The sequence below is a fragment of the Planomicrobium soli genome, assembly GCF_003014655.1.
Classification (GTDB): Bacteria; Bacillota; Bacilli; order Bacillales_A; family Planococcaceae; genus Planococcus; species Planococcus soli_B.
Map to the genome: position 1 here is coordinate 1 of NZ_PYAT01000001.1, position 459,826 is coordinate 459,826.

467 protein-coding genes, 1 other RNA gene, 1 pseudogene, 3 riboswitches and 2 other annotated features are annotated in these 459,826 nt (G+C 43.3%); of the genes and pseudogenes, 78 read left to right on the forward strand and 391 right to left on the reverse strand.

Annotated features, from left to right (window positions below; translation table 11 throughout):
• Nucleotides 1–198: 198 nt before the first annotated feature.
• Together B0H99_RS00010 and B0H99_RS00015 are read right to left on the reverse strand one after the other, a co-directional pair.
• On the reverse strand, nt 199–828 hold the full coding sequence (locus B0H99_RS00010) for an HAD family hydrolase (RefSeq protein WP_106531572.1): 630 nt from the start codon (nt 826–828) through the stop codon (nt 199–201).
• Nucleotides 829–902: 74 nt separating this feature from the next.
• Complete coding sequence (locus B0H99_RS00015; RefSeq protein ID WP_106531573.1) at nt 903–1,844, reverse strand: MBL fold metallo-hydrolase; 942 nt, start codon at nt 1,842–1,844, stop codon at nt 903–905.
• A 205-nt stretch (nt 1,845–2,049) separates the two neighbouring features.
• On the opposite strand from B0H99_RS00015, the gene B0H99_RS00020 reads away from it, so the two are divergent.
• A complete protein-coding gene (locus tag B0H99_RS00020) occupies nt 2,050–2,898 on the forward strand; it encodes an NAD(P)H-hydrate dehydratase (RefSeq protein ID WP_106531574.1) in 849 nt (282 codons plus the stop codon).
• Between the two features lie 226 nt (nt 2,899–3,124).
• Here the strand turns inward: B0H99_RS00020 and B0H99_RS00025 are convergent, their stop codons facing one another.
• From B0H99_RS00025 to B0H99_RS00050, 6 genes are all read right to left on the reverse strand, one after another.
• Nucleotides 3,125–3,607: a DUF2306 domain-containing protein gene (locus B0H99_RS00025; protein WP_106531575.1), complete on the reverse strand. Its 483-nt coding sequence runs from the start codon at nt 3,605–3,607 to the stop codon at nt 3,125–3,127.
• 604 nt (nt 3,608–4,211) lie between these two features.
• The gene (locus B0H99_RS00030; protein WP_106531576.1) at nt 4,212–5,129 is read right to left on the reverse strand and encodes an aldo/keto reductase; all 918 of its coding nucleotides are present in this window, start codon (nt 5,127–5,129) and stop codon (nt 4,212–4,214) included.
• Nucleotides 5,130–5,210: 81 nt separating this feature from the next.
• Entirely contained in the window at nt 5,211–5,771 is a 561-nt protein-coding gene (locus tag B0H99_RS00035) for an MFS transporter (protein ID WP_106531577.1), read from the reverse strand.
• Nucleotides 5,761–7,200 carry an FAD-binding oxidoreductase gene (locus B0H99_RS00040; RefSeq protein WP_245894316.1) on the reverse strand — a complete coding sequence of 480 codons (1,440 nt, stop codon included), beginning with the start codon at nt 7,198–7,200 and terminating at the stop codon, nt 5,761–5,763. Before B0H99_RS00040 ends, B0H99_RS00035 begins: the two co-directional genes overlap by 11 nt.
• A 230-nt stretch (nt 7,201–7,430) precedes the next feature.
• Nucleotides 7,431–8,420 (reverse strand): bile acid:sodium symporter family protein, encoded by a 990-nt coding sequence (locus B0H99_RS00045; protein ID WP_106531578.1) that lies wholly within the window; start codon nt 8,418–8,420, stop codon nt 7,431–7,433.
• Nucleotides 8,417–9,820 (reverse strand): FAD-binding oxidoreductase, encoded by a 1,404-nt coding sequence (locus B0H99_RS00050; RefSeq protein WP_106531579.1) that lies wholly within the window; start codon nt 9,818–9,820, stop codon nt 8,417–8,419. Before B0H99_RS00050 ends, B0H99_RS00045 begins: the two co-directional genes overlap by 4 nt.
• 394 nt (nt 9,821–10,214) lie before the next feature.
• Between B0H99_RS00050 and B0H99_RS00055 the strand changes: the two genes are divergently transcribed.
• Nucleotides 10,215–10,415, forward strand: coding sequence for a hypothetical protein (locus B0H99_RS00055; protein ID WP_106531580.1), 201 nt, complete (start codon nt 10,215–10,217; stop codon nt 10,413–10,415).
• A 288-nt stretch (nt 10,416–10,703) separates the two neighbouring features.
• Here B0H99_RS00055 and B0H99_RS00060 read toward each other — a convergent pair whose 3' ends face one another.
• On the reverse strand, nt 10,704–11,954 hold the full coding sequence (locus B0H99_RS00060) for an MDR family MFS transporter (RefSeq protein ID WP_106531581.1): 1,251 nt from the start codon (nt 11,952–11,954) through the stop codon (nt 10,704–10,706).
• A gap of 95 nt (nt 11,955–12,049) precedes the next feature.
• Here B0H99_RS00060 and B0H99_RS00065 point away from each other — a divergent pair, with 95 nt between their 5' ends.
• The 3 genes from B0H99_RS00065 to B0H99_RS00075 all read left to right on the forward strand — a co-directional run bounded on the left by B0H99_RS00065 (nt 12,050) and on the right by B0H99_RS00075 (nt 16,016).
• Nucleotides 12,050–13,699: an ABC transporter substrate-binding protein gene (locus tag B0H99_RS00065; protein WP_106531582.1), complete on the forward strand. Its 1,650-nt coding sequence runs from the start codon at nt 12,050–12,052 to the stop codon at nt 13,697–13,699.
• Nucleotides 13,700–14,072: 373 nt separating this feature from the next.
• Nucleotides 14,073–15,227: an endo-1,4-beta-xylanase gene (locus B0H99_RS00070; RefSeq protein ID WP_106531583.1), complete on the forward strand. Its 1,155-nt coding sequence runs from the start codon at nt 14,073–14,075 to the stop codon at nt 15,225–15,227.
• Nucleotides 15,228–15,377: 150 nt separating this feature from the next.
• Complete coding sequence (locus tag B0H99_RS00075) at nt 15,378–16,016, forward strand: hypothetical protein (RefSeq protein WP_106531584.1); 639 nt, start codon at nt 15,378–15,380, stop codon at nt 16,014–16,016.
• A gap of 485 nt (nt 16,017–16,501) precedes the next feature.
• Here the strand turns inward: B0H99_RS00075 and B0H99_RS00080 are convergent, their stop codons facing one another.
• The 4 genes from B0H99_RS00080 to B0H99_RS00095 form a co-directional block, all read right to left on the reverse strand.
• On the reverse strand, nt 16,502–18,136 hold the full coding sequence (locus B0H99_RS00080) for a thiamine pyrophosphate-binding protein (protein ID WP_106531585.1): 1,635 nt from the start codon (nt 18,134–18,136) through the stop codon (nt 16,502–16,504).
• Between the two features lie 21 nt (nt 18,137–18,157).
• A complete protein-coding gene (locus B0H99_RS00085; protein WP_106531586.1) occupies nt 18,158–20,923 on the reverse strand; it encodes a bifunctional diguanylate cyclase/phosphodiesterase in 2,766 nt (921 codons plus the stop codon).
• Nucleotides 20,924–21,173: 250 nt separating this feature from the next.
• Nucleotides 21,174–21,545, reverse strand: coding sequence for a hypothetical protein (locus B0H99_RS00090; RefSeq protein WP_106531587.1), 372 nt, complete (start codon nt 21,543–21,545; stop codon nt 21,174–21,176).
• A gap of 24 nt (nt 21,546–21,569) precedes the next feature.
• A complete protein-coding gene (locus tag B0H99_RS00095; protein WP_106531588.1) occupies nt 21,570–22,034 on the reverse strand; it encodes an NUDIX hydrolase in 465 nt (154 codons plus the stop codon).
• A gap of 251 nt (nt 22,035–22,285) precedes the next feature.
• Between B0H99_RS00095 and B0H99_RS00100 the strand changes: the two genes are divergently transcribed.
• The gene (locus B0H99_RS00100; protein ID WP_106531589.1) at nt 22,286–22,903 is read left to right on the forward strand and encodes an NUDIX hydrolase; all 618 of its coding nucleotides are present in this window, start codon (nt 22,286–22,288) and stop codon (nt 22,901–22,903) included.
• 187 nt (nt 22,904–23,090) lie between these two features.
• On the opposite strand, the gene B0H99_RS00105 is transcribed toward B0H99_RS00100, so the two are convergent.
• The 5 genes from B0H99_RS00105 to B0H99_RS00125 all read right to left on the reverse strand — a co-directional run bounded on the left by B0H99_RS00105 (nt 23,091) and on the right by B0H99_RS00125 (nt 28,626).
• Entirely contained in the window at nt 23,091–24,155 is a 1,065-nt protein-coding gene (locus B0H99_RS00105; RefSeq protein ID WP_106532001.1) for a DmpA family aminopeptidase, read from the reverse strand.
• A 138-nt stretch (nt 24,156–24,293) separates the two neighbouring features.
• Nucleotides 24,294–25,316 (reverse strand): zinc-binding alcohol dehydrogenase family protein, encoded by a 1,023-nt coding sequence (locus tag B0H99_RS00110; RefSeq protein ID WP_106532002.1) that lies wholly within the window; start codon nt 25,314–25,316, stop codon nt 24,294–24,296.
• A gap of 45 nt (nt 25,317–25,361) precedes the next feature.
• A complete protein-coding gene (locus tag B0H99_RS00115) occupies nt 25,362–26,963 on the reverse strand; it encodes a pyruvate oxidase (protein ID WP_106531590.1) in 1,602 nt (533 codons plus the stop codon).
• A gap of 204 nt (nt 26,964–27,167) precedes the next feature.
• Nucleotides 27,168–27,935, reverse strand: coding sequence for a sporulation protein (locus B0H99_RS00120; RefSeq protein WP_106531591.1), 768 nt, complete (start codon nt 27,933–27,935; stop codon nt 27,168–27,170).
• Nucleotides 27,936–28,074: 139 nt separating this feature from the next.
• On the reverse strand, nt 28,075–28,626 hold the full coding sequence (locus tag B0H99_RS00125) for a hypothetical protein (protein ID WP_106531592.1): 552 nt from the start codon (nt 28,624–28,626) through the stop codon (nt 28,075–28,077).
• Nucleotides 28,627–28,945: 319 nt separating this feature from the next.
• Between B0H99_RS00125 and B0H99_RS00130 the strand changes: the two genes are divergently transcribed.
• Nucleotides 28,946–29,320, forward strand: coding sequence for a hypothetical protein (locus B0H99_RS00130; RefSeq protein ID WP_106531593.1), 375 nt, complete (start codon nt 28,946–28,948; stop codon nt 29,318–29,320).
• Nucleotides 29,321–29,663: 343 nt separating this feature from the next.
• On the opposite strand, the gene B0H99_RS00135 is transcribed toward B0H99_RS00130, so the two are convergent.
• The 7 genes from B0H99_RS00135 to guaC all read right to left on the reverse strand — a co-directional run bounded on the left by B0H99_RS00135 (nt 29,664) and on the right by guaC (nt 35,293).
• Nucleotides 29,664–29,843: a hypothetical protein gene (locus B0H99_RS00135; RefSeq protein ID WP_106531594.1), complete on the reverse strand. Its 180-nt coding sequence runs from the start codon at nt 29,841–29,843 to the stop codon at nt 29,664–29,666.
• Between the two features lie 34 nt (nt 29,844–29,877).
• The gene (locus B0H99_RS00140; RefSeq protein WP_106531595.1) at nt 29,878–30,702 is read right to left on the reverse strand and encodes an MBL fold metallo-hydrolase; all 825 of its coding nucleotides are present in this window, start codon (nt 30,700–30,702) and stop codon (nt 29,878–29,880) included.
• Between the two features lie 43 nt (nt 30,703–30,745).
• Entirely contained in the window at nt 30,746–31,243 is a 498-nt protein-coding gene (locus B0H99_RS00145; protein ID WP_106531596.1) for a hypothetical protein, read from the reverse strand.
• An 11-nt stretch (nt 31,244–31,254) separates the two neighbouring features.
• A complete protein-coding gene (locus B0H99_RS00150; RefSeq protein ID WP_106531597.1) occupies nt 31,255–31,614 on the reverse strand; it encodes a hypothetical protein in 360 nt (119 codons plus the stop codon).
• A 47-nt stretch (nt 31,615–31,661) separates the two neighbouring features.
• Complete coding sequence (locus tag B0H99_RS00155; protein WP_181313524.1) at nt 31,662–32,099, reverse strand: DUF4279 domain-containing protein; 438 nt, start codon at nt 32,097–32,099, stop codon at nt 31,662–31,664.
• A 129-nt stretch (nt 32,100–32,228) separates the two neighbouring features.
• On the reverse strand, nt 32,229–33,863 hold the full coding sequence (gene metG / locus B0H99_RS00160) for a methionine--tRNA ligase (protein WP_106531599.1): 1,635 nt from the start codon (nt 33,861–33,863) through the stop codon (nt 32,229–32,231).
• 50 nt (nt 33,864–33,913) lie between these two features.
• Nucleotides 33,914–34,175: a binding site (T-box leader), on the reverse strand.
• A 134-nt stretch (nt 34,176–34,309) separates the two neighbouring features.
• Complete coding sequence (gene guaC / locus B0H99_RS00165) at nt 34,310–35,293, reverse strand: GMP reductase (RefSeq protein ID WP_106531600.1); 984 nt, start codon at nt 35,291–35,293, stop codon at nt 34,310–34,312.
• Between the two features lie 259 nt (nt 35,294–35,552).
• Here guaC and B0H99_RS00170 point away from each other — a divergent pair, with 259 nt between their 5' ends.
• Nucleotides 35,553–36,380 (forward strand): alpha/beta fold hydrolase, encoded by an 828-nt coding sequence (locus tag B0H99_RS00170; protein ID WP_106531601.1) that lies wholly within the window; start codon nt 35,553–35,555, stop codon nt 36,378–36,380.
• Between the two features lie 247 nt (nt 36,381–36,627).
• On the opposite strand, the gene B0H99_RS00175 is transcribed toward B0H99_RS00170, so the two are convergent.
• The 3 genes from B0H99_RS00175 to B0H99_RS00185 form a co-directional block, all read right to left on the reverse strand.
• Nucleotides 36,628–38,058: a carbon starvation CstA family protein gene (locus B0H99_RS00175; protein WP_106531602.1), complete on the reverse strand. Its 1,431-nt coding sequence runs from the start codon at nt 38,056–38,058 to the stop codon at nt 36,628–36,630.
• A gap of 224 nt (nt 38,059–38,282) precedes the next feature.
• Complete coding sequence (locus tag B0H99_RS00180; protein ID WP_106532003.1) at nt 38,283–38,813, reverse strand: divergent PAP2 family protein; 531 nt, start codon at nt 38,811–38,813, stop codon at nt 38,283–38,285.
• A gap of 175 nt (nt 38,814–38,988) precedes the next feature.
• Nucleotides 38,989–39,699 (reverse strand): GDSL-type esterase/lipase family protein, encoded by a 711-nt coding sequence (locus B0H99_RS00185; RefSeq protein ID WP_181313525.1) that lies wholly within the window; start codon nt 39,697–39,699, stop codon nt 38,989–38,991.
• Nucleotides 39,700–40,006: 307 nt separating this feature from the next.
• Between B0H99_RS00185 and B0H99_RS00190 the strand changes: the two genes are divergently transcribed.
• Together B0H99_RS00190 and B0H99_RS00195 are read left to right on the forward strand one after the other, a co-directional pair.
• Nucleotides 40,007–40,996 carry an ion channel gene (locus B0H99_RS00190; RefSeq protein WP_106531604.1) on the forward strand — a complete coding sequence of 330 codons (990 nt, stop codon included), beginning with the start codon at nt 40,007–40,009 and terminating at the stop codon, nt 40,994–40,996.
• Between the two features lie 97 nt (nt 40,997–41,093).
• Nucleotides 41,094–42,767, forward strand: a complete 1,674-nt coding sequence (locus B0H99_RS00195; protein ID WP_106531605.1) for a DUF2207 domain-containing protein — start codon at nt 41,094–41,096, stop codon at nt 42,765–42,767.
• Between the two features lie 43 nt (nt 42,768–42,810).
• On the opposite strand, the gene B0H99_RS00200 is transcribed toward B0H99_RS00195, so the two are convergent.
• Nucleotides 42,811–44,601: a S9 family peptidase gene (locus B0H99_RS00200; protein ID WP_106531606.1), complete on the reverse strand. Its 1,791-nt coding sequence runs from the start codon at nt 44,599–44,601 to the stop codon at nt 42,811–42,813.
• Nucleotides 44,602–44,746: 145 nt separating this feature from the next.
• On the opposite strand from B0H99_RS00200, the gene B0H99_RS00205 reads away from it, so the two are divergent.
• Nucleotides 44,747–45,682 carry an acetamidase/formamidase family protein gene (locus tag B0H99_RS00205; RefSeq protein WP_106531607.1) on the forward strand — a complete coding sequence of 312 codons (936 nt, stop codon included), beginning with the start codon at nt 44,747–44,749 and terminating at the stop codon, nt 45,680–45,682.
• 65 nt (nt 45,683–45,747) lie between these two features.
• Here the strand turns inward: B0H99_RS00205 and B0H99_RS00210 are convergent, their stop codons facing one another.
• From B0H99_RS00210 to B0H99_RS00305, 21 genes are all read right to left on the reverse strand, one after another.
• Complete coding sequence (locus B0H99_RS00210; protein ID WP_106531608.1) at nt 45,748–49,239, reverse strand: DUF6359 domain-containing protein; 3,492 nt, start codon at nt 49,237–49,239, stop codon at nt 45,748–45,750.
• 280 nt (nt 49,240–49,519) lie between these two features.
• Nucleotides 49,520–51,205, reverse strand: coding sequence for a bifunctional metallophosphatase/5'-nucleotidase (locus B0H99_RS00215; RefSeq protein ID WP_106531609.1), 1,686 nt, complete (start codon nt 51,203–51,205; stop codon nt 49,520–49,522).
• Between the two features lie 313 nt (nt 51,206–51,518).
• A complete protein-coding gene (locus tag B0H99_RS17685) occupies nt 51,519–51,674 on the reverse strand; it encodes a hypothetical protein (protein WP_181313526.1) in 156 nt (51 codons plus the stop codon).
• 28 nt (nt 51,675–51,702) lie between these two features.
• Nucleotides 51,703–53,736 (reverse strand): Na+/H+ antiporter, encoded by a 2,034-nt coding sequence (locus tag B0H99_RS00220; protein ID WP_106531610.1) that lies wholly within the window; start codon nt 53,734–53,736, stop codon nt 51,703–51,705.
• Between the two features lie 250 nt (nt 53,737–53,986).
• Nucleotides 53,987–54,937, reverse strand: coding sequence for an HNH endonuclease (locus B0H99_RS00225; RefSeq protein ID WP_106531611.1), 951 nt, complete (start codon nt 54,935–54,937; stop codon nt 53,987–53,989).
• A gap of 170 nt (nt 54,938–55,107) precedes the next feature.
• Nucleotides 55,108–55,938, reverse strand: coding sequence for a carbohydrate ABC transporter permease (locus B0H99_RS00230; protein ID WP_106531612.1), 831 nt, complete (start codon nt 55,936–55,938; stop codon nt 55,108–55,110).
• Between the two features lie 11 nt (nt 55,939–55,949).
• On the reverse strand, nt 55,950–56,828 hold the full coding sequence (locus B0H99_RS00235) for a carbohydrate ABC transporter permease (protein ID WP_106532004.1): 879 nt from the start codon (nt 56,826–56,828) through the stop codon (nt 55,950–55,952).
• 79 nt (nt 56,829–56,907) lie between these two features.
• Nucleotides 56,908–58,179, reverse strand: coding sequence for an extracellular solute-binding protein (locus B0H99_RS00240; protein ID WP_106531613.1), 1,272 nt, complete (start codon nt 58,177–58,179; stop codon nt 56,908–56,910).
• 579 nt (nt 58,180–58,758) lie between these two features.
• Entirely contained in the window at nt 58,759–60,480 is a 1,722-nt protein-coding gene (gene ade / locus B0H99_RS00245) for an adenine deaminase (RefSeq protein ID WP_106531614.1), read from the reverse strand.
• 337 nt (nt 60,481–60,817) lie between these two features.
• Nucleotides 60,818–61,969, reverse strand: a complete 1,152-nt coding sequence (locus B0H99_RS00250) for a mannitol-1-phosphate 5-dehydrogenase (protein ID WP_106531615.1) — start codon at nt 61,967–61,969, stop codon at nt 60,818–60,820.
• Nucleotides 61,970–62,407 (reverse strand): PTS mannitol transporter subunit IIA, encoded by a 438-nt coding sequence (locus tag B0H99_RS00255; protein ID WP_106531616.1) that lies wholly within the window; start codon nt 62,405–62,407, stop codon nt 61,970–61,972. It abuts the gene before it with no gap.
• A gap of 110 nt (nt 62,408–62,517) precedes the next feature.
• Entirely contained in the window at nt 62,518–64,005 is a 1,488-nt protein-coding gene (locus B0H99_RS00260) for a PTS mannitol transporter subunit IIBC (protein ID WP_106531617.1), read from the reverse strand.
• A 417-nt stretch (nt 64,006–64,422) separates the two neighbouring features.
• The gene (locus B0H99_RS00265; RefSeq protein WP_106531618.1) at nt 64,423–64,620 is read right to left on the reverse strand and encodes a hypothetical protein; all 198 of its coding nucleotides are present in this window, start codon (nt 64,618–64,620) and stop codon (nt 64,423–64,425) included.
• A 205-nt stretch (nt 64,621–64,825) separates the two neighbouring features.
• The gene (locus B0H99_RS00270) at nt 64,826–65,422 is read right to left on the reverse strand and encodes a TetR/AcrR family transcriptional regulator (RefSeq protein WP_106531619.1); all 597 of its coding nucleotides are present in this window, start codon (nt 65,420–65,422) and stop codon (nt 64,826–64,828) included.
• Nucleotides 65,423–65,581: 159 nt separating this feature from the next.
• Complete coding sequence (locus B0H99_RS00275; protein WP_106531620.1) at nt 65,582–66,073, reverse strand: DUF1648 domain-containing protein; 492 nt, start codon at nt 66,071–66,073, stop codon at nt 65,582–65,584.
• A 234-nt stretch (nt 66,074–66,307) separates the two neighbouring features.
• Nucleotides 66,308–67,327, reverse strand: a complete 1,020-nt coding sequence (locus tag B0H99_RS00280; protein ID WP_106531621.1) for a M28 family metallopeptidase — start codon at nt 67,325–67,327, stop codon at nt 66,308–66,310.
• 113 nt (nt 67,328–67,440) lie between these two features.
• Entirely contained in the window at nt 67,441–68,388 is a 948-nt protein-coding gene (locus B0H99_RS00285) for an L-lactate dehydrogenase (RefSeq protein ID WP_106531622.1), read from the reverse strand.
• A 93-nt stretch (nt 68,389–68,481) separates the two neighbouring features.
• Nucleotides 68,482–69,468: an aldo/keto reductase gene (locus tag B0H99_RS00290; protein WP_106531623.1), complete on the reverse strand. Its 987-nt coding sequence runs from the start codon at nt 69,466–69,468 to the stop codon at nt 68,482–68,484.
• A 225-nt stretch (nt 69,469–69,693) separates the two neighbouring features.
• A complete protein-coding gene (locus B0H99_RS00295; RefSeq protein ID WP_106531624.1) occupies nt 69,694–70,341 on the reverse strand; it encodes a vWA domain-containing protein in 648 nt (215 codons plus the stop codon).
• An 83-nt stretch (nt 70,342–70,424) separates the two neighbouring features.
• Nucleotides 70,425–71,417: a macro domain-containing protein gene (locus tag B0H99_RS00300; protein WP_106531625.1), complete on the reverse strand. Its 993-nt coding sequence runs from the start codon at nt 71,415–71,417 to the stop codon at nt 70,425–70,427.
• Between the two features lie 96 nt (nt 71,418–71,513).
• Nucleotides 71,514–72,383: an HD domain-containing protein gene (locus B0H99_RS00305; RefSeq protein ID WP_106531626.1), complete on the reverse strand. Its 870-nt coding sequence runs from the start codon at nt 72,381–72,383 to the stop codon at nt 71,514–71,516.
• A 254-nt stretch (nt 72,384–72,637) separates the two neighbouring features.
• Between B0H99_RS00305 and B0H99_RS00310 the strand changes: the two genes are divergently transcribed.
• From B0H99_RS00310 to B0H99_RS00320, 3 genes are read left to right on the forward strand one after another with little or no spacing between them, the layout of a single operon-like run.
• Nucleotides 72,638–73,840, forward strand: coding sequence for a M20 family metallopeptidase (locus B0H99_RS00310; RefSeq protein WP_106531627.1), 1,203 nt, complete (start codon nt 72,638–72,640; stop codon nt 73,838–73,840).
• A 35-nt stretch (nt 73,841–73,875) separates the two neighbouring features.
• Nucleotides 73,876–74,700, forward strand: coding sequence for a DUF3100 domain-containing protein (locus tag B0H99_RS00315; RefSeq protein WP_106531628.1), 825 nt, complete (start codon nt 73,876–73,878; stop codon nt 74,698–74,700).
• On the forward strand, nt 74,684–75,136 hold the full coding sequence (locus B0H99_RS00320; RefSeq protein WP_106531629.1) for a hypothetical protein: 453 nt from the start codon (nt 74,684–74,686) through the stop codon (nt 75,134–75,136). The genes B0H99_RS00315 and B0H99_RS00320 overlap by 17 nt, the downstream gene beginning before the upstream one ends.
• A 407-nt stretch (nt 75,137–75,543) precedes the next feature.
• Here B0H99_RS00320 and B0H99_RS00325 read toward each other — a convergent pair whose 3' ends face one another.
• Nucleotides 75,544–76,527, reverse strand: coding sequence for a ketoacyl-ACP synthase III (locus B0H99_RS00325; RefSeq protein WP_106531630.1), 984 nt, complete (start codon nt 76,525–76,527; stop codon nt 75,544–75,546).
• Between the two features lie 240 nt (nt 76,528–76,767).
• Nucleotides 76,768–78,129, reverse strand: coding sequence for a S8 family peptidase (locus B0H99_RS00330; RefSeq protein WP_106531631.1), 1,362 nt, complete (start codon nt 78,127–78,129; stop codon nt 76,768–76,770).
• Nucleotides 78,130–78,529: 400 nt separating this feature from the next.
• Here B0H99_RS00330 and B0H99_RS00335 point away from each other — a divergent pair, with 400 nt between their 5' ends.
• The 3 genes from B0H99_RS00335 to B0H99_RS00345 are packed head-to-tail and all read left to right on the forward strand — an operon-like array spanning nt 78,530 to nt 81,588.
• Nucleotides 78,530–79,690 carry a Gfo/Idh/MocA family protein gene (locus B0H99_RS00335; protein ID WP_106531632.1) on the forward strand — a complete coding sequence of 387 codons (1,161 nt, stop codon included), beginning with the start codon at nt 78,530–78,532 and terminating at the stop codon, nt 79,688–79,690.
• Nucleotides 79,691–79,726: 36 nt separating this feature from the next.
• Entirely contained in the window at nt 79,727–80,467 is a 741-nt protein-coding gene (locus B0H99_RS00340) for a ThuA domain-containing protein (protein WP_106532005.1), read from the forward strand.
• 14 nt (nt 80,468–80,481) lie between these two features.
• Complete coding sequence (locus B0H99_RS00345; protein ID WP_106531633.1) at nt 80,482–81,588, forward strand: Gfo/Idh/MocA family protein; 1,107 nt, start codon at nt 80,482–80,484, stop codon at nt 81,586–81,588.
• Nucleotides 81,589–81,717: 129 nt separating this feature from the next.
• Here the strand turns inward: B0H99_RS00345 and B0H99_RS00350 are convergent, their stop codons facing one another.
• A complete protein-coding gene (locus B0H99_RS00350) occupies nt 81,718–82,560 on the reverse strand; it encodes an ABC transporter permease (RefSeq protein ID WP_106531634.1) in 843 nt (280 codons plus the stop codon).
• Nucleotides 82,557–83,564: an ATP-binding cassette domain-containing protein gene (locus B0H99_RS00355; RefSeq protein ID WP_425440371.1), complete on the reverse strand. Its 1,008-nt coding sequence runs from the start codon at nt 83,562–83,564 to the stop codon at nt 82,557–82,559. Before B0H99_RS00355 ends, B0H99_RS00350 begins: the two co-directional genes overlap by 4 nt.
• Before the next feature lie 253 nt (nt 83,565–83,817).
• Between B0H99_RS00355 and B0H99_RS00360 the strand changes: the two genes are divergently transcribed.
• The gene (locus B0H99_RS00360) at nt 83,818–84,567 is read left to right on the forward strand and encodes an alpha/beta hydrolase (protein WP_106531636.1); all 750 of its coding nucleotides are present in this window, start codon (nt 83,818–83,820) and stop codon (nt 84,565–84,567) included.
• Nucleotides 84,568–84,654: 87 nt separating this feature from the next.
• Here B0H99_RS00360 and B0H99_RS00365 read toward each other — a convergent pair whose 3' ends face one another.
• The 4 genes from B0H99_RS00365 to B0H99_RS00380 form a co-directional block, all read right to left on the reverse strand.
• Entirely contained in the window at nt 84,655–85,386 is a 732-nt protein-coding gene (locus B0H99_RS00365; RefSeq protein WP_106531637.1) for a class I SAM-dependent methyltransferase, read from the reverse strand.
• Between the two features lie 110 nt (nt 85,387–85,496).
• Complete coding sequence (locus B0H99_RS00370) at nt 85,497–86,906, reverse strand: sensor histidine kinase (RefSeq protein WP_181313527.1); 1,410 nt, start codon at nt 86,904–86,906, stop codon at nt 85,497–85,499.
• The gene (locus B0H99_RS00375; RefSeq protein WP_106532006.1) at nt 86,863–87,540 is read right to left on the reverse strand and encodes a response regulator transcription factor; all 678 of its coding nucleotides are present in this window, start codon (nt 87,538–87,540) and stop codon (nt 86,863–86,865) included. Before B0H99_RS00375 ends, B0H99_RS00370 begins: the two co-directional genes overlap by 44 nt.
• 223 nt (nt 87,541–87,763) lie before the next feature.
• A complete protein-coding gene (locus B0H99_RS00380; RefSeq protein ID WP_181313528.1) occupies nt 87,764–89,017 on the reverse strand; it encodes an ATP-grasp domain-containing protein in 1,254 nt (417 codons plus the stop codon).
• A 399-nt stretch (nt 89,018–89,416) separates the two neighbouring features.
• Here B0H99_RS00380 and B0H99_RS00385 point away from each other — a divergent pair, with 399 nt between their 5' ends.
• Nucleotides 89,417–90,208 (forward strand): SGNH/GDSL hydrolase family protein, encoded by a 792-nt coding sequence (locus B0H99_RS00385; RefSeq protein ID WP_106531640.1) that lies wholly within the window; start codon nt 89,417–89,419, stop codon nt 90,206–90,208.
• A 145-nt stretch (nt 90,209–90,353) separates the two neighbouring features.
• Here the strand turns inward: B0H99_RS00385 and B0H99_RS00390 are convergent, their stop codons facing one another.
• Both B0H99_RS00390 and B0H99_RS00395 read right to left on the reverse strand, forming a co-directional pair.
• Nucleotides 90,354–91,133 carry a DUF4240 domain-containing protein gene (locus B0H99_RS00390; protein ID WP_106531641.1) on the reverse strand — a complete coding sequence of 260 codons (780 nt, stop codon included), beginning with the start codon at nt 91,131–91,133 and terminating at the stop codon, nt 90,354–90,356.
• A 187-nt stretch (nt 91,134–91,320) separates the two neighbouring features.
• The gene (locus tag B0H99_RS00395; protein ID WP_181313529.1) at nt 91,321–91,590 is read right to left on the reverse strand and encodes an excalibur calcium-binding domain-containing protein; all 270 of its coding nucleotides are present in this window, start codon (nt 91,588–91,590) and stop codon (nt 91,321–91,323) included.
• Nucleotides 91,591–92,037: 447 nt separating this feature from the next.
• On the opposite strand from B0H99_RS00395, the gene B0H99_RS00400 reads away from it, so the two are divergent.
• The 3 genes from B0H99_RS00400 to B0H99_RS00410 all read left to right on the forward strand — a co-directional run bounded on the left by B0H99_RS00400 (nt 92,038) and on the right by B0H99_RS00410 (nt 95,239).
• On the forward strand, nt 92,038–92,823 hold the full coding sequence (locus B0H99_RS00400; RefSeq protein ID WP_181313530.1) for a DUF4240 domain-containing protein: 786 nt from the start codon (nt 92,038–92,040) through the stop codon (nt 92,821–92,823).
• Nucleotides 92,824–93,096: 273 nt separating this feature from the next.
• A complete protein-coding gene (locus B0H99_RS00405; RefSeq protein ID WP_425440372.1) occupies nt 93,097–93,828 on the forward strand; it encodes a Bax inhibitor-1/YccA family protein in 732 nt (243 codons plus the stop codon).
• A gap of 193 nt (nt 93,829–94,021) precedes the next feature.
• Entirely contained in the window at nt 94,022–95,239 is a 1,218-nt protein-coding gene (locus B0H99_RS00410) for an aminotransferase-like domain-containing protein (protein WP_106531645.1), read from the forward strand.
• Nucleotides 95,240–95,441: 202 nt separating this feature from the next.
• On the opposite strand, the gene B0H99_RS00415 is transcribed toward B0H99_RS00410, so the two are convergent.
• On the reverse strand, nt 95,442–95,765 hold the full coding sequence (locus tag B0H99_RS00415) for an IDEAL domain-containing protein (RefSeq protein WP_106531646.1): 324 nt from the start codon (nt 95,763–95,765) through the stop codon (nt 95,442–95,444).
• Nucleotides 95,766–95,795: 30 nt separating this feature from the next.
• The gene (locus B0H99_RS00420; RefSeq protein WP_106531647.1) at nt 95,796–96,446 is read right to left on the reverse strand and encodes a DsbA family oxidoreductase; all 651 of its coding nucleotides are present in this window, start codon (nt 96,444–96,446) and stop codon (nt 95,796–95,798) included.
• A gap of 710 nt (nt 96,447–97,156) precedes the next feature.
• On the opposite strand from B0H99_RS00420, the gene ahpC reads away from it, so the two are divergent.
• Together ahpC and ahpF are read left to right on the forward strand one after the other, a co-directional pair.
• Nucleotides 97,157–97,720, forward strand: coding sequence for an alkyl hydroperoxide reductase subunit C (ahpC, locus tag B0H99_RS00425; protein WP_106531648.1), 564 nt, complete (start codon nt 97,157–97,159; stop codon nt 97,718–97,720).
• Nucleotides 97,721–97,735: 15 nt separating this feature from the next.
• Nucleotides 97,736–99,316, forward strand: coding sequence for an alkyl hydroperoxide reductase subunit F (gene ahpF / locus B0H99_RS00430; protein WP_106531649.1), 1,581 nt, complete (start codon nt 97,736–97,738; stop codon nt 99,314–99,316).
• Between the two features lie 158 nt (nt 99,317–99,474).
• Here ahpF and B0H99_RS00435 read toward each other — a convergent pair whose 3' ends face one another.
• The 9 genes from B0H99_RS00435 to B0H99_RS17975 all read right to left on the reverse strand — a co-directional run bounded on the left by B0H99_RS00435 (nt 99,475) and on the right by B0H99_RS17975 (nt 107,111).
• Nucleotides 99,475–99,783 carry a hypothetical protein gene (locus B0H99_RS00435; protein WP_106531650.1) on the reverse strand — a complete coding sequence of 103 codons (309 nt, stop codon included), beginning with the start codon at nt 99,781–99,783 and terminating at the stop codon, nt 99,475–99,477.
• Between the two features lie 41 nt (nt 99,784–99,824).
• Nucleotides 99,825–100,541 (reverse strand): DUF4386 domain-containing protein, encoded by a 717-nt coding sequence (locus B0H99_RS00440; RefSeq protein ID WP_106531651.1) that lies wholly within the window; start codon nt 100,539–100,541, stop codon nt 99,825–99,827.
• A 120-nt stretch (nt 100,542–100,661) separates the two neighbouring features.
• Nucleotides 100,662–101,375, reverse strand: coding sequence for a hypothetical protein (locus B0H99_RS00445; RefSeq protein ID WP_245894318.1), 714 nt, complete (start codon nt 101,373–101,375; stop codon nt 100,662–100,664).
• 13 nt (nt 101,376–101,388) lie between these two features.
• Nucleotides 101,389–101,670, reverse strand: a complete 282-nt coding sequence (locus B0H99_RS00450) for a hypothetical protein (protein WP_106531652.1) — start codon at nt 101,668–101,670, stop codon at nt 101,389–101,391.
• A 232-nt stretch (nt 101,671–101,902) separates the two neighbouring features.
• Complete coding sequence (locus B0H99_RS00455) at nt 101,903–104,617, reverse strand: winged helix-turn-helix domain-containing protein (RefSeq protein WP_106531653.1); 2,715 nt, start codon at nt 104,615–104,617, stop codon at nt 101,903–101,905.
• 212 nt (nt 104,618–104,829) lie between these two features.
• Nucleotides 104,830–105,030, reverse strand: a complete 201-nt coding sequence (locus B0H99_RS00460) for a cold-shock protein (protein ID WP_106531654.1) — start codon at nt 105,028–105,030, stop codon at nt 104,830–104,832.
• A gap of 486 nt (nt 105,031–105,516) precedes the next feature.
• Nucleotides 105,517–105,771, reverse strand: a complete 255-nt coding sequence (locus tag B0H99_RS00465) for a hypothetical protein (RefSeq protein ID WP_106531655.1) — start codon at nt 105,769–105,771, stop codon at nt 105,517–105,519.
• A 23-nt stretch (nt 105,772–105,794) separates the two neighbouring features.
• Entirely contained in the window at nt 105,795–106,691 is an 897-nt protein-coding gene (locus tag B0H99_RS00470) for an acyl-ACP desaturase (protein ID WP_106531656.1), read from the reverse strand.
• 330 nt (nt 106,692–107,021) lie between these two features.
• Nucleotides 107,022–107,111, reverse strand: coding sequence for an ATP-binding protein (locus tag B0H99_RS17975; protein WP_245894320.1), 90 nt, complete (start codon nt 107,109–107,111; stop codon nt 107,022–107,024).
• A 529-nt stretch (nt 107,112–107,640) separates the two neighbouring features.
• Between B0H99_RS17975 and B0H99_RS00480 the strand changes: the two genes are divergently transcribed.
• The 3 genes from B0H99_RS00480 to B0H99_RS00490 all read left to right on the forward strand — a co-directional run bounded on the left by B0H99_RS00480 (nt 107,641) and on the right by B0H99_RS00490 (nt 111,497).
• Complete coding sequence (locus B0H99_RS00480; RefSeq protein ID WP_106531657.1) at nt 107,641–109,290, forward strand: ATP-binding protein; 1,650 nt, start codon at nt 107,641–107,643, stop codon at nt 109,288–109,290.
• The gene (locus tag B0H99_RS00485) at nt 109,287–109,997 is read left to right on the forward strand and encodes a response regulator (protein WP_106531658.1); all 711 of its coding nucleotides are present in this window, start codon (nt 109,287–109,289) and stop codon (nt 109,995–109,997) included. Before B0H99_RS00480 ends, B0H99_RS00485 begins: the two co-directional genes overlap by 4 nt.
• 177 nt (nt 109,998–110,174) lie before the next feature.
• Nucleotides 110,175–111,497 (forward strand): CitMHS family transporter, encoded by a 1,323-nt coding sequence (locus B0H99_RS00490; protein ID WP_106531659.1) that lies wholly within the window; start codon nt 110,175–110,177, stop codon nt 111,495–111,497.
• 118 nt (nt 111,498–111,615) lie between these two features.
• Here the strand turns inward: B0H99_RS00490 and B0H99_RS00495 are convergent, their stop codons facing one another.
• The 4 genes from B0H99_RS00495 to B0H99_RS00510 are packed head-to-tail and all read right to left on the reverse strand — an operon-like array spanning nt 111,616 to nt 115,225.
• Nucleotides 111,616–112,698 (reverse strand): iron-containing alcohol dehydrogenase family protein, encoded by a 1,083-nt coding sequence (locus B0H99_RS00495; protein ID WP_106531660.1) that lies wholly within the window; start codon nt 112,696–112,698, stop codon nt 111,616–111,618.
• Between the two features lie 15 nt (nt 112,699–112,713).
• The gene (locus tag B0H99_RS00500; RefSeq protein WP_106531661.1) at nt 112,714–113,532 is read right to left on the reverse strand and encodes a MetQ/NlpA family ABC transporter substrate-binding protein; all 819 of its coding nucleotides are present in this window, start codon (nt 113,530–113,532) and stop codon (nt 112,714–112,716) included.
• Between the two features lie 18 nt (nt 113,533–113,550).
• Nucleotides 113,551–114,222: a methionine ABC transporter permease gene (locus B0H99_RS00505; RefSeq protein WP_106531662.1), complete on the reverse strand. Its 672-nt coding sequence runs from the start codon at nt 114,220–114,222 to the stop codon at nt 113,551–113,553.
• Nucleotides 114,212–115,225 (reverse strand): methionine ABC transporter ATP-binding protein, encoded by a 1,014-nt coding sequence (locus B0H99_RS00510; protein ID WP_106531663.1) that lies wholly within the window; start codon nt 115,223–115,225, stop codon nt 114,212–114,214. The genes B0H99_RS00505 and B0H99_RS00510 overlap by 11 nt, the downstream gene beginning before the upstream one ends.
• 67 nt (nt 115,226–115,292) lie before the next feature.
• A riboswitch (SAM riboswitch) is annotated at nt 115,293–115,401 on the reverse strand.
• A gap of 296 nt (nt 115,402–115,697) precedes the next feature.
• Between B0H99_RS00510 and B0H99_RS00515 the strand changes: the two genes are divergently transcribed.
• Nucleotides 115,698–116,543, forward strand: coding sequence for an SDR family oxidoreductase (locus B0H99_RS00515; RefSeq protein WP_106531664.1), 846 nt, complete (start codon nt 115,698–115,700; stop codon nt 116,541–116,543).
• A 185-nt stretch (nt 116,544–116,728) separates the two neighbouring features.
• Here B0H99_RS00515 and B0H99_RS00520 read toward each other — a convergent pair whose 3' ends face one another.
• The gene (locus tag B0H99_RS00520) at nt 116,729–117,487 is read right to left on the reverse strand and encodes a TerC family protein (RefSeq protein ID WP_106531665.1); all 759 of its coding nucleotides are present in this window, start codon (nt 117,485–117,487) and stop codon (nt 116,729–116,731) included.
• Between the two features lie 424 nt (nt 117,488–117,911).
• Nucleotides 117,912–118,019: riboswitch (TPP riboswitch) on the forward strand.
• 97 nt (nt 118,020–118,116) lie between these two features.
• Between B0H99_RS00520 and B0H99_RS00525 the strand changes: the two genes are divergently transcribed.
• From B0H99_RS00525 to B0H99_RS00540, 4 genes are read left to right on the forward strand one after another with little or no spacing between them, the layout of a single operon-like run.
• Nucleotides 118,117–118,707, forward strand: coding sequence for a YkoF family thiamine/hydroxymethylpyrimidine-binding protein (locus B0H99_RS00525; protein ID WP_106531666.1), 591 nt, complete (start codon nt 118,117–118,119; stop codon nt 118,705–118,707).
• 1 nt (nt 118,708) lies between these two features.
• Nucleotides 118,709–119,290, forward strand: coding sequence for an ECF transporter S component (locus tag B0H99_RS00530; RefSeq protein ID WP_106531667.1), 582 nt, complete (start codon nt 118,709–118,711; stop codon nt 119,288–119,290).
• Nucleotides 119,277–120,713 (forward strand): ABC transporter ATP-binding protein, encoded by a 1,437-nt coding sequence (locus B0H99_RS00535; RefSeq protein ID WP_245894345.1) that lies wholly within the window; start codon nt 119,277–119,279, stop codon nt 120,711–120,713. Before B0H99_RS00530 ends, B0H99_RS00535 begins: the two co-directional genes overlap by 14 nt.
• Nucleotides 120,694–121,452 (forward strand): energy-coupling factor transporter transmembrane component T family protein, encoded by a 759-nt coding sequence (locus B0H99_RS00540; RefSeq protein ID WP_106531669.1) that lies wholly within the window; start codon nt 120,694–120,696, stop codon nt 121,450–121,452. Before B0H99_RS00535 ends, B0H99_RS00540 begins: the two co-directional genes overlap by 20 nt.
• A gap of 410 nt (nt 121,453–121,862) precedes the next feature.
• Here the strand turns inward: B0H99_RS00540 and B0H99_RS00545 are convergent, their stop codons facing one another.
• The 3 genes from B0H99_RS00545 to B0H99_RS00555 form a co-directional block, all read right to left on the reverse strand.
• Nucleotides 121,863–122,282, reverse strand: a complete 420-nt coding sequence (locus tag B0H99_RS00545; RefSeq protein WP_106531670.1) for a sporulation protein — start codon at nt 122,280–122,282, stop codon at nt 121,863–121,865.
• A 62-nt stretch (nt 122,283–122,344) separates the two neighbouring features.
• On the reverse strand, nt 122,345–123,535 hold the full coding sequence (locus B0H99_RS00550; protein WP_106531671.1) for an AI-2E family transporter: 1,191 nt from the start codon (nt 123,533–123,535) through the stop codon (nt 122,345–122,347).
• A 63-nt stretch (nt 123,536–123,598) separates the two neighbouring features.
• Complete coding sequence (locus B0H99_RS00555) at nt 123,599–124,570, reverse strand: LCP family protein (protein WP_106531672.1); 972 nt, start codon at nt 124,568–124,570, stop codon at nt 123,599–123,601.
• 150 nt (nt 124,571–124,720) lie between these two features.
• Between B0H99_RS00555 and msrA (B0H99_RS00560) the strand changes: the two genes are divergently transcribed.
• Nucleotides 124,721–125,251: a peptide-methionine (S)-S-oxide reductase MsrA gene (msrA, locus tag B0H99_RS00560; RefSeq protein WP_106531673.1), complete on the forward strand. Its 531-nt coding sequence runs from the start codon at nt 124,721–124,723 to the stop codon at nt 125,249–125,251.
• Between the two features lie 359 nt (nt 125,252–125,610).
• On the forward strand, nt 125,611–125,940 hold the full coding sequence (locus tag B0H99_RS00565) for a hypothetical protein (RefSeq protein ID WP_181313531.1): 330 nt from the start codon (nt 125,611–125,613) through the stop codon (nt 125,938–125,940).
• Between the two features lie 25 nt (nt 125,941–125,965).
• Here B0H99_RS00565 and B0H99_RS00570 read toward each other — a convergent pair whose 3' ends face one another.
• Nucleotides 125,966–127,141 (reverse strand): MFS transporter, encoded by a 1,176-nt coding sequence (locus tag B0H99_RS00570; protein WP_106531674.1) that lies wholly within the window; start codon nt 127,139–127,141, stop codon nt 125,966–125,968.
• An 88-nt stretch (nt 127,142–127,229) separates the two neighbouring features.
• Between B0H99_RS00570 and B0H99_RS00575 the strand changes: the two genes are divergently transcribed.
• Nucleotides 127,230–127,466, forward strand: coding sequence for a hypothetical protein (locus B0H99_RS00575; RefSeq protein ID WP_106531675.1), 237 nt, complete (start codon nt 127,230–127,232; stop codon nt 127,464–127,466).
• Between the two features lie 200 nt (nt 127,467–127,666).
• On the forward strand, nt 127,667–129,274 hold the full coding sequence (locus B0H99_RS00580; protein ID WP_106531676.1) for an ABC-F family ATP-binding cassette domain-containing protein: 1,608 nt from the start codon (nt 127,667–127,669) through the stop codon (nt 129,272–129,274).
• Between the two features lie 195 nt (nt 129,275–129,469).
• On the opposite strand, the gene B0H99_RS00585 is transcribed toward B0H99_RS00580, so the two are convergent.
• The 3 genes from B0H99_RS00585 to B0H99_RS00600 all read right to left on the reverse strand — a co-directional run bounded on the left by B0H99_RS00585 (nt 129,470) and on the right by B0H99_RS00600 (nt 132,450).
• The gene (locus B0H99_RS00585) at nt 129,470–129,946 is read right to left on the reverse strand and encodes a YkvA family protein (RefSeq protein WP_106531677.1); all 477 of its coding nucleotides are present in this window, start codon (nt 129,944–129,946) and stop codon (nt 129,470–129,472) included.
• 438 nt (nt 129,947–130,384) lie between these two features.
• Nucleotides 130,385–132,016, reverse strand: coding sequence for a M4 family metallopeptidase (locus B0H99_RS00595; protein WP_106531679.1), 1,632 nt, complete (start codon nt 132,014–132,016; stop codon nt 130,385–130,387).
• A 233-nt stretch (nt 132,017–132,249) separates the two neighbouring features.
• The gene (locus B0H99_RS00600; RefSeq protein WP_106531680.1) at nt 132,250–132,450 is read right to left on the reverse strand and encodes a cold-shock protein; all 201 of its coding nucleotides are present in this window, start codon (nt 132,448–132,450) and stop codon (nt 132,250–132,252) included.
• 475 nt (nt 132,451–132,925) lie between these two features.
• On the opposite strand from B0H99_RS00600, the gene B0H99_RS00605 reads away from it, so the two are divergent.
• Both B0H99_RS00605 and B0H99_RS00610 read left to right on the forward strand, forming a co-directional pair.
• Nucleotides 132,926–133,624, forward strand: coding sequence for a 5-bromo-4-chloroindolyl phosphate hydrolysis family protein (locus B0H99_RS00605; RefSeq protein ID WP_106531681.1), 699 nt, complete (start codon nt 132,926–132,928; stop codon nt 133,622–133,624).
• Nucleotides 133,596–134,780, forward strand: a complete 1,185-nt coding sequence (locus B0H99_RS00610) for a toxic anion resistance protein (protein ID WP_106531682.1) — start codon at nt 133,596–133,598, stop codon at nt 134,778–134,780. The genes B0H99_RS00605 and B0H99_RS00610 overlap by 29 nt, the downstream gene beginning before the upstream one ends.
• A 130-nt stretch (nt 134,781–134,910) precedes the next feature.
• Here the strand turns inward: B0H99_RS00610 and B0H99_RS00615 are convergent, their stop codons facing one another.
• From B0H99_RS00615 to B0H99_RS00650, 8 genes are all read right to left on the reverse strand, one after another.
• Entirely contained in the window at nt 134,911–136,764 is a 1,854-nt protein-coding gene (locus B0H99_RS00615) for a vWA domain-containing protein (protein ID WP_106531683.1), read from the reverse strand.
• Between the two features lie 9 nt (nt 136,765–136,773).
• Complete coding sequence (locus B0H99_RS00620; protein WP_106531684.1) at nt 136,774–137,631, reverse strand: ATP-binding protein; 858 nt, start codon at nt 137,629–137,631, stop codon at nt 136,774–136,776.
• A gap of 166 nt (nt 137,632–137,797) precedes the next feature.
• Complete coding sequence (locus B0H99_RS00625; RefSeq protein WP_106531685.1) at nt 137,798–137,995, reverse strand: DUF6501 family protein; 198 nt, start codon at nt 137,993–137,995, stop codon at nt 137,798–137,800.
• Between the two features lie 67 nt (nt 137,996–138,062).
• Entirely contained in the window at nt 138,063–138,653 is a 591-nt protein-coding gene (locus tag B0H99_RS00630; RefSeq protein WP_106531686.1) for a DedA family protein, read from the reverse strand.
• A gap of 91 nt (nt 138,654–138,744) precedes the next feature.
• Nucleotides 138,745–140,016, reverse strand: a complete 1,272-nt coding sequence (odhB, locus tag B0H99_RS00635; protein WP_106531687.1) for a 2-oxoglutarate dehydrogenase complex dihydrolipoyllysine-residue succinyltransferase — start codon at nt 140,014–140,016, stop codon at nt 138,745–138,747.
• A 158-nt stretch (nt 140,017–140,174) separates the two neighbouring features.
• Entirely contained in the window at nt 140,175–142,985 is a 2,811-nt protein-coding gene (locus tag B0H99_RS00640; RefSeq protein WP_106531688.1) for a 2-oxoglutarate dehydrogenase E1 component, read from the reverse strand.
• A 429-nt stretch (nt 142,986–143,414) separates the two neighbouring features.
• The gene (gene dapF, locus B0H99_RS00645; RefSeq protein WP_106531689.1) at nt 143,415–144,371 is read right to left on the reverse strand and encodes a diaminopimelate epimerase; all 957 of its coding nucleotides are present in this window, start codon (nt 144,369–144,371) and stop codon (nt 143,415–143,417) included.
• Nucleotides 144,372–144,395: 24 nt separating this feature from the next.
• Nucleotides 144,396–145,478, reverse strand: a complete 1,083-nt coding sequence (locus tag B0H99_RS00650; RefSeq protein WP_106531690.1) for an undecaprenyldiphospho-muramoylpentapeptide beta-N-acetylglucosaminyltransferase — start codon at nt 145,476–145,478, stop codon at nt 144,396–144,398.
• A 109-nt stretch (nt 145,479–145,587) separates the two neighbouring features.
• Here B0H99_RS00650 and B0H99_RS00655 point away from each other — a divergent pair, with 109 nt between their 5' ends.
• Nucleotides 145,588–146,937, forward strand: coding sequence for an MATE family efflux transporter (locus B0H99_RS00655; protein ID WP_106531691.1), 1,350 nt, complete (start codon nt 145,588–145,590; stop codon nt 146,935–146,937).
• A 411-nt stretch (nt 146,938–147,348) separates the two neighbouring features.
• On the opposite strand, the gene B0H99_RS00660 is transcribed toward B0H99_RS00655, so the two are convergent.
• The 18 genes from B0H99_RS00660 to B0H99_RS00745 all read right to left on the reverse strand — a co-directional run bounded on the left by B0H99_RS00660 (nt 147,349) and on the right by B0H99_RS00745 (nt 159,651).
• The gene (locus B0H99_RS00660; RefSeq protein ID WP_106531692.1) at nt 147,349–147,588 is read right to left on the reverse strand and encodes a hypothetical protein; all 240 of its coding nucleotides are present in this window, start codon (nt 147,586–147,588) and stop codon (nt 147,349–147,351) included.
• The gene (locus B0H99_RS00665) at nt 147,585–148,466 is read right to left on the reverse strand and encodes a CobW family GTP-binding protein (RefSeq protein WP_106531693.1); all 882 of its coding nucleotides are present in this window, start codon (nt 148,464–148,466) and stop codon (nt 147,585–147,587) included. The genes B0H99_RS00660 and B0H99_RS00665 overlap by 4 nt, the downstream gene beginning before the upstream one ends.
• A gap of 84 nt (nt 148,467–148,550) precedes the next feature.
• Entirely contained in the window at nt 148,551–150,032 is a 1,482-nt protein-coding gene (locus B0H99_RS00670; protein WP_106531694.1) for a lmo1851 family serine protease, read from the reverse strand.
• 94 nt (nt 150,033–150,126) lie between these two features.
• On the reverse strand, nt 150,127–150,831 hold the full coding sequence (gene deoD / locus B0H99_RS00675) for a purine-nucleoside phosphorylase (protein ID WP_106531695.1): 705 nt from the start codon (nt 150,829–150,831) through the stop codon (nt 150,127–150,129).
• 73 nt (nt 150,832–150,904) lie between these two features.
• A complete protein-coding gene (locus tag B0H99_RS00680) occupies nt 150,905–151,117 on the reverse strand; it encodes a YozE family protein (RefSeq protein ID WP_106531696.1) in 213 nt (70 codons plus the stop codon).
• A gap of 178 nt (nt 151,118–151,295) precedes the next feature.
• Complete coding sequence (msrB, locus tag B0H99_RS00685; RefSeq protein WP_106531697.1) at nt 151,296–151,721, reverse strand: peptide-methionine (R)-S-oxide reductase MsrB; 426 nt, start codon at nt 151,719–151,721, stop codon at nt 151,296–151,298.
• Entirely contained in the window at nt 151,718–152,248 is a 531-nt protein-coding gene (msrA, locus tag B0H99_RS00690; protein WP_106531698.1) for a peptide-methionine (S)-S-oxide reductase MsrA, read from the reverse strand. Before msrA (B0H99_RS00690) ends, msrB begins: the two co-directional genes overlap by 4 nt.
• Before the next feature lie 16 nt (nt 152,249–152,264).
• On the reverse strand, nt 152,265–152,840 hold the full coding sequence (locus tag B0H99_RS00695) for a YpmS family protein (protein WP_106531699.1): 576 nt from the start codon (nt 152,838–152,840) through the stop codon (nt 152,265–152,267).
• Between the two features lie 13 nt (nt 152,841–152,853).
• Entirely contained in the window at nt 152,854–153,657 is an 804-nt protein-coding gene (locus tag B0H99_RS00700) for a GDSL-type esterase/lipase family protein (RefSeq protein ID WP_106531700.1), read from the reverse strand.
• Between the two features lie 18 nt (nt 153,658–153,675).
• A complete protein-coding gene (locus B0H99_RS00705) occupies nt 153,676–154,518 on the reverse strand; it encodes a DegV family protein (RefSeq protein ID WP_106531701.1) in 843 nt (280 codons plus the stop codon).
• A gap of 117 nt (nt 154,519–154,635) precedes the next feature.
• Nucleotides 154,636–155,130 carry a dihydrofolate reductase gene (locus B0H99_RS00710; protein WP_106531702.1) on the reverse strand — a complete coding sequence of 165 codons (495 nt, stop codon included), beginning with the start codon at nt 155,128–155,130 and terminating at the stop codon, nt 154,636–154,638.
• A 12-nt stretch (nt 155,131–155,142) separates the two neighbouring features.
• A complete protein-coding gene (locus B0H99_RS00715; protein WP_106531703.1) occupies nt 155,143–156,087 on the reverse strand; it encodes a thymidylate synthase in 945 nt (314 codons plus the stop codon).
• Nucleotides 156,088–156,160: 73 nt separating this feature from the next.
• Nucleotides 156,161–156,754, reverse strand: coding sequence for a YpjP family protein (locus B0H99_RS00720; RefSeq protein WP_106531704.1), 594 nt, complete (start codon nt 156,752–156,754; stop codon nt 156,161–156,163).
• A gap of 406 nt (nt 156,755–157,160) precedes the next feature.
• Nucleotides 157,161–157,952 carry a class I SAM-dependent methyltransferase gene (locus tag B0H99_RS00725; protein WP_106531705.1) on the reverse strand — a complete coding sequence of 264 codons (792 nt, stop codon included), beginning with the start codon at nt 157,950–157,952 and terminating at the stop codon, nt 157,161–157,163.
• The gene (locus tag B0H99_RS00730; protein ID WP_106531706.1) at nt 157,949–158,386 is read right to left on the reverse strand and encodes a BrxA/BrxB family bacilliredoxin; all 438 of its coding nucleotides are present in this window, start codon (nt 158,384–158,386) and stop codon (nt 157,949–157,951) included. Before B0H99_RS00730 ends, B0H99_RS00725 begins: the two co-directional genes overlap by 4 nt.
• Nucleotides 158,387–158,512: 126 nt before the next feature.
• Complete coding sequence (locus tag B0H99_RS00735) at nt 158,513–158,722, reverse strand: hypothetical protein (RefSeq protein WP_106531707.1); 210 nt, start codon at nt 158,720–158,722, stop codon at nt 158,513–158,515.
• Nucleotides 158,723–159,118 carry a hypothetical protein gene (locus B0H99_RS00740; protein ID WP_106531708.1) on the reverse strand — a complete coding sequence of 132 codons (396 nt, stop codon included), beginning with the start codon at nt 159,116–159,118 and terminating at the stop codon, nt 158,723–158,725.
• A gap of 323 nt (nt 159,119–159,441) precedes the next feature.
• Nucleotides 159,442–159,651: a hypothetical protein gene (locus B0H99_RS00745; RefSeq protein ID WP_106531709.1), complete on the reverse strand. Its 210-nt coding sequence runs from the start codon at nt 159,649–159,651 to the stop codon at nt 159,442–159,444.
• A 271-nt stretch (nt 159,652–159,922) separates the two neighbouring features.
• On the opposite strand from B0H99_RS00745, the gene B0H99_RS00750 reads away from it, so the two are divergent.
• The gene (locus B0H99_RS00750) at nt 159,923–160,318 is read left to right on the forward strand and encodes a hypothetical protein (protein WP_106531710.1); all 396 of its coding nucleotides are present in this window, start codon (nt 159,923–159,925) and stop codon (nt 160,316–160,318) included.
• A 119-nt stretch (nt 160,319–160,437) separates the two neighbouring features.
• On the opposite strand, the gene B0H99_RS00755 is transcribed toward B0H99_RS00750, so the two are convergent.
• The 5 genes from B0H99_RS00755 to B0H99_RS00775 form a co-directional block, all read right to left on the reverse strand.
• Nucleotides 160,438–160,647, reverse strand: coding sequence for a hypothetical protein (locus B0H99_RS00755; protein WP_106531711.1), 210 nt, complete (start codon nt 160,645–160,647; stop codon nt 160,438–160,440).
• Nucleotides 160,648–160,724: 77 nt separating this feature from the next.
• Nucleotides 160,725–161,036: a hypothetical protein gene (locus B0H99_RS00760; RefSeq protein ID WP_106531712.1), complete on the reverse strand. Its 312-nt coding sequence runs from the start codon at nt 161,034–161,036 to the stop codon at nt 160,725–160,727.
• A 174-nt stretch (nt 161,037–161,210) separates the two neighbouring features.
• On the reverse strand, nt 161,211–162,341 hold the full coding sequence (locus tag B0H99_RS00765) for a conserved virulence factor C family protein (protein WP_106531713.1): 1,131 nt from the start codon (nt 162,339–162,341) through the stop codon (nt 161,211–161,213).
• 20 nt (nt 162,342–162,361) lie between these two features.
• Nucleotides 162,362–164,242 carry an ABC-F family ATP-binding cassette domain-containing protein gene (locus tag B0H99_RS00770; protein ID WP_106531714.1) on the reverse strand — a complete coding sequence of 627 codons (1,881 nt, stop codon included), beginning with the start codon at nt 164,240–164,242 and terminating at the stop codon, nt 162,362–162,364.
• Nucleotides 164,239–164,874: an HD domain-containing protein gene (locus B0H99_RS00775; RefSeq protein ID WP_106531715.1), complete on the reverse strand. Its 636-nt coding sequence runs from the start codon at nt 164,872–164,874 to the stop codon at nt 164,239–164,241. Before B0H99_RS00775 ends, B0H99_RS00770 begins: the two co-directional genes overlap by 4 nt.
• Nucleotides 164,875–165,079: 205 nt before the next feature.
• On the opposite strand from B0H99_RS00775, the gene B0H99_RS00785 reads away from it, so the two are divergent.
• Entirely contained in the window at nt 165,080–165,286 is a 207-nt protein-coding gene (locus tag B0H99_RS00785) for a cold-shock protein (RefSeq protein WP_106531716.1), read from the forward strand.
• Between the two features lie 64 nt (nt 165,287–165,350).
• Here B0H99_RS00785 and B0H99_RS00790 read toward each other — a convergent pair whose 3' ends face one another.
• Complete coding sequence (locus B0H99_RS00790; protein WP_106531717.1) at nt 165,351–167,315, reverse strand: hypothetical protein; 1,965 nt, start codon at nt 167,313–167,315, stop codon at nt 165,351–165,353.
• A gap of 18 nt (nt 167,316–167,333) precedes the next feature.
• Complete coding sequence (locus tag B0H99_RS00795; protein WP_106531718.1) at nt 167,334–168,560, reverse strand: ATP-grasp domain-containing protein; 1,227 nt, start codon at nt 168,558–168,560, stop codon at nt 167,334–167,336.
• A gap of 222 nt (nt 168,561–168,782) precedes the next feature.
• On the opposite strand from B0H99_RS00795, the gene B0H99_RS00800 reads away from it, so the two are divergent.
• Nucleotides 168,783–169,286, forward strand: coding sequence for a GNAT family N-acetyltransferase (locus B0H99_RS00800; protein ID WP_245894322.1), 504 nt, complete (start codon nt 168,783–168,785; stop codon nt 169,284–169,286).
• Between the two features lie 47 nt (nt 169,287–169,333).
• On the opposite strand, the gene B0H99_RS00805 is transcribed toward B0H99_RS00800, so the two are convergent.
• The gene (locus B0H99_RS00805; RefSeq protein ID WP_106531720.1) at nt 169,334–169,531 is read right to left on the reverse strand and encodes a zinc-finger domain-containing protein; all 198 of its coding nucleotides are present in this window, start codon (nt 169,529–169,531) and stop codon (nt 169,334–169,336) included.
• 147 nt (nt 169,532–169,678) lie between these two features.
• Between B0H99_RS00805 and B0H99_RS00810 the strand changes: the two genes are divergently transcribed.
• The 4 genes from B0H99_RS00810 to B0H99_RS00825 all read left to right on the forward strand — a co-directional run bounded on the left by B0H99_RS00810 (nt 169,679) and on the right by B0H99_RS00825 (nt 171,405).
• A complete protein-coding gene (locus B0H99_RS00810; RefSeq protein ID WP_106531721.1) occupies nt 169,679–170,362 on the forward strand; it encodes a queuosine precursor transporter in 684 nt (227 codons plus the stop codon).
• An 8-nt stretch (nt 170,363–170,370) separates the two neighbouring features.
• Nucleotides 170,371–170,760: a ribonuclease HI family protein gene (locus B0H99_RS00815; protein WP_106531722.1), complete on the forward strand. Its 390-nt coding sequence runs from the start codon at nt 170,371–170,373 to the stop codon at nt 170,758–170,760.
• 109 nt (nt 170,761–170,869) lie between these two features.
• The gene (locus tag B0H99_RS00820) at nt 170,870–171,070 is read left to right on the forward strand and encodes a hypothetical protein (RefSeq protein WP_106531723.1); all 201 of its coding nucleotides are present in this window, start codon (nt 170,870–170,872) and stop codon (nt 171,068–171,070) included.
• 14 nt (nt 171,071–171,084) lie between these two features.
• On the forward strand, nt 171,085–171,405 hold the full coding sequence (locus B0H99_RS00825; RefSeq protein WP_106531724.1) for a hypothetical protein: 321 nt from the start codon (nt 171,085–171,087) through the stop codon (nt 171,403–171,405).
• A gap of 8 nt (nt 171,406–171,413) precedes the next feature.
• Here the strand turns inward: B0H99_RS00825 and B0H99_RS18110 are convergent, their stop codons facing one another.
• Complete coding sequence (locus B0H99_RS18110; RefSeq protein WP_281258850.1) at nt 171,414–171,536, reverse strand: hypothetical protein; 123 nt, start codon at nt 171,534–171,536, stop codon at nt 171,414–171,416.
• A gap of 86 nt (nt 171,537–171,622) precedes the next feature.
• On the opposite strand from B0H99_RS18110, the gene B0H99_RS00830 reads away from it, so the two are divergent.
• A complete protein-coding gene (locus B0H99_RS00830) occupies nt 171,623–171,988 on the forward strand; it encodes a PQQ-dependent sugar dehydrogenase family protein (RefSeq protein ID WP_146137229.1) in 366 nt (121 codons plus the stop codon).
• 34 nt (nt 171,989–172,022) lie between these two features.
• Complete coding sequence (locus B0H99_RS17690) at nt 172,023–172,178, forward strand: hypothetical protein (protein ID WP_181313532.1); 156 nt, start codon at nt 172,023–172,025, stop codon at nt 172,176–172,178.
• A gap of 82 nt (nt 172,179–172,260) precedes the next feature.
• Here B0H99_RS17690 and B0H99_RS00835 read toward each other — a convergent pair whose 3' ends face one another.
• From B0H99_RS00835 to B0H99_RS00845, 3 genes are read right to left on the reverse strand one after another with little or no spacing between them, the layout of a single operon-like run.
• Complete coding sequence (locus tag B0H99_RS00835) at nt 172,261–172,758, reverse strand: GNAT family N-acetyltransferase (RefSeq protein WP_106531726.1); 498 nt, start codon at nt 172,756–172,758, stop codon at nt 172,261–172,263.
• Between the two features lie 18 nt (nt 172,759–172,776).
• Complete coding sequence (locus tag B0H99_RS00840; RefSeq protein ID WP_106531727.1) at nt 172,777–173,787, reverse strand: S66 family peptidase; 1,011 nt, start codon at nt 173,785–173,787, stop codon at nt 172,777–172,779.
• Nucleotides 173,788–173,833: 46 nt separating this feature from the next.
• Nucleotides 173,834–174,040, reverse strand: a complete 207-nt coding sequence (locus tag B0H99_RS00845; RefSeq protein ID WP_106531728.1) for a hypothetical protein — start codon at nt 174,038–174,040, stop codon at nt 173,834–173,836.
• Nucleotides 174,041–174,232: 192 nt separating this feature from the next.
• On the opposite strand from B0H99_RS00845, the gene B0H99_RS00850 reads away from it, so the two are divergent.
• A complete protein-coding gene (locus tag B0H99_RS00850) occupies nt 174,233–174,877 on the forward strand; it encodes an SDR family oxidoreductase (protein WP_106531729.1) in 645 nt (214 codons plus the stop codon).
• 33 nt (nt 174,878–174,910) lie between these two features.
• Here B0H99_RS00850 and B0H99_RS00855 read toward each other — a convergent pair whose 3' ends face one another.
• From B0H99_RS00855 to B0H99_RS00880, 6 genes are all read right to left on the reverse strand, one after another.
• Entirely contained in the window at nt 174,911–175,156 is a 246-nt protein-coding gene (locus B0H99_RS00855; protein WP_106531730.1) for a hypothetical protein, read from the reverse strand.
• A gap of 65 nt (nt 175,157–175,221) precedes the next feature.
• The gene (locus tag B0H99_RS00860; RefSeq protein ID WP_106531731.1) at nt 175,222–175,719 is read right to left on the reverse strand and encodes a cupin domain-containing protein; all 498 of its coding nucleotides are present in this window, start codon (nt 175,717–175,719) and stop codon (nt 175,222–175,224) included.
• Nucleotides 175,716–176,462, reverse strand: coding sequence for a nucleotidyltransferase domain-containing protein (locus B0H99_RS00865; RefSeq protein ID WP_106532008.1), 747 nt, complete (start codon nt 176,460–176,462; stop codon nt 175,716–175,718). Before B0H99_RS00865 ends, B0H99_RS00860 begins: the two co-directional genes overlap by 4 nt.
• Nucleotides 176,463–176,617: 155 nt before the next feature.
• Complete coding sequence (locus tag B0H99_RS00870) at nt 176,618–176,830, reverse strand: hypothetical protein (RefSeq protein ID WP_106531732.1); 213 nt, start codon at nt 176,828–176,830, stop codon at nt 176,618–176,620.
• Nucleotides 176,827–177,576 (reverse strand): SDR family NAD(P)-dependent oxidoreductase, encoded by a 750-nt coding sequence (locus B0H99_RS00875; RefSeq protein WP_106531733.1) that lies wholly within the window; start codon nt 177,574–177,576, stop codon nt 176,827–176,829. Before B0H99_RS00875 ends, B0H99_RS00870 begins: the two co-directional genes overlap by 4 nt.
• A complete protein-coding gene (locus B0H99_RS00880; protein ID WP_106531734.1) occupies nt 177,576–179,159 on the reverse strand; it encodes an amidohydrolase in 1,584 nt (527 codons plus the stop codon). Before B0H99_RS00880 ends, B0H99_RS00875 begins: the two co-directional genes overlap by 1 nt.
• Before the next feature lie 180 nt (nt 179,160–179,339).
• Between B0H99_RS00880 and B0H99_RS00885 the strand changes: the two genes are divergently transcribed.
• Entirely contained in the window at nt 179,340–180,671 is a 1,332-nt protein-coding gene (locus tag B0H99_RS00885) for a hemolysin family protein (protein ID WP_106531735.1), read from the forward strand.
• Between the two features lie 48 nt (nt 180,672–180,719).
• Here the strand turns inward: B0H99_RS00885 and B0H99_RS00890 are convergent, their stop codons facing one another.
• From B0H99_RS00890 to B0H99_RS00900, 3 genes are all read right to left on the reverse strand, one after another.
• Nucleotides 180,720–181,649, reverse strand: coding sequence for a sulfurtransferase (locus tag B0H99_RS00890; RefSeq protein ID WP_106531736.1), 930 nt, complete (start codon nt 181,647–181,649; stop codon nt 180,720–180,722).
• Between the two features lie 3 nt (nt 181,650–181,652).
• Complete coding sequence (locus B0H99_RS00895) at nt 181,653–185,234, reverse strand: dynamin family protein (protein ID WP_106531737.1); 3,582 nt, start codon at nt 185,232–185,234, stop codon at nt 181,653–181,655.
• Nucleotides 185,235–185,328: 94 nt separating this feature from the next.
• Nucleotides 185,329–186,087 (reverse strand): SDR family NAD(P)-dependent oxidoreductase, encoded by a 759-nt coding sequence (locus B0H99_RS00900; RefSeq protein WP_106531738.1) that lies wholly within the window; start codon nt 186,085–186,087, stop codon nt 185,329–185,331.
• A 124-nt stretch (nt 186,088–186,211) separates the two neighbouring features.
• Here B0H99_RS00900 and B0H99_RS00905 point away from each other — a divergent pair, with 124 nt between their 5' ends.
• Nucleotides 186,212–186,613, forward strand: coding sequence for a YdcF family protein (locus B0H99_RS00905; protein WP_342750479.1), 402 nt, complete (start codon nt 186,212–186,214; stop codon nt 186,611–186,613).
• A 208-nt stretch (nt 186,614–186,821) separates the two neighbouring features.
• On the opposite strand, the gene B0H99_RS00910 is transcribed toward B0H99_RS00905, so the two are convergent.
• The 8 genes from B0H99_RS00910 to B0H99_RS00945 form a co-directional block, all read right to left on the reverse strand.
• Nucleotides 186,822–188,315, reverse strand: a complete 1,494-nt coding sequence (locus tag B0H99_RS00910; protein WP_146137238.1) for a carboxypeptidase M32 — start codon at nt 188,313–188,315, stop codon at nt 186,822–186,824.
• Nucleotides 188,316–188,375: 60 nt separating this feature from the next.
• On the reverse strand, nt 188,376–190,283 hold the full coding sequence (locus B0H99_RS00915) for an ATP-dependent DNA helicase (RefSeq protein ID WP_106531739.1): 1,908 nt from the start codon (nt 190,281–190,283) through the stop codon (nt 188,376–188,378).
• Nucleotides 190,284–190,334: 51 nt separating this feature from the next.
• Nucleotides 190,335–191,474, reverse strand: a complete 1,140-nt coding sequence (locus B0H99_RS00920) for a THUMP domain-containing class I SAM-dependent RNA methyltransferase (protein ID WP_106531740.1) — start codon at nt 191,472–191,474, stop codon at nt 190,335–190,337.
• 129 nt (nt 191,475–191,603) lie between these two features.
• Nucleotides 191,604–191,985, reverse strand: an RNA gene (gene rnpB / locus B0H99_RS00925) — RNase P RNA component class B.
• A gap of 47 nt (nt 191,986–192,032) precedes the next feature.
• A complete protein-coding gene (gpsB, locus tag B0H99_RS00930) occupies nt 192,033–192,326 on the reverse strand; it encodes a cell division regulator GpsB (protein WP_106531741.1) in 294 nt (97 codons plus the stop codon).
• A gap of 152 nt (nt 192,327–192,478) precedes the next feature.
• Nucleotides 192,479–193,726: a ribonuclease H-like domain-containing protein gene (locus B0H99_RS00935; RefSeq protein WP_106531742.1), complete on the reverse strand. Its 1,248-nt coding sequence runs from the start codon at nt 193,724–193,726 to the stop codon at nt 192,479–192,481.
• A gap of 6 nt (nt 193,727–193,732) precedes the next feature.
• Nucleotides 193,733–196,003 (reverse strand): DEAD/DEAH box helicase, encoded by a 2,271-nt coding sequence (locus B0H99_RS00940; RefSeq protein ID WP_106531743.1) that lies wholly within the window; start codon nt 196,001–196,003, stop codon nt 193,733–193,735.
• The gene (locus B0H99_RS00945) at nt 195,996–196,364 is read right to left on the reverse strand and encodes a YppE family protein (RefSeq protein ID WP_106531744.1); all 369 of its coding nucleotides are present in this window, start codon (nt 196,362–196,364) and stop codon (nt 195,996–195,998) included. The genes B0H99_RS00940 and B0H99_RS00945 overlap by 8 nt, the downstream gene beginning before the upstream one ends.
• Nucleotides 196,365–196,553: 189 nt before the next feature.
• Between B0H99_RS00945 and recU the strand changes: the two genes are divergently transcribed.
• A complete protein-coding gene (gene recU, locus B0H99_RS00950; protein WP_106531745.1) occupies nt 196,554–197,150 on the forward strand; it encodes a Holliday junction resolvase RecU in 597 nt (198 codons plus the stop codon).
• Nucleotides 197,151–197,183: 33 nt separating this feature from the next.
• A complete protein-coding gene (locus B0H99_RS00955) occupies nt 197,184–200,042 on the forward strand; it encodes a penicillin-binding protein 1A (RefSeq protein ID WP_106531746.1) in 2,859 nt (952 codons plus the stop codon).
• A 75-nt stretch (nt 200,043–200,117) separates the two neighbouring features.
• Here B0H99_RS00955 and B0H99_RS00960 read toward each other — a convergent pair whose 3' ends face one another.
• The 16 genes from B0H99_RS00960 to B0H99_RS01035 all read right to left on the reverse strand — a co-directional run bounded on the left by B0H99_RS00960 (nt 200,118) and on the right by B0H99_RS01035 (nt 214,425).
• Nucleotides 200,118–200,468, reverse strand: coding sequence for a YpoC family protein (locus tag B0H99_RS00960; RefSeq protein ID WP_106531747.1), 351 nt, complete (start codon nt 200,466–200,468; stop codon nt 200,118–200,120).
• Nucleotides 200,443–201,123 carry an endonuclease III gene (nth, locus tag B0H99_RS00965; protein ID WP_106531748.1) on the reverse strand — a complete coding sequence of 227 codons (681 nt, stop codon included), beginning with the start codon at nt 201,121–201,123 and terminating at the stop codon, nt 200,443–200,445. Before nth ends, B0H99_RS00960 begins: the two co-directional genes overlap by 26 nt.
• Before the next feature lie 12 nt (nt 201,124–201,135).
• Nucleotides 201,136–201,837 carry a DnaD domain-containing protein gene (locus tag B0H99_RS00970; RefSeq protein WP_106531749.1) on the reverse strand — a complete coding sequence of 234 codons (702 nt, stop codon included), beginning with the start codon at nt 201,835–201,837 and terminating at the stop codon, nt 201,136–201,138.
• A gap of 125 nt (nt 201,838–201,962) precedes the next feature.
• Nucleotides 201,963–203,258, reverse strand: coding sequence for an asparagine--tRNA ligase (gene asnS / locus B0H99_RS00975; protein WP_106531750.1), 1,296 nt, complete (start codon nt 203,256–203,258; stop codon nt 201,963–201,965).
• A gap of 24 nt (nt 203,259–203,282) precedes the next feature.
• Complete coding sequence (locus B0H99_RS00980) at nt 203,283–204,473, reverse strand: pyridoxal phosphate-dependent aminotransferase (protein ID WP_106531751.1); 1,191 nt, start codon at nt 204,471–204,473, stop codon at nt 203,283–203,285.
• Between the two features lie 15 nt (nt 204,474–204,488).
• Nucleotides 204,489–204,965, reverse strand: coding sequence for a cell wall elongation regulator TseB-like domain-containing protein (locus B0H99_RS00985; RefSeq protein WP_106531752.1), 477 nt, complete (start codon nt 204,963–204,965; stop codon nt 204,489–204,491).
• An 8-nt stretch (nt 204,966–204,973) separates the two neighbouring features.
• A complete protein-coding gene (locus B0H99_RS00990; RefSeq protein ID WP_106531753.1) occupies nt 204,974–205,144 on the reverse strand; it encodes a YpmA family protein in 171 nt (56 codons plus the stop codon).
• A 102-nt stretch (nt 205,145–205,246) separates the two neighbouring features.
• Entirely contained in the window at nt 205,247–208,006 is a 2,760-nt protein-coding gene (gene dinG, locus B0H99_RS00995) for an ATP-dependent DNA helicase DinG (RefSeq protein WP_106531754.1), read from the reverse strand.
• Between the two features lie 168 nt (nt 208,007–208,174).
• Nucleotides 208,175–208,558, reverse strand: coding sequence for an aspartate 1-decarboxylase (gene panD / locus B0H99_RS01000; protein ID WP_106531755.1), 384 nt, complete (start codon nt 208,556–208,558; stop codon nt 208,175–208,177).
• Between the two features lie 2 nt (nt 208,559–208,560).
• Nucleotides 208,561–209,397: a pantoate--beta-alanine ligase gene (gene panC / locus B0H99_RS01005; protein ID WP_146137230.1), complete on the reverse strand. Its 837-nt coding sequence runs from the start codon at nt 209,395–209,397 to the stop codon at nt 208,561–208,563.
• Nucleotides 209,398–209,624: 227 nt separating this feature from the next.
• Nucleotides 209,625–210,608: a biotin--[acetyl-CoA-carboxylase] ligase gene (locus B0H99_RS01010; RefSeq protein ID WP_106531757.1), complete on the reverse strand. Its 984-nt coding sequence runs from the start codon at nt 210,606–210,608 to the stop codon at nt 209,625–209,627.
• Complete coding sequence (locus B0H99_RS01015; protein WP_106531758.1) at nt 210,586–211,719, reverse strand: CCA tRNA nucleotidyltransferase; 1,134 nt, start codon at nt 211,717–211,719, stop codon at nt 210,586–210,588. Before B0H99_RS01015 ends, B0H99_RS01010 begins: the two co-directional genes overlap by 23 nt.
• Nucleotides 211,716–212,858: an N-acetyl-alpha-D-glucosaminyl L-malate synthase BshA gene (bshA, locus tag B0H99_RS01020; protein WP_106531759.1), complete on the reverse strand. Its 1,143-nt coding sequence runs from the start codon at nt 212,856–212,858 to the stop codon at nt 211,716–211,718. The genes B0H99_RS01015 and bshA overlap by 4 nt, the downstream gene beginning before the upstream one ends.
• Before the next feature lie 11 nt (nt 212,859–212,869).
• Nucleotides 212,870–213,274, reverse strand: a complete 405-nt coding sequence (gene mgsA / locus B0H99_RS01025; protein ID WP_106531760.1) for a methylglyoxal synthase — start codon at nt 213,272–213,274, stop codon at nt 212,870–212,872.
• 15 nt (nt 213,275–213,289) lie between these two features.
• Nucleotides 213,290–214,090 (reverse strand): 4-hydroxy-tetrahydrodipicolinate reductase, encoded by an 801-nt coding sequence (gene dapB / locus B0H99_RS01030; protein WP_106531761.1) that lies wholly within the window; start codon nt 214,088–214,090, stop codon nt 213,290–213,292.
• Nucleotides 214,087–214,425 (reverse strand): nucleotide pyrophosphohydrolase, encoded by a 339-nt coding sequence (locus B0H99_RS01035; RefSeq protein ID WP_106531762.1) that lies wholly within the window; start codon nt 214,423–214,425, stop codon nt 214,087–214,089. The genes dapB and B0H99_RS01035 overlap by 4 nt, the downstream gene beginning before the upstream one ends.
• An 86-nt stretch (nt 214,426–214,511) precedes the next feature.
• Here B0H99_RS01035 and B0H99_RS01040 point away from each other — a divergent pair, with 86 nt between their 5' ends.
• Nucleotides 214,512–215,399, forward strand: coding sequence for a YitT family protein (locus B0H99_RS01040; RefSeq protein ID WP_425440373.1), 888 nt, complete (start codon nt 214,512–214,514; stop codon nt 215,397–215,399).
• A 64-nt stretch (nt 215,400–215,463) separates the two neighbouring features.
• On the opposite strand, the gene B0H99_RS01045 is transcribed toward B0H99_RS01040, so the two are convergent.
• The 36 genes from B0H99_RS01045 to B0H99_RS01220 form a co-directional block, all read right to left on the reverse strand.
• The gene (locus B0H99_RS01045; protein ID WP_106531763.1) at nt 215,464–216,138 is read right to left on the reverse strand and encodes a zinc metallopeptidase; all 675 of its coding nucleotides are present in this window, start codon (nt 216,136–216,138) and stop codon (nt 215,464–215,466) included.
• A 46-nt stretch (nt 216,139–216,184) separates the two neighbouring features.
• Entirely contained in the window at nt 216,185–216,805 is a 621-nt protein-coding gene (gene lhaT / locus B0H99_RS01050) for a lipoprotein heptaprenylglyceryl N-acetyltransferase LhaT (protein ID WP_106531764.1), read from the reverse strand.
• Between the two features lie 60 nt (nt 216,806–216,865).
• A complete protein-coding gene (locus B0H99_RS01055) occupies nt 216,866–217,645 on the reverse strand; it encodes a menaquinol-cytochrome c reductase cytochrome b/c subunit (RefSeq protein ID WP_106531765.1) in 780 nt (259 codons plus the stop codon).
• 39 nt (nt 217,646–217,684) lie between these two features.
• Entirely contained in the window at nt 217,685–218,359 is a 675-nt protein-coding gene (qcrB, locus tag B0H99_RS01060; RefSeq protein WP_106531766.1) for a menaquinol-cytochrome c reductase cytochrome b subunit, read from the reverse strand.
• Nucleotides 218,360–218,382: 23 nt separating this feature from the next.
• The gene (locus B0H99_RS01065) at nt 218,383–218,886 is read right to left on the reverse strand and encodes a QcrA and Rieske domain-containing protein (RefSeq protein WP_106531767.1); all 504 of its coding nucleotides are present in this window, start codon (nt 218,884–218,886) and stop codon (nt 218,383–218,385) included.
• A gap of 151 nt (nt 218,887–219,037) precedes the next feature.
• Nucleotides 219,038–219,490: a YpiF family protein gene (locus B0H99_RS01070; RefSeq protein ID WP_106531768.1), complete on the reverse strand. Its 453-nt coding sequence runs from the start codon at nt 219,488–219,490 to the stop codon at nt 219,038–219,040.
• Nucleotides 219,491–219,499: 9 nt separating this feature from the next.
• Complete coding sequence (locus B0H99_RS01075; protein WP_106531769.1) at nt 219,500–220,060, reverse strand: ReoY family proteolytic degradation factor; 561 nt, start codon at nt 220,058–220,060, stop codon at nt 219,500–219,502.
• A gap of 14 nt (nt 220,061–220,074) precedes the next feature.
• The gene (locus B0H99_RS01080) at nt 220,075–221,328 is read right to left on the reverse strand and encodes a tetratricopeptide repeat protein (protein ID WP_106531770.1); all 1,254 of its coding nucleotides are present in this window, start codon (nt 221,326–221,328) and stop codon (nt 220,075–220,077) included.
• Between the two features lie 86 nt (nt 221,329–221,414).
• Complete coding sequence (gene aroA / locus B0H99_RS01085) at nt 221,415–222,698, reverse strand: 3-phosphoshikimate 1-carboxyvinyltransferase (RefSeq protein WP_106531771.1); 1,284 nt, start codon at nt 222,696–222,698, stop codon at nt 221,415–221,417.
• A 15-nt stretch (nt 222,699–222,713) separates the two neighbouring features.
• Complete coding sequence (locus B0H99_RS01090) at nt 222,714–223,805, reverse strand: prephenate dehydrogenase (protein ID WP_106531772.1); 1,092 nt, start codon at nt 223,803–223,805, stop codon at nt 222,714–222,716.
• Nucleotides 223,802–224,185, reverse strand: coding sequence for a chorismate mutase (gene aroH, locus B0H99_RS01095; protein WP_106531773.1), 384 nt, complete (start codon nt 224,183–224,185; stop codon nt 223,802–223,804). Before aroH ends, B0H99_RS01090 begins: the two co-directional genes overlap by 4 nt.
• Nucleotides 224,186–225,256, reverse strand: coding sequence for a 3-dehydroquinate synthase (gene aroB / locus B0H99_RS01100; protein ID WP_106531774.1), 1,071 nt, complete (start codon nt 225,254–225,256; stop codon nt 224,186–224,188).
• A gap of 2 nt (nt 225,257–225,258) precedes the next feature.
• Nucleotides 225,259–226,431, reverse strand: a complete 1,173-nt coding sequence (gene aroC / locus B0H99_RS01105; protein ID WP_106531775.1) for a chorismate synthase — start codon at nt 226,429–226,431, stop codon at nt 225,259–225,261.
• A gap of 192 nt (nt 226,432–226,623) precedes the next feature.
• The gene (gene ndk / locus B0H99_RS01110) at nt 226,624–227,070 is read right to left on the reverse strand and encodes a nucleoside-diphosphate kinase (RefSeq protein WP_106531776.1); all 447 of its coding nucleotides are present in this window, start codon (nt 227,068–227,070) and stop codon (nt 226,624–226,626) included.
• A gap of 85 nt (nt 227,071–227,155) precedes the next feature.
• A complete protein-coding gene (gene hepT / locus B0H99_RS01115) occupies nt 227,156–228,130 on the reverse strand; it encodes a heptaprenyl diphosphate synthase component II (protein WP_106531777.1) in 975 nt (324 codons plus the stop codon).
• A 17-nt stretch (nt 228,131–228,147) separates the two neighbouring features.
• Nucleotides 228,148–228,852, reverse strand: coding sequence for a demethylmenaquinone methyltransferase (locus B0H99_RS01120; RefSeq protein WP_106531778.1), 705 nt, complete (start codon nt 228,850–228,852; stop codon nt 228,148–228,150).
• Nucleotides 228,853–228,857: 5 nt separating this feature from the next.
• Nucleotides 228,858–229,634 carry a heptaprenyl diphosphate synthase component 1 gene (locus B0H99_RS01125; RefSeq protein ID WP_106531779.1) on the reverse strand — a complete coding sequence of 259 codons (777 nt, stop codon included), beginning with the start codon at nt 229,632–229,634 and terminating at the stop codon, nt 228,858–228,860.
• 77 nt (nt 229,635–229,711) lie between these two features.
• On the reverse strand, nt 229,712–229,933 hold the full coding sequence (gene mtrB / locus B0H99_RS01130; RefSeq protein ID WP_106531780.1) for a trp RNA-binding attenuation protein MtrB: 222 nt from the start codon (nt 229,931–229,933) through the stop codon (nt 229,712–229,714).
• 30 nt (nt 229,934–229,963) lie between these two features.
• Nucleotides 229,964–230,539: a GTP cyclohydrolase I FolE gene (gene folE, locus B0H99_RS01135; protein ID WP_106532011.1), complete on the reverse strand. Its 576-nt coding sequence runs from the start codon at nt 230,537–230,539 to the stop codon at nt 229,964–229,966.
• A 236-nt stretch (nt 230,540–230,775) separates the two neighbouring features.
• On the reverse strand, nt 230,776–231,048 hold the full coding sequence (locus B0H99_RS01140) for an HU family DNA-binding protein (RefSeq protein WP_106531781.1): 273 nt from the start codon (nt 231,046–231,048) through the stop codon (nt 230,776–230,778).
• 171 nt (nt 231,049–231,219) lie between these two features.
• Nucleotides 231,220–231,930 carry a hypothetical protein gene (locus tag B0H99_RS01145; protein ID WP_106531782.1) on the reverse strand — a complete coding sequence of 237 codons (711 nt, stop codon included), beginning with the start codon at nt 231,928–231,930 and terminating at the stop codon, nt 231,220–231,222.
• Nucleotides 231,931–231,940: 10 nt separating this feature from the next.
• Nucleotides 231,941–232,144, reverse strand: coding sequence for a DUF2768 domain-containing protein (locus B0H99_RS01150; protein ID WP_106531783.1), 204 nt, complete (start codon nt 232,142–232,144; stop codon nt 231,941–231,943).
• 87 nt (nt 232,145–232,231) lie between these two features.
• Nucleotides 232,232–233,251, reverse strand: a complete 1,020-nt coding sequence (locus tag B0H99_RS01155) for an NAD(P)H-dependent glycerol-3-phosphate dehydrogenase (RefSeq protein ID WP_106531784.1) — start codon at nt 233,249–233,251, stop codon at nt 232,232–232,234.
• A gap of 28 nt (nt 233,252–233,279) precedes the next feature.
• The gene (der, locus tag B0H99_RS01160; protein ID WP_106531785.1) at nt 233,280–234,590 is read right to left on the reverse strand and encodes a ribosome biogenesis GTPase Der; all 1,311 of its coding nucleotides are present in this window, start codon (nt 234,588–234,590) and stop codon (nt 233,280–233,282) included.
• A gap of 93 nt (nt 234,591–234,683) precedes the next feature.
• The gene (fni, locus tag B0H99_RS01165; protein ID WP_281258852.1) at nt 234,684–235,718 is read right to left on the reverse strand and encodes a type 2 isopentenyl-diphosphate Delta-isomerase; all 1,035 of its coding nucleotides are present in this window, start codon (nt 235,716–235,718) and stop codon (nt 234,684–234,686) included.
• Nucleotides 235,719–235,739: 21 nt separating this feature from the next.
• Nucleotides 235,740–236,885, reverse strand: a complete 1,146-nt coding sequence (gene rpsA / locus B0H99_RS01170) for a 30S ribosomal protein S1 (RefSeq protein ID WP_106531787.1) — start codon at nt 236,883–236,885, stop codon at nt 235,740–235,742.
• Nucleotides 236,886–236,953: 68 nt separating this feature from the next.
• Entirely contained in the window at nt 236,954–237,544 is a 591-nt protein-coding gene (locus B0H99_RS01175) for a lysophospholipid acyltransferase family protein (protein ID WP_106531788.1), read from the reverse strand.
• A gap of 1 nt (nt 237,545) precedes the next feature.
• Nucleotides 237,546–238,220 carry a (d)CMP kinase gene (gene cmk, locus B0H99_RS01180; RefSeq protein WP_106531789.1) on the reverse strand — a complete coding sequence of 225 codons (675 nt, stop codon included), beginning with the start codon at nt 238,218–238,220 and terminating at the stop codon, nt 237,546–237,548.
• Between the two features lie 125 nt (nt 238,221–238,345).
• The gene (gene prsW / locus B0H99_RS01185) at nt 238,346–239,023 is read right to left on the reverse strand and encodes a glutamic-type intramembrane protease PrsW (protein ID WP_106531790.1); all 678 of its coding nucleotides are present in this window, start codon (nt 239,021–239,023) and stop codon (nt 238,346–238,348) included.
• A 77-nt stretch (nt 239,024–239,100) separates the two neighbouring features.
• Nucleotides 239,101–240,069, reverse strand: a complete 969-nt coding sequence (locus B0H99_RS01190) for an asparaginase (protein WP_106531791.1) — start codon at nt 240,067–240,069, stop codon at nt 239,101–239,103.
• Between the two features lie 78 nt (nt 240,070–240,147).
• Entirely contained in the window at nt 240,148–241,116 is a 969-nt protein-coding gene (locus B0H99_RS01195) for a YpdA family putative bacillithiol disulfide reductase (protein WP_106531792.1), read from the reverse strand.
• Between the two features lie 46 nt (nt 241,117–241,162).
• On the reverse strand, nt 241,163–241,930 hold the full coding sequence (locus B0H99_RS01200) for a metallophosphoesterase (RefSeq protein ID WP_106531793.1): 768 nt from the start codon (nt 241,928–241,930) through the stop codon (nt 241,163–241,165).
• A gap of 72 nt (nt 241,931–242,002) precedes the next feature.
• Nucleotides 242,003–242,632, reverse strand: a complete 630-nt coding sequence (locus tag B0H99_RS01205) for a CBS domain-containing protein (RefSeq protein ID WP_106531794.1) — start codon at nt 242,630–242,632, stop codon at nt 242,003–242,005.
• A 63-nt stretch (nt 242,633–242,695) separates the two neighbouring features.
• Nucleotides 242,696–243,445, reverse strand: a complete 750-nt coding sequence (locus tag B0H99_RS01210) for a LysM peptidoglycan-binding domain-containing protein (RefSeq protein WP_106531795.1) — start codon at nt 243,443–243,445, stop codon at nt 242,696–242,698.
• A gap of 80 nt (nt 243,446–243,525) precedes the next feature.
• On the reverse strand, nt 243,526–244,953 hold the full coding sequence (locus B0H99_RS01215; RefSeq protein ID WP_106531796.1) for a RecQ family ATP-dependent DNA helicase: 1,428 nt from the start codon (nt 244,951–244,953) through the stop codon (nt 243,526–243,528).
• A 45-nt stretch (nt 244,954–244,998) separates the two neighbouring features.
• On the reverse strand, nt 244,999–246,021 hold the full coding sequence (locus B0H99_RS01220) for a YpbB family protein (protein ID WP_245894325.1): 1,023 nt from the start codon (nt 246,019–246,021) through the stop codon (nt 244,999–245,001).
• Nucleotides 246,022–246,120: 99 nt separating this feature from the next.
• On the opposite strand from B0H99_RS01220, the gene B0H99_RS01225 reads away from it, so the two are divergent.
• A complete protein-coding gene (locus B0H99_RS01225) occupies nt 246,121–246,372 on the forward strand; it encodes a ferredoxin (protein WP_106531798.1) in 252 nt (83 codons plus the stop codon).
• Between the two features lie 96 nt (nt 246,373–246,468).
• Here the strand turns inward: B0H99_RS01225 and B0H99_RS01230 are convergent, their stop codons facing one another.
• From B0H99_RS01230 to B0H99_RS01280, 11 genes are all read right to left on the reverse strand, one after another.
• Entirely contained in the window at nt 246,469–247,047 is a 579-nt protein-coding gene (locus B0H99_RS01230; protein ID WP_106531799.1) for an ECF transporter S component, read from the reverse strand.
• Nucleotides 247,048–247,197: 150 nt separating this feature from the next.
• Nucleotides 247,198–247,330: riboswitch (FMN riboswitch) on the reverse strand.
• A 98-nt stretch (nt 247,331–247,428) separates the two neighbouring features.
• Nucleotides 247,429–248,637, reverse strand: a complete 1,209-nt coding sequence (locus B0H99_RS01235) for a hypothetical protein (protein WP_106531800.1) — start codon at nt 248,635–248,637, stop codon at nt 247,429–247,431.
• Nucleotides 248,627–249,160, reverse strand: a complete 534-nt coding sequence (gene sigX / locus B0H99_RS01240) for an RNA polymerase sigma factor SigX (protein ID WP_106531801.1) — start codon at nt 249,158–249,160, stop codon at nt 248,627–248,629. The genes B0H99_RS01235 and sigX overlap by 11 nt, the downstream gene beginning before the upstream one ends.
• Nucleotides 249,161–249,205: 45 nt before the next feature.
• A complete protein-coding gene (locus B0H99_RS01245; protein ID WP_106531802.1) occupies nt 249,206–250,987 on the reverse strand; it encodes an ATP-binding protein in 1,782 nt (593 codons plus the stop codon).
• Nucleotides 250,980–251,696, reverse strand: a complete 717-nt coding sequence (locus B0H99_RS01250) for a response regulator transcription factor (protein ID WP_106531803.1) — start codon at nt 251,694–251,696, stop codon at nt 250,980–250,982. The genes B0H99_RS01245 and B0H99_RS01250 overlap by 8 nt, the downstream gene beginning before the upstream one ends.
• A gap of 100 nt (nt 251,697–251,796) precedes the next feature.
• A complete protein-coding gene (gene ccsB, locus B0H99_RS01255) occupies nt 251,797–252,981 on the reverse strand; it encodes a c-type cytochrome biogenesis protein CcsB (RefSeq protein ID WP_106531804.1) in 1,185 nt (394 codons plus the stop codon).
• Nucleotides 252,978–254,636, reverse strand: a complete 1,659-nt coding sequence (locus tag B0H99_RS01260; RefSeq protein WP_106531805.1) for a cytochrome c biogenesis ResB family protein — start codon at nt 254,634–254,636, stop codon at nt 252,978–252,980. Before B0H99_RS01260 ends, ccsB begins: the two co-directional genes overlap by 4 nt.
• 13 nt (nt 254,637–254,649) lie before the next feature.
• A complete protein-coding gene (gene resA, locus B0H99_RS01265; protein WP_106531806.1) occupies nt 254,650–255,198 on the reverse strand; it encodes a thiol-disulfide oxidoreductase ResA in 549 nt (182 codons plus the stop codon).
• Nucleotides 255,199–255,287: 89 nt separating this feature from the next.
• Nucleotides 255,288–256,019, reverse strand: a complete 732-nt coding sequence (locus B0H99_RS01270) for a pseudouridine synthase (protein ID WP_106531807.1) — start codon at nt 256,017–256,019, stop codon at nt 255,288–255,290.
• Between the two features lie 131 nt (nt 256,020–256,150).
• On the reverse strand, nt 256,151–256,741 hold the full coding sequence (gene scpB, locus B0H99_RS01275; protein WP_106531808.1) for an SMC-Scp complex subunit ScpB: 591 nt from the start codon (nt 256,739–256,741) through the stop codon (nt 256,151–256,153).
• The gene (locus tag B0H99_RS01280) at nt 256,719–257,492 is read right to left on the reverse strand and encodes a segregation/condensation protein A (protein WP_106531809.1); all 774 of its coding nucleotides are present in this window, start codon (nt 257,490–257,492) and stop codon (nt 256,719–256,721) included. Before B0H99_RS01280 ends, scpB begins: the two co-directional genes overlap by 23 nt.
• A 57-nt stretch (nt 257,493–257,549) precedes the next feature.
• Here B0H99_RS01280 and B0H99_RS01285 point away from each other — a divergent pair, with 57 nt between their 5' ends.
• Nucleotides 257,550–258,050: a DUF309 domain-containing protein gene (locus tag B0H99_RS01285; RefSeq protein ID WP_106531810.1), complete on the forward strand. Its 501-nt coding sequence runs from the start codon at nt 257,550–257,552 to the stop codon at nt 258,048–258,050.
• Here the strand turns inward: B0H99_RS01285 and B0H99_RS01290 are convergent, their stop codons facing one another.
• The 7 genes from B0H99_RS01290 to B0H99_RS01320 form a co-directional block, all read right to left on the reverse strand.
• Nucleotides 258,051–258,410, reverse strand: a complete 360-nt coding sequence (locus tag B0H99_RS01290) for a GNAT family N-acetyltransferase (protein WP_106532012.1) — start codon at nt 258,408–258,410, stop codon at nt 258,051–258,053.
• Between the two features lie 180 nt (nt 258,411–258,590).
• A complete protein-coding gene (lysA, locus tag B0H99_RS01295; protein ID WP_106531811.1) occupies nt 258,591–259,913 on the reverse strand; it encodes a diaminopimelate decarboxylase in 1,323 nt (440 codons plus the stop codon).
• Between the two features lie 68 nt (nt 259,914–259,981).
• A complete protein-coding gene (locus B0H99_RS01300) occupies nt 259,982–261,286 on the reverse strand; it encodes a pyrimidine-nucleoside phosphorylase (RefSeq protein ID WP_106531812.1) in 1,305 nt (434 codons plus the stop codon).
• 134 nt (nt 261,287–261,420) lie between these two features.
• Nucleotides 261,421–262,605 carry a phosphopentomutase gene (gene deoB, locus B0H99_RS01305; RefSeq protein ID WP_181313533.1) on the reverse strand — a complete coding sequence of 395 codons (1,185 nt, stop codon included), beginning with the start codon at nt 262,603–262,605 and terminating at the stop codon, nt 261,421–261,423.
• Between the two features lie 70 nt (nt 262,606–262,675).
• Nucleotides 262,676–263,578: a site-specific tyrosine recombinase XerD gene (gene xerD, locus B0H99_RS01310; RefSeq protein WP_106531813.1), complete on the reverse strand. Its 903-nt coding sequence runs from the start codon at nt 263,576–263,578 to the stop codon at nt 262,676–262,678.
• Nucleotides 263,579–263,649: 71 nt separating this feature from the next.
• Nucleotides 263,650–264,111 carry a ferric iron uptake transcriptional regulator gene (fur, locus tag B0H99_RS01315; protein WP_106531814.1) on the reverse strand — a complete coding sequence of 154 codons (462 nt, stop codon included), beginning with the start codon at nt 264,109–264,111 and terminating at the stop codon, nt 263,650–263,652.
• A 101-nt stretch (nt 264,112–264,212) separates the two neighbouring features.
• Nucleotides 264,213–264,764: an NUDIX hydrolase gene (locus tag B0H99_RS01320; protein WP_106531815.1), complete on the reverse strand. Its 552-nt coding sequence runs from the start codon at nt 264,762–264,764 to the stop codon at nt 264,213–264,215.
• An 80-nt stretch (nt 264,765–264,844) separates the two neighbouring features.
• Here B0H99_RS01320 and B0H99_RS01325 point away from each other — a divergent pair, with 80 nt between their 5' ends.
• Nucleotides 264,845–265,747 (forward strand): aldo/keto reductase, encoded by a 903-nt coding sequence (locus B0H99_RS01325; protein WP_106531816.1) that lies wholly within the window; start codon nt 264,845–264,847, stop codon nt 265,745–265,747.
• Between the two features lie 31 nt (nt 265,748–265,778).
• Here the strand turns inward: B0H99_RS01325 and B0H99_RS01330 are convergent, their stop codons facing one another.
• The 14 genes from B0H99_RS01330 to B0H99_RS01395 all read right to left on the reverse strand — a co-directional run bounded on the left by B0H99_RS01330 (nt 265,779) and on the right by B0H99_RS01395 (nt 278,888).
• Nucleotides 265,779–266,600, reverse strand: a complete 822-nt coding sequence (locus tag B0H99_RS01330; protein WP_106531817.1) for a nucleotidyltransferase domain-containing protein — start codon at nt 266,598–266,600, stop codon at nt 265,779–265,781.
• Between the two features lie 319 nt (nt 266,601–266,919).
• Nucleotides 266,920–267,858 carry a sugar-binding transcriptional regulator gene (locus tag B0H99_RS01335; protein ID WP_106531818.1) on the reverse strand — a complete coding sequence of 313 codons (939 nt, stop codon included), beginning with the start codon at nt 267,856–267,858 and terminating at the stop codon, nt 266,920–266,922.
• Nucleotides 267,859–267,995: 137 nt separating this feature from the next.
• On the reverse strand, nt 267,996–269,378 hold the full coding sequence (gene lpdA, locus B0H99_RS01340; RefSeq protein WP_106531819.1) for a dihydrolipoyl dehydrogenase: 1,383 nt from the start codon (nt 269,376–269,378) through the stop codon (nt 267,996–267,998).
• A gap of 13 nt (nt 269,379–269,391) precedes the next feature.
• On the reverse strand, nt 269,392–270,789 hold the full coding sequence (locus B0H99_RS01345) for a dihydrolipoamide acetyltransferase family protein (RefSeq protein WP_106531820.1): 1,398 nt from the start codon (nt 270,787–270,789) through the stop codon (nt 269,392–269,394).
• A gap of 17 nt (nt 270,790–270,806) precedes the next feature.
• Nucleotides 270,807–271,790, reverse strand: a complete 984-nt coding sequence (locus B0H99_RS01350) for an alpha-ketoacid dehydrogenase subunit beta (RefSeq protein WP_106531821.1) — start codon at nt 271,788–271,790, stop codon at nt 270,807–270,809.
• 24 nt (nt 271,791–271,814) lie between these two features.
• The gene (locus B0H99_RS01355; RefSeq protein WP_106531822.1) at nt 271,815–272,798 is read right to left on the reverse strand and encodes a thiamine pyrophosphate-dependent dehydrogenase E1 component subunit alpha; all 984 of its coding nucleotides are present in this window, start codon (nt 272,796–272,798) and stop codon (nt 271,815–271,817) included.
• A 150-nt stretch (nt 272,799–272,948) separates the two neighbouring features.
• A complete protein-coding gene (locus tag B0H99_RS01360) occupies nt 272,949–273,287 on the reverse strand; it encodes a bh protein (RefSeq protein ID WP_245894327.1) in 339 nt (112 codons plus the stop codon).
• A gap of 74 nt (nt 273,288–273,361) precedes the next feature.
• Nucleotides 273,362–274,687 (reverse strand): NAD(P)H-dependent oxidoreductase, encoded by a 1,326-nt coding sequence (locus B0H99_RS01365; RefSeq protein ID WP_106531823.1) that lies wholly within the window; start codon nt 274,685–274,687, stop codon nt 273,362–273,364.
• Between the two features lie 16 nt (nt 274,688–274,703).
• Nucleotides 274,704–275,081 carry a PTS glucitol/sorbitol transporter subunit IIA gene (locus B0H99_RS01370; RefSeq protein WP_245894329.1) on the reverse strand — a complete coding sequence of 126 codons (378 nt, stop codon included), beginning with the start codon at nt 275,079–275,081 and terminating at the stop codon, nt 274,704–274,706.
• A gap of 15 nt (nt 275,082–275,096) precedes the next feature.
• Nucleotides 275,097–276,155, reverse strand: coding sequence for a PTS glucitol/sorbitol transporter subunit IIB (gene srlE / locus B0H99_RS01375; protein ID WP_106531824.1), 1,059 nt, complete (start codon nt 276,153–276,155; stop codon nt 275,097–275,099).
• A 38-nt stretch (nt 276,156–276,193) separates the two neighbouring features.
• Complete coding sequence (gene srlA / locus B0H99_RS01380) at nt 276,194–276,721, reverse strand: PTS glucitol/sorbitol transporter subunit IIC (RefSeq protein ID WP_106531825.1); 528 nt, start codon at nt 276,719–276,721, stop codon at nt 276,194–276,196.
• Nucleotides 276,722–276,733: 12 nt separating this feature from the next.
• On the reverse strand, nt 276,734–277,120 hold the full coding sequence (locus B0H99_RS01385; protein WP_106531826.1) for a transcriptional regulator GutM: 387 nt from the start codon (nt 277,118–277,120) through the stop codon (nt 276,734–276,736).
• 359 nt (nt 277,121–277,479) lie between these two features.
• On the reverse strand, nt 277,480–277,689 hold the full coding sequence (locus tag B0H99_RS01390; RefSeq protein ID WP_106531827.1) for a YqkE family protein: 210 nt from the start codon (nt 277,687–277,689) through the stop codon (nt 277,480–277,482).
• Nucleotides 277,690–277,703: 14 nt separating this feature from the next.
• Nucleotides 277,704–278,888, reverse strand: a complete 1,185-nt coding sequence (locus tag B0H99_RS01395; protein WP_106531828.1) for an acetyl-CoA C-acetyltransferase — start codon at nt 278,886–278,888, stop codon at nt 277,704–277,706.
• Nucleotides 278,889–278,969: 81 nt separating this feature from the next.
• Between B0H99_RS01395 and B0H99_RS01400 the strand changes: the two genes are divergently transcribed.
• A complete protein-coding gene (locus B0H99_RS01400) occupies nt 278,970–279,869 on the forward strand; it encodes a hydroxymethylglutaryl-CoA lyase (protein ID WP_106531829.1) in 900 nt (299 codons plus the stop codon).
• 11 nt (nt 279,870–279,880) lie between these two features.
• Complete coding sequence (locus B0H99_RS01405; RefSeq protein WP_106531830.1) at nt 279,881–280,798, forward strand: alpha/beta hydrolase; 918 nt, start codon at nt 279,881–279,883, stop codon at nt 280,796–280,798.
• Nucleotides 280,799–280,974: 176 nt separating this feature from the next.
• On the opposite strand, the gene B0H99_RS01410 is transcribed toward B0H99_RS01405, so the two are convergent.
• Nucleotides 280,975–281,220, reverse strand: a complete 246-nt coding sequence (locus B0H99_RS01410) for a hypothetical protein (protein WP_245894331.1) — start codon at nt 281,218–281,220, stop codon at nt 280,975–280,977.
• Nucleotides 281,221–281,461: 241 nt separating this feature from the next.
• Between B0H99_RS01410 and B0H99_RS01415 the strand changes: the two genes are divergently transcribed.
• Nucleotides 281,462–281,743 carry a hypothetical protein gene (locus tag B0H99_RS01415; RefSeq protein WP_106531831.1) on the forward strand — a complete coding sequence of 94 codons (282 nt, stop codon included), beginning with the start codon at nt 281,462–281,464 and terminating at the stop codon, nt 281,741–281,743.
• Between the two features lie 97 nt (nt 281,744–281,840).
• On the opposite strand, the gene B0H99_RS01420 is transcribed toward B0H99_RS01415, so the two are convergent.
• The 5 genes from B0H99_RS01420 to yneA form a co-directional block, all read right to left on the reverse strand.
• Complete coding sequence (locus tag B0H99_RS01420) at nt 281,841–282,074, reverse strand: YneF family protein (RefSeq protein WP_106531832.1); 234 nt, start codon at nt 282,072–282,074, stop codon at nt 281,841–281,843.
• A gap of 213 nt (nt 282,075–282,287) precedes the next feature.
• Nucleotides 282,288–284,288, reverse strand: coding sequence for a transketolase (tkt, locus tag B0H99_RS01425; protein WP_106531833.1), 2,001 nt, complete (start codon nt 284,286–284,288; stop codon nt 282,288–282,290).
• An 87-nt stretch (nt 284,289–284,375) separates the two neighbouring features.
• Nucleotides 284,376–284,609 carry a DUF896 domain-containing protein gene (locus B0H99_RS01430; protein ID WP_106531834.1) on the reverse strand — a complete coding sequence of 78 codons (234 nt, stop codon included), beginning with the start codon at nt 284,607–284,609 and terminating at the stop codon, nt 284,376–284,378.
• A 58-nt stretch (nt 284,610–284,667) separates the two neighbouring features.
• A complete protein-coding gene (locus B0H99_RS01435; protein WP_106531835.1) occupies nt 284,668–285,321 on the reverse strand; it encodes a YneB family resolvase-like protein in 654 nt (217 codons plus the stop codon).
• Nucleotides 285,318–285,635, reverse strand: a complete 318-nt coding sequence (yneA, locus tag B0H99_RS01440) for a cell division suppressor protein YneA (RefSeq protein ID WP_106531836.1) — start codon at nt 285,633–285,635, stop codon at nt 285,318–285,320. Before yneA ends, B0H99_RS01435 begins: the two co-directional genes overlap by 4 nt.
• Before the next feature lie 165 nt (nt 285,636–285,800).
• Between yneA and lexA the strand changes: the two genes are divergently transcribed.
• A complete protein-coding gene (gene lexA / locus B0H99_RS01445; RefSeq protein ID WP_106531837.1) occupies nt 285,801–286,421 on the forward strand; it encodes a transcriptional repressor LexA in 621 nt (206 codons plus the stop codon).
• A 285-nt stretch (nt 286,422–286,706) separates the two neighbouring features.
• Here the strand turns inward: lexA and B0H99_RS01450 are convergent, their stop codons facing one another.
• The 4 genes from B0H99_RS01450 to B0H99_RS17695 all read right to left on the reverse strand — a co-directional run bounded on the left by B0H99_RS01450 (nt 286,707) and on the right by B0H99_RS17695 (nt 289,225).
• Entirely contained in the window at nt 286,707–286,901 is a 195-nt protein-coding gene (locus B0H99_RS01450) for a hypothetical protein (RefSeq protein WP_106531838.1), read from the reverse strand.
• 377 nt (nt 286,902–287,278) lie between these two features.
• A complete protein-coding gene (locus B0H99_RS01455) occupies nt 287,279–287,479 on the reverse strand; it encodes a hypothetical protein (protein WP_106531839.1) in 201 nt (66 codons plus the stop codon).
• Between the two features lie 406 nt (nt 287,480–287,885).
• Nucleotides 287,886–288,683, reverse strand: a complete 798-nt coding sequence (locus tag B0H99_RS01460) for a glycerophosphodiester phosphodiesterase family protein (protein ID WP_106531840.1) — start codon at nt 288,681–288,683, stop codon at nt 287,886–287,888.
• 368 nt (nt 288,684–289,051) lie between these two features.
• Nucleotides 289,052–289,225 carry a hypothetical protein gene (locus B0H99_RS17695; RefSeq protein ID WP_181313534.1) on the reverse strand — a complete coding sequence of 58 codons (174 nt, stop codon included), beginning with the start codon at nt 289,223–289,225 and terminating at the stop codon, nt 289,052–289,054.
• 297 nt (nt 289,226–289,522) lie between these two features.
• Between B0H99_RS17695 and B0H99_RS01465 the strand changes: the two genes are divergently transcribed.
• The gene (locus tag B0H99_RS01465; protein ID WP_106531841.1) at nt 289,523–289,759 is read left to right on the forward strand and encodes a hypothetical protein; all 237 of its coding nucleotides are present in this window, start codon (nt 289,523–289,525) and stop codon (nt 289,757–289,759) included.
• Nucleotides 289,760–289,802: 43 nt separating this feature from the next.
• On the opposite strand, the gene B0H99_RS01470 is transcribed toward B0H99_RS01465, so the two are convergent.
• The 3 genes from B0H99_RS01470 to B0H99_RS01480 form a co-directional block, all read right to left on the reverse strand.
• A complete protein-coding gene (locus B0H99_RS01470) occupies nt 289,803–290,486 on the reverse strand; it encodes a serine/threonine protein kinase (protein WP_106531842.1) in 684 nt (227 codons plus the stop codon).
• 86 nt (nt 290,487–290,572) lie between these two features.
• Nucleotides 290,573–290,797 (reverse strand): hypothetical protein, encoded by a 225-nt coding sequence (locus B0H99_RS17655; protein WP_146137232.1) that lies wholly within the window; start codon nt 290,795–290,797, stop codon nt 290,573–290,575.
• Nucleotides 290,798–291,424: 627 nt separating this feature from the next.
• The gene (locus B0H99_RS01480; RefSeq protein WP_106531844.1) at nt 291,425–292,264 is read right to left on the reverse strand and encodes an STAS domain-containing protein; all 840 of its coding nucleotides are present in this window, start codon (nt 292,262–292,264) and stop codon (nt 291,425–291,427) included.
• A 690-nt stretch (nt 292,265–292,954) separates the two neighbouring features.
• On the opposite strand from B0H99_RS01480, the gene B0H99_RS17700 reads away from it, so the two are divergent.
• A complete protein-coding gene (locus B0H99_RS17700; RefSeq protein ID WP_181313535.1) occupies nt 292,955–293,122 on the forward strand; it encodes a hypothetical protein in 168 nt (55 codons plus the stop codon).
• 110 nt (nt 293,123–293,232) lie between these two features.
• Here B0H99_RS17700 and glnA read toward each other — a convergent pair whose 3' ends face one another.
• From glnA to B0H99_RS01495, 3 genes are all read right to left on the reverse strand, one after another.
• Nucleotides 293,233–294,567, reverse strand: a complete 1,335-nt coding sequence (gene glnA, locus B0H99_RS01485) for a type I glutamate--ammonia ligase (protein ID WP_106531845.1) — start codon at nt 294,565–294,567, stop codon at nt 293,233–293,235.
• A gap of 39 nt (nt 294,568–294,606) precedes the next feature.
• Nucleotides 294,607–294,990 carry a MerR family transcriptional regulator gene (locus tag B0H99_RS01490; protein WP_106531846.1) on the reverse strand — a complete coding sequence of 128 codons (384 nt, stop codon included), beginning with the start codon at nt 294,988–294,990 and terminating at the stop codon, nt 294,607–294,609.
• Nucleotides 294,991–295,108: 118 nt separating this feature from the next.
• Nucleotides 295,109–296,341: a methionine gamma-lyase family protein gene (locus B0H99_RS01495; RefSeq protein ID WP_106531847.1), complete on the reverse strand. Its 1,233-nt coding sequence runs from the start codon at nt 296,339–296,341 to the stop codon at nt 295,109–295,111.
• 109 nt (nt 296,342–296,450) lie between these two features.
• On the opposite strand from B0H99_RS01495, the gene B0H99_RS01500 reads away from it, so the two are divergent.
• Nucleotides 296,451–297,056, forward strand: a complete 606-nt coding sequence (locus B0H99_RS01500) for a trimeric intracellular cation channel family protein (RefSeq protein ID WP_106531848.1) — start codon at nt 296,451–296,453, stop codon at nt 297,054–297,056.
• 61 nt (nt 297,057–297,117) lie between these two features.
• Here the strand turns inward: B0H99_RS01500 and B0H99_RS01505 are convergent, their stop codons facing one another.
• The 57 genes from B0H99_RS01505 to dprA all read right to left on the reverse strand — a co-directional run bounded on the left by B0H99_RS01505 (nt 297,118) and on the right by dprA (nt 365,681).
• Nucleotides 297,118–297,417 carry a rhodanese-like domain-containing protein gene (locus B0H99_RS01505; protein ID WP_106531849.1) on the reverse strand — a complete coding sequence of 100 codons (300 nt, stop codon included), beginning with the start codon at nt 297,415–297,417 and terminating at the stop codon, nt 297,118–297,120.
• 107 nt (nt 297,418–297,524) lie between these two features.
• A complete protein-coding gene (gene hfq, locus B0H99_RS01510; RefSeq protein ID WP_106531850.1) occupies nt 297,525–297,749 on the reverse strand; it encodes an RNA chaperone Hfq in 225 nt (74 codons plus the stop codon).
• A gap of 11 nt (nt 297,750–297,760) precedes the next feature.
• The gene (gene miaA / locus B0H99_RS01515) at nt 297,761–298,717 is read right to left on the reverse strand and encodes a tRNA (adenosine(37)-N6)-dimethylallyltransferase MiaA (protein WP_106531851.1); all 957 of its coding nucleotides are present in this window, start codon (nt 298,715–298,717) and stop codon (nt 297,761–297,763) included.
• Nucleotides 298,710–299,630 (reverse strand): alpha/beta hydrolase, encoded by a 921-nt coding sequence (locus B0H99_RS01520; protein WP_106531852.1) that lies wholly within the window; start codon nt 299,628–299,630, stop codon nt 298,710–298,712. Before B0H99_RS01520 ends, miaA begins: the two co-directional genes overlap by 8 nt.
• Nucleotides 299,627–301,288 (reverse strand): glycerol-3-phosphate dehydrogenase/oxidase, encoded by a 1,662-nt coding sequence (locus B0H99_RS01525; protein WP_106531853.1) that lies wholly within the window; start codon nt 301,286–301,288, stop codon nt 299,627–299,629. The genes B0H99_RS01520 and B0H99_RS01525 overlap by 4 nt, the downstream gene beginning before the upstream one ends.
• A 231-nt stretch (nt 301,289–301,519) precedes the next feature.
• On the reverse strand, nt 301,520–303,367 hold the full coding sequence (gene mutL, locus B0H99_RS01530) for a DNA mismatch repair endonuclease MutL (protein WP_106531854.1): 1,848 nt from the start codon (nt 303,365–303,367) through the stop codon (nt 301,520–301,522).
• Nucleotides 303,368–303,371: 4 nt separating this feature from the next.
• Nucleotides 303,372–305,897, reverse strand: a complete 2,526-nt coding sequence (gene mutS / locus B0H99_RS01535) for a DNA mismatch repair protein MutS (RefSeq protein ID WP_106531855.1) — start codon at nt 305,895–305,897, stop codon at nt 303,372–303,374.
• Between the two features lie 242 nt (nt 305,898–306,139).
• Nucleotides 306,140–306,568, reverse strand: a complete 429-nt coding sequence (locus tag B0H99_RS01540) for a YlbF/YmcA family competence regulator (RefSeq protein WP_106531856.1) — start codon at nt 306,566–306,568, stop codon at nt 306,140–306,142.
• A gap of 4 nt (nt 306,569–306,572) precedes the next feature.
• Nucleotides 306,573–308,111 carry a tRNA (N6-isopentenyl adenosine(37)-C2)-methylthiotransferase MiaB gene (miaB, locus tag B0H99_RS01545; protein WP_106531857.1) on the reverse strand — a complete coding sequence of 513 codons (1,539 nt, stop codon included), beginning with the start codon at nt 308,109–308,111 and terminating at the stop codon, nt 306,573–306,575.
• Between the two features lie 99 nt (nt 308,112–308,210).
• On the reverse strand, nt 308,211–309,008 hold the full coding sequence (locus tag B0H99_RS01550) for a TIGR00282 family metallophosphoesterase (protein WP_106532016.1): 798 nt from the start codon (nt 309,006–309,008) through the stop codon (nt 308,211–308,213).
• A gap of 65 nt (nt 309,009–309,073) precedes the next feature.
• Complete coding sequence (rny, locus tag B0H99_RS01555; protein ID WP_106531858.1) at nt 309,074–310,633, reverse strand: ribonuclease Y; 1,560 nt, start codon at nt 310,631–310,633, stop codon at nt 309,074–309,076.
• 668 nt (nt 310,634–311,301) lie between these two features.
• A complete protein-coding gene (gene recA, locus B0H99_RS01560; RefSeq protein WP_106531859.1) occupies nt 311,302–312,363 on the reverse strand; it encodes a recombinase RecA in 1,062 nt (353 codons plus the stop codon).
• A 174-nt stretch (nt 312,364–312,537) separates the two neighbouring features.
• Nucleotides 312,538–313,791 (reverse strand): competence/damage-inducible protein A, encoded by a 1,254-nt coding sequence (locus B0H99_RS01565; RefSeq protein ID WP_106531860.1) that lies wholly within the window; start codon nt 313,789–313,791, stop codon nt 312,538–312,540.
• Nucleotides 313,792–313,848: 57 nt separating this feature from the next.
• Nucleotides 313,849–314,427, reverse strand: a complete 579-nt coding sequence (gene pgsA / locus B0H99_RS01570; RefSeq protein ID WP_106531861.1) for a CDP-diacylglycerol--glycerol-3-phosphate 3-phosphatidyltransferase — start codon at nt 314,425–314,427, stop codon at nt 313,849–313,851.
• A gap of 49 nt (nt 314,428–314,476) precedes the next feature.
• On the reverse strand, nt 314,477–315,352 hold the full coding sequence (locus B0H99_RS01575) for a helix-turn-helix domain-containing protein (protein WP_106531862.1): 876 nt from the start codon (nt 315,350–315,352) through the stop codon (nt 314,477–314,479).
• A 17-nt stretch (nt 315,353–315,369) separates the two neighbouring features.
• Nucleotides 315,370–316,167, reverse strand: a complete 798-nt coding sequence (locus B0H99_RS01580; protein ID WP_106531863.1) for a YmfK family protein — start codon at nt 316,165–316,167, stop codon at nt 315,370–315,372.
• Nucleotides 316,168–316,279: 112 nt separating this feature from the next.
• On the reverse strand, nt 316,280–316,999 hold the full coding sequence (gene ymfI / locus B0H99_RS01585; protein ID WP_106531864.1) for an elongation factor P 5-aminopentanone reductase: 720 nt from the start codon (nt 316,997–316,999) through the stop codon (nt 316,280–316,282).
• A complete protein-coding gene (gene yfmH / locus B0H99_RS01590; RefSeq protein WP_106531865.1) occupies nt 316,996–318,297 on the reverse strand; it encodes an EF-P 5-aminopentanol modification-associated protein YfmH in 1,302 nt (433 codons plus the stop codon). Before yfmH ends, ymfI begins: the two co-directional genes overlap by 4 nt.
• Nucleotides 318,290–319,564 carry an EF-P 5-aminopentanol modification-associated protein YfmF gene (yfmF, locus tag B0H99_RS01595; protein WP_106531866.1) on the reverse strand — a complete coding sequence of 425 codons (1,275 nt, stop codon included), beginning with the start codon at nt 319,562–319,564 and terminating at the stop codon, nt 318,290–318,292. Before yfmF ends, yfmH begins: the two co-directional genes overlap by 8 nt.
• A 271-nt stretch (nt 319,565–319,835) precedes the next feature.
• Nucleotides 319,836–320,795, reverse strand: a complete 960-nt coding sequence (locus tag B0H99_RS01600; protein WP_106531867.1) for an ABC transporter permease — start codon at nt 320,793–320,795, stop codon at nt 319,836–319,838.
• A gap of 1 nt (nt 320,796) precedes the next feature.
• Nucleotides 320,797–321,843 carry an ABC transporter permease gene (locus B0H99_RS01605; protein WP_106531868.1) on the reverse strand — a complete coding sequence of 349 codons (1,047 nt, stop codon included), beginning with the start codon at nt 321,841–321,843 and terminating at the stop codon, nt 320,797–320,799.
• Nucleotides 321,833–323,404, reverse strand: a complete 1,572-nt coding sequence (locus B0H99_RS01610; protein ID WP_106531869.1) for an ABC transporter ATP-binding protein — start codon at nt 323,402–323,404, stop codon at nt 321,833–321,835. The genes B0H99_RS01605 and B0H99_RS01610 overlap by 11 nt, the downstream gene beginning before the upstream one ends.
• Nucleotides 323,405–323,566: 162 nt before the next feature.
• Nucleotides 323,567–324,637, reverse strand: a complete 1,071-nt coding sequence (locus B0H99_RS01615; protein WP_106531870.1) for a BMP family lipoprotein — start codon at nt 324,635–324,637, stop codon at nt 323,567–323,569.
• A gap of 49 nt (nt 324,638–324,686) precedes the next feature.
• Nucleotides 324,687–325,415 (reverse strand): GntR family transcriptional regulator, encoded by a 729-nt coding sequence (locus B0H99_RS01620; RefSeq protein WP_106531871.1) that lies wholly within the window; start codon nt 325,413–325,415, stop codon nt 324,687–324,689.
• A gap of 199 nt (nt 325,416–325,614) precedes the next feature.
• The gene (locus B0H99_RS01625) at nt 325,615–327,879 is read right to left on the reverse strand and encodes an FtsK/SpoIIIE family DNA translocase (protein ID WP_106532017.1); all 2,265 of its coding nucleotides are present in this window, start codon (nt 327,877–327,879) and stop codon (nt 325,615–325,617) included.
• 143 nt (nt 327,880–328,022) lie between these two features.
• Complete coding sequence (locus B0H99_RS01630; RefSeq protein WP_106531872.1) at nt 328,023–329,690, reverse strand: ribonuclease J; 1,668 nt, start codon at nt 329,688–329,690, stop codon at nt 328,023–328,025.
• A gap of 139 nt (nt 329,691–329,829) precedes the next feature.
• On the reverse strand, nt 329,830–330,867 hold the full coding sequence (locus tag B0H99_RS01635; RefSeq protein ID WP_425440374.1) for an aspartate-semialdehyde dehydrogenase: 1,038 nt from the start codon (nt 330,865–330,867) through the stop codon (nt 329,830–329,832).
• An 85-nt stretch (nt 330,868–330,952) separates the two neighbouring features.
• A complete protein-coding gene (locus B0H99_RS01640; protein WP_106531874.1) occupies nt 330,953–332,176 on the reverse strand; it encodes a M16 family metallopeptidase in 1,224 nt (407 codons plus the stop codon).
• A gap of 66 nt (nt 332,177–332,242) precedes the next feature.
• Nucleotides 332,243–334,357 (reverse strand): polyribonucleotide nucleotidyltransferase, encoded by a 2,115-nt coding sequence (gene pnp / locus B0H99_RS01645; protein ID WP_106531875.1) that lies wholly within the window; start codon nt 334,355–334,357, stop codon nt 332,243–332,245.
• A gap of 148 nt (nt 334,358–334,505) precedes the next feature.
• Nucleotides 334,506–334,775, reverse strand: a complete 270-nt coding sequence (gene rpsO / locus B0H99_RS01650) for a 30S ribosomal protein S15 (protein ID WP_106531876.1) — start codon at nt 334,773–334,775, stop codon at nt 334,506–334,508.
• 135 nt (nt 334,776–334,910) lie between these two features.
• Nucleotides 334,911–335,861 (reverse strand): bifunctional riboflavin kinase/FAD synthetase, encoded by a 951-nt coding sequence (locus B0H99_RS01655; RefSeq protein ID WP_106531877.1) that lies wholly within the window; start codon nt 335,859–335,861, stop codon nt 334,911–334,913.
• Between the two features lies 1 nt (nt 335,862).
• Complete coding sequence (truB, locus tag B0H99_RS01660; RefSeq protein ID WP_106531878.1) at nt 335,863–336,792, reverse strand: tRNA pseudouridine(55) synthase TruB; 930 nt, start codon at nt 336,790–336,792, stop codon at nt 335,863–335,865.
• A 71-nt stretch (nt 336,793–336,863) separates the two neighbouring features.
• On the reverse strand, nt 336,864–337,220 hold the full coding sequence (gene rbfA / locus B0H99_RS01665; RefSeq protein WP_106531879.1) for a 30S ribosome-binding factor RbfA: 357 nt from the start codon (nt 337,218–337,220) through the stop codon (nt 336,864–336,866).
• Nucleotides 337,221–337,237: 17 nt separating this feature from the next.
• Complete coding sequence (locus tag B0H99_RS01670; protein ID WP_106531880.1) at nt 337,238–337,516, reverse strand: DUF503 domain-containing protein; 279 nt, start codon at nt 337,514–337,516, stop codon at nt 337,238–337,240.
• Nucleotides 337,513–339,897: a translation initiation factor IF-2 gene (gene infB / locus B0H99_RS01675; RefSeq protein WP_106531881.1), complete on the reverse strand. Its 2,385-nt coding sequence runs from the start codon at nt 339,895–339,897 to the stop codon at nt 337,513–337,515. Before infB ends, B0H99_RS01670 begins: the two co-directional genes overlap by 4 nt.
• A gap of 4 nt (nt 339,898–339,901) precedes the next feature.
• Nucleotides 339,902–340,219, reverse strand: a complete 318-nt coding sequence (locus B0H99_RS01680) for a YlxQ family RNA-binding protein (protein ID WP_106531882.1) — start codon at nt 340,217–340,219, stop codon at nt 339,902–339,904.
• Nucleotides 340,219–340,497: an RNase P modulator RnpM gene (gene rnpM / locus B0H99_RS01685; protein ID WP_106531883.1), complete on the reverse strand. Its 279-nt coding sequence runs from the start codon at nt 340,495–340,497 to the stop codon at nt 340,219–340,221. Before rnpM ends, B0H99_RS01680 begins: the two co-directional genes overlap by 1 nt.
• 20 nt (nt 340,498–340,517) lie before the next feature.
• The gene (gene nusA, locus B0H99_RS01690) at nt 340,518–341,645 is read right to left on the reverse strand and encodes a transcription termination factor NusA (RefSeq protein ID WP_106531884.1); all 1,128 of its coding nucleotides are present in this window, start codon (nt 341,643–341,645) and stop codon (nt 340,518–340,520) included.
• 7 nt (nt 341,646–341,652) lie between these two features.
• On the reverse strand, nt 341,653–342,153 hold the full coding sequence (rimP, locus tag B0H99_RS01695) for a ribosome maturation factor RimP (protein ID WP_106531885.1): 501 nt from the start codon (nt 342,151–342,153) through the stop codon (nt 341,653–341,655).
• A 254-nt stretch (nt 342,154–342,407) separates the two neighbouring features.
• Nucleotides 342,408–346,715, reverse strand: coding sequence for a PolC-type DNA polymerase III (locus B0H99_RS01700; RefSeq protein WP_106531886.1), 4,308 nt, complete (start codon nt 346,713–346,715; stop codon nt 342,408–342,410).
• 397 nt (nt 346,716–347,112) lie between these two features.
• Nucleotides 347,113–348,816: a proline--tRNA ligase gene (locus B0H99_RS01705; protein ID WP_106531887.1), complete on the reverse strand. Its 1,704-nt coding sequence runs from the start codon at nt 348,814–348,816 to the stop codon at nt 347,113–347,115.
• A gap of 298 nt (nt 348,817–349,114) precedes the next feature.
• On the reverse strand, nt 349,115–350,374 hold the full coding sequence (gene rseP, locus B0H99_RS01710; RefSeq protein ID WP_106531888.1) for an RIP metalloprotease RseP: 1,260 nt from the start codon (nt 350,372–350,374) through the stop codon (nt 349,115–349,117).
• Nucleotides 350,375–350,417: 43 nt separating this feature from the next.
• Entirely contained in the window at nt 350,418–351,563 is a 1,146-nt protein-coding gene (gene dxr / locus B0H99_RS01715) for a 1-deoxy-D-xylulose-5-phosphate reductoisomerase (protein ID WP_106531889.1), read from the reverse strand.
• A 16-nt stretch (nt 351,564–351,579) separates the two neighbouring features.
• On the reverse strand, nt 351,580–352,371 hold the full coding sequence (locus B0H99_RS01720) for a phosphatidate cytidylyltransferase (RefSeq protein WP_106531890.1): 792 nt from the start codon (nt 352,369–352,371) through the stop codon (nt 351,580–351,582).
• Entirely contained in the window at nt 352,368–353,159 is a 792-nt protein-coding gene (locus B0H99_RS01725) for an undecaprenyl pyrophosphate synthase (RefSeq protein ID WP_106531891.1), read from the reverse strand. The genes B0H99_RS01720 and B0H99_RS01725 overlap by 4 nt, the downstream gene beginning before the upstream one ends.
• A 151-nt stretch (nt 353,160–353,310) precedes the next feature.
• Complete coding sequence (gene frr, locus B0H99_RS01730; protein ID WP_106531892.1) at nt 353,311–353,868, reverse strand: ribosome recycling factor; 558 nt, start codon at nt 353,866–353,868, stop codon at nt 353,311–353,313.
• Nucleotides 353,868–354,593, reverse strand: coding sequence for a UMP kinase (gene pyrH / locus B0H99_RS01735; protein ID WP_106531893.1), 726 nt, complete (start codon nt 354,591–354,593; stop codon nt 353,868–353,870). Before pyrH ends, frr begins: the two co-directional genes overlap by 1 nt.
• Nucleotides 354,594–354,669: 76 nt before the next feature.
• Nucleotides 354,670–355,557: a translation elongation factor Ts gene (gene tsf, locus B0H99_RS01740; RefSeq protein ID WP_106531894.1), complete on the reverse strand. Its 888-nt coding sequence runs from the start codon at nt 355,555–355,557 to the stop codon at nt 354,670–354,672.
• Nucleotides 355,558–355,644: 87 nt separating this feature from the next.
• Entirely contained in the window at nt 355,645–356,361 is a 717-nt protein-coding gene (rpsB, locus tag B0H99_RS01745; RefSeq protein WP_106531895.1) for a 30S ribosomal protein S2, read from the reverse strand.
• 353 nt (nt 356,362–356,714) lie between these two features.
• Nucleotides 356,715–357,494: a GTP-sensing pleiotropic transcriptional regulator CodY gene (gene codY / locus B0H99_RS01750; RefSeq protein WP_106531896.1), complete on the reverse strand. Its 780-nt coding sequence runs from the start codon at nt 357,492–357,494 to the stop codon at nt 356,715–356,717.
• Nucleotides 357,495–357,579: 85 nt separating this feature from the next.
• Nucleotides 357,580–358,980, reverse strand: a complete 1,401-nt coding sequence (gene hslU / locus B0H99_RS01755; RefSeq protein ID WP_106531897.1) for an ATP-dependent protease ATPase subunit HslU — start codon at nt 358,978–358,980, stop codon at nt 357,580–357,582.
• The gene (gene hslV, locus B0H99_RS01760; protein ID WP_106531898.1) at nt 358,977–359,525 is read right to left on the reverse strand and encodes an ATP-dependent protease subunit HslV; all 549 of its coding nucleotides are present in this window, start codon (nt 359,523–359,525) and stop codon (nt 358,977–358,979) included. The genes hslU and hslV overlap by 4 nt, the downstream gene beginning before the upstream one ends.
• A gap of 15 nt (nt 359,526–359,540) precedes the next feature.
• Nucleotides 359,541–360,434, reverse strand: a complete 894-nt coding sequence (gene xerC, locus B0H99_RS01765) for a tyrosine recombinase XerC (RefSeq protein ID WP_106532018.1) — start codon at nt 360,432–360,434, stop codon at nt 359,541–359,543.
• A gap of 216 nt (nt 360,435–360,650) precedes the next feature.
• Nucleotides 360,651–360,908: a hypothetical protein gene (locus B0H99_RS01770; protein ID WP_106531899.1), complete on the reverse strand. Its 258-nt coding sequence runs from the start codon at nt 360,906–360,908 to the stop codon at nt 360,651–360,653.
• Between the two features lie 367 nt (nt 360,909–361,275).
• A complete protein-coding gene (gene trmFO, locus B0H99_RS01775) occupies nt 361,276–362,586 on the reverse strand; it encodes an FADH(2)-oxidizing methylenetetrahydrofolate--tRNA-(uracil(54)-C(5))-methyltransferase TrmFO (protein WP_106531900.1) in 1,311 nt (436 codons plus the stop codon).
• Between the two features lie 19 nt (nt 362,587–362,605).
• Nucleotides 362,606–364,675, reverse strand: a complete 2,070-nt coding sequence (topA, locus tag B0H99_RS01780; protein WP_106531901.1) for a type I DNA topoisomerase — start codon at nt 364,673–364,675, stop codon at nt 362,606–362,608.
• A gap of 112 nt (nt 364,676–364,787) precedes the next feature.
• The gene (gene dprA / locus B0H99_RS01785; protein WP_106531902.1) at nt 364,788–365,681 is read right to left on the reverse strand and encodes a DNA-processing protein DprA; all 894 of its coding nucleotides are present in this window, start codon (nt 365,679–365,681) and stop codon (nt 364,788–364,790) included.
• Between the two features lie 400 nt (nt 365,682–366,081).
• Here dprA and B0H99_RS01790 point away from each other — a divergent pair, with 400 nt between their 5' ends.
• Nucleotides 366,082–366,414 carry a hypothetical protein gene (locus B0H99_RS01790; RefSeq protein WP_106531903.1) on the forward strand — a complete coding sequence of 111 codons (333 nt, stop codon included), beginning with the start codon at nt 366,082–366,084 and terminating at the stop codon, nt 366,412–366,414.
• A gap of 109 nt (nt 366,415–366,523) precedes the next feature.
• Here the strand turns inward: B0H99_RS01790 and B0H99_RS01795 are convergent, their stop codons facing one another.
• From B0H99_RS01795 to B0H99_RS02025, 51 genes and pseudogenes are all read right to left on the reverse strand, one after another.
• Nucleotides 366,524–367,162 (reverse strand): hypothetical protein, encoded by a 639-nt coding sequence (locus tag B0H99_RS01795; RefSeq protein WP_106531904.1) that lies wholly within the window; start codon nt 367,160–367,162, stop codon nt 366,524–366,526.
• 148 nt (nt 367,163–367,310) lie between these two features.
• Entirely contained in the window at nt 367,311–368,300 is a 990-nt protein-coding gene (locus B0H99_RS01800) for a peptidoglycan recognition protein family protein (RefSeq protein WP_106531905.1), read from the reverse strand.
• Complete coding sequence (locus tag B0H99_RS01805) at nt 368,300–368,569, reverse strand: holin (protein ID WP_106531906.1); 270 nt, start codon at nt 368,567–368,569, stop codon at nt 368,300–368,302. The genes B0H99_RS01800 and B0H99_RS01805 overlap by 1 nt, the downstream gene beginning before the upstream one ends.
• A gap of 2 nt (nt 368,570–368,571) precedes the next feature.
• On the reverse strand, nt 368,572–369,111 hold the full coding sequence (locus B0H99_RS01810) for a phage holin family protein (protein WP_106531907.1): 540 nt from the start codon (nt 369,109–369,111) through the stop codon (nt 368,572–368,574).
• A 65-nt stretch (nt 369,112–369,176) separates the two neighbouring features.
• A complete protein-coding gene (locus B0H99_RS01815) occupies nt 369,177–369,401 on the reverse strand; it encodes a hypothetical protein (RefSeq protein WP_106531908.1) in 225 nt (74 codons plus the stop codon).
• 1 nt (nt 369,402) lies between these two features.
• The gene (locus tag B0H99_RS01820) at nt 369,403–372,126 is read right to left on the reverse strand and encodes a phage tail protein (RefSeq protein WP_106531909.1); all 2,724 of its coding nucleotides are present in this window, start codon (nt 372,124–372,126) and stop codon (nt 369,403–369,405) included.
• A 64-nt stretch (nt 372,127–372,190) separates the two neighbouring features.
• A complete protein-coding gene (locus B0H99_RS01825; protein ID WP_106531910.1) occupies nt 372,191–373,792 on the reverse strand; it encodes an SGNH/GDSL hydrolase family protein in 1,602 nt (533 codons plus the stop codon).
• A gap of 15 nt (nt 373,793–373,807) precedes the next feature.
• Nucleotides 373,808–374,623: a phage tail domain-containing protein gene (locus tag B0H99_RS01830; protein WP_106531911.1), complete on the reverse strand. Its 816-nt coding sequence runs from the start codon at nt 374,621–374,623 to the stop codon at nt 373,808–373,810.
• On the reverse strand, nt 374,623–376,764 hold the full coding sequence (locus B0H99_RS01835) for a phage tail tape measure protein (RefSeq protein WP_146137234.1): 2,142 nt from the start codon (nt 376,762–376,764) through the stop codon (nt 374,623–374,625). The genes B0H99_RS01830 and B0H99_RS01835 overlap by 1 nt, the downstream gene beginning before the upstream one ends.
• A 33-nt stretch (nt 376,765–376,797) precedes the next feature.
• Nucleotides 376,798–377,037: a hypothetical protein gene (locus tag B0H99_RS01840; protein WP_106531913.1), complete on the reverse strand. Its 240-nt coding sequence runs from the start codon at nt 377,035–377,037 to the stop codon at nt 376,798–376,800.
• A gap of 38 nt (nt 377,038–377,075) precedes the next feature.
• Nucleotides 377,076–377,390 carry a hypothetical protein gene (locus B0H99_RS01845; protein ID WP_106531914.1) on the reverse strand — a complete coding sequence of 105 codons (315 nt, stop codon included), beginning with the start codon at nt 377,388–377,390 and terminating at the stop codon, nt 377,076–377,078.
• Between the two features lie 51 nt (nt 377,391–377,441).
• On the reverse strand, nt 377,442–378,026 hold the full coding sequence (locus B0H99_RS01850) for a hypothetical protein (RefSeq protein ID WP_106531915.1): 585 nt from the start codon (nt 378,024–378,026) through the stop codon (nt 377,442–377,444).
• Nucleotides 378,026–378,400, reverse strand: coding sequence for a hypothetical protein (locus B0H99_RS01855; protein ID WP_106531916.1), 375 nt, complete (start codon nt 378,398–378,400; stop codon nt 378,026–378,028). Before B0H99_RS01855 ends, B0H99_RS01850 begins: the two co-directional genes overlap by 1 nt.
• Nucleotides 378,397–378,714 carry an HK97-gp10 family putative phage morphogenesis protein gene (locus tag B0H99_RS01860; protein WP_181313536.1) on the reverse strand — a complete coding sequence of 106 codons (318 nt, stop codon included), beginning with the start codon at nt 378,712–378,714 and terminating at the stop codon, nt 378,397–378,399. Before B0H99_RS01860 ends, B0H99_RS01855 begins: the two co-directional genes overlap by 4 nt.
• Nucleotides 378,714–379,010 (reverse strand): phage head closure protein, encoded by a 297-nt coding sequence (locus B0H99_RS01865; RefSeq protein ID WP_181313537.1) that lies wholly within the window; start codon nt 379,008–379,010, stop codon nt 378,714–378,716. The genes B0H99_RS01860 and B0H99_RS01865 overlap by 1 nt, the downstream gene beginning before the upstream one ends.
• Nucleotides 379,010–379,318, reverse strand: coding sequence for a head-tail connector protein (locus B0H99_RS01870; protein ID WP_106531919.1), 309 nt, complete (start codon nt 379,316–379,318; stop codon nt 379,010–379,012). The genes B0H99_RS01865 and B0H99_RS01870 overlap by 1 nt, the downstream gene beginning before the upstream one ends.
• 2 nt (nt 379,319–379,320) lie before the next feature.
• A complete protein-coding gene (locus B0H99_RS01875; RefSeq protein ID WP_106531920.1) occupies nt 379,321–379,566 on the reverse strand; it encodes a Rho termination factor N-terminal domain-containing protein in 246 nt (81 codons plus the stop codon).
• 45 nt (nt 379,567–379,611) lie between these two features.
• Nucleotides 379,612–380,421 (reverse strand): N4-gp56 family major capsid protein, encoded by an 810-nt coding sequence (locus B0H99_RS01880; RefSeq protein ID WP_106531921.1) that lies wholly within the window; start codon nt 380,419–380,421, stop codon nt 379,612–379,614.
• A gap of 16 nt (nt 380,422–380,437) precedes the next feature.
• Nucleotides 380,438–381,052, reverse strand: coding sequence for a phage scaffolding protein (locus B0H99_RS01885; protein WP_106531922.1), 615 nt, complete (start codon nt 381,050–381,052; stop codon nt 380,438–380,440).
• Between the two features lie 165 nt (nt 381,053–381,217).
• Complete coding sequence (locus B0H99_RS17705) at nt 381,218–381,373, reverse strand: hypothetical protein (protein WP_181313538.1); 156 nt, start codon at nt 381,371–381,373, stop codon at nt 381,218–381,220.
• Entirely contained in the window at nt 381,370–382,278 is a 909-nt protein-coding gene (locus B0H99_RS01890; protein ID WP_181313539.1) for a phage minor head protein, read from the reverse strand. The genes B0H99_RS17705 and B0H99_RS01890 overlap by 4 nt, the downstream gene beginning before the upstream one ends.
• The gene (locus B0H99_RS01895) at nt 382,271–383,662 is read right to left on the reverse strand and encodes a phage portal protein (RefSeq protein WP_106531924.1); all 1,392 of its coding nucleotides are present in this window, start codon (nt 383,660–383,662) and stop codon (nt 382,271–382,273) included. The genes B0H99_RS01890 and B0H99_RS01895 overlap by 8 nt, the downstream gene beginning before the upstream one ends.
• A 12-nt stretch (nt 383,663–383,674) precedes the next feature.
• On the reverse strand, nt 383,675–384,940 hold the full coding sequence (locus B0H99_RS01900) for a PBSX family phage terminase large subunit (protein WP_106531925.1): 1,266 nt from the start codon (nt 384,938–384,940) through the stop codon (nt 383,675–383,677).
• On the reverse strand, nt 384,930–385,379 hold the full coding sequence (locus tag B0H99_RS01905) for a terminase small subunit (protein WP_106531926.1): 450 nt from the start codon (nt 385,377–385,379) through the stop codon (nt 384,930–384,932). The genes B0H99_RS01900 and B0H99_RS01905 overlap by 11 nt, the downstream gene beginning before the upstream one ends.
• Nucleotides 385,380–385,431: 52 nt before the next feature.
• The gene (locus B0H99_RS01910) at nt 385,432–385,704 is read right to left on the reverse strand and encodes a hypothetical protein (RefSeq protein WP_106531927.1); all 273 of its coding nucleotides are present in this window, start codon (nt 385,702–385,704) and stop codon (nt 385,432–385,434) included.
• Between the two features lie 168 nt (nt 385,705–385,872).
• Nucleotides 385,873–386,298 (reverse strand): helix-turn-helix domain-containing protein, encoded by a 426-nt coding sequence (locus B0H99_RS01915; protein WP_106531928.1) that lies wholly within the window; start codon nt 386,296–386,298, stop codon nt 385,873–385,875.
• A 296-nt stretch (nt 386,299–386,594) separates the two neighbouring features.
• On the reverse strand, nt 386,595–387,350 hold the full coding sequence (locus B0H99_RS01920) for a hypothetical protein (RefSeq protein ID WP_106531929.1): 756 nt from the start codon (nt 387,348–387,350) through the stop codon (nt 386,595–386,597).
• A 240-nt stretch (nt 387,351–387,590) separates the two neighbouring features.
• The gene (locus tag B0H99_RS01925; protein WP_106531930.1) at nt 387,591–388,808 is read right to left on the reverse strand and encodes a hypothetical protein; all 1,218 of its coding nucleotides are present in this window, start codon (nt 388,806–388,808) and stop codon (nt 387,591–387,593) included.
• A gap of 111 nt (nt 388,809–388,919) precedes the next feature.
• The gene (locus B0H99_RS01930) at nt 388,920–389,420 is read right to left on the reverse strand and encodes a hypothetical protein (protein ID WP_106531931.1); all 501 of its coding nucleotides are present in this window, start codon (nt 389,418–389,420) and stop codon (nt 388,920–388,922) included.
• A 153-nt stretch (nt 389,421–389,573) separates the two neighbouring features.
• Complete coding sequence (locus B0H99_RS01935) at nt 389,574–390,443, reverse strand: DUF4435 domain-containing protein (protein ID WP_106531932.1); 870 nt, start codon at nt 390,441–390,443, stop codon at nt 389,574–389,576.
• Nucleotides 390,440–391,816 (reverse strand): AAA family ATPase, encoded by a 1,377-nt coding sequence (locus tag B0H99_RS01940; protein ID WP_106531933.1) that lies wholly within the window; start codon nt 391,814–391,816, stop codon nt 390,440–390,442. The genes B0H99_RS01935 and B0H99_RS01940 overlap by 4 nt, the downstream gene beginning before the upstream one ends.
• A gap of 541 nt (nt 391,817–392,357) precedes the next feature.
• Nucleotides 392,358–392,876 (reverse strand): hypothetical protein, encoded by a 519-nt coding sequence (locus tag B0H99_RS01945; protein WP_106531934.1) that lies wholly within the window; start codon nt 392,874–392,876, stop codon nt 392,358–392,360.
• Between the two features lie 139 nt (nt 392,877–393,015).
• Nucleotides 393,016–393,756: a hypothetical protein gene (locus tag B0H99_RS01950; RefSeq protein ID WP_106531935.1), complete on the reverse strand. Its 741-nt coding sequence runs from the start codon at nt 393,754–393,756 to the stop codon at nt 393,016–393,018.
• Complete coding sequence (locus B0H99_RS01955) at nt 393,753–393,950, reverse strand: XtrA/YqaO family protein (RefSeq protein WP_106531936.1); 198 nt, start codon at nt 393,948–393,950, stop codon at nt 393,753–393,755. Before B0H99_RS01955 ends, B0H99_RS01950 begins: the two co-directional genes overlap by 4 nt.
• Nucleotides 393,947–394,405, reverse strand: a pseudogene (locus tag B0H99_RS01960) (RusA family crossover junction endodeoxyribonuclease). Before B0H99_RS01960 ends, B0H99_RS01955 begins: the two are co-directional and overlap by 4 nt.
• 290 nt (nt 394,406–394,695) lie before the next feature.
• Nucleotides 394,696–394,836 (reverse strand): hypothetical protein, encoded by a 141-nt coding sequence (locus tag B0H99_RS17710; protein ID WP_181313540.1) that lies wholly within the window; start codon nt 394,834–394,836, stop codon nt 394,696–394,698.
• 182 nt (nt 394,837–395,018) lie between these two features.
• Complete coding sequence (locus B0H99_RS01965; RefSeq protein ID WP_106531937.1) at nt 395,019–395,198, reverse strand: hypothetical protein; 180 nt, start codon at nt 395,196–395,198, stop codon at nt 395,019–395,021.
• Nucleotides 395,195–395,491, reverse strand: a complete 297-nt coding sequence (locus B0H99_RS01970) for a hypothetical protein (protein WP_106531938.1) — start codon at nt 395,489–395,491, stop codon at nt 395,195–395,197. Before B0H99_RS01970 ends, B0H99_RS01965 begins: the two co-directional genes overlap by 4 nt.
• Nucleotides 395,492–395,612: 121 nt before the next feature.
• Entirely contained in the window at nt 395,613–395,789 is a 177-nt protein-coding gene (locus tag B0H99_RS17715; RefSeq protein ID WP_181313541.1) for a hypothetical protein, read from the reverse strand.
• 146 nt (nt 395,790–395,935) lie between these two features.
• Nucleotides 395,936–396,133, reverse strand: a complete 198-nt coding sequence (locus B0H99_RS01975; protein ID WP_106531939.1) for a hypothetical protein — start codon at nt 396,131–396,133, stop codon at nt 395,936–395,938.
• An 11-nt stretch (nt 396,134–396,144) separates the two neighbouring features.
• A complete protein-coding gene (locus tag B0H99_RS01980) occupies nt 396,145–396,879 on the reverse strand; it encodes a P-loop NTPase family protein (protein ID WP_181313542.1) in 735 nt (244 codons plus the stop codon).
• A gap of 28 nt (nt 396,880–396,907) precedes the next feature.
• Nucleotides 396,908–397,723 (reverse strand): phage replisome organizer N-terminal domain-containing protein, encoded by an 816-nt coding sequence (locus tag B0H99_RS01985; protein WP_106531941.1) that lies wholly within the window; start codon nt 397,721–397,723, stop codon nt 396,908–396,910.
• Between the two features lie 64 nt (nt 397,724–397,787).
• Nucleotides 397,788–398,651 carry a recombinase RecT gene (locus B0H99_RS01990; protein WP_106531942.1) on the reverse strand — a complete coding sequence of 288 codons (864 nt, stop codon included), beginning with the start codon at nt 398,649–398,651 and terminating at the stop codon, nt 397,788–397,790.
• A gap of 13 nt (nt 398,652–398,664) precedes the next feature.
• A complete protein-coding gene (locus B0H99_RS01995) occupies nt 398,665–399,600 on the reverse strand; it encodes a YqaJ viral recombinase family nuclease (RefSeq protein WP_106531943.1) in 936 nt (311 codons plus the stop codon).
• A gap of 93 nt (nt 399,601–399,693) precedes the next feature.
• Complete coding sequence (locus B0H99_RS02000) at nt 399,694–399,942, reverse strand: YqaI family protein (RefSeq protein ID WP_245894335.1); 249 nt, start codon at nt 399,940–399,942, stop codon at nt 399,694–399,696.
• Nucleotides 399,943–400,215: 273 nt separating this feature from the next.
• Nucleotides 400,216–400,338 carry a hypothetical protein gene (locus B0H99_RS18115; protein WP_281258855.1) on the reverse strand — a complete coding sequence of 41 codons (123 nt, stop codon included), beginning with the start codon at nt 400,336–400,338 and terminating at the stop codon, nt 400,216–400,218.
• Entirely contained in the window at nt 400,335–400,847 is a 513-nt protein-coding gene (locus tag B0H99_RS02005) for a helix-turn-helix transcriptional regulator (RefSeq protein ID WP_106531944.1), read from the reverse strand. The genes B0H99_RS18115 and B0H99_RS02005 overlap by 4 nt, the downstream gene beginning before the upstream one ends.
• Nucleotides 400,848–400,932: 85 nt before the next feature.
• On the reverse strand, nt 400,933–401,244 hold the full coding sequence (locus B0H99_RS02010; protein ID WP_245894337.1) for a DNA-binding protein: 312 nt from the start codon (nt 401,242–401,244) through the stop codon (nt 400,933–400,935).
• A gap of 64 nt (nt 401,245–401,308) precedes the next feature.
• The gene (locus B0H99_RS02015; protein ID WP_106531945.1) at nt 401,309–401,764 is read right to left on the reverse strand and encodes an SAM-dependent methyltransferase; all 456 of its coding nucleotides are present in this window, start codon (nt 401,762–401,764) and stop codon (nt 401,309–401,311) included.
• 26 nt (nt 401,765–401,790) lie between these two features.
• Nucleotides 401,791–402,645, reverse strand: coding sequence for a phage antirepressor (locus B0H99_RS02020; protein WP_342750482.1), 855 nt, complete (start codon nt 402,643–402,645; stop codon nt 401,791–401,793).
• 10 nt (nt 402,646–402,655) lie between these two features.
• The gene (locus B0H99_RS02025) at nt 402,656–402,883 is read right to left on the reverse strand and encodes a helix-turn-helix transcriptional regulator (protein WP_106531946.1); all 228 of its coding nucleotides are present in this window, start codon (nt 402,881–402,883) and stop codon (nt 402,656–402,658) included.
• Nucleotides 402,884–403,047: 164 nt separating this feature from the next.
• On the opposite strand from B0H99_RS02025, the gene B0H99_RS02030 reads away from it, so the two are divergent.
• The 5 genes from B0H99_RS02030 (at nt 403,048) to B0H99_RS02045 (ending at nt 406,237) form a co-directional block, all read left to right on the forward strand.
• Nucleotides 403,048–403,455, forward strand: a complete 408-nt coding sequence (locus B0H99_RS02030) for a helix-turn-helix domain-containing protein (protein ID WP_106531947.1) — start codon at nt 403,048–403,050, stop codon at nt 403,453–403,455.
• Nucleotides 403,456–403,545: 90 nt separating this feature from the next.
• Nucleotides 403,546–404,205 (forward strand): hypothetical protein, encoded by a 660-nt coding sequence (locus B0H99_RS02035; RefSeq protein WP_106531948.1) that lies wholly within the window; start codon nt 403,546–403,548, stop codon nt 404,203–404,205.
• 78 nt (nt 404,206–404,283) lie between these two features.
• Nucleotides 404,284–404,745 carry an ImmA/IrrE family metallo-endopeptidase gene (locus B0H99_RS02040; protein ID WP_106531949.1) on the forward strand — a complete coding sequence of 154 codons (462 nt, stop codon included), beginning with the start codon at nt 404,284–404,286 and terminating at the stop codon, nt 404,743–404,745.
• Nucleotides 404,746–404,762: 17 nt separating this feature from the next.
• Nucleotides 404,763–404,939: a hypothetical protein gene (locus B0H99_RS17720; RefSeq protein ID WP_181313543.1), complete on the forward strand. Its 177-nt coding sequence runs from the start codon at nt 404,763–404,765 to the stop codon at nt 404,937–404,939.
• Nucleotides 404,940–405,043: 104 nt separating this feature from the next.
• Complete coding sequence (locus B0H99_RS02045) at nt 405,044–406,237, forward strand: tyrosine-type recombinase/integrase (protein WP_106531950.1); 1,194 nt, start codon at nt 405,044–405,046, stop codon at nt 406,235–406,237.
• A gap of 89 nt (nt 406,238–406,326) precedes the next feature.
• On the opposite strand, the gene sucD is transcribed toward B0H99_RS02045, so the two are convergent.
• From sucD to B0H99_RS02165, 25 genes are all read right to left on the reverse strand, one after another.
• Nucleotides 406,327–407,229 (reverse strand): succinate--CoA ligase subunit alpha, encoded by a 903-nt coding sequence (sucD, locus tag B0H99_RS02050; RefSeq protein WP_106531951.1) that lies wholly within the window; start codon nt 407,227–407,229, stop codon nt 406,327–406,329.
• Nucleotides 407,230–407,246: 17 nt separating this feature from the next.
• Nucleotides 407,247–408,407, reverse strand: a complete 1,161-nt coding sequence (sucC, locus tag B0H99_RS02055) for an ADP-forming succinate--CoA ligase subunit beta (RefSeq protein ID WP_106531952.1) — start codon at nt 408,405–408,407, stop codon at nt 407,247–407,249.
• Nucleotides 408,408–408,519: 112 nt separating this feature from the next.
• Nucleotides 408,520–409,302: a ribonuclease HII gene (locus B0H99_RS02060; protein WP_106531953.1), complete on the reverse strand. Its 783-nt coding sequence runs from the start codon at nt 409,300–409,302 to the stop codon at nt 408,520–408,522.
• Nucleotides 409,303–409,377: 75 nt separating this feature from the next.
• Nucleotides 409,378–410,250, reverse strand: a complete 873-nt coding sequence (gene ylqF, locus B0H99_RS02065; protein WP_106531954.1) for a ribosome biogenesis GTPase YlqF — start codon at nt 410,248–410,250, stop codon at nt 409,378–409,380.
• Between the two features lie 11 nt (nt 410,251–410,261).
• Complete coding sequence (lepB, locus tag B0H99_RS02070; protein WP_106531955.1) at nt 410,262–410,819, reverse strand: signal peptidase I; 558 nt, start codon at nt 410,817–410,819, stop codon at nt 410,262–410,264.
• Between the two features lie 133 nt (nt 410,820–410,952).
• The gene (gene rplS, locus B0H99_RS02075) at nt 410,953–411,297 is read right to left on the reverse strand and encodes a 50S ribosomal protein L19 (protein ID WP_106531956.1); all 345 of its coding nucleotides are present in this window, start codon (nt 411,295–411,297) and stop codon (nt 410,953–410,955) included.
• Nucleotides 411,298–411,435: 138 nt separating this feature from the next.
• Nucleotides 411,436–412,158: a tRNA (guanosine(37)-N1)-methyltransferase TrmD gene (trmD, locus tag B0H99_RS02080; RefSeq protein ID WP_106531957.1), complete on the reverse strand. Its 723-nt coding sequence runs from the start codon at nt 412,156–412,158 to the stop codon at nt 411,436–411,438.
• Nucleotides 412,155–412,673, reverse strand: coding sequence for a ribosome maturation factor RimM (gene rimM / locus B0H99_RS02085; protein WP_106531958.1), 519 nt, complete (start codon nt 412,671–412,673; stop codon nt 412,155–412,157). Before rimM ends, trmD begins: the two co-directional genes overlap by 4 nt.
• A gap of 71 nt (nt 412,674–412,744) precedes the next feature.
• On the reverse strand, nt 412,745–412,978 hold the full coding sequence (locus tag B0H99_RS02090) for a KH domain-containing protein (RefSeq protein WP_106531959.1): 234 nt from the start codon (nt 412,976–412,978) through the stop codon (nt 412,745–412,747).
• 13 nt (nt 412,979–412,991) lie between these two features.
• A complete protein-coding gene (rpsP, locus tag B0H99_RS02095) occupies nt 412,992–413,264 on the reverse strand; it encodes a 30S ribosomal protein S16 (protein ID WP_106531960.1) in 273 nt (90 codons plus the stop codon).
• A 329-nt stretch (nt 413,265–413,593) separates the two neighbouring features.
• Nucleotides 413,594–414,955 (reverse strand): signal recognition particle protein, encoded by a 1,362-nt coding sequence (ffh, locus tag B0H99_RS02100; protein WP_106531961.1) that lies wholly within the window; start codon nt 414,953–414,955, stop codon nt 413,594–413,596.
• 12 nt (nt 414,956–414,967) lie between these two features.
• Nucleotides 414,968–415,291, reverse strand: a complete 324-nt coding sequence (locus B0H99_RS02105; RefSeq protein ID WP_106531962.1) for a putative DNA-binding protein — start codon at nt 415,289–415,291, stop codon at nt 414,968–414,970.
• Nucleotides 415,292–415,358: 67 nt separating this feature from the next.
• Nucleotides 415,359–416,375: a signal recognition particle-docking protein FtsY gene (gene ftsY / locus B0H99_RS17725; protein WP_181313544.1), complete on the reverse strand. Its 1,017-nt coding sequence runs from the start codon at nt 416,373–416,375 to the stop codon at nt 415,359–415,361.
• A gap of 15 nt (nt 416,376–416,390) precedes the next feature.
• Nucleotides 416,391–419,939, reverse strand: a complete 3,549-nt coding sequence (gene smc / locus B0H99_RS02110) for a chromosome segregation protein SMC (protein ID WP_181313545.1) — start codon at nt 419,937–419,939, stop codon at nt 416,391–416,393.
• Nucleotides 419,940–419,943: 4 nt separating this feature from the next.
• Nucleotides 419,944–420,699 carry a ribonuclease III gene (gene rnc, locus B0H99_RS02115; RefSeq protein WP_106531963.1) on the reverse strand — a complete coding sequence of 252 codons (756 nt, stop codon included), beginning with the start codon at nt 420,697–420,699 and terminating at the stop codon, nt 419,944–419,946.
• Between the two features lie 135 nt (nt 420,700–420,834).
• A complete protein-coding gene (gene acpP, locus B0H99_RS02120; RefSeq protein ID WP_106531964.1) occupies nt 420,835–421,068 on the reverse strand; it encodes an acyl carrier protein in 234 nt (77 codons plus the stop codon).
• 40 nt (nt 421,069–421,108) lie between these two features.
• Nucleotides 421,109–421,855 (reverse strand): 3-oxoacyl-[acyl-carrier-protein] reductase, encoded by a 747-nt coding sequence (fabG, locus tag B0H99_RS02125; protein WP_106531965.1) that lies wholly within the window; start codon nt 421,853–421,855, stop codon nt 421,109–421,111.
• The gene (gene fabD, locus B0H99_RS02130; RefSeq protein WP_106531966.1) at nt 421,852–422,787 is read right to left on the reverse strand and encodes an ACP S-malonyltransferase; all 936 of its coding nucleotides are present in this window, start codon (nt 422,785–422,787) and stop codon (nt 421,852–421,854) included. The genes fabG and fabD overlap by 4 nt, the downstream gene beginning before the upstream one ends.
• A complete protein-coding gene (gene plsX, locus B0H99_RS02135; RefSeq protein ID WP_106531967.1) occupies nt 422,780–423,775 on the reverse strand; it encodes a phosphate acyltransferase PlsX in 996 nt (331 codons plus the stop codon). Before plsX ends, fabD begins: the two co-directional genes overlap by 8 nt.
• The gene (fapR, locus tag B0H99_RS02140; RefSeq protein WP_106531968.1) at nt 423,772–424,356 is read right to left on the reverse strand and encodes a transcription factor FapR; all 585 of its coding nucleotides are present in this window, start codon (nt 424,354–424,356) and stop codon (nt 423,772–423,774) included. The genes plsX and fapR overlap by 4 nt, the downstream gene beginning before the upstream one ends.
• A 91-nt stretch (nt 424,357–424,447) precedes the next feature.
• Entirely contained in the window at nt 424,448–426,511 is a 2,064-nt protein-coding gene (gene recG, locus B0H99_RS02145; RefSeq protein ID WP_245894339.1) for an ATP-dependent DNA helicase RecG, read from the reverse strand.
• Nucleotides 426,480–427,379, reverse strand: coding sequence for an L-serine ammonia-lyase, iron-sulfur-dependent, subunit alpha (gene sdaAA, locus B0H99_RS02150; protein ID WP_106531969.1), 900 nt, complete (start codon nt 427,377–427,379; stop codon nt 426,480–426,482). The genes recG and sdaAA overlap by 32 nt, the downstream gene beginning before the upstream one ends.
• A gap of 15 nt (nt 427,380–427,394) precedes the next feature.
• On the reverse strand, nt 427,395–428,057 hold the full coding sequence (gene sdaAB, locus B0H99_RS02155) for an L-serine ammonia-lyase, iron-sulfur-dependent subunit beta (protein WP_106531970.1): 663 nt from the start codon (nt 428,055–428,057) through the stop codon (nt 427,395–427,397).
• A gap of 159 nt (nt 428,058–428,216) precedes the next feature.
• Nucleotides 428,217–429,869 (reverse strand): DAK2 domain-containing protein, encoded by a 1,653-nt coding sequence (locus tag B0H99_RS02160; protein WP_106531971.1) that lies wholly within the window; start codon nt 429,867–429,869, stop codon nt 428,217–428,219.
• Nucleotides 429,870–429,887: 18 nt separating this feature from the next.
• Nucleotides 429,888–430,250 carry an Asp23/Gls24 family envelope stress response protein gene (locus B0H99_RS02165; RefSeq protein ID WP_106531972.1) on the reverse strand — a complete coding sequence of 121 codons (363 nt, stop codon included), beginning with the start codon at nt 430,248–430,250 and terminating at the stop codon, nt 429,888–429,890.
• Nucleotides 430,251–430,470: 220 nt separating this feature from the next.
• Between B0H99_RS02165 and rpmB the strand changes: the two genes are divergently transcribed.
• Complete coding sequence (rpmB, locus tag B0H99_RS02170; protein ID WP_106531973.1) at nt 430,471–430,659, forward strand: 50S ribosomal protein L28; 189 nt, start codon at nt 430,471–430,473, stop codon at nt 430,657–430,659.
• Between the two features lie 278 nt (nt 430,660–430,937).
• On the opposite strand, the gene B0H99_RS02175 is transcribed toward rpmB, so the two are convergent.
• The 12 genes from B0H99_RS02175 to gmk all read right to left on the reverse strand — a co-directional run bounded on the left by B0H99_RS02175 (nt 430,938) and on the right by gmk (nt 443,240).
• Entirely contained in the window at nt 430,938–431,576 is a 639-nt protein-coding gene (locus B0H99_RS02175; RefSeq protein ID WP_106531974.1) for a thiamine diphosphokinase, read from the reverse strand.
• The gene (gene rpe, locus B0H99_RS02180; protein WP_106531975.1) at nt 431,573–432,238 is read right to left on the reverse strand and encodes a ribulose-phosphate 3-epimerase; all 666 of its coding nucleotides are present in this window, start codon (nt 432,236–432,238) and stop codon (nt 431,573–431,575) included. Before rpe ends, B0H99_RS02175 begins: the two co-directional genes overlap by 4 nt.
• Complete coding sequence (rsgA, locus tag B0H99_RS02185; RefSeq protein WP_106531976.1) at nt 432,231–433,127, reverse strand: ribosome small subunit-dependent GTPase A; 897 nt, start codon at nt 433,125–433,127, stop codon at nt 432,231–432,233. The genes rpe and rsgA overlap by 8 nt, the downstream gene beginning before the upstream one ends.
• 37 nt (nt 433,128–433,164) lie before the next feature.
• Complete coding sequence (gene pknB, locus B0H99_RS02190; protein WP_106531977.1) at nt 433,165–435,123, reverse strand: Stk1 family PASTA domain-containing Ser/Thr kinase; 1,959 nt, start codon at nt 435,121–435,123, stop codon at nt 433,165–433,167.
• A gap of 2 nt (nt 435,124–435,125) precedes the next feature.
• Nucleotides 435,126–435,875 (reverse strand): Stp1/IreP family PP2C-type Ser/Thr phosphatase, encoded by a 750-nt coding sequence (locus B0H99_RS02195; protein WP_245894341.1) that lies wholly within the window; start codon nt 435,873–435,875, stop codon nt 435,126–435,128.
• Nucleotides 435,876–435,922: 47 nt separating this feature from the next.
• On the reverse strand, nt 435,923–437,260 hold the full coding sequence (rsmB, locus tag B0H99_RS02200) for a 16S rRNA (cytosine(967)-C(5))-methyltransferase RsmB (protein ID WP_106531979.1): 1,338 nt from the start codon (nt 437,258–437,260) through the stop codon (nt 435,923–435,925).
• A complete protein-coding gene (fmt, locus tag B0H99_RS02205; RefSeq protein ID WP_106531980.1) occupies nt 437,257–438,189 on the reverse strand; it encodes a methionyl-tRNA formyltransferase in 933 nt (310 codons plus the stop codon). The genes rsmB and fmt overlap by 4 nt, the downstream gene beginning before the upstream one ends.
• Complete coding sequence (gene def / locus B0H99_RS02210; RefSeq protein ID WP_106531981.1) at nt 438,186–438,710, reverse strand: peptide deformylase; 525 nt, start codon at nt 438,708–438,710, stop codon at nt 438,186–438,188. Before def ends, fmt begins: the two co-directional genes overlap by 4 nt.
• 19 nt (nt 438,711–438,729) lie before the next feature.
• Entirely contained in the window at nt 438,730–441,126 is a 2,397-nt protein-coding gene (priA, locus tag B0H99_RS02215) for a primosomal protein N' (RefSeq protein WP_106531982.1), read from the reverse strand.
• Nucleotides 441,116–442,321 carry a bifunctional phosphopantothenoylcysteine decarboxylase/phosphopantothenate--cysteine ligase CoaBC gene (gene coaBC / locus B0H99_RS02220; RefSeq protein WP_106531983.1) on the reverse strand — a complete coding sequence of 402 codons (1,206 nt, stop codon included), beginning with the start codon at nt 442,319–442,321 and terminating at the stop codon, nt 441,116–441,118. Before coaBC ends, priA begins: the two co-directional genes overlap by 11 nt.
• A gap of 74 nt (nt 442,322–442,395) precedes the next feature.
• Entirely contained in the window at nt 442,396–442,620 is a 225-nt protein-coding gene (rpoZ, locus tag B0H99_RS02225; RefSeq protein WP_106531984.1) for a DNA-directed RNA polymerase subunit omega, read from the reverse strand.
• Nucleotides 442,620–443,240 (reverse strand): guanylate kinase, encoded by a 621-nt coding sequence (gene gmk / locus B0H99_RS02230; RefSeq protein ID WP_106531985.1) that lies wholly within the window; start codon nt 443,238–443,240, stop codon nt 442,620–442,622. The genes rpoZ and gmk overlap by 1 nt, the downstream gene beginning before the upstream one ends.
• Nucleotides 443,241–443,319: 79 nt before the next feature.
• On the opposite strand from gmk, the gene B0H99_RS17660 reads away from it, so the two are divergent.
• The 4 genes from B0H99_RS17660 to B0H99_RS02245 all read left to right on the forward strand — a co-directional run bounded on the left by B0H99_RS17660 (nt 443,320) and on the right by B0H99_RS02245 (nt 447,026).
• The gene (locus B0H99_RS17660; RefSeq protein WP_146137235.1) at nt 443,320–443,511 is read left to right on the forward strand and encodes a hypothetical protein; all 192 of its coding nucleotides are present in this window, start codon (nt 443,320–443,322) and stop codon (nt 443,509–443,511) included.
• A gap of 120 nt (nt 443,512–443,631) precedes the next feature.
• Nucleotides 443,632–445,296 (forward strand): Rqc2 family fibronectin-binding protein, encoded by a 1,665-nt coding sequence (locus B0H99_RS02235; protein WP_106531986.1) that lies wholly within the window; start codon nt 443,632–443,634, stop codon nt 445,294–445,296.
• A 182-nt stretch (nt 445,297–445,478) separates the two neighbouring features.
• A complete protein-coding gene (locus B0H99_RS02240; protein WP_106531987.1) occupies nt 445,479–446,327 on the forward strand; it encodes a transporter substrate-binding domain-containing protein in 849 nt (282 codons plus the stop codon).
• Nucleotides 446,328–446,348: 21 nt separating this feature from the next.
• Nucleotides 446,349–447,026, forward strand: coding sequence for an amino acid ABC transporter permease (locus B0H99_RS02245; protein WP_106531988.1), 678 nt, complete (start codon nt 446,349–446,351; stop codon nt 447,024–447,026).
• A 39-nt stretch (nt 447,027–447,065) separates the two neighbouring features.
• Here B0H99_RS02245 and B0H99_RS02250 read toward each other — a convergent pair whose 3' ends face one another.
• The 6 genes from B0H99_RS02250 to B0H99_RS02275 form a co-directional block, all read right to left on the reverse strand.
• The gene (locus tag B0H99_RS02250) at nt 447,066–447,500 is read right to left on the reverse strand and encodes a VOC family protein (RefSeq protein ID WP_106531989.1); all 435 of its coding nucleotides are present in this window, start codon (nt 447,498–447,500) and stop codon (nt 447,066–447,068) included.
• An 84-nt stretch (nt 447,501–447,584) separates the two neighbouring features.
• On the reverse strand, nt 447,585–449,273 hold the full coding sequence (gene argS / locus B0H99_RS02255) for an arginine--tRNA ligase (RefSeq protein ID WP_106531990.1): 1,689 nt from the start codon (nt 449,271–449,273) through the stop codon (nt 447,585–447,587).
• Between the two features lie 46 nt (nt 449,274–449,319).
• Nucleotides 449,320–449,528, reverse strand: a binding site (T-box leader).
• 218 nt (nt 449,529–449,746) lie between these two features.
• Nucleotides 449,747–450,541, reverse strand: a complete 795-nt coding sequence (locus B0H99_RS02260) for a PAS domain S-box protein (protein ID WP_106531991.1) — start codon at nt 450,539–450,541, stop codon at nt 449,747–449,749.
• A gap of 309 nt (nt 450,542–450,850) precedes the next feature.
• The gene (locus B0H99_RS02265) at nt 450,851–452,044 is read right to left on the reverse strand and encodes a chromate transporter (RefSeq protein ID WP_106531992.1); all 1,194 of its coding nucleotides are present in this window, start codon (nt 452,042–452,044) and stop codon (nt 450,851–450,853) included.
• A gap of 16 nt (nt 452,045–452,060) precedes the next feature.
• On the reverse strand, nt 452,061–452,369 hold the full coding sequence (locus tag B0H99_RS02270; protein ID WP_106531993.1) for a PadR family transcriptional regulator: 309 nt from the start codon (nt 452,367–452,369) through the stop codon (nt 452,061–452,063).
• A gap of 316 nt (nt 452,370–452,685) precedes the next feature.
• Complete coding sequence (locus tag B0H99_RS02275; protein ID WP_106531994.1) at nt 452,686–453,726, reverse strand: NAD(P)-dependent alcohol dehydrogenase; 1,041 nt, start codon at nt 453,724–453,726, stop codon at nt 452,686–452,688.
• Between the two features lie 350 nt (nt 453,727–454,076).
• On the opposite strand from B0H99_RS02275, the gene B0H99_RS02280 reads away from it, so the two are divergent.
• Nucleotides 454,077–454,493 (forward strand): MerR family transcriptional regulator, encoded by a 417-nt coding sequence (locus B0H99_RS02280; protein WP_106531995.1) that lies wholly within the window; start codon nt 454,077–454,079, stop codon nt 454,491–454,493.
• 305 nt (nt 454,494–454,798) lie between these two features.
• Here the strand turns inward: B0H99_RS02280 and B0H99_RS02285 are convergent, their stop codons facing one another.
• Nucleotides 454,799–456,127 (reverse strand): D-serine ammonia-lyase, encoded by a 1,329-nt coding sequence (locus B0H99_RS02285; protein ID WP_106531996.1) that lies wholly within the window; start codon nt 456,125–456,127, stop codon nt 454,799–454,801.
• A gap of 286 nt (nt 456,128–456,413) precedes the next feature.
• On the reverse strand, nt 456,414–457,121 hold the full coding sequence (locus B0H99_RS02290) for a hypothetical protein (RefSeq protein ID WP_146137236.1): 708 nt from the start codon (nt 457,119–457,121) through the stop codon (nt 456,414–456,416).
• Nucleotides 457,122–457,362: 241 nt separating this feature from the next.
• On the opposite strand from B0H99_RS02290, the gene B0H99_RS02295 reads away from it, so the two are divergent.
• Nucleotides 457,363–457,977 (forward strand): anthranilate synthase component II, encoded by a 615-nt coding sequence (locus B0H99_RS02295; protein WP_106531998.1) that lies wholly within the window; start codon nt 457,363–457,365, stop codon nt 457,975–457,977.
• Nucleotides 457,952–459,700, forward strand: a complete 1,749-nt coding sequence (gene pabB, locus B0H99_RS02300; RefSeq protein WP_106531999.1) for an aminodeoxychorismate synthase component I — start codon at nt 457,952–457,954, stop codon at nt 459,698–459,700. Before B0H99_RS02295 ends, pabB begins: the two co-directional genes overlap by 26 nt.
• Nucleotides 459,701–459,826 lie beyond the last annotated feature (126 nt).

Sequence of the window (459,826 nt, forward strand, 5' to 3'; positions counted from 1 at the left end):
TGGTCGTGGGGGATGACAAGATCATAAAGGGCGGCATAAGGACTGGGTTTCATGGACGGTCTGTCTGGCATCATGGTTATCCCTCCTTGAAGTTAGAACCAGTATACAACAAAAAAAGCACCAAATTTCTAAAATCAGAAATTCGATGCTTTTTCTTAGGGTTTTTCAGTGGCCTCGATATTGTCGGGAACACCTTTTTTAAGTTTTTCTTTGAAACAAATTAGTGAGATCGCTAAAACTTTTAATTGTATAATCAGCATTCTGCACTTTTCCGAAACCATACTCCGCATATACAAACGGGATTTCCGCAAGTTCTGCAGCCTCCCGGTCTTTTTCCGTATCCCCTACATAAACCGGAGCCGCCAAATTATTTCTGTCCATCACCAATTTGATGTTTTCTCCTTTTAAAAGCCCCGTTCGTCCAGGATTTTCAAAGTCTTGAATGTATTTTTGGAGCCCGTAATATTTCAAAAACGCTTCGATATACCCTTCCTGGCAATTGCTGACAATGAAAAGCTTGTACCTTTCAGCCAAGCTTGCAAGCACGTTCTCCACCTCAGGATATAATATGCCGCCATTCTCGACCAGGTACTCATTCTCAACCTGGCTGCATTGGTCCAGCAATTCTTTTCTTTTGGCAGCCGGCAACTGCGGCAGCAGCTTCTCCCCTATCTCATCGATCTGTAATCCCATCATGGCTGTCAAATCTTCTTTTGTAATGGAAAAGCTGCCTTCTTCCAACCCTTCAAATACCTGGTTCCATGAAATGGCAATCGCTTCTCTGGAATCCCATAACGTGCCATCGAGATCGAATATGATGCTGTCCATTAAATCCGCTCCTTTAATTCTGTATCGGTTCTTTTTTTTCCTTGCACCGTTCATATAGGCGGAAGAGCACTGTTTCACTGTTTTGACAAAAAATCCATCAAACCCATAGCACTGACTTGCATATCCAATTCAATTATAGGATATACTTCATGCTCTTCCCTTACACCTTGTTTAAGCAGTTTTTCAGCGACCAAGTCATATAGCCGTTTCGCTAGTTCATCCGGCCCTTTTCCTTCAGCTGCAGCCATGCGAGCCTGTTCCACAAAAATCGGAAGCCATGCACTGACCTGATTCAGGGCCGCATTAGGCTTTGTAGTCATACCGAAATGGCCAAAGTATATTGCTCCAAGTTCCATAGCCCGGAGGCGCTCGATTGTTTTGCCCATCGCTTTCGGATCAAATTGATTTGGCGATGTGGAGGGCAAAAACAAATCAATTCCTTCATCGGCCAATTGCTCGTAGCGAATCCCCACCGCATCCCCGGCAAAGACACCATGGGAAACAGGATCATAAATGCTGAAATGATGGTTCGCATGTCCCGGAGTATCTAAAAACTCAAGCGTACAGAGCGGCCCGATTTTCAACTGGTCGGATTCCCCAAAGGCAAGAAGCCGGTCTTCAGGAATTGGCACAACAGGTTCAAACAAGCCGGAAAAACGGTGTGCGTAAACCGCCTTTGCTCCTGCGATCAACCTTTTCGGATCTGACAGATGCCGTGCCCCTTTGGTATGTACGACAACTTTTGCGTTAGGGCAGTCCCTCAACAACAGACCGGCACCTCCCGCATGGTCAAGATGGACATGGGTTACGATAATGTATCGGATCTCTTCGAGCGATATTCCCAGTTTCTCCAACCCTTTTTTAACATGCTCGACCGATGGACTCGGTCCCGTTTCGACAATTGTTACTTGTTCTTCTTTAATAACATATGTCCCTGTGCGTTCAGGGATGCTTAGATCATAACCGTCAATCAGATGAATTCGCTCATTTAAGCGCAGCGGATATCGTTTGAACATAGTGAACCCTCCTAAGATAAAATGGTGGAACGCCAATTGTTAACTTATGTACCCAGCAAGTGCCTTATAGATTGAAGAAACAATTACAAGAATATTCTACCAGTTTATTTTGAATATGGCTGCACTGATCCAACATTTTCTGTTGCCGGTTTAGATATCCATATATATAGGAAAACAAGTATTAGATGAATGGGGGTGGCCACTGATGGCCAATCTGGAAGAACATGCTGGAATATGGAATAAAGAAAATGTGAGATCGACTCTACCATTGAGAGAAGTTGATAGCCATAAGGGAACTTATGGAACAGGACTTTTAATTGCCGGCAGCCCTGACATGCCTGGAGCAACAATGCTTGCTGGTCTAGGCGCTATGCGGAGCGGCGCCGGAAAACTGGTGATTGGCACGGAACCGGAAGTAATTTCAATTATCGTACAGCGACTGCCGGAAGCCACTTATGAATCTAAAGCACTTGAGCGAATCGCCAAGGGATTTTTGGAACTGGACAGTTTTCGGGCTATTGCAATAGGACCTGGCATCATTCCAAACGATCTCACCGAAAAAGCGATACAAAAAATCTTGGCTGGCAAGGTTCCGGTAATCCTGGATGCCGGCGCATTGTCAAAAAGAGACTATGAAGGACGCCAAGCCCCAACAATTTTAACCCCGCATCCTTTGGAATTTTCAAGGGTTACAGGTATCAAAGTGAAGGAACTGCAGCAAAACCGTATGCATTACGCCCGTCTATGCTCAAAAAAACTTGGTGCCGCCATCGTCCTGAAAGGGAAAGAGACGGTTGTCGCATTTCCTGATGGCGATACATGGATTAATCCAACAGGAAATAGTGCACTCGCCAAAGGCGGCACCGGCGATACTTTGACGGGGATGCTCCTTGGCATGCTGTGCATCCACGAAGATTGGAAGCACGCTGTCTTGAATTCGGTTTATCTCCACGGGGCATGCGCTGATGCATGGGTTGAAAAAAATTCTGCCCATACGCTGCTTGCCCATGAACTGACAGAACTGCTTCCGCAAGTATGGAAAGAATTTGAATAATACTGACCACAAAGGAGCGTGCACATGAATTTAAAAATGCAAGGTGGCGATTGCTTATGGAGAAGCAATCGGAATATACGAAAGCGATACAAGACAAATTGAGAGTTTGATATTTGTTTACGTGACGATGATTGAGTTTGGGAACCGAAGAGTTGTAAAAACCAAGTATACAGGTTTTATTCAAAAGCAAAACTGCTTCAGTTGATATTGAGAGCGGTTTGTCTGCTTATAATACAGCAGTCTTCGGTTTTTTCGATCGTCTGAAACGGTGGTTGACATAGATAATCATTGGCGTACCGATAATGGTCGGTAAAATCCAAAGCGTCCATAATGGCAGTGTTTTCAAAAAAGGAATGTCTGATCCATTGGTAATGAGAACCGCTGTCACGAGGCCGATATATGATCCGAGCATTCCTCTAATGTGAAGAAAGATCCAATTTCTCCAACGCCTTTTCCTGGCCAAATAACCGATTAACGCAAAAGAATACGAAAAAAGCGCCACATAAAATAATGCGGCGCTTTCATCCCAATGAAGAATCGCCATGATTATAGCGGTAACGAATATTACTATATAGCTGGCATGATAGACCTCACCAAATTTTGTATGGTTCCCTTTCGTTTTTCGGACAGAAAAAGCAACCACTCCTAACAGAAGACAGACACTTCCCGCAACAATATGCAGCACCAGCATCGCAGTGAAAAAATCCATTTTTCGCCTCCTATCGATTTCTATGTCGGATGAAAGGAATTATTGTAAATCACAATAAATACGCTAATTACACTGTTATTTTTTTGCTGATGCCATTAAGCTGTGGAAGTTCCGGCATGGGAAATACGTTAGATCTATGATTTCTTCATCTGTTTTATTTCTTCATCTGTTTTTAAATCATTTTAGACATTATTAGAGCGCACTATCTGTAACTGCTCCTATTCAAAATCAGTAATATAGTTCTGAACCAGAAGCAAAAAGCGGAGTTATAACAACCTAAATTCTGAGTTTTTTTATATAGCTCGCCTTGTTCTTCTTTTTCTATTACTTTCACAAGTCTTATTCTATAAGAACCCTTATTTCCCTCTTTATTTTAACTATAAAAACGTTATTTCTAAATTGCAGAACATATCTATCGAAATTAGTATAACGATCAAGGCCCTCTAATTGCGTCCAGCAATAAAGCTCATCCATATCTTTCGTCCTTTTCCAACCGCTACTTCCTTAAATTCCTTCCACTTTTTTTTTTCGATAAGCTGCTTCTATAAAAAGCCGCAGCCCCGAAATAGAAAACTTTCGAGGCTGCGGCTTTAGTTTATATATTTTAAGGAACTTGGTTTCCGGCTGCCCGGTAAATTTCATACCACTCTTTGCGCGTGATGACAATATCAGAAGCTTCGGCAATATCGGTCAACCGTTCTGGTGTCATGGTTCCAACAATCGCTTGGATATTGGCAGGATGGCGAAGAATCCAAGCAATAGCAAGTGCCGATTTCGTCACGCCGTATTTGTCAGCGATCTCCTGCAGTTTCGCATTGATTTCAGGCATTTCATCATTATCGACAAAAAACCCTTCAAAATTCCCATAGCGTAAAGGCGACCAGGCTTGTACCGTCATATTATTCAACCGGGTGTAGTCAAGGGTACTGCCGTCTCTGTTCAGGCCGTTTTCATGGCGCGTGTTCATTTGGATGCCGGCATCTATCATCCCCGTATGCATGACGCCAAACTGCAGCTGATTGACGATAAAATCCTGCTCAACATACTTGTTCAACAGTTCAATTTGCATCGGGTTGTGATTGCTGACGCCGAAATAACGGACTTTTCCGCTTTCATGCAACTGATTGAACGCTTCCGCCACTTCTTCCGGTTCTACAAGTGCATCCGGCCGGTGAAGAAGGAGACTGTCCAAATAATCGGTTTTCAGCCGCTGCAAACTTTCGTCCACAGTCCTTAAAATATGCTCTTTAGAAAAATCGTAATACCCGTTGCGGATACCGACTTTTGATTGGATGGTGATTTGATCGCGCACGGACGGCTTCATGCCGATTGCTTCGGCAAAAACTTCTTCCGATCTGCCTTCGGCGTAAACATCTGCATGGTCAAAAAAGTCCACGCCAAGTTCTAATGCATTCTCTATGACGGCTTTCGCTTTATCGATTGACAGTCTGCCTATGTTACCGCAGCCAAGCGCAATATTTGAAACGGACAAATCGCTGGTTCCGAGCGTCAACTTCTTCACACAATCACTCCCATCATTTGTTAAAGCCTGTTTACCACTAATCATGCCGATGAAAACAAATAGAGAAATCCAGTTGAGTCTTTAAAGGTTTCCAGCTTTAATTGATTCGGTGCTCCCCGCTTTCATGATAAAGAATCCACTCCAAGCAAAAACTAGCGACGCCAAATAAAAAATGCTCCCTATGGTTAAAAAGTCGACCAAATAGCCCGTTCCAATTACTGCAATGGCTGCCGCAACGGAAGTCCATATATGGTAGTTGCCAATTTCTCTTCCGGCTCTTTCTTTACTGACGGCGCGTGCCAGCACTGTTTTTTCCGAGTTTTTTTGTATGGCTCCGAACAACCCCATCGCTATCTGCAAACAGTATACATGCCAGATTTCGTAAGCCAGTGGGAAAAGAATCAGGAGCACAGCCATACCCCATGAGTAAACAAGCAACAGTTGTTTATCCCCTATTCTATCGGCAAATTTACCTATAAAAGGAAAACTTAACGCTGATGTCAGCGCAAACAATCCATATGCCCATCCAAATTGGGAAAAGCTGCTTCCTACGTCTCTCAAGAGCAGAATATAAAAAGGAAAAATCATGCTGGCAGCCATACCTACCGCTCCTTGATATAAAACAAATTGTTTAATGTTCATCCCCGTACTCCTCAAAAAATAAATTCTGGAATCGATGATCCGGATCGTAAATGTTCTTCAGCTTGAAAAATTCTTCTGATCGTGGATAAGCTGCTTTCATCTGTTCTTTCGTAGCATAGCCGTAATAAGGCAAGTAGTAACTGCCGTTATGGGCAAGGGTCACATCGATCATGTTTTGGACAGTTTTTCTTGTTTGTTCAATGCTATTTTGATCTTTGCCCTGGTTGATCAGCAGCACGAGGGAAAACATGTCTTTTGTAGCATAAGCTAACAGGGGTTCTTCGTTTTTCTCGACGTATCGGACTGTAATATTCAATAAATTAAATGTTTCATCGTCTTCTAATACAGATCTCAAATCGTCCAGATAATGTTCAAATTCATCAATCGGAACAAAATATTCCTGCAGTACTTCTGTCTTATCAGGGTTTGTATATTCCATGAATACTGAATCGGAACGCATCGCATTATTTCTGGATATTAGTTTGCCTTGAACCTTTTTGGCGTAATTTTTTTGTGTTTCCCAGAACGTCCGTTTTCCAAAGTCATTGATACGAGACATGCCGAGAAAAAATTTAGGTATAGCGACAATCGGTTCACGTTTTAATGGCAGGAAATCAACTAACTTGCTTTGGTGGGGTGCCAAGGCATAATTTATCACATACATTTCCTTTAAAAACGTATCAGGTGATATAGACAGCCGTGCCAGATGCATCTTATAGTTTTTATCAGACAGAACGGTTTCTTTAAAATATGCTGGATAGTCTTCATATTGCAGCGTGTGTGAGGACATCTCATACAATTCATTATCGGTTAAATTCAATGTTACATCCAATATCACTCCGAATAAGCCGTATCCTCCAATAGCTAAAGGAAACATTTCCTGGTTCTCTTCCCGGCTAACTGTCAGAACTTCTCCTTTAGCGGTCAGGAGGCGGAATGAGTCGACAGTATCAATGAGTGAATGGTTACGAATACTCAGTCCATGGGCGTTGACGCTAAGCGAACCTCCTACTGTAAAAATACTTTGCGACTGGCTGATTTGAAGTGCCAATCCAGAAGGGTTTATGTATTCTTGTATAGCCGCCCAACTTGTGCCGCTTTGTACAGTAATCTTTTTTCCTTGCCTATCCAGCGATAAGATTTTGTTGTAAGGCTTCATATCGAGCAGAATTCCCTTTGGGTATAATGTATGCCCACCTTGGCTATGCTGCATGCCGGCAATAGCAATAACATCATCCTTTTTGTTGGCATCCAGTACAATCTTTTTAAGTTCTTCTGTGGTAGTTCCCGCTTTGACCGCTTTCATTTTTACAGCCATAAGGCGGCTTTGGTCACCGACCGTCGGCTCATCGAATGATGAAGAAAATAAGTGCAGAGAAAAACTAAATATTATTATGAAGCCGATTGCTATTGAATAACGGGCAACCACTTTATCTTACCTCCTCCTATTCATGCTATAGGACTAGTTTATACGAAAAACTCTTTATTAACTGGAGTATTTTGTAATTTTTTTAAACAACTACAAATTTATCGTATAAATGCACAATTTACTTTTACTAAATCTGAAAATATTTTTTTGTGTGATTTTTTTAGACATTAAAACAGCCGCAACTGAAATTCCAGTTGCGGCTGTTCTCGTATAGCTTGAGCCAGTATCAATTAATATTTTCCGGAAGCAGGAACAACTTTCGGTTTACTTGCGCCTGCATCAGAACTTTCTTCTTTAACCGGCCGCTTCGACCAGATTGTCGCAATGATCGGACCGCTGATATTGTGCCAAATCGCTCCCCATACACTTGGAAGCGCAGCTAACGGACTAAAATGCGCTGTCGCCAATGCTACTCCCAGGCCGGAATTTTGCATTCCGACTTCAATAGCTATTGCGCGGCGATCATTTTCTTTAAGGCCAAGCAGGACTGCTGTAAAATAGCCAAGCAACAAACCGATTCCGTTATGAAGGAAAACGGCTACAAAGACAATCAGTCCAGCGCTTACTACATTACCAGCATTTGCCGCGGTTACAGCTGATACGATGATCAAAATGGCAAGTACTGAAATCAGCGGTACTACTGAAATGCTTTTTTCCACGGCTTTCGGGAAAAACTTGCTGATGAGGACTCCAAGCGTAATAGGAATGATAATCACTTGGATGATAGATGTGAACATTGCGACCGGGTCAACCGGCAACCATTGTCCTGCCAACAAAAGCAACAGGAGCGGTGTGGCAATCGGCGCCAACAAAGTTGAAAATGAAGTCATTGCTACCGATAATGCCACATTCCCTTTAGCCAAATAGACCATGACATTCGAAGCCGTCCCCCCCGGCACACAGCCTAATAGGATAAGCCCTGCTGCAAGTTCAGCAGGAAGCTGAAGCGTATAAGCTATTGCAAAAGCGACAAGCGGCATGATTATAAACTGCGCGCAAACCCCGGCTATAACCGGCAACGGCTTGGAGGCTACAAGTTTAAAGTCGACCGGTTTCAGCGTTAATCCCATTCCGAACATAACCACACCCAAGAGGATCGTTATGTAACTTCTAAGCCCCAAAAATGGTTCTGGAATTAAAAATGCAATAATAGCGATGCCAATAACAAAAAAAGCAAAATACCTTCCTGCAAACGAGCTTAATGATTCAACGAATTTCATATTATTGCCCCTTTCTTATCTGTTCTTACAATTTTCCCTGGATTCAACAGATTATTTGGATCGAGTGCTCGTTTGATTTTTTCCATGACAAGTAGTGCGTCGCCATGTTCTTGCTGCTGGTATTTTTGCTTTCCGAAGCCCACGCCATGTTCCCCTGTGCAAGTGCCGCCGCGTTCGAGTGCATACAGCACAATTTGTTCATTCAGCTTATTTGCTTTATCCAGTTCTTCTGCGTTGTCCATATCCAGCATCAGCAATACATGGAAATTCCCGTCGCCGACATGGCCGACAATACCGCCCGTCAACCCCAAGTCTTCAACGTTTTTTCTTGCATGGGCAACTGCCCCCGCAAGTTCGGATATTGGCAGGCAGACGTCCGTCACCATCATTTTCCTGCCAGGGTTTCCATGTATATAAGCATAAGCCAAATTATGCCGGGCTTCCCATAAGGCGTTGCGGCTTGCAGTGTCTGTTTCGAATTGGATTGCTTCACAGTCATGGCCATTGACCAGTTCTTGTGTAAATTCCACATCTTGCTTCAACCCGGCTTCATTTCCATGGAATTCAAGGAATAAAGTCGGCTTTTCCAAGTAGTGGGTATCGCTGAAGCGATTTACTTGCCGAATGGACGGTTCATCTACCAGTTCCACTCGGGCAATCGGTATTCCCGCCTGCAAAATGGATACGACCGCCTCTACTGCATGCTGGACAGTCGGGAAAGATGCTCTGCCCGCAGCCACATGCTCTGGAATTCCGTAGACGCGAAGCGTAAGTTCTGTAAAGCATCCAAGAGTCCCTTCCGATCCTGTAAAGAGGCCGTTCAAATGAAAGCCGGAAGATGATTTAGCTGCCAAATTTCCGGTGTGGATGACCATGCCGTCCGATAAAACCACTTCCAAATCACGGACCTGATCCCGCATAACACCGTATTTTACCGATGTCGTGCCACTTGCATTTGTTGCGACCATGCCGCCAAGCGTGGCATCTGCGCCAGGATCGACCGAGAAAAAGAGGCCATACTTTTTAAGTTCCTTATTAAGCTGGCTTCTCGTTACGCCTGGTTGAACTTTCACTAAGAAGTCGTTTTCCAGCACTTCTAGGACTTTATTCATTAAAGAAAAATCAATGGTAATTCCGCCTTCTACGGGAATCACATGTCCTTCTAAACTGGATCCTAAGCCAAATGGAACGACCGGAACACGGAGCTGAGAAGAAATTTTCAAAATTCTGCTGACATCTTGTGTGTTTTTCGGGAATACGACGATGTCGGGCAAACGCGGTGAATGGTACGATTCATCTTTGCTGTGAAGTTCCCGGACTGTTTTGTTGACGGTTACTTGCTCTTCCGATAACTCCTTCTTTAATAATTCGACAAGTTCATATGTTGTGTGCTGTGGCATGTGTCCCTCTCCTTACCGAATGCTATTGAAAATTGAAAATAAAAAATAATTCGTCTTCTAAAGGTAATAGACTTTATTATACAGAATTGTTTAAGCAATTCAATTGTTATTTCAGAAAATTTCTTCTTTAGCTTTTTGAATTTAAATAGCCAAATTCCGATGTTAGTGCATAATAAATTAGTTCTTCTTATAAAAATGCTATTGCTAAAGTTAAAAAATTCAGATAAAGTAAAAACATTAGATTTTCCATTGCTTTTTCTTACATAACATTTCACTTTATTCTTTAAAATTTAAATAATCGTCAAATTTCCTAAATCCCCTCCTGCTTCACAACCTTTCTTTTCATTACTACATTTACATGCTTTGATCAAAACATTTAGAGAAGGTGTAATATATGAACTTCGAAAACAGAAAAAAAATTCAGATGAGCTATCGGGAAAAAAAACAAGAACTTGCAGAAGACCAAAAAAATACGTTAGAGGCTGTGGTCATCTTAGGTTTGTTGGTTCTGATATTGTTATTATGCAATCTAAATCTTCTATCGCTGCCGTTCGATCCGGTCCTTTCCATTGAAAAAGCCAAGTTAAATATTTAAGAAAAAAGCAGAACGGATCCCCGTTCTGCTTTTATTAGGGATTTCTTTTCACCAAGCAATAAAAACTCTTTGATGGTGTTGTCAAGAGCTTCCAAGGCTGTGTGCCAAAATCCAGGTTCCGTCCACAGCAGAAAACCGTTTAGTTTCCTTTGCTCATAAAAGCCAATTTAAACGAAAACAGAATTGCAATCGCCGAAACATATTCCTTAACGAAAATTTTAAGAAACTGGCCGTCCATTAATGAACTAAAAAACTCCTGCCTATCTGCCGTAATAGGAGGAGTTTTTATCATAGCGCTTTTGTCAAAACTGCTTTTTTGTTCGGCTGCTTTTTGTAGAACAAGCCTGCGTATACCAATGCTGTACCTGCCATGAGCAGGACGCCCATGTAGACACTCATCATCATTGGCGCTAAATAAGCGCCAATGATGATTGTCGACCTTGCCACCAAATCAGCTCCGCTGAATGACAGATTGGAAAATGCAGAATAAGATCCGCGCTTATCCTCCGGCATCATATTTGCTTGTTCCGCATTCCGTACTGGTGAATAGATGAGTTCACCTATAGTTGCGACCGCCATAAATGCTATCAGCACATACCACGTATTCGCTGACGTAATGACGACATAGCCTACTCCGTATATTGCAAGGCCAATCAATAATACATTTTGTTTTCTGAATCGGTTCGTAAACCGATTGATCCAGAACGTCAGACAAACCACTAGCAGCATATTAAGGATATTAAGGAAACTCAACATCCGGACACCGCCTACCTCAAAGGCACCGAACGATAACGGTGTAAACGATTCGGCAAGCCGCACCCCGATATAGCTGTTCAAAGAAAATTCCGCTGCAAAGATGAATATCGAACCTGCTACAACCTTAACGAACGGCGCATCCTGAAATGCCACTTTATAATTTTGAAGCAAATCGTAAAAAACGTTTTGGTGCCGTTTTTCCAGAAGACGGGTGCGTTCATCCTTCAACCAAATATTATATGCGACCGGCAGCATGGCACTGGTAATTGACAACAACAAAAACAATTCTACTTTATGGCTAACGTACATCAAGCCGCCGATAGCCGTTCCGATTGCCATAGACAAGTTGATCAACCAATAATCGATGGCATAAACCGCTTTGCGGTTTTCAGGTGTTGTCGAGTCGATTATGATGGCATGCATTGCCGGCCTCCCTAAACTGCTTGTCACGATAAAGGCCGTATAAGCTGCAGCAAACAACCAGATACCGTTCTGTTCCGGAAGCAAACTGAGTGTCATAATAAGGAACAATAGCGCGTTCAAAGAGGAGGTGACCAACAACACTTTTTTTCGTTGAAAACGGTCTGAAATATAGCCGCCGATCAAGTTCACGATAAAACTGATGACAACAGTTCCGACTAAGAAAAGCCCTGCCCATACTTTACCAAGTTCCTCCGCAAAAAATAATGCCATGAACGGCATGACTGCCATAGAAACCATGCGGTTAAAAAATGAAGTTATCAGACGTACTCGAATGTTTTGTGGATATTCTTTCCATTTCATATTGTTTCGCCTCCCTGTTATATGTATATTAAACTAGACTACATATCAGAAAAATAGACATTTTTACTGGTCACGTCTACTTTTAGGAGGCATCCATGGATAAGAATCTATTGGTATTATGGCAATCTGTTTTTTCGGGCAACGTAAAACAGGAAGAAATAGCGGAACTTTTACAGTTGAGCCCGAGACAAACTTCCCGATCAATTAAAAAATGGGCTGAACAAGGATGGTTCACTTATTCTTCCGGTCAAGGGAGAGGAAATTCTTCAAAGCTGCAATGGCTACGAAATGTGGAGCAGGTGTACGAAGAGCAACTTATGAAGATGATTGGCGAGGATGCCATCGAAAAAAGCAGCAAGTACTTATTGTATGATTGGTCGAACGAGGCAAAAGATCGGTTGATGAATTTATTTCAATCAAAATTCGGCTATGTACAAAGTCCCGATGAACAAGACAAATTAATTATTCCAAGAAGGTATCCCCTTCTGACCATGCATCCATTGGAGACTGCAGAAGTCCAAGGGGCCCATATTGTTACAAACGTCTTTAATCGGCTGGTTGCAGTGGACAGCAATGGCAACGTGTTTCCGGAACTGGCGCATAGTTGGGACATTGAACCGGGTAAGCTGCGCTTTTATTTGAAGAAAGATGTCAAGTTCCACGATGGCTCCATACTTACAGCGCATGACGTTGCAGAATGTTTGGAAAAGCTGCGTTCCCATGCTCAATTTAAGGATTTATGGAGACCGATTACCGAAATCAGTTCTGTGGCTCCTTTAGTAGTCGATATTTTGTTCCCGGGCGGATGCAGCTATTGTTTGCAAATGCTTGGCATGATGAATGCCAGCATTTATAAGGAACAGAATGGAAAGCTTATAGGGACTGGCAGTTTTTACGTAGAAGGAGAAATAAAACCCAGACTTACACTGATGGCTTTTAAGGAGCATTTTCAAGAGAGGCCGCTGCTCGATGCAGTGGAATTTGTTGTAGTTCCTGCAGACTTCGATTTCGCTTATCGATCCGCAACAGAAGAACAAGCACAAAAGACATTTCAAGTCGAAAGCGATTCTGGATTCGGCATTGTTATTATGAACGCATTTCGTGATTCGGATATAAGGCGAAAAGAGGTTCGCGACTTCATCCATTCTATTATCGCTAAATACCGGCATGAACTTGGAGCGGTTGAACAACGTATCACACCAAATTCCAGAAGCTGCCTTGCCGGACAAGATCAACAATACATTCCACCTGAAATTCCTCTTCCTGTTTTCACTAAACCGCTCGTTTTAAAGACGACTAATTACGTAGCCAATACATCCGCTTGGCTAAAGGACATATTAGAAAAAGAAGGAGTTCCTGTCGAAATGTTAGAGCTCCCGTTTGAGGAATATACATTTAATAGAGAGAAAAACCAACACGCGGACTTATTCATCCACGGAGAAATCTTTGAGATGAATCAAAACTTTTCTTTTTTCCAGTTTCTAATTTACGGCTATTCCCCTCTTGCTCCATTGGTTAATACAGATAAGAAATTAGATAGATATATCAACGATTACAAACACACACCTTTTGCAGAATGGACCGCTTTAAATTTAAAAGTTGAAAAAGCATTGATAGAGTCATCAGTTTTGATTCCTCTTTATTACGTGAAGCGGCAAATTCCTTTCTCCACAGATTTGATTCACATTAATATTAGCCATTTCGGCTACGTGGATTTTTCAAAACTATGGATTCGGCCGCAATAAAAATTGTAGCAGCTAAAAGCCAAAGAACAGAAAATTTCTTCGGCTTTTTCCAATTGACACATTTCTTCTCCCAAATTTGCTCAAAATCTTATTAATAGCACTTAAGGCCTTACGCAAAGCTTTAGCTTGATTTTCATCAGAACGAGCCTCCTACTTTATTACCGTTTTTGGAATTTTCAAGAAAAACTTAGTTCGGACACTAGATAAATTAACTTTTTATTGTTAAACTCGGAATTGTTAGGAAACCTAATGAAAAAACACCGTTGCAGTAAAATGTAACCGCTTTCTCTTTATGTTCCTAAAACTACATAAAGGAGGATATATTAGAGATTTTTAGAATGCCTTTAAAACTCATTAAAAAGGAGACTAAAAAATGCTGAAAGTTCTGCGTAAACCACTTATGACTGGATTGGCTTTATCTCTTCTATTACCTGCCGGAATAGGCGCTGCCGCTTTTCCTGATACTGGCGCAAGCGCGTTTGATGTTCCTGAACTAGACAAAAGATACGAAAATTCGTTTGATATTGGCGCAGCTGTCGAACCCAGCCAATTAGAAGGCAAAGATGCAGCAATGTTGAAGCACCATTACAACAGCATTGTGGCGGAAAATGCGATGAAACCGATCAACATCCAGCCGGAAGAAGGCAGATTCAACTTTGAAGAAGCAGATAAAATCGTGAAATTTGCGAAAGAAAACAATATGGAGCTTCGATTCCATACATTGATTTGGCACAGCCAAGTTCCTGACTGGTTTTTCCTCGATAAGGACGGCAACAAAATGATCGATGAAAAGGATCCGAAACAACGAGAGAAAAACAAAAAGCTCCTGTTAAAACGTGTCGAAACACATGTTAAAACAGTTGTTAAGCGCTATAAAAACGATGTTGCGTCGTGGGATGTTGTCAATGAAACTATTGACGATAATCCGCAAAACTCCCGAGGCCTCCGGGAATCTCCGTGGTACCAAATCACTGGCACCGACTATATTAAAGTAGCATTTGAAACAGCCAATCGTCATGCTGGAAAAAATGCAAAATTGTATATAAATGATTACAACACTGAAGTAGAACCGAAAAGAACTCACTTGTATAATCTGATAAAAGACCTATTGGCTCAAGGCGTACCGATTGACGGGGTTGGCCATCAGGCACATATTCAGATCGGATGGCCATCCATCCAAGAAACACGCGATTCCATTAATATGTTCGCGGGACTTGGCTTAGACAATCAAATCACTGAACTTGATGTCAGCCTGTACGGCTGGCCGCCGCGTCCGGCTTTCAAAACTTACGAGGAAATTCCTGACGAGGTGTTCAAAGCTCAAGCGGACCGGTATAACGAACTGTTCGAGTTGTATGAAGAGCTGGATGATAAAATCAGCAGTGTAACTTTCTGGGGCATTACAGACAACCATACGTGGTTGGACGACCGTGCGAGAGAATACAATGATGGGGTCGGCAAAGATGCACCGTTTGTTTTTGGGCCAGACTATAAAGTGAAACCCGCTTTCTGGGCAATTATTGATTAGGCAGAAATGAAAGGAGCTCCAGTATTCTGGAGCTCTTTAAGTTTCTTTTTTTTTGACTAACTAAAATACTTATTTATTTAGACGCTCATCTTGCGGTTTTTGTTATATAATTGGAAACAAGTACCGAAACATGACTAAAGGAGTGTTTTAATGTCAATCGATAATACTATTTTTTCTAATCGAGACAGAGATGAAAGTCTTATAATCTACCCTACTGCAGAAGCTTTAGATGCTTATTTTTCTTCGATTTCATGTGGAATCGAAAGTTCTGAAATCTGCAATGCCATCAACCGTATTTTTGGAATTGATATTGATTTGGCGCCGGTTCTTCATCCTGACTATGCTTTTCTAGACTCAAGAACAGCAATTGACAGCTATCTAAAAAAGCATGGCAACAAACAAGGAGGACCCGAAATCCGCCAGATAATCCAACAGCTTTTCGGCATGAATTTAGCAGGAATTGCTGAACTGTATAAAGACCGGATTGATTTGTATTCCAAGGATCAATGGATGGTTCAAAATGATTTGGCACTATTTCTTGTCCATACTGGAAAAAAAGATATCGACGTAAGAATCATTCCTACTGATTATTTTATTAAAAAAACCGGTATGGAAGTGGTGCCACCGAGTTTGCAGGAGGCACTTGCGCCGCTTGGCTACTCTTACATCGAAAGTGAACAGCATCTATACTACAAAGATCCTGACGGCCAGCCGGTTTCGGGTGAATTCAAAATAAAAACGATGAAAGCTATTGCAAAAATCGTTCATGCTGACTTTGTTGGCTTTTAGACTGTAGACTAAGTCTATTATTGATGAATAGCGGAGCTTTAAACCAACCGGTCCGGCCACTTCGCTTTCCGTGGGCTCGGCTTCAGCCGCTTCCTTCGCGTGCGCTCAGTCCAGGGTCTTCAGCTCGTGCTGGCCCCACAGGAGTCTCCGAGTCCGGACCGGTTAAGTAACACCTTAAATCAAGCCACTTCTTCCATTCAATTTTTGGGATTTAGCAAAAGCAGACGCAAGCTGCTCTGTCATGCCTTTTCACTTTAGGTACCGAAGTGCAAGACGGCGACTCCAGCGGGACAGCGAAGGGCCAAACTAACTCGGGCTTGCCCGAGTTAGTTTGGCGCGAGCCCGCGGAAAGCGTCCGCCTGGAGCGGAGGTGCCGATACGGCTCTAATTAGATGTATATGTTTGTTCCTTTAAATAAATGACTTTTCTTTTGTCTACAAGCTAAAAGCCCTTTTCACTTTTGTGAAAAGGGCTTTTGTTATAGGTTATTTATTGAAAGAAGATAAAAACTTAACTCGGTCACCCATTGGCGGGATATTGTTATCTACAAGAGCCACTTCAAGCAAAGCAGGTCCGTTCAACGATGCAAGCTTTTGAATAGACTCCTCATTCAAATCATCCATTGAATCAACTCTGAAGCTTGGGATTTCCATTGCCGCTGCCATAGCGGAGATGTTGATCGGCTGCTGCTCAAAAGTTGAATGGCTGCGTTTATATTGAAGAGTATGGCCGTGATACACCATTCCTAATCGTGCATTGTTCAGGACAACAAACAAGATTGGCAGATTGTTTTCTTTTGCAGCCAGGATTTCCATTCCGTGCATAAAGAAACTGCCGTCCCCTGTAATTGCTACGACCGGACGTTCCGGTTCTGCAAGTTTGGATCCAATAGCAGATCCGATTCCGCTTCCCATTGCACCGAAATGGACGTTTATATCGAATGTATGTGGCTCATGCACTTTCATATTGTGGATGACGTAAGCCATAAATTCCCCAATATCGATAGTATAGCGAGTAGACGGAGGCAGAAATTCCTGCAGTTTGGCGAGAACATTTTTCGTATTGTATTCTTCCCCACCTGCAAAATTCATGTCTTTTTCAACTGGTTCTGCTGTTTTGCGTGTTAAGCCGAGGCTTTTCAGTTCCTCAACCAAATACATCAAACTCAAATTGATATCTCCAAGTACAGGAAGATCGATTTCGTATTTCCGGTTGAAGACGGAAGCGTCAAAATCAAGCTGGACAGTATAACGGTTTTTCGTTAGGTTTGTATTGTAATTGTTCGTTGCCGTCTCACCCAAGCTAGAACCGATGATAAGCAGTGTATTCACTTCGCCGTCATTTATCAGGGCTGAAGCTTTTTCCGTTCCCGCAAAACCGAAAACACCTGCGAATAACGGATGGTCGTTTTGCATAAGGCCTTTTGCTTGCGGAGTAACAACCATCGGCCATTGAAGCAATTCGGCAAGCTCCACCAATAAGTCCACTGAGTTTCTGGCACCCTGGCCTACAAAGATATATCCGCTTTTTCTTTCCACCAATTCTTTTGCTGTCTGCTGGATCACTTTAAGATCTGGCGCAATAACCGTTTTCTGAACAACATCCGGTATTTCAGCATCAATCATGCCTTGCTGCACATCGATTGGCATCGCGATATGGACAGGTCCCGGGACACCAGAAATTGCAATCGTGGTAGCTTTCACAACTTCATCCAATAAGTTTTTGGAATCTGTAACGGTTACGCTATATTTTGTTACCGTTTTGAAGATCGGATCGGCATCTAGTTCTTGAGAAGCATTCAAGCCCATTGTGCTAACAGGAACAGCTCCGGTTATGAATAATACCGGTAAATGTTCACGCATGGCATTGGCCGCACCCGTTACCAGGTTTGTGCCCCCTGGACCGCTGCTGCCGATGCAGACGCTCAGCCCATTGATGTACTTGGCATAAGCTGCAGCCATGTAGCCTGCTGCACCTTCGTGTTTAGTTACAATTGGTGTAATCTCCGGCACATCATAAAGGCCATCAAAAAATGCGTTCACGGAACCGGCGGGAATGCCGAATACATGCTTAACCCCCATGTTTTTCAAATACTCGATTGATGCATGAACTGCTTTCATCTCTCTTCTCCTTTATAGGCTTTATAAGCCTCGTAAATATTTTTTTTCCAGCTCTTCAGCTTTGATCGGTCTGCTGAAGAAAAACCCTTGCATAATGGAACAATTCCTTGACAGGAGAAATTCCAATTGCTCTTCAGTTTCTACCCCTTCGGCAATTACATTCAAATTCAAGTTTTGTGCCAATGTAATAATCGTATTTGTAATTGCAGCATTGTCACTGTCTTCAACTACATCTTGAATAAACGATTTATCGATTTTCAATGCATCTATCGGGAAGTTCTTTAAATAACCGAGCGACGAATATCCTGTACCAAAATCATCGATTGCAATTTTCACGCCTAAATCCTTTAATTGTTTCATCTTGCGCATCGTAATTTCGGTATTTTTTATAATCTGATTTTCCGTCAGTTCTATATGCAAAAACTCCGGAGCAAGATTTACATCTTCTAAAATCCCTTTTACCATGATGACCAGATCGTCTTCTTCAAATTGGAGACCGGATAAGTTAACGGACATGCACAGTGAGGTATTGCCCTGATCTTGCCATTCTTTCAACTGTTTGCAGGCATTTTTCAAAACCCATTCACCGATTGGAATGATCAGGCCCGTTTCCTCTGCTATCGGTATGAAATCAGCAGGTGAAATCATTCCTTCTGTCGGATGGATCCAGCGCAGCAACGCTTCCACACCAATGATGGTTTCGGATCTGCTGTCGATTTGCGGCTGGTAGTATATGACCAATTCTTCATTATCCAACGCTTTATACAGCGCGTTTTCCAACTTGATGCTTTCCATATTCCGGTCGCTCATTTCAGTTTCAAAGAAATGATAATGGGTGCCGGATTTTTCTTTTGACTTATACATCGCAGCATCTGCATTCTTAATCAGCGCTTCTGCAGTGTCGCCATCTTCAGGATAAACGCTGATGCCAATGCTCGTTTTAACGTAGACTTCATTGCCTTTAAGAGAAAACGGCTGAGCAAAGGATTTTATTACTTGTTCCACAACATTTAGGACATCAAGTTTACGATCGATGCCCGGTAAAACGATTGTAAACTCGTCTCCTCCTTGGCGTGAAACGATTGCTTCAGGGGGAACGCTCTTGCTTAAGCGTTTGGCGACTTCCCGCAAAAGCACATCTCCAAAGCTATGGCCTAAACTATCATTGACCAATTTAAAGCGGTCCAAATCCAAGTAAAGAAGCGCAAGTTTTTGGCCGTTTGCTTTAAGTTCAGCCAATTCTTGATTTATTTTATCGTTTAGCAAAACCCGATTAGGAAGCTCGGTCAAGCTATCGTAATAAGCAAGGTGCTTAATTTCTTCTTCTAATCGCTTTCGTTCTGTAATATCTCTAAAAGTTACAACTTCACCAAGGACTGTGTCTTCTTCTTTTATTAAAGAAATTACATATTCCACTGAAAAGCTGGTTTGATCTTTTTTGAAAAATTTCTGATTTACTTCCGGGTAAACTGCTGTTGAAACAGAATCTTTACTTCGATCAAAAATGATTTGAGAAGGTTTTCCGATCAGCTCGCCTTTGCCGTATCCAAGCATTGCTTCGCTCGCTGGATTGCAAAAAGTAATTTTCCCATCTAAATCCAATCCGAAAATCCCTTCTCCAGCAGAATTCAGGATCAACTCTTTTTCCCTGCTCAAATTTTTCAGCTCGCAAACCACTCGTTCAAGTTCGATGTTCTTAATCCGAATCTCAGATGTCCGTTCTTCAATAATTACTTCCTGCTTTTCCATATACAATAAATTGGACAAAGTAGAAGCTGTGGCATCTGCAATAGACTGAGCCAATTGAATATCAGCTTCCGAAAACGACATTATGTTTTTTTCAAGCTCCGGAACTGCCAAGGCCCCCAACACTTCCCCAGTTGCTACTAACGGAAGCATCAACATGCCTTTTATGCCGAATTTTCTGCAGACGTCCTGATTTGGCCTGCCATCCGCAAATACATCCGGAATAAGCAGCGGCCTTTTTGTCTTCACTACCTCTTGCAGAACGGCATCATTCGTTTGATCGATATGGTCATCGCCATGAGTTTTGATCCATTCTTCTTCCGTCCAATCGCTTTCCCGGCTTAAATTGGCGGGTTTTATTTTCATCCCCGCCATCGGATCAAGCAAATGAACTGCAGTATTATAATTGTTCAAGACCCTTCCGACATAATAGAAACATTTATCAAGAACTTCCTGCATGGTCGAACACATCGATAAATCACGTGTCAGATCAAGCAATAACTGTTTTTCCGCAATCAAATTCTCTTTGCGTTTTAAATTGGTTGCGTTCCTTACAGCGACGCCTGCCATATTTACATACGCTTCCACTGTCTGGATTTCATCTTCCGTTAAATCCATCGTAATCCCGTAATCAAATAAATAAACCAAACCAAACAACTCATCTTCATAAGTGATCGGCAGCACAAGCAATGATTTGATTTTAAATCCTTCAACCGCCCGCGAGTCGGGGCGCTGGTCTTTTGAAGTATCCGGAATATAAATTGTTTTTTTTGTTTCAATCACTTCTTTTGCCAATAGATCATAGTCCATGTCAATTACATGCATATCGAGTGTCATGCCATTAATGACTTCCGGTTTTCCTACATATCCTCTAAATTGTCCGTCCGCTTCTGGTAAATAAATGCCTACAGAGTCGCATTGCACAATTTCTTCCGAAATGGCTAACGTAACTTGTTCAAGCACTTCCCGCAATTGAAGCTTGGAATTTATGAGTTTTGTAATATGTGCAAGACGAGAGTATCTTGTTTGTTCTTCGAGCATTTACCCACTCTCCAGTTCTCTTCTATATATAATTTTTTAGTTATATGGTTTATTAAGGCCTTTGGTTATATTTATCCAGCAAAAAACAGACAATCGAACCGTATGCTATGTGTATATAATACTGTATCACAGCAACATTTAATATAAGGAAACTTAAATAAAGTTTATGTAAATTTTATACATTATTTTTTAAGTGAACCTTTCTACAGGCCGCCTGAATACAGTACCAACTAAATTTCTATAGAACTTTTCACTGGATTCTTAAATTGGTTTTCGTTACAGATATAACTTCTATCTCAGAACAGTAAAAGCCCAATGTGTTGTTTTCGAAATCTTCAACTTCATATTTGATATTTTCCCAGCCTTTTCTGCTTAAATCCACGATAACAAGATCGACTGGCTGAAAATACCCCAAGCTTTCAAACCTTATATTTTGAGGATCCCTAAAACGCAATTGAACAAGAAATGGACCATCTTCCGACTCCACTAAAAAATCGATATCCAGCAAGGAACTATAAATATCAAAATCTTTCAAAAAGCTTAAATTAAAGTTTGTTAGGCATTTAATGTTGGCATAAGAAAAGTCTTTTAGGTATTTAGAAAGCAGTTCGCTATTTTTCATCAATGCTATCCACTTCACATTCCATTATTTTTTTGGCACTTCAAAATTTTTCTCAATAAAAGAACTTAAATAAACTTTATATTCTTTTGTTAATCCCGACGGCAGAAATTCCTTCTTGAAAAACTGAAGATCTAGGGATTCGTTTAGATCCGGTCTAAGTTCTCCAGCGAAATGAGTGGTTTGAAAAACAGCTGTTACCGAATAAAGTTCATCTTTATTGGACAACTTAAAATAGTATTCAGACCCAGAGTATATTCCTTGAAGCGTTAACTCCCCGATTATTAAACCGGTTTCTTCAGTCACTTCTCTCCGAGCAGTATCTTCCATGCTTTCACCTAATTCCATCAATCCTCCGGGCAGTCCCCAGCTGCCGTCTTCTCGTTGCTGCAGCAAAACTTCATTTTCACTAGTTAAAACGATAACTACGGCTCCTGGAAGGATTAGCGGACGATGTCCAACTTTCTTCCGCAATTCTGTTACATAATCCACTTAGGCACGCTCCTGAAATTACTAAACTAATCCCAATGAATAGAAGGGATTTTCTTTTTAGTGATATTATCCTATTATATATGATATAGAACAAATCTAACAATTCAAACATTTTTTAGGAGATATTTATGAATAAGACAGATATTATTGATTTGACACGTGTATAGACCAAGGATTTCCATGTATATAAACCCTCTGTTAAATTAGGTAGTCTCCAAACTTGTTGTAATCAATAGAAAGAGGTGGATCTTTTGAGCGTAAAATGGCTTGAATGGGCGCAGCGTATACAATCACTGGCACAGGCAGGGCTTACTTATACCAATAATGTATATGATATAGAAAGGTTTGAGGAGTTAAGAACCATCAGTACTGAAATAATGAATGAATACACTGGCCATGAAATGGAGAAACTGAGAAACTTATTCGCTTATGAGACTGGTTACCAAACTCCGAAAGTCGATATACGGGGAGCAGTCTTCCAAAACGGCAAAATCCTTTTGGTCAGAGAAATAATTGATGATAAATGGTCGCTGCCAGGCGGTTTTTGCGATGTCGGCCTATCGCCTGCTGAAAATATTGTTAAAGAAATAAAAGAAGAATCCGGTTTTGACGTGGTTCCCACCAAACTCTTGGCACTGCTCGACATGAAGAAGCATGAGCATCCGCCGCAGCCTTTCCACTATTATAAAGTGTTTATTCAGTGCAATATTGTGGCTGGAAAAGCTGAAATAGGAATAGAAACAAAAGATGTGCAATTTTTCAGCGAAAACAACTTGCCTGAATTGTCGCTGGCGCGCAATACGGAAGCCCAGATCCAATTGCTTTTCGAATTTTCAAGAGATCCTCAAAAAGAAACGGTATTCGATTGACAAGAGCTGCAATTACCGATGCTAAACTTGTCATGCTTGTTGACATTCCCCTTGCACAATTTACCTTTTGACCGGAACAAAAGATCGCTTAGTTACTAAATTTATCGGCTAAAAAATACCTGCCCATCACCTGAAGATGGGCAGGTATATTCCTTTTTATGAAAACGAGAATATATGAATTTTGCTGTTAAAGTAAAGCAACACCAAATTCTTCAATCAAATCTTTGAAAGCTGGCCGTTCGTTGCCTCCGCGCCCTACAACAGCCTCTGCAGTAACAAGCGAATTCAATACAGCTTCTTCTGTTGCTTCTCCTACCGCTCTAAAAGCCAAGTCAAGATCTTCCTCATGGACTCGGATCAGACTCAGGGCCACTTTAGGTTTTTGATGCGGAATTTTTACCGCCGTCGAGAATCCGATGACTATTTCACCGCTGCCATGCGTTATGATTGATCCAGTTCGTGACAGACCAGCAACCGAACGTTTGATAATCCGGTTCAATTGCCTCTCTGATACCGGAAGATCCGTCGAAACAATAACCATAACAGAACCTTTGTCTTTTTCTTCTTGCTTTTGCAATATGAATTGCTTTAGTTCCTGGCCGACCGCTTTTCCGTTGATGCGAAGGTCGCTCAGCATTCCGAAATTCGACAGGACTAAAACTCCCATCGTATATGTATGGCCATCAAGTTCCATTAATCTTGAAGCGGAACCAATGCCGCCCTTCAGCGAATAGCAGAGCATTCCTCTTCCTGCTCCAACAGCGCCTTCTTGGAATTCCGCCGAAGCAGCATCCAGCGCTTGCCGGACGTGTTCCGGTTTTAACGCCTTCGCGCGTATATCGTTTAAGAACATGTCGTTGCACTCGCCGATGACCGGATTAACAGTGCCTGTTGTCAAACCGATTTCGGGATTTTTTTCTAGCACATAATCGATCAAGGTATCTGCCGCCATGCCGATACTTAATGTATTTGTCAGCAAAATAGGCGTCTCCAGTGTACCTAATTCCTGCATTTGTATTGTGCCCATCGTTTTTCCGAAGCCGTTGATCACATGGCTGGAGGCTATCAGTTTTTCTTTGAAAACGTTTCCGGAATGAGGCAAAATGGCTGTCACTCCGGTTTGGATAGCACCATCATCCAGCGTTGCGTGGCCCACTTTCACACCTGGAACATCCGTAATGGCATTTAAAGTGCCTGTCTCTAAACTCCCTATTTTGAGGCCGTAATCACGAATTCGTTTTTGTTTCAGCAAAAGCAACACCTGCTTCATATAAGATTCAACTGCTTATTTGAATTGTATTTCCTTTCTCCTTACTATATCAAAAGGAGAAAAAAACAAGCAATGATTCCCTAAAACAAATAGGAGAACATTGCTTGCATCAAATACATCTCAGGATTCGATAGGGCCTTCCAACACAATTTTCCCGATGGTACGCCCTGACATCAACTTGCCGTAAGCTTGTTCGAGATTTGATGAATTGATCGGCGACATGCGTTCAGTCATAGTCGTTTTGACTTTTCCGGCGTCTACCCAATCTGCCAGTTCATTCAGCAACTCGTGCTGTGCAATCATATCTTCTGTATGGAACATTGACCGGGTGTACATCAATTCATATGCAAATGTTACGCTTTTCGAGAAAAGTGCAATATCCAGCGGTTTTTGAGCAGGTAAGATCGAACAGATCTTGCCTTGCGGCAAAATGACTTTCGCCATATTTGACATATGGTCGTCAACGTTGGTCAAACAGAATATATAGTGAACGCCGGACAGGCCGAGCGTCTTCAGTTGTGCGTCGAACTGCTCCATATGATTGATTGTGTAGTCAGCGCCGTGTTGCATCGCCCATTCTTTTGTTTCCGGCCTTGAAGCTGTTCCAATTACTGTCAACCCCACTCTTTTCGCAATTTGTGTTGCAATTGATCCGACTCCGCCGGCCGCACCAATTATCAGGATGCTTTTCCCAGCGTTTCCTTCCACAAGATGTGAAATGCCCAAACGGTCAAAATACGCTTCCCATGCAGTGATGCTAGTGAGCGGAAGCGCCGCTGCTTCCGCAAAGTCCAAGCTTTTGGGTTTTTTGCCAACTAAGCGTTCATCGACGAGATGGACTTCACTATGGCCGCCTTGCGCAATTGTCGTTCCGGCGTAATACACCTCATCTCCTTCTTTGAATAAGGTGCATTCTTCTCCTGCTTCCACAACTACTCCTGCGACATCGCGTCCCACAATAGTCAACGAATCGTCGTTTTCGTCTTTTGCATCTCGTGTCCGAAAATCGGTCGGATTTACCGATACGGCTCGAACTTCCACAAGCAGATTTCTTCCTGTCGGCACAGGGCGTTCAACTTCAATAAATTCAAATCGCGGCGGCTGGGATTTCGGGCCTGGCTTGTAAAAACCCAGGGCTTTCATTGTATTTGCGCTCAATAGGATTCGCCTCTCTTTTCTATATTAAATTTAACTGATTGGAGAAATATCCTCAACGTATGCATCAATTACCACTGGTTTCCGGCTTTGTTTTGCCTGCGCAAGAGCATCACTTAATTCGGTCCGGTTTCTGCATGTATAACCTTCTCCTCCGCAAGCGGCAGCAAACGCCGCATAATCGATGTTGGCAATTTCTACATTTGTTGGTTCATTTCCTTTTTCTTTTTGTTCGTGTTCGATCAGCTGTATTTTTTGGTTATTGAAAATAACGACCGTCATCGGCAGGTCGTATTTTACAGCTGTAACAAAATCCTGCATGCCCATGGAAAAACCGCCGTCTCCTGTCAAAGCGATCACTTGCTTGTTCGGATAGGCAATTTTTGCAGCAATAGCGCCTGGCAAACCGCAGCCCATTGTCGCTAGCCATGCAGATAGCACAAATTTTTGCTGAGAAAGCTTTAAATATTTCGCCGTCCAAATGGTGACGCTCCCTACATCCAGCGATACAACAGCATCGGGATCCAACACTTTTTGCACTTCAGCCAAGACGTGCTGCGGTTGCATCAGTTCCGTTTCTTTGTCCATGTCCGCTTGCAAATCCGCTTGCCAAGCAGACTTCTGCTCTAAAAGTCTAGATAGAAAATCGGAATCTTTCGGCTCTGCCCTCGCCGTCAGCTCTGAAATGGCAGGTTTTAATTCGCTGGCAACCCCAACTGTTGCCGGATAATACTTGCCGATAACTTTCGGATCAATATCAATCTGGATAGCCGGTGCATTTTCCGGCAAAAATTGGCGGTATGGATAAGCTGTGCCTGCCAAAATGACAAGGTCCGCTTGTTTCATCGCCTCTTCTGCGGGTTTTGTCCCCAACTGTCCAAGATGGCCGAGGTTATGGGGATGTTCATCCGGTATAATCCCTTTTGATGGAAAAGAAGCGATCAGCGGTGCCTGGATTTTCTCGGCGAATGCGAGTACTTCTGCAACAGCATCTTTGGAACCTTTACCGGCGAGAATGACCGGCTTTTTTGAAGCCTTTATCAAGCGGGCAGCATCGGCTAAATCCTCTTCGTCAGGCCGTAATTTCGGCGCAGCATAGATAGCGGAAGTTTGCGGTTCATTCCGCTTGATCTTCTCTGAGAACAAATCATCTGACACGATCAACACCGCCGGCCCTTTTTCTGCATAAGCAGTCCGGATCGCTTGGTTCAGCATATCGGGCAGCTGGTCCGCCGATTGGACACGCCGGTTGTAGACCGTGGCATCTTCAAACATCGCTTCTAACTTCAATTCCTGAAAATTGTCAGTCCCGACTTTTGTACTTTCTATTTGTCCGACTATCGCCAATACCGGTGTCTTGTCTTTTTTGGCATCAAAGAGCCCGTTCTGCAAATGGACGGCCCCTGGGCCAGCGATGGAAAGGCAGACACCTATTTTGCCTGTCAGCTTTGAGAAAGCGGCGGCGGCAAGCGCGCCCGTTTCTTCGTGCCGTACTTGAATAAAACGGATGGCTTGTTCTTTCCGCATTTCCTCCATGAATTCATTTATGGAATCCCCTGGCATTCCATAAATGTGATCGACGTTCCATTCTTTTAATAGGCCAATAATGTAGCTGCCTGCGGTGCGCTCGAACATGTACATTCCTCCTTCATCGTTTGGTAGCATTAAAATTTCAATTAGCTTATCTGGAAAATTCTCTTCATCCCATAAAATTACCTCTAACGCTGCTTATTTAAACCATGGAAGGTAAGTTCAACTAGAACAATGGCCACTGCTTAGGGGATTTATAAATAAAAAAACCACAAGAGACATCTCCCCTGCGGTTTTACGAACATACTATTAACGTACATTATCGAGAAGAACAGTACGAAGTTCACGGGAAATTTCGGTTACGCCTAATGGATCTCGTTTCTCAAAACGAAGGGAAATCCGAGATTCGTCCATATCCAAGGCTTGTGCCAGCAATCCCCCAAGCCCTTTTGCTTTATGGTCCATTTCAACATAGACAGTCGTTCCCGCAATGTCAGAGATAAAAATGATTTCCAGCTCCGTGAAATGCCTTCTAAAATCGGCTCCTGGAAAAAATTCGAATTCCTGGACCAAACCACTTTTCGTTTGCCGGCTCTTAAGATTGGTCGAGGATTTTAATGTAAACCCTAACTGATTTATGGCTTCCAAAACTTTTTCAGCCACTTCTGTTCCACTCACTTCGATGAAATCTTTGTCCTTTGGATCGATTGCAAAAGAGACATCCCCTGCAGTATCAAGCCAAACTTCTTTTCTTCCGCTGGTTATAGGGGCTTCGTGCGATAAAGTAAATGAAAACGGCAAGGCTTTTTCTTCTTTTGCAGCAATAATGACAGCATCGCTCACTTTAACACGTTGGATTTGCAAGTTCTGACGGTACTTCCGGTCATCGTTTTCCACCAATACCGATGTCTCTACAGACAGAAAGATAGAGTTAATCTTTTGCTCGACTGACCCTCCGACTATCAAGACTTCACCGGTCAACAGACCGCCTTGCCTTACTTTTGTTTCGTTCAAACGCGTATCCACTTTTGCATGGCCAATTCCCGCACTTGCCTTAACTTTGTCAAAAAACGACATATTTCTTCCCCCTCTAGCTGTTTTATTTGTTGCATTTCATACGTATTTAAAAGGAGAAGGTTTCAACTATCCCATTTACCTGAAAAATTCTTTTAGTCTTAGCACCAAATGAAGAAAACCATCTTATTAAAACCTGCTTTTACAGACGGATTTCGATATCTTTTTTGTATTTTTTCCACAGGCTGGAAACAAAATCGTTAAGTTCTTTGTCACGGGCTTCTGACGGAACCTCTTCCACATTTTCCATGTCGAATTGGTCTTCCATTAAACGGTTTATATAGGCATCCCGCTCCATGCGCTCTTTAAAATAAACTTCATAATATTCTTCGGCTGTAATGCCTAAATATTCGGCTTGAGTCTCGAAGTAATCCTCATTTCCGGTGCTTCCAAAGGGAAATATCGTTTCTATGCTTTCGATGTCATCTGACACATCAATCCCCCTAGTTTTTGCTTCCAGAACCATAATTTCATCTTGTATATACATATCGACAAGTAACGGGATATTTTTTTCTTCTACAGAGTGGAGAGCGCGAACCTTTTTCAATGTAATCTCTTTGCCTTTAACGATAGCAACCACGTCCGAATCTTTTGCTTCTGAAGCAGCTTCCACATCCGTCTCAGCATTTTCTGGGTTGGTGCTTGAACAAGCAACTAACACGACTGAAACAATAAATAATAGTATATATTTCATAATGTCCTCCTTTAAAACACAGCTATTTTTCTTTATTTTAACATAAAATCCCATTATTATTTATCTAGAGATAGAAAACCTCCCTCCTTCCACTGCTTCCCTTTTTTACCGTATGTTACTGAAATTTTTTACGCATAATGATTTTTATGAAACCCATAGTTCAGTAGAAACGTATCAACATTTAACATAGTTTTATCAGCTAACGAGGCAGTTAATCGAAAGAAGCTGCAACAGGAGGTGAATTGTCATAGAATACAAAATTAATCCGCATAGTTATCCTATTTTTATATCCATCTTTATTGCCCTGTTAGGGAATGTAATGGCGGATTACTTTAAATGGTCTTTTAATCCCTATCTATTATTTTTGTTGATAGTTGCTGTATTTTCTCTTGTTCGATTCAAGTTAACCATTTACGCTGAGAAAATGGTTTATGAGATTTTATTAGTCAATAAATCGATCATAAAAAAGAAGATTTTACCCATACATATTAATCAAATGAAATTCATACGAGTCGGTTGGGCTCAAAAAGCTGCCATAATAAAAGTGAAAAAGGGAATCAATGTTAGATTGGTTGTTCTCGAACCGCCTAAAGCATATGATCACTTAATAGAGTTTGCGACGATACACGATATACCGATAGCAAAAACAAAAGACTATTTAATTTTGGAAAGAATGAAAAAATTTTCTGATTAATTTTAAGGTTACTTGGGTTAAAGAAGAATATAAAAAGGACTTTTACCTTGGGTTTTTTTCATTATTGAACCGTTAATATAATTGCCGTATATATAAGGAAGGCTGTTCCTCATGGGAACAGCCTCCCTTTCTACTGCTTTATCAATTTTAGCGAACGAATTTTTTTCACTTTGATCCGGTGTATATCTTTGATGTTTTCAATGAGTTCTCGATAGGGGATGTCAGACACTTATATTTCTTCCCCTAAAAAGTAATAGTACGTGACATTGTTGAATTCTTTCCCATTCTTGAGCTCCACTGAAATAAGCCGGCCACTTTCCAAGCTTGTTAAATACGGAAATTTTTAAAAAAGCTCCCGTTCTTTGATCTTATCCAGTTTTTTGTTTAGTTTTCCGTCTATAGTTAACCAAACTAACATGCCTGCCACTACCGGCCACCAGCCATAAAAGTTGAATAAGTATTGTGCAGGAAAATAAAAGGAATAAAAAATTCCGGCTTTTAAAAACCAGTAAATATATTTCACAAGCCCTCCTTTCTTTAAGCCCGACAATATCTCATTATGTATTGAACCACTTTCCATTTAGCGCGTCGATGTACCTGCCGGATGATTTTCGGACCCGGGAAGCGGCATCTTCTTCCATGATGCGATGAAATGCATCGTACAGCCGATTAAACTGGATTCCTTCCAGCCGTTCTGCCATTCTCTTTACGGTACTAGCCGGAAGCGGGATAAAATTTGGATAACTGTACATGAATGAAGCCCAATGCCGATCCGCTGCAACACGTATGATGTCCCCCGTAAACAATATTCCACTTTGCGGATTGCCTCTCGCCCACTCCAAAATCGAAGCACCTTTGAAATGGCCGCCTAAACGATGCACTATAAAATCTTCATCAATTTGATGCGTCTCTCCTGACCAGTAAATAATTTTTGCACTTGGCCTTGTTACCCATTTCCGATCATCTTCGTGGATATAAATTGGTGCATCAAATACTTCCGCCCATTCTACTTGTGTCGAATAATAGTGAGGATGCGACAAGGCAATCGCCTGTATCCCTCCAAGCCCTTTGATTTCATCTATTGTGGAAGAATCGATAAGCGTGATGCAATCCCATAAAATATTCAAGCCTTTTCCTCGGATTAAATACGCAGTTTGCCCAATCGCAAAATTGGGCATTGTCTGTATGCTATGGATTCCTTGCTCGTCATTGTGGAAGTGATTGTGAAATCTGCCTTCTTGGACTATCGCTTTTAAGGTAGTCCATGATTGGCCGTTCGGATTGACATATTGCCGCTCTTCATCACAAATCAAGCATCCCTCTGGCATGCCATTGGTTTTATCATATTGAACTCCACATGTTTCACAAATAAAGTTCTCCAAACAAATCCCCCTTTCTTCAACAATAAGGAGAGAGTTCTCTTTATCAATAATGTTCCGGCAGGCTAATCAAAAAATTAAGATCAAATCCATCCGACACTAATATACGCAAATCGGAAACTGTCAGTACTAATAATATTGATGACCCGAAATCCTGCGCTGTGCAGAGAGAGTTTCCCTTTTCATCCAAGACGTCAAAATAAAAAAAAGGCGACAGGCATCTCTCGCTTTCATGAATACTCTGCAGCACGTAATTTTTTACGTCGGCATTCAAATCTACTTGCAACAGGCTTAGCCCATCAAGATCAATTGTAAGATTTGCTTGGTGGGCCAGCTTCTTGATTTTTTTAATTCCATAACTGGAGTGGCCATTTCTTACAGATAAATCTCCGGACCAGTATTTGAAAGTAAGCGACGTTCCTTTTTCAAAAAATAAAAAGGCAAGCTGGCACCACAATATTTTAATTTTCCCAAGTCTCAATTCGCTGCTTTCATCTATATGAATCGGTATACTCGTGTTTAGCCGATAAGTATATGTCAACATGGGCTTCCCGCCTATCTATACTGTTCCTCGAACATCATTTTAAAACGGGGATTGAAAGTAAATTCCAACACATTTTGATAAATATCGGATTCTCCGTGAAGTAAGCGGATTTTGTTATAATCTTGTCCATTTACAATTTCAAGTTTTTGGACAGAGCGCAGCTCGATATGGGACACTATTTCCTGAGATGCATGGTCCTTTACTGTCAAAATAAATTTATCGTAGAACGGAGAGATAGTTAGCTTAAAATCTTCTACTCTATTGCTGAAAGCAAAAGCAGCTGTATCGTAAAACAGGCTATCTTCTTCACTTTCTCTTTGAGGTCTTGACCCCAAAAATTCAATCAGTTCTTTTTCCTCTGGTATATTCATAAGTCGATCACTCCATTTACCATTCATAAAAAATTTATACAGCATTTTTAGAAATCGCTGACATATGGATTAGCATACAAATCCCACTGGATCTCCGCGCCGATAAGAGAGACGAAATCAATGTATTCCTTCTCCAGATACATCGCCGGCGCCTCACCTTTTTCGATGATCACGAAAATTAGAATCCGGCATTCGATGCCGTATTTCTTTTTTATTCCGATGATTTCTTCCTTTTTATTTAGCAACGGCTTTAATACTTTGTCCAATTGCTCTTTAACATCATAGGACTTTTCATAGCCAGTGCCCATATTCCAAACGGTTTCTTTATGATATTTTGGTTCTTCAGCAATTTTGTCAGAAATCACGTCCCCAGTTTGATATGTTTCGGTCGGTTTTATCCCGAGTGCTTTCGGTATTTCCTCTAAAGGAAAATCTTCACCGAACATGCTGAAAAGAACTTTGACTTCTGAAACAGGGTTGAACATCAAATCCATCTCCCATCCAAAAGAAAATCACCAGAAATTTCTGTCTTTATTTTATCATTTTACTGCTAATAAAAAATAGAAGAATTAAAAGTTTTGGTGATGAAAAACCGTAAAATAATCTTTCCTTAGTTATTTGGATTGGTTTATAAGCTTTTCCAGTTCGACTTCGATTTGTTTGACGTCATAGCGTTCAAATAAAGGCACAACGCCTGTTAGATCATGCGCAACATTTTCCACCAGTATCCACTTCAAATCATCCATTTTTAACAGCTCTTTCACTTTTTGGGACGAAAACGGCAAAAACGGTTCCAGAAGCTGAGCCAAGTTCCTGATAATCAGCACACAAGTCGCTAAAGTTTTTTCACATGATGCAGGGTCGCTTTTTATTTCGTTCCACGGCTCTTTCTCATCAAAATACTTATTGGCTAAACGAACAAAGTTGAATACTTCCTCCAAAGCTTGTTTTGTCCGCCCCCTTTCAATAAGAGAGCCAACTGTATCGTATAAAACTTTCAATTTATCTTTTATAATTCCATCCGGTTCCGCTGCAGGAATAGAACCTCCATAGCTCTTTTCAATAAACTTCAATGAGCGGTTGATAAAGTTACCATATGCCCCTAAAAGTTCGCTGTTGTGGCTGTAGATAAATTCTCGCCATGAAAAATCACTGTCGCGATTTTCCGGTGCATTGATGCATAAGAAATAACGGATTGTGTCGGGATCATAGCGCTCTAATATGTCCGGAACCCAAACCGCCCAGTTTTTGCTTGTCGACAATTTCTTTTTTTCAAGCGTCAAATACTCATTTGAAATAATATGCGTTGGCAATCCCGGTACACGGATTCCTTTTAATATGGCGGGCCAGATCAAAGTGTGAAACGGTATATTGTCTTTGCCGTGGACATAGTAAGCTTTTGTATCTTCACGCCAAAATTCCCGATCATCTTGCTGATGGCGCTCTGCCCATTCTTTGCTGGCTGAATAATACCCGGAGACTGCCTCGATCCACACATATATTTTTTTGTCTTCATATCCTTTTACAGGCAAACTGACGCCGTTTGGCAAGTCACGCGATGCCGCCCGGTCCACTAAGCCTTCTTGCAGATACCTGTTGCTCATGTGAATGGCGTTCTCACGCCACCTTTTGTCGTCATCAGCGGTTTTAACAAAAAGCTCCAGTTCCTTTTGAAAAGCGCTAAGCCTAAAATAAAAATGCTCCGTTTTCTTTACTGTCGGTGAGTTGCCGCAAATTTTGCATTCCGGTTCCAATAAATCCAATGCATCCAAAATCGTCGAACAATTATCGCACTGATCTCCGCGAGATCGCGCACCGCATACCGGACAAATGCCTTCAACAAAACGGTCTGGCAAAAACTGCTTGTCAATTTCACAATACATTTGTTCCGTTTCCTTTTTGTAGATATAGCCATTCTTCTGCAATTCCAGAAAAATAGATTGGACAGCCTGATGATGGAAAGCTCCATCCGTCCGGGTATATAAATCATACGTAAAACCAAGATCTTGAAAATTCTTTAGAAACTCAGCATGATAGCGATCGGCTATTTCTTTGACCGATATACCTTCTTGGCTAGCCCTTATGGAAATTGGTGTTCCGTTGCAGTCGCTGCCTGACACGTATAGAACTTTTTCCCCTTTTAGCCGGTAATACCTGGCCAATATATCGCCCGGCAATAAAGCGGCAATATGCCCCAGATGCAACGAGCCGTTAGCATATGGCCATGCCCCTCCGATCAATACGCCCATTTTCTCCACTCCTTTGAAATAAAATAAAAACCCCGTCTTTATCCTTAAACGATAAAGACGGGGTTCGCCCGCGGTTCCACTTTACTTTACGGCCTATTCACATAGGCTGCCTCTTTCAGTACAGAAAAAATCCATACTGGGGTTTTGATAACAAGTGCCCGCACTTGTCGCATCCTACTGGTTCCGGGTGCCGGAATGTTCAGTGCGAAGCTCAGAGGCCATTGTTCAAATGGGCATTTTCGCTTCTTTTCAGCTGCTGAAGCTCTCTATAGAAAATGCAGTCATTTTACTTTTCCTCATCATCGCTAATGTATTTTCCATATTATAACCAGAAAATGAAAAGGAGACAATCTAAAATTTCAACAATTCAAATTCTTGTAGAATAAGTACAAAGAAAAAAGCAGCCGATTTTACGGCTGCTCCATCTAATTTATCGTTTATTTTCCTTAGTATACTTTATCACCATTGAAAATCGAGTTTTTCACGATAACGTAATCCACATTACGGATTGCCATCAGTTTGTCTCCTCCAGCGTATGATATAGAAGACTGCAAATCTTGCTCCATCTCGACTAAAGTATCTTTCATCGAACCTTTGAACTCGACATACATTTTTTTGCCTTCAACGTTTTTCTTTTCGCCTTTTTGAAACTCAGAAGCAGAACCGAAATACTCTTTCAAAAGTTTTCCGTCTTGCTCTACAGTTTGTCCTGGAGACTCTTCGTGTCCGGCGAAAAGCGAGCCAATCATGACCATTGAAGCGCCGAACCGTACAGACTTCGCGATATCGCCATGAGTACGGATGCCTCCATCCGCGATGATCGGTTTGCTTGCAGCTTTTGCACACCAGCGCAGCGCTGCCAATTGCCAACCGCCTGTGCCAAAGCCTGTTTTAATTTTTGTGATGCAAACTTTTCCTGGCCCGATACCGACCTTAGTGGCATCCGCCCCTGCATTCTCAAGCTCGCGTACAGCTTCTGGTGTGCCGACGTTGCCAGCAATTACAAAACTTCCGGGAACATTTTTCTTTATAAACTTAATCATGTCGATTACGGAATTTGAATGGCCGTGTGCCACATCAATTGTGATATATTCCGGTGTAACATTTTCTTCAACCAATTGCTGGACAAAATCATATTCTTCAGGCTTTACCCCTACGCTGATCGAAGCGTAAAGTCCTCGCTCCTGCATTTCTTTTGCAAATGCCAAACGTTTTTCAGGTTCAAACCGGTGCATAATGTAAAAGTAATTGTTTTCCGCTAGAAAAGTTGCTATTTTCTCATCTACGATTGTCTGCATGTTTGCAGGCACTACAGGCAATTTGAACTTGCGGCCGCCAAACTCCACTGATGTGTCACATTCCGTACGGCTGTTTACCACTGCTTTTGCAGGAATTAGTTGAATATCTTCGTAATCAAATGCATTATCCATATTTAACACTCCTAAATCCGAATGATTTTATGTTTTATCTTATTATTGTTCGTCCATATGATAATGTACTCTATTTCACAAGTAATGTCAAAACATCTTCGGATAATAGTTGTCACTAAACCGAAAAATCATAAAGCCAAAAGTTCCTTGGACCAATTCACTTCGTGCAGCTCTTTTTTTTTACCCGAGACTTCTTTTTAAATTTGTTTATTTAAAAATGTTGAAGGAAATAAAGAATTAAACGGAAGGAGGCAAAGCTGTGAGCCATTTTATTGAAGTAGAACCCGGTATAAAGGTACATGTTGAAGACATTGGCCAAGGACAGCCTGTGGTATTCGTTCACGCATGGCCTCTCAACAGCAGAATTTTCGAGCAGCAAGCCGTCATTTTAGCCCAGAATGGGTTTCGCTTTATCGGGATTGATCTGCGCGGCTATGGCAAGTCAGACAAACCTTGGAGCGGATATGATTTTAACCGGATGGCACATGATATCAAAGCTGTCATCGATTTTTTGCAACTGAAAAACATTATTCTGGCGGGATATTCAATTGGCGGACCTATAACCATCCGCTATTTAAATTTATTTGGAGAAGAAGGCGTCGAAAAATTGCTTTTGATGGCTGCCGCTGCTCCTTCTTATACGAAGCGGAAAAATTTTAAATACGGCAAGAACCGCAGTGAAGTCGATCTGTTGATCAGCCACATCACTCAGGATCGCCCACGGCAAATGGCGCTTTATGCCAAAATGTATTTCAACAAAAGAAAATCATCCGAATTTCTTGCCTGGTTTCAATCTCTTGGACTCCAGGCAGGTGCCCATTCAATGATCCACTCTATGATTGCTTTAAGAGACGATGATGTTCTCGGCGAGCTTGGCGCTGTAACTTTACCCACTGCTATTTTTCATGGAAAGAAGGACCGTTCCTGCCCCTTTGACTTGGCGCGAGAATTGAATAAAAGGCTTTCCAATTCTGTTCTTGTACCGTTCCATGCGAGCGGGCATGGATTGTACTGGGATGAACCACAAAAGTTTAACAAAGAAATGATGCGCTTTTTCAAAAGTTCTGGCATAAAACCTAAAAATTAATTAAAAGCTAAAATATTGAACCTAAGCCTATACTGAAAACCGCCAAACACTTTACTTCTTTACAATTTTGGAACGGCGCATTCGTAAAGAACAGAAGAATTTACTCCATTTTTTAAGGAAGAGTAAATGAAGTTTGCCAGCTGATTAGAGTTCTAACTGTTATAAAATTAAATTTAACCGAAGCGTATACTTTTTCTTGCTTACTATCCATTAAAATAAAAAGCGGACTCCTTGGAGTCCGCTTTCTTTATTCCACTGCAACAGAAGTTTCGACTTCTTCATCTTTGTTTTTTCTGGCCTTAAGATAAAACAAGGCGACTATAATGGCGGTCAAGCCTAAGCCAATAACAAACGATGTATTCAAATCCATACTGAAGCCGATTTTCTGGTTCAAGATATAAACGAAAACCATATACGTGATAAATAGTGCAGGAGCCATAGCAACTAAATAATTTTTTCCTTGTATATAGAGGTACATTGCGCCAATCCATAAAGCAATGGCAGCAGTTGCCTGATTTGCCCAAGAAAAGTATCTCCACAGCAAATTAAAATCAATCTGCGTCAATAACGCCGATACACCGAACAACGGAACTGCAATCATCAAACGCTTAACCAGTTTCTGCTGATCTATTTTAATGTAGTCTGCAATAATAGATCGTGCTGCACGAAAAGCCGTGTCCCCGGATGTGATTGGCAGTACAATAGCTCCAAGCACTGCAAGCGTGCCTCCGATTGCTCCAAGCAACGTCATGGATACTTCATTAACTACAGCTGAAGGCGTACCGGAACTTATCATGCCGCTCAGTGTTTGGCCATCGAAGATACTCATTGCAGCCGCTGCCCAGATCATGGCGATGATTCCTTCTGCAACCATCATGCCATAAAAGATGTAACGTCCTTGTGATTCTTTTTCGACAGTTCTGGAAATGATTGGCGACTGGGTTGCATGAAAGCCGGATAAGGCGCCGCAAGTGATAGTGAAAAACAGCATCGGAAAAATCGGTAAGTTCGCCGGATGCATGTTTGTTAAGGATAATTCCGGTATAGTGTAATCCGAAAATATCAAGGCTCCTCCAACTCCCATGGTTCCTAACAACAATATTGCGCCAAAATACGGATAGAATCGGCCAATGATTTTGTCGATCGGCAGAATAGTCGACAAGAAATAATAAATGAATATAGCGGTGATGATCAATCCTACGGCTATCTTTCCATCCAATAAGAGCGCAAGCAAAGACGCAGGCGTTGTAACGAACACAGTTCCCACTAAAAGAAGCAACAATAACGCAAAGAAATTCACTATATGTTTTGAAGCTTCCCCGAGAAATTTGCCAGCCAATTCCGGTATATGGGCACCTTTATTGCGAATTGAAATCATACCAGTCAAATAATCATGGACCGCTCCCGCAAAAATCGAACCTATAACAATCCATAAAAAAGCGACCGGTCCATAAAGAGCACCCATAATCGGTCCGAAAATCGGCCCTGTCCCTGCAATGTTAAGAAGTTGAATAAGCGCATTTTTCTGCTTATGCATCGGCACAAAATCAATGCCATCCGTGTTTGAATAGGCTGGTGTCTTACGCGATTCTGCAGGATCGAATATTTTTTCAATAAATTTACCATATGTAAAATAGGCAACAATTAACAGGACTATTGCAATAAAAAAAGTAACCATAATATTAACCTCTACTCCTTTATAAGAAAGCGTTTTCAATAAACTGTAAAATTTCTTGCGACAAATTACATCAGCAGTGCCTCCTTCCAAGCTTCCGTACGTTAGTCTGATAAAGACTAAATTATTTTACCATAACTTTTCAAATATGTCTTATTATTTTAAATTATTCCAATAAAAAAAGCCGTTGCTGAACGCAACGGCTAACTGTCATAAATTATCAGAGGTTAATCTGAATTTGGGCGATATACAGTCGTTAACTTTTTTTGTTCGCGTCTTCTTTTTCTTCTCTCATCATTTTCAATTTTAGCAGAAACGACTCCGAGAAGAACTCCGAAAAGTGCGCCGCCCAGCACTTCAATCGGCTGGTGGCCCAAAAGTTCTTTCAATTCTTTTTCGCGTCTTACAAAATTCAAACTTGGAAAATCTCCTGATATGGAAACGAAACTTTCTTCCAGATCGTTAACAAGCTGAGCGATTTCTCCGGTATGCCTGCGGATTCCTTGTGCATCGTACATAACAATTGTTCCAAATACTACAGCCAAGGCGGTTTCTGTATGGCCCGCCCCTTTGTTCGCTGCTACGTACGAAGCCAAAGCAGCTACGCCGGCTGAGTGGGAACTTGGCATTCCTCCAGTCGTGAACGCCTGTTTCCAATCCCATACACCGGTTAATTTTTTATGTGTCACTATTTTCAAAGCTTGTGCGATGCCAATTGCTGATAAAGAAGTGACTATACCTCGGTTCATTTTCTCCATTTTTACGATATTCTCGATATTCTCCATTTTCCTCGACCTCCGCTCTATGTATAACTGCTAAAAATTTTAACTGTCCGTTTTCAATACCCAAACTACAGGTTTTTTAAGCAAATTACTGTTAAAAACTCTTTTCGGCAGACATAAAAAAGGAACAGCGCAAGTTTCGCGCCATTCCTCAGTTATGGAAAGATTCTTTTGCCGTGTCCTGTTTGTTGAAGTTGATGCCTGTCGAATCTAATGTTTTCATCAGCAATTCATGCATCAGCTTGTAGCCTTCCTCATTCGGATGAATCGAGTCAAGCCAGATGGAAGGATTCTTCCCCATCATATCTGTGCGGGAAATGATGACTCCTTCTTCCCCAATTGCTGTATTCCACAGACGGAACAACAGATTAGTAAAACCGAAATACTGGAATTCCTTTTTCATGGAATTGTATAAATTGTTTTGGACAATCAAGACATCTTCATTCAAATTTCGGATATGCTGGTAAGTTCCCAACAGATTTTTCCGATATTGCCGCTTTAATTGGGAAAATTGACGGATGAGCCCTTTTGCTCCACTATTGCGGAACCCGCGAAGGAGGTCATTGCCGCCTATATTCAATAGAACCATGTCTGCAGCGGCAATATAGCGGTCCCAGGCACCAGAATGCAACCGGTCTATCAATCCATTGCTCGTTAATCCGTTGATTCCGAGATTGGTTACCTTACTTCCTGCAAAAGTTTCTTTTAGATGTTTTGCAATGCCGCCTTTAGTTCCATACCCATAGGCGACAGAATCTCCCAATATGACGATGTTATTTATATGAAAATGTTTTTTTTGTTTTGATAAAGAAGAAAATGACGCTCCTTTGAAAAGGGCGCCAGGTCGAATATTCTTTTTCAAACGGCTTCCTCCCTTTCTTATTGCTTCTCTTTTTATTTTAACATCTTTTGGACATTTCAGCGATTAGGACGTATTTTAATGCAAAACAAGTTATTGACTAATTTCCCTGTTTCAAATGCAAATCTAATTAGCGCCGACTTGATCTTATCTATCTTTTGTTAATCAAGTTGTTATTTGGGTATATAAATTTCAGTAGTTTTACTTTCTTTGTTTATATAAAATAGTTGTTTGACAATAAAGTGAACTTCGAGTCAGCCCTCTTCAGTCTCTTATTTAGATGAAAGTATGATTTTTGGAAGGAGAAATTATGGAATTTATTTTTTTGATATTGGGCATATTGGTACTTTTTTCTGTAATGCTGGACTTTTTCTGGACCGCACTTTGGGTGGACAGCGGCGCTGGTCCGATAACCCGGAGATTAGCGAACATAACATGGAAAACACTGAGAAAAATAAGCGGCGACCACCCTCAAATACTAAGCCTTTCTGGTCCTATCATTTTAGCGATGACGCTTTTATCATGGATTTTCTTTTTGTGGATAGGATGGACTTTCATTTTCTTGAGTGACCCTAATTCTGTCGCCGGATCTCAATTCAATGAGTACGCCACCTGGGCAGATAAATTTTATTTTACAGGCTATTTGGTGTTCACGCTCGGAAACGGAGACTTCAAACCAACTAATGGAATTTGGCAGACCGTTACAATTTTGGCGACCGGATCTGGAATGCTCTTTATTACGTTGGCTGTTACTTATTTGCTTTCGGTGTTGAACGCGGTGACCGTCAAAAGAGCTTTTGCAGAAAGCGTAACCGGCATTGGAAGGACCGGCAGCGAAGTAGTGAAAAACACATGGAACGGGAAGGATTTCCATAATATTGATTTGACCTTAAATTCCTACTCTACTCAAATCAGCACTTTGACTGCCCAGCATAAAGCTTACCCTATCCTTCATTATTATCAGACCAGCCACACACAAGAATCATTAGCTATTGGATTAGTCATCTTCGATGAAGCATTAACTATTTTTCTGTTGGGAATTCCTGAAGACCTTAGACCGAACAGCCTGCTTCTGAAAGATTCCCGATCGAGCATAGATGCATTTTTGGATACAACAGATTTGACTAACGTCCGGCCTTCCAAATACTTGCCGCCTGATATAGAAATCGACAATTTAAGAGAAAGCGGTTTGCCGACTGTTACAAACGACGAGTTCAGTTTTGCAGTAAACGGATTGAAGAATCGGCGACAAAAGTTGCTTGGCCTGCTTGAAGCGAACGCAAGACAGTGGCCAAATTAAAAAAGCCTCTAAACACGGTTAGTGTCGATCTCAAAAAAACGGTGCTGATTGAAACTTTTCCCACCTCTTTTCGTATACAAGGAAAGAGGTGATCGATATGGAATGGAAACATTTGATTTCTGTTTTATTGGCCGGAATCCTTGTGCTTCTTCCAACCCAAGCGCTTGCGGTCGATTATGAAATCTCAAAAACTACTATTGAGGCGCGGCTCACAAAAGATGGAAATGTTAATGTGACAGAATGGCATACGTACGATTTTGATGGGGAATTTAATGGGATCACGAGAGAATTGCAGCCAAAACAAAACGCATCCATCTACGGATTTACCGCTTTTGAAAGTGGTAATCGGTTGAATGTAGAACAAGAAGGCAATCTTTACAAAGTTTATCGAAACGGTAAAGACGAAACCCTGATACTTGAACTGCAGTACAAAATCAAAGACGGAGTAGAAAAATTCCAAGACGGAACCGAATTTTATTGGCCATTTTTTGATGACCGGAACGAAAGCGATTACGGGAATATGACGATTACTGTCTTTCCTCCTGCACTTGCTGAAGATGTAACATATATAGGATATGACTCTGCTTATAAGAAAGGTTCGCTTCAAGATGGCGGAGCGGTAACGTTCAAAATGGGAAAAGTTCCGGCTGAAGAAAATGGCGATATCCGGGTTGTTTTTGACTCTCATTTGTTTCCAAACATCACGGCCCAAACTGGAACCATACGCGACAAAGTGGAAAACGAAAAGCAGAGGTTGGCTGTTGAGGATGCCACTTTCATGGCAAACCGGCAAACAGCTACTGATGCAGGCTCTATTGCCATGGCAATCTTGGGTGCTATTATTGCGGCTTTAATTGGAGGTACCTGGCTGCAAGCACGCCAGGTCAAGAAAGCCAACATTGCAAGCTCCGAAGGATTTGTGGTTCCGCAAGAAAAGATGAGTCTCCCAGCACTCCTTTTCTTTACAAAACCTTCGAATCATCCTGCAAATGTATTGGCTGCGGCTTTAATGGACTTGGTAAGAAAAGGAAAAGTAGCCCAGATTGCTGATGACCGATTTGAACTTGTAGATCGGCATACTGATTTTTTGCATGAAAACATATTAATCAATTTGCTTTTTGATAAAGTAGGGGGAGGAAACTTCTTTCAAACCGAAGACCTTTTTGCGTATACAAAAAATGAAGTAACAGCTGATACGTATCAAGAAGCCTTAGCTTCCTGGAACCAGGCAGTTGCAAATGAACTGAAACAGCAAGTTTTTTATCGCCAGAAAAAAACTTTGCGCTGGTTCACGGCATTCCTTGGGACCGCCTCAATAGCAGCAACCATCGTTTTCGGTTATTATGGATTGATTTTGTTGATGATAATCTCCATACTTTTCGGCCTTGCCTTTTTCAGCTTTGCGTTCTTTTACAAGCCGCTCACTCCCGAAGGACATAAGGTCCGGGAACAATGGAGAAAGCTGGAAAACGATTTGGAAAACTTTCCGAAAGAAGAATGGGATCGATTAACGAAAGATGAAAAATTTCGAGCTTATTCGTATTTGCTTGGTGCTGAGCCAATAAAATCCGATAAAAAGGCGCAAGCGTTCGCACGTGCCGAAACTCACTTTCAGCAGACAGCAGGCAATGCATCTACATTTAACCCGGTTTTGCTGTCTGCGGCTTTTGTTGTAGCCCATTCCAACTCTGCCGCTCACGCAAGCAGCAGTTCCTCAGCTTCTTTTGGTGGCGGAGTTGGCGGAGGCGGAGGCGGTTCAGGAGCGTTCTAATTGAAAAAGCGAGAGAAGTAAAAACTTCTCTCGCCTTTTTATTTCATACTTGATGTTTTTCCAGAAAATCCAGCATTGCGCTATAAACTTTTATTTCATTTTCTTTTTTCGAGAAGCCATGCCCTTCATCGTCTAATACTAAGTACTCCACTTCCCTTCCTTTTTCTTTTAGCTTGGCCACAATCTGATCCGATTCTTCTTTGACGACGCGCGGATCTTTGGCCCCTTGGATTACTAGCATCGGTTTTTCCATCCCATCCAAGTAAGTGACTGGAGAATCTTTAGTGAAACGGTCTTTGTCCCTTACCGGATCGCCTAGCCAGCGCTCCATAATGGGTTTCCAATGTGGAGGAACCGATTCTACAAAAGTGAATAGATTCGATACGCCAAAAATGTCAACGACAGCTTTGAAATATTCCGGATGGCGGCCGTGCAGCAGCAGCGCCATATATCCCCCGTAACTCCCTCCGATCAAAAATAACTTTTCGGGATCAGCCAACTTATTATCAAACAACCAGTTAATGGCCGCTAAACAGTCGAGCCGCGGCCCTTCTCCCCAATCCTGTTCAACAAGCTTTACAAATGAAGACCCATAGCCCGTGCTTCCGCGAAAATTCGGTGCAAAAATTGTATATCCTCGATTTAGGAAACATTGGAACATTGAACGAAATTGCTTCCGCTCTGCGTGTTGGGGACCGCCGTGCGGCCAAAAAATGGCATGGCCGTTGTCATTTTCCGGTTTCGGCTTGAAAAGAAGCGCTTCAATTTCCAGCCCGTCATACGACTGAAAGCTGACTTCTTCCGGATCGACCAGATCTTCTTCTGATAAGCCAAGTACCCGATTATCCGTCAACGGTTTCCATTCGGAATCTCCCATCCATTGAAAGATATTATGCGGTTTCGTAGCACTTGTACCAAGCAAATATAGATTTCCGGACTTTGTTATTTGAATTTTATCAATAATATCCACAGGTGTTGAAACCTGTTCCAATTTAGTGGAATCGGGATCAAAGCGATATAGAAGATCCGTTACTCCTTTTTCGGTGGAAAAGTAAAGCATGTTTTGTTCTTTATTCCACTTTAAATTTTGCAGACTTTCGTTTTCAATCTTCAGCACTTCAGAAAACAGCTTATCCTCCAAATCAAAGTGTGCCAAATAAACAAAGTCGCTGTCATAGTCTGTAAGAAAATAGATGGATGAATCATTTACAAAAGCGGATTCAAAAGCGACATGAACTTTTTCCGGATCGGGTGTCAGGTAATGGGTTTCATCTCCATGCTTTACAAAGGCCCGGACGTAAGTATTTGCTAGTGATTGTGTGTAGACAAACGCTTGTTCATTTTCAGAAACGGATTCCAAGTAAGTGGTGGATTCCGATCCTTCGTGCAATAAAGTATCTGATTGGTCTTCAAGGTTTTTTACATAGGCATTTAAAAATGAAGGATTCCCCTCGGAAGTCATGTAATACAAACGGTTGCCATCTTCACTTAAATGAGCATAATAATACTTTTCCTCCGGATTTCCTGTAACAAGAGGCTCAGGAAGACCACCTTCTGCAGGCAAGGCATATATCTGGTGGTTTTCATCTCCATCTTTATCAAAACCAGCTAAAACATAGCGGTTTTTCGGGTCAAACTTGATGAAACTGACAGACTCATCACGGTGCGCAAATAGATAAGGAAAAAGGTTAGGCAAGTCCATAGCCCAGAGGTTCACCTTGCCGTTCAAGTTTGAACTGAAAATCAATCGTTCCTCATCTCCACTCAGGGCAAAGTCCGTAATCGAGTATGTACGGAAAAATTGTTCTACTTTAGGTTTCGGAAACTCAATCATGATCATCCTCCTCTAAGAAAATTCAGAATTGATAAATTATAACTCTGTTCAGTATAATCTATTTTCCCGAATGAACATAGACTAAAAGGATTTTTAATACGAATAGCGAAGTAATATAAAGTACAGATTTTGAAAGGAGACATTTATGATTCATAACATCAAACTAGATTCGCATAATATGCATTCATCGTTCAGCCGGAATTATGAACCGATACTGACCATCGATTCCGGTGACTCTATTCAATTAAAAACTCCTGATATCCAATGGGGATATTCTGAATCTGAAGGACAAGAACGAACAATTTTCTCGTCCAGAGAAAAGGAAGAACAGCCCGGCCATCCACTTGTTGGCCCTATTGCCATTAAAGGAGCCAAACCTGGAATGGTGCTGGAAGTCAGAACCAATAATGTAATTCCCGGCTGGTATGGCAGAAACTGGGCCGGCGGCTTGCCAAGCTGGCAAAATGAGAAATTGGGGCTGACTGAAAGCGAACGTCTCGAACTGGATTGGAAACTGGATGCTACTACTTCCACAGGCAGCTGCAAAATCGGAAATAGAGAATTCCGTGTCAGCCTTTCCCCGTTCCTCGGCCTTATGGGAGTGGCACCTTCTGAGCCGGGTGTCCACCGGACAACTCCTCCCCGTTATTGCGGCGGCAACATCGATTGCAAAGAACTGACAAAAGGCAGCAGTTTATTTTTGCCCATAGCTGTCGAAGATGCCTTATTTTCCTTAGGAGATGGCCACGCACTGCAGGGAGACGGTGAAAGTTCTGGCACGGCGATCGAATGCCCTATGGATCTGGTTGACTTGACGCTGATTGTCCATGAAGACATGACCCTCAATATGCCGCGAGCCAATACGGCTGCCGGTTGGATTACGTTTGGTTTTAATGAAGATTTGAATGAAGCGGCAGCAGTTGCGCTAGATGACATGGTCAAGTTTATGCAGTCGCTTTATAACATCTCAAAAACGGAAGCGACAGCACTTTCAAGTGCAGCAGTTGACCTACACATCACACAAGTTGTAAATGGTGTAAAAGGTGTCCATGCCATCTTGCCTCACGGTGCTATCCGATAAAGTTAATAAAAAAGCAGCAGTAGGGTTCCTATGAAGGACTCCCACTGCTGCTTTTATATCTTAATCTAATTTTTTTTTGCTTGCCCTTTATTTGTTACGACAGTGTAATTACCGAATTCATTGATGTTGACCGTAAAGGTATTCCCATTCAAACTGCCTTGGAAAATCTTCCATTTACCCTTCAAGTCTTCGCGTGCACCAAACTGAACCTTGACAGCACCGTCTACTTCGAAACTGAGTGATGCAGCGGTTTTGAAATTCAAATGGATTCTTTTTCCGCTGGTGTCTTCAACTTCAATTCTGATTTGTTCTGCAATTGCAGGACGGCCGTCTACCGCTTGTGCATCATCGAACATAAGGTTCAATATGAATCCATCGCCAGTTGCTGCGGCCAGTTCTTTTACGTTTTCAGCTGAAAGGGCCAAATCGGCTTTTGGCATATCAATTACTAACGCTTTGCCACTCTCTAAAAGCTGGGCTATTGTTTGAGCATGAAAATGGATTGCCAATTCGCCGTCTGCATCTGGCTCTCCGGCTTCAACAACTGCTTTTTCTCCAGAGAAATCCGGTTTTGCTTCTTGTTGGCCAGGAACGACCGGTTCTTTGAAATCGATTTGGGCAAGAAGTGGATCATGGTCGGAAGCATGTCCGTGTTCATACATGAACATCGAGTTGATATGAACCATATCAAGTTCTGTTTTCTCAGCCAAATTGTTTGTTACAAGAAGGTGATCCAGAACTTGCGAATTGCCTTGATAGTAATAAGAGTAACGGTCTTCTAACGGCACGTCTTCGACTTTGTTCGCCAAGTTGTCGCCTTTCAATGCCTGAAGTGCCGGAGTGAATTCAAAATCATTCATGTCACCTGTTACCACAACGTTCAAATTGGGATCCTGTTCTTGTCCTTGTTTGATAAAATCGTTGATTGCTGTCGCAAGTTTAATGCGTTGATCCACCGATTTGAGGATTGGTGGCTGTGTTTTGCCAAATAGTCCTTGATCGCCGCCTTTTGAATTCAGGTGAGCTGCAATCACAATCACTTTTTCACCTTGGAAGCTGAACTGAGCTGCCAAAGGTTTACGTGTATTTAGCATTTCAAACGGCTGGATGCGACCCGGGTTAGAAGCAAGTTCGCCATCTATCCATTTTGTATGAGCCGTAGCGCTGCCTTTAGGTGCTTCAGCAAGCGTTACCCGTTCCGGATTGTAAAGGAAACCTACACGGATGTTTCCGCCCGGCTCCCCGCCGTCTTTATTGTATTCCGGTGCAATGTCCGTAAATTTATAAGTTGGACCGCCTGCAGCTTCTATTGCTGCAACCAAACGTTCGTAGCTTTGGGTTGCGTCTGTGTTGCCTGAGGCAATCGGGCCATCATTGTCTTGGACTTCTACCAATGAGACAATATCTGGCGATTTCAAGTTTTTAACAAACGATTCGCCAAGTCTCGCCGCTTTTTCATCTGACGTATGTTTCGGATCTGCCGAGAAGTTTTCCATATTGTATGCGGCAACCGTCAATTTTTCTTCATCTTTTTCTATCCAAGTAATTTCCGGAGCAGAATCTCCTTCAACAAGTTCCGGCAATCCGGCTCTTTCTGTCCATAACCGGTAATTGCCGAATCCATAACCCAGTACTCCGACTACATCACCTTTAAAGGAATCGCCTGCTTTTGCAACAAAAGTGGTGTCATCAAAATCGACGATGATCCGTTCAGGGTTATAGTCGTTTTCGGATAAAAGAATTCCGCCTTGTTTGTGGAAATACGTGTTTGGGGAATTCTCAGCGACAACAACAACCTCGCCGTATGCCTGTGGCCCCAAGATTTTTGCGTTAGGTACAGCTAAACGCATCAGTTCAACAGATTCCCAGAAATCGATGCCATCTTCTTCCGGGTCAAACGAAGCCATGTTATCGTTATCGATAATTTCTGATGGCGGGAAGATATCACGTCCGACAACTAGCGGTTCAGGCAATGGAGCTGTGCCTGTTTTAGTCGTAGTCGTTGCGCGGATCCGCGTAATCGGCAGATCATTGTCTTTCATGTCAGAGTAACCTTCTTGAAAATGTTCTTCGACCGTTCCGCTGACAGTGACCAAATCGCCAACAGCCAAACCGTTTGATGCTTTATTGACCATCAATGCTTCAGAAGTTGTAAGGTCGTCATCAGGATTTGTATCCTGGATCACAAAATTGGCAGAGTTGTAGATATGCGTTACAACGCCTACGATATCATTTACAACAACACCCGTGTAATCCGAAAAATGGCTAGCGCCTTGGATGTCGCGAATTTTCAAATCAGCGGTTTTTAAAACGGTATATTCAAAAGTAAAAACTTTTGATGTTTCATTGCTGATCGCAATTGCTTTGATCTCTGTATCTTTAGTTAATAGGATAGGTGCAGAGTACTTAGTGCTTGAAAGGGTTGGTTCAGAGCCGTCTAACGTATAAAAAATCGATGCATTTTCCCAACCGGATCGAAGGTTGATCTCAGTCCCTTCAGATACTATCCCCGGAAAAACGTCCGTGTAGACTGCAGGCTTATTTACAAGGTCAAAGCTTTCCTGGCCAAGCGTTTTCACTTGGTAGGTCGAGTTGAACTTAGACGCAATCCCCGTCACATGAACAAGATCGCCTTCTTTGTATTGTCTAGTAAACATTTCATACGTTAAGCCATTCCGGTTATCGTTTCGGACGATGACCGATTCGCCGTTTTCAGCAGTTGCGGTGAATTCGAATGTGCCAAAATTGTTAATCGATTTTAAACCGGTGATCGCAACATTTCGCAATTCGATGATTTCGCCTTGAGTGTCTTCAGCAATCCCTTTAGGCGAAACCGTTTGCACTTTCGGCAAATCATTGTTTGAAGAAATTACTTCAACGGCTGTTGGCTGCAATTGCAGTTCGCCTGAGAAAACTGAAGTTTTTCCGGTTAAGCGGACCTTGTCTCCTGGCGAGACATTGGCAGCGCTAACAAAAACATACAGCCCGGCGGTATTATCCTGGATATAGAATGCTTTTCCGCCCCAAAATCCCATTCCCGTAGTGACGATACCTTCCACTTGAATCAGTTCGCCATTCGAGTTGCGTGCTTCTGCAATGGAATCCAGCACTTTTGCTGATGGCGGTGTTTCGCCTTTAGCAATTATTGAATAAGCAGTTGGAGATCTTAATCCCGGGACACTAAAGTACGCGCTAAGTGAACCGGTAATCGTTACTTCTGCTTTGAAATTATCTGGGTTGTCTACTAAATTTAATGCTGAGCGGATAGAACCACTCGGCAATTGGACCGGTATGATTTTCGCAGGGTCTTTTTCATCCGGAGAATCCGCCAATCCAACATTAGTAGCTACTGTGAACGGCCTTTCTTGATTATAATTGGTTCCACTTGTTGCAGTGCCTACAATAAATCCTTTCACTGTTGCAGTTCCCGTATTGTTGGCAATTGCTTCTCCAACCGAAATTGGGTCTGCAGCTTCTGCCTTTAATGAATAAGGCAAGATGACCGATAAAATTAAAAGAAGACTTAACAAAATTTTGCTGATCGAGCTTTTTGTCACATTGTTCACTCCTCAAGTTTAGTGGGCCTTACGTGAGTATTATACAAAATAAGTATTAAGCACATATTAAAAAGTTATAATCTTTCAATTTAATTGCCCAAAGGTCCTGAAAATGAAAAGTTGTCTAGAGAGGTCCTGATTTATTGTTCCTACATTTTTTCTTCTTGCTTCATTCCAGTAGAAACAGTAGAAAACGGAAGAAAAGCCATTCCCATGGTTTGTTCTTAGAACAGTCTGGAAATGGCTCTTATCTTATTCTTCTCTTTTAAGTTACAAAGGTTTAGTTGCTTACAGCACAATCAGGTGCCGGTGTCGATGCTCGTTTTTGGCATGCTTTGCTTAAAGCTGGAGTTTGCGCCACAATGCGGTTTTCCATTTGCGGATTTACTTCTTTCAAAGTCTTGATATAATCGATAAACATTTCATAATCCACATTGCCCGGTTCGCTGACGCGGCCGTCGGCATAAGCGGCAGCAAATGGCGCATAACCGTCGCCGCCTTTAGCGGTGAACGTGTTTGTCGCTACTTTATATTTGTCTTTTTCTTTTAATTTTTTGTATTTGCCGTTTTTCTCGACTTGAATATCCGTTACACGCGAACCGACTGGAGCAGCAGGATTGAAGGTGAATTTAAGTCCTGCTACATGAAGGAAACCACCGAACTCATTCGGGTAATCCTTAACGGAATGTTCAAGGGCCGCTTTTAATTCCGTGCCAGTCAGATTCATGATCGCCAACGCGTTCCCGAAAGGCATGACTGTCAATACTTCACCCACGGTAATGTCTCCAACATCGATTGACGCGCGGATTCCGCCGCCATTTTGGAGTGCAATCGTTGTTTCAGGATCGATGGTTTTCGCAGTTGCCAGCATGCCATCGGTGATCAGATTGCCTAGATTAGTTTCGGATGCACGTACACCTGTAGCTCCACGGCCCCCGTTCAATACGACTTTCGAAACCGCTCCGGTGGATTGGTTTTTGAGGGCTGCAATCTCATCTGCATACGGTTTTAACTTTTCCGTAGCTTCTGCGTTAGCAGCCGCTTTCGCAACCTCGTGCAACTGACCGGCATAGTTCGTGATTACGCCTGCTTCATTGAACGTTACGTCCAATTGGCCGAGGAAGTTATTGTATTGTTCCGCTTGGACAATTACAGTCGGCTCGCCGTGCTTATTATTTACAACAGGTGTTGCCAGCTTAGAGTGCGTATGTCCGCCCACAATTACGTCGATCCCCGCTACTGCATCCGCAAGCAGTTGGTCGTTGTCATATTGAGCCGAATCGTCGAAACCAAGGTGCGTAAGCGCAATGATTTTATTGACGCCTGCAGCTTGGAATGCTGCCACTGCTTCTTTTGCAGCCGCAATATAGTTAGTGAATTCTACAGAACCCGGGCTTGAGATGGCACGAGTCTCTTCGGTTGTAAGACCGAAAATACCGACTTCTTCCCCGTCGATTTCTTTGATGATGCCGTTATAGATTTCACCGTTTTTAAATTCTTTTGTATACGTATTATTATCTAATGGTGCTAGAATTGGATCTTTCGAAACATTGACGTTTGCAGAAACAATTGGAAAATCGGCTCCGCCGACAAATTCGCCCAAAGCTGCATGGCCTTCAGCGCTTGCACCTAAATCAAACTCATGATTGCCAAATGTCATCGCGTCATATTTCATCAAATTCATAAAATCAAGATCTGCCTGGCCTTGAAACGCATTAAAGTAAAGCGTGCCTGAAAAAACGTCTCCCGCATCGAGCAATAGATTATTCGGATGCTTTTCGCGAATTTGGTTCACCAACGTTACACGGTTTGCAACTCTGTCTAAGTTCGCATGCGTATCATTCGTATGCATGATCGTCAGATTAAAATCTCCTTCTGCCGCGTTTGCCGGAAATGCAGTCTGGAATCCTAGTGCACTAGCCGCTAAAACCGAAGCTATTGCCGTCTTCATGAATTTACCTTTCATTTGACACCATCCTTATCGTTTTTGATAGTTGGCCCAATCCACTGCTGTGTAAGCGCAACCATACATCATCAGTTTATCATGGACGTTTATTTACAACAATAAGCAAAATTCCATCTATTGGTCCCGTTAACAGTTTGTTTACATAAAGGCAGCTCCTTTAATCTTCTTAAACCACATAACAACAGCCCTATCTTTTGATTTAAAAAAGATAAGGCTGTTGTTATAGGCACTGTGTAAAGTTTATATTAAGTGCATTTTCTTACAGAGAAACAAAAGTTGTTGAAAAAAACAGATCGTTTTTTCTGTATACAAGCTATATTTTAAAGATTTTTCCGGTCATCCGGTTGACTACCCGTCTGACAGCTCGGCGGGCTAATCGTTCATGGAACGTCCCATTCTTTATCGCATTTAAATCACCAAGAACCCGGCCAGTCTTGTACAAAATCGACTCAACTTTTCTAATGTTCATTTTTCTTTACCCCTTTCTAAGCTTTGGACTATTCAATTTGCTCATGGAGCGTAACGCTTTCCAAATAATTCACGTATCGTCTAAGTTCTTTCGCCTGCTCTCTGCTAATTTGCCCTGCATTGTACATTTGGTAAATTTCAGAACGGGCCATATCCATGATGATTATGCGAAGTTCTTCTTTTTGGATATCGTAATTCTCATTAAAAAGCGCTTCCGGTCTTTTCAATCCGCTGATCATTCGGTTATACTCCATCGCTACTGTTTCGGCCGTCTTATCCTGCTGCTCTTCTTCTAGGCGGCTTTCCAATTTTCTATAGGCCGCTTGCAACGCTTCCAATTGGATTTCCTTCCCTATTTGTATTCTTACTAAGCGAGTTTCTTCCTCTTTTAAATAATGTCCTCGGAATCGCTTCCAGGCTCTTATCAGCTTTCCTTGCAGATAGATAGTGAAAGCCCTAAAATTCTTTTCAATTGCTTGCTCTCTTCTTCTTAAAGACTTGTCCAGTGCATCATATATCTCTTGTTCTAGGCCTCTTGTTTTTCTAACTTCTTCAATATATTTCCTCTCTTCCATCAATGTCCATAATCGAGTTTTCTTTAAATTCTGTACGTATTTTCTGCTTTTTTGTTCCAACAGTTTATCATTCGGCTCTAACTGATTGAGCCTTAGCTGATATTCATCCATCAATTCATAAGCGGCCGGTTCATTCTCTTCGGACATTTCATCCTTTATTTTATTAATGGAAGCCAACAGAACCCGTCTTCTAGCTTCTTCCAAACTCATTTCAGATTCACTTTCTCCGTCGTCCATTATTCCTCTGCTCAAAAGCGGAAGGATTATGGTCGCTACTATCAAAGTGAAAAGAATGGTCCCTGCAGCTAAAAAGAGGATGAGCGACCGGTTCGGGAAATCTTCTCCGCTTTCCAGAACAAAAGGGATCGATAAAACCCCAACCATGGTAACGGTCCCACGCACGCCTGTTAAACTGACAAAAAGTGTTGTTTTCAAATTCGGTTCGGCAAGGTCGTCCGCTTTACTATAGCGATATTCATACAAAGCGAATAAATAAGCCCAAATAAACCGAATTCCTAAAATAAAGGTGCCGATCATGACAACATATAAAAGAAGCGGCCAAAGTTCGGCATTCGGATTTTCCAATATTCCGCTCATAGATACCGGAATACTTAACCCTAACAGCAGAAATACCACACCATTTAAACTGAATAAAATAATCTTCCATATGTTTTCGGTTAATATTTGCTCTTCGGCGATAAAACTTTCCGTTCGCTCCCGAACCAACGAGTGAACGATTCCTGCGATAACCACCGCAATAACCCCGGAAGCATGCAATAAATCCTCTGTTACAATGAAAATTAAAAACGGTGTCATGATATGAAGCAAGGTGAAAAACGTTACATCGTTGATCCCCTGTTTCCTTAAAAGATAGCGGACGCCAATGAAAAGCAATCCTAGTCCCAGTCCCAATAATGCGCCTGCTATGAATTTATAAGAAAAATCGAGCACCGCCTCTTGCAGAGAGAAATAACCGGTTACCACTGCTGCGACGGCATAGTTGAAAGCGACTAGACCAGAAGCATCGTTGATCAAAGATTCGCCTCTAACGAGATTCAATACTTTTTCCGGTATATGGATACGTTTGGCGATTCCATTGACAGCAACTGGATCGGTCGGAGATAAAATGGCAGCTAAAGCAAACGCTGCAGCTAAAGGTATTGACGGTATTAGCCAATGGATAAAATACCCTCCTGCAACTGTGGTCACTAAAACCAGAACAATGGCATTCCCCAAAATCGGGCCCCTCATTCTCCATAATTCCTCACGGGGAAAATGCCTGCCGTCGTTGTACAGAAGTGGTGCGATAAACAACAATAGAAACCATTCAGTTTCAATATCAATGGAGATATCTTTGAATATCAAAATGAGAATAACACCCAACACTACCTGGATCAACGCTGTCGGTAAATAAGGGGTATAGTGGCTGACAACATTGGAGATTAATAAGCAAAAAAGCAGCAGTAAGACGGTTAGCAATAAATCCATAGACGTTCCCCATTCTGAACAGAATTAAGTTTTACTATTTGGTTTGTTTTTGTATACCCGATTTTTCAGGTTTCCCTCTCTTGGTACGACTGCTCTGAAAGAAAAAATTGAATTTATTTACGTTTTTTAATCCAGTGCCCTATTTTGATATGACTTTAATAAAATCGGCCGCCTTATCTGTATTCGTGCCCAAATAATTGCAACCCAAAAGCCGTCCATCGCTATACGAGCGATGGACGGCTTTTTTTAGTTATTCAGCTGGCGGTCTGCTTAATACCCTTTTTCGCTTATCAAGAAAAACATTTCTTTTGTGCCATCTAAAGTAAAGTTCATTTTCCGGATAGGCTTCAACTTTCATTTTTTTTGCTAATCCGTATAGCGGATAATCCTCTTCAGCAATTTTTCTGGAAACCTGTACATTGCCGCTAGGGTTAATGGCAAAAAAACCGTTCCGGTAGAGCGCATCATGGTTTCTGCATAAGACAATGCCGTTATGTGGATCTACTCTTTCCAGATCTCCACTGTCTTTCCAAGGTTTCGCGTAACTGGCTATCAATAACGCATCCATCTGAATGCTGCAAACTTGGCATTGCTGATTCCACATCGGCATGAGGAGCTTGCGGAACTGCTCTTCACTTTTTTCTAATTTCGTTTTTGCCTCCAGAACCGTTTCGGCAATCAACATGACGAGCGGGTGATGTTCTGTTCTGCGCACCACTTCTATTGCCAGTTCCAACTGTTCCTCTTCTTTTACATGCACATTGAGCAGGCTGATGATTTCCAGCAGCTTCAACAGCAACTCCTCATTACAGGTATACAAATAACCGGGATTCCCGCTGCCATCCTGTTGGAAAGCAGAGTATTTTTTCGGCAGTAAAGGGGCTATGTCTGCTATATGCTCATGTATGACGACCGGTGTTTCAAGTTCCTGGTATTCTGTCACTACCAGATAGCCGTTGAGATTGTTGATGCCATCCAGTAAATTGGGGCGGATTGCTTCTTTGCAATCTTCAGCTGCCCTGCTGATCGCCACGATGGCTCCTCTTACATAATGTAAGATCCGGTCGCCTTTACTGACTTCTGTCATTCGTTTGTATGAATGCGGGACCATTCCGGATTTATCTTGCTGGGGTGACCAAATGATCCCCAATTTTTTTTCTTGCTGATAGGTCTCTCCTTGCATAACGATAAAACTGTTCACTTTATTGCCTCCTAGACACACCGTCTTATTCCTTTTAACTTTTGCTATTTTTTATTTTACCTTATTTTCTTCTGTACGTACGTTTATCAGCCAGTTTCTTCTCTATTGACAGTCAAAATAAAAAGTTAAGCTCCTGAATTGGCAGCCTAACTTTTCTGTTTTTCCTGGTATTATTTGATGCCAGAACTCACAACACTTCTTACGAAATACCTATTGGCTGCAACAAAAATGATCAAAGCGGGCAAAGTGGCAACCAAGGTAGCCGCCATCATTCTCCCAGGATTGACAAAGTTCGCCCCTTGAACAAGATTCGCTACACCTACGGTCACTGTTTTCATTTCATCCGAACTCGTAACGACCGATGGCCACAAAAAATCATTGTAAATTGTCAGGAATGTCAGCACAGACAAAGTCGCGACCACAGGCCGGATTGCTGGGAATATCACATAACGCAATATCTGAAGCACAGAAGCGCCATCGATAAATGCCGCTTCTTCCAAATCTTTCGGAAACCCTCTTAAAAAGCTGTAAATCAGAAAAACGCCCATTGTATTTGCCGAATAGATCAATACCAAAGGTGCATACGTATCGATCAGCTGAAACTGCCGGAAAAGATAGAAAGCAGGGAATAACGTGACTATGCCTGGCACTGTCAACGCGGCAACTACGATGCTTAGAAAAAACTTTTTCCCCGGCAAATTCAACCGTGCTAAAGAGTATGCTGCAAGAACATCCACAAATACGACCAATGCAGTTCCGGCTAGCGTCACCAATCCGGTATTGAATAACCAGCGCAATACGGGGACTTCAGCCCCGATGCCCAATATGCTTCCGTAATTTTCTGCTGTCCATGATTTTGGAAATAACGCTGATGATGACATGGCTTCGCCCAGAGCCTTGAAGGAAGTGAAAAGCATAAAGATTAAAGGAAGCAGAAATAATAAGGCAATGATTGACGCAACTATAACTACGATTGCGGTTTGTGTTTTTGATTTCTTCATGTTTCTCCTCCTTATTCTTTACGGAACGAATAAAAATATTGAGTTGCAACTATCGCCATCATAATCATCCCCATAATGATTGCCATGGCAGAACCGATCCCTAAATTATTCTGGTTAAAGACCATCTGCTGAATTATCATGATCAAAGACTGCGTACTTTGCGCCGGTCCTCCTGCTGTAATCAGCAATGTCTGTCCATATAAATTAAAAGATGCAATAACAGATATGATGGTCAAGAACACAAAAACTCCTTTAATGGAAGGAAACGTAATGTAACTGAATTTTTCCCACCAATTTGCCCCATCCAAACTGGAAGCTTCATACATGGTTTGATCGACTTCATCTAATGCATTGATAAACAAAATCATATTAAATCCGATTGTCCACCAGACAGTGGCGACTAGTATAGCTATCCATGCATAAGGCTGCTCATTCAGCCAGTTGATTGAACTTAGCCCCATCGTATTCATTACGTTGTTTACGTATCCTCCATTTCCGGTAAAGAGCCATTTGAAAATGGCCGACACGGCGGTCACAGAAACAGCGTAGGAAATGAAGAAAATGGTACGGAAATAAACTTTCAATTTATTTGGGATGCTATCCACCAATAAAGCGAGCGCCAAACTGATCATTACTAGCGGAATAACGCTGATTGCAACAAAAATAAGGGTATTTTTCAAACCTAAGTAAAATGCAGTGCTATAGATATTCCCTGGTGTGAGGATGGCTATATAATTATCAAGGCCGACAAAGCCCCCATTACCGCCAAATACGCTCCAGTTATGAAGGCTAATGTAAAGGCCATACACTAAAGGGACAATTAAAAACAACACAAAACAAATTAAAAAAGGCAAATACATGATCAAGGACCAGGTTCTCGAAATCTTCATAGTTCCATTTACACCCCCGTCAGTTAAATAGAACGGCATTCCATTTCTCGTATAATGAAATGCCGTTCCCAATTTGTAATTATTGTTGAGGTGCTGTGTCTGCGATCTGCTTAGCTTGTTCTGCAGCTTTTTCTAATTCTGACATCAGCTTCTCTTTCGTCATGCCTTCTTTTATGACTTGCGGGTAAACATTTTCAACCATATAACGCATCTGTTCGCGGTATTGATAAAGCTTTGGAGCTCCTAGGAACGTATCAAACTGCTTTATATTCTGCGCTGCCAAAGGATATTTTTCAGCATCTTGTTCAACCAACTCCATAGTTTCCAAATGAGTAGGAGCCTGGCCGCTGTCTGCCCAGTTGATTAAATTTTCAGGTGTATACATATATTTCAAGAACTCCGCAATCCCTGCTTTTTTCTCGTCATCTTGTACTGATGCCGGCAGCGCCAATGTATGGCCTCCGCCGTAAACACCCGGCTCCTTACCTAAAGTCGGAGCAGATGCAATTCCTAAATCATCATTATAGGCTTCCTTGACTGCTCCGTAATACCATGGTCCAGTTAAAGCAGTAGCCGTCTGCACCGAACTGCCGCCCTCATCCACCTGTTTCATGAACGCCTGGAATTCGCCATCCAAACCAAGTCCAGACGGGGAAATTTTGTCTTTGAAAATCATATCGTTATAGTTCATTAACGCATCTGCCAGGTCTGCCTGTGCAAAGTTCACATGGTTGCCATCGATCATATCAATGCCATTTTGCGCTGCCATCGTCATGATAAACCATTCCCCCAAGCCAGCGCTTGGAATTCCTGTAGCGAAAAGATTCGGATCTTGCGCTTGCAGCTCGTCTGTCAAAGTTTTCATTTCTTCATAAGTGGTTGGAGCTACTGGAGAGAGTTTTTTATTATAGAACATCGTCATAGGGTGGATATCGAGAGGCACTGCAAAAGTTCCGTTTTCAAATGTTACCTGCTCTTTTGCAACAGGATGAAAATCGTTAGGGCTGATGCCCGCAGTCTCTATAACACTGCTGATATCTTGGATCATGTTATCTTGCCGATAAGTTTCCAAGTTGTCAGAATGAATCAAGACTAGATCATAATTGCCTGTCTTGAATTTTGTATAATGGTCTTTTTCCTGAGATTCTTCGACCACGTATTTGTCTTGCGATTCATTAAAGCCGTTAGTAATTTTTTTCATAAATTCACCATCGCCGCCGGTAAATCCGTTAATATACTTGATAACTATTTTGCCATCCGCATTTTCGCCGCTTGAACCAGAACCCCCACCGCACGCGCTAACTATCATTGCCAAGATTAAAAGAATAGAAAATAACAATTTTCTTTTCATCAATGATGCCCCCTTTTAGAATAATGGCGCTTACAATCAATACTAGCCAAGGCAATTTTCAAAGCTTCAACTCCTCTCGATTAGGCTTTAGTTACAGAGAAATAAGTTGTTATTTTCTCAATATTATAATAATTCGGAACACAAAGCAAATAGGCAATCAAATCCTGTCAGTTATCTAGGACCTATTAAGCAGGCAGGCTGTATTTCATCCTGCCGTTGAATTCCAATAAACTCCTTAAGAAGCCGAATAACAGAAAGTCTCATCCTTTAAGATTTCAAAAACAAATACCTCATCATTTTTAATCACGAATGATGCGATTTATTGTTAAAATTTCAAGTGTGGTCTTTTACATCAACCTATTTTAAAGCATCTCTCTTCCTTCAAATTATTCCTGTCGTAAATTGAATAGCCTGAGAGGACAGAATTAAACGTTCCAATTGAATATCATTTTTTTATCTTCAAGTTATTAGTCATTCCTTTAATGGCCCTTTACGATTTTCACAATAAAAACCCTTGCAGCAGAAACGCTCGAGACGTTCCACTGCAAGGGTTTTGAGTTAAGATGAAAATTGCTTTTCCTAGCTGACAGAAATACCGATATGCTGAAATTTGGCCATATTAAAAAGTCCGCAATCCGTAAGTTTAAGATGAGGAATCACCGGCAATGACAAAAAAGATAATGTTAAAAAAGCATTAAAGTGTGTTGGAGCACCTAACTTCATTAGACCCGCATCAACCGCTTTAATCTGTTGGTATACCGATTGGAAATTCTCCTCGGACATCAGCCCTGCGACCGACAGCGGCAATTCCGCCAATATTTTGCCAGCGTCTACAACCACAAGCCCTCCTTGCATCTTTTTAAGAGTTTCTACTGCAGTTAACATGTCTTCATCATTTGTTCCAGTCACAATAATGTTATGTGAATCGTGGGCGACTGTTGTAGCAATTGCCCCTTTTTCCAACCCAATCCCCTTGACTATGCCTAATCCAATATTGCCGCTTGCATGATGGCGCTCAATAACCGCTATCTTAAGAAGATCCTTTTTCACACTAGCTACAAATTGGCCATTTACCACTTCTACCTCTTCAATCAAGTGTTCGGTCACCAAATTGTTCGGATTGATGCCGATAACATTTGCTTTTGTGCTTTTCTCCATCTGGATGTTGAAGTTTTTTGTTGTATAAGATGCAATATGGACAGAATCCTTCACTTCTTCTATTAAAACCCTTGGACTTACTGGTCCAGTATATATACCATCTTTTCCTACTAAAATCCCTTTTTTGTATACCTCCGAAATTGAAAACGACTCGAGATCATCAAGCAAGATCAAATCCGCATCATATCCCGGCGCAACTGCGCCTTTTGTCTGCAGCCCATAGCATTGTGCTGCATTAAGACTTGCCATTGAAATGGCAGTGATCGGATGCAAGCCACGACGGATAGCGGTCCGGACATTGTGATCGATGCTTCCTTCGTCGATCAGATCATCCAGATGCTTATCGTCCGTACAAAATAGACACCGGTGGGCATTCGCTTCAGTAACGGCTGCCAAAAGTGAATCCAAATTTTTTGCGACCGAACCTTCCCGCAGCATCACATACATGCCTCGGCGCAGCCTCTCAACTACTTCTTCTTTCGTCACGCATTCATGGTCGGTAGCAATGCCGGCAGTCCGGTATACGTTCAAGTCGTTTTCCTTCAAGCCTGCAGCATGTCCATCCCGCTTAGGGCTTAGCAGTAATTTATCGAGCATTTCGCTGTCTGCACGGAGTACAGCCGGAAAATCCATCACTTCCGCGATTCCAAGGACCCTTTCATGATTGATGAAGCGCTTTAGCTCTTCAGCCGAAAGCGAAGCTCCGGAATTTTCAAAAGCGGTAGCCGGCACACAAGAAGGCAACATGACAAAAACGTCAAGCATGACAGATTCCGAATCGCTAAGCATATAATCGATTCCTTTTATTCCTGCTACATTCGCAATTTCATGTGGATCTGTAATAACTGTAGTTATACCGTGCGGGAGAACAATCTGAGAAAACTGATGGGGCGTAACCATCGAAGACTCGATATGGACATGGGCATCGATCAAGCCAGGGGAAACAAAACGCCCTTTAGCATCAATTTCTTGTAAGCCCTCATAATCCCCTATGCCAACAATAACCCCGTCCGCAATCGCTATATCTCCCGAAGTTAATTCTTTAGTAAAAACGTTGACAATGCGTCCGTTGCGGATGACTATATCCGCTGGCTTTTGCTTGTTTGATACTTGAATGAGGGAAGTTAGTCGCTCTTTCTTCATGGCTTCATCTCTCCTTTGTTCCTTTTAGCTTTTGTTTGGTTTTTGAATCATCTGCTCGCAAGGTAAAGAAGAAACCGTCTGCCAACTGCCTTTACTTAGACTCATCTTAACGAAAAGAGGGAAGGTTGAACATACCTTAACTATTCTTTTTATGATATCAAAAGATGCGAAATGTTCATAAGGAAGGATGATAAGAGGAGTTTTTAATGGGGTAGAAATAATACGCGATTACGATTATCCGTTTTTTTGTTTGCATGCATAAAGCCTTGGGAGAGGCTAAGCCTCTAGCAACAGCAGAAAAAGGGTTCAGGCACATCCAGCGCCCAAACCCTTCCGACTATCGTTTCATCACATTTACATGCTTCATAACGGCCGCAATCAACGGATCGCCAGCCGCTAAGCCCGAGACACTTTGCAAGGTTGCCTCGTAGCCTTTTTCCGCAATTTGATCCTGCAGGCGCCTTGCCTCATCGTCTTGTTCGTTATCGTACAGCAAAACACCCGCAATGACCGTTGCTAAATTTACGGGTTCTTTTCCGGTCAATTGAATATATAGGCTGGCTGGCCGGATCAAGCGGTCATTCTGCCCAAGTTTACGGATCGGCCCTCTTGCTACACGAGTCACATAATCCGAAATATATGGGTTACTGAAACGCTCAATAATTTTTCGGATATATTCGCCGTGTTCTGATTGGTCGAATTTGTGCTGGCGGACAACCACTTCACCGGTTTCTGATAAGGCACCATATAAGACCTTTTTTATCTCCTCATCGCCCATTGCTTCGTTGATGGTTGAATACTTCTTATAATGCCCTAAATAAGCCGGAACCGCATGTCCTGTATTGACTGTAAATAATTTGCGCTCAATGTAAGGATTCAAATCGTCAACATACGTAATGCCTTTGACTTCCGGCCGCTCTCCTTTAATCGACGTTTGTTCTACAACCCATTCATAATAAGGTTCAACCGCGACACCAAGAATGTTCCCTGGCCTTTGGTCGGGCACAATCCGATCGACCGCAGCGTTAGGAAAACCGATGGACTGTTCCGCTGCTTGCCTTTCTTCTTCATTCAAATACTCAAAGACGTGTTTTTTCAATATTGAACTGCCGTTTATCATATTTTCACATGCAATTACATTTAAAGGTTCCTTGCTAACTCGCATCCGAACTTTAAGACCTTCTGCAATCAGCTCCGCAATATGTGCCAAGACATTCGGACCGACTGCTGCTGTAACCAAGTCGGCTTTACTGATAGCCTCTATCGCCTCATCGGGATGTGAACTGCTGTTAAGGCCGCTGACGTTTTTGACGGAAATGATTTCTTGTTCAGTTCCGACCAACGTCACTTCGTATTCACGTTTTTGGTTCAGTTCCTGAATCACTGTATCGTTAACATCCAAAAAAAGAGTTTGATAGCCTGACTGGTGCAAAAGTGCTCCGATAAATCCCCGGCCAATGTTCCCCGCCCCAAAATGAACTGCCTGCATTTACTGCACCTCGCTAAAAAGTTCCATGATTTCTTCTTCTGAGGTTGCATTGAGAATTTTATCAATGTTTTCTTCTTCAGAACACACGATGGCTATATTTGAGAGAATCCCTAAATGTTCATCTCCTTTTCCTGCAATGCCGATTAAAATTTTCGCGATATTGCCATCTCCAAAGTCAACGCCATTTGGAACAGTAACAACCGAAATTCCGGTTTCTAATACATTTTGTTTTGCGTCTTCAGTGCCATGTGGAATTGCTAAATAATTTCCCATATAAGTAGTCGCCATTTGTTCACGCTCATACATCTTCTCAATATAACCTGCATCCACATAGCCGCCCTGCACAAGAATATCACCGGTGTAACGAATCGCTTCGTTTTTGTTCGGTATAGCCACATTCAATTTGATATTTTCTTTGCTTAATACGGGTTTTGCCATTTGTATCACTCCTATTAAAAGTATAGTTGACTATTCGAGGGGGGTGATTTCTATAAGATCCTTCAATTAACAATCAGTGGAGAAGAGCTCCCCACTGATCGAAAACTTCTTTATTCGCCCTGATCTTTCAAACGTTGTGCTAACTTGTCGTATTCCGGACTATTCATAAAGTTTTCCACCGAAATATGTTCAGCTTGCGGAAGTTTCGCTTTTGCTCGGTCCGTCAAGTCTTTATGAGTTACGACTACATCCGCATCTTCAGGTATTTGGTTTATCGCTGTATTCGATACCGGAATATCGATTTGTGCTTTTTTGAATTTATTTCTGAGCAATGAAGCACCCATCGCACTAGAGCCCATTCCTGCATCACAAGCGAAAACGACTTTTTTGATTTCGTGCGCAGATCTTACGGGAGCCGATTGCACCGCTTGTGTGTTATCGGAAGCAAGATTTTTTTCACTTGTGTCCCCTATTACACCAGCAGCTGGCTGTGGAGTTAAATAACCGGTCGCATCGCTTTTCTTACCTTTCATTTCTTGCATTCTGTTAGCTGCAGCAGTTAGATCTTCTTCCTCTTCTGCTTTGCTCGTTTTTAAAACAACAGAAGCAATAGCAAAAGAAACAGCTGCCGCAATGACGACCCCTAAAATGACACCCGGATAATTTCCTGGAGGAGTCAAAGCCATCAAAGCAAAGATACTGCCCGGCGACGGAGTAGCTACTAGTCCGGCATTAAATAGCGTAAACGTGAAAACTCCACTGATACCGCCAGCGATAACTGCAAGAAGCAACATTGGTCTCATCAATACATACGGGAAGTAAATTTCATGGATGCCGCCCAAAAACTGAATGATAGCAGCTCCTGGCGCCGAACTTTTTGATATACCCTTTCCAAAAACCGAAAAAGCAAGCAGGATCCCTAGGCCTGGCCCAGGATTACTTTCAAGCAGGAACAAGACGGATTTCCCAGCACTTGCTGCTTGTTCCACACCAAGCGGGCTTAGAATTCCGTGGTTAATGGCGTTGTTCAGGAACAAAATTTTTGCCGGCTCGATGATTATGCTCGCTAATGGGAGCAATCCCATGCTGACAATCACTTCAACTCCAGATGCTAAAGCATTTGTTAAAGCATTAACCAATGGCCCGACAAAATAAACCGAGATCCCCGCAAGAAATGCGCCTAAAATACCTGCGGAGAAATTATTATAGAGCATTTCAAAACCTGGGCGTATTCGATGCTGAAACCCGCCGTCAACCAATTTCATCGCAAAACCGGCTAACGGCCCCATAATCATAGCACCAAGGAACATTGGTATTTCCGCTCCAACAATAACCCCCATTGTAGCGATCGCACCAAGTACACCGCCCCGGAAATCATAAACCAGCCGGCCACCCGTAAAACCGATTAACAATGGCAATAGATATGTGATCATCGGGCCAACAAGCGTGGCTAGTTTTTCGTTGGGAAACCATCCGTCTGGAATAAATAAAGCTGTAATAAGACCCCATGCGATAAAAGCACCGATGTTCGGCATAATCATTCCGCTCAAGTAACTCCCAAAACGCTGGATCTTGGCGCGAGTTGTTGCTTCTGCCATATTTTTCCCCTCGTTTCTATAAAATGATTGCAAATGCCATTTTTAAAAGCGGATCGCTTTTCACAAGTAAATAAAGTACAAAGTTATGTGTACTTCATCAGCAACCGGTTTGCTCCCCTCCTTTCTCCGTAACTGCTCTCACATTAAGAAACCGATTTTCAATACCAAAAATGCCGTTCAATCAATTTGGTTTCTTTGTATAGATAGTATCATAGAGATAGTAAAATGTGTTCAAAGTTATCTGAATTATCAATTACAAAAAAGAAGCATTTATGGAGGGCCGCTAAACTGTTGGATACGTTAATTTTAGCGACTAATATTTATTTCATGAAAATTAGGGGAAGAAATATAAAAACCGTCTCTTCATAATCGAAAAGACGGTTTTATTCGGTATTAATATTTATGAGGCAGTACATTTCAATAACTCAACGCCTTTTCATACATCCACTTTTTCAAATTTCCGATTGAAGGAAAAGAGATTTCCTCACCAGTAACTTTATTCTCGGCTTTTACAATTACATCAAATTCATCCGGAACAAAAGACCAACCTTCACTCATTAATGTACGCGCCATTTTAACAATCATGCTTGAACCTTTAATCGTCTCCATATTCATTTGACCCCATCCTCTCTTATTATAAGGTTTATCTTAATATAACCTAAAAGATTATTTAAGATTACTGCTCATTTCCACTTTTTGATGCTTTTCAAACCTTTGTATAACTATTTTAAGTTAACATAACATAAATATTTATTCAATATTTTTCTATGAATAAATATACAAAAATCTCGTATAATAAAAGCCGCTGGTCATTCGGCGGCTATTTAACGCTTTCTTTGCATATAGAATTTAAATGCACGAGAATGATCTCTTCTACTCTTTGAGCTGACAATTCGTCCGGATTCAAAAGGCTATTTAATGCAAGTCCATTGATGAGAGCGTATAGCCGCTCGGTTTCAATGCCAATATCCAGATTTTTTTTAATAAAATTTAGCAATAATAAATTCGACATAACATTTTTCACTGCCAAATACACCCCATCTTGATCTACCGCAGCAGTCTTTTCAGGCTGAACCGCTAAGGTCTTGAAAAACAGTCTCACTTTTGGTTCCCGGCCTAATTTGCTTGTTTGCGGCAATAGCTCTAATAGCACCTCCAAAATTTTTTCATTCGGATTTTTGTCGCTGGCGAAGATTTTATCTACTCTTTGTGTTATTCTTTCCGAGACCAACTCTCTTGCATACTTCATCAGCTCTTCTTGTGAATGAAAATAATAACGCAGCGATCCTAACGATAATCCCGCCTCCTTCGCTATATTTCGCACAGACGCACCTTCGATGCCTTGTTCCAACATAATTCTCCATAAAGTTTCTGCAATCATTGCTTTACGTTCATCGTAATCAATTAGTTTAGGCATAACTTTATTCTATCACAATAATAGGAATTTTCAGAGTATTTAATACAAGCGTATTAAATATTTTTTAGTGATTTTTCTTTATTAACACAGTTGTACTATAAAAAAGTTGATAACTTTTTGACATTGTGGATAACAATGATAACTGTGGATTACCGCATCTTATAAACGCACCATACGGATAAAGAACAAAGCCATACTCCCGAATATAAAGAATAATAACAACGGCATAAATATGCTGCCTAAACCCGCCGCTTCTCCATTTGCGACTTTTATTGATTGGTAAGTAAGGAGACTAAACAGCAAGACGCATTCATTTTTTAAGACGTTGACCATTAAACGTCCATTTCTGTATTGAGCTGACCTGTTTTTTTCAGTCAAGTTTATATAATTGTAGACATGAGGAAACCTTTCAAGAGTGCTCATCAAAATCCATACTCCTACTGCTATTGCAGGCAAAATAAACAGTTCCTCTTTTCCTCCCCAGCGATCTACTTTGCCGAGCGCATTATAATGCCCTGGAACACGGTCCGGCAAAGCATTAAAATTGCTGATTAAATAACTTATGACAAAAACAAAGATGATTAGGGCTGCAGCATCTAACATCCATTCCAAACGTGATTTCGGTATGTCTATTTTCGGCTGTTTCTTCATGGCTCCCCTCCCCTTTCTCACTTTTATACGAAATACCTGGAAAGAAAGTTTCTCCTTGCAAAGCTAACAGAAAACTTTTTTAATGCCCTTTTTTCGATTGCTTGTTTTATCCTGTCCTGAGCTTAATGATGCAAAAGCATAATTTACTATAACAGCGAGTCTTAAACGTATAAAAAAGCCTTTGTTGTATCTAAACAAAGGCTTTTATTAATTACTTGCTTCTTTCTCTATTGCTCACCGCATCCCTTGCAGCATTACCTTCAAAATAAAGCGAACTGTGCGGAGGGAACTTTTTTTCTCTCTGGAAATAATATGCATTAAAACACCTAATAAGGGATCTATTGACCGAATCGGCGGAATCTCCATGCCGACCAAACGGCTGATTTCTCTCAGCTCATCTTCTTTTGAGAACCTATTTAACACCTGAGGATCCTTGATGTTATTCTCATCCACTTTTTTAACAAAATGTTGCAGAAAAGAAGCGATTCGGGCAACTTTCGTCAAGTTGAGCCTGTCAAACGTATCCTTCGGTGTATGGTAATGCGGCCAGTGGCCACAAGACAGAAAAATATTGGGCATGTGATTGATATCAAATATATAATGGTCCGAAAGATACAAACGCTCCCTGCCTTGTATCCGGTAAACCAAGAGGCCATCGGTTTCATCTGCCGCTTCGCTTATACTCGCTGACATCAAAGCACTCGAATCAGCGCCTATAGCAAAGAGTGATTCTTCCCGCCCTTTGATGGCTATATCGTGGCCGCATAGATCGAGGACTATCGCACCTTTAAAATTTTTTCTGTCAAGAGAAGGCGGCATATGATTATAGAAGTAGACGCTGCCCATCCGATCCGTCAAAAAATAAGGAGGTTCTTCCAAGTCGAAAATAGCCAGGACAATTGATAAACCAAGGTTTTGCTCGAGCAGCTCCTCAACCGCATCCAATACCATGCCCACCGAAGCAGCATTGTCATCAGCGCCCGGTATGCCAGAAAAGTGGTCATAATGCGCGGCCAGTAAGATCCAATCTTCACTTTCCCCTTTTTTTATAGCCAACAAGTTTTCTCCTCTTATCCTTTCCGACACAGGAAATTCTTGTATCCAGCCGGTTGGCATTAAAGGATCCAACTTAAGAGCATCAAAATGCCGAATAATCAGATCTCTTGCTTTGTCATGCCCCCTAGTTCCAGGTGCTCGTCCATCAAACTCCTGGCTTGATAAGACTTTGATCAGGTCGATGTATTTGCTTTTCATTGGAGTTCCTCCTTGGAGATTCACTGAAAAACTTTTTTTCCATCGAAGGGCCCATTTGCTTTTATGCCATTAACGATTTAGTTTGCATTCGGCTACCAACATACGTTCATCTATCAGACTATAGAAGTCATTGTTTCCCGCAGCATTTTCACCGAGTGGTCAAATTGATCTTTCTCTACACGGTTAAGCTCGATTTCCATCACTTCCCTGATACCTGACCGGTTGATGATAGCCGGTGCACCGATAAAAACGTCGCTATGCCCGTAATGGCCATCCAAATAAACCGATACGGGCAAGATGCTGTTTTCATTTCTTAAAATGGCATTGGTAATCCGAACTAGCGACATGCCGATTCCGTAGTAAGTGGCTCCTTTGCGTTCAATAACATGATAAGCTGCATCCCGCACATTAACAAAAATCTCATCTAAATCCTTTTGGTTGTAGTCTTTGTTTCTAGCAAGCAGGGAATCAATGCTATCGAGCCCGATATTTGTGCGGCTCCATACGGGCAATTCTGTATCTCCATGTTCTCCAATAATCGCTGCATGGACATTCCGGGGATCGACGTGAAAATATTGCCCCAATAAATAGCGGAAACGAGCCGAGTCAAGCGTTGTTCCTGAACCTATAACACGCTCTGCCGGGAGCCCTGATTCTTTCCATGTCACATATGTTAAAATATCAACTGGATTGGTCGCAATGAGAAATATGCCGTCAAAGCCGCTGTCCATCACACTTCTAATGATATCTTTGAAAATTGCCGCGTTTTTAGCCAGCAAGTCTAAGCGGGTTTCTCCGGGCTTTTGCGCTACTCCAGCTGTGATAACGACTAGATCAGCTTTATCACAATCAGCGTAAGTTCCACTCCAGACATTGACAGGAGATGGCGCAAAAGGAATGCCATGGTTCAAGTCCATCGCCTCCCCTTCCGCCCTTTTTTCATTCACATCGATCAATACCAGCTCTTCGGCAACTCCTTGATTGATACAAGAATAGGCGTAACTGCACCCTACTGCCCCGGTACCGATTAATACGACACGATTGACACTTTGTTTTTCCATACAGAATTCGCTCCCTTCCTTAAACACATCTGCTATTTCTTCTTATAAAAAAGCATCGCCAAAGACGATGCTTTTCAATTCTTCTGCAACCATTTATAAGTTGACCCCTTTCATTCCGGCTTCGGGGTATCGGGTTCCAGCGGCTATGTTCTTAGGCGCAATGTTATTGATACGGTCCAAATCGTCTTGCGTCAATTCAACATGGAGCGCATCCAGGTTCTCCTCCAAATAGGAAATTCGCTTAGTTCCGGGGATCGGGACAATGTCTTCGTCTTGTGCAAGCAGCCAGGCAAGCGCAAGCTGGGATGGCTGGCAATTTTTCCCACTGGCCAGTTCTTCCACTTTCTTCACTAGATCCAAGTTCTTTTGAAAGTTTTCGCCTTGAAAACGCGGCGAGAAGCGGCGGTAATCGTCTGCAGCCAAATCATCGAACGATTTGATTTGGCCAGTTAAAAATCCTCTGCCGAGCGGGCTGTAGGGCACGAACCCAATGCCGAGTTCACGGACAGCCGGCAGAATTTCGTCTTCCACGTCACGGCTCCAAAGAGAATATTCAGTCTGAAGTGCGGTAATCGGATGAATCGATGCCGCTTTCCGGATGGTTTCAACGCCAGCTTCCGATAAACCAAGAAAGCGGACTTTCCCTTCTTTCACAAGATCACTCATGGCACCGACCGTTTCCTCAATGGGCACGTTTGGATCAACCCGATGCTGATAATACAAATCGATGTGATTCACCCCCAGGCGGCGAAGACTGGCTTCGCATGCTTGCTTGACGTAATCCGGGTGCCCGTTAATGCCCAGAAACGAGCCGTCTTCCGCCCGGACATTGCCGAACTTTGTTGCGACGATGACGTTATTGCGGCGATCCTTGATGGCGCGTCCAATTAGCTCTTCATTTGCGCCAACACCATACATATCCGCGGTATCCAAAAACGTTATCCCATGGTCCAACGCGTAGTGGATGGTTTTGATCGATTCGTTGTCGTCCCTGCCGCTGTAAAAATCAGACATGCCCATGCAACCAAGGCCCATCGCTGATACTTCAAGTCCTTGAGATCCTAGTTTTCTTGTCAGCATTATTTATCACTCTCTTTTCTTGAAAGTTAATGGGTAATTAAAAACCGCTAGCTTATAGCTGTTAAGAAAATTCATGAAGACTTCCGAATTTGCGCTTTCCTTCACCTTAAAATCTGGTAATTTCCGGGCCATAAAATTCATTCCTTACTATACCCCGTTTCCTTCTATTGAACCTGCTTGAAAAAAAAACCACATCTTTTATCGATGTGGTTTTCGTTGTATGGCCTATTTTTTTCGCTCCTCAAAATCTGCTTCGATATCTTTCTTCCAATGGCGATCCAGCTTCTCGCCTTTTCGGAACGAACTGATCGTTTCACTCATGACTTTATAGTTCAATTCCGTGCCTTTTTCATCGGCATGATAATTGACCGCAAATTCCTCATTGATTCCAAACTGTTCGGCTGTAGAAACAGCATCGATATTCGCACCCATAAAAATGAATTCCCAGTTGTACTTTTCCTTTTGGTTAGCGATCATCGATTTAATTTTATTGTGGTTGTATTCGCTGCTGGCATTTTCCATGCCATCCGTCGTAATGACGAACATCACCTTGTCAGCGCGGTCTTCTTCACGTGTCCGTTTTTGGGCATTGGCGATTTTTTGGATCGTCGAACCAATTGCGTCAAGCAGTGCCGTCGTGCCGCCCACTTCGTATTCCTTATCAGAGATCGGCGATACACTGCTTACAGGAATACGGTCGTGGAGAAGCTCGTAATTGTTATTGAACAACACAGTAGTCACTGTTGCATCTCCTGCTTCACGCTTTTGTTTGGAAAGAAGCGCGTTGAAGCCTCCAATTGTGTCCGCCTCCAGACCCGCCATCGATCCGCTTTTATCCAGGATAAAAACCAATTCTGTTTTGCTGTTTGCCATTTTGTATTCCTCCTTAAGTGGTTTCTTGCTGCCTTAAGGATAACTTTTCGGGCTATGCCGGTGGTCGCCTGGAAAGCGACAATTTACGCACCTAAAAGCATTTGGTCAAATGCAAACAACGCTTCGTTTATTTCAAAAATATTGTAATTTTCCCTCTCGATAAAGTAGGTAATAATAACATCAAATTTATTGCTGTTGGACAACACATAGCCTGCAGTATTGAGCAGCTCATTCGTTTCATCAAGATTCAGTTCAAGCGCGATGGCAAAAGCAACAATGGTCTTTTTCAGCGGCGTGTAGTGGGATGAATTTTTGATTTTATGGAAAAGTTTGCGGTCGATATTCGCTTTTTTGTAGGTTGACACATCCGTCATTCCCTTTTCATCGATAAAACGGAACAGGCGCTCAGAGAACGATTCCTCGATTTGTCCTAAAAGGTCTTCCAGACTCCGATCCTCCAGGGCTTCAAGCTGGCTTTGAGGCATCAATTCCGCCTGCATCTCAGCCATGCGCCGTTCTCCATAGGAAAATTTCAGATTCTGTTCTTCCACGTAATGCTCATCGATATATTGATGGATTGAATGGAACAGTTTCCCACTCAAGCCAAACGCTTTTTGATCAAACACAACAATGTAAACGAGTATTTCGTGTTCCATTAAAAAGGCGCTGATTTCGGATATGGCGACGTGAAGTGCCTGTTCTTTCGGGTAACCGTAAATGCCGGAAGAAATGAGCGGGAAGGCAATCGAATCGCACCCATTTTCCAAAGCGAGCCTTAAGGAGTTTCCATAGCACGCCCGCAAAAGCTCTTCTTCGTTTTGGCTGCCTCCGCGCCAAACAGGTCCAACCGTATGGATGATGAATCTCGCGTCCAAGCGGTAAGCATCCGTGATCACTGCACCGCCAACCGGACAATGGCCAATTTTATCGCATGCAGCCTGAAGTTCTTTCGCGCCTGCCGCTTGAAAAATGGCGCCGCACACTCCCCCGCCCATTTGAAGTCCAGAATTCGCAGCATTTACAATTACATCCACTTTCATCTTTGTGATATCGTTGCGGATAATTTCTATTGGCATGGTTTTCCGCCTCCTTCGGCTTACTATTACAATAACATTGGAATTACTTCCGCTTTCCTATGAATACTTTCTTGCTTGCTAAGTGACTTTGCTTGTCTATAGTTTTTTATGGTGTTTCAGATAATATTTGTAAAAAACCTCATCTGACCAGCCAAGCCGATATTTCAACTCACTTAAAAATGCCAGCACCCGAAATGGCCCTTCCGCATTCCATTCGAATTCGATTCCTTTTTTATGCAGGAAATTCCATAAAGGCCTGATTGCTTGGTAATCTTCATTTCGGACTATAGACTGGCTTCTTGCGACAACTTCTCCAGTGAACATCTCAATTCCTCGGTTTTTCAAATCATCTTTTTCAATCTCATCTATTAAATAGGCACATTTGAATAAGAGTTCTATTTCTGAATTCGCCATTCTTTCGACTCCAACGAACAACTTGAACACTTCCTTTTCAAACTCCTGTATAAATGGAATTTCTTCTTTCAGATTCTTCAGCGCATGAACAAGGCTCATATAATACCAGGACTGCTCGCGCTTCCCACGGTTGAAGCGATTCCAGACAGCTTCGCCTGTTTGTTCGGCTTCTTCTTGGATAGAACGCAAATTATGCAATTTATCGGCTACGGTCAGCGCAAGTTCTTCTTTCGAACGGACTGAAAGAGAATCGATTGTGTGCTGTTTCCTGTCTTCCCATGGCAAGGATTTATTTGGTTCTGAAGCAGCCTTGACCAAGTCTAAAATCTCTTCTCCAAATAACGTTTTCACTTCCTCTGCATTCGTATCGGTGTCTTCTAAAGTATCATGAAGCAATCCCGCAATTATCACTTCATCGCGCTGTTTTGCATCTTTCAGCATCATCGCTACTGCAAATGGATGAGAGATGTACGGAATGTTTGTCGATTTCCGCGTTTGTCCTGCATGCTTGAGTGCAGCGAACTGAATCGCCTTTTCAATTAATCGGTTCATGGTCAAGGCCTCTTGAGGACATTTTATTGTAAATAATTGTAGCATATAGATGGTTAAGTCCGTAAAAAGACAGAGGGTTCGCAAACCTTTTACGCTATAAAAATTATGAAATTCTTATATATTAGTTTTCCTTACGCACCGGCAGTTTAAAGTTCTATAACAATTTACTTTATTACCAAACCTATATGTACACGTCTGAATATTTATGCTAATGTGAAAATTATATTTTAGTCTACTAAAGGGAGTGTTCGAGCGTGAACCAATTATTCAACGGATTAGATGATGTTTATGAAGAGATTGTTGAAATTCGGCGTTATCTCCACCAGCATCCTGAACTGAGTTTCCAAGAAGTACATACCGCAAAATATATTTCGGATTTCCACAGAAAATTAGGGCATGAAGTCCGTTCGGATGTCGGCGGCCATGGCGTCCTTGCGTATTTGAAAGGAGATAAGCCAGGACCTACCGTAGCGCTTCGCGCAGATTTTGACGCGTTGCCTATACAAGAACAAACCGACTTGCCCTTCAAATCACAAAACGATGGAGTTATGCATGCATGCGGGCATGATGGCCATACCGCTACTTTACTCGGCCTTGCCAAAGTATTGAACAGCATGAAATCGGAAATTGAGGGAACGGTTTTGTTTCTGCATCAGCATGCGGAAGAATTGCCGCCAGGAGGTGCAGTTGCAATGATTGAAGACGGTTGCCTTGAAGGTGTCGATGTAATTTTCGGCACGCATTTGCAAGCTCAGATGCCGCTTGGTGAAATTGGCTATCGCTCAGGTCCGCTTCAAGCCGCTCCAGACCGCTTTGATATCAAGATTTTAGGGAAAGGCGGCCATGGCGCCAACCCGCATGAAACGAAAGACAGCATCGTCATTGGCGGTCAACTGATCGGTGCCTTGCAGCAAATTGTCAGCCGCCGGGTTGATCCGCTTGAGTCAGCCGTAGTGTCTGTCTGCAATTTTGAAGCTAAAAATCCGTATAACGTTATTGCTGATTCCGCTTCTATGACAGGGACGGTCCGGACGTTCAAAGAGGAAGTCCGAACGTTTATCGAAAAGGAAATTGAACGCATTATTGAAGGAACGTGCTATGCTTCTGGCGCAAATTATGAATACTCGTATATGCGCGGCTATCCAACGACGGTAAATCATAAAGAAGAGACGGATTTTGTAGCGGAGCTTGCTAAGAGCATTCCTGGTGTTGAAACGGTAAAAGAAACCGAACCGATCATGGGCGGAGAAGATTTTTCCTATTACCTCCAAAGGGTCAAAGGGACGTTTTTCTTCACTGGGGCAAAAAATCCGGATGCAGAAGACTCATATCCTCATCACCATCCAAAATTCGATATCGACGAACGCGCACTTTTAGTGGCAGCGAAAGTGTTGGGTTCAGCTGCTTTGAACTATATGAAAACGGCAGAAAAAACACCAGAAAATGCCGCTCGATAATACGGAAGAATTTCACTAAAAGGGGTAGATGAAAAGTGGCTGAACAAACTCAAAAGCTTTGGAAGGATTGGCGCCTCCATCTAGTGGTGCTTGCTATAGTTATTGTTACAGAATCTATCGGAGTCCATTCGATTCCTTTAGGGCCAGGAGTTATTCTCCTATTGCCTATGCTGTACGCTGTCATTATCGGACTAGCTCTTTACTTTACGCCGCTCGTCAAGGAAAAGCAGTCCATCAATGCAGAACCGCTGGTCTTTTTGTCGGTATCTGTCTTAATCGCTAAATTCGGTGTAAACGCAGGTCCGGCGATATCGCAAATTATTGAAGCGGGTCCAGCCCTATTGCTTCAGGAGCTTGGAAATCTAGGCACTATCTTTTTGGCCCTTCCAATCGCTGTCTTTTTAGGAATTAAACGTGAAAGCATTGGAATGACCCACTCCATCGGACGTGAAGCCAATCTTGCATTGATTACCGACAAATTTGGTTTGTCTTCGCCTGAAGGCCGTGGTGTCATGGCAATGTACATCTTCGGTACAGTATTCGGATCGATTTTCATCGGTTTGATTTCAGGATTTCTGGCTACTGTCACACCACTTCATCCATTATCGTTTGCGATGGCCACAGGCGTCGGCAGCGGAAGTATGGCAGCGGCGGCGCTCGGCCCTCTTGTTGCCGCATATCCCGATATGAGTGAACAACTGACCGCTTTTTCAGGCGTCAGCAACTTGATTTCATCAGTAACAGGGTTGTACATGAGTATCTTTGTCGGCTTGCCGGTAACAATAAAACTATATGAAATCTTATCTAGAAGAAAAGAAGCTAAAGTCAAAGGGAGCGTAGGATATGTTAAAAAACCTTAAAGAGTGGATACTTGTTTTTCTTATCATTGGCGCTATCATGATGGTGGGCAATTGGGTTGGCTATGATGTAATGCCGCTTGACTCCATACCCGGTCTAGCGGCTTTGATCGGAATCAGTTTGGCCGGGTTGATTATCCATAGGCTTCTGCCGTTCCAGATTCCAAGCATCGCCTATATCGGGATTATCGGCCTTGTTTTGACGCTCCCGGGAGTACCGGGTTCTGAACAAATTGTTGCATGGACAGCACAGGTCAACCTTTTAGCAATCGCGACGCCAATTTTGGCTTATGCAGGTGTGTCGATCGGCCGTTCTTGGTATGACTTTGTCCAACTGGGCTGGAAAACGATTGTGGTAGGCATGTTTGTTCTGCTCGGCACTTTTCTCGGTTCTGCCCTTATTGCAGAAGTGGTCTTGCGCATGCAAGGCATCATTTAAATAGATTTTCGCTCACTTTCAAAAAGTTCCATAAAAAAAGACCTTCTATATAGAAGGTCTTTTTTTATGGAACTTTTTCAGGCTGTCGAGAAACTCTCGGCAGCTTTTTTCATTTCGCTCCAGGCGGACGCTTTCCGCGGGCACGGCCTAAGCCGCTTCCTTCGCTTCGCTCTGTCCAGGGTCTTCGGCTCGTGCCGGTCCTTTACTCATAGACGAACTCGTTCCGCCAGACTAATTTCTTCGGACCGTTGACGCATTGAACGATTTTTCGTTCACCGAACAACTTGCTCCTCCATACTACTTTTTAGATAATGGGCGACTGGCCATCCCGCTCATATAAAACGAATTTGATTTTTTAATATGAATGCTGTCCTATACTCAAAAACCGCAATCCATATAGTATATGCTTAAAGGGACCAATTGATAAGTAGTCCAGCCTGGGTCAATCCCCCGCCGAATCCGTACAGCAACAGCTTATCGCCTGTCTGGATCTTACCTTCCTCCACTCCTTTATCCAACGATAATGGGATGGTTGCCGCAGACGTGTTACCGAAATATTCGAGGCTATATATAGCCTGTTCAAGCGATATTTTACTTCTGCTGCAGATTGATTCGATAATACGCAGATTTGCGCTGTGCGGGACGAACCAATTTACATCCTGCATCTCAAAATCGGTTTTTCCCATTAAGGCTGCCATTCCTTTTGGCACAGTATTGACAGCCCATTTGTATACTTCACGCCCATTTTGGGCAATAAATCCATTAACAGGAAGTTCTTCCCCAAACATCATCTTGGAAAGATCCGTACAATATAAATTTTTCCCTAGCATTCCATCAGTAGCCATATGGGAAGCGATAAAGCTTGGCTGCTGTTCGTCGAATTCCACCAGGACTGCTCCTCCACCGTCACCAAATAATATACATGTAGAACGGTCGCTATAATCAATGATTTTAGAAAAAGTTTCCGCTCCAATCACCAATACTTTTTTATTTAAACCGGCAGTTACCATTCCATTTGCTACATGAAGTCCATAGGTAAAACCAGCACAGGCCGCATTCAAATCGATTGCGCCTGTATTTTTTATCCCAAGCTTCGCTTGTACTAACGCAGCTACACTCGGTGTCTTGAAGTCTGGAGTCATGGTACAGACGATAATCATATCGACATCCTCAACCGATTTTTGGTAACGTTCCATTAAATTCTCTACAGCTTTCACACTAATGTCACTTGTATGTTCATGATCCTCCGCAATCCGGCGCTCTTTTATTCCGGTCCGCTGAACAATCCATTCGTCATTTGTATCCACTAATTCTTCTAAGCGGTGATTTGTTAACCTTTTTTCCGGCACGTACGAACCAATGGCTGTAATCTTTGCTTTTGAAGTGTTCATAACTATCGCCCCTTTAAACATACTCACTCTATTCTACCACCAACTATTAGCATTAGGTACTAAAAACTTTAGTTTAGTCACCAGTTGGATTGGGTTTGAACCTTATATAATAGAAGAAACTTATTTTCTGCCTTCACATTCAATAGTTAAAAAATAAAAAAGAGACCTTAACCATTATCTAAAAAAGCACAAAAAAACACTTCCATACAGCCGGTAGGCCATTGAAAGTGTTTAAAAATATTACTGACGCTTTTCTAATGCATCAAAAGCGTTGATCAATCCAAAACCTGATTGTGCATCATAGCCAGGTTTGAAAATGTCCTCTGAAGAAGATTGGATGATGTGTTTTACTTGTGCAGGGTTTAATTTATCTTTCCCGTGCTGGGCAATAATAACGCCTGCCAGTCCTGCCACTTTCGGGGCTGCCATAGACGTTCCGCCTTTATAGCCGTAGCCGCCGCCCGGAACAGTTGCATACGCCAAGTAGGAATTATCTCGGCCCGCTCCGGTTGCAGAGTTATAGTTCGGCCCTAAGTCTCCGCCTGGTGCCATAACATCAATTTTTCCTACTCCATAATTCGAGTAGAAAGCTAGATTTTTATTCGCGCCGCCAGCAGAAACTCGGATTAGCGTCTGGCTGCTCGGGCTTCGATGAGTAGCCCCTTTGTCGTCTCCGGAAATTCTGCCTGGGCTAGTGATATCGATTCCATTATTGCCGGCAGATCCGACAACAGTTACGCCTTTTTGAATAGCATATTGGATTGCCCGGTTGAACAGACGCATGTCAGCAGCCACATCTTTTGTTTCCTGTTCTGGATCTTGCAGCCAGTCATAGCCGCCCAAAGACATGTTCACAACATCCACATTGTCATCTGCTGCAGTTCTCAAGGCTTCTGCAATATGTGCAGTTGATGCACCGCCAGTCGGTCCGAACACACGATATGCGGCTACTTTCAGATCTGGTCCAACTCCCATTGTCCGGCCGTTTGCAGCTATCGCGCCAGCCACGTGTGTACCGTGGCTATTTTGGTCCATCGCATCCGGATATCCTGGCACAAATGATTTGCCATATGCATAATTGTCTTTTAGGTCGGGGTGGTTATAGTCAATTCCTGTATCAACTACCGCTACTACAATGTCCTTGCCATCGACCGACTTACCTGTTCCGCCAGGAAGTTCCCAAGATGCGCCGTTGTTAGTCACTTGTTTTATATCCCACTGGTAAGCATTGTACAAATCCGCCCCAGCTGCGATAGCTTCTAATGGAGCATCGGCTGCTACCGCAGGAGTTTCAGGGTAAACCACTTTCTCCACATCAACATCGAGGACGACTGGAGATTTTTTGACCTCTTCAAGAAAGTTTGGGTTCACAGAAGAGACTTCAACTGCCCCCAACTTAGCCAACTTGGTTTTGACTTCTCCGCCTGCATTTGCGAGAACATTTTCATAGCCACTCGGCAAACTGTTCTGATTTTTGAACACAACTACATAATCTTCTTTTTTAGCTTCCGTCTCTGCTGCGCTCACCGTACTGCCTAAAAGTGATGCTGCACCAAATGCTAAAGCAAATGTTCCTGCTGCTAATTTCTTTTTAATCGGCATTGGAATCCCCCTTAAAATAGTTTCATTTTTCATTCTATTTAAAATTTTCCATTTGTCAATTCTGTCATTCCATTTATTGTAAACGCTTTTGCTATTCCCAAAAATTTTATTTAGTAATATTCTATCTATTTACACATTTTTTTATCCACCATATCATTATTAACGGCATTTGTTGCTGATAATGAAACTAGCTGCCTATTTCAAGCAGGGAAATAAATAAGAAATTTCTCCTGGTGTAATTATTATGTATTCTAGATTTTTTCCTCTTAGAATTATGATATGAAGCAATATATTATTACTCTATAACAGTAATAACAGGGTTAATTTTTGACAAAATTATTAACATTCGAGAAAATGAAAACAGTTAGTTTATTCAATAAACAAAGAGAGGATTGAAACTATGAACACAGTAAATATTGGAATGGTCGGTTATAAGTTTATGGGCAAAGCACACAGCAACGCGTATCGTGCATTGCCTATGTTTTTTCCTCACAGTTTAAAGCCAAGCATGAATGTAATTTGTGGCCGAAATTTGGAAGCGGTTGCAGCAGCCGGCAAGCAGTTCGGATGGAAAGAGCACACTTCAGATTGGAGAGATTTATTGGATCGAGATGATATTGACTTGATTGATATTAATGCACCGAGCAATGCCCATAAAGAAATAGCCATTGCGGCAGCAAAAGCAGGCAAACATTTATATTGTGAAAAACCTCTCGCTCTTTCTTTGGCGGATTCCCGTGAAATGCTCGAAGCCGCGGAAAAGGCAGGCGTCAAGCACATGGTCGGTTTCAACTACCGGTTCACTCCCGCTATTATGCTGGCGAAGCAACTTATTGAAGAAGGACGTTTAGGAGACATTTATCATTTTCGTGCATGGTTTTTGCAGGACTGGATTGTTGATCCCAGTTTTCCACTTGTCTGGCGTCTCCAACAAGAGATTGCGGGTTCTGGGGCTCTTGGCGATTTAGGCGCTCACTTAATCGACTTATCGCATTATCTTATCGGTGATATATCCGAAGTGATCGGGATGAGCGAGACCTTCATCAAAGAACGGCCGCTTCCTGATGAAAGCGGCGGACTGTCTGCCATTACTGGAGATACGGCTGCCACAGGGCCGGTAACAGTTGATGACGCAACTTTATTTTTGGCTCGTTTTGCAAACGGGGCGCTCGGCACCTTTGAGGCGACCCGTTTTGCGACCGGGCACCGAAGCACAAATTCATTTGAAATCAACGGCAGCAAAGGCAGTGTCATTTTTGATTTTGAACGCATGAACGAACTGCAGGTCCATTTCAGCGAAGACGAAGCGGATGTTCAAGGATTCCGCCGGGTGTTGGCTACCGATCCACCTCACGCTTACTCCGATGCCTGGTGGCCAGCTGGTCATCCTATCGGCTATGAACACACGTTTACGCACGCTTTCCTAGAGTTGCTGGACGCGATTCAAAAAGACCGCCAACCCTCCCCTAGTTTTAGTGAAGGCGTGAAATGCCAACAAGTGCTGGAGGCTGTAGAATTATCGATCAAAGACAGAAAATGGATTCAAGTTTCTAGCCTTTGAATCCTACTTTTCTCCGAAAGGAATGGTTTGCTGATGATGAAAAAAGCACTGATCGTCCAAGGCGGCTGGGACGGACATGAACCCGCACAGGTCGCAAGCATTTATAAAAGGTTGCTTCAAGAAGAGAACTTTGAAGTTGAAGTATCCGATACATTGGAATCCTATGCTGATGCAGAAAAGCTAAAGGCACTTGATTTGATCGTTCCGCATTGGACGATGGGAGAAATCGAACCGCAGTATGTCCGCAATATTTCAGAAGCTGTTATCAGCGGCGTCGGGCTTGCAGGTTGCCACGGCGGCATGTGCGACAGTTTCCGGAAAAACGTGGACTGGCAGTTTATGACCGGCGGCAATTGGGTCGCGCATCCCGGAAATGATGGGATCCCGTATACCGTCAATATCAAACATTCCTCGAGCCCTCTATTAGAAGGAATAAACGATTTTGAAGTGGTCAGTGAGCAATATTATCTGCACGTCGATCCAGCAGTGGAAGTGCTTGCGACAACCCGCTTTCCAGTTGCCGAAGGTCCGCATATTTTGAACAAGGCAGTAGATATGCCGGTGGTCTGGACAAAGCGCTGGGGTGTCGGACGTGTGTTTTACAATTCTTTGGGCCATACCGCAAGTATTGTCGCAATGCCCGAAGTATCTTTTATTATGAAAAAAGGCCTGTTATGGGCTGCAGAAGGCAAAAAACTTTACGGCACTGCAGCCAATTCGGGCTCTGCATTAACGTGGGTCGGCCAAAGATATACCGGCATGGGCGATAGCCAATAAAAAGGAGGAAGAAAATGAGCACTTTGAAAATCGGCATTATCGGCTGCGGTTACATAAGTTCCATATACATGGAAAACATTCCGGCATTTACTCATCTATCACTTTCCGCTTGCGCAGACCTGGATTTGCAGCGGGCACAATTTCAAGCTGAAAAATTTGGAGTTCCAAAAGCTTGCACGGTACAAGAACTGCTTGCGGATCCGGAAATAGGTCTGGTTATTAACTTGACGCTACCGCAAGTCCATGCCGAAATATGTCTCCAAGTGCTGGAAGCCGGAAAGCATGTGTATGTTGAAAAGCCGCTAGCTGTAAGCCTAGCCGATGCCAAGCTTATATTGGAAAAAGCAAAAGAAAAAGGGCTGATAGTCGGCAGTGCTCCGGACACTTTTTTGGGGGCCGGAATCCAAACGGCTCTGCATATAATTGAAAGCGGTAAAATCGGCGTACCCATTGGCGCTTCTGCATTTATGATAAACCGCGGCCATGAACACTGGCATCCGAATCCTGCTTTTTACTACGAAAAAGGCGGAGGTCCTATGTTTGATATGGGTCCTTATTATTTGACCGCACTCGTTGCCCTTCTTGGGCCTATCAAGCGTCTAGCCGGTTCCGCCCGTATCAGCTATCCTGAACGGACGATTCTAAGTGAACCAAATGCCGGTGAAAAAATTAACGTTTCAACAGAAACCCATATTTCCGGCACCATCGATTTTGCGGCAGGTGCTATCGCTACTATTACGACCAGTTTTGACGCTTTCGGCGGTTCTTCCCTGCCCCCTATTGAAATTTACGGAAGCAAAGGCACTTTGCTTGTACCAGATCCGAATACTTTCGGTGGTCCTGTACGGATGCGCACGACAGGCGAAGAAGAGTTCTCTGATATTCCGTTGCTTTCAGATTTGCAGGACAACGGCCGCGGCATTGGTGTTGCAGAAATGGCGCATGCCATCATGCATGGCCAAACCCATCGCGCAAATGGCGATCTCGCTTATCATGTATTAGAAGCGATGCACGGCTTCCATGAATCATCGCAAACCGGCATATACTACCAAATGGAAAGTACGTGTGCCAAGCCGGAACCGTTTCCGGTTTCAGCTCGAGTTTTCGATGGAATCCTTTAATATAAGGCAGTTGTTTTTAGAGAAGCCACTCTAACAAAGGCAGAAACAGCGTGAGCTTCAACTAAAAGAAGGAGGCAACCGGAACATTCCGGTTGCCTCCTTCTTTTAGTGCTATTCCCCTTCCTTTAGCTATTTTTTATTGCGATACAAATAGATTGTCAACGGAGCAAATATTGCCGTCATAATAACCGATACCACAAGGACCCATACCACTTGTTCTATTGTTGAAGTGCCGTGCATCGCACCTCGGACAGCCGTGGCAAGAATCGAGATCGGATTGACTTCAACAAAGCTTTGGAGCCAAGAGGGCAAAGTTCTCGGATCGACAAAAACGTTACTGACAAAAGTTAATGGAAACAATACCATAAAACTGATCATCATTAGGGATTTTTCGGAGCGCACAACTAGACCGACTGCCGTCCATATCCACGAAAAACTGAAAGAGAATACTAAAATCAACATGATCGCACCGAATATTCCCGTTACTCCACCTTCCGGACGGAAACCGAGCACAAATCCAAGGCCGATCATAATGGCCGACGCCATAGAATAGCGGACAACATCAACAAGCAGCGCCCCGACTAATGCGGATGGCAGCCAGATCGGCAAGGTCCGGAACCGGTCAAAAATTCCTTTACGGATGTCGTTGTTCAAATCAATGCCGGTGTACATTGTAATCTGGGACACGGTCATAACAAGGATCCCCGGGAGCAGAAACTGAAGGTATTCAGCGGTAGACCCTGCAATCGCGCCACCAAACAAGTACGTAAACATCAGCAGAAAGATAATCGGAAATACAGTTACATCAAACATCTGCTCGGGCACATGTTTGATTCGCAGTAGCGCCCGTGTGGCAAACGTAAGCGTTGAAGCAAGGGCACCTGGCGGTTTTGGTCTTTCGCTTGATGCAATAGAATCCTGCAATTGAATCTCTTGAGTCCTGCTGCTGTTTTGTCCAATGAAATCGGTCATGCTGTTCCCTCCTCAGGCTTCGATTCTTCCCCGGCTGTATGTCCAGTCAATGTAAGGAACACCTCATCCAGGCTTGGCCGGCCGAAGGAAAAGTCGCTGATCACGATCCCTTCTTTTGATAAATCGCTCAGAGCTTCCGCAACAAGCCCTGAGTTGTCGACCTGTGCAGATAATAAGGTTGCATCTCCTGAAACGTGGACTGGTGCGGAAAGCTTCTTCTCCAGTAAATCTACTGCCATTTTATGATCTGCAGCATCAACAAGCTGAACATTCAGCGTCCCGCTGCCGACCGATGCCTTTAACTCACTACTCGTCCCTTCCGCAATAATTTTCCCGTGATTGATCACTGCTATCCGGTCTGCCAACTGGTCTGCTTCATCCAAATATTGCGTTGTCAGTAAAACTGTCGTGCCAGAATTTACGAGCGCGCGAATGATATCCCAAACTTGGTTGCGGCTCCTCGGATCGAGTCCGGTTGTCGGTTCATCTAAAAATAGCAGATCCGGAGTCACCACGATGCTTGCAGCAATATCAATGCGTCTGCGCATTCCTCCTGAATAATTTTTTACCTGGCGTTTCGCCGCCTCTTCCAAACCAAAGGCCATTAGCAATTCAGCGGCCCGCACTTTTGCCGCTTTTCGTTTGTAGCCCATCAATCTAGCCATCATGACGAGATTTTCCATGCCGGTCAAATCTTCATCAATTGATGCATATTGCCCGGTCATACTGATGCGGCTTCTGATGGCATCGCCTTCCTTGCTAAGATCATGCCCAAAGATCCGTGCGCTTCCTCCGTCTGGTTTTGTCAGTGTAGCGAGCATTCGGATCGTGGTTGTTTTGCCGGCTCCATTCGGCCCTAAAAAACCATAAACAGTCCCTTTTCGGATCGCTAAATCTACTCCGTCTACTGCTCGGTGCTTGCCGTATATTTTCACAAGTCCTTTTGCCTCAATCGCCCATCCAACTGTGTTCTGCTGTTCTCTCACATCACGCACGTTTTTCACCCTTTCCATCCCAATTGATTAGCGGCTTGAGCATCGGTATGTAAGATCTGAAAATAAAGAATGAGTGTATGTATGTTAAAGACCACCTTTACAGAACATGTGTTCTATACTTTTTAAGTTCCCTTGATTCGATAAGTTAAACCTCATGTGCAGTCGTATTCGAGTAATTTTTTATAATTCAGCATTCGAGTTGTCAAAGGACTTTTAAAATTCTATATCGAATTCAATACTAACAACTAAAGGAGGATGGATAATGACGAAAAACTTTGACGTTTTGACAGGCGCGGAACCTTTTACAGTTGAGGGCGGCCGTATCGGAATCTTGGTTTCCCACGGATTTACAGGAACAACACAAAGCATGCGGCCGCTTGGAGAGGCATTCGCCAAAGAAGGCTACACCGTTTCGGTTCCGAGGCTAAAAGGACATGGAACGCATCACGAGGAAATGGAGCAGACAAGCTATCACGATTGGATCACTTCCATTGAAGAAGCATTCACCTGGCTGAACGAGCGCTGTGATCAGGTTTTCATGGCCGGCTTGTCGATGGGTGGTACACTTGCGCTTTACATAGCTGAAAATTATCCTGACATTCGTGCAATTTCCTTAATCAATGCTGCAGTTGATGTGCCTTCAATGATCGCTGTGAACGATTTGCAGGATGTGCGATTCTTGGATGCGATCGGATCTGATATCAAAAAGGCCGGAGCTAAGGAACTTGCTTATGAAATGACACCTGTCGCTTCTGTGAAACAACTGCTGACATTTATGGCTGAAGTACGCGCCAATCTTCATAAAGTTCGCTGTCCGACAATTCTTTTTGTTTCACCGGAAGACCATGTGGTGCCAGCCAATAATGCTCAAATCATCTATGATGAAATAACTTCCGAAGAGAAAACCATCATTGAGATGCCAGACAGCTACCACGTCGCTACACTCGATAACGATCAGCAGCGAATCATCGATGAGACGCTGGCTTTTTTCAAGAAATACGAAGCACAATAACAGTTGCAGGAAAACCATCCCTCAACAAAAAAGCGAGATCCTGAAGCGGATGATTAACTTCATCCATCCTTTAGGTCTCGCTTTCTCTTATACACGTTTGCTTCCAATTGAACACTGCGGCTTCGCTTTAATGATCAGAAACTGTGGTCTTTTCATCAGGCGGCTATAGCTCCCCGGAGACTGTTCCTTGAATTTTAAAGTCGGAAGCGGTTCGATTACTTTCTCGATCGAGAAACAGGAGAGCGTTTGGTTCATGATTTCGCTAAGCGGCCTTCTGTAGTATGGAACATCAAAGATTTTCCCTTCTTTGTTCCATTGATCAATGATCAGTTCTGTAGAAAAATAATGTGCTTTTTCTAACCTATTGATTTCAGTCAAGGGGTGATGGACCGAGAACAGGAACATGCCATCTGGTTTAAGAATCCGATGAAACTCCCGGAATGTCTCCTCCCATTTTTCGAGGTAATGAAGGGTCAAAGAACTAACGATAACATCAAATGAAGCTGTTTGAAAAGGAAGTTCCTTTTCTAAATCCATACAAAGTATTTCCGCATTGTCTCCAATCCGCCGCTTTGCAGACAGAACCATTTCAATGCTAATGTCGGCAGCAATCACGTCCGCTCCCCTATCGATCAATTGCTCTGTATACCATCCGGCAGCGCAGCCGGCATCAAACACCTTTTTGCCGGACATAACGTTTGGAATATGCGCAAGCATAGCTGGCCTCTCATATTCGCTATTAAAAAGGCTGGTTGTATCTACCGAGTTCTCGTAGATAGATGCCAGCTGGTTGAAAGTATCTGCTACTTTTTCTTTCATTGGCCACCTTCTTTTCCAGGAGTTAACTATTTTCATATTATATCAAATCTGCTGCCAGTTAAAAAAGTTTGGTATAGATTGAAATCATATGGATTTATTTTGGCATACTTTCAGATGGAAGTTGTATCCGGCTCCAAAGGAATTTTTGCACAGAAAACGGACCCTTTACCGCTTTCACTCTCTACCGTTATTTCTCCTTTATGGGCCGACGCAATCGTTTTCGCGATAGACAAGCCAAGGCCAAACCCGCCTTCTTTTCTGGAGCGGACTTTATCTGTCCGGTAAAAACGTTCAAAGATTTTCAGTTGTTCTTCGGGCAGAATGCCGATTCCGGTATCTTTTACAGACAAGATAAACTCATCAAGCTTATTGCTGCTGTGCTTCTCCAAAGCAATTTCCACATGCCCGCCAGGTTGTGTATACTTTAAGGCATTATCTGTCAGTATATACATCAATTGAGCAAGTTTGTCGCGATCCCCGTAGACTACCATTTTTTCCGGCGCCACTAGTTTTAACGCAATTTGCTTTTCACTTCCAATTTTACTGAACGATTCAATCATCTGTTCTGCAATCGGACGAACATCGAAAAGCTGTTTTTTAAGCCCTGCCGCATCTTGTTCGGCATCAGATCGGGCAAGGGCCAGCAATTCCGTGATCAGTCCCGACATCCGTTTAACTTCATGCTTCATGGTACCAAGCGTTTTCATCATGAACTGATTTTCTTTATCCGCTTCCATGCCCAACACTTCTACTCCGGATAAGATGACACTAAGCGGAGTACGGAGCTCGTGGGAAGCGTTTGAAACAAAGTCCTTTTGCGAATTATAGGCTATTTCGATAGGTTTCAATGTGCGTCTTGCCATCCACCGGCTTAACAGGACACCCATGACGGAAAATGCAAGAGCAAAACTGACAAAAACGACCACGATCCATTTGATGATGCTGCTGTAGAACGCGTTATCAACCGCCATATACAACATAGCAATCCGCTGGCCTTCATGGATGATCGGCCGTGCCAGGACCAAAACATCCATATCGATATTTTTGTATTTTTCATAGAGTGGATCATTTTTCGATATGTTGATCGCCATTCGCCTTACTTCTATCCCGTCGGTTACCCAGCCTTTAATAAGTGCCACATAATGGCCGTGGAGCTCATCATTTTTATCCTGGTTGATGATAAGGTGCCCATCATTTTCCGTAAGGTAATAAAACACTTGATTTCCCATCAAAGAGCGGTGTTCCTGTTCTCTCCATGCCCCGCCGCTGCCAATGAGCGCCCTTTCAGCCATGCTGACTTCACGGTCTGAAAGCAAACGAAGCGCCTGCTCTTGGTCATTTGTGATAACCATATAAAAAACAAAAAGGGTCAGGGTAACAAAAACTGCCAGGAATGATGTTAGAATGATGCTGTAGAAAAGGGTCAAGCGTTTTCGCGTTTGAACAAACACAGTTTTTTCATTTTGCCCCAAAAGGTTAAGTTTTCTCAATCTTGTACCCAACACCTCGGACAGTCTCAATCAAACTCACTCCTTCTTTCGTATCAATTTTTTTCCGCAGCAATTTTATCGTTGCATCAATGGTCTTCATTTCCACTTCAGTATCAAATCCCCAGATCCGGTCGAAAATCATTTCCCTTGTCAGGACTGTGCCACGATTTTGAATCAGCAGGTCTAATAGCTGAAACTCCCGAGGAGTCAAGTTGATCCGCTCATTAGCGCGGAATACCGAGCGTGCCGTGCGATTCATCTCGATTCCGCTTACTTTCAGAACTTCTTCCTGCAATGGAGAATAAGTACGCCGCGCTAAAGCTCGGAGACGTGCCCATAACTCTTCTATTTCGAATGGTTTTGCCAAATAATCATCAGCACCCGCTTCAAGCCCTTCAACCCGGTCCATTAATGCGTCTTTGGCTGTAAGCATTAACACTGCTCCCCCGTACCCTTTTTTCCTCAGATTTTTGCATATGGAAATCCCATCGCCGTTTGGCATCATCCAGTCCAGAATGACAACATCATAAAAGGATGCCATGGCAAAGTGAAAAGCGTCTTCCCCTTCTGTCACCCAATCGACCGTCTTCGCACCTTTTTTTTCCAACAAGTGAACGACTAGTCCGCCAAGCATCTCGTCATCTTCTGCCAATAAAATTTTCACAGCGAACATCCTCTCCTCAAGAAAATTGGTTTACTGTTAGTTCATCATATGAATGTTAAAAAGAGATTAAAAACTTCTTCAAATAAATAATTTTAAAGTTAGGGTTTTGTTGGAGCAACATAAACAAGCTGCACCAGGTCGAAATTGGGTGCAGCTTGACCATTTTGTATTTTAATCCAGTGCACCGAAACAGCGCTTCAGTTATATCAATTGATCCTTGCTATCAAGCCGGAAGCAAGAAAGATTCCTGTCCTGACGCAATCAAATTGCGCCCATCTGTTGAAATAACTTTTAGCGTATTGTTGATGGTTTCAAGTGTCTGGTGCAAATTTTCAGAAACAATATTAAACCTTCCCAGCATCTGGCCATAATTTCCAGAAGCCTCCACGTTATCTCCTCGCTCTTTCAACTGAATGAACGACAGAACTTCAGGCATTGCTAAGATGCGCTCGAGACCGATAATATCTTTTACTGTTCCTTCATTAAGTAGTATGGCCAAATTGCACGCAGGAATTTTTGAATAACCGTTATCAAATTGCGCTATCGAATAGGCATTAAGCTCACCCCCTATCGTGAAGTCCAGCATCATTTTCAGTAAATTAATGCCAGTCTGTTTTTCTATGATTTGGTAGTGCTGTTCACCGCTAAGGCGAAAGCCCATTTCATACAGATAAAAGCGTTCTTTTTCAATGAGAGATTGGATAAAAAGAACGCCGTTCTCTATTCCCATACCGCGGATCATATTTCTTACTTTCGCATCAAGCACCGCCAGATAATGATCAAGATGCTGAGATGGAAAAATTGTCGCTGTCGGCAGCGGCGGATGTTCATCGGATAATTTCTGTACATAGCGGTCGGTAACGGCAGTCAATACCACTTTTCCGCCTTTCACTGTATAATACATTTCCACCCCATGGGAATTATCGATAAATCGCTCGACAATGACTTTTCCGGTTTTCGAGCGCTGCCGGGCTTTCTCGTATGCTTTTTCCAGTTCTTCCTTTCCATAACAGACTGTAATGCCTTGGCTCGCGTAGCTGTCAACCGGCTTGACGATCACTGGAAATTCGATTGTCCGGCCATCAGAGGCATATACAAGTTCATCGATATTATATTCTTCAATCACAGGAACGCCGAAGCTTCTGCAAAAGTCTTTGAAACGGTCTTTGTTCGAACAAATTTCAAGCTGCTCTTTTGTAGCATAATGCGGTAAACCAAGCCGTTCGCATAGTGCCTGTGCCTGCCATGTATTAAAGTCATCAAAAGCATTGAACACACCATCAATTTTTTCTTTTTCCGCCATGTTCACTAGCGATTCGATGTCATCTGTGCTGATATTATAGGATTTATCCGCGAATGATTTTGCAGGAGCATCCGGTTCCCTGTCTGTGACAATTGTATACAGCCCCATCCGGTTCGCTGTTTTCACTACATCATTCATATGGGTATAACCGCCAAGAATCAATATCTTCTTCATTGGGCATCGCCTCTTCTTCATCGAATTAGATTCTATTTGATACTCCTTACTATAATGAGCTTTGGTGAAAATTGAGTGAAAATTCATTTAGATTCGAAACTTTCTAAAAAGTTTTAGTTGATTACACAAATTAATGGATATATAAAATTACCTTGATGTAAATTGCTGAACCTTTTCCGAAGACAAAAAACTTTGGCAAGTATAGCTCCATGTTTATTCTTAAAGACAGTCTATATCACTTAATCCAACAGCTTTCGAAACTTCCTTATTTGGAATTCTTATAACGATAATAACAAAAAAATGCGTTTATGATAAAAAATAGTCTTTTTTATTCACAGACAATTTTGACTTTTTAACATATACTTTTTGTATAAAATTATAGGAAAGGAGGTGCCCTTTATGAGTAAACTGTTCAGAGTGTTGATCGTTTTCTTGATGGCTCTTTCATTGCCTATGACAAGCGCTTTTGCTCATAACAACTACGGAAAAGACTATGACAGGCATCATGGCAAAGACACACTTGTAGCTCTAGGAGATTCCGCTCCATTCGGTTATAGTCCGCACCGCAATAACGATCGTCCGGCCAAATATGCTTTTCCTTATTTGATTGGAGCGAAAGCCGATTTGAAGGTACAAAATTTGGCAGTTCCCGGCTGGAAGACTGATGACCTTCTCGATGCTTTGGATACAGACAAAAGATTCCGTCATGCTGTGAAAAAGGCCGATTACGTGATACTCAACATAGGCGGTATCGATTTTATTGAACTATTGAAAGCCGCCCATGCCGAGAGCCGCGGAGATAACAAGCTTTTCCACAAACTACTGGCACAAAAGCTGGCCAACACTGATGTTTTCGATAACCTTAATGAAATCATTAAAGAAATACGTTCTCTGACAGATGCGCCGATCGTCTTGTATAACCTTTACAACCCGTTCCAAGTTAAAGATCCGTTCCACCAAGTAGTTGACCGCTATCTTCCACAGATCAACGAAGGATACAAAAAGCTGGCGGATTCCAACAAAAAAGTAAAATTAGCCAACGCTGACAAAGCTTTCGGTGACAATCAGGCAAAATACGTTTTTCCAAAAGATGTACACCCGACAAAAGCCGGTCATGTGAGGCTCGCTAAAATCGGCCTTCGTGCCCTAAAGCATGAGTATTCTCATCATCATCACCATCATCACCATTAATGCAAAAACTGCCGTCCTGAGTTAAAGGACGGCAGTTTTTTTGCTGGCAAGTTTTTCTCACATACTAAAAACCAATGGCGGCACTCCTTGGTTTTCTTATGCTGTTCATTTAAAGGGAAAACAACCAACAAATTGCTCTAGCATTCTAGCCCAATGGCGTTTCCCCGTATAAATCCCATAATAGCGGAAACCTTTCGCGCAGCCCTTCTTCGTCATCTTCATCCCAGTCAAATTCCATGATCGGCTGTTCGTAAGCATCCCCTGACAACTTCCAGTACAAATCAAGGTATGCCTCTTGTTCCTGTCCAGTCTTTTCTTCGTATGCCATGCTGGCACAATAGAGAAATTCTTCGAATTCAGGAACTTCTTCTTCTAGCTCTTCTAAATAAGGAATGATGCTTTCCGGATTTTGAATAGCCTTTTCGTACCGTTCTTTTCCAAGGAAAAGGAGCCACGCCCGGAAATAATCAAAAGAATCATCTGAGCAGCCGCCCATAATAATATATGCAGCAGCCCATAAATTCGAGGTATAGGATTTATTATAGTTCTGGTTAAAATGGTAATCGAATCGAATAATGTCGTTGAGTGGTTTTTTCGACAGCTGTCCGACAAGCCATTCCAGCTGTTCCTCCCAGTCCTCTCCTTTTTTATGAGCCGAGGAAAGAAGCTCCCAGAACTGGTCCTCTGACATGCCAACTTCTTGGATGCCTTCTTCTTTCTCGCTTTCACTATAACCTTTTTTCAATTTCGACTGGATCAACTTGTTCGCTTCCTTTAGGCAAGCTTCTTCAGAATCGAATTCCTTGGTGTTCACCGAACCCATTGTACCGATTTTTCCATATGAAACGATAAAGCCATTGCCTTGAACTTTTATTTTCCAGAACTTATTTGAAGAAACGGTCTTGTATACCAGCAGTTTTTCCACTTTAGTGTATCATTCCTTGCTTTCTGACTTATTGCTTGTGAAGCCATTTCCGCTTTGCTTGTCTAATGAATTAAAACTATATTCTTGTATGTATCGAACAAGTGGATTTCAAATAATAAGACAGCCACCATAAAATAAGTTCATTTTAATGGCGGCTGTCAAAGTTGGTTTTTAGTATAAATGGAATTTAACGCTCACAAGCAATCAGATCTTTATCACGATCTTTTGATTTATTTGCATCATAAAGTGCTTTAGAAACGAAAGGTTTGTAATTGGTTTTTCCGCCTTTGTTCTTTACACTAGATGTTCTAGCTACTCCGCCTTTATAATCTTTGTTCAAAGCTGTGCAATTCGCATAGACTTTCACTTTAGCATCAACCGACTCTACTGGAGCAGCACTATAAGTAAAACTGAAAGCAATAGTAGCAGACAATATGGCCATTGTTATTTTTTTCATCATAATCCCTCTATTCGCATTTATTGAAGTCTTTTTTGGAAGAAGATATGAAAACTATAAACATTTACCAATTAAAAGACTTTATAACTATAACAGAATTAGATAAATAAGCCTATAGCAAAAAATCAAAATTTTAACGTTTTATGTTATTCTACCTTTTTCTATACCTGTTTAATGAATCTCTATATATCAGATTTAATATTATATAGTTATTCTGATGCAAGAGACTTTTTGTCTCATAACCCATTGATTTTTTGTTCTAATCCCCCTCTTAATCTGAAAAAATAAAAACTAATATGAAAATGGATACAGCTTACAAAATGATGATATTATTAATTTTTGATTTTAACTCAAATGCCATAGTGCATAAAATACTTCCTCTATGTACAATAATAAAATGATTACTGTACCTAGATATAAAACTGGTTGGTTCGAGGAGGTGTATCAGTGCAAGCCCATTTAGTGTATAAGAGCAGCTATTCAAATAAGTTTTGGAAAATTGCAGTGGCAAAAACTTCATATGCTGTTACCTACGGAAGAATCGGCACTGTCGGAACAGTAAGAGCAAAAGAGTTTCCTTCCCCAGAAGCCTGCAAAAAAGAAGCGCATCGGCTCATTCAGTCAAAGCTGAAAAAAGGTTACCGGCCGGCTGTAACTATTCAACATGAGATAGAAGAAAGCACAATGACGGAACCCTACTTCTGGCAGCTAGTGGCGTTTTGCAAACACTATAGCGAGGATCCTTATAAACAGAAGGAGTGGCTTGTTTCTCATTTATCCCAACGATCCGTAATTGATATTATTAGTTTCGACTCCTTTTTAAATGAGCATTACTCCAAGTCGTACTCAAGCAATCTTTGGGCTGCCGCATATATTGCCATGGGAGAATGTTCCGGTGAAGGCTTCGATAGTTTTAGAGCTTGGATGCTTTTTTCAGGAAAAGAAGTATATTATAGAGCGATTGAAGACCCGGAGTCGCTCCTTCCCCATCTAAAAAAGGTGAAAGGACAAGAAACAATCCTGCAAGTGAAAACTTTGATAGCAGCAGCAAGTACAGCTTACAATGTAAAAACCGGCCATAGTTATGGCGAGTATAGAAAACTATATGCTCAATTGATGGCTGAAGATTTCAGTCTGCCTGAAATTGATATGACCTGGGATGAAGATAGAAAAAATTGTTTTAGCAACCTATTCCCTGGGCTTTGGAAAGCTTTTAGTAAAAATCCATTATGATGCCGAAAATGTTATAAATAGAATTCTTCTTTAATTAAAAGTACATTATTTTATTATTCGTCCAGTTAAGTTTCTTACTAAGGAGATTCCTCCTTCCATCTTATAAAGTAGATTAAAAGAGTCAAGACCTTCAATTAACTACTTTCTCCAAACAAGGCAGCTGAATTTTAGCCATTATTCGATCCCTGCCTTATAATAAAAGAATAGTTCGTTGACATTCGATCAAGATCAGCATTTTCGGCGAATCATCAAATACTAGTTGAGGTGATGTCTTTGAGAAGTGGAAATCCTAGCTTAAAAACCGAGGCATTTGAAAGATTTGAGGACGTAGGCACAGGTCGAAACATGACCATTATAGGAACCGTAAATAGAACTTTTATTTTGTTATTGCTTCTACTTGCTACCTTTGTCTATTCCTGGAATCAGTTTGTCACCAATCCGGCTAGTGCAATGCCGCTAGTTCTTGTAGGGGGGATCGGCGGGTTCCTTGTAGCTTTGGTGACAATTTTCGTTCCAAAAATCTCGCCATTTACAGCTCCTGTTTATGCTTTGTTGGAAGGTTTATTCCTTGGGGCAGTTTCCGCCAGGTACGAACTTCAATACGGCGGAATCGTCTTCCAGGCGGTGCTTCTTACAATTGCCGTGTTGCTTAGTTTGTTGGTTGTTTACAGATCTGGCCTCATAAAGGTCACACATAATTTCAGATTGGGCGTTGCCGCTGCCACTGGCGCTGTCTTCGTGGTGTACCTGGTTTCCTTTATTGGCCGCTTTTTTGGGTTCCAAATTCCACACTTGCATGAAGCAACCCCTCTTGGCATTGCGATATCAGTCATCATTGTTATTGTGGCCGCCTTGAATCTCGTTTTGGATTTTGACTTTATTGAGAATGCATCAAAGAGGCGTACCCCGAAGTATTTCGAATGGTACGGTGCATTCGGGCTGCTGATTACCTTGATCTGGCTTTATCTTGAAATTCTCCGTTTGCTGTCCAAGTTGCGCAGGTGATCACGAAAACGTCCTTCGGGGCGTTTTTTTTGTTGCAAATGTAGTAGCAAGAGATAGTTTTAGAGAACTTCAACTTCGCTAGGACCACATTCACATAAGTTTTTATGCGTTTTTTAATGCATTTTTTCCATAGTGGTGTATTATAAAGACTAGTATTTTTTTATAAAGTCTTATTTAAAAGGGGCAACTAGATATGCACAATAAATTTGCAAAAAGAGCGTGTTCCATCAAATCCTCTGATATGCGCATCATCTTGACTGCGGGGGAGCGGCCAGAATTGATTTCGTTTGCAGGCGGACTTCCAGCCCCAGAACTGTTTCCAATTGAAGCATTAAAAACGGCAAGCGAAGCGGTCCTGACTGAAGAAGGCGCGGCTTCTCTTCAATATAGTGCAACAGAAGGCTACCTCCCGCTCCGGCAGGCTATCGCCGGACGAATGGAAGCAATCGGCATTCCGGCAACATTGGATCAGCTTATGATCACATCCGGTTCCCAGCAGGCCATAGACCTTACCGGCAGGCTCCTGCTCGATGAAGGGGATACGATCATCTGCGAAAGCCCGACTTACCTCGCTGCAATCAATGCATTTAAAACATATGACGCTAATTTTGTAGAAGTGGAAATGGACGAGGACGGAATGATCATGGAGATCTTGGAAAAGCGCCTTATGGAAAACCCTCATGCAAAATTCATTTATACTATTCCTGATTTCCAAAATCCGTCTGGCCGTACACTGAGCCTCGAAAGAAGAAAACGCATGATCAAGCTTGCCAAGCAATATGACATGATCATTCTAGAAGATAACCCGTATGGCGCCATCCGGTTTTCCGGAACTCCTATTCCGCCGATCAAGCAGTTTGACACGGACGGCCGCGTCATTTACTTGAGCACGTTCTCAAAAATTTTCGCACCAGGACTCCGGTTGGGCTGGATCTGCGCCGATACCGTGTTCATCGAAAAATACATAGGCCTGAAAGAGTCTGCGGACATGCATTCTGACGGCTTTGCTCAGCGCCTGACGGCAAAATACATGGAACAGAACGATATTGATGCGCATATTGAAACCATCAAAGAGGTCTATAAAGAGCGTTGTGCAGTCATGATCGATTGCATCGAGCAATTTTTTCCGAAAAGCGTCTCTTTTGTAAAACCGGAAGGCGGCTTGTTCCTCTGGGTAGAGCTTCCTGAATCAATGGATGCCCGCAAAATTTCGTTAAAGTTGTTGGAAAGCAACGTCGCGGTAATTCCCGGCGCCGCCTTTTTCGCTGGCAACGCTCAGACGAATACGCTGCGCTTGAATTTCTCGAACACACCGGAAGAACGCATCAAAGAAGGCATGAAACGCATGGGCGAAGTGCTGCAGCGTGAATTGAACGAAGATGCATCTACCACTGAACCAATGACACTGTAAATTCTTGCTTTGAAGTTTACTGAAAACCACAAAAAGCAGCTTTAATCTTTGAGATGGAGCTGCTTTTTGTCTGTTCTTTTTTGTACAGGCATTAACCTTATCTTAACTAATGCCAAACGATTCCAATAAAAAACGAAAAGGCGCTAGAGCTCTAGCGCCTTTTCATTTCTATTTATTGGAAAATCCCACAAATGCTCTACAGTTAGTTCACCATTTGTTTCCTTAAATTCAATTCAGCCGTAAGCTCGATAAACCACGCTTCATCTCCTGTTGATAACGCCAAGTCGATCAAAAATTCCAGCTGTTCTGTATCTTTTGTCTGCCCTGTTGGCACACTTTCAACTTGCTTAGCCGACATTGGAATGGTTTTTCCAATCAGCTCTTCATTGTCGCTCTTAACCACAGTCACATTCACTGCTTCTTGGACCATGCTCATGGAATCAATAAACCCGATGATCAGTTCGCCGTGGCGGGAAATGCCTTTAACCCAGTCGCTAGTTGTTAAAATCGCTTTATTATTTACCATAGGTTTGCACCTTCTTTTTTTAGTATCGTCTTAGCAGAATCCATCCGGTCCACAAGCCATGCCCTCGAAAAGGACTTTCGGCTTTTGCTTTTTCAGTTCATCTTCAATGATCTGCTCGATGGTTTCTTTCGAATGGATACCGGCAATCGCGGTATCGCCAATCACAAACGTTGGAACTGCCGTAACGTTCGCTTCTTGATAAGCGTGCTTGAGTGCTTGCTGATGAGCTTCTTTATACTCGCGCGTTTCAAGTGCCTCGCGGTATTCTTTTTGGTCCAGCCCTACTTCTCCTGCAATCCGAGTCAATACATCAATATTTCCAATATCGAGCCCTTGTTGGAAAAACGCTTTGAGCATTCGTTCGTTATATATTGTTCCTTTTCCGTTTTCCTTGGCATACTGAAACCCTTCAAAAGCTAAATGGGTGTGCGGCTGAGGTGAAACATCCGGCAGGACAATATCAATTCCCATATTTTCTGCCATCGGATAAACTGACTGTGCCCAGGTTGTTTGGAGGTAATTCTCCTCAGGCCGCAGCGTCGGGTTTGGTTCAGGACGAAGTTCAAATGGCATCCATTCCACTTCCACGTCTTTCCCCTTAATCGCTTCTTCAAGCGGCTGTTCTGCTAAAAAACAGAATGGGCATACGTAGTCAGAGTATACTTTTACCTTTATAGTCATCGTGAAAAACATCCTTTCAACTGCTTTGAAAACTTAAATCATCTTACAGTATTTTAGATATATTATAGAAAGAAATCTCTGAAAGCATGGCAACTACCGATAATCTGGGATCCACAATTATTCTTTAAAAGATTTTCAGGATATATTTTTGTATCCCGCAACAAGACGTTGTTTAAACATTTTATAGCGTCTTTATTGTTGCTAATTAGAATTTTACGCCTGCCCAAATGAGATTACAATTTATTTGCTTTTAATTCGAGATATACTGTGGATGATCATCAAACTGCTGTTGCGTCCTAAGTTATTAAAGACGCTGTAAAGATTTTAGAGCCTGTAATACAGCTTTGAAAATGGAATGTAGCTTTTTTGGGCTTCAGACCCAGCTCATTTTTCTCATCCTTAATAAATTTCTATTCCATAAAGATTTCTTAGTATAGCAATTATGCTGTTCCAGCAATTATTATTAACTAATAAAATTAAAGCGCTTTCATTCTAGTTCTTTAATTTTCCTTGTATCCCTTAGTTCTTTTAGACATTCATTAATTTGACATAATCGGCCTCTCTTAACCGGTTACTATTTGACGAAAACAATTAAACCTATATAATAATTAGTATAAAGTAGAAACGATTGTTACAGAAAGAGCAGCTTCCTTAAGGCGAGCGCATCACTCTGCAACAATCGAAATATTATATTTGGAGGAATTCTAGTCATGTCATTGATCGGAAAAGAAGTACAACCATTTACAGCACAAGCATACCAAAACGGTGATTTTATCGAAGTTACTGAACAAAACCTTAAAGGCCAATGGAGCGTAGTCTGCTTCTACCCAGCAGATTTCACATTCGTTTGCCCGACAGAACTTGAAGATCTTCAAAACCAATATCCTGCCCTGAAAGAACTTGGCGCTGAAGTATTCTCTGTATCAAGAGACTCTCATTTCACACATAAAGCATGGCACGATTCTTCAGAAGCAATCGGCAAAATTACATACGCAATGATCGGCGACCCGGCACATGTCCTTTCCCGTAACTTTGATGTATTGGTTGAAGAACTTGGCCAAGCAGACCGCGGAACATTCATCATCGACCCAGACGGCATCATTCAAGCTGTTGAAATCAATGCAGATGGCATTGGCCGTGATGCAAGCACACTCATTAACAAAATCAAAGCAGCTCAATACGTACGCAACAACCCAGGTGAAGTTTGCCCGGCTAAATGGGAAGAAGGCGGCGAAACACTTAAGCCAAGCCTGGATCTTGTAGGCAAAATTTAAGGAGAGCGATAAAAGATGGCACTTGATACAGAAATAAAAGCTCAATTAAATCAGTATCTTCAGCTTCTTGAAAACGACATCCTGCTTCAAGTAAGTGCAGGTTCGGACGATGTGTCGAAGGAAATGCTGGCTCTTGTCAACGAGTTATCTTCCCTCTCATCTAAGATCACAGTCCAAAAAGCTGAACTGGAAAGAACGCCAAGCTTCAGCATCACGCGCCCTGGCGAAACGGCTCGTGTAACGTTTGCCGGTGTGCCGCTCGGCCACGAATTCACTTCTTTGGTATTGGCTTTGCTGCAAGTAAGCGGACGTGCACCAAAAATCGATCAAAATGAAATCGATCAAATCAAAAAAATCCAAGGCAACTTTCACTTTGTAACCTATGTCAGCTTGACTTGCCACAACTGCCCTGATGTTGTGCAAGCATTGAATATCCTGAGCGTGCTGAATCCGAATATTACGCACACGATGGTCGATGGCGGTGCATTTAAAGAAGAGGTAGAAAAGAAAAATGTCATGGCTGTGCCTGCCGTATTTTTGAACGGAGAGTTTTGGAACGGCGGCCGCATTTCACTTCAGGAAATACTTGCGAAGTTGGGTGAAGGCTCGAGTGCATCGGACTTCGATGACAAAGACCCGTATGATGTTCTTGTAGTCGGCGGCGGACCTGCTGGAGCAAGTGCTGCAATCTACGCGGCCCGAAAAGGAATCCGGACAGGAATTGTTGCAGAACGCTTCGGCGGACAGGTTCTCGATACATTGAGCATCGAAAACTTCATCAGCGTTAAAGCTACGGAAGGACCGAAACTTGCATTGGCTCTTGAAGAACACGTCAAAGAATACAATATCGACGTCATGAACCTGCAACGTGCCAAAGGGTTGAAAAAGGGAGACCTTTTTGAACTGGAACTTGAAAACGGAGCAACGCTTAAGAGCAAATCCGTCATCATTTCAACAGGCGCCCGCTGGCGGAACGTCAATGTTCCTGGCGAGCAGGAACTGAAAAACAAAGGCGTGGCTTACTGCCCTCACTGTGACGGCCCGTTGTTCGCAGGAAAAGACGTAGCCGTTATCGGCGGCGGCAACTCCGGCGCAGAAGCGGCGATTGACCTTGCGGGTATTGTAAACCATGTCACGGTCCTTGAATATTCTTCAGAAATGAAAGCAGACCAAGTGCTGCAGAATCGCCTTTACAGCCTGCCAAACGTAACGGTTGTCAAGAATGCTGTGACGAAAGAAATTACAGGTACCGAAAATGTCACTGGCATCACTTACACTGACCGCGAAACTGGCGAAGAACACCATGTTGCATTGCAAGGCGTATTTGTCCAAATCGGCCTTGTACCAAATACCGAATGGCTGGACGGCACCCTTGAGCGCAACCGGATCGGTGAAATCATCACAGATAAACGCGGTTCCACGAACATACCTGGCGTATTTGCCGCAGGAGATTGCACAGACAGCGCTTATAACCAGATCATCATTTCCATGGGATCGGGTGCAACAGCATCACTAAGTGCTTTTGATTACCTGATTCGGACGCCGGAACTTGTAAAAACTGAAGAGCAGAAAGAGCTTGCTTTGACTGCTAAATAAAAAAGTCTCGATTTTATTTAGCAGAATTTTTACCGACCGACCAACCAACAAAAAACATCTTTTCTTACTCAGTGAACCACCCTCCTATCTAATTTTGATAGAAGGGTGGTTTTTGCTTTTATTCTTGGCACATCGAAACTACTTTGTCTATCAATTTCTTATTCGCCCTGATTGAGGTAGAATTCATCGGCGCAAATTCCGGCAATCCGGCTGCTGCTGCAAGGAATCCCCTTTTTCTTGAACAAAATTTTACGTTGTAAAAATGACGTTTTGCCATCATCATCAATAATCAGACCAAACGTCTTTAGCGAGTTAGTAAGTTGTTCCAACATATGATCAATCACACGGTCTGCCCCGAAGGTTTTCCAGTACTTTACCGTCCCTGGGAAACGGTTTTTAACTTCCTGAAGTTGAAGAACTTCCTGTAATCTGTATTTGGTATAAACGCTTGCTTTTATGAAAATCACCCCCCATTTTTTAGAGAAAGATTCGCTTGTTGAAACTGGAGTTAATATGCAGGTGCATCATTTCTTACAGGCACAACTGCTTCCTCAGATTCATTAAACCCTTTCCGGATGAGCCAAACCGCTAAGGTTATTTCATAAACCGCAATCGGCAGCGCCAACAGCCCCCCTAGAATTGAAACTTGTTGAATGGCGCCGAACAGGACCAGCAAGGCACAGATAAAAACAAGTATGGCACCCGTTATGCCTAAAAGAGCCAGAGCCGAAGGTACAAGTTTCGATTTAAAAAAGATAAAGCTGTACATGATCGTATTGATGCCAAGGAAAAAAAGCGGCCCGAGCATGAAGGTCCAGTCATGTATGGCAATCAAGGAAATTCCGACAGCTTGAAATGCGGCGGTATCGGGAGCGCTTGCCGCTGCAAATTCACGGCTTACTGTCAACAGAGCAAGCACACTGACTATTCCTATCGTGATGACAATTGCTTCTAGAAACCGGAAACAAACGTGCAAAAGTGCAATGGTTTCATCATACTTTCTTAATAAAGGAAACATGGCTGTTGCTGTGCCGATTGCTGACACCACAAGAATCAGCTCCATGAACGCACCAAGCAGCACTTGGTTGTCATGGTTTGAGCCTTGATTCAAATAATCGGCGCTATTGAGGATCGGATCATATAACAGAACCCCTGCTATTGCAGAAGCTGCGGCAAGAAGAAACAAAACTCCGATTAGTTTTGCCGTTCTTTTAGATGATTTCATTTTTCTCTTCCTTTCCACCCTGCTTTTTTGTGGCACTGCTGCGCAAATTAATGGGACAAATACCTTTCTGCGTGCATGTTCTTTTTTTGGAAACTTCCTATTTCTAGTTTCCAGGTCAGTCTATTCTCGCTGGGACCAAAGCGAATATCCGAGCCATGCAATGCCAATTCCCATTGGCACCGCCATTAAACGTGCTAGCTCATGCGGGAGAACGGCAGCGCCCAAAGAAGCCACAGCTCCGAAAGCGAAGGCGGCCGCCGCCCAGCGCGACAGGATACCGGCGCGGAACGTCGCGATGCCGAACAGAAAACCTCCGAACAGATATAGCATTCCGGCTACCGGCGCAACCGTTGCAAGGGCTCCAAGATCGACTTCAGTTGCGGCTCCACTGAAAATCCCCAGAAAGCCTTCCACAAACTCCGGTGCGTCTGCCGCTACGAGCGGTATGATTAAGGCTTCGGCGAAATTAAAGGAAGCTGAGAGCACCAGAAAAAGGCTGAACAAAAGATAACCGGCAAGGCCCAGCCATCCTGCCTTCTCCACTTGTCTGGCGTAAATCCCCGTTAGGCCCAGCAGCCAGAAGAGGCACATCGCAAAGGTGATATAATGGACATTTGCCCATACGCCGGTCGTGACATTCGAAAGAAGTTCGGATGGATGGATCAGTTGAATGAGCATGAAAAGGAAGCCCGCCGCAATGGCCGATAATCCTGCTCCCCGAAAAAGTGCCGAGGAGGTTATTTTCCCTTTGCTTTCTGATTTGGCAATGGATTTTTGGTTAACATCTGCTTGCATATTTTCTTCATAAACTGAAGCCTGGCGATGTGTATTCATGTGCTCATCCCCTTTACGATTGGTGTTGGTTGCCATGCGGCAAGTTTTCCTGTTTCGGTTCAACCTGAAAAACTGAAATCAAGGGAAGGCCAAGATCGCGCACTTTCCTTAAATGGCCATGCAATGCTGCCTGGTCAGCCACCGGACCGGTGAGGATGGTTGTTCCGTTGATTTCGCGAGTAAATGTCAAGCCATCAAACCAGTCGGTCCACTTGTCATCCAAGTGCCCTTTGAGTCGGATTTCATATAGCCCCGGCTTTTGGTAATCATCTAGAGATTTGAATATGCCATTCATTTCGCCCCTCCTTCTCATTGGTTATAAATTGTGCTCTTTGCTTGATTTAAAGATACACAAGTATCAGGTGAGGACACATCACCACATATGGTGATTTATGTGGTGATTTATTACATAAGAACGATGTAAAGCAAAAAGGAGGTACAGTAAAAAAACAGCACCGAAACGGCTAGACTGATGTCTGCCCATTTCGGTGCTGTTCAAATATGCCTAGGTTGGAATAGAGGTGTTGTCAAAACAGCCCCAATTCTTCAGCACGCCGGATAGCTGCACGGCGATTGTTTACCTCTAGTTTGCTGTAAATGTTCTTGGTATGTGTCCTCATAGTGTTTAATGAGATGATCAGTTCCCGGGCAATGTCCGGTCCGCTCATATCGGTCCGGAGAAGTTTCAGCACGTCCAGTTCCCGTTCACTTAAAGGTTCTCCCAAAGACTGACTGGCAGTCGATAAGCCTTCCTTTCGGCCGAAAGCTGCCAGCAGACGGCTGCCATAGGTTTGGGAAATCTCCATTTTCACAGCCGCTTCAAGCAAGGCCATCATGGAGCTTCCTTCATCCACAAAGATGCGGACATACCCTTCAGGTTCCGCTAAATCCAGAGCGCGTCCGAGCATCATAAGCGCATCAGATAGATTGCCTTCGAGTTGGTGGGCAAGCGCCTGGACGATGAGAATTTCAATTGTGCTTCCTATCCGCCCCCCTTCTTCCGCCGCTTCATAAAGACGGTTTAGAAGCCCGATCGCTTCTTGCAAAGAGTGTTGTTCTTTTCGGCCGCTCTTGTAGCGGGCTAAGAGAACTCTTGCCAATGTTATATGCTCGAATTCGCGCAAGTAGCTAAGCGAATCACTGGATGACAGACCCGTCTCCTGTACCCAGTCAAGAGCTTGATTCAGACGCCCCTGTTTTAGCCATATCCTTACTTTCAACGCAGCTATTGGGCGGACATTCGGAAAAAAGTCGCTGACATACGTATGCTCCGCATCATTCAGCAGTTCCATCGCATCGTCTAACTTCCCCTCGGCTTCCCGTATCCTGGCCATAGCGACGCGCCAGCGATACCGGTTTTGCGGGAATCCGGTATGCTCACCTTGCTCTTTGCTTTTCAATAAATGCTGCTCCGCTTGTTGCTGCTCGTTGCGCTCGCGGCAAAGTTCACTCATGCCCACATACATGTCCGCTGTCCCTCGCATGGCAGGCTCGCCCTGCTCTGCCGCAAGCTGCAAGCTTCGTTCGTAAATACGCATTGTCTGGTGGAGCTTGCCTTGTGCTATCCGTATATCAGCCAGCGCAAGTGCTCCCCCAATGACATCCGAAACGTTGCCGGCTTGGTGCAGATCTGCCATGCCTTCAGCATAGATCCGGTGTGCCGTCTCCAGTTCGCCGATTGTCCAAAAAGCGAGCCCCATGAGCCCGGCTGCAGCTCCACGCCGCAAATAATCTGTTTCAGGTACGAGGTCGAGTACCCGCTGTGAATCTTTAATAACAGCAGGAATATCTCCCAGAGCTAAAGCTTTGGCAGCCCGATAGACGGCGATCGAACCGAGGAGATCGCGGAATTCCTCTTTGTCGATAACGACCATCTTATCTAAAAAAGAGTTGTTTTTCTCATCGGCCTCTATCGTTTCCAGCCACCGTTCGGCGTCCTTCAGATGTTTCTCTACTGCCGCTAGTTCGCCACCGGATAACAGTGCCCACGCATAGACAACGCTAAGGACCGGCCTGTCACGAATCAGCTCTTCCGGAATCGCTTTCAGCCATGCTAACATCGCTGCTTCCTGCCGATTTCTGCGCATATCACCCCATGCCAGCTCAAGCAAATTCGCTGCACGCGCAAAATCTTTGGCTGACAGTGCATGGCGTATCGCTTCGGCCGCCATGCCATGGGCTTCATACCATGCACTCGCCCGCCCGTGCAGAGCAGCAATCTCATCAGCCTGCTCTTCTTTCAAAAACACATAAAGGACCTCTGCAAAAAGGTGGTGGTAACGGTACCACTGGCGCTTTTCATCCAGCGGAACAACGAAGAAGTTGCCGCGCTCCAATGTCTCCAATAGTGTAATGCCGCCATTTTGTCCGGTGACAGCATCACATAGCGGACCATTCAGCCGCTCAAGAATCGAAGTCTGAAGCAAAAAACTTCTGACATGGTCCGGCTGCAGCTGAAGCACCTCTTCCACCAAATAATCCACGATGTATCGATTGTCTCCGGCGAATTCCTGTATGAACGCGGGAATGTCTGTGCGTCCCTGAATTGACAGGGCTGCAAGCTGAAGACCGGTTACCCAGCCTTCGGTACGGGACTCCAATGCACTGATTTCATCAGCATTGAGCCCTAAACCCATCATCCCTTCGAGAAACAATGCCGTTTCACTGTGAGTAAAGCGCAAGTCGGCGGCTCTCAACTCGGTCAAATGCCCTCGTGCACGCAACCTGGCCAGAGGCAGCTGCGGATTTTCACGAGCGGCGATCACCAAGTGCATCTGTGGCGGAAGATATTCGAGCAAAAAGCTCATGGCACTATCAATTTCTTTTGATTCGATAACATGGTAGTCATCGAGGACAAGCATGAAGCTATACGGTATGTTTGATATTTCATTGAGCAGCGCCGTCAGCGTCGATTCGATTGGCGGCAGCTTTTGGGTTTTAAGCGACTCAGACACCTCGGCTCCAAATCCTTCTTCCATTGTCTGTAAAGCCGCAATAAAATAAGCTAAAAAACGTAAAAGGTCACTATCCCCTTCGTCCAGCGACAGCCATGCGACCGGCCGGCCGCAGCCAGCAACCCATTCGCTTGCCAGCGCCGTCTTGCCAAAGCCGGCGGATGCAGCGAGCAAAGTCAGTTTCCGATCCAAGCCCGCATTAAGCTGTTCAATCAGCCGTGGCCGCTGAACACTATTCGGCCTTGGTACTGGTATATAAAGTTTGGTTTTTATAATTGGAATATTCATGAAATTATAGTAACATGAAATCTTCTATTCTCCCATATACAAAAAAATTTATTGATGATTCATAAAGTACATTCAAACAATCGGCTTTTTACCATCTATATATTCCACCAACTTTTTTAAGTTAACATATTATTTCTTCACGGAAGTAGTTAACCTCAAATTTAGCACATAAAAAAAAGACCCTACATTTAGGGTCTTTTTTTTAGCTATTATTAAGCTTTTTGAACGTTCGTAGCTTGTAGGCCACGTTGTCCTTGTTCAATTTCAAACGTAACATTTTGACCTTCGTCTAAAGATTTGAAACCTTCACTTTGGATTGCTGAGAAATGTACGAATACGTCATCTCCTGCTTCACGCTCGATAAATCCAAAACCTTTTTCTGCATTAAACCACTTAACTTTACCTTGTTCCATAATTGTTGCCTCCTAGTGCGGCTATCCACACAATGTGTTACTACCCTTGCTCAAATACCTTAGACGAAAAACAAACTCTATTCTCAATCTGAAAACGAACAAAAATAATTCTTTTTAAGCATAACAGATAGTGGATAAAATGGAAAGCAAAGGGCACCGTTCTTTTTTCTAATGAATTTTGTTTAGCTATTCCTCTATTGTCTATATCGATATTTTAGAACGTAAAAAGCCATCCTCCAAAGAAGATGGCTTTCCTTTTTCCGACTCCTGTATCCTCGGTTCCTCATATATAATGAAGCAATTATTTATTCTTGCCATGTTAATATCATTGGAACCTAGTTGGATTTTCTTTTCACCAATCCAAATTTCATCTATTTCACTAAAGTGATGCATCTTTAATACATTACATACTTGTAAACTGTTTTAAGAGATTCAGTTTATTGCTCATAGGCTTTCAACTTAGGCACAATAAATAGAGTGGAGTACTTAATTTTCGATTTCAAGAATAGCCTCGATTTCTTCTTGGACCTCTCTATTCACCAAAAGAGAACGTTTTTTTCTCAATCCAAGATCCATTTCTTTGTCAATGAAATTATTCGTATGTTTGTCAAAACAATTAAAACAAATAGAGTAAAAGTCTTTTTTCTCTTTCTTTAAAAAATTAAATTCCCATGTTTCAAGTTCCAAATAACTTACTTTATCTTTCGTTTCTTTTTCACATAATTCGCAAGTTGTTTTCATGATAAAAAAACCCTTTCATACATCTACCTTTTATTTTTTTCTAGCTGGCGATCTGTAATTCTTTTTAAACGCCCATGATATTTCAATATATTCGCTTGTGATTGTTTGGCATCTTCGCTAGTAGGTTGCAAGTTGGCAATATCCCAGTATTTAACAACTACATCTAATACTTGGTCAAAGTATTGTAGTGGTCCATAATTCGTATCTATTGCAATGGTTTTCATTCTCTCGTTAAAGTCTGGCATAACGGCACCTGGCATAGAGAAATTAATAATTACCTTCTCAAAATAAACAATGAAATTCGGATCAAGTTCAAGATGTGCTTTTACTGTGTCGCGATAGAATGCATAATGAAGTGCTTCGTCTTTCGCTACACGTCGAAGTAATGTTGCTAAATCTTTGTCGTAAAGACCCGCTACCTTAGCTACATTATTATAAAAAACTAGTGTAGCTAACTCTTGCAAAGTAGTATAGGCCATTGTTGCTAAAGGATTAGTGAAATCTGGAAACCAGCCACTTTCAACTACTCGTTTTCTTAATTCATGCAATCTTACGGGATTTACGTTTCGTGTCACCAATAAATACGTTTCAAGTAAGTTAGAGTGCTGATCTTCTTCAGCTGTCCAAGTGCGTACGAAATCATTTATTACTTCCATTGAATTTTTAAATGTATAATCCAAATGCGAAGTATACCAAGGTAAATTTACTTCTGTAAGTAATGCTGTTTCTACTGCAATAATTACACCTTCTGGAAGAGTTACTTGACTCTCATCCCAAGGAACTCGTTTAAAGGACATGGCCTTGTCCCATGGAATAAATTCGTGATAGCTCCAGTCAATATTTGCAGAACGTTCCTTATGCAATTGATATAATTCTTTAATTCGTGGTTCTAAGCGTATATCCAAATCTGAATTTAACATTATCTTTTCTCCTTTAGGTGTTTTTCTAACTTTAAACCATTTGAGTTTTTTTAACAATTATAAACTTAGAACGTTGGTGTAACCGTCAAGTAGGATAGATCAATTTTTCACAAATAAGGTAGATCAACTTTCACCAATCAAGATAGACCACTTGTTTCGGAAAACAAAGTTTTACAAATGGGCTTCGTGTGCTTCATACGTCATATACATAACCTCATCTATGGTGATTAAATCAGATCCAATAATCCGCTTATAGCGGGTGTTGGATTTTTTGATGTGTTCCCGTGTTTTTAAGATATACATGAGATGAGCTATGGAAACAAAGGAAACTTAAAATCCTTGCTGGACGGCGTGGACATCTAATGCGACGGACAGATGCGTCTTGCCTGCACCTAGTGGTCCCATTAAAATCAGTGTCATTGGAGTAACTTTTAGCAAGAATATACATTCCTTAAATGTTACATGTATTGTGCAGCTTAATTCTATTCTTCTTATTTAAAGCAAACCTTCTAATGCCTTTACTTGATTTCACAAATCATCAAGTTGGAACTCGCCTTCGATAAGTTGTAACTCACTTGATTTCAGTTGGAACTCGCGAGCATTTTGTTGTAACTCAATAAAAAAAAGTTGGAACTCGCGGCTTTTCCCGCAGCAGCAAAAAACCACGGCTTACGAAAGCTTCTCAAAAGCATTCGTATCCATGGCATTTTTATCCTTTATTCATTTTTCCTGCAATAATTTAATCGCTCATACCATAAAACTACTGGCCTCTGGCTAGAAAAACAGCATTCCATGCAAATCAAAAGGTCACGAGAATACCCAATGTTTATAATGAAGGCAAAAATTAGAAATAGGTTGCATCTCATCAAAAAATTTGCCAAACTCAACCGCTTGCTACATATGGTATGATTGCTCTAAAACGCATTCGCATAATAAGGAGCTTTCCATCATGATTCAATTTCAAAAAGAGGATATTGTCAAGCGGGCTCTGCATCCAAAAAGGACGTTGAATTTAAAATCAAAGATGATTGGGCTTATTGGTTTGTTGATCATTGCCATCATTTTTTTTATGGGAATCTTTCTTCATCATTTCATCACAGATACCCTCAAAACCCAACTGGGAGATCAAGCATTGAGTGTGGCGGAAAGCGTGGCACATAATCCGGCCATCGCAGAAGCTTTTAGATCAAATGATCCGGCTGCTCAAATCCAGCCGCTCGTATCTCCTATTCAGCAAGCGACCTCCGCAGAATTCATCGTTGTCGGCAATAAGGACGAAATTCGGTATTCGCATCCAAACCCCGAAGAAATCGGTAAAAAGATGGTCGGAGAAGACAATCAGCGCGCACTGCAGCATGGCGAATCGTATGTTTCCGAAGCAACCGGTTCCCTTGGAAATTCGCTTCGTGCAAAGGTGCCGATCTATTCGGGAAGCGAAATCATCGGAGTGGTGTCAGTAGGTTTTCTGGCTGATAACATTCAAGCATTGATCGGAAACTATAAGCAGGAAACCTGGCTGATGCTCCTTGTTATCGGTTTAGTGTCCCTCCTGGCTGCCATCGGCATTGCAACTTATATAAAAAATTCGCTTTACGGTCTAGAACCCGAAGAAATTTCCGAGCTTCTCTTTCAAAAAGAAACGATTTTGCAATCCACCCACGAAGGAATTATCGCAGTGAATGAAAATGGGCAAATCACTTTGCTCAATCAGATGGCTAAGCTACTTTTATTCGGCGGCGAAGTAACGGATAAAACATTAATCGGCGAACCTATCCAGCGAGTCCTTCCCACTTCTGATTTGCCTGTAATCCTGAAGACGCAAGAAAGCCGGTACGATAAGGAACAGCAATATGGCAACCATGTCGTCTATGTTAATTCTGGACCGATTTATAATGGTGGGACACTCATAGGCGCTGTCTCCACTTTCCGAAATAAAACCGAAATTGATAAACTTACGAAGGAATTGTTTCAGATCAAGCAATATGCCAATGCACTTCGTGCCCAGACGCATGAATTTTCGAACAAACTTTATACCATCTCCGGTCTTCTGCATTTGAACAAGAAAGAAGAAGTATTGAAGTTCATTCGTATGGAACAAGATGCTCAGCAGGAATGGATCCATCAGCTGATCGAAAAAGTATCAGATCCGCTTGTGAGCGGCATTTTGCTTGGCAAAATCAATCAGGCGAGCGAACAGCAAGTCCAAATGACAATCGATCCTGAAAGCAGCTTGAAAACGCCTTTGACTGATCTGCAAAGGCAAGCACTTCTTACCGCACTCGGCAACCTGGTAGACAACTCGCTTGATGCGGTGAAGGAAAAACCGGCAACTGGTCGGCACATTTCGCTATATTTCACTGACGTTGGCGATGATATCCTTTTTGAGATAGACGATTCGGGCTCTGGAATTCCGGACGATGCTCTTCCCAAGCTTTTCGACACAGGGTTTTCATTGAAAAATGGTGCAGACCGCGGATACGGACTTAGCACCACTAATCAATTGATCGCACGTGCCGGCGGTGTAATGCACGTGGAAGAAAGCGAACTTGGCGGTGCTTGTTTTGTTGTTTCAATACCTAAAGAGGAGAATATCCAATGAACCAAAAACTTCATGTACTAATTATAGAAGACGATTTTCGGGTTGCTGAAATCAACCGGCAACTAGTAAAACAAGTCGAGCCGTTTCAAGTAATGGCTGTTGCCAAGACAGGCGATGAAGCGATAGCTTTTCTTAAAGACGCCAAACAATTGCCGGATTTGATCTTGCTGGATGTTTTCATACCAGATCGGAATGGACTTGAGCTTTTTTGGGAAATCCGCAAAAACTTTTATCAAGTCGATATCATTATGCTCTCTGCAGCAAAAGAAGTGGCTACTATAAAAGAAACTCTGAGCGGCGGGATTTTCGATTATATCGTCAAGCCCGTGGATTTTGAACGTTTTGAAAAAACTTTGATCCGATTCCGCGAACAAAAAACCTTGCTTGCTTCTAAAGGTGAATTGGATCAGTCGGATATCGACCGGCTGATTGGCATTAGCAACGGCCTGCCCACTTCTTCCCCTAACAAATCAGAAGAACTGTTGCCCAAAAGCATAGATCAACTTACCTTGGAAAGCGTAATGGACATCTTGCATGCTTCTGCCGGGGAAGGCGTCAACGCCCTGGAAACCGGCAAAGCCCTTGGCGTAAGCCGTTCTACTGCCCGCCGTTACTTGGAACATCTTGTGGCGAACGGCGAGGCAAAAGCCCAATTGAACTATGGAATCGGTCGCCCTGAAAGACGCTATATCCCATGGACAAAATGAACAAAAGGACTAAAATGGACAATAGTTCACTTAATTAAATAATCTTATTTTTTAAAACCCTCTGTGATAAGTTTGTAATTACAACTTACTAACAGAGGGCTTTTATGATGTTCTCGCATTTGTATGCGTTTACATCCGTTTCCTCACTTATACTTTTACAAGCCAGGAGGAGAAATTATGTTAAGTATTATCGGTTTATTGACTATCGTAATCATTGTAGCTTTACTGATCAGCAACAAAATTACACCAATCGTTGCCCTTGTGCTGGTGCCTATAGTGGCTGCCTTCACCGCTGGCTTCAATTTCGCTGAAATTGGCGGCTTTTTCAATAGCGGCATGGAATCCGTTATGAATGTTGTTATCATGTTCATATTCGCGATCTTGTTTTTCGGAATCATGCAAGATGTCGGTCTATTTGATCCGTTGATCAACAAAATGATTGCGGTTTCACGCGGAAACGTAATTGCGGTTGCTGTCGGAACCGTTTTGATTGCAGCAGTTGCACAACTTGACGGCTCAGGTGCTTCTACGTTCCTGATCACTATACCGGCGCTGTTGCCGTTGTACAAACGCCTTAAAATGAATCCATATTTATTGTTATTATTGGTTGGAACTTCAGCAAGCATCATGAATATGCTTCCTTGGGCAGGACCGCTTGGCCGGACTGCAGCCGTACTTGGAGCCGATGTTACAGAATTATGGCGTCCGCTGATCAAGGTTCAGGTTATTGGACTGGTATTGCTCATCATTTTAGCGGTACTGCTGGCATTACGGGAAAAACGTCTGATAGCTAAACGACTCGATCAAACGGTTGCGTTGGATGAAGAAGAAGTTTCCAGCAAAAAAGGTGTAAGTGATGAAGCTGCTTCTAAAGCCGCCTCTCTTCGCCGTCCGAAATTATTGTGGGCGAACAGCCTTCTGGCAATCGCGGTTATTGGCGTATTAATGTGGGGTGTCATCCCAGCTGGATTTGCCTTCTTGATAGGTGTCAGCATTGCGTTGCCATTAAACTACCCGAACATGAAAGATCAAATGGACCGTATCAAAGACCATGCACCGAACGCCTTATTAATGGCTGCTATTATTTTGGCAGCAGGCTCATTTCTGGGAATTTTGAATGGCACCTTGATGCTCGATTCTCTTGCAGGTGATCTTGTCAAGATTCTTCCAGCGTTCGTGCTTCCTTATCTGCATCTCATCATTGGATTTTTCGGTGTCCCGTTCGATTTATTGCTTAGCACGGATGCTTATTATTTCGCGCTTCTGCCTATCGTGGAACAAGTAGTGGCAAATGCCGGCGTAAGTTCTTTGTCCTCTGCCTACGCAATGATCATCGGGAATATTATCGGAACATTTATCAGCCCTTTTTCACCAGCTCTATGGCTTGCTCTTGGGTTGGCTGGCCTTGAAATCGGCCGCCACATCCGTTACTCCCTTGCCATCATGTGGTCATTTGCTATTGTCCTTCTGGGCATTTCAGTAGCGATTGGTGTCGTTTAAAAAATCTTTCCTATTGAACCAAATAAAAAGCAGGACATGAATCATTCATTCATGTCCTGCTTTTTTCTTTCTTGAATAAAAGAAGCGCTATATAAATAACATCATGTCCAGCTTAGCTTTAATGGACAGCAACCAATTCTTCCAGCTTTTTCATCGCTTCGGCCACTTCTGCCGCTCTAATCCCTTCACTTCGCAATACGTGAATCGTCTCTTTTTCTTGCGTCGACTGGATTGCAATCGGATCGATCCACTTTACGGGAATCTTCAAATCCTGCAGTGACAGCGGCAAGCCGATGTTCTTATAAAAGCTGATCAAGCGCTGGGCTTCGCTGGCCTTGTTTTCAAGCAGCAATTGCACCAATACACCATATGCTACTTTGTCGCCGTGAAGTGCCTGATGCGATTCCGGCGCTATAGTCATCCCATTATGGATGGCGTGGGCACCGGCAACGCGTCCATATTTATCCCCGAACCCGCCGACCATTCCACCTAGCATAATAATCGTTTCTGCCACCTTAATGAAAGCATCAGACAAATCGCCTTTCTTTGCATCGGCGATTGCAGCTTCCGCGTTTTGGAACATTTCTTCTGCACAAAGTTTTGCGGTATAATGAGCTATTTTCAAGGCAATCGGCGGGTCTTCGAAGCGGCTGATTTGCACGTCTGCTTCGTACCATTTTGCCAGTGTGTCGCCGATGCCGGCAATAAGAAGCGGTACCGGGGCATCAATTAAGATACGGGGCTCCACCAACAGCAAATCCACACTTTCCGGATATACGGTAAAATGAGTCATTGTACCGGATTCCGTATAAATGACGCTGAGCGGCGTCCATGGCGCACAGTTGGATGCAAGTGTCGGGATGAGCACGGATTTGATGCCGATTTCATGGGCAACGCCTTTTGCGATATCCAGCACTTTGCCGCCGCCAGCACCGATTACGGCGTCTGCGCCTAAACTTTTAGCAATTTCCGCTATTCGTCCGATTTCCGCTAATGAGCTCTCTCCCCGATAGAATTCAAAAACCGCTTCTACCTTTTCGAGCGTTGGAAAATATGGAGCCAGCGCTTCCCATGATTTTCTGCCTGTCAGCACTACTACTTTCCGGATGTTTCTGGCAATCAGCTTTTCTTCAAGGCCGTCGAGTACGCCTATATGGCAGGCATATTCGGCAGGCGCTCCTTTAACGGTGATCGGTTCCATATGGCTCTTCCTTTCTTAACGGCTTTCCATCCATTCCGGTTTGCCGAATCCTTTGAATTCCGCATCAATCAATTTTTCGAATTCCTGTGATTCGACAATTTCCACCAAATCTTTCGCGAGTTGTGCATCTTTATTTTCTGTCTTGACCGCCACCAAGTTGCGGTACTGGTCAGGCATATTTTCAAGCACAAGCGCATCCAGCAGGTCCATTTCCGCTGCTAACGCGAAGTTCCCAGGCACAGCTGCCAAGTCCGAGCTTTCTACAGCTCGCGGCAAGCCGCCCGCTTCGATGGGTTGGAACTCAAGGTTCTTTGAATTTGTTTGGATATCTTTTTCCGATACGGTCAATTCTTCAGCTGCCGGATCTAATGTGATCAGTCCATGATCTTGCAAGATAAGGAACGTGCGGGCTGCATTGACCGGGTCATTCGGAATGGCGATGGTCGCTCCGTCCTCCACTTCTTCGATCGACTCATAAGTATTCGAATAAATGCCCATTGGCGCTGTTGGTACGGTAATTAGGCCGGTCAGGTCCATGCTGTTTTCTTTCGAGAAGTTTTCCAGATAAACCGAGTGCTGGAATAAGTTTGCGTCCAGGTCCCCGTTGTTCAAAGCGTTGTTTGGCTGGATGTAATCGCTGAACTCCGTGATTTCCACAGTATAGCCTTTTTCTTCAAGGGCCGGTTTGAACGCTTTGTTCAGCATGTCGCTGTAAGGGCCTGCTGTTCCGCCAAGCTTGACGGTTTTGCTGTCGGCGTTCGATTCCTCTCCGCCGCAAGCGGCTAGCAGTGTTAATAAGACAAGTAGGATGGCTGGCAATACAAATTTTTTCATGTGTGTTTCTCTCCTTTTTTATCGTTTATCTATTGCTTTTGACGTCCAGTCTCCAAGTTGCTGAAGAATTTGGACGAGAACAATCAAGATGATGACGGTGACGATCATGATCGTATTGTCGTAGCGGTAATAGCCGAAGCGGATGGCTAAATCGCCGATTCCTCCGCCTCCTACAACGCCTGCCATGGCCGAATAGGCGACGAGCGAGATGATGGTGATCGTAATGCCCTGAACAATTCCTGTTTTCGCTTCCGGTAGCAGGACGTCCTTGATGATCATCCAAGGCGTTGCACCGACCGCCACTGCCGCCTCGATAACGCCTTTATCGATTTCCCGGAGCGACGTCTCGACGATCCGGGCAAAAAATGGAATGGCTGCGACCGACAGGGATACGCTCGCAGCTGCCGGCCCGATTGTCGAATTCACTAATAGTTTTGTCAGCGGTATCAATGCCACCAATAGGATGATGAATGGGATGGAACGCACCATGTTGACAACAAAGCCCAAAACCGTTTTAACCAGCCGGTTTTCCAGAAACAAGCCGCGGTCTGTTACAAACAGCACGATGCCGAGCGGCAAGCCGACAACAATGGCAATAGATAGTGAGATGCCGATCATATACAAGGTTTCGCCGAACGCTTTTGAAATGTCCGGCCACAGTTCCATCATATGCTGAAAATCAAAGCCCATTTCGAATCACCTCCACTTTTGCTCCCCGGCCTTCCATATACGTAATTGCCCGGTTGATATTTGCCGGATCTCCTTGGATTTCCATCAAGAATAGCCCGAGCGGTTTTTCCTGTATGTATTCGATCGTTCCGTGAAGAAAATTGCCTTTAACATCAAAATGCTGGACTGTATCCGTGATGACGCCTTCCCCTGCTACCGCCCCTTTAAACTGCACTTTGATGATGCTGCCGGTACAAGCTGCTAATATAGGTTTTGGCACGTCAAACGACACGACTGACGAAATAAATTCTTTTGTTAATTCTGCTTTCGGTTCTGAAAAGATATCATAAACGTCCCCCTCTTCGATTACTCGGCCATCCTGCATGATCGCCATACGGTCGCAAATTTCTTTGACAACATTCATTTCATGGGTGATCAGGACGATGGTGATATTAAGTTCGCGATTGATTTTCTTCAGGAGCCTAAGGATCGATAGGGTCGTATTTGGGTCGAGAGCGGATGTGGCTTCATCACAAAGCAGCACGTTCGGGTTGTTGGCGAGCGCACGGGCAATGCCGACCCGTTGCTTTTGTCCACCGCTGAGCTGCGAAGGATACACATCTTTTTTATCCGACAAGCCGACCATCTTAAGCAATTCATCGACACGCTTTATTGATTCTCCTTTAGGCAATCTTGCGGCTTTCAGCGCGAATGCCACATTTTCGCCAACCGTCTTTTGGCTGATCAAGTAAAAATGCTGGAAGATCATGCCGATTTTTAAACGCGCCTGCCGCAGCCTTTCGCCTTTCAGTCCCGTCAGATCCAGTCCATCTACTGTAACGTTACCGCTTGTCGGCCGCTCCAATAAATTCATGCAGCGCAGCAGCGAACTTTTCCCCGCACCGGAATAACCGACTATGCCAAAGATTTCGCCTTTGTTGATCGTCAGCGAGACATTGTCCACGCCAGTGACCATTCCTTTTTTCGTTTCATACGTTTTCGTTAACTTGCTGATCGTAATCATGTCTCTCTCCTTTTCCTCCAATAAAAAATGCCCCTTTCATTAAGAAAGAGGCACCGAAAATGGATTTGGCTTATCTCTCAGAATGAAATCATTCTGCAGGAATTAGCACCTTCCCAGTTTACACTGGAGGTTGCTGGACTTCATCGGGCCTGTCCCTCAGTCTCTCTTGATAATTTTTCCATATATAGTTGTTTGGTTTCACCTTATGATAAAGAACATTTTCCTTGCTGTCAAACGTATTTTTGAATTTTTTTACCCTGCTTTTTTTGTAAGCGCTATCTAAAAGTAAGGATTATTTTAATTTTTATTGATAGAAATATGCATTTATAACTTTTCCATAATGGACATTTTACATAATATACTGTAAAACCTTGAAACTGTATAACAATACATGAAGATGGGAATACAGTCATTATAGACAGCAATTGTTGCCTTAAGAAATGAGCATCCTCTTCAGAAAGCGGTGAATAGAATGACAGTTTTAGTAACAGGTTTTACAGGGACCGTCGGTTATGAAGTGGCTCAAAGCTTAAAGAAAAATGGAATCCCGTTTAAGTGTGCTGTAAGAGATATGGAAAAAAGCCGCAATCGCTTTGGCGATGATTATGATTTTGTTCACTTAGATTTTGCAAATCCAGCAACTTTTGCTCCTGCCCTTGAAAGAGTGGATCAGCTCTTCCTGATATATCCGCCGGGAGACAAGCTGCAATTTGATGTATTTCTAAAAGAAGCTAAAAAAATGGGCATTCAGCACATTACTTACTTATCGGTAAAAGATGTCCAGTTTTTGCCGTTTATCCACCACTATAAAAATGAAAAGCTGATTAAAAGACAAAGCATCTCTTATACCTTTATTCGTGCCGGCTACTTTATGCAGAACCTAAATAATTTTTTATGTGTGGAAATTAAAGAGTACAATCGCATTTATGTCCCCGCTGGCAAGGGAAAAACCAGCTTCGTGGATGTACGTGATTTGGCAGATGTGATTGCTTTGTCTTTCCTCTATCCTAAAGAGCATGAGAACAAAGCCTATACGATCACAGGCGGAGAAGCTTTAGATTTTGGAGAAGTAGCAGAAAAAATGAGTGGCCTACTTGGAAGACCTATTTATTATTCGAATCCAACCGCAAAAGACTTCAAAAAATACATGTTAAGCCGTAAGCTAGATAAAGCCTTTATCAATATCGTTGTTGGCATCCATTTCCCTACAAAGTTAGGGTTGGCCAAGGGGATATCTTCAGATTTTCAAAAGCTTACTGGCAAAAAACCTCGCAAAATCAAGCAATACATTGAAGATTATCGAAATGCTTGGGAATGATTGTGTGAAGACAAGTATAAATAAGGTAAAAGATCTGCATCCCCAAATCAATGGTGCATGCAGATCTTTTAACTTTCTCTATCCTGAAATTCGGTTTAATTTTCTGCTCTTTGTTTGTAACTATCGCCTATATTAAGCAAGTAATTTACGACAGTCTATACTGCGATTCGCCAGGCTAATAAGTTTTAAGCTTCCTGTTCCCGCTTTTTCTTAACGCTGATCAAAGCCCCCACAGCAACGATTCCAAGCAAAATTCCCCAGAAAATCAATTTCCATTCCGTAGAATGAGCAAATTCATAAGGCAGGATGCCAAGCTCTTTATGCCCCAAAGTGAGCACCGTCAGTTTGACCCCTACCCATCCTACGATAATGAAAGCAGTCGTTTCCAATTGCGGGTAGCTTGCCAGCAACTTGACGAATTTATGGGCGGCAAAGCGCATGATGATAAGGCCGAAGATGCCTCCAGCAAGCATCACTCCAAATTGGCCCCCGTTGATGCCGCCAACTTCAAAGCTGCCTAGGTGAGGCAACGTAATGGCTAGCGCGACTGCAGCCAGCATCGAATCTATTGCAAATGCGATATCCGCTAATTCAACTTTGAACACGGTCATCCAGAAACCGGACCCTTTTGTCGCTTCCGGTTCGATGGAATGTTCTTTGCCTTTTCGCTGATCGTAAATATGTTTAAAAGCGATAAACAGCAAGTAGGCTGCCCCTAGAGCCTGGATTTGCCATACATCGACCAATAAGGTAATGGTGAACAATGCGGCAAACCGGAAGACGAATGCTCCCAATAATCCATAAAACAAAGCTTTTTTCTGCTGGTCTTTCGGCAAGTGTTTGACCATGACCGCCATCACCACAGCATTATCGGCAGCTAATAACCCCTCCAACGCCACAAGAACCAACAGCACCCACAAATACTCCAAAAGAATTGCTTCCATTTTTCGTCCTCCTTTTGATTTTTGCCAACAAAAAAGACCCCTGCCCAAATAAAAGGCAAAGGTCTCGCTAAGCAAAAGTTTTGCTATCACAACCGATGGCTCTTAACCATGTAATGACGATTGTGAAATAGGTCTCCCTATAGCTACTCCCCCTCGACATAAAGTCAAAGGCTATTGTGTTGTACCTTGAGTATATCATCTAAAAGTAAGTGTTGACCAATAAAAACATAGGAAATAATTAAAATTCCGCTTTTTTAAAATGGTGATTTGGTAAACCGAGTTTCTTTTTTGCAATCCAGCGGATTAATTACGAACCACATTCGTTATAGGTAAGATGAATTCACACCAGTCCTTTACTTCCCTGTGTCCTTCCGCTACACTAAATTTATCGGGATTAACCCGTTCACAAAAAACTGCATACTGTTTTCTGCACTAGGGGTGCCCGATTTTCGGCTGAGATGCAAGCGCAAGCTTCGATCCCTTATGACTCGATCCAGGTAATACTGGCGTGAGGAAGTGCGGCGCATTTCTGTTATAAATCCTTTTTAGATTTATAGGCATAGAGATAGTGGCTGCTTCTTCGCGGATGCAGCCTTTTTTTGTGCAAAATTTTAAGGAGGAAGATAAATATGGAACCATTGCAATGCGGCACGAGCCCAATCGTCGGATTTCGTTTTTCCCTGCATCCGATGACTGGGGATTTTATTGGAGTGATCAAAGGGGCTTTGAAAGAGACGGATACGTCTAATGTTTGGATGCACACAGACGATGTATCAACAGTAATCCGTGGAAAGCAGAATCATGTATTCAATGTGGCAAAAGCGATAACCCTGCATGCTGCAAAAACCGGAGAACACGTTGCGCTTTCCGGCACATTTTCCATTGGATGCCCGGGCGATTCAGCCGGCGATGTCTATTTGGAAAAAGATGATGTACTTTTGAACAACGACAGCACAAAACAATATGTGTCATCTCAATTTGCACTATATCCGATGAACAATCCCGATTACATGGCCGTCATTTACCGCGAAGTCGACCGGGCGAAAGAACGCGGCGTTTTTAACGATTCCATGCATTATGCGAGCGGCATCCACGGTGATATCCATGATGTCTTCTCTTTCTATGAAGAAGCATTCACCAATGCACGGTCAGAAAAACATCGCCACTTGGTAATGACGGTTTCGATGAGCATCAACAGCCCATCGCACGGAGGTGCGTAACATGCTGAAATCGTGGAAATTAAAAGAAATCGTATTAATGTCGCTTTTCGGCGTCGTCTTTGGCATCGTCTATTTGCTTGCAATCCATCTGGGGAATATTTGGGCCGGCGTCATTGGTCCGATTGCCTATGAGTGGATGTTCGGCATATGGTTCATCGTCTCGATCATCTCGATGCAGATCATCCGGAAGCCTGGAGCCGCGGTGCTGCCCGAAACGCTTGCTGCCATCATCGAAGTGATGCTCGGCAACGCAATCGGACCGAGGCTTATCTTGTCAGGCGTCATTCAGGGATTGGGCGCAGAAGCCGCATTCGCAGTGACAGGGTACAAGCATTTCAATCTGGCCATCATGATGCTTGCAGGTGCGGGAGCTGCGGTATTCAGTTTTGTCTACGGCTATTTCCTTTCCGGCTATGCCGCACTCGACCCTTCTTTTGTTGCTCTTATGTTTACGCTTCGGGTGCTCAGCGGCATGATTATTGCAGGCATCGGCGGCAAATACCTGGCAGATGCTTTGCTTGCGACCGGCTCTCTTCGCGGCTATGCCATTTCACGGGCGAAAAAAGGTGATGCAGGTGCATAAAGACGTTTTTACTCTCCGTGATGTATCGTTCCGTTTCCCGGAAGACGACAAAGAAATATTGAACGGAGTTTCCTTCACCATTCGAGAAGGGGATCGTGTCACGATCAGCGGGCCAAGCGGCTGCGGCAAAAGCACGCTTTTGTATTTGCTGAACCGTTTATACCCGGAAAATTGCGACGGAATCGTTACTGGCGACATTCGTTTATTCGGCAAAAAGTCTGAAGTTTATGCTCCCGGTGAAATCAACCATCAGGTGGCGACCGTTTTTCAGGATCCGGATTCGCAATTCTGCATGCCTACAGTCGAAGAGGAGTTGGCCTTCACACTGGAGAATTTACAGGTCCCGCGCATTGAAATGGAAAGCCGGATTAGGGATGTATTGGAGTTGACCAGGTTATCTGCTCTTCGGCATACGGTTATCCAATCTTTATCCGGCGGCATGAAACAGCGTGTAGCTACAGCTTGCGCACTCGTTATGAAACCGGAGGTCCTGCTGCTGGACGAACCGCTCTCGCATCTTGACCCACTAACGGCCCAACAGTTTATCACTTGGCTCGAGGGGCTTCATAAAGAAGTCGGCTTGACGATCGTTGCTGTGGAGCACCGGTTAGACTTATGGGGAAGCTTTTTCGACCGTGAAATTTCCATGGACCATTCTGGACGCATTATTGCGGATGGACCGTTTCGCCGGAAAACTCCAATCTTTTATACTAGGCGCGCATCAGCTGTGGAAACGGAACCAGCGTTATCCGTTGACGCTGTTTCTGTGAAAATAAAAAACGAAACGCTGCTCTTTCCTCTATCGTTCCAAGCAAAACGGGGCGAAGTAGTTGTAATAGCCGGTCCGAACGGTTCTGGCAAATCGACGTTATTGAAATCGCTTTGCGGCATTTATAAACGTTCATCGGGAACCGTCGAGCCAGAGAGGGTCGGCTATGTACCGCAATCACCTGAATTTTTGTTTCTAGAAAAAACCATTGAAAAAGAGTTAAGGTATTCCGGCTTCGCTTCTTCTTCAGAAGTTGAATCCTTGTTGCATCGCCTGGCTCTTGAGCATTTAAAAGATGCCCATCCTTTCTCTGTTAGCCATGGACAGAAACGCCGCGTTGCCATCGGTGCAATGCTTGCTGACAACCGCAAAGTAATATTGATGGACGAACCTACTTCCGGACAAGATGCTTCATGCCTACAAGAATTGTTTGAATTGATCCATGAACGCGTACAGGAAGGCATCAGTTTTTTGATTGTCACTCATGACATGGAGTTTGCGGCTGCAGCTGCAAACTCTGTAATCCTCATTAAAGACGGCAGAATGACCGGCAAGTTTGCAGCCAGCGAGATTTGGCAAGATGCACCCCTTCTTGCGTCGCACCAGCTTCTGCCGCCAAAAGGAGCAGATCAACATGCGGCAGCTTTTGCATGATATGAACCCTTCAGTAAAATTTGTTGCAGTCACTTTAGCAATGTTAACGCTAGCGTTTTTCTTTGATCCATGGACACCTGCCCTGTTTTGGATCGGCATTATTCTTATGCAGGTCTTTTGGAGCCGTATCAATTGGAAGCTATGGTTTGTGCTAATGCTGCCGTTCACACTCGGAGCGTTCGGTTATCTATGGACAGCTTTAGTTTTCGGTGCAAATGATGGCAGTGAAGCGATATTGACTTTTGCCGGCATTTCCGTGACCGAAGAACAATGGCAGCGAGCCTTGTCCCTGTCCTTTCGTGTCATGGCCTTTTCCACATTGTCTCTCTTGTTCGCGCTGACGACAGATCCTGTGAAATTCGTTATGAGCTTGATGCAGCAATTGAAGCTTTCCCCAAAACTTGCTTACGGAGTTATGGTCAGTTATCAATTTTTGCCTGTATTGAAGGACGAGTTCTTCCAGATTCAGCAAGCACAGCGCCTTCGAGGCGTTCCTGTCGAGGAAAGCTGGTGGCGCCGGCTGCTGAACCTTCGGCACCTCTTATTGCCGATGCTTGCCGGCGCCGTCCGTAAAGCTGAACGCGCAGCGTTTGCCATGGAAGCGCGTGGTTTTACCGGCAAAGCGCCTACCGAATTCTATCGTCCGATCATGTTGACTAAAACAGACTTTTTGTTGGCTACTTTCTTTTTATGTGTTTTAGTTGCGAGTTGTACTGGTGGAATTTTATTGACTGATTAATTTATACTGCCTGCTTTTGCAGGTAGTTTTTTTCTTGTTTGCTAGTTTTTTATTTCGTTATTTCCTTATGTAATTAATTACATTTAAATCTGAAAACAAGCTATTAATCTTTTAGCTTTTGCTCCAACTGGTAAAAAGTTGTTTTTCATGTTAAGAAGTTAAGATCGCATGTTGAAATACAGATACTTCATGTAAAAATACTGATAGTTCATGTTAGAACCCTGAATCTTCATGAAGAAAATATTTCCACTCACTTACCTTTTAACTTTTAAAAAGGTAAGTTGTAACTCCCTTGCGATAAGTTGCAACTCGCCTTAAAAAAGTTGTAACTCAGTCCCCAAAAGTTGCAACTTACTTCCAGCCTCTTGCCATTCCCTTAAAAAAATGCCCACAAAAAAAGAGGGCTGAAATCAGCCCTCTAGTTTGCCGTATGTAACCTCGTCTTCGTCTTGCACGTCCAAGCCATTGTCGATATGGACAATTGTGCGCACAATGAGTTTCGCCTTATCGCTGTCGAACAGCCAGCGTTCGTCCGGAACGATTTCAAATTGCCTCATGACCGTTTCTTTTGATTTTACTGATCCGGCAAATTCTATCGACTGCTTGCCGACAACCGTTTCAATATAATCAAAATCACTGTCTTCGCGGTAATCTTCAACCACTTTGATGACCTTAAGTTCGACAAACTCGATATCTTGCTCTCCATCGCCTCCGTGAAGGTAGATGGTTCCATTCAATGTTTCACCTTCATCAAGATGCGGCCTTTCAATAACTGTTTCGACTTTCATAGAACCAAAGCCGATGCTCGTTAAAAAATTACGAAACTTCATACAGTGACAACCTCCAAGTTTAAGTAATGAATGTTTACCACAATGCCGACTTCTTCAAACCGTTAAAGAAGTTCTGTATAGTCGTAATGATTTTCCAGATTAGCTTCATGTTTGTTGTAACGGCGTTTGAATAGTTTGTAAAGATGAGCAACAAGCACTTTAACCAGTGCATATGCCGGAATACCAAAAATTACGCCGACAATGCCGAACAACGAACCAGCCGTTAAAAGCACAAATATGATGGTGATCGGATGGATGAACATCGTTTTCCCCATGACTTGAGGCGAAATGATGTTGCTTTCCAGTATTTGGACGATAGTCCATACAATGCCGACTTTGATGAGCATGAACGGCGAAATGACTATCGCTACAATTGCAGCCGGCGCAAAGGCGATTGCAGGACCGATATACGGAATTACACTTGTAACGCCGGTAATAAAACCGAATAACAGCGCATAATCCAATCCGATGATCAAGAAACCGATATACACCATTACGCCGATAAAAGCGCCGACAATGAGTTTGCCTTGAATATAAGCCCCAATTTGCTTGTCCGCTTCTTTAAGGACAATCTGTGTATCATGCCGAAAGCGCGGCGGCAAGGCTTTGATAAATGTCTCCGGTAATTTTTCCCCGTCTTTTAACAAATAGAATAAGATGAACGGTACGATGATGATCGACAATACAACTCCAGTGACGGTGGAAATAAATCCGGTAATGCCTGTCAAAACTGTAGCCGCTGTCGCCTCAAATGTTTGATTGATTGTGTCTGGCAGCGTCGTCAGCAGCTCTTCAATATTAAAGCTCGAATTAATATAGTATTCGCCGATATAGCGATTATTGCGCAAGAAAGCATCTGTTGTTGTCAGAAGCTGCATGAAATATGAAGGGAACTCCATAATCAATGTCTGGGTTTGCGCTCTTAAAAAAGGCAATACCAACACAATCAGCAAAGTCAACAGGCCGGTTACCCCTACGAAAATAATGACTATGCCCCAAAGTCGGGAAATCTTCAACCCTTCGAGGACCCGCAGCACGGGACGAAGCAAATAATACAAAACGAGCGCTAAGATGACCGGCAAGACAATCGTTTTCATGAACACAAGCAGCGGATTAAATATAAATGACACTTCACGGAAGATGAAAATGACCAGACCAATTAAAACAAGCGCAATCAAGGTAAAAAGCGTATTTGTTCCTCCGAGAAAACGGATGAAATTGGTAGAAAAAAATGACTGTTTTTCCGGCTCCATTCCCACTCCTACTTTCTATAACTGATGTAACCTCTATTCAATTTTAACATATTATCTGACTTTTTAATCAAGCGGTTGTGATAAAAATTCGCTTAACGCTTGCTTGTTCTTCTCAATATCCATTTCAATGACTGAACCGGCATGAGAGTAAGAAGCGAATGTATAACCATTCTCGATTGGAAGCGTCAACCGTTCAACGCCTGCCCCGCCGTTCATCGCGATGCTGGTCGCCATTTGGATTTGGTTGCTGACGGTTAAATCCGTCTGGACATAACCTTTAGCCGCACCAGCTAATTTCGGGTATTTGGGAACAGCCGATACGGACATTAGTTCTTCTTTCAGGGCCGTCATCACTTCCTGCTGGCGACGGACGCGACCAAAATCGCCTTCCTGGTCCGCGCGGAAACGTGCATAGCCGAGAAGCTCTTTGCCGTTCAACTTCTGGACACCTGGCGTCAGTGTGACACCGATGTTTTTCGACATTTTCTTCTGAACATCGATTTCAATACCATTTGGTGCCGCAATATCGACCAGCTTTTCGAAGCTTTCAAAATCAATCAGAGCGAAATGGTGAATTTTAATGCCGAACATCGACCGCAATGTATTTGCCAGAAGATCCACTCCACCTTCCATTCCGCCTTCTCTAGCTCCTAGAAAATAAGCAGTATTCAATTTATAGGATTGATACCCTGGAATCGCAGCATAGATATCCCGCATGAATGAAGTGACTTTTACTTCATCTGTCTTTTTATTATGAGATACAAGCATCATGGTATCCGTGCGTGACGCTTCCTCACCGCGTGAGTCGACGCCAAGCACCAGGATGTTTTCATAATCCCCGGTTTCCGGATCGCCATCAAATGCGATTGTCGGCAAGTCTGAGTTTTCTTCGGCTAGTTTATGGCCACTCTGAAATTGCAAAAATACATAAGCCCCTATTGCTAATACGGCAATAAGCAGCATAAATAAGAATCCTCGAAAACGAAATTTTTTCTTCTTGCGCCGATTTTTTCTAATTTGTTGTTCAGGTTCCATTGATTGACATTCCTTTCTAATTTCCCTATAGCCATAAGACGTTCATTGGCTCTAAGAAGTTTCTGCTTTCTCATCAAATACATTATAATTGTCGCAAACCTGCGGTAATGATAGAATTCACCATATATAGGCGAGAGGAGATAATGATTCATGACAGAAAAAGCGACATTTGCAGGCGGCTGTTTTTGGTGTATGGTCAAGCCATTCGACCAGTTTGACGGCATTGAAAAAGTGGTTTCCGGCTATATAGGCGGGCACGTCGAAAATCCGACATACGAACAAGTAAAAACCGGAACGACCGGCCATTTAGAAGCGGTAGAAATTACATTTCAGCCGGACGTTTTCCCGTACGAGCAATTGCTCGATATTTTTTGGCAGCAAATCGACCCGACGGACAATGAAGGCCAATTCCAAGACCGCGGACCGCAATACCGCCCTGCTATTTTCGTACATAATGAAAAGCAGCGCGGCTTAGCAGAAAAATCAAAACAAACACTAGCTGCGAGCGGCCGTTTTCAAAAACCTGTCGTGACAGAAATTTTGGATGCCGTGCCATTTTATGAAGCTGAAGATTACCACCAAGACTTTTACAAGAAAAGCCCGGATGAGTACAAGGAAGACCTGGCAAAATCCGGCAGAGTAGAATTTATAAAAGATAATTGGGAAAAAGTTGACGCTTGATGCGCCAGCTTTTTTTTTGCTCTCCTATTGTTTTAAATCTCAGCTCTAATGCCACATCAGGTAAAGTGACAGAGCTGAACACCTAAGATAATCCATAAAAATATTATGTAAAGCTAACCTCGATTTCTTCTCGCCCTTTTACAAAAATCTTCCTTCAAATGCTTATAACTATCCTACCAGTCTTTATTTACTAATCATCTGCTTCTATTATTACATTTTAGCTATTTTTTATTAAAATGGATACTTAATTATTAAAAATGCATTAAAAAAAGATTGACAGATTTTTCTGTTTAATTACAATCAAAATAGGAGAAGCGAGATGCCCATTTCTGATTAATTAATTGCCATGGAGGAATTTCATGAATATAATCGCAGCCATTGATCCGCTCGTTATGCAGTTGTTAATTGTCCCGCTAGCTGTTATTGGCATTGGTGTTCTTGCTGCTGTTGCCTTAAAAAAGGTGTATATAGGACCGGTCACAACATTGTTTTTAAACTTGTTTTATAACTCCTGGTATTTCTCTTATAAATTTCCCGATACGCAAATCCCGTTCGCTATGATTTTTTCGTGGTGTGTTATCTTCCCGGTTTTTTCGTTGTTTCTTTCCTGGGTTTTCGTCACCCACAGCAGTACCTATAAAAATTTTCTGCTGTTTTTGTCTAAAGAGAAAAGCCTCGACTCTGAATAAAAAACGCTGCTTTTGCAGTGTTTTTTTATCGCCGTTTTATATAAAGCAAGCAAGCGAAAATCAACAAGATAGCTGAAAATCCTAAAAGCATCGAGAGCGTGATGGTATGCGTCTCATACCGGTCATATAAAATGCCGATCACAAAAGGCATAGTGCCTGAAATAATATAGCCGCCTGACTGGATCATCGCTGTCCAGCTATTGACGCCTTCCGCTGTCTGGTTTTCGTCAAGCGGCATGAGCAAAGCAATCGGAAACAAGCTGCCTAATGTCAACCCAAGGCAAACGGCGGCTGCCCAGACAAAGCCAACTCCACCAAATAACAGCATCAGGATGCCCACTGCTCCGAGAGCTAAACTGACTATAATCCATAAGAAACGGCTTGGAAACTTTTCGAGCAGCAATGGAATCGACAAATTTCCTAGAAGCTGAACAGCTGACATGAGCGTTAGTACCGCACCTGCCGACAGTACAGACATTCCTTTGTCTATTGCAATGGGTGCAAGCCAGGTAATCAACGAAAAAAAGAGCGCCGACTGAAAGGCGAAGAAAATTAACATAAACCAAGCACGTTTGTTCTTCCACGGTGATGCTTGTATTCGTACTTTTTCTGTTCCAACTGCTGACGGCTTTTTCACCGGTTGCTCGACCCGAAGCCATAATAGAATTCCAGCAATGGCAAGCAAGCCCCAGCTCGCCAGCGCAGACGGCCAGCCTGCTGCCGCATATAATACACTGGTCAAGCCGGCACTAAGCGCCGCCCCCAACCCCATGCCGAACGAATAAACGCCGATAAGCGCCGGGGTGAGGGAAGGAAAGTTTTGTTTGATCATAGCAGAAACAAGCGGACTGATGATGGCGATTGCCAATCCGATAAAAAAAGAGCTGGCAAATAAAACGGGGTATGTCGGAACAAGCCCCCTCAGCAACGTAAACAAGCCGATTACCAGAAGCAGGAGTGTGATGCTCGCCTTGACCCCGAATCTGCGGCCGAACCATACGGCAAATGGTGCAAACAGCCCCATGCAAAATACAGGAACCGAAGTCAGTAAGCTTACTTCGCTGTTGGTTAAATCTAAATCGCTGCGTATGGTTTCCAATAATGGGCCGATCGACGAAATGGCTGGCCGCAAATTCAATGAAATAAAGAAAATGGCTACAACCATTAAGCCCAACGGCGATTTTTTTAATAAAACTCCCATCTTCAATTTCCTCCTAGCAATTTCCTATACAAACTTGTGTTCCCCGCCGGTTTTGATTAAGATATAGGTGTGAAAGGCAGGTAATCCGATGAAACTGATAAATTGGAGCTATGCAAAACGCTATAATATAAAAGCTGTTTTTGATGAATTCCCGCATGTGGTAGTGCTGTTCCGCCAAATCGGCGGCTACTACTTCATCTTTTCAATGAAAGGCTTGACGAAAGAACACATCCCGACGCGCAAAGACTATGTCCGTATGGAATATTTGTTGAACAAAGACCTTGGTTTGCTTGAAGCTTATATAGAAAGAAAATATAAAAATTAAGCCGCACCACAACTTCCTAGAGATTTGTATAAAGAGTTAATGTGCCGCGCCATATTTCAGATTCATAAAATCACTCACTGCACAAATACCCAGATTAAAACAATCTGCTTAAGTTTATCCCAGACTGCGGCTGATTGCTATCGATTTCCGTCTGTTTCATGGTATACTCTTCTTATTGTGAAATTTAGGAGGTACGTAAAATGATAGCAGTAAACGATGTAAGTCTTCGCTTTGGTGACCGCAAACTTTTCGAAGATGTTAACATTCAATTTAACCCAGGTAATTGTTACGGATTGATCGGTGCGAACGGCGCCGGAAAATCGACATTCATCAAAATCTTGTCAGGTGATATTGAAGCGCAATCCGGGAACGTCTACATGGGTTCCGGAGAACGTTTGGCGGTATTGAAACAGGATCACTTTGAATACGAAGAGTACCCTGTCCTTGAAACGGTCATTATGGGACACAAAAAATTATATGACATCATGTCCGAGAAAAATGCCATCTACATGAAAGAGGACTTTTCTGATGAAGACGGCATGCGCGCCGCTGAACTGGAAGGCGAATTCGCAGAACTAAACGGCTGGGAAGCCGAATCGGAAGCCGCTATTCTTTTGCAAGGACTTGGTATTTCCGAAGACTTGCACGATAAGAAAATGGCTGAACTTTCCGGATCGGATAAAGTAAAAGTTTTGCTTGCCCAGGCCCTGTTCGGCAAACCGGATGTTTTGCTTCTGGATGAGCCTACCAACCATTTGGACTTGAACGCGATCAAATGGCTGGAAGAGTTTTTGATCAATTTCGAGAACACGGTTATTGTCGTATCGCATGACCGCCACTTCTTGAACAAAGTATGTACCCATATTGCGGATCTTGACTTCGGTAAAATCCAGCTTTATGTCGGAAACTACGATTTCTGGTATGAGTCAAGCCAATTGGCGACTCGCCTAGCTTCTGACCAGAACTCGAAAAAAGAAGAAAAAATCAAAGAGCTGCAAGCGTTTATCGCCCGTTTCTCTGCAAATGCTTCTAAATCCAAGCAAGCAACTTCACGGAAGAAAATGCTCGATAAGATCCAATTGGATGATATCCGCCCTTCTTCCCGCAAGTACCCGTTCGTCAACTTTACGATTGGCCGCGAAATCGGCAATGATGTTCTGACTGTAAAAGATTTGAGCCAAAAAGTTGATGGCAATCAATTATTAAACAACATCAACTTCAACATGAGCAAAGAAGACAAAATCGTTTTGATCGGCGATCCGTTGGCAAAATCCGCACTTTTGCGCATTCTGGCTGAAGAAGACGAACCGGCTGCAGGATCTGTCCGTTGGGGCGTAACTACTTCTCGCGCTTACTTGCCGATTGATAACACTGCTTATTTTGAAGGCTCGGAACAAAGCCTAGTCGACTGGCTGCGCCAATACTCGCCAGAAGATGAAAGCGAAACGTTCCTTCGCGGCTTCCTCGGCAGAATGTTATTCTCCGGCGAAGAAGTGAAAAAGAAACCTTCTGTGCTTTCAGGTGGAGAAAAAGTGCGCTGCATGCTGTCTAAGATGATGTTGTCACATGCTAACGTCTTATTGCTTGATGAACCGACCAACCACTTGGATTTGGAATCAATTCAAGCACTCAATAACGGCTTGATCGCTTTCAAAGGCGCAATGGTCTTCACTTCCCATGACCATCAGTTTATCCAGACGATTGCAAACCGTGTTATCGAAATCCGTGAAGACGGCTCGATCCTCGACAAGCAATTGACGTACGATGAATTTTTGGAATGGAAAGAAACCCAAGGCATCACCAACTAATAAAACCAAAACCTGGCTTCCAGAAATGGAAAGCCAGGTTTTTTTATTTAGAGCTTATTTTTTGTTATAGGTTGGAACTCAAGAGTAGAAAGTTGAAACTCATGGCAAGTTTGTTGAAACTCGGCCCGGAAAAGTTGGTACTCGCCAAAAATTCCTCAAGAAAAAACCGCAGCTGTATGGGCTGCGGTTTTTCTATTATTTCATAAAGCGTTTGACCAATCGCCCAGCAGGCAGTTTGGACACGAATTTGCTGCCTGAATCGGAAATGCCTCGGACAACACTCAACAATTCTTCATCCCCCGCCCAATGCTCTTCAATGATTTCACTAGGGAATTTGTTGAGGAGCGTGTTAACGATAAAAACGGCCACTACCACATCATCAGCAAAGCCTCCAGGCCCGACTAGAATTTCCGGAAGAAAATCCATGGGAGCCAGAAAATACAAAATCCCTGCACCGACCAATCCTTTGCTTTTCGCGTCAATTCGGGAATCAAGCATCATTTTGGTAAGCAAATGAAATAAATCAGGTGCAAACAAAATATATTTCCCAATTTTACTTACTACACCAGAGCGATTATCAAGCCAGTTTTGTACTTTTGCACGCAGATGCTGGTAAAAGTCCTGTTGCTCTTCTTGGCTTGGCAACGGTCTGCTTAAATATTCATTGGTCATCTTATCTCCCCTCCCACTCTTTTAATAGGTTTCTATACCTGTATTCCTAACGATTGAAACTTCAGACGAGATTCATCCAAAATCGATGCCTTAAGAAAAGCGGCAATCCGTTTCTTTTCAGGATTTCCTTGGGCACTGGCGAAAGTAACCTGCTGTCATGCATAAAGACTTCTAAATCCATATCAATATTGATTTTTTCGGCAAAAAACAGTTCTCCGTCGTCTCTCAATATAGCCCTATCCTTTATCTCCATCAAACGATTTCACTTTGCCTCTTGCGTTATTCATAAGCAAAACCTCCTAATTTGGCCTTTTTCTCGTCTTTCTTTTATACCCGGAACAGAACAATTATCAAACGCAGAAAAGAAAGCAGCCGGAATAGAGTGCCCAATAAAAAAAAGAACCGTTCAGGGAACCGTTCTTTAAATTGAATACCATTTTATTTCAAACCTACAGCAGAAAATGCCGCTTTTACACTGGCGACTTCGCTGCTGGATGCACCGTACAAATCGGTAGCCGCTTGGACGGCTGCAGCCTGGTATTGCCTATAGGTCGTCTTCGGCGTCAAGTATTGCGTTAAAGTACGATAAAGAATTTTACCAGTTTTCGCTTTACCGATTCCCTGTACTTTTATGTTGAAATGCGTGCCGCCACTCGCAAGCAAAAAGCCGACTTTATTGCCGATACCGGAGTTGATATGCACTCCGCCGTAATCTTCCGTTCCCATATAGCGTTTCGTATAATGGTCCGGCTGGCCACTTACAGTTGGATCTGCCAAGGAGCGAAGCGCATCACCTTTTTGTTTAGGCGTGTAAATATCTTCACCAATTAGCCAGTCGGGGCTATTCTTGAAGTGGTCTTCCACCAGTATTCCAAAAATATCCGACATCGACTCGTTGATGGCGCCTGAATCTCCTTGATAAATCAATTTTGCAGTCGAAGCTGTAACTGCGTGTGTCAGCTCATGTGCAACTACATCAAGCGATCCTGATAACGGACTGAACATGACGCCATCCCCGTCTCCGTACACCATTTGCGATCCGCTCCAAAAAGCGTTATTGTAATTTTCACCGTAATGGACCGTCGATACCACTTTGGCACCTGTGCCGTCATAACTGATGCGGCCGTGGATATTTTTGTAGTAATCGAATGTCTGACCGGCATAAACGTGGGCGTCTACGGCGGCTCCGTCATAAGACTCGTTGAAAATACCGTCGGAATCTCTCCAAAGCTTTCCAGGCAGCAAAAGCCCTTTAGCACCATCATATGTCAAGATTCCTTTGCCCCGCGTACGGTCTAATAAAAAGGTTCCTTCTGCGTTTTTGATGGTATGAATAGCTTTCTTATCTCCAATCAACCCTTTGCCGGCAGAAACTGTATCTTTACCTGTTGGATCAGCATGATGAATTTGATTAAAAGAAGTTAAAACCTTGCCGCTCAAGGCATCAATGAGATAATGGAAATTCCCCGGTTCCGGCTTCAAAAATTCCACTTCGCTGCTGTAGGCGAATTTCGCTTCTCCTTCGCTGACATAAACTGTGAGCGAAGGGCGCTCCTCATGAATTATTTCGGGAGCGGCACCAAGCTTGGCGCCTAAGTCTGCCAATATTGCCGCTGAAGCTTCTGAAACCGGCAAGAGAGAGGTTTTTTCAACAGCCTTCATAGGCGGAATTGGAACTACTTCCCCGGATACTGCAGTCAAAACTCCAGCTTGGTCGACTAAAGCTGATAGAATTGAACCGAACACAGGAATACCGTTGTGCATTTGCTGAAGTTTTATGTTTGTGAATCCTAATTCATCCGTTTTTTCGCTGACTGGATCGAAGGTAGTTTTACCACCGCTTTCTATAGAATAAAGTTTTTCTTTTTCTTCCAGATAAGAAAGAACGATGTTTGTAGGTGAATTTAGAGAAGGCGTTGTTAAAGTTCCAGCAATAAAATAAGGTGTTCCTGTTTCAGCGTTATAGCTCACCGTTTCGGAAATGCGATCGTTAGAACCTGCAGCAGCTGAAGGGGATAAACCTGAAAACGTTAATGCGACGACAAAACCTAAACTGACTAAGCGTTTCATTTCCTCACCTCTTCTTAATCTTTTTTATAAAGTTAGAATAGTTAAGTCCATCATAATGCCTTGAATAATCAGAATATATAGTTTCCTTTAGCTATTTCTCTTATTTCCCTTCAGGTCGAAATACCTGTGCATGCCAGATTGTTGAAACATTGAGCGCCTTGCAACAATCATCTTCTTGCCGCTTTATTAAAGCAATAAAAAAAGACCTGCTCAAAATGAGCAGGTCTTGGAGATTAGATTTTAGTTACATTTGTAGCTTGAGGTCCGCGGTTGCCTTCCTCTACTTCAAACTCTACTTTTTGTCCTTCGTCAAGCGTTTTGAAGCCATCGCCTTGAATCGCTGAGAAGTGAACGAATACGTCATCTCCGCCTTCAACTTCGATAAATCCGAAGCCTTTTTCTGAATTAAACCATTTAACTGTACCTTGTTGCATGTGAACAACCTCCTGAGAATGAAAAATTTGCAATATGGAATTCCCATAAAAAAAATTCACATATTCAAAAAAGTACCATCACGTGCTGATCACTTTTTTGAATAGGTGAATAGCTCTCTGTGGTTCAAATACGTTTTTTAATTCTTAAGTCAATTATATCAATTTTTCATAAAAAGTCAAATAAATCTAAAAACTTATTAAAAATTTAACTTTTATCCGTTTTTTTGAAAATTCGTTAGTCTTTTGTACTTAATCAGCTCTATTGAAAATCTTTTTAACAGCTTTTATTCGTCTCTTTCTACTATAAATTGTGCCAAAGATTTTCAGGATTGTCCACCTTTTTTTCAAATTTTCTGATAACCAGCAAGTTTGTATTGCCTTCTTCTTTCCCGTAAAATAGGAGTTAAGAGCAAATAAATGAAACTTTTCATCTGACAAAACGTATTAAAAGAGAGCAGAGAAGGAGGACCTTTTCATGAAGCCATTCGAGAAATTCATCATGCGGCATGGGATCAGCTTGCCTATCATGACAGCTGTTTTTCCAGTCCTTTATTTAGGGGCGGAAATAGGCATGATTGCTTCCGGGGCTGTGGCAGCCGGATCTTATATTGCCAGCACCTCTACCATCAAACAATTTCAATTTTCTTCCGACTCAAAAAGGTTTCATATGACGCGGAGCGAATATAAACATGTAAGGATCCAAATTAAAGAAGCTAAAGCAAAGATCAAACAACTGCAAGGTCATTATTACCGGGTCCGTTCGATTTCCTATTACAAGCAGATACGGGAAATGGTTCGCCTCGGCCAGAAGATCATTGCCAATGTCCAGCAGAATCCAAGAAAGTTTTATTTGGCAGAGCCGTTTTTTTATTCCCATTTGGATACGGCGCTTGAACTTACGGAAAAATATACGCATCTTATCGGGCAGCCGGTAAAAGACAAAGAGTTGAAAATCGCTTTGCAGGATACGCGCGATACCCTTACCTCCATGATCGATGTGATGGAAAAAGACTTGAAGAAGGTTTTGTCCACCGATGTCGAACAGTTGCGGATGGAACTGGAATACGCACAAATGACACTCGACAAGCAAGATCACCAATTGCTTGGAGCACCACCTCAAACAGATAGTGAAGGAGACATGGACCATGACAGAAAATCGATCAACTCGAAGTGAATTGGATGATTTGCTTGAATCGCCATTTGGCATCCAACCAGAAAAAACTGAGACAAGCCTTACAGAACAAACTAACGGCCGTCCTGTCGCATTGATGGAACGCTTATCCAAAGATGAACAAGAAAAAGCGCGCAATTTAGCGAAGCAAATTCCAGCAGGGAATTACGAAGCAATTTTGACTTATGGAGCAAATGCCCAAAACCAGCTAAGCCAGTTTTCGCACAAAATGCTTGACCATGTTCAATCAAAGGATATTGGTCCGGTCGGCGATGTGCTGCACGATTTAATGAGAAAGCTTCAGGAGTTGAACCCTGAAGAACTGTCCCAGAAAAAGAAATCCGGCCTCCGTAAAATGTTTGCTAAAGCAAAATATTCTGTCCAGGAAATGATGACGAAATATCAGAAATTAAGTACCCAAGTGGACCGTATTTCTATTCAGCTTGATCATTCAAAACGGGGATTGCTCGAAGACGTTCAGATGCTTGAACAATTATATGACCAGAACAAGACTTACTTTCAAGCCTTGAATGTCTATATCGCTGCCGCTGAGTTGAAGCGCGATGAAATCATGAATGAAACGATTCCGGCTCTTCGCAAAAAAGCGGAAGCTTCGAATGATCAGATGGCTTATCAGGAAGTCAACGATATGGCACAATTTTTGGACCGTTTGGAAAAACGCTTGTATGATTTGCAGTTATCCCGCCAAATTACGATCCAAAGTGCGCCGCAAATCCGTATGATCCAACAAACCAACCAAACGCTTGCTGAAAAAATCCAATCGTCTATTATGACTTCCATCCCTTTATGGAAAAACCAGATTGCCATCGCCTTGACGCTCAATCGCCAAATGAAAGCTGTTGAAGCGCAAAAGCAAGTAACAGCGACAACAAACGAATTGCTGTTGAAAAATTCCGAGATGTTGAAACTAAACTCGATCGAGACCGCTAAGGAAAACGAACGCGGCATTGTTGAAATCGAAACTTTAAAACAAACACAGGAAAACTTATTGACCACTATTGAAGAAACGCTCCGCATTCAAGCTGAAGGCCGCAGAAACCGTAAAGCTGCAGAAGTTGAACTCGGCAAAATGGAAGAAGACCTTAAGCAACGACTGCTTGCTGTTCATGACGGTAAAGAAGGAAATACCACTTACTAAAACGTAAAACCCGCAAAGCATAAGCTTTACGGGTTTTTTACTTTTTCTAAGCACAGGAACTGTCCCGTTTCTCTCAAGTATCCTAAATTTCAAGAAATTCTTGTCTAAGGCTGCACTTGATCCGACCGCTTTATGCCGATTGGATGACCAAATGCAGTGTCCGTTTCAGCAGCCTAAGCGTCTGTTCGGCAAACTGTTCCAGTGAATCGGCACTGACGGATTTGTTGCCATACATCATTCGATAAAAAGCCGCTTGTTCATCAGTGATCGGTTCGCTGCTCAAAAACAAGTGCAGCACTTCAATCCTTTGTTTTTTCGCTTCCGATACAGCGTTTGCTGTATCAACGATGCCGTTCTCCGCATAATTATAGGCAGATGGCTCCCCGTCAGAAAACACCAGCAAGAACCGGTGCTTTTCAGCTCTTTTTTTCATGCGGTTGGACATCCACCGGATGGCGAAGCCGTCCCTGTTGTCTTCATGGGCCTCCATCGAGGCAATGGCTTGCGCATGATCCCGATTGCCATCTTCCAGCTTATGGATCCATTCAAAATAATTTGGTTGGCTGGCATCGCTCGCCTCGAAAGCATCTTCGTAAAACAACACGATTTCATGCGGCACATTTAAACTCCTCAACACATCATGAAAAAGCAAAACCGCTTGTTTTGTTTCATCGAGCTTGTCGATCATCGATGCCGAGCCGTCAATCAGTAAGCAAAATACTGCATCCAATTCTTTTGAAGGCGCCGTTTTCCGGTAAAACGGCTTTGGGCGTTCTTCAATAATGAGCGGCATCAAGTTCTTCGACAAGCGCCCCGCATTCAAATTTTGGCGCACGCTTTCTTGCCGTTGTGTTATTCGTTTTTTTAACTCCTTCAATAGAGCACGCACAAACGGCGCCTGCTTTTTGCGCCATAAGTCGATAAGCGGCTGCGCATCCGATTTAATGCCGATTCGGCTTTCACTGTATACGACTTGGTCATTCGCTGAACCAAATTTGCCGCTAGCTGTTTTCGGCGCTTTGTCCATCTGGCGGTCTTCTTCTTCATTTCCTTCAATGTGGTCGCCTGCAGAATTCCCCTTTGCTGTTTGCTGTACTTCACCGTCTCCTTGTTCTTCCCTGCCGCCTTCTGCCAACTGGGAATCTCCCCGCTCTAATTCAAATTCCATTGCAGCCGTTTCTGAAATCTCAGTTTCGCGATGCCACGACTGAAACCACTCTTCAATCGTTTCGATTTCCTCTTCGTTTTCTGCTCTTTCGGCTTCTATGCCTTCATGGTAATGAAAAGGAGGCACTTTTTCAGCGGAATCTCCAAATGTATAGTAAGTGTGCACCATATCTGTTTCCAGTTGATATTCAAGCCGCATCATTAATTGATCGACGACCCGAATAGAATCCTTAGTCGAACGTGCATCAAACAACAAGCTCCATGTGTGGAACAATGGTTCCAGTAAATCATTCATCCCAACTTCTTCTCCACGCAACCGCAAATAAGCTGCATTCAAAAAAGCATCCGCGGAAAAACCTTTTTGCCGATTTTGTTGAAATTGGCCTTTATGGTAAACCGTATAGACTTGATCTCTAATGGAAAATGCTCCAGCAGTTCCCGGGCGTTCTTTTGCCACTTTTTCTGATAACCGGAATTCTTCTGCACATAACAGCAGCTGTTCCCTTAGCGAAGGCAGCTTGGAATCCATCCGAACAAACCGGCGCCAGTCTCTTAGATTGAAATAACGCCAGAATCCGGCTCCAAGCAAATAAATATCTGATTTGTATCCATTGCGCTCAATGTGTTTGGGGCGGTGTTTCCAAAAAACACTTATCGATATGGCCGACTCGGAGGGGCGTACTTCCATCAATTTGCGGGTGGTCACTTTCAGATAAGGAGCATCCGCCAGCGCCCCGGCCAGCAGTTCCATTTGATGGAGCATTTTTGTATCCAGTGTTTCATTGTTAAATTGAATAAAGCGGTTAACCGAAGCCATTCTTTCCACCTACTTTTTCCAAGTATTGGCCAAGTCCATGAACAATTCTCGTTCACTTTCATCTTCTAATTTTTCAGCGATGGCATACTGGACTGCCCGGAGCGGATCCATGTGCATTGACAATGCCGTAGCATCAAGCAAACTCCGTATTGAAGCCGCTTCTTCCGACAGCAAGCCGTTCTCCACCTGTTTCATCAAATCAGCTGCAAGCTCCAGCATAAAGCCCTTTAAATGGCGCGGAGCTTCCGGAAACTCGCGGTCCCACAATTCAGCCAGCTGCCCACCTGTCAAGTATGGTATCGGATATGCGATAAAGCGGTTTTTCAGTGCTTCGTTCATCGGTGTCGTGCCGATATACCCTTCGTTGATCGCAGCAATAACCCCGAAATCCGGATGCGCTTGAATCACTTCTCCAGTGAACGGATTGGTCATCATACGGCGATGGTCCAATGCACTGTGCAGGATCGGCAGCGTTTCAGCTTTAGCCATATTGATTTCATCAATATATAGGAAATGGCCCTTTTTCATCGCAGTTACGACCGGCCCTTCCACAAACTCGATAGCGCTTTGGCCGTCTCGCTGAACAAGCGTCTTAAAGCCGAGCAATGCTTCTGCATCCAGATCGACGGAACAATTGATGCTTTGCATCGGTTGGGAAAAGCTTGCAGAAATGCTTTCCGCAAGCTTTGTCTTGCCTGCACCTGTTGGGCCTTTTAACAAGACAGGTTTTCGCAAAACGACAGCTGATAAAATATCTTGCCATAGAAATTCGTCAGGTGCGATATAGCCGCCCTTGCCGATCAATGTGCTGTAATCTCCATGCGAGCGTTCGTTTCTTTTTTCGATTTCTTTTTCAATCAACGACATTTCTGTTCCCTCTTCTCCATAGAAAAAACCGATGAACGCTCATCGGCCATTTCTTCTTTTCCTATTCTCCAGTCTTCAAAGGCGGCTCCTTACCCTGCAAGGCAAAAGAGCCGCTTCTGCAGCCCCATTCTTGCCAATCGGAAATTAAAGACCGCCTTAACGTTTCTTATTCAAAATACGTCTTGTAATATCCGCCGACTTTGCCGGTATTATCTACGACAAAGATGAATTCTTCTGTTTCGTTTTTCACTTCATACGTTTTTCCTTCAGTAAGTACATTAGAAACTAGAAATTTTGAAGCATTTGTATGCTTGCACGTAACAGTTTTGATAGTTTCTTTTGTTTGCCATTCATTATGAATCACAGTCCTCATCCTTTGCTATCCGTCTATTCCTCTAGTATAAGGAAAAAAGCCTTGAATATCAAACAAGCTATTTACGCGCCCCTTTGGATTGGTAAAAAAAACGGCCGATAAAAAAAAGTGCGACAAGGATTGAAAGCGTAATAGAAAAGCCTTTGATATGTTCCAAAATGCTTCGATACGCATAAGGAAAAGTACGGCCTAAATTAAAATATATGAACATCCAAATGCTGCCAGCTGGATAAGCATATAATATGTAGCGGGAAAAAGAAAAGCGGTTAGCGCCTACTACGTAAGGCATCGCCCATCGGATTCCCGGCAAGAAAAAACTTAGAGAAATTGCCCAACTTCCCCGCTTTTCTAAAAAAACGCTAAAGCCTTCAAGCACTTTCTTCATTTTCGTTCTGTTTAAATAACGAATCAAACGGCTTCCGAATAGGCGGCCGATAAAATAGGCGAATGTGTTGCTGGAAATCAACCCTAAATAGGCTGAAAGGAAGGCGTAAAAAGGATTGAAATAGCTCAATTCTGTCAACATGCCAGAAAAAGCGGCTGCAACTTCATTTGGGATGGGTACCCCTAATATCAATATCCAGTTAAAAATAAACATAGCAAAATAACCATACTCATTAACCAATTCAACTAAAAGTTTAATATCCATCCCTTTCACCGCCTTTAGAAACCATTCCTATATCTTTATAATGGCAAAAAAAAGACAACCCTGCAAACGCAGGGCTGTCTTCGATTTCATCTTAAGACTCAAGAAGCAAATCTTCAGGGTTTTCGATTAAATCTTTAACCATTTTCAAGAATCCAACAGAGTCGCTGCCATCAATTACGCGGTGGTCATAGGAAAGCGCCACATACATCATTGGACGGATTTCGATTGAATCACCAACAGCTACAGGACGTTTTTGGATAGTGTGCATGCCAAGAATCCCGACTTGTGTACCGTTCAAGATTGGTGTGGACATCAATGAACCAAACACACCGCCGTTTGTGATAGTAAATGAACCGCCTGTCATATCAGCGATTGATAGCTTTTTGTCGCGTGCTTTTTTAGCTAGATCAGCAATGCTTGCTTCAATCTCAGCAAAGTTCTTCTTGTCTGTATCACGCACGATCGGCACCACTAAACCTTCTTCAGTAGATACCGCTACGCCTACATCATAGAACTGTTTCAGCAAAACATCATTGCCGTCAAGTTCAGCGTTAACATAAGGGTATTTTTTAAGAGCGGCAGTCACTGCTTTTGTAAAGAATGACATAAAGCCTAAACGCGTGCCGTTATGGTCTTGTTGGAATTTATCTTTTTTGCGGCTGCGAAGCGCCATCACGTTCGTCATATCAATTTCGTTGAACGTAGTCAGCATTGCAGTGGATTGTTTAACTTCAAGCAATCGTTTTGCAATTGTCTGGCGGCGTCTTGACATTTTCTCGCGTACGATGCGGCCGTTTTCTTCGTCAGAAGATGGAGCGGCAGCAGCTTTTGGAGCTTCAGTCTTTGCTGCAGGAGCACTTGCTGCTGCAGGCTGTGAACTGTGCGCTTCCACGTCTTGAACGCGTACTCGGCCCATCGGGTCTACAGGTGAAATCGCTGCAAGGTCGATGCCTTTTTCGCGCGCCAATTTGCGTGCGGCCGGGCTAGCAATTGTGCGGTCAGCAGAAGTTTGTTCTTCAACAGCCGGATCTTTTACGACCGGTTCCATTGTAGTTGGAGCTTCCGCTTTAGCTGTTGGTTCTGCTTGCGCCTCTTCAGCTTTTGGAGCTGGAGCAGAGCTTGCGCCCGATGCAGCGCCGACAATCGCAATCACTTGTCCTACTTCAACTGTATCGCCTTCTTTTGCCAGATGTTCTTGAACAACTCCTGCTTCTTCAGAAATGACTTCAACGTTTACTTTATCTGTTTCCAGTTCAACGATGAATTCACCTTTCTCTACTGTTTCGCCGGGTTGTTTAAGCCACTGGGCAATCGTTCCTTCGGTAATCGATTCCGCTAATTCAGGTACTTTGATTTCTGCCACAAAAAATTCCTCCTTAAATTATCCCGCTTTCAGCAACAACCGCTTCTCGCATTAAAGCGGGAAATTGCAGTTGTCCTAAAAGCCCGATTGGTTCAACTAACAGATCGTGCATTATCCATTCTGCCGGGAATGCCCCGGCGGCCAAATGTTCTATATACTCAAGATTGAGCTAAAGCTCCATCGAGGATCCGTGCTTGTTCAGCTTTGTGCGATTCTCCGTCGCCTTCTGCCGGGCTAGACCGTTTGATGCGTCCATGGTAATTCACCGGTTTGCCGTTTGCGATTTCACGCAAATACGGTTCAGCAAATGTCCAAGAACCCATGTTTTGCGGTTCTTCTTGAACCCATGCCAGTTCTTTTGCGTTCGGATAGCGATCCACAATTGCTTGGATTTTCTCAGCTGGGAAAGGATATAGCTGTTCAACGCGAACAATATGTGCCCACTCGAAGCCTGACCCGTCTTTCACACGTTCCGCCAAATCGATCGCCATTTTTCCGCTAGCGAAAAGAATGCGTTCGACTTTATCCGTCTCCTTGCCCATTCCCGGCTGTTCAAGCACTGTTTGGAATTGGCCTTCCGCCAAGTCTTCAACATCTGCTCCTACAAGAGGATGGCGAAGCAGCGATTTCGGTGTAACGATGATCAGCGGGCGGATTGAATCTTCTCCAAGCATTTTTGCTTGTCTGCGCAAAATATGGAAATAATTTGCCGCACTTGAAAGGTTAGCTACTGTCCAGTTGTTCTCGCCGCCCATTTGCAGGTATCTTTCTAAGCGGGCGCTCGAATGTTCCGGTCCTTGTCCTTCATATGCATGAGGCAACAGCATGACCAAACCGGATTTCTGGCCCCATTTAGCATGGCTGGCGGAAATGAACTGGTCAAACATCATTTGAGCCATGTTTGCAAAGTCGCCGTACTGGGCTTCCCAGATAACCAACGCTTTTTCATTTTCCACATTATAACCGTATTCATAGCCTAGAATTGCAGCTTCGCTCAATGGGCTGTTATAAACTACAAATGAAGCTTTTGCATCGGATATGTGGTGCAGTGGAACAAGCTCGTTCCCTGTTTTGTCGTCATGCAGCACAAGATGGCGATGGGCGAAAGTTCCGCGCTGTGCATCCTGCCCTGTCAGACGGATCGGATTGCCTTCTTGTAGAATGGAGCCGAATGCCAACACTTCAGCATGCGCCCAGTCAATCTTGCCTTTTCCAGTAAACGGTTCTTCCCGGCGTTTCAAAATACGCGCCAATTTCGAGAAAACGCTGAAATCAGACGGCCAAGAAAGCAATTCTTCATTCAAACGGGTTAAAGCCGCTTTGTCTACGCCAGTTTGAACTTCCGGGAAACCGTTCAGAACTGCTTCAGGAATTTGTTTGTTGTCATCATGCGAGCTGTTTTCCTTCACTCGGTCATACGCTTCCTGCATTTCCTTTTGTGTATCTTCATCAAGTTTTTTAACATCGTCTTCAGCTAAGATGTTTTCACTTGATAACTGGCGCCCGTATAACTCGCGCACAGTTGGGTGCTTATGGATGCCATGGTACATTAATGGGTTGGTAACTAACGGCTCGTCCATTTCGTTATGCCCATAACGGCGATAACCGATCAAATCGATCAAGATGTCCTTGCCGAATTTCTCACGGTATTCAAATGCCAATCGCGCAACTGCCACGACCGCTTCCGGATCATCCGCATTTACATGGACGACTGGAATTTCATAGCCTTTGGCAGGATCTGAAGAATAATGGGTTGATCTCGAATCATATTGCTCCGTTGTAAAACCGATTAAGTTGTTTGCAATAACGTGAATAGAACCGCCTGTCTGGTATCCAGGAATCCGGCTGAAGTTCAACGTTTCTGTTACAACGCCCTGTCCAGGGAAAGCAGCGTCACCATGCACCAGAATTGCATACGCTTTTTTCGACTCGACAGCAGGCTTGCCTTTTTGATTGGTCAATTCTTGTGCCGCACGCGTTTGTCCGGCAACTACCGGGCTGACAACTTCCAAGTGTGAAGGGTTGTAGGCAAGCTTGATCGTCGTCCCGGCTGGCGAAGTATATGCTGCACCCATATGGTACTTCACATCGCCAAACCAGCCTTTAGTGATTTTCAATGAACCGTCCGCCGGAAGGAACGCTTCGTCTCCGACATGGGCAAATCCAGCAAACATCATTTCGTATGGCTTGTTTAAAATATGCGTAAGCACATTTAAACGACCGCGATGCGCCATCCCGATCATGATTTTTTCTTTTGATTCGGATAAGCGGACTAGTTCGTCCATCAATACAACCAAAGTATCAAGCCCTTCGATTGAGAAACGTTTCTGGCCGACAAAAGTACGGTGAACGAATTTTTCAAATCCTTCAACGTGCGTTAACAAATCTAATAGTTCTTTTTTCTTCTCGGCTGAAAGCGACGGCTTGGCTTGGCCTGATTCGATTTTCGACTGAATCCAGCTGCGCTCTTGCGGCTGAACAATATGAGAGAACTCATATGCCACTTTGTCGGTATAAATAGAACGCAAATAAGTGATGGCTTCTAAGCCGTCTTGAATCGAACTTGGCGCATCTGGAAGCAAAAGCGAAACAGGCACTTCTTTCAAGTCCTGTTCGGTCAAACCATATGCAGATGGCTCCAAGCGCGACTCGTCTTTCGGCCGGTCATTTAAAGGGTAGATATTCGAAGCCAAATGGCCATGTGCCCGAATCGCATCTGCCAATTGGACTGCTGCCAATACTTTTCCGAATTTGTCTGTCGCAACACTAGCAGTTGCGGAAGAAGAAGCCATTACCGGCTGTTCACTGATTTCAAGGGGTGAACCATATTGTCTGAAAAGCTCAGCAAATTCCGGATCGATTGCCTCCGGAGATTCCTGGAAAATGTCATACATTTCCATTACATATCCAAGGTTGGGGCCTGTAATGGAACTCCAAGGGGAGTTTGCATCTGTAAACTTGCTAGACATAAAAAAACCTCCAACTATTTGCCTAATGGCATTTACTTGTACTTTGTTTAATCTTTTCTATTTTATCACGCATCCCGCTAGACATAAAGCAGAAGGCGCTTGTTACAATAAAGAACGAATTTCCCTATCAATCTTACTACTTCCCTGAAAAAAAACAAACCTTTTTCGTGAAAATATTCACATAATCGAATATAAGCTTTTTTTTGCTGAATTTTTCTTAGAAAATCGCTGTTAAAGGCTACTAAAGCTGCCACAAGCTCTTAATAATTGAAGCAACCAATCTTTTCAGAAACCCTTTCCACTTTGAGGCGAAATCTTCGCATGCGCAAGAACCTCCCGCCTGTTTTATGAAAAACCGGGTGTTCGGACTTTCCATAAAGCAGATTGGACTGTTCTTATTGTAATGGCCCTTTCATATACGCCTAGCTTCTATTGCATGAATTGGTCAGACACAGTAGAAGTTTGTTCAATGAATTTTTCATATAACTGTTGTTCGCCAAGTTCTTCAGTAGACGTAAACCTGCTTTTCTCAATTTCATCTTCCCATAGAAACTGGTGAACTGATAGGACCGTCGCGTTGCCAGTTAAAAGCAACTGATAGCCTTGCTCTTTCTTTTCCACCTGGCACTCGACCATCCCGCCAGGATTATAGACATGGACATTCCCGAATGGAACAAGCCCTGCCATACAACTGATCAAAGCGGAAGCCGTCATTGCCGTTCCACACGCATTGGTGAATCCGACACCCCGTTCATAAGTTCGGACAAAAATGCCTTCTTCTACTTTTGTGACGTAACTAACATTGACGCCATCGGAAAAATATTCATTAGGGCCATTAAAAAGCTCCGCCCACTCTTTTTGATGGCTTTGGTCCGCTTGATATGCAGCCGGTACAAGTCCTATCAGATGCGGATTGGGAACAGCGACAGCCGAAAAATCGATATCCTTTGAAATAAACGGCAACGGTTTCAACAGCCATTCTTCGTTTCCTTCGTATTCCATCGGCAAATCTTTCAATTGGAACGATACAGGAGAAATCTCAACAGAATACCGAGCTATTCCGTCCCGTTTAGTTGCCTGCCGTTTTACTTTCAACGATGCTTTTATCGTCTCAATGACCGCTTCATCGATACCGTCCCGTTCGCAAACAAACCTTGCCACACAGCGAAGCCCGTTGCCGCACATTGATGCTTCTGATCCGTCACGATTAAAGACACGCATTTTGGCATCGGCTTTTTGGGACGGCAAAACAACGAGCAAGCCGTCGATTTCCGGTTCAATGGCAGCAAGCTGCAACGTTAATCTGTCGTAATCGTCGCGTTCATTTCCTTCGACGAGATAAAATGTATTCATTGAGCCATGAACTTTTCGAAGTATTATTTCCATTGTTTTCACCTCTGAATTTTGGTTTTACCGTTTTTTTGTATGGGTTGCTACCAGTTTGGCCATTTCATAAGCCGTTTTAGGCGGTTCAGCTGAAATCATGTTTTCTACAAGCAGTTCTTCATTGGCACGAAGCTGAACAATCGCTTTCATAAAACTATCAGGAGTCAGGTCCTCTTCTTCAATCACATGGGCAAAGCCTTGGCGATGGAACAATTCAGCGTTCAACAGCTGGTCTCCACGACTTTTAAGTTTTGACAACGGAATTAACAACATCGGTTTCTTTAATGCCAAAAACTCGAAAATGGAGTTTGAACCCGCTCGTGAAACAACAAAGTCTGTCATATGAAGCAAATGCGAAAGTTCATCTGTAACATATTCAAACTGGCAATAATTTGGAGTATTTCGCAAAGCTTCATCGAAGTTTCCTTTTCCGCACAAGTGGATAATATTGAATTGCGTGAGCAGTTCAGCCAAATTGGTTCGGATAGCCTCGTTTATGACGGCAGAGCCTTGGCTGCCTCCCATAATCATCAATACTGGCATGTCATTGTCAAAGCTGCAAATCTCTTTTCCTTTGGCTGCCGAGCCGTCCATCAACTCACTGCGGATCACGGATCCTGTACACGTCGATTTTTCGACCGGCACATACTTTAGCGTCTCTTTGAAAACCGTGAAAATATGATCTGCAAAAGGCATTGCAATTTTATTGGCCAGTCCCGGCGTTACATCCGATTCATGGATAATAACCGGAATCGACATCACTTTGCCCGCCATTGCGACAGGCACTGATACAAATCCCCCTTTAGAGAAAATGGCAGCCGGTTTTGTTTTCCGGATAATATTCAAGGCCTGCATTAATCCAGCCCCGACACGGAAAGGATCAGTGAAATTCTTCATTGAAAAGTATCTGCGCAATTTGCCGCTTGAGATGGCATGGTATTTCACTTCCGGGAAAGCATCTGCAATAAGCTCATTTTCAATTCCGTCTTTCGAGCCGATATATTCGACGTTGTAATCTAAGTTTTTCAATTCTGGAATCAGTGCTTGGTTCAACGAAACATGTCCGGCGGTTCCGCCCCCGGTCAATAGAATGGTTCTTTTATTCATTTGCTGTCCTACTCTCTCATGTATATATTCACTTTTACTAGCCACTTCAATGGATATTTTCTATGCTATACTTAGTTTTATTGTTTAATGGCATATTGGAGGATGAACTATGTACGAAACTGAAACAAAAAAAGGGAAAATGAAAATGCTGTTAAAAATTGTTTTTCCTATTTTAGTTACCCAAGTAGCAATGTTTTTAGTTACCTTTTTTGATATTTACATGACCGCACGATACGGTACCGACGACTTAGCCGGTGTTTCTATCGGCTCTTCTTTTTGGGTGCCAGTCTATATCGGTCTTGCCGGCATACTAATGTCCATCACTCCAATTGTAGCACAATTGATGGGTGCTAAGAAAAAAGATCAGGTAAAAGATATGGTCCAGCAAGGGATTTATTTGGCCCTCCTATTGGCGGTTGCCGTATTTTTCTTTTTCCTTTTCGGCGTCGATTGGCTTCTTGGTTTCATGGAGCTGGAGCCCACTGTCTATGAAGTGGCATCTGAATACATTTTTGCGATGAGCTTAGGGCTTATTCCGTTGTTTGTCTATAGTGCCTTGCGCTCTTATATCGATGCGCTCGGCTCGACACGGATCTCCATGTTCATATCGCTCATTTCCGCTCCTATCAATATTCTTTTCAACTATTTGCTGATTTTCGGGAATTTCGGTTTTCCGGAGCTGGGGGGAATAGGCGCTGGATATGCTTCAGCTATCACCTACTGGCTCGTTTTGTTCATCGTGGTATGGATCGTCCGAACAAAAAAACCGTTTGCATCTTTTGCGATTTTTAAAGGATGGGCAAAACCTGCCTTCTCGAAAATTGCTGAAATCAGCCGCATCGGAATTCCCATCGGCATTTCAATATTTGCGGAAACCAGCATTTTCTCTGCTGTCACGCTTATGATGAGTACATACGGGACCATCACTATTGCAGCTCACCAGATCGCCATTAACTTTACTTCCCTATTGTATATGCTGCCGCTTAGCATCTCGATGGGCGCCACTATCCTGGTCGGCTTTGAAGTAGGGGCTAAACGCTTCCATGATGCAAAGCAGTATAGTTGGCTAAGTGTCGGAGCGGCCATCGGCTTCAGTTTTGTTTCCGCCTGCATTTTGTTTTTCATGCGGGAACAGATCGCCGCTCTGTATTCAGATGACCCGGCGGTTATAACACTAGCGGTGCAATTTTTAGTATTTGCGGCACTCTTTCAATTATCAGATGCTATCCAAGCGCCAGTCCAAGGCGCACTTCGCGGATACAAAGACGTCAATATCACGTTTATCATGGCATTGATCTCTTACTGGGTTATCGGATTGCCAGTAGGCTACCTGCTAGCCAGATACACGGATTTTGAAGCATTCGGCTTCTGGATCGGCTTGATTGCCGGACTGACTGCCGGCGCCATCACCTTATCCATCCGCCTAAATATGATACAAAAAAAGATTGCGGCTCAGTGAGTTGTAACTTTTAAGCTGTCGAGAAACTCTCGACAGCTTTTTTCATTCCGCTGCAGCCGGGCGCTTTCCGCGGGCTTGCGCCGAGCCGCTTCGTCGCTGCGCTCCTGCAGGGTCTCGGCCCTTCGCTCTCCCGCAGGAGTCGCCGGCTTCCGCTCTATTCAAACTAGCGAGTCATTTAGCGAATAAAAAATGAGAGAAGATACAAACAAGTCGGGGCGTGTTTATTTTTTTCTTCTTTTCCATGCACCTTTAGCTATGGAGCCAAACAGCGGAGACGCCATCGGGACAGCGAAGTGCCGAAATCCACTCGGGCGCAAGCCCGAGGCAAGCGGAGCTGTTTTGCGAAATAACTAAAGTGATATCCATATCAATGGAGCAAGAGAATTTTACAACAAACTAAAAGATTGCGGCTCAGTGAGCCGCAATCTTTTTATATAAATCAGCTAATTCCCTTTTCTCTTCATCAGACAAGCCGGACTGTTCGATCCGCTCGAGCGCCAATTGAAGCTTTTCTGCCTTAGTCTTTCGGACACGCGGATGCGTAAGTTCATCGTCCAATTCAATCCGTACGTGTTTCTCGAGCTCTTCCATACTGCTGATTTGTTCTACTGCCGCACGCTGCGGCCATAATTTCTTGAAAGATTCGATCATGGAAGCTCCACTCCCTCCAGGCCTTCTCCAATGACGACAATCTGAGGCTGCATTTTCATGTATTCAGGCAACCATTGCGCCATACCGTAAGCGTATTGAAAAGCATGAGGGTATTTATCCCCCTCAAGCGGCACATAGCCTTTGATCCGGTAAACAGTATCCGGCAGCGTGCGCAGCCATTCTTCAAACCGTTCTCTTTTAACGCCTGCTTCAAACCGCAGGACGCGCGTATCCAAATTCAGTTTTGCTACCGGAGCTTTTACCACATCATCAGACTTTTTAGCCGTCGTTTTTTCCAGCTGCTTAAAAGGCACTTTCGAATGGACTGTCTGGATGATTTGGGCTGCCGGATTCAACGACTGGAGTTCAAAAATGGTTTTTGCCTGTTCTCCTTCGGTCAGCAAATCCATCTTGTTTGCCAGGATCAAATCAGCATGGCGAATCTGTTCCAGAAACAACGAACGTATTTGTGGCGATAGTTCATCCCGGCTGAGCCAGCGCTTGCTGTCGGCGACTGTGATAATGCCTTTAAAATTCAACCGCTCCGCAAAAAGCGGCGAAAAAATAGCATCCAGCGCTTCTACAGGATGGGCGGCACCCGTTGTTTCAATCATTAGTACATCAAATGTCTCTTCCGCAAGCAAGGTCTGGATCTGGGCTTCCGATTTCTCGGAACCAGAGCAGCAAATGCAGCCATCGAGCAATTCTTTCAACGGCACACCGTCATCCACTGAATCAGAATCGAAATTGGTCTGCCCAAGCTCATTCATAAAAACAGCCGGTTTTAATCCCTGCGCCTTCACTTGGCCAATCATATGTTTTAATAAGGTCGTCTTGCCGCTCCCTAAAAAGCCACTGAACAAATAAACATCAATCATCGGATCATCCTTTGCTTTTGTCGTAGGAAAAGGCCTGCATTTGCAGGCCTTTTCACTTTTGTATTATGGCAAAATAAAACTATTTTATTCTGCTTTTTTCAAGATGACTTTTTGCGCTTCCTGCAGCATCGGATCATCTTTTTCGATTTTTTCGCGCAAAGCGGTCATCACTGCATAAGTGCTGTCACCAGTTAATATACCGTCAGCTTCCAAGTCTTTGTCTTCCTGGAATTTCTTAACAGCTTCTTCCATTTCTGCTTCAAAAACGCCGTCAACTTTGCCTACTTCATAGCCAAGTGCTTCCAGCATTTTCTCAGCAGTCTGTACTTGTTCTGAAATTGTGCCGTCTTTTAATTCGACACTCGGATCTAGAACAGGCAAAGAAGCATATTCAGGATATTCCACTTTAACATCAGGTTCAATGCCTTTTTCATGGATCCAGTTGCCATCAGGAGTAAGCCATTTGGCAGTCGTGAATTTCAGGTTGGATCCATCTGACATGTTATTAGCTGTTTGCACAGTTCCTTTACCGAAAGTTTTTTCCCCGATCAACTGGACATTTCCAGATTCGCTTACTGCCCCAGCTAAAATTTCTGATGCTGAGGCGCTTCCGCCATCAATCAGAAGCGTTACCGGTACATCCACTTTTTTACCGCCCGAAGCTGTATACACTTCCGGTTCTTGGCCTTTTGACTCCACTTCAAACAATGTTTTGCCTTCTTCAACGAACAGATTGGAAATATCCAAGGCCGCTGTCAACAAGCCGCCCGGGTTTTGGCGGACGTCAAGTACCAATGCTTTCATTCCTTGTTTCTCCATATCTTCAATTGCTGCCAGCAATTCTTCGTATGTCTTCTCAGCAAAGCTCGTAATTTGAATTTGTGCGACTTTGTCATCATTCATCTCAGTGTAAACTGTTTCAATCGGAATTTCATCACGGACAATTTCTATTTTGATCGGTTCTGAGTTTTCGCCGCGGCGGATCGTCAATGTTACTTTGGATCCTTTTTCGCCGCGGATCAGCATAACCGCTTCAGAAGAACTAAAGCCTTGGATGCTTTTACCGTCCACTTCAATGATCAAGTCATTTGGCAAAATGCCCGCTTTTTCAGCAGGGGAGTTTTTGATCGGCGACACGACTGCTACATAGCCATTCCGCTCTTGCACCTCTGCTCCAATACCCTCGAAACTAGAAGAAATGCCCTCAGTAAAGTGCGCTGCTTCTTCTTCGTTCATATAGTCGGAATAAGGATCACCGAGTGCTTCGATCATGCCATTTATTGCACCATTGACCAAGGTCTCGGTTTCAACATCCTCATAATATTCGCTTTCAATTTGATCATAAGCAGAATAAAGCTTTTGGAATTCCCTGCGCTCCGGGGAATTTACTTCGACTGCTTTATTATCGCCGAAAGTTAACGCAAAAATCGTCACTCCAGCCGTCAGCAGTATCAAGGTGAAAACCAGCATAATAAAAGAAAAAGTTTTCATCCGGATAAAATGAGAAGGAGTTTCTTCGACTGAAGGTATTTGTTCCTGATTTTCATCAGGACGCTTTTCGTCCATTTTCTTCACCACTTTCATAGTTGCCTATCTGATTCTAGTATAGCTTCTAAACAAATGCATTAAAAGAAAAAGACTGCCTAGACAGTCTTTGACTTTATTCCTGGATTGCAGCGTCTAAAGCAACTACGATCATATCGTTGAACGTTGTTTGGCGTTCTTCGGCAGTAGTTACCTCACCTGTCAACAAATGGTCGCTTACAGTTAAAATAGCTAATGCTTGGCGGCCGAATTTCGCAGCTAGCGTATAAAGCGCTGCTGATTCCATTTCAAGGCCAAGAACGCCATACTGCGCCCATTTTTCATGTTCTGCAAATTCGTTATAGAATACATCTTCAGTGAAAACATTTCCGACACGCAAGTTCAATCCTTTTTCAACGCCCGCATTATAGGCTTTCAGCAATAAATCGAAATCAGCTGTCGGCGCATAAGAAATGCCGTTGAAAATAAGCTCATTCATTTTCGAGTTAGTGGAAGCGCTTTGAGCGATGATAACATCACGCAGTTTCACATCTTTGTGAATAGAACCGCAAGTACCGACACGAATCAATTTTTGCACATCGTATTCCTGCATCAATTCTGTAACGTAGATTGAGATGGAAGGCACGCCCATGCCAGTTCCTTGGACCGAAATGCGTTTCCCTTTGTATGTACCTGTATAACCGAACATATTGCGCACTTCGTTATAGCATGTGACATCTTCCAAAAATGTTTCCGCAATGTACTTCGCGCGAAGCGGATCTCCTGGCAATAAAATAGTATCGGCAATATCGCCTTTTTTAGCATTAATATGAACACTCATTTAAAAAACCTCACTTTACTTTAGTCGGTATAATCATACTGGTTTTTGAACTTTAGTGCAATGACTAGCCTTATTAGCCGGAATAGTCCTCCCACATCCGATCGAACGTCGACGCTTTCATGACTGGATGCGCTTTTTCTTCAATATATCGTGAAAGGTCTTCAAAATTCTTTGAGGCTTTTGGAAAACTTGGGTCCAAAAACATCGCATCCGCGAAACGCGAATAGTCATCCGGATTTAGCTTGCCTCGATAATTCAGCGCGAAATGATAAAATGAACGGTCCATTGCAATCTCCTTTCATGGATACAAAGCATACATTAAGCAATCAAGTTTAATTTCAGAGATCAGGCAAAAAGGTGTGTTTTAAAAATGAAACATAACCACTAATCATCTGATTAATATAATGGGAATAATCTATCAGGTAAAAGCGAATAAAAAACCCGGACAAAGGTCCGGGCATTTTTTATTCAAATAACTGTTTGTATTCGGAATAGCCCTCTGCTTCCAATTGGTCTTTCGGCACAAACCGAAGTGCTGCGGAATTGATGCAATAACGCAAACCGCCAAGCGATGACGGTCCATCGGGGAACAAATGACCAAGATGTGAATCAGCAGTTGCTGAACGCACTTCTGTACGTCTCATGCCATGGCTAGTATCAAAGTTTTCTTTGATTTCTTCGCTTTCCAAAGGTTTAGCAAAGCTTGGCCAGCCGCAGTGGGAGTCAAATTTGTCTTTTGAACTGAAAAGCGGCTTTCCGGACACGATGTCCACGTAGATGCCTTCTTCAAAGTGCTGATCATATTCATTGCGAAAAGGAGGTTCTGTGCCATTTTCTTGTGTTACATGATATTGCATTGGCGTCAATTTTTCCTTTAGATCGTCTCTCATTGTCCCACGCCCCAATTCTTTTCGATAAATCCAGCTCGGCCGGAACCGACAGAATAACGGTTATAGTGAGCCGGGTTTTTCTTATAGTAATCCTGATGGTAGTCTTCTGCCAAATAAAATGGCTTGGCTTCCAAAATTTGGGTCGCTACCGGCTTTGCGAATCTTCCGGAATTGTCCAGGTCTTGTTTCGATTTTTCAGCCGCCAACCGCTGTTCTTCCGAATGGTAGAAAATTGCCGTTTTATAAGAAGCGCCACGGTCGAAAAACTGGCCGCCGGCATCTGTTGGATCAATTTGCGTCCAAAATACTTCCAGCAATTTTTCATACGGGAAAATATCGGGTTGAAACGTGATTTGCACGGCTTCTACGTGCCCAGTGGCATTTGTGCAAACTTGTTCGTAAGTTGGGTTTGGCAAATCGCCTCCCGTATATCCGCTGACCACTTCTTCAATGCCATCCAGCGTATCGAACGGTTTTACCATACACCAAAAACACCCGCCTGCAAATGTAGCTTTTTCTGTCTTCATGAGTCCACTCCCATTCTTAAGGTTGAATTGTTACCTGGAGGAGAATCTCGTCTTCTTCCAGATTGAAAGAAGAGGCCCGTACAGAAATCCCATCATCCAGTGGTATCTCCGTAAGTTTTAACAATACAGCTTCTTGTGCAGGATTTACTTCCATAAAATTAGGAAGATCCACTGAATCTCTTAACAACTTTAACGCAGATTCAGGCGGAATATCAAGCATTCCTATTTCTACCGACTGTTGCTTGAGCAACAAATTCCCGTCTTCCTGAACATAAGGTTCAAATTTCATCAATATCGGCAAGGCTTGTGAAAATACCACCAATTCAGTTGAAAGGTTTACTTCGCCGTTCAAGGTTAATGTTAATGGAATCGGAGAATTAGCCATTTCTTTTTGGATGTACGTATTCGCAATGCCTTCGAAATCCGCTTTCGTCGTTTGGACCATAAGGGAATTCCCTTCAACCTGAGCCCGCTTGGCTGCCCCGAACGAACTGTAATCTTTTGCTGGAGTGGTTACATAGAAAAAGAACCCCATTACAGTCAATATATTGATAGCAAGCAATACAAAAAAAGCCAGCTGCCATTTTCTCACCAGTCACCACCCCTTACTCCTGCTCTTGAAAAATAAAGCCGCATTCCCCCATGCTTTCAAGGATGCGTCCTGTCATCAAATCATAACCTTTGCTGTTTGGATGAAAAAAATCCGTATGATAGACCAAATTATCATTGCCGACAAACAAGTCATCCACGGGAACAAAGCATGCTTGCGGATCCTGCTCGGCAATTGCTGCCATTGAACTGTTGTATTCAGAAATAATCTCATCAAATTCTTGGACATCTCTCGTTATTAATGAGAACGGATTATAAATGCCCATTACAACAACCGGCACATTTGGATTTATAGCACGGATGGACGAAAAAATCGTCTTATAGCGATTTTCGTATAAAACAAGCTCGGCCTCAAAAGCCTCTATATTTAACGAAAACAAATCTCTTTTCACAATTCTCATTATGTCATTGCCGCCAATCGTCATGACGACATAATCCGCTTGTGCTATCGGGCCGGTCAATTCCCCGCGCTGAAACATTGCAAGCAATTGGTCACTTCGCCGCCCCCTCTTAGCTGTGTTCTCCACTAAAGTTCCACGTACACCAGGCCACTGCCTCATATCTTGGGCTAGCCTGCCCACATAGCCGCCAGCATTAGCTTCATCCCCAACCCCTTGGGACAGCGAATCGCCAAGGGCGGTTATGACCAGTGCTTGGGGAATAAAGTTTGGCGGAATCGTAAAAGTAGAAAAAGCAGATGGATTTCTCGGTTCCGCTTCTTCATTTCCGAAAATGAAAGGTGAATTGCATCCCGCTAAGAAAACCATGACTGCAACTGCAATAAACAGGATGCGTTTCACATCATTCTCTCCTTTTTATTATTTATCCGTATAATACATAAAACCGATGGCGCCGATGCCTGTATGGGTAGATATTACGGGCGTTGTAAAATCGAATTTTATGTTTGAATAGCCTGCTTCAATAAGCTGCTGGCGAAGCGGTTCTGCCATTGCCAGTCCTCCAGCATGGACAATCCCAATGCCTTTGACGGTTTTTCCGTCTGTTTTCTGTTTAATGTCATTCATCAAATACTGCACTACCTGTTTGTGGCTTCTTGCTTTAGCGACCGGCGTATATTCACCGCCATCAAGTGAAGCAATAGGCTTAATCTTCAAGAAAGAGCCAATCATGGCCCGGCCTTTTCCGATGCGGCCACCCTTAACAAGATTATCCAGCGTATCCACCACTACATACAAAGTGGTATGTTGCCGAATTTGCTCTAGCCGGGCGACAATTTCTTCTACCGAATTGCCGGCCGCCGCCATTTCCGCAGCTTCAATTACTTGGAACCCAAGTGCATGGCTGATATAGCGAGAATCAATCACTGTTACATCCGAATGGGATAGTTCAGCAGCTGTTCTTGCGGATTCAACAGTACCGCTCATACCGCCTGTCATATGGATGGATATAATTTGATCACCGTTTTCACCTAATTTGTCGTATAGCTCTTTGAAAATGCCAGGCGCCGGCTGTGAGCTTTTCGGCAATTCCTGAGAGTTCTCCATAAGGCTTAAAAAGGATTCCGGTTCTAAATCCACTCGGTCCAGATAAGTTTTTCCTTCTATTTGAATCGTCAGCGGCACAACATGCAAGTTGTACTTGCTGATAACGTCATCTTGAAAATCTGCTGTCGAGTCTGTCACAATATGAATTTTCGGCATGGAGTCACTTCCTTTTTTTCTATAGTCTTATTGTAAAAACATTTCTTGCATGCCGCAAATGATACGTGTTCATCATTACGTTCCATAAAAAACAGACCTTTTCAGATCTGTTTTTTTCTAACCGTTAATTTCTTTATGTTTCCGTTCAAAAATTAAATATGAAAAAGGAATGCCATTTGAGTGGAATTCTTCCGATTCCGATACTGCTTGCCATTCATCGCCATACTCTGGAAAGAAAGTGTCGCCTTCAAATGTTTTTTTAATCAGCGTGATGTAAAGCCGGTCTGCACGGGGCAAAATTGTCCGAAAAACTTGCTCGCCGCCTATGACCATAACTTCTTCATGAAATTCCTCGGCCAATTGGATAGCGTGGTCCAAAGAATGGACAACTTCCGCACCTTCAACTTGGTATTCTGTGTTTCGGGTCACAACGATATTGCGGCGCTTTGGCAGCGGGCGTCCAATAGATTCGTACGTATTCCGCCCCATGACAATCCCTTTTCCGACTGTATGTTTTTTAAAGTATGCCAAATCTTCCGGAATGTGCCACGGCAACTGATTATCTTTTCCGATGACCCTGTCCGGATCATGTGCCACCATCAACGAAATCATAACTATTCCTCCTTACACTGCAACTGGTGCTGAAATTCTTGGATGGGGATCGTAACCTTCTATAGAAATATCCCCTAGAGTCAAATCGAAAATCGACTCTACCCCTTCGTTGATCTTTAGAGTTGGCAATTTTTTCGGTTCCCGTGCCAATTGCTCTTTTACCTGATCCAAATGGTTCGTATATAAATGTGTATCTCCTGTTGTATGAACAAAATCGCCGACTTCCAGCCCGCATTCTCTTGCTATCAAATGTGTCAGCAAGGCATAGGAAGCGATATTGAACGGAACTCCTAAGAATACATCCGCGCTTCTTTGATAAAGCTGGCATGATAGCTTGCCATCAGCTACATAAAATTGAAACATCGTATGGCATGGCGGAAGCGCCATATCATCTACAAATTCAGGATTCCATGCTGTCACCAAATGGCGCCTGGAATCAGGATTGTTTTTGATTGCTTCAATTACATTGCGCAGCTGATCGATTGTGCCGCCTGTAGTGGTTGCCCAGGACCGCCACTGCTTGCCGTAAACCGGGCCCAGATCGCCATATTTTTCTGCAAACAAATCGTCCGATAAAATTTTTTCTTGGAAAACAGCCATCTGCTCTTTGTAGATAGCAGCAAATTCCGGATCCTTTTGTGCTCTTCTGCCGAAGTCCGTCATATCCGGTCCTTCATATTCTGGGCTTTCAGCCCACTGAGCAAATGCCCATTCATCCCAAATATGATTGTTTTCAGCAATAAGGGCCTGGACATTGGTATCACCTTTAATAAACCACAACAATTCCGAAACGATCAGCCGGAAAGCCGTCTTTTTCGTCGTCATCAACGGAAAACCTTCTTGTAAATTGTAGCGCATCTGATAGCCGAACACACTAAGGGTCCCAGTTCCGGTCCGGTCTTCTTTTCTTGTTCCATTATGTAATATATGTTCACATAAATCTAAATACTGTTTCATGTTAGTTCGCCTCCGTTATCCTTTCTATAATAACAAAAAAAATAAAAAAAAACCGTTACAAGTGTAACGGTTTTTAGGACAACCATTTTGGCGGTGTATCTTTTGACCAATAAATATCGCCCAATTCATAGTGTTGTTGGAAATGATCAGCTGCTACATGGTAATGGAAGTTAAAAAAATAACCTTCTTGCGGTTTTTTTTCCGTTCTTACATGAAAGCGGATTTCATCTTTTTTTGTCTCTGTGTCGTAAATGTGAAATATTTTCTCAGAATAATCTCCAGCAGGCTTTTCACTAATTGCCAGCTTGTTCAATCTTTCCGGCCCTAAGTTTCCAAGATGCATGTCGATCGCTTGTTGGATGTTAGGCAAAACCACCGCCTGGAACTGATTTTGGATAACCGGGCCGATTTTGGAACCGAATTTGACATGTGCTTGCTCTTCTGAAGATTGATAAAAATAATCGAGTGCATTCTGGCCAGTATCATAGTACTCGCTTAAATCCACCCATTCGTACATATAATCTTTGTTTTCATTTGCTGACGCATGCGATTTTGTTAAGCCTTTGTCTTCAAGGAGTGTTTCCCAGATGGTATGGTTCGGGGAAATAGCGCCTAATGTAAGAACAGCCACTGCAATCATCAACGATTTCTTCCACCAGCTTTTCATCATCATCACCCTCAATTTTGAACAATTTCTTAATTTCCATTGCTATTTTAGACGAATTTTATGGGTTAAGGTTTCATCTTCTTGAAATTCATTGTACAATAAAGTTATTCATTTAGCTCTGTTTTTTTGAAAAAGGAGGAATTTTTCTTGGATGTTTCACTATTGGCTGGGCTTGGTCTTTTAGGCATGCTTGTGTATTTAATCTCACTGCATTATACAGATTGATTTTATGGAAAAATGACAGAAAACTTATTATTGTACAGAAGTTTTAATAGCAGGCGAATCCGGCTTTTGGATTCGCCTGCTATTTTCATCTGACAGCAACTTTTCGTTTGTTAACTTTAAAGGCCAAAACCTGCAGCACTTTAAAAAAGTGGAAAGAACAATCAAAAAGCTCCGGAATAATTCATTCCGGAGCTTTTTGCTGTTGGCAATTGATGACACCATAATGGAATTTTGTGTTAGGGCGAATCCGCCTTTGGAATCCAAACTTCTCGAAGTCCGTTGAACGGAAATGCGCTTTAAGCACGACGCTTTTTCGGGCAATACGTATGGCTTGTTCTACCCAAGCATCTGTTAACTGGCTGGTGTTCGCCGTAGCGCGGATCGGCACAAAATTCGATGCTTCCACAATCTCTTCGGTGAACATCGGATCCATATAAACTACGTCAACAGAATCGTCCGGCTGTGAAGTTAAATAATCAACCGCTTTAGTATGGATTACTTGAATTCTTCTCATGGCATCAATCAAGTGAGGCATTTTATCATATAGAGCCAAACCTTTTTTAATAACATAAGCAATTGTTTCATGAGCTTCACACCCTACAACGATGCCCTCTTCCCCAATCCATTGGGAAGCCACGATAGAATCGGAAGCCATGCCAAGAGTGCAATCGACAAATGAATCGCCAGCTTGAAGACCTGAAACTTCAATGAGCGGGTCGTTTGCAATCAGCCGCTTTGTCCGAAACGCAGATGAATTCGGATGAAAAAAGAACGGCTCGGATATACCCAGCGGATAAAACTCGAGGCGTTCTTTTGCCGCAACCAGCACATCGGAGCCGAGCACTTCGTGCAATTTTTCGACAGAGCGCTTATTGCGCTCTATAAACGGAATTGCCAATTCACTCGATACTTCTTCAGCCTTCTTTCTTGATCCATCCGTCGGCCGGTACGCCGTTGTAACAACTGATTTCACTCAGCACTTACCTGCTCAAGCGCTCCAACAAGATGGTCACGGATATGTTCCATAGGGTGGCCTTCAATTTGTTCCCGTGGAATAAAATAAGCTAATTGCCCGTCTTTCAAAACAGCAACCGATGGAGATGACGGCGGAATTTCTTCAAAATAATTGCGCATTTGTGCAGTCGCTTCTTTATCCTGCCCAGCAAAAACAGTAACTAAGTGATCCGGTTTTGCATCCGTCTGTCTTACCGCTTCAATTACGGCCGGACGCGCTAATCCTGCGGCACAACCGCATACTGAGTTGATAACGACCAAACTGACTCCTTGAGCTTCACTCACATGCTCGTTCACTTCTTCTGCAGTCAACAATTCCTTGAACCCTTCATCTGTTAATTGCTTGCGCATCGGTGCGACGATACCTTTCATATACTCATCATATGCATTCATTCTTTCGCCTTCTTTCGTTTATATTCATGAACGCTTTGTTCAAAGCGCCTTCTCTCTTTCATTCTAACTCACTCTAGAAGCACTTTCATAATTTTCCGCTTGAAACTAGGTTTCCGCTTCTGCTCATCAAATGAATTCAATAAAAGGCCGCCGCAAAAGCCGTAAAGAAACTTTTGTCGGCAGCCCTTTTTTGGCTATGAATAAGTCGTCAATTTTCAAATAGCGAATGCTTCTGCCAGGATCGCCGCCTCTATTCCAATCAGCCGATTCTAAAGCATGCAGAAAATGCCTTTCCAGCAGTTCGACAGTTACTATGCAGCCACTTACCATCGCCATTCACTTTTTCCAGCGAAATAATCGGGTGAAAAAATTTTTGGAATTTCCTTTAGTCCCGTATATCGCTTTATATCTTGTTTCAATGTCCTTTGAAGCAAAATATTCCGCTTCAAAAAATTGAATCGGCTCAATTCTCATAGCAAAAACGTCGCCTTTTTCGCTTTTCAAATTGCACCAATGCCATTGTCCGCTCATATTGCTTTCATAGTCATCCCGAACAAGCAGGAAAGATTCCTTCACAGATTCGGCTGGTTCATCGCCCGAAGTTTTGGATTTAATTGTTTTGTTATAACTGGACAACGCTTCCTCGTAATCCAAAAAGTCAATAAATGTTTCCTTTTCTTTAGCACTTAAATTTTCATTACTCATGATTAATCTATATAATGTATTTTCCATTGGGGCACCTCCAGAAAGGTTCATGTAAAACCATTATACTTATAAATTAGTCTTAAAGCACCAATTATTTTTTAACATTAAAAATTTTCAACAATATATATAGACCTTTTTTCACTCATTATAGGTATAGAGATTCTATTCCTTCTTCTTAGCAATATTCGAAACGTCTATAGCAAGTGGATCAAGGTCTTTTATCGTTTACCCTTTTATTGCATCCACTTTAATTGTTCAACAGGATTAAAATAGTAGCAGCTTAATTTTGCCAGTAATATTTTTCGTAATGACCGTCTTTTGTTCATAAAAAACCAATAGAAAAAGCCACCCTACTTGGATGGCTTTAGCAAAGATATATGTATACCGTCGACTGTAGGTGGCCGAAGGACAATAGCGTTTTCACACTCTTCTATCGTGTATTCTTGTAGAAACGCCTCAACATCCGTTGGATGTTCGACTTCCGTCTCTCTTATTATTTCTCTAGCCACTAAATAGCTCCGTGTTTTGTTCAACTTTTTCCCATTAACCGTAATATTCACAAGACATCCCCCTTAACATTAATATAACATTATCATATTTTTTTAAGTATGTAACGCTTATTCTGTACTAAAAACTATAGAAATATATTTAATATACAAAAAACGCATGATTCTATCGGTTCACTCTTTAGTTCTTTATTCCTCCTTAACAAATATAAAGTGAACATGAATTCACTGCTGGAAAGCAGAAAACTGGCTTATCTTTAAGTTATGGAGTAGGTAAATTTTTTTTTATGTCGAATAGATACTACAAGGAAGGGAGGTGCTCACTTTGGGGAATATGCAAGAAACCATCAATGTGCTTCGCATTGCTATGGAGGGGGAGTTTGGCCGTGACAACTCTCTGTCCTTTATCACGCCGGCAGGAATTTATTTCGGAAAGCTTATAGCAATAAAAGAAGAAACAAGAGAACCGACTAATGCGGATGAACTTGTTCCGATCAATTATTCGAAAGCCAACTTCTACACAAGATCTGAACTGAAAAGCCAGGACAATCATTTTTTGAATGATTTGGATTTTAGTGAAACCATCTTGCTCGAAGATGTAAGATTTAAAACTGGTAAAACAGTCAACCACATCAAACATGCAGTACTTAACATCAATCAGATCATTTCAGTGCAGCTTGTGGCCAACTCGGCTATTGATGATGTTTTGAAAAACTATTAAGTTAAAGTGGCTGTACAAAAGCAAAAGAAGTTGCAGTTAATCTGCAACTTCTTTTTTTTGCAAAAAATTAATGGCACTGCAGGGTTAACATAAAACAAAAAGAGTGCCAAATAGGGCACTCACCATCTAAATACCAGCTCAACTGATTTTAGATCTTTCACTAATTTCTTCTCGTTTGTTGAGTGCGAAACCAATTCCACATCCGGCTGACTAAGATTTTGGGTGAAATGATCGGAGATTTCGTCTGCCGCCACATGCACATCCACTTCTTCGCCACCCCATGTATCGCCGTCCACGAAATGATAAATCAAGTTGAATTTTTTTGGCATCGTATCCCTCCTTTCTTTTTCTTAATTCTCCAAAAAAGGAAGAATCCCTGCTAATTTCTCTTTTTTCTAAGCTTTTATCAAGAGATACTTTTGTTTTTCTTGTTGAATTCATTGTTGATATATGACAACATCTCCCCAAATACGTCATAATCATACCATTCGAACGGCGATACTTGAAACACATCGTTTTTTCCTTTGATGTGCAAGCTGGTAGCGCTCAACTGGACGATATTCCGGTCATCAGCATTGTTTTTGTCTTGAATTTCTTTGCCGGCATATCTTTTTTTGACTTTGTTGAATAGTGCATCACGCTCACTTTCATTGCCGAATTCCCATGATTCATACTTTCCTTGATGAAGAAGTTCAATACTGTAGATATCTGTGTCCATCGTTATACACCTCCTGTTTCACCGCAGTCGTAACCGGTAATATACTTGTGTTTAATGGAGTTTACCTCTTTCTGCGATAGGAGAAACATTTTGTTTCGCTGCACAGTGAAAATGGCACAAAAAAAAAGCCGGGCAAAACCTGTTCTAGACAAGTTTTGATCAGCTTTCCTATTGTCAATCTTCTTTCGTTGCTTGGCGAGCTTCGGTCATTTGTTTCCAAACCGAACCTTTTGCTTCTTCACCTTGTTCAATACGGGCAATCGCCATTTTGACTTGTAGCTTCACTTCAAACTCCGGGTCGTTTTCCGCTTCTTTTAAAGCCGGCAAAGCCGCTTCTGTTCCTGTTTCATACAAAAACATCGCCGCTCTCCACCGCACTAACTTATTTTTATCGTTTAAAGTTTCGATCATAATTGGTTCAAATTCCGGAAAGCCAAGGTCACTAATAGCATCTCCAGCAGTTCTCCGGACAGCCCAGCTTTTGTCCTGCATCGCCCGTTCCATATAAGGCACGACGGCTTTATCTTTAATGTCTCCTAAGTAAATGGCCGCTTGGCGGCGAATGGACATTTTGTCGTCATTCAGCGCTTTGGCTAAAAGCGGCAAATCATCTAATTCGCCTTCGTTCATTTGCTCGAGCAACTGGTACCGGGTTTCCCAGTCTGGCACGTCGAATTCCTCAATAGATACTTTCCTGCCGTGAAAAGTTACCCCTTCCTCTTCCGAGTGGTTTTTCTCAACCATGTTGTCCAAACGCGACTGAGGATAAGCAGCTTCCAATTCTTCGACCACGCTATGGCCAATCTCCGTTTTGTCGCCGTATCTGACTCCATAATCCGCCCATTTGCGCTGCAGTAAATAATTCTCTTCTGATGGGTCCATGACGGCGCTCATTGCTTTTGTAAAACGTTCTGGCATAGCAAACCTCTTTTCAGAAGCACTGTCGAACACTTTCACTTGTAGCGGAATGCCTTTGAATTGTTGCACATGGACATAAACTTCTCCAAAATGTTCATCAATTTGGATTTCGTCATTAGCCTGATGGCTGTCTTCTCCGAAAACACGGCGAACTTCCGCTAAAATCGCTTCCCAGTCCACCTTGGCAACTCGTTCCACCGCAAGAAAATCAGCTACGTGGTAAACGCCCTTAACGCCTTCAATAGCCAGTATTTTCTGCACTTCTATCGGGGCGCCCTCCAAATTATCCTGGTTATAATTATGGCTTTTGCCAAACGGCAGCTCTTGGTCGATGATCACTTTCATCGTATTTGGGCTCGGAGTAGGTTCGATCGTTTTAATTTTCATAACTGGTCCCTCCTGTTCTTTTATGATTCTGCAATCTCCTGGAGGTATGTCCACCGTTCAATCATTTGATCGTACTGCTCAGTTAATGCATCTATTTCTTCTGTCAGTTTATTCAATTTCTCGAAGTCGGAACCGCAGGAGGCCATTTCTTCTTCCCGCTGTTCAATTTTCGCTTCCACTTCTGCAATGCCATCCAGAATGGTGCTATACTCTTTTTGCTCGTTATAAGTAAGTTTCTTCTTTGGCTTCTCGAGTTTTGCTTTTTCCTCGACAGGTGAAGTGGCGACCAATTCCACCGTTTTGGACTCTGTTTTTTCTTTGATGAAATCTGAGTACAATCCTTGATATTCTAAAACTCGTCCAGTTCCGGTCGTCCATAATTTGTGGGCAATCCGGTCTAAGAAAAAGCGGTCATGGGAAATCGTGATGACGACACCAGGAAAACTTTCCAAGAAATCCTCCAATACGGAAAGTGTTTGAATGTCCAAGTCGTTCGTCGGCTCATCCAAGAATAAAATATTAGGCTGCTCCATCAATAATTTCAATAGATACAAGCGTTTGCGCTCGCCGCCTGACAATTTACCGATCAACGTGCCATGCGCGTTAGAGGGGAATAAAAACCGTTCCAGCATTTGCGTCGCAGACAGCCGAACCCCTTTTGCCGCTTCATAGTCGCTTGAGATTTCTTGGATATACTCGATCATCCGCTGAGATTCATTCATTTCGGGCAAATGCTGCGTGAAATGCGCAATTTTAACGGTGCTGCCATATTCAATGTTTCCTTTTGTCGGTTCATACTCCCCGGCGAGTATTTTCATCAATGTTGATTTTCCTGCGCCGTTTGGTCCAATAATTCCTATGCGGTCCCCGCCTTGCAGCAAGAAGCTGAATTCTTCAAAAATGACGTTGTCGCCAAATGCCATACCTAAGTTGTCGCCTTCGATAATTTTTTTCCCGAGACGCTGGCTTTGCATCGACAATTCAAGCGAAGTGTTGTCGTTTTCTTTCTGAACGTTTTCCTTGATTTCTTCAAATCGTTGGATTCGCGCTTTTTGTTTTGTGGTCCGGGCTTTTGCACCGCGGCGAATCCATTTCAATTCAGATCGAAAGCGATTTTCAAGTTTTTGCTGAGAAGAAGCATTCATTTCATCTCGAATTGCTTTATTCTCCAGATAGTCGCCATAATTTCCTTTATGGGTATACATCGTCTGGTCCGCCAGTTCGAAAATATGGGTTGATACTGCATCAAGGAAATAACGGTCATGCGTAACAAACAGCATGGCGCTGTCCATGCGCAAGAGTGTCTCCTGAAGCCATTCCGTAGAGATGGCATCCAGATGGTTGGTCGGCTCATCCAGCAAAATTAAATCTGCAGGTTCAATCAGTGCTTTTGCAAGTGCAACACGCTTGCGTTGTCCCCCTGACAATTCACCGATTTTCTGGTCGAACATGTCAATGCCAAGTTTAGTTAAAGCCGTTTTTGCGAGCGCGTTGACATCCCATGCATTTTCACGCTCCATACCTTCCTGAATTTTCATCAATTCATCCTGAAGCTGCGTAGAGCTTGAATCGACCATCATGTTTTGTAGCGCTTGTTCGTACGAACGATTTAACGCAAGTATCGGCGAATCGCCGGAAAAGACCGATTCCAACACCGTTAAAGATTCATCAAATTCAGGTTCTTGTTTTAAGTATGTGATTTGGTATTTTTTCGGATGATCTACCGTTACCGAATCAGCTTCCATCTCACCTGCCAAAATTGACATCAAAGTCGATTTTCCTGTTCCATTGACACCGATCAATCCTGCGCGTTCACCCGGATACAATGAAAATTCCACGTCCCTGAATAAAGTTTTGGCGCCTACTGTTTTTGTTAAGTTGGTAATATTTAAGTGGCTCATGCTTTCCCATCCGTTTCCTTTTGAAGTTGCTCTAAAAAGGATAACATAAACTGATGCCTTTCTTCAGCGATTTGCTTTCCTGCATCTGTCGTCATCCGATCTTTTAACAGCAACAGTTTTTCATAAAAATGAGTTACGCTGCTTGTTGGCTTTGACCGGTATTCCTCCTCACTCATGTTTTGGCGAGGCTCTTCTTGCCAGTCATAAAGTTTGCGGCCTTTTGCTCCGCCAAAAGCAAATGTTCTCGCGATGCCTATGGCGCCAATGGCATCCAGTCTGTCTGCGTCTTGTACTATTCGCGCTTCAATCGTTTCAGCTTGAATTCCTTGGCCACCTTTGAATGATACAGATCCTATGATGCTGCGGATTTCCAACTTTTCTGTACTAGACAACCCGAGGCTCTCTATTATTTCCGTTTCCAAATCTTCACCCTGTTTCCGGTATTTCGGGTCGGAAACATCATGCAGCAATATCGCCAGTTCAACCAAAAAAGAGTTTGCCTTTTCATGTTGCATTATCTTCTTCGCATTTTCCATCACTCGTTTAATATGCTGCCAATCATGGCTCGCATCAAATGTATTGTATATTTCCTTTACCGCCATTTCGCATTTTTCAATTATCTCTTTCGTCATATTGTTCTCCTTTTCCTAACAAAGAGTTGGACCCACACCTTTTAGTACATCCCATTCGCCTTTGGATTCACAACTTTATTATACCCTGCAGGAACAGCTCTTTTCATCCCATTGACGATTGAATAAGCTTCATGTATAGTATAGAGTGCATTAAAAGACTTTTTTAATGGATCCACGTCAAGACTCAATAATAGGGGGAACGTGCATGCACCAAGGAAAAGTGAAATGGTTTAATTCAGAAAGAGGCTATGGCTTTATCGAGTCTGCCAATGGTGATGATGTTTTTGTCCATTTTACCGGTATTCAAGGTGAAGGATTTCGCACGCTTCAAGAAGGCAAAAGCGTAGCTTTTGAAGTTATTGAAGGTAATCGTGGACCCCAAGCAGCAAATGTAGTGCAGATTCAACCATAAAATTTATAATTCCACATCAGAAAGACCCGGGAGTTTCTCCCGGGTCTTATTTTTATTTGTTAACTTATGACCATGTATAAGTTTGGCCCCAGCTTTCACGTGCCAGTTTTTCGATTTCTTCAACATCAGCATCTTCCACCATGTACGTATCGCCTTGTTCGTATGGGTTGAAATGAAAAGCATACATGCGCGCGACGAATTGATGGAATGGCAAAGAAGATTCGCCTTCCAGCTCACCATTGCCTTGTACGCTTGTCTCGATGCCTTGTCCCCAGTTTTGCCCGCTGTCATTATTCGGGTTGTAGAAATAGATGCGGTATTCCTCATCCGGATCCTGAGCAATGCGTTGGATGGAAACTGCATGCAGCCCAAGCAGCTTACCGTGGACATTGGTGATGTAGATGCCGACCGGATTCGGATAGATCATTTCATATCCTTCATTGTATAACGGGTGATGGGTTGCATAGAATAATCGGACAAATGCGTCGTAGTCTGTAACAAAACCAGTAAACGGATCGATGATGTTGATAAAGCCCCGTGGAATCCATTCGCCGTAAAATTCAGGGTTTACCCATTTATGGCCATCTTCTCCGCGCAATAGTGTTTTCTTCATCATTTCGTTGTAAATCTTATCAAGGTGAGGGACGAGAACGCTGGAAACCGGATCCAATTCATGATGAATTTCGCCAGCAACTCCGTCTTCGATAGAATTCGAATGAATTTCTTCACCTTCGAATGTCACATCGATATCATTTTCCCGCACTGCCCGCGCCACATATTCCAGTAGCTGTCCGATGCCATGCTGAGCCCATAAACTGATTGCCCGTGCAGATTGGCAAGTAGGATTTAAGCCTTGGCCAATTCCAAGCGGCTGGCCAAGAACTGAAATGACCCCTCCAATCAAAACGCCATTCGCAGAAAGACCAGCTTTACGGTATTCAGGCCGCAAGAGCCGTTTTTTCACTTCAGGACGGATATCGATATCAAATAATCTTCTGATGGCAGGAATCAGAGGCTCTTGTGTCAATACGCCCCGATCCAGCATCCGGGAGAGTCCATAAATAACTTTACTTGTCTGCGGATAGATGGAAAAATGAATCATATCCCGAACAAGTTCCTGATTGGCATTGAAACTTGCCGTCCCCATTTCAGACAGATCAAGAAACTCTGGAATAAGCTCAGGCTTGCTTCTATTAAGATAACGCATAAAAATCGCAGCAACAGGAGCCACCAAACCAGTTTTATTCATCGATTCTGCATATTCCTGCGCTTCTTTCAGCAATGCCGCATCATCTGCTTCGACCAGATTTCGGCGATATTCTTTCATATTGGGTTGTTGTTCGCTCATAACAGTTGGGGTCGTAATCGCCTTTTGAAAATACTGCAATGTTTCTTTCGTGTTCTCGTCAATGTTTTCATCAATCATTTGTGTTGCGGTTTCAATCATATTGATGATTCGGTCGACCATAATCGGCCGTTGAACGGTCAAACGTTGAATTTCCTCAACAAGCTTATGCGCCACTGCACGATAAGAAAGCTTGCTTCCAAGGAAGCGGAAAAGTCGTTCGCCGCGCTCTAAATGCGCGCCTCCCCCTTCAACCCGAGCTTCCTCTGTTTCAGCAGGAAATAACAAGTCCAAGTTCAATGCCAATACCTCGTTCAAAAAAGCGGAAGCTTCTTCAGCTGGAACTTTTTCATGGATATACTTGCCTTCGGAAATCGACAGCATACGCAGTTCACTCAGCAATTCCACTACCGAGTTAAGCCCTTTAACGCGAAGCGAGCCACCGACAAATGCCGGTTCCAGGTTGTCGGCATCTGCCCATGGGCCCCCGTTGAAAACGCCTGCTTTGTCAAAATCCCCTGCATATTCGTAAAGCATCTCTAACCCTTCATCTGTCGCTGCCAATTCTGTTGCCAGCTGAAAAACATCTGTTTGATACATGCTTTTCGCAAATGGTTTTGCCTCTTCAAGTGTCCGGAGGGCTTGTTCAAATTTCTCTTTTAAAGTTGATGCTTCAGTAGCCATGCCAATACCCCCAGATTCTTAATGGTAAAAATCGTATTTTTCATATTTTTTAAGAAGTTCGGTCATTCTTCCACTATCTTCCCCAAAGAAGAACAATGTACCATAGTGGTTACCAAACCCGACGCGTTCTGCCACTTTTGAAGTGACCGGTATGAACAAGTCATGCTTTTCAAAGTAAGGATCGTTTTTCAATTCGACTGGAACATCCAGTTTTTCAACCAGGCGCACCCGCGGATAAACCATCAAACTTCCCGCATAGCCTTTTGCAGAAGTTACTTCTTCTGGGAAAAACGCCTCTAATTCTTCCGGTGTCGTATCCGGATCGCTGCAGAGGATTTGAGCTTGGAAAGCATTAAATCCATAAGCGCGTTCAATCAAATCAAAAATATGCCCGCCTGGAACGCGCGCAGCAACTTCCCCAAAATTCAATGTTCCGTCATGGGAAATAAAATATTCCGGATGGATAACACCATATTGAATTTCGAAAGAATCAACCAATTTTTGAATTTGCTCTTTTATCTGTGGACGCCATTCTTCCAATGCCGGTGAAGCAGGAACGAAGTTGGAATGCCCAAGTTTCACGTATTCCGTGATGTTCAAAAACTTGATTTCGCCGTTATGAATGAAAGCTTCGCATGAAAATTCCTGTCCGTCCAGATGGCTTTCCATCAAATACGGAAATTCCTGCACTTCACTTTTATCAATATCGCTTGCATCGCGGATTACCATATGCCCAACAGTGCCTGCTTTATTCAAAGGCTTAATGTGGATCGGATCATTCACATCGCCATCGATTTTGATCAAGGCATCATTAACCCGTTTTAAGAATCGGTAAATGTCATCTTTAGAATATGCTTCTTCAAAGACGCCAACTTTGATGCCGGACATTTGTGCTTTCCGCTTCATCAAGCCTTTGTCCCGAAGCAGCAATGAACGGTTGAAAATTCGAGGGTCATCGAAGAATTTCGCATTCAAGACTCCTGCCCATTCAACGGTTTCCTCATAAATTGGCACCGCCAGTTTAACGTCCATTTCGGACAGCAGGTTATACAGTTTTTCAGAGCCTTCGTTCAAGCGATCAAAATCCCAAGGAATAAACGAAATGTCATGTTCTTTGGCGAATCCGATGAAATCTGGAGGGCCCACCACCAAGAATGGTCGGTCTAATTTGTCCATCGCCTCGATAGCCGGAATACTCCAGCCTAAAATGGCGGTCTTTTTTTTGTTCGTATTTGTTTCGGTCATAGCATTCTCCCTCTCACCCGTGATTGTTTGCAATTATACATTCTAGTATTACCTTATGAGAAAAAAGCTAAACCTTTGTTACACAAAGGTTTAGCCTTTCCTTTTGGGGGAAATTAAATCACCAAAACCTTATCTAAATGAAAGGAAATGAGTGCGATGGAATCTTGGTATTCTGATTTGCGTAATTATTTTCCAGCAAAAGAAATGAAGTCGGAGGATCACATGGCACTATTGTTTAAGGAGAAGCCAGAGAAGTACAAATTGGATGAAGGACCTCAATATACGTTAGTCTATTTTGAAAAACCCGATTTTCTGTTCATAGATTATATTTTAGTCCATAGTTCTTCGCGCGGCAGCGGCCTCGGCAGCAAGATCATCGAACGCGTGAAAAAGAAAAACAAGGCAATCATCCTTGAAGTAGACCCTATTTCTCAGGAAGATCCGGAAACGGCAAAGCGTGTCCGTTTCTACCAGAAGCAGAATTTCAAAAAAGTGCCTTCTATTAAGTATGTGCGCAAACATCCTATCACGGGTGAAAGAAGTGAAATGGATATTTTTTATTGGTCGCCTGCTCCCCAATCCGATGAATGGGTCCTGGAAAAGATGAAAAATGCATATGAAGAAGTTCATGCATACAAAGGCGAAGAATTATACGGGGCACCTTCCCAACCGGCGGAAGAAGTGCTGCAGTTGCGTGAAGCAAAAAAGAGAAGCAAAGCCGAATAAAGAAATCCTCTATGTGGAAACGGTTGTTTCCACATAGAGGATTTCTTTTATTTCTTATCAATTCCGATCTTGTTCAATTCTTCTCCCAGAAACTGCAGTTGTGAACCGACGGTGCACTTGCTGATACAGAAGCGGTGAGCCGCCGTTTTCCCATGGTCTTTTCGTATTTGCCGCTTCACGAAGCAGCCATCACAATACTGATCAAGCATTTCATCTATTTCGTTCATAATTGAAATCTTATTCACTGCTTCACTCCTTAGAAAAATAGCATTCTGTTATTTTACTATGCATTTGTGTTTTAATCCAACAATAGATATACTGTTCTAGGACATTTTCATAAGGTTTTAGCGGTTCGTAAACTCCCGCTTTATCAAAACTAAGGAGGAATTTTTTTGTTCAACGAAGTTTTCGGTCTAGGCTTTGTCCTAGTTAACTTTTTAATGCTGTTGATCATGTATAAATTTTTTGGAAAGGCGGGCTTGTTCGCTTGGGTAGCCATTTCCACCATTTTAGCCAATATCCAAGTGACCAAGACAATCGAAATCATCGGATTGACTGCAACTTTAGGCAATAGCCTATATGCTTCAACGTTTTTGGCAACCGATATTCTCAACGAAAAGTATGGAAAAAAAGATGCACAAAAAGCGGTATGGCTTGGATTTGCCTCTCTGCTTATCATGATTGTCGCCATGCAGTTCGGCATGAAATTCGTGCCGGCGGAAAGCGATTTTGCTGACGAATCCCTTCATACCATTTTCGGTTTGATTCCGCAAATTGCTATTGCCAGTATGATCGCCTATTTAGCAAGCCAGCACTTGGATGTGTGGATCTTTACGGCTCTTCGAAAGATTTTTCCAAGGGACGGCCATTTTTGGATTCGCAATAACGGTTCGACGTTGATCAGCCAATTGCTGGATACGTTAATTTTTACAAGCATCGCTTTTTTCGGTGTTTATCCGTTCGATGTTTGGATTCAGATTTTCCTATCCACGTATATTCTTAAGTTTATCGTTTCTGTTCTTGATACACCTTTCGGCTACATGGCGAAAGCGATCAAGCCAGCAGATGAAAAGTAGGTGATTCTATGCTTGAAGTTTTTATCGATGCAGCGACGGCTGGAACGCCGAAAGTCAGCGCAGTCGGAGTGTTCATCAGAGGTGAAGGCCATTTGATAAAATGGAGTGAGTATGTTGGTGAAATGGACAATCATATGGCTGAGTTCACGGCTCTTGTAAGAGGGTTGGAGCTGGCTAGGGAACTGTCGACCGGCATGGTATCCATTAAATCGGATTCTCAAGTTGCGGTGGATGCCTTTGACCGCGGTTTTACAAAGAACCAAAAGTTCAAGCCGCTATTGGAAGAAGCGCTGAAAATATCCAAAGAATTCGATTACTGTTTTATCAAATGGATTCCGGACTCCCAGAATCGGGCGGCTGATGATCTTGCCAGAAGCGAACTCCGCGCTAACAAATAATTTTTCCGGCACCTGCTCCATTTTGGTAGCAGGTGTTTTATTTTGGACAAAGACGCCAGTTGCGAAGTCTGATACTATTAAAGGAGTTAAATAAATTGGAGGATATTTTATGAGAACTAAATTTGGAACTGCCCTTGATATTTTCATCCTAATTATCGGCCCGTGGATTCTGTACACGCGAGTAGTGGAAATCTTGAATAACGGGGTTTCTGTTTACCCTGTCATTTCGCTTATCATCGTGACTTTGGCCGTTGTATTGTCTGCATACAATTTGTATACGCTCTTTTCTTCACGAAATAATAACCAGTGAAAAGGTGAATCCCTTTGAAACCCACTTTGTTTTACAGCATCCCTTTACTCGTTTACATTGTCGTCAATAATGGCGTAGCCTATTTAACCTGGCCCTATTTTCTAATCGTGCTTTTGTCGTTCCTCTTGTTTCAGATGGCGCGCCTCCGTTTCCCAAAAGGTGCCATACTGCCGCTGACTGCTAAAATGACCAATGCGGCTTTTTATATAACGACAGTCGCTTTCGCTTTTCGGGACCAGTTTCTGTCCCCTACTACGGTGAACACCTTGATCGGGATTACGATTTGCTTTGCAATCGCCGATTTGCGCCAAACCAAAAAAGAGCCTTCCATATAAGGCTCTTTTTATTTGGTCAAATACCAGACTAATACAAGTGCGATGGCCACAATGATCCAAGTAGCGATCCGGATTTGATTTTTCTTTTTGCGAAGTTCTTCCTGCTCTTTTGCTTCTTTATAAAAAGACATGTTTTCCCTCCTTTATTATTTCCTATTCCCCGCACCTTCCCTTATGATGAAAAAAAGCAGGGTTTAGAATAAAAAAATTGGCGGCCTTGCCAATTTCCTTGTACCTGCTGACAGCTTGCAGCGCTCCTGGCCCGACGGAACAGGATCCTGCTGGCGGAAATTCAACCCAAGAAACCACAACTTCTACAAGTGAACCGGAAGCAAACGCTACAGGACTTGATATCCCGTGGGCAATCAACAAATCAGGAGATGGTTTCTATATCTCCGAACGTCCTGGCACAGTTGCTTTTGTTAATGCGGCCGGAAAATTAACGCGCCAAGAAGTTAAATTTGCTGATCCGCTGGCCACCGTTCCGGAAGCCGGTTTCCTCGGTTTCGTGTTAAAAATGATTTTGCCGATTCGAAAGAAGCGTATGGCTATTATGTTTATGAAGAAAATGGGCAACCGCTGAACAAAATTGCCGTTTTCGAACTTCAGGATAACACATGGCGGGAAAAAACGGTATTGCTGGAAGGCATTTTGACAATCAAGAAGGCAGCAATTACGGCTGGCCGCTTATAGAAGGTGAAGAAACCCAAGAAGGTCTAGAATCCCCATTCCAGACGGTCGCGGGCAACCTAAAAGCGGCGATGATAAACTGATTCTTTTGCTGCGGCCATAAAAAGGCAGTCATCTGACTCTAGACGGACCAAAACGCCCATCCTATTGAGGATCGGCGTTTTTTCATAAAAATTTAACCATCAGATTCTCGTTAATGTACTTTTCTGACGTTTTCATTGCTTTCATGTCTACTCCATATGTTTCAAACCCTAATGCTTTGTATAACCGTGTGGCTGCCTCATTGTGGGAAGCGACAGCCAAGTCCAATCTTTCAAGGCCTGCCCAAGTCCTTGCATAAGCAATCAGTTCTTCCATAAGTTTTTTCGCCACTCCTCCGCCGCGCACTTCCGGCGTCACATAAACAGCAAATACCGACGCCCGGTGATTCATTTTCGGGGACACATGGCGGGAGAGCGTGACATTTCCAACAAGCCGGCTATTGATGAAAGCTCCGAATGTTACGGCATTCTCCTGAGCCAACTTCTCTTCTGTCACGCTAACCGGTTTGTCTATAGCATTTTCTAAGCTTGCCGCAAAAGCATCCGGAGCTGTTCTTAATGCTTCCAAACGAAGCATGTGGTAGGCTTTTGCATCTTTTATCAATAGTTTCCGAATATCCATTCAGGTTATCCTTTCTGCTTATTTGAATTCCAGCCTGACAACTCCTTTGCCATCTTTCACTTCTATTTCCGCATAAGAGCCGTTCACTAGTGTTATCTGAGGAGGAACATGTCCGCAATCTACATCATAAGCGATGGGAATGTTCAATTCGCTTGCCAAATCTTCATACATTTTCTCTACTGTATATCCGCCTACAGATTCATTGGCAGGACTTCTCCCGAAAAGAATTCCGCTGCAGTTTTCAAACCAACCGGCATACTTCAATTGCGTTAGCGATCGTTTCAAATCCGTGACACTAAGCTCACAGTTTTCGAAAAACCAGACGACCGTTTCACCCGGAATATGCTCGGCGCGAAAATGCCGGACATCTCCATACGGTGTTCCTGCCAAATGGCGGATTACATCGATGCAGCCACCAAGCAAGCGGCCGGAAAATTTCTCCGTATTGCCGGATATGGTTTTCCAAAGGGTCGGCTCGGTTAAATGGAATACGGTTGGCGACGGATTTTCATGCAGCCATTCTTTTTGGTAAAAAGGCGAAGAAACTTGAGTTATTTTCTCCCCTTGTTTAGTCTGCAAAACATCCAGCCAGCGGATGGTTGTCCCATCCACTTCTTCTCCCCGGAGGTCGATAATATTGGTGCCATGCGCTGTTGCGATTCCTGTCTTTAATGTTATAGCCAGTAGCAGAAGGCTGATGTCAGAGTAGCCTAGAACCCATTTTGGTTCAATGTCCTTAAAATCAAGATGTTCCAGAATTTCAATCAGCATTTCTCCGCCCCATGGAGGAAAAATCATGTCAATGGAATCATCTTTAAGCATCTCCATTAATTCGTTCGCCCTTTTTCTAGCCGGAGCCGATTTCGCCTCTTGTTGGGTCCATGGGGTTTGTCCAATTTGTACGTTGAATCCACGGCCCTCTTGCCGTTCTTTTGCGGAGAGGAGCAATGGATGCAACTCATCTCGCATTCCTGAAGATGGAGCCGTGACTCCTATAGTTTGCAGCGGCCTTTGCGGATAGACTATCAAACAAAAGTCCCCTTTCGTTTTCACCTAAAATTTTTCTAATTTTGATTTATGTATAAGAGATAAGCGCATAAAGCATGCCGCAGAGAATCGCACCGCCGAGCAGAAAAAGAAAGGTTTGCGTTAAGAAATCTAATATTTTACTCGGCTTTCGATCTAATTTGCGATTATGTACGTGCAGAACTCCGTAAGAAAGTCCTCCCTGGGCTGTTCCTGAAATATGTCCACGGTTTTTGCTTTTTTTTCTCGGTTCCATGAAGCCCCTCCTATTCTATATCTTTCATAAAATAAATATGTATTTTAATCTTACAACAAAGTCAACTTGTTAAGAAAGTCCTATTTCAAACTATTTTGAAAAGCTGTTTGTATCTCGTTTTTCTTTTGGTTAAAGAAAAAGGGCAAGGGTATAGTAGGAAGAGGAAGTACAAGAATAAGGAGCGTGGAATATATGAAAGTATTGATAGTCGGAGCAAACGGGCAAATCGGACGACAGTTTGTAAAACTGCTTAGTGAAGATCCTCACCATACACCTGTCGCAATGCTGCGCAGCGAAGAACAAATCAGCTTTTTCAACAGCTTGAACGTTGAATCGGTCTTAGTGAGCCTTGAAGAAAGTGTTCAAGCTATAGCCGCAGTAATGGAAGGTTTCGACGCGGTTGTTTTTACTGCTGGAAGCGGCGGCTCGACTGGAGCGGATAAAACCTTGCTGATCGACTTGGATGGTGCTGCAAAAACAATCGAAGCTGCACAGCAAACAGGAACGGATCGTTTTTTGATGGTCAGTGCCATCCATGCAGATCGCCGCGAGCAATGGGGGAACGAGATTGCGCCGTATTATGTAGCCAAACACCATGCCGATAATATCTTACGCGCAAGCGGGTTGGCATATACGATCATTCGTCCAGGGGCTTTGACGAACGATCCAGGAAGCGGGAAAATACAAGCTGGTGAAAATCTGGAAGGCGGTCCTATTCCACGGGAAGATGTCGCAAAAGTGTTACTTCATGCCCTGACAAGCGAGCATTTGCACGGAAAAACGTTTGAGGTGATTTCGGGGGAAGAGGAAATTGCCGATGCTTTAAAACGGCTATAACAAAAAGCAGGCTTCTTTTAGAAAGCCTGCTTTTTATGGGGAAACTTTTGCATTTTTGAAGCCTAATGCTATTTGAAAGAAAAATGCTAGTGAGCAGCATACGATCGCTACATAGCCAAACGCTGAAATTGGCTGCATTTGAATTGTTTGAACAACAAGAAGGAGCATAAGTGCAGCTATTGCAAAATTAACGATATAAGGCTTGCCATAAAATTTCTTCGATGCGACTCCTACAAAAACCGCAACTGCTATAATCATCATCAGCAGGAAAATTCCCATAATAACTTCTCATCCTTTAACCAGTTTTTTAAATTTTAGCATATTTCCGCAAAATTCGGTAGGCCTCACGGCAACTGCTTGTATGCCAAACGGCTTATAACTTCTTCATGTTGAGGAAATTGTTCAAGCAATTCTTGCTGGCTGAACAATTTAAAGTCGGTAAAATCAAAGCCAGGAGTTACCATACAGCCGACAAGTGAAAAAGTGTCCGCTGTATCAACGGATGAACCGAATATAGATCCTTTTTCGACCAATACTTGAGGCTTCTCCCCTTTTTCGATTGTTAATCCCAATTTTTCCTGCCGATACTCTCCTGTTGGATCAATAATATGCACGGTCAAGGAACTGCCCGCATGAAAATACCACAGTTCATCAGACAACAGTTGATGGAAATGCGAAATGTTTTCAGAGCGAAGCAGGAAATAAATGCTTGTATACAAATGGCGCATGCCCGGATGGCTAGCCGGTGAAATTAATTCTTCGGATTTGAATGATTGCTTAAAATAACCACCTTCCGGATGTTCTTCCATCTGGAGCTGTTCTATCCAATAATCTGCGTTCATATTTTCTCTGCCTTCCCATTTATATTTGAGTGCGTCTTTTTCCCTTGAGAAAAACCTTCAAACAACCGTCCGCCGCAAGGGATCAGGATATTGTCCACCAGCTTGATAACCTCCGCTTTTTGGCCTGTCCGGTAAAAATCATTAAAAACAGCCGTAAAATTGTTGGCATAATCCTGATCGAAATTCCGCAGCGCCCGCACAATCCATTTGGATTGTCCTATCCACCTGCCATTTGTCCTCAAAACAAACTCGCTGGCAGACGCCGATAAGGCGCTTGCGATAAATAAATCTTCCGAACGATCTGAACTGCCGATAAAATCATCCAGCAAGTCTGTAAGAAAATAACGCTTTATCCCAATAGTTTCTTCCGTCCATGCTTCGGGTCCTTTTTCCAACAAATATTCCGCTTCGGCCTTGATCGCTTTTAGCCTCACTTCTCCTTTGATTGCGGTTCCTTCTGCAACCATCGTCGGCAGAGATGGCCGAGCACGGCTGCAATCACTTTGAAAAAAGGCTTGATACGATCTGAAATTATGGACAAACACTTCGATGGGCCATCCATTTTCTCTAAAGGATTCCCGGTAAGAGCCAGAGATCTGCTCATCAAAAATTACAATGTCGAGATCCGAACTGATTGTCGCCTCTCCTCTGACGGTGCTGCCCGCAAGCAATGCACACTGGCATAATGGAAAGTGCTGATCTACAAATTCCGCTGCCGCCTCTTTAGCTTCTTTGCGATAGATTGCCAAACTGCTTTCACCTCTTTTTATTTACCACTATGAACACTTTTTTTACTTATTGATTCTGTGCAAATGAACCCTTTATCATCTAGCAGCAATAGAAATGTTGGAGGATGCCTCCAACAAAAATAAAAGAGCTGGAAAAGATTCCAACTCTTTTATTTTTGTTTATGCCTGCGCATTTCCGCGACCGCGTTATTATATTTATCAAAATCAAACTCCAAGGTGTTCGGTTTGTAAAAATACAGAATAGATTGTTTTTCCCCTTGGACCAGCATATGATTGACGACCGCTTTCGGGCTTGCCATGTCGATGCCTTCTTGTTCAGCATTGCTTAATTTTTGAATGATCTCTTTTGGTGTAGTGTTCACTGTTCAGACGTCCTTTCTGTTTTATAGGCTGACAATGCCCGCAAATCCAAAATTGGATCAAGCTTAAGAAAATCTGGCCGGCGCAAAAGCTTGATCAGCTGTGCTGCCGTTTCTTCCGGCGTGCTCAATTTGCCTGTATCTTTATAGTCCTGGAATTGTCCAAGTAGCGGAAAATCCAGTTCATTGCTTTTTCGGATCTGCTCCTGCATACCTGTATCAATGATCCCTGGAGCTACAGCCACCACTTTTACATCATCTTCTTCTGCATCCAATACCCTGCTGAAATGGTCGAGTCCCGCTTTTGACGCGCAATAGGCGCTCCAACCTCGGTATACTTTCCTCCCGGCGCCAGATGAAATGTTGACGATCGATTTTATACAGTCCACATTTTTAAACTGGGCAATAAACGATGAACTCAAAATCATCGGCGCAGTTAAGTTCAAGTTGATGTTCGCTTGTATCGCCAGCGGATCGTTTTGCCCTGAAAAACCGATGGGTTCAATAGTGCCTGCATTGTTAATCAAGGTAATGCTTTGCACATTTTCAGGAAGCGCTGAAGCGATTTTGGCGACCAGGCCTGGAATTTCCGGCAAATCGGTCAAATCGAACTCATAGAAAAGTTCTCTATTCCACTCACTGTTCTTGGACCGGGCAATACCGAAGACAATATGCCCTGCCTCGACTAACTGCCTGCATAATGCCAGTCCAATGCCTTTGGAAGCTCCGGTAACAATGAAAACTTCCATCAGCTATGCACCTTTCCCGCTTTTTGGAACATGATATCCCCAGCGACTACCGTCATTTCCACTTGCGCTTCAAGCAGCTGTTCTTCGCTGCCTTCGAACAAATCCCGGTCAAAAACAGTAAAGTCTGCATCAAAACCTTCTTTGATCATGCCGCGTTCATGTTCTTTGCAAATAGCACCGGCTGAGCCGCTTGTATAAAGCCCAATAGCTTCAAAGCGGGAAAGTTTTTCTCCCGGCAAATAACCTTCATGTGCATCATAAGGATTTCTTCTGGTTACAGCTGCATAAATGCCCAGGCGCGGATCCACTTCTTCAATCGGCGCGTCTGAGCCGCCAGCGCAGATCAAACCGCTGTCTAAAAGCTTTTTCCAAGCATAGGACCATTCCATCCGCTCTTCGCCAAGCCGTTCGACTACCCAAGGGAAATCGGATGTTACAAAGCTTGGCTGCAAATCCAAGATAACATCAAGTTTTTGCATACGCTCTACCAAATCTTCGCGGACCACAACCGTGTGGATCAGCCGGTCGCGCTTTCCTTTTGGAACCGGATGCGCTTCGATGGCATCCAGCGCTTTTTCCAAACCAAGGTCGCCGATAACATGAATCGCTACTGCTTCATCGTATTTTCTGGCTAATGCAACTAGCTCCGCCAATTCGTTGTCTCCGTGGATAGCTACCCCACTAGTGGACGGGTCGTCGTTATACGGTTTGCTAAGAAGCGCGGTTCTCCCACCCATGGCTCCGTCTGCGAAGATTTTCATCGGGCCGGGATCGATAAACGGTTCAAAGTATTCGGCGCCTTCCATCATTTTTTCAAATTCACTATGGGCACGCAATAAATGCGCACGGAATTTGCGCTTTTTTGTGATGACGTTCTTGAAAGCTTGCAGCGGGCGCGAATAATCGCCGTAATAACCCATGTCTTCTGTATGAGCGCCAGTCAGTCCAAGTGACAGCAAATCATCGACCGACTTTTCAAGTGCGCGGGTCAAAAAGGCGACGCTCACTTCCGGGACTTTCGCAGAAACCAAGTCTTGTGCAGCGTCGAGCAAATAACCTGTCGGCTCGCCATCATTATCACGTACAATAACGCCGCCTTCCGGATCAGGCGTATCTTTCGTGATGCCGGCTAACTCCAATGCACTAGAATTTGCCAGGATGGCGTGCCTGCAAATCCGCTTCAACAGCATCGGCGACTCTGTTATTTCATCCAGTTCATGGCGATGGAAAATTTTCCGGTCCGGAAAATTATTTTCGTTCCAGCCTTCTCCGATAAACCATTCACTGCTGGCAATAGTGGCGGTTTCGCTGATCAGCCGCTCTTTCATTTCCTCCGCAGATTCGATTTTTGATAAATCGACACGCAATAATTTCTCGCCATGGCCGATCATATGCATGTGGCTGTCCACTAATCCGGGATAGACCACTTTCCCATTCAAATCCTGTTCTGCATCAGCGATTTTCTTCAACTCTTCATATGGTCCAACTTTTATTATTTTGCCGTCCTCGACCAATACCGAATCGACTCTTTCTCCTTCGGCAGCCATCGTATAAATAGTCCCTCCGTGCCACAACACTTTCATTTGACCACTCCTTTTCTCTTTATTCATCATAAATCCTAATTCTGATAGGTTCAATAAGATTGATTTGAAATAACAAAATGTTTTATTGTAAGCATCTAAAAAGAAAGTGAAAATGATTTATGGTATAATCGTTCTTATCTATAGAAAGCAGAGGTGAACCCTCCAAGCCGGAGGGACTAATTGGACAGTATACTTTTATTGAATTTGTTTTTGGTCGTTTTGCTGATTGGGCTAACGGCGTTATTTGTCGGTTCGGAATTTTCCATCATCAAAGTGAGAATGTCCAGGATTGACCAACTAATTTCTGAAGGCCATAAAGGCGCAGGACGGACCAAAAAAATCATTGATAACCTGGATTATTATTTGTCCGCGTGTCAACTTGGTATTACCGTTACAGCACTCGGACTCGGGTGGCTCGGTGAACCAACAGTAGAACGGATTTTGCACCCGTTATTCGACCATTTGAGTATCGGCGAAACAACATCTTCTATTCTCTCGGTGGCGATCGCTTTTACTTTGATCACATACATTCATGTGGTTATTGGAGAATTGGCACCTAAAACTCTGGCTATTCAATATGCTGAAAATATGGCGTTGTTCTTCTCTCGCCCATTGATCCTGTTCGGTGTCATTATGGGACCTTTCATTTGGCTTATGAACGGTTCTGCCCGTGTGTTCTTGCGGATGTTCGGAGTCGAACCTGCAGGCCATGAACAAGCCCATTCCGAAGAAGAATTGAAAATCATCATGAACAAAAGCTTCCGAAGTGGTGAAATCAATCAAACAGAACTTTCCTATATGCAAAATATTTTTTCTTTTGATGAACGGACTGCCAAAGACATCATGCTTCCGCGTACGCAGATGGCAACCATTTCCCTTGAAATGGACCACGAGGATCTAATGGAAATTGTGCGGGATAATCAATACACGCGTTATCCGGTTACGGAGAACGGCGATAAAGATGACATTATCGGCTTTATCAATGTTAAGGAAATGCTGACCAATTACACGTATAAACAAGATTTGAAAGCAAGTACGACTGTCCATGACATTCCGTTCGTCCATGAACTAGCTTCACTTCAAGATGTACTGCGCAAAATGCAGAAAGAGCGCGTCCATATGGCGATTGTCATTGATGAATATGGCGGTACCGCCGGCGTGATCACGATGGAAGACATATTGGAAGAAATCGTCGGAGAAATCCGTGATGAATTTGATGAAGATGAACAGGAAGACATCAAAGTTCTTGATGAAGACCATTATGTTTTGAGCGGCCGGGTATTGCTTTCTGATTTAGAAGAGCGTTTTGCTTTGAAGTTTGATGATAGTGAAGATGTAGATACGATAGGCGGATGGATTCAGTTGAAAAACACCGATATCCAAGAAGGCGGTTCAATTCCGCTTCTGACCCATACAGTAACTGTGGAAGAAATGGAACATCATCAAATCATATCCGTATTGCTGACCCGGATTCCAGAAAAAGAACCAGTTGAAAAGAAATTGCCTATTTAATTATTAAAGCAAAAACTTCCTACAGTCTGTCTGTAGGAAGTTTTTGCTTTATTTTTTATTGATTTGGGACTTCTCAAATTCAAACTTTTTCATCAGCATTTCGCCTGTATATCCATCTTGGATAAGCTGGGCTAAAATGGCTTTTGTTTCTTCGTCCGCCGCTTCGATATGTTCGGCACGGTCGATTTCCACTACATTCTCCTCATCCGTAATCCAGTCTGAAAAGCTGCCTGTATACAGGCGGAGCTGCTGATGGCCTTTTTCCGCCAGGACGGCATATACTGCAGCTGCTGATACTCCACTGCCGCAATAAACAACAGCCGGTTCATTTTTCTGCAGGAGATCAGTAAAATCGACGTCTTCGTAAAATTCATTGCCGTGGACCAATCGCGCCCAATCATAATTCCGAGCTCCAGGTATGCGACCAGCCACTTTATCAAGCGGTTCGTTGATGCCTGCATAACGCTCCGCTGAACGGGCATCCACTAAGACGCCAAGTTCTTTGCCGGCAACAAGGCTTTTCACATAATTACGGTCTGCGTAAAGTGCATCAACGAATTGAAGTTCGGCAAATGTCGGTTCATAATCCGGCACTTCAGCGGAAACCGCAATCCCTTGTTTTTTCAAAGCGGAAAACCCCAGCTTGCTGATAAAGACATTTTCAAATCCGGCATACTTCAAGAGCCACCATGCACGGGCGGCAAATGGCGCGCCGCCTTGATCATAAATAACCACTTGGTCTTCCGGCGTCAAGCCGCTTGAACGAACCAAACGGACCAGTTGATCTTTTGATGGCATCGGATGGCGCCCACCTTCAGCTTCCATGTCCGACAAGTCCTTTTCTAGATCCCAAAATATGGCTTCGGCTACGTGCTCATCCATATAGAGCGCTTGACCGGCTTCCGGTCTTCCTAGTTCAAACCTGGCGTCTATCCAACGATATTTTTCAGTATCAGTCGTTTCAATAAAAACATTCATCACTTACACCCTTTCGCCAAGTAAATTTGAGAACCGCTTTTTCCATTCCACTAATTTTTCCTGTTCTTCAAGAAGCGTTCGCTCGGAATCGATTTGGTCGATAGCTTGCCTCATAATATGCTGGCGTAAACCTTCCGCTTCCTGTTCGATCCAAAACTCCGCCCATTCCACCAGCTTCACTTTTTCTACATCCAAATAATGTTGCGCATCCGGTTCCATCAGAGCTTGCAATGCGTCACGCAGCTTTTCTTTTTCGTTCTTCTCAAAAAAGCTTTTATTGTTTTTATAATAAGATTTGACCGCCGAGTAGCTGGCGTTTTCAAACGGCTTGTCAACCGTCAGCATGACCGGTTCTTCAGGTTCATACGGCGTAAAAGAAAAGTCCGGATTCATGGAGATCAATTTTTGCGTATCTTCCTTGAAACGCCCCGCTATTCTTTTTTCTATGAACTGGGCAAGCCTGAAGTTCGTGACGCGGAGTTCCTGCTGGAAATCGAATGCGGTCATATCTTTAATTTCCGCCAGTGCCGTATCCAGTGCCTGCTGCGGGGTTTTGCCAGCAAACACTGAAGGATTGAACGCCTCCTTGAAGAAGTCGTTAAATCGGTAAAATACGCGCTGATTTACATAGTAAAGCAATTCGCCCAACTCCTGGAGCGCTTCTTTTTCAAGCAATTTGGCGCTTGAAGCGCTGAACAGAATGCGCAATTGCTGCTCTAATCTTTTTAATTCACCCAGCCGTTCGTCTTTTCTCAACAGATTTTTCTCCGTATGCTCGATCAAGCTCTGGAAACGGCCAACCGCTTTTTGTTCTTCTTCCGCAAGAGATTGGACCGCCATTCCTTTTAGCTCTTCTTTCAGGAAATGATGGAACGCTTCCTCAAACTGCGGCATACCCGACGTTTCTTTATCCGTCAATGCCAGCAAGCTGGAGACTCCGTAAAGCCTTGGAAAACGGATTCCAAAACGTAGAAGTTCATTTCTCACGTAGTTTTCCACCGCTTCTTTTTCTTCTTGGCTGTTTGCCAAGTCGATAGCGTTGACGATGAAGAACATCTTGTCCATTTCAAAAGCATCTTTGACACGGCCAAGCTGGATAAGAAATTCCCGGTCTGCACGGGCAAAGGCATGATTGTAATAAGTGATAAACAGAATGGCATCAGCGTTTCGGATATACTCGAACGCCACATTAGTGTGACGCGCATTGATCGAATCCGCTCCTGGTGTATCGACAAGCGTCACGCCGTTTCGCGTCAATTCACAATCATAGTAAAAGTCAATTTCGTCAACAAAACAGCTTTTTTCTTCTTGGGCAACATATTCGCCGAATTCTTCACGGTTGGTGCGCAATGTTTCTCCCAATTGTTTTTGAAAACCTGGAAAACCTTTATGGAATGCAGCAATGAACGATTTGTGCACTTGCTGTTCGGTCGCTTCGATTTCCGGCATATTGGATGCCTTCTGGTAGGCTTCTTCCAAAGTTTGGACTGAGACGCCAAGCGCCTGAAATGAATTCCGCACATCTTCTGTCAACTGGGCGGCCGTTTTTAACCGTACATCAGCTGTTTCATGCGGATGCTTAGCGGATACCGGGCGAATTCGATTGATCGTGGCCGTCGTCGGGTTAGGGGATACCGGCAATACTTTTTCTCCAAGCAGCGCATTTGAAAACGAAGATTTTCCGGCACTGAATGCACCGAACAAGGCAATCGTAAATTCCTGGCCGTTCAGCCTCGCCGCTTTCCGTTTCAGATACTCGGCAGTTTCCGCAAAGCCCTTGATCGGCGCTATCGCTTCCGAAGTGCGAAGTGCTCGTTGCAAGATATCTTGTTCGTCAAACGAAACGGCCTCTTCTTGTGCTGTCTCATGTCGCATTTCCGGTGCTTCTGCAGTTTCTGTTTGAAGCATCGAAGGATCCCATTTTTTCATGTCGTCAATCGAGATATGGAAATCCTTTTGCCACTGGTGCATTTTTTCTTGAGCCTTCAATTTTTGAGTCGGCAGCATTGCAGAATAAGCCCGTTTTACTTTTTCAATGCGTTCGTCCATCTCTTCAAGTGTTTGAATGGCCAGCAATTTTTGGTTTAATCGCTTCGCCTTCATATCCATTTCTGTACTTGCATCGTCAGATAGCGCCTCAAACTTTTCTTGTTGTGCTTTTTTCCATCCGTCTGTTTCTTTGATATACCATTTCTGCACAGCAACCGTAATGTTGTTGGCAAAGTTCAAGACCGCGTCTCCAGATAGCACAGCACCTCTAGGAATTTGATCTTCGACGACTGAGAATGGCACATTGAAAGTCTGATCATCGATAGAGAGAGCTTCCGTATCAGTTAATAGCCCGGCATCTTTCAAGGACGTTTTCATCAATTTTTTCATGTGATTTGAAATCTGTGAAGCAACAATTGTCGCTAGCCGTTCTTCCACTTCGTTTTTGCGTACGTCCCGTTCTTCCTGCGTCTTTTTTCCGCTGAACAATAAACCCACTTTGAAATTCGGTTGCACTGACTCCAAATACGCGGTCAACGCATTCCGCAATTCGTAAGGCATGATGTTGGCGTTTTCCACCAGCTCTTTTCTTGCTTTTTCAAAGTTTTTTTGCCAGTCATCAAATTCCAGCACCGATAATCGGCGGGAAACTTGAGCCATTTCTTTTTTTACGTCTTCCCTCATTGCCCATTCTTCCTCCGACAGTACGGAAGAAAAAGCATGAAGCCGCTCTTCTTTTTCATCTTCCAAAAATTGTATATGTTCATCTTTCAGCTGCTGCAAGGCATGTTTCGCAGAAGTACCGGCATGCCCATTCCAATTCTCCATAGAAGATGCGACCAGCTTTTTCACTTTTGCAAAATCGTTGCCGTGGTGACCATAGTCTTTAAGCGAAGTGAAAAAGATGTCCTTCGGCACGACGCCCCAAGCAGCAAAGGATTCATGAACAGATTTCTTGAAGTCGGCAAAGCTCAGTTCCTGGTCTTGGTGTTTGTCTATTTGGTTGACAATCAAATATAAATCCGTGTACTTCTGCAGTTCTTTTGTAAAGTTAAAATTCAGTTCGGATTGCACATGGTTATAATCCATGACGTAAAAAACCATATCCGCGACATGAAGCGCCGACTCGGTCGATAGACGGTGGGCATCATCCGTGGAATCGACCCCTGGTGTATCCATAACGGTAATGTTATCTGGCAGGACAGAGTCTTTATGGCCAATTTCAATTTGTGTAACATCCCCGCTTTTGCAAAATGCTTTGACAGCTTCAAAATCGTAGTTCTCAGGAAAATAGACCGGCGCTTCATTTTTCATGTTGACGATAGCAAAATCCGTATCTGCTTTTCGTACATTTACGATATTAGCACTCGTCGGAATCGGGCTGGACGGCAATAAAGTCTCGCCAGTCAACGCATTAATCATCGACGATTTACCAGAAGAAAAATGGCCGGCGAATCCGATGATGAAATTGTTTTTCAGCACTTTCTTTGCAAACAGCTCAGCCTTGGCTGCGCGCTCCGTATCTTCGTTCTCTTCAAAAATTTGGTAAAGCCGCGCTGTTTCAATTAAATCTTTTTCATAATCTAAAGCTGTCATTTAAGAATCTCCTTCATCACAATACTGTTACCATCATATCATTTTTTCGAAAGGAACGAAAAAAATCCTTTCCACCAGGAAAGGATTTTGATTTTCAGGAAAAACCATGGATGGTCATCCCGCCATCAACGAATAGGGTTTGCCCTGTTATGTAACTTGCGGCGTCCGATGCCAGGAAAACGACCGGAGATGCGACTTCAGGAAGTTCACCAACTCGTTTCATCGGCGTAACAGCCAATATCGAATTTAAATATTCTTCATCGTTCAGCAATTTTTCGGTAAGAGGCGTTCTGAAATACCACGGACCGATGGCATTGACCCGAATATTGGCAGGCCCCCATTCCATCGCCATCACTTTGGTCATCTGAATGATCGCCGCTTTGGATGCCGCATAAATGACCCCCGTTTTCAATGCACGCTCGCCGCCAACCGAACTGATGTTAACGATTGAGCCGCCGCCGTTCATTTTTTTTGCTGCTTCCTGAGAAAACATGAAGACGCTTTGTGCATTTGTATCCATAATTTTATGCCACTCTGCGTCTGTAGCGTTTGCCAAAGATGAGCGGATATTCATGCCCGCATTATTTACTAGCACATCAATTCCGCCAAACTCCTCTACAGTCTTTGCTACGGCTTTTTGGATTTGCACACGGTCCGTAATGTCCGTCACGCAATAGCTTGTCCGGCCGTTGCCGATTTCTTCCTGCGCTTGTTTAAGATCTTTCTCCGTGCGGGCTACCAGCATGACATTCGCTCCCGCTTCCGCTACCGCAAGTGCGATCGCTTTGCCAATCCCTTTTCCTGCTCCTGTAACAATTGCAGTCTTGCCTTCTAAACTAAACGATTTTAACATACTATCCCCTCCTTTTTTCATTATAATCAAAAAGTTCGGCCCATGGGAAAAGACTTAATGAAACTTCCTTTGCCTCTATCCGTATAATGAATGTGAAATTAGCAGAACAAAGGAGAATTTGCGAATGCCCCATCCGTTTGATAGCATCACCCAGTTTATCTTTGCCGAAAGCGATACTCTTCCAGCCGACGTCATTTTAGTGCCCGGCGGCAGCCACCCTCAGCTTATGGAAAAAGCGGCTTCTTTGTATCATGAAAAAATGGCGCGCTATATCCTCCCTTCCGGAGGCACCAATCCTCGTGTTGAAAAGACGGAATGGGCTTTTCTCCAACAAATCGGCATAGCGAACGGCATTCCGGATTTCGCCATTTTAAAAGAAGAACATGCTCAAAATACATACGAAAATGCACGCTATTCTTTGAAAGTACTCCAACAAAAAGAAATTCTCTTCCGCAAGGTTATTCTTGTCTGCAAAGCATGGCATGCACGGCGGGCATTATTAACTTATCAAGCCATTTTTCCATAAGAAACCTTGTTTTTCATTTCGCCCGTCATAGACGGAACTGGCATCACAAAAGAAAACTGGCATCTGACTCCTGAAGGCATCACCCGCACGATGTCAGAAGTTGAAAAGATAGGCAAGTATTTCAGCCAATTTATAGTACAGCGAAAAGAAGATCAAGGACTATAAAAAAAGGCCATGAACGCATAATGCTTTCATGGCCTTCAGTTATTTATAACTGGTAAATCTTTGTATACTTGTCTTCCAAATAAGAAGCCAGGTGCTCAGCATTCAGGCCTTCACCAGTGGCGTCCTGCAAGATTTCCAGCGGATTTTTCATCGCTCCATGCTGATGGACATGTTCAGTAAGCCAAGCACGGATCGGTGCCACATGGCCTTGTTCCAACAATTCGTCAAAATTAGGCACGTCTTTTAACATCGCGTTTTTCAACTGGGCCGCGTACATGTAGCCAAGGGCATAAGACGGAAAATAGCCGAAGCTAGCGCCTGCCCAATGGACGTCCTGCAAAACGCCTTCTGCATCATTCGCCGGCCGGACACCCAAATATTCTTCGTATTTATCATTCCAAAGTGCCGGCAAATCCTCTACTTGCAGATCGCCATTAAACAAACCTTTTTCTAATTCGTAGCGGATCATGATATGAAGTGCATAAGTCAGTTCATCGGCTTCGATTCGGATTAGCGAGGGTTTCGATTCGTTGATGGCCCGGTAATATGCCTCCAAGCCCACTTCGCCAAACTGATCAGGTGCAAAACTTTTCAATAGCTCGAAATTGGTTTTCCAAAACTTTTCATTGCGCCCTATAAAATTTTCGAAAAACAGTGACTGTGACTCATGGATCCCCATAGAAGCGCCGTCCTCGACAGGCAGACCGGATAACTTTTCATCAAAGTTCTGTTCATAGACTGCGTGGCCACATTCATGGATAGTTCCGAAAACCGCTGTCCGGAAATCTTTTTCGTCATATTTCGTAGTAATCCGGACATCATAGCGGTTGATGCCGATCATGAATGGATGGACTGTTTCGTCCAAACGGCCCGCCTCAAAATCATATCCCAATTGTTCTAAAATTTTAAAACTGAAATCGCGCTGTGCATCTTTTGAAAACTTCCGGAACAAAAAGGCTGTGTCAGGCTTGTTCGGTGCATCTTGAATTTTCCTGACTAATGGTACAATACGGTCCCGCAGCTTGCCGAATACGTCATCGAGCACTTCTGTTGTCATGCCTGGCTCGTATTGATCAAGCAATGTGTTATACGGACTGCCGTTTTTCTCTCCCCAATAGCCGATCATCTTTTTTGTGCTGGCCACCAAATCCACTAAATAAGGCTGAAACATTGAAAAATCGGCTGCCTTTTTAGCATCTTCCCATACCGATTCCGCTTTCGCCTGTAAGATGACATAGTTCTTATATTCTTCAGGCGGCACTTTTTTGCTAAGGTCATAATCTTTTCGGGCTTCTTCCACCGAACGGCGCATTATAGGTTCCAGCTCGTTTTTTTTCGCTTCCAATTCTGAAATCATTTGACCGTATTCTTCTGATGTTGACAAAAGGAATACTTCCGATGATAAAATGCCGATTGTTTCTGAACGCAAATCTGCGCCTTTTTTCGGTGCTCCCGTGCGAAAATCCCAATAAAGCAAAGAGATCGCTTCATTGTACCCATTAATTTTCTTTAAGTGTTCTGTAAATTGAGCTTCCATTGACAAAGCAATCCCTCCTATACATACTAGCAATTATTGTACCATAAGGAGTTGGACTATTTAGACATTTTCCGCATGCACGGGAAGAATTGCTTCCCACAAATGTTCAATAGCTAATTCGTCTTCATTTAGCAACAAATGGATTTCTCCATGGTCATTTGAAGTTCGGATCAAACGGCCGATTCCTTGCTGGACGCGCAGCTGCATAAACGGCAAATCGATTTCTTCCAGCGGATTTTCGCTGAACTTGCGCTTTGCATCGAATACAGGGTCTTTAGGAGGAAACGGCAAATCTACAATGATCACTTTCGTCAGCGCTTCACCTGGAAGATCAAGCCCTTCCCATAAATGGTACGAGCAAAGCACCTGGAATTGCCCTTCCTGAAATTCTCTGACTACAGTAGACAGCTCACGGTCGCCTTCAAATTCAATTTTCACCCCATGCTCTTGCGGCAGTGTCTGCTTAAATTTGTCCATATCTTCTTTGGACTTGAACAATACAAGCGTTTGTTCTTTCGAGCCAAATAGCTCGAAAACGCGTTGGTGCTTATCATGTTGGTGCAGTGGGTGCTTGACGACTTTCATGACGTCCTCGTAATCGAATGGCGAAGGCACAGAAAACGATTGGTAGTTAAAGATTCCTAAGCTATCCGACAGGTAGCTGAAATCTTTTTGAATAGAAAGCGTGGCAGAAGAAAAGATAATCGGCACTTTCCCGTCAAACAGTTTCTCATCCAGAATATCTGTTACCAGACGTGGCATGATGACCAGCGTCTCCACTTCGTCCTTAACTTCGAGCCAGTTGATGGCGTCACCTTCTTCGACAAACAAGCGCATCGAGAATATATAAAGCTCAAAGTATTCTTCTGCCATTTTCAACTCGTATTCAGGAATGGTGTAAAGTTCCCCTTCAAAGACGAACTCTTCCATCATTAAATCTATATGGCGAACCAATTCTTTGCCGAGCGCAATCAATTCCGGTTTTTTCTGAATGCCTTTCCGGTCTTCACCGCTTTGAATCAAACAAGCACGAAGCGTTCTAAAAAATTCATTGTGCAAATCGATGCTCTTTTCAATCATATTCAAGGTTTTTTCACGCACACCATCTACCATGATGCTTTCAGTCACTTCTAGCAAAGTTCTTTCCTGCACTTCGTATGTCAAAGCCCGCTGTGCTGCAAATTCAAGCAAATGCCCTTCATCGAGCACAATCAACGAACTTTCCGGAAGCAAAGGTGTCTGCCCTTCACGTACACGCGTCTCTTTTGTCCAGATATGCTCCATCAAGAAATCATGTGAGCAAATGACCAAATCGGTCGCTTCCCGGTAATGGTTGCGGTGGATGGTTTGGCCGCATTTGTTGCGCAGGTCGCATGCTGCACAGTTCTGAATCGGATGGTAATTGACTTGCTGCCATTCATCATCTGTGACATCCGGAAAACTTGAGCGTTCGCCATAAGGAAACGTATTTTGCATAGAATAGGTTTTATTGACGAACTCGGGCAAGCTGTCCTGGATATCGTCCAAAAATTCCGCATCGCTTCGTTTTTGGGCACCTTCAAGCCGCTGCAAACACAAATATTGGTCCCGCGATTTTGCCAACCGGACATCGAGTTTCAAATCGAACAAATCGTTTAGCCGGTCAATATCGCCACCTTTTTTGACCAATTGCTCAATTAATGTTTCATCGGCACAAGAAATCAGCGCCGGACGGCCTTTATAACGTGCGTAGGCGATCGCCGGCAACAAATACGCGAGCGTTTTTCCTGTCCCGACGCCTGCTTCCGCAAATAAGACGGCCTTTTCTTTTAATGCCTGCTCAATCTGAAATGCCATAAAAATCTGTTCGTCCCGTTCGTCATAGCCTTTTTCGGGAAGCACATCGTAAAAAATATCGCCGATCCATTCATTGAGCGACTCAAAGAACGTTTTATCTTTCATTAATGGAAATGGAATAGGTTGTCTCATAATAGACGCTCCTCACAGAGAAACGGAAGAGCTGTCAGCCCTCCCGTTCTCTTATCTGTTATTTTTTGGACTTTCTCCCCAGAATTGGAACAAATCTGTCCGAATAAAGCCGTTAAATAGTTTTCGTTTTTTCGTGGCAGGCTGCCCGTAAAGTGTTTCGAATTTCTCCATGGAAGACAGCATATAAACCGACCAAGTTGGATGTTTTGAGAAAACACGGCCCATATCTTGTATCATTTCCTGAATCACTTCAATTTCTCCGATTCGTTCACCGTATGGCGGATTGCCGATCACTACGCCATTTTCTTCCTGCGTCGTAAAATCTTTTGCTTGGCGTTGTTTGAATAGGATTAAATCTGCAAATCCGGCTTCTCTCGCATTTTCTTCCGCGATCTTCACCATGCGGTGATCGATATCTGTACCAAGAATATTAAGCGGTTGGTCGTAATTTGCCAACTCATCCGCCTCATTACGCGCGTCTTCCCACAATTGCGGTTTGATCCATGGCCACGCTTCGCTGTCAAATTCACGATTAAAGCCAGGGGCGATGTTTTGGCCAATCATTGCCGCTTCAATCGCAATTGTACCAGAACCGCAGAACGGATCCACAAATGGCCGGTCCGGCGTCCATCTTGAAAGCTTGACAAGTGCTGCTGCCAGTGTTTCCTTTAACGGCGCCTCCCCTTGGTCCAATCGGTAGCCGCGTTTGTGCAAACCGGCGCCGCTTGTATCAATCGAAAGCTGAACTTTATCTTTTAAGATAGAAACTTCAATTTTAAAACGAGGGCCGGATTCATCAAGAAACGAATTTCGGTGGTAAGCTTTTTTCAATCGTTCGACGATCGCTTTTTTAACAATTGACTGGCAGTTTGGCACACTGTGCAATGTCGACTTTACGGATTTTCCGGACACCGGAAATTCGGCATCGACCGGCAGGAACTTTTCCCATTCGATCGCTTTTGTTTTCTCAAACAACTCATCAAACGTATACGCATCAAATTCGCCTGCGACCAGTTTTACACGGTCTGCTGTCCGAAGCCAAAGGTTAGCTTTCACAATCGCCTTTTCGTCGCCTTCAAAAAAGACTTTTCCATTTTCAGTTTGCGTTTCAAATCCTAAAGCTTTCACTTCATCAGCAACGATTGACTCAAGGCCCATTGCCGCAGTTGCAAGTAATTTAAATGTAGCCATAATAACGCCCTTTCTTAATTCATGCCATTTTTTTATTTTAACCAGCAGCTGGCAATCTGCAATTATTTACAATATGAAGAAAAGCTCTCCTAAAGGAGAGCCTTTTTATCAGTTTAAAACCAGAAGAAATTCTATAAGCCATGTTTTGTGTTCCACGTACTCAAGCAGTTTGCACCTCGTACTAGTGGACGGCAACCATCTATCTGCGGGTTTCTCTCCCGCCTCTTCCTCAGTTCAATTCCTTCAGAAAAGTGCCCCTACCATAATTTGGGTTTCTCACTCGCGGGGTTTACCTCGTTCCACCTGCATAATTTCTTATGCAGCTCCGTCACTGTGGCACTTTCAGGGTATTTCGACCATATCCGAAGACTTAGGTGTTCTACCCGCCGTCAGCCTATTAAAGGCTGCCTCAGCTTATTGTTTCGCTGAGCGCGATCACTACGGCCATCTCAGGTCCGTGTGAGCATGGACTTTCCTCTCTAGCGAGACGCCAGAGCGATTGCCAGAATTTCAAATGGCTTTACTAGTATACGTTATTCCAAGAAAGAAAACAACCAATTAGTCGTTGTGCAGCTTGTTTCCGAAAACGTGATTTTCTAAATGGGAAAGCCGGCGCAATATATCAAAGTTGGTTGTGCCTGGAACCGGAGTTGCTTGCTTTCTAGGCATATCTTCGAGTTCCATGCGCAGCCGTTTGTTTTCATTTTGAAGCTGCTCTATTTTTTTCGAGAAAATTTCATAGTCTTGGATGATTTCGTCTAAAAAATGATCTACTTCATCTTGGTTATAGCCGCGCATGCCTGTTTTAAAATCTTTTTCTAAAATGTCTTTTGCTGTGAATTTAGTTTCCATTATTATCGTCCTTCCATAAGGTGAAACTTCAATTAACGGGAACGTTTCCCGCAAATTGTTAGTTCAATCAACCGTTAGTTATCAAATCAATTATTTTACGATTAAAAAACCCTGCCTTACACTAAGTATAGCATAAGGCAGGTTTTTCATGTCTACATCTTGTTAACTTGCTGGCGTTTTTTTGTCTTCTTTTCGTCCAGGCGCCGCTGTCTTTTTTCAATATCCATAAGCAGTGAGTTGCGGACTTTAGCATGTTCACTCGCCTCTTTGGCAAATCCGGTCATGATGATCGCCTGCTCTATATCGCCCAACTGATGTTCATACAATTTAGCGGCATGGATCCACGCTTCGACTTCGATGGTTCCACGCAAATGCGGCGCTGCTTCTTTGAACAAGCGAACTGCATCAAGCGGCTGCCCGCTCCTTTTTTTCTGGATGGCAAGCAGATACCGTGCCAGCGAAGCTTGAGCTCCGCGTTGTTCGGTTACATGTTCAAGATAAATGGCGCTTTGGTCGAACTGTTTCAAATCCGCATACCATTTTCCGATATTTGTATAAGCACCAGAAGTTTCTGATGCAAAATCCTCCATCAATAAGTCGGATGACAAAACATAGAGCGAAACAAGAGACAAAATATCCAGTTCATTGTGGAACAGAACTTTTGCCAGCGCCTCTGGGAATCCGCTCTTAACTGCATCCAAATAGATTGCAGGAATCAAATAACCCGGCACATCGCCTTCTCTCTTGAACCCCAACTTTTCTTCTTCGATAGTACTGAGTTTCATGCGCTCAAGTTCATTTTTCCAAATGCGTTTAGTCCCATGGAACAAATCGATTTGCCGGGGAACGGGCAGTTTTGGCAATAGATTCCGATGCATTGTCCATCTCGACATCAGCTGCGGCCAATCAAAGCTTTTGCCATTATAGGAAAAGATGATGGGATTTTCATCTTTCCACAACCCCGTCTCATATAAGAACGCGGCTTCATGTGAAGGATCCGGCATGATGTATTGCATCATTTCAAAGCCATCTTCCTTTTTAACAAGCAGACCGATCAGGAAAATATAAGCGCCGGTTCCGCTTAACCCCGTTGTCTCTGTATCAAAAAAAACAATGGGATCACCAGGGTTCAGCTTGAACGGATGATCGAACGGGGTACCTCCCCATGCCCCCAGTACCCGTTCCAATTCATTTAGTTTCACTTTTCCATGAACAGTATCGAACGGATAATGGATTTTCTTCTCAAAAACATAACCGAATTTATTTTCCTTTAATGTCAGGCCGATTCCATTCCATTTGTTTTCATGAGCCGGGCGCTCTGCTGCTTTCGTTTTCTGCTTTTTGGCAGGCTCTTTTTTCAGCAAGCCTTTCATCTGTAAAAGTTTGCTTTCAAACGACATATACACTCACCCTTCGTTGCGAAGCTCATTTAAAAGCTCGATAACATGGCCCTTCATACTGATGGCTGCATCTTGAGCACCGATGCAAGACGGACAGCCGTCCAAACATGGGCATTCCGAGACGTGCTGCTGCGCTTTGTCTAGCAGTGGCTGCCATAAATCATAAATGCGTTCACTGATGCCGATACCGCCTGGATAAGAATCGTGGATGAAAAACGACGGCAAGTCGTTATGCGGCGATTTTACTTGCGGGACAACATGTACGTCTCTTCGGTCGCATTGCACGAAAATCGGTATGAATGATTCGATGGCATAAGCCGCTCCAGTCATCGTATCAGAAAGCTCGGCTTCGCTGAAGTTTTCCGGCCGGGCAAAACTAAGCCAAGTAGAACTTGTATGAAGTTCCACCGCAGGCAAAGAAATCGGTCCAGAGCCAATGTTGTCATGAGTATCAAAGCGAATTTTTTTAAAGATTGTAGGCATTGCCAAAACCGCAATATCTCCGAAATGTACGTAGGCATCGTGGAATTCACGCGTCTTGTCTTCACTCATCACTTTTAGCTCCACCGCCAGATTAGCGTCGGTAAAATAATCCACGTCCACTTCAGTGACATACGCTTTTTTCTCTTCCCAATCGAGAATTTCCACTTGGAACTGCGTGCCTTGATGCAGGTAAATCGCTTCTTCGTGCAAAAGGGTCATCGCACTAAAGCGGTCCATTTCTCCGATAACCCGTGTATCGGCTGGAACAGACTGATCGATGATCACGACATTTTCTTGGGTTGCCGAGCGCAACGAGATGTCATGGGCTGGAAACCGGTCGCTCATCCAATGCCAACGGTCCGAAGTACGAACCAGTACCCCTTCTTCCTGCAAGTATTCCAACAGTTCCTGCACTTCGAATTCACCGTATCGGTCATCTGCAGTAAAAGGAAGCTCAAAACTCGCGCATTTCAAGTGATCCATCAAGATAATGATGTTTTCCGGATGTATTCGGGCTTCTTCCGGTGATTGGTCTAGTAAATATTCCGGATGATTGATAATATATTGATCGAGAGCAGTAGATTGAGCGACATAGACTACTAGTGATTCGTCTTGCCGCCGCCCTGCCCGCCCTGCTTGCTGCCAGGCACTTGCAATGTTCCCGGGATACCCTGTCATGATGCATGCCTGAAGCTGACCAATATCGACCCCGAGTTCTAATGCATTCGTCGAAACGACACATTGAATCGTGCCATCTCGCAGCCCTTTTTCAATGGCGCGGCGTTCTGTCGGCAAATATCCGCCTCGATATCCTTTGATCGATTCATCCTGTAGTTTCATTTTCGTAACCGCCTGCAGATAAGTAACAAGCATTTCTACCCGTACGCGGCTTTTGGCGAAAACGATGGTCTGAATGCCTTGTTTGATCAGATGAGTCGCCAGATCCCGCACTTCAAGAATAGCGCTTCTCCTTACGCCAAACGTTGGGTGAACAATTGGCGGATTATAAAAGACAATGTGCTTTTTGCCGCTTGGCGCGCCGTTTTTGTCGATCAGCACATGATCTGAATTTGTCAGCTTTTCAGCAAGTTCTTTTGGATTGGCGATTGTCGCGGATGTACAGATAAACACCGGATTGCTGCCATAAAATTCACAAATGCGCTTTAACCGGCGAATCACGTGGCCTACGTGCGTGCCAAAAACACCTTTATACGTATGGAGCTCATCAATCACTATATAATGTAGATTTTCAAAAAGTGAAACCCATTTTGTGTGGTGCGGCAGAATAGCCGAGTGAAGCATATCCGGATTGGTCATAACGATCTGCCCCGCTTTCCGCACTTTCGTTCGGATAGCCGGTGATGTATCGCCGTCATATGTGTATGACAAAATAGCCTGCTCCGTTTTTTCAATCAAATCGTGTAAATCGCTTTTTTGGTCTTGGGCGAGCGCTTTTGTCGGAAACAAATACAAAGCCCGGGCACCTGGATCGTTCAGAATTTTATGAAGCACCGGCAAATGATAGCAATATGATTTCCCGGAAGCAGTCGGGGTTACAGCGGTAAACGAGGTTCCGCTGACGGCAAGATCAAATGCCTCACGCTGGTGCGTATACAGCTTATCTATTCCTTTTTTGTGAAGCGCCTCTTTCAGGCTGGCATGCATTTCCGGAGGAAACTCTGCGTACCTTGCCGGTTTTTCTTCCATCGTGTGCCAATGGACAATGCGTTCCATCATGTTAGGCTCTGTTTTCCATTCTTCCATTAACTGGGGTAAGTTTTTCCGTCTAATCATGGCTTTCCGCTCTTTCGTCAATTGCGTTTATAAAAGTTTGGAGCGTGTATTGTGCTGACTGTATGCTTTGGACAAAGCGTTTTTTGCTGGTCTCCTTGTAAAAGCTTTGGACAAAAAATTGCGCCATCCCTTCAGCCGCTGTATCAATCTGCGGTTTGTGGACATATTTCGGGCGTTCTTGCTGAATATATAAAAGTGATTCTTTCTGCCATTCATCTATAATTGTGTGCCAATAGTCAGCATATGGTTTTACATCGTTATAAAAATCCGGTACCGCGTCGTGCTCGCGCATTTCATAAAAGCGGTCCAGACATTTTCCGCATTCGTCAAATAATACGGAAGAGAGTTCTCGGACTGTCATTTTTCATCCCCTCCATTGTTCTAAGTTTATCATATTCGCAAAAAGGAGACGAACTTTATCGAACAAACATTCTTTTCAGTTGGAAAAGAGAGCTGAATCCAGTATCATAAATCTAGTAATTTTGAAACCTTTACTAATGGGCGTCGTCTAAATGCGTGTGATATGATAAAGTAAGCGAGGTGTATCACATTGACCATCAATTATCCGAACGGGAAAAAATTCGTCCCTTCACATAACCTTCCTGCAACTAAAAAGAAAAAGGATTTTTCTTTCAGTAATCGGGGTAAGACATTAGAGGATGAGTTGAACGAAACGAACGAATATTATTTGCAGCTGGGACTTGCCGTAATCCATAAAAAACCGGTTCCGGTTCAAATCGTTAAAGTCGAGTACCCGTCAAGAAGTGCAGCAGTAATCCGGGAAGCTTACTTCAGAACGCCTTCCACTACGGATTACAACGGCGTTTGGAACGGGAAATATATCGATTTCGAAGCTAAAGAGACGGAAAATAAAACATCCTTCCCTTTAAAAAATATTCATGACCATCAAATTCACCACATGTCACAAGTCATCAAACAACAGGGCATAGCATTTCTGATTCTCCGTTTTTCATCACTGCAGCGTTACTTTGTCATGCGTTTTGAATCACTGTTAATCTTTTGGGACCGGATGTTAGCTGGAGGCCGAAAATCAATTACATTGCAGGAAATTGAAGAAACCTCTTTCGAAATCGCACCTGGTGCTTTCCCGCCTATCGATTATCTGCCCATCCTGCAAAAGCTTTAAACGAGTCATATTACCGAAAGTGAGGAACCGATTTTGAGCGAAAAACCAATTTCGCGCGAACAGCGCAGAAAAGCTATCGAACAACAAAAGAAGACGACTAACAAGAAAAAGAAACCATCAGGACCATCATGGATCAAGCGCATCTTCACAGCCCTTGTTCTGATCGGTGTTATCGGATTCATCTTTGGAGCCGGACTGTTTGCTTATTATGCCAGCAGTGCTCCTGAAATTGATGAGGAACTGCTGAGAGATCCGATCAGCCCTACTTTTCTAGCAGCCGACGGCGAAACAGAAATTCCTTATATAACGGCTGAAAATCGGACTTATGTAAATTATGAAGATATTCCGCAAGAAATGGAAGAAGCTATTTTGGCAACTGAAGACAACCGCTTCTACAAGCATTCCGGTATTGATGTGATACGGCTTGGCGGCGCGGTCGTAGCCAACATAACCGGGGGCTTCGGATCACAAGGCGCAAGTACAATCACACAGCAAGTAATCAAAAACTCATTTCTTTCCAATGACAAGACGCTGAAGCGAAAAGCGCAGGAAGCATATTTGGCGTATCAACTGGAACGGAAATATGAAAAAGAAGAAATTTTTGAAATGTATTTCAATAAAATTCTGATGTCAGGCAATATTTATGGTTTTGGGACGGCTTCCGAGCATTTTTATGGAAAACCGCTTGATGAATTGGAATTGCATGAAATGGCCACATTAGCCGGAATGCCACAAAGTCCGAATGGCTATAATCCTTTTAAAAATCCTGACCGGGCAGAAACAAGACGAAACGTTGTTTTGAGTTTGATGGAGCAGCATGGCAAAATTACTACAGCTCAGAAAGAAGAAGCTCAAGCGATTCCCATTGAAGATTCTTTGCTTAAAGAAGAAGACCGCCAACAAACGGTGGCAACTGGCGAGTATACGGCTTTCATGGAAATGGTGGAAGACGAGCTCGAGGCGCTTGATGGAGACATTTCTTTAGACGCAGGGCTGACTATTTTCACTACTCTTGACCCTTCAGTCCAGAAAGCGGTCAATGAAGCCATGTCTTCTGATTTGTTTTTTGATGAAGACGTGCAATCCGCAATGACGATCGTAGATACGAAAACAGGCGGCATCCGTGCTATTGGTGCAGGCCGAGATTACAGCGGAGATGTCCGGAGAAACTATGCGATTTCCAAAGACCGGGTTATCGGTTCGACGATCAAGCCTTTATTAGACTATGGTCCTGCTATTGAAAATATGAATTGGTCGACTGGCCAGACGCTTGTCGATGAACCGTATAAATACGATAGCGGCCAGGAAATCCGTAATGTCGATGGCGAATTCCTTGGAACTATGACTGTCCGAGAAGCTTTATACCGCTCTCGCAATATTCCGGCTGTCAAGACCTTGAAAGAGGTCGGATTTGAAGAAGCTTCTGATTTCACAAAGAAACTCGGCTTGGATTTTGGCGGTGTTTATGAATCGGCAGCTCTTGGCTCACCTGAGAAAAATATCTCAACCGTAGAAATGGCTGGCGCTTTTGCAGCATTCGGCAATAAGGGGGAATTTACAGAACCCCATACCATCACGAAAATCGTCTTCCGAGATGGTACAACTGAACAAGTTGTTAAGCCGGAGCCCGTAAAAGCGATGAAAGACAGCACTGCCTATATGATCACTGATATTCTTCGTGATGTCGTAGATACAAGCATAATAGGGGCTACAGGAAAAGAAGCGGCTATAAGCGGCCTGGATTTAGCTGGAAAAACTGGGACATCCAACTATAATGCAGACGAACTTCGAGATTACAATCTAGATTCCTCTTCTGCTCCGGATGTCTGGTTTGCTGGCTATACAACCGATTATTCTGTTTCTGTATGGAGCGGATATCCTTCACGCAAATATGCGATCGATACCGCTTCTGAAGAACGCTTATTGGCACAGCGCCTTTTCAAACGAGTTATGTCTGAGGTCTCCAGCCCAGAGACAGAAAGATTTGAACAACCTGATTCAGTTGTAGAAAAAACAATCGAAAAAGGAACTTCCCCACTTAAATTGGCGAGCGCTTATACGCCCTACAATTTAAGAAAAACGGAATTGTTTGTTCGGGGTGCTGAACCATCACAAATATCCGAGAAATTTGTTCAAGAAGATTTAGATGCTCCTTCCGGTTTGCGAGCCAATGTTGAAGGTCAATCCGTCACTTTAACCTGGTCATACGGAGGCGATGCAGATGTTGCATTTGTGGTTGCAGTAAACGGAACTACCTTGACGACTACAGGCGATACCGGCTATACCTATAATGGTCTTGAAGCTGGAATCCCTTATACGTTCACTGTTACAGCGGTCACTGATGATCAGCGCAGTGATCCTGCTTCGATTACAGTAGAAATTGCAAATTCCGAGGAACCGGTTGAAGAACCTGTTGAAGAAGAGCCAGTTGAAGAAGAGCCGGCTGAAGAAGAGCCAGCCGAAGAACAACCGGCCGAAGAACAACCGGCCGAAGAAGAGCCAGCTGAAGAACAACCGGCCGAAGAAGAGCCGGCTGAAGAAGAGCCAGCCGAAGAAGAGCCGGCTGAAGAAGAGCCAGCTGAAGAAGAGCCGGCTGAAGAAGAGCCAGCTGAAGAAGAAGGCACTGCCTCTCGTAGAGGCCAAACTGTTAATCCAGCACAAGGCCAAGATAATGCTAACCAAGGCAACGGCAACCAAGGTAATGGCAACCAAGGCAACGGCAACCAAGGCAACGACGACCAAGGCAACGGCAACCAAGGTAACGGCGACCAAGGCAACGCTGACCAAGGCAACGGCAACCAAGGTAACGGCAACCAAGGTAACGGCAACCAAGGTAACGGCAACCAAGGTAACGGCAACCAAGGTAACGGCAACCAAGGTAACGGCAATTAATAAACTTAGTATAGTAGTTAATAGAAAAACCCTCACAACAGCCAAATGCTGTTGTGAGGGTTTTCTCGTATATTTTCAATCCTGCTCGAATCTTTTTAAATGAATCCGCTTTGCAGCAATAATTTTTTTCATTTCTGCAAACAGCTCATCAAGCTGTCGAAATGCCGCAAAATTACCAGGTTGAGAAGCGACAAAAGCCAATCGTTCTTCCCCGTTTATAGGGGCCAGCACTTTCACTCCCGGAATGGCTCCTGTTTCTAAACAATGAGCAAGCAATTTGTTGTATAAAAGAATTCCGGCTTCCATTTCGTCTTTTGCTTGCTTATCGCGTTGCTTATGCAAGTCAGAGATAATCGCCGCCTTAGCCCTCCACTCTTCAAAAAAAGGATCAGTTTGTTCTTTAGTTAACTTTTGTGACAACTTCATGTTTAACGAGTCCCTTTTTATCGCGTTTTTTGCCTTCTCTGCAGCGGTCGTAGAGCGGGCATATATGGCATGCTGGATTTTGTGCCTTGCAATGATAACGCCCAAAGAAAATGATTTGGTGATGGGTTTTTGACCAATTTTCCTCCGGTGTTTTCTTCATGATTGTTTCCTCCACTTGCAAGGGCGTATCTTTCCAGCGATTAACGCCAAGACGTTTAGCTACTCGTTCAACATGAGTGTCCACTGCCAGCGCCGGTATGTTAAATGCCACCGATACAACGACATTTGCTGTCTTGCGACCAACACCTGGAAGGGCCATTAACAAATCCCGGTCTGCTGGAACCTGGCTGTCGTATTGCTCTATTAAAATCCGGCTAAGCGCCTGTATATTTTTCGCTTTGTTGCGGTAAAGACCGATAGAACGAATATCTTGTTCCAATTCTTCTATCGGTACTGAAACGTAATCCTCTGGTACCGCATATTTCTGAAAAAGTGTCTCCGTCACCCGATTCACCAATTTATCTGTACACTGTGCAGACAATAAAGTGGCAATTAACAAATCGAAAGGATTTCTATGAATAAGTTCGCAATGGGCGTCTGGAAACATATGGTCCATTTCTTCAAGACACTGATGCCACTCTTTTTTCGTCATCAAACCGATCACCTTCTAATTGCGGTCTTCCAGCCAATTGTAAAATTGAACTTTTTTTGCCGAATTTCCCGCAGGCTGGATCCGAATATTTTTTTCTCTGAATGATGTTGCGTGTTTGGATACTTCTGTTTTCGTTTTGATGTTTTTCTTTTTCCATTCGAATAAAATCCGATCCACATAACGCAGACTGATTTTTTGAGATATGACAGCTTCTTTAAGAGCCATCCGGATTATTGCTGGCGTATGCCCATCTTGGTCCATCCACATGGAAATGGTTTCAATTTCCATCGGCGAAAGAAAACGGCCAAATTCCTGCTCAAACAGCTGGAAAATTTCGCCTTCCATTTCTTGCTGCGTGTTTTCTTTTTCTTGGTGCTGCTCTTTGTATACACAGTCTAAAAGCCTGTCCCATAGCGGTTGAAGCGAGATCCGTTCAGTCAACACATCTTCTACCTTTTCTTGTTCAATGGCTAAATAACCTAGTTGAATCAATTTTTGCAGCATTGTAGTGACATTTAATTGCGAAGTCATCATGCGGGCGCTTATTTCATCAGGGGTGGGAAAGTGATTTCCTTGCTGTTGAAACGCGTGTATATGCATAAGCAACATCGCTTCTTCGTCCGTGATTTTCAATTCCTTATAGAATTGAAAAAAAAGCTGGGAAATGTTCACATTTCCCTGCTCGATCCAAGTCTGCAGTCGATTCGGCTGTTGCATATCCCAACCACCTTTCTATTTGTTTGTGCATCGAGCGTAGTGCCCATTTTGTCATTATTTTTCAGCACAAAACGGCTGAGTCTTCTAGTAGCTCGAGCCGTTTATGCCAGGATCTAAAGTAATTATTATGGATAAAGACGGTTTAACAAACGCGGGAACGGAATGGATTCGCGTACATGCTCGGCTCCACTGATCCACGCGACCGTCCGTTCAAGTCCAAGACCAAAACCGGAATGCGGTACTGCTCCATACTTGCTGAGCTCCAGATACCAGGCATATGCCTGTTCATCCAAATTGTGCTCATTGATGCGCTGTTTCATCAATTCAAAATCGTGAATCCTTTCAGAACCGCCGATGATTTCTCCATACCCTTCAGGAGCGATCAAATCTGCACAAAGGACTACATCGTCGCGCTCCGGATGCGGCTGCATATAAAACGGTTTGATGCCGATCGGGTAATTAACAATAAAGACTGGCATATCATGGTTTTCAGCAATCGCCGTTTCATGCGGCGCACCAAAATCATCGCCCCATTTGATGTCGTCAAAGCCATTGTCATTCAACCATTTGATGGCATCATCGTATGAAATACGCGGGAATGGCGCTTTTATTTTTTCAAGTTTCGATATATCTCTTTCTAAACGTTCCAGTTCCAATGCACAATTTTTCAAGACTGATTGAACAATATGGGAAACGAACTGTTCTTGAACTTCCAGGCTTTCTTCGTGTTCAACAAAAGCCATTTCCGGTTCGATCATCCAGAATTCGATCAAGTGGCGGCGTGTCTTCGATTTTTCTGCACGGAATGTCGGGCCGAATGAAAATACTTTCCCTAGTGCCATCGCAGCAGCTTCCATATAAAGTTGACCAGACTGCGATAAAAACGCGTCTTCATCGAAATACTTTGTAGCAAATAGCTCGGAAGTTCCTTCGGGTGCTGAACCTGTTAAAATTGGTGGATCTACTTTGACAAATCCGTTATTGTTGAAAAACTCGTATGTTGCCCGAATGATTTCATTACGGATTTTCATGATGGCATGCTGTTTTCTTGAACGAAGCCATAAGTGGCGGTTATCCATCAAAAACTCTGTGCCGTGCTCTTTCGGCGTAATCGGGAAATCGGTCGCAACATGAAGCACTTCAATACCGGTCACCTGCAGCTCATAACCAAATGATGAACGCTCATCTTCTTTTACTTCGCCTGTCACATAAAGAGAAGTTTCTTGCGTCAGGCCTTTTGCCGTTGCAAACAGTTCTTCCCCCACCTCCGCTTTCACAACTACGCCTTGTACAAAACCTGTACCATCGCGAAGTTGAAGAAAAGCGATTTTTCCACTTGAACGCTTGTTAGCTACCCAAGCGCCTAATTTGATTGTTTGTCCATTATAGTTTGCCATTTCAGCAATTGTTATCTTTTTCATACTAGCCTCCAAAATATAATCTTCTCAGTCTTGCCATTTCGATGTTACAAATTGATTGATGCGTTCAACTGCTTCTGTCAACGCCTCAAGCGATGTTGCATATGACAAGCGGATTGTTTTGGGAGCTCCAAATCCAGATCCTGGAATGACAGCGACATTCGCTTCTGTCAACAAAGCTGTTGCGAATTCATCTACAGAGGAATAGCCGGTTTTGTGGGCTGCTTTCTCAACTTCCGGTAATAAATAGAAGGCTCCTTCCGGACGAATTACATTGAATCCGGGAATCGCTGCCACTTTTGGAAAAATGGCTTCTAAGCGGGCTTCAAATGCCTGCCGCATTTCTTCTACTGCTTCCTGTGGGCCGTCATAAGCTTCGATTGCTGCATATTGCGAAGTTGTTGTCGGATTTGATGTAGAATGGCTAGCCAAATCGGTCATCGCTTTGATGATTTCCGCATCTCCAGCTGCATAGCCAATACGCCATCCTGTCATGGAATGAGATTTCGAAACGCCATTGATGATGATTGTCCGTTTTTTAGCGTCTTCCGACAGTTCTGCAACAGAGGTATGGACCGCTTCACCGTAAATCAATTTTTCATAAATTTCATCAGAGACGATCAGAATATCCGATTCGCGGCAAACATCAGCAAGCTCAGCCAACTCTTCTTTCGTGTAAAGCATACCAGTCGGATTGCTCGGTGAATTGATAATTACAGCTTTTGTCCGATCCGTAATGGCTTTTCTCAATTGTTCTGCAGTCACTTTATATGCTTGGCTGGATGTTGCTTCTATGTATACAGGAACTCCTTGCGCCAGTTTTACTTGTTCAGGATAGCTAACCCAATAAGGAATTGGAATGATCACTTCATCGCCTTCGTTAAGCAACACTTGGAATAGCGTATATAAAACGTGTTTCGCGCCAATTCCGACCATAATTTCTTTCGGCTCGTAGGATAAGTTTTGGTCCTTCTCCAATTTGCTGATGATTGCTTTTTTTAATGCCGGCAGCCCGCCGGAAGGCGTATATTTTGTTTTTCCTTCTTTCATGGACTGATAAGCAGCGGTCAGAATATTTTCCGGTGTGTTATAATCCGGCTCGCCTGCTCCTAGACCGATGACGTCAACTCCAGCAGCTTTCAATTCGTTCGCTTTTGCTGTAATTGCCAGTGTTGTTGAAGGCGTTAAAGTTTGGACGCGTTTTGCTAAGTTGTTCAAATGTTATCAACCCTTTCACAAATTCAAGATACGTTTCCACCAAGTTCCATCTTTAGCAAGAATGTAAACATAATTCAGTTGATCTTCTTTATTGATAAAAGCGATTTCCCATACCGGCCCTTCAGTTTCCATCCCCAATTTCGTATGCAGTATATCTTTAACATCCATTTCCTTCAGCGCAATTTCACGGGCTTCTTTTGCGGTAACCTTATCTTCGAGATCAATCGCTTCTATTTCACCATCTCCTGAAGGAACAAAAGCAGCTTTTGCTTTGCCTTCTAAATCTGTTCCAATAACAGTGACCGAAGTTTGGCTGTTTGAATAGACATATGCCCGGTCAACCTCTGCAATAAGCTCTTCACTTTCCACTCGGTCTATCGCTTGTTTCTCAACTGCCGAAAAAGGCTTGTTTCCAAGAATGATGATCAAAATCATCAATGCGACAGCTAGAAAAGAAAGAAAGCCTAAAATAAATGTAACCCATTGCTTCATTTAATCACCTAAGTCTTATAAATTGTGAAAACCGCTTTTGTCTGATCTTCTTTATCAAGCGCCAAGCCAAACATCAAATTATTATGTTTTAATGTCCGGTTCAAGGCGTCCACCACTTTATATAAATCCTCTTGATACGATACGTTGACAGTAGTAAGAACTTCAATTTTGGATTCCATGTGTGCGACCTTCCTTTCACTTTTTCACCCATTGCCAATTTTCCGGTTTCCAGCGAATGCTGAAAGCAGAGCTTTCAACCGCTTTTCCTTCTTGGCAAACTTTCATTGCTTATTATACCAATCTTCAATATCCGTTACCATCTTTTCTAAGGACACTTTTGAGACTTTCACTTTCGGCAAGGAGCTTATAAATTCTTTGCCATAGGATTTTGTCTCGATCCGCCGGTCTAATACGATGAATAACCCTCTGTCATTTTTCGATCGGATCAGCCGCCCGAATCCTTGGCGAAGCCTTAATACGGCTTCTGGCAAGGCATACTGGATAAATGGATTGACGCCTTCTTTTGCGATCGCTTCTGATCTTGCTTTGAAGATCGGCTCGTCCGGGGACGTAAACGGCAAGCGTACGACGACGACTGCGCGCAAAGCGTCTCCAGGCACATCCACGCCTTCCCAGAAACTATTGGTTCCGAACAACACGGATTTCTGGAAACGCTGGAACGATTTCAACAGCCTCAGCCGGCTTCCTGAAGAAATTCCTTGGGCGAAAAGCATATAGTCCTCCAGCAGGCCGGTATCCTGGATCAGTTCGACAGTTTTGCGCAGCATATCCTGGGAAGTAAACAGCACAAAACAACGCCCTTCAGTGACTAGCACGGTTTGGACAACGGCATCAGCAACAGACTCAATGTAATCGTGCTGGGAGACTTGCTGAATGTCCGGCATATCTTCGACAATGAAAACACGGGCTCCCTGGTAAAAATCTTTTGGCGGATCAAATTTCGATATCCCCACTTGACTTGGAATGCCTAGCTGGTTGACAATGAACCGTTCGTTTGAAGGAACGCTCATAGTACCTGACAACCAAATGACCGCTTTCTTCCCGCGGGCTGGACCAATAACATTTTCTACAAGCGATGTCACTTCGAATGGCCTCTTGTAAAACGATAAGCTATTTGGCAAACTCCTTAAATCACCTTCTATCCAGCTAACTTCATCTGCCAAGGGGAAAACAAAAATCTCGCTGAATTCAACCGATTTCAGCATGAGTTCTTCTGTCCAATATCGCCAGTCGGTGATAATGATCTTATCTTGAACCGATTTTTCTGTCAGCCGTTCCGCTTTTTGCAAAATGAGCTGGGACAAGTCAATCCATTCGTTCAAATACCGAAGCATTTCGAAAAAGCGGTCTTTGTTTATGTCCAGTTCACTTAATAAGGAAGAGCATTTCTGATGGCGGCTGTTTCTGAACTTTTCAGCAAACCCCGCCGAAAGAATGGCACTCACTTCATCAAACATGGCGGCAAACTTAGTAAATAACGACTCTAACTTCAATAATTCCGGCACTGTAGCAAAACCGGTGCGTTCTGCAACCTCGTAAAGTTTTGCGAACAATTGCTGTTCATCATAGAGGCCAAGTTGGCCGAAAATATATTTCCATTGTGTATAAACAAATGTTTTTTCATGTTGGGTGATGGCTGCTTGGACAACTTGATGGGCTTCATCCCAAATAAATGCACCGACATTTTTTAAAATTGAAGGATTGGGCATCCGTTGATTCAATAAAAATGCATGATTTGTCACTATGATATGCGCTTCTTTTGCTTGCACAAGGGCATTTTCATAAAAATCAAAGCGTTTTTCTGTCGGAGTCAGCCTCCTCATATGCGAACGGCGGATTTTATCAAGGAAAAACTGGCCGCCGCTTGAAGCGTTGAGTTCATTTAGATCGCCTGTTTCTGTGGATGTCAACCATATCAGCACTTGCATGATGGTAAACGTTTCGTCATAAGACTCATCCTCACCTTGCAGCAATTCCGAAAACCGCGTTAAGTCGATATAATGGCTAAGCCCTTTTATCAACGCAATGCGAAGGGGAGATCCCATGACTTTTCCCACAATTCTCCCTTCATTTTGAACCAATTGGTCTTGGAGATGGGTAGTGTAAGTACTGATGACCACTTGCTTTTTTTCGGCAAAAGCAAATTCCGCCGCAGGCAGCAAATATGCAATGGTCTTCCCCATTCCAGTAGAAGCTTCGATAACCATTTCTCCATTATTATAGAGCGTGTTTTGAATAGCATCCATCATATCAAGTTGGCTTTGCCGGCGTTCAAAATCGGGGAACGCTTTTTCTAACCGTTCTTCCCAGGTGCCAGAGGCGGTTTCAAGTACTTCATCATCCAAAGGTTTTTTCTTGATTTTCAGCGGGATGCCGTTAAAGCGATCAAACGCATCAGGCTGTGCATTTCTTTTTTTCTGCATCAATTCAAATACCAAACGGGAAAGATCCGATTTCAACTGGAACGAACGTTTATGCAAAAGCGCCAATGTGTCATAAGGAAGCTGCTCCATATCCCTTTGGGCACGCAAAAACAGATGCGCTGTAGCAATTGCATCGTCATCCGCCCGGTGTGCACTGGTCAATGGTATGCCAAGCTCTGCTGTGATATCCTGCAATTTATAGCTGAATGCTGTCGGGTACATTAAACGCGTCAGCTCGACTGTATCCATAGCAAGCCCATGCCATTTCGGCAGTCCGCTCCGTTTCAGCTCAGCTTGTAAGAAGGTTAAATCGAAATTTGTGTTATGCGCCACAAATATGGCGTCCTGCAATTTGTAAAAAATGGTTTCGGCATACTCTTCAAAAGGAGGCGCCTGTGCTACGTCTTTATCCGAAATATTCGTCAAGTCTTGGATAAACGCCGGAATTTTTTTTCCGGGATTAATAAATTTCGTATATGTATCAACAATAACGCCTTTTTCGATCGTCACTAACGCTATTTGAATAATCCGGTCACCTTTTGCAGGGGAATGGCCCGTTGTTTCAATATCGACAACAACATATTTTTGCGTGTTCATCAAAATCCCTCTTTCTAAGGTGATTCTTTCTTAAAAATTGTACCATATCCTTCTAGCATCCGTCTTTTAACGAAAAGTCCTATTCTGTTGCCTTTTCAACCATTGTTTTTTCGGTTACCCAAAGATAATCGAGAATATTAAAAAGCCTCCATAGCAGGAGGCTTTTTGTTACATAATGGTAGCTTCCGGTTCGTAGTGAATGATTTCCCGGATTGTATTGTCTTCGTTCATGATGCAGACGGTCGGTTTATGGCTCCGTGCGTTTTCATCCATGACATAACCGTAAGTCAATACGATGACAATGTCCCCTTTTTGGACAAGACGGGCTGCTGCACCATTCACGCAAATAACGCCGCTTCCTCTTTCTCCTGCGATAATATACGTTTCAAAGCGTGCCCCGTTATTGTTGTTGACAACATGGACTTTTTCATTTGGCAGCATCCCCGCTGCATCCAATAAATCTTCGTCAATGGTTATGCTCCCGACATAGTTAAGATCGGCTTGTGTTACAGTAGCACGATGAAGTTTAGCATTCAGCATCATTCGCAACATGTTCAGTTCCCCTTTAAATTTATAATGATGTTATCGATTAAACGCGCTTTTTCAAATTGAACAGCAAGTGCCAATATGGCCTCGTCCATAATGTTTTTAGTAAGCGTTGGATAGTCATGCAATTCAATGTAATCAATTTTTCCGGAGACGTTTTCATCTAAGTAAGCCGCCATTTCAGGCAGTGGATCCTTGCCTTCTAGAAGAAGTTGTTTCCCAAGCCGCAACGCTTTGTTTAAATGAGGAGCTTCCGCACGCTCTTTTTCACTTAAATAAACATTACGCGAACTTTTGGCGAGACCATCCGCTTCCCGCACCGTTTCCCCTCGACGAATCGAAAGAGGAAAGTTATAATCGGCCACTAAAGATTCGATGATCGCCAACTGCTGCGCATCTTTTTGGCCAAAATATGCCCGGTCAGCTTGGGTTAAATGGAATAGCTTCGTCACAACTTTCAAGACGCCATCAAAGTGGCCCGGACGCTTCGCTCCACAAAGCACCTCCGCCTGAGCACCGGCAGAAATTGAAATTTGCGAATCACGAGGATACATCTCCTCGACGGAGGGAGCAAAAATAATATCGGTTCCCGCAGCAGCTGCTAATCGCTCATCGCGTTCCAAATCCCGTGGATAACGGTCAAAATCTTCATTCGGCCCGAATTGTGCCGGATTGACAAAAATGCTCATGACCACTTTGTCATTTTCTTGCTTGGCTTTTTCGACTAACGACAAATGCCCTTCGTGAAGAAAACCCATTGTCGGGACCAACCCGATCGTTTGCCCGGAATTTTTCACTTCACGGACCCATTTATTCAGTTCTGTGATCGTTTGAATCGTTTGCACACATTCTCTCTCCTTTTTTGGAGCAAACCAAACCATATAAAAAGCCCTTCAGCCGCAAAAAGGACAGAAGGACAGAAAAGTCTTTGTAGGTTTCCTCCGTCCCTGTCTAAAAAGATCAAGGCAGAAATATAAAATTGGATTTTTGAATCGATAAGTACGGGTGCAGTTCGCATGCGATACCGCCCACTAAAAACACTATACCAGAACGCAAATAAAAAAACCAAGCATCAATTTTTCATCTCAATATCCGCGGAATAAATGCCGTGAAGCTTGCCATCATTTGTGCGCAATTGCAAAACCCCTTCATCGGTGATGCCTTCTGCGATGCCTTCAAGCGTTTCTTTCGCCATCCGGGCGCGGACAGGACGCCCGATAGTGGATGAATAACTTTCCCACATTATTTTCAACATCTTGAATCCTTGTTCGATATAAAGATTCGTATATTGCTCTAAATAGAAAAGAAGCGACCGGACTAATTCTTGGCGATCCACTGTTTTCCCGTCCATCATTTTCAACGATGTCGCAATATCCCTTACTTCCGGACTGAAATCTTCTAACTCCTGGTTAGCATTCATGCCGATACCGATGATCAATGCCTGGATGCCGTCCGCGTCAGACTGTAATTCAGTCAAAATGCCGGTGCATTTCCTGCCATTGAGCAATATATCGTTCGGCCATTTGATTTCCGGTTTTAGTCCGGTTACTTCCTCAATGGCGCGGACTACGGCAACAGCTGCAACCAAAGTGAATTGTGGCGCTTTTTGTGGAACCACATCCGGCCGGAGAATTACGCTCATCCATATTCCTTTTTGGGGTGCTGAATCCCATTTGCGTGCAAGCCTTCCACGGCCAGCAGTTTGTGTCTCAGTCAAAACGACTGTTCCGTCTGGTGCGCCTTCTTGTGCAAATTTATGCGCAAGAATTTGCGTGGAAGGACATGAGTCGATATACTCCATTACTTGGCCAATTTTAGCTGTTTTCAAAAGCGGCTGAATGGCGATGGGTTCTAGTGTATCAGGGATTTCCTTCAATATATAGCCGCGTTTCTTTATAGATTCAATTGTATATCCTTTTTCTTCCAACTCTTTTATGTGTTTCCACACTGCTGTCCTTGATATGCCAAATTCATCCGCCAAATACTGGCCGGAAAGAGCTTCTCCGCCCGCTTCCATTAATCGCTTTGCTAATTCATGCGTGACGGTGATATTCATGCGAAAACCATCCCTTTATCTGTTCTTTGTTGTTCTCCAAACGGGCAAAAACAATTTCCTGTTCTATATCCGCAAGCCATTTTTTTAGCCATGGCCCTTGTTTGTTCCCGCTCCAATGCATCAAATCGTTGCCGGTTACCGCAAGTTCTTTTTTCGATTGGATAGGCAAACTTTTTTTTGCTAGTTGAACATCCACATCCCTGCCCGATAAAAAGCGGGCGATAGCCAGTTCTCTAGCTGTAAAAACATAAAAAGTCCATGCATTCCATTCCTCCAGCCTTGCCGCTTCTAACGCTTTCGCCATCAAACGCTTTTCATCATTGGAAAATTTATAATCTCCAATATCCTCTATCTTTTTTTCTTGCCGGTAAAGCATGTAGCACCATCCCATTGAGTGGTCACCACAAGATTTGTAATTGGACCAATCCAATTCAAACAATGTACCTGCTGGCAAATTACTACTTAACCCGGAGTGGACTAAATAGGCCATGCTGCGGGCTGTATGCTTGTGGGCAAAAATTTTATCGAGTTCGGTTTTGATGCGCTCTACTGCCACCGAACGAATCAAATGGGCTTGTCTCCGAATGGAAGCCAGAGTTTCACTGTCAATTTCAAAATCGAGCTGGCCCGAAAACCGGACGGCCCTCAACATGCGCAGCGCATCTTCTTGAAATCGTTTGTCCGAGTTCCCGACAGCTCGAATGAGGCGTTTCTTCAAATCGTTTTTCCCGCCGAATAAATCGATAACATGCAAATCCTCGGACATCGCCATGGCATTGATCGTGAAGTCACGCCTTTTCAAATCTTCTTCCAACGATTGGACAAACTCGACAGAATCCGGTCTTCGCATATCCGTATACAGGCCGTCGGTCCTGAACGTTGTAACTTCGATTCCTTCGCCATCAAGCAGCACCAGTACCGTGCCATGGGCGATTCCGGTATCCACTGTCCGGTTAAAAAGTTCTTTCACTTTTTCAGGAGCAGCGTTTGTCGCCACATCAAAATCATCCGGCTTCTTCCCAAGCAAAAAATCCCGTACCGCCCCTCCGACCATATAGGCTTCATAGCCGGCATCCTCAAGAGTACGGATAACATTGATAGCCGTTTTCATGACGGTTCTCTCCGGTCTAGCAACGATTCATAAAGGGCTTCGTATTGCTCAAGGATAGCAGTTGAGTGAAACCGGGTTTTTACGGTATTTAACGCGCCTTGCTTTAATTGCTGATGAAGTTCATCGTTTGTTAAAACCTTCAGTGCATAACTGGCGGCCTGTTCAACGTCACCCAAATCGATCAGATAGCCATTAGTTCCCGGAGAGATGATTTCAGGCATACCACCGATCCGTGCTCCGATGCCCGGAACGCCACAAGCCATCGCTTCGAGTAAAACAAGCCCGAACGCTTCTTTCTCAGAAAGCAGCAGTTTCAGGTCACATATATTGTAAAGCTCGGATAAATTATCACGTTTTCCAAGAAACAGCACGTGTTCTTCTATGCCAAGTTCCCGGACCTGTTGAACGACCCGCCCCATTTCAGGACCGTCCCCGATCAACAGCAATTTTGCGGCTACTTGTTGTTGCACGCGGTAAAAAGTGTCTACCACGTCGCCAACCCGTTTAACTTTACGGAAATTGGAAACATGAACGAGAACTTTTTCCTGATCACCGATGCCGAATTCGTTTTTCAGCTTTCCAACGTCTTTTAAGCGGTATTCACGCTCATCCACAAAATTATAGACTGTCTGGATGTCTTTGTCCGGTTGAATCATATCGTACGTTTGCTCTTTTAAAGAATCAGATACAGCTGTAACAATATCAGATTTTTCGATGCCATAACGGATAGCTTCTTTTAATGAAGAGTCCGTTCCAAGCACTGTGATATCAGTGCCATGGAGGGTCGTGACAATGCCTATGTCGGCTCCCGCCATATCACGGCCAAGAATTGCACATACTGCATGAGGAATGGCGTAATGGACGTGCATCAGGTCGAGTTTTTCGTTCTGGATGACTTCAGCTATTTTTGTGGCAAGCGCAATATCATAAGGAGCATATTGAAACACAGAATAACTGTTGACATCCACTTGATGGCTATAGACATTCGGGTAATTCCGATTCAATCGAAACGGAGTGCTTGATGTGATAAAATGCACTTCGTGCCCTTTTTCAGCAAGCATTTTTCCAAGTTCTGTTGCAATGACCCCGGACCCTCCAACTGTCGGATAACACGTAATGCCGATCTTCATTTTTCGCAAAGCTGCTCCTCCTATTCTCTCCGCCCGCGAATCAATCGCCAGTCCACAAATCCTTCTGATAAGCCTTTTAACAGTACTTCAGCTGTTCCCATATTCGTTGCAAGCGGAACTCCATATACGTCGCATAATCGGATTAATGCCGTCACATCCGGTTCATGCGGCTGAGCGGTCAATGGATCCCGGAAAAAGATGACCATATCCATCTCGTCTTGAGCTATCATCGCACCAATCTGCTGATCGCCACCAAGAGGCCCGGACCGAAAGCGGGTAACATTCAGACCGGTTTCGTCCATGATTCGTTGTCCTGTCGTTCCTGTCGCATAAAGTGAATGTTGGACTAAAATCGGCTGATAAGCAGTGACGAATTGAACCAAATCATCTTTTTTGCGGTCATGAGCAATTAACGCGATTTTCATTCCATCTTCCTCCTTCTAGTCGATAATATGCTCAAGTCCATAGACGAGCTCTTTCAAGTTCATGACGGTTTTTACAGACAGCACAATGCCAGACATGAACGAACCTCGATTGAACGAATCATGGCGAATTGTCAATAGCTGCCCTTCTCCTCCAAGAAGAACTTGCTGGTGAGCCACAAGCCCAGGAAGCCGGACGCTATGTATGCGCATGCCCTCATAATCTGCGCCTCTTGCTCCAGGAAACGTTTCTTTTTCTTTTGGATGGCCTTGAACATGGGCTGGACGCACTGCTGCTATCAAGTTGGCGGTCTTCAATGCTGTGCCTGACGGGGCATCCAGTTTCTGATCGTGATGCATTTCAATAATTTCAATATCAGGCAAGTATTTGGCTGCCTGCTCCGCAAACTTCATCATCAATACAGCGCCGACAGCAAAATTCGGGGCAATAATACAGCCAAGTCCCGATTCTTTCGAGATGGCTGTCAGTTCTTCCAATTCTTCATCGGTAAAGCCGGTTGTCCCGACGACCGGACGGATGTTAAGCGCCAACGCTTCTTTTGTATGTTTGTAAACCGATTCCGGTGACGTTAAATCAACTAGTACGTCCGGGCTTGTTTTTTTGTGCAGTTCTGTTAAATCGGTAAAAATAGGTGCTCCATAGGACGGCGGGAAAAGGTTGGTATCCTCGAGTGTCTTTCCTATATCCTTATAGTCCAACACCGCAACCAATTCCATTTCCGTATTTTTCATAATTGTATGTACTGCCTCCTGGCCCATTCTGCCTCGGGCTCCAGCTATTGCTACACGTATTGTCATTCGGCTTCTTCCTTTCTTGTCCAGCGGTCTTTATCTCGAGTATTGAATTTATGCATAACCCGGTCATGCGCTTTTTCCAAATCAATATTCATTGAATTTGCCATACAAATCAATACGAAAAGCATATCTCCCATTTCGTCTTCGATGCTTTTCTCTTCTTCAGTCGCTTTCTTTTTCTTGGGCCCGTGTACATGAATCACTTCACGCGCCAGTTCTCCAAGTTCTTCCGTAAGCCGAGCAAGCATTTCCAAAGGCTCAAAATAACCTTCTTTGAATTGTCCGATATATTGGTCCACTTCTTGTTGAAGTTCGTTCATCGTTTTATGTCCAGCCATATCATCACACTCCTCTTTTCATCGTAAAGAAAATGGGGGATGTTGTCAAAATCATTCTCATAGCTGATAATACAAGAGTTGGATTAATGATGGGAGTTGATCTTTTGCTAAAAGAGCTACAAATTAAAAACATTTTCTTTATCTTGGTCGGCGCCGCAATCTACAGTTTCGGTTTTGTTCACTTTAATATCCAAAATGAACTGGGTGAAGGCGGGTTTGCAGGCATTACGCTGATTTTGTATTTCTTGTTCCAATGGGATCCTGCATTGATGAACTTATTGCTAAACATTCCCCTATTCTTTATCGGCTGGAAGCTGCTTGGAAAAAAAGTCTTTCTTTATACCATTATCGGCACAATTGCAGTATCTGTATTTTTAAAGCTATTCCTTGTTTACGAAGTCCAAATCAATCTTCACGAAGATTTGTTTTTGGCGACATTGTTTGCAGGTGTCTTTGTCGGGATTGGACTTGGCATTATTTTCCGGTATGGCGGGACAACCGGCGGTGTGGATATTATCGCGCGCCTTGTACAAAAATACAGCGGCTGGAGCATGGGCAAGACAATGTTCTTGTTCGATGCGGTTGTCATTCTTCTTTCTCGGGCAACATTTTTGGATAACCGTACAATGATGTACACGTTAGTTGCTGTTTTCGTCGGAGCGCGCGTTATCGACTTTGTCCAGGAAGGCGCTTATTCCGGTCGTGGCGCTTTGATCATCTCCAACTATCAGGAGGAGATTGCGAGACGGGTTGCTGTTGAAATGGATCGGGGCATAACGATTCTTCGCGGCTATGGACACTTTACAAAAGAAGAGCGTGAAGTGCTGTATTGCGTAGTCGCAAAAAACGAGATTGTCCGGCTCAAAAATATTATCAATAGCGTCGATCCCCATGCTTTTGTTTCACTAATTGAAGTTCATGATGTCATGGGCGAGGGATTTACGCTCGATGATAAAAAACAGCCGATTGGATAAAAGCATCAGTTGCTTGCAATCAACCTCATAGAAAAACCGTTCCGAAAAATTCGGAACGGTTTTTTTATGAACGATTCATGTTTGAGTAGATTAACAGGAGACGAGCAAGTTCAAGTACTGCTACAGCTGTCGCCGCCACATAAGTCATGGCTGCAGCGCTCAATACTTTTTTCGCGTGTCTTTCTTCTTCATTGCGGATAATATTGTGCGAAAGCAATTGGTCCATTGCACGGCTTGATGCGTTAAACTCTACAGGCAAAGTGACGAGTTGGAATAGCACACCAGCTGCTAAAAGCACAATACCAAGCAACAAAGCGCCGCTCCATTGAGAAAAAAGCCCGATCATAATGAAGATCCATGATGCATTTGATGATACATTCACCAAAGGAACTAGGCGATGGCGCAAGCGAAGAAACGAATACGCTTCCGCATCCTGAATCGCATGGCCTACTTCGTGCGCAGCAACGGCAGTGCCCGCAACAGAAGCTTCGTGATAGTTATGAGAACTTAAAGCAACAATTTTCGTTAACGGATTGTAATGGTCACTCAACATTCCACGGCTTTCAACAACTTTTACATCGTGCAGGCCGTTTTGGTCCAATATAATTCGGGCAACTTGTGCGCCCGTATGGCCAGAAGTCGAGCGGACTTTCGAATACTTGCTATAAGTTCTTTTCAGTTTGAACTGAGCCCATAACGGCAACGCAAGCAACACAATAAAGTAAACAAGAAATCCCATAATGTATTTCTACACCTCTTTCTTACTATTTCATACTCTTATTTTACTAAGAAATGTCAGTATTGGTCAATTGATATGCTCTTGCTTTGTTTAAGTTAGCTACATAGCAGGCAAACGCTATACAAGCTATCGACAGCCAAAAAGTAAAATAGCCGATCTGAGCACTATAATCATTTAAGCTGCTGTAAATTGGCATTTGCCCAAACACATAGTCGATTACATCATTGTGCAGCGTCCAAATTGCCGTAAGGGCAACTGACCACCAGCCAAAGCGATAATGGTCTATGTAAAGAACCGCTTGGAGCGCCATAGCAAAATGTGAACCGATAAGCATCCAGCCCATCCAGCCGATTTCTCCTGCCTGCCAAAGAGTAAGAAAATTCATGACGACAGCCCATAAGCCGTACTTGATCAGTGTGATAAATGCCAGCGCCTCAAACAACGGACTGCGCTTTCCGAAAAGCCATAGCCCTAAAATGATAGTGAAAAATAAACTGGCTGTCGGGCTATCCGGTACAAAGATTAGAAACTTCGGTTCTGTAATTTTTAATTGCCAGCCATACCATATGTATCCATAAATCGTTCCAAGCAGATTGACGATAAATAATAGAAGCAAAAATGGCCGGTACATCAGCCATACAGAAAGTTTTTGCATAGAGGATACCATCGCTTCTCCCCCTTTCCGAGTAGTAAAAAAGAGCCGGTTTCCCGGCTCTTTTCACATTAATTATTCAGATAAACCATCGATGAATTCAGCCATGACTTTTAAGTCTTCGTCTGAACCATCCCATGATGGCGGCATTTTTTGCTGGCCGTCTTCTTCAATACCATTTACAGCAATTTGAGCGATTTCTTCAGCTGTATATTCTGTATTGGTAAGAGCCGGTCCAACCGCGCCTTCTAAGTTGTCGCCGTGGCAGCTGATACATGCTGAACCTGCATAAATTTCATACCCAGGATCGCTCGTATCAATCTGTACTTCCTCAACGATTTGCCCTTGAGCTTCAGCAGCTTCCCAGTCGTGGTTTACTACTGATTCCCAAGTCAAGAAGATAATTGCAGCTACTGACAAAAGACCGAACGCCAATGGCAATTTGCGTTTTGACAAGCGACGTTCTGGACCTGGATCCAAGAATGGCGCTAGCATTAGAGCACCGAACGCAAGTCCTGGCATAATGATTGCACCGACAATGTTGAATGGACCAGATGCAAATTCATATTTTAGCAATTGATATAAGAATAAGAAATACCAGTCTGGCAATGGAATATAACCTGTATCCGTTGGATCTGCTTGGCCTTCAAGAGGCGTAGGATGCGCAACAGTCAACAGCAAGTATCCGATCAAGAAGACAGCACCAATCATCCACTCTTTCAAAAGGAAGTTGGGCCAGAAAGCTTCTGTTTTACCAGGATATTCGGAATAATCTTTAGGGATATTTGGTTTACGATGCTGCAAACCAGGCACACGAGAATCCCCTACGAACTTCATCCCTTTTCCGCGATGCATAGTGTCCCCTCCTTTATAAATCCTTACGACCGCTGAATCTTATAGCGGTCCTGAAATACCTTGTCTTCTGATTATGACAAAATGCGCGCCCATCAACCCAAGTAATGCGGCAGGCAAGAAGAATACATGAATCGCGAAGAACCGTGTTAAAGTTTGTGCACCGAGAATTGTTGAATCCCCGGCAAGAAGGACTTTGATCATGCCACCGATTACTGGAACCGATGCGGCAATTTCAATACCTACTTTTGTTGCAAATAAAGCTTTCATATCCCACGGAAGCAAGTAGCCAGTGAAGCTCAGACCTAAGATTACGCCGAACAGCAATACGCCGACGATCCAGTTCAATTCACGTGGTTTTTTGTAAGCTCCTGTAAAGAATACACGTAGCGTATGAAGGAAGATCATAACAACTACTAGAGAAGATCCCCAGTGGTGCATCCCGCGCACGATTTCTCCAAAAGCAACTTCATTTTGAAGATAATAAACCGACTGCCAAGCATTTTCAATATCCGGTACATAATACATTGTTAAGAACATACCTGATAAGATCTGAATTACTGTAATGAAGAATGTTAGTCCTCCGAAGCAGTAAACGAATGCTGAGAAGTGGTGTGCGGGGTTTACGTGTTCCGGTACTTCATGGTCAGCAATATCACGCCAGATCGGCGTGATGTCCAAGCGCTCATCAACCCAATCATATAACTTGTTTAGCACTGGTGTCGTACCCCCTTAAACTATTAAATTAAACTGTTTGCTTTTACTGCACCGATCGCAAGAAAGCCGTTTCGATCTTCAACTGCGAATTCATCGAGCGGTCCAAGCGGTGGTGTTCCTGCAATGTTTTGGCCATTTTTTTCATAGCGCCCAGCGTGGCACGGACAGAAAAATTGGGTAGGGTGTTCCGGGTCAGCTGCCCAGTTCACTGTACATCCCAAATGCTTACAGACTGGTGAAAGTGCGACAATTTTATCGCCTTCTTTGTATACCCATGCAGAGCTCGTCACTTCTGAAGTGTACCATGCATCAACTTGCTCATATGCAAAGTCAACACGCACTGGTTCTTCTGATAGATCAGCTACCGCTTGGTCAGTCAATATGAAATCCCCAGCCGTATTCTCTTGAAGAATCGGGTCTACCGCAAAACGAATCATCGGCATTAGCATTCCTGCTGCCATGAAACCACCAACACCGGTTAAAGTATAACCTAGAAATTGACGTCTTGATACACGATTGTTACTCATCCTTTTCCCCCCTCTAACATTCAAGGTCAGTCCAATGGACATACTCATTCAAATATAATTACTAGGACAACCTAATGATATATCAATAGAAAGTGCAGGTCAATATTGCATTCCATCTATTGCATATCTAATAGAGCAGTTTGTGAACATTTCATGAAGGCTTTGTCCACTCTTTTGTAAAGAGCGGAAGCACCTGGCGCAACTGGTCTTCCATCACGGAATTCCGGAATTTCTGATCCATATGTTCGATTGGAATTGCCGGCAGCCATATGATATTTTCCAGGCTGTCAATTGTTCTCCAAGCAACATCTGTCGTCAAATAAAACACATGTTTGAACCCAGCCTCTTCGAGCTCTTGTCTCAGTTCATCCGCAATCCTTTCACGATCTGCTTTTTTTGCATAAGAAATAGGCGGAAGCAAAAGTATCCGCCCTTTAAATTGTTTTTCTAGTAAAGCGGTTAAGGACTGCAAGTACTCGGACGCCCCAGCACTTCTCTTTACACCTTCGTTGCTTAGATCAACTTCGAGCAATGGCACGATAGCCGTATCAACGTAGTCTTTCTGTTGAATGAATTGGTCCATATCTTTGCCGATAAAATACATAAGTTTTCTTCACTCTCCATTTTTTCTCATGTTCTTCACTGATTGCAGCAGCTCAGACAATTCGAAGAACTTTTCCTTGTTACTCGAATCGAGTGCTTCATCAATCTGCTTCAATATCGCTTCCTCTTGGAAAGCGGACATACTTTCTTCCAGCACCTTTTCCGCCACTAAACGGTCTTGGTCATTATAGGAGGCGTTTTTCGGCATGTATGGATTTTCCTCCAAAACAGACAAGTAAAGCGGAGACGGCGGACGGTTCGGAAAATTCAATTGTACATATAATTCCTGTTCAGGGTTGAGGCGGAGATCATGGAAAGACTTTTCCGCGTCAGCCGTCATCAGGTTGCCTTTATAGAAGCGAAACGGAATTTCCTTCGACTCGGTCGAGGACATGACCATTGCGCGAGGGCAGTAATGCGCTTCTTCCACAAAATGAGTTTTTTCAAGCAAGTTTTCATTGCTGAGCATGTAATTGAGGATCCAGATGCATTCCCGTCTTTTCATCTTGTGAGACTGCAAGAACCAACGGACAAACTGCTTTTTCTCTCCCACTGAAACTGATGCGGTCATGTTTATTCCCCCTTTCATTCCACAGACTGTTGCCAATCAAACCACTCAGGATTGTTCGGCTGCAGACTCTGTAGCTCTTTAATAATTTCGATGGCGCGTTCCCGTTTTCCTTCTTCCAATAAAAAGCGAGCATATTTTTCAAGAAAATCCGGGTCTTCCGAAAATGACGGATACGCTTTATCAAAATAAGCAGCGGCCTGGACAAACTGCTCTGTGCGTGCATAAGATTCCGCAATCATTGGGTAAAGGCCCGCCCAGTCGTCTTCACGGGCGACTACCGCTTCCGTCAACTCAAGCACATCCTCATCCATTTCCTCAGCATGGAAATAAGACACCAACGTAAATATGGCTTCCATGTATTCCGGATCCAGCGCTATTGCTTGGCGCAGGTAATCGATGCCTGCCTCTTTATCGCCCAGCTTGAGCGCTAGTTTGCCTGCAAACAAATACAGTTCTTTCTCAAACTCGTTTCGGGCGATGCCTTCTTGAATGGCTTTGTAGGCACCTTTGTAGTCTTCTGCCATATTCAAGCTTTGTGCCCGCAGGAAATAGGCCGAGAAATAATCCGGATCAATTTCAATCAGCTCTTCAAGCCAGCGGACGGCCATGTCATATTGGCGGGTCTGGAATGCCGCAAAAGCTGCTCCGAACATGACGTCCGGCTGTTTCAAATCATCCAGCGCCTCATTGTAATACGGCAGTGCTTCTTCATAGGCTGCACCGGCACTATATACTTCAGCGAGCCGTTCCGATAGATTGACTCCTTCTATTTGGACACGCTGTTCCTTCAAATCCTGATAAATCTTCGCCGATTCCAAATAACGTCCTGAATCCAATAGCAGCTCCGCTTTTGCCTGCATCAATAACGGTTCATCCGGCAACAGCTCGATCGCTTCGTTCAAGCGGCTTTCCGCCGCCTCAAGCAAACCTTGCAGTTGGAACAAATCGGCCAATGTCACAAGTGCCTGCGGATATAATTCATCTTCTTTCGATATTTCCATCAAGGCATTAAGCGCCTCGTCTTCGCGGTCAGCTTCAATCAGCATATTGGCTTTATCAATTGCCAGCTGAGCTTCTTCCGGAAAAATATACTGGAGGTGCTCTAATACTTTGATCGCTTCTTCAACAAATCCGATCTCCGCAAACCATTCAGACAAACCATACTGCTCGTCCGGATCGCCGCTCAGTAAATACTGATCCAGCAACAGATTGACCGATTCCATATTCCCTTGTTCAACCGCTTTTTGAATATCTTTTAAGTTTGCCATGCTATCACCTATTCTTTTTCATTTTCCTCTTATAATCCTACACGAAAGCTTTGGCTAAGCATAATAAAAACTCCCCCGCAGGAGAGTTAGTTTAGCAAAGAATTTAGTTGTTCAATAAAGTCAGGATATGAAACGGAAATGCATGCAGGGTTGTCGATAACAACTTCTTCTGAAGCGACAAGCGCAGCTACCGCTTCCATCATGCCAAGCCGGTGATCGCCGTACGTTTTTACGCTTTCACCTTTCAAAGGTGTCGGGCCGTTTATGATCATGCCATCATCAGTAGCTTGAATATCAGCGCCTAGCTTCGTCAGTTCCACTACAACTGCGGCTATCCGGTCTGTTTCTTTAACCCGGAGCTCTTCCGCGTCCTTGATTACCGTCGTGCCAGTTGCTTGTGTGGCAATTAGGGCAATCAGCGGTATTTCATCTATCAGCCGAGGAATCAGATCGCCGCCTATTTCAATCCCCGTTAATGCTGAAGAGCGGATTGTCAAATCGGCTGCTTGTTCTCCTGATGTTTGCCGCTCCTCAATGTCAAAATCAGCACCCATTTGGCTGATAACATCCAAAATTCCGGTGCGGGTCGGGTTGGTACCGACATTTGTTAACTTTACTTCACTATTAGAAGTGATCAGTGCGGCTCCGATCATAAAAGCCGCCGATGAGATGTCTCCAGGCACATTAACATGATTGGCTGTCAGTGTTTGGCCGCCATCAATTTCAATCGTACCGTTATTTCTTGAAATCTTGGCGCCGAAGTGTTCGAGCATGATTTCTGTGTGGTCACGTGATGCGACCGGTTCAGTAACCCTTGTTTTCCCTTCAGCTTTCAATCCGGCAAGCAAGATTGCGGATTTCACTTGGGCACTGGCAACCGGCAACGTGTAATCGATTCCCGTCAGTTTGGTTCCTTGTACAGCAAGCGGCGTATACTGGCCGTCGCGGCGCCCTCGAATATCCGCTCCCATTTGGCGCAGAGGGTCAATGATTCGCTTCATTGGCCGCTTGGCGATCGATTCGTCGCCTGCCATGACGGAGTGGAAAGAAGTTCCGGCAAGGATACCAAGCATCAAGCGCGTTGTGGTGCCTGAATTCCCGGTATCCAACACTTCAGAAGGCTCTTCCCAAGATCTTTCCCCACCGCTCTTGATTGTAACTTTGTCGCCGTCCAGATTGATTTCAACACCAAGCTTTCGGAAGCAGCTGATCGTACTCAAGCAATCGTCTCCTAGAAGAAAGCCCTCAACTGTAGTTGTGCCAGCCGCCATAGCACCGAACATGATAGAACGATGCGAAATGGATTTGTCACCTGGAACTTGAATGGCCCCTTTTAAAGAAGGGCTCGCATAAGATAAATTTAACGCCATTAGACAAACGCCCTTTCATGAAATATATGAATCGTAGGAAGTTCTTCGATCGAAGCAATCTTTGGCACGTTCCCGATCCTCAGCCCTTTGAAAACTAATGACCAGAATGCCGAAAACGTCTTCGCGAGTTTCCAATATGCGGATATTAACGATGCTGATTTTTTCCTCGGCCAAATAACCGGTCAGTTCTGAAATGATTCCCGGCACGTCAGGAATATCAATATGCAAATCATAAACAGAAAAGAGCGCCCCGCTTACTGCAATCGGCAGCTCATCGCGCACTTCTTTTGCCTGCTTGAAATATTGTTGAATAGAATGGGGTTCATTCGCCTCTAGCAGAAGTTTCAGCCGGTTCATCTCATTCATCCAGTTGTCCAGCTGACGGATGATCATGTTGTTGTTCTGCGTGGTAATATCGCGCCACATTTCCGGATTGGAAGAGGCGATGCGGGTTGTGTCCCGGAATCCGCCTGCCGCAAGTTGGCGGACAAACGGATTCTCTTTTTCCTCTTTGTCCAATTGGTGGACAAGCGAAGCAGCAATTAGGTGTGGGAAATGACTGACGATTGCGGTCAAGTAATCGTGTTTCTCGGCAGCCAACACTTCTATTTTCGCCTTAGTGACAGACAGCAGCTCTTTTAATTTCATTACGTCCTCTTCATCCGCTTTTCTAGACGGAGTCAAAATATAAAATGCATTTTCAAACAACAAATCTTTTGCCGCTTCTACTCCGCTTTTATGGGAACCAGCCATAGGATGGCCCCCAATAAAAGGAGTTTCCAGCTGGTCGGCCGCTTCCATAATGCGCAATTTCGTGCTGCCGGTATCCGTCAATATGACGCTTTCTTTCAAATCCCAGAAACGGCTTTGCTCCATCAGTTTAAGCGTGGCGCCAACCGGTGTTGCAAAAATAATTATATCCGCATCTCTCGCCGCACTTTCCAATGTCGGAGGAGCGCTTTGTATGATCCCCATTTTATACGCCTTGCGCTGAGTCATAGGGTCGGTATCATAACCCGCTATATGAACATCTTTGTGCCGCTGCAGCGATTTTGCAAGCGAACCGCCGATCAATCCGAGACCGATAATAAGTACATGTGATTTCATGCGTGGCTCACCTGATTATTCTTCACCAAGTCCGGACGCAGCTTAACCGCTTCATTCATGAAAATGTGCTGAATGTCTTTTTGGCTTTGTTCTGTATTAACATGCATCATAACCCGGATACAAAGAGGCAAACTGCCTGGCACGTTCATTTCATGCGTACACATTACAGGCACATATGTCCAATTCTCTAATGTCCGAACTGCTTTTGCCGGAAAAGCAGAAGAAACATCAGGGGTTGTCGATATAATGACCGACGCAACTTCTTCGGGGTCGATATTGTTCGCTTTTATCATTTCCAGAACCAGTTTTTTCGTTTCCTGCAAAATTTCATCCGGGTGATCTTTTGTTACTGTAATTGCACCTCTAACTCCTCGGATCATTCAAACTCCTCCTAACATTGAACAAAGTTCTAAATATGCCGCTTCTGCTCTCTTTTCTTCAATCGTCTCAAGAAATGGAGTTCCGGTCTTTTCCAAAAGCACAAAACTAAGAGCCCCTTCAGATGACTTCTTGTCTTTTTTCATAAAAGGCAAGATTTCCTCAAACGACACTTCTTGCAGCTTTTCCAGCGGATAACTGTTTTTTCTGCACCAGACGAGAAACTCGTTTAATCGGGCATGGTTTGACAAATGCAAGGCATAGGCCATTCCCAGCGCAACCGCTTCACCGTGGGTAATTCTTCCATAGCCAAAGTGCCCTTCTAATGCATGGGCAAGCGTATGGCCGAAATTCAGGTATTTTCTTACGCCACTTTCAAACTCGTCTTCTTCGACGATGGCCGCTTTAACAGCAATCCCTTTTTCAAGGTGAGCCATTATTTCGCCATCTGCCATCGTACCAAGCTCATCTATTTCCAATAGTTCCAAGAGCCAGCTCTCATTCGAAATAAATGCATGCTTTACCACTTCAGCCATTCCGGAACGAACTTCGTCAGCCGGCAGCGTCCGCAAAAGCTGAATATCATAAAGAACGGCTTCAGGCTGGTAAAATGTTCCAATCATATTCTTGCCAAGTTTATGATTGATGGCAGTCTTGCCGCCGACTGCACTATCATGTGCAAGAATAGTGGTCGGAAGTTGAATATAAGGAATGCCGCGCATAAAGGTCGAAGCGACAAATCCGGCCACGTCTCCGGTGGCTCCACCGCCAAATGCCAACAATAACGATTTTCGGGAACAGCCTTCAGAAAGCAAAAAAGTATGGCAGTCCATGAATGTCTCCACCGATTTTGCCTGTTCTCCGGCTGGAATCGTCAGCACACGAACATCGAACTCCCGCAAGTAACCAAGCAAGTATTCTAAATGCAATTTGGCTACTTGAGCGTCTGCCACTACCACAATGCGGTCAGCGGAACTTAATAATCCGTGATAGTCTTTCGTGAATAAGCTGAAAACCTGATGTCCGATATGTACGTTATAAGGATGGTCGGCTTCAACGCGGAGTTGCTTCATCATTAAAACTCCTTTGTATACTGTGAGTAGTTCTTGATATTTTCTCTCAGGCGCGGCAATTGATCTGCATCGAATTGTTCCATCAATGCGTTCGCAATCTCCCATGCCACTACATGTTCGGCGACGATGGACGCTGCTGGCACTGCGCAGCTGTCAGACCGTTCGATACTTGCCTGGAATGCTTCTTTCGTTTCTATATCCACGCTTTGCAGCGGCTTATAAAGCGTAGGAATCGGCTTCATAACGCCCCGGACGACTATAGGCATGCCAGTTGTCATACCACCTTCAAAACCGCCCAGATGGTTGGTTTTACGGGTATATCCATTATCCCCATCCCATAAAATTTCGTCATGGACTTCACTCCCCGGTCTTCTCGCCATTTCAAAACCGATGCCGAATTCCACGCCTTTGAATGCGTTGATGCTCATAATGGCAGCTGCAATTTTTGCATCAAGCTTGCGGTCGTAATGAACATAGCTGCCGATACCAGCAGGCATGCCTTCCACGATTACTTCGACCGTTCCGCCAATAGAATCGCCATTCTTTTTCGTTTCATCTATTAAATCTGTCATTCTTTTAGTTGCAGTAGGATCTGCACAATAAACCGCGTCATTCTCCACTATTTCCCGGATTTCGTCAGCTGATTTTCCAAGATAGCTTTCCGGATTGACTTTAATGCCGCCAATTTCCGTAACATGCGAAACAATCTTTATGCCAAGTTCAGCGAGCAACTGCTTTGCGACTGCGCCGACCGCTACGCGAACTGTCGTTTCGCGTGCCGAAGAGCGCTCTAATACGTTGCGCAAATCCCGGTGACCGTACTTGATGCCGCCGTTCAAATCAGCATGTCCAGGTCGCGGTCGGGAAATTTGACGTTTTACTTCGTCTGTTTCTTCAATCGGTTCGATTCCCATAATATTGGTCCAGTGTTTCCAGTCATCGTTCTTCACAACCAACGCTACTGGTGAACCAAGCGTTTTGCCATGCCTTACTCCCGAAACGATTTCCACTGTATCTTTTTCAATCTGCATTCTTCTGCCTCGGCCGTGGCCGCCTTGGCGCCTCTTCAACTCTTTGTTGACCATTTCTACTGTCAACGGCATTAATGCCGGCAACCCCTCGATGATAGCTGTCAATTGCGGTCCATGGGACTCACCTGCTGTTAAATAACGCATTTCCACTTTCTCCCTTCAACGTGCTAAAGTATTTATAGACCACTATAACATATCCTATTTGACCAATTCTATACGAAATAAACAGATAAAACAAAACTGTGCATACAATTTAACCGCTTGTTTCCGGATTATGGTATTTCCCCAAAATAAAAAGGCTGCCGAGAGTTTCTCGACAGCCTTTTATGTGTTGAATTAGTTTACCCAGTTGTTGATTGTTTTTTCGTATGATACTAATTCTTCTTCTTTGAAGAACAAGCCGATTTCACGCTCAGCGCTCTCAGCTGAATCCGAACCGTGGATCATGTTTTTGCCGACAGTAACTGCGAAGTCGCCGCGGATTGTTCCTGGAGCTGCATCTTTCGGGTTAGTAGCGCCCATCATTTGACGTGCAGTCAAAATAACGTTTTCACCTTCCCAAACCATTGCAAATACAGGACCTGAAGTGATGAAGCTTACCAATTCACCGAAGAAAGGACGCTCTTTGTGCTCGCCGTAATGCTCTTCAGCCAATTCAGTAGGAATTTGCATCAATTTAGCTCCCACCAAGTGATAGCCTTTTTTCTCGAAACGCGCAACAATTTCACCGATTACGTTGCGTTGTACGCCGTCTGGTTTAACCATTAAAAAAGTTTTTTCCATTATAAACACTCCTCTAGTAAGAACTCGGGCAATTTGCCCACCCTAAAAAATACTAACATTGTGACACTATTTGTCAACTGTCGGGTTAAAACTTTCTTTTTCCTATAAAAAATGCAATGTTACGCATTGTTTTATTGGCCGTGCTTTTTGGCAAGTAAGACAACTCTTTCAAGGCCTTGTTCAAGTAACGTTCGCTGATCGCCTTCGATTCCTTGATGGCCGGACTGTTACGGATCCGCTTTACAATATAGAGCCTTTCTTCATCTGTCAGTTCTTTGTACAGGCTTTCTTTCAAGAGCTGGTATATATCCTTATCCTTACGGGCAAACAATATAGGCAAAGTGATATTACCTTGAATAAAATCACTTCCTGCAGGTTTCCCTAATTCCTCATCAGTCGACGTAAAATCCAAAATATCATCGATTATCTGAAAAGACATGCCAATAAAATAGCCGAAGCGCCGCAAATGAGCTGCTGTTTTCTCATCAGTGCCAGAAACCAATGCGCCCAGTTCACAGCTGGAAGAAATCAGCAAAGCGGTTTTGCGCTTTATGCGCCGCAAATAGTCTCTCATATTCTGGTCAAGCTTGTATTTGTCTTCGATTTGGATAATTTCACCACGGCATACTTCAATCATGGTTCTTGAAAGAATATCATGGACATTCGGCACGTCGACTTTTGTTATATATTCCAAAGCGCGCGCAAGGATGAAATCCCCTGTATACATCGCCACACTATTGTTCCACTGCGCCTTAACAGTCGGCTGCCCTCTTCGCATTTCGGAGTCATCAATAACATCGTCATGGACCAAAGAAGCCATATGGATCAACTCGAGAGGAACGGCCACTTGTTTCATGACCTCGATGTTATAATTCCCAAACTTTCCGGCAAGCAAAACAAAAACAGGTCGGATTCTTTTCCCTCCGGCCTGCAACAAATGAAGAGAAGCGTCATTCAATAGGTGAGAATTGGAATCCACTGCCTGTTCTAGTTCTTTTTCAATCATTTCTAACTCCGGTTTAAGGTCGGAATAGAGCAATTTCAACTTCATCTTTTCCACTTAAAAACCTTCTCCCGCTATTTTACTTTTTTTATACCTAAGTGAAGCGCTGCGGCTCCTCCTGTATAAGGTTTGTATTTTACTTGCACAAAACCGACTTGCGTAAACAGTTTAGCCAATTGTTTCATTCCTGGAAAACCTTTCGCCGATTCTTGCAGCCATGAATATTCTTTATAGCTTTTGGCGAATAATTTGCCGAAAACCGGCATGATGAAACGGAAGTACAGTCGGAAAAACGGCTTAAATAGCAAGCTTTCAGGCTGTGAGGTCTCTAGACAAGCGATCATTCCGCCAGGTTTTAGAACGCGATGCATTTCTGATAGCACCTGACGGTAATCAGGTACGTTACGCAAGCCAAAACCAATCGTTGCAAAGTCAAAAGAGTTGTCTGGAAAAGGCAAACTCATTGCGTTGCCTTGGATCAATTGCACTTGTGGCAAATCTTTTGTTTTTTCAATTCCCACATTCAGCATATTCTGGCTGAAATCCAGACCAACGACTTTTCCAGACTCACCTGTGGCTTTTGCCAACGCTATTGTCCAATCAGCGGTTCCGCAGCATATGTCGATTGCAGATGCTCCGGGAGGAACTTGCATTTTTTGCATTGTATCGCGGCGCCATTTATTGTGTTGCTGAAAACTAATGACAGAATTCATCTGGTCATAGTTATCAGATATTTTTTCGAAAACTTCATGCACTCGTTGTTCTTTCGTTTTTTGCATTTTAGTCATCCTTCTCGAGTTAGCTGCTCAGCTCTGTGCTGGTGCGGGGTTATTTGATGGAGCATAAAATGTTTCAGTTCATAGTCAAAGGCATAGCCATTCACACAATTTTCAATCTGGCTGTGCAAACTATCCAATTTTTCAAGCAGCCAGTTTTCTGTATGTAAGTCTTGCTGCAATGATTTTTTCAATAATCTTAGTACATGTGTCTGGCCGTCCCGTTGCAGACATTCCAGCTCTTCTGCATAGCGGATATAATTGAGTGTCAGCTTAGCTAGTGGCGTGTATTCGTCATATCCGTAATAATCATAGAAGGCGGTCAAAAGCTCGGTTTCTATCACTTCAACCGTTTCATCTATATCCGCAACTGAATGAATGGATTCCTCGTAAAAAGTAGCTTTTTTTTCACTGATTTGCACAACTGCGGTCGCTATTCTTTGAATAAGCGGAATGTTTCTCAAGTTAGTCAACATGTGGTAATAAATTCCGCTATAGAAATCGCCCGCCAAAACCGTCAATTGTTGTTTTTTCGTTACTGGGGCATCTTCTTTGACTTGATCATGGGCATGCAGGGCAGCATAAACAATCGCAACTGTTTTTGCAGAAACTTCGATTTTGCCTGACCATTGCTTGCCATCAAAAAAAGGCAATAGCAAAAAAAACAACCGCGCATGCTCAACAGAAGGTCCTGCTGTGTATTTCTCGAGCGTCCGTTGTTGTACCGCTTTCAAGACGTCGATTTCCATGGAAGTTATTTTAGACTGTATTTGCTGTAGGTTCATACTGCTTGCTCCATTCATGATTTCGACATACCACTCTAGTATATCACAGGGTAGACCATGCCTTCATTCAATATTGCCTATTTTTTCGATTCGCTCTCTATAATGCCATAAGGCGAATGCACTTCCGCTTTTCCGCGGATCTTCATAGCAGAAGTATGCTCTGTAAATTGCGCGATCATCACTTCGCCTTTATCCAGCTTCTCTGTATGATGGAACTTCGTGTCATTGCCCCGCGTTAACCCGATAACATTTACGCCATCTTCCTGTGCACGGATAATGATGTATTCTGGTTGTGCCATTATTATTCACCTGCTTTTAATTTTAAAAGTTTAGTCCATCTTAATATAAGAAATGACTTCAGAACGTTTAATAGCGTCTTCTTCAAAGACTCCTCTGGAAACAGCAGTCACGGTTTTAGCTCCCGGCTTTTTAATGCCTCTCATGGTCATACACAAATGTTCAGCTTCAACCATAACAAAAACGCCATGCGGATTTAATGTGTCTACTAATGAATCGGCAATTGTTGAGGTGATTCGCTCTTGTAGTTGCGGCCGCCTTGCGACTGTCTCTACTGCCCGCGCCAGCTTGCTTAGTCCGGTCACTACACCGTCTCTGGGAATATAGGCAACATGCGCCTTCCCGAAAAACGGCACCAAATGGTGTTCGCACATTGAGTAGAACGGTATATCCTTCACAAGCACCAATTCTTCATGTCCTTCATGAAAAACAGTTTTGAAGAATTCCTTTGGATCTTCATGCAACCCTGAAAAAACTTCCGCGTACATCTTTGCTACCCGCTTAGGTGTATCCAAAATGCCTTCCCGGTTGATATCTTCCCCCACCGCTTCCAAAATCATTGTAACGGCTTTTTCGATTTTTTCTAAATCTACGTTTTGTAACTCCATATCAGTCACTCTATTTCCTCCTGTTGAAAACCTATCAATTTTAATTAAAAAATGAGTGGTCATCCTTCAATCATTATTATTATATCTATTAGCATGTCGATTAAAATAGCAGCTTTCACTTTCTCACATGAATCGTAGCATATGGCGATAGGATTGGCAAAATCGGACACTCAAAAAAAGAATGGCTTTTGCGTGAACATGTCACGCAAAAGCCATTCTATGTACATCACTGAAGATTATTTCACTGCGTCTTTAAGCGCTTTACCTGGCTTAAATGCAGGAATTTTGCTTGCAGCGATTTCGATTTCAGCACCAGTTTGCGGGTTGCGTCCTTTGCGAGCTGCACGCTCACGAACTTCAAAGTTACCAAATCCAATTAATTGTACTTTGTCACCTTGAGTTAGAGCATTTTGAATCGTTTCAAATGCAGCGTCAACTGCTTTAGCAGCGTCTTTACGAGAAAGTTCAGCCGCTTCCGCAACAGAGTTCACTAATTCTGTCTTGTTCATGCTATTCACCTCCTCTCAAAGGGGATGCAATCCAGTAATCCTGTAAAAAGAGTATCATAACAAAAAATGCATAGCAACCACTAATACCGCGGTTTAACAAGAAAATGGGCCGTTATTTCCATATAATTACTTTTATTCGTCGATTACATCAAAAACTCATCATACCACTTCTTATTTATTATTGAAAACCGGCTCATTGTCCTCATTTATGGTATACGGCAAAGAATACGCCGGCACCATTGGACTGTCTTCATAAAGCAAAAAGCGTATATCTTCGCCTTCCTTTAGCTCGCCTTCATATGCTTGGATAGCTGTGTACAGGTCCATAGAATAGTCGATATAAATATCGCCTTTTCCTGTGATTACCATTGGCAGATTTCTCCCACTATATGGACTTACGACCGTCGGCTCTTCTGACAATCCCATTGCTTCATAGTTGAATTTGTATACATTATCAGCAAGAATCTCGGATATCGGAACTTTTCCGGCGTTGGCACTTTTCCGTATATTAACTGAACGAATCGCTTCAGCAATTCGCAGATCGACCAATTTAACGGTCGGATTTTCTTCAACGTCCATTAAAACATATTGGAATATACCGCCTGTTTCAAATGCATTGGGCGGAACCTTCGACATATATGCAGGAACAATTTTAGAGAAATCAATGGGATATTTGATATATTGATCAACTTCCATATCGCGCGTCTTGATCGGCAAAAGATTGCCGCTGGCTCCCCGGTACTGATTCACAGCATTTTGTACCGAAATAAGCTGATCCTCATAAGGGGTCTGGTTTTCAGCTCTTTCACTGGCTGGATACATACAGCCAGACAGCAAAACCAAACAGGTTAACATAATAAATATACTAGATACTTTTTTCATCTTTCTCACCTCACGCGCTGCCGGTTGGGCCGCTGAATACCGTGAACACAGTAATAAAGAATCCAAGAATCAGCAAGATATATGCAATTAATGCTAAAAGAAATTTTAGGATGCCGTTGGATATTTTGTATCTGCTTACATAAATCAATCCCATGGAAAGAAGCAAAAAGCCGATCCCGGCAAACGATACCCACATTTTATCTAAAGAACTCATAATAGGCCGCCTTTCTTTCGGTTTCAGTCAATAGTATAACATAAAAAAAGAAGGGGCTAAGGCTCTCCTCCCCTCCTTTTGTGACAATTAAAGCAAGTTAATCAAGTCTTCCATCTCGTTTTTCTTATTACGGGCCATAAGTGCATTGACAGCTTGTTCAGTAGTTATGCCATCGAATAATACGGAATATAATGCGTCTGTAATTGGCATCGGCACGTTGTATTTCTGTGCCAATTGATACGCAGCTTTCGTTGTTCGAATTCCCTCAACGACCATTCCCATTTCCTCGAGCACTTCTTCAATTGTTTTGCCTTTTCCAAGCATATTGCCAGCCCGCCAGTTTCTCGAGTGGACGCTTGTACAAGTAACGATCAAGTCTCCGACTCCTGTAAGACCGGAGAACGTCAGCGGCGTTGCGCCCATCTTGACTCCAAGGCGAGCGATTTCCGCCAGTCCTCGTGTCATTAAAGCAGCTTTGGCGTTATCTCCATACCCCAGGCCTGTCGTGATGCCAACAGCGAGGGCGATGATGTTTTTCAATGCCCCCCCCAGCTCTACACCGATGACGTCCGTATTTGTATAGACTCGGAAATACTGATTCATGAACATGTCTTGGACACGCTCTGCGGATGCTGTATTCTGGCAAGCTGCCGTGACAGTTGTCGGTTGTTCAAGAACCACTTCTTCCGCATGGCTCGGCCCCGACAACACCACAATATCTTCGATCCACTGTTCCGGTATTTCCTCTTGAATCATCTCACTGATCCGCTTTAATGAATCTGGTTCAATTCCTTTAGAAACATGCACAAACAATACTTTCTTATCGAGACTTTCACGAATGCTTGCACATACTTCCCGAATCGCTTTGGTCGGAACGGCCAAAACGAGGACATTTGCATGAATGACTGCTTTAGTGATATCGGCAGTCGCCACCAATTTTTCCGGCAAGCGGATATTTTTTAAGTACTTGTTGTTTGAATGTTGGTTTATTTCTTCCGCTTGGTCAGGGCGGTGCGTCCAAATTAATATATCTTGGCTATTTTGGGCAAGAACATACCCTAATGCAGTTCCCCAGCTTCCTGCACCGAAAATTGAAACCTTCTCCATTATTCTACACCACCTATTGGCTAATAAATTAAGTACGGGCTCTTGTTATCAAACGAATCGGCGTACCCTCGAAGTCGAAGCTTTCCCGGATCCGGTTCTGCAAAAATCTTTCATAACTAAAGTGCATTAGTTCCGGTTCGTTGACAAAGACAACAAAAGTCGGCGGCTGAATTGCTACTTGAGTCACATAGTACAAACGCAATCGGCGCCCTTTATCGGTTGGAGCTGGATTCATCGCCACGGCATCTTCAATAACTTCGTTCAAGATACTCGATTGAATCCGTCTTGAATGGTTCTCGTTAACCCGATTGATTACTTCAAGCACATTATGAACACGTTTCCCGCTTAAAGCAGAAACAAACACAATCGGTGCATAATCCAAGAACAAGAAATGTTCGCGTATTTTGCGCGTCATGACATTCATCGTCTTTTCGTCTTTTTCAATAGCATCCCATTTGTTGACAATGATGATGACGGCTTTGCCCGCTTCATGTGCATAGCCCGCTATTTTCTTATCCTGCTCTTGAATGCCTTCTTCTGCATTAAGCACGACTAAAACAACATCGGAGCGTTCAATTGCACGAAGCGCACGCAAAACACTGTATTTTTCAGTGGACTCATAGACTTTCCCTTTTTTGCGCATCCCAGCTGTATCAATGATGACATATGGCTGACCATCGTACTCATACTGCGTATCGACCGCATCGCGGGTAGTACCTGCTACATCACTGACGATTACTCGTTCTTCACCTAGGAAAGAGTTAACGAGCGATGATTTACCAACATTTGGACGCCCAATCAAAGAGAATTTGATAACATCGTCTGGATATTCTCCATCATCGTCTTGCGGAAAGTTTTTCGCTACTTCATCCAGTAAATCTCCTAAGCCTAAGCCGTGTGACCCTGAAATCGGGTAAGGTTCGCCTATTCCCAGTGTATAGAAATCGTAAATCATATGGCGCATATCCGGGTTATCGATTTTGTTAACGGCTAGAATAACCGGCTTTTTCGTACGATACAAAATTTTCGCCACTTGTTCATCCTGCGCTGTAACGCCATCGCGTCCATTAACCAGGAAAATGATGACATCCGCCTCATCCATGGCGATTTCCGCTTGTTGGCGAATTTGTTCAAGAAACGGCTCATCGCGTAGATCGATACCGCCCGTATCAATAATATTAAATTCATGTGTCAGCCAATCTGCTGAACTATAGATGCGGTCACGAGTAACTCCTGGAATATCTTCCACAATGGAAACTCGTTCCCCAACTATACGATTAAAAATCGTAGACTTGCCTACGTTCGGCCGCCCAACGATTGCTACTACCGGTTTTGACATAATTTATTCATCCTTCCACTTCATATATTGCTATTATACACGAAAAAGACGATGGCATCTTCTAAATGTCCATCGCCTTAAAATGTGCAATATTCAGTTTTTCACACGGTTGGCATAAGACGCTGGATTTAAGCCTCGAACGGTTAAATAGTGGAACAGTTCTCCTGAGATGATTGCCGGACAAAAAGCCAAATCAGATAGGTTCCTTGCACCGAGAGCCGTCATCATCATCGTCAGATCCTCATAAAGCGAATGAATTTCTGATATCAGTTCTTTTTCCCCTTTTTCCATCGCAATCTTTAAAAAAGAGCCTGCCAAACCTACGGCATCAGCCCCGAGGATAAAAGCTTTTAGCACATCCAAAGCACTATGGATCCCTCCTGAAGCAAGCAGGGTTTTGTCGAAAACGCTTTTTGTTTCAACTATCGCCGCTGCAGTAGGGATTCCCCATTCCTGAAAATAACCGAGTTTTCTCGATCGCCGCTCATTCTCGATTGCAGCAAAATTAGTGCCTCCAAAACCGCTGACATCTATTGCCGTAATATCTGCAGCCGCCAGTTGTACAGCAGTTTCACGAGAAATGCCAAATCCGGTTTCTTTTACGATGACCGGCACTTCTAAGTCACCAGCAATTCTTCGGATCCGGTCAATGGCACCTTTAAAGTCACGGTCGCCTTCTGGCATAGTCAATTCCTGAACGACATTCAGATGGATTTGCAGCGCATTGGCTTCTATCATTTCGACAGCGTCTTTAGCTTGCTGGACCGTCGCTTCGCTTCCAAGATTGGCAAACAGGATGCCTTCTGAGTTTTCTTTCCGGACAATTTTATACGTATTCCGCTCTATAGGATTTTTAAGAGCTGACATTTGGGAGCCGACCGCCATGCCCATTCCAGTTTCTTTAGCCACACGCGCCAAAAGGCCATTCAGCCTTTCAGTCTCTATACCTCCGCCACCTGTCATGGCATTAATAAAAACAGGCGATTTTAAACACAAATCACCTGTTTCGGGTTTAAGGAGGATATCTTCCACGCCTAAACCAGGAAGAGCTTGATGAATCAATCGAATATCATCAAACATCGTCCTAGGCTGTTGTGAGGTGGATAACGCAAATTGAATGTGGTCCATCTTCCGTTCTGCCCTCGACATTTATTCGGACTTAAACCCTTTTAGTTTATCTCCGATAACATCCCTGAGTGAAAAACCGGTAGATTCTTCGGGAGCTTCATACTCAGTGTAATCCTGCTCCGCTTCTTTTTCTTGCAGTTCTTTAATGCTGAGTGACAGGCGCTTGTCCGTTTTATTCACTTCAATCACTTTCACTTGCACTTCTTGCCCTTCTTTGAGCAGCTCGCTTGGTGTAGCGATATGTTTATGTGCAATTTGTGAAATGTGTACAAGGCCTTCTACGCCAGGCATCACTTCAACAAAAGCGCCATAGCTGACAAGGCGTTTCACCGTTCCAGTATGAATAGAACCCTTAGGAGCCTTTTCTTCAATCGCATCCCATGGCCCGGGAAGTGTATCTTTGATCGACAAAGATATACGCTCTGAGTCACGGTCCACCGAAAGGACTTTAACGGTAACTTCTTGGCCTTCTGTCACTACATCAGAGACTTTATCTACATGCTCATGAGACAATTGCGAGATGTGGACCAAGCCGTCTACGCCGCCAATATCGACAAAAGCGCCAAATGATGCAATACGCTGCACTTTCCCTTTTAACTGGTCGCCAGCGTGAATCGTTTCCATTACATGAACTTTCTGAGATTCTTTTTCTTTTTCAACTACCGCACGATGCGATAAAATTAAGCGGTTGTTTTCTTTTTCCATTTCAACAATTTTAAAAGTGAGGACTTTCCCTTTGTAATCTTCAAATGATTCGACGAAATAATCTTCCACTAATGAAGCTGGCACAAAGCCGCGGACGCCTAGATCAACAACCAGTCCGCCTTTCACTACATCTTTTACTTCAGCTTCAATAATTTCGCCAGATTGGAACTTCCCTTCTAGTTCATCCCAAGCTTGTTCAGCGTCTACTTTGCGTTTGGACAACACATAGTTTTCGTCTTCCACTTTAGTAATGACTAGATCCAGTTCATCGCCTACTTGGACCGAATCAGAAGCTTTCTCAATATGGAGGCTTGATAACTCGCTGATCGGAATAATGCCATCGAAAGGTGCCCCATTGATTGTTACTGTCACTGCTTTTTCTTCAATTTTATCAACTGTTCCCTTTACACGATCCCCGACTTGGAAATCATGGTTTTCCATCATGTTCATTTCCTCAGACATAAGTAACCCTCCTTTACAAACTATCCACTTTCTATTTTATTCGAATTCTCTAATAAAAACAAAAATAATCACTTATTTTCCTTGTATTCGTCAAGAATAGTTTGGATGCGTTCCATAATGACTTCTGTCACTTCGTCTGCTGATGCTTTGCGTTCGCGGAATGGCCCCATATCAATAGGGTCTCCATAAACCACTTTCACTTTCCGGAAGGTTTTATAAGGCCCGATAATGGCACATGGAACTACATCCGCATCTCCGCGAAGCGCGAAAAATCCGGCGCCGCTCAAACCTTTTTTTAACACTCCGTCTGTCGACCGGGTGCCTTCAGGGAACAACCCCATAACTTCTCCGTTTTTCAAAATTTTCAAAGCGCTTCGAAGCGCTTCCCGATCACTCATTCCCCGTTTTACCGGAAACGCATTGACTTTAGGCAGAATAGGGCCAAGCACCGGGTTTTTAAACAATTCTTCCTTAGCCATAAAATGGACCGTTCTTGGAGCTGTCATGCCGACAACAGGCGGATCGAGTGCATGTATATGATTCGAGCAAAGAAGAATTCCTCCTTCTTTAGGGAATTTTTCCAGCCCGATTACTTCAAAACGGTAAAGAGGCTTCAGTGCAGCTTTAACAAGCACTTTTCCAAAAGTATATAAATTCACTTTAGCTCAACCTTTCTTTTGCCAGTGTCAATATTTCATCTGCTGCTTGCTGAATCGTTAAAGAGGTTGTATCGATAAAGATGGCATCGTCAGCTTTTTTTAGTGGAGCAACTTCTCTTTCGCTGTCCATTTTATCGCGTTTAGCAATTTCATCCTGTAACTCTTCCAGCGGCGTTTCAATATTTCGTTTTTTGTTTTCTTCGAACCTTCTTCTTGCCCGTTCTTCAACAGATGCTGACATGAATACTTTCAATGCAGCATTAGGCAATACATGCGTACCAATATCCCGGCCATCCATCACAACTCCGCGCCCTTCAGCCAACTGCTGCTGCAATTCGACCATGCGAATGCGCACCAATTCGTGAGCTGCCATTTCAGACACGGCTTTTGTCACATGTTGCGAACGGATAGCTTCGGTCACATTTTTCTTATCCAAAAAGACAAGCTGGCCGTTCTCGGACGGCTGCAGGTCGATTTCTGTCTTCATCAACAGCGCTCCTGCTTCTTCATTGCTTGCCATATTTATGCCTTCATTGAGTGCTTTTAAAGTTATTGCACGGTACATTGCACCGGTATCGATGTAGATGTATCCTAATTGTTCTGCTACTATCTTCGCAATGGTGCTTTTGCCAGCAGCTGCCGGCCCATCAATTGCTATTTGTATCGGTCTCGTCAACACAGTCACCTCATCATATGTATTCAATGTATTTTATCATAGAAAAGCGGAAGTGCCTATTCAGCTCTGACAAGCGCTGGAAGGATGCAGAAAGAAAAAGCCTTGCGTTAGCAAGGCTTTTAACATTACTGATGAATGGAGTTTTGATCATGATAATGCGACAAAGATAATAGATGGGCTTGTTTGACTTTCCTTAATCCGAACCACCATAGAAAAAGCATGAACGGTATAATTCCATATAACCAGTTAGTATGGGAAAACAGCAACGCATTGTAAGCAATATGCAGTCCTACTGATGTAAATAAAGCCAAGATCAGCCATTTCGCAGGAATATTGCTGGTGAATTTAGCGCGTCCAAAATAATACCCCATCACAACCCCAAAGAGCGCATGGCTTGATACGGGCAAAAATGCTCGGATAAATGCAGTCTCTAGCCCGAACTCCACCAAATATAAGATATTTTCAACGGTAGCAAAGCCAAGAGAAACGCTAGCGCCATAAAGAATCCCGTCATAGGGGTCTTCGAAATCAACATGACGATAAATGCCGATCAGCAAGACAAGCCACTTGAAAAATTCTTCTAGGATGCTCGAAAACAATACTGTCTGAGAAAAAGCATGCTTGAATACTCCTTCTTCATCAAACACATATTGAATAAACAAAATCGGAAACGTCAAAATTGCTCCATATACAAAGCATTGAAACAACAATTTTGAGGGCTCATTCGAGAATTGATCCCTCAAATAAAAATAACTGAACAAGGCCAAACTCGGAGCAATAGCAACAGTTAGTAGAATAAGCATATGCATGCTCCTTTGCTTGAGGTATTCATATCATAGCACGGTCAGCAATCCGATTATCAATATAACAGTAGATCAGTTTATTTTATAAAAGTGTTTACGTCTATATTTTTACCAGAAGAAAGAGCCACGGCCAGCTTAATTCGCGCTTTTTTGCTGTCATAGTCACTGCCAAGCAATACTCCATTCAATATTAAATCATGGGCGCTACCTGGATAACCATAACTAGGATATGCATTTCCTTCTTCTGCGCTTGTTGTTAAAACCACAACAATCCCTTTTTTGACCGCTTCGGCAATTGCACTGACCATATACGGAGAAACTTGGCCACGCCCTGCTGCTTCAAGAATTATGCCTTTTGTGTCGCTGCTTGCCAAAAGCTCGATTATTTTGCCGTCTTGGCCAGAATAACATTTAACAATGTCGACACGCGGCAAATCACCTGTCACTTTATGTACATCACGATTGATCGGTTTTTGATAAATACTTACTTTGTCATTGTCAATGATGCCAAGATAACCATGCCCGAAGGAATCAAAGCCTTGCAGGTTGCTCGAATGAACTTTTTTAACGTACTTAGCTGTATAAATCCGTTCATTGAACACTACGACCGTTCCAACCCCTTTTAATATTTCGTCAACCGAGACATAGATGGAATTGCGCAAATTCGAATAGACATCCGTTCCCACGTCGTCAGGAGAACGTTGTGAGCCTGTAACTACAATAGTTCGGCTATCCGCTATCGTTAAATCCAGGAAGTATGCTGTTTCTTCAAGCGTATCGGTCCCGTGTGTAACAACCACTCCATCAACCGTTTCATCTTCAAGCTCCGCTTTAATGGCATTTTGAAGTTGAAGCATTTCAGAGAATCCGATATGCATGCTAGGCAACTGGAACACATCTATCACTTTTACTTCGATTTCTTCTGGCAATTGGCATAAAGCAGCCAATTCTTTTCCGGAAATTGCTCCGGATTTCAGCAAGCCTTTCGATATTTCCTTGCTTGCAATTGTCCCGCCAGTCGTAATTAATGAAACTCTTTTTTTCATTTTAATTTCACCTCTCAAACTATATTCTACACTACTGAACAGGAAAAAAAGATAGCCAATTCCAATAAAAAAACGTACTCAATGTACGCTTTCTTTTTCTGCCAATGCTTGTGCTATCCGTTCGCCGTGGAAGCGGCCGTTTTCGATAAAAATTTCATTTGCATTGTTTCCTGCGGCAATCACTCCGGCAATGAACAACCCTTCTACAGTCGTTTCCATAGTCTCTTCATTGTGTTCTGGCCGTCCGGAAACCGGATCGATGGTAATGCCCATCTCCGTCAAAAAACGATGGTCAGGATGATAGCCGATCATCGCAAAGACAAAATCGTTCGGAATGCTTTCTTTAACGTCGTTTACTGTCAGCTCCACCGTTTCTGCCGTTATCCGATCGACTGTGGAATCGAACAACATCGTGATTTCCCCTTTGCGGACAAGTCCATCAAATTCAGGTAAAATCCAAGGCTTTATGCTTTGTGAATAGCTAGTGCCGTGATACGAAACCGTCACCCGGCTTCCCGCTTTATGCAGTTCAAGCGCTGCATCGATAGCTGAATTTTTGCCCCCGATGACCAGTATATCCTGATCAAAATAAGGATGACCTTCCTTAAAATAGTGCATCACTTTCGGTAACCCAGCGCCTTCAGCGGCAAGCTTGTTGGGCTGGTCATAATACCCTGTCGCCGCCACTACATATTTGGCTTGATACGTTTCTTTAGTGGTAGTAACTTCAAAATGCCCTTTATTCTCCACCTTCAGTACTGTCTCGAAAGAGCGAATTTCAATCCCTGTCCTTTTTACGACTTCTCGGTAGTATACCAATGCCTGGTTGCGCTTAGGTTTTCGCTCTTCCGTAATAAAGGGAATTCCGCCAATGGATAGCCGCTCACTAGAGCTGAAGAATGTCTGGTGAGTTGGATATTGATAAATTGCATTAACGATATTGCCTTTTTCTATTACAATCGGTTTAAGTCCAATTTTTTTTATTTCTATTGCCGCGGATAACCCACAGGGTCCGCCTCCGATAATAAGTACGTCTGCTTTTTGCATCAATTACCTCTCCTAAACTAATCTATATATATAGCATAGAAGATTTTCAAGAATTCCGCCAATCCCGACGCTTCGGCTGTATGGTCAATAAATGATATTCTGCCGGCGCCCCTAAACGAAGCGGCAATGAGGTTGTTCCAAATCCATTTGTTACTAGTTCAGGTTTGCCGCCTTTTATCTTTAAGGCTCCTTTTCTATAAATCCCCAGTTTTCCAAGACGGATTTGACCGCCATGCGTATGCCCCGCCATCAAAAAATCAACAGGGTATTTTTTCTTTACGCGTTTAAAGATAAAAGGAGAATGTGATACGAAAATTACAGTATCCTCTTTTTTCACTTCAGAAAAAGCACGATCCAACCCATCATTTTCCAAAGCCAAGTAATTCACACCTACTAATTTCAAATGAGGATTACCAAAAAGTGATACGGATTCGTTATCCATGGGCTTTATACCGTAATGAGCAAATAACTTTCTCAAATTTCTTGCTTTCACTTCCCGATCATTGTTTCCCCATACAAAATAAACAGGAGCTTTGTTGACAAGCAATTTTAGATTTTCGGCAACCTGCTTTAAAGAAACGCCTCTTTCAGCAAGATCTCCTCCAATTACAACAATGTCTACAGGAACTTCAAGCATTTCTGGCGATAGCTTTCTTCGGTGTATATCTGCGATAAAAAGCAAGTTGAACGGGCGAAACTGCACTTCGGCATCGAGCCGAACGGCTTGGCGTCTAAGATTATGGGCAAATGCATTTTTGTACATATAAAGCAACAGCGCAAGTGCTGCTCCTCCAGCTTTTACCATCCCTTTCATATTCAAAACCTCCTTCATATAAAAAAAGGCAATAAGAATTAAATTCTTATGCCTTTTTTCTATTCCTATTAATCAATCTTCTGAAACATCCAACACCCGGAAACCAGATTTCTCCAGTTCTTTTACAAAGCGTTCGATGTTGTCTTTTTTCTGGATTTTCAAGACAATTCGCCGAACTAATTTATCAGTTTCATCGAAGGTTACAAGGGAAATAACGGCCTCCTTGTATTTTTCGATAATTTCACCCAAACGTCCGATACGGCCTTGTGTTTCTACAGAAGTAAAAGTGATTCGGAATCCAGGTTGATGCATCCCAAAAGCACTTTGCAGCTGATTAACAACATCAAAGCGCGTTACTATGCCCAAAAATTCTGTTCCTTCAACCACTGCAATAATTGGAAAGTCATTCAGTTCGATAAGTGCTTTCTCGTATACATCATTGATATTCAAGTAAACATCCTGATTTACAACAACATCACTAACGAGGGTGGAATTTAGGAATTCTTCTTTACTTTTTCCGGAACGGAAAAATGCTTGATATGCATAGTACCATGTGAAGATTCCTTTGTACTGGTTGCCGTCAACAACCGGCAGCGCATCCACCGAATGCTTTTCAAGCAGATCAAATCCCACTTGTACAGGGTCATTCATTTTTACAGAATAACAATTTTCTTTTTTTATCATCGTGCTTTTTACGAACATCTGCTCACCTCAATCTATGTCTATAATTGCTTTATTCGCCAAAATACGTTCCTGTTCCTCTTTTTAAGGCAAAATTAATGTTTGCCCTACGCTAATCGAATTGGAACTCAATCCATTTGCTTGTTTGATTTTTTCAACTGCTTCTGCTGCTCCTGCAGCACCGTAGTTATTAACCGCAATTCGGTATAACGTCTCTTGCGGCTTTACCACATATGTTTTTGAACCTTGTAGAGGTTGTTCGGGCTGTTTTTCTGCTTCTTCTTTCTGTTGAGCAGCCTGCTTTTCAGCAGCAGCTTTTTCCTCTGCCGCTTTTTCTGCTGCAGCTCTTTCTTCCGCGGCTTTTTGTTCTGCGGCTTTTTGTTCTGCTGCTTTTTGTTCTGCCGCTTTTTGTTCTGCCGCTTTTGCTGCTACGGCTTTTTCTTCCGCAGCTTTTTCTTCCGCAGCTTTTTGTTCTGCCGCTTTTTGTTCTGCCGCTTTTTGTTCCGCTGCTTTTTGTTCTTCCTGGTCTTCAGCGACCACTGCCGGAACAATAGGCGTTTCCGGTGGTGTATTGGTTTCAATGCTGACTTCATTATTTGCAGCTCTCGTTGTTATGGTGTCATCTGGCTGATAGAAAACAATTACATATATAAGAATCGTCACTGGAATTAAAATTAAAAGGGAAAATAAAGTCGGCAACAAAACACTCTTTTTCTTTTTCGGTGGATTTTTAGCCGAATTGCGTGCGGCTCGTCTTGAAGGAGCGGCAGGGTTTGCTACAGAAATTGCTTGACGATCTTTTTCTATGGATTCCCGGTAATTTTGCTTTCCCATTATCGATTACTCCTCTTCCTGTCTAATAATTACATTATGCCTAAAATATTGCCAATTGTAAATGGCTCTTCTAGGTATTCCTAAGAAGGCAGAAGAGCATCCAGCCGGTCTTTCCAACTAGTAGGAGTTTCTTTTTCAATTTTTTTTGTCTCTTCTTGAAAAACCGAATAATTTATTCCATCGTTAACACAGCAATTTCCAGGTTTTTCAAGCAAGTGCTGCTCAAAGCATTTACTGATATATTGACGAATACAGCTTTGAATGGTTACCAAATTCCGAATTTTTTCTACTTGTTTTATTTTTTCCATCTGCAATTCCTCGATCTTGCGCAACGTTCCTTCCAACGGCAATCGGCTTTGCCAATATGCAATTACCCGAAGAGCTGTTTCTCGTACTATTCCTTGTTCCACTAGACGTTCGGCTGCAGTATTGTTGGCATAAACCTCCCGGATCTCTCTGGTTGTAGGCAATTCATCCATGACGATGCTCTCTACTAGCCTTTCATCGCCTTCAGCATACAGAAGCGTAGCTAAAGCCGGTTTGCCGTCCCGTCCTGCTCTTCCCACTTCCTGAACATAACCTTCGACCGATGTTGGCAGTTGAAAATGAACAACATGGCGTATATTTGGAATATGCACACCCATTCCAAAGGCATTTGTTGAACAGACCCAATCCAATTCCCCATTTTGGAATTGCTGCTGCACAAATACGCGATCCTGATGTTCCATCCCGCCATGGTAAAACGCTGTAGCTAAACCGCTATTCGTTAACTCAGTAGCTAATTGCTGGGCTTTTTTACGCGTTCCTGCATAAACGATTCCCGGCCCTTTGCAATCCACCACAAATTTCTTCAGCCACTCGACTTTTCGCTTCTGGTCGTCAAATCGTTTTACATCATAGACCACGTTTTTTCGATCCATCGGATGTGTGTAGATAAAAGGACTAGGGATGTTCAAATATTTAATTATTTCATTTGTTACTTTTGATGTAGCGGTAGCGGTTAATGCTAAGACTTGAGGATGATTTAGCAAAGGCATCACTTCAGCAATCCGTAGATAATCCGGCCGAAAATCAAATCCCCATTGGGAAATGCAGTGGGCTTCGTCTGCTACAAGCAACGAAATGGTAATTCGCTGCAGTTGCTTTTTAACAAAGGGCTGCACCAACATCTCTGGAGAAATGAAGATAAAACGGTATTGTCCAAGCGAGTTCCATATTTTTTCTTTGTCCTCTGGTTTGAGGAAAGAATTGATCGCCACCACTGATTTTTCGCCCATTTTTTTCAATTGGGCCACTTGGTCTTGCATCAACGACAGCAACGGTGAAATAATCAGTACGCTACCTGGCAAAAGGTGGGCCGGCAATTGATAGCACATGGATTTACCCATGCCAGTTGGAAGCAGAGCGATTACATTGTTGCCTTTTAATACTTCTTCAATAACTTCCCGCTGGCCGGGCCGAAACGAATTAAATCCATAGGTCGAGTAAAGCAATTTTTCCAATTCCACTTTTCATCCTCCTTTGAGCCTGTTCCCAGCCTTTTCAATTACCCGCTATTGTTTGACCGCAAGTGCTAAGCGGATTTGAAAATAAGTTGCTGCCGGAACTTTATCTTTAATGTCCCGCAACCTTTTTGTTTGTTGTTCTCGGCTTAAATGCACGATAGTTTGATAGATTTCTTCGCTGATAAAAGGGCTATAATCAAAATAAGGATCGTTCATGGCAAGTTCGACAACATGGTCTTCAATAGTGCTGCTTTTCAATTGCCTTAGTTCAGCAATTTGTTGAAGCGTAAACCCTCGGGCAAAAAGCTTTTCTGTCCGCTGTGCTGATTCTGTCAAAGATGATTGTTGAATAACGCCTTCTAACAGCCTCAACAACAGCGGATGACGATTTTGTTCAATTATATGCATCCATGCATGCAATGTTTCGACTAAATTCAGCTGAGCATCTAACGGAGCTATCCCCTGATTGGCAGAAATTTGCTCCCATGTCAGTCCACTAAAACCGAATCCAGATAATCGCGACATTAAAATCATTTTATGCTGTTCAGGGACCGCCGTTTCTTCCAAACTGGCCAAAACTTGGGCCTTGAAAGCTTTGACAGTCTCCGGGGCACGAAAATTGTGCTGCCGCAAATAATTTTTGGTCCATAGCTGTATTTCTTCGGAATTGATGACCGGATCAAAACTGTTCACTTTTTGGCTTATATGGGAAAAAGTTTGAATAGTTAACGAGAGACGGCTTAAAAATAATTGTTCATTTCCACGGTATCTCCACCCATCTAATGGAGTTGCCGGCGTTTCGGAAGATAAGGCCATATCCGTTAAGTCGATAACATCTGTATTTTCCTGCAAAAAACCACGTGCAAAAAGGCCATCCACCGCTTGGTCATAGAAACGCTTCTCAAGACGAGGCATAACAGCAAAATAAGGAAATAGCCCATAATAACCGATATCTTGAATCGTTTGCCCGGACTTTTTTCCTTTAATCAAATGGTAAGGAGAAGAGAGAGTCCGCTCACGATTCACAGCTTTCATGATAGCGATTAAAAGTTCATCAAATAACAAAGACATATCCCCCTAGCGTTTTTGGTTGAAAAACTAAACAAACATCTATAGAATGAATCTGATAGTATAACTGAACTTGTTCGGAGATAAAGGAGAGGAAACATTATGGCTAAGTATACCATTGTCGATAAGGATACTTGTATCGCTTGTGGAGCTTGCGGAGCTGCTGCACCCGATATTTATGACTATGACGATGAAGGAATTGCGTTTGTTATTCTAGATAATAACACGGGAGTAGAGCAAGTTCCAGACGAATTAGAAGAAGACATGGAAGACGCATTCGAAGGCTGCCCAACCGATTCCATCAAAGTAGCGGATGCTCCGTTTGACGGAGATCCTCTTAAATACGAAGACTAAGAAAAACAAAACAGGTGTACATGAGAGCCGTTGCTTTCATGTACACCTGTTTTTATTTTATCAACAGCTAGGTAAAAACCTTGCCGCCGATTGCCATCATTGATAATAAGCACGTTGTTTATCAATCCAAGATTGAAGATTGCTAAACATAAGCAAAACGACTGACGTAAGCAATAAGCCTTTAATAAGATTGAACGGCAATATCCCGAGAATGATGCTTTTGAAAAGAGCATTTCCGGTTTCTGCTGGGAAATTCAAAAAGTACGAGTACATTGGCAAGAAGACAAAATAGTTTAGAACACTCATGCCGACAGCCATCGAAAAAGTTCCTGCCGCAAGTCCAAACAAAATCCCTTTTTTATTGGACATCTTGCGATAAATCAAATAAACCGGTGTTATAAACAAGATGCTGGTGGCAAAGTTCGCCATGTGCCCAACAGGGACCCCAGTCTGGCTGCCTGAGAAAAGCCAGTCCAGAACGTTTTTAAAAAAAGCGACAAGGATTCCGGCAACCGGCCCCATCGTAATTGCTGCAATTAACGCCGGAACATCACTAAAATCGACTTTCAAAAATGCAGGCAGTGCGGGCAATGGAAAATTAAATAGCATCAAAATGAATGAAATGCTGCTCAACATCCCGATTGCAACCATGGATTGTAACTTCTTGTTCTTCATTTTTCCTCTCTCCTTAGAGTGATTCACCAGAAGAAAGGTTCGGATCTACGCCACCACATCAAATCTCCCTTAAGCGGCTAAGCACTTAAGGGAGAAAAAGGCACACTAAAAAGAGCGCTTCGTTTAGATGCAAACGGCATGCGTCCGTACCTTCACCTTCTCCCATCCAGACTATACTGTCGGCTTTGGAATCGCACCAAATCCTGCCTTTTACGGCTCGCGGGCTGAAGAAACAAGTTCTATTACCGCCGGTAGGGAATTGCACCCTGCCCCGAAGATGAATCGTTATTTTTTTATATCCTAATATTAGTAGAAAAAAGCCATCCTGTAAACTACTATGCTCACAGAATGGCCTTTCTCTTTTTTCTGATCATTAGAGTACTATCGCATCGGCCACTCTAATTTGTTTGGTGCAACAGGAACCTCAATCGGCTGCGTCAAATCAAATTCGTTCCACTGCTCTTGTACTGTATTGCTTAGCTGGACTTGTTTGCCAAACGACTTAGTAGTCAAAGACAAGCTTTCAACCAGACGAACTGCAGCAACAGGATCTAGCGATTCAAAATCGAAAGGCTCCGTAAATTGAACTTCAACAAGTTCTTCTGTTTCGGTGACTGCGTAAGACGTGCCTTCCGGTATGGTCGCTTGTTGAAAATCACTTGGGGACGTCGCTAATGATTCGACAGCTTCCGCTGCAGAGCTGAACGGCATTCCATGGCTCGGTATGAGGTAAGTTGCTCCACCAGCTGTCGTATAGGCATGAAAAGCTATATTAGCTGCCTCAGTTTTTATCGGTTCCATCGGACCAACCTGTCCAAATTCTGCCGGCGTACCATCTTCATTTAACAAAGCCACTTCTTCGATGTCTTTAAAGGTATCTTGGATTGAAGCAGTGTAAACACCTATGCTTGCCGAGGATTTATCGTATTTATGGTCGCTTGGCAGCATATGGGCAGCTCCACGATCAGTTTTCGATATTGTTCCCGAATAAGGATGGTACTCTGCAAAACCCAGTGCTTCTTCATCAAGCTGAGAGGCATATTGATTGTAAAGATCAACAGAATCAGGTGTGCCGTTCTCGAAATCCCGTTCAATCTGCTCTTTAGGAATCAAAAAAGAAACAGGAATAACGTATGCATTTTCTGTTAAACCGATCGTAAACAAGATGGCTTCATTCAAATCACTCTCGTAAACTGCAGTCCGGCTCATTTCAGCCGGTGGCATATCCGAAATATTAGCGGATTCTTCAGTTTCTTCACTTTCCTGGCTTGTCACGGCAGCAGAATTGCCGCCCACATCGTCGCTCGCTTCTTTCGAGGTAATAGCGGTCTCTGCAGTTTGATCAGCCACGCTTTCTTCTACAGCCGAATCAATGCCGTTTTGGCTCAATATTGAAGCTGCCAGAATTCCTATAGTCATAAAGGCCAGGACTGCCACAAGCAGAGGCAGCCAGTTTCTCTGCCGCTTCTGGGCAGGAGCTTTTTTAGCAAGCCGGCTGTATACTTCCTCTTTTGGCCGCCGGTCTTGAATTTCCGGAAAATCTCCTAACAAATTTTCAATATAACTTTCATCCCATTTGTTATTCGACATTCGCTTCTCCCCCTTCCATAGAGGATAGTTTATCGCGCAATGCATGAATTGCACGGTGCTGGGTTGTTTTGACTTTCCCTTCAGTCCAGCCTAGAACTTCGGCTGTTTCAGCTATCGATAAATCTTGAAAAAAACGCATGATGATCACTAATTTCTGATCTCCCGTACACAGATCCAATGTTTTATAAAGCCTGATTTTATCTTCGTTCAACATTGAGATTTCTTCGGGGATTCGTTCAGATGAAACCAACTGTTGTGTTTCCCAGTCGAAAAAATCCATCGAATGCTTTTTTCTGACGGCCGCTTTACGGAAATGATCAATAGCGACGTTTTTAGCGATTGAAAAAAGCCACGTTTTTTCTGAGCTTTTCCCTTCGAAGCGGTCGTATGCCCGAAAAACGCGTATATATACTTCATGCATCAAGTCTTCTGCCAATGTCCGGTTCTTCACTAAATAAATAAGAAATTGGAAGACATCTTGATGGTATTGGTCATATAGCCGATGGAAAACGGAGTCATTCATAAACTCCCCCCGTTCTTTAGATTAGTCGTATCCGTTAAGAAAAAGTTACATTTTTTTCAGTGGAAGCAAAAAGACAAAAGATGTCCCCACTCCTACTTCGCTCTCGGCATATATCTCGCCGCCATGCGCTTTTATGATATTGCTGGCGATTGCCAGACCAAGCCCAGTACCGCCTTTTCCGAGCGTACGCGCTTTATCAGCTTTGTAAAAACGCTCAAAAACATATTCCAAATCTTCTTTGGTTATGCCGATACCTGTATCATTGACCAATATTTTTGCATATCCATGTTCTTGTTCGACATTGACTATGACTTGCCCTTCTTCCGGCGTATGGCGCATTGCATTATCGATCAAGTTTGTCATGACCTGTTCAATCCGGTCCTCATCCAGCTCTGTGGCGGCCCAATCGTCAAGGCTTGTTTTGAAAGACAAGTGAATGCTTTTTTCTTTTGCTATCTGTGAAAATTTCATCGTCATGCGCTCTATCATGCCGTTGATCTGCACTACATCTTTATAAAGCCGCATATGTCCGGATTCCAAGCGCGCCAAGTTCAGCAGATCTGTTACTAGACGCCCCATGCGCTGTGACTCTTCGTAAATGATTTTTGTCATTTCACGGCGTTCTTCTTCTGAAGCGCCAACATCATCCAGTATCGCTTCACTATAACCTTGGAGCATGGCTATAGGTGTCCGGAGCTCATGAGAAACATTGGCGATAAAGTCCTCCCGCAGCTTCTCTAGCTTATGTTGCTCAGTCATATTGTGCAAAACAGCCACAGCTCCGCGTATTGATTCGCCGATATAAAGCGGACTAAAGGTAATGGCATAGTAAGCGCCTTCTATTTCCAGCTCTTCTTCGATTTCTTCTTCGAACATTAGAACATGATCAAGCATATGGACCATTTGCGGAGGCAATGGCTCATTATCTTTATTGCTGATCTTCCCAAGCCACTGCTGAATAAACTTGTCAGCAGGCGGGTTGCTCAGCAAAATAGTCCGATCCTGATTGAAGGTGATGACCGCATCCGCCATGGATGTCAAAATACTTGAAAGCTGTTCTTTTTCCTGGTTGATAACTTCAACATGGTGTTTTAACTGGCGGCCCATTTGGTTGAAAGCTGTGGCCAACTGCCCGATTTCATCGCTGGATGCGGCACGGACTTTGGTATCAAAATTACCCTTTGCCAGTTCGAATGCACCTTCACGCATATTGCGCAATGGCAGAGTGATACGTGTCGAAAGGAAAAATGCAAAAAAAGTAGTTAGCAGAAAGGCGATAAACGCCGATAAAAAAACGATATTGGTCGTTCTCCCGGCCGTCCGGTCCATAACTTCCAATGATTGATAGATGAATACGGTTCCATGCAGCTCTTCACCCGTGTGAAGCGGACTTGCCAATACGATATATGATTCCATCATGTTCTCGTTTGTCAAAGAAGGCAAAAGCATTTCTTTTATGACCGTTTCGTCCGTTTCGAACACTTTTTGAAAGTCAGGTTCGTTCAAAATCGTCTCCCGCAACGCTTCTCCATTGATCCCTTTATGAATATAGTAAGTACTTTCATGGGGAGCTTCCGCAATAACGGCGTTAGTATCTGGGCCAAGAATATCTTCAATGATCATCAAGGAACTGAATACTTCTCCATAATCATTAAAAACCCTAGCGATTGTAGCCGCTTCCTGTTCTAGTGTTTCCTGTACCGCTTGGCTATGGTAATTTCCAAGAAATTCAAGCAGCAGGACTGTCACAATAAACAGGACAAAGGAAACGAGAAGCAATATGGTTAACCACAGCTTCCCGACGACACTATTCCATATTCTATTCATTTCCAACCTCGAATTTATAGCCTACGCCCCAAACCGTCACAATCATCTTAGCGGCGGATTCGGATACCCGGTTCAGCTTTTCGCGCAATCGTTTGACGTGCGTATCGACTGTGCGCAAATCCCCAAAAAAGTCATAATGCCAAACTTCTTTCAGCAAGTGTTCACGGTCAAACACTTTGTCCGGTGATTTTGCCAGAAAGTATAGGAGCTCGTATTCTTTAGGCGTCAAGTTCACTTCGACGTTATCCGCGGTCACCCGATGGGCATCGTGGTCAATCGTCAAATGCGGGAATACCACCAAATCTTTTGACACAGTTGAATTGGTCACTGGCGAATAAGCAGAAGAGCGGCGCAAGATTGCTTTGACCCGCAGCACAACTTCTCTTGGGCTAAATGGTTTTACAATATAATCGTCCGCTCCCGATTCAAATCCTTGAACACGGTTTGCCTCTTCGCCTTTTGCTGTCAGCATGATAATTGGCGTCATTTTTAGTTCACGCAACTCCGTACTCACTTCGATTCCGTCTTTTTCCGGCATCATGAGATCAAGCAAAATGCAATGGTAATCTTTTTCAGTAGCCATTTCCAATGCTTGGACGCCGTTTTCGGCTTCTTCTACAATGTAGCCTTCGCGTTCCAGGTACATTTTCAGCAAGCGGCGGATTCTTTCTTCGTCGTCTACAACCAATACTGTAATTTCTTCAGACATTGTAACCCCTCCAACTTTTGTCTCTTATGATACATTGTACCCTCAACATATCCAAAAATAAATAAAAAGCCTTTTCCAACAGTGGAAAAGGCTTTTCTGCTTATGCGTATGAGTGCAGACCGGCAATAATCAAGTTTACAGCTACAAGGTTAAACAGGATTATTGTAAACCCGATCACACCAAGCCATGCTGATTTTTCACCATGCCATCCTTTGCCCAATCGCAAATGCAAGTAAGCGGCATAGAACAGCCATGTGATGAGCGCCCATACTTCTTTTGGATCCCAACCCCAGAAACGGGACCAGGCAATTTGCGCCCAAATCATTGCGAAGATCAGTGCCCCTAATGAGAAAAGCGGAAATCCGATAATGACAGCGCGGTAGCCAATTTCATCCATTAAATTCAAGTTGACGTTTTTCACGAACGGCTTGAGAAGGGCCGAAATTCGTTTTCTGGCAACAAGCCGAATTAGCCAATAAATAATGGTACCTAGGATCACCGACCAAGTGACTGTCGTCAATTTGCTGGCATTGACTATGGCCGGCATTTCTACTAGCGGTGTCATCTTCCCTTCAGAAAGGGCCTCGTATTCGTTCATGCCGAAAATCGGCGGCATTTTGTATGCAATCTCTTTATCTAAGCCTTCTTTATCGACATAAGCAAAGTTCGCTTCGTAATCAGTCACCGTGAAGTAAGTACTTGCAGCAACGAACCCTACTACCAAAACAAGAGAATACATGATTGCTTCCAGCCAAAAGCGCTGTTTTGATTTTTTCGTCAGATCTACTACTTTCAATAAATATACTAGTCCGGCTGCTGCACTGATTGCCAGTATTCCTTCGGCAATTACAACAGTGCTGACATGGATTGCCAGCCAGTTCGATTGGAGTGCCGGAATCAGTGGGCTGACTTCACTCGGAAACATGCTTGCAAATGCGATGATCAATAAAGCTACTGGCAAAACGACCATTCCAAGGACTGGTGTTTTGTAGAGAAAATAAAGGACCAGGAAGCCACCGACAAGTGTCATTCCGAATGCCGTAGTGAATTCAAACATATTGCTTAGAGGCGCGTGTCCAGTTGCACCCCATCTTGTAAAGAAATAAGCTAAATTTGCTAGAAAACCGATAATTGTAATGATGAAAGCCGTTTTGCCCCAACGGCTTTCTGAATTATATGTGCCTGTCTTGTTGCCTTTTACTGCTCCGCCAAAAACAAAAGTAGCTATCAGGTAACAAATGAAGGCAGCGTACAGGAAATTGGAACTCATAGCAGCCAATGTCATAGTGCTTCCTCACCTTCTTTTTTCATCCTCATCTCGATGTCTTCCTGCTGATCCGAATAAGCAGGAAGTGACGCAAATTCTGAAACTTGATCGAGGTCTTTTTTCAAAGCAAACCAGTTTTTGTTCGTATGGCCTGCCAAGACAATTTCCCCGTTCGCTTTTTGCTGAATCCAGAACCGGCGGTGATTAAAGTACATTCCTTGAGCCACACCGATCATGAAAATCAGTCCGCCAAGTCCGAGAATCGGCAAAGTTTTATCTTTGCGGACTGTCAGACCAGAAACGTTGCGCGTTTCAGCGCTTTGGAATTCCAATTTAAATTGGTTTTCCCCAAAAGGTTCGATCGTGTTTCGAATCAGGATAAAACTGGTTTCCCCTTTTGGTGTTTCAGGAGTCGTCATTTCAACCAAGAAACCTGGATTGTTCGGAAGTGGTGTCGCTGTTTGGGGTTCTCCGTTCTCGAAGCCGGAAAAATCCGGATAATACCCTTTCAACTCAACCGTTGCACCATTTTCAAGTTCATAAAACTTTTCCGGATTGATCAGATCAATCGTCAATTCACCTAAAGAATCACCTGATTCTTTGTTGGTCAAAGCAAAGTTCATCGCTTTGAGTTCATTTTGCTTGTAATCCATTTGGTATACCGCAAAGCCGTCAAATTTCAACGGCTGATTGACGCGAATCGGATATTCCTTAACCTCTTCCATATTTTCCATTTCTCCTGGAAGACCGTCTTCCGCCTTTTTATACAAAACGATATCTGTTTGGTAATTTTTAACGACAGACCCAACCCGGTCAACCGCTTCGCTAAAAGCACCATCTTTCTCTTCCCCAGTATATGTCTCTAGTTGAAATTTTTTGCTCTCAAGAGCATATCCGGGTGCTTCCGGAATAGCACGTGTTTCGCCTTCCCGAATCCATAACGTTTCGTCTACATAAAATCCTGGCATCATGCGCAGCATGACTCCAAACAGGAAAATAATCAAACCAATATGGTTAACATAAGGGCCCCACCGAGAAAAACGGCCTTTTTCTGCTAGAAGGCCATTTTTATCCAATGTCACGTTGTATTTCAATTCTTTTAGTTTCGTTTCCGCTTTTTCAAGCACATCTTCCGGAGCTTGGCCTTTTCCATATATACGCTGTTTGTTCATGAAACTCTCGTGACGGAGAACCCGCTGATTTTTCAAGGAACGATATAATGGCACAAAACGATCCAGACTGGCGATAATAAGTGAAATGGCCAGCATTCCGACTAAGATGATAAACCAAAACGAGCTGTATAAATCATGAAATCCTAAATAATGATAGATACGGCCGACTTCACCGTAAACGTCCGAATAATATGCTTTAATAGTAGCTTCGTTTCTGACAGGCACTTGAACATATTGCTCTTGAGGCAAAATAGTTCCAACAGCCGCAGCCACTAGAAGCGCGACGATAATTCCAATTCCGACTTTAACACTGGAAAAGAAGTTCCATACTTTGTCGATGATTGATTTGTTGTACGTCTGGGACCTTCTTGCTGTACCTTCATAGCGCATGTCCACAAGCTTGCTGTTTTGTTCTTTCTCGGTCAATGACCGTCCGCACGATTCACAAAGAATTGTCCCGGGCGGATTTACATGACCGCATTGGCATTGCTTTTTCTCCATCCGAAAAAACTCCTTATTGAGGTTTAATTTCTTCCATAAACCCTTCAATATCCTGTTCTGTCATTTCACCGGTGATGATCCGCTGAATTTCACCATCTGGATTCACCAATACCGTGGTCGGCAATGGGATAATGTTGTAGGCGGTCATTACACTTTTCGTTTTGTCGATAACAACGGGAAATGACAACTTATATTGATCGGCAAACGACTGGACTTCGAAATCAGATTGCGCAATATTTACAGCCAACACTTGAACACCTTGGTCTTTGAAAGCTTCATACTGTCTGTCCATGGCAGGCATTTCTTTTGCACAAGGCTTGCACCAAGTTCCCCAGAAATTCAAGAAAACTCCCTGTCCTTTATAATCGGAAAGCTGATGGCTTTCGCCTTCGAGGTCAACAAGTTTGAAATCGGGCGCTTGATCGCCAACCTTCAACACACTGACATCTTCAGCTGTTGCGTTGTTGTAAAGGGTGTATCCAATGGCAGCAATCAGTAGAAAAAGGATGACTGAACGCATAATGACTCTGTTTTTCTTTTTGCTCTTTTTCTTCTCGTTCATTATATTCCCCTCCTTCGAGGTTTATGCAAATCCAATTATAGCAAAGTTTCTACCATTGAATGGAGGCACTTTTGAATGGTTTGTGAACGTTAGTGGCGCTTGCCGGTTTCCGCCATAACCCGCAATAACTTCACTTCATGAGCGCTAAGTTCTCTAGATTCTCCTGCATTCAACCCTTTGAGTGTTAAAAAGGCAAATTGCTCACGGCTTAGTTTTTGCACCGGGAATCCAATTGCGTCAAACATTCTTCGCACTTGGCGGTTTCTGCCTTCGTGGATAGTTATCTGGACAATGGCTTTTCCAGTTTTGGAATCAGCCGATAAGAGTTTTACTTTAGCCGGGGCCGTCATGCCGTCTTCCAGCTTAATGCCGCGCTCCAATTTTTGTAGATCTTCTCTTTTTGGAATGCCTTTCAGACGCGCTACATAGGTTTTGTCAATTTCAAATTTCGGGTGCGTCAGCAAATTTGCGAACTCACCGTCATTTGTCATAATCAACAAGCCAGACGTATCATAGTCTAAACGGCCGACCGGATAAATGCGCTTTTCGACAGTGTCAAAGAAATCAGTGACAACTTTTCTATTTTTATCATCGCTAACGGCAGAAATGACTCCGCGCGGCTTATATAATAAATAGTAGACTTTTTGTTCTTTTTCAAGCTGCACGCCTTCCACTTCGATCGTATCGGAATGTGATACCTTAGTGCCAAGTTCCTTTACCACTTTTCCATTAACTCGTACTTTTCCGTCCAATATTAACTGTTCCGACTTGCGTCTTGATGCGATGCCGGCATGTGCCAACATTTTCTGTAATCTCTCCATAAGTTCACCTCATTGATTTTTTTCCGTTCGTTCCTCTCGGAATTATGTCACATTTGATACAAAAGCGAAAGTGCCACGCATTTACAAAAACAAAGGAAGACTGTTATCCATTCGCAGTCTCCCTTCGGCGATTAAGCTTTCACTTCTTCTTGAAAAGCGGCTTGAAATTTAGTCATAAACAAGTCTGTTTCTTCTTCCGGCTCATCGCTGGCATCCTCTGGCAGCGGTGGAAGTTCATCCAAGCTTTTCAATCCGAAATAATTCAAGAATTCGTTCGTTGTTCCATATAAAATGGCACGCCCCGTTCCTTCTGCACGTCCCATTTCCTGAACTAAACCTTTAGCCGCAAGTGTCTGAAGCGGCTTTTCGCTTTTAACTCCCCGCAAATCCTCGATTTCCAAACGGGTGAGCGGCTGCTTATAGGCAACAATCGCCAGCACTTCGAGCGACGCTTGCGACAGCGCTTGAGGCGTTGGGTTTTCCACAAGTTTTTGGATGGTCTCGGCTACCTCCGGCTTTGTAACAAGCTGGAAAACCCCCGAAAATTCCTTGATCATTAAGCCGCTTTCAAGTTCTCCGTAGCGATTTGCCATCTCATCAATGCATGCACGTATTTCGTCTTCCCCAGTTTCTGTCAGAAACTCCAGCTGAGCCATCGTCAATCCATCGTCACCGACTACAAAAAGCAACGCCTCAATTTTATTCGAAAGATTCGTCTTCATATTCCCACGTTTCCTTTCTCAGTTCCACCTGCAAATCAGTGAAATTCTTTTCCTGTTCTACAGCAATAACTTGCCGTTTCATCAGTTCAAGCACCGACAAAAATGAAACCACTAAAACCGACTTGTCATTTGACGGAAACAAGTCTACAAAAGAAGTTTTGCCCTTAGCAGCCTTTAACCGGCTGACGATTAATGTCATTTGGTCCTTAATTGAAATTTCCTGGCGCGCGATACGCGCTGACAATGGCGCCTTCAATTGTTTACGCCGCAGCATTTTCTGAAAAGCCGCCAGCATATCATAGGCATTTACTTCCAGATCTACATTTTCGATTGGCGTAGCAAGCTGGAATTCAGACAAGTCCTTTGGCGATTTAGTAAACAGCACTGCCCGGTTTGCTTCCATTTCCTTCATTTGAACGGACGCTTCCTTGAATTTTCGGTACTCCACAAGGCGCGAAACTAATTCTTCGCGTGGATCTTGCTCGTCAAATTCATATTCTATATCCTCAAGTTCCCCTTCATGGACTGGAAGCAGCATTTTGCTCTTAATCGCAAGCAAAGTTGCGGCCATCACCAAGTATTCGCTTGCTTCATTTAACTCCAGCACTTGCAGAGCGCGAATATGTTCCATATACTGTGAAGTGATCTGTGAAACCGGGATATCGTAAATATCAATTTCCAAACGGTGTATTAAATGCAATAATAAATCAAGAGGACCTTCAAAGGCCTCTACTTTTACTTCATAGGACATGCTTGACCACCTGACTGTTAAAGATACTTATATTATTATAGTAGAAAGGGGATTAAAATGCACCCACTCCACCACCCGCTCTTTATTCAATTTATTATAAATTTTAATAGCGAACACGATTATTTTGAATGCCATGAAGTTGGGGAAGAGTATTGGAAATCTCTTGCGCCTAAAGACAAAAACCACCCTATGACCGGCTGGATCCAGATGGCTGTCGGCATGTACCATTGGAGAAGAAGCAATTACCCGGGGGCTTTAAGATCATTTATACGGGCAAAAGCAAAGCTTTCAGATGGGGGCATTTGGGTAGATGGAATCGACCATATGGAATTAGTTCGATTGTTGACAGTTTCAATAGAAGCAGTTACTGATCGAAAACCTTTTTTCTCTTATGAGATTCCCATCTCTTCAAAAGATTTGACCGAAACCATAAACAGTTATCAAGCTGCCCACCCCATCGCGCCTCAAGACCCGTATTACATCATGCATAAGCATCGGCTGCGTGACCGTTCATCAATCATCAGTCTGCGTGAACAAAAAAAAAGGCGGAACCTTTAATCAAAGGCCGCCTTTTTTCTGTGGGCATTTTTCAAGAAATGCTCGAGTTTCTTCCGTCGAATTCATTTCTTTCCCCTGCATCATTTGCTGAATTTTTTCCACCATTGACTGGCCGATTCCTTCGTTTCGATATGAAGGATTGACTGACACATGATGAATGGTAAATGCGTCTTCGCTGACTTCCACACCCAATAAGCCGACAAAGTCTTCTCCTTTTTTCCAGAGAAACAATTGCCATTCCGGATTATCTTCGTATTTCTGCATTGTTTGCTGCAGCACTTTCAAATCTCGCTCTCTTGGCATGAAAGACATCAAGCCCATTGCGATTTTTTCAAACGATTTTTTATATCTTAGTAACATAACCAATCCCTCGTTTTCGTCCATACACGGCTTTGTACATCCTACTATAAACTCTTCCAGAACACAAGTTCAGTAAAAGTTAGCCGCCTATAACATTATCTGCAAAGAAGACCCAGTAGACAATTCCCCAACCGATGGCCAGCACAAATAAAAAAATCAATAATAAAACGTTGGATCTATTCATTTGCCTTTTACTTTCTGCTTGTATGACATGTCATGGCTAATCAAATCCTCATTGGATTCCCGACGCACCACAAGCTGGTGTTCACCGTTTTCTACAAAAACGACGGCCGGGCGGCCAATGCGGTTGTAATTGCTGGCCATGGAATAGCCATATGCGCCCGTACAGAACACACTCAAAATATCTCCAGCTTCCATAGATGGCAGAATCGCTTCTTCAATCAGTTTATCTCCCGATTCACAAAGCTTTCCGGCAATCGTATACTTCTCGTTCGCTTCAGATGTTGCTTTATTGGCTAGTATTGACGAGTATTTCGCACCGTATAAAGCAGGGCGGATATTGTCGGACATTCCACCGTCAACTGCTGCGTATTTCCGAAGGTTCGGCACTTCTTTCATTGACCCAACCGTATACAAGGTTGTACCGGCATCCCCAACCAACGAACGGCCTGGTTCGATCCAGATTTCCGGCACTTTGTAGCCGGCAGCAGCCGAGACTTTTTTGACAGTCCGTATCATATCTCTCACGTAAACAGCCGGTTCAAGCGGTTGGTCTTCATCTGTATAACGTATGCCAAAGCCGCCTCCAAGATTCAACACTGTACAGCGATAACCGTGCTTTTCTTCCCAACCGGACATCTTTTCGACCAATTTTTCAGCTGCAACTTGAAAGCCTGTGGTATCAAAAATTTGTGAACCGATATGGCAATGGAGACCCATTAATTTCAAGAAAGGGTGGTCGTATGTGCGAAGGAATGCCTCTTCCGCTTGGCCATTCTTCAAATCAAAACCAAATTTCGAATCTTCCTGGCCAGTCGTGATATAGTCATGCGTATGCGCTTCGACGCCCGGTGTAACACGCAGCAAAATGTTCATCGGCTGCTCGAGTTCTTCCGAAAGTTTTTTCAAAAGCTCAATTTCGTAAAAATTGTCGACTACGATGCAGCCGATTTCTTCTTTAAAAGCCATGCGCAATTCTGCTTCACTTTTATTATTGCCGTGAAAATGAATTTTCTCTTTTGGAAATCCGGCTTGAACGGCTGTATATAATTCCCCTCCAGAAACAACATCCAGCGACAATTTCTCTTCTGCAGCCACCTGATAAATCGCTATGCTTGAAAAAGCTTTGCTGGCATAAGCAACCTGATAACCAATCGCTTCATCTTCAAAAGTTTTCTGAAATGCCTTGGCACGGTCCCGGAACAGTTGGATATCATAAACAAAAAGCGGTGTACCGTATTCTTTTGCCAGTTCTACTGTGTCTGTTCCACCAATTGTTAAATGGCCCTGGTCGTTAATGGCTTGTGTACCGTATAAATGCATGAGTTCCCTCCTATATCGCGAATGGCAGTTATGAAAAAACTTGCTGAGAATAATCTCAGCAAGTTCTGTTAATCGGTGATTACCGCTGAAATTAGCGGTATTTTTTCAACCGGTTCGCTTGAATATTCTACACTATTATACAACATGTCCAGACATTCTGCGACATCTTCTGTATTGGAATAGACTGTTGCAATCGATTCGCCTTCACCGACAAAATCGCCTACTTTTTTATGCAATACAATGCCGACCGCCAAATCAATCTCCGACTCTTTCGTCGCTCTTCCGGCTCCTAAAACCATAGCTGCTGTGCCAATGTCATCGGCTACCATGTTGGAGATATACCCCTCCAGTTTTGAAGGGACTTCTGTTTTAAATGCAGCCTGCGGAAGCAAGTTCACATCATCCACTACAGCCGGGTTGCCGCCCTGACTTTCGATAAATTGCTTGAAAATACGAAGCGCTTCTCCGCTTTCGATCGCCTGAACAAGCATGGCGCGCGCTTCTTCTAACGTGGCGGCTTTTCCCCCCACAACAACCATTTGGCTTCCGAGCACTAAGCAAAGTTCCGTCAAATCTTCCGGTCCTTTGCCTTGAAGTGTTTCGATCGCTTCTTTCACTTCTAAGGCATTGCCAATCGCAAATCCAAGAGGCTGACTCATGTCGGAAATAATGGCCATTGTTTTGCGGCCTGTTGCATTGCCGATACCGACCATAGCATGTGCAAGTTCCTTTGCATCTTCTTCCGTCTTCATAAAAGCACCTTCGCCTGTTTTAACATCGAGGACAATGGCATTTGCGCCAGCAGCAATTTTTTTGCTCATAATCGAACTTGCAATCAACGGAATACTGTTGACTGTTGCCGTTACATCACGCAACGCATACAACTTTTTGTCAGCTGGGGTCAAGTTTCCGCTTTGGCCAATAACAGCCACTTTGATGTCGTTCACTTGTTTGATGAAATCTTCAGTCGACAATTCCACATGAAAGCCTTCAATTGCTTCAAGCTTGTCAATAGTACCGCCTGTATGCCCGAGGCCGCGGCCACTCATTTTCGCAACTGGCACCCCACATGCCGCAACAAGCGGGCCAAGAACTAAAGTGGTCGTATCGCCGACACCGCCGGTCGAATGCTTATCCACCTTGACGCCCTCGATTGCGGACAAATCGATTTGATCTCCTGAACCTGCCATTGCCAAAGTCAAATCCGCGCGTTCCCGATCGCTCATGTTTTGAAAATAAACTGCCATCAGAAATGCACTCATTTGATAATCCGCAATCTCGCCGTCAGTATAACCAGTAACAATATGCTGGATTTCTTCAGTGGAAAGTTCTAATCCATCGCGTTTCTTTTCTATCAAATCAACCATTCTCATAATTTTAACCGCCTTTTTTATTTAGCTATATTACTGAACTTGTTGATATGCCTTTACATAATGGTCGAGTAAAAAGCAGAGGCTTCTGGTGGACCATACAGCAATTTCAGGCTGTTACAGATTTCTTCTTAAGCCTAGTTCAACTGGGTTAAGAAGCTTTTTCCAAACTTCGGCAGTGGAGCATCGAAGTTTTCTGCGATAGTTGCGCCGATATCCGCAAACGTTTTTCCAAGATCTAACTTTTGCCCACTCTCGAAGCGTGGCGAAAAAGCAAGGAGCGGTACGTATTCACGCGTATGGTCTGTTCCTGGAAAAGTAGGATCGTTGCCATGGTCGGCAGTAATCAACAGCAGATCGTTTTCGCTTAATTTATCCAGCACTTCAGGCAAGCGTGCATCGAATGCTTCCAATGCTTCAGCGTACCCCTTAGGATCTCTCCGGTGGCCGTATAGAGCATCAAAATCAACCAAGTTCAAGAAACTAAGCCCGTTGAAGTTTTCTCCTGCCACTTCAACCAGTTTATCCATGCCGTCCATGTTGTCTTTTGTCCGGATCGCTTTTGTCACGCCTTCACCGTTATAGATATCATTGATTTTGCCAATGGCGATAACATCTTTCCCGATATCTTTCAATTCATTCATGACTGTGCGGTCAAAAGGCTTTAATGCATAATCATGGCGATTGGAGGTCCGTTTAAATGCGCCTGGCCCACCAAGGAACGGGCGTGCAATGATGCGGCCGACCAAATACTCCGGCTCCAGCGTCAATTCACGTGCGATTTCGCATATTTTATAAAGCTCTTCCAATGGAATGATTTCTTCATGGGCAGCAATTTGAAGAACCGGATCTGCTGAGGTATAGACAATTATGGCGCCTGTTTCCATGTGCTCCTGCCCAAGTTCGTCAAGGATTTCTGTGCCGCTAGCTGGCTTGTTGCCTATCACTTTGCGGCCTGTTTTTTCTTCTAAAGCCTGGATCAATGAATCAGGGAAACCTTCTGGATATACTTTAAAAGGTGTATCAATATTAAGCCCCATGATTTCCCAGTGTCCCGTCATTGTATCTTTTCCTACAGAAGCTTCTTGAAGCTTGCCGTAAAAAGCGGACGGAGTTTCAGCTGCTGCGATTCCTTTTACAGGCTCAATATTGCTCAAGCCTAGCCCTTCCATATTCGGCATATGAAGGCCGTCCACACTTTCTGCTATGTGACCAAGTGTATTGGATCCAATATCGCCAAAAGCTTCAGCGTCTGGAGCTTCACCGATTCCTACAGAGTCGAGAACAATCAAATGAATGCGTTCAAAAGATTTATTAATCATAAAATTTCCTCCTTATATACGATTCTATCCTACCATAAAGCCCAGTCTCGTCGGAAGTCTGACTTCTTATTTATGCTCGCGGATGAAACTGTGAATAGACGTCTTTTAAACGGGTTTTGCTGACGTGCGTATAAATTTGTGTGGTCGAGATGTCGGCATGGCCAAGCATTTCTTGGACAGCACGCAAATCTGCTCCGTTTTCTATTAAATGTGTAGCAAAAGAGTGCCTCAGCGTATGTGGGGTCAATTCTTTCTGGATGCCCGCTTTTTGTGCATGCTGTTTAAGCAATTTCCAAAAACCTTGCCGTGTTAATCGTTTTCCCCGTTGATTGATAAATAACGCATCTGTTTTTTCTCCAGCTTTCAATAAGTTGTGCCGGGCATTTTCCAGATACGTTTTACACGCTGTTAAAGCAGACTTGCCCAGTGGAATGATGCGTTCTTTTCCGCCTTTGCCAAAACAACGGACAAAACCCATCGTCAAGTTGACATCTTCAACATCCAAGTTAATGCATTCGCTGACGCGCATGCCGCTTGCATACAAAAGTTCAAGCATTGCTTGATCCCGCATCCCATTAGCTTTATCAAGCGCCGGGGCTTGCATGAGTGCATCCACTTCTTCAATTGATAGAACGTTCGGCAGCTTTTTATCCATTTGGGGCATTTCCAAGTGGACGGTCGGATCGTTGTCCACTACCCGCTCACGGATCAAAAATTGATGGAACGAGCGAATCGAAGAAATATGCCTTGCTACGGTACGGGACGTTTTTGTCGTTTCTTTCAAATGGCGCAAATGATTTAAAATATGTATACGCTCCACTTTGCGCAGTGAATCAAGCTGTTCAACTTCCTTTAAGTATTGAATATAACTTTTTAAATCCCGCTCGTAAGATACAAGGGTATTGGCTGCAAGCTGCCGTTCTACCCGAAGAAAATGCAGATAATCATCCAGCGCATCTTTTGCATATTTCATTCTGATACCTCCTTTAGTAGAAGAAAATAAAAAGAAGGGCGACCTTCAATGGCCGTCCTTCTTTTCCCCAATCATTGGGGTGGGTCTTGTGAGCTGCGGTCATTGCAACGCCAGCAAATGCCATGAAACGTAAGACGGTGGTCTTTAATTTGGAAGTTCCAGCGTTTCTCGACAACGCCTTCTACATCTCCCAACAAGTCTTCCTGTATTTCATCTACAGCTCCACATTCTAAACACACTAGATGATGATGGAAATGCGCAGCGCCTTCTTGGCGTAAATCATAGCGGGAAACCCCATCACCAAAATTTATTTTGTCGACAATTTTCAGTTCAGTTAACAATTCCAATGTCCGGTACACAGTGGCCAATCCAATTTCCGGTGCGATATCCTTTACAAGCAAGTATACATCTTCAGCACTCAAGTGGTCTTCTTCATGATCCAGCAAAATCCGGACGGTCGCTTCACGCTGTGGCGTCAATTTATAACTCGCAGCATGCAATTGCTTTTTAATACGATCAATCCTTGTTTCCATGCGACGCCCTCCTTAAACTGCTTCCATTATAGCAAAGGAGTGTTCTCATTTACAACATATTATCATTCTTACTTTATAATCATTATCAATTGATAATTATTTTAATTTCCAATTGATAAGCGCTGTTTCGCCCACATTACAGCAAAAGCTGTTTTTGCATCATAGATCCGGTTATCCTTCATCATTTGCTCTGCTTCTTCGACCGAAACCTCCAATAGTTCAACAAATTCGTCTTCATCCAGAACCGCACCATTCGTTGCCTTTTTTAGGCCATCTGCGAAAAACAAATGAATCACTTCATCTGCAAATCCGGGAGAGGTTGAAAACGACTGGATCAATTCCAATTTTTCAGCTGTATAGCCAGTTTCTTCTTCCAATTCACGCATCGCTGTATATTCAGGAGCCTCCCCTTTTTCTAACTTGCCTGCCGGAATTTCGATAATAGAACGCTCTAACGCTTTACGGTATTGTTCCACCATGATGATTTTGTTTTCTGGCGTGAATGCTACTATAGCGACAGCTCCAGGATGTTCAACCAATTCACGTTTTGAGGTTTTGCCATTTGGCAAACTGACATCGTCTACTTTTAAATTAATGACTTTCCCCTCGTAAATGCGTTTTGAAGCGATGGTTTTTTCTTCAAATTTTTTCATGATATTCCTCTTTTCGTTTGTGATTTCTCTACCGCAAAGTATACCATAAGGGAAACAGCATTTAAAAATGGAGGGATGTTATGAAAACAGCACATCTAGGGAATAGCGGATTGAGAGTAAGCGAAATCGGTTTCGGCTGCATGTCTTTGCCCACTGATTCTAAGCAAGCTGCGGCCATAGTGGATGAAGCGATTGCAAGTGGCATCAATTATTTTGATACAGCAGACCTTTACAACAAAGGATTAAACGAGGAGTTAGTCGGACAAGCCTTAAAAGGCCGCCGGAAGGACATCATTTTGGCCACGAAAGTCGGTAATCAGTGGCATCAGGACAGTGACGAAGTCAAGTGGAATGCTACTAAACCTTATATACTTGAACAAGTTCACAATAGCTTGACCCGGCTGCAAACCGATTACATCGATTTGTATCAATTGCATGGCGGCATGATTACGGACAATGCAGAAGAAACAATTGATGCTTTTGAATCTTTGAAAAAAGAGGGGCTGATCCGGGAATACGGGATTTCTTCTATCCGGCCGAATGTCATTAAACGCTTTATGGAGAAAAGCGCGATCGTTTCAATCATGATGCAGTACAGCCTGTTTGACCGCCGACCTGAAGAATGGCTTGATTCTATTGGTTCGGCCGGCACATCTGTCGTTACGCGCGGAACACTCGCAAAAGGCCTTTTAACCAACGAAGGTCCAAAGCGCGCAAAAAAAATGGGTGGCTATTTAACATACAGCGAAAGTGAAGTAAAAGACTCACTGAAAAATTTGATGGATATACATGACAACCTTCATGCACTTTCCCTTCATAGCGTTTTGCAAAATTCTACTGTCGCTTCAGTTGTTGCAGGCGCCAGTTCGCCGAAACAAATCAAGGACACGATTGCCGCTTATGAAACATCGGTGTCAATTGATCAGATAAACGAAGCTAAAAAAGCGACCAAGCAAGATGTATATAAAGAGCACCGGGAATAATAGCTTAACTAGAAAGCAGGGCAAATGGCCGCTAGTGCCATTGCCCTGCTTTGCTATTTTCTGCTCTATTGCATTGTTCCGCTTTTTCTGCGTGGGCATTTATCATTTTCCTAAGCAATGCTTCAATGGGTGCCTCTGCAGGCAAAGCAGTTAACATCCAGTTTAATTCTTTTTTTAACAGCAAGCTGATTCGGACTGCCGCCTTTTTATGGCAGTTTGGCGTAATGCAGCTGAAGATCGCTTCAATTTCTTCGAAGAGTTCATACGGCAAGGATTTGTCCAGGGTTTTAACACCAAGCTGCGCGCGATGAGGGGCATACTTATAAAGCAGCACGCGCGCCAGATGATCCATTACGTTCGTCAGCATTCTGGCTGCCCAAATGCCATTGCCGCGCGCGCTTGCTTTTTTGTATTGAAACAAAAACCAGGCCACATCGATGACAGCATCCTGAAATTCTTCTCTGTTGATTTCCAGTGTTTGAGTCGCCTGGTATGATTTAAGCATGCCTTCAGGGTCATACAGCACACGGAAATAATCTTTTTCCGGAAAACTCTCTAGCGTCACAGTAAATAAATCGATATGTAACAGATTGTCATAAACTGCTATCAGCTGAGGTGCAATAATGAATATATCATCCTGAAAAATGATTGGGCGATATGCTTCTAAATGTACGGCACGCTCAGATAAAAATTGCGTTTTATGCTCTTCTTCAACCAAACAGTACAAATCAATATCAGAATATTCATCGTGTTCATCCCGACCCATCGAACCTTTCAAAAAAACTGCTTGGACGCGTGAATCTTTTTTTAAACTTGCACAAATTTTTTCGACTGCTTGTTCCTGGATCAACAATTACATCCCTCCAATGGCTGCCTGTTCTACAGACTTTTACAGTGGCCTTAACGTTATTCTAAAGGTCTTGTTTTAGGTACACTTTGCTCCTTCCTTTTATCATGCTGTGTTTTCAAACCCAATACAAGGGAATTTTTACAATTTTTTAAGTTTAAATTCCATTAATGCACTATTGCATCTTGCCATAAAAAAACAGAAAGCCAGAAAGCTTTCTGTTCAGACTGCAGACAATATCTAGAATTTCAAAAAGAAAGCTGAAAAGCTTTCTTTTACTGCATATTATTGAAAAACAACATAGGCCAGCCTGGTTTTCAAAGAACTAAACCAACAGTCCCGCTGTAGTATCGTCTATAATCAGAACGTCTAGATAGCCGCCCATTAGCGCCGCTTTTACACTAGCTGCTTTATGAGAGCCTTCGACAATTCCAATCACTTCAGGTATATTTTTGAATTCATTTAGATCAAGGCCTATTACCAAATCATTCAATGGGTGTTTGATCTGCTTTCCAGCAGCGTCAAAGAAACGTGAACCAATGTCTCCTGCAGCTCCCGCCTTCTTCAAGGATTCCAGATCTGCTGAAGTTAAATAATTCATCGTCGACATTGTCGACCCTTCATACGGGTTGCCAATTCCAACTACAGCCATTTGAACCGTACGGCCTTCTTCCAGAACCATTGCAATATCTTCCGACTGAATCAAACGTTGTTTTAATTCATACGATCCGACCATTGCGGGAGCATAGAGATAGGAACAATTCGAATTCATCTTCTGTGCCAGCTGATATGCCAGCAAGTTTGAATGAATTTCGACAAGTTTTCTTCCCATGCCTCCTACAAGCGGAATTACTTTCAATTCACGGTGCTGTTCATAAGGATATTCTTGCACAAATTTGGAAAGCGTACTTCCCCAAGAAACACCAAGAGACTTTATGCCTTGCAAATTTTTTGACACGTAGACAGAAGCGGCTTTGCCTAATGCCTGTTTCACCATTTCTGTTGTCAAATCTGCAGTAGGAATGACAATTGCTTCTTTAAGGTTATACTTTTTCTCTAAACGATGCTCCAATTCCACCGTGTGAGCGCTTTCATCTTTAATGTAGATTTCGACTATGCCGATTTCCCTTGCCTTATTGAGCAATTTGGAAATCACAGGGCGGGAAACGCCTATTTTTTTAGCAATTTCCGCCTGTGTTTGTCCATCGAAATAATATAATTTAGATACTTTTACAATTTGCCTGCGTTCTTCCCAATCGATCATTGTGACACCTTCTCATCAAAAATTCTAAAAGTGAGAAATACCCCTTATCGATTATTCCCCAAGAGTTCCCCTTAAACTTTTACCCTATCTAAATTCTACCATTAAATAAGGAAACTGGAAGAACTTTAGTGGATAATTTAGTTATGGACTCCTTTGCCAAGCCAAGAAGCAGCCGCCTCGTATATGCTTTCGGAAACTGTAGGATGTGCATGTATCATAGTGGAAAGCTCTTCGACTGTCCCTTCAAGATGAATAAAAGCCGACGGTTCTGCAATCATTTCTGTAACATGCGAACCGACAAGTGTCACTCCAAGAATTTCTCCGTATTTTGTGCCGGCAATCACTTTTGTGAAACCGTCTTTTTCACCGCGGGTCAATGCTTTTCCGTTCCCAGCATGATCGATTTTCACAACTTTGTAAGAGAGATTCTGCTGTTTTGCTTCCGTCTCTGTTAACCCGACGCTGGCAATCTCCGGGCTGGTATAAACACAGCGAGGCACTACGCGGTAGTCGATTCGCTCTTTTTCTCCTGCTGCATTCCCAGCTGCTATAAGGCCTTCAGCACTGGCAACATGCGCCAATTGCCAACCGCCGATCAAATCGCCAATAGCGTAAACAGAGGGCAGGTTGGTCGCCATAAAATCATCCACTTTCACAAATGGTCCATCCATTTCCAAATCCAATTTTGAAAAAGCGGAAGTGTTCGGTGCTCTTCCGACTGACATCAGGAGCGCTTCTGTTTCTAGCGCTTCTTTTTTTCCGTCTTTTGTTTCCACGTTTACTATCTGCCGATTTTGCTGTTTTTCAACGCTCATCACTTTAGTGTCAGTCAAAATTTTTATTTTTTTCTTTTTCAACGCTTTTGCAAGAAGTTTCGAAGCATCTTCATCTTCGCTTGGAACGATTCGGCTGCCCATTTCAACTACCGTGACCGCCGTATTGAGACTTGCAAAAATACACGCCCATTCCACACCGATAATGCCCCCGCCGACAATAACGATGGATTCCGGTATTTTCTCCATGTCTAAGATTGTATCACTCGTATCATAGTTTGCCTCTTCAAGACCAGGGATTGGCGGGATGATAGGTTTGGATCCGGTGGCCAAAATGATTTTTTCGCCATGGATGGTTTCTTCTTTGTCTGCTAAGCGAATAGAAACCGTTCGGTCAGAGTGTACTTCTCCATAACCATTAAAAACATCAATATTGCCTTTCTTCATTAAATAGGCAATTCCGTTCCGCAGCGTTTGGATGACTTCATCTTTTCTCGCGAGCATCTTTGAAAGAGATAATGTTACAGGTCCTGCTTCTATTCCCCAGCTTTTTGCCCTTTCAATATCTTCGATAATTTCAGCGTGGCGCAATAAGGTTTTTGAAGGAATGCAGCCACGATTCAAACAAGTTCCTCCCAGTTCACGTGCTTCCACAAGCGCAACTTTCTTTCCAAGTTTCGCGGCTTTAATCGCTGCCACGTAACCACCAGGGCCTCCACCAATTACTGCCACGTCATAACTATTCAATAGGATCTACTCCTTAGGTTAATAATTCATATGGCTGTTCAAGTATATTTTTCAATTCTGTCAGGAAAGCCGCGGCCGGCGCTCCGTCAATTACGCGATGATCGAACGACAAACTTAAAACCATCATCGGACGCAATACAATTGCTCCATTTACGCCTACTGGCTTCTCATTTATGCGGCCAACTCCAAGTATGGCAGATTCCGGCTGATTGATCACCGGCGTAAAAGCATCAATGGCGTACATTCCCAGATTGCTGATTGTAAAAGTTCCACCAGACATTGCATCCGGCTTTAGCTTGCTTTCCCTTGCAGCTTTTCCTAAAGCTTTGCATTCTTCCGTGATTGCTGCGAGCCCTTTTTGGTCAGCATTTTTAACTACAGGTACCAATAAGCCATTTTCCACAGCTACTGCTAAGCCAATATTTACTGAATCCTGGTAGACGATTTCATTGCCTTCCAAGGAGACATTGATATTCTTATGGCGTTTTAAAGATTGTGCTACAGCTTTTACAAGTATCTCTGTATAAGAAAGCCGTAATCCTGTCTGTTTCTCGATACTGCCTAGAAGCTGTTTTCTCATACTCACAACTTCAGTCATGTCGATTTCACTTGTTAACGTGACATGAGGGGCGGAAGTCTTGCTCTTCAGCATTCTCTCAGCCACCACTTTCCGGATTCCTTCCATCTTCACCCGTTTGCCAGAAGCTGCAGCCGGAGGACTAGATTGAGTAACTGGCTTCTTAGCCCCTTCAACATCCGAGCGGTAAATTTTCCCTTGAGATCCGCTTCCTTCAATCCCTTTCAAATCAACACCTTCAGCCTCCGCAACTTTCGCAGCTAGTGGAGTCGCTTTAGGAGCAGCATGAGATTCTGCAAAAGCCATCACGTCTCCCTGGTGTATGCGCCCATTGGGTCCAGATCCCTGAATTTCAGCAAGAGAGACCGCTTCTTCCTTTGCTACACGGCGAGCAGCCGGTGTGGCACGTGGCTTTTCTGTTTTTGCAGCAGGATCCGCAGATGCTTGAGATGACTCCAAACTTCTTTCCGCTGGAGTTGTATCAAATACATCTTCTTTATCCTCATCTTCAACTTCCGTTTCTGAATCACTTTCCGTCTCAGTAGGTATTTCTTTGCCTCCGGCTTCACCAGGCGGCGAATCCGGGACTTTTTCGTCCGCTTTTCCGATATAGCCAACCACATGGTTGATGGGAACTTCATCATCTTCTTCATAATATTTTTTTAAGAGGATACCTTCCTCATACGCTTCCACTTCGATATTGATTTTATCGGTCATGATTTCGAATAATGGATCCCCAACTTCTACAGAATCCCCTTCATCCTTAAACCATTGCAAGAGTGTCCCCACTTGCATCGTACTGCTTAGTTTGGGCATGAAAATTTCTTTAGCCATCTTTTCGTTGCTCCTCCCTACAATCGGTTTACTGTTTCTTTGACTGCATTGATAATATCGTCTACTCCAGGGATAGCCGCTTTTTCAAGTTCTGGATTGTATGGAATCGGAACAGCCTTGCCTCCGAGCCGTTTGATCGGGGCATCCAGATAATCGAAAGCTTCGCTTTCTGCAATCACGCTGGCGATTTCTCCACCGAACCCACCGCGTTTTACCGCTTCATGCACGACGACCAGGCGGCTCGTCTTTTTTACCGATTCAATAATAGTTTCTGTATCCAAAGGAACAAGGGTCCGGGGGTCGATCACTTCGACGCTGATTCCTTCTTTTTCAAGTTCAGCCGCTGCTTCGAGCGATCTATGGACCATTATGGCCGTAGCCACTATCGTGGCGTCTTTTCCTTCTCTTTTGACGTCCGCTTTTCCAAGCGGAATGGAATAAGATTCTTCCGGAACATCGGATTTCGTCTTATAGCACAGCTTATGCTCGTAAAAGATAACGGGGTTATCATCATCTATCGCGGCTTTTAGGAGCCCTTTAGCGTCATAAGCTGTTGAAGGCTGGACCACTTTCAGACCGGGAATATGCGTCATCCAAGCTTCGAGACTTTGTGAATGCTGAGCTGCAGCACCGGTCCCTGAACCTGCCGGAGTCCGCAACACCATTGGCACTTTCCCTTTTCCGCCATACATATAGCGGATTTTTGCTGCCTGGTTTACCATATTGTCCATGGCGATGGTTATGAAATCGGAAAATTGCAATTCCAGTATCGGACGCATACCGGTCAAGGCTGCTCCGACTGCAGTGCCTGAAATTGCAGCTTCTGATATAGGCGTATTGCGGATTCGTTCCGGACCAAATTCTTCAATCATGCCACGGGTAACACCGAAAGCACCACCGTACACTCCGATATCTTCCCCTAAAATAAAAACATCCTCATTTTGGCGCATCTCTTGGCTCATCGCTTCTCTTACCGCTTCTAAATAAGTTAACTCCCTCACGCTTTTCTCCTCCTTTTCCCTTCGTTATGCGTATATATCTTCCATCAAATCGTCTAAAGTTGGATGAGGGCTATTGGCTGCAAAATCTACTGACCCTTCGACTTCCTCTTTTGCATCGGCTTTGATTTTTTCTGCCTCTTCTTCCGTTAGCAACCCTTCTACAACTAATATAAGACGCATACGTTCAATAGGATCTTTCAAGCGCCATTCTTTTTCCTCTTCCCGTGTGCGATATTTTTTCGCATCACTTTTCGAGTGGCCTTTCCAACGATAAGTTTTCGCTTCAACTATTGATGGCCCTTCGCCGTTGCGTGCACGATCAACTGCTTCGCCAACGCCATTCATGACATCAAAAATATCATTGCCATCGACCACTTTTCCCGGGATGCCATAGCTTTCCGCACGTTGTGCCACATTTCCGACATTCATCATCTCTTTCGCTGGTCCAGACATGCCGTATTGGTTATTCTCACAGATAAAGACTACCGGCAATTTCCAGATAGAGGCTAAATTGATCGCTTCATGAAAACTTCCTTCATTCGAAGCTCCGTCACCGAAAAAGCAAAGAACAACAAATCCTTCTTTTTTCATTTGAGAAGTTAATGCCGCTCCTGTCGCAATGGCAAAACCACCGCCAACAATTCCATTAGCCCCAAGATTTCCTTTCTCGACATCCGCAATATGCATTGAACCGCCTTTGCCTTTACAATAGCCGGTAGTTCGGCCGAACAATTCAGCCATCATCCCATTAACCTCTGCCCCTTTGGCAATACAGTGTCCATGGCCACGGTGTGTACTCGTTATCTTGTCCCGATCTTCTAAAACCGCAATAGAACCCACTGCAGAGGCTTCTTGGCCGACTGCTAGATGGGTTGTTCCATGAATCATGCCTTTCGCAAAAAACTCATCTACTTTTTCTTCAAAAAACCGGATTTGCCACATTTGTTTATATAGGTCAGCCAAATCTTTTTCCGCTACTCGAGGGGGTAAGTTTAATTTTTGTGTCATCATCTTTCCTCCTATTTACATTTGTTCCGAGTGCTTACATATGTAAACACTTGGGTACAAAAATGAAATCCGCTATTTTGCCCAAAAGGCCAGCCTCTTTAACTGTATACAAAGAAGCTTGACCTATGACAACGAATTAATCGTATGATGCTATTTTTTTTTCTTGAAATCTTGTATTACTTTACGCGTACTATTTACATCTTTTAGAACTTGATAAGGCTTTTTTATAACCCTCGCTGGAAGAGAAAACAATAAATGACTAAGGTCTTTTTGATATTCTTCTGTCATCCGCGTTGGTTTTGTTGATATTCTTTCGTAAACTTCATTGTATAACTCTTTTTTCATATCAATTTTAAGTTCTTTTGTTTTATTACATTCCAGACAACGGATGCTCTTGATTTGATCATTTATATAAGTAATTTCATGATCCACTTCTTCATGGCAATGAAGACAATATAACCCTGCTTCCATTTTCTTTACTTTCATCATAGAACACCTTCCCGTTTAGATGTTTGATACACTCCTTACACTTAAAATGTACCATTAATCTGTCGGTTTGGATATTATGCCTGCACAGCTGCTACGTTGCTAGTGTCCGCTTTGAATGTATCATCTTGCATACGGCGCAAACGCCAAATTGTCGAGTCGACCGTTTGTACAACATCGTCATAAGTGATGATTTCACCTTTTTTGATAGAGCGTTTCAATTGGACGTTGCGATCAACCAACCCTAAAGGAAGTGCTTTTTGCTGCGCTGCGTCTCCAGCTGAAAGAATTGTTCCGTAAACTGTAAAGCCGCCGATTCCATCAAGAAAATCTCCTTCTGACAAATCTACTTTTGCAACGGTTACTGTTTCCGCCTGCAGCCCTTTCCACGGAGCAATGGTCGCTTCATTATAGAAGTAAGCCCGCGCAATAGAAATCGGTGTTTCCAAACTTGTTAAGTGATATGGACGATAAAGCACATAATTCGGGCCATCTCCCATACTTAGGTATTGCATTTCATGATTAACTTCTTCTTTTTCAGAAGCAATAATGGCAAAAACCCCAGGAGCGACTCCGTTGATATACTCAACAATTTTTTTATTGGTGACTTGTCCGCCATCTTCTTTCAACTTAAAGATTTCAGGAAGCCCTTTTACATCGCTTACAAATCCATGCATACCCGGCTGATCCGGTAAAAATCCGGTCGCGTTTGCCACTGCAGTCATTTCTACCATTGTTTTTGTTCCATCCTGGAACGAAGCGAGCATTTTCGGACTTGCACCTTTTCTGGCAGCTTCTTCTGCTGCTGAATCAGGATTTGCCGATTGGTTCAACGGATTGTTTTTTCCTTTTCCTAGTGCTACAACTTCAAAACCAAGAGCATCTGCAAAATCATAGAGTTCCATAATTGCTCCTGGCTCATCGCCAGCTGTTCCGGTATAAACAACACCACTAGCGTCCGCCATTTTCTTAAGTAACGGTCCAACCGTTACATCTGCCTCAACATTCAGCATGACAATATGTTTCTTATTCAAAATAGCATCCCAAGCAATTTTAGCTCCGATATTCGGAACCCCAGTAGCATCGACAATCACATCAACTTCTGGCAATGACGTTACTAATTGTGCATCAGTTGTGGCAACCACTTTACCAGACTGTACAGCTTGAGCCGCTTCTTGTGCATCAGTTGTTTCTACGATACCGCCTGTCTCAACACCGGATTTCACATAAGCATTTGTGACATTGTCAATCTGAATGTCGGCAGTAATTACAACTCTCATTCCTGCCATATTCTCGATTTGAGAAATCATCCCTCTGCCCATTTGACCTGCGCCAACCAAGCCGACTTTGATGACTTGTCCTCTTTTTTCCAACTCTTCAAGCTTTCTATTAATTCCTAGCATTAAGTCAGCCCCTTTTTTAATATTTAGCGATACGAATTTCGGAATTCACAGTCAATGTAGGCATCGGTTTCTTCTCGACACACATCGTTCCAGGCAGTTCCGCTGTTTTTTCTCCATTAAATACAATTGTGCAATGCCCAATGTCTTTAAGTGTTTCATTTACTTTGCTTCCAACAAAAAGGATTTTGTAACTTTCTCCGCTGATTTCCAACACATCGCCGACTTCCACTTCTGCAAGAAGATCCGATTTCTTATGGATTACGCCGATCATTCTCAAAGCTTCCGGAACTGTATCATTAAAAATGATCAGCATGCTTTCCTCTGTAAACAATTCCACTTCTTCACCAATTTCAATTATTTGAGATTCGTATTTTTTTGTCATAACATCCTTCACCTTTCTGCCTCCTTTTTAGCTATACATTCCAAAACTGAATAAGTAAGCGATCACTACCGCTATCGGCCCTGTTATCAAACGGGACATTAGTACTGCTGGCACCCCGACTTCGATAGTTTCTGGCTTTGCCTCTCCTAAAGTCAGCCCAACCGGAACAAAATCGGCACCTACTTGAGGGTTGATGGCGAAAAGTGCCGGCAAGGCAAGTTCAGGAGGGATATTTCCTCTGCCGATTTCTACCCCGACAAGAACACCAACAACTTGAGCGATTACAGCCCCTGGCCCAAGCAATGGAGAAAGAATTGGAATTGCACAGATGACTGATAGAATCAGCAACCCGAAGATATTTCCTGCAAGCGGTGTTACAAAATTCGCGATGACATCACCAATGCCTGTGTAAAGAATGATCCCGATCAACATGCTGACAAATGCCATGAACGGCAAAATGTTTTTAATTACTTGATCAATCGTCTCACGACCTGCCTGATAAAAAATACCGACAATTTTACCCGCACCACGCCCGACTCTTTCCACGATATTCTGCTTTTTTTGCGGCTGATAAGCTGCCGCTTTTCGTTTTGCTTCCTCTTTTATTTCTTGAGGCGTCCGATTTTCGTGAGCGACACTCGGGTTTTCCACTTCATCTACAGCTTCTTTCACGGCATTAGAGTTTTCGAACGTGCGATCAGCGATCCGAATATCCGATACGCCAACGCCAGATACGAAATTCTCTTCATTGATGAATTTCATCAACGGACCCGATGGCGAAGTGGCATTGATGTTTACTGTCATTACTCCCATTTTCGGATAAACGCCGCATCGTGCAGTGCCACCGCAATCGATAACTACACAAGCCATAGATTCTTTATCGTAGGAACCTTTAAAACCGTCTACAGCTTCCGCCCCTGTCAATGATGCAATCTCCTGTGCAACAGGATGAATCCCACCACCGGTTACTGAAACAATGTATTTTTGGACTTCATTCGGTTTGATTGTTAACGGTCCGCCCCATCCTCCACGGCCTTGAGAGATGGTAACCGCTTTGTAATTTGTCGGATTTTGAGTAGCTTCCATTTTTTTGCCTCCCCTTTTATGAACACATCAACATCTTTTTACAGTTCCATTCCTTTTGCTTTCATCATTCTTGCAGTAATGATTTCAGTTACAATGCCGCGAATCAAAATAACGATTACGCCAACGATGAAGAAACGGATTGCCAACGGCCCAAGTGATAAGCCGAGCGTCGTGATTCCTGCAGAAATCCCAAGATATACAAATAGTTCTGCTGGGTTGGCATGTGGGAACAAGCCGGTGATTGGATGTACGAATGATACGGCTGAATCATAGAATGCCGGCTTTTGTTTTTCAGGAAGAAACTTGCCAAACGTATACGCCATTGGATTGGTTAAGAAAAATACGGCTAATACCGGGAAAAGCGTATAACGAAGAATAATGTTCTTTGTGCTTTTGCGAGCCAGCCGATCAATCCGATCTTCTCCGACAATCCGAATCAATGCATTAATTGCAGTGATCAACACAATAAGCAATGGGATGATTCCGGTAACTAAACCTACAAAAGTTTCGCCGCCTTGCTGGAACATTCCGATGAAACCTTCTGCCAACCTGACTAAAAAATCCATGTTTCTTCCTCCTTAGAATGCTAAATTTTCCTTTTTGTCCATCTGTGTTTCGATTTTTTCAATCGCCATCTTGAAAGCTGAATCTAAAGAATCTTCTTGAAGTCGATCTCTTACCTCTTCTAACGATAAGCCATTCCATTGATCGAATGGTTCAAAGCGGCTAAAAACTGTGACTCCTTTCATTGTTTGGCTTTCTACAACTTTTCCTTCTGTATCAGTCACCAAAATGGCGATAGCACCTATTCCTAATTTCTGTTTCTGTATACCGACTCCTAGAAAACCTGATGGGCGGTTGCTCAATGTATTGAGCGTCTTTTGATAATTTTTCATTTGGATTCTGGTTAAATATAGCTGCAAAAGCCAAACGCCAGCGAAAATAACGATGACCCATCCCCACACGCTCGCCCTCCTCCTTTACATATGTTCTGAGTTGAAACAATTGTTAATATGGTTATTATAAAAGCGCTTTCAAAATAAATCAACAGGAATTAATAGAATTTTTTATTTTTTTAATCTTCTTGGAACTTACTCTAGAAAAATTCAGAACTCACCTGCTTGACTGCGGCTCTCCTTAAGTAAGATATACTGGTTCAAGGTGTCTAATACAAAAGCTTACGTTTTGAGTAGCGAAACGGGTATAAAAGATTGCACCGTTCCTCCTCTTCATGAAGGCTTTTGGAAGAATCTCGATAAAATAAAAAACTTCGTTGGCAGGTCCAACGAAGTTTTTATAGATGTGTTGAGATACTCAGCTTTTGTTAATATTTGTGTCCTTTATTGCCATGGCGTTCTAGGAGCTCTTCAAACGATAAGTTCTTTTCCCGTTCTTTGCGCTCGAACAATTCGCGCGCCTGCTTTTCTTCCGCTTGCTTATGTTCTTCTTTCAGCAAGGCATTTTTTGTATCCTGCAATTTCGCCAAAACATCCTGCGGCAAATTGCTGTTGTTCTCTTCTCTTTTCTTTGCCATAAATTTCACTCCTTTTACGGGCGTCTTACAATGGTCGCAATACCTTGGCCGCCTCCGATGCAAAGCGTCGCAAGTCCGGTTTTGGCATCCCTGCGCTGCATTTCATGAAGAAGCGACACTAAAACACGTGCGCCGCTTGCACCAATCGGGTGTCCGATTGCAATAGCACCGCCATTAACATTGAAGATTTCATGATTAAGGTTCAGTTCACGATCCACAGCAATCGACTGCGCAGCAAAAGCTTCATTGGCCTCGATAAGTTCAATGTCTTCAAGAGACATATCCGCTTTCTTAAGCGCATGTTTTACTGCATGGACCGGCCCTATTCCCATGATTGCCGGATCTACGCCTGCACTGCCATTTGCAACAATCGTCGCAAGCGGTGTAAGGCTGAGTTCATCCGCTTTTTCTTTAGACATGACAATAAGTGCTGCCGCACCGTCATTGATGCCTGATGCGTTTCCGGCTGTTACGCTTCCGTCTTTTTTGAAAGCCGGACGCAACTTAGAAAGTTTTTCTGCCGTCGAATCGTATTTCACATACTCGTCCTTCTTGAAAACGATCGGATCTCCTTTGCGCTGCGGAATTTCAACTGGAACGATTTGTTCTTCAAATTTCCCCGCCTCGATCGCCGCTGCTGCCCGTTGCTGTGAACGTGCTGCAAATTCATCTTGTTCTTCTCGGGTAATGCTATAGCGTTCCACTAAATTTTCTGCTGTAATACCCATATGGTAATTATTGAAGGCGTCCGTCAAACCGTCTTTAATCATACTGTCCACGACTGTTTGGTCCCCCATCCGAAAACCTCCGCGAGCTGCATCCATTAAATAAGGGGCACGGCTCATATTCTCCATCCCGCCTGCTACAACAATTTCAGCATCTCCCGCATAAATTGCCTGACAAGCTAATTGAACCGCTTTCAAACCAGAACCACAAACTTTATTGATAGTCATGGCAGGCACCGTTTCTGGCAATCCTGCATGAATAGCTGCCTGACGGGCAGGGTTTTGGCCAAGTCCCGCCTGTAGAACATTGCCCATAATTACTTCCGACACTTGTTCCGGTCTGATGCCTGCCCGTTCAACCGCTTCTTTGATAACAATAGCGCCCAACTGAGTTGCCGGAACATCCTTCAAAGCACCTTGAAAAGATCCTACCGCTGTACGAACAGCACTAACAATGACAATTTCTTGTAGCATAAACGTTTTCCCCCTTGAATGATAGACTGCGAGTTGCTCTTTTATCCCTTTGCTCTATACAATAGGAACAGGAGGGATAGTATGTTTAGTTTACCAAACAAAGTGACGATTATCGAGGTGGGTCCACGTGATGGCTTGCAAAATGAAGCGAAACTTGTTTCCACGGAAAACAAATTGGAATTTATAGCAGCCCTGCAACAAGCAGGCATTGAGGAAATGGAACTCACTTCATTCGTATCGCCTAAATGGGTGCCTCAGATGGCTGATGCCAAAGAAATTGTAAGCGCTGTCCAAAAAGTGGGCCGGCAATTCGTTTTAACACCAAATGAAAAAGGGATCACTTCTGCTTTAGAAGCTGGAGCCCGGGCGGTCGCCGTATTTGTAGGCGTCTCTGACTCTTTCAACAAAAAGAATATAAACAAAACGACAGCGGAAAGCATGGAAACGCTGAAACCGCTTATTATCAAAATGAAACAGGACGGCATTTTCGTCCGCGCTTGCATTTCCACTGCATTTCATTGTCCGTTCGAAGGCGCCATCAAACCCGAAGATACCATAGCGCTGTGCCGTAAGTTTGTCGACTGGGGTGTCGATGAATTGAGTGTAGCTGATACAATCGGCATGGCCACACCAACAGAAAGCTATGCATTGTTTAAAAAATTAAATGACGCTTTTCCAAGAGTGTTAATGACGGCTCATTTCCATGATACGCGTAAAATGGCAATCGCTAATATTTTTGCGGCCCTCCAAGCTGGCGTCAGCCGATTCGACAGTTCAGCCGGCGGTCTAGGAGGCTGTCCTTTTGCTCCAGGCGCCACAGGCAACGTTGCTACAGAAGATGTAGTAAATATGCTGCACCTGATGGATATTGAAACAGGCATTGATTTGGACCGATTGTGCGAAGCCGTATCAAAAATAGAGCCTTATGTCACCGATTCCATAAATACCGGTATGTATACGCTATATAAAAATCGCAAATAGGAGTGATGTTTATGGCAAAGCGGCTTCTTTGGTTTACTGGAATTTTTTCAAGCCTTACTGCGTTGACCACGGTTTCGGGTTTTGCCATATCCAATCAGCTCATGTACTTGAAGAAAAAAGACGAGAATTTGATTTTAGAGCGGGAAACTTCTGCAAAACGTTACGATGAGTACTGGTATGCCAATGTAAAAAAAAGCGATCAATGGATCGAATCGGCGAATGGCTATCCGGTCAAAGCAATTTTTCTGGAACCCCATGGTACCCATCGTTACGCCATCATCTGCCACGGTGTAACAGAAAACAAAGTAAATTCATTCAAGTATGCCCGCATGTTCGAACGTCTGGGCTTTAATTCAGTAGTTTACGATCACCGCCGCCACGGAGATTCCGGCGGGAAAACGACAAGCTTTGGCCATTATGAAAAAATGGACTTGCAAGCGATTGTTTCTGCTTTGAAAGCGCACGTCGGACCGGATTTGATATTTGGCATCCATGGTGAATCAATGGGAGCCGCCACTACTCTTTTATACGCCGGAATGGAAGACAGCGCTGCTTTTTATATATCCGATTGCGCTTATTCCGATATTGCCGAGCAAATCCAACATGTCATGAGAACGAAGACGTCTCTCCCCACTTTTATCAGCATGAAACTTATCAGTATTTTTTTAAAGCTTCGCGATGGTTATTCCATACACAGTGTATCACCTCGTGAAGCCGTAAGAAGCATTAAAAAGCCTGTTTTGTTTATTCATAGCATACATGATGAATTTGTTCTGCCAAAGATGACGCAGGAATTGTATGAGCTGAAACCGGAACCGAAAGAACTAAAGCTGTTCGATGAAGGTGCTCACGCCCAGTCATTTAATACCAATCCCATGGACTATGAAAAAACAGTGGAAAACTTTCTAGTTAAGTTTGGATTGTTATAAAGAAGAATGAAAAAGCGATTTCACAAGATAACTTAACTTTAAAGCCCATGAAGGAAAAGAAATGCTTTTCCTTCATGGGCTTTGTGTTTTCTAAAAACTAGCGGAGCGGACAACAGCCACTTCTAATCCTGTTTATTTTTCTTTTTCTGCCGATTTTTTCTTGTTCAGAACCAGTTTCATTCCAGCTTCTCCTTCTGCACCAATAAACAACTTGTAACCGGACCTGATTTTACTACACCCGTAATATGAAGTTCAATGGTGTCCAAACTGTAATCGGTCAAGTCTTTGGCCAGATCGTTAATCTTATCAAGGGATAGAGGGAAAGCTTTTCTAAGTTCGTTTTTCTTTACCTGAAATTGGCCTTTTTCTTCTTCTTCAATCAATGGCATGAATATGATGAATTCCTCTTCTTGACCAGACATCTCTCCACCTCCTCTTGCTCACACTCTTTCCCACTCCATTGCCTTTTCGAAAATTCTTAAACACCTGTTTATCAGAAGTTTTCCGGTCAACCGTTCTTTAACCTTCTTTTCAAAAACCAAATCATACCCCGTTTCTTAATCACTAAACCTAAAATTCATCATTAAATCATAAAAAAATTTATTTTCCTCTTTTATTTTTCTTTTTTTTGCGTATAATTCAATTATTGAAGGAGGAATGTATATGGAAAACACTACTTTCCAAGAACTTAAACGACTGAACACAAACTCGGCACATGCTATGGGCTTCTTGGTTGCTGGGATAATTGCCTTGTTTGCAGTTGGCTTCCAGCAACAATCAGTGCCTGCGTTTCTTCTTGCCGGTGTATTTACCTTAAACCTGATACTTGAATCACGCGCATATAAAGAAAGCCTTAAAAACGAAATGATAGCAGCTAAACAAAATAACCTAATGAAACATTTGTCTAATGAAACTATGAATAAGCAGGATAAAACCCTTTCATAAAGAACTTCCAGGGTTTTCCATGATAATATCAGAAAGATCTACAATAAAAAAATAAAAACCCACTAAATTTATTAAAAAATTTAGTGGGTTTTCTATTTTACTTTTTAGCGGGTTTAGTAGAAGCTTTATTCATTTGAGCCATCATTTGATTGATTTTCTTCTGAGACGGTTTTTGTCCCATTTGCATCATCATAATACGGAGCATTTCTTCATTAATCGGTGGGTTTTCTCTCAAATACTTCATCATATATTGACGAGCGATGAAAAAGCCTAGAGCAACACCGGCGATCAACGCCACGATTACTATTACGATCCAGATCCAAGTAGCCAAATTTGTTACCTCCTTCGCGTTGCCTAAATAAGTACTGCACCACAAAGGATTATACTATAAAAACTTAAATGTGACTACAACAAAAGCAGAAGCAGGCATGAAGACACTTCTTTTAAGAACAGGCCTTGGTTAAAGTGCTGGCTCTTGTCCTCTTTAGGAATTTGTTTTTAGACAGAATGAAAAAGCGGAGGCGATGGACGCCTCCGCTCGTTATTATTCTTGGATCAATTTTTTAACGCGAGCTACAACATTTTCAGGAGTAAATCCGAACTCCTGCATAATGCGTTCACCTGGAGCACTTGCACCAAAGTGGTCAATCGCCAGAATGTCGCCTTCGTCGCCTGTATAGCGTTCCCAGCCGAATGAAGTACCCATTTCAATTGCCAAACGTTTTTTCACTGTTGGCGGAATAACCGATTGCTTGTATGCTTTATCTTGTTTTTCAAAACGGTCCCATGAAGGCATAGAAACAACCGAAACGGCAATTCCTTCTTCTGCAAGTTGTTTTTGTGCGTCAACAGCAAGGCTGACTTCCGATCCTGTCGCCAAAAGCAAAGCTTTTGGATTGTCAGCAGGCGATACCACGTATGCGCCTTTTTCAACGCCTTCACGAGCCAACTCACCGCTGTGCTCAAGTACTGGCAAATCTTGGCGTGACAATACCAATAAATTCGGCATGGATTTAGAAGTCAAAGCTAAGCGCCACGCTTCCTTCGTTTCGTTTGCATCAGCTGGACGAATGATCCCCAGATTCGGCATTGCTCGCAGTGAAGCCAGCTGTTCAACTGGCTCATGAGTCGGACCATCTTCTCCAACAGCTACACTGTCATGTGTGAAAACATAAGTGACCGGCAAGCCCATTAAAGCAGCCAGGCGAATCGCTGGACGGACGTAATCGCTGAATACGAAGAACGTACCACCAAACACATGAAGGCCGCCGTGGAGCGCCATGCCATTCAATGCAGCACCCATCGCAAATTCACGTACACCAAACCAAATGTTGCGGCCCGCAGGATTTTCTGCATCGAAATCGCCGCCGCCTTTAATGTTCGTTTTGTTTGAACCAGCAAGGTCGGCGCTTCCTCCGAAAAATGATGGAACTGCTTTAGCAATCGCATTTACCATATCGCCTGAAGAAGCACGAGACGCTTGCTTTTTGCCAACTTCATACTCCGGAAACTCTGCATCGAAGTTTTCTGGCAAGCCTCCACTGATTGCGCGCTGCAATTGGGCTGCAAGCTCTGGATGCTGTGCTTCATATTCTGCGTACAATTCGTTCCACGCTGTTTCCGCTTTTGCGCCAAGATCTTCTGTCGCATTCGTGAATGTTTCATAAACTTCTTCTGGTACATGGAAATCCTGGTCGAAAGTCCACTCGTAATATTCTTTCGCCAGTTTCATTTCATCTTCACCAAGCGGCGCACCGTGAACATCTGCCTTACCGGACTTGTTTGGAGCACCATAGCCGATGACTGTTTTAACTTCAACCAAAGTTGGCTTGTCAGATGATTGTTTTGCTTGTGCAATTACAGCAGAAAGGTCTTCTAAGTTGTTGCCGTCTTCTACACGCAAGTAATTCCAGCCATAAGACTCAAAACGTTTTTGGATGTTTTCAGAGAAACTCTTGCTGAGCTCGCCGTCCAAAGAAATGTCGTTGCTGTCATAAAGTACGACTAACTTGTTTAGTTGCAAATGGCCAGCAAGAGAAATCGCTTCTCCTGCAACACCTTCCATTAAGTCACCGTCTCCGCACAAAGCGAAAGTATGGTGATCGACGATATTTAAATTATCTTTGTTATATGTAGCAGCCAAATGACGTTCAGCCATCGCCATGCCGACAGCCATGCCAATTCCTTGACCAAGAGGTCCAGTTGTCGCCTCTACTCCAACGGTGTGGCCGTATTCTGGATGTCCTGGGGTTTTCGAGTCCCATTGGCGGAAGTTTTTGATTTCATCGATTGATAAGCCATAGCCGCTTAGGTGAAGCAAGCTGTATAAAAGCATGGATCCGTGCCCTGCCGACAATACAAAGCGATCTCGGTTGAACCACTCCGGATTTTTCGGATTGTGGTTCATGTGTTTCGTCCATAATGTATACGCCATAGGAGCAGCTCCCATCGGCAATCCCGGATGGCCCGAGTTAGCTTTTTCGATAGCATCGATGGAAAGCGTGCGAATCGTTGTTACTGCAAGTTTATCTGCTAGAGTCGACATAAAAACATCCTTTCTGATTCAAAAATTATTCTACTAATCTAGTTTAGTCAACTAATGTAAAGAATACAACGAAAAAGAGAATAAGTATTAATTCAAATACTTATTCTCTCGGATATTTTTGACCTTTTCAGGAGTTACATCATTCCCGTTCGGATCAATAACTTTTACATTTTCAATTGTGCCGCGCATTGTTTCCCGAAAAGTTTGCAAATATTCTTGCCGCAATTGGGATTGTTCTTTAGCTTCTTCTAAAGACAACCCAATGCTTTTGGATTTGCGGGATAATTCGTTAATGCGTCTCAATTTTTCTGGTGATAACATAGACATCCACCTTTCTTCTTTACATATCGTATAAAAAAAGAAAGATTTCTGCAAAGATTTAGCTCTGAGAAAACTTTTCATATTCTTTGAATCTTCTATGGACAGTAGCTTTGCTCGCTTGATAGCCGAACCCTTGTAAAGTAGTTGCAATTTCATGAAAAGTCAGCCCGTTAGCTTTTAAACTGACAATCTGATCAATCGGCAACTCAAGGCGTTCGCGCCCTTCAGGATTTCCTCTGCCCTTTAAATTTTTTTCAGGCTTATAGCCATTCTCGACAGCTCTTTTCATGCCACGTTTAATCTTAGCATTATGGATTTTCCGCTGGTATTCTTCAACTATCGCTAAAATTTCCAACACCATATCGTCCATATCGTTTAGTGCAATCGGTCCTTGATCTGATAAGGTATACACCTCGACTTCGTACTTTTTCATCACATGCAAAAGCGCGATTCGTGCATGCCCGCGTCCTAACCGGGTTTCATCCTGAACAAAAACGGCCGCGACTTTCTCAGTTTTGATGCAGTTCAACAACTCAAGCAAGCCTTCCCGGTCCATTTCATAGCCGCTATGCTGGTCTGTAAAAACTCCATCAACTATATATCCTTGTTCAGTTGCAAATTTCATCAATTCTTCTTCTTGTCTTTCCAGGGAGGATTCCTGCGTATCCTTTGTAGTACTTACCCTGCAATAGATGAGTGCAGCTTTTCTCATTCAGCATCACCAGCTAATTTTACCGTATCATCCGGTATATATTTTAACTGGTCAGAAGGAATTTTTATCGATTGCCCTGCAATGATATGAGGAGTAGACAAGTCGTTCTCTTTCATAATCTGCTCTATCCATTGCTGGTGAGGAGTATTTCCGCTGAAAGCTTCCGCCAATGTCCAGAGTGTATCGCCTTCTTTGATTTCAACATGGCTAACTTGGGCTTCATCGCCTTTGAGTGAAAGGACTGTGTAGAAGGAAAATGTAAGGATAAGGGAAAAGAATAAAATCAAGTAAGAGTTCCGTTGAATGAATGTCATAAAAACCGCCTCCTAAGAATATGTGTTCGGAATGTATGTTCTCATATTAATGCGAACAGATGTTTTTGTCAACAATAAAATTCGAACCTATGTTTGCATTTCAAAGCCCAAGTTGGTATACTATTGGTAGAAAAACAAGAAGTATAACTAAAAGAGGTGAAACTGTTGAAAAAAGTATCGAAACGCCAAGAAGATATCTTGACTTTTATAAAAGATGAAGTTCGAGCAAAAGGGTATCCGCCTTCCGTCCGTGAAATTGGTGAAGCAGTTGGTTTAGCATCAAGTTCAACTGTCCATGGCCATTTAGCGCGTCTCGAAAGCAAAGGGCTGATCCGCCGGGACCCTACTAAACCGAGAGCAATTGAGATAATTAGCACTGAAGAAGCGCTTATAGAAAAAAGTCCTGTTCTGCACGTCCCATTAATCGGTAAAGTCACTGCCGGTCTTCCAATTACGGCTATTGAAAATGTCGAAGAATATTTTCCGTTGCCGCAATCTTACGGTTCTGATGACGACCATATTTTCATGTTGGAAATCATGGGTGAAAGTATGATTGAAGCCGGTATATTGAACGGCGATTTTGTTGTAGTGAAACAGCAGCAAACTGCTAACAATGGCGATATTGTCGTGGCTATGACGGCTGATGATGAAGCAACGGTTAAACGCTTTTTCCGTGAGGAAAACTATTTCCGACTGCAGCCTGAAAACTCTTCGATGGATCCTATCATAGTAGATCAAGTTTCCATTCTAGGAAAAGTGGTCGGAGTTTACCGCCAAATTCATTAAAAGAAAGACGTTGAGCATATTAGCTCAACGTCTTTTTAACTTTTTAAAACTCCTATTCCGTTCTTCCTTAAGCAATGGCCCTTTATATTTTGCAAGGTTTTCAATGCTCCCTCCTCTTTTGCGCAAAGTTTTTTGCAAAAAAACTTCAAACTACTTTCATGGAAAGCTTTAGTTTTTTTAGATTCCCCACAGTGTTAAAGGACCGTATTGATTACCGGACCAACCGCTTAAAAAAGAGCAGCAAAAAGGCCATCACTCGGTTCGAATGATGGCCTTTTCTGATTTTTACAATTCGTTGATGACGATGTATTTAACCAGATTTATGGTGATTCGATATATTTTGCCGCTTGGTTCGTCTGTAATCTCATAAGTGCCATTAGAAGGGATTTTTCCTAGTGCAGCTTCTTTATCTACTGCCTCAACATTGTGAATGATAGAATTTCCTTTATCAAAACAAAACTCAACTTGAAATCTTTTCATCATAGTTCCTCCTTCAACTGGTTGATCAGTATGTACCACTTCAGTTTAGCACACCCTGTACTTTATTGTGTGCTATACCATTCGGGGCAGGCCATTACTTTCAAACCTCATATTTCATTTTCTGTCAGCTTTTTCTCGAGCACTCAACTACCTTTGCCGGAGACACCTTTTCACTCTCTCCACTTTTCTCATCTTATTCATTTCATGCATCCTACTTTTTGATTAATTTCCGGCTGGCGCCGCCTAGCTTAGTAAACTGCATGGAATTCATTTCTGCCACAATTCCATTAGCGAGTGTTTCTAATAAAAAGAGGATGCCCCGTTTTCAAAGCCTAAAAAGCTTTGAAAACGGGGCATCGGTTTTTTTATGAACAAGTTTAAGTTGCAGAATCTACTTTTCGCTGTTCAGTAATCCACCAGTCAATATGAGCGGAATCGAAGAAAACGGTATCGCCATATGACTTCTTATGCGGAATCTTTCTTCTTGCCAGAAACTCATGCAGTTGATTTTCTGAGATCGGATAATCCACCGACTCCAAGTATTCCAGCAAGCTTTTTACCCCTTGGATTTTACTCATTTAATCACCTCCCACAAAATCCTCTCCGCAAATATGCAAGAGAAAATTCAGTACGAGTTATTAAATTATGGGGGTATATTAATTATACCCATTTTCTTAAGGAATATTCCTAAAACCAACTAAAAGTCCTAGCTTCTATCTAATCTTGAACTTTTTCAGTTAGCGAGTAAAAAAACAATTTTTCTTTGCGTCCTGACTTCTTTAAAACTGTATATGTCTCTTTTTCAGCAGTCGATAATCTTTGCCTTCATTGAACAGGAGAAATACGGTTTAGAAACAAAAGCAGGTGATTGGAAAGCATTTTATGTTCGAAGCATCGTTAAAGCATGGTTATCTGAAACAAGTAGACGATCAAAAACGAAAAAATTAACCTATATCCCGAAATGAACGGAATATAGGTTAAACGTTAATGGCCAACACCAGTTATATTATCAGTAAAAATGCCATGAGCTCCTATCGCTTTCCATTTTTCAGCAATTTCTGCTGAGTTGACGGTGTAAAGGTGAACCAACAATCCAAGCTCCTTCGCCGTTTTGATATATTCTTCATCAATTTTTTCAAAATATGTTCCGATGCCGACTGCATATTCGGAGATTTCTTGCATTCGTTTCCTGGCATCCGGACCTGTTACCGGATCTCTTTCCAACTTAACCAAAGGAATTGTGCTGTCGAAGGTCCGCATCCTTTTTAAACTTTCTTCGCTAAAAGACTGAATGACCACTTTGCCTTCCGGCAACCGTTCATCCAAAAGATTATTTTGCTCAAGCAACTCGAACAACTCATCTTCAATACCTTCATTTTGTTCCGGTTTTTTTGTTTCAATATAATAGTTAACTGTTTCACCAAATTCATCGATGATTTCTTGTAAGGTAGGAATTTTTTGGCCTACATACTCTTCCTTAGCCATATCCGGAAATTTCTGATTGAACCAAGATCCTGCATCCAGACGCTTTATCTCAGGCAAAGTCATTTCTGAGACAATACCGCTTCCATCTGTTGTTCGATCGACGGTTAAATCATGAAGTGAGACCAGTACCCCATCCTTACTCATCTGGACATCGACTTCCAAATAATCGGCTTCCTGTTCTTTCGCAAGTCGATAGGCAGCCATTGTATGTTCGGGAGCTTGCACACTGGCGCCACGGTGGGCGATAATAAGGAACTTATTAAGGTTCATTAACGTAGTTTCATTTTTAATCTTCATATATATTGCCCGCTTTCTTAGCTAATGATTAGAGAAATAATTTTATTCTGCATACGAAAAACCATTATATGCAATGCTTCATCCATAGAGATTTGAAGCGTAATTTTTCTCGCAAATTTGCGTCCAAATAAGTGGCGTCCACTTCCATACCTGCTGACTTTTTGCTTTAACCTAACTTTAAGAAATTTTAATTAATGTATTAGTTCCCTGTAGGATTGCTTATAAACAAATATAAAGCAGTTAATCTATATTTTATAAAGGAACTTTAACGTTAATGTGCTTTCATATACCAATTGAAAGCGGCACTTCAATATACAAAAGAAACAAGCGTCGAATCTAACGCTTGTTCCTTTTCGTAGGCTTCTGTTCTATTCTTCTCTGCGTATTTCTTCTCGAACCATTAAATTTCGTATTGTATAATAATCCAGACTTCTCAAATCTTCTCCTTGGGGTCCCGACGACACTCCTAACTTTTCTAATTCCAAGATCCAATTCTCGCGTTTTATATCTTCATTTGTGAATAGAACTTTATGTTTTCGCACTATATATCCTCCTTTAAAAAATGTATAAAATATACAAATTATTTTTAAAATAGTTTGAATATTCCTTATTTTCCTTCTTTCTTAAAGATTAAACCTTTTATTAGTAAATCACCCCCGTCTATATATTTTAAAAATAGCTTTTGATGGTCGCTTAATAGTTTTCAGAGTTTTTTACCAATATTTTATTTTTTCCTTTTTTTGGTTAGAATCTGTGTTATAATAAAAAAAGATCATAAATCTTGGATTCTTACAGACTTTTATTAGTCAATTTCCAAAACTGGAAAAGGAGGAATCTGTATGAAATATGAACATATCAAGGAACTTCTGCAAACGGTAAGCTTTTATAATACCGTTAACATCACTCAGACATTCAGTAAAGAAAATCAAGATTATATCACTGTTAAGAGTGTTAAAAACACAAGTATTCTTCAAATGACATTTATTCAGACCGGACAAATTGTCTTCTATAAATCAATTGACCAAGCATCAAAGGTAATCGAACACAGTTTGAGACCTACAACAACAATCTTATGAAACCATAATAAAACCACCGATCATAAATAGATCGGTGATTTTATTATGGTTTTTTCCAATAATTTGTTTGTTTAAATACGGTTCCCATGAAATCTTCAAAGGAGGGATAGTACTTTGACCACTGATGATACCATTTGCGGATTGTTTCTAAAAGCCAATACGGCATTGGGGTTCCGGAGATGAATTGATAATATTCATCGTAGGCCTTTTTCAAATGTTCCCAGCGAAAATCATTTCCGGGCTGTATGTACTCGGACACATCCAGAATTTTCGCTCTGCCTTGTTGCAGCAAAATGTTCTTCAAATGGATATCACGCGGGTTTAATCCTTTATCACGTACTATACTTCTTGCAGTTTCTACATCTTGAATAGCCTGAGCAGGAATGGGAATGCCTTGCAGCAAACAGTCAAAAAGCGTCGGCCCTTCTTCATAGGTTAAAACAAGAAATTTTTCCGTCGCTGCAAAGCAGGTAGAAAAGAAAGGAGAAGGCTCTAATATGCTGTACACTTGCGCTTCCGCTTTTATTTTATTTAACTTTTGTTCTGCATACACTTTGAAGGCATAAGAAGGAGCTGATAGAGCTTGAAAAACCGCCGCGTCTGTTCCTACTCCAATGCATTTTAAGTCTGGCGATGAACCGTGAATAGTTACCGGTTCATTATTCGGATTGGATGAAACGGTTATATTCACTAATTCTCGCGATGCAGCTTCCCACAAACCAGCCATTTTTATTCTCCCCCCCGGGCAAAAGCCTTCGATTGGCAGAAACCCTTTTCGTATTCTTTTAGAACATTAGTTTTCAGAGGATAAAGTTACCCACCTCTTCGTGAAGTAAAAACAGGATCTACCTGATCTTTAATCTTCACTAATTTGACGTCCTGCTTATTAAAAAGATTCAGCTCTCCAAAAGTGTCTTCATATTGGACAATCTGTTCCGCCTGCACGTTATCGGCCACTTCCTCTTTTGAGTTCGCCTCTACTGTCCTTTCGACTACTAGCCCCTTTTCTATATAATACTGGATAACGTATTTCTTCATGTCTTCACCTCCTTGATAATAAAATTCTGCGCTGAAAGGGAATAACCCTTCAACATCCAAACTATACTTCCGTTTTGTTTCGATATAAAAAGAGCCTTTCTTTAGAAGAAAGGCTCTCAGACTGTAGACAAATTTTAGAACTGATGAATAACGATGGATAAAACCAACCGGACCGGCCACTTCGCTTTCCGTGGGCTCGGCTTCAGTCTCCTCGCCGCTAAAACACTGCTCCCGCATCACTGCGCTAGTTTCGTCGCAAAATATGGCCCAAATGCCGTCTGGGCCATATCTACCTGCCGGGCGAGTCGCTCCGTCGTTTCACTCCGTCACTGCTCCCACAGGAGTCTTCGTAGTCGGTCCGGTTGGGCGTCTTGCTTGAATTCAGGAGACGATATCTCCCACTGCAGAAATAGCTAATTTAAGGCGCCTTATATGCTGGCGGCAGAGCGCAAGGCGGCGACTCCAGCGGGACCAGCGCGAGCCGAAGACCCTGGACAGAGCGAAGCGAAGGAAGCGGCTGAGGCCGTGCCCGCGGAAAGCGTCCGCCTGAAGCGAAATGAAAAAAGCTGCCGAGAGTTTCTCGACAGCCTGAAAAGAGCCTTTCTTTAAAAGAAAGGCTCTTTTGATTCATGCATTAATTTCTGTTTTATCCATCGCTTGCACTAATGTGCTGTATACTTCGATTCCTGTAAATTGGATGCCTAATTGAACAGCTGTTTGGGCAATTTCAGGACTAATTCCAGATAGCGCAGTTTTCACTCCTATAATTCTCAGCCCGTATATTAACTGAAAAATTTGTTGAGCAACCATCGTATCGATAATCGGCACCCCAGATAAGTCAATGTACAATTTATCAATATTATGCTTTGAACTTTGTTCCAACGCTTTTTCAAAAATCACTTGTGAACGATAGGTGTTGATCTCTCCTACAAGCGGAAGAAGCCCTGTATGTTTTGACAGCAATATAATGGGTGCACTCATTTCAACAATCAGTTCTTGCTGTGCTTGCAGCCGACTTTGCGCAGCTTCTGTATTTTGAACCGTAAACTCCTGAATGATATCGCTTATAGCATCAACCACTCCAAGATTCCATTCAAAAATCTGCTCATGCGTCACAGCTTCTTTGTTTTGCTTATAAAACTCTTCGATAAGAGATAAATATTGCTTTTGCGTATTAAAAAACTCTTCCAATACTTCTTCCAGGGGAGTTGCTATATGCGATTCATCTTTTGCTATCTCTTTAATCCATTGTTGGAATTCACTAATAAACTCATCATGGTCTTTTGAGAACATCGAGCAAAAAAGAACATGAAAATCATAGTTTTGTTTTTTTAGCTTTTCGATTTCTTCTGGATCGGTTGTGCTGTATATTCCTTTTTTGCTCTTATCTAAGGACTTGTACCATTGCTCTGTCATCCATTCATTTCTTTGGCATAAAAACTCGTGCAATTGTTCATTCTTCAGCATCTTGATTCTCCTTCGCCCAAAACCAGCTTTTTCGCAAAGCTAGGTGTACGGTATATAAGTCGATATACATGTTCATTGTGCATACTTTTTCTGCATTACATTAAATAATAAAGTAAACTTAGTATTTATGCATCCTTTTTGCAGTAAGTATAACCATTTTGAGGAATTGGTACTTCTAAAATGAAGTTTTTGCCTAAGAGTATGGGCATGAAACGCCTGAAAAAGGAAATAAACTTTTATTTCTTGGTAGTGCTACTTAACACATAGGCGCCGTTTGGTCATTTCTTCCTAGTCATCTAGTCTAACGTCTTACAGGGCAATTACTTTTCAATTGGGCTGATGTCATATTCAATTCAAACTATTCATTCTATTTAAATTTGGTTATGGTAACCTATTTATAGGCACAAAACATTTACGGCAACTTCCAGACGTAAATGGTTTTGTATACTGACTTTCCCCCCCTTAAGCCAGAACGTGCCTAATTTAAAAATGAGTAGTTCCATTTGCCGCTAGAGCATACTTGCTTTGGCGGTCTTTCTATTTCTTAAACAGTTTGATTTTAAGATAGGTTTGCTGGTCTAATAAGGTTTGCACAATAGACTGGTTGAACTTATATGGTTTGCCTGGTACGCTATTTTAATAGATAACAAAAAGCTTTAAGAGGAATAGCAGCTGACAGGGGACAGAGCGATGGAAAAGAAGAACGACAAGAAGAAAGAGAACGGCATAGTTAAAGATTGCTTTGCGGAATTGGGAATGCACATTTTGTTTGAAATTATTATTAATATCATCTGGAACATTCTTCTTTTTATACCACGTGTAATTATCCGCTTCCTTTTAAGAGTGTTTTCTTGGTAATAATACGATCATGATGAATAAAAGCCATACTGAAGTGCAGTCGCAAATAATAACCCAAAAAAGTCATATTAAAACCGCCGGAGCAAAAGCTCCGGCGGTTTCGTTTTTTCTTAATACATTTTCAAGTATTGCTCGCGCTCCCATGGGTGTACATTAACGCGGAACATGTCCCACTCGATTTCTTTCGCCTCGATAAAGTTGTGAAGGATGTGTTCGCCAAGTGCGTTCTTCATCACTTCGTTATCTTGCAATTCTTGAAGGGCAGCATATAGTGTAGCTGGCAGATCTTGAATGCCAACTGCTTCGCGCTCTCTTCTGTTCATTGCATAGATGTTGCGGTCTACTGCTTTTGGCGGCGTCATTTTTTTGCGGATGCCGTCAAGACCAGCACTTAAAAGTACTGCCATAGCCAAGTAAGGATTAGCAGCAGGATCGACAGATCGGATTTCAACACGTGTTGACAAGCCGCGTGAAGCCGGAATACGGATCAACGGGCTCCGGTTTTGCCCTGACCAAGCCACGTAACAAGGTGCTTCGTAACCAGGCACTAGACGTTTGTATGAGTTTACTGTCGGGTTAGTGACAGCTGTGAAACCTTGTGCGTGCTCTAAAATTCCAGCAAGGAATTGGTAAGCCGTTTCACTCAATTTCAAATCGCCATCTTCATCCAAGAACGTATTTGTGTTGCCATTGAACAAGGAAACGTTCATGTGCATCCCTGAACCGTTTACACCAAACAATGGTTTCGGCATGAATGTCGCGTGAAGTCCGTGTTGGCGCGCGATTGTTTTAACAACCAATTTAAATGTTTGGATATCATCGCATGCTTTGATCGCATCTGCGTATTTAAAATCGATCTCATGTTGGCCAGGAGCCACTTCATGGTGAGAAGCTTCAATTTCAAAGCCCATCGCTTCCAATTCCAAAACGATGTCGCGACGGCAGTTTTCACCTAAATCCATCGGCGCAAGGTCAAAATAGCCGCCATTATCATTCAGGTCAAGAGAAGGTTCGCCTTTTTCGTCTAATTTGAAAAGGAAAAATTCCGGTTCTGGCCCAAGGTTGAAATGAGTGAAGCCTAGTTCTTCCATTTCTTTTAATACGCGTTTCAAGTTATTGCGTGGATCTCCTTCAAACGGAGTACCATCCGGACGATAAATATCGCAGATCAATCGGGCGACTTTCCCTTTGCCTGTAATCCAAGGGAATACAACCCAAGTATCCAAGTCCGGGAACAAGTACATATCGGATTCTTCAATGCGGACAAATCCATCAATTGAAGAGCCGTCGAACATCATTTTGTTGTCAAGTGCCTTATCTAATTGAGAAATAGGAATCTCTACGTTTTTGATGATCCCCAGAATATCGGTGAACTGCAAACGGATAAAGTTTACTTCTTCTTCTTGCACTAAACGTTTAATGTCTTCTTTTGTGTACTTAGCCATGATTTCACTCTCCTATGTATGTTTATGTAAGCCCGTATCTTAGTGAAAGAAACGGGATAAATCACCGGATCGGTATCCGCCGCGTTCATGGGAACGGGTTTGCAGGATTTCTTCCCGCAAGATTTGGCGCAGTTCAGCATCGCTTACTGTTTTGGGCTCTGCCATTTCCAGTTTTGGTTGCACTCTCATATCAAAGATTTTCTTAATGCCGGCAATGTTTATGCCTTGGTCCAAATACTCTTTGATTTCAAGAAGGACATCCACGTCGTTTAAAGAAAACATGCGTTTGTTGCCTTCTGTGCGGGCAGGGCGAATTAACTCGTGCTCTTCGTAATACCGAATTTGGCGCGCTGTCAAATCCGTCAGCTGCATAACTATGCTAATGGGCAGAAGCGGCATCGATCGTCGAACGCGATTCGTCATTTTGTTTCACCCACTTTATTTAGTACTACTCTTTTAGTGTAATAGATGTCAGTTTTATTGTCAACTCCATGTTACTTTTCCTTACACAAAAAAATTCACCACATTTGGTGGCGAAATTTTATAAAAGATTTTCTTTTTTCAAAGCGTCAACTGAGTTTAAAACGGCAATTTTTACATGTTCATAGGTCAAGCCGCCTTGGACAAAAGCAGTATATGGCGGACGAATCGGACCGTCCGCTGTTAGTTCAATGCTTGACCCTTGGACAAACGTCCCGGCCGCCATAATAACGTCGTCTTTGTATCCAGGCATATAGGCCGGCTCTGGCTTAAAGCGGGCATTGACAGGCGAACTCGCTTGAATCGTCTGGCAAAAAGCAATCATCTGCTCTGCGGTCTTGAACGATACAGATTGAATCAGATCTGTCCGCTTGTCGGTGTAATGAGGGGCGGAAACCATACCTACCGATTCAAGCAGCGCTGATGTAAATATTGCGCCTTTTAAAGCTTGCGCTACAATATGCGGAGCCATAAAAAAGCCTTGATACATATCAGGCAGGGTGTTTAGAGATGCGCCAGCCTCCCCTCCGATTCCAGGGGATGTCATGCGGAATGCGCATTTCTCGACCAAGTCCTGTTTGCCGGCAATATAGCCGCCGATTTTGGCTAAGCCGCCTCCCGGATTTTTGATAAGTGAACCGGCCATTAAATCCGCTCCAGCTTCGATTGGTTCACGATCTTCCACGAACTCTCCATAGCAATTGTCGACAAATACAATTGCTTCCGGCTTTAACTGGCGGATTTGTTGTATCATGCCCTCTATCTCGTCAACCGTAAAAGAAGGCCGTGTGTCATAACCGCGCGACCTTTGGATTGCTATAACTTTGGTGCGCTCATGGACGGCTTGCTCCACCGCGTTCCAGTCCACTTTATTCTCAGCGTTCAAACTGACATGCTGGTACCCGATGCCAAAATCGCGCAGCGAACCTGTGTCTCGCTCTCCTCCCGAAACGATGGACTCTAATGTGTCGTAAGGTTTTCCTGTGATGTAAAGAAGGTCATCTCCTGGCCGCAAAACCCCAAACAGCGAAATGGTGATGGCATGTGTACCCGAAATGATTTGTGGACGCACAAGTGCCGCTTCCGCTTTAAATACATCTGCATAAACGCGTTCAAGTGTATCTCGGCCATCATCGTCATAACCGTATCCGGTCGACGGATTGAAATGGTGGTCGCTGACTTGCTGTTGCTGAAAAGCTTCAAGCACTTTTTGTTGATTCAAAAAAGCGATATCGTCCGCTTTTTTTAATTGAGGCTGGATTTGTTCTTCTATTTTGTTTATCGCAGTTAGCATCAAATTCTCCGTTCTATTTTGTTCACTCTTCTATTATGGAACCCCACTTGAAAATGCGTCAAATTCTGCTACAATTCATAGAGTTGCACTTTTTAGGAGGATACAGAAATTGGCTTGGGAAGTATTAAGTGCCATTGGGACGATTGCATTCGCCGTCTCTGGCGCAATTGTCGCTATGGAAGAAGAGTATGATATTTTTGGTGTTTACATTCTCGGGGTTGTCACTGCTTTCGGCGGAGGCGCAATCCGAAATCTATTAATAGGTGTTCCAGTTTCAGCGCTTTGGGAACAGGAAATGATGTTCCAGTTGGCCTTAGCGTCAATAACGATCGTGTTTTTATTTCCCCACAGATTGCTCGGCCACTGGAACCGATGGGGGAATTTTTTCGATGCCATCGGCCTTTCAGCTTTTGCTGTTCAAGGGGCTATGTATGCCGTTGAATTGGAACTGCCAATTTACGCTGTTATAGTTGCTGCTATTTTGACCGGTTCGGGCGGCGGAATTATCCGTGATGTGTTTGCCGGTAGAAAACCGCTTGTTTTTAAAGCCGAAATATATGCAGTATGGGCGGCAGTCGCAGGTTTAATTATCAGTTTTGAAATTATCCGCATCGATTTGGGATTATATATTCTATTTTTAGCGATTACCATTTTACGCATATTGTCGTACACCTTCAAATGGAGGTTGCCGACACGCCATATCCAGTCACTTTAAAAAAACAGATCGAAGAGCTAAATGTCTCCTCGATCTGTTTTTATTTGCTTAGAATGCACGATTAGGCGATAACTTCGCCGTTCCAATCCATCATGCCGCCTTCTACGTTCACCGTTTGATAGCCGTTGCTTGCCAAGTAGTCACAAGCCATTGCGCTGCGGCCGCCCGCTTTACAAATCACATGGTATTCTTTTGCTTCATCAAGCTCGCTAATTTGTTCAGGCAATTGACCAAGAGGAATATGAACTGCTCCTGGCACCATGCCGTATGCGACCTCTTCCGCTTCACGGACATCGATCAAATTCAAATCTGCCCCAGATTCCACAAGTTTTTGTAAATCGTCTGTTGTAATGGATTTCACTGCATGTTACCTCCCGATATAAAATCTCTTCACTTTAGAAATGGTATACTCCACGCTTTCCGCTGTCAACGAAAAGGACCAGCCGAAGATCCGGCTGGTCCTTAGATTCACTCTTGGTGTTCGATAGCGACAGCTTTAGCCGGAGAGAAGGTGGAGATTGCGTGTTTGTAGATAAGCTGTTGCTTGCCATCTGTCTCAACCAGTACCGTAAAATTGTCGTAAGATTTAATGGTCCCTTTCAGTTGAAAACCATTTAGTAGAAATACAGTAACAAAAATATTGTTTTTACGAAGCTGATTCAAATAGACATCTTGAATATTAACCGGTTTCATGTGAATCCCCCTTATATCTCCTGCTCTTTATTTTGTACATCCACTTTTTCAATTCGACGCTTCCGTTCTTTTTCCTGCATAAAGGCAAGAATTTCCTGAAAGTTTTTTTCCGGATCTTTTAAAGCATCAATCCAGAGAATGGGCAATTTGTTTTTAAAGTAAGTGAACTGTCTTTTTGCATACCTTCTGGAGTTTTGCTTGAGCTGACTGATTGCCTCCGCCAGTTCTAGTTTCCCATCGAAATAAGCATAGAACTCTTTATAGCCAATAGCCTGAATCGACTGGACATCCTGAATTCCGCGAGTATACAGCGCCCTTACTTCTTCCAGCAATCCGGCTTCCATCATAGCGTCTACCCGTTTGTTGATGCGGTCGTACAGCAATTCTCTGGGTAAATCTAAGCCGATGATCACTTCATTGTACATCGGGGACAATGCAAGGGTACGGTCTGTTTTTTCTTCGCCGCTTAGCAAAATTTCAATTGCCCGCACCACCCGCCGCGTATTATTTGGATGAATATCCGTTTCCGGATCCAAGGCCAACAGTTTAGCGTGCATATGGTTAGGGCCAAACTTCTCCAGCTCTTCATACAGTTTTCCCCGTAAAACCTCATCCAGTTGTGTTTCTGCAAACCGGTAATCGAACAGCACTGCCTGCACATACATGCCAGTGCCACCGACAATAATCGGCAATTTGTTCCTCGATTTGATTTCTTCGATTTTGCCGCGCACCAATTTCTGGTATTCCGCTACGGAAAATGCTTCATCCGGATTTTTAATATCAAGCAAATGATGGGGTATCCCTGCCATTTCCTCCGGTCTTATTTTCGCCGTCCCGATCGACATATCGCGGTAAATTTGCATAGAATCCCCGTTGATGATTTCTCCATCTAACCGGTTTGCCAATTCCAGGCTGAGCGCGGTTTTTCCGGAAGCCGTCGGTCCGACAATTGCCACTACATCAATCATATTTGTTCAACCATCCTAAAATTGTTTGATAATGCACAAGTTTATCTCGTTCATTGAGCAGCTCATGCCGCCCCTCTTCTGCCAGAAAAACGGTCACGTCTTCTAGTCCTGCTTTTGCATATTGTTCCGCCGAACGAAAAATGCCTTTGCCGTTGCCGCCAACCGGATCTTTTGCTCCACTGATCAGAAGGACTGGAAGTTTTTTCCTGATTTTACCCACTTCAGCCGGTTTATGGATCAATGCCAGGCCGCTGAACAAATCTACGTAAAATTGATTTGTCGATGGAAATCCGCACATGGGGTCATTAACGTATTTGGCAACTTCCTCAACATCACTGCTTAACCAAGCAAAAGGCGATTCTTCTTCTTTGAACGCCTTGTTGAAATTGCCGAATGTCATTTTTCCCAGCAAGGAACTTACTTCGGTCTTGCCTTGTCTTTTTACAGCCGCTCCGGCAAACAAAAGGCCGGCCTTTCCGGCCGCCCCTGGATTCCCGCCAGTCCCTGATAATACGACTCGGCTCAGATCCTCGCTGTAGAGCTGCATAAAGCGCCGGGCAACAAATGAACCCATACTATGGCCGAATAAAACCAGCGGCAAACCGCCGGTTTCAAGTTTCATTGCATCGATTACATTTTTCACATCTTCTACGACGCGGTCAAACCCTTTTTCATCGCCAAAAAACCCTTGGGTTCCATTACGCTCGGCTGTCCGTCCATGGCCGCGGTGATCGTGGCCAGATACAGAATAGCCGTTGGCCGTTAGAAAACGGGCAAAGTTTTCGTAACGGCCAATGTGTTCTGCCATACCATGGATTAAATGTACATGCGCTTTCGGATTTTCCGCTTCATAGAGTTCGTAATAGATCTCATGGCCATCCGATGCAACCATGAAATTCCTGGTAATTTTCATCCCAGTACATCCCTTCCATAACGGGTTGCTACTTTAATTTCCTCAAGCAATTCTTGTTGGTAAGCTTCTTTTTGCTCTGGCGTGTACTCCAGCGCATGGCTCATATACTCGAGTACTCCTTCTTGATAGCGTACGACATCCTGAATGTGGAAATACAAGTCCCCTGTTCTTCTGATGAAAAAATCGCTCGGAGTGCGCGCCATTTCTTCTTCGATGGCGTATTCAACAACAGCGGCCAGCGTCTTCGGTATGCCGCCTGGAATGTTTTCAGAAAGATCTCGGTAGTAGCTGAACACTTTTTCTGCATTTGTACCGAAAAACTGGGCATATAATCGGCCTTGTTCAGGGCTCAAGCCATATTGTTGGGATAGCACCGCAGTGTTATGGACAAACGAAGCGAAATTTTTCGAACCTCCAAAATCTCCGCCGGATAATGGCAAATGCTTGGTTTCGCTTTTGCCGAACTTAACGCCGGTTTCCTTCTTCAAAAGTTTAACTACTTTGTCCATCACTACTTCCGCCATTTTCCTATAGCCGGTAAGCTTACCGCCCGCAATGGAAATTAACCCGTTTTCGGATACCCAGATTTCATCTTTCCTAGAGATATCCGACGGATCTTTTCCTTCTTCGTATATAAGCGGCCGGACGCCTGCCCAAGTCGACTCAACATCTTCCGGAGCCAGCTGGACCAATGGGAAAGTTCGTTTAACTGCCATGATCAAATAATCGACGTCTTTCTTTTCGGCCGCCGGCGAAATCGGATCTTCATCGTAGAAATCATCTGTAGTGCCGACATACACTTTTGTATCTCTTGGAATCGCGAAAACCATCCGTTTATCCGGTGTATCAAAATAAACTGCTTGTTTTAGCGGGAACTTTTTCTGGTCAACAACAATATGTACCCCTTTTGTCAACCGCAGCTTCTTCTCTGGTGTTTCCGCATCGAAATCCTGTACTTCATCAATCCATGCACCCGTTGCATTGACAACTTTTTTTGCAAAAACATCAATGGATTCTCCGTTTACCAGATCTACAGCTTGCACACCAGAAATCTTGCCGTCGGTATAAATGAACCCTTCAGCTTTTACATAATTCAAACAGACCGTTCCCAGTTCAGCGGCTTTTTTCATCGTTTCGAGCGTTAGTCGCGCATCGTCTGTCCGGTATTCAACATAATAGCCGCCTCCGACAAGGCCATCCCTTTTCAATAGGGGTTCTTTGCTCAATGTTTCCGCTGGATCCAGCATAGTCCGGCGTTCCGCCTTTTTCACGTTTGCCAGCAAATCATATGTGCGGAGCCCGATGGACATGAAGACCGGTCCAAAAGTTCCACCCTTATAGAACGGCAGGAGCATCCGTTTCGGTTCAGTAACATGTACCGCATTCTCGTAAACAATCTCACGCTCTCTTCCGACTTCCGCTACGATTTTCAATTGGAAATTTTTCAAGTAACGCAAACCGCCATGTACTAACTTTGTGGAACGGCTTGACGTTCCTGCAGCAAAATCCTGCATCTCAAGCAGCGCAACACTTAATCCCCGGGAAACAGCATCGAGCGCAATTCCTGCTCCGGTGATCCCTCCTCCGATAATAACCACATCAAATTCGTGATTAGACATATGCCCTATTTGTTGTGTTCGTTGTTTTGCAGAAAACATACGCATTCCTCTCTCTCATATAAAATGGCGAGTTGTTATGGCATTTTCTTCCCTCGCTGTGGTTCATCCAGCAATTCATAAATCAGTAAAGGGAAAAAAGACCCTGTTATAATGCTCTACCCTTCCCGATTCAGGATAAAACAGCGTGACACAGTTTATGAGAAATAAAGAGAAACTTTCCCGGCAGAAGATTCTATTCCTTCCCCGGTTTTGATAATAGGATAAAATGCATCACATTACGCGCTTGAACATTTTTTCTACGTCGTATGTCTTAAAATGGATAATGACCGGCCTTCCATGCGGACAAGTGAACGGCTGCTCCGCCACTTTCAAATCGGCAAGCAGCCTTTCCATTTCATGCTTCTGCAAATAATGATTCGCTTTTATCGAACGTTTGCAACTCATCATGATTGCTGCATCTTCGCGCAGCTTTTTAACGTCCACTTTCCGTTCATTTAAAACTTGTTCGATCAAATCTTCGACTACTTCCTGTTCAAATCCTGCTGGAAACCATGTTGGATGGTCCCGGACAATAAAAGAAGTATCGCCGAACTCTTCCAAAAACACTCCATTGTCATGTAATGCATCGAGATTTTCTTTCAAGCGCAAGGCTTCGTCCCGGCTATAGTGGAATGTCATGGGCAAAAGCAGCGCCTGGCGCTCTGCAACGTCGATATGACCTACTTTTTCGCGGAAATATTCATACTTGATGCGTTCTTGTGCCGCATGTTGGTCAATCAAGTAAAACCCGTCGCTGCTTTGCGCCACAATGTAAGTACCGTGGATCTGGCCAACCACTTCCAATTCCGGGAATTGCGGAGTTTCCTCTTCCACTTCCGCAACCTCCTCCAAAACCTCTTCTGCTGCTGTTTCAATCTGAAGCTCTTTTAAAAGGGGAACCGGCTCGCTTCTAATTTCATCAGTTGTCTCTCTTACAAACGCTTCGCTTGTCTTTTGTTCTTCTTTTGGCAATGCCAATGAATCGAGCTTCGCTACCGGTTCTTGCACCGTATAAGTGCTTCTCCATATATCCAACTGCTTAGACGGCATAGGTTTTGGCGCTTTCGGTTTTTCTTTTTCAATAACCGGTGCCCGGACTGTACCGCTGATCGTTTGGCGAATGGAAGAATAGATCAGCTCCATCAACTCTTTTTCTTTGCTCAAACGAATCTGCTGTTTCGCTGGATGGACATTAACATCCGTCAAATAAGGGTCCCCTACAATATTGAGAACCACGATTGGCTGCCGCTCGAGCGGCAAAAACGTATGATACGCCTGGTGCACCGTATTGGCAATCGCGTAGTGTTTGACCCAGCGGCCGTTAACGAACAAAGAAATATAGTTTTTATTGGCGCGCGTGATTTCCGGCAAGGAAGCAAATCCGGATATTTTATAATCCTGGGACTGGCCTTCAAACGGTATCATTTTTTTAGCAATCGATACGCCGTAAATATCAGCAAGCACCCGTCTCATTTCACCGCTTCCGGCTGTTTGGAGAATGGTCTTTCCATCATGGGCCAGCTTGAATGAAATCGTTGGATAACTTAACGCAAAACGATTGAGCAAGTCAATGGTGTGCCCAAGTTCTGTCTGCAGTGTTTTCATGTATTTCAGCCGGGCTGGTGTATTGAAAAACAGCTGATCAATTTTGATGTCGGTTCCTTTACGGAGAGACCCGGCTCGGTGTTCCACAAGGCGACCGCCTTCTAGACGGAGAAAGGTACCTGATTCGCCTGTAGACGTATGAAGCGTCACTTTTGAGACTGATGCAATACTCGCAAGCGCTTCTCCCCGGAATCCGAGCGTCCGTATACGGAATAAATCATGTTCATTGGCGATTTTGCTCGTTGCATGCCGTGAAAATGACAGCAGCGCATCTTCATCATCCATTCCGGCACCATTGTCGATAATTTGAATTGATGTCAGTCCTGCTTCAATCAGCAATACTTCTATTGCCGTGCTGCCGGCATCTATAGCGTTCTCCACCAACTCCTTGACGACGGAAGTCGGCCGTTCCACCACTTCCCCCGCAGCAATTTTATTGGATAAGTTTTCTTCCATCAACCGAATCTGGCCCATCGTCTCATCCTTTCTTGCTTAGTTTCGCCTGCAAATCATTCAACAGCTGCAGTGATTGTAGAGGCGTCATCGCTGCAATATTGACGTCCGCGATCGCCTGGAGCACTTCTTCAGTATCGGTATCCCGTTCATCAAAAAAGGACAGTTGCTCGACGTGGCTGACTTTCTGTTTCTTTCCTTCTTCAAAGCTTTTTAACAAATCGCGCGCACGGCCAAGTATTGCTTGCGGTAAATTGGCCAGTTCGGCAACGTGGATGCCGTAACTTTTATCAGCCGGACCGTTTTTTACTTTGTGCAGAAATACCACTTTGCCGGACTGCTCCATAGCCGCAACATGGACGTTGTTCAACTTGTCCAGGGTTTGGTCCAATGCCGTAAGTTCATGATAATGCGTTGAAAACAGCGTATTAGCCCCGATATGGTCATGGATATATTCAATCATCGACTGCGCAAGCGCCATGCCGTCATAAGTGGAGGTCCCCCGTCCGATTTCATCAAATAGCAAAAGACTGCGGTCCGTTGCATGTGTGATAGCGTATTGCGATTCAAGCATTTCGACCATGAACGTACTTTGTCCGGAAACGAGATCATCCGCCGCACCGATTCGGGTGAAAATCTGATCGACAATCGGCAAATTGGCGGATTCTGCCGGTACATAGCTGCCAATCTGTGCCAAGACGATGGTCAAGGCCACTTGGCGCATGTATGTACTTTTACCGGACATATTCGGTCCAGTAATCAGCATCATATTCTGCTGTTCGGTCAGCACACAATCGTTCGGGACGTAATGCTGTTTGTTAAGCATTTTTTCGACGACCGGATGCCGTCCGTCAATTATTGAAATTTCCCTTGAGTCATTAAATTCCGGTTTAACAAAGCGGTATTTTTCAGCGACATTCGAGAAGCTCACATATACATCCAATTCGCTTAAAGTCGACGCAAGCTTTTGGATGCGTGATATATACTGCTTTACTTCATCACGAATTTGGACGAACAATTCATATTCCAGCGACAAGCTTTCTTCTTCCGCAGTCAAAATAAGCGCTTCTTTTTCTTTTAATTCTGGTGTAATATAGCGTTCTGCATTTGCCAGCGTCTGTTTTCTTTCATAACGCTCCAAATCGGCCAAATGCATATTCGCTTTCGACACTTCTATATAATAGCCAAAGATTCGGTTATAGCCGATCTTCAGCGATTTGATGCCTGTCAATTGGCGTTCTCTTTGTTCAAGTTCTGCGATCCAGTCTTTGCCGTTGCGAGATGCATAGCGGAACTGGTCCAGCTTTTCGTTAAAACCTTCGCGGATAATGCCCCCTTCTTTTGCAGACAAAGGCGGATTTTCACTGATGGCTTCCAAGAGCTCACATACCTCGCCGCAACGGTCCAACTTTTCACCGAAAGCAGTTAATCTTTCACTTCCAGAATTAGCGAGTTCGCTTGCAATGGCAGGAACTTTCTCGAGGGAACTGCGCAGTTGGGCGAGATCTCGGCCGCTTGCGCTGCCAAAAGCTATGCGTCCGCTCAGACGTTCCAAATCATAAACTTCTTTTAACAATCCCTGTAACTCCACTCGCGTGAAATACTGGGAAATCAGCGCTTCCACCAATTGCTGACGCCCTTCGATCATTCGTCTATTGGCAAGCGGCTGATGAAGCCATTGTTTGAGCTTTCTGCTGCCCATTGCCGTTACTGTTTCATCGAGCAGCCAAAGAAGCGTACCTTTTGCTTCTCCTCCGCGAATCGACTGCAATAGTTCCAGATTGCGTTTGGAGTGGAAGTCGATTGTCAGCAACTGGCCATTTTCGTTGAAAGAAAAGGTCTGGATGTGCTGCAGCGATTGCTGTTGTGTTCTTGCAATATACGTTAACAGGCGGCGACAGCCCATCTTCAGCTCTTCCGGGCATTCTGCAAGCAGTGTTTCATCTGCAGCGTAGGAAAATTCCATCGGCTCGATCGACAGCACCACATCCTGCGCTTCTTCATTCAACAAGAGAAACAATTGGTCCGAGACGACAAGCTCCCGGATGTGGAGAGACTGCAATTCCTGCAGGAGCGCCTGGCCAGCTCCCGTTATGTATGTAGCCGTAGCTTCTCCGGTGCTGATGTCGACATACGACAAGGAAAAGCCGCCTTCAAGTTCTTCAGCAGCCGCAATAAAATGATTGGACTTTGAATCGATGCTTTTCCCTTCTGTATGCGTTCCGGGCGTGACGAGCCGGACAACTTCCCGCTTCACAACGCCCTTTGTCAGTTTCGGATCTTCCACTTGTTCACAAATAGCCACTTTGTGCCCTTTTTGAATCAATTGGTCGATATAGTTCTGCGCAGCATGGTGGGGAACACCGCACATTGGAATGCGGTCATCGCCGTTCCCTCCACGGCTTGTCAAGGTAATTTCAAGAAGCTGTGACGCCTTTATTGCATCATCGTAAAACATTTCATAAAAATCCCCGAGGCGGAAAAACAAAAACGCGTCCTGGTATTCGGCCTTTACTTGCAAATATTGTTGGATCATTGGTGTCGGTGCCATTTTAAAACCTCTTTCACGGTATTTCGTTATCTTGCTTAGACGGTCAATAAACTTCCCCTTTGACAAACAGGAGGTCAACTGACCGTAAAAGTCCGTTCAGAACACTCATCACTCAATGGAAGTTTTGTCCTCTGCCGAGTGAGTCGTTCTTTATTCCTTCATTATAGCAAAAATCAGAGGGGAAAAGAAAAAACTGAAAGAGCAGTTGCTCTTTCAGTTTTTATATTTCTAGTTCGCTTTTCTTAGGACAATTTCTTTGGTTTGCTGGCTTCCACTTTCGAGCCGGTTTCGCCGCGCAGAATGTCGCCGCCTGTATCCGTGATGATTTTGTTCGTCACTTGGTTGGCAATGGCTGTAGAGACCATTTGAAGAAGGGAATTGACATCTGTTTGCGATTGCTTGAATTCCTGGACAATCGGCACCGCATCAATTTCTTCTTCAATTTTCTTGATTTTGCCTTCAATCAATTCCAATGCGCGTTCTTTTCCGTATGCCTGAAAGTTGACCGCTTGTTTTTGCAAGCTTTTCAAACTCGCGATTTTTTCACGGATTTGCTGATTTTCGTTGATTTGCGCTTCTGCACGTTTGAAAAATTCCACTTCTTCCGTTTCAGCGATCATATTTGCCACTTCACGGGCTTTTGCAATAATTTCTTCTTTTGAATATGCCATTCGATTAGACACCCACTTCTTGGCCTGAAACGACTTCCAGTAGTTCACCGTTTAAGGACCATGTTTTTGTTGTAGTTATTTTCACTTTGACAAGCTGACCAATGATGGACTTGGGCCCGACAAAATTCACCAGTTTGTTTTTCGCCGTATACCCCGACAAGACATCCGGATTTTTCTTGCTTTCTCCTTCGACTAGCACTTCGACAATTTGTCCATCATATTTTTTCATGGCTGCCGCTGCATATTCGTTGACGACTGCGTTCAAGCGCTGCAGGCGTTCTTTTTTCACTTCCATTGGCACATTGTCTTCCATTTTCGCTGCCGGAGTTCCTTCTCTTGGCGAATAGATATATGTAAACGCCATTTCATAGCCGACTTCTTTGAACAACGACAAAGTTTCTTCAAATTGTTCTTCAGTTTCGTTCGGAAAACCTACAATGATATCGGTTGTTAATGAAACGTTTGGAATCGCTTCGCGTATTTTTCGGACAAGCTCCAGGTAATGCTCGCGTGAATATTTCCGTGCCATGATTTTCAGCATGCTTGTCGAACCTGATTGTACAGGCAAATGGATATGGTCGACAAGATTTCCGCCTTTTGCGAGCACTTCGATCAAGTAATCGTCAAAATCGCGCGGATGGCTTGTTGTAAAGCGAATGCGAGGAATGTCGATTGTTCGCAATTCGTCCATCAAATCGCCTAGATTATAGCTGATATCGGTAAAATCCTTGCCGTAAGCATTGACGTTCTGCCCAAGAAGCGTAACTTCCTTATAGCCTTGTGCAGCCAAATGCCGGACTTCCTGAATGATATCCGCAGGGCGGCGTGAACGCTCTTTGCCGCGCGTATAAGGCACGATGCAATATGTGCAGAACTTATCGCAACCATACATGATGTTTACCCAAGCTTTAATTTTGCCTTTGCGCACTTTCGGCAAGTTCTCGATCACATCGCCTTCTTTTGACCAAACATCGATGACCATTTCTTTGGACATGTATGCTTCGTTCAAAATCTCCGGCAACCGGTGGATGTTGTGGGTTCCAAAAATCATATCGACTTGGTCGTAAGTCTTCAAAATTTTATTGACGACCGATTCTTCTTGCGACATGCAGCCGCATACCCCAATCAATAAATCCGGGTTTTCGACCTTTAAGTGTTTCAAATGGCCAAGTTCACCGAACACTTTATTTTCGGCGTTTTCACGAATGGCGCATGTATTCAACAGGATGACGTTTGCATCGTCCACGGTATCTGTAGTTTCATAGCCAAGCTGCATCAAGATGCCGGCTATAACTTCCGTATCGTGCTCATTCATTTGACAGCCGTAAGTACGGATATAAAATTTGCGTCCTTTGCCCATGTCCGCAAACCTTGGATCAATCTTAAAATTATCAAAATAAGCGACTTCTTCTTTACCGCGTTTTTTGGCATCCTTTAAAGAAGGCGGTGTGTAAACGCTTTGGAAGTACTGGCTGTAATCCTTTTCAGGCTTTACCGGTGTCGCTGCCACTTGAGTTGACTGTAATCGCTGTTCCTCATTCATGAAAAAACCCCTTTCAATCAATACCTTATTATACTGAATAAGACCACCGCACTACAAGGCGTGCATCTTAATTGTCGGAGAATCGACAAGAAGCCGTTTTCAGCTTTGGAACGGATAATCATCATTGATGTAAATACGCTCAAACGAAGTGGCTTTGCCGGTTTGATCGTCCACTTCAGTAAAGAAACCACTGACAACCGAGCGTCCTTTTTTCGGCACTTCAAAGCGCGTCGGCATATTGGTTTTAAAACGGTACAAAACTGATTCTTTCGTCATTCCCAAAATTTCATCGTAAGGGCCGGTCATCCCGACATCCGAGATAAAAGCAGTCCCTTTTGGCAAAATACGTGCATCAGCTGTTTGGACATGCGTATGGGTACCAACGACAACTGACGCGCGGCCATCCAAATGCCAGCCCATGGCGATTTTCTCACTGGTCGCTTCTGCATGGAAATCAACAAAAACGAGCGGCGAAACGGCTTTTGCTTCTTCTATCAAATCGTCTACCGTCTTAAACGGGTCTTCATGCGGCGGCAGGAACACACGTCCATGTAAGTTGATGACAGATAAGGTTTGGCCGTTTTTCGTGACGGTCGCCATTCCGCGCCCGGGCGCCTCTTCTGAAAAGTTTGCAGGACGGATCAAGTAATCCACTTCATCGATAAAATCGAAAATTTCTTTTTGGTCCCATGTATGGTTGCCCATCGTCACCATGTCCACACCCATAAACAATAAGTCCTGATAAATCGCTTTTGTAATGCCGCGACCAGCTGCGGCATTTTCACCGTTTGCAATTACTACGTCCGGTGCATATTTCCGCTTCAAACGGGGTAAATAAGATTCCAAAGCATCTCTGCCAATAGAGCCGACGATATCGCCGATAAATAATATTTTCATGCCTTCACCTTTTCCCATAAGAAAAAGGCTTCTTTGAATAGACATTCATCGAAGCCTTTATCGTATTATTTTGCGTATTCAACTGCTCTTGTTTCCCGAATCACCGTAACTTTGATGTGGCCAGGATAATCCAGCTCTTCTTCAATCCGTTTACGGATATCACGTGCAAGTCGGTGCGCTGTCATGTCATCGATTTGTTCCGGGCGGACCATGATGCGAATTTCACGCCCAGCTTGAATCGCGAATGATTTCTCAACGCCTTCATACGATTCGGAAATCTCTTCAAGTTTTTCAAGGCGGCGGATGTAATTTTCCAGCGTTTCGCTTCGGGCACCTGGACGTGCTGCCGATAAAGCATCAGCTGCTGCGACAATTACCGAGATAATCGACGTCGGTTCTGTGTCTCCATGGTGGGAAGCAATACTGTTGATGACAACCGGATGCTCTTTGTATTTCGTTCCTAGTTCCACGCCAATTTCAACGTGGCTTCCTTCTACTTCATGGTCGATGGCTTTCCCGATATCGTGAAGAAGGCCAGCACGTCTTGCCAAAGTGACATCTTCGCCAAGTTCTGCTGCCATTAAGCCGGAGAGGAAGGCTACTTCAACAGAATGCTTCAAAACATTCTGGCCGTAGCTTGTGCGGTAACGCAAACGTCCTAAAATCTTGATCAAGTCCGGATGCAGATTATGGACGCCTACATCGAAAGTGGTTTGTTCCCCAATTTCGCGGATTTGTTCGTCTACTTCGCGTCTTGACTTCTCAACCATCTCTTCAATGCGCGCCGGGTGTATACGGCCATCGGACACTAATTTCTCAAGTGCCAGACGCGCTGTTTCGCGGCGGATTGGATCAAAACCGGATAAAATGACCGCTTCAGGTGTATCGTCAATAATCAAATCAATACCCGTCAAGGTCTCAAGCGTCCGGATATTCCGGCCTTCACGCCCGATAATGCGGCCTTTCATTTCGTCATTCGGCAAGTTAACCACAGAAACGGTCGTTTCTGCTACGTGGTCTGCTGCAAAACGCTGCATTGCCAACGAAAGAATGTTCTTGGCTTTCTTGTCCGACTCCTCTTTCGCACGCGCTTCGGTTTCTTTGATCATCGCTGCAATATCCGTTGAAAGTTCGTTTTCAACTTCCTGCAAGATGATGCCCTTCGCTTCTTCGCGTGTTAAAGCGGAAATGCGTTCCATTTCAGCCTGTTGCTGGCGGACTAGTTCTTCAGCTCTGCTCTCCATCTGTCCAATATGCTGTTGTTTTTCTGCGAGCGCTTCGTCTTTGCGTTCAAGACTCGCTTCTCTTTTGTTTAAAGCATCATCCTTGCGATCTAAATTTTCTTCTCTCTGCAACAACCGATTCTCTTGTCTTTGTAGTTCAGATCGGCGTTCCCGAATTTCAGATTCTTGTTCAGTACGCAATTTATGATTTTCGTCTTTCGCTTCCAATAAGGCTTCTTTTTTCAGCGCTTCTGCTTCTCGTTTTGCATCTTCAATAATCTGCTCTGCCGAGTTTTTGGCGCCTGCCACTTTGGAATCGTTTGATTTTTTTAACGCAAAATATCCAACAACTACACCGACGATGAGGCCAAGCAAAGCGAAGATGATCTCAGTAAAACCCATTCGGACACCTCCTCTTGCTATTCGTAAAACAATTTCAAAAAATGAATAATCAAAGATTTTTTACCTATAAAACGTTTAAAAAAAATTAAATTATACAATTTTAATTGTATAGATGGACTTATATCGTGTCAACCCATGGAGCTAGTGAAAAGCGGAGGCGGACGTATAGATTCGATGGGCATAAGCCGGTTTGGCAAAGCGGCGCTTTTTGCCGCATAGCTCAGAAAAGCAAAAGTGCCTGTTCAGCTCTGACAGGCAGAAGACGAATTGGCGAAGTGGCGTCCTTTGCCACACAGACAAGGCGGCTTTTGACCCGAAGCGCTAGGCACTGAAGACTGGACAGCCGAAACGGCTTATGCCCCGAGAATCTGTCCGCTGAAGTCTAGACAAGAAAAGCGGAAGTGCCAGGTCAGTCCCGACAAGCGCTGGAGGGCTTGAAGACCACGGCATCCCTTGCCATGGGTTCAAGACCGAAGACTCTGAAGGTTAGGTATTGGAGCTGTCCACTGAATTCCTGTCCGTGGAATGCGAATGACCTTGAATCTCCCGCAATAGTTCTTACGACAGAGATCTCCAAATGCTGAACCTACAGTTGCCGATACAAAAAAGCCGTTCAGCGCTTTGGCTGAACGGCTTTTAAGCAGTATTAGGACAAATCAGTCCTGTTCTTATTCCTCGTCGTCGATCAATAGGCCGAAATCTTCCGGCTCTTCTTCTTTCTTAGCAGCAATTGTATATGATGCTGCAGCCATGCCATAAGATTCCCGAATTTTGTTTGCGATATCGTTGCGGATCTCCGGATTCGCAAGCAGGAATTGCTTAGCGTTTTCACGTCCTTGGCCGATACGTTCTTCGTTATAAGAGTACCAAGAACCGCTTTTTTGGATGATATCCAGTTCTGAACCAATATCAACAATTTCACCTTCACGCGAAATTCCTTTACCGTACATGATGTCTACTTCAGCTGTACGGAACGGTGGCGCAACCTTGTTCTTCACAATCTTGATCTTCGTTCTGTTACCGATTATTTCCGCTCCGGATTTTAGCGCCTCTGCACGACGGACTTCCAAACGAACAGATGAATAGAACTTCAAAGCGCGTCCGCCAGGCGTAGTTTCAGGGTTACCAAACATAACACCGATTTTTTCGCGGATTTGGTTAATGAATAGCAGAATCGTATTCGATTTGTTTACAACTCCTGATAATTTACGGAGAGCTTGAGACATTAGACGTGCTTGCAGACCCATATGCGAGTCGCCCATTTCCCCTTCGATCTCAGCTTTTGGCACAAGTGCCGCAACCGAGTCGACAACCACGATATCAATCGCACCGCTTCGCACAAGAGCTTCAGCAATTTCAAGCGCCTGCTCTCCTGTATCCGGCTGCGACAGCAACAATTCATCAATATTAACACCAAGTTTTTGCGCATAAAGTGGATCTAATGCATGCTCTGCATCGATGAAAGCTGCAGTTCCGCCCGCCGCTTGAACTTCTGCAATTGCATGAAGGGAAACTGTAGTTTTACCTGAACTTTCAGGTCCGTAAACTTCAATAATGCGTCCCCGCGGATATCCGCCTATTCCAAGTGCTGAATCAAGGGCCAATGAACCACTTGAAACCGAAGATACATTACGGTCGCTTTGTTCTCCCAATTTCATGACAGAACCTTTACCAAATTGTTTTTCTATCCCTTTTAACGCCATTTCCAACGCTGCTTTACGATCGCTCAAAAGAAATCCTCCTCTAATTAAAACCATTTTTTCTACCTGTCTCTAGTATACTAGGTTTTTGAGAAATACACAAGAAAAAAGCGAACGTTTATTCGGTTTTTTGTTCACTTATCTTATATTTACCCCCTTTTAACAGGGTAAAATCAGAATTTGAACGAAAAAACGCACACAAAATTAAATTTTGCGTGCGTTGCCTTCTGTAAGAGTTCGTATTGTATAAGATAAAGCTAATTTAACTGCCCTTAAGCGGTTAGTGTTGCGCATTCCTGACAATTGAAGACGGTAAGCCGTTGTATCTTCTGCAGTTGCGATGCCGATCCAGACTGTTCCTGCCGGCTGGTCTCCATGAGCATCCGGACCAGCAGCTCCGGTCAAACTAACACTGATATCAGTATTGAATTTTTCCCGAGCCCCATCTGCCATAGCTAAAGCAGTCTGCTCACTCACTACACCGTATTCTGTCAACAAGTCCTCCGACACGCCTAAATGCGCTTTCTTCATTTCTTCGTTATAAGTGATCACTCCGCCGGCTAATACAGCACTCGCTCCTGGCACAGAAGCAAGTTCAGATTGGAACAAACCTGCAGTCAAACTTTCAGCCGCTGAAATGGTTTTCCCTTGTTCTTTCAGCATTTCCACTGCTTTTGATGCGAGAGAATCATCGTCATAGCCATACAAATACTGGCCGACCCGTTCCAGTATCTGGGCTTTAGCGCCATCAATCAAGGTCCAGGCTTCTTGTTCCGTATTGGTTTTTGCCGTAATCCGAAGTGTCACTTCACCATCAGAAGCAAGAGGCGCAATGGTCGGATTGGTTTGATTGTCTAATATATCTTGAAGGCGATCTTCCAGCTCCGCTTCTCCTATGCCATAAAAACGCAGCACATGGGACAAGATAACGTCTTCTTTGTTTAGAAGTTTCGCAAGCTTCGGCTTTGCCTCGAATTGGAACATCGGCTCCATTTCTTTCGGTGGCCCTGGAAGCAATATATAGTGATGGCTGTCGGTTTTGTATAACATGCCTGGTGCCATCCCGTGATGATTGACAAGCACTTCACTGCCTTTTAAGACGAGCGCCTGTTTTTTATTGTTTTCTGTCATGAATCGGCCTGCACGCTCGAAAAACGCCACGATGGACACTAGCGCCTCTTCGTCCATTGCAAGGGTAGTGCCGAGATGTTTGGCAATTGTCTCTTTTGTCAAATCATCTTTTGTCGGGCCAAGCCCGCCTGTAAAGATGATCAGATCTGCGCGGCTTTCGGCAATCTCGATGGCATCTTTCAGACGGTCGGCGTTGTCTCCGACAACGGTGTGGTAATAGACATTAATGCCGAGTTCCGCTAGATGGCTCGACAAAAAACGCGCATTCGAATTTGTGATTTGCCCTAATAATAGTTCAGATCCAACTGCAATAATTTCTGCATTCATTCGTGACCACTCCTTCTGCCCCGTCAAAGCGGGAAATTTACGTTTGCTTAGGGAAACTTATTTGGAAGCCATTAATGCCCGGCGGTTCACGTAAAAATAATCCCAACCGGACCAAAGCGTAAAAATTAATGCGATATAAAGCATAGCAACATCGAAGCGGAAATCAACCCACGCAAATATTGGATTATGAAGCAACAAAGTGGCGATAGCGATAATCTGAGCTGTAGTTTTGATTTTTCCGAGCCAGCCCGCCGCTACTACTTCGCCTTCCCCCGCCAATACAAGACGTAAACCAGTAACGGCAAACTCCCGGCTAATGATTAAAATGACAATCCACGACGGAGCAAGATTCATTTCCACCAATATTATGAAAGCTGCTGAAACCAATAACTTATCAGCAAGTGGATCTAAAAATTTCCCGAAAGTTGTCACCAAATTGTATTTCCTTGCATAGTACCCATCTACCCAATCTGTCAGAGAAGCGAAGAGAAAAATCAAAGCACCTAAAAATTGATTAACTCCCATTTCCGCTCCAAGGAAAGCGATATTACCCCACCCGAAATCAATCAGCATGACCGCCATAAAAATTGGAATCAGCAAGATACGGGATATGGTAATCTGGTTTGGAATATTCATTTATGCCCCTCCTTTCTGCCTATCAAGAAAAATAGCCATCTGTTGATGGCTATTCTGCGTCTTCAAATCGAATCACAATATTTTGAGTTATAGTATCTTGCGAATACTCGACCGGTTCATTGTTAACGGTCAATGTTACATTGTTCGTAGCTCCAATGCGGACGCGCACTTGCGTAACCCCTTCTAAATTAAGGGTTTCGCTGTCGCCATCCTGCATCGTACGGGCTGGATTCATCAATTCTTTTCGGTCTTGATCGGTTGCCGATACCCACGAAGCACCAGAAGCGCTGATTTCCATTTCCCGTTCTGCCGGCCCTGTAAATGTATAAGTGGTTGTTTCACCCGCTGTTTCTAATTCTTCCAGGCTTACGGCTGGTTCTTCTTCTTCTGCTGGCTCTTCTGAAGCCTCTTCTTCTGCAGGTTCTTCCTCAGTTGCCGGGGCTTCCTCTTCTTCAGAAGTTGTCGGCTCTTCGTATTGCATACCGTCTTCTTCTGTCACTTGTTCTGTCGGATCGTTTTTAGCAAGAAACTGATAGAAAAACCAGACAACCCCGATGATCACAACAATAAATAAAGCAACAATGATTTTCGGCATCACTTCACCGATTCCGCTAGAAGAACTTTTAGCAAACGTTTGCCTGCGTGAAGGCGTCGGTGGAGCAAGAGGCGGCCGGACGTCTTCTTTTGCTTTTTCCGGTACTTCCGCTTTATGCTGTTCCAATAACTCGTCTGAATTCAAGCCGACCGCTTCCGCATATTGCTTGATAAACGCCCGTACATAGAAAGGTCCTGGCATCATACTGTAATCGCCTTGCTCTATTCCAGCCAAATAGCGTTTTTGAATTTTTGTAACTCCTTGCAAATCTTCCAAACTATAACCTTTTGCAACTCTCGCTTCTTTTAAACGAGTTCCCAGTTCACTCAACACGACCACCTGCCTACCTAAAAGTTAAATCCACCAAACATATCGGTCTGGTTATTTTCATTCAAAAAATCGTTTTTCTCCAAAACTTCATATGTAATTTTTTCATCAGGATGATGGCGCAACTCAATAATGTAATCAAAATCCTCAATGCTGTAATCTGATTGTTGAACAAACATATCCGGATGTTCAACAACTTTGATGGTCGGCATACGCATCATTTCTCTTACAAGCTGCATATGGCGTTCATCTGAAGCCTTACGCGTTACAATGCCGTCCAATATAAAAATATTATTGCCACTTCGTTCATCGCCCATCAACTGATTGCGCACCGTTTGCTTGATCATTGTAGAGGACAGAAAAATCCACTTTTTGTTCGCACTAACGCTGGCAGCGACAATCGACTCGGTTTTCCCGACCCTTGGCATTCCACGCAAGCCAACTAATTTATGGCCTTCCTGCTTGAAAATCTCTGCCATAAAGTCCACCAAAAGCCCCAGTTCGTCCCTTACAAAACGAAACGTCTTGCGGTCATCCGCATCCCGTTGTATATACCGTCCATGGCGGACAGCTAAAATATCACGCAATTTCGGTTCGCGGAACTTAGTCACGACAATAGTCTCAATTGTAGACACAATTTGCTCAAAACGTTCAAGCTGAACATCATGTTCTGCACGCAAGAGCATTCCGCGCCTGCCTTGGTCTACGCCGTTGATCGTTACAATATTTACGCGCAGCATACCGAGGAGTGAAGCAATATCTCCTAATAAACCGGGACGATTCACTTGAATTTCGTATTCGAAATACCATTCTCTCACTGATCATCCGTCCTTTCACTTCGGAGTAGCGGCTCATTAGTTCCCCCCTCTTATAATAGCGGATTTACCGCGTCAAGAAAAGGGGGACTATAGGAGCAATGCAATGCCAATCTTACATATGCCAGCCGCCATTGACCCGCAAAACTTGGCCGGTCAGGTAGTCGGCTTTGCCGTTCACTAGAAAGTCCACTGCATCCGCAACGTCTTTGGGAGTTCCAAGACCGAGCGGAATTTCTTCTTCAATCGCCCTCAGCTCTTCTTCAGACCACGAGCGATTCATTTTTGTTGCTATAAATCCAGGGGAAATGGCATTGACACGCGTTCCGGACGCCGACATTTCTTTTGCATACGCTTTGACAAACGCCAACTGCGCACCTTTCACAGCTGAATACGCCGTTTCCATCGAAGCACCAATCTCTCCCCAGATAGAAGAAATAAAAACAACATATGTCTTTGGGTGCCGATGAAAATAAGAGGAAATATGGCGGATTGCGCTTACCGGATTTTTTAAATGCACTTGCCATAAATCCTCCAAATCAGCTTCTGATGTATCAATGAGCATTTTGTATAGTGCATGTCCGCTTGCCACAATAACGCACGAAGCATCAAAAATAAGTTTTGCTAGCTCTTCACCTGAGCCGTTCTTGGAAAAATCCGCTCTTAGCGGTATGAATTCCTGTCCCGGATACTGGATTTCCAGTTCCTTTACCAGTGTGTCAAGCGGTTCCGAGTTCCAGTGCAGATACAAGGACCAATTGGCTTCTGCAAGTTGGCGTGCTATGTGTTCCCCGATTTCCCCGGAAGCTCCGAGGACAACGGCAAACCGTTTCATTTGTTATCCTTTTTTGGCGGAACGATGGTGAAGACGGATCGCTGGCTTTCCAAGCTAACTGTATAAAAAGCGGTTTGCAGATCTTTGACATCTATTGTCTCGAGCGTAGGAACCACATCGAATAAATTCATATCATTAAATGCATAACGGGTAAACTGGTTGGCAATATATTCCGGTGAATTAAGGGCTCTCAGGAAAAAGCCTATTTTTTTTCTCCGTACACGGTCTAGATCTGCTTGCCCGAATGGCCATAGCTCCAATGCACGTTGCACAGTGTTTTGAATTTCAGCAGCCAACGCTTCCGGTTCTTGGGTGTCGGATCCAATCAGTGCATAGCCAAAGCCGTTCTCTAATGAAAAATCGAATGAATACGATTCATCGATCAAACCGCTTTCGTATGCATGATGGTAAAAATCAGAAGTGCGGCCAAATAACAACTCAAACGCCAGCTGAGCCGCCAGTTCATGCTTTAACATTTGTGGACCCGATAAATTCAGCACTTCAGGTTTAATGCCAACAAAAACTTTCGGTTTTTGGACGCTCATCTCAAGTGTCCGTTCTTTGATCGCTGCTTCCACTGGTTCTTCCGGATAAATACGGACAATATCTTCCGGGTTTTCAAACGTTTTTTTCGCTTGGTTTTCTTTTACCAAATCCATCATACTCTCCGGATCAACAGATCCGACAATAAACAACATCATGTTGGACGGATGATAAAACGTATGGTAGCAAGTGTAAAGATGTTCCGCTGTAATGTCCTGAATGGATTCTACGGTTCCGGCAATATCAATTTTCACAGGATGGTTTTTGTACAGATTTTCGATGATGCCGAAATACAAGCGCCAGTCTGGCTGGTCATCATACATGGTGATTTCCTGCGCAATGATTCCTTTTTCTTTTTCCACCGTCTTCTCGGTAAAATACGGTTCTTGAACAAAGTCCAATAAAGTTTCAACATTTTGCTCGATCAAATCGGTTGCTGAAAACAAGTATGCCGTCCGGGTAAACGATGTAAAAGCGTTCGCAGAAGCACCTTGCTTACTGAATTGCTGGAAAATGTCGCCTTCTTCTTTTTCGAACATTTTGTGCTCAAGAAAATGGGCTATGCCATCAGGAACTTTAACCGGTTCTGTTTCTCCTAAAGGTACAAAATTATTGTCGATCGATCCATATTTGGTTGTGAACGTTGCAAACGTTTTAGAAAAACCTTTTTTAGGCAATATATACACTTCAAGACCATTATCAAGCTTTTCATGGTATAGCGTTTCGTCTAATTGCTCAAATCGAACTTTATTCATTTAGATCCTCCCCTTTGCCTGATAAGAAGTATGTCATTTCCAACGAGATGTCCTGAGCAACCTCAGCAATTTCTTCTTTTGTTACGTTCTTCCATCTGGTGATAACATCTTCCGGTGCAAACGAATGGGATAGTTCCATATATTGGTCGTATATTTCAATTTGGCCTCGAGCCGAATCCAGCGCTTCTTTCATCTGATTAGTCAATAACGCTTTCGTCTGGTCCAGTTCAGTATCGGAAATATTGCCTTTTTTCACTTCATCCAATTGTTCAAGAATCAATTTGACTGCCTTCTCTTCCAAGTTGGCATCAATTCCTGCCAGAACAAACAATAAACCGAATTGGGAAGCATAAGAGCTTGATACGTAATAGGCCATACTTTCTTTTTCCCGGATATTCACAAACAGTTTGGAATGCGCATAGCCGCCGAAGATGCCATTCATCAATTGCATGATCGGAAATTTTTCATCGCGGAATGTAATCGGTGTATAAAAAGCCATATGAAGTTTTCCTTGTTTCATATCTTCAAATTCCAGTACGTGCGGCTCTTTCGGCTTTTTCAGTTCAGAAAGAGGCGCTGCAGCCGGTTTTTCCCGGTTTCCGAAGTGGAAATATTCACTAATATACGCAGAAACCACTTCCGGTTGTATATCTCCTACCGCATAAATCTCGATTTCGTTTTCTTCAATCATATTGCGGTATTCTGCTACTAGTAGTTCATTAGTTATGCTCTCGACATTTTCAATCGTTCCGTTCGGGCTGATTGAAGCCGGATGGTCTGGCAATGCATGTTCTAGCATGCGCTGCTGAGCATAGCGCGTCTTTTCATCAAACAACGATTCAATTCGCTGTTTAATGGAGCTTTTTTCCCGTTCGAAAATAGATGGCTTGAACAAGCCGTCTTCAAAATTCGGCTTAAACAAAACAATATACATCAAATTCATCACTTTTTCCAAAACACCGGTTTCCGATAAATATTCATCATTGACTGTTTCAACATTCAACGTAACAATATGCTCATTTCCTCTTTTGGTTGAATCCATATATAGAGAAGTCCCATACAAATCATCGAGCACCATCCGTAAAGCAGTATGAGAAGGATAAACTTCATTGCTGTGCTGAAGCACATTTGCCAAAATTGATCGTGCTGACGCTTTTTCTTTCGTCAACCTATCTTTAAACCGGACGGAAAAATTTATCGTCTTAAATTGGGTAGTTTGGTTAACGTGTATATTTACGCCCTTAGCAATACTTATCGTTTGAAACATACAAAATCCCCTCTCATCGTTCATCCTCTAACTATACCGAACCTTTTTAACTAAATGCAAATAAAGAAAAGCGTGGGCGACTGTTTAGCCTAATTAGCAAGAAATCGACCGAAGAAAGCCAGAAATTATCTATGGACCAGAAGATAGAGAAACGAACACTTAAAATACGCGCATTATAAACTGACGCATTTTCTCAATCTTTTGCACTGATTCTTTTCGATACCTTTCCAGGCACAAAAAAAGCCGTCGTTTCGACGGCTTTCTAAAGAAATTAACGGTTTCCTTTAATGTAAGGCTTTCCACTGGCTTTTGGAGCATTTGCCCGGCCGATAAAACCGGCAAGCGCTAAAATAGTGAGAACGTAAGGCAGAATCAGTAAAAATACACTTGGTATTTCTTGAATATATGGAATGGAAGGGCCGGCAATACTTAAAGATTGCGCGAAACCAAAGAAAATCGCAGCCCCCATTGCACCTAGCGGATGCCATTTGCCGAAAATCATCGCTGCAAGCGCCATAAACCCTTGGCCGTTGATCGTTGCGTGGCCGAAGTCGCCCGAAATGGTTTGAGCGTAGATGGCGCCGCCGACTCCTGCTAATGCCCCTGAAATCATTACAGCGATATAACGCATTTTGCTCACGTTGATTCCCATAGTATCCGCAGCCATCGGATGTTCTCCAACTGAACGGAGACGCAGGCCAAATGGCGTCTTATAGATGACAAACCATGCAAGAATGGCAATTCCGATTGCCAGGATAGATGTATTGTAAATTGATTTGAAGAACATCGGGCCAATAACCGGAATATCTTGCAAGAACGGAACGTTGTATCGTCCAAAGCGCTCTGTAATAAAATCCGTTTGGCCTTTTCCGAAAATTTTCTTCACTAAATACAACGCTAATGCAATAGCCAATAAGTTAATGGCTACCCCTGAAACCACTTGGTCAGCACGGAAAGAGATTGACGCAACCGCATGAAGAAGCGATAAAAGCAACGCCGCTGCCATTGCTGCAACTAGTGCAAGCCAAGGAGTTGCATTCCCGAAAGTATCTGCAAAAAATAAATTAAACAAAATACCGATAAAGGCACCGATTACCATAAGTCCTTCAAGTCCGATATTGACGACTCCAGATCTTTCTGAGAATACCCCGCCAATTGCTACAATTATTAAAGGAGCAGCATAAAATATCGCTGAAGGAACGATGAAATACAAAACTTCCAAAAAACTCATATTACTTCGCCTCCTTCTTAATAGCCGCCCGCTGCAGAAGCAAGCGAATCACGTACCCTGATGCTACGAAGAAAATGATAACTGCGATGACAATTTCAACAATCTCAATTGGAATTCCGGCGGCATTCGGCATGTTTAATGCTCCGTATTTTAAGGAACCGAACAATACAGCACCAAAAACTACGCCAAGCGGTGTATTCATACCTAACAAGGCAACCGCGATCCCGTCAAAACCGATGCCTGTAAATCCGCCTTTAGCAGAAACATATTGGAAAGTGCCAAGCGCTTCCATTGCCCCGCCAAGACCAGCAAAAGCGCCTGAAATGACCATTGCTAAAATAATATTCTTATTAACATTCATCCCCGCATATTGAGAGGCGTTATGGTTAAACCCTACTGCTTTCAATTCAAATCCAAGCGTAGTCTTATCTAAAACGAACCACATGATAGCAACCATGACAACAGCAACAAGAATCCCATAGTGAAGCCTTGAAAAATCAGTTAAGTTAGCAAAAAACTCTGAGCGCAAAGACGCACTTGCGAAAATCTGCTCTGTTCTGTCGCCGCCTCCTGATACCGTCTTGATCAACGCATTTGTTGTATGCAATGCGATATAATTCATCATGATAGTAACGATAACTTCATGCACATGGAATTTAGCTTTAAGCAATCCCGGGACAAACCCCCATAGCCCTCCGGCTACGGCCGCCGCTAAAATTGCTAAAGGCAAATGAATTACTTTTGGCAATTCCACTGCTATTCCTACATATGCAGCTGCAAACCATCCAACGATTAATTGCCCTTCGACTCCGATATTGAATAGTCCGGAACGGAAAGCGAATGCTACCGCGAGGCCAGCCAAAATATACGGCGTAATCTGCCGAATTGTTTCTCCCATTGTATACAAATCTCCAAAGATTCCGCTCCACAATGCCATATAGCCGGCTATTGGATCAAAGCCGCTAATAAGCATGATAATGGCGCCTACGATAAGGCCCAATATTACGGAAACAACCGGGACCAGGAGATTTATTGTTCTATTCGACATGCTGATCCTCACCTCTCTTCTCCTGGCCACTGCCTTTAGAGTTGCCGCCTGTTTGAATGTGGTGCCCTGCCATCAACAAACCAAGCTGCTGCTCGGTCGTTTCTTCCGGCAAGACGACATCTACAATTTCTCCATCATGGATTACCGCAATGCGGTCGGAAACGTTCACGACTTCATCAAGTTCAAACGATATTAAAAGTACAGCTTTGCCATTGTCACGCTGTTCGATCAAGCGGCTATGGATAAACTCAATCGCACCTACATCCAGTCCTCGCGTCGGCAATGCTGCAATCAATAATTCTGGGTTGCGGTCAACTTCACGGCCAATAATGGCTTTTTGCTGATTTCCGCCGGATAACGCGCGGGCCGGAGTATGAGGACCTTGCGTCCGAACATCATATGCTTCGATAATATCCAGCGCTTTTTTCTCGATTTTGCTGTAATCGATAATTCCTGATTTTGAAATCGGCCCTTTATAGTACGTCTGCAAGGAAATGTTATGCCCAATCGGGAAATCCAACACCAATCCATGCTTATGCCGGTCTTGCGGGATATGCCCCACACCCGCTTCTGTTACTTGCCTCGGCTTTAGATTGGTAATATCCTTACCGTGGATGGAGATAGTGCCGCTTTTCACTTTACGAAGTCCGGTAATTGCTTCAATCAGTTCAGTTTGTCCGTTGCCATCAATTCCCGCAATCCCGACAATCTCACCTTGGCGGACGTTCAAGCTTAAATTCTTCACTTTTTCTACTCCACGATAATCTTCCACCGTCAGATTTTTAACCATTAAAATATTTTCTTTCGGGAAAGCTTTCCCTTTATTAGTCTTGAACTCTACTTGGCGACCGACCATGAGCGCAGCTAGTTCATCCGGATTTGTTTCAGCCGTTACTACTGTACCAATGCCTTGCCCTTTACGGATGACAGTTACACGATCAGAGACATCCATAATCTCTTTTAGCTTGTGAGTAATTAAAATAATGGATTTGCCTTCTGCAATAAGACGTTTCATAATTTGGATCAATTCGATAATTTCTTGTGGCGTCAGTGATGCTGTCGGCTCATCAAAGATCAAGATTTCCGCTCCGCGATACAAAGTTTTCAAAATTTCAACACGCTGCTGCATACCAACTGAAATATCTTCAATGATTGCGTTCGGATCAACGTTCAAACCGTATTGCTCGGAAAGCGCCTGCACTTTTTTCGCAGCATCTTTTTTATTGGTTACGCCGTATTTGGTCGGCTCGCTTCCCAATATGATATTCTCAGTAACTGAAAAATTTTCAACTAACATGAAATGCTGGTGAACCATTCCTATGCCTAAATCATTTGCAACATTAGGGTCTGTGATATTCACTTTTTCTCCACGAACCCTAATCTCTCCGCCTTCCGGATGATATAGTCCGAAAAGAACGTTCATTAATGTTGATTTTCCTGCTCCGTTTTCACCTAACAAGGCATGGATTTCACCTTTTTTCAACTGCAACGTAATGTTGTCGTTGGCTACAAATGTTCCAAACTCTTTTCGGATATTGAGCATCTCTATAACATATTCCACTGTTTTCACTCCCTCGAAAACTGGTACTTTTTTATATTAATTAATACAGGAAAGGCTTCCATTGCTAAAAACCTTTCATCTATTAATTTTCTAAAATAAGACGAAAAAAAATCATAAAGACCGGCTGAACCGGTCTTTATGATGACCGCAAATGAATGTGGCTTATTCTACTTTTTCAGGAACTGTAATTTCGCCACTTGCAATTTTTTCTTTAAACTCTTCAATTTGAGCCATTTTGTCTTCCGGAATTGCTCCACGCGAATCTGCAAGACCTACACCATCTTCAGCAAGTCCGTAAGTTACAGTTTCGCCGCCTGGGAATTCTCCAGCTTTCGCTTTGTTGGCAATATCGATTACCGCTTGGTCAACACCTTTTAAAGCAGAAGTCAACGTTACGTTCGAATCGCCCACTTGGCCTTCATCGTACTGGTCAGCATCTACGCCGATAACCCAGATGTTTGCTTCTGGATCTGCTTCTTTACGTTCTTTCGCTTCTGTGAAAACGCCATTTCCTGTACCGCCAGCAGCATGGAATACAATATCCGCTCCGCCTGAGTACATGCGGTTTGCAGTAGTTTTACCTAATGCTGCATCATCAAATTTACCTGTATATTGCACATCGACTGTAATCGTATCATCTACAGCAGCAACTCCTTCAAGGAAACCTGCTTCAAAACGCTCGATAACTGGAATATCCATCCCGCCAACAAAACCGATTTTTTTCGTTTCTGTCATCAATGCTGCTGCAACACCCGCAAGGTAAGCCGCTTCTTGCTCTTTGAACAGGACGCTAGCTACGTTCGGAGCTTCAACAACTGCATCGATAATCGCAAGTTGCGCTTCTGGCTGCTGTTCAGCGATTTCCTTAACAGCGCCTTCCATCAAGAAACCAATACCGTAAACAACGTCAAAGTCACGACGGATCAAGTTATTCAAGTTGGTGTTGTAATCTGCATCTGAACCGGATTGAAGGTAGTCAATACCGCCATCCCCTTTTTTAAGCCCGTTTTCTTCGCCAAACTGCTGTAATCCTTCCCAAGCAGATTGGTTGAATGATTTATCATCAACGCCGCCGACATCCGTAACCATCGCTACAGAAAATTCATTCGCCTCTTCGCCGCCTTCTGAAGAACCACTCGTAGAAGAACCTTCATTGCTGCTGCCACATGCAGTAAGCATTGTTCCCGTAGCAAGCATTAATGATAGACCCAGACCAAATTTACGTTTTGTCAATGTAATAACCCCCAAGGTAATTTTTTCATAGTAGCAGGAATTTTCAGTTTTACACACGTTTTCGAACTACATGAAAGCTGAAAGTATCAGCTTTAAAATAGTTCTTTGAATAAAGCACCACTTGATCGTCCTCATCATAATGGAGCTGTTTTAATACTAGCAAAGCGGTTTCCGGATCACATTCCAATATCGGGGAAGCATCTTCATGATACCCGATCGCATCAATAAAACTAACTGCGTAAGAAATATGGGTAGTTCCGGATTCTTCTAACGCTTTAAAAATAGAGCTTTCAGTCCGGCCCAGAAAATTCTCCGGCAAATACCCTGTAGGAACTTTATCTATGCAATAAACGACAGGTTCCCCATTAGCAGTCCGGACTCGTTCAATAGTAATAATAGTATCATCGTTATTGCATTGAAAGCGTTTTATATCATCTTCAGAAGAAATGGACTCAGTAGTGCTCAAATAGATCGACCCTGGTTCCATTCCTGCTTGCCGAATCATGTCGGAAACACTTGTCAATTGCTCGATGCCTGAAGAAAAAATAGGCTTCGGATTTACAAATGTCCCTACACCATGGCGGCGTATAATGATATTATCTTCTTCCAGCAGCCGAAGCGCCTCTCTGAGGGTGGCACGGCTGACTCCAAGGGTTTTAGCCAATTCGAATTCTGATGGCAACTTTTCTTTCTCTTTGTAGACACCAGCAGCAATATCTTGCTTCATCCGATCGATTACTTGAAGATACAATGCGCGATGATCCGATTTTATTGTCATAAGATTCACCACCAATGACAGAGATCAGACATCTGATGTAAAACATTCCTACTAACCAAAAATACTATAACACTATTTTTATTTGAAATAAATAGCCTTTTGTCGAAATTTGCGAATTAATATAACATACTATTTATTTAATGTGTTTTTTTAACCAAAAAAACCAGGCAAATAGGATATCCTTTGCCTGGTTTTTGCTTTAATAATCTTCCTGTTTGGGTACTAATACTGTTCTTGGCTTGCTGCCTTCATATGGCCCGACTACTCCGCGTTGCTCCATCTGGTCAATGATCCGGGCAGCTCGGGAATAGCCGACGCGGAAACGCCGCTGCAGCATGGAAACTGATGCTGTTTGCATTTCGGACACCAACTGCACAGCTTCGTCGTAAATTTCATCAGTTTCTTCTTCAATTGCAGTTTCATCGACTTCAGTCGGAATCATGTCTTCCTGATATTGCGCTTTTTGCTGCTCGATACAGAAATCCACGATTTTCTCTACTTCAGAATCAGAAAGGAACGCACCTTGCACACGGACCGGTTTTGACTGGCCAGCGCCGAGGAACAGCATATCGCCTCGGCCAAGAAGCTTCTCTGCTCCCCCCATATCCAAAATGGTGCGTGAATCGATAGAAGAAGAAACCGCAAAAGCGATTCGCGAAGGAATATTCGCTTTGATTACCCCTGTGATGACGTTCACACTCGGGCGCTGCGTAGCAATGATCAAGTGGATGCCTGCTGCCCGCGCCATCTGTGCTATACGTGTAATGGCATCTTCAACTTCGCTGGACGCAACCATCATCAAGTCTGCCAGCTCATCTACGATAACAACTATATATGGCAGCTTCGGATGTTTTTCTTCGTTTTCATCATTGAACGTCTGGACATAATCGTTATAGCCTTCGATATTGCGCGTTCCGGTATGAGAAAACAATTCATAGCGGCGCTCCATTTCCGAAACGATTTTCTTCAAAGCTTGAGCCGCTTTCCTTGGGTCCGTAACAACCGGAGCCAATAAATGCGGGATGCCGTTATAGACATTCAATTCAACCATTTTCGGGTCGATCATCATCATTTTCACTTCGTGCGGTTTTGCCCGCATGATGATGCTCGTAATGATGCCATTGATGCAGACAGATTTCCCGCTGCCTGTAGAACCTGCCACTAATAGGTGCGGCATTTTGTTAAGCTCTGTCATGACCGCTTGGCCAGATACGTCCCTGCCTAAACCAAACAGCAGTTTCTTGTCAGGCTTATCGTTTTCCTCTGATTCCAACACTTCCCTCAAAGAAACAACTGCAACTTCACTGTTTGGAACTTCAATCCCAATTGCAGATTTTCCAGGAATCGGGGCTTCAATCCGGATATCCCGCGCAGCTAAAGCCAGCGCTAAATCATCAGACAAACTGACAATCTTGCTTACTTTAACACCCGTATCGGGCAATACTTCATATTTGGTAACAGCCGGTCCAAGATGGACTTGTGTCACTTTTGCCCGGACGCCAAAACTTTGGAATGTCTTTTCCAACTTTTTCGCATTTTTTTGTATGCCGGCATATTCACCGCTTTGGTCGCTATGGGGCGGCAAGGCCAGCAAATTGATCGGCGGCAATTGATATTCTTCATTTTCCATTTCTTCGGTTGTCGACATCAACGTGATTTCTCCGTCTTCCCCTGGCGGCACTTCTCCAGTAACCACTTCTTCAGGTTCAGCTGCAACTTCCGCTTTTTTCGGCTTGACGTTTTCAGTAAACGCTGAAATGATCGGTTCTTCGTGCTCCTGCACTGGCATTATGAGTGGATCATCTTCATAGTCATCCAGCTCTTCATCCACTTCAAACGGCTGGTCAAGAACCGGTTTGCTGCGCCCTGATGAGATTCGTCTTTGCTTCGGTTTCTTCTTCTTGAATCGGTCAACTGCCGAAATCATTAGCGGTTTTAGGCTCGGTACTTTTTCCGCAATAAAAGGTGCGGCCGTTTTCCCTGTCAGGATAATAGCACCGATAGACAATAGAATAAGCGCCATGATCCACGTTCCCGCAGTCGCAAATAACACATGGAATATGGCATACAGGACTGCACCCAGCAATCCGCCGCCGCTCGCTGAATAGGTGTCCCATATCGTGCCTGTAACTTTTGTCGACCTGATTGTTTCAGCCATGACATTAGTTGACGTGATCGGCAATATGGATCCTGCTGCCCATATTAAATGGCAAATAAGCAAGGTTCCGGTCAATAGGAAAAAGACACCCGTTGCCGGTTTTAATTTAGGGCGCGGCCAACTGCGCTTGATCATGACATGGATGGCAATAAATACAAGAGCCAGCGGCACAAGGAAGGCTAAGTAGCCTGTAAAAAGTTCGGCCGTATTGAAAAGCATCTTTCCGATGATTCCTAATTGAAAGGCCATAAACGCAGATAAGCCAATCAATACTAAACCAATCACTTCAAACGCGATCAAAGGCATGGGCTGTTTCTTTTTCGCCTTTGTTTTCGCATGCTGTTTTTTCTTTGGACGAGTCCGTGTCACTCTAATCCCTCATTTCCTAAATAATCGAAAAAGGATTTCCGCCGAACGGTCGGCTTGGAAATCCTTTCACTTTTTTTCTCTTAATATTCCATGATAATCGGGATGATCATCGGACGGCGTTTTGTTTGTTGGAACAGATAAGAATTCAATGCATCACGAATTTCCTGTTTGATATTATTCCATTCAAATGTTTCTTTGGCAACGTATTTATCTACAATTTTGCGGACCAATTGGGATGACTCATCCATCAGCTGTTCAGACTCACGTACATAAACAAATCCACGGGAAATCATTTCAGGACCGGATGCGATTTTCTTCTCTTTGCGGTTTAAAGTGACCACAACGATGAAGATGCCATCTTGCGAAAGGAGTTTGCGGTCGCGAAGAACGATATTTCCTACATCACCGATTCCGATGCCGTCGATCAGCACATTACCGGCTGTCACCCGCCCGCTCATGCGCACTTTACCGTTTTTGTATTCGACAATATCGCCTTTATCAGCAATAAATATTTCCGACTTTTGCAGGCCGACTTGCTGAGCCAGTTTTGAGTGGGCGATCAGCATCTTGTACTCGCCTTGAATCGGGATGAAGTATTTCGGTTTCATCATATTCAACATCATTTTTAAATCTTCCTGGCTGCCGTGGCCGGAAACATGGACTTTCTTGCTTGAAGTTAAGACATTTGCTCCAGCTTTTGCCAGTTTGTTCATCGTCTGGAACATCGGAACTTCCATTCCAGGAGATGGCGTAAACGTAATCAACACGGTATCTGTATCTTTGATTTTCACATCTTTGTGTTGCTTGCGGACCATCTTATCGAGCGCTTCCAACGGTTCGCCCTGGTTCCCAGTAACAATGATGACAATTTCTTCATCCCGGTACTGCTCTAGCTCTTTCAAGGAAATGACGGTATCTTCGTCCACTGTCAAATAGCCGAGGCGCAAGCCCACTTCATAGCTGCTCTCCAAACTTCTGCCGGCAACCGCCACTTTTTTCCCAGTCGTTTTCGCAAGATCGAAAACCTGCTGAATACGAATGAAATTTGAAGAATAAAGGGAAACGAGAATCCTTCCCGGAGCAGCATGGAATGCGGTCAACAAATGGTCGGCAATAACCGTCTCCGATGTTGTATGGCCTGGCCGCTCGGCTTCAGTTGAATCTGACAGGAGCATAAGTACGCCATCTTCACCTAATTTTGCCATCTTCGCGATATCCGGCTTGTAGCTGCCTTTCGCCGATTGATCGAATTTAAACTCGCCCGTATGGACAATCGCACCTTCGGATGTATGGAAGACAATTCCTAACGCATCAGGAATGCTATGCGTCGTATGGAAAAATGTCACATGCGTCGTGTCAAAATTCATCCGGCTTTTATTTGTCACTTCAAAAAACTTCACATGTTTTAATGACCCTTGTTCTTTAATATGTTCTTTTGCCAATGCGATCGTCAATTTCGATCCGTATACTGGCGCCTGAATTTTTTTCATCAAGTAAGCGATCGAGCCGATTGCGTCTTCATGTCCATGCGTCAAGAAAATGCCTTTGACCCGGTCTTTGTTTTCTTCCAAATAACTCATATCCGGGATAACAATATCAACCCCGAACATTTCATCTTCAGGGAACATCAAGCCGCTATCCACCACGAACAAGTCTTCATCAATTTCAATAACGTACATTGCTTTGCCGATTTCACCGACTCCGCCTAAAGGGATTACTTTAATCAATTCATTTTTTATTTTAGCCAATTTATTTCCTCCTAAAATTTACCCGTACATATCCATAAAGTTTATTATACGGGAATCATAGGAAACAGTCCAAAGAAAAAACAAACCGGGGCAAGCCCCGGTTTATCTACTATGCTGTATCCGATTGTTTTTTGTGCAATTAGACGATTTGCTCTTCTACCAGCGCTTCAGCAATCTGCACCGAATTCAAGGCAGCCCCTTTAACCAAATTATCGGAAACCACCCATAAGTGGAAGCCTTGGGGATTGTCCAAGTCTTGGCGAATACGGCCCACAAAAACTTCATCTTTCCCTGCTGCCATAAGCGGCATCGGATAAACTTGGTTTGATGGGTCGTCCATTAATTCAACGCCTGGCGCATTTGCAATCGATTGTTTTACTTCGGCAACTGTTGGAACGCCTTCAAGTTCGACATAGACCGACTCTGAATGCCCGGTCACAACCGGTAGCCGTACACACGTGGCTGCTACCGACAAGGTATCGTCATGCATGATTTTTTTCGTTTCATTGATCATTTTCATTTCTTCATACGTATAACCGTTGTCTGTAAATTGATCGATTTGTGGAATTGCATTAAACGCGATCGGGTAATGGCGATCTGCTGATTTTACAGGAAGCACACTTGCCTCTGCATTTTGAGCATTGTCAAAATCGGCACTTTGGCTTTTCAATTCATTGATCGCGTTGACGCCTGCACCGGATACTGCCTGGTAAGTTGAAACGACAATTTTCGAAAGTCCATATTGCTCCTTCAGTGGTTGAAGGGCACATACCATTTGAATCGTAGAGCAATTCGGATTGGCGATGATGCCTTTATGCAACCGGATGTCTTCTTTATTTACTTCCGGTACGACGAGCGGCACTTCTTTGTCCATACGAAAAGCGCTCGTATTATCAATAACGACAGCTCCTCGTTTAACGGCTTCTGGCGCAAATTTCTCGGAGATGCTGCCTCCAGCGCTGAACAATGCAATATCGACGTTTTCAAATGATTCCGGCACCGCTTCTTGGACCGTATAAGTTTTGCCTTTAAAAGTGATTTCCTGGCCGGCAGAACGGCTGGATGCCAAAAATACAATATTTTTTACTGGAAAGTTTCTTTTTTCAAGTTGCTCTTTCATTTGTTGGCCAACAGCACCTGTGGCTCCCATAATCGCTACATTATATGATTTCACAATCTTCTCTCCTTCAATGATATTGGCGTAATTGTACCATAATTTATCCTGCTGCAGTATTGAATCCCTTAAAAAAGAAGCTTCCTCATTAAGAGGAAGCTTCTTTTGAACGGATGATGGAAACTGCCGGTTGACCAGAAATCAAACTTAACAGCGATTCAACTTTTTCCATTGATACTGCATCAATCAGCGATAAAATCTCATCATACTCCTGGTGCCTGCCGAGCATTAGTTCCTGCTTGCCGTTTCGGCTCATGCGGGAACTGGTGCTTTCAAGGCCCAGCATTAAATTGCCTTTCAGCTGTTCCTTGGAATCTAACACTTCTTCCTGCCCCAAGCCTTGTTTGCGCATTGTTTCGAGCGACTGTAGAATCACTTCCTGCAGTTCGGGAATTTGTTCATCGGCCGTTCCGCCATAGATGGCCAATGTTCCGTGGTCTGAATAGGCCGAGTGATACGAGTAGACCGAATACGCCAGCCCGCGTTCTTCACGGATTTCCTGGAAAAGACGCGAAGACATGGAACCGCCTAGTATATTGTTCAGCACTGATAAACTGTAGATGTCCGGATCATTCAGTGAAAGCCCTGGATAGCCTAAGCACAAATGGCCTTGTTCTGTATCTTTCTTTTTAAAAGAAAAGCCAGAGGAAAAGTCAGGCAGCAAATGGATTTTAGGTGTTTCCTTTTTGCGAAAAGAGCCGAATAGTTCTTCGACAACTTTTATCACATGAGGAGTAATATTACCCGCAATAGAAACAACCGTATTTTCTGGAGTATAGAAACGGTCCATAAACTCGGTGATTTTCTCTTTCGTGAATCTCGGAAGTGTTTCAGCAGTTCCAAGTATCGGTGCTCCGATAGAATGGCGCGGATACATTACTCTCCATAACTGTTCATGAACATCATCGTCCGCCATATCTTCAGTCATGCTGATTTCCTCTAAAACCACTTGCCGTTCCTTGTCGATTTCCGCCGGGTCCATTACTGAATTGAAAAACATGTCGGCGATTACCCGTACCGCATGCTCTGCGTGATGGTCGAGAACTTTTGCGTAATAACAAGTATATTCTTTTGATGTATAAGCGTTGATGTCGCCGCCGATGCGGTCAAACTCCCGGGCAATTTGTTTAGCTGTGCGTGTTTCGGTTCCCTTGAACAACATATGCTCGATAAAATGTGTAATCCCGTTTTCTTCAGGCGTTTCATCGCGTGAACCCGCTTTTACAAAAACGCCGACAGCAACCGAGCGAAAATGCGGAATATGTTCAGACACGATGCGCAATCCATTTTCGCAAGTATGTGTTGTAACCACTTAAACCGTCCTCCCATACGAAAAAATTGCCAACAGAAGCTGGCAATTTCCCGTATTTCTTATATTTTATTGATTGGCTTTTTCAGCCGCTTCTTTTTCTTCTTTTAAGACGATTTTACGGGAAAGGTTGACACGGCCTTGACGGTCGATTTCAACTACTTTCACTTTTACGATATCGTCCATTTTCAATACATCTTCCACTTCTTTTGTCCGTTCTTCCTGGATTTCTGAAATGTGGAGAAGGCCGTCTTTGCCTGGGAACAGCTCGACAAACGCACCGAATTTTTCAATCCGTTTTACTTTGCCTTCATAGTATTCGCCGACTTTTGCTTCACGGACTATGTTTTCAATCATTGCTTTCGCTTTTTCATTCATGTCCTGATCGACAGAAGAGATGAAAATCGTGCCATCTTGTTCTGTATCAATTTTAACGCCGGTCTCATCGATGATTTTATTGATCACTTTACCGCCAGGCCCAATTACATCGCGGATCTTGTCCGGATTGATCTTCACCATGATGATCTTCGGTGCGTATTGCGATAAACGCTCGCGCGGTTCTGAAATGGTTGCAAGCATTGATTCCAGAATGTGAATGCGACCGATTTGCGCTTGTGTAAGAGCTTCTTCTAAAATCTCGCGGGAAAGTCCTTCAATTTTGATATCCATTTGAAGTGCTGTAATACCTTTTGCAGTACCAGCCACTTTAAAGTCCATATCGCCAAGATGATCTTCCATGCCTTGTATATCAGACAATACCGTGTAGTTTTCGCCTTTTTTCACAAGACCCATGGCAATGCCGGCTACCGGTGCTTTCAATGGCACACCTGCATCCATCATCGCTAGTGTAGATGCACAAATGCTTGCTTGTGAAGTAGAACCGTTTGATTCCAGAACTTCAGCTACTAAACGAATGGTGTAAGGGAAATCTTTTTCATTCGGAATAACAGCTTCTAGCGCGCGTTCGCCAAGAGCGCCATGTCCGATTTCGCGTCGGCCAGGACCGCGAAGAAAACCAGTTTCCCCTACAGAGAACAATGGGAAATTGTAATGGTGCATAAAGCGCTTGGATTCTTCAATTCCAAGGCCGTCGATGATTTGGACATCGCCAAGAGCGCCAAGCGTACAAATGCTCATTGCTTGAGTTTGTCCGCGTGTGAACAGGCCTGAACCGTGAGTACGGTTTAAAATGCCCACTTCAGATGACAAAGGACGGATTTCTGATGGAGTACGCCCATCAGGACGGACTTTTTCATCCGTAATCAAACGGCGGACTTCATCTTTAACCATTTTGTCCAATATTTGATTTACTTGTTTTTTAACATCTTCATCAGCGTCTTCGTATGTGACCAACACGCGTTCTTTAACAACATTGATTGCTTCTGAACGTGCTTGCTTTTCACTAACTTGGACTGCTGCATTCATGTCAGCTTCAGCAACATTTTTGATTGTTTCAGAAAGGTCTGCATCCAATTCATAGAGTTGGATTGCTGATTTTTCTTTGCCGACTTCTGCTGCAATCTCTTCTTGGAATGCGATCAATTTCTTGATTTCCTCATGGCCGAACATAATTGCTTCTAGAATCGTTTCTTCAGAAACTTCTTTAGCTCCTGCTTCAACCATGTTAATCGCATCTTTTGTTCCGGCAACAGTTAAGTTGATCGTGCTTTGTTCCATTTGATCGTTTGTCGGGTTGATGATGAATTCATCACCGATCATACCGACGATGACACCTGCAATCGGCCCGCCAAAAGGAATATCGGAAATCATCAAAGCAAGTGAAGAACCGAACATAGCTGCCATTTCGGAAGGGCAATCCTGATCAACAGACATTACCATTGAAATAACTTGCACTTCGTTACGGAAGCCATCCGGGAATAATGGACGGATTGGACGGTCAATCAAACGGCTGATCAACGTCGCTTTTTCTGATGGACGCCCTTCGCGTTTGATAAAGCCGCCAGGAATTTTCCCTACTGCGTAAAGACGTTCTTCGTAGTTTACTGTAAGCGGGAAGAAATCTATCGGTTTTGGGGTTTTTGAAGCTGTTGCAGTAGAAAGTACTGCCGTATCGCCATAACGGATCAATGCTGCTCCGTTTGCTTGTTTTGCCAATTGACCGACTTCGACCTGTAATTCGCGGCCTGCCCAATCAAGTGTATAAACTTTTTTCGTTTGCTCCATAATCGAGCTCCTCTCTCTTACAATCTTTCAAAATCTACTATATGTATCTCTAAGTAGTGTATCAAAAAAGCACCTTTAGTGCGATTGAATGTTAAAACTTTTATGCATAAAGAAAAAGCGGGACAAGTCCCGCTTTTACTAATTGCTATTATCGGCGTAAGCCTAGTTTTGAGATTAACTCACGGTAGCGCTGTACATCGTTCTCGCGCAAGTATTTAAGCAAGTTACGACGGCGTCCTACCATTTTGAAAAGGCCACGACGTGAGTGGTGATCTTTCTTGTGAGTACGCAAGTGCTCGTTCAAGTTGTTGATGTCTTCTGTAAGAATGGCGATTTGAATTTCTGCAGATCCAGTATCTGTGTCATGCACTTTAAATTCATTGATCAATTCATTTTTACGCTCTTGAGTGATTGCCATACTGTTTCCACCTCCTAATTTCGAATATCCCCAATTACCGAGCAAACGTTGGTGATTCGTATTGCCAAGCAACGGTTCGTACTTTTAGTACTTGTAAATCATAGCATATCGCTTTTTCAAAATCAACTGCCCCGTTTAGTTTAACGTTTCGAAAAAACGGATCGCTGTTTCTTTGTCCTGTTGGATTTGGGTCTTCAATTCTTCAATTCCGGAAAACTTTTGTTCGTCACGAATCCGCTGATGCCATTCGACCGCCACTTGTTCACCGTAGATGTCTTTATTGAAGTTGAGAATGTAAACTTCGATGCTCAGTTTTTTCTCATCCGGATTGTTGAATGTCGGCTTATAGCCGATATTGCAGACACCATCGTATAAAGTTTCCTGCACGCGTATACGGACAGCGTAAACACCCCGCCCCGGAACAAAAGTGCCGAGTTCCGGCTCAACATTTGCTGTCGGAAAGCCGATGGTCCGGCCGCGCTTGTCTCCATTAACAACAGTTCCGACAACTTGAAACGGACGGCCAAGCAATCGGCAGACTTGTTCAACATCGCCTTCTTTTAACAAGCTGCGAATCCGTGTTGAACTGATTTTCTCTTGGCTGTCTTCTTGTTTCGGAATGGTCGATATACTATAAGTTCCTTCACTGCAATCTGCCATAGTCTTCATATTGCCTTGGCCAAAACAGCCAAACGAAAAATCGAAGCCGGCAGTAACATGAACCACATTCAGTTCTTTGACGAAATGCTGGATAAACTGTTCAGGAGTCAGCTTGGCAAATTCTGATGTAAAGCGAACGATAAAACAGACTTCGACGCCAATTTCCTTTAATATCTCCAGTTTCTGCTGAAGAGGGGTGATGTAGAACACTTCTTCTTTTCTCCCTCCCAGGACAAGCGATGGATGCGGATCAAACGTCATGACAGCTGATTTGATATTCTGTTCTTTTGCCCGTTTAACAGCTTCGCCGATTACACGCTGATGCCCTTTATGTACCCCATCAAAAAATCCAAGAGCCATAGAAAGAGCTCCTAAATCTTCTTCCGTCTTCATTTGGTTCGGATAGTTCAAGTAAATGATTTTCATTTTACACCTCGTCCGTAGTCGGTATGCTAAACATTTTTTCCGGTTTCATCTTATCCGCTTTTTCCGGGTGCCTTTTGTACAACGCTAAAGGATGGCCCTCAACGGTAAAGACAACAAACTTCTGCTTGTCGAGAATTGGGTGGCGTTCCAGAACCTGGCCGTTCCGAATAGCAAACACTTCTTTCTCTGCAATCTCAACAAATGGAAAAACACTCAACCCATAACTCAGCGGTTTCAAAATAGTATTCACACTATCATTTTGCGCAAGTTCTGCCACTTGGGCAAGTGTTACGCAATCTTCTCGTCTGAATTTCCCTGACTGTGTCCGGGTTAGCCTGGACATATGAGCCGGATAACCCAGCAACTGGCCGATTTGTACAGCTAATGTCCGGATATATGTGCCTTTTCCGCAGCGAATCCGGATATTAAACTTTATCCTTTTTCCGTTCCACTCCTGCTGCTCATCAAGCAATTCAATCGAATCAATGCGAACAATGCGTGAAGGGCGCTCTACTTCAATGCCTTGACGGGCGTATTCGTATAGCTTTTTGCCGTTCACTTTGACTGCTGAATACATGGGAGGAATCTGTGTTATTTCACCTGTCAATTCTTCAAACACCTTTAGCAATTGCTCTTTCGTTATGTGCTTTTCGCTGTCATCAGCTGACACTAACGTTCCTGTCGCATCTTCCGTTTCGGTCGAATAGCCGATCGTCACTTCTGCTTCATATGATTTTCCTTGATCGGTAATATACTCGGCCACTTTTGTCGTATTGCCAATGCAAATTGGCAGCACTCCATCTACTTCCGGATCAAGCGTCCCCGTATGTCCGACTTTCTTAGTTTTTAAAATTTTGCGCAATTTAAAGACGCAATCATGGGAAGTCATGCCCCGTTCTTTCCATAATGGCAAGATGCCGTTAATCGCCATCGGTTTCAACCCCTTAATTTCTATGTAAAAAAAGCCTGCTAATCTATGAAACTAGACCGCAGGCTCGAGTTTTATTCTTCTTCTTTAGGTTCTTCTTTTATGTCGCGCAATAAAGAGTCAATGCGATTGCCATAAGCTACAGATGTATCAAATTCAAACGACAATTCCGGAGTTTTCCGCAGTCTGATTCGTTGACCGATTTCTGAACGGATAAATCCTTTGGATTTCGACAACCCGAGCAGCGTTTGCTCTTTTGTCTTATCGTCGCCTAATACACTGATATAAACAGTAGCCATTTGCAAGTCACCCGTTACTTCAACATCCGTTACGGTTACAAAACCAATTCTCGGATCTTTCAGTTTACGGCTGATGATTTCACTTAACTCTTTCTTCATTTGTTCGCCTACACGATTCGAACGCATTGTCATCGCTTTTCACCTCGTTCTCACAAATATTCTTTCTGGATCTCTAAACATTCCCATTCCGGGTTGCTTTCCAAGTATTGCAGCACTTGCTTCATTTCCTTATCCGCTAATTCTTTTGAAGAAGAAACGGTCACAAAAGCGATGCGCGTTCGCTGCCATACATTTTGGTGGTCGACCTCCGCTGCGGAAACGTTAAATTTTTGCTTTGAACGGGTTAGCATACTTTTTAAAACTGCCCGTTTTTCTTTCAAGGAATGGGCGGTTGGAATGAAAAACTCGCATTCCATGTAAACGATCATTTCCGTTTGATTTCTTCCATTACGTAAGCTTCAATGATGTCCAGTTCTTTCACATCGTTAAAGTTCTTGATGGTAATCCCGCACTCATATCCTTGAGCAACTTCCTTAGCATCATCTTTAAATCGTTTCAACGTGTCAATTTCACCTTCGAAAACAACAATGCCTTCACGAATGACACGAACACCGCTGTCTCTTGTGATTTTGCCTTCTATTACATAACTACCTGCAATCGTACCCACCTTAGAAACTTTGAACGTGCTACGGATTTCTGCTTGGCCAATGATTTTTTCTTCAAATTCAGGGTCAAGCAACCCTTTCATTGCGAATTCGATTTCTTCAATCACTTTGTAGATGATGCGGTGCAAGCGAATATCTACGCCTTCAGCTTCTGCAGCCCGTTTCGCGTTTACATCCGGACGAACGTTAAAGCCAATTACAATCGCATTAGATGCAGCAGCAAGGGCAATATCCGATTCTGTAATGGCGCCAGCGCCAGTGTGAATAATTTTCACATTTACGCCTTCAACATCAATCTTCATAAGGGAAGCAGCCATCGCTTCTACTGAACCTTGAACGTCTGCTTTAACAATCAAGTTCAGTTCTTTCATTTCCCCTTGTTTCATCTGGTCAAACAAATTATCAAGCGTAACACGAGTTTTCTCAGAACGCTGTACTTGAAGCGCTGAAGCGGCACGTGTTTCACCCACTTGACGAGCTGTTTTTTCATCTTCGAAGACGACAAAGCGGTCTCCTGCTTGCGGCACATCATTCAATCCTGTTATTTCAACTGGAGTTGATGGTCCAGCATCTTTCACGCGGCGTCCAAGATCATTGACCATTGCGCGCACACGCCCGTATGTGTTCCCGACAACAATCGGATCGCCGACGTTTAGCGTACCATCTTGTACAAGTAACGTAGCTACTGAACCGCGGCCTTTATCAAGCTCGGCTTCGATAACTGTACCAATTGCACGGCGCGCTGGATTAGCTTTCAGTTCGCCAACTTCTGAAACAATCAAGATCATTTCAAGAAGCGAATCGATGCCATCGCCTTTTAAAGCGGAAATCGGAACGAAAATCGTATCGCCGCCCCAAGCTTCCGGCACAAGTCCATGTTCAGTCAATTCCTGCATTACGCGGTCTGGATTCGCACTTGGCTTATCCATTTTGTTGACAGCGATAATGATTGGAACTTCAGCCGCTTTCGCGTGGTTAATCGCTTCAACTGTTTGAGGCATAACCCCATCATCAGCTGCTACTACAATGATAGCAAGGTCCGTAACTTTTGCTCCACGTGCGCGCATCGTTGTAAATGCCGCGTGCCCCGGAGTATCCAAGAAGGTGATTTTTTTATCGCCTTCCATTACTTGATAAGCGCCGATATGCTGAGTGATGCCTCCAGCTTCGCCTGCAGTTACTTTTGTGTTGCGGATAGAATCGAGCAAAGTCGTTTTACCATGGTCTACGTGGCCCATGATCGTAACAACCGGCGGACGTTCTTGTTGAAGCTCTTCATCTTCAGGCTCAAAGTAAACTTCAAGATCTGTTTTATCGACTAAGATTTCTTCTTCTACTTCAACTTCATATTCCGCACAAACCAATTCAATCGCGTCTTTATCCAATTCTTGGTTGATGGTAGCCATCACGCCAAGCATGAATAATTTTTTGATGATTTCAGATGGCTCGCGGCCTAATTTTTTCGCTAGTTCTGCTACCGTCAATGATTCGCTGAACGTAATTTTAGCAGGCAATTCTTTTTCTTTTTTCGGCATTGGCGGCATCGGATTTACCGGTGCTTGCTGTCTGTTTTTGTTGCGGTTTTGGTTGTTGCGGTTTCCGCCTGGACGATTGTTCGAGCGTTGGCCCGGTCCTGCAGTCGGTTTTGCCGCTTTTGGCGTAAAGTTTGAACCAGAAGTAGCTGGACGATTCTGCCCTTGTCCTGAAGGACGGTTTTGTCCTTGACCTGAAGGACGGTTTTGTCCTTGGCCTGCTGGGCGGTTCTGCCCATGTCCTGATGGACGCGATTGTCCCTGGCCTGCTGGGCGATTGCCTTGACCAGAACCAGCTGGACGATTTTGTCCTTGGCCTGACGGACGGCTTTGTGCTTGTCCGGATGGACGGTTCTGGCCTTGTCCGGATGGACGGTTCTGGCCTTGTCCGGATGGACGGTTCTGGCTTTGGTGCTGTTGGCGTGTCTGCGTCTGCAAACCTTGACCATTGGCAGTCTTTTTATAAATGCCATCCAATTTTGTAATAGCAGTCGGCTCTAGTGTAGCCATATGGTTTGCTACTTCAATGTTCAGCTTGGATAACTCTTGAATAATCTCTTTGCTTGGTTTATTTACTTTTTTGGCGTATTCATGTACTCGAATATTGGTCATCTGCTCACCCCCGGTTATTTTCGTCGAATAAGCTAGTTAGTTTTTTAGCAAATCCTGCATCCATTATTGCAATTACTACTCGTTCATCTTTGCCGATTGCCTGCCCAAGTTCAAATCTTGTGCCGAAAACATGGACGTCGACATTATATGTGTTGCATTTATCATGCAATTTTTTGTTCGTATTAGCCGAAGCATCTTCAGCTAATATAACCATCTTCGCTTTGCCTTTGCGCACTTCGTTCACTACCAGTTCTTCCCCGGTAATAGTCATTCGTGCACGAGTAGCCAAACCTAAAAATTGAAGAATTTTTTGTTTGTTCATTATTTCAGCTGCTCTCTGAGAACGACGCGAATCAATTCTTCATATATTTCTTCTGGAATTTTAACTTCCAGCTGATTTTCGAGCACTTTCTTTTTACGTGCAACCGCGATTGCTTCTTCCGTTTTAGAGACATATGCTCCGCGGCCTGATTTCTTTCCGGTCAAGTCGACAGATACTTCGCCTTCTTTTGAACGGACTACACGGATCATTTCTTTTTTAGGATGCATCTCGCCTGTCGCTACACACTTCCGAAGCGGAATTTTCTTTTGCAGAGCCAACGGACATCACCTTTTCTCTGTTATTCTTTTTCGTCGTAAAAATCGAAATCGTCCAGTTCTTCACCAGATTCCACCAACTCGATGTTGGCATCAGGATTCGGATAAATACCCATTTCCCGAGCATCAGTTTCACTCTTAATATCGATTTTCCAGCCAGTCAACTTTGCAGCAAGACGTGCATTTTGCCCACGTTTACCGATTGCAAGCGATAATTGGTAATCCGGCACAACGACTGTTGTCGATTTTTCTTCTTCGTTTACTTGAACGTCCAATACTTTGGATGGGCTAAGGGCGTTAGCGACAAATACTACCGGCTCTTCAGACCATTCAACAATATCAATCTTTTCGCCGTTAAGTTCATTAACGATCGTTTGGACACGGGCACCTTTCGCACCTACACATGAACCTACTGGATCAATATCTTCGCGGTGAGCAACAACCGAAATTTTAGAACGGTCGCCAGCTTCGCGCGCAATCGATTTGATTTCAACAATTCCATCATAAATTTCAGGAACTTCTGTTTCAAAAAGGCGGCGCAATAAGCCCGGATGGGTCCGTGATACGAATACTTGTGGTCCGCGAGTTGTCCGTTCCACTTTTGTGATATACACTTTGATCCGGTCATGCGGTTGGTAGGATTCGTTCGGCATTTGCTCGGTTTGCGGAAGAACCGCTTCCACTTTGCCAAGGCCGACATATAAATTCCGCGCATCCATACGCTCCACGATGCCATTGACAATGTCATCAGCACGATCGACAAACTCTTCGAAAATCAAACCGCGCTCCGCTTCTCTTACGCGTTGCGTAACAACTTGCTTGGCAGTTTGTGCAGCGATCCGCCCAAAATTGCGAGGCGTTACTTCTTCTTCTACAACATCACCGATTTCGTAAGCTGGGTTGATCACTTGTGCATCTTCCAAAGAAATCTGCAGGCGGTCATCTTCTACTTCTTCTACTACGTCTTTACGAGAATACACAAGCATTGTGCCTGTATCCAAATTCAAGTCGACACGCACATTTTGCGCTTGATTGAAATTGCGCTTGTAAGCAGTAACCAACGCCGCTTCAATCGCTTCAATTAACACGTCGCGTGAAATTCCTTTTTGTTTCTCCAATGCATCTAAAGCATCTAATAGCTCACTGCTCATCAGTTATTCACTCCCAAGTTCTCAAATCAGGTTTTGCAGAAAAATCAATGGCAAGCCGGATGACTGCAATTTTCTGTCTTTCAACCACGATTGTTTTTCTTCTAGTTTTGATTTTGATTTCTATTTCAACTTCTTCGTCATTATAAGAAATCAAGTAGCCTTCAAATTCCTTTAAATTCTCAATCGGTTCGTAAGTCTTGATGTAAATGAAGCGGCCAATAGCCTTAGCAAAATCTTTTTCTTTCTTCAGCGGCCGTTCTGCACCAGGTGAAGAAACTTCTAAAAAGTAATTTTGCTCAATCGGATCTTGTTTATCCAATACCTCACTCAACTTTTCACTTACCAAAGCACACTGATCTATATCGATTGGCGCTTCTGGATTGTCTACGTATACACGCAAGAACCAATTGCGTCCTTCTTTCAAAAACTCTACATCGACCAGTTCTAAATTTAGTTCGTCGATAATCGGCTGAGCGATTTGCTCGACTGTTTCTGTAATTTTGCTCATACATGCCTCCTGCCAATTTTATCCCGCTTTAACGGTTAGTAACTTTCCCACCTTCAGAAGTGGAAGAACAACTGACCATAAAAGCCCGATTGGTTCAACTGCCACTCAGTGGGTAATGAGAAAAACTCCCACTATGTGGAGTTTCACTTTATGCCATAACAACAGAAAAGAGCGGGAAATCCCACTCTTCTGCGACAGAGCTATCAATAAATGTTACTACTATAATACCATACTGCCCATCACTTTGCAAATGACTAGAACAGCGACAACTGGTTCGCATCTGGCATACCCTCTAGGCAACCATGATCATCCATATATTCGATGATCGTTTTTGAAACACGGCCGCGTTGCTGCAGATCTTCTTTCGATAAAAACGTGCCTTGTTCACGCGCAGCTACAATTGACTTGGCCGCGTTTGTTCCGAGGCCAGGAATAGCATTGAACGGCGGAATCAATGTTTTGCCTTCAATAATAAATTGATCGGCCGACGATTTGTATAAATCAACTTTTTGGAAAGTATAGCCGCGTTCCACCATTTCAAGCGCAAGTTCCATGACCGTCATTAAGTTCTTCTCTTTTGTTGAAGCTTCAAGCCCTTTGGCGTTTATTTCATCCACTTTAGCCTTGATGGATTGCGAACCCTTCGCCATCGCATTGACGTCAAAGTCTTCTGCGCGAACGGTAAAGTATGCGGCATAATAAAGAATAGGGAAATGCACTTTAAAGTAAGCGATGCGCACCGCCATCAGAACATATGCAGCGGCATGGGCTTTCGGGAACATGTACTTGATCTTTTTACATGATTCAATGTACCAATTCGGTACACCTTCTTTTTTCATCGCTTCTTCCATTTCCGGCGAAAGCCCTTTACCTTTACGCACCGATTCCATAATTTTAAATGCCAGAGAAGATTCCAAACCCTGATAAATTAAATAAACCATTATGTCATCTCGGCAGCCGATTACGTCTGACAGCTGGCATGTGCCATTCTGGATCAATTCCTGCGCATTGCTCAGCCATACGTCCGTTCCGTGGGACAATCCTGAGATTTGGACAAGCTCCGAAAATGTAGTCGGTTTTGTTTCTTCAAGCATTTGGCGCACAAAACGCGTGCCGAATTCCGGAATGCCAAGCGTACCGGTTTTACAGCCAATTTGTTTTTCGGTAACGCCAAGAGATTCGGTGCCGGAGAATATTTTCATAACCTCCGGGTCATCCGTTGGAATTGTTTTGGGATCGATGCCTGATAAATCCTGCAGCATCCGGATCACCGTCGGATCATCGTGCCCGAGAATATCAAGTTTCAACAAATTGTCGTGGATGGAATGGAAATCAAAGTGCGTCGTCTTCCATTCCGAGTCCTGCGCATCCGCCGGAAACTGAATTGGCGAAAAATCATAGATGTCCATATAGTCCGGAACAACGATAATACCGCCCGGGTGCTGACCAGTGCTTCGCTTAACGCCTGAACAGCCTTGGACCAACCGGTCAACTTCCGCTCCGCGGATCGTCAAGTTATGGTCGGTCGCATAGCCGCGAACATAGCCGTATGCGGTTTTCTCCGCTACTGTTCCGATTGTCCCTGCACGGAAAACGTTGTCTTCGCCAAATAGTTCTTTCGTGTAGTTATGGGCATGTGCCTGGTATTCACCACTAAAGTTCAAGTCAATATCCGGAACTTTGTCCCCTTTGAACCCTAGGAACGTTTCAAAGGGAATGTCTTGCCCTTCTTTTGTATATGGAATACCGCAATCGGGACAATCTTTATCTTTTAAGTCAAATCCAGAGCCGACCGATCCGTCATCGAAAAACTCCGACTTCTTGCATTGAGGGCAAATATAGTGCGGTGGCAATGGATTTACTTCTGTAATTTCGGTCAACGTTGCAACAAGCGACGAGCCGACCGATCCTCGTGAACCGACCAAGTAGCCATCGTCCAATGACTTCTTAACAAGTTTGTGCGAGATCAAGTAAATTACCGCAAACCCGTGGCCAATGATCGACTTGAGCTCTTTTTCTATGCGCGCTTCGACAATTTCCGGAAGCGGCGAGCCGTAAATTTTATGGGCCATCTGGTAACTCAGTTCGCGAACTTCTTCATCAGCGCCTTCAATTTTCGGTGTATACAAATCATCTTTGATCGGCTTGACCGTTTCAATCATGTCCGCAATTTTATTTGAATTCTCCACTACGATTTCATGTGCGGTTTCTTCGCCTAAAAAGTCGAATGCTTCGAGCATTTCATTGGTCGTTCTAAAATGCACTTTCGGCAATTTATGGCGATTCAGAGGATTCGCCCCTCCTTGAGATCCTATTAGGACTTGGCGGTAAATGGCATCATTCTCATCCAAGTAATGGACATTGCCAGTTGCGACAAGCGGTTTATCCAATTTGCGGCTCACTTTTACTAATTTGCGGATGACGTCTTCCAGATTCCACTCATCACGAATCAATTCACGTTCAATCAGATGCGAGTATACTTCTTTAGGATGAACTTCCAAGTAATCGTAAAATTGAGCGGTCTGTTCGACTTCTTCCATCGACTTTTGCATTACCGCTTCAAAAACTTCCCCTTTGTCACAGCCGGAACCGACAAGCAGGCCTTTCCGGTGCCGCTGCAAGAGCGAGCGCGGAATGCGGGGCACTCGGTAGAAATAATCTATATGTGAGGCGGATACAAGCTTGAATAGGTTTTTCAAGCCTTCCTCATTTTGCGCCAGCAATGTACAGTGCGTCGGTCGTGCACGCTTGTAAGAGTCGCCGCCTCCCACATGGTCATTGATCTGGTCGTGGTATACGATTCCTTTCTGATGCGCTTCTTTCAATAGATGCGTCAGCAAATAAGAAGTCGCTTCCGTATCGTAAATGGCCCGGTGATGCTGGGTAAGTTCAATGCCGAATTTTTTTGCCAAGGTATTCAACCGGTGGTTTTTCAATTCGGGGTGAAGCATACGCGCAAGTTCAAGCGTATCGATGGTTGCATGTTTTTTGTCGATTCCCAACTTCTTGTAAGCAACATACAAGAACCCCATATCAAAAGAAGCATTATGTGCGACCATAATGTGGTCGCCTGCCCATTCGTGATATTTCCTGATTACTTCTTCCACTTCCGGAGCATTTTTCACCATATCATCCGTTATCCCGGTAAGGTCAATTGTTGTGGCAGACAATGGATGATGCGGGTTGGCAAAACTTTCGAATTTATCAATAATGTTGCCGCCTTTGATTTTTACTGCGGCAAGTTCAATAATCGTATCGTAAACGGCAGATAATCCCGTCGTTTCCAAGTCAAAAACAACAAACGTCTCTTCTTCGAGCAAAGCATGGCGTTCTTCATAAGCAATCGGCACACCGTCGTCCACCAAGTTTGCTTCCAAACCAAAAATTGCTTTGATGCCATGTTTTTTACTGGCTGAATAGGCGTCCGGGAATGACTGCACGCCTGCATGATCCGTTATCGCAATGGCGGGATGCCCCCATTTCGCTGCTTGGGCAACGAGCGATTCTACCGATGATACAGCGTCCATTGCGCTCATTGGCGTATGCAAATGCAACTCCACCCGTTTTTCTTCTGCGGTATCTTTTCGGAGTTCCGGTTTGATTTCGGCCATGTCTTGCGCCATCATAACCAAATCCCGGACAAAAGTATCCATTTGAATCGAGCCACGCGCTTTTAGCCACATGCCTTTTTTAACATTGGCCATAAGCTCCGCATCCTCTTTGTCACGCGAGAACATTTTCACAAGGATCGAATCGGTATAATCGGTCATTTTTACGGTCAACAGGGAACGGCCGCTTCGCAGTTCTCTTACATCTACATCAAACACATATCCTTCAATCGTTACGCGGCGCTCTTCGTCCACAATCGACTGAATCTCGAATATTTGTTCATCCGGCTTGATGGCAATCCCCATCTGAAATGGTCCAACGGGTGCTCCGTTTTCCTTGCGGTCAGTTTCTCTCTTTTTCATATCCGCTAATGCTTTTTTCGCCATTTCCTCTTCTTGCAGGCGACGTTCTTCCATAAACGCGGTGTGTGCTTCTTCTTGGCTTTCTGCAGAAAGCTGGAAGTCGATCGCTAGTGGCGGAAAACCAAATTGTTGATAGGCACTTGCTAATTTTTCGCTGTATTTCGCCTTAAGGGCCATCATTTCATGTTCGTGGCCGCACTTCAACAGCAATTTACTGCCGCTCCAATTGGGCGCCTGCGTAAGCAGACGTTCGCGCAATGGCGGTGCCATATCGGAAAATTCATTAACTGCATGTTTCCAATAATCTTGAATCAGCTGGCTATCCATTTTAGCGTCTTCACAATTAATAACTAATTGGATGGAAGCTATAGGTGAAAAAGTGGCATGCAGCCGCTCTTTAAGCAAAAGATATAGTTTCAGCGGAAGAACATCGTTTAATTTGACGATGAATCGCCATGTCCGCTCTTTTTTATGGACAGTCATCCGTGTCAGTTCAGCTTCTTCAAAAAAGGGCATATGTACATCGTCCGTTAATTCGAGATGCTGAAGAAGGAGTTTGAATCGCATCTTAGAATCTTGCTGGTTGGTCATAACTATCCCCTTCGTAACAATATTTAATATAAAGATAAGTTCATAAGTCGAACTGATTATTATTAGTCAAGTTCCGCTCTCGGCATTCCGCAAAACAATTTTGTCTGCCGATTCTGTTTTGCGGAACAGCTATAAAGAAACGAACTCTTTTATTTGCCTTCTTTCTCATACAGATAATTCTTAAGTTGTTTTTAAGAAGCATGCAGCATGCAGCAAACCCTCTTTTGTAGCCGAGGGTTCCGTATGTGTAAGTCATCTTCATAAAAAACGAGCGAGCAGAAGAGTCTGGCGAAAACGATTTATACACCAGTCAATCAGCCGATTTATTTTATATGGGCAAAGAAAAAGAAAGGAAAGCACATGAGTACTTTCCTTTCTATCATACCAGATTTACCGGTTATTTTTTAAAGAATTGCTGCACTTGTTCAATCAATTCTTCCCGTTTCCACTCGAAAGTCTCGCCAGTCCGGCGATTTTTCACTTCTAAAATTCCTTCAGCCGCTTTTTTACCGACTGTAACTCGAAGCGGCAATCCGATCAAATCCGCATCAGCAAATTTCACGCCGGCGCGCTCTGTGCGGTCATCCAAAAGTACTTCATAGCGATTGGACTGAAGTTCTTTGTAAAGTTCTTGGCCAAGTTCACGCTGAGTTTCATCCTTCATGTTCACAGGAACAATGTGGACCTCATAAGGCGCGATCGCATCCGGCCATGTAAAACCGTTCTCATCCTGGAACTGTTCAGCAACTGCAGCCATAACACGGGAAACTCCGATGCCGTAGCAGCCCATGATATAAGGCATTGCTCTTCCTTGGTCATTCAAGAAAGTCGCTTTCATATCTTCGCTGTATCTTGTTCCTAGTTTAAAGATATGTCCCACTTCGATTCCTTTAGCAAATTGGATTGTCCCCTCGCCGTCAGGAGAAGGGTCTCCTTCTTGTACAAAACGAAGGTCTGCGTAAGCTTCTACCGAGAAATCTTGATCCGGTGTTACGTTAATCCAATGGAATCCTTCTTCATTCGCGCCTGTTACACCATTTGCAATAGACTTGATCGCATGGTCAGCAAAAACACGGATCGAAGACGGCACGTTTACCGGCCCGATTGAACCGATATCACAAGCAAGCAGTTCTTTAACTTCTTCTGGAGTAGCAAGCTCAACCACTTTAGCTCCTGTTGCATGCTTGACTTTAACCTCGTTGATATCATGATCGCCGCGAGATAGGACGAGCACTAATTCTTCGTCCGCTTTGAAAACAAGAGTCTTGATGCACTGGTCAGCAGTTGTCCTCAAGAACTCAGCAACTTGAGAAATGGTTTTTTGGTCAGGCGTTTCGATTTTTTCCAGTGTTTTCGGTGCTTCTGCAGGAACCGGATAATCTACATTGACCGCCGCCATCTCAATATTGGCAGCATATGAAGATGAGTCGGAATATGCAATAGTATCTTCCCCGATTTCCGACAATACCATGAATTCATGGTTGTCTTTGCCACCAATAGCGCCAGAATCTGCGATGACGGCACGGAAATTCAAGCCGAGCCGGGTAAAGATATTAGTATAAGCTTGCATCATGTCGTTATACGTTTCATCTAAACTTTCAGGAGTCGCGTGGAAAGAATAAGCATCTTTCATTAAGAACTCACGGCCGCGAAGCAATCCGAAACGCGGACGTTTTTCATCTCTGAATTTTGACTGGATCTGGAATAAATTAAGCGGCAGCTTTTTATAAGATTTGATTTCATCACGCAACAAACTTGTGATGACCTCTTCATGCGTAGCGCCTAGAGCAAATTCACGGCCATTTCGATCTTTTAAGCGCATTAATTCATCGCCGTACGAATACCACCGGCCTGTTTCTTGCCATAGTTCTGCTTGCTGCATAGCAGGAAGAAAAACTTCGACACTATTAACGGCTTCCATTTCTTCGCGAATAACATTTTCCACTTTTTGAAGGACGCGTTTTCCCAATGGCAAAAATGAATAAATGCCGCTCGTATTCTGGCGGATAAATCCTGCACGCAATAACAGCTGATGAGACTTAACTTCTGCATCGGCTGGCGTTTCTCTTAAAGTCGGGATAAAAGTAGCTGTTTGTTTCATTCCAAAATACACCTCAACTGATTATTTTTTTATTACAACATTTCGAAAAAGCTAGTTTATATAATATAAGAACTGCAAAGGCGCCATTTCCTCAGCCCACAACGCATGTCGCGGGCTGAAACAGGCGCCTTCGCTTTTATTTGTCCAAGCTCCGCCGGCTAGCCTTCGAGGTCGCTTCAATCTTGTGTCTGCATCGCTTCGCTATCTTTGACACATGAATAAGAGTTGTGGCTCATAGCCAAAGTACGCCCTGACAAGACATTGTTAGGGCTGGAACAGCCGACTTTGTTTTTCTTATTTAAAAGAAAAATCTTTGGATATCATTCCAGGTAACTACAATCATCAATAGCATAAGCAGCATAATCCCGACAAAATGGACCATTCCTTCTTTTTGGCGGTCTACCGGTTTCCCGCGAATAGCTTCAACGACAAAGAACATCAGCCGGCCGCCATCTAATGCCGGGAGCGGCAATAAATTCATGATTCCCAAGTTTATGCTGAGCATTCCCGCCCAGCTCATCAAAGTAAAGATGCCATATTTCGCGACTTCTTCCGTCGTTTTATAGATGCCTACAGGACCTGACAAAGCATCTATTGTAAACTGGCCTGTAACTAGCATGCCAAGTAAACGGAAAATCTCTTTGAACCAAAAAACAGTTTGTTCAGCCCCATATACAAAAGATCCTAAGAAGTCTTTTTCAAGAGGGCTTCTGTAAAGCACTCCGATGACTCCCACTTTTTCAGGAGATTCTTCTGAAACTTCAGGAGTTATGGTAAATTCAAGCGGTTCCCCTGCACGCTCTACTTCAAACGCCAAGGGATTATTGGCATTGACTTGAACGGTACTGACCAGTTCATCCCAAGAATTAATGGCTTTTCCATCAATTTCCTTGACCAAATCACCATTTTGCAAGCCGGCTTCAGAAGCCGGGCTGTCTTCGGTCACTTCTGTCACAACAGGTTCATTTGTTGGAATTCCTTGCATTAAGCCAAGAGCCGAAAAGATGAGGAATGCTAGAATGAAGTTGAACATTGGACCCGCCAAGATGGTCAGGAACCGGTGGCCGACACTTTTCGAACCAAATTGCCGGTCATGAGGAGCTAGAATGGTATTTTTTCCACTTTCTTCAATGACTGCATCACGCGCAACGTTGATTCGGACAAATTTTTCTTCTTCGTCGTATCCTTTAATGTAAAGGTCTTTCTCAAGATCCGCTTCTTCTACTTCCAAAAGCAAAATTTCCGGATACATTGTTTTTTGGTTCAAGATCACTTTTTCGGCTAGACCATCTTTATTAAGTAAAATACCCACGCGATGCCCTGGTTGAATCTGGATTGTATCCAAATCTTCACCCGCCATACGCACATAACCGCCGATCGGCAATAAGCGAAGTGTGTAAATAGTTTCACCTTTTGTAATGCCTAAAATTTTCGGGCCCATTCCGATCGCAAACTCACGGACGAGAATTCCCGCTCGTTTGGCAAAAATAAAGTGCCCCAATTCATGGAAAAATACTAAAGCACCGAAAATTATTATAAACGCTATAACTGTTTCCATTCGAACCCATCCTTATAAACCAGTTTTCGGTTTTAATCTTTAGCTATTTTATCATGTTTGCGACAGTTTTTCTTGTTTCGGAATCCACATGCAGGATCGTTTCCAAATCGGGCGTTGAAATTACCTCATGTTTATCCATCGCCCGCTCGATCAATTCTTCAATCTGCAGAAATTGGATTTCTTCACTTAAGAACATAGCAACTGCCTGTTCATTAGCTGCATTCAAAACCGTCGTCATCGTTCCGCCAGCTTTTCCGGCATCAAAAGCCAACTTCAAAGCACGAAAGCGTTCGTAGTCCATTTCTTGGAAATGCAACTTTCCGATTTCTGCTAAGTTCAAGCGTTTCGCTTCAGGACGCGGCAACCGTTCAGGATATGTAAGGGCATACTGGATCGGCACCCGCATATCCGGAGTCCCTAATTGTGCCATGACGCTCGTATCATGGAATTCCACCATTGAATGAATAATGCTTTCCCGGTGCATCAAAACATTGATGTCCTTGTAGTCAAAGTCAAACAGGATATGGGCTTCTATCACTTCTAAACCTTTATTGACCATCGTAGCAGAATCGATGGTAATTTTTGACCCCATTGACCAATTTGGATGGTTCAATGCGTCCTGCACCGTAACGTTTTGCAGTTCGGCACGTGTCCGATCGCGGAAACTTCCGCCGGAAGCAGTTAAAATAAGGCGGCTTGCTTGTTCTCTTTTTTCGCCATTTAACGACTGAAACAATGCGGAATGTTCACTATCCACTGGCAAGATCGTCGCACCGTGTCGCTTAGCGCTCTCCATAACAAGATGTCCTGCTGTAACCAATGTTTCTTTATTGGCGATGGCGATGATCCGGCCCTGCTTGATGGCTTCTAATGTCGGTTCGAGGCCAACACTGCCAATAACCGCATTGACCAAAATATCCGCTTCGTACGTTGCTGTTTCAATTAACCCTTGGCTTCCAAAAACAATAGAAACGGCTGGAAATTCAACTTTAAGCGCTTTGGCATCGTCTTCACTCTGAACACAGACAATTTCCGGCATAAATTCTTTTAGAAACTGTTTTGTGAGTTCCATATTTTTGCCGGCCGAAAAGCCGACTAAAGTAAACTCCTCTTTGTGCTCACGGATAATATCTGCTGTTTGTACTCCGATTGAACCGGTTGCACCAAGCAACACTATTTTTTTACTCATTTATTCGCTTCCTTTCTTAAATAAAATGCAAAAAGTGAAGAAGCGGCATGACAAACAAGATGCTGTCAAAACGATCCAAAATACCGCCATGCCCTGGCAGCAATTTGCCGGAATCTTTCACGTTAAAATGCCGTTTTAAAGCTGACTCCACCAAGTCGCCTAGCTGTCCAAAAACAGAGGCAATGATGGCAACAATAATGACAATTAGTATAGGCTTCTCAAGATCAATGAAAAAATCAAAGATCAGCGCAAATCCGATTGCCCATACAATGCCTCCGAAAAAGCCTTCTACTGTTTTGTTCGGTGATATTTCCGGCCATAGTTTCCGTTTCCCGAATTTGCGTCCAGTAAAGTATGCGCCAGAATCCGTCGCCCATACAATTAGAAAAGCAAAAATTAAAAAAGCAGCTTTTACTTCAACAGTCTCAATCAAGTAATAAAAACCGATGCCGACATAAAGGGAACTCATGATTGCAAACGCCGCATCATCAAACGTAAAGTTGTTTTTCACAATTACCGTATGTATTAAAAGCAGAATTACTGCTAGAAACGCAAATTCCACTTTTATATAACCTGTCCATTCGTATATCTGTTCAGCCCATTCATTAGGCAGCATGAAAGCATAAAGCGCGATCAGCGGGATTAATCCCGGAAGGCTCCAAATGCTGCGGCCTTTCATTTTTAATAGTTCCTGAAATCCTATAGTTGCAAGAACATACATCAGCAAGATGAACGGAATACCGCCGATAATGACAAATGGAATAAAAAGAGCTGCGGCAATGATTCCGGTTATGATTCGTTCTTTCAATTTGCGTCTTCTCCTTTCAACCCTCCATAGCGGCGATTGCGTTGTTTATAATTCTCAATCGCTTCCAGTAAGGAGCCTTCGTTGAAATCTGGCCATAGCGTATCTGTAAACCAGAATTCGGTATACGCCAATTGCCATAGCATGAAGTTGCTTAAACGGACTTCTCCGCTTGTACGAATCAGCAAATCCGGTTCAGGCAGCCCTTTCGTCATCAATCTTTCCGAAATATGGTCTTCGGTGATGCTTGCGACATCCAAGGTGCCAGCTGCCACTTGTGCAGCAATATCTTTTACAGCATCTACAATCTCAGATCGGCTGCCGTAATTCAAAGCAAAATTCAATACTAAGCCCGTATTGTTCTTAGTCGCTTCTTTTGCCTTCCTAATGGCTTCAAGCGTATGGGAAGGCAGATTATCATGATAGCCCATCATTTCAACACGGACGTTTTCCTCGATCAATTCCGGCAAAAAGGTCGATAAAAATTCTTCAGGCAAGCGCATCAAAAAATCCACTTCCATTTTTGGCCGCTTCCAGTTCTCAGTTGAGAAAGCATAAAGCGTTAAGACGCTAACCCCTAAGTCGCTTGCCAGCCTCGTTATTTTCCGGACGGTTTTCATTCCTTCGTGATGACCTGCAATTCTCGGGAGTGAGCGCTTTTTTGCCCACCTTCCATTGCCATCCATAATTATTGCGATATGGGCCGGTATTTCTTCGGTCGAGACAGAAAGCAAGGGCTGTCTATTTTCCGAAGAGGAATCCGCCATTCGTTTTATTAGTTTATTGAACATAATTAATCCTCCACCTATTACAAATCGGCATGTCTACTGCTTATCATAACAAAAAAAATGGCATTGTGCGCTTTCTTTAACGATACTCATTTTTTTTGGCATGAAAAAGCGTCCTGTTTTACAGGACGCTTTACACTCTTTGAAGTTCGATTTATACTTCCATAATTTCTTTTTCTTTTGCTTTAGCAAGATCGTCGATTTTAGCAATATTGGAATCCGTCAGTTTTTGGACTTCATCGGAATAGCTGTGAAGGTCATCAACCGTAATCTCGCTTTTCTTTTCAAGCTTTTTAAATTCGTCATTGGCATCACGGCGAATGTTGCGGATTCCCACTTTCGCTTCTTCCGCTTCTTTTTTCACTTGCTTGACCAAATCTTTACGGCGTTCTTCCGTCAAAGCTGGAACCGCTAGGCGGATTACTGAACCGTCGTTAGATGGACTTAATCCCAAGTCAGACTTTAAGATCGCTTTTTCGATATCTCCAAGCACTGATTTATCGTACGGCTGAATCATGATCAATCGAGCTTCAGGAATGGAAATACCTGCTACTTGGTTGACCGGAGTTGGTGCTCCGTAATAATCGATTGACAACTTGTCTAAAATTGCCGGTGTTGCACGCCCAGCACGAATTGAAGATAGTTCGCGTGAAAAAGCTTGAATGGCATTCGTCATTTTTTGTTGCGTTTCACTCATCACAGATTTCGGCATTATATCGTTCTCCTCACTACAGTCCCGATTTTTTCACCAAGGACAGCACGTTTTATGTTTCCATTTTCCATAATTGAGAATACTACGAGTGGAATGTCGTTGTCCATACATAATGTAGAAGCAGTCGAATCCATTACTTGAAGCCCTTGTTGAATCACATCAAAATAAGAAAGCTCTTCGTATTTGACTGCAGTCGAATCCGTCTTCGGATCCGCCGAATAAACACCATCCACATTGTTCTTCGCCATCAAAATGACGTCTGCTTCAATTTCCGCTGCCCGAAGTGCAGCTGTCGTATCTGTTGAAAAATACGGATTGCCTGTTCCTGCTGCAAAAATGACAACGCGTTTTTTCTCCAAATGGCGAATCGCTCTTCTCCGAATATACGGTTCAGCAACTTGGCGCATTTCAATAGAAGAAAGTACACGGCTTTCAACACCTTGCTTCTCCAATGAATCTTGCAGTGCAAGCGAGTTCATGACGGTTGCCAGCATTCCCATGTAATCAGCAGTAGCACGGTCCATACCCATCTCCGAACCGATTTTGCCTCTCCAAATATTTCCGCCACCTACAACTACAGCTACTTCAACGCCGAGTTCGACAACTTCTTTTACTTGGCTTGCTACTGATTTAATGATTTCAGGGGATAAACCAAAACCTTTTTCTCCTGCCATCGCTTCTCCGCTTAGTTTTAATACAATGCGTTTATATTGTTGAACACTCATCGGTCTCCTCCGTTACACTTTTATTGAAAAATAGGGAACACCTTTCAGTGTTCCCTAGGCAAATCATATTAAACTATTAGTTGCCTTTGTTAACTTGGCTCATTACTTCATCAGCAAAGTTATCAACGCGTTTTTCGATTCCTTCGCCAACTTCATAACGAGTGAAACCTTTTACAGTTCCACCAGTTGATGCTGCAAAGTCACGAACTTTTTGGTCTGAATTTTTAACGAAAGATTGATCCAATAAGCAAACGTCTTCGAAGAATTTGCCAAGGCGGCCTTCAACCATTTTCGCTACGATGTTTTCTGGTTTGCCTTCGTTCAAAGCTTGCTCAGTCAACACTTTGCGCTCGCGGTCTACTTCTTCAGCAGATACTTCGTCGCGTGATACGTATTTAGGGTTTAAAGCAGCAACGTGCATAGCGATGTCACGTGCAGCATCTGAATCTGCAGAGTTTTCAAGTTCAACAAGAACTGCGATTCTGCCGCCCATGTGCAGGTAAGGACCAAAAGCGTCGTTATCTGATTTTGTACGGATTTCAAAACGGCGTAAAGTGATTTTTTCGCCGATTTTAGCGATTGCGTTTGAGATATGGTCTGCAACAGTTAAACCGTTGGACATTGTTGAAGCAGTCGCTTCTTCAACTGAAGCCGGTTTTACCGAAAGCAAGTGCTCTCCAAGTTCTTTAACAAGAGTTTGGAAACCTTCGTTTTTCGCAACAAAGTCCGTTTCAGCGTTTACTTCATAAATAACAGCCTCATTGCCTTGAACTAGTATTGCAGTAGTTCCGTCCGCTGCAATGCGGTCTGCTTTTTTAGAAGCGCTTGAAAGGCCTTTTTCACGCAAGAAGTCCATTGCCGCTTCGATATCGCCATTAGTTTCCACTAACGCTTTTTTGCAATCCATCATACCTGCGCCAGTTTTTTCACGCAATTCTTTTACCATTTGAGCTGTAACTGCCATGATTAAATTCCTCCTTAAGATATCTATAAGTTCTCAAAAAAAGGTGATAAGTGGGGTTGGCCGCTTATCACCTGTAATGCTTGTGAATTACTCAGCAGCTTCAGCTGGAGTTTCTTCGTCTTCTTCCGGTTTTGACTCAAGCAAAGCATCAGCCATTTTACCAGTCAATAATTTAACCGCGCGGATAGCGTCATCGTTTGCAGGGATTACATAATCGATTTCATCCGGATCGCAGTTTGTATCAACGATACCTACGATAGGAATGTTCAATTTCAAAGCTTCCGCTACTGCAATGCGTTCTTTGCGTGGGTCAACTACGAACATAACGTCCGGAAGTGAACTCATGTCACGGATACCGCCAAGGAATTTAACAAGGCGTTCGTGTTCTTTTCTTAATTGAACAACTTCTTTCTTCGGAAGAACTTCAAAAGTTCCATCTTCTTCCATGCGCTCGATTTGTTTCAAACGGCTAACACGTTTTTGGATTGTACCGAAGTTAGTAAGAGTTCCACCCAACCAACGTTGGTTGATGTAGTAGTTGCCAGAGCGTTCTGCTTCTTCTTTGATCGCATCTTGGGCTTGTTTTTTTGTTCCTACGAACAAAACTTTACCGCCTTCTTCGCCCACTTGTTTCATGAAGTTATAAGCTTCCTCAAGTTTACGGACTGTTTTTTGAAGGTCGATGATGTAGATACCGTTACGCTCAACGAAAATGTATTTTTTCATTTTCGGGTTCCAACGGCGAGTCTGGTGACCAAAGTGTACACCAGCTTCAAGCAATTGTTTCATTGAAATTACTGACATGTGTGTTTCCTCCTGATAGGTTATTTTTCCCTCCGCATTCTTCTTCTCTGAACCGTGACTCTTTTAAAGCACCTACGAATCAAATCGAAATGCGTGTGTATTTAACACCATTTGAAATTATAGCACGGTCCATACCCATACCGCAACCTGTTTCTCTTATTTACGGCCATCTTTATTGCGTAACCATCAACTCTCCACCATAAAGCTGCTTGGCATTGAATGGAATGGCGGATATTCAATCAATAGCCATGCTTCTTGACAGCACCCACTCGCAGCGAAACGCACAGGCAGTCGGTTCTTTTTATAAATCAAAAAAGATGCCGGAAAAAATCCGGCACCTTTTGATCGTTTGATTAGTTCATTTTCAATTGTTCTAGTTCAGCTAGGAATTTTGTGTTCAATACTTTGATGTATGTTCCTTTCATTCCTAAAGAACGTGATTCGATAACGCCAGCACTTTCAAGTTTGCGAAGTGCATTGACGATTACTGAACGAGTGATGCCGACGCGGTCTGCAATTTTTGAAGCGACAAGCAAGCCTTCGTTGCCATCCAATTCTTCAAAAATATGTTCAATCGCTTCAAGTTCACTGTAAGAAAGTGAAGAAATCGCCATTTGAACTACAGCTTTGCTGCGTGCTTCCTCTTCAATGCGATCGCCTTTTTCACGCAAGATTTCCATGCCGACAACTGTTGCGCCGTATTCGCCCAAAATTAAATCGTCGTCTTGGAATTCTTCGTTGACGCGGCCAAGAAGAAGTGTGCCTAGACGCTCTCCTCCACCAATGATCGGAACGATCGTTGTCAAGCCATTCTTGAACAGTTCACGTTCTTCCACAGGGAAAATTGTGTGCTCACTGTTTACATCTAAATTCGCAGAAGTTTCAGTGATCGTTGAAAGGCTTTGCGTATACTCCAAAGGAAATTGGCGTTCTTCCAACATCCCTTTCATGCGATCGTTTTCGATCTGCTGGTTAATTGCAAAACCAAGCAATTTTCCTTTGCGGCTTACGACGAAAGCGTTGCATTCGATTACTTCGCTTAAAGTTTCAGCCATATCTTTAAAGTTAACCGGCTTGCCCGCCGCTGCTTGTAGCATAGAGTTGATGCGTCTTGTTTTTTCCAATAAATTCATTCTAATGAACCTCCTACATAATTACACCGTGTTTATTCAATATTCTAAAGGTTTTTAATCTTTAATGATACTATTCTGACTCGAATTACAAAATAAAGTGTGACAAATCTTTGTTTTTTGCCACATTTTCAAGCTTTTCGTTCACATATTGAGGCGTTATATCAATCTGTGTTGGTGAAATCTCCGAGGCCTCGAAAGACAAATCTTCTAGCAACCGCTCCAATATGGTATGAAGCCGGCGAGCGCCGATATTGTCTGTGTCTTGGTTTACTTCATAAGCAATCTCAGCCAGTCTAGTTATTGCGGCATCAGTAAAGTTTACCATAACTCCTTCTGTTTCGAGAAGTGCTTTATACTGATTAATCAAAGAATGTTTCGGTTCTGTCAAAATTTTCACGAAATCACCGACTTCAAGTTTCTGCAATTCCACACGAATTGGGAACCGGCCTTGCAATTCTGGAATCAAATCAGACGGTTTCGACATATGAAAAGCCCCTGCCGCCACAAACAACATATAATCTGTTTTTACAGCACCGTATTTAGTTCCCACAGTCGAACCTTCGACAATCGGCAAAATATCCCGTTGAACACCTTCTCTTGAAACATCCGCTGACGAGGAATTGTTCTTGCTTGCAATCTTGTCCATTTCGTCGATAAAAATGATGCCTTGCTGTTCAGAACGCTGGATTGCTTCTGCAGCCACTTCTTCGTCATCGACCAGTTTTGCCGCTTCCTCAGCCGTCAAAATCCGGCGGGCTTCTTTCACTTGAAGGCGCCGCTTTTTCTTTTTCTTCGGCATTAGCGAAGATAATGCGTCTTGCATATTGGCACCCATTTGTTCCATTCCCGAACCTTGCAGCGCATCAAACATGGACGGCATGTTCTCTTGCACCTCTACAGTTACCCATTCGTCTTCTAGTTTGCCCGCCTTCAAATCCGCCGCAATTTCCCGGCGTTTCACCCGCACTTCCACTTCTGCAGTTGCATCATTATCTTCTTCCTGTTCCAACTTTTGCCCAAAAAGCATCTCCAATGGATTTTGATTGGTTTGCTTTTTTCTTAAAGAAGGTGCAAGAAGTTTAACAATCCGTTCATTTGCGGCAGCTTCTGCCTGCGCCTTTACCGCTTCGAATCTTTCTTCCTTAACGATCCTAACCGCCGCTTCTACTAAATCACGAACCATCGATTCTACATCGCGGCCCACATAGCCAACTTCCGTAAACTTGGTTGCTTCTACTTTGATAAAAGGAGCTCCTGTCAAACGGGCAATCCGCCGGGCAATTTCGGTTTTCCCGACGCCCGTTGGACCAATCATCAAAATATTTTTCGGAATAACTTCGTCGCGAAGTTCTTCTTCAAGACGGCTTCTCCGGTAGCGATTTCGCAAAGCGATCGCTATGGAACGTTTCGCATCTTTTTGACCGACAATATAACGGTCCAAGTGATCTGTTATTTGTCTAGGAGTTAAATCTGTCTGTGTTTTCATTTTGGCAACTCCTCCAAAATTATTTGATGATTGGTATAAACACAAATGTCAGCAGCTGTTTCAAGCGCTGATTTCGCGATTTGCGCTGCTGTCATGTTATCGCCGGCGAATTTTTTTAATGCGCGCCCAGCCGCCAATGCATAATTGCCGCCAGAACCGATCGCCAAGATCCCATCATCGGGTTCGATCACTTCTCCTGTACCTGAAACAAGCAGCAACTCTTCTTTGTTCATGACGATCAGCATGGCTTCTAGTTGCCGAAGCATTTTGTCTCCGCGCCACTGTTTTGCCAATTCCACCGCCGCACGCTGAAGATTCCCGTTGTATTCAGTCAGTTTGCCTTCAAACATTTCAAACAGAGTAAAGGCATCTGCGACAGAACCCGCAAATCCGGTTAATACTTGCCCATTGTACAATTTACGGACTTTTCTAGCTGTATGCTTCATGACGACAGCGTTGCCGAACGTTACTTGCCCGTCTCCCGCCATGGCGCATTCACCATTGTGTCGAACAGCAAATATAGTAGTTGCATGAAATTCGTGCATCGTGAAATCCCCTTTCTAAGCCCTTGGATGTGAATTCAAATAGGTTTTTCTTAAGTGTTCTTTTGTCACATGGGTATATACCTGCGTCGAGCTTAAGTGCGAATGCCCCAACAATTCTTGGACAGTGCGCATGTCCGCTCCATTATTTAACAAATGTGTGGCAAACGTATGCCGGATCATATGTGGGTAGATAACAGAATTGACCGAAGCTTTTTTCATGCATTCGTTCAAAATATGCCGGATGCCTCTGTCGGTAAGTGCTTCGCCCCGATTATTGACGAACAAGCTTTCATGATCCTGTTTTTTCATAAACTTAGGACGAGCTTCTTCAATATAATGTTCCAAAGCTTCATGGGCAAACTGTCCGTATGGTATGTAGCGTTCCTTCCTGCCTTTTCCCATCACCTTGACAATCTGCATGCGGCGATCCAAATCCTGCATCCGGATATTAACGCATTCGCTTACCCGCATGCCGGTAGCATAAAGCAATTCCAGTAAAGCCATATTCCGGATAGAAAGTTTGTCTTCTCCTTGTACCGATTTAAAAAGCACATCTAATTCTTCTTCATAAAAAAACTGCGGAAGCCGTTCTTCTTTTTTGGGGTGGTAAAGTGAACGGAATGCCGCTTCGCTTAAACCGAATTCACGGCTGCCATACCGGAAGAAAGAGCGGATCGCGGATATTTTTCTCGATATTGTTGTTCTGGACAATTTTGCTTCATATAATTTCGTCACATAATTCCTGGCATGAAGGTATTCGACTTCCCTTAAACTTTGAATGCCTTCTTCATTTAAAAAAAGAAAAAAACCCGCCAAATCTTGTTCATAGTGGTGGACCGTGTGTTCGGAATAATTTTTTTCAAGTTGAATATACGTCATAAAAGATCGAAGCATGTCTTCTTTCTCCATAACATGGCCACCTTTCCACATATCCAAAAGCCTCTAAATTATAACAATATTCAGTGCTATTTTCATAGCATTTTACATTGAGACAAATACTGGTCTAAAGCCTTTTTTAATCTTCTTCAATTATATACTGTTTCACACCATTACAAACTTCCGCAAGCGATCCGTGGGCAGCACTTGCAAAAATCAGAATAAAGATACTTTCACAAATGCATCCGTTCAGTCGGCCAGAGCATTCGAATAACGTCTGTCTAATTCTGCCTGTATCTGAACAAGCATTGAGTTGCTTAGCTTACCTGCTTTACCTTTATATAAATCATACAGCCCTTCGAATGGAACGGTTTTAAAATACGCCGCAAAAAAGTCATCAGTCAAATTGTATTCTGCGATGCTTACTCCTGTAATGTTTGCGATGTTTGTCAGCATATTAGTATCTTCCATTGTAAGACCGTCCCTTTTCTCTAGTGTAAACTTCATTGTAATAACTCCTTTTTGCTTCTTGGGTGTATAGGCATGACATATTTTTAATATTTAACAATTCCTACAAATAGTAATAATGCCACATATCTTAGATTTGTACCATATAAATATATTCGATCTGTTGAATTTATCTCTTTTTTAAAAAATAATTATTCCCTACATCCATCGGCATAGGTGAAAAAGTCTTGGTTGAAACTTTCTCTTGTCTAAACTAACCCAATAGTTTCAACACGATGTGAACAAGAAAAACCCACAATAGAAATTAATCCATTGTGGGTTTCTTAATTCTGCAGGCAGTCCCAAATAAACTTTCGAAACCTTTTTGAATCCCTAAATTCAAAAAACATTTAGAGACGTTTATCAATTAAACAGTCACTGTATTCATGTAATTTTGAATTGCAGATAATGCACGTTCAGCATGGCGCTCTGCGCGCTCTTGCTTAGATTTGATGCGTTCTCCCAAATCCGGGAACAGACCGAAGTTAACATTCATCGGCTGGAAGTTCTTGCTGTCCGCTTCGGTGATATAGCGGGCCATGCTTCCAAGCGCAGTTTCCGCCGGCAAAATAACCTGGTCTTCGCCAAGCGCCAATTTCGCAGCGTTGATGCCAGCTAGGAGGCCGCTTCCTGCAGATTCCACGTAGCCTTCAACACCTGTCATTTGGCCAGCAAAGAATATATTTGAGTTTGCTTTCAATTGGTATGTCGGCTTTAATACACGCGGTGAATTGATAAATGTGTTGCGGTGCATTACGCCATAACGGACGATTTCCACATTTTCTAGGCCTGGAATCAATTTCAGCACTTCTTTTTGAGGTCCCCACTTTAGATGCGTTTGGAAACCGACAATATTGTAAAGCGTTCCTGCCGCATCATCTTGGCGAAGTTGAACAACAGCGTATGGCCGTTTGCCCGTTTTCGGATCTTCCAAACCGACTGGTTTCATCGGACCAAAAGTTAACGTCTTTTCGCCTCTTGCCGCCATCACTTCAACCGGCATACAGCCTTCAAAGTAAATTTCTTTTTCAAACTCTTTTAACGGCACTACTTCCGCTTCGACTAGCGCTGTATGGAACCTTTTGAATTCTTCTTCCGTCATCGGGCAGTTCAAGTAAGCTGCTTCGCCTTTGTCATAACGGGATTTTAAATAAACCTTGTCCATATCGATGCTGTCTTTTTCCACAATCGGCGCAGCCGCATCGTAGAAGTATAGGTATTCTTCGCCGGTCAGCTCACGAACTTTTTCTGCAAGGGCCGGTGAAGTCAACGGACCAGTGGCAATGATCGTAATGCCTTCCGGTATTTCCGTCACTTCTTCGTTGATCACTTCCACAAGGGGATGGTTGCGTACTTTATCGGTCACAGCTTGTGCAAATTCGTGACGGTCTACCGCCAAAGCGCCGCCCGCTGGTACAGAAGCTTTATCAGCCGCTTCAATAATAACAGAATCCAGCTGGCGCATTTCTTCCTTGATAACGCCAACAGCGTTTGTCAGCGAATTTGCGCGAAGCGAATTGCTGCAAACCAATTCCGCAAACTTGTCAGTATGATGCGCCGGTGTTTGTTTGACCGGGCGCATCTCATAAAGGCGGACCTTTACGCCGCGTTTGGCGATTTGCCATGCTGCTTCACTTCCAGCAAGACCTGCCCCAATTACATTTACAATTTTCTCCATCTTTTAACACCTCTATAAATTATTGAACTTCTTCTTCGTAATCGCAACTTACGCAATTGATTTGAACGCCTTTTTTGACTTTCTTTTCAACCAACAATTGGCTGCATTTCGGACATGGCCGTTCGATCGGTTTGTCCCACGAGACAAAATCGCATTCCGGATAGCGTTCGCATCCGTAAAAGAGGCGCTTCTTCTTGCTTTTCCGTTCGACGATCTCGCCTTCTTTACATGTCGGGCAAGTAACACCGATATGCTTGACGATTGCCTTTGTGTTTCGGCATTCCGGAAAATTACTGCAAGCCATGAATTTCCCGTAACGCCCTAATTTAAAGACCATCGGAGATTCGCAAATTTCGCAATCTTCTCCTGCAGGCTCATCTTTGATTTGCACTTTCTCCATTTCACTTTCGGCTACTTCAAGGGACTTTTCGAATTCCTGGAAAAACGCATCAATTATGGCTCTCCAATCGATTTCGCCTTCCTCGATGCTGTCAAGATCATGTTCCATTTTCGCCGTGAACTCAATATTCAAGATATCCGGGAAAAATTCAGAAACAAGTTGATGGACGATTTCCCCGAGTTCAGTCGGCATAAAGCGTTTGGCATCAAGAGTGACGTATCCACGCTTTTGGATAGTATCAAGAGTTGGCGCGTATGTTGAAGGGCGGCCTATGCCCAGTTCTTCCAATGTCCGGACAAGCCGTGCTTCCGTAAAGCGCGGAGGCGGCTGGGTAAAATGCTGTTTCGGTACTATATCCACAGCTTTAACCTTATCACCTTCATTCATCTCAGGCAAAATATTTTCTTTTTCATCCGTTTGGTCATCAGTACCTTCAACATAAAGCTTCATGAAACCTGGAAACTTCACTTGAGAACCGTTTGCCCGGAAAACCGCTTCACCGCTTTGCAATTCAGCCATTACCGTATCCATTACTGCTGGAGCCATCTGGCTTGCGATAAATCGTTCCCATATCAATTTATACAACCGGTATAAATCGCGTGACAAAATTTCTTTCAAAGATTCAGGCGTGCGGTAGACACTTGTTGGGCGGACCGCTTCGTGAGCATCTTGTGATGAGGAAGATTGTTTACCGGCTGTCGCTTTAGTTGCATATGCTTCACCATACTGTCCCAATATAAATTCAAGGGCGTCTTTTTTGGCTGTATCCGAAATACGGGTGGAGTCAGTTCGCATGTACGTGATCAATCCTGTAATGCCTTCTTTTCCGACCGAGATTCCTTCGTATAGCTGCTGCGCTAGCATCATCGTCTTTTTAGCACGGAAATTTAGTTTACGGGCTGCTTCCTGTTGAAGGGATGAGGTTGTAAAAGAAGGGGAAGGATTTCTCTTTCTTTCTTTTTTCACCACGCGGTTTACCGTGAAGTCTTTGCCATTCATTGAAGCCATTACTGCTTTAACGTCTTCTTCGGTGTTCAGCTTTGTTTTTTCTTCGGTGCTGCCGTAAAACTGGGCTTCAAACTTTTTCTTCGTTTTTTCAAATAGCCCTGTAATAGACCAGTATTCCTCAGGCTCGAAACTTTTAATTTCATTTTCCCGATCGATAATCAAACGGAGCGCTACAGATTGAACACGGCCAGCAGACAAGCCTTTTTTAACTTTTTTCCATAACAGCGGGCTGATGCTGTAGCCCACTAGGCGGTCAAGTATCCTGCGTGCTTGTTGAGCATCAACAAGGTCCATATCAATTTGACGCGGATGTTTAAAAGATTCTTTTATCGCGTCTTTGGTAATTTCGTTGAAAACAACGCGGCAGTCTGAATCTTGGTCAATCCCAAGTGCCGTAGCTAAATGCCATGCAATCGCTTCCCCTTCTCTGTCAGGGTCAGCTGCGAGAAAAACTTTTTTTGCCTTTTTCGCTTCTTTTTTCAAATCTTGTAAAATAGGGCCTTTTCCTCTGATGGTTATATAACGAGGCTCATAATTGTTTTCAACATCTACTGCCATTTGGCTCCGTGGAAGATCACGGAGATGCCCGAGCGATGCACGAACTTTATATTTCTTCCCTAAATACCTTTCAATTGTTTTCGCCTTTGCCGGCGATTCAACAATCACTAAAAAATCCGACATGAATATTCCTCCTCATAGAGGTTTCTTAAAACTATAGACTGTATAAATAAGAATTACCTGTGCAAAATGTATAACAGTTTTTCCCTTAATGCAAGGCTTTTAGTTTTAAGAACTAGTTTTTAGAAACTAGTTGCCTGTATTCTTCAAGCACTTGCCAACCGTTCCAGACAGGTTTTGCGCCTTCTGAAATCAATTTATGCGGCCCTTCTGAAAGCGGGGAGAAAATATTTCCAGGCACTGCGAAAATATCTTTTCCATGCTCTATGGCATGATCGACCGTGCTCCATGTACCGCTCTTTGTTTGCGCTTCGGTTACTACAATGCCACGCGACAATCCGCTGATAATCCGGTTCCGCATGGGGAAGTTCCACTTTTTCGGAGGCATATAAGGCGGATATTCGGTGATAATTAAATGATTTTCTTCTATTATATTATGCAAGTTTAAGTTCTCTTTTGGGTAAGGATGCAAAAACCCGCTGCCCGTTACCGCAATTGTCGAACCGCCAAAAGTAATTGCCGTTTCATGCGCCATGGCATCTGCACCTTTCGCCAAACCGCTTATGATAACGAAATTATTCTCTACAACAGGAGGAACAATGAGTTCCATCGCATTTCGCGAATAGCTCGTCGCTTTTCGCGAACCGATAATCGCGAGCCGATCGGGATTATCTAATAAATTTGTCTTACCTTTTGCGTAAAGAATGGCTGGCGGGTCAAATAATTCGAGTAGGCTTTTGGGGTATAGAGGATGGAGATAGGATATGGGGATAATCTTATGTTTTTCGTAAACTGCTTCAAAGGGGATTTTCAAAGAATCAGCGTAAGCTGTTTTCAACTGCTGGGCGGAAGCTGCGGAAATTAGTAGTTTTTGTGAAAGTTGCTGAGCAGATTGCTCGTGCAGGCGTTCAAGCTGCAAATCTTTTTCCAAAAGCAAATTCAGTTTGTTGAGCGGTTTCGGATAAACATAGTGCAAAGCAAGCAGGCGCTGTAGAAATTTTTTACTCATTCGATTCCTCCATTCTCTTATAAGAAGCAGCCATGAAAGGGGCACTCCTATGCTTATACTAATAGGGTATACACATATTGTAAATACATTTTAATTTTTGTTTACCCAAAATTTTTGCAAAACAAAAAAGCTCGAAACGTTAATATATCAACGTTTCGAGACTAGTTTTAGGATTAATGAGTTTTACAAGCGTCGTAAGAATGCCGAATTTCGCCACTTTTCGCCGTTCAATCTTTCCTCTAGAAAAATGAGTTTCTTCTATATAATATAGTCGTTTTACATGTTCACTACTTCGCAAAACAGTTTTTCTCCTGTGCGAGTTTATGTGCGAGTTGAAAAAATGAAACGTTTTGACAGAATCTCCGTATATAAGGAATTACATATTAGAATGGAGAATCCGATGAAACGTTTTCCAACTGTAGGAGAAGCCAAGAAAGAAATTGAATCCTTACAATCTTTTATTATGTTAGCTGAAGCCTATCCAGAAGAAACGATTGAACAACAAATCATTAAATTGTATGCCTATACCGGTAGCATTAAAGAAGTTGTCTCCGAAATAAACATTGAGCGCACCAAGCAACAATTAGAACTGATTGATAATACTTTTGTGAGTGAAGTGATTCAAAGCAAGCCAGCAGATCCATTGCATAAATTGCTGCGTTCCAATTATATGAGCAAAACCAAGCACAACCGAAAGAAAAATCCGGATAAAGGACAACGTATGTATATATAAATGAACAAGCCCTCTTCTCGATAAGAGAAAAGGGCTTTAAATCTTGAAAAAGCTTATACATCATAACTGTTTAGACCTTAACAATTGGCTAGCTACTTTATGGACCGCTTTAAGAAATATTATCCTCGCTAGATAGTTTTCTTGTTTTTCTATGAAGTATAGCCTCGGTTAAACCATTTAATGGTCCACCGACAGTTCTGTTTAACATATACTTAGGATCAAAATAGTTGATGTACTCGTTTTCGAAACTTTGAAAGTCATCAGTTACATAGGCAAATACTCTAGTAGTATCATAGGCCCTGAAACTGTCTATTGATAAAATTGAGTCGTCTATTCCTCCGAATATTAAACGGTCGAATTGTTTTTGTGCACTCCAATGCACTCTGAGACGTCTTGTTATATCTCCACTTATACCGATATATACTTGAGAGTATGCATCCAGTACCATGACATAGTATCCAGGAGAACCTTTTAAAAGAGAAAGGTCGGTAAATTCTTCAAATACTTTAGTTTTATTGAGAAAACGCATAAGTTCTTCGTTAAATTCCTGTTTAGACAATGAATTATAATACTGTATATTCAAGTCAAAGTTCTCAAAGCAGTTTTTTGTATGCGATTTTATATATGATTCAGGGTAAATCTCTCCTGTACCAAATGAGCTTTTATTGTTTACTCTTATATAATTCTCTCTTGTCATTTTTAATCCACCGGATTTTTCCATGATATTTAGACCTAAATGTTGTGGCATAATTTATTCTCCCCGCACCATATTTTCCATATTATACCTTATCCTGGTTTAAGAATGTGAAGTAAGAAGTATTAATTAACATTATAAGGAGTATTATTCATTACTAATCGAAAAAAAGCCCTTTACCAGTTAAGGTAGAGGGCTTTGCTTATACTTGTTTATATTCGATGTTTTTCTTTCCAGACTTTATAGCTTTCTCTAATTCTTGAACCATGCCCGTTAATTGACTATAAGCATTTACTTGTTTGCCCTCAACAGAGACACGATAGACCGGTGCCTTTGGTTTAGCTACAGCTGCTTTCTTAGCTTCCTCCGCAGCCTTTTTATCTACTTCTACTTTTTTGACGGCATTTACTTCTGCAGTCAATTTGCTAAGTGTCGCTTTGCCGGCAATCCCATCTATCACAAGATTAAATTTCTTTTGAAACCATCTAACTCCAGCTTCTGTACCGTTTCCGAAAATCCCGTCTACCGTTAAATTCGGATTGTATCCCAGAAAGTTAATCATGTCTTGAATAATTTCAATCGGTTTGCCTTTATCACCGTTCATCCAGTAATCTTTGCTCACTTGTGCCACCTTCACTTTCGTTCTTTTGAATTCCGCTTCTATCTTATCTCTGAAAGGTTTAAATGTACCGTATTTATTTAGGATCAACTGCGGGCAGTATTTGCCACTCCAATATTGATGCGGTCGCACCCATTCAATAGGTAAGTTCATTTCCTTCATTAGATATGCATACAGAGCTATAGCGTTCTCTTCGATTTTTTGTCTGTCCGCCCCTTGGTGCATACACTTCTCAAAACCAATGGTGTTCCTATTACCGGAATTAAGCCCCCAACCATCACCACAATGATAAGCAGGCTCGTCAAAAGGTAGATGTTGAATGATAAAATCTTCATCAAGGGCTCCATGCCAGGAAATGTGTGTTGTATCTTTTACAGGGAGCTTGCCCCAGTTATGAAGTAATTTGTTATGGGCTTTCGCATCTGCCCCTCTCCCTGGGTTTCCAGTGTCATGATCGGTAATGCCTCTTGCTTTCATCGGAATGCCTGGACGTATTTTAGGATTTCCTTTTGGTACAATATCTACAATCACTGTAGCATGTCCTATTTTCATTCCATGTGGCAGGAACCGCATTATTCATCTCCTCCTTTTGGTTTGTTTTCTCGTTGTTTGACAACCTCATATAATCCTGTTGCCGCAAGTCCAGCTAATCCACCGGCCCATAATCGATTAATGGAATCGAGATCCGTGAACGGGAACGCTGCCAATCCAATTATGAGGCCGACCAGGAACGCAAGCACGGATATAAAATTGACCCGCAAGTCCACCGTCTTTTTAATCATCTCTACTAATGCGGTGATAATAGGAACTAAAATTGACGCAAATATCAACACTGCTGCCATGTTTAACACTCCTCCTTCTTTTTATCTTGCTGGATATTTTCTTTCTGAACTTGTTGAATTTCCTTAATCAAGATGGCTTTATCGACTTGTTCTAACGCTGGGTCGCGTATAAGTGCCTGTTCTTTTCCTGCCGGGTCACGATTTAACTTATCCAACGCGTTATAAAGGACAGGCGGAATGGGCAAGCCCATCTGTGCGCAATTCTCAAGAATCGATAATCCTTCATTCACAATGAAGAAGCTGGCAACGCCCATAATGATGACGCCGTTCGTGTCCTGTCCCATGTGAATAAAAAAATATTCGATGCCGGCCGTCATAGCCAAGACAACGAATATCGCAAATTTCTTAATGAGCCCAGCCCAACCAAGTGTGCTGTTTAATGATTTCGTCATCCAGGCACGCAGCAAACCGGTGATCATGTCTAGAAACATGAAAAATAATAATACGACGGTTGCTTCATTGATTAAGCCCGTCAAATAAACCGCAAAGCTTACTACTGCTGCAAGAAATCCCTTCACCGCCGTAACCTCCCATCTGAACATATCCCCTCATCCTTTCCCATATCCTCATCCCCCTTTTTCTCTTTAGAGGCAATAAAAAAGAACGCTTATTCAGCGCTCTCTTGTGCCTTTGTTGCGTCCACCATTCCCTGTAGCGCATCTTTTAGCTCTTTGATTTTCGCTTGATTCCGGCGATCCTGTACGACGAGTGTAATTTTTTCTGAAGTTAGCGCGCCGATCTCCGCTGTTTGCTGTTGCATAACTTCTACCTGAAATTTAAGCGTCTCTTTTGCTTGCTCGAGTGTCATTTCGTTGTTTTGTTCTGGATTCATATTAAGCTCCCATCAATTCTTTTATAGTATTTTCCGCTTTTTCCAGCCGTTTAATAAGCTGTTGGATCGCTAACCAGCCTGTCGTCTCCATTGCGTACTGATCCACGCCGTCACCGTTTATGATGTGTTCCGGCGTTCGCCACTCTCCGCCGATCGCAAGGCCATATCTCCGGATTCTTCGCCCTTGCTCGAGATCCCCTTTTAAAAAATACGTTAAAAGATCCGCATTTTTGATAATTTCTAGCGCGTCGGCGTCCCACCGTTTAATATCTGCTTTCGTTTCGACGCGGGAACCGTTCGTAAAACTTGCAGCTGTAACGTCCCGATAAATAGGTCCGGAGCTGGCAAGTCCGCGGCTCGTTACCCGGAGCCCTAGATCTGTTCCGATATACGCGTATAAGCCCGGATCCGCCGTAAGCGATACGCCGTAGTAAGCGCGCGCCCTTACGTCTCGATAAACAAGGTTCTCTGTTCCGGGAGTTGTGGCTCCGACTTTTGAGACGACGCGGAGCTCTGTATCCGCTCCAATATAAGCGTTGGTCGTCGTGGTAATAAAGCCAGTCCCATGTATGGCTGCAGCGCGGAGCGGGTAGTAAATATCGGTCGAGCCGCCGGCCGTGACGCGTACTTCACCGCCTAATGTTGGCCGCAGGTAAAGATTTGTCGCATTGGTACCCGTGTTCACATCTAGATAATTGCCTTTGTAGCCATCTGCCCGGACCGGAATATACGTATAGCTCCCGATTTGACCGTCTCCAGGAAGCCCGTTTATGTTAACTGCCCTCGCTTCGTTATAAGCGGAGAAGTAAAAGTTTGTTGTCGTCGTTCCAACTATTGCCGTCGTAACCCACGTTTGATTCGCCTGGAAAAGAATGTTCCCTTCCTGGTTAAATCCTGTAAAACCGCGTGAGTTAAAATTTAAGTATTGACCACTCTTCGCTTCGAGCCGAATGTCCCCGCCCTGTATCCACATGAGCGAGTCTTCGCTTTCGGACGCAATGACCATCCCGCGCAACATGCCGGCCATAATATATTCAGCTACAATTCCGTCTCCTGTTATGGCATAACCAAATGAGCTTCCTCCATCATTAGAGATACCAAAACCTGAAGAATTGTGTACCGTCAATTTGTTTGGGTCAATCTTATCTCTGGCGATAATGCCATTTACAAACTCCAATTCGGTTTGAGCAGATAACAATGCTTTCGTTGCTTGCGCTACAGCTGCATCCATCGCCTGAAACGGAACTTTCTCTAAGCCACTAAACAACCGATCAATGCGCTTCGATGTTTCCGACATCCGTGTGGTAATATCTGAGAGCCGTATCGAACTGTTGCTCAGGGTAACGGACGTTTTCACGACACGCCACCGTTTGTCGATAAATTTGTAGGTTTCATCGATTTCCACAATCCGAGCTGCTACTTTAATATTCATCGGTTCGTAGATAATGTAGCCACGGTCTCCTTCGTTCAATGCCCCGTTGTTCAGGCCAAGTTCCGCGATGTCTACAGTTATTGACAGTTCCGGTTCATCCTGCAAGCTGTCTTTTAACCGCTGCAGCATCGTGGCGTTGGTCGTGTAGCGTTCATCAATGATTTTCCCTGCGTAGCGCAATCCGTCTGGCGAGTCGGGATTCGGATATAGTGACGCGTTCGGACTCTTATACTCAGCCACCGCCAAGTACTTTTCATCCCCAACCAATCCACGGTACACGCCGATGATGTTTCCGGCTAACAGGTAGCCGATCGGGTCCATGTTGCCGCCCTTTATGGACGTATACCAGCTTTTTGAATCTTTCCCTTTAAACGTGGCGACAACGCTGTGTGATTTATGTTCAAGTCCCCGTATCACTTCAAACGTCTTTTCCTTGCTCAGTTCGGATGTGTCCTCATACGTAGATATTTTTACATTGGTCTGCTTATCAATCGTAAACTCCCAAACGCCTCCCCAGCCAAGTACAATCGTTCGCCAATTAAAGCCGGTACCGGTGAAGGAGAAGCGGAAGGTTGCGCCTGTTTGGTTGGTGGCCAGCTTATTGATGCCTGTTTCTGTGTAGTATGTTCCGGTGCGGGTTGTGTACGGGATCGATGTGTTACTCAGTGTGTCCTGCAGCTCTTTCAGCTTGCCGTAGCCTTTGATATAGGTGGACAAGTTGCTCGTATTCTCAACTTTGTTCAAGCCTTTCACGTTGTGCCGCCAGCGAAATTGAAAGTCGGTATCTGCGCCAATTTGTCTGTGTAGGTACACTTGTTTGCCGACCACACGGAATTCCGCGCCGTAAGATTCCAATACTTTCTGGAACAATGCCAAACAGTTATCTGCACCGAAGTTCTCCAGCGTCTTTGCGCCTACGGTGTCTACCACAGTAAAGCCATATAGCGTTTTGCTGAACACCATTGTTAATGCTGCTTGGAACGTCAAAGAACCGCTGTGTACATCTTCCTGGTAGCAGTCAATCATACTCGCGAAAAATCTATGGACGGCACCGACTTGTTTTGTGGACCGTTGACCGTTGCTTCGTTCGTCCACTTGCTTGATCACGTATGGCTCACCTAGGAAATCAGCAACCACTTCATTTGTGACGGAATCCCATGCATGTGCATTCGTTTCGTGCGGAATCACTTCAAATGATAGCGTCTTATCGCCATTCACTTTCCGCTTCCGGTTCATTTTCGTAACCTTCGTCAATTGGTGCATTTCCCCGTCAAGTTTCGTTATGGGTAACACTGCCGCACCCCTTTCTTCACATAGAAAAAAGAGCGCCCAATCGGACGCCCTGTGATGTGTGTTGTTAGCTTGGAGTCAAGCTCGTTTCGCCGGTATTCACGACCAAGGTGCTTGTCGTCGATGCTAGGTTGATCAGTTGCGTGCCAGGCGTTGCAATCTTATCGTTGAGTGGTGCATACAGATCCAAACTCGTCTGTGTGTATTCGCCTTCTTGCAGCGTGCGGATTTGGCGCTCACTTAACCGCGTGCGATAAACTGCCAAATCCTTAAAGCTCGCATTGTTCAATGTTAGATTTCCTGAACCGTCCCGACCTGATATCGTTACTTTCGACAAAATGGAGTTGACTTCCGTCCGTCTTAAAATTTCTATTCCGTTTATATAAACGATGAATTCCTTTGTTTCAGCGTGATACGTAACCGCGATGCTGTACCAAGTATTCCAAGCAATTGTCTCAGGAACATCGACCTGTGTTGTGATACCTCCTACATTGACATTAATGCGCCCTTGGACGTTCTGCGTTACAAACAAACGGTCCGTGCTGTTAAATGAGATGATTCCGGCCGCTTGTGTTGGCTGCGCGTATTTCACACGCAAAAAGACCGTCCAATTAAGCGGTGGGTAGTCAGGAATGAAGAACATCGGCGTTTCCGTTGCTGCAACTGCGATATTAATATGCCCACTTCGTGTGCGTATCGGTTTCGCGTCTTGGAACGAAGCTTTCGCCAACAATGAAGGTGGGAACGAATCCCGAATCATCTGATGCCCTCTATCGTTATAGTGCAAACTGTCAGCCATTAACGTGCTGATCCACAGGCCATTCGTTTCAGTCAAGTTGCCGAGCCAATCAATGCTGTGAATGCCCATGCGCTCAAATTCCGAGTTCAGCTGCGCGGCGTGGTTGTAGTACATTGTGTTAAAGTTTCGCGTCGGCCCCTGACTCGCGAGAATCGGCGTCGCTCCGATCTGTTGGACCATTCGAACGATCTTTAAGAGGTTTTTCCGAAACTGCTGATACACCGCAATCTTATCGCTCGCCGTATAAATCCCTTCATTTCCTAACGTTAGCTGGATAATAACAAAATCTGGCTGCAACGGCGCAACGTCTCGATAAAACCGGCTTAATACGTCGGGCGTTTTATTCCCGCCGATTCCACGGATAATGACCTCATAATCAGGTCCAAGCCTCTCCGCGATCAATGTAAACCAGGCTTTTGTTCGATCCGTCGGCCCTGTTCCCTCGGACGAGGAGGAGCCGAGAAAAACGACGCGCTCTTTATACGCTTTAGGGACGGTTTTCGTTGCTCTTGGTAATCCGTTCAGATCGGCCGCGAGTTGTTGTCCCGACTCAGACCACCAGCGCCCTTGTGTAGTAGGCACGGATTCGATTTCGGCAACATCTTTCTTTTTTGCGCGTGTTAATATCTCGTCATTGGTTTGGTTCAAGTTTTGGTCGACTTTTTCGAACCGTGCATTCAAATTCGCTTCCTCGCCACGTGCCAGGACGATCTCTGGATTGCTGTTTCCGGCTTCCGCTACTACGGCATTAAAATCAAGTTCGATTTGTGCCAGTCGCGTAAATTCCTCTTCGATCATCGTCAGGTTCTCGTTCTCTTTGATGCGCTCTTCGGGACTTAACGAAACGCCTTTTCTGTTTAATTTAAACACTGTACAGTCCCCCTTCTATAGATACAAAAAAGGAAACTCGAAAGAAATCTCGAATCCCCCTGTTATGCCTTCGATTTTAAATTGGTTGATGCCTGGTGCGATGGAAATTAGCGCCAAGTTGGTGTTTTTTACAATGTTGAGACCGTTCCGTCTCGCCTGTACGCCATCCACAGTGATGATGTCGCCAGATTGGAAAAACCCTTTATACTGCCACATTTCGCCAGTGGTCGAGTTCGTGATGCGTAGGTCACTGGCTGTTGCTGTGGAAGACGTCAGTTTGATGATTAGCTTTGATTCCCTCGGATCCACTTCCAAGTTACCGGCGTTGTAGATGGAGAAAGTTGCGGTATTGTGAACATACTTTTGCTTGGCCACATCTCCTTCCAATCCCATGCCATATGCCCAGATGCCGGATTCCGATGTAAACGGATTGAGCGTGGTACCGATGGATTCAGCGTGCGGTCTTGCAGAGTAAAGCGTCACCGCCACTTCCGCAAACTTGCCATTGATTCGTTCGATGTCAACTTCCTGAACACTTACATGCCAGCGTATGCCTGGAACGTGTTGATCTACCGCCCATATATCCTTAATTGGATCCAGCGCCGCAAACAACTCATTCCGCAGCAGTTTATAATCCAGGAAATCGTATGCCTGGTACTGCAGCCGCGTATTAATCAACCGACTGTTCCGGGTCTTACCCAATACAATATCTCCATGCCACACATTTTCCGTATGCGGTTCAGCCTCAGGAGGTTGAGGTGTAAACTCCAACCACCTGACACCGCGCAACTTAATTTCCTTCATGTTCGAATCGTATAGTTTAACGCTCACTACCTCACCCCTCTAAGAAATGCTGAATTGACTGCCGCTGCTCCAAAAAGTTGTTGGTTGATATCAATCGTTTCTTCAGCGATGATTCGACCGTTTAACGGAAGCTGGACAACGATTGGCGGGAAGTTTTGTTCTCGGATTGGTACCGTGGCTGCATCGGGTTTTCTATTGATCCCCTTAACCAAGCTCATGCTTGCCGCTTTGTTCGGGTACAAATCCAACTCAGGAATAGCCGCCTGCGCCATACTATGGGCCGCTTTGTTGATGCCTGTCGTACTGTCTTCCATTCCGTTTTCCAAACCTTCGCCGGTCCATTCACCAAATTGATGCATCAACTTGGACGGCGAGGCAATTTTCAATAATTTTTTAATCGGCGCTGGAATATTGTCGTTAACGAGTGATTTAACGGTAGAGAGTAGATTGCCCGCCATTCCTTTGATTCCGTTAATCAACCCTTGAATCATTTGTCGGCCAATCGTAGCTAAGTTAATGCCTCGTAAGAAGGACATAATCCCGTCTATGGTTTGCTTGACCGTATCTCTGGCTGAATTCATTTTTTCACGAACACTAGAAACCAATTCCTGAAATTTTGAACGAGCCGTTGAAACGATTCTGCCAAAAGTTGAAGTTAAAAACGTTTTTATTGCACTCCAAATTTGAGAAATCAGCTGGCTCGATGCCTGCATCTGAGACGCAATGGCCGAACGCATGGCGCCAAAGTCACCAGTAACCAAGCCTTTCAAAAATGCTAGCGTATTTTGGAAGGTCGATTGGATAAATCTTAGAATTGACGTAATGACAGTCACTGCCATTTGCATATAATTTTGCATCGTATTTTTAATGAAAGTGAATCCTGCGAGCACCACTCTCTTGATCCCCTCGGTGTTAACGCCAAATTTCTGGAACAACTGATCAAGTTTCGCTTTAACCGTATCCCAATTTTTATAAAGCAGGATACCAGCAGCCACCAGTAAACCTATTGCTACTACGACCAAACCGATTGGATTTGCCAGCATCGCCAAGTTCATGGCCACCTGAGCCGTTGTCACCATCAGCATAATTGCTCGGTATGCAGCCATTGCTCCAGTAATCACTTGATATGCAATAGCACCTGCCGCAATACCCGCGAGTATCGGACCAAGGATATTCCAATGCTCAATCACCCATTGCGTCATACTGGCAAGCATTTCGCCCGCTTTACGGATGCCTTCACCAATAGCCTCAAACGCGGAAACAAAACCCTCTTTCACTGCATCAATCTTTTCTTGATTCGTAGCCGCCCATTCCTGGACTTTTGCGGCCATATCTCCCAGTGAGTCAACGACTTTCAAAATCCACTCAACAATTTTCCGACCGAAATCTGCGATTACAGGAATCATCCGTTCAAATGCCGGCAGTAACACATTTGTTAGAACGGGAGCGACTGCAGCTCCAATGTTCATAGCAAATGCGCTCATCATCGTTTTCAAGTTTTCCATCCCAATCCGAAAGTTATTGGCGTCATTTAAGGCATCTTCACTCATAACGGCCCCAAGTTCATGCGCTTGATTTTTCGCATCTGCCATACCATCAGCGCCTAATGCAACGATTGGCGCTAAGTCTTGCCATGCTCCACCGAATAGGTCTGTACCGAGGCGTGCTCGTTCTGCTGGATCTTCAATGCCGGCTAATGCTTCAGTAAGCATTGTCATTCGGTATTCCGGAGATGCTGCGTTCAGTTGGTCATAAGTGACACCTAAGCCCTTTAACGCTTCCGACCCTTTACCGGTACCAGTTTCCAAGATGTTCATTTGCTTGGTCAGTTTACTGGACGCTTTCGTCATTGTCTCAGTATCTACACCGGCAACTTTCGCCACCTGATTCCATTCTTGTATCGATGTTGTGCTCATGCCTGTTATTGCATTCAAATCTAATATGCGGTCCGCATGATCTCCCGCTTTTCCTGCCATGGTAAAGAGAGCAGCGCCTGCACCAACAGCGGAAGCTCCGACAGCAGCGGCTCCGATGGCTACAACTTTGCCCATCTTGCCGAACATACTACCGGTCTTTTCTGCTTTGCCGTCGACTTGATCAAGGCCTTTGGAAGCTTCATCTTTTAAATCTATGGTTCCGAACAAGTGAAACAGTTCTATGATTTCCACCTCCTTTTTAAGACAAAATAAAAAAACGCCTTATTAGGCGCCCCGTTTTTTCATCGATTTCAGTATATTGTTCGAGTCCTTGATGATTTCTTCTTCAGATCGTTTCGTGTGCTTTTGCTTGCGGGCATTCAACTTGAATTGCTCAAAGCTAACAAAACTGTCCTTATCCATTTGCGGATAAACAGACAGCCACATTTCCCATAATTTTTCGTCCTGGTACTTCTCCATTGCCTTCACGTAGAGGCCAGATGCAATGGAAAAGGGCAGGTTCATTACATAGTCACTATTTGGATAGCGTGTGAGGATAAAGTCTAGGGCTGTTGATTCATCGATTCGGAAACTAAGGAAAAAAAACTTTGGAGATCTGGCATTTCTTTTAATTCTTTAATCAATTCCAACGTTTCTTTCATGGTGTATTTCTCAATCACGGCCGGCTTGACGCCTTTTAAGTCTGCAAAAAACTTGGTTACTTCTGTTTCTGCTTCTCCGATATTTTCAATGAAAGCTTGGAAGAACGCTGTTCCCATTTGTTCCATCGTCATGCCTTCTTTGTACTCAAAACGAATCTGCATTTTCTTTAAAATTCTTGATACAGCAAATACATCTTTCCAGCTTAATTCTCTCATCACCAATTCCTCCTAAAATAAAGCGCCCCTGAAGACGCTTGTTGGTTGTGTTTATGCTTCTAATGGCCAGTAGATGGTATAAGGTGAGTTAACGTTTCCTTCAGCGTCAGCGTCATAGTGAGCTCCTAGGTTTAATGCGATAGTCGCTTCTCCTTCGTCTTCTGTCGGCAATGTGAAACCTTCCATGGAAAGAACGTTATGGAGCACGATGATAACTGGCTTATTACTTCCTGTTAATCGTGCAACGAGGGCAATGGAATCGGTGTAGTCTTCTAGATTGATAAAGCCTTTACCAGTAATTTCACGATAGCCTTCAATATTCGAGAGTTTATTGACGGATCCTGCGATTGCCAATGCTACGTTGTCAGCAGTCAATTCTTTCAGGTTAACCGTTAAGTTGGCATTTTCACGCACTAGGATTGTGTTGCCTTTCGTGCGGCCTTTTACGCCATCCACTTCAACTTCGCGTGTCTCCTGTTCAAGAGCAAATTCATTTCCTCCGTTTGTTGCGCCGAGCAATTCTCCGGATGCTTCGCCGGTCGCTTCGTCAAACGTTAAGTTTTTGTATACAGCACCAGCATCCATCAAGTAACGCTCAGCCGTCTTATTCGTATAGCCGGATGTTTTAATTACCATCAATAATCAATCCTCTCTTCTCGTTTTACTAAATAACGCAATTCTCTGCGTCTGATATTTTTATCTGAATCCGGAATCATGCCTTGCCCAATCTTCTGGAATTCCAACCACTGATCAGCGTCCAAATGCATATGATTCCGGAGCAACCGGTCAAGTTCTGTCCACTTTTCTTCTAGATGCGTCGTATCCCGTTCGCCCAGATAAGACCACAACGTTACTTCTAAAATGAGATCGTCGCGATATTTCGTAGAGGAACCAGGCGGCAGCTTGAATACAATATAGTCATTAGCAAATGACTCTGAATCTTTTTCTTCAAAATACACGGGCCAATCTGCTTCTAACTTTTCGAAAATCACTTTGAAGACTTCAATCACATGCGCCACGCTCCTTTAACGAGCTCCTGGATGCGCCCAGCATTTGATTCGACAGACGGCTGCAAGGCAGGTTGGGCTGGCATTTGGGATGTGCCTTTCTCAAGGTAAATTGCATACTCCACACCATTTCCAATCGTGACTGCTGTTCCGTCGACGCGGTATCCCCATGCGTCACGATAGTTTCCGGTATCAACTGCTGACCTCGCCTTCGTTTCACCCTCAACGAATGTTCCGATAGCGGTTAAGGCACCCAGTTGGCTAGCTTTTAATGCACCATCCACTGCCTTGCGATTGGACTTGTAATTGCTTGCCATCAGTTCACCGTCCTCTCCCATAGCAAGTTAATTTCTAACTGACGGTTTAGGTTCATCGGATTGTCGACGAAAGTGACACGGTATTGTTCACCGTTGTCAATAACACGATCACCGCGCTTAATATCCACAATGTCGAATAGAATCATGATGTGTGACGATGAACGGTCCAGTGCATCCGCAGCCATGACTTCATTACCGGCAAGCATATCGATTACTCCATCGACTTTAAGATGCTGCGTCCATGTGGAAGCTGTGCCACCGAATCCATTGCTTGTCGTCGTTTGACGCTGCACCACTACCATGACAAGCGCCTCTTCAATCCGAAGAATACATCTGCCGGATAATCTTGCGCAAAGCCTTGTGAGTGCCGTGAAAGACCTTCTGAAGACAGCCCTGTTTTACGGTTCAAGTCAAATTCGACCATCTTTTTTATATTCTTGCGATACGACAACGGCAGGCCATCGCGGTAACTGTTATTGCAGTATTCACGAATGGTGTTTTCGGCCTCCTCGATTAAATCTTGAAGCCGAACATCTGGTACGTTAGCTGGTATATCCGACACGCGGCGCAGATACTCCACATCCATGATTGGTGCGTATGCCATAATTACTCACCGCCTAACGCTTTAAGTAGTTCATCTTTCTTCATGGACGAATAGCCTTCAATGTTTTGCTCTTTGGCCATTTCTTTCAAATCGGCTACCACGTAATCGCTTAACGGTTTCCCTTCAGACGCTTGTCCTTCGGCGTTGATGTTTTCGGCTGGCCCTTGAGTTTCCGATTCGCTTTTAATCTCATGTCCTTTGGTGTTCCTTTGCTTGGTTTTCCCATCACGATACCTCCTGAGTAACATTGTTCATCCCTCCTCAGATATAAAAAAGAGAGGACTTAGCCCCTCTTATGCTCCTGCTACAACGATTTTCACTGCTTTTGACTCATCGTACAAGTGAATTCCGTAATGTTGATCCGCTGTGAATACAGTTGTTTTGTGAATGATGTCGCGGTCTGTCTCAATTTCCACGTCTCGTTTCAAATAAAGACCAAGAGCGCCCTGTTTAACTAAGTAAGCTGTTCCCTGTTCAACTTTACGTGAACGGATAACTTGCGCACCTAACACCGCGCCGAATGCACCCGATACTAACATTTGGTCTCCTAGGTCAGAAGCGCGCTCCCATTGTCCTGCTGCGTCTGCACGCAATGCTGCTGCGTCAGTTGGGTGGATAATCAAAACCATTGAAGACTGATCTTCGTCATTGAAGATAGTCTGCGCCGCATCGATTGTTTCCACACTAAACTCAGTTCCAGCAGTGTAAGCTAAAGAAGTTGTGTCCAACGCTTCAAGCGCATCGTTATCAACTTTGTTTGCAATCGCCATACGCAATTGGTTAGTAGTTTCACCTACTGGATCGCCGTAACCCGAAAGAACGGATTCATCTGTTAATTCTGCACCTTTACCGACTTTTTTGATTGAGAATTCATCTGTAGCCGTTGTCAATAGTTCAAGGTCGATCGGTGCACCTTCTGCAACGTCTTTCGCATCGCCAATATAGTTGAAACGCGGCACTGTGATTGTCGAGCCTGGTTGTCCAACCAACGTACGGTCTACCGTTGCTAGTGGTGCGAATCTGATAGCGTCCTGTAGTGTTGCTGAGATAATATTAGCCATTACTTGAGGGTCAATAAGATTTGCTAATTTAGTTTGTACCATTCTTCATCATTCTCCCTTATTCTGATTTGCTCAGAACCTCATACTGCTCCGGCTGTGTTTGTTTGAAATCGAGCAACTCTTTGTATGAAAGAGTTTTAAATTTCTCTGGCGTCATGCCTGCTGGCGGCTTCTGATTGTTCGGATTCGGATTGCGGCCACCTAACTTCGGTTCCTCTTCCACAGTGAATAAATAGCTGTCGCTCTCCTTCAGTGCGGTCAATTGATCATCCAATCCAAGTAACTTCTCGCCGTCCAGTTTGATGCGTTCGCTGTCCAGTAGCGCTTTAACCGCTTTCGGATTGCGGACCTTGGCATCACGCAGCGCATCGTTCAACTTCGCGTCAAATGCCTGTTGTTGCAGTCTCCCTTGGTACTCTGTGTCCTTATCAGCGTTTTCTTGTTTCAGGCGTTCGATTTCAGCAGTTAAATCATCGCTATCCTTTGCCTTCTTGCCCAATTCAACAAGCTGATCGTCACGCTCTTTCAGCTGGCTGGTTAGTTCTTTGACCTCTTCAATCTTGTCATTTAAACGGGAGCGAGGGACTTTATCCTTCTCTGCATCATCGATTGCTTTCAAGACCTCTTCCGTGGTCACTTCTCCTTTAGCCAATTTCTCCAATAATTCTTTCATGATAGCCTCCTGTACGTTTTTAACGTGATCGACACGATAGGATTGGGTTCTGCCTTTTTACGACGTTCAGCAGGTCGAGAGTTGCTATTTAACCGATAGCTCGAAGATGATGAACCACCTCTCATTCTCGAATTTGCCTTACAGAAAACAAGTCCATCACCTCCCTTAATTTAATTTGTCGAGAAGAAATTCCCTCTGCTTCAGCATTTCCTCTTTAGCAGCTGCAGGTATCTGCGGATCATCCAGCTTCTCCAGAATCAAGTTCAGTTTGCCAATAAACGTGAGTGCATCTTTAAAGGCGAATTCGAGTTTTTCATTCATCGTTTCGGAACCTCCCTTGTCTCCTGCCACTTCTCAAAGCTTGAATAATCTACGATGCCCGCATCCCGAACACGACGGGAATCAGGTTCAAACCCTTCAATGACCGTAGTTAGCGTACAGCGGCAATTAATATCCTCTTCTGCCGCATTCATCTGCCCCGGTCCCGGTCCGCTGTTTCCTGCATCACTAACGAAGTCTTCATCCAAATCAATGGTGACACCATCAAGAGACTGATGAGCATCACGGGTCTTGTCGTCAATCGTGCCCATCCATTGTTTCTTCATCATGACACCAGCTTCTTGCGCCTCTCGCATGGTATCCAGCTGTGCCTTCCCTCTAACCCGTTTTGATTCAGTGCGAGTAATGGTGAGGGCTTTACTTGCGCCGATTTCCATGCGCTTCTTCATGCTTCTGGCTGTCTGTTGGAAGGACTTACCTTGAATAAGCCCTTGTGCAATCTCCTGCTGCAATTGCTGAACCAATAACGCCTGGTTGTTTCGATTCCGCTGCACGAAGCCGACTTGATCAAAGGGATTTTCAATGGCTTTAAGAACGGCTTCTCGGTTTATCTGATTGAACTTAATTGTGGCTTGCACAGATTGATCAGATTCAATCTCATACATTTTCCAACTTCGTGCCTCTTTGAATGAATCCAATAGTCCGGTCACCAATGTTTTAGCTATCTTGCCTGTCAGGTCCTTAATTTCATCAGCAATAGCTTCCTCGATGCCTGCCAAACGGTTGTACTTCTGCGACTCCGAGAAGGAGCCATCTGTCTTCTCATACAACGCTGCCAGTTCACCACGGATGGTTTTCAAGGATGCGTTATAAGCTAGCAGCAGCGCTTTTTCGGTTGCCTTGTCACGTATCTTAAAGGTCTTATCTGCTTGCTTGGACTTACTCATCATCCTCACCTAGACTTACCATCGTGCCAGCTTCTTCGTCGATGCGCAGTTGCTCCTGCGATTCATCAGCAACCCATGGATGATTGCTGACAATCGTTTTGCGGCTAATGGTGCCTAATGAAACTTGAGCAATGTTGGCCGTTTCTAAATCATTCCGAATCCGGCGCTTCTTAAATACGAAATCCACCGACCTGTAGTCAAACCTACCTTCACCTTTAATGTCCAGGTATTCGCACAAGAACCAAATCAACTCCTGCAACGCTGGACGCCATTTGCGTTCTAACGCCGATGCTTTCAAGTCGAGCAGGCGATATAAGAACTCAAGCGCTACGCCTGAAGGAGATTGACCAAACTTATCTGTTGATACGTCAACACCTTGCCCTTGTGTGAATAGCGACTCGCGCAAGTTATCCATGTGAATCTGAATGCTCGACATTGGCGTTTCTGCGGTCATTGTCTCAACGCCACCGTCACCAGCTACGTTAATGGCCTTGTATTGCTTCAAGTTCCGCATAAACTCGCCTAGGTTTTCACCTTCGTAGTTTTTTAAAATATAGATAAGCTCCTGAATTTCATCAAAGTTATTCTGATTGTCGGAAACTCGGCGGTCCCAAGCGTCAATGATCTGCTTATAGAATTGCAGGTCCGTTTTCTTGCGGCTATTGTTCAGGAAACGGATGAATGGCACCTTGCCCCAACCATATTCCAGCGTCTCTTCCTGCTTATACACACGGAAATGACCGATGGGATTAACTTCTACCAAATCATCCAGTGCGAATTCGCCGTTGAATGAGCGGTAGAAGGTTACTTCTGTTTCCGTGTGGTATTCGGCCACTGTCGTATCGCCATCTTCGTAATAGCGAATAAACGCCTTCAAACGCTTCTCTCGCTCGTCTTCCCATATCGGGATGGATTGCTCGGCAGGAATGATTAAGAAGTCAAAGTCGCCGTTCTCGTCAATGTAAGGATGCAACCACTCTTGTCCTTTGTTGCTGACCGCTGTGCCGATATCAATGGCAGCATCATCCCAACGTTCGCCCAGGTATTCGTTAATCTTTAGCGTTAACACTTCATCATCCGCGATAAAGTTAACAGGATTGCCGAGTAAGTAGTTTACCTTCTGATCCACCAGCAACTTATGCCACGCATGCGGAATGCGGTTGTTCGGTTTATCGGGGTCTTCTACCTTTTGATCGTTCACGTACATGAACTGTTTGCGTTTGAGGATATCGTTTTCCACATCGTAATAGCGCTCCCCGTCTTCCATATGCCGGATATCATGCGCTTCAATCGCTTGTTTAATTAGCTGTGGAATGGATAGTCTCGCACCGCGTAAGATGCGTTCATTCAATTGTTCCGTTTGCGTGATTGTGAATGGATCCATGCTTTCACCTCGTTACTTTAAAATTTGCATTGTTGCTTTCTTCATATCGCGTTCAAGTGCATATCTAGTGGAGTCAATCGTGTGATTGTCCTTGTCTTCTAAACGAGGCTTCGGATTGCCATCACGATCTGTCTGGTAGTCAATGTTCTCGAACTCTCGGGCAATGTTCGGCGTGCGTAACGGGTCAATACAGATGAAATCCAAATCGTCGAGCCATTCTTCCCCATATTGAACCGAGTCCGGCCCTTTCTTCGCGCCTTTAATGCGTTTGATACCATGCTCAATGCGCAATTCATCAATCGACTTCGGCTCGGCAGAATCAGCAACAATGTCCTGGCTTTCATAGCCTTTGGATTTTATCCACTTGGCAAGCTCGCGGTTGCTGATTTTCTGCCCGTAAAATTCATCGATGGCGTAGATGCCGTTTTTCTTCTTGTCGTAATGCCAACGGACGAATGCTAGCGGATCGGGACCGTAACCAAAGTCCACTGCCTGCCGTATGTTATTGAACCCAGCAAGCATGTCGTCTGTGATGCAGCCAGCTTCTACCTGCAAGTTATCGAATGGAACTACTCCAGAACCGATTGCCTTGCCTTCGTACTCCCATTCATAACTGCTAGGATTCTTCGCTCTGGCAGCTTCAGCTTCTTCAATGAATTGTTTCGAGATAAACGGATTATCTTTATAAGTGGAATGATGAACAAATGTATTGGATGGTTGGAAAGACGTTTCGTACTTCTTATTCACCCAGGATTGCTTTCGTTTTGGCGGGTTGTAACTAAAAAAGAACTTATAAAAAAGACCATCAGCCAATTCTCCACGTAATAGGGAGTTGGTGATGGTCGTAACTTCATCTTCAGTTTTAAACTCGGCTAATTCCTCTAACCATGCTATAGCAAATGGAAAGTTCGCTGACTTCAAGGACTTGATTCGTTCTGGTTCTTGCGCGCCTCTAAACACCATGTAATTGCCCCTAGGGATGTACGTAATGCGCATCGGTGATTTGTTCACTTTGAACAGATGCGAAACACCTTGTTCCGAAATGGCCCATTTGATTTGTTCAAAGATGGAAAGCTCGATAGTGTTGTCGACTTTCCGGATTCCAACTGCATTTAATGGGAACCGCATTAACATTTGAACAATTACATGCGCAATATCTGATGACTTCCCGGAACCCCGGCCACCTTTACAGACGACATTTAGAATCTCTTTAGCCATGGCCGCATTCCAGAGTGGATGAAAGGCTGTCGGAATGAACTCAGATAACTTACGAGCCATTTTCGCCACCACCAATGTCGTCGATGAATTTGACAGCACCTTTTACATCAATTTCTTGCTTATCAGTAAATAGTGCATAGCGTTTACCTAGCAATTCAGCTGCTTTTGTTCTTTCTGCAATTGTTGGAGGCACTTGATCAACGCTTTGTTCACCCATTCCTAAACCCACTAACGCCGTTCCACTTGCTTTACCTCTCACAACACTAGTGAGGAATTGCAGAATCTCATCTTGCTCGGCTATTGAATCTTTTTTCAGTAATTCCATTCGTTCTTGTATATAAGATTTCACGTTAACGTTTGTTAGCAGCCTGCTTCCACTCGCTCTTGCTGCTGCATCTTTTTTTACATTCGGATATGCATTCCTGTAAGACTCCGAGATATTACCCGTTCTCACATATTCATCTGCAAATCGCAATTGCTTCTCTGTAAGATTCACCATATATCACCTTCTCTGTGCTATTCGCTTTCTTAGACATAAAAAAGAGTATCACTTATGTGACACTCTTCGCTGATCGTTTATCCTCATAATACTGGAACACTAAATCATAAGCTTCAATGAAGGCGAGCAACATTACTATACGGTCTACCTTCGGTTCTCCTACTAATAATCCCATTCCCATAGAAAAATACCATATCGCCTTAACAACTTTGTACGCATTAGACTTCATTATAAAGAGTATTGGCCTAATAAATAAATACATAAAGAATGAAAAAGGGGTCAACACATAACCGATATCAGTTAATAAATTACCAAATTCAACCATACCTTCACCACCTATAAACTTTTTATAGTATATCACTATCTGAATAAAGATAAATTAGTAAACATTAATAATTTTTTTATAGTTATCTGAAGTATAGTAGTTTTCTATTCACTACCTGAGTTTAGGACCTAACTCCTCGAACCTGCTTTTAAGTTTATCATTATAGAGTTAACAAACGCATTTATCCGACGTATCCGACATTTGCGACATATGCGCCACTATTCGATCTTTAATACGACCGATATGTTTATCAGATAATCCCATATGCAAACCAATCCATCGCATGCTCTTGCCTTCTAATAACCAATGCAATACTTCCGTTTCCCTTTCGTCAGTCACAAAAGTTAATCGAGCCTGGATGAATTGAATATCTCGTTCGTAGGCATGAATCTTCTTCCAACGTTTATCTCGTCTCTCCACTTCTTTTAAAATGGGATCACTCGGATCACCAGAAGCTTTCGGCATAGCAGCTTGTAAACCATATTGGGCTGTCATGTCAATGTTAATTTCATTCATCGTTTCACGCATGTTTTTAACACTGTGCAATTTCCAATGGTAATCCTTTAACAAATCTTCAATTTGCCATTTATTCATCTGCCATCCTCCTATCGTCTTCTCCGATATGCCCCGCCTTGTTTCTGGTAAGCCTCTCTATTTACACCCATAATTTCCTCCCACTCCTTGCGCGAGAGCGATTCTTTCGGATATTTGCTTCTCTGTCATCCGTATTCTCTTTCTCTTGAATATGGCTATCCGAGAGCCCTTTTACTCTCAGTTGCTCCTGTATGGTTCTCATTGACCCCATCTCCTTTTAAAAATAAAAAAGAGGACACAAAAAGAGCCGTTAAGCTCTTTCAGCGTCCTCCAGTTGACTGGTGGGACAATAGATATTATTTTGCAATTTTATCATTTGTTTTGATTAAATCTTCATAAACATATGTTGTGTAAAATGAATCATCGGTCACATTAAATTCAAATGGGACATAAACAAATAATATTCTTTTAAACTGAATACTTACACTTGCTAAATCTTTATTAAACTTCAATAAGCATTTCATAAGAAAGTTTGGTTCATCTGAAATACTCCATAAAATCACTTTTATATTCTCTCTATATATAGTTTTATAAGAATATGAGATTTTTTCCACAAAAACCTCTCTCCCTTCATGTGTCACATCAACAGGGATTAACAACATATCTTTCTTATTGAGACGATTTAAACTATATTTTCTATCCTTCTTCTTGTAATTAACATCTTCTTCGATTGTATAATCGATAATAATTTTTATGTTTATTGCTGGACATTCACTTAGATTATGAAAATAAAGTATTCGCGCTTTAACATCATTTTTTTCAACTTCAAAACTTTCTTCTTTATTTTTAATTAAAATTTTATTACTTTTTATAGTTCTAAAATCTCTTGTAACTCTTATTAGGTTATTAATACCTGAACGCTTTGTCTGACGCTTATCAAAACTGGTTTTCCTACTAAAAACTACAATATCTGGGCGCCCTTCAAATAATTTTTGCTTTCTCTGCAACAAATTACTTAGCGTAAAAATAAATAAAGTTGTTATTGAAGCAACTAAAGCAGTTATAATTCCTAAGAGAATTTTAGAATCAAGTGCCAAAATATCCTGTATCATATAAAAACTGTTCCCTCCTTATCAAAAACCATACGCTTTACCTTGCAGTCATGTGTATTAATTGTGGTCTGCGCATGAGAGGCGGAAGCTCACCAATCTTAACTTTTCCTTCTGAGATAATAAGAACACAACTTCTAGGTATTTCCATTATAATTATAAATTTCAAATAAATATATAGTAAAAAAAGAACATCAAAATAGCAGTAAAGCTATAATGATGTCCTCCAGTTGGCTGGTGGGACTATTTTAAACTAGATAACTTATTGTTAATATGTTCAACATTTTGCTCGAATTCGTGGATTGTATTAAAGTAAAATCCTCTATACGCATGAAGACTTTCTTCATCCATATTTTTCATTGCTTCAATTATTTCTTCTACGCTATTGAGTAGTGTATCAACATTTTCAAGGATTAGCGTAAATACATAGAAGTTTTCGGAGTAAATTTGCGAGATATCAATTCTTTCTAGTTGTTCTAGTTCTTTTGCTAAAAATTTTTTTATTGGTAATAATAAATCACGATCTTGCTGCAACCCAATAACTCCACCACTAAGAATTTTTCGTTTGTTCACTACTTCTTCTACACCATTTAAAAAAGTAAGTATTTTTAAAGATCTAGCTCTATACAAAACTAAGCTTTGTATCAATCTGCGATGGTCATTTTTACTCTCTCTTTTTTCCGAGTTGGCAATTTGTCTCTCTACAGATTCAATAGCATACTTACCCGCAACTTTCGCACCAAAATATGCACCAAGAATAGTCCCTAAAACAGTTAAAATGGTTTTCAAATCAATCGAAGTTCCTTCGCTAAATTCAAATTTTTCTTGATACATATAATAAATCATTATAAAAATAAGTATTAAAAACATTATGTTTAACAGGAAATAAACATCGTCTTTTTTCTTAACTACTTTATTTTTTTCTTTATAGTCCACACTTTTATCCAGGGAGTTGTCTAATATTGTTTTTTCTTTAGCCTCGGCTATAAGCAAATTAAAATATGGAAATATTGAACCTAAGCTAACTAGCAAAAAGATATTGTTTAACTCTTGAAACTCTGTTTGTTGTAAAGAGAGTATATTTAAAAAAATAGGTAGGAAACCAAAAAAAACCAAAACAACGGTGAAATAGGCAGCAATAACCTTTCTATGGTTATGATAAAATGCGATTATTTCATTTGCGTATTTCACTTTACTAAATCCCTTAATTACATAGACAAATGAAACGTAACTTAAGGGAAATATCACCATAATTATTAAAAAATAATTATTTGCCACAACCTGTGAAGCATTTTTATTGGTTGATAATAAAATAGACAAACTACTAAGCAATTTAGAAATGCCTAAAAAATCTAAGCTTACACCAATTAAATAGAGCATTATTATAAAATTTAATAAAGCAATGCTAGAGATTATAGCCATTACAGACCAAACCATAGTAGTTTTGAATGGTATATTCACTTAAAAATCTTCCCCCTTATCAAAATTTCCGCGCTTCACTTTCCGACCACGCAACTCTTTTTTCTTTTTACTGAAAGACACTAAAACAGCTTAATGCTGTAGTGATGTCTTTCAATTAGCTGGTTCGGACTCTATTTTCTTTAAGTATGTCCTAATAAGAAATTTGTCATTTTCTATTCTATGGTACTTAAATTTTATATCCTTAGAATTAACTTTAAATTCATTTCCAAGAGCATCAATTCCAGTTATCTGTAAAGAACCAATTTGATACTCGCGAGTTTTAGGATATAACATAACTATCAATCCTTTGTAAACGTCTCTGTAGTTTTCAACAGTACCATCGTAAAACTCTTTAACTTTTACGTCCTCAGACGAGAAAGTAATATCCTGTATTTCATGATAAACTGCATTTGTATTCTCTATAACAAGTGTAATATTTCCACTATATAATTTAATTAAGGATATGCGAAAAATTGGTACATAACTAGATTCCCATTGCTTCCTCTGTAAATTAACCTGCTGATTTGTAAAAAAAATGTTTAACCCAGTTAATATAGCTGCAATACCAGCCACTACTGCAATGGTTAATTGAATATAATCACTAATTATCAAATCTCTTCCCCCTCATCAAGATTCACGCTTTTAATTTTTCTATCATCCAGGTTGATTCTAGTTCTTATAAAAAGACATCAAAACAGCGTTAAGCTGTAATGATGTCCTTCAGTTGACTGGTGCGGACTCGTTCATAGTCACTTTATTTTCTTTTCATTGGTTAATAATTTGAGTTATCCTATATTTTAGGAATTGGAAATTGTCATTAGGATATTCATTTAAAAGCATCGTTTTAATTAAATCTTTATCGACAATTGTATTAACTGTTATTGAACTAATATAAGTAATAAGTGATTCTAATAAATACTTTCCACTTATTAATTGTTCATAAGATAAATCATTTTGATTTTTAAAAATCTCCTTTACTTCTTCATATTCCTCAGAATATTCTTTTTGGTACTTTTGACTATATAATTTTTTAATATTATTTATATATTCTTCAATTTTGTTTTCTTTGATTCCATAGGTTTCTCTATTCAAATATACATACGGTGAAATACTACAGTTGGCCCCCAAATCATATTTGAAAGCTATTGCATAACTTATAAATAATTCTGCAAATTTTTCATACGTATATGAAGTCCACCATTCCCAATTTAATATCTCATCAAGCTCTTCAGGATCATATGTATGAAGCCGGTGCTTCATTAATGTAACTGCTCCTTCTTTTGATATTAAATAATTTTCTATAGTGTAAAATTCTAACTCCACTAAATTTGTATGATGAGGAACTTCTTCTCCAATAAGATGATCGAAATCTTTATCAACTATAAATACAATTTTATTTTTAGTTTTTTCTTCTATCTTTTTCCATTCTTCAAATATTTGAAGAACATTAGGTTTGTTTTTCATTGGAAAAATTTTTCCAACATTCAAATTTGTTCCGAACAACTTTTTGATAATTATTTCGTACATTATGTTTAATTTTTCATCTTCAATAAATAAAAATAAATCATATTTATTTTTTTTTACTATAACTTCAGCGAGATAAGCATTTTCTTTTCTTACTGGTAAGGAACTCATAAAAGAACACCTTTTATTTCAACTGTATTTCCAATGAATTCTCCTATAATATCTGGTGAATGAGTAGCAATTATAATTTGTGTCTCTTCTCCCTTACTTACAATTGAAGGTAAAAGTTTTGATTGCCAATCAATATGAAGAGACAGTTCAGGCTCATCTATAAATAAAATTTTAGTATCATTTTTATCAAATTTTATAATCGAAAAAATATAAAACATTATTAATTGTTTTTCTCCAGAAGAAAGGTAATTTAAGTCAATATGTTCTTCTTTCTCTAAATTAGTAAAATAGAATTCTCCTTCATTTCCATCGTAAACTATTTTCTTTTCAGTTTCTTTCAACAACTTATTAATAGCGTCTATAACAGTAGTAGATTTTTCCTTTAATTCATCAATTGCTCTTTTTAAAGGTCTCACCTTTTCTATAACATTATATAAACTTCTTAACTGAGCACTTATATATGCATAGTCAAAAAATTCAGGTACATTTATATTTTCTGGATCATTTTTAGTTTTCTTCATAATATTTTTGTGCTGTAATTTGTACTCTTTATAAAGTTCCATTATATTTTCTCTAAGTTCTTTAAACATTGCATCATTAAGTTCTTCAATTAAATTATCAAAATCTTTTTTGTTGTTTTTAAATGATCTATTGATTAGGTTTTTTTGAGGTTTTGATAATTCAGTTAGTATCTTAATACGCATATCCTCATGTATATGGATTTCTTTTTGAGCGATATATCTTAAATATTCTTTATAATAATTTTCAGCTATATTTAATGAGTTTTCTATATTTTTTTTATTAGTATTAATTCCTATTCTACTTGAGCTAGTTAATTTACTTTCAATACCTTTAACCTTTCTATCTAATGGTACATAGACAAGTTCATTTTTCATATTTTTTACAAAATTTTTGTATGTATTTTCTAAAGAAATGTCTTTAATACTGTTAAATTCTTTATAAAATTCTTTTTTTCCTATATCTTTTTTATAAATATACTCTTCATTTCCATCTTCAGTTATTCTGATAGAATACAACAATTTGTTATTTATATTTCTAATATCATCTTTATAGTAAAAATTTTCTTCCTCAGCTACTTTGCCATTGATTTTAATCACGTAATTCTTTGTTTCTTTATCTTCAATTACTTCTAACTCTTGTTGATACTCTCCTTTAACAAAATTCACTTTTAAGTAAGAGTAATTATATCTATAAGTTTTTTCTATTTCACCATTTAAAATCAGATATAGAATGTCTATTATCGTAGTCTTACCACTCCCATTTAAACCGTAAAGTATATTTAAGTTTTTTTCTAAGGGAACATAATAATCCTTACGATATAAACCTTTTAATTCTAAACTTTTAATAAACATTCCATCTCTCCTTATTAATTTTCATTTTATTATTTTTATGAAAATATTTATCGAAATACCATTACCTAGTAAAAGCCTTAAAGTAGTTCAGCAATTAAATAAATTTTATATCTGAAATTATTCTCTAGAAGTCAACAATTATTTTGATGCTTAAAACAACTAATTTTACTGCCGTTTGTGCTGATTTTATAACATAAGTCGTCGACATTAGAGCACCAACGGATACAGTATAGAATCACTAATGATTAACCAATCTGTCCAGTCTCCTTGTAAAGTAGTATTTAGAACTTTTAGAACCTTAATCCAATCTTGCTTTGCCAAAGCTATTCTCTTACATCAAACTTGATGGAATTTAACTTGCTGTCATCCATTTCGATTGTAGTTTAAGCATGAGGTTAGATATCGCCATATTTAACTTTCTTTCCGATATATGCTTAAATTAACTTCTAGGTAATTCCATTATATTAGTATTTGCAAATAAATATATAGACATCAAAACAGCATAATGCTGTAATGATGTCCTCCAGTTGGCTGGTGCGGACTAAATATAATTTTTCTCTAATGTTTTTCTCGACTTTTTAACCGCATTTTTTAACGCTTTATTAATGGAAATAAGAATTTCATTCTCAGCTTTATTTTTTCTGACATCTCCATCACGTTCACGTCCTAAAAAAAAATTTGCATGCCTTATATTAGAAGCAATTCCCTCTATTTCTTTAATCATTTCTAAAGGATAAACATCCTTAATCTTTAAATCGAATAATTCCATCGCTTCTTGCAATTCATTTCTTAACGTACTCCGATGATGATTTTGAAGTTCAATGTTATCTTTAAAAATATTCAAAGACGCATCAATTGAAAAAATCACATGTTCTACTTTGGGAATAAATTCGTTTAACATTACTCGGGTAAAAACCTCATATTTATCTTTTTTAAAATGAGATCTAGTGGCTTTATTTTTTACAAACTCTGTTAATACAGGGCTTATTGCCCCTATCGATGCTCCGAATAAAGTCCCCACTAAGGCTGATATAGGAGCTATCCATATTTCAAATTCCATTAAAACTCTTCCCCCTCATCAAAATTCACGCGCTTCACTTTCTCACCGTGCACCTTGATTTTCGTTTCTAAATAAAGCCACCAAAACAACGTAATGCTGTAATGATGTCCTCAAGTTGGCTAGTGCGGACTTATTTTAATTAAGATAACATCTTTAATAGACTTTTTTTAGGTTTTGCTACAAGAGCTCCGTTAAGCCAAACTCCCTCTCCTTTATGTTTAAGTGACATGGCAAAATCCCAATAAATTAGGTATTCTAATATATTCTCTTTTTTGTCGATATCAGTATATTTTATTAATAATGTTAATTCAGGCAAGATATTTATATCTTCTTCCTTCAATAAAAAGTTGGAGAGAATCATAAAATAGGAGGGTAAATAAATCTCAAGCTCTTCATCAACTCTTAAAATATTCCCTCTTTTAATAGTGGCATTTATCTCATCAAACCACATGTTAACTTTTTTAGTTTGCACGATAAATTTAAAAGATTGCGGTCTTTTTGTTTTAGTAATTATTAGCGTTGTATCATTGTCGCTTATTCTTTTAAGTTCATTTTCAACTTCTTTAAAGTTACTAAAAAAATAGTAGTAGGATTCAATATTCGCTGTAGTTCCACCATAGTTAGTGAGCTTTATTTTGGTATTCGAAAACTTTTCATCTATTTTTTCTTCGGTCTCCCAATCGCAATTTAAATCCGGCAGTAGTTGATCAGTGAATTCTTTTATGATTGGTACTATCACTGGTTTTCTTTCCTTATTGAAAAACTTAAATTGCAGCACTAGAGCAAATAGTGCTATAATCACGGCTAAAAGCGAAGTGACTGCTGTTACCACATTTAGGATTTGATCACTTGTTATATCATTTAAAATCTGTTTTATCAAAAATTTTCCCCCTCATCCCACTTAACCCGTGTGACTTTTCCTTGATGCGTCACGATTTTTGTTTCAGCGTGAGGTGGAAGTTCTGTCAGTTTCACCCTCCCTTCGTTGAAAATAATCACGCAGCTTTTTGGTAGTTCCATTATATCCAATTTCAGTTCACCTGTCTCCGAAATATTTACATCCTGCAGCCTCATAGAATCACTCCTAAATCGATACCTACCTCTTCCTCAAAATACGATATATGTACAACCACTTTCGGCGTCATGCTATAGAACTTCCGAACGTTCATGCAGACTACTTGGCTGTCGTCATGCCAAATTACTTTGTTGAGACCATCCTTAACGCCCTACACATAATTGTCGACGTCCGGTTTGGATGTCGGCAATAGCAAGCCTTGCTCTATAAGCTTCAATTTCGGCTTTGTCTGAAGGTTCTTCGGTATCGGGCGATAAAAGTCTACGCTTAGGGTTATCGGTCCGCTAATAAGCTTTTTTGGAGCACGCTGTGCAGCTACCAATCGAACATACTGCTTAAAGTCTCTCGATTTCGCTGGATCATAGAGAACCGTTTTGCCGGTAAAGGTTTTACCGGCTCTCGGTCTTCCTTGAGCGACTGGATTGCCCATGATTTCAAATAAAATGGTTTTCATCGTTTCACCTTTTCTTTTTTCTTCAGAAATCCTTGTTGCTGCTTAAATTGATTTAAGGTTCGATTGCTGATTCCGAAATACAGCCTGATTTTCTTATCCGAATATCCGCGCAGTTGCAACTCGCCATACATAATCGGATTTAAAATTCCTTCACCAGTTCCTCCTGCGACATTTCCTCTGGTTTAACGATCTGAACCATTACTTACGAGCTCCCATGCGTTCAATAGCCATCCCGTTTACTAATCCAATTACAAGTGCAGCAGCCATTCCTGCGATAGACAAAATCATCATTACGCTTTCCCTCCCTCTGGTAAAACCATTTTGTTCCGTAGTTCGCTAGAATCCACTTCTGCTTTCTCCAGCAACATTTTCAACCCGTACTTCTCTTTAAATTCCTGTACAATTGCAACTTGCTCCCTCGTAAGCATCATTGTTCTCCTCCTCTTTATCGCGCTATATGTTCGGACGGTTATTTAATCAAAATATGGAGATTCCAAGAATCTTATAAGATAAACCGTAGCAATTAATGGAGAAAACAGGATTGCGATACTGCTAAAAAATAGAATGTATTCCACCTATAATCCCTCCGTTTCATTCAATAGTGCGGTACCGTTTACCATCTATCTTTTGGAATAGCGCCCTCGTAGGCCATCCGATTTCTTATTTCCAACGCTTCCCGGGAATCGCATTCCACGATGCTTTGGATTGCTGCTATGCCAAACATCGGCACCTGGCGACTCGGTTTCCAAAACGGGAGAGCCGCCAATACTTTGTTATACTTTTCTTCGTTCACGCTAATGCCTCCAGAGTCTGCAGCAATTCTGCATTTAATTCTTCTTCGCTGAGCCGTTTGAACTTCCAGTCCTTATAGTCTTGGTTCCAGTACTCTTCGGTGAATTGGAGCCCTGTGAAGACTCTTGTGGCAATGACATTGCCTGGAGCAATCTGACGGTCGTCAAATGCAATCCAAGCCGATGGATCTGCACCGCTGATGAACCCTTGAAACGTTCCTTTCTTCCAGCCATCTATGTGATAGATGAACAATCGGTCACCCTTTTTGAGTTCGTTCATTTCTTGGTAGGTCATCCCTCAATGCGCCACCCTTCTTTTTTCCTCAATTTGATTCCAATCGGCCGTAACGGTTCGTAGAGCCAAACCTTTTGTCCACCTTCCCAGCGATACAACAGCAACCATTTTGCTCGAGCCATCAGAACCACGGGCTCGCTTTCGGCTCAAGATCTCTTCTCAATTTCTGCTGCAGCAAGAATGCGCGTAAATCGTAATAATCCATGCTGTCGAGTGCTTCTCCGTTCGGCCCCATTTTTATCCCATATTCATTAAGTTCTTCAACCCAAAACTTCACATGTATATGTTCGCTAGACACGATTCATCCCCCTCAGCACTTAAAATATCAGATAATTTTAAATACTTACTTCGACATGTTTAAAGGTAAAATATTGACATTTTGTTTCGAAAAAAATTAGAAAGGAAATTTGTCTTATCTTTTCTTGTCTATGTCGTCTACGTCTTTCACGCTGCCACCTCCATCGCCAAATGGCGATACAAGATGTCCAGTGCGTTCTTTCTAACGGGATGCAACTCAGCTAACTTAGATTCAAATTGTTGCTCTAAGCCTTTGTCCTGTTCGCCTGTAGCTTCCCAGCTTCCAGCTATTAGAATGAGTTGATTTAATATATACTGGCGTCTTTTGATTGGATCGTTGCTCACATTACTTCCTCCTAAAATTCAATATTTTTGATTCGCTTATCAGAAGTTTCTTCGAATTTGATTAAGTACGTATCCTTCATCAACCGACTGACCAATTTAGCATCGTACATCTTCACCAGTTCGCCTTTAGAAAGATTGCTGGTAATGATGGTCGGTTTATTCTGTCGCGCATTTGCAATAGCGTAGAGAACCCGTAGCGTAAAATCTGATGCTTGCTTGCCTGTTCCTGTTGCTCCTGTCTCTGCACCTAAGTCATCTAAGACCAAGTGATCGGCCACTGATAACAGGTCGACGAAATAGTTTTCGGTGTATATGCTTTCTCGATTGTCGAAGGTGCCACGGATTTTGCGAAGCATTTCATCCACGCTGATAAATAAGCAGCACTTGTCTTTCTCGCCCGTCTCATTCAGGTTCCGCAGAATGCTCATGGCCAAAGGACTTTTCCCGACTCCAGGCATGCCCGTAAGCCATGTATTGAACACTTCTCCGCCTTTGTATCGCTGGTAAGCTTTAACGGCTTTTTCATTGTTGGCAATCTCTTCATGTTGTTTTGCTTCGTAGTTTCCAAAGGATGCACTGTATAAGTTTTCGTCCGTTAGTATGCTCTGCTTGGAAAAAGCGAGATATGCTTTACTGGCGTGTGCTTGGCGAATCTTTTCGCTTTGTTGCTGTGAAAGAAGTTCAGTATTTCGTTCACGTTCGCAAAGGGGACAAATTTCTTCTTCCTCGTATTTAATCAACTTCACCAATTTCCCGTTGTGCAGATCGCAAACACTAGAAGTCAATTCCAGAGGTGTCATTTGATTTTTTAGGATGCTGCTGATGGCTTCCAGGACGATTCGCTCCTTTCGGTTTTTGGTTTAGGTAAGATTCGAAGTTAGTGCCAAATAATGTAGTAGGTCTTAGATACATGGCCATCTTTTCATCGATAATCCATTCTGCTGTTTTGGTATCAACGACTCGTTTAAAGTCTTCTAAACGGAATCCTTCTTTCCAACGAGCTTTTATCAAGTCTTTGGTTTTTTGAGTTTGATGACGATAATTTGTAGAAGCCACATCGTTGAGATAGTTTACTATCTCGACAAAAGGGACATTCTCTTTCTCTTTATCTCTTTCTTTATCTTCTTCTAGTTCTAATTCTTCTTCTATGTCCGTTACTTTTGCGTTATCGTGTAACGTTTCGGTAACGTTACCTATTGGAAGCTTTTTTCGTTCTCTATGTTTTTCCACCCGAAGTCTTGTCTGCTCACGTATTTTGTCTAATCCTTCAATGCTCTGGTGCTTGTCCCAATTGATAATACTGATGAAGTGGTTGTCATCGATATCAATCATTCCAAACTGTTGGAATACTTCTAGAGCCATCCGAACCGTTCCAAGAGGTCGATTAAAGATGGTGGCTAGCATTTCATCCGTATAAGGAATTGTTTCACTTAAATAAATGTAGCCATTTGCATTGGCTCTCCCTGCTTGAGAAAGTAATTTCACCCACACGATCAAGATGGTATCTGCTTCTGGCATGCTCTCAATCAACCGTATTTTTTCATCCTCAAACATTTGCGTACTTAGCTTTATCCATTTGACCCCACTCATTTTATTCACTCCTCAAAATGTTGCTAGAAAAAGAAGGGAATCCCTCAATCCCCTCATTCAGTTCTTAAATCAATGTTGATTGTTCGTGAATGCTTGGTTTTTTATCCTTTGTTTCTGCTGCCGGTTCTTCTACTTGTTCTAGCTGATCATCTAGTACGGTGTAATCTGTAACATCGATAACGTTACTCATATCTTCGTTCAATTCCGTTTTGATGGTTGAATCAGCTTCTACTGTCTTCTGAAGCTCAATAGATTTCGGAGCATATTTCAGAACTTCTTTTAATACCGTTTTCTTAGCCATCGCGTCGTAATTTGTTTTCCACGGGCTTGTCCAGCCTTTCTGAACAGCCTGAGAGAACTTCTGTGCATGATTTTCGATACGCTCTCTCGTCCAGTAAACAAAGTCATATCCGCCGTTTTGAAGGTGATAAACTGCATAGTAGCCAACAGGTTCTCCTTCAGGCATAGCCGCCGGTTTATGAATTAAATCTTTTGTCAGGCCATAACTGAATTCGAACTCGTCATTCGAGTAAACTTCATGCGCATAAATCGCTTTGTATTGCCCACTACGGACCGCTAAATCAATGAGCCCCTTATACCCTAGTTGGAACTGAACTTGCTTGCCATAAGGAATCAGATATGCCTGTCCAAGCCCTGTATTTGGTTCTACACCTAGTTGAGCAGACTGCATGATGGCCGCTAAGAAGGAAGTTTGATCGCACTCCAGTAGCTTCGGAGTCGTACGAACTGCTGTAAGCGCGATTCGAGCAATGCGATCAGCGTCCAAGTGCTTTGGTAAAGCCCGCTGAATTTCTGGACCCATTCTTTTTAATAGAGCATTTAGAGATTGCTCTGGAGTAACGGCTTTTTTCGGCGCCGCGCTGGTGCGTTGTGCCAATTGGTTTTTAACTGCTCCGTTTGTTGCCATGATTAAGTTCCTCCTATTTCACAGTGAACCGACGTGCGGTTGATGTGTTTGTGTATTTTTTGTATAAATCCGGTTGTTCAGCCTTCAAGCGCTTGGAGTCAATTCGATTGGTTTCGTAGTTTTTCCAAGACACAACGCGAGTAGGTGTGATGCCTTTTTCGTTTTCCCCCATAAGTGCCTTAATGCGGTTTTCATATTCTTTCTTTTGGCTTTCAAAACTTTTGATGTCTTCTGCTAACTGGTCCATCGCTTCAAGCATTTTTTCGACATCACCAGGCAAGTTAATTTCACTGGTCGGTTCAGCTTGAGGATACAGAGCTTTCAATAATTCACTGGAAGCATCCGTACCGTCGAACAGCGGCGGCATTTCAGCTAAAACATGGTTTTCCCAGAAGTCCTTTTCAATGCCGATCAAGTACTCAATTAGCTCATCATCCCGTTCAATCCGTTTGTGAATGAATTTATTACCGCCAATTAATACAGCGATGTGCCAAGCCTTATATCCAGTGACGGCCATGTAGTGCTGGCATTGAAGCAAGTACGCTGCAGGGATTTCTTCATCTTCCCAATCGCCTTTTAAGTATTCGGAAGCTGTCTTACATTCCAACCCTTCTTTCTTACCAACTATCAGCCGGTCAACGTTTGCTAACATAAACGAATGCTCTGGATGCTGTAAGATTGCATTTCTTTTTCGGACTCTCATCCCAGTTCGGAGGCTGAATTCCTGCGCCACCACATCTTCCATCACATTGCCCCAGTATGCCGCTTCACCAACATTGTCTTCTTCCGGTGACTGTCCAGTTTTTTCAAGGTAAACACCAATTGGTGACTTCCATTTATTTAATCCGGCAATAGCTGATATATCACTGCCACCAAGACCTTTTCTACGCTGTTCAAGCCACTCTTCACGGCTCATTTCTTGTGTCGAGACTAATGATTCGGCTCGCATTGATTCCCTCCATTCCGCATGTTATAATATGCGTATATTTTCAAGTTTTTCCTTACACGGGAAACGGTGGGTCAGCTGGTTGCACAGCTGGCTTTATTTTTTTGCCTTGAAAAACTCCCCACCGACCACTTCAAGCAAATAATCTTCAATGTTTTCTTCGAGCACGATCCGGCCCTGCTTATCTTCGAACCAGGTATCGCCTGACTGAATTTCACTTCCGAACATGTCTTCAATCGGGTGATCAATTTCTGGTTCAAATACGACCGGTTCTGAGCCGGCAAAGCTGATATCTTGAAACGGGTAACCTGTTCTCATCGCACGTTCAATGTCTGGATGTTGCATGGTGCATCCTCCTTTCTAATTTCATTTGATAACGCCTGATGCTACAGCCAAGCGTGCACGCAAAACTTTTTCACGTAACCATGCCTGCTTGTGGATCGCTTGCAGTTTTCTTTTCATCAATACCGGTTCACCTTCTTTCTGATGGATTGAATCCCATCAATAAGCCCGGGAGAAAAAGCAGGAGGGAAGTGGAATTCCCGGACTTATTGACGAGAGCCAAAGCTCGCGTCTATAATAGAGATAGATTATTTTTCGAATCGCCAGCTGACCCCATCAGTTGGCTTTTTTGTTGCCATTTTTTAAACTGCCCCATTGAACCCCAACCCCAAAACCAATTACAAGTGCCATGACTATTAGTATGTAGATATGTAAGAACTCGCCGTTTTCGATAATCATGAAAGCCACCCTTTCGCTCTTAATGATTGGTAATGCGTGCCCCATGTTTCGGTGTAGCTAATGTTCATGTTTTCGCAAAGAACAACTACCAGGTGCTCCAGTGCTGTGATGGCTTCTACTGATTCCTGCAGCAGCCTATCAATTTCTTGGCGCTCCCAATGAGAGATACTTTTAAGTGACCGAGCAAAGTTGAAGTTGCGCAAGGCTACAATGACTTCTTCCATTTCTTCAATAGTCTTCTCTTTTACGCTGGCATGGTGCAGATCAACGTCCGGCCCATCCAACCAAACCGGCCCAGTTTTCGTATATTCATGCCGTAGTGCAAAAGCGAATCGTGCGTTTTCACTGGTTTGCATTAACTTCTGTGAAACATCAGGTGGTATAGTTCGTGTTCCGTTTTCAATTTTCGAAACAAGCTCACGAGAAACGTTCAGTTCCAGCGCCATTTGCTGTTGCGTTTGATTCCCCCTTACTTCTCTTAATGCTGACTTCAAACTCGATTTCTCCATTTTTCCTCATCCTTTCAGTTGTTGTACCATTTCATTTCCAAGTTCACTTTGCGTGTACCAAAAATCTTGAGTATTTGTTTTATACTTAACTTACAGAGCGAATTGATTTGCGATTCTGATCTAACCACTTAGCGTTGAAACGAATCCATTTGAATAATTCATCTGTATAGATTTTCACTCCGAACTCTCGACAAACCGGAAAGTCTTTTCGGCCCATCAGTTCACACATCTTGGTTTCACTGATCCTCAGCAATTCCTTCGTTTCTTCCCTGGTTAGAAAGTGAGGCAAATCCCTCCTTGGCTCAATTCTTTCTGCCACCTTCGCCACTTCCTCGCTAATGATGTTTCGCAAATCCTCAGCGGTCATTGTTATTAAAATTGTTTGTTCCATCTTCATCACTCCTCCTGGGCGTCCCTCGCGCCCTTTTCTTTTTTATTTGGCTTTATGGTCGAACACTTGATTATTTCATGAATACAAGCCAGTGTGTTTTGCTTCGTTTGTTTCCAATTAACGGTTTCGCATCAATAGCCTTTAACACTTGGCCAAGCTTGATTTGTTCTTCATTCCATTTGAAAATTAGCGTTCCATTCGTTTTGAGAACTCGCATACATTCGTTGAACCCTTTTGAAATATCATCCTGCCAGTTATCCTGATCTAGCTTGCCGTACTTCTTGGCCAACCATGATTCATCCCCGGCTTTCAGTAAATACGGCGGATCGAATACCACCATGTAAAAGCTGTCATCCTCGAAAGGCATATTTCGAAAATCTGCAATAATGTCAGGCTTAACCTCTAAAGTCCGACCGTCACACAAGGTATCGCTTAGTTCTCTTTTATCCATGTAAATTGCATCTTCGTGCTGCTTATCAAACCAAAACATCCGACTTCCGCAGCAAGCATCTAAAACACGTTCCATCAATTTTCCTCCCTTGCCGTTTCGTTCTACTGTGCTAGAAGCGCTGCATCTGACAAGAACTTATTGATGAAGTACACCTGGCCCTTACCAGTTACCTTCGTCGTTCTTGTAATGCGTACAGTGCCATCCGGATTATTAATAGTCCGTTCCTTCACTTCAAACCATCCACGCTCCATCGCGTACTGAGTTGGTTCGTTGTAATGTGTGCCCTTCTTTCCGAGGTAGCCATTGTCTCGTAACCACTTGAACATTCGGTTCTGCCCAACATGGATGCCGTTCTGCACCAGCAACTTTGCCAACTGACCTACTAAGATAGAACTTTCACTTGTGGCGACTGCATCAGCAAAGAGTACTTTTGGTTTTTGCTGATGAATTGTTAATTCTGCTTGTTGTAGCTTCAGTCGCTCTTCTTTTAATTGAGTAGCAATTTGAATGATTGTGTCTGGATCTGTCAGAACCTTTTCAATGGTATCGGGTGTCATGTAGGTGCCATGTTTACGGATGGCCGGCAGTACCTCATGAGTGATCCATCGTTTGAATTGTTTTGCTTCTGGTTTACGGCTACCAAGAATTAAACTATATAGACCTGATTCGTTAACCGCTTGCATGCTTTGTTGTCCTTTAATGGTGTCAGTTGAAATGACATCCTTCTCATCTTCATCTAATCTGGATAATGCTTGACGACTGTTACCAATTTCTAAAATGTTGCAAACATCTTTTGCTACAAAGAAAATATCTTGACCACTTCTGACCGTTCGAACTTCATTTCCTTGATAATTGAAAATATTTTGCAGTTCATTCATATTGTTGACCCCTTTCTTTTCAAAATTTTTCCTAGCAAGGGTGTAGGTCGCTCTTAGTTGAGCGATCCTTTCGTTCATCCCCCTTTCCTTAGACCACCAATTGCCTTTGCTCCATTTCGTCGCATTCATCAGCAAAAAATTTTGCATTTGGTTCTACTTTTAATACTTTGGCAATAGAAATCATTTGTTCAAGATTTGGTTCTGACCTTCCTCTTTCAATGTGAGAGTAGTTTGCTCTCGATAATCCAGCGCTTTCAGCGACTTCCTGTTGCGATAGATTTAGTGTTAGTCGTCGATTTCGCATCATGTTTCTCATTGCTTAAACACCTCCTTTGCGACAATATGTATCTTTCTTGTTTTTATAATACGATACATAATGGAGCAAGTCAACACAAAAAGCGACTTTTTGTATCATTTATTTTTTTGATACATTTTGTATAGTACTATTAAAGAAAATGATACAGAATGGCGGTGTATTAGATGAGTATTGGAAGTAGAATTGCCAAGTTACGGAAGAATCGAAGACCTTCTCTAACTCAAGAGGAATTTGCTCATGAAATAGGAATTTCTCGCGCTGCCCTCTCTCACTATGAAAAAGATCGTAGAGAGCCAGATTATGAAACCCTTCAAAAAATAGCTAATTATTTCTCGGTTACAACCGATTACCTCTTAGGAAGAGAACAATCTGAAGATAGTAATACTATATTTAACCAGGGGATTGATTCTTCGACTTTGACAGAACAGCAGCAAGCTATTTTGGAATGGGCTCTGACTAAAGAGAACTTATCTTTTAGCAATAAGAAAGAGGATATTATAGAAATGCTTGATCGCTTCGTGGCTTTTTATGAATTCGAGCAAGCCCAAAAGAACAAGAATAAAGATAAATAAGTAGTAGAGTTTAAAATACCCCTTATTTTTTTCATTTTTTATTGTTAATATATAGAAGAAAGATAATCTAATATACGGGGGCAGATTTATTTGAAAAAAGTAATCTTTACTACTATTGTTGGCGCTTCTTTGTTGCTGGGAGCATGTGGATCGGACACTACCAAAGTCAATGAGAACTCAGAGAATACAGCAGCCACAACAGAAACTGAAGCTAAAGAAACTGAAGAAGTAGCTGCAGAAGAAACTGAAGCTGAAGAAGTTGTATCTGAAGATGTACAAGAAGATGACACTGTTAAAGCCACAAATGTTTATACAGATAAAGATTTAGGGATTACAGGCGAAGTTGGACCATTGAAATATGAAATCTCTGGTATCCAGTTGAAAATTATCGAGCCTAAAGACCAAGCTACAGCTGACTTGTTCGAAGTTGAGATTGGCGATGAAATTCATGCGTTTACAATCCAAATGGCAGGGGAAAATACTACAGAAGATGACGTAAGCTTCTTTTTAAACCAAGCTATTGCTGTTACGAATACAAAAGAACAACTTGATCCAGATATGATTTTGAGCGAATATATTGATGGTGAGTTTTTAGGACAAGTACGACATGAAGGTCATAACGTCTACGTATTAAAAAATTCTAAAGTCGATGAGTTAAAAACAATTGAATTACGCATTCAAGCACCATACGACAAAGATTTCAATACAATTGGCGATGAGATTTCAGAGAAAATTGAAGTGAACAAATAAGACTTCCCCCTTTCGAGGGGTTTTCTTTTAAACTAAAAAAAGAACATACGTTCTTTATTTTAGAGAAGGAGTGGTTATATGAGCTATACATACAACTGGAGTGAAGAATACGTAAACGGAATGTACCGCTCTCTCGGAATATTTCATCCTCACCAATTAGACATGGAAACAATTGCGGCTCGCCTCGGGTTATCCATCATTTGCCTGCCCACAGAAGCTATGAGACTCGACAAAGTTATTGTCCTGGACAGTCGGGATTCTAACGCTAAACAATGGCAAGATTTTGGGCATGAATTATGCCATGCTATTTGGCACTATGGGAATCAATTGACCATGCCCATGCCTTTACAGGTTTACCAAGAAAATAAATCCAATAACTTTGCCCAATATGCCTGCATCCCCACATTTATGCTGCAAAATTTGAACTTACCAGCTTATGAACGGGACGCTGTTTGGATGATTATGGAGAAATTTGGCGTCGAACGAGATTTTGCGCAAAAACGATTGGAACAATACATACGAAATATGTACAGTCGATAAGAAAACGAGGTGTTCATATGACGGAGAAAAAATACATAGAACTTAACAAACTGGCCGATCTACAAGACAAGCAACCCGAGCTCTTCCCTGTCTTCAGTCGAATTATCAAAATTAATGGGCAGCTGGTTGGCGAAGTACAAGCTTATTGCGATGAATATGGAAAACCGGTTCAAGGGGAAAATTTGTACCATTAATGGTTTAGTAAGGTTAAAATCGTACCAAGACCCTATGTTTTTATCATATCAGTACCATCAGACCGACACATTTGATGGTATGGTGAACCGGAGGAGTGACTGCCATGAAATGCAGGAAGTTAGAAAACGGGAAATGGGAGTGTTACGCAGAAGGGCCACGTGATTCGATTACAAATAAACGGAATCCGATCCGAAAGCAATCCCAGAAGAAGAATGTGGCCCAACAGAAAGTAAAAGAGGCATTAGAAGCGCTAACCAGTGGAATTGATGGAAAGAAAGCGAACAACGTGACGTTTCAGGAAGTAGCCGCGGATTGGATGCGTGTCTATGAACAAAGTGGCGTAAAAAGATCTACGGTCCGAAGCCGAGAATCTTCTTTGAAGAAAATCAACACGTATTTTGGAGATATCGCCATCGGCCGCATTAGCCACCAGTTGATTCAAGACATGCTATTGGATATGTATAAAAAGCAGTATTCCAAATCGCTCCTAGATCATGCCAAGGTAACCGCCCGGTTTGTCTTCCAGTATGCCAAAAAGCAGAAGTTACGGCTAGATAATCCGGTAACCGAAACCGTGATTCCAAGAAATCGCAAATCAGTCGAAGAAATTGAGAATGAAGAAATCCATGAAAAATACTTTGAAGTGAATGAATTGGAGACATTTCTGCAAACAGCTGAAACTAAAGGGTTGCTGCATGATAAAGAGTGGTTCCCTGTTCTCGCTTTTACTGGGATGCGCGCCGGCGAACTATGCGCTCTTAAATGGACAGATGTCTTCTTCGACACCAATCAGATTCGGATCACGAAAACGATGGATAACATTGCAGACATGAAATCTTATGAGCTGACGCCGCCAAAGTCCCTAAAGGCCGTGCGAGTTGTAGATGTAGATCCGCAAATAATGGATTTGCTGAAACGGTTGAAGGTCCGACAAAAAGAAGCGCTGTTGAAATACCGTTCGACCACCTCTAAATATCATGAAGAGAATTTTGTTTTCTCCCGTCCTAAAAACGGATACCCTTATTCAACCAAATACCTGTATCGTCGAACCGTGCGTCTTTGCAAAATGGCTGATTTGGATAAAGTGGAAGGCACCCACATCTTACGCCATACGCATATTACCATGCTGACCGAAGCTGGCGTTGAATTGGATGCCATCATGGCACGGGTCGGCCATGAAGATTCCAAGACCACGAAAAACATCTATACCCACATCACGAAGAACAAGAAAAAAGATGCAGCCGAACGCATCAGTTTTCATTTCGGAAAGCTTCTTGATTATAAAATCGGAGGCTGATGTGCAAGTTTTGTGCGAGTAGCGAAAAAAACGCAAAAAGAAAAAGCCTGAAACGCTGTTATATCAACGTTTCAAGCTCGTTTTTAATATTAATGTGTTTTACAAGCGTCGTAAAGGCCTTTTTCTTTGATCACTTTGATCAACGTTTCGCCGATTACGGATGGAGTGTCTGCAACTTCGATTCCAGCTTCGTTCATTGCTTTGATCTTGTCTGCAGCTGTTCCTTTACCGCCAGAAATGATCGCACCGGCATGGCCCATACGTTTTCCTTCTGGAGCTGTTTGGCCGCCGATAAAGCCTACTACAGGCTTCGTCATGTTGGCTTTAACCCATGCAGCAGCTTCTTCTTCAGCTGTCCCGCCAATTTCACCGATCATAACAACAGCATACGTATCTTCGTCTTCATTGAATTCTTTCAATACGTCGATGAAGTTTGTGCCGTTGACCGGGTCTCCGCCGATACCTACTGCTGTAGATTGGCCGATTCCTTCTTCAGACAATTGGTGGGTCGCTTCATACGTCAATGTACCAGAACGTGAAACAACGCCAACGTGTCCTTTTTTGTGAATGTATCCAGGCATGATGCCGATTTTACATTCGTCAGGAGTGATAACGCCTGGGCAGTTTGGTCCCACTAGGCGAGTTTTCTTGCCTTCCATGTAACGTTTCACTTTGACCATATCCAAAACCGGAATGTGCTCAGTGATACAGATAGCCATGTCAAGATCCGCTTCAACAGCTTCAAGAATCGCATCAGCAGCGAAAGGTGCCGGTACATAAATTACAGATACGTTAGCACCTGTAGCTTTAACAGCATCTTCAACAGTGTTGAAGACAGGTACGCCTTCAACTTCAGTTCCGCCTTTGCCAGGTGTTACGCCGGCAACGATTTTCGTTCCGTATTCAAGCATTTGTTTTGTGTGGAAAAGGGCAGTTGACCCTGTAATTCCTTGTACAAGTACTTTCGTGTCTTTGTTAATATATACACTCATTTTTGTCCCTGCCCTTCTTAGCCTACAAGTTCTACAATCTTTTTAGCGCCTTCTGCCATAGTTCCGGCTGCGACAATATCAAGACCTGATTCGTTCAGCAGTTTTTTGCCTAGTTCTACGTTTGTTCCTTCAAGACGCACCACTAGAGGCACGCTCAAGCTAACTTCTTTAGCTGCTTGGATAACGCCTTCTGCAATGATATCGCACTTCATGATACCGCCGAAAATGTTAACGAAGATTCCTTTTACATTCTGGTCAGAAAGAATGATTTTGAAAGCTTCCGTTACTTTCTCAGCAGTGGCACCGCCCCCAACGTCAAGGAAGTTAGCGGGGGATCCGCCGTAGTAATTGATCGTATCCATTGTTGCCATAGCAAGTCCGGCGCCGTTAACCATACAGCCGATGTTCCCATCCAAAGAAATGTAGCTCAAGTCATACTTGGAAGCTTCGATTTCTTTCGCATCTTCTTCGTCGTAGTCACGCATTTCCATGACGTGCGGATGACGGTATAGCGAGTTTGCATCAAAGTTGAATTTCGCATCCAATGCCACAACTTGTCCGTCTCCAGTTACAACTAGAGGGTTGATCTCAACGATTGCTGCATCTGTATCAACATATGCTTGATATAAGCCAAGCATTAATTTTGCTGCTTTGTTGACCAGTTTAGCTGGGATGTTGATGTTGAATGCCATACGGCGCGCCTGGAAACCAGTCAAGCCGATAATCGGATCGATTTCTTCATAGAAAAGACGTTCCGGATTGTTAGCTGCTACTTCCTCGATGTCCATTCCGCCTTCTTCAGAACCCATAAGAGTTACGCGAGAAGTTTCACGGTCTAGAACCAATCCTAAGTAGTATTCTTTTTGGATGTCGCTTCCTGCTTCGATGTACAAACGTTTAACTTCTTTGCCTTCAGGACCAGTTTGGTGCGTAACGAGCACTTTCCCTAAAAGCTCTTTTGAATATGTACGCACTTCGTCCAAATTTTTAGCAAGCTTGACTCCACCCGCTTTTCCTCGGCCACCTGCGTGGATTTGGGCTTTCACCACAACAACATCAGTACCAAGTTCTTTAGCCGCTTTAACCGCTTCTTCCGGAGAAAAAGCAACATGGCCTTCAGGAACCGCTACTCCATATTGTTTTAGGATCTGTTTCCCCTGATATTCATGGATATTCATCTGTCATCCTCCAATCAAACATCTGTATCTTAATTTTATTGCCTCTATCATTGTATTAAAGTTGCCTTGAAAAGTCCACAGTTGTCGATTATACTGCAAAAACTTACAATTTTCAGATTGGTTGGCGCTGTTCTTGCAAAAGCGACTTGACCGGTTCGAATGTTTTTCTGTGGATCGGACACGGCCCATACTTTTGCAGCGCGTCAAGATGTTCAGGTGTGCCGTAACCTGCATGCTTGGCAAAACCGTAAACAGGATACGTTTCAGCATAACTTTCCATGATGCCATCTCTTTCAGTTTTCGCTAAAACCGAAGCCGCAGCAATAGCCAGGCTTTTGGCATCACCTTTTATAATCGATTCACAAGGCATGGGCACTTCCAGCTTCATTGCATCAGCCAATATGATTGACGGCTCTGGGTCCAATGCCAGCGCAGCTTTGGTCATCGACTCTTTTGTCGCCTGATAAATATTTTGGCGGTCGATTTCTTCCGGCGATTGAACATGAACCGAATAGCTTACCGCGACCTCCCTTATCAGTTTAGCGAACGTTTCCCGCTTTTCTTTGGACATTTTCTTTGAATCGTCGAGCCCTAAAAGCACTGAACAATCTTTGGGCAAAATGACAGCCGCTGTAACGACAGGACCGGCTAACGGTCCTCTCCCCGCTTCGTCAATCCCAGCTGCCAGGTTCTCAGGATGTTGCTTGAAGGATTGATCAAACTGTATTTTGGATTGGTGATTATGCATTAGATCTTCCGCTAACCGCTTTTTCTTGTTCCACTGTTTTAATAGCGTCTGTACACTTTTTCTTTGATCCTGCTGCAGACTTTCCATCCACGGCTCCCATACGGCTGTTTCTTTCAACTTTTTTCTTATTTCTGTTATGGTCTTCATGCTTTCCCCTCGCTTCTGCTGCTAAATAAAAAAAGAAGTTGACCCCGTTCACAGGATCAACCTCTTTTTTCCGGATCAATTTGCTTCTTCTTCCAAAATCATTTCATCTTTGTAATCAAATGTTACACGGCCAAGATGTTGGTTGCGAATATCGCGCACTATGATCTCTGCCACCATTTCGTAATCAACTTCTCCATTCACATTGGCAATATGGCGCTTTTTGGATATATGGTCGAATGCATGGACAATATCCTCATCAATGCTTTCTAAACCGTACCGGTCTTTCAAGCGTTCCGGGTATCTTTCTTCCAAGAATTTCAACGCATAAACTGCAAGCTCCTGCATCTGAATGACCGAATCTTTGATAGCGCCAGTAACCGCTAGTTTAAAGCCGGTTTCCGGATCTTCGAACTTCGGCCAAAGAATTCCTGGCGTATCCAAAAGCTCGATTTCTTTTCCGACCTTGATCCACTGCTGCGCCTTCGTTACGCCCGGCATATTTCCGGTTTTAGCCAAGCTTTTCTTCGACAAACGATTGATCAGCGTCGATTTTCCAACGTTCGGAATGCCGACAATCATAGCACGGATAGCACGCGGCTTGATGCCTTTAGCAACCATCCGGTCCCATTTATCCGCTAATATTTCTTTTGAGGCATTGGTTACGAGCTGAAGCCCCTTGCCTTCCAAAGAGTTGATAGCAACTGCACGGGTTCCTTCACTTTCGAAATAGCGGATCCATTTCTTTGTTTCAGCTTCGTCCGCCATATCCATTTTGTTTAAGATAATCAAGCGCGGCTTTTGCTGAATCACTTGATCAATCATTGGGTTTCGCGAAGATAAAGGCAGTCTCGCATCAACCAGTTCGAAAATGATATCGACCAGCTTTAGCTTTTCTGTAACTTCTCTTCGCGCTTTCGCCATATGTCCTGGAAACCACTGTATCGTCATATAAACACTCCTTAGTTCACGACCCCTGCTTCAGCCATCGGCCAAAACACAAAATTCGTACTGCCTATCACTTCTTCCATCGGTACGGGACCAATCATCCGGCTGTCTTTGCTTGCCCGGCGATTATCGCCCATCACAAACACATGCCCTTCCGGAACCACTTCTTCACCAATAATGTCTTCTAAAGTAAAATCTTCTGTCAATGTTCCAGTGATGCCCTCTTTATAAGCATCCAAATAAGGCTCTTCAACCACTTCTCCATTTATATACAGCTGGTCATCTTCGTATGCCAAATGGTCCCCCGGCAAGCCGATGATCCGTTTAATATAGTCTTTTTCTTCCGGTGCATGAAAAACGACAATATCGAATCGATCCGGCACACCTACGTTATAGCCGATCTTATTGACAATCATCCGGTCGCCGTGCTCTAGCGTAGGCATCATCGATTCTCCGTCCACCACAATTGGCGTGAAAAAGAAAAAGCGGATAATTGCCGCAAGCCCGAAGGCAATTAACAAAGCTTTGGACCATTCCCATACTTCGTTTTTTTTCTTTGGTTCTGTTTCCATGCACGTTCCTCCTTGAACATTCTCGTTTAATTGTACAAGGATTCCACCTTTTTAGCAAAGAATAGCGAAGCTGCAAAAGGGCTGCAAAAAAAAAAGAAAGAGGGCGCAGGCGCCCTCTTTCTTCAGTGCATTCTTATCGAATTTCTTTAATGCGAGCTGCTTTACCGCGAAGATCACGCAAGTAGTACAGTTTCGCACGACGTACTTTACCACGACGGACAACGTCAAGCTGTGCGATTTTTGGTGTGTGTACAGGGAATGTACGCTCAACACCAACACCGTAAGAAATTTTGCGGACAGTGAAAGTTTCGCTGACTCCGCCTCCACGGCGACCGATTACGACTCCTTCGTACATCTGAATACGTTCGCGTGTACCCTCGACAACTTTCACGTGGACGCGGACAGTATCACCAGGACGGAAGTCCGGAAGATCTGTACGAATTTGTTCTTTAGTGATTTCTGAAATAATGTTTTGCATCATTTTCTCTCCTTCTACAGATGCTCTTGCACCTCATTAGCTGTTGCAGCGGAACACCGTGATCCTGTACTTCACATAAAAGTACAGCCTTCATAGTATCACTTTACAAAAGCAAGTGCAAGAGAAATCTATTTGTCTTTATTGTTTTTTTAACTCTTCGATTATTTTCTTTTGGTGGGTTGTCAGTTCGATTTGCTCGAGCAAATCCGGCCGGCGTTCCAGTGTCCGTTTGAGCGTCTGCTCTTCACGCCACTGATCCACTCTGGCATGATTTCCTGATGTCAGGACTTCCGGCACTTTCCAGCCGCGGAAATCAGCAGGACGGGTATACTGAGGGTGTTCTAACAACCCGGTCGAGAACGAATCCCTCACCGATGAATCAGCGTTCCCTAGAACCCCTGGGAGCAGCCTGACGATACTGTCAATGATGGTCATAGCTGCCAGCTCCCCGCCTGTCAGGACAAAATCGCCAAGTGAGATTTCATCGGTCACTAAATGCTCGCGAATGCGCTCGTCGTAGCCCTCATAATGCCCGCAAATAAAGATCAGTTCTTCTTCACCGGCCAGCTCTTCCGCCTTTTTCTGTGTGAAGCGCTCGCCTTGCGGGCACATCAAAATGACCCGCGGCTTCTTGTCTGCAGTCAAGGATTCAACGGCGTTGAAAACCGGTTCCGGCTTTAAGACCATCCCGGCTCCTCCGCCGAACGGATAATCATCTACTTGCCGCTTGTTAGAAGCAAATTCACGAAAATCCACGACTTTGAGTGAAACAGCATTTTTTTCCTGTGCTTTTTTCATGATCGACTGCTGAAACACACCTTCAAACATAGCCGGAAACAAAGAAAGTACGTTTATGTTCATTCCGACAACAAACCTTCCATTACTTCTATGACGATTTTTCTCTCATCGATGTCAATTTCTTTCACGACATCTTCAATATAAGGAATGTAATGCAGCTTTCCTTGTTTCGGTTTGATTTCCCAGACGTCATTTGCGCCAGTTTCAAGAATTTCGCTGACAACACCGATTTCCTGTCCTTCAGTTGAAAAGACTGTACATCCTAAAATTTCATGATGGTAAAAAGCCCCTTCTTCAAGTTCAGTTAAATCGTGTTCTGCGATTCTTAAATAAGCCTCTTTAAACTCGACCACATCGTTGATATTTGGATATCCTTCAAATGTTACCAGTTCAAAGTTTTTGTGCTTGCGATGGCTTGCAATTTTCACCATGATCGGTTTTTTTGCATCTGGTTTAAACAAGCCCAGTTTTTTGCCAACAGCAAAACGTTCTTCCGGAAAGTCAGTGCGCGACATCACACGAACTTCCCCGCGGATCCCGTGTGTATTGACGATTTTCCCTACATTAAACCATTCCACTTGCAAACATCCTTTCAAATCTGATCTATTTTGACTGACAAAAAAGGAAGGAACCGAGGCTCCTTCCTTTTTCAATCTACAATATCGAGAAACGTTTTTTTCTTATGATAATTGCCGGCTGCTGAATACACAATCGAACGGATGGCCTTCGCCACACGCCCCTGTTTACCGATGACTTTCCCTGTATCTTCTGAATGCACGGAAAGCTTGTAGACAATACGGCTTGCATTTTCGTCTGTTTCAACTCGAACTTCTTCCGGATAATCAACCAGCGGTTTCACAATGGTTTCAATCAGCTGCTTCATAAGATAATCTCCCTTACTTGCTTAATTTAGCGTTATGGAATTTTTCCATAATGCCGTTTTGAGAAAACAAGTTACGTACAGTATCAGATGGTTTCGCGCCATCATGAAGCCATTTCAACGCTAATTCTTCGTCGATTTTAACTTCAGCTGGAACTGTTAGTGGGTTGTAAGTACCTACTGTTTGGATCTGACGGCCGTCACGTGGAGCACGTGAATCAGCTACTACGATACGATAAAAAGGAGATTTTTTAGCTCCCATACGTTTTAAACGAATTTTTACTGCCATTTCTTAAAGCACCTCCGAATAGTTTCACACAAGATATTATATTAGCAAGCTTTAAATAGTTTGTAAAGTATTTTTTCTTAACACCTTAAAATTTTTTTCGAGACAGTAATACTTCGTAAAACAGCTGCGAAGCAACAGGTCGAATTACTTCGGCCGGTTGCTTTGCGACGAGCTTGCGCAGGAGCACATGTTTTAAATGCCGCGGACTCGCGCCGAACTAACTCGAGCTAAACGCCCGAGTGGATTTAGGCACTTCGTTTTTCCGCAGGAGTCTCCGCTGTTTTACTCCATATTTCAAATTGAAATTTAAAATAGCATCTTAATACATATTATTTAAATAGCGAATCCAATCCCGGCATCGACATTTTCTTCTTGCCTTTTTTGCTATTTGCCATACCTGACATTTGTTTCATCATTTTCTTCATGTCTTCAAATTGCTTGAGCAAGCGGTTGACGTCCTGGATCGTAGTTCCAGAGCCTTTGGCAATACGTTTCCGGCGATTGGAGTTGATGATTTCAGGCGTTGTTTTTTCCTGCGTTGTCATCGACTGGATAATCGCTTCGACACGGCCCATTTGGCTTTCGTCTACTTTGGCGTTTTCGATGCCTTTAATTTTGTTGGCGCCCGGAAGCATCTTCAAAATCTCATCAAGCGGCCCCATTTGTTTTACTTGGTTCATCTGTTCCAAAAAGTCATCAAATGTAAACGAAGAAGTCCGGAATTTTTCTTCCAGTTCTTTCGCTTTCGCTTCGTCGACATTCGTCTGCGCTTTTTCGATCAGCGACAGCATATCGCCCATTCCCAGGATACGGGAAGCCATACGTTCCGGATAGAACGCTTCGAGTGCATCCATTTTTTCGCCCATTCCGACAAATTTAATCGGCTTGTCAGTAACAGAACGAATCGACAGCGCAGCTCCCCCTCGTGTATCGCCATCAAGTTTTGTCAAGACGACGCCCGTAATGCCGATTGCTTCGTTGAAGTTTTGCGCAACATTGACAGCATCCTGCCCGGTCATGGCATCGACAACAAGGAAAATTTCATCCGGCTCTTTTAACGCACGGATGTCTTTTAGCTCCTGCATCAAGTTTTCATCTACATGAAGCCGTCCCGCTGTATCGATGATCACCGTGTCCAAATGCTCCGCTTTTGCATACTCAATCGCCTGGCGGGAAATTTCAACAGGTGATAGATCCGTCCCTTTCGAGAAAACCGGCAGCGACAATTGCTTGCCGATGGTTTCCAATTGCTGGACAGCAGCTGGACGGTATACATCGGCTGCAACGAGAAGCGGCTTGCGGTTGTGTTTTTTCCGAAGCATGCCGGCCAGTTTCCCGGAAGTTGTCGTTTTACCGGCACCCTGCAACCCGACCATCATGATAACAGTTGGCTGCTTGGTGGCGAACTCAATCTTGCTTTGTTCTCCGCCCATTAAGTTGGTCAGTTCATCTTTAACAATCTTTACGACCTGCTGGCCAGGCGTCAAACTTTCCATGACGTCTTGGCCGACTGCCCGCTCACTTACTTTTTTCACAAATTCTTTTACTACTTTTAAGTTGACGTCCGCTTCAATCAACGCAAAACGGACTTCGCGCATCATTTCTTTGACGTCTGCTTCGGACACTTTCCCTTTTCCTTTGATCCGTTGGATGGTGCCTTGCAGGCGTTCGGCTAATCCTTCAAATGCCACACTTTCCGCCTCCTAATCCCATTCTTTTAATTGGTCTAGAAACTTCATGACCCGTTCTTCAGTAAATGGTTGACTTTCAAACGAGGAAACCAGTTGCTGCCGTTTTTGAAACTTCTCGAACAACTGAAGTTTTTCTTCATACTCCTCAAGCATCGCTTCTGTCCGGCGGATGTTGTCATATACCGCTTGGCGCGTAATATTGTATTCATCTGCAATTTCGCCCAGCGAATGGTCGTCCAAATAATAAAGCATCATATAACTGCGCTGTTTAGGCGTCAGCAATTCCTGATAGAAGTCGAATAAATAGTTCATCCGTGTTGTTTTTTCCAATCCCATCAAAGCTGCTCACCTCGCTCAATCTATTGACAACCATACAAAAAATAGAGAAAAGCGTCAAGTAATTTTACTTGTCTGCTTCTGCATTCTCCAATTCTTCTTCTTTATCAAGTCCCTCAGCAAACAATCCGTATACATACTTTTGCGCGTCGAACGGTTGAAGGTCGTCCATCTGTTCGCCGAGACCGACAAATTTCACCGGAATTTTTAATTTGTTGCGGATAGCGAGTACTATTCCGCCTTTTGCCGTGCCGTCCAATTTCGTCAAGACGATGCCTGTGACATTAGTCACTTCTTTGAACGTCTGGGCTTGGATAAGCGCATTTTGGCCGGTTGTTGCATCAAGCGCCAACAGCACTTCGTGCGGCGCTCCAGGAATTTCACGCGAAATTACGCGATGGACTTTTTCAAGCTCGTTCATCAAGTTAACCTTGTTTTGCAGGCGTCCTGCAGTATCACAGATCAAGACATCAACACCGCGCGATTTAGCAGCACGCACCGCATCGTACATGACAGCAGCAGGATCAGATCCTTCGCTTTGTTTAATAACATCGACCCCGACTCGCTTACCCCAGATATCGAGTTGCTCAATCGCTCCGGCACGGAACGTATCTCCAGCTGCCAGCAATACCGTTTTCCCCTCGTTTTTCAAACGGTGCGCCAGCTTGGCAATAGATGTTGTTTTGCCGACTCCATTAACGCCGACAAATAAAATGACCGTCAAGTCATCGGCAAACTTCAACTCATTGATTTCTGCATCGCCTGCTTCGTAGATTTCGACCAACTTCTCCGAAATGACAGATTGCACATTCGATGTATCTTTGACGTTTTTGCGCTGCACTTCAAAACGCAATTGGTCCATCAGTTCCATGACCGTTTCAAAGCCGACATCCGCCTGAAGAAGAACTTCTTCGAGCTCTTCGAAAAAGTCTTCGTCCACTTTGCGGTATCTTGCAACTAAATCGTTTATTTTTGATGTAAAGCCAGTGCGGGTTTTTGTTAACCCTTCTTTGTATTTCTCAGTCGACTGTTCCGCTTCTTGATTGCCTGAGAATTTATCTTTTAGTTTTTTAAAGAAACTCATATGCCCACTCCTCTTTTACATTTCTTCTTGCAGCTTAACAGAGACCAGCTTGGATATGCCAGATTCCTGCATAGTGATGCCGTAAAGGACATCTGCGCCTTCCATTGTCCCTTTGCGGTGTGTAATGACGATAAACTGCGTGTCTTCGCTGAATTTCTTCAAATACTGGCTATAGCGCACCACATTTGATTCATCAAGAGCCGCTTCTACTTCATCGAGAACACAGAATGGCACCGGGCGGATGTTCAAGATGGAGAACAGCAAAGCGATAGCTGTCAGTGCCCGTTCACCGCCAGACAACAAACTTAAGTTCTGCAATTTTTTCCCTGGAGGCTGCGCAACGATTTCAACTCCGGTCGTCAGAAGATCTCCTGGATTGGTCAAGAGCAGATCCGCAGATCCTCCTCCAAACAATTCTTTGAATACCCGTTGAAACTGGATCCGGATAGCATGGAAGGTCGAATCGAACCGGCTTGTCATTTCTTCATCCATTTCTTCGATAACCGTACGGAGCGTATCTTTCGCTTCGTTCAGGTCATTCCGCTGCTCCGTCAAGAAACTGTGGCGTTCAGCTACATGGTCGTATTCTTCTATCGCCCCGATATTGACCGGACCGAGTTCTTCGATCGATTGTTTCAATAATTTCACTTTTTTCCGCACAACAACTTCTTCATCCGATAGTTCAACCTGTTTCGCTTCTTCCAATGTCAACTGATAGTCATTTTCTAACTGGTCAATAAAACTTTGCATCTGAACATCGAGACGTGTTGATTGGACTTCACAAATGCGGATGGCTTCCACAAATCCTTTATACAGACGTTGCGTTTCTTTGAGCTCTTCCTCAAGCACGTTCAGTTCCTCTTGCTTTTCAGCTCGCAGCTGCTTCGTGTCTTGGATTTTCTGCTGCTCTTGCTGTTTCTTAGCCATCCAGTTCGAAATTTCCACCAGAATCTCTTCGTCTGAATATACTTTCGAAGCTTCTTCTGACTGGATCCAGTCCAGTTCTTTTTGGCTTTCCAGCAATTTTTGATCGCTTTTCCGCTTCCGGCCGGCGAGTTCGGCTTCGCTTTCTACAAGTTGCGCCACTCGCTCTTTCATAACTGCCAAAGCTGACTTCTGATCCATCAATTTTGCAAGGAGAGTTTCACGAACAGATTCATTCTTTTGTTTGAAATCGGTCAATTCATCTATTTGTTCGGATATTGCCGATAAAGCTGCCCCGATTTCTTCCAGTCTTCCAGCTGCCGTTTTCTTCCGGTTTGCTACATTCGTCAAATCCAATTCTTTGTTTTTTTGTTCAGCCATGAAAACTTGGTATCGCTCTTTTGTTGTTTTCAGTACTGCTTCAATTTCACGCAGGATAATAGCTCGTTCGGATTCCAAGTCACGGTATTTCTCGCCTTCTGAACGTAAATTATTTAGTTGATGTTCAATTTCAAGTACTTCCGCTTGTTCTTTTTTCACCGTTTTTTCAGCATGGCTGATCGTTTCAGCCAGTTTCTCAGCTTGTATGACCAGCTGTTCCAATTCGGCTTTTCGCGTAAAGAAAGAGGCTTGGGTTTTATTGGAGCCTCCGGTCATAGAGCCGCCCGCATTGACGACGTCCCCTTCAAGCGTCACGACTCGATAGCGATTCATCGTCATTTTCCCAATAGCAGTTGCGCCTTTAAGATCTTTGGCGATGATGACGTTGCCAAGCAAATTTTCAAAAATCATTTGGTAAGCAGTATCATACACAACTAACTCATAAGCCATATTCACGAATGACGGGTGTTGCTGAATAGAATCAAGCGTCTGTTCAGGAAGCTTTCTGGATTTCATGACAGTCATTGGAAGGAACGTGGATCGTCCCGCTTTCTTTTTCCGAAGGAATTCGATTGCTTCCCGAGCATGCTGTTCATTTTCCGTGATGATGTGCTGGCTTGATGCCCCCAGGGCGGTTTCAATCGCTTGTGCGTAAGGTTGATCCACTTGCGCCATTTCGGCTACCGCACCGACGATTCCGTGAAGCTGGCCCTTTTGCCTTGCAACCAGCACTTCACGGACGCCTTGGAAAAACCCTGAAAATTCCGCTTCTAACTCTTGCAGCGTTTCAATCCTTGATGCCATTTGCTTTTGCGATTGATAAGCTTGAAACAACATCGACTGCCTTTCTTCATAAGCGGTTTTCAATTGGTTGTATGCCGTTTCTGTCGTCCGGTATTTGCTGCGTTTTTCTTCCAACAAGCGCCGGATATCCGCTAGCTTCGCTTCTGCTGCAGTTTTCTCGATTTCCATTTCCGCCACTTCGGTGGCAAAATCCGTCTGCTGAACAGCAATACGGCTGCTCGATTCGGATAATTGCTGTTCCTGCAAATCTATGTTTTTCAACTCATTTTTCACACTTGCCTGTTCGTTCATCAAATCGATATAGACTGATTTGTGCGAATCGATTTCTTCATCAATATCCGCCGGAGTCCGGTTCAGCTGATCTTCAAGCCCCTTGATGACTGAACGGAGAGTTTGCTGTTCCATTTTCCGCTCTTCAAGCAGCGCAGCTTGTTCGGTGTATTTTTTTTGCAAAAAGTCATTTTCTTGCTTTTCTGCAGAAATCATCTCCCGCAACTGCTGGGCTTGCCGATGAGCGTTGCTTTTTTTCTCGGACATCAGCAACTTGCGGCCTTCCCATTTTTCGCTTTCGCTGCTTGCTTCAACCAAACGGTTTTGGGCATCGTCGATCTGGCTGTCGAGCCCTGTCAAATTTTTACGGATTGCACGGATCGCCTTTTCTTTGCCGTCGATTTCCGAAGCTAATTGTGCTTCTTTTTTCGTATGGTCTGCGGCATCCGCTGTTAGTTGGCTCAGCTCTCTTTCTAGTTGCGTAATATCAAAGGCCAATAAACCGATATCCGCGCCCCTTAGCTGCTCGTTCATGTCTAAGTAATCCCGTGCCGCAGATGCTTGAATCTGCAATGGCTCCATCCTGCCGTCTAGTTCATGCAAGATGTCGAGAACCCGATTTAAATTATCATCTGTTTCGTTCAGTTTCACTTCCGCTTTTTTCTTGCGCTGTTTGTATTTTAAGACGCCGGCCGCTTCTTCGAAAATCGAGCGGCGGTCTTCGGCTTTGCTGTTCAGAATTTCGTCGACGCGCCCCTGGGAAATAATCGAAAAAGCTTCCTTTCCAAGTCCCGAGTCCATAAACAAATCCGTAATATCTTTTAGCCTGCAGTTTTGTTTGTTCAATAAATAAGCGCTTTCCCCACTGCGAAAAACCCTCCTAGTTACACTGATTTCACTGTAATCAAGAGGGATCCGACCGTCTGTATTGTCCAAAATCAACGTCACTTCCGCAAAATTGAGCGGTTTTCTGGAGTCGCTTCCTCCAAAAATAACGTCTTCCATCTTTGCCCCACGAAGAGATTTTGCCGATTGTTCTCCCAGTACCCATCGAATAGCATCAGTGACATTGCTTTTCCCACTGCCATTTGGTCCGACTACCGCGGTCACGCCTGGAACAAAATCAATGCCGATGCGGTCGGCAAACGATTTGAATCCCATTACTTCTAATCTTTTCAAAAACATTTCTTCAATCCTCCACAGCTTCCTGCAATTTGCGGATTGCCAACTGGGCAGCCTGCTGTTCCGCTTCTTTTTTCGACCGGCCATTTCCGATGCCCAGTTCTTTATCGGCAAGCGAGACGCGAGTCACAAAAATCCGGCTATGAGCCGGCCCTTTTTCGTCGATGATTTCATACGTCAAAGCTCCATTATTTTTTTGTTGGACCAGTTCCTGCAACTGGCTCTTATAATCCATCACATGCGAAAAAGCACCGATTTCCACTTTCGGAAACAACACCACTTCTAAAAACGCTACAACCGGTTCCAAACCTTGGTCCAGATACAAAGCGCCGATAAACGACTCAAATACATCCGCAAGTAACGCCGGACGCGTTCGTCCGCCTGTTAATTCCTCGCCTTTCCCAAGCAGAATGTATTTGCCGAAATTCAGCTCATTGGCAAAAATAACAAGCGACGGCTCGCAAACGATTGCTGCCCGAAGCTTAGTCAATTCCCCTTCGCTTCTATCTGGATACTTCATGTATAGGTAGTGGGATACTGACAGTTCCAAAACAGCATCTCCTAAAAACTCCAAGCGTTCATTGTCCGTGTAATGCCGTCTTCGATGCTCATTCACATAAGATGAATGGGTAAAAGCTTGATAAAGCAATGCAGGTTGCTTAAAGGTTATATTCAATTCTTGTTGGAGCTGTCCAAAAGCTGCTCGTTCGCTTTCTTTTAGCACTCCTGGTTTTTGATGATTCGCTTTTTTCTTCATGGCCATTTTTATCTGCCTTCCTTTGCTGTTCTTCATCTAATTTTACCTTGTTTTCCTGCATTGTGCAAAAAGAGAATTGACGCACAACCGCTCGTATGAGGAGCGTTTGTGCGTCAATCGGATAGAATAGATTCAATTGTATTATTGCTTGCTTTCGATATACTTAACCGCGTCGCCTACTGTAGACATGTTTTCAGCGTCTTCGTCGGAAATTTCCATATCGAACTCATCTTCAAGTTCCATAACCAATTCAACTACGTCTAATGAGTCTGCACCAAGGTCGCCTGTGAATGAAGCTTCAAGCTTTACTTCGCTTTCTTCAACTCCAAGACGATCTACGATTACTTTTGTTACTCGCTCTAGTACTGTTGCCAATGTCGTCACCTCCCCTCAAATCAGTATACAGAATTTCTCGTCACATGACCATGCCGCCGTCGAGGTGAAGCGTTTGGCCTGTCATATAGGAAGAATCATCAGATGCCAGGAAGAGAGCCGCTTTCGCCACTTCTTCCGGTTTGCCGAAACGGCCAAGCGGAATTTGAGTAAGCATTGCTTTTTGAATATCTTCGCTCAACTTGTCAGTCATATCCGTTGTGATAAACCCTGGTGCAACTGCGTTTGCTGTAATGTTGCGGCTCGCCAGTTCGCGTGCAGTCGTTTTCGTTAAGCCGATAACTCCCGCTTTTGCTGCTACGTAATTTGCTTGTCCTGCATTGCCCATTACGCCCACAATCGAAGCAATGTTAATAATGCGGCCTGCACGTTGTTTCATCATTTGGCGGGTTACCGCTTTTGTGCAAATGAATACACCTTTTAAATTAGTGTTGATAACATCATCCCACTCATCGTCTTTCATACGCATCATCAAATTATCACGGGTAATTCCTGCATTGTTGACCAAAATATCGATTGAACCAAAAGCGTTCATCGTCTCGTCGACCATAGCTTTCACTGCTTCTGAATCCGAAACGTTCGCTTTTACCGCAATCGCTTCTCCGCCGTTTGCTTGAATATCAGCAACAACTGCTTCCGCTTTTTCTTGGCTGCCGCTATAATTGACAACCACTTTTGCTCCTGCATCTGAAAACCTGCGTGCGATTTCAGCGCCGATTCCGCGTGAACCTCCTGTTATAATGGCTGTTTTCCCAGTCAAGTTGGTCATTTTTTTAGCTCCTCTACCGCTTTTTCAAAAGATTCCAGATCGAATACCGGCAAAGTAGTGACTGAGCGATCGATTTTTTTAACCAAACCACTCAAAACTTTTCCTGGCCCGATTTCAACAAATACCGTAACCCCAAGCTCAATCATTTCTTTTACTGATTGTTCCCAAAGTACCGGAGAATAGAGCTGGCGAATAAGCAGATCTTGCAGCTGTACCGAATTCGTTTCAGTCTTTGCCGTTACATTCGTTACAACAGGAATCGCCGCATCTTCAAGAAAAGCCTCGCTCAGCACTTTCGATAAATCCTTTGAAGCCGGACGCATTAATTCCGAATGGAAAGGCCCGCTGACATCGAGCGGAATCGCGCGTTTTGCTCCACGTTCTTTAGCCAGGCGACAAGCTTCTTCTACTCCCGCTTTTGTTCCGGAAATGACGATCTGCCCAGGGCAGTTTAAATTGGCGAGCTGCACAACACCCGTTGAATCCGTCACTTCGTTTGTCACTCTTTCCAGATCTCTGCTATCCATGCCAAGAATTGCTGCCATGGAGCCTTCCCCTGCTGGGACTGCACTATTCATAAACAAGCCACGTTTGTGCACAATGCTGACCGCCGATTCAAATGGCAATACGCCAGAGGCAACAAGCGCGCTGTATTCACCAAGACTGTGCCCAGCCGTATAATCCGGAACAATTCCCATTCGGTTCAATCGTTCAGTGATCATGGCGCTGACAGTTAGAAGAGCCGGCTGAGCGTGATATGTAAGAGTTAACTTTTCCTGGGGACCTTGCAACATCAAGTCAGATAACTTAAAGCTAAGCGCTTGGTCCGCTCCTTCGAAATACTGGCGGCTCTTTTCGTCTTGAAGAAATGTTTCTCCCATTCCTACAGACTGAGAACCTTGCCCGGGATAGATAAAGGCGATTTTAGTCATTTTGTTGCTCCTTTTCCAAAGTGCTGTATATTGTTCCGGTCACATCATTTTCAATCATGGTGCGCGTTTGGCGGATGGCGTTAAACATGGCGTTTGCATTCGATGAACCGTGGGCTTTAATGACAGGCGCCTTTAAACCGAACAATCCGGCTCCCCCATATTCGCTGTAATCCAGCATGCCTTTTAGCCCTCGCAAGTCATCTTTAACAAGATACGCAGCAACTTTCGTTTTTGCCGAAGTCATAAAGACATCTTTGATCATGGCAAAAACGTTCATTGCCGTTCCCTCAATGGTTTTTAAAACCATATTTCCGGTAAAGCCATCAGTTACGACAACATCAGCTGCGCCATTCAACAAATCGCGCGACTCGACATTGCCGATAAAATTGATCGGTGCTTGTTTTAATAAAGGAAAAGCGGCCTTCGTCAAGTCATTTCCTTTTTTCTCTTCAGTTCCGATGTTCAACAAACCGACAGTCGGGTTCTGGATGCCGCGGACTTTTTCCGCATAAATGCTGCCCATGACGGCATATTGCACAAGATGCTCAGGACGCGCTTCTGCATTTGCTCCCATATCGAGCATGACAAATCCTTTGCCATCAATTGTCGGCAGGGTCGGAGCAAGTGCTGGCCGGTCGACTCCTTCAATGCGGCCAACTACAAAAAGCCCTGCTGCCATTAAAGCGCCAGTATTTCCCGCGGATACACAAGCATCTGCCCGGCCTTCTTTCACCGCCTGCGCCATTTGCACCATTGAGGCATTTTTCTTGCGCCGCACAGCCCGTACCGGATCATCTTCCGCTTCGATAATTTCCTCGCAATGAATTACACTTAACCGGTCTTGCGCCCGCAAGTACGGCTGCATTTTTTCTTCATGGCCATACAGTTGGATTTCCAAATCTGTAAATTCTGTTAGCGCCTTATATACGCCTTCAATTATTTCTTTTGGTGCATTGTCGCCGCCCATTGCATCTACTGCTATTTTCACTGTCCTTCACCTTCGCTTTGTTCCGTCATTCGGTACATTTCAAATGTGCCGATAAAAACCGTAGCTTGCTCTACCGAAGACACCACTTTCACATACGCCCGGTTTTTTTCCGGGTTGCGTTCCACAACTTGTGCTTTTGCCACAATCCGCTGTCCGGCTGTTACCGGCCGCAGGAATTGCAGTTCCGACTTTACAGTAAGCGCCAATTCATCGTTCATGACCGCTACAGCAAGCGAGTTTGCTTGTGCAAACAAATGGTGCCCCCTAGCAATTTTATTGCGCTGGAAAACATGTTCCGGTTTTACATCGAAGATCGAAATTGCCCGTTCATCCAACTCAATATCAATAATCTCGCCGAACACTTCGTCAATCGGCAAAGATTTCACTTCATCTTCGTATGTTCTTACAGCTACGTGCTTGATGCGCTCTCGCAACTCTGGAATTGCCAACTCCATCCGGTCCAGTCGAATCGTTTGGACGCTGACATCAAATTCAGCAGATAATTCTTCGTCGGTCACAAATGGATTTGTCCGAATTGAATTTTTAAGCGCTTGCTGCCGTTCTTTTTTCGGTCTTCTCACTATGTCACCGCCCGCTATTAGCACTTGGTACTAATACGAGTATATAAATAACAAAAAAAGAATGCAAGGATTATTCGCAATCCCTGCATTCTTAATCCAAACGGGAACTTGAAAGAACACCGGATTCTTCAAGGTGCTCCCGAAGGCATTTTGTTTCATCGCTGCTCCAAAATTCTTCGCTGTTGACCAATTTTTCCGCATCTTTTCTTGCAGTTTCAAGTGCCCTGTAATCATGTACCAAATCAGCCATCTTGAATTCCGGCACACCGCTTTGCTTTCGGCCGAAAAAGTCTCCTGGTCCTCGAAGCTGAAGATCTTTTTCAGCAAGCACAAAGCCATCGTTTGTTTCGGTCATCGAAGCCATGCGTTCTTTGCCCATTTCGGTTTTCGGATCTGCTAAAAGAACACAATACGATTGTTCGCTTCCCCGTCCAACGCGGCCGCGCAATTGGTGAAGCTGGGATAAACCGAAACGCTCAGCGTCATAAATGAGCATAAAAGACGCATTCGGGACGTTAACGCCCACTTCAACTACGGTGGTCGATACTAGGACGGAAATATTCCCTTCCGAAAACGCGCGCATCGTTTCTTCTTTTTCATCCGAATGCAGGCGGCCATGCATCAGACCGACCGTATATTTCCCGTGGAAATGGCTTGATAACTGTTGGAACAATTCGACTGCATTTTGGAAGTCCAATTTATCCGACTCTTCGATGAGCGGGCAAATAACATAGGCTTGTCGACCTGCAGCTAATTCCTTTTCCATACGCCCCAAAATTTTGCCGAACATGTCTTTTTTCATCCAGAACGTCTGGATTTCTTTTCTTCCCACCGGCATTTCATCAATGACAGAAACGTCCATTTCGCCAAATGCCGAAATGGCCAGCGTCCGTGGAATAGGGGTTGCTGTCATGAACAGGACATCCGGGTTGTAACCTTTATCTTTCAACACACGGCGCTGGTCGACGCCAAAGCGGTGCTGTTCATCTGTAATAACGAGGCCGAGCTTGCTAAATTGCACATCAGGCTGAATCAGCGCATGGGTGCCGATTAAAATATGGATTTCTCCTCCGGCTAATTGATCTAATATTAACTGGCGCCTTTTTCCTTTGACTGATCCAGTCAACAAGGCAATGTTAAGGCCAAGCGGTTCAAACCATTGCGCCAGCGTATTGGCATGCTGTTCAGCCAAAATTTCTGTTGGGGCCATTAAAGCACCCTGCATGTCCGCAGTTACAGCCGCGTATAACGAAATCGCGGCCACGACTGTTTTTCCGGAACCTACGTCTCCTTGCAAAAGGCGATTCATCCGGAAAGGTTCCCGCAAATCTTTGCATATTTCATTAACGACGCGTTTTTGTGCGGGCGTCAAATCGAACGGCAGCGTTTGAATAAAGTTTTTCAGCTTTTCCAGATCGTAATTGATGAATGAGCCGCCTTCTTCTTCACGGTTTTTTTTCCGCAGCGACTGCATTTTCAGCTGGAACATTAAAAGTTCTTCATAGACGAAACGCCGGCGCGCTTGCTTCAACATTTCTCCGTCTGGAGGAAAATGGACCCATTCCAAAGCATCTTGAAAAGACGGCAAGTGATAATTGCTCAAGAATCGTTCAGGCAAGCAATCTTCCAAGTCGTCTTTTGCTAGATCTAAGGCTTGTCTCATGAGTTTCCGGAACGTTTTTTGATAGATAGAGCCCTTCAAACTGTAAACCGGTTCAAAATCCGCACCGCTCGTTTTCGGTCCAATAGAATGGCTTTGGACCGTGATCACTTGGCGTCCACGATCCCATTTTCCAGAAAGCGTCAAAACTTCTCCAATGTGCAGTTTCGCTTTCACATATGGTTGGTTGAAAAAAATGGCTTTTACCAGATGCCGGCCAACCAAAACCTGTACTTGCGTCCGTGATTTGTTTTTCCCTAAAAAAAGGACGGAAGGCTCGCTTTCGACCCTTCCCTCCACAGTGACCCGTTCATTATGCGGCGTGTCAGCCAAGTCTTTCAATTGAAAATCTTCATGGCGGTAAGGAAACGTCATGATAAGATCATGAATCGTTTCTATTTTCATTTCCTGCAGGGATTCAGCCGCTGTTTTCCCTACACCTTTTAATGCGGTAACCGGTGTATTAGCGTCCACTGCCAACAACTGCCCCGCCAAAAATTTTCGCTTCCAGCCATTTACCTGTCGGAGTAGCGGCTAGCCCTCCTTTAGCCGTTTCACGGAGTGCGCTTGGCATCGATTGGCCGATTTCGAACATTGCCCCGATCACTTCGTCGCACGGAATTCGGCTCTTTACTCCAGCGAGCGCCATGTCGGCTGCTACTACTGAATTTGCAGCCCCCATTGCGTTCCGTTTCACGCAAGGCACTTCTACCAATCCCGCCACCGGATCGCAGACAAGGCCAAGCATATTCTTCATCGTGATGGCGAACGCCTCTGAACTTTGCTGAGGCGTTCCGCCAGCCATTTCCACTATTGCCGCCGCTGCCATGGCTGCTGCTGATCCGACTTCCGCCTGGCAACCGCCTGCAGCTCCAGAAATCGACGCATTGTTAGCTACCACGAACCCGAAAGCGCCGGAAGTAAACAAGAACCGGATCATTTGTTCACGAGTCGGATTCAACTTGTTTTTTACAGCGAACAGGGTGCCTGGAACCACTCCTGCAGAACCCGCTGTCGGTGTAGCGCAAATGGTGCCCATTGCCGCATTCACTTCGTTTGTTGCTACAGCTTTACTGACGGCATCCAGTAGCAGATCCCCTGACAATGAATTGCCTTTCGCCATATATTCCTGCAATAGGACCGCGTCGCCTCCAGTCAAACCTGATACCGAATGTACGCCCTTCAAGCCTTTTTCCACAGCTTCTTCCATGACAGTCAAGTTGCGGTCCATTTGTTTCATAATCTCTTCACGCGATCGCTCTGTAACTAGCATTTCCTGTTCGATCATCACTTCTGAAATAAGCTTGTTTTCCTGTTCTGCACGCTCTACTAGTTCCCGTACATTGCGAAATAAATATTCCACGGTTTATTCCTCCATTTAATCTGCGATTCTTGTAACTTGCGTGATATTCGGAAGTTCTCTCAGTTCTTCCATCACTTCTTTATCAACATTTTGATCTACTTCGATGACCATCAGCGCCATGTGTCCCTTTTCTTTCCGAGAAACTTCCATATGGCCGATATTGATATCATATTTATACAAACAATTGGAAACGTTTGCAATACACCCTGACCGGTCTTCATGTACTACTAAGATTGCTGGATGATTGCCGGATAGTCTCAACGGAAATCCATTCAGTTCCGTAATCTCGATTTTGCCTCCGCCTATGGAAATTCCCATCATCGACATTTCCGTCCGTTCGTCCCCTATAACGATTCTTGCTGTATTTGGGTGGTCGACGTTCCCGACCTCCGGTATAAATTCGAACTTCATCCCAAGCTTTTCGGCTTCTTCAAATGAAGTTTTAATGCGTTCGTCAAATGTATCGTAGTCAAGCAAGCCGCCAATGATAGCTACATCCGTGCTATGCCCTTTGTATGTTTCGGCAAACGAGCCGTAAAGATGCACTTTCGCCCATTTCGGCTGGCGTCCGAACAAATCTCTTGCTACTCGCCCAATGCGGGCCGCTCCTGCAGTATGTGAAGAAGATGGCCCAATCATAACAGGGCCGATTATATCGAATACAGATTTGAACTTCATTGCCCAAACCCCTTTCTTTCTAGGTGCGTATAGTATTAGTTTACATGAAATTGTCACATTTAACAAAAATAAGAGACGCATGCCCTATGCATGCGCCTTATCTCTTTTCCCTTGTTATATTAAAGCTTTGTCAGCCAAACCGGCTTACAAAAAGAGTGGTTATTCTACCGCTAGAATATATGGATAAAGCGGCTGCTTGCCGTTATGAATTTCAACTTCAACTTCTTCGTTCAAGGACTCAATAAATTCGCCTAATTTTTCAGCGTCACTTTCGCTGACATCTTCTCCATAAAGAATCGTAACAATTTCGGCTTCTTCATCAATCAGTTTTTTGGCCAGCTCTTCTGTAACCAATTGAAGACTGGAATCCGAAACGACAATTTTACCTTCTGAGATGCCCATGAAGTCATCTTTTTTAATATTTATGCCATCAATTGAAGTATCACGGACAGCATATGTAACCGATCCGGACTTCACGTTTTCTGATGCACTGGCCATCAGTTCCCGGTTTTCTTCCACAGACGCCGAAGGATTAAATGCCAACAATGCGGACATCCCTTCTGGAACATCTTTTGTCGGGACTACTGCAGCTTCAATATCAAGTATCTTAGCCGCTTGTTCAGCAGCCATGATGATATTTTTATTGTTTGGCAAAATCAATACGCGTTCCGCTTCAATCGCTTTGACTGCATTGACTATATCTTCTGTTGAAGGGTTCATGGTCTGACCGCCTTCAATTACATAAGAAGCGCCAATCGAGCGCAGCAATTCCGAAATGCCTTCTCCCATTGCTACCGTTACAACTGCATATGGATGTTTAGCATTTGTTTTGCCTTCGTCTTTCTTAAAATCTTCTCCGACAATGTCAATATGCTGCTGGCGCATGTTTTCAATTTTCATGCTGATCAGGCTGCCGTATTGTTGGCCGTATGTAAGGACTTTCCCCGGTTCTTCGGAATGGATATGGATTTTTGCCACTTCGTCATCCGCAATCACTAACAAAGAATCTCCGTAAGCGCTTAAATCGCTGCGGAAAGAAGCTTCGTTGAATTCTTGTTTGCCGTCTTCAAATTTCACCATGAACTCGGTGCAGTAACCATACTCGATATCTGCTGTATCCATAAATCCGGCGATGCTTTTATGATGCTCTGCACTGACAAGTTCCGTCATAGAACCGTGCGCATGCTTTTCAGGCAGCTTTTCGCCTTTCAAGCAAGCTAAAAATCCTTCGTATACATAGACGAGACCTTGCCCACCGCTGTCCACAACTCCGACTTCTTTAAGTACAGGAAGCAGATCAGGCGTACGCTGGAGTGAAGCTTTTGCTTCTTCTACGATGCCTTCAAACAAGGCAATTATATCTTCTTCAGTTTTCGCCAAGTCCGTACCTTTTGCAGCTGCATCTTTTGCAACAGTCAAAATGGTTCCTTCTACTGGCTTCATCACTGCTTTATAAGCGGTTTCAACACCGTGCTGCAATGCTTCTGCGAACTGTGAAGCCGATAGTTCGGGTTTGTTTTCTATATGCTTGCTGAAGCCTCTGAACAATTGGGATAAAATCACGCCTGAATTTCCACGCGCTCCCATCAACAGCCCTTTTGATAGAGCACCGGCAGTTTTGCCGATGTGCTCCTGAGCATGAGCTTCAGTTTCTTTCGCACCGGATGTCATTGATAAATTCATATTGGTGCCAGTATCACCATCAGGTACCGGGAACACATTTAACGCATCTACATAATCTGCGTTCTGGAACAAATGATGGGCACCCATTTGTACCATTTCAGCAAACTTAATACCGTTCAATAGCTTCATAACCAAATCTTCCTCCTCTTACGGGTTCGTAACACGAACTCCTTGAACATAAATATTTACGGCTTTAACAGGCATGCCGATGGTTTTAGTTAGCGTATATTTGACTTTAGATTGGACTTGATAAGCCACTTCAGAAATTTTTGTCCCATAACTGATAATAACGTACATATCAATCACCAGATCGGTTCCTTCTTGCCGGACAATGACGCCTTTCGCAAAATTTTCTTTGCGTAGAATATCAGTCAAGCCATCACGGATCTGGTGCTGGGTAGCCATTCCGACAATGCCATAGCATTCAATTGCCGCTCCGCCTGCAACTTGTGCAATCACATCATTGGAAATATCGATTTGGCCATAGTCGTTTTTTAATTCAATCGACATTAAAAATTCCCCCTTGAGTCCTATTTCACTAGTTTCATTCTACCTTAAACTAAACTATAAGAAAAGCGGGCGTCAAGGGTGTAAAGGTTTTTTTCTTGAAAGGGGCTGAAAATTAGTTGCAAACCCCTTTTGTCTATGTTAAATTATTAAAGTATGTGAAATGAAAAACGAACTGAAATTCTATTATAATTTTCAGCTTCACTTGTGAGGAGGGACTTACATGCCAAAAGTATGTGCAGTTAGTGGACGCAAAGCTCGTTCTGGAAATGCCCGTTCACACGCGATGAATTCGACAAAACGTACATGGGGAGCAAACCTTCAAAAAGTTCGCATCCTTGTAGACGGTAAACCGAAACGTGTATGGGTTTCTGCAAGAGCATTGAAATCAGGAAAAGTTGAGCGCGTATAATCGCTCATGGATAATGCCAGGTCTGACATTCGTCAGCCTGGCATTTTTTCGTTTTATATTGAATTTGGTGCAGCATGCCCTACAGCGCCTAAAGTTTTCCGTTCCAAACTTAGCAATATTTTTATAGCCTTGCTCCGTTCGTCACATTCAAAATGACTTCGGTGCTTAAAGGAATTTTATCGATCACTATTCCATTAGCTCAACAAAGTTACTTAAACCTGTAAGTCCATTATATAAAAATAGCCTCTGCCGTATATTCTGGCAGGGGCTATTTTCGTTCAATCCGCACTTTCGATAATGACGCAGCTTCCGGCCGTAAAACAAACCGTTCCTTCGTCTTCGAGCTCGTTGCTGATGAATCGGGTCGAGCCGAACGGGATTGATTCGTCTTCTACTTCGTACTTAAAGTTTCTAAGCGTCAAGCCTTTTACTTGTTCAGAAAAAGGATAAAACGATATAAAACGATAGTTAGTGTCTTGCACCACACGATGGCACCCGGGCGTTAAAAACCGGATGCGATTTTGATGGTTGACCAAGAAAAATTGAACAGCCGGAAATTTCTGCTGATAGGAGTAAACGGCGTGTAAAGCACTCATGTAATGATCGAGCCGTCCTCCCGTCACCCCAGTAATAATGACCATCTCCGGTTGGTAACCCATTGCTTTTTCAAGGCCGAGCTCGGTGTCCGTTTCGTCTTTTTCTGAAGCCGCCCGGACCAAGTCAGGAACCAGCTTCTCGATTTGTTTCAACTCTCCTGCAGTGACCGAATCAAAATCCCCAACAGCTGAAAGGGGCGTAACGCCCATCTCCAACAGCCTGACAGTTCCGGCATCTACCCCGATGAATGCCGCATCCGGCCATAATGCCAAGTCCGGCAATTCAGCGGCCGGCCCTCCGGCTACAAGAACGACTTTCACAAAACCGCCTCTTCTCCAGCTCTTTTAATGGATTGAAGCGCTTTTGCACGGTCTTCTTTGCCATAAATGGCTGAGCCAGCAACAAAGACGGTTGCTCCAGCTTTCGCGCATAATACAATAGTTTCTTCATTGATGCCGCCATCAATTTGGATTTCTACCGATAATCCTCTGTCTTTGATAATTTCAGCCAACTGCTCGACTTTCGGGATAACAGAATGGATAAATTTCTGCCCGCCAAAACCTGGATTGACAGTCATAAACAAAACCATGTCTACATCTTCCAATATATGTTGGATACTTTCAATCGGTGTATGCGGGTTAAGTACAACGCCTGGCTTTACGCCAAACGAGCGAATCAATTGAATGGTCCGGTGAAGATGAGTGGCCGCTTCGACATGGACAGTAATCCAATCTGCGCCGGCTTTGGCAAAATCTTCAATATAATGATCCGGATTTTCAATCATCAAGTGAACATCAAGAGGCAGTTTTGTCAAAGGGCGCAGAGCATCTACCACTATCGGCCCCATTGTGATATTCGGTACAAAATGGCCATCCATCACATCGATATGAATCCAGTCCGCCCCTGCCTTTTCAACTTCCTGTACCTCTTCTCCCAATTTCGAGAAATCTGCTGCTAAGATTGACGGTGCAATTTTAATCATTGGAATACCTCGGCTTTCGGGTCATAATTTCTTCCAAAAATTTCAAGTAATGTTTATACCGGTAATCCGGTATTTCATTTGCTTCTACAGCTGCTTTGATTGCGCATTTGGGTTCGTTCAGATGCAAGCATTCTCTGAATTTACAGTTGCCTGAACGCTCGGCAAATTCCGGAAAACAATCCGACAGCTCTTCTTTTTCAATCGTCTCAAAATCGAACGAACTAAATCCCGGCGTATCAGCCAATAAACCTTTGTTCACTTCGATAAGCTCTACATGCCGTGTAGTATGTTTGCCTCGATTCAATGCCCGGGAGATATCATCTGTTTTCAGTTCGAGCGATGGCAAGATAGTATTCAAGAGTGTTGATTTTCCAACACCTGATTGGCCCGCTAATACGCTGGTCTTCCCTTCAAGAACAGGCAAGAGCCGAAGGGCTAGTGCCGGATCCCCTTTGAATGTCGGTATGACTTCGTAACCGATTTTCTCGTAATCTTCTCTATACTTTTGCAATTGCTCTTTTTCAGTTTCAGTCAACAAATCCATTTTTGTGAGGCAAATAACAGGTTTGATAAAATGTGATTCGATCGCTGTCAGAAATCGGTCAAGCAACAGTGGATGAAAATCCGGCTGTTTTGCTGAAAACACAAGAATGGCTTGATCAATATTCGAAATCGGTGGACGCACCAGTTCGTTTTTCCGTTCATGAACTACCGTGATCGTCCCTTCCAGATCATTATCAGCTTCATAATCGACAAAATCTCCGACAAGCGGTGAAATTTGCCGATTCCGGAAAACTCCTCTGCCTCTGCATTGAATGTAACGGTCTTCGTCTTGATCCTGAACATAATAAAATCCACTTAACGCTTTTCTGATTTGACCTTTCGGCATGCTTTCACTCCTTTATTTTCACATTACCTGGCTTAAGTTATTCCACACTATCGTATGCAATGGTTTCTTCTAGTATTACAGTCGAATCCCTGACAATGCGGTAGACGGCACTTTCGCCTTCTGCTATTTGCAGTTCGATTTCCCGGGTTTCAGTTTCAGTAATTGAAAATTCTTCAACCGGTTCCGCCATTGTATCATCCTGATCCTGGATATAAATCCGCACATTCTGCTCGTCTTCAGCATCCGCTTCATAGGGTATTTCTACGGATTTGATATACGTTTTCAACGGCAAGGCCGCCCGCCCGGAAGACATCGTCACTTCGATGGTGCTGCCGGCTTCAATTTGCTGTTGCCCGGATGGGCTTTGCGCTAATACGGTTCCCGCTTTTACGCTATCTGAGGATTCTTCCCCGACAATACGTATATTGAAACCTGATGTACGGGCATATTGATTCAAATCCGCTTCTGTATAGCCGGTCAAATCTTCTACCTGCCGCATGTCCTTGCCTTTGCTCACCGTAAATTCAATTTCGGTTTCACTGACAACAATTTCAGCTCCCGCCCGCGGCCTTTGTTCCAGGATGGTACCTACAGGCTCGTCAGAAAACTCTTCAACTTGCTCTTTCAGCTGAAAATTCTGCTCTTCTAAGAGCTCTATTGTTTCATCGATCATTTCCCCTACATAGTCATCCATTTCAACTTTCCGTTTGCCTTGGCTGACAAAAAGCTGGATTTCTGACTCCCGATCGCGTACTTTCTCTGCTTCTGGTATCGTACGAATTACCTGGCCTTCTTCGACTTCTTCTGAAAACTCTTCAGTTTCCTCACCTAAAACAAAGCCCGCAGCCCTCAATTCCTCAATGGCCACTGTCCGCTCCATTCCGGAAACATCCGGAACAGCGGCTTGCCTTGGTCCAAATAAGTCCGGAAATGCTATAGCTACTATAATTCCGGTAATAAGCAAGAATCCAAGAGCTGCCAGCAACCAAGGCCATTTTTTCTTTTTCTCTTTTTTAGCCGGTGGCGGCTCTGGTTTGTCCTTCGGTTTGGCAGCAAGCGGAATGACGGTCTTTGTATCCTCTGCGCTTCCATAGGCTGCCGCATTTTTAATGACCGGCATCGCCCGTGTTTCATCCTGGTCTTCCGGAACTTTAAATTTTGGTTCGTTTAATCTCTCATCTGATAATACAGTCGACAAATCAGCTTCCATTTCGTCAGCAGATTGGTAACGATACTGCATTTTTTTCGCGGTAGCCTTCATGACAACATTTTCTACACTTTGCGGGAGGTTCGGTACAATAGCGCGAAGAGACGGAGTTTCGGTTTGCAGATGCTTTAATGCGATAGAAACAGCTGATTCCCCGGAAAAAGGCAATTTCCCAGTCAATAATTCATACATGACAATGCCAAGCGAATAAATATCCGATTTCTTATTGGCTGTGCCCCCGCGCGCCTGTTCCGGGGACAAGTAATGCACTGTGCCAAGTACGGAATTGGTTTGCGTATATGAAGTCGCACTCAATGCCATGGCAATTCCAAAGTCACTGATTTTCACATTGCCTTCTTCATCCATCAGAATATTTTGCGGCTTTATATCGCGGTGGACAATTTGGTTATGATGGGCATGTGCCAAAGCTGAAGTCAATTGTTTCATAATCTCGACCGCCCGTTCAGGCGCTACCGGTGAGTTCTCGATTATATATTCTTTCAAGGTTTTTCCAGGTACATACTCCATAACTAAATAATGAAGAGAGCCGTCTTCGCCTACATCAAAAATATTTACGATATTTGGGTGGGCAAGGCTTGTTGTAGACAACGCTTCCCGCTGAAAACGCCGGCGGAGTTCTTCTTCATTCGAGAAATCGTATCGCAGAACTTTGATCGCAATATCGCGGTCCAAAATCATATCATGAGCCAAATAGACGTTGGACATTCCACCGCCGCCAATCAGTTCCATAACTTTATAGCGGCCATTAATTCTTTTGCCGATCAACATGGCTATACCTCCTCAGCCTGTGAGGATAAAAGAACAAGCGAAATGTTGTCTTCTCCTCCTAGGTGATTGGCGAGCTTTACAAGCTCTTCACCTTTTTGGGAAAGCGGCATCGAAGAACAGACAATAGTAGCAAGATCATCTTTGGTCACCTTATTGCTTAATCCGTCAGAACAAACCAACAAATATAAAGGTGGAGTTAGTTTGAAATGCAGGAATTCCCCTTCAATGCCGGGTTCAGTTCCAAGCGCTTTGACGATCCAATTTTTCTTTGGATGGTCTTCCGCTTCTTCTTCACTTATTTCTCCGTTGTCGACAAGCACGTTCACATAGGAATGGTCGCGGGTCAATTGTTCAACGCCCCCATCTATAACATAAGCCCGGCTATCGCCAATATGGCACATGACGCAATCGGCGTTATCAATCAGTGCAGCAATCAAAGTCGTGCCCATTCCTTCACACCCCGGATTGTTTCCAGCATACTCATACACCTTCCTATTTATGTTTTGCACATGATAGGAAAGCCATTCTTTTTTGGTTTCAATAGAAGAAAAAGCTTCCGGCTGTTCTTCCAAAAAAAGTGTACCCAACGAACTGACGGTCATTTCACTCGCCACGTCCCCTGCGTTATGTCCGCCCATTCCATCAGCGACCAAAACCAGAAGCAACCCTTCCGGCCTTTTCAGGACAGCTACCCGGTCTTCGTTGATCTCTCGTTTTTTCCCAGTATCGCTTTCGATTACATAATGAAACAAATCCTGCCACCCCACTTCTGTTCTGTGCCTTTTAACCATCTAATTTCTTATGATTTTTTGCGGAACGCAGCGATGAAAAAGCCGTCGCTTCCGAAATCCTGCGGAAAAATCTGGACAAATCCTGAGTTTTTCTTGCCAAGCGCTTCCGGCAGCGTTACTTGGATCTTCTCCATTTCCGGATGCTCTTTCAAGAAGCGTTCTGCTGTTCCTCTATTTTCTACTGTATCCACGGTGCATGTGCTGTATACGACAATGCCGTCTTTTTTCAGCAACTGCGCAGCTTGACCGAGCAGTGAGCATTGGATTTCCTGCAGACGTGCAAAATCTTCTTCTTTTTTCGTGTATTTGATATCTGGCTTCCGTTTGATGACGCCAAGCCCGCTGCATGGTGCATCGACCAATATCCGGTCGAACTGCTCAGTGCCAAAACGCTCAACGCTTTCTCTGCTGTCGCCGGATGCCGTTTCGATAATCGTATGGCCAAGGCGGCCTGCGGTTTCCTCGATCAATTTAACTTTGTGCTGATGAAGGTCCATTGCGAAAAGCTTGCCTTGGTTATTCATTTTTTCAGCAATATGGGTTGTCTTTCCTCCTGGAGCTGCGCACATGTCCAGCACTTTCATCCCCGGTTCAAGTTGAAGGCCGTAAACTGGCAGCATGGAGCTTTCATCCTGGATAGTAATAAAGCCTTTTTCGAACGTTGCGGTCCGTACCGGATGTCCATTAGTCACAACCAAACATTCCGGAACCAACGCGCTGCGCACTGCTTCCAGCCCTTCTGACTGGAGCATTTCAACGACTTCTTCGACAGTTGCTTTCACCGTGTTGACACGGACGGTTTGGGCTGGAATCCTGTTGTTTTCAAGCGCCATTTCCCGTGCTTTTTCCATTCCGAACTGCTCACTCCAACGCTTGATCATCCAAGCCGGATGACTCGTTTCGATAGAGATTTTTTCAATCGGATTGCTGATTTCATTATACGAGCGGACACCATTTCGCTGTATTGACCGGAGTACTCCGTTGACAACGGATGCAACTCCACCATGCCCGCGGCGTTTCGCAATTTCTACCGCTTCGTGCACGACTGCATGTGCTGGAATCCGGTCCAAATAGACGATTTGGTAAAGAGACATGCGGAGCAATGTTTTTACCCACGGTTCGATTTTACCTTTCAAATAAGGTTCTAAATAATAATCGAGCGTCATTTGATGCTGCAGCGTGCCATAGGTGATTTCTGTCAACAAGCCTTTGTTCTTGTCCGCAATGCCGTAGCTTTGGATTGTTTGGTTCAAGAGAAGGTTGCTGTAGGCTTGTTTGTTTTCAACAGCCCATAAGATGGAAAGTGCCGCATCACGTACATTGCCCTGAAGTTTTTTGTTTTTCATTCGAACAGATCTCCTGCCTGGATTTTAGGTCCTTTTAGATAATCTTTTGCCAGCATGCGCTTTTTGCCGGCTGGCTGTAATTCTTTAATAGCCAGTACTCCGTTGCCTGTTTGGACCAATATGGTGTCATCCGCCATTTCGAGCACTTCGCCAGGTTTTCCGGTTTTATGGGAAGAAGCTTCTTCTGCCCACCAGATTTTTAAATTTGCTTCATTATACGAAGTATATGCAACCGGCCAAGGATGAAGGCCGCGCACTTGGTTGTAAATTTCTAACGTCGACTTCGACCAATCAATGCGTTCTTGTTCGCGCGAGATATTGCGGGCGTACGTCACTTGTTCTTCATTTTGCGGAATGCGCTCGTTCGTTCCATCGATAATGGAAGGCAAAGTCGCTTTCAGCAACTCTGTTCCGGCTTCGCTCAGTTTATCAAACAAAATGCCGGTATGGTCCTGCTTTTGGATCGGCACCGTTACTTGGGAGATGATATCACCAGCATCCAGCCGGTCGACCATGTACATGATCGTGACACCGGTTTCCGTTTGCCCATCTATAATGGCTTGATGGATCGGCGCACCTCCCCGGTATGCAGGAAGAAGCGAAGCATGGACATTGATTGCACCAAGCTTCGGCGCTTCTAATAAGGCAGAAGGCAAAATCTGGCCAAACGCTGCGGTAATAACCAGATCCGGCGCCATATCAAGCACAACTTGCAACTCTTCCGGGTTCTTTAATTTTTCAGGCTGGTAAACCGGCAAGCCGAGGCGAATCGCTTCTTCTTTAACCGGCGTCGGTGTCATCACTTTTTTGCGGCCGACCGGGCGATCTGGCTGGGTGACAACGGATATCACTTCATAGCCCTCTTCGACAAGCATACGCAGAATCGGCGCCGAAAAGGCTGGAGTTCCCATAAAGACGATTTTCGTCAAACTTGCTCCTCCTCTTCTGCGCGCGCTTGAGCCTCAGCTTCCGCAATCATCGCATCCAGTTCTTCCTGAGTTACGTATTTAGTAATTTTACTTGTGAACAAGATTCCGTCCAAATGGTCCATTTCATGCAGAATAGCACGTGCTTCATAGCCTTCCGCTTCCAACTCATACCAAGAACCGTCGCGTTCTTGCGCTTTAATTTTCAGGTGATCAAAACGTTCGACTTCCCCATAGATTCCTGGGAAGCTCAAGCATCCTTCAACATCCGTGTCGCTTCCTTCATATAAAACCAGTTCAGGATTGACCATTTCGATCGGTTCCTGGCCTTCGGCAAAGTCAACGATGGCTACACGGGCAGCGACGCCCACTTGAGGAGCTGCAATTCCTACGCCGTCATTGGCTACCATGGTTTCATGCATATCATCTAAAAGTACAGCCAGCTTTTTATCGAATTTTGTTACAGGTTCACACTTTTGTTCAAGTACTGCATTCGGGTGTTTTACTATATCTAAAATTGCCATTATTGGTTCCTCATTTCTTTTACATTACTGAAGTCGGATTCATGTCGATCGATAAAGTGGCGCCTTTCTTAATCCACTCAGTCCGGTAAATCTTGATCAATTGTTGCATGACCTCAGCAAGTTTCGGTTCTTTTTTGTATTTTATCAAACATTGATAGCGATATCTATTGTTCACACGGGCTATGAGGGAAGCCGAAGGCCCTATGATCAACGTGTTCGGAGAAAGCTGGCTCGTTAAATAGCGGACGGTTTGTTCCGCATAGCCAGCGGCTGTCATCAAGTCTTCATGCGTAAATTGAATATTGACCACGTAATAATAAGGCGGATAGCCGCTTGCTCTTCGCATCGCCATTTCCTGATCGTAAAATGGCTCATATAATTGATCTTTGGCAAGCGTGATAGCATAATGTTCCGGCGTATAGGACTGGACAAATACACTGCCGGGCAACTTGTCGCGCCCAGCGCGTCCGCTGACTTGGGTCAGAAGTTGATACGTTTTTTCAGCAGCACGGAAGTCGGGCAGATGCAGCGTAGTGTCTGCCGATAACACGCCTACTAGCGTTATATTCGGAAAATCCAATCCCTTGGCAATCATTTGCGTTCCTAAGAGAATATCGGCTTTCCCTTCGCCAAAAGCAGTCAGGATTTTTTCGTGTGCGCCTTTGTTGCGTGTAGTGTCAACGTCCATGCGAAGCACGCGTGCGCCAGGCACCACTTTTGCCAATTCTTCTTCCACTTTCTGCGTGCCGGTACCAAAAAAGCGAATATGTTCACTGGTACATTCCGGACAGGTGTGCGGTACCGGTTCATCATGCCCACAATAATGGCATTTCATCAGTTCGCTCGACCGGTGGTACGTAAGCGAAATATCGCAGTTCGGACACTGCATCACCAAGCCGCAGTCGCGGCATAAAACAAATGAAGAATAGCCGCGTTTATTTAAGAAAAGCACGACTTGCTCTTTTCTTTCCAGCCGCTCGCGGATAGCATCGGCCAATTGAACAGAGAACATCGAACGGTTGCCTCGCCGCAGCTCCTCCCGCATATCGATGATTTCAACAGACGGCAAAGGCTGATTTTTCGCGCGTTGTTCCAGTACGAGCAGCTCGTAGACCCCTTTTTGCGCACGCGCATATGATTCCAACGACGGTGTCGCACTGCCTAAAATGACAGGGCAGTTATGGAATTCGCTTCGCCAGATGGCCATATCCCGTGCATGATAACGCGGCGAATCGTCTTGTTTATAACTGGATTCGTGCTCTTCATCCAAAATGATCAGTCCCAGGTTTTCAAAAGGAGCAAAAATGGCCGATCTGGCGCCGACGACTACTTTTACTTCATGGCGCTGAATTTTACGCCACTCGTCGTATTTTTCACCGGCCGACAAGCCGCTATGAAGAACCGCCACCATATCCCCAAACCGCTCTTTGAAACGGACTGTCATTTGCGGTGTCAAGGAAATTTCAGGCACTAGCATAATGGCTTCTTTGCCTTCTTTCAGCACTTGGTCGATCGTCTGTAAATAAATTTCTGTTTTTCCGCTGCCCGTAATGCCATGGAGCAAAAAAGTTTTTGATTTATTCAGCGACGCTTCAATGGCATCGAATGCCGTTTGCTGAGCGTCCGTCAATTTCAAAGAACCCTTCTTCTCAATGGCAGACAACAGACTGGGGTCCCGGTACGATTCCATATTCGAAATAGTTGCCAAGCCTTTTTCAACTAAGTTATAGACAGTCGGAAGCGTCACGCCGGCTTCTTTTTGAAGTTGGGACGCTTCAATCGTCCGCCCAACATTTTTTCGGAAAAACGCCAGCAGCTTTAATTGCTGCTTGGCATTGGCACGGACGTCGACAGCTTCAAGGGTTTCAAGAGATTCGGTGATATGGACCATCTTCACCTTTTTGACAGCAGTTTGCTGGGATATATCCGTATCAGCGATAATGGTGCCGTTCACCATTTCTTTTTTCAATAAAGCATACAGTTCTACCGCTTCTTGCGCCCGCAAAAACGGTTTGTTTTTGAAATGCGGACGCAATGGTTCTGGAAGCTCTTCAAGAGGTGCATTCAATACAAAGCGTTTTTCGTATTTTGCACGGAGAGCAGCCGGAATCATCACTTTTAACGCGTCAATTTCAAAACAGACGGTTTGTTTTTTCATCCAATTCGCCATTTGGAGCATTTCCGGGTTCAGCACCGGCACAACATCCATCAATTCATGGACGGGTTTCAGGCGAGCCGGATCAAATTCCGAAGTTTCTTTCAAGTTGGTGATAAACCCGAGCACTTTGCGGTTGCCAAACGGCACTTTAACACGCATGCCGGGTTCCGCCAATACTTCAAGGTGCTTGGGTATCGCATAGTCAAAAGGCCGGTCAATAGGATGAGCTGCAACATCGACTATAACTTCAGCGATCATGCATAGCTTCCCTTTCCACAATCAGCTCGAGCAACCGGCGGGCCAGTTCGTCTTTCGGCATCATTTCGAATGAATACTCGAATTCATCTTTACCGAAAACCGTTACGCGGTTGGTGTCCGATTCAAAACCGGCTTGTGCTTCGCTGACGTCGTTTGCAATAATATAGTCGGCGTTTTTTCGCTGCAGTTTTTCTTTAGCGTAATGGGCCACATCGTTCGTTTCTGCCGCAAAGCCGATAAGCAATTGCCCCTCTTTCTCACGGCCCAATGTCTGCAGGATATCAATCGTCCGTTCAAGTTCGATTGCTGCTCCGCCTTCTTTTTTCTTCATTTTCTGTGCCTGTACCGAAATCGGCCGATAATCAGCGACAGCCGCAGTTTTTATCACCACATCCGATGTGGCGTATTCTGCTTGAACTGCATTCAGCATTTCCTCAGCACTTTCTACCAATATGCGTTTCACGCCGCTTGGCACTGGCAGCGATACCGGTCCGCTGATCAGAATCGTTTCAGCTCCCATATCAGCCGCAGCTTGCGCCATGGCATAACCCATTTTCCCGCTGGAGAAATTCGTTAAAAAACGTACTGGGTCTATTCGTTCGCGGGTTGGCCCTGCTGTCACTACGACTTTCTTGCCAGCTAATTTTTGAGGCCGAGAAAAATAATCTGCAACAAGTTGCGTGATTTTTTCCGGCTCTTCCAAACGCCCTTTCCCGACATATCCGCATGCTAAAAAACCTTCGGACGGTTCGATAAACCGAATGCCATCTTCATGCAGACGCTGGATGTTGCGCTTTACTGCCGGATGGTCGTACATGTGGACATTCATCGCCGGAGCAATCCAGATTGGTGCAGTAGCAGCTAGGAGCGTTGTAGTAACCATATCGTCTCCGATGCCGTTTGCCAGTTTGCCGATAACGTTGGCTGTTGCCGGCGCTACAATGATCAGATCCGCCCAGTCAGCCAGATCGATATGGGCAATAACCGATGAATCTTTTTCATCGAACGTATCAAAATAGACGTCATTTCTGGACATGACCTGAAATGACAACGGCTGAACAAAGTTTGTCGCCGATTGGGTCATGATAACCTTGACGGAAGCCCCTGCCTGAGAAAGTTTACTGACAAGCGCAACCGCTTTGTAAACAGCGATTCCTCCGCTTACACACAATAGAATTTTACGATTCGCCAACAACTTAAACACCCTTTCTAAACAACAAACTCCCAAAGAACAAATTTGCTCTGGGAGTCGTCTGTTGCGATTAATGGTTAAATTTCATCTTCATAAATTGCTGATGCATCTTGGTCTTCTTTTTGCAAAACTCCAGCTGCTACTTCTTCAAGCGCTTTGCCGACTGATTTTGTAGAAACATACCGGTGTAGTCTTTCATCACCATTTTCGTGCAATTGGCGGGCGCGTTTTGAAGCTAACGCCACTAATGAATATTTTGAATCAATCTGGCTTTTTAATTTATCAACGGATGGGTATAACATTATGCATTCTCCTTTAGCATATCAAAATATCGTTTTTCGACTCGTTCACGCTTGCAGTGTTCCGCAATGATAATGGCGTTGATGCGTTCACATGCATGTTCAACCAAATCATTTTCTACTACATAATCATACAAATTCATCATTTCCAGCTCTTGGCGGGCGGCTTGAAGGCGCGAGGCGATCACATCGTCCGTTTCAGTGCCGCGTCCAATAAGGCGTGTTTCCAAGTCAGTCAGACTTGGCGGCGCCAAAAAGATAAACAGGCCATCGGGAACTTTCGCGCGGACTTGCGCCGCCCCTTGAACTTCGATCTCCAAAAACACATCCCGGCCAGCATCCCGCATTTTGTTGACGTATTCCAGCGGTGTGCCATAGTAATTTCCGACGAACTCAGCCCATTCCAGCAATTGGTCCTGTTCGATCAACTCCTCAAATTCGTTGCGCGTTTTGAAAAAGTAATCGACTTCATCCACTTCGCCTTCCCTCGGCAATCTTGTCGTCATCGAAATCGAATATTCATAATTTGTATTCGGCTGTGAGAACAGCTCTTTCCTTACTGTACCTTTTCCAACACCCGAAGGCCCTGATAAAACTATCAGCAGTCCGCGTTGTTTTCTCATTTTATCCCTCATTCATCTCAGCATCGTTTTCTTTACCGCGTGCAATTGCTGTCTCGGCAGCCACCGAGGCTATTACCAAATGGTCAATGTCCATAATGAAAATGGACTTGGTTTCTTCCTGCCAGTGACATTAACGAGCAGCCCTTGCTGCGGGCTTTTTGATCAGCCGCTTGGCCGGCACGGAATCTGGGATGACAATAGTGATATTCCGATTCTCAACAACCGCACTGCTATTGCCGAGAGAAATGAATTTCATCATTTTCTCCACTAGAACCACTGCCATCCGCAACTGATCATTCTTCCTCGTTTTCTAACTAACTGTCTTATTATATCATAATACACCGGGAAAATGATAAGATGGAACAAAACGATTTGAAAGAGGGATTTTTTCATGGCATTTGATGGATTATTTACAAAAGCGATGACACGGGAACTTCAAAGCCTCGTGACAGGCAGAATTTCAAAAGTTCATCAGCCTAACCAGCTTGAACTGCTATTGCATATCCGCGCGCAAGGGCACAACCATAAATTATTAATTTCCATTCACCCGTCCTACTCGCGAATACATTTGACCGCAATGGCTAATATCAATCCTTCCGAACCTCCGATGTTTTGCATGCTGCTCCGCAAACATATCGAAGGCGGTGTGATTACAGATGTTGTACAGCATGAAATGGATCGGCTGATCATTATCAAAATCAGATCAAAAAACGAAATTGGCGATGACATTGAACGGGAACTCCATGTAGAAATGATGGGCCGCCACTCGAATGTCATCTTAGTCGACTCGACGCGCATGATGATTCTTGATAGCCTGAAGCATCTGCCGCCAAGCGTTAACTCGTACCGGACCGTACTTCCAGGTCAGGCCTATGTATTTCCTCCTTCACAGGAGAAAATTGATCCGTTTTCATCTCCTGATGGATTGATCGAAAAAGATGAAAAAGAACTCGTTGGATCATTTGCCGGCTTCTCGCCGTTGAACGCACGGGAGTTCCACTTCCGTACTCTGCAGGCCGACAACAAGAAGGAGACCGCCCGAAATTTTCTTGACGATTTTCTTTCCGCAAATCCGATCGGCCATTATGTTGAACATCAAGGCAAAAGTTATTTTTCCGCTACGGCTTTGACGCATATCGACAGCGAGGAAATGGCGTTTCCGACTCTCGGGGAATTGCTTGATCGTATGTACTATGCCAAAGCGGAACGCGACCGCGTTAAACAACAGGCGGGCGATCTGGAACGCTGGCTGCAAAATGAAATTTCAAAGCTGAAATTAAAACTGAAAAAGCTGCAAAAAGAACAGGACCAAGCCGAAAAACGTGACGAGCTTCAATTGAACGGCGAGTTGATCATGGCTAATCTGCATCGTATTACCAAAGGCATGAAAGAAATTGAAGTCGACAATTACTACAACGATGAAAAAGTGACCATCACGCTCGATCCGCGGAAAACGCCGATCGACAATTCCCAGCGTTATTATTCACGCTACCAGAAAGCGAAGACGGCTCTTGTAAAAACGCAAGAGCAAATTGAAAAAACTACTGAAGATATCGAGTATTTCGAAACGCTTATGCAGCAAGTCCAGCAAGCAGGCATTTCGGATATAGAAGAAATCCGTGAAGAGTTGGCAGAACAGGGCTTCATGAAAGCACAAAAATCGAAGAAAAAGAAAAAACCGACGAAACCTACGGTCGAATCGTATGTTTCGAGCACCGGAACGCCCATCTCCGTCGGCAAAAACAACAAACAAAATGACTTTGTGACATTCAAAGTAGCTGCCAAGTCAGATACCTGGCTGCATACTAAGGATATTCCGGGTTCGCATGTTATTATCCATGATAATGATCCGGATGAAACCACACTTCTTGAAGCCGCCGCTATTGCCGCCTATTTCAGCAAAGCTCGGGACTCATCTTCTGTGCCGGTCGACTACACCGAAGCCCGCCAAGTGAAAAAACCGAACGGCGCAAAGCCGGGATTTGTTATTTATTTTGAACAGAAAACTGTATTTGTAACACCAGATGAAGATTTAGTGATCAAATTAAAAAAATAAACAGGAAACAGCCGGGAAGCACCGATGCTTCCCGGCTGTTTTGGATTAAAAGCCTCGATTTGTTAACATAATATCTATATGATATTCTCTTTTGCAATCCCTATTAATCCTATAACATTTTATTGCCCTTAAAGGCTGTAAATGCTATCTTTTTAAAGGACTTACTTATTAGGAGGATTTTAATGAAAACAGTTTTCTCGAAACAAAAACTTTTTATGGCATCTGGCGCCATTTCACTACTGCTCCTTGCTTCTTGCGGCAATAGCGAATCTGCTAAACCAGCCGAAGAGCCTAAAACCGCTTGGGATGAAATCCAAGAAAAAGGCTCGATGACGGTAGCCACTTCTGGAACGCTTCTCGCCACCTCTTTCCATGACGCTGAATCAGATGAATTGACCGGCTTTGAAGTTGAAGTGGTCCGTGAGCTCGGCAAACGTTTGGATTTGGATATCGAATTTAAAGAACTTGGATTTGATGAAATGCTGACCAGTGTTTCGACTGGCCAAATCGACATGGCTGCGAATGATATAGAAATTACGGAAGACCGGATGGACAAATTCACTTTTACAACTCCTATCAAATATTCTTACGGCACCGCAGTTGTGCGAAAAGATGATTTATCCGGCATCCAAACGTTAGAAGACGTTAAAGGAAAAAAAGCTGCCGGCGTTTCAACATCAATTTATATGGAAATTGCCCGCAGTTATGGAGCAGAAGAAGTAACGTATGACAACGCAACAAACGAAGTCTATCTGCGCGACGTCTCTATCGGACGAACTGATGTTATTTTGAACGACTACTATCTATCTACATTCGGGGTAGCCGCTTTTCCTGAACTGAACATCACCATCCATCCGGATATTAAATACAGTCCTTCAGAAGTAGGGCTTGTTGTGAATAAAGAAAATCAAGAGCTTGCCGAAAACGTTAACCGGGTGATCGAAGAAATGCTTGAGGACGGTACCATCTCCCGAATTTCCGCTGAGTTTTTTGCGGGAGCAGACGTTTCGCAACAACCGGATATCGATTAAGGAGAAATTGGAGGTAAATCCATGAATGATATTGAATGGGGGTTGCTGTTTGATCCGGCTCTTGCTATTAAATCCCTGCCATATGTACTTGAAGGCATTTGGTATACGCTGCTTATTTCCATCGTCAGTATGATTTTGGGAATTATTATCGGTTTTTTCTTAGCCTTGGCACGCACTTCCGCTTTTAAAATACTCCAGTGGCCAGCAAGATTTTATATTTCGTTCATGCGCGGCGTCCCGATTCTGGTCATATTGTTCTTGCTGTATTTTGCGCTGCCAGTTGTTGGCATTGAATTTACAGCGGTTCAAGCTGCTTTAATCGGTTTTTCCATTAATAGTGCAGCCTATATCGCAGAAGTTTTTCGATCAGCCTTGGCTTCAGTCGATAAAGGCCAATGGGAATCGTCTCGCGCCCTTGGCATGACTTACTGGCAAATTATGCGGCGCATTATTTTGCCGCAATCTGTGCGCATCGCCGTGCCGCCTCTATCAAATGTTTACTTGGACTTGATCAAAGCTTCATCTTTGGCTGCGATGATCACAGTGCCGGAAGTATTCCAAAAAGCACGCATTGTTGGTGCTCGGGAATATGATTTGCTTACGCTATTGATTTTAGTAGCACTTATTTACTGGGCAATCTGCTCAGTTATGACCGTGTTTCAAAATTATCTTGAAAAACGCTATGCGGACTATTTATAAAAAAGCTTGAGGAAATTTCCTCAAGCTTTTTCTTATGCATCAAGTGCTGCTTTTATCCAAATCATTCGTTTCATCATTTTCCGGCATAGCCATCACTTCCCAGAGGTGGCCATCCAGGTCTTGAAAACTCCAAAGGTACATATATTCGTTGTCCATCGGATCGTTGGACGCTGTTCCACCAGCTTCTAGTGCTTTGTTGACGACGTCATTGACCTCTTGCCGGCTGTCCGCAGATATTGCTACAATCACTTCCGTGTTTTTTGTTGCATCTGCCAGCTCTTTTCTCGTAAACGTTTTGAAGAATGGTTCAGTCAACAGCATAACATAAATGTTTTGGCCGACAATCATGCATGTTGCTTTTTCATCCGTCATTTCAGGGTGAAAACTAAATCCCAGCTTTGTAAAAAAATCAACTGATTTTTCCAAGTCTTTTACCGGCAAATTAACATAGATTTCTTTTGCTTGCAGGGCCATTTCTTCTCCTCCATTCGGGATTGGTAAGACCCTGTATTAATTCGCTCTATTGGCAAAGAGTCCTGCCAGGATCGAAGTTATTTCTTACATTTCGCTTGGCGCTTTTACTCCCAACAGCCTTAAGCCTTCCTCTAAAACAATGGCGACGGCTTTTACAAGCATCAGCCTGCTTTCAAGCTCTCCGTCGTCCGCTAATATTTTGACATGGCTATAATATTTATTAAACTCCTGCGCCAGCTCGAGAACGTACTTGGCAATGGCTGAGGGCTCATGTTGAAGAAAGCTTTTTTCAATGATGTTTGGGAATTCCATAAGAAGTTTTGCAACAGCCCAGCTTGCTTCGTCCTTCAAGCCGGATGAAGACCCTCCACTTATTTCTATAGAAGATTTCCGCAAAATCGAACACGCACGTGCATGTGTATATTGCACATAAGGACCGGTCGTCCCTTCAAATCTCAACATGTGTTCTAGGGAAAACTCTATGCTGTTTTGACGGTCATTTTTCAAATCATGGAAGATGACTGCTCCAACACCGACCATTTTGGCCACTTCTTGTTTGTTTTTTAATGAAGGATTTTTTTCATCAATATTTTCTTCTGCCAATCGGATCGCTTCAGCCAGCACTTCCTCCAACAATACGATTTCCCCTTTGCGGGTCGACATCTTTTTTCCATCTTTCAAAACAAAGCCGAACGGTATATGGGTCATTTCCTCTGCCCATCTATAGCCCATCTTCTGAAGCACTAAAAACAATTGTTTGAAATGGAGCGTTTGTTCAGAGCCGACCACATACCAAGCTTTCGAAAATTGATTCTGCTCCTGCCTATACAGCGCCGCAGCCAAATCCCGGGTGGCATATAATGTGGCGCCATCACTTTTCTTGGCCAATAGCGGAGGCAACCCGTATTCCGCCAAATCCACCACTTCCGCCCCTTGGGACGAAGACAGCATTTTCTGCTCTGCCAGAAGTTCGAGCGCCTTGTCCATTTTATCGTTGTAAAACGCTTCTCCGGCAGTCGAATCAAATTCTACCCCCAGTAGGGCATATATTTTTGAGAACTCCTGCAGCGATTCATCACGGAACCACTTCCACAACTTGTTCGCCTCTTCGTTTCCTTCTTCAAGCTTCTTGAACCAAAGACGCCCTTCTTCATTCAACCTCGGTTCTTTTTCCGCTTCTGCATGGAACTTTACATACAAAGCCAGCAATTCTTTGATCGGCGCTTGACGCACCTTTTCTTCGTTGCCCCACAACCGGTAAGCAACGATCAACTTGCCGAACTGGGTTCCCCAGTCGCCAAGATGGTTGATCCGAACAGCTGCATAGCCGCATTTTTCTGTAATTTTGGCAAGCGAATTTCCAATGACTGTTGAGCGCAGATGGCCCATTGAAAACGGTTTTGCAATGTTTGGTGAGGAAAAGTCGATGGTGATGCTTTGGCCGTTTCCGAAAGAATGGGAGCCGTAAGAAGAGCCTGCTTCTAAAATGGCGTTGACAATTTGTTTGCTGACAGTTTGTTTTTCCAAAAAACCATTAACATACGGACCATCTGCAACAATTTTTTCAAAAAGAGGATGATCGATGGTTGCAGCAAGTTCTTCAGCAATTTTTTGCGGCGCTTTGCGCATCGTTTTGGCCAATGCGAAACACGGAAAAGCAAAATCCCCCTGGCTTTTAAACTTCGGTTTTTCGATCAGCTTGACCACAGCATCCATCGTTAAAGCACCGTTCGTCTGTTCATTGATTGCTTCTGCATAAATAGTCTTTTGCATACTTTTCCCTCCATTTTCAGAAATAAAAAAATCCCGCCTCTAGATTACTAGAGACGGGATTTCCCGCGGTACCACTCTGGTTGTCCATATTTGGACCAGCTCGAAAAGGATAACGGATTTCTCCGACAAAGCCCTACTGAACCGTTCAGGCCGCTTCTCAGAAGTGCGTTTCAAAAAGTATAGGCCACTGGGCTCCCACCATCCCCAGTTCGCTTTCGCCATCTTCTTTTTTACTCTCTTCTTCACAGAATTTCGTGTATTTTTACCAGTATATAGGAATGGAAAATAAATGTCAAAATGCTTTTTTCAGTAATTTCCAACATTATCGATTACTAGAACCTGTCACTTTGCAAAGCTGCGATTCAACGATATAGCTTAACCAAAAATGATCAGTATACCAACTTAACGATTATTTCACTGATTCATCAACATAGTACATGTTATTCCTGTCATTCATGCACCAGGCAGAAAAATCATTGGTTTTTCCGCGCTAAATAATTCATTGCATCTTCTACAGTAGCCATCGTATGTATAGCGGATAAATCCACTCCAATTTCCACAACTTTCTGGGCAAGGTCTGGCCGTAAACCAGTCAAAATAGGCTGGATTCCCAATAACCTTATCGTTTTGCTGATTTGAAAAAGATATTCGATCACCAAACTGTCGATATTATAGATTCCCGAAAAATCAATGATGAGATAATCAACATTGTACTTTTGAATTTTTGACGGAATGTCTTCTGCCAACTGTTTGGCTCTGATAGGATCGATTGACCCTATCAATGGCAGAACGGAAACTCCCTTAGATACCGGTACTATCGGCGCTGAAATTGAATTTATTTCTTTGACAAGTTCTTTCTGTTTTCTTTCCGCTTCTTTCCGTGGAGTTATATCGCGCAATACCGATTGTATGGCTTTTTGGTTTCTATAAATAACTGGACTGCAATTTACTTCAACATCAAATGGTGATCCATCCAGCCGCAACATGGTTTGTTCAATCAACTGGGCCGGTTTGTTTTCTGCCATGACTTTTTGAATTCGTTGTCTGATGGCTTCTTTATATTCTTCTTTTATAATACTCAAGACACTCGCACCAAGAATCTGTTCTTTTGTTCCTCTTAACGCTTTTGAACCAGATTCATTAATATATAGAACCTGATGATTTTGATGGACGATGATTATTTCGCTCGATTGTTCAATGAGCTGGCGGTAAAAATGTTCACGTTCACTAATCGCTTGTATCGGTTCATCTGACAATTTAAATTCCAATGTTACCCACTCCCCATACTAAAAGTCTAACGTAGATATACAATACTTCAAGTGATTGGAATCGCCTTAAGGACTTTTTTTCTTTGAGGCTATAGATTCTCCTGATTTTCTTTCTGTCGGTCCTCTATTTCTTGCTGGAATCGGCCGGTTTAACCTCTTCTTTATGCTCCTGTAAGACCCTTTTTTCAAAAAAACTTGCAGTCTAACAAAAAAAACCTCTCCCGCACTAAAGCTAGTTCGACTCTAACTTTAGATGCATTAAGAGAAAGGCTCTTGTTCCTGTATGAAAAATCAAATTTCTTTCACCTTTTATAGTAAGGTCAATAGCGATCCACCAATGGCTCCGCAAATTACGATGACCCAAGGCGGCAGTTTCCAATAAACCAACATGCTAAACAATACGGCGGCCAATGCAAAATCCATTGGCTCCAGGATTGAGCTTGTCCAAATCGGTGTATAAAAGGCCGAAATCAAGATGCCAAGAACGGCGGCATTGACTCCCATCACTGCGCCTTTGATTTTTTTGTTATTCCGGAGCATATCCCAAAAAGGCAAGGCTCCTAATATCAACAAGAAGGCCGGCAGGAAAATTGCGACGGTCGCAAACAGTCCGCCTTGCCATCCATTCATCACAGTGCCAAGGTATGCGGCAAAAGTGAAAAGCGGTCCCGGAACCGCTTGTGTAGCACCATAGCCCGCCAAAAATGCTTCTTCGCTCAGCCAGCCAGTCGGAACAAACTCCTGTTCCAGCAAAGGCAATACAACATGTCCGCCCCCGAATACCAGAGATCCTGATCGGTAGAAGCTATCAAACATGGCTACCCAGTATGAACCTGTAGCTTCCCGCAGAATTGGCAATAAAAACAGCAGAGCAAAAAATAATCCGAGACATATTGCTGAAAATCGTTTCGCTATCGGAAATTGAACACGATTTTCATCGGTTTCCGCACTATTTCTATAAAGAAAATATCCGATCACAGCAGCTATCAATATCACGCCCACTTGTGTAAACGTCGATTGCCAAAAAAGTGTTGCCACAAGCACAAATAACGCAATCGCTTTTCTGTTCAAGTCAGGTGCCAAGTTTTTCGCCATTCCCAAAATGGCGTGCGCTACAACAACCACAGCAACGATTTTCAATCCATGAATCCACCCTGATTCTGCAACGTCAAAGTTTTGCAGAATCAGGGCGAACAAAATCAATGCTATGACCGAAGGCAGCGTAAATCCAATGAAGGAAACGATTCCACCTAATACGCCTCCACGCATGACCCCAATCCCGATACCCACCTGGCTGCTGGCAGGCCCTGGAAGAAATTGAGCAAGGGCTACTAGATCTGCATAGCTTTTTTCATCCATCCACTTTCTTCTCCGGATATATTCTTCATGAAAATACCCCAAGTGTGCGATTGGCCCACCAAATGAAGTGAGGCCGAGACGCGTTGAAACAAAAAGAATTTCCATTAATGATTTAAAGCTTGTTCTTGAGTTGTTTGAATTCATAATTCTCTCCTTTGGATCAGTCTTTGATTTCTTTAAAGAGTTCGTACGCTTTTTTCTGGGCTTCGACCAGAATTTGTTCTCCTTTTTCAGTAATGCTGTAATATTTCCTGATTTTCCCTTCCACGTTCCGGTCTTCCCGTGTTAAGAGACCGTCCGATTCCATCGAATGAAGAATGGGATAAAGTGTCCCCGGACCTATACTATAGCCATGCTCTCTCAACTCCTCCAACATCCAAGAACCGAAAATGGGGCTCTCTTTTGCATGGTGCAAGATATGGATATGGATAAAGCCCAAAAAGAGTTTACGCAATACTTTATCTTCCAATAGATTACTTCCCCCTTGTTATCGATTCTAAATAATGGTTTTCAATATCGCCCTTCGATATTAATACTACTAGTATTACCATATCATAAATGAATTTTTAGAATTGCTTAGTACTGTAAAATTTACAATAGTTTAATATTAAGAACGAGTGATCTGCGAAACAGTTTTCCAATCAATAAAAGACCAAATAGAATTTTCACATCATAGATTCATGATGGTCAATTCCATTTGGTCTTTATTGTCTTCTGCAAGAAAAACAGCTGCAATTAATATTAACATTGAATTCTTCAGCTGACTTTGAAAGTTTTGGCGATGCTTAAATTGTGCTGGTATCAATCACAAAACGGTACTTCACATCTGAAGCCAATACGCGCTCATAGGCCTCGTCAATTTGATCAGCGGAAATCACTTCTATCTTAGGAACAATACTGTGTTCGGCACAGAAATTCAACATCTCCTGCGTCTCACGAATGCCTCCAATCATTGAACCTGCAAATGAACGGCGGTGTCCAATGAGGGAAAATACATTTACTTCTAGCGGCTCTGGAGGCGCACCCACGTTTACTAACGTACCATCGAGTGATAATAACGAGAAATAAGCATCTATGTCGATTTTTGCGCTTACCGTATTAATGATTAAATCAAAGTTTCCAGCCAGTTTCTCGAAGGTTTCAGGATCACTGGTAGCATAGTAATCTTTTGCACCAAATTCCAAACCGTCTTCTTTTTTACTTAATGATTGTGAAAGGACGGTAACATCCGCACCCATTGCTGCTGCAATCTTGACAGCAACATGGCCTAGGCCGCCCATACCGACAACCGCCACTTTTTTGCCCGGGCCAGCTCCCCAATGGTTCAATGGAGAATATGTCGTAATCCCTGCACATAGTAAAGGTGCTGCGGCGTCAAGTTCAATGCCATCAGGTATCTGCACGACAAAATCTTCCGTTACTACAATATGTGTGGAATAGCCGCCTTGAGTAGGTTCACCATATTTGTCAACACCGGCATAGGTAGGGACATTTCCATTTAGGCAGTACTGTTCTTCACCTTTTTGGCAATTTACGCATTCTCCGCATGAATCAACCATGCACCCGACCCCAACACGATCACCGACTTTGTATTTCGTAACTTCCGCTCCCACTTCTGTAACAATCCCAGCAATTTCATGTCCCGGTACAAGAGGATAGTTCACTGGACCCCATTCACCGTGTGCAGTATGGATATCCGAATGGCATATCCCTGCAAATTTGATTTCAATCAGGACATCCTGGGCATCAAGGTCGCGGCGTATAATTTCCGCCTCGCGAAAAGCTTTGTCCGGACCATCTACAGCTCGTGCTTTAACAGTTAACATATGAAACCCTCCTATACATTTTTACGAGAATCAATTTGTAAAGGCCATTAATGAAGCACTGGATCAAGCTTTCCACTAATACTTTCTGCCTTACTTTGTTCTCTTAAGAAACAATAATAATCCTTATAGTTAACTCTAGGTCAAGTGATAAGTTGCGTTTCCTGCTGCATATCTACAAACCGTTTATCCTTGCTGCCAGTTAAATGGTTTTTGAAATTAGATATTGCCCTTACAATCAGAATTATTTTCAACTTCCGTAAAATCGGCTTTGACATTCAAACATTGCCATGATAAATTCCTTAGGAAACTAGAGTTAACTCAAAGTATAATTAAGATATAGGAGGTAGAAAATGAAGACATATTCTATCGGTGAAGTCGCAAAAGAATTGAATTTAACTGTTTATACTCTACGCTACTACGATAAGGAAGGGCTTATGCCTTTTGTAGAACGGACTCCTAGCGGAACGCGGTTGTTCAAAGAATCCGATATCAGTGCTCTACGAATAATTGAATGTTTGAAAGCTACCGCAATGCCAATTAAGGAAATAAAAAGTTTTATTGATTGGTGCTCGGACGGGGATTCTTCCCTGCAGCAACGGTATGAGATGTTTATGGAACGAAAAGCCATTGTAGAAGCTCAAATAGAAGAACTGCAAAAGACAATGGAAGTTATTGAACATAAATGTTTCTATTATAAAGTTGCATTAGATGCAGGCACTGAAGATATTCATAAAAAAGATAAAAATGAGATTTCCCTTCCTAACTAAAAGAAACCCATCTGCAGTGAACTAAGATCCATTTCATAAACAGTTCAATAAAAGCGAAAGTACAGCATAAACTTCGATAAGTTAACGCTGGTATTCACAAATTTTTAAAAAACGAGAAAAGACGTTCGCTAAGTGTTTCAACACTTTGCGAACGTTCTTTTATTTCTTAATACTTTTATGAATGGACAACAACCGGATCCCTTAAAATTACAGCTTTCTTTTTAGCGCCCGTTTATTTCGGAGCAAAAACGTAAATGGCTCCGAAAAGAATCTCAGCAAAAATTTTTAAAAAAATATAGGTCCGCCTATTTTAAAAGCCCTTTCCCTTTTTCGTAGAAGTTTTCCATATCTTCCTTCGGCACAAGCGCCCCGCCTGTCGCCCAAACGATGTGCACCGCTTTTTCCGCATTGATGCCATTTTCTTCGCAATAGCCTGATTGCAAAATCTTATGGGGACCGCATAAGCCAGCCGCGGCTGATGGTTCGACGTAAATTTCTTCGCTGTCTGCCAAAAGCGCCAGCAGCTCAAATAACTCATTGTCTTCAAGTGTGTAAACACCGCTGACTAGCTGCTCACTAAAGGCAGAAGCGAAACTCGATGGCCGTCCAACTGCAAGGCCGTCGCCTTCGGTACAGTTATCGATGCCAAAATCCTGGACACAGATTTTTTCTTTCAAACCAGTCATCAAACCAAGGAGGACAGCCGGTGAGTGGGTCGGTTCTACGAAAAAGCAGTGGACGTTGTCACCAAAAACTTGCTTCAAGCCGAAGGTGATGCCACCCGGTGCGCCGCCAACTCCGCATGGCAAGTAGACAAAAAGCGGATGTTCTTTATCAATTGCAATATTTTCGTCTTTCAATTGCTTTTGGAGCCGAAAAGCGGCTACGCTATAACCAAGAAATAGGTTTCTCGACTTTTCATCATCGACAAAATAAGCGTTCGGTGTTTGCAATGTTTCCTCACGGCCATTCGCAATTGCTTTTCCAAAATCGCCGTCAACTTCATGGACTGTTGCCCCTTTTTCACGCAGCAGCTCTTTCTTCCATGGCTTGGCATCAGCCGACATGTAGACGGAAACATCAAATCCAAGCTCAGCGCTAATAATGCCTATGCTTAGCCCGAGATTTCCAGTAGAGCCGACCCCGATCGCATATTGGCTGAAAAACTGTTTGAATGTTTCATCAGCGAATGCTTTGTAATTGTCGTCTTTTGTAATCAAACCGGCACTAAGCGCCAGCTGTTCGGCATGGTGCAGCACTTCATATACACCGCCACGCGCTTTAACAGAACCGGCAATCGCTAGTTCATTGTCGCATTTTAGGTATAACTCACCTTGGATATGTGTTTCAAAATAACTGCTCAATGCCTTTTTCATTTCCGGAATAAGCCGGAAAGGCGATTCAACGATTCCTCCCGTTTCCTGCGTTGCCGGAAATACTTCAGCAAGATAAGGCGCAAAGCGAAGCCAGAGCGCTTCCGCTTCTTCCATGTCTGTTCTTGATAGCGGCAAGTGAGTATCCTTTATTGCCTTTTGTTTTGGATTCAGCCAAACGATTGGCTCTAAATCCACAATTTTTTTCAGCTGGGGGTCCCGCTGTATCCACTGTTCTTTGGTCTGTTGCCCAAAAACCATAATGCTCATCCTTTCAATAAAGATTTGCTTTTTACTTTCATGATACAAGAACATCGTCAAAAAGATAGGTGAATATCTATTCCAAATAACACTGCTTTCTTGTAATAGAGGTTGTATGAAGCATTCAACTTCTAAAACCATTCAGTTAGGATTAGATTTGAAATATAGAAAGTGAAAACTAACCGACTCTAGCCAAAATTAAGACGATGACAACGATGGCTTTTATACACATCGTTTTCTTGAATATCTTTTAGTGGATTTTTCTATAAGGATATTTTGCCTAGTATTAATTTTTTAGATTATTAAAAAAAGCGTATAAATCATCTGCGTGATAAGTTTTAAAAAGAAGCGCATCCGGGTCAAATACAAGAATGACCGGAAATTGTTCAATCCTTAAATCTTTTTTATAATCTATAACATGATCTTCATCATACTCAATCCATGCAGCTACAGCTTCATGTTCTGTCCCTTCCAGTATATCCAATACATTTCCGTACAAAGAATCCTGCATTTCCACTGGCACAGTACCGCCATTTTCATACATGACGACGATATTGAATCCATCTATATGTGATAGAAACCGCGAATACTTTTCTTCGTGAGACATCTCTAATAAGACCAATTCCATTGGATAACCTTCGAATTTATTTCCCCTTGGCGGATTAACCAGCACTTTTTGCCCCTTTTTTATATCGTCGATCGACGCAGCTCTTCCATCCTCATATTTCATCCGTGTTTCTTCTGATAATCTAGCCATATAGGAGTATCCTTCATCGGTTATGCCAGCGCCTTTTCTATCTCGCTTTTCCCATTCCGAAATATCAATAATAAGACTGTTGTCATCATTATCTATTTCCCATACTGTGCCGATCATTTTGTCATCTTTATAATGTCTGTGTGGATTTGCTTCATTAAGGTCTATGCTTCTACCGCAAGCGGAAATTAATAATAAAAGAAATACCCATATAACCAACCAGCAAATTCTTCGATACAAATAATTTCCTCCCTCTTTTGAGCTGACATGGTTAACACCCCTATTTCTCTTCACATTCTGCACCCATTCCATTTATATCCACTATATCATGGCTGAAAGATTGTAAGCAGGCCAAGGGCACAAAGATTCGCTTCTTAAGCATGACTTTTAACTATCAAATTAGAAGCGCCCTGCATCTTAAAGTTTAAGTTCTATAGTATAATGATGTTTGCCTAATATTTAATTTGAAGAGGTGCTCAGTGTGATCGTTCTTATCGATAACCACGATTCATTCACTTATAATCTTGTCCAATACTTTCTGCAAATAGATCCTGCTGTTCTGGTATATCAGGACGGTGAAATTTCACCTTCAGCTATTGCAGAACTAGAGCCCGATTTGCTTGTTTTGTCTCCCGGGCCAGGAAAACCCCGAAAGTCTGAAATTCTGCAGACGCTCTCTGACCAAATTCCTATACTGGGAGTCTGCCTCGGCCATCAAACAATAGTGGAGCATTTTGGCGGCAAAGTTGTAAAGGGACAGCAACCGGTCCATGGCAAAATCTCGCTTGTCAGCCATGAAGAGTCCAGGATATTTGCCGGTATTCCAAACCCGACACCTGTAGTGCGTTACCATTCGCTGGTTGCAGACGAAGAAACGATGCCAAAAACGCTTGCTGTGACGGCCCGGTCTGAGGATGGTGCCATCATGGCGGTGCGGCATACTACTCTGCCAGTAGCTGGCATTCAGTTTCATCCGGAATCCATTTTAACGGGCGATGGGTTCTATATGCTAAAAAACGCATACAACCAAGCACTTGAATGGAAAAAGAAGCAGATTGGAGGTCTTATTCATGGCGAATCCTTATCTGCTGTTTGAGTTTCCCAACGAACAAGGACACATCCAGCCGCTTGCCTTTTTAAATCCAGTAAAAGTTTTGAAAACCACGAATCTCGATGAAATCCCTAAACTTATGGACTCTCTCGAAACAGCCGTCAAGGCGGGTTATTATGCCGCCGGCTATGTATCGTATGAAGCGGCTCCGGCCTTTAATCCGAAAATGAAGGTCCACTCTCAATCCGACCTTCCTTTAGTATGGTTCGGGTTATTTGAAAAACCGGGTGTTGCTGAAGAGAACTGGGATGCACTAGAAGAATACTCGGTATCAGAATGGCAGATGGCGGGTTCAATTCAACAATACCAGGAAGGAATCCGGAAGATCAAACAAGCGATTGAAGAAGGGCATACGTACCAGGTCAACTACACGGAACGATTGCATGCACAGTTTCAAGGAAGCGACCGGGCATTTTACCGGCAACTGGCACGTAACCAGCAATCCAGCTACAGCGCTTATCTGGATTTTGGAAAAGATAAGATCCTCTCCGCTTCACCGGAATTGTTTTTTCGGATTGATGGCCAGAAAATCACCGCCAGACCGATGAAAGGTACTGCTCCGCGAGGGCGCGTGACCGCTGAAGATGAACGCAATGTAGACCGGTTGCTCACTTCCGAAAAAGAGCGGGCGGAAAATCTGATGATTGTCGATTTGTTGCGCAACGATATCAGCCGCTTGGCAAAATCAGGAACGGTCACCGTCCCACGCATGTTCGAAGCAGAAAAATACCCGACGGTCCATCAGCTAACGTCAACCGTACAAGCGGAAATAAACAAAGAACTCACTGTTTTTGATTGGTTCCGAGCCCTGTTTCCGTGCGGTTCGATTACAGGTGCACCCAAAATCAGCACAATGGAGTTTATCGCTGAACTGGAACAGTCTCCCCGGGAAGTTTATTGCGGCGCGATCGGTTTTATCACGCCAGAGAAAGATGCGCTGTTCAACGTGCCGATCCGGACTGTAGTCATTGACGGCGAAAAAGGGACAGCCAGCTATGGCGTAGGCGGCGGCGTTACATGGGATTCCACATCGGAAGGTGAATACAAGGAACTTCTGACAAAAGCACAGGTTTTATCAGCACGGCGCCCAGTCTTCAAGTTATTGGAATCACTGAAATTGGAGGACGGAGTCTACCCGTTGCGTTCTTATCATGTAGAGCGCCTTCGCGACTCTGCCAGTTATTTCAGTTTCAATTTCAATAAAGCAGCTATCGATAAACTGCTCGATCAATCTGCAAGAAACTACCCGAAAGGCTTGTTCAAAATAAGGTTGTTGATGGATAGATCCGGCGAACTTTCTATTGATGCCCAAACGGTTTCTCCGCTTTCGGAACCTCTCGTTTGTTCTATTGCAACTTCACCTGTTGACAGCTCCGATCCGTTTTTATTCCATAAAACGACACACCGCCACGTTTATGATGAACATCAAAAAGCTGCTCCGCCAGAGGCTTTTTCAGTCTTGTTGTGGAATGAACAGGAGGAACTGACCGAATTCACTATTGGGAATATAGTGGCCGAGAAAGACGGCAAGTTCTACACTCCTCCGGTTTCATGCGGGTTATTGCCAGGCACTCTCCGGCAACACTTGCTCCAGACAGGGAAAATCGAAGAAAAACGCCTGCTTAAAAAGGATTTGGATAGCTTTGATGCCATCTGGTTTATTAACAGCGTACGTGGATGGTTGAAAGTGGATTTGTTAAACCAATAAAAAAAGTACATGGCTTTAATTGAACTGACCCATTAATTTGAGACATTTGAAAAAACACCTAAGCTGCCATTGTCCGATATTCAATCGGGGAGTGGCAGTTTAATTTTTGAAATGGTCGGATGTAGT

Excerpts from the sequence above, each read along its gene's own strand:
- B0H99_RS01045 (WP_106531763.1), bottom strand. The coding sequence starts at position 216,138 with ATGGGATTTCTTGTTTACTTTATTGTGTTGCTTGCGTTGCCGTTATGG.
- pabB (WP_106531999.1), top strand. The coding sequence starts at position 457,952 with ATGGCGAATCCTTATCTGCTGTTTGAGTTTCCCAACGAACAAGGACAC.
- B0H99_RS00115 (WP_106531590.1), bottom strand. The coding sequence starts at position 26,963 with ATGTTCGAGCGCACCGCAGGCAGCTACATTATTGGCCTATTAAAAGAA.
- dinG (WP_106531754.1), bottom strand. The coding sequence starts at position 208,006 with ATGAACACGCAAAAATATGTTGTTGTCGATATTGAAACAACGGGCCAT.
- B0H99_RS01625 (WP_106532017.1), bottom strand. The coding sequence starts at position 327,879 with ATGCCTTTGATCGCGTTTGAAGTGATTGGTTTAGTATTGATTGGCTTA.
- B0H99_RS01600 (WP_106531867.1), bottom strand. The coding sequence starts at position 320,795 with ATGAGTTTTTTGGAAGTTTTGTATTTCATCGTTCCTTCAGCGATATTT.
- der (WP_106531785.1), bottom strand. The coding sequence starts at position 234,590 with ATGTCAAAACCGGTAGTAGCAATCGTTGGGCGGCCGAACGTAGGCAAG.
- B0H99_RS01090 (WP_106531772.1), bottom strand. The coding sequence starts at position 223,805 with ATGAAATCACATGTACTTATTATCGGTCTCGGATTGATCGGCGGTTCG.
- B0H99_RS00555 (WP_106531672.1), bottom strand. The coding sequence starts at position 124,570 with ATGGAACCTGAACAACAAATTAGAAAAAATCGGCGCAAGAAGAAAAAA.
- B0H99_RS01140 (WP_106531781.1), bottom strand. The coding sequence starts at position 231,048 with ATGAACAAGACAGAATTAGTGAACTCTGTTGCGGAAGCGGCTGAACTT.
- B0H99_RS00895 (WP_106531737.1), bottom strand. The coding sequence starts at position 185,234 with ATGACAGCTTTAGATTATGAAAAAGATTTAATTGAAACAGCGCGGCTT.
- dapB (WP_106531761.1), bottom strand. The coding sequence starts at position 214,090 with ATGACAATACGTGTAGCAATAGCTGGAGCCCGAGGCAGAATGGGCCAG.
- rimP (WP_106531885.1), bottom strand. The coding sequence starts at position 342,153 with ATGAGCAAAATTACAGAAACAGTCGAGCAAATCGCTCAGCCGATTATC.
- B0H99_RS02000 (WP_245894335.1), bottom strand. The coding sequence starts at position 399,942 with ATGCAACATCCAGACATTGAACGTGCGATGAGAACAGGTTACCCGTTT.
- B0H99_RS01460 (WP_106531840.1), bottom strand. The coding sequence starts at position 288,683 with ATGAAGATTAAAAATGAAACTACGTTAATGAACCTTAATAAGTTCCTT.
- B0H99_RS01400 (WP_106531829.1), top strand. The coding sequence starts at position 278,970 with ATGTTTAGTTTACCAAACAAAGTGACGATTATCGAGGTGGGTCCACGT.
- B0H99_RS02250 (WP_106531989.1), bottom strand. The coding sequence starts at position 447,500 with ATGGCCCTGCAAGCAAAAGAAATCTATGTTAATTTGCCGGTAAAAGAC.
- B0H99_RS01850 (WP_106531915.1), bottom strand. The coding sequence starts at position 378,026 with ATGGTAATTAAAACATCCGGCTATACGAATAAGACGGCTGAGCGTTAC.
- B0H99_RS01890 (WP_181313539.1), bottom strand. The coding sequence starts at position 382,278 with ATGAGTAAGTCCAAGCAAGCAGATAAGACCTTTAAGATACGTGACAAG.
- B0H99_RS00920 (WP_106531740.1), bottom strand. The coding sequence starts at position 191,474 with ATGGCTACATTTAAATTACTTGCAACTGCGGCAATGGGCCTTGAGTCA.
- B0H99_RS00600 (WP_106531680.1), bottom strand. The coding sequence starts at position 132,450 with ATGCAACAAGGTACAGTTAAATGGTTTAATTCAGAAAAAGGCTTCGGA.
- B0H99_RS02160 (WP_106531971.1), bottom strand. The coding sequence starts at position 429,869 with ATGAAGCTATTGAACGGTATTAAGTTTGCTGAAATGGTACAAATGGGT.
- B0H99_RS00845 (WP_106531728.1), bottom strand. The coding sequence starts at position 174,040 with ATGGAACCGAGAAAAAAAAGCAAAAACCGTGGACATATTTCAGGAACA.
- B0H99_RS00385 (WP_106531640.1), top strand. The coding sequence starts at position 89,417 with ATGAGTAAACTGTTCAGAGTGTTGATCGTTTTCTTGATGGCTCTTTCA.
- B0H99_RS01480 (WP_106531844.1), bottom strand. The coding sequence starts at position 292,264 with ATGCTGAAGAATGAACAATTGCACGAGTTTTTATGCCAAAGAAATGAA.
- B0H99_RS00395 (WP_181313529.1), bottom strand. The coding sequence starts at position 91,590 with ATGAAAAAAATAACAATGGCCATATTGTCTGCTACTATTGCTTTCAGT.
- B0H99_RS01895 (WP_106531924.1), bottom strand. The coding sequence starts at position 383,662 with ATGGATCCATTCACAATCACGCAAACGGAACAATTGAATGAACGCATC.
- B0H99_RS00490 (WP_106531659.1), top strand. The coding sequence starts at position 110,175 with ATGTTAAGTATTATCGGTTTATTGACTATCGTAATCATTGTAGCTTTA.
- B0H99_RS00540 (WP_106531669.1), top strand. The coding sequence starts at position 120,694 with ATGCGGCAGCTTTTGCATGATATGAACCCTTCAGTAAAATTTGTTGCA.
- mgsA (WP_106531760.1), bottom strand. The coding sequence starts at position 213,274 with ATGAAAATCGCGTTAATTGCTCATGACCGCAAAAAAGATGATTTGGTT.
- ccsB (WP_106531804.1), bottom strand. The coding sequence starts at position 252,981 with ATGACATTGGCTGCTATGAGTTCCAATTTCCTGTACGCTGCCTTCATT.
- B0H99_RS01790 (WP_106531903.1), top strand. The coding sequence starts at position 366,082 with ATGAAACGTTTTCCAACTGTAGGAGAAGCCAAGAAAGAAATTGAATCC.
- ahpF (WP_106531649.1), top strand. The coding sequence starts at position 97,736 with ATGGCACTTGATACAGAAATAAAAGCTCAATTAAATCAGTATCTTCAG.
- B0H99_RS00285 (WP_106531622.1), bottom strand. The coding sequence starts at position 68,388 with ATGGAAAAACAAAGTGTCAATCGTGTCGTATTAATCGGTACCGGGGCA.
- deoB (WP_181313533.1), bottom strand. The coding sequence starts at position 262,605 with ATGATTAATAAATCTTTTGAACGCATTCATTTGATTGTTCTCGACTCT.
- B0H99_RS01525 (WP_106531853.1), bottom strand. The coding sequence starts at position 301,288 with ATGTTTTCTGCAAAACAACGAACACAACAAATAGGGCATATGTCTAAT.
- B0H99_RS00985 (WP_106531752.1), bottom strand. The coding sequence starts at position 204,965 with ATGAAGCAATGGGTTACATTTATTTTAGGCTTTCTTTCTTTTCTAGCT.
- B0H99_RS01405 (WP_106531830.1), top strand. The coding sequence starts at position 279,881 with ATGGCAAAGCGGCTTCTTTGGTTTACTGGAATTTTTTCAAGCCTTACT.
- sucD (WP_106531951.1), bottom strand. The coding sequence starts at position 407,229 with ATGAGTGTATATATTAACAAAGACACGAAAGTACTTGTACAAGGAATT.
- B0H99_RS02265 (WP_106531992.1), bottom strand. The coding sequence starts at position 452,044 with ATGAATTCAAACAACTCAAGAACAAGCTTTAAATCATTAATGGAAATT.
- B0H99_RS00320 (WP_106531629.1), top strand. The coding sequence starts at position 74,684 with ATGTTAAAAAACCTTAAAGAGTGGATACTTGTTTTTCTTATCATTGGC.
- B0H99_RS00035 (WP_106531577.1), bottom strand. The coding sequence starts at position 5,771 with ATGAACATTAAACAATTTGTTTTATATCAAGGAGCGGTAGGTATGGCT.
- B0H99_RS01900 (WP_106531925.1), bottom strand. The coding sequence starts at position 384,940 with ATGGCTCGTAAGTTATCTGAGTTCATTCCGACAGCCTTTCATCCACTC.
- ylqF (WP_106531954.1), bottom strand. The coding sequence starts at position 410,250 with ATGACGATACAGTGGTTTCCAGGACATATGGCGAAAGCGCGAAGAGAA.
- B0H99_RS00510 (WP_106531663.1), bottom strand. The coding sequence starts at position 115,225 with ATGATTACGATCAGCAAGTTAACGAAAACGTATGAAACGAAAAAAGGA.
- mtrB (WP_106531780.1), bottom strand. The coding sequence starts at position 229,933 with ATGGCACAACCAGAATACATCATTATCCGTGCACAGGAAGATGGCGTA.
- sigX (WP_106531801.1), bottom strand. The coding sequence starts at position 249,160 with ATGAATGACTCCGTTTTCCATCGGCTATATGACCAATACCATCAAGAT.
- B0H99_RS00275 (WP_106531620.1), bottom strand. The coding sequence starts at position 66,073 with ATGAAGAAACAGCCGAAAATAGACATACCGAAATCACGTTTGGAATGG.
- xerD (WP_106531813.1), bottom strand. The coding sequence starts at position 263,578 with ATGAAATATGCAAAAGATGCGCTGGATGATTATCTGCATTTTCTTCGG.
- B0H99_RS01125 (WP_106531779.1), bottom strand. The coding sequence starts at position 229,634 with ATGAACCTACAGCAAATACAGTCTAAAATAACTTCCATGGAAATCGAC.
- B0H99_RS00505 (WP_106531662.1), bottom strand. The coding sequence starts at position 114,222 with ATGGGCTTTGATTTTCAGCATATGATGGAACTGTGGCCGGACATTTCA.
- lhaT (WP_106531764.1), bottom strand. The coding sequence starts at position 216,805 with ATGGTATCCTCTATGCAAAAACTTTCTGTATGGCTGATGTACCGGCCA.
- def (WP_106531981.1), bottom strand. The coding sequence starts at position 438,710 with ATGGCAATTTTAGATATAGTAAAACACCCGAATGCAGTACTTGAACAA.
- metG (WP_106531599.1), bottom strand. The coding sequence starts at position 33,863 with ATGGGCGTATTGATCGGAGGGGCATGGCCATATGCTAACGGCTCGTTG.
- B0H99_RS00970 (WP_106531749.1), bottom strand. The coding sequence starts at position 201,837 with ATGCAACAGCCGAATCGACTGCAGACTTGGATCGAGCAGGGAAATGTG.
- B0H99_RS00265 (WP_106531618.1), bottom strand. The coding sequence starts at position 64,620 with ATGAATATGGAGACGATTAAAGGTTCAAGCATGATTGTTAAAATGGCG.
- B0H99_RS00815 (WP_106531722.1), top strand. The coding sequence starts at position 170,371 with ATGCTTGAAGTTTTTATCGATGCAGCGACGGCTGGAACGCCGAAAGTC.
- B0H99_RS00360 (WP_106531636.1), top strand. The coding sequence starts at position 83,818 with ATGACGAAAAACTTTGACGTTTTGACAGGCGCGGAACCTTTTACAGTT.
- B0H99_RS00255 (WP_106531616.1), bottom strand. The coding sequence starts at position 62,407 with ATGGCAAAACCCGTATTAAGCAAAGAAAATATCAAATTGAATGTGGCT.
- resA (WP_106531806.1), bottom strand. The coding sequence starts at position 255,198 with ATGAACGAGAAGAAAAAGAGCAAAAAGAAAAACAGAGTCATTATGCGT.
- B0H99_RS01800 (WP_106531905.1), bottom strand. The coding sequence starts at position 368,300 with ATGCGGTTCCTGCCACATGGAATGAAAATAGGACATGCTACAGTGATT.
- B0H99_RS00050 (WP_106531579.1), bottom strand. The coding sequence starts at position 9,820 with ATGCCACAGCACACAACATATGAACTTGTCGAATTATTAAAGAAGGAG.
- rny (WP_106531858.1), bottom strand. The coding sequence starts at position 310,633 with ATGGGTTTTACTGAGATCATCTTCGCTTTGCTTGGCCTCATCGTCGGT.
- lysA (WP_106531811.1), bottom strand. The coding sequence starts at position 259,913 with ATGCATTTATACGGTACACAAGCCATTAACGACCAGGGCCATTTAACA.
- scpB (WP_106531808.1), bottom strand. The coding sequence starts at position 256,741 with ATGAAGACGAATCTTTCGAATAAAATTGAGGCGTTGCTTTTTGTAGTC.
- B0H99_RS00205 (WP_106531607.1), top strand. The coding sequence starts at position 44,747 with ATGATTCATAACATCAAACTAGATTCGCATAATATGCATTCATCGTTC.
- B0H99_RS01390 (WP_106531827.1), bottom strand. The coding sequence starts at position 277,689 with ATGGCAAAGAAAAGAGAAGAGAACAACAGCAATTTGCCGCAGGATGTT.
- B0H99_RS01805 (WP_106531906.1), bottom strand. The coding sequence starts at position 368,569 with ATGGCAGCAGTGTTGATATTTGCGTCAATTTTAGTTCCTATTATCACC.
- B0H99_RS00020 (WP_106531574.1), top strand. The coding sequence starts at position 2,050 with ATGGCCAATCTGGAAGAACATGCTGGAATATGGAATAAAGAAAATGTG.
- B0H99_RS00820 (WP_106531723.1), top strand. The coding sequence starts at position 170,870 with ATGAGAACTAAATTTGGAACTGCCCTTGATATTTTCATCCTAATTATC.
- B0H99_RS00195 (WP_106531605.1), top strand. The coding sequence starts at position 41,094 with ATGGAATGGAAACATTTGATTTCTGTTTTATTGGCCGGAATCCTTGTG.
- B0H99_RS01065 (WP_106531767.1), bottom strand. The coding sequence starts at position 218,886 with ATGAGTAACAATCGTGTATCAAGACGTCAATTTCTAGGTTATACTTTA.
- B0H99_RS00295 (WP_106531624.1), bottom strand. The coding sequence starts at position 70,341 with ATGGCAAACAGCAAAACAGAATTGGTTTTTATCCTGGATAAAAGCGGA.
- B0H99_RS01985 (WP_106531941.1), bottom strand. The coding sequence starts at position 397,723 with ATGAGTGGGGTCAAATGGATAAAGCTAAGTACGCAAATGTTTGAGGAT.
- rbfA (WP_106531879.1), bottom strand. The coding sequence starts at position 337,220 with ATGACAATGCGTTCGAATCGTGTAGGCGAACAAATGAAGAAAGAGTTA.
- B0H99_RS00125 (WP_106531592.1), bottom strand. The coding sequence starts at position 28,626 with ATGAAATATATACTATTATTTATTGTTTCAGTCGTGTTAGTTGCTTGT.
- B0H99_RS00215 (WP_106531609.1), bottom strand. The coding sequence starts at position 51,205 with ATGAAAGGTAAATTCATGAAGACGGCAATAGCTTCGGTTTTAGCGGCT.
- B0H99_RS00080 (WP_106531585.1), bottom strand. The coding sequence starts at position 18,136 with ATGAAAGCAGTTCATGCATCAATCGAGTATTTGAAAAACATGGGGGTT.
- B0H99_RS02015 (WP_106531945.1), bottom strand. The coding sequence starts at position 401,764 with ATGGAACGTGTTTTAGATGCTTGCTGCGGAAGTCGGATGTTTTGGTTT.
- B0H99_RS00905 (WP_342750479.1), top strand. The coding sequence starts at position 186,212 with ATGCCCCATCCGTTTGATAGCATCACCCAGTTTATCTTTGCCGAAAGC.
- B0H99_RS00280 (WP_106531621.1), bottom strand. The coding sequence starts at position 67,327 with ATGAAAAGCAAATACATCGACCTGATCAAAGTCTTATCAAGCCAGGAG.
- mutS (WP_106531855.1), bottom strand. The coding sequence starts at position 305,897 with ATGGCACCGACACCAATGATCCAACAATATTTGCAAGTAAAGGCCGAA.
- B0H99_RS00250 (WP_106531615.1), bottom strand. The coding sequence starts at position 61,969 with ATGCAGGCAGTTCATTTTGGGGCGGGGAACATTGGCCGGGGATTTATC.
- B0H99_RS00515 (WP_106531664.1), top strand. The coding sequence starts at position 115,698 with ATGACAGTTTTAGTAACAGGTTTTACAGGGACCGTCGGTTATGAAGTG.
- B0H99_RS00665 (WP_106531693.1), bottom strand. The coding sequence starts at position 148,466 with ATGATTGATGTTTATTTGTTCAGTGGCTTTTTAGGGAGCGGCAAGACG.
- miaA (WP_106531851.1), bottom strand. The coding sequence starts at position 298,717 with ATGATTGATGTAGTGGCAATTGTCGGACCGACGGCTTCCGGAAAAACC.
- B0H99_RS02090 (WP_106531959.1), bottom strand. The coding sequence starts at position 412,978 with ATGAAGCAGCTGATTGAAACCATTGTGAAACCGCTGGTTGATTATCCG.
- srlE (WP_106531824.1), bottom strand. The coding sequence starts at position 276,155 with ATGGAAGCTACTCAAAATCCGACAAATTACAAAGCGGTTACCATCTCT.
- panD (WP_106531755.1), bottom strand. The coding sequence starts at position 208,558 with ATGTTGCGAATGATGCTGAATGCTAAACTTCATCGTGCTACTGTAACA.
- B0H99_RS00755 (WP_106531711.1), bottom strand. The coding sequence starts at position 160,647 with ATGCCAAAAAAATTCAACTTGATTTATCATTTCGTGGACGGCGATACA.
- topA (WP_106531901.1), bottom strand. The coding sequence starts at position 364,675 with ATGTCGGATTTTTTAGTGATTGTTGAATCGCCGGCAAAGGCGAAAACA.
- miaB (WP_106531857.1), bottom strand. The coding sequence starts at position 308,111 with ATGAATGAGGAACAGCGATTACAGTCAACTCAAGTGGCAGCGACACCG.
- pknB (WP_106531977.1), bottom strand. The coding sequence starts at position 435,123 with ATGTTGATCGGCAAAAGAATTAATGGCCGCTATAAAGTTATGGAACTG.
- rseP (WP_106531888.1), bottom strand. The coding sequence starts at position 350,374 with ATGGAAACAGTTATAGCGTTTATAATAATTTTCGGTGCTTTAGTATTT.
- B0H99_RS01395 (WP_106531828.1), bottom strand. The coding sequence starts at position 278,888 with ATGCTACAAGAAATTGTCATTGTTAGTGCTGTTCGTACAGCGGTAGGA.
- B0H99_RS00120 (WP_106531591.1), bottom strand. The coding sequence starts at position 27,935 with ATGTCGTTTTTTGACAAAGTTAAGGCAAGTGCGGGAATTGGCCATGCA.
- dapF (WP_106531689.1), bottom strand. The coding sequence starts at position 144,371 with ATGGAAATAATACTTCGAAAAGTTCATGGCTCAATGAATACATTTTAT.
- B0H99_RS00300 (WP_106531625.1), bottom strand. The coding sequence starts at position 71,417 with ATGCCAATAGAAATTATCCGCAACGATATCACAAAGATGAAAGTGGAT.
- B0H99_RS02285 (WP_106531996.1), bottom strand. The coding sequence starts at position 456,127 with ATGGTTTTTGGGCAACAGACCAAAGAACAGTGGATACAGCGGGACCCC.
- B0H99_RS00525 (WP_106531666.1), top strand. The coding sequence starts at position 118,117 with ATGGAACCATTGCAATGCGGCACGAGCCCAATCGTCGGATTTCGTTTT.
- B0H99_RS01250 (WP_106531803.1), bottom strand. The coding sequence starts at position 251,696 with ATGTCTGAAGAAATTACAGTATTGGTTGTAGACGACGAAGAAAGAATC.
- B0H99_RS00935 (WP_106531742.1), bottom strand. The coding sequence starts at position 193,726 with ATGTCGTTTGAAAGCAAACTTTTACAGATGAAAGGCTTGCTGAAAAAA.
- B0H99_RS02020 (WP_342750482.1), bottom strand. The coding sequence starts at position 402,645 with ATGAACGAAAGGATCGCTCAACTAAGAGCGACCTACACCCTTGCTAGG.
- tsf (WP_106531894.1), bottom strand. The coding sequence starts at position 355,557 with ATGGCAGTTACAGCTCAAATGGTAAAAGAATTGCGTGAAAAAACTGGC.
- B0H99_RS00850 (WP_106531729.1), top strand. The coding sequence starts at position 174,233 with ATGAAAGTATTGATAGTCGGAGCAAACGGGCAAATCGGACGACAGTTT.
- B0H99_RS00800 (WP_245894322.1), top strand. The coding sequence starts at position 168,783 with ATGGCACTATTGTTTAAGGAGAAGCCAGAGAAGTACAAATTGGATGAA.
- B0H99_RS00060 (WP_106531581.1), bottom strand. The coding sequence starts at position 11,954 with ATGAAATGGAAAGAATATCCACAAAACATTCGAGTACGTCTGATAACT.
- B0H99_RS01075 (WP_106531769.1), bottom strand. The coding sequence starts at position 220,060 with ATGACCGCATCAGTTTCAGTGGGAGAGAAAAAGCAGTTTGTCCGTTGG.
- B0H99_RS02280 (WP_106531995.1), top strand. The coding sequence starts at position 454,077 with ATGAAGACATATTCTATCGGTGAAGTCGCAAAAGAATTGAATTTAACT.
- yfmF (WP_106531866.1), bottom strand. The coding sequence starts at position 319,564 with ATGTTTCAAACGATAAGTATTGCTAAGGGCGTAAATATACACGTTAAC.
- B0H99_RS00155 (WP_181313524.1), bottom strand. The coding sequence starts at position 32,099 with ATGTTCAACCCTGTTTCAGAAGTCAAAGTTCTTTTCAGCATGTTCGGT.
- B0H99_RS01245 (WP_106531802.1), bottom strand. The coding sequence starts at position 250,987 with ATGAATAGAATATGGAATAGTGTCGTCGGGAAGCTGTGGTTAACCATA.
- B0H99_RS00130 (WP_106531593.1), top strand. The coding sequence starts at position 28,946 with ATGGCGGATTACTTTAAATGGTCTTTTAATCCCTATCTATTATTTTTG.
- B0H99_RS17700 (WP_181313535.1), top strand. The coding sequence starts at position 292,955 with ATGGAAAAGAAGAACGACAAGAAGAAAGAGAACGGCATAGTTAAAGAT.
- pyrH (WP_106531893.1), bottom strand. The coding sequence starts at position 354,593 with ATGAGTGTTCAACAATATAAACGCATTGTATTAAAACTAAGCGGAGAA.
- rpsO (WP_106531876.1), bottom strand. The coding sequence starts at position 334,775 with ATGGCAATCACTCAAGAGCGTAAAAATGAATTGATCAATGAATTTAAA.
- B0H99_RS00330 (WP_106531631.1), bottom strand. The coding sequence starts at position 78,129 with ATGCCGATTAAAAAGAAATTAGCAGCAGGAACATTTGCTTTAGCATTT.
- B0H99_RS01995 (WP_106531943.1), bottom strand. The coding sequence starts at position 399,600 with ATGCGAGCCGAATCATTAGTCTCGACACAAGAAATGAGCCGTGAAGAG.
- B0H99_RS00145 (WP_106531596.1), bottom strand. The coding sequence starts at position 31,243 with ATGTTGACATATACTTATCGGCTAAACACGAGTATACCGATTCATATA.
- rsmB (WP_106531979.1), bottom strand. The coding sequence starts at position 437,260 with ATGAAAAACAAAAAACTTCAGGGCAATGTACGTGATGCGGCACTTTCC.
- B0H99_RS00240 (WP_106531613.1), bottom strand. The coding sequence starts at position 58,179 with ATGAAAAGAAAATTGTTATTTTCTATTCTTTTAATCTTGGCAATGATA.
- B0H99_RS01230 (WP_106531799.1), bottom strand. The coding sequence starts at position 247,047 with ATGAAGAACAAGAAGTTACAATCCATGGTTGCAATCGGGATGTTGAGC.
- B0H99_RS00230 (WP_106531612.1), bottom strand. The coding sequence starts at position 55,938 with ATGAAGAAATCAAAAACACAAACCGCAATCGTAGTTATAGTTGCGTCA.
- aroA (WP_106531771.1), bottom strand. The coding sequence starts at position 222,698 with ATGGCGTTAAATTTATCTTATGCGAGCCCTTCTTTAAAAGGGGCCATT.
- B0H99_RS17710 (WP_181313540.1), bottom strand. The coding sequence starts at position 394,836 with ATGATGCTTACGAGGGAGCAAGTTGCAATTGTACAGGAATTTAAAGAG.
- B0H99_RS00715 (WP_106531703.1), bottom strand. The coding sequence starts at position 156,087 with ATGAAACAGTATTTAGATTTATGTGAACATATATTACATAATGGAACA.
- aroC (WP_106531775.1), bottom strand. The coding sequence starts at position 226,431 with ATGCGTTATTTAACAGCAGGTGAGTCCCATGGACCGCAATTGACAGCT.
- B0H99_RS00960 (WP_106531747.1), bottom strand. The coding sequence starts at position 200,468 with ATGAAGTTGTCACAAAAGTTAACTAAAGAACAAACTGATCCTTTTTTT.
- B0H99_RS17655 (WP_146137232.1), bottom strand. The coding sequence starts at position 290,797 with ATGAAGAAATACGTTATCCAGTATTATATAGAAAAGGGGCTAGTAGTC.
- B0H99_RS01605 (WP_106531868.1), bottom strand. The coding sequence starts at position 321,843 with ATGTCGAATAGAACAATAAATCTCCTGGTCCCGGTTGTTTCCGTAATA.
- B0H99_RS17660 (WP_146137235.1), top strand. The coding sequence starts at position 443,320 with ATGGTCAATGTCCATAATGAAAATGGACTTGGTTTCTTCCTGCCAGTG.
- B0H99_RS17975 (WP_245894320.1), bottom strand. The coding sequence starts at position 107,111 with ATGACACTGATTTTAATGGGACCACTAGGTGCAGGCAAGACGCATCTG.
- B0H99_RS00305 (WP_106531626.1), bottom strand. The coding sequence starts at position 72,383 with ATGAACCGATTAATTGAAAAGGCGATTCAGTTCGCTGCACTCAAGCAT.
- B0H99_RS02240 (WP_106531987.1), top strand. The coding sequence starts at position 445,479 with ATGAAAACAGTTTTCTCGAAACAAAAACTTTTTATGGCATCTGGCGCC.
- B0H99_RS01270 (WP_106531807.1), bottom strand. The coding sequence starts at position 256,019 with ATGGAGAGATTACAGAAAATGTTGGCACATGCCGGCATCGCATCAAGA.
- B0H99_RS00940 (WP_106531743.1), bottom strand. The coding sequence starts at position 196,003 with ATGATTAGACGGAAAAACTTACCCCAGTTAATGGAAGAATGGAAAACA.
- guaC (WP_106531600.1), bottom strand. The coding sequence starts at position 35,293 with ATGGATAATGCATTTGATTACGAAGATATTCAACTAATTCCTGCAAAA.
- B0H99_RS00015 (WP_106531573.1), bottom strand. The coding sequence starts at position 1,844 with ATGTTCAAACGATATCCGCTGCGCTTAAATGAGCGAATTCATCTGATT.
- B0H99_RS18115 (WP_281258855.1), bottom strand. The coding sequence starts at position 400,338 with ATGATTATCGAAAACGGCGAGTTCTTACATATCTACATACTAATAGTC.
- smc (WP_181313545.1), bottom strand. The coding sequence starts at position 419,939 with ATGTTTTTGAAAAGATTAGAAGTAATGGGATTCAAATCGTTTGCCGAC.
- fni (WP_281258852.1), bottom strand. The coding sequence starts at position 235,718 with ATGGACCACATTCAATTTGCGTTATCCACCTCACAACAGCCTAGGACG.
- B0H99_RS00795 (WP_106531718.1), bottom strand. The coding sequence starts at position 168,560 with ATGACCGAAACAAATACGAACAAAAAAAAGACCGCCATTTTAGGCTGG.
- B0H99_RS02005 (WP_106531944.1), bottom strand. The coding sequence starts at position 400,847 with ATGGAGAAATCGAGTTTGAAGTCAGCATTAAGAGAAGTAAGGGGGAAT.
- B0H99_RS00775 (WP_106531715.1), bottom strand. The coding sequence starts at position 164,874 with ATGACGAAAGAGATAATTGAAAAATGCGAAATGGCGGTAAAGGAAATA.
- rpsP (WP_106531960.1), bottom strand. The coding sequence starts at position 413,264 with ATGGCAGTAAAAATTCGTTTAAAACGTATGGGAGCTAAAAAATCTCCT.
- B0H99_RS00835 (WP_106531726.1), bottom strand. The coding sequence starts at position 172,758 with ATGGATATTCGGAAACTATTGATAAAAGATGCAAAAGCCTACCACATG.
- B0H99_RS00090 (WP_106531587.1), bottom strand. The coding sequence starts at position 21,545 with ATGAAAAATAGCGAACTGCTTTCTAAATACCTAAAAGACTTTTCTTAT.
- ftsY (WP_181313544.1), bottom strand. The coding sequence starts at position 416,375 with ATGAGTTTCTTTAAAAAACTAAAAGATAAATTCTCAGGCAATCAAGAA.
- B0H99_RS02165 (WP_106531972.1), bottom strand. The coding sequence starts at position 430,250 with ATGTCGATTGAATTAAAAAACGACTATGGCCAAATCGATATTTCCAAT.
- B0H99_RS01550 (WP_106532016.1), bottom strand. The coding sequence starts at position 309,008 with ATGAAAATATTATTTATCGGCGATATCGTCGGCTCTATTGGCAGAGAT.
- B0H99_RS00545 (WP_106531670.1), bottom strand. The coding sequence starts at position 122,282 with ATGAAGTTTCGTAATTTTTTAACGAGCATCGGCTTTGGTTCTATGAAA.
- sucC (WP_106531952.1), bottom strand. The coding sequence starts at position 408,407 with ATGAATATCCATGAATATCAGGGGAAACAGATCCTAAAACAATATGGA.
- B0H99_RS00440 (WP_106531651.1), bottom strand. The coding sequence starts at position 100,541 with ATGAAATCATCTAAAAGAACGGCAAAACTAATCGGAGTTTTGTTTCTT.
- B0H99_RS01620 (WP_106531871.1), bottom strand. The coding sequence starts at position 325,415 with ATGACAATAAAATCGGATCATCGCGCATTGTATCTTCAAGTAATCGAT.
- B0H99_RS00075 (WP_106531584.1), top strand. The coding sequence starts at position 15,378 with ATGTCAATCGATAATACTATTTTTTCTAATCGAGACAGAGATGAAAGT.
- B0H99_RS02275 (WP_106531994.1), bottom strand. The coding sequence starts at position 453,726 with ATGTTAACTGTTAAAGCACGAGCTGTAGATGGTCCGGACAAAGCTTTT.
- B0H99_RS01700 (WP_106531886.1), bottom strand. The coding sequence starts at position 346,715 with ATGACCAACCAGCAAGATTCTAAGATGCGATTCAAACTCCTTCTTCAG.
- B0H99_RS17705 (WP_181313538.1), bottom strand. The coding sequence starts at position 381,373 with ATGAATGAAAAACTCGAATTCGCCTTTAAAGATGCACTCACGTTTATT.
- B0H99_RS00485 (WP_106531658.1), top strand. The coding sequence starts at position 109,287 with ATGAACCAAAAACTTCATGTACTAATTATAGAAGACGATTTTCGGGTT.
- B0H99_RS01035 (WP_106531762.1), bottom strand. The coding sequence starts at position 214,425 with ATGGCTGGACATAAAACGATGAACGAACTTCAACAAGAAGTGGACCAA.
- B0H99_RS00610 (WP_106531682.1), top strand. The coding sequence starts at position 133,596 with ATGACAGAAAATCGATCAACTCGAAGTGAATTGGATGATTTGCTTGAA.
- B0H99_RS00070 (WP_106531583.1), top strand. The coding sequence starts at position 14,073 with ATGCTGAAAGTTCTGCGTAAACCACTTATGACTGGATTGGCTTTATCT.
- tkt (WP_106531833.1), bottom strand. The coding sequence starts at position 284,288 with ATGTCGACTCTAGCAGATAAACTTGCAGTAACAACGATTCGCACGCTT.
- B0H99_RS01200 (WP_106531793.1), bottom strand. The coding sequence starts at position 241,930 with ATGAAAGGGATGGTAAAAGCTGGAGGAGCAGCACTTGCGCTGTTGCTT.
- B0H99_RS00605 (WP_106531681.1), top strand. The coding sequence starts at position 132,926 with ATGAAGCCATTCGAGAAATTCATCATGCGGCATGGGATCAGCTTGCCT.
- B0H99_RS18110 (WP_281258850.1), bottom strand. The coding sequence starts at position 171,536 with ATGTCTTTTTATAAAGAAGCAAAAGAGCAGGAAGAACTTCGCAAAAAG.
- B0H99_RS00350 (WP_106531634.1), bottom strand. The coding sequence starts at position 82,560 with ATGACCGATTTCATTGGACAAAACAGCAGCAGGACTCAAGAGATTCAA.
- B0H99_RS01325 (WP_106531816.1), top strand. The coding sequence starts at position 264,845 with ATGAAAACAGCACATCTAGGGAATAGCGGATTGAGAGTAAGCGAAATC.
- rnc (WP_106531963.1), bottom strand. The coding sequence starts at position 420,699 with ATGGCCATGAAGAAAAAAGCGAATCATCAAAAACCAGGAGTGCTAAAA.
- rpsB (WP_106531895.1), bottom strand. The coding sequence starts at position 356,361 with ATGTCAGTAATTTCAATGAAACAATTGCTTGAAGCTGGTGTACACTTT.
- B0H99_RS00085 (WP_106531586.1), bottom strand. The coding sequence starts at position 20,923 with ATGCTCGAAGAACAAACAAGATACTCTCGTCTTGCACATATTACAAAA.
- B0H99_RS00455 (WP_106531653.1), bottom strand. The coding sequence starts at position 104,617 with ATGAATATTCCAATTATAAAAACCAAACTTTATATACCAGTACCAAGG.
- B0H99_RS01070 (WP_106531768.1), bottom strand. The coding sequence starts at position 219,490 with ATGTATTTTATCGGCAAAGATATGGACCAATTCATTCAACAGAAAGAC.
- B0H99_RS01280 (WP_106531809.1), bottom strand. The coding sequence starts at position 257,492 with ATGTCCTATGAAGTAAAAGTAGAGGCCTTTGAAGGTCCTCTTGATTTA.
- B0H99_RS01055 (WP_106531765.1), bottom strand. The coding sequence starts at position 217,645 with ATGCATCGCGGAAAAGGGATGAAGTTCGTAGGGGATTCTCGTGTGCCT.
- B0H99_RS01300 (WP_106531812.1), bottom strand. The coding sequence starts at position 261,286 with ATGAGAATGGTTGATTTGATAGAAAAGAAACGCGATGGATTAGAACTT.
- asnS (WP_106531750.1), bottom strand. The coding sequence starts at position 203,258 with ATGAAAAAGATAACAATTGCTGAAATGGCAAACTATAATGGACAAACA.
- B0H99_RS01285 (WP_106531810.1), top strand. The coding sequence starts at position 257,550 with ATGCACCCACTCCACCACCCGCTCTTTATTCAATTTATTATAAATTTT.
- sdaAB (WP_106531970.1), bottom strand. The coding sequence starts at position 428,057 with ATGAAGTTCAAATCTGTATTCGATATAATCGGCCCTGTTATGATTGGG.
- B0H99_RS00535 (WP_245894345.1), top strand. The coding sequence starts at position 119,277 with ATGCAGGTGCATAAAGACGTTTTTACTCTCCGTGATGTATCGTTCCGT.
- B0H99_RS01565 (WP_106531860.1), bottom strand. The coding sequence starts at position 313,791 with ATGAATGCAGAAATTATTGCAGTTGGATCTGAACTATTATTAGGGCAA.
- B0H99_RS01655 (WP_106531877.1), bottom strand. The coding sequence starts at position 335,861 with ATGAAAATCATTTACTTGAACTATCCGAACCAAATGAAGACGGAAGAA.
- B0H99_RS00650 (WP_106531690.1), bottom strand. The coding sequence starts at position 145,478 with ATGAATAAAAGAACCATTCTATTGACCGGGGGCGGAACCGCCGGACAT.
- B0H99_RS00620 (WP_106531684.1), bottom strand. The coding sequence starts at position 137,631 with ATGTCGTTGATTGAAAAAGAAATCGAAAAAAGAAACGAACGCTCGCAT.
- B0H99_RS00290 (WP_106531623.1), bottom strand. The coding sequence starts at position 69,468 with ATGCTGACAAGAAAACTAGGATCTCAAGGACTTGAAGTATCAGCGATG.
- rpoZ (WP_106531984.1), bottom strand. The coding sequence starts at position 442,620 with ATGTTATACCCATCCGTTGATAAATTAAAAAGCCAGATTGATTCAAAA.
- B0H99_RS01235 (WP_106531800.1), bottom strand. The coding sequence starts at position 248,637 with ATGTCGAATAACAAATGGGATGAAAGTTATATTGAAAATTTGTTAGGA.
- B0H99_RS01705 (WP_106531887.1), bottom strand. The coding sequence starts at position 348,816 with ATGAAACAAACAGCTACTTTTATCCCGACTTTAAGAGAAACGCCAGCC.
- B0H99_RS00235 (WP_106532004.1), bottom strand. The coding sequence starts at position 56,828 with ATGAAGATTTCGAGAACCTGGTCCTTGATCATGTATTTGCCTTTTTTA.
- B0H99_RS00495 (WP_106531660.1), bottom strand. The coding sequence starts at position 112,698 with ATGGAACCGATCACCGTTAAAGGAGCGCCTGCCGAATATGCCTGCCAT.
- B0H99_RS00260 (WP_106531617.1), bottom strand. The coding sequence starts at position 64,005 with ATGGCAGAAGCAACAACTCGCGCCAAGATCCAGCGTTTTGGGAGTTAC.
- argS (WP_106531990.1), bottom strand. The coding sequence starts at position 449,273 with ATGCAAAAGACTATTTATGCAGAAGCAATCAATGAACAGACGAACGGT.
- ahpC (WP_106531648.1), top strand. The coding sequence starts at position 97,157 with ATGTCATTGATCGGAAAAGAAGTACAACCATTTACAGCACAAGCATAC.
- B0H99_RS17690 (WP_181313532.1), top strand. The coding sequence starts at position 172,023 with ATGGCGGGAAAAAACGGTATTGCTGGAAGGCATTTTGACAATCAAGAA.
- B0H99_RS01795 (WP_106531904.1), bottom strand. The coding sequence starts at position 367,162 with ATGCCACAACATTTAGGTCTAAATATCATGGAAAAATCCGGTGGATTA.
- B0H99_RS01210 (WP_106531795.1), bottom strand. The coding sequence starts at position 243,445 with ATGGGAAAGCAAAATTACCGGGAATCCATAGAAAAAGATCGTCAAGCA.
- B0H99_RS17685 (WP_181313526.1), bottom strand. The coding sequence starts at position 51,674 with ATGAACATTAGAAAAGTTGAGTCGATTTTGTACAAGACTGGCCGGGTT.
- B0H99_RS01915 (WP_106531928.1), bottom strand. The coding sequence starts at position 386,298 with ATGAATAAATGGCAAATTGAAGATTTGTTAAAGGATTACCATTGGAAA.
- B0H99_RS01415 (WP_106531831.1), top strand. The coding sequence starts at position 281,462 with ATGGAAAACACTACTTTCCAAGAACTTAAACGACTGAACACAAACTCG.
- B0H99_RS01220 (WP_245894325.1), bottom strand. The coding sequence starts at position 246,021 with ATGTCTTTGTTATTTGATGAACTTTTAATCGCTATCATGAAAGCTGTG.
- B0H99_RS01190 (WP_106531791.1), bottom strand. The coding sequence starts at position 240,069 with ATGAAAAAAAGAGTTTCATTAATTACGACTGGCGGGACAATTGCAAGC.
- B0H99_RS00595 (WP_106531679.1), bottom strand. The coding sequence starts at position 132,016 with ATGAAACGCTTAGTCAGTTTAGGTTTTGTCGTCGCATTAACGTTTTCA.
- prsW (WP_106531790.1), bottom strand. The coding sequence starts at position 239,023 with ATGCTTATTCTACTAACTGTTGCTATTGCTCCGAGTTTGGCCTTGTTC.
- B0H99_RS00335 (WP_106531632.1), top strand. The coding sequence starts at position 78,530 with ATGAACACAGTAAATATTGGAATGGTCGGTTATAAGTTTATGGGCAAA.
- B0H99_RS01885 (WP_106531922.1), bottom strand. The coding sequence starts at position 381,052 with ATGAAAGAATTATTGGAGAAATTGGCTAAAGGAGAAGTGACCACGGAA.
- B0H99_RS01290 (WP_106532012.1), bottom strand. The coding sequence starts at position 258,410 with ATGTTACTAAGATATAAAAAATCGTTTGAAAAAATCGCAATGGGCTTG.
- B0H99_RS01540 (WP_106531856.1), bottom strand. The coding sequence starts at position 306,568 with ATGGCATATTCAAAAGAAGAAATTATTGCAAAAGCCCGTGAAGTGGCA.
- B0H99_RS01940 (WP_106531933.1), bottom strand. The coding sequence starts at position 391,816 with ATGTTTATTAAAAGTTTAGAATTAAAAGGTTTATATCGTAAGGATTAT.
- B0H99_RS00915 (WP_106531739.1), bottom strand. The coding sequence starts at position 190,283 with ATGAGACAACCTATTCCATTTCCATTAATGAAAGATAAAACGTTCTTT.
- B0H99_RS00765 (WP_106531713.1), bottom strand. The coding sequence starts at position 162,341 with ATGAAAATTAAAACGATCGAACCTACTCCGAGCCCAAATACGATGAAA.
- B0H99_RS00065 (WP_106531582.1), top strand. The coding sequence starts at position 12,050 with ATGGATAAGAATCTATTGGTATTATGGCAATCTGTTTTTTCGGGCAAC.
- B0H99_RS00790 (WP_106531717.1), bottom strand. The coding sequence starts at position 167,315 with ATGGCTACTGAAGCATCAACTTTAAAAGAGAAATTTGAACAAGCCCTC.
- B0H99_RS00380 (WP_181313528.1), bottom strand. The coding sequence starts at position 89,017 with ATGAAGAAGATATTGATTCTTGGCGGTTATACCCATATGAATGATGTA.
- B0H99_RS00410 (WP_106531645.1), top strand. The coding sequence starts at position 94,022 with ATGCACAATAAATTTGCAAAAAGAGCGTGTTCCATCAAATCCTCTGAT.
- pnp (WP_106531875.1), bottom strand. The coding sequence starts at position 334,357 with ATGGAGCAAACGAAAAAAGTTTATACACTTGATTGGGCAGGCCGCGAA.
- B0H99_RS00340 (WP_106532005.1), top strand. The coding sequence starts at position 79,727 with ATGAAAAAAGCACTGATCGTCCAAGGCGGCTGGGACGGACATGAACCC.
- B0H99_RS00585 (WP_106531677.1), bottom strand. The coding sequence starts at position 129,946 with ATGACCAATGAATATTTAAGCAGACCGTTGCCAAGCCAAGAAGAGCAA.
- B0H99_RS17720 (WP_181313543.1), top strand. The coding sequence starts at position 404,763 with ATGACGGAGAAAAAATACATAGAACTTAACAAACTGGCCGATCTACAA.
- xerC (WP_106532018.1), bottom strand. The coding sequence starts at position 360,434 with ATGGAGAAAGAAGACATGCTTCGATCTTTTATGACGTATATTCAACTT.
- rplS (WP_106531956.1), bottom strand. The coding sequence starts at position 411,297 with ATGCAAAACATTATTTCAGAAATCACTAAAGAACAAATTCGTACAGAT.
- fabD (WP_106531966.1), bottom strand. The coding sequence starts at position 422,787 with ATGACTAAAATCGCCTTTATCTATCCCGGGCAAGGTTCTCAGTCTGTA.
- B0H99_RS00520 (WP_106531665.1), bottom strand. The coding sequence starts at position 117,487 with ATGGAAGCAATTCTTTTGGAGTATTTGTGGGTGCTGTTGGTTCTTGTG.
- B0H99_RS01145 (WP_106531782.1), bottom strand. The coding sequence starts at position 231,930 with ATGAAAAAAGTATCTAGTATATTTATTATGTTAACCTGTTTGGTTTTG.
- B0H99_RS01225 (WP_106531798.1), top strand. The coding sequence starts at position 246,121 with ATGGCTAAGTATACCATTGTCGATAAGGATACTTGTATCGCTTGTGGA.
- B0H99_RS00640 (WP_106531688.1), bottom strand. The coding sequence starts at position 142,985 with ATGTCTAGCAAGTTTACAGATGCAAACTCCCCTTGGAGTTCCATTACA.
- B0H99_RS00325 (WP_106531630.1), bottom strand. The coding sequence starts at position 76,527 with ATGAACACTTCAAAAGCAAAGATTACAGCCATTGGTTCGTACGTGCCG.
- B0H99_RS00365 (WP_106531637.1), bottom strand. The coding sequence starts at position 85,386 with ATGAAAGAAAAAGTAGCAGATACTTTCAACCAGCTGGCATCTATCTAC.
- gmk (WP_106531985.1), bottom strand. The coding sequence starts at position 443,240 with ATGAGAAAACAACGCGGACTGCTGATAGTTTTATCAGGGCCTTCGGGT.
- B0H99_RS00740 (WP_106531708.1), bottom strand. The coding sequence starts at position 159,118 with ATGGAAAATACATTATATAGATTAATCATGAGTAATGAAAATTTAAGT.
- msrA (WP_106531673.1), top strand. The coding sequence starts at position 124,721 with ATGACAGAAAAAGCGACATTTGCAGGCGGCTGTTTTTGGTGTATGGTC.
- B0H99_RS01455 (WP_106531839.1), bottom strand. The coding sequence starts at position 287,479 with ATGAGTAAAATCCAAGGGGTAAAAAGCTTGCTGGAATACTTGGAGTCG.
- fur (WP_106531814.1), bottom strand. The coding sequence starts at position 264,111 with ATGGAAACAAGGATTGATCGTATTAAAAAGCAATTGCATGCTGCGAGT.
- B0H99_RS01410 (WP_245894331.1), bottom strand. The coding sequence starts at position 281,220 with ATGTCTGGTCAAGAAGAGGAATTCATCATATTCATGCCATTGATTGAA.
- B0H99_RS00705 (WP_106531701.1), bottom strand. The coding sequence starts at position 154,518 with ATGCCGAAAATTCATATTGTGACAGACTCGACAGCAGATTTTCAAGAT.
- B0H99_RS01860 (WP_181313536.1), bottom strand. The coding sequence starts at position 378,714 with ATGGCAAGCAATTACAAGTCCAATCGCAAGGCAGTGGATGGTGCATTA.
- B0H99_RS01670 (WP_106531880.1), bottom strand. The coding sequence starts at position 337,516 with ATGATCGTTTACATGGAATGCGAGTTTTTCATTCCAACCGCCCATTCC.
- truB (WP_106531878.1), bottom strand. The coding sequence starts at position 336,792 with ATGGCGATTAACGGCATCTTGCCATTATGGAAAGAACGGGGCATGACT.
- hfq (WP_106531850.1), bottom strand. The coding sequence starts at position 297,749 with ATGAAACCGGTTAATATTCAAGATGTCTATTTGAATCAGCTTCGTAAA.
- B0H99_RS02010 (WP_245894337.1), bottom strand. The coding sequence starts at position 401,244 with ATGAAGATGGAACAAACAATTTTAATAACAATGACCGCTGAGGATTTG.
- B0H99_RS00220 (WP_106531610.1), bottom strand. The coding sequence starts at position 53,736 with ATGGATTTATTGCTAACCGTCTTACTGCTGCTTTTTTGCTTATTAATC.
- rpe (WP_106531975.1), bottom strand. The coding sequence starts at position 432,238 with ATGATTAAAATTGCACCGTCAATCTTAGCAGCAGATTTCTCGAAATTG.
- B0H99_RS00190 (WP_106531604.1), top strand. The coding sequence starts at position 40,007 with ATGGAATTTATTTTTTTGATATTGGGCATATTGGTACTTTTTTCTGTA.
- B0H99_RS00045 (WP_106531578.1), bottom strand. The coding sequence starts at position 8,420 with ATGAAATTCGTTGAATCATTAAGCTCGTTTGCAGGAAGGTATTTTGCT.
- nusA (WP_106531884.1), bottom strand. The coding sequence starts at position 341,645 with ATGAGCAGTGAGCTATTAGATGCTTTAGATGCATTGGAGAAACAAAAA.
- B0H99_RS01355 (WP_106531822.1), bottom strand. The coding sequence starts at position 272,798 with ATGACACAAAAATTAAACTTACCCCCTCGAGTAGCGGAAAAAGATTTG.
- B0H99_RS00900 (WP_106531738.1), bottom strand. The coding sequence starts at position 186,087 with ATGTTAAAATCGTTTAGTTTAGAAGGCAAGACTGCAATTGTTACAGGA.
- B0H99_RS00760 (WP_106531712.1), bottom strand. The coding sequence starts at position 161,036 with ATGGACACAGATATCTACAGTATTGAACTTCTTCATCAAGGAAAGTAT.
- ade (WP_106531614.1), bottom strand. The coding sequence starts at position 60,480 with ATGAAGAAAGAGCGACTAACTTCCCTCATTCAAGTATCAAACAAGCAA.
- B0H99_RS01875 (WP_106531920.1), bottom strand. The coding sequence starts at position 379,566 with ATGTTACTCAGGAGGTATCGTGATGGGAAAACCAAGCAAAGGAACACC.
- B0H99_RS01320 (WP_106531815.1), bottom strand. The coding sequence starts at position 264,764 with ATGAAAAAATTTGAAGAAAAAACCATCGCTTCAAAACGCATTTACGAG.
- lepB (WP_106531955.1), bottom strand. The coding sequence starts at position 410,819 with ATGGAAACAGAACCAAAGAAAAAAAACGAAGTATGGGAATGGTCCAAA.
- pgsA (WP_106531861.1), bottom strand. The coding sequence starts at position 314,427 with ATGAATATTCCAAACCAGATTACCATATCCCGTATCTTGCTGATTCCA.
- B0H99_RS00730 (WP_106531706.1), bottom strand. The coding sequence starts at position 158,386 with ATGAATGCATATGATGAGTATATGAAAGGTATCGTCGCACCGATGCGC.
- B0H99_RS00530 (WP_106531667.1), top strand. The coding sequence starts at position 118,709 with ATGCTGAAATCGTGGAAATTAAAAGAAATCGTATTAATGTCGCTTTTC.
- rpsA (WP_106531787.1), bottom strand. The coding sequence starts at position 236,885 with ATGTCTGAGGAAATGAACATGATGGAAAACCATGATTTCCAAGTCGGG.
- B0H99_RS01430 (WP_106531834.1), bottom strand. The coding sequence starts at position 284,609 with ATGTTATCACCAGAAAAATTGAGACGCATTAACGAATTATCCCGCAAA.
- B0H99_RS00945 (WP_106531744.1), bottom strand. The coding sequence starts at position 196,364 with ATGACAGTCCGAGAACTCTCTTCCGTATTATTTGACGAATGCGGAAAA.
- B0H99_RS01905 (WP_106531926.1), bottom strand. The coding sequence starts at position 385,379 with ATGGTGAATCTTACAGAGAAGCAATTGCGATTTGCAGATGAATATGTG.
- B0H99_RS00630 (WP_106531686.1), bottom strand. The coding sequence starts at position 138,653 with ATGGATATTAAACTTTTAGTTGAATTGGTTAATGAGTATGGTTATTTT.
- B0H99_RS01815 (WP_106531908.1), bottom strand. The coding sequence starts at position 369,401 with ATGAATCCAGAACAAAACAACGAAATGACACTCGAGCAAGCAAAAGAG.
- B0H99_RS00345 (WP_106531633.1), top strand. The coding sequence starts at position 80,482 with ATGAGCACTTTGAAAATCGGCATTATCGGCTGCGGTTACATAAGTTCC.
- B0H99_RS01365 (WP_106531823.1), bottom strand. The coding sequence starts at position 274,687 with ATGCTAGGAATTAATAGAAAGCTTGAAGAGTTGGAAAAAAGAGGACAA.
- B0H99_RS01150 (WP_106531783.1), bottom strand. The coding sequence starts at position 232,144 with ATGAGTTCTTTAGATAAAATGTGGGTATCGTTTGCCGGGATCGGCTTT.
- rsgA (WP_106531976.1), bottom strand. The coding sequence starts at position 433,127 with ATGCCGAAAGGTCAAATCAGAAAAGCGTTAAGTGGATTTTATTATGTT.
- B0H99_RS01990 (WP_106531942.1), bottom strand. The coding sequence starts at position 398,651 with ATGGCAACAAACGGAGCAGTTAAAAACCAATTGGCACAACGCACCAGC.
- B0H99_RS00720 (WP_106531704.1), bottom strand. The coding sequence starts at position 156,754 with ATGAAAAGCTGGTGGAAGAAATCGTTGATGATTGCAGTGGCTGTTCTT.
- B0H99_RS01345 (WP_106531820.1), bottom strand. The coding sequence starts at position 270,789 with ATGGCTAAAGAAATTTTCATGCCCAAACTAAGCAGTACGATGCAAGTG.
- B0H99_RS01260 (WP_106531805.1), bottom strand. The coding sequence starts at position 254,636 with ATGGAGAAAAAGCAATGCCAATGCGGTCATGTAAATCCGCCCGGGACA.
- B0H99_RS01470 (WP_106531842.1), bottom strand. The coding sequence starts at position 290,486 with ATGGCTGGTTTGTGGGAAGCTGCATCGCGAGAATTAGTGAATATAACC.
- B0H99_RS01195 (WP_106531792.1), bottom strand. The coding sequence starts at position 241,116 with ATGCAAAAAGCAGACGTACTTATTATCGGAGGCGGACCCTGTGGGTTA.
- msrB (WP_106531697.1), bottom strand. The coding sequence starts at position 151,721 with ATGAGAGACGATCTAAAGGAAAAATTGACGCCAATGCAATATCATGTA.
- B0H99_RS01680 (WP_106531882.1), bottom strand. The coding sequence starts at position 340,219 with ATGAACAAACAAAAAATTCTTCAATTTTTAGGTTTGGCTACTCGTGCA.
- hslV (WP_106531898.1), bottom strand. The coding sequence starts at position 359,525 with ATGCACGAATTTCATGCAACTACTATATTTGCTGTTCGACACAATGGT.
- B0H99_RS00855 (WP_106531730.1), bottom strand. The coding sequence starts at position 175,156 with ATGGGAATTTTCCTGCTGATGATGATTATAGCAGTTGCGGTTTTTGTA.
- hslU (WP_106531897.1), bottom strand. The coding sequence starts at position 358,980 with ATGAAAACACAGACAGATTTAACTCCTAGACAAATAACAGATCACTTG.
- B0H99_RS00150 (WP_106531597.1), bottom strand. The coding sequence starts at position 31,614 with ATGAATATACCAGAGGAAAAAGAACTGATTGAATTTTTGGGGTCAAGA.
- B0H99_RS01840 (WP_106531913.1), bottom strand. The coding sequence starts at position 377,037 with ATGAACCTGCCCTTTTCCATTGCATCTGGCCTCTACGTGAAGGCAATG.
- ymfI (WP_106531864.1), bottom strand. The coding sequence starts at position 316,999 with ATGAAACGGTTTGCCGTTGTCCTCGGAGCTTCCGGGGAAATCGGGGAA.
- dxr (WP_106531889.1), bottom strand. The coding sequence starts at position 351,563 with ATGAGTAAAAAAATAGTGTTGCTTGGTGCAACCGGTTCAATCGGAGTA.
- deoD (WP_106531695.1), bottom strand. The coding sequence starts at position 150,831 with ATGAGTGTTCATATTAATGCTAAAAAAGGCGATATTGCCGATACTATT.
- B0H99_RS00025 (WP_106531575.1), bottom strand. The coding sequence starts at position 3,607 with ATGGATTTTTTCACTGCGATGCTGGTGCTGCATATTGTTGCGGGAAGT.
- B0H99_RS00180 (WP_106532003.1), bottom strand. The coding sequence starts at position 38,813 with ATGGAGAAAATGAACCGAGGTATAGTCACTTCTTTATCAGCAATTGGC.
- B0H99_RS00445 (WP_245894318.1), bottom strand. The coding sequence starts at position 101,375 with ATGAATACACATCGCCAGGCTTCAGTTTATGAAGAAAATATGCAAGCA.
- B0H99_RS00415 (WP_106531646.1), bottom strand. The coding sequence starts at position 95,765 with ATGGTAAATAATAAAGCGATTTTAACAACTAGCGACTGGGTTAAAGGC.
- codY (WP_106531896.1), bottom strand. The coding sequence starts at position 357,494 with ATGAATTTATTGGAAAAAACAAGACGCATCAACTCTATGCTACAAGCA.
- ndk (WP_106531776.1), bottom strand. The coding sequence starts at position 227,070 with ATGGAAAAAACTTTTTTAATGGTTAAACCAGACGGCGTACAACGCAAC.
- B0H99_RS02235 (WP_106531986.1), top strand. The coding sequence starts at position 443,632 with ATGGCATTTGATGGATTATTTACAAAAGCGATGACACGGGAACTTCAA.
- B0H99_RS01155 (WP_106531784.1), bottom strand. The coding sequence starts at position 233,251 with ATGGAGAAGGTTTCAATTTTCGGTGCAGGAAGCTGGGGAACTGCATTA.
- B0H99_RS00055 (WP_106531580.1), top strand. The coding sequence starts at position 10,215 with ATGAACTTCGAAAACAGAAAAAAAATTCAGATGAGCTATCGGGAAAAA.
- rpmB (WP_106531973.1), top strand. The coding sequence starts at position 430,471 with ATGCCAAAAGTATGTGCAGTTAGTGGACGCAAAGCTCGTTCTGGAAAT.
- B0H99_RS00480 (WP_106531657.1), top strand. The coding sequence starts at position 107,641 with ATGATTCAATTTCAAAAAGAGGATATTGTCAAGCGGGCTCTGCATCCA.
- yneA (WP_106531836.1), bottom strand. The coding sequence starts at position 285,635 with ATGACATTCATTCAACGGAACTCTTACTTGATTTTATTCTTTTCCCTT.
- B0H99_RS01335 (WP_106531818.1), bottom strand. The coding sequence starts at position 267,858 with ATGATCGATTGGGAAGAACGCAGGCAAATTGTAAAAGTATCTAAATTA.
- B0H99_RS00660 (WP_106531692.1), bottom strand. The coding sequence starts at position 147,588 with ATGATCGAATCTTTCAAGAAATTATGGCCGCAGCGTGCGGCAGTAGAA.
- B0H99_RS00500 (WP_106531661.1), bottom strand. The coding sequence starts at position 113,532 with ATGAAAAAATTTGTATTGCCAGCCATCCTACTTGTCTTATTAACACTG.
- B0H99_RS00785 (WP_106531716.1), top strand. The coding sequence starts at position 165,080 with ATGCACCAAGGAAAAGTGAAATGGTTTAATTCAGAAAGAGGCTATGGC.
- B0H99_RS00875 (WP_106531733.1), bottom strand. The coding sequence starts at position 177,576 with ATGGAAGTTTTCATTGTTACCGGAGCTTCCAAAGGCATTGGACTGGCA.
- mutL (WP_106531854.1), bottom strand. The coding sequence starts at position 303,367 with ATGGGCCAGATTCGGTTGATGGAAGAAAACTTATCCAATAAAATTGCT.
- B0H99_RS01880 (WP_106531921.1), bottom strand. The coding sequence starts at position 380,421 with ATGGTACAAACTAAATTAGCAAATCTTATTGACCCTCAAGTAATGGCT.
- B0H99_RS01205 (WP_106531794.1), bottom strand. The coding sequence starts at position 242,632 with ATGTTCGTAAAAAGCACGATGATAAAAAAAGAAAATTGTTATTCTGTA.
- B0H99_RS00110 (WP_106532002.1), bottom strand. The coding sequence starts at position 25,316 with ATGAAAGCCCTGGGTTTTTACAAGCCAGGCCCGAAATCCCAGCCGCCG.
- aroH (WP_106531773.1), bottom strand. The coding sequence starts at position 224,185 with ATGATCCGAGGAGTTAGAGGTGCAATTACAGTAACAAAAGATCACCCG.
- B0H99_RS01495 (WP_106531847.1), bottom strand. The coding sequence starts at position 296,341 with ATGCTAACTGCGATAAACAAAATAGAAGAACAAATCCAGCCTCAATTA.
- B0H99_RS02030 (WP_106531947.1), top strand. The coding sequence starts at position 403,048 with ATGAGTATTGGAAGTAGAATTGCCAAGTTACGGAAGAATCGAAGACCT.
- B0H99_RS00860 (WP_106531731.1), bottom strand. The coding sequence starts at position 175,719 with ATGAACGCAGATTATTGGATAGAACAGCTCCAGATGGAAGAACATCCG.
- B0H99_RS01120 (WP_106531778.1), bottom strand. The coding sequence starts at position 228,852 with ATGCAAAAAACGAAAGAACAACGAGTGCATGAAGTTTTCGAAAAAATA.
- B0H99_RS00010 (WP_106531572.1), bottom strand. The coding sequence starts at position 828 with ATGGACAGCATCATATTCGATCTCGATGGCACGTTATGGGATTCCAGA.
- B0H99_RS00420 (WP_106531647.1), bottom strand. The coding sequence starts at position 96,446 with ATGACTATAAAGGTAAAAGTATACTCTGACTACGTATGCCCATTCTGT.
- B0H99_RS01040 (WP_425440373.1), top strand. The coding sequence starts at position 214,512 with ATGATGGGAGTTGATCTTTTGCTAAAAGAGCTACAAATTAAAAACATT.
- B0H99_RS01945 (WP_106531934.1), bottom strand. The coding sequence starts at position 392,876 with ATGGAATTTGAAATATGGATAGCTCCTATATCAGCCTTAGTGGGGACT.
- B0H99_RS00990 (WP_106531753.1), bottom strand. The coding sequence starts at position 205,144 with ATGGAATCCAAAATTGAAGTTCTTACTACTGTCAACGTATCGTATCAA.
- B0H99_RS00470 (WP_106531656.1), bottom strand. The coding sequence starts at position 106,691 with ATGTTAAATTCAGATTTGGATATACGCTTAGAACCACGAATTAAAGAA.
- folE (WP_106532011.1), bottom strand. The coding sequence starts at position 230,539 with ATGGAGTTACAAAACGTAGATTTAGAAAAAATCGAAAAAGCCGTTACA.
- B0H99_RS02045 (WP_106531950.1), top strand. The coding sequence starts at position 405,044 with ATGAAATGCAGGAAGTTAGAAAACGGGAAATGGGAGTGTTACGCAGAA.
- B0H99_RS02060 (WP_106531953.1), bottom strand. The coding sequence starts at position 409,302 with ATGAAGACCATAACAGAAATAAGAAAAAAGTTGAAAGAAACAGCCGTA.
- infB (WP_106531881.1), bottom strand. The coding sequence starts at position 339,897 with ATGACCAATATTCGAGTACATGAATACGCCAAAAAAGTAAATAAACCA.
- frr (WP_106531892.1), bottom strand. The coding sequence starts at position 353,868 with ATGCCGAAATCTGTGATGAGTGAAACGCAACAAAAAATGACGAATGCC.
- B0H99_RS01770 (WP_106531899.1), bottom strand. The coding sequence starts at position 360,908 with ATGAAGTTTACACTAGAGAAAAGGGACGGTCTTACAATGGAAGATACT.
- B0H99_RS00200 (WP_106531606.1), bottom strand. The coding sequence starts at position 44,601 with ATGATTGAGTTTCCGAAACCTAAAGTAGAACAATTTTTCCGTACATAC.
- B0H99_RS00770 (WP_106531714.1), bottom strand. The coding sequence starts at position 164,242 with ATGAGCCACTTAAATATTACCAACTTAACAAAAACAGTAGGCGCCAAA.
- B0H99_RS00175 (WP_106531602.1), bottom strand. The coding sequence starts at position 38,058 with ATGGTTACTTTTTTTATTGCAATAGTCCTGTTAATTGTTGCCTATTTT.
- B0H99_RS01465 (WP_106531841.1), top strand. The coding sequence starts at position 289,523 with ATGAAATATGAACATATCAAGGAACTTCTGCAAACGGTAAGCTTTTAT.
- B0H99_RS02040 (WP_106531949.1), top strand. The coding sequence starts at position 404,284 with ATGAGCTATACATACAACTGGAGTGAAGAATACGTAAACGGAATGTAC.
- B0H99_RS01935 (WP_106531932.1), bottom strand. The coding sequence starts at position 390,443 with ATGAGTTCCTTACCAGTAAGAAAAGAAAATGCTTATCTCGCTGAAGTT.
- B0H99_RS01450 (WP_106531838.1), bottom strand. The coding sequence starts at position 286,901 with ATGAAAAGATTTCAAGTTGAGTTTTGTTTTGATAAAGGAAATTCTATC.
- B0H99_RS01080 (WP_106531770.1), bottom strand. The coding sequence starts at position 221,328 with ATGGCAAACTTAAAAGATATTCAAAAAGCGGTTGAACAAGGGAATATG.
- B0H99_RS01970 (WP_106531938.1), bottom strand. The coding sequence starts at position 395,491 with ATGACCTACCAAGAAATGAACGAACTCAAAAAGGGTGACCGATTGTTC.
- B0H99_RS00880 (WP_106531734.1), bottom strand. The coding sequence starts at position 179,159 with ATGAAAGTGTTGTGGCACGGAGGGACTATTTATACGATGGCTGCCGAA.
- B0H99_RS01920 (WP_106531929.1), bottom strand. The coding sequence starts at position 387,350 with ATGATACAGGATATTTTGGCACTTGATTCTAAAATTCTCTTAGGAATT.
- B0H99_RS00890 (WP_106531736.1), bottom strand. The coding sequence starts at position 181,649 with ATGAATGTTTTTATTGAAACGACTGATACTGAAAAATATCGTTGGATA.
- msrA (WP_106531698.1), bottom strand. The coding sequence starts at position 152,248 with ATGAAGACAGAAAAAGCTACATTTGCAGGCGGGTGTTTTTGGTGTATG.
- B0H99_RS00550 (WP_106531671.1), bottom strand. The coding sequence starts at position 123,535 with ATGGAGCCGGAAAAACAGTCATTTTTTTCTACCAATTTCATCCGTTTT.
- B0H99_RS00465 (WP_106531655.1), bottom strand. The coding sequence starts at position 105,771 with ATGAAAACAACTTGCGAATTATGTGAAAAAGAAACGAAAGATAAAGTA.
- aroB (WP_106531774.1), bottom strand. The coding sequence starts at position 225,256 with ATGAAGCAACTCCGCGTTGAAGCCGACCATCCTTATAACGTACATATC.
- B0H99_RS01015 (WP_106531758.1), bottom strand. The coding sequence starts at position 211,719 with ATGAAAACGGCTATCAATGTTATCCGTACTCTTGAGGATGCCGGCTAT.
- B0H99_RS00580 (WP_106531676.1), top strand. The coding sequence starts at position 127,667 with ATGATAGCAGTAAACGATGTAAGTCTTCGCTTTGGTGACCGCAAACTT.
- B0H99_RS01810 (WP_106531907.1), bottom strand. The coding sequence starts at position 369,111 with ATGTTCAGATGGGAGGTTACGGCGGTGAAGGGATTTCTTGCAGCAGTA.
- B0H99_RS01955 (WP_106531936.1), bottom strand. The coding sequence starts at position 393,950 with ATGAGGCTGCAGGATGTAAATATTTCGGAGACAGGTGAACTGAAATTG.
- B0H99_RS01725 (WP_106531891.1), bottom strand. The coding sequence starts at position 353,159 with ATGTTCAATAAACTAATAAAACGAATGGCGGATTCCTCTTCGGAAAAT.
- B0H99_RS00655 (WP_106531691.1), top strand. The coding sequence starts at position 145,588 with ATGTACGAAACTGAAACAAAAAAAGGGAAAATGAAAATGCTGTTAAAA.
- gpsB (WP_106531741.1), bottom strand. The coding sequence starts at position 192,326 with ATGGAAACTAAATTCACAGCAAAAGACATTTTAGAAAAAGATTTTAAA.
- B0H99_RS00615 (WP_106531683.1), bottom strand. The coding sequence starts at position 136,764 with ATGGCTTCGGTTAACCGCTTTATTCAATTTAACAATGAAACACTGGAT.
- B0H99_RS01010 (WP_106531757.1), bottom strand. The coding sequence starts at position 210,608 with ATGAATATCACCGTCACGCATGAATTAGCAAAGCGATTAATGGAAGCG.
- B0H99_RS00735 (WP_106531707.1), bottom strand. The coding sequence starts at position 158,722 with ATGGCGATGGTAAGTGGCTGCATAGTAACTGTCGAACTGCTGGAAAGG.
- B0H99_RS02025 (WP_106531946.1), bottom strand. The coding sequence starts at position 402,883 with ATGAGAAACATGATGCGAAATCGACGACTAACACTAAATCTATCGCAA.
- B0H99_RS01435 (WP_106531835.1), bottom strand. The coding sequence starts at position 285,321 with ATGAGAAAAGCTGCACTCATCTATTGCAGGGTAAGTACTACAAAGGAT.
- dprA (WP_106531902.1), bottom strand. The coding sequence starts at position 365,681 with ATGAGTAAAAAATTTCTACAGCGCCTGCTTGCTTTGCACTATGTTTAT.
- yfmH (WP_106531865.1), bottom strand. The coding sequence starts at position 318,297 with ATGAATAAAGTTCGATTTGAGCAATTAGACGAAACGCTATACCATGAA.
- B0H99_RS00450 (WP_106531652.1), bottom strand. The coding sequence starts at position 101,670 with ATGAATGGCATATTCAAATCTCTAGATGATTACCAAAAGCCGGGGCTA.
- srlA (WP_106531825.1), bottom strand. The coding sequence starts at position 276,721 with ATGGATTTTTTAGTCAGGTTGGCAGAAGGTTTCATCGGAATGTTCCAG.
- B0H99_RS00670 (WP_106531694.1), bottom strand. The coding sequence starts at position 150,032 with ATGGACGAAAAGCGTCCTGATGAAAATCAGGAACAAATACCTTCAGTC.
- B0H99_RS01520 (WP_106531852.1), bottom strand. The coding sequence starts at position 299,630 with ATGAAAATTACCAGGAATTTCATGGTTGCATCGGATGGCCATGAGATC.
- trmFO (WP_106531900.1), bottom strand. The coding sequence starts at position 362,586 with ATGGAGAAAATTGTAAATGTAATTGGGGCAGGTCTTGCTGGAAGTGAA.
- B0H99_RS00910 (WP_146137238.1), bottom strand. The coding sequence starts at position 188,315 with ATGGAAGCTCAATTTACAGAACACTTAAAGAAAATTAATGGGTACAAT.
- priA (WP_106531982.1), bottom strand. The coding sequence starts at position 441,126 with ATGATCGCTGAAGTTATAGTCGATGTTGCAGCTCATCCTATTGACCGG.
- B0H99_RS00575 (WP_106531675.1), top strand. The coding sequence starts at position 127,230 with ATGAAACTGATAAATTGGAGCTATGCAAAACGCTATAATATAAAAGCT.
- B0H99_RS01870 (WP_106531919.1), bottom strand. The coding sequence starts at position 379,318 with ATGGCATACGCACCAATCATGGATGTGGAGTATCTGCGCCGCGTGTCG.
- B0H99_RS00460 (WP_106531654.1), bottom strand. The coding sequence starts at position 105,030 with ATGGAACAAGGTAAAGTTAAGTGGTTTAATGCAGAAAAAGGTTTTGGA.
- B0H99_RS01360 (WP_245894327.1), bottom strand. The coding sequence starts at position 273,287 with ATGATGAAAGTAAAGAAAATGGAAGCAGGGTTATATTGTCTTCATTGC.
- B0H99_RS02245 (WP_106531988.1), top strand. The coding sequence starts at position 446,349 with ATGAATGATATTGAATGGGGGTTGCTGTTTGATCCGGCTCTTGCTATT.
- B0H99_RS01845 (WP_106531914.1), bottom strand. The coding sequence starts at position 377,390 with ATGAGAGAATTAAGCTGGAAAGATGTATTTGCTGTATCAAGAATTTTA.
- B0H99_RS00710 (WP_106531702.1), bottom strand. The coding sequence starts at position 155,130 with ATGATTTCGTTGATGGTGGCACATGATCCGGACAGGGTCATCGGAAAA.
- trmD (WP_106531957.1), bottom strand. The coding sequence starts at position 412,158 with ATGAACATAAACGTACTTTCTTTGTTTCCGGCTATGTTTGAAGGTGTG.
- B0H99_RS01490 (WP_106531846.1), bottom strand. The coding sequence starts at position 294,990 with ATGACGAATCGCGTTCGACGATCGATGCCGCTTCTGCCCATTAGCATA.
- B0H99_RS02105 (WP_106531962.1), bottom strand. The coding sequence starts at position 415,291 with ATGGGATTGGAAAAAACAACACGGATGAACTATTTATTCGACTTCTAT.
- B0H99_RS01910 (WP_106531927.1), bottom strand. The coding sequence starts at position 385,704 with ATGGTTGAATTTGGTAATTTATTAACTGATATCGGTTATGTGTTGACC.
- glnA (WP_106531845.1), bottom strand. The coding sequence starts at position 294,567 with ATGGCTAAGTACACAAAAGAAGACATTAAACGTTTAGTGCAAGAAGAA.
- B0H99_RS00565 (WP_181313531.1), top strand. The coding sequence starts at position 125,611 with ATGAATATAATCGCAGCCATTGATCCGCTCGTTATGCAGTTGTTAATT.
- B0H99_RS00270 (WP_106531619.1), bottom strand. The coding sequence starts at position 65,422 with ATGCCTAAACTAATTGATTACGATGAACGTAAAGCAATGATTGCAGAA.
- fabG (WP_106531965.1), bottom strand. The coding sequence starts at position 421,855 with ATGACCAACTTGACTGGGAAAACAGCCATTATAACAGGAGGTTCACGC.
- B0H99_RS00570 (WP_106531674.1), bottom strand. The coding sequence starts at position 127,141 with ATGGGAGTTTTATTAAAAAAATCGCCGTTGGGCTTAATGGTTGTAGCC.
- B0H99_RS00680 (WP_106531696.1), bottom strand. The coding sequence starts at position 151,117 with ATGGACCGTTCATTTTATCATTTCGCGCTGAATTATCGAGGCAAGCTA.